Origin of the sequence: Agrobacterium sp. RC10-4-1, from assembly GCF_014138475.1 — a bacterium.
Taxonomy (GTDB): domain Bacteria; phylum Pseudomonadota; class Alphaproteobacteria; order Rhizobiales; family Rhizobiaceae; genus Agrobacterium; species Agrobacterium pusense.
In genome coordinates this window covers 1-451674 of record NZ_JACJIT010000004.1, presented here as the reverse complement: position 1 = coordinate 451674, position 451674 = coordinate 1, and the positions used below count along the sequence as shown (strand labels likewise).

The following is a 451674-nucleotide window of genomic DNA, read 5'->3' as shown; positions in this document are numbered from 1 at the left end:
AGCTTTCGTTACAGAAGCCGGCCGTACGGTGGTCACGGCAGTGGGGGTGGCGGCCGCGCGCTTGGCCATCTGCGAGCGCTTGCGGAGGCTTTCCCGGTAGAAGGTATAAAGGCCCGAACCGATGATGATCATGGCGCCGATGATGGTGTAATTGTCGATCTTCTCGTTGAAGAAGAATATGCCGATCATGAAACCCCAGAGCAGGCCGGTATAACGGAACGGCGCGACGAAGGAAATTTCACCCGATCTCATCGACAATATGATCGCCTGGTAGCCGACCAGCACCAGAATGGCCGAGGCGGCCAGATGCGAGACGATCGTGACGTTCATAGGCTGCCAGCCGCCGAAGGGCAGGATCAAGAGGCCGCCTACTGCCATGTTGACGAAGGCGGTGATGACGGTGATCGCAAGCGAAGGCACATCGGCATACATTTTCCGCGTCAGCAGATCACGCGCGGCGGTGACGGCCAGCGATGCGACAACCAGCAGCGCGCCCGGCGTAAAGCCTTCCGGGCCGGGCCGGATGATGACGAGCACGCCGATGAAACCGACGATGATCGCCACCCAGCGCCGCCAGCCCACAGGTTCGCGCAGGAACAACGCCGCACCCAGCGTCACCACCAGCGGCAGGGACTGCAATATGGCCGAGGCATTGGAAAATTCGATGAAGCCGAGCGCCGTCAGATAAAGAACGGCGGCGGTCACCTCGCAGAGACAGCGCAGGATGATGATGGGGCGCAAGAGGATTTTCAGGGGCCGGAGCGCGCCGAAATGCCGGGCCGCGATATAGATCAGCACCACGGTCATGATGCCGCGGACGAACATGATCTGACCGGTGTTGATGTAGGGGGTGACGGACTTCGTCAGCGCGTCGTTGGCCGTGAAGCTTGCCATTGCGAGCGCCATGAAAAGCGCTCCGCGCGTATTGTCCGTCAATGCCATTCCCAAATATCCCAGACCATGCGCAGTTTACTCCGTCCGCCCCTCCGGGCGATCTGGAGCCGCCGTTACGGCGCAACCACGCATTCCTCCATATAAAGAGACGTGGCACGGCAGAGCTGGCAATTCAACCGTTTATATGGGTGGGTGGATGAGAAAGACGTTCAGCCAGCCTCAGCCGCCTGTCACGCTCATATGGCGGGAGACTGCGGGTCGGTTGTGGGTGCGGTCGATGATGAAATCGTGTCCTTTCGGCTTGCGCAGAAGGGCTTCATCGATGGCGCTGGAAAGATAGGCGTCGCTGTCGGAAGCGCGCAGCGCCGTGCGCAGATCGGCAGCGTCGTCCTGGCCGAGACACATATAGAGCGTGCCGGTACAGGTGAGACGGACACGATTGCAGCTTTCGCAGAAATTATGGGTCATGGGCGTGATGAAGCCCAGCCGGCCGCCGGTTTCCTTCACCGTCACGTAACGGGCCGGGCCGCCGGTCTGGTAATCGCTGTCGATGAGCGTGAAGCTCTGCTCGAGATCGCTGCGCAATTTTGAAAGCGGCAGATAACGGTCGGTGCGGTCTTCCTCGATCTCGCCCATCGGCATGGTCTCGATGACCGTCAGGTCCATGCCGCGGCCGTGGGCGAAGCGCATCAGCTCCGGCATTTCGGCATCGTTGAAGTCCTTCAGCGCAACGGCGTTGAGTTTCACCTTGATGCCTGCCGCCTGTGCGGCATCGAGCCCCTCCATCACCCGGTCGATATCCCCCCAGCGGGTGATATGGCGGAATTTATCGCTGTCGAGCGTATCGAGGGAGACATTGATGCGGCGCACGCCGCAATCGGCGAGTTCGGCTGCGAATTTCGCCAGCTGTGAGCCGTTGGTGGTCAGCGTCAATTCCTCGAGCGCACCGCTCTCGACATGCCGCCCGAGGTTCCTCACCAGGGACATGATGTTCTTGCGCACCAGCGGCTCACCGCCGGTCAGCCTCAGCTTGCGGACGCCGCGCGTTATGAAGACGGAACAGAGCCGGTCGAGTTCTTCGAGCGTCAGAAGGTCCTTCTTCGGCAGGAAAGTCATGTGCTCGGACATGCAATAGGTACAGCGAAAATCGCAGCGGTCGGTCACGGAAACGCGCAGATAGGTGATGGCGCGGCCGAAAGGGTCCACCATCGGTGCGTTGTTTTCCGTCAGGAACTGCGCTTTTCCAAGCGATCCGGGGAAACTGTTCACGTCTCCATCCTCATTGCGCGATGCGCCCCTCAAATGATGTAGTGGCTTGCCTATCCTGAGGCAAGTCCGTAATTCTGACGCATGTGATGAGCTTGCGGAAGTGAAAAATGAGTGATGCCTGGCCGACAGAGCTGCTTGTGTCGAAAGACCGGCGCGAATTGACCGTTTCCTTCGACGATGGAAGCGTTTACCGGCTGAAGGCCGAGATGCTGCGCGTGCTTTCGCCCTCGGCCGAAGTGCAGGGCCACGGGCCGGGACAAAAGGTCACGGTGCCGGGCAAACGCGATGTCGCCATCCGCTCCATGGTCGCGACAGGCAACTATGCGGTGCGCATCGTTTTTGACGATGGCCATGACAGCGGCATCTACACCTGGAAATACCTGAAGGAACTGGGTGAGACCGGGGACAGGCTGTTTGCGGATTATGAACGGGAGCTCGCCGAAAAAGGCTTGAGCAGGGAGCCACGGTACCGGTAGAGAAAACAGCGAGGGAGACGCCCTCGTGAGAATGATGGCAAAGGGGCCGAAGAACTGCTGCGTTTGGCAACGTTGTTGCATTCGCTCTTCGTCACCCCGGACTTGATCCGGGGTCCAGCGCGATCAAGTCCTTGATCGCGGGAGAGTCCTTTCACGGCGCAGACGCGCCGTGGCTGGATGCCGGATCTAGTCCGGCATGACGGAGGAAATGTTCTCGCGCGTTGCCGATAATCGGACGAGGGCAAAGCTCTTGTCTCACTATTTAAACGGGGTGGCGTGTGGCTGTAGAAGCAAACGGAAATGATCTGGCCCAGGTGGTCGTATTGCTGGCGGCAGGCGTTGTCGCCGCGCCGATCTTCAAGCGCCTCGGCCTCGGCTCTGTGCTGGGTTATCTCGCCGCCGGCCTGGTGATCGGGCCTTACGGTCTTGGTTTCTTTTCCGATTCGCAGGCCATTCTACACATAGCGGAACTCGGCGTGGTGATGTTCCTGTTCATCATCGGCCTTGAAATGCAGCCGTCGCGGCTGTGGTCCATGCGGCAGGATATTTTCGGGCTCGGCGCATTGCAGGTGCTGGTCTGCATGGGCGGCCTGACGTTGATCGGGGTCGGCCTCGGCTTTCCTGTCATCATGTCCTTCGTCGCTGGCACGGGCTTCGTGCTGACGTCGACGGCGATCGTCATGCAGATGCTGCAGGAGCGCAACAGCATGTCCAGCCTGAAAGGGCAGCGCATCATCGCCATCCTGCTGTTCGAGGATCTGGCCATCGTTCCGCTGCTGGCGCTCGTCGCCTTCCTCGGTTCGGGCGGGGAAGATGTCACGGCGTCGGAGCGCTGGGTTTCCGTCGGCATTGCGCTTGCCGCCGTCGGTGCGCTCATCCTTGCCGGACGTTATCTGCTCAACCCGTTCTTCCGCCTGCTGGCGGCCTCCGGTGCGCGCGAGGTGATGACGGCTGCGGCGCTGCTGGTGGTGCTGGGTTCGGCGCTTCTGATGCAGGTCAGCGGCCTTTCCATGGCGATGGGCGCTTTCCTGGCCGGCGTGCTGCTGTCGGAATCCTCCTTCCGCCATCAGCTGGAGGCGGATATCGAGCCGTTTCGCGGCATTCTGCTCGGCCTGTTCTTCCTCGGCGTCGGCATGGCGATCGATCTTGCCGTCATTGCCTCCAACTGGCAATTGGTGCTGGTCAGTGTCGCCGGATACATGCTGCTCAAGGCCTTCCTCATCTATGGCGTGGCGCGGGCGCTCGGCACCACCAGGCGTGAGAGCCTGGAACGGGCGGTGCTGATGGCGCAGGGCGGCGAATTCGCCTTCGTGCTCTATTCGGCGGCTGTCAGCGCCGGCATTCTCGACCGGGAGGCCAATGCCATCCTGACGGCGACGATCATCATCTCCATGGTCCTGACGCCACTGATAGTCATCCTGCATGACCGGCTGGTGCCGGCGGCGGTTCCCAATACCGACGATCTCGACGTGCCTGAAAATGTCGAGGGCAGCATTCTCCTGATCGGTTTCGGACGTTTCGGCCAGATCGTCAGCCAGCCGCTTCTGGCGCGCGGTTACACGCTGTCTTTGATCGACAAGGATGCCGACTTCGTGCGCGATGCGGCGGAATTCGGTTTCAAGGTCTATTATGGCGATGGCTCGCGGGCGGAAATCCTCCATGCCGCCGGCGCCAGCACGGCGCGTGCTGTTCTCATCTGCGTCGACGACAAGGAAGCAGCCGTCCGGATCGCGGAGATCGTCAAGCATGAATTCCCGCTGGTTCCGGTTCTCGCTCGCGCCTATGACCGTGGCCATGCCATCGATCTGCTGAAGGCCGGCGTGGATTACCAGATTCGCGAGACGCTGGAATCGGCGCTGAATTTCAGCGAGGAGGTTCTGGGCGCCATGGGCGAGGAGCGGGAAGACGCCGCCCGTCTGGTGGAGGAATTCCGCGACCGCGACGAGGAGCGTTTCGCCATGGAGGTCGTCGGCGGCATTTATGCCGGCCGTTCGCTGATCCGCGGCAACGCCCAGCCAGCCGATCTCGTCGCCGCGCGCACGGCGCGTGAGCGGGCGGAGCGGGAAAAGGCGGAAGCGGCGGAAGATTAAGGGATTGCGCCCGGCGGTGTCGCAGGGTGATTTCGAGGGATAGGAACTGACATGACGATCATTCGCACGGTCGAGGAATTGAAGGCCATCTATGACGGCACGAGCGAGGCATCCATCGCCAAGGTGACAGCCGCGCTGACGGCTGAATACAGGCTGATGATCGAAACGTCACCGTTTCTCGCTCTGGCGACGGTGGGGCCGGAGGGCATGGACTGTTCACCGCGCGGCGACAAGGGCGGTGTGGTGCGCGTGGCCGATGACAAGACCGTGCTGCTGCCGGACTGGCGCGGCAATAACCGCGTGGATTCGCTTCTCAACATCGTGCGGGATCCGCGCGTGGCGCTGATGTTCCTGATCCCCGGCTCGAATACGACCATGCGCCTCAATGGCCGCGCCGTGGTTTCCGTTGACCCCATGTTGTTGCAGAGCTTCGAGATGGATGGCAAACATCCGCGCACCGTCATCGTGGTCACGATCGACGAAGTCTATTTCCAGTGCGCGCGGGCGCTGATGCGGTCTGAATTGTGGAATCCCGACAATTTTGTCGACCCGTCGTCGCTTCCGACGCCGGGTCTGCTGCTCAAGGCGGCCAAGGCGGAATTCGATCAGGAGACCTATGATCGCGAATGGGCGGCGCGCGCGGCGAAGACGATGTGGTGAGGCTTCCCCCTCTCGCCCTCATTCCTATGCTTGTCAGGAATGAGGGTGGGGACAGCGCTGTGTTTTTAATGCGCCCAAATCGGCGCAATTTGCCTCAAGTCCGATAAATCAGCCAGTTTTTGCCGGTATAGTTCTTTTGCATACCGTCCTCGTAGAAGACCGAGCGGTTCCGGCCGGTTTCCTTGGCGTGGTAGAGCGCCGTATCCGCATGGGCGTAAAGTTCGGTCGGATTGGTGGCCTGCGCGGCAGCGGCAAAACCGATCGAGATCGTTACCGTGCCGTAATCCGCGCCTGATCTCGAATTGCGGAAGGGTGTGCTCTCCAGCGACAGGCGGATGCGCTCGCACATCACCATGACTTCCTCCGGCGTATTGCCGTCGAGAATGATGGCGAATTCCTCGCCGCCGCTTCTGGCGACGAAGCCGTCCTTGCGGACATTGGCCCGAATGACCGAAGCGACGGTGGCCAGAATCTTGTCGCCGACCGGATGGCCGAACGTGTCGTTGATCCGCTTGAAGTGATCGATATCGAGCAGGACGAGCGACGTATATTGCAGGCCGATGGAGGTATCATAAACGGTTGCCAGCCGGTCGTCGAAAGCCCGCCGGTTGGAAAGGCGGGTCAGCGAGTCGGTATTGGCGATGCGCTTGTATTCATCCAACTCCAGGCGCACCTGGTGCATTTCCTCGGCATGGCGGTTGACGTCGTTGAACGCCTTTTCGCCGTCGATGATCTTCGAGCCGGTGGCCTCGGCCAGCAACGCAATTGCGTTTCTCAGAATATTGCTGCTGGCGGCATTCTTGTCATCGATACGCTGCCGCGTCTCGCCGAGGATCCTGTTGTAGTTCTCGATGGAGGATTGTTCCCGCCGTAAGGTCCCCAGAAGGGCTTCCAGTTCGCGTCGCAGCTTTTCATGCGCATCGTCGATGAAGCGCGCGGGACCGCCATCACCGTAACGCGCGGACAGCTCGTCCAGATCGTCCTGTGTCGCCCGGTTTCCCAGCGCCGCCAGATCCTTGGTCAGCGCAGGGTTCGAACCGATATAGGCTTCGTAGAAAAGGCTGTAGTTGCGCGGGATCGGCGAAACACCCATGCTCCGCATGGCGTGGGCAATCTGCCCGGCAATGTCGGGTCCCGTGGTCTTGGGCGTGGATGCCGTGTTCATCAAGAAACTCCAGTGAGTCTGCTTATAGACTATGATTATTATTATGGAGGCTGTTTTGGAAAGCTTAATTTATGGAGAACTAATTTTTATTGCAGGAAATTCTATTTTGTACGATTTTTATCTTATTTAATTGATAATTATAAGTAATTTTCATTTTTTGGAATTTCCGGAATTTTTGACCTCTACTATCCGCCTTGGTGACAGTTTCGCATTTATTCTGTCAATCCCGATAACGCTTTGCAGCTGATTTATTTTGGCACAGCAACGTGATTCGTGGAGAGGAAAAAAGCTCAAGGGGCGGGGAATTTCCATTCGCCAAGACATGGTTTTGGGGAAGCCGATATTTGTCGGCCGTCTCCAAAGGCGCAACGTTACAGTTTGTCTGGCGGGCCTGAGGGCATTGAACGCGGCGCCGTTCCGGGCGATGTCAGCAGGCGGGTGTACAAATGCCTCATCCGGGTGCCGTGAAAGCGTGTTGTCGTCGTTTGGCTGCGGGTTCAGGCCCTGAGTTTGATGACCGGGCATTCGGCCCCGGCGTCAGCCTGCGGCGCATGGGGAGGGCGTATGATGAGGAGGTCGGAATGGGCGAGGATGTTCATCATGGATGAATCCTGTCTGGCGTAAGGCTCCGCCACGACCACGTCGCCTTGACCGCTAACCAGGCGGGCGCGAAGATAATCCTGGCGGTGGTCGTTGGCCTTCAGCGCCGTCGCGGTTCTTGCGGTCGCGATGCGTTGCGGGGGCAGGTGCCGGCCAATCCGGCTGACCAAGGGTTCGAGGAAAAGCAGACCGCAAACGAGACTGGCCACCGGGTTTCCGGGCAGGCCGAGAACCTGCATGCTGCCGATGGAGCCCACCATCAGCGGTTTTCCCGGGCGCATGGCGATGCGCCAGAAATCGAGCTGCATGCCCTCCGCCTTCAATGCAGCCTGCACCAGATCGTGGTCTCCGACGGAGGCGCCGCCGAGTGTCACCAGCACATCAACCTTCGCTGCGACGGCCTCGCCGATGGCGGCGCGGATCAGCGCGTCATCATCGGGGATAATGCCGAGATCCAGTACCTCTGCACCGGCCTTACGAGCCAGCGCGGCGACGCCGAAGGTGTTGGACGCGATGATCTGCGCCGGCTGCGGAACGCTTCCAGGCGGCAGCAACTCGTCGCCGGTGGCAAGGATGGCGATGCGTGGCCTGCGATAGACGGTAAGCGTGGCGTGGTTCGTCGCCGCCGCCAGCGTGAGATCGGCAAAGCCGAGTTCCCTTCCAGCCTCCAGCACCGTTTCGCCTTTGGTAAAATCCTGCCCGCGCGGTCGGATATGTCGCCCGGCGGTGACATCGAAGGCTGTGCGGATCTTTCCGCCTTCCAGGACTTCGGCATCCTCCTGAATGAGGATCGTATCCGCACCCTGCGGCACGGGCGCGCCGGTGAAGATGCGCACGGCCTGTCCTTCACCCACCGTGCCGGCAAAAGCATGACCGGCGGCGGCCTGGCCGATGACGGTGAGGACCGAGCCGATGGCCGGTGCATCGGCGCTGCGCAATGCATAACCGTCCATGGCTGAGGCATCGAAGGGGGGCTGGGTGAGGCTTGCGATGAGATCGACCGAGAGAACGCGGCCGTCGCATTCGGCGAGCGGCAGAGTTTCGGTGTCGGTGACCGGAACCGCTGCGTCCAGAAGGCGCGCGATGGCCTCATCCACGGGCAGCAGCGGCTTCATTCAGTTCTCCTGTCGCCCGAAATCGCTGGCTTTGAAATCACCGGATTTGCCGCCGCTCTTTTCAAGCAGGCGGATATTGATGATCTCCATCGCCTTGTCGGCGGCCTTCGCCATGTCATAGATCGTCAGGCAGGCGATGGAGACGGCGGTCAGCGCTTCCATTTCCACGCCGGTCTTGCCTGACAGTTTCACCCTGGCCTCAACGCGGAGGCCGGGCAGGGTGGCATCTTCGGTTATGTCCACCGCCACCTTGGTCAGCATCAGCGGGTGGCAGAGCGGAATGAGATTGGCGGTCTGCTTCGCGGCCATGATGCCGGCCAGCCGTGCGGTGCCGATGACATCGCCCTTCTTGGCGTTGCCGTCGTGGATAAGCGCCAGCGTTTCCGGCTTCATTTTCACGAAGCCTTCGGCAACCGCAACACGCACGGTTTCCGCCTTGTCGCCAACATCGACCATATGCGCTTCACCGGCCGCGTCGATATGGGTGAGCTTCTGGTCGTCGCTCATCCGGGTTTATTCCGCTGCCAGAATGCCGGACTGGCCCGTCAGCAGCGCCTTGGTGGCCGCCGTCACATCGTCCTTGCGCATCAGGCTTTCACCGACGAGGAAGGTGCTGATGCCGCTTTTTTTCAGGCGCTGGCAATCCTCGAAGGTGAAGATGCCGCTTTCGCCCACCAGCAGCCTGTCGGCGGGCACCAGTCCCGCCAGCCTTTCGCTGGTTTCGAGGCCAACCTCGAAAGTGCGGAGATTACGATTGTTGATGCCGAAAAGCGGCGAGTCGAGCTTCAGCGCCCGTTCCGTTTCCTCTTCGTCGTGCACTTCGATCAGCACATCCATGCCAAGCGCGAAAGCCTCGTATTCCAGCCGTTTCGCGTCGTCATCCGACAGCGAGGCCATGATGAGGAGAATGCAGTCCGCGCCCCAGGCGCGGGCTTCGTGCACCTGATAGGTGTCGAACATGAAATCCTTGCGCAGCGCGGGCAGGGCGCAGGCATTGCGGGCGGCGGTCAGGAATTCCGGAGCGCCTTGAAAGCTCGGCCTGTCTGTCAGGACAGAAAGACATGCAGCGCCGCCAGCCTCATAGGCCGCAGCCAGCGCCGGCGGATCGAAATCGGGGCGGATGAGGCCCTTGGAGGGGCTGGCCTTCTTGATTTCGGCGATAAGGCCGAACTTGCCCTCGGCCTGCTTTGTTTTCAGCGCCCTGTAAAAACCGCGAGGCGCGCTCTGGTCGGCAGCCATGGCCTTCAGATCGGCCAGTGAAACCTTCGCCTTGGCGGCGGCGATTTCTTCGAGCTTGTAAGTCTCGATCTTCTTGAGAATGTCGCTCATGATCTCGCTCTCATTCCTCGTTTGATACGGCGACCAGACGCTCCAGCGCGGCGGCGGCCTTGCCGCCGTCGAGGGCATCGCTGGCAATCGTCATGGCCTGGCCAAGCGTTTCCGCCTTGCCGGCGATGACAAGCGCTGCGGCTGCGTTGCAAAGCGATACGTCGCGATAGGCATTGCGCTTGCCTGAAAGAACCTCGCGCAGCGCCGCCGCATTGGCAATGCCGTCGCCGCCCTTGAGGTCGTCCATCCGCGCCGGCTCAACGCCGAAATCTTTCGGGGTCAGCTCGAAGGTGCGGATATTGCCGCCTTCGAGCGCCGCCACATGGGTGACGCCCGTGGTGGTGACTTCATCCATGCCGTCGCCATGCACGACCCAGATGCTTTCCGAACCCAGATCACGCAGCACTTCGGCAAGCGGCACCAGCCAGCGTGGCGAAAACACGCCGAGCAATTGCCGTTTTGCGCCGGCCGGGTTGGAGAGGGGGCCGAGCAGGTTGAAGATCGTGCGCGTACCGAGTTCGACGCGGCTCGGGCCAACGTGGCGCATGGCGGAATGGTGCATCTGCGCGAACATGAAGCCGAGACCCGCCTCGCTGATGCAGCGGGCGATGAGATCGGGACCGATATCGAGCTTCACGCCGAGTGCGGAAAGCGCATCTGCCGTGCCGGATTTGGAACTCAATGCCCGGTTGCCGTGCTTGGCGACCGGCAGGCCCGTGCCGGCGACGATGATCGAGGCGAGTGTCGAGATGTTGTAGGTGCCGATGCCGTCACCGCCGGTGCCGACGATATCGATGGCATTGGCGGGGGCGGAAACCGGCAACATCCGGGAACGCATGGAGGAGACTGCGCCGACGATTTCGTCGACCGTTTCACCGCGCACGCGCAGCGCCATCAGGAAACCGCCGATCTGCGACGGCGTGGCTTCGCCCGACATCAGAATGTCGAAAGCCGTGCGCGCATCCTCGCGGTTCAGGCTTTCTCCATTCGCGACCCTGGCGATCAGCGGCTTCAGTTCGGCCATCTCGTCGCCTCCCGGGTTAGAAGCCGACCATCGCCTGATCGGCGAGGGCCTGGTTGATCGTCACACCATAGTCATTCTGCAGGCGGTTGACCATCTGGTCCAGCATGTCGTCGCCGGCCGCGCGGGCAATGGCGGCAAACTGCTGGTCGTCATTGGCGAGCGCGTCCGGCGTCGCGTTGGTGTCGACAGAGGTGACCTTGAAGAGGATGCGGCTGGAACCATCGGCATCGGCCGCCGTGCCGACCACGCCTTCGGCGCCCGAGAAGACGGCGGCGATGGTCTGGCGACCGAAAATCGCATCTTCGCTGGTGCGGCGCAGGCCGGATTTCTGTTCGACTGCAAGGCTCAGCTCACCCGCGACAGCCTCCAGCGTCTCGCCCTTTTCAATGCGGGCCTTCAGCTCGTCGGCCTTGGCGGCAAGTGCGGTGCGCTGCTGCTCTGCCGTCCAGTCGGCAACGACATCGTCGCGGACTTCGGCAAGCGTGCGGTCGCGGGCAGGGATGATCTGCTCGACGTCGAACCAGATGTAACCTTCGCGGCCGAGATTGATCGGCAGGGCCTCGGTTCCGGGTTCGGTCTTGAACACGTCCTGGGCGAGCTGCGGGGAGGGCAGGCCTTCGACCGCATCGCCCTTTTCGTCGAGACCGGCTGCGTCGATGGCGGCAATGGTGACCGGTTTCAGGTTCAACTGCTGTGCGGCGTCCGCAAGCGAAGAACCGCCGGCGCGCAGATCCTCGTAACGGTCGTGCACATTGGTGATTTCTTCCGCGGCGGCAGCGGTGGCGAGATCCTTGCGGATGTCTTCCTTTGCCTCTTCCAGCGTGCGGGTGGTTTCCGGCTTGATGCCCGTGACGCGCAGGAGTACCGGGCCGAACGAGCCTTCAACCACCGGCGAAACGCCCCCATCCTTCTGGATGGCAAAAGCGGCATCGGCAATCGACTGGTCGGGGATGGTATCCTTTGTGAATTCGCCAAGCGTGACGTCGGACGGCGTCTTGCCCTGATCCTTCACCACCTGGTCATAGGTGGTGTTGCCGAGCCTGATCTGCTCGGCGGCGGCGGCGGCCATTTCCTTGTCCGGGAAGGTCAGCTGCTCGACCGTGCGGCGGCCGGCGGTGCGGAAGCTGTCCTTGTGGCTGTTATAATAATCGGCGATCTGGGCGTCCGTTACCGAGGCTGGCTCCGCGATGTCGGAAGGTTCCAGCTTCACATAGGTGAATTTGCGGAATTCCGGCGCGCGATATTTCGTCTTGTTCGTCTCGAACCAGGGGGCGAGCACGTCGTCGCCGGGGGCCTTGACCGGCGGGATGACGGCGTTTGAAAGAATGACATAATCAACGGCGCGCTGCTCGTTGCGATATTGCTTCAGGGCATCCACGAGAACCTGCGGTGCGGCAAAACCGTCCGAGACGGCTTCAACGATCTGGCTGCGCACGGCGACCTTGCTGCGTTCCTTGATGTAGTCGTCCTCGCGGAAACCGGAATTGCGCAGGCGCTCCGTAAAGAGGTTGCGGTCGAACTGGCCATTGACCGATTTGAAGGCGGGGTCTTCGGCAATGAGTTTGGCAAGACGGTCTTCCGAAAGACCGAGGTTCATCTTCGAAGCGAGTTCGTCAAGCGATGCCCCGGCTGCAAGCTGGCTGAAGACCTGGCGGTCGATGCCGAAGGCCTTGGCCTGTTCGGTCGTCAGCCTTGTGCCGAACTGGCGGCTGAGATCGGAAATCTGCCGCTGATAGGCGAGGCGGAATTCCTCCGGGCTGACCGTCTGGTCACCCACCGTCATGACGGCGTGGGAATTGGCGGTGACAAGCGATGCGGAAACGCCCCAGATGCCAAAAGAAACAACAAGCAGGAGAAGCAGCAGCTTGGCTGCCATGGTTCGAGAAGCATTTCTCAGGGAATCGAGCATCGTTATGCAAACCTCACAGGAACGTCATCGCGGTCGCCGGCTGTCCGGCCCGCAACGTATCGGCGTTCCTTAAATCAATCCATTCGGAAATTGAAGGGAATTTCCCTTGGAAAAACGGGGTTTTGAAAACGGTTGTGTGATTGGAGGCGCCGAAATGGAGGCAACGGATGGATATCAGCGGCGTCCACACCGTCATTCCTGTGCTTGTGACAGGAATCGAGCCCGCCCAAGTCCTTGGGCTGAAAAGAGTCTTTCCGTCGCACAGACGTGTGTTGACTGGATTCCCGTGACTAGCACAGGAACGAAGGCGGCCATCGCAGGCCTTTCAAAACAAAACCGCCCGGAGGCTCCAGGGCGGCTGAGAACAATCATTTTTAAAGCGGATTTATGCCAGCCTGCCGCACTCAGAAAGCGCGGTCGCGCCGGATCATCGCCTTGAACTCCTCGTCCTCGCGTCGCATCTCGGCAACGACAGAGATCATTGACATCACGAACATTACGCTGATCAGGGCAAGAAGCATCGTCAGAAATGTGAACATGATGTCGTCTCCGGAGTTTCGAGAGTTTCTCCCCGTTATCAGTAATAATTCATATACTGGTAGCGGGCGGTCAGTTGCGGATAGTCAGGTCCAAGCTTTTCAGGCTTCTGTTCATAAAGGCTAAACGTCGTTGCTACCATTGCGATAACCAGAACTGTCCAGGCGGTGCTGATGACGCTGATTTTCGCCGAAGTAGACTGTTTTTCTCTTACAAACATTTGTCTGTTCCTTTGGTTTCTTGTTAACGCACCATGTCCGATCATGTTCCGCGTCAATCATAAAAATCGATTAGCATCGCCCCGGTGAAACTTCCTTGAATGGCTCGTTCATCTGGCGTTCAGGAAACTGGCTGAGGCCGTCATTCGAGGAAAAGATACTCGGCTGCGAATGACGAGATGACCGAAACGACGATCATGAAGGCCAGCATTTTCGATTCTCCGGTTGCTTAACGGGCGAAAGGCGTTTCGGTTTCCCGATGCTGTGCATTTAAACAAAATGGCTCTGAAACCGCACTGAACGGCCCGTTCATCGGGGGTTCACGGCACGGCCGCGCTTGTGAGGGGTGGTTATAAAGTCTTGCGCCGCGTGCTTCTCCATGACAAAAGGCGGCACATATGCTGAAGCGTCGAGACGCGCCCACCATCTGAGAGCGATATGACGATTGCCTTTTATCCAGGATCCTTCGATCCGATGACCAACGGACATCTGGATGTGCTTCTCCAAGCGCTGAACGTGGCGTCAAAGGTCATTGTCGCGGTTGGCATTCATCCCGGAAAAGCGCCGATGTTCAGTTTCGAGGAACGGGCAGGGCTGATAAAGCAGGCGCTTGCGGAGCAGCTGCCGGGCGAAGCGGCGCGCATGGACGTCGTTTCCTTCGATAATCTGGTTGTCGATGCGGCCCGTCAGCATGGCGCGCGACTTCTGCTGCGCGGCCTGCGTGACGGCACCGATCTCGATTATGAAATGCAGATGGCGGGCATGAACCGCCAGATGGCGCCTGATATCCAGACCGTGTTCCTGCCCGCCGGCACCTCGTCGCGACCCATTACAGCCACATTGGTTCGGCAGATCGCCGCCATGGGCGGCAATGTCGAAGCCTTCGTGCCGAAAGCCGTGCTTGAAGCCCTTAACGCCAAGCTGAAGCGCTGACTTCAGCCTTACATTTGGAGCCAATCCGATGAAACTCGTTCGATTTGCCTTTGCCGGCGCCATGTTTGCGGGCGCGCTTGCCGCCAGCACCTTTGCGTCTGCCGCCGAACTTCTCACCGTCCAGCTTAAGGACGGCCCCGTTGTCATCGAGCTTATGCCCGACGTCGCGCCGAAGCACGTGGCGCAGATCGAGGCGCTGGCCAAGAAGGGCGCTTACGACAACGTCGCCTTCCACCGCGTCATCGACGGCTTCATGGCGCAGACCGGCGACGTGCAGTATGGCAACATGGAGAAGGGCTTCAGCGCCCAGCGCGCAGGTACTGGCGGCTCCGACCTGCCGGATATTCCGGCCGAATTCTCCAAGGTTCCGTTCACGCGCGGCGTGGTCGGCATGGCCCGTTCGCAGGATCCGAATTCCGCCAATTCGCAGTTCTTCATCATGTTTGCCGACGGTCCGTTCCTGAACGGCCAGTACACCGTGGTCGGCAAGGTCGTGTCCGGCATGGAAGCCGTGGACAAGATCAAGCGCGGGCAGGGCAGCAACGGCGAAGTTTCCAACCCCGACCGGATGATCAAGGTCACTGTCGGCAAGAAGTAAGACAGGGCAATAGAGCCCGAACAGAGGAGAATAATCATGGCCGAGATCAAGGATCCGGAAAACACCATCATCATGGAAACGACGACCGGCAAGGTCGTGATCCAGCTGCTTCCGGAAGTTGCTCCGGGCCACGTTGCCCGCATCAAGGAACTGGTATCGGAAGGTGCTTATGACGGCGTCGTTTTCCACCGCGTCATCGAAGACTTCATGGCGCAGACCGGCGACGTGAAATTCGGCAAGAAGGGTTCCGAAAGCTTCAACCCGGCCCGCGCCGGCATGGGCGGCTCCGAAAAGCCGGACCTGAAGGCAGAATTCTCCGCCATCCCGCATGTGCGCGGCACCTGCTCCATGGCCCGTTCGCAGAACCCGAACTCCGCCAACTCGCAGTTCTTCATCTGCTTCACGGATTCCCCGTGGCTCAACAAGCAGTACACCGTCTGGGGCCAGGTCATCGAGGGCATGGAAGCCATCGACAAGGTCAAGCGCGGCGAGCCGGTGAAGGACCCCGATTCGATCGTTTCGATGAAGCTCGCTTCGGCGGCTTGAGAATAGCTTATAAAGTGTTTACCCGCTCCGCAGGAAACTGCGGGGCGTTTCACATTGATGACAAGGGTGCCAACCTCTCAGCCGTCATCCTCGGTCCCCGGATCAAGCCCGAGGATGTCCCGAGGATCTAACGATCCCCAACGGCAACGTGGTTAGATCCTCGGGACAAGCCCGAGGATGACGTCTCGTTAGACGAAGCCTTGTCACTACACACCGCCCGCCCCATTGAGGGCGGGTTTTGATATTTTCGAGAGCCCTTGCAATGCGTGTAGACCTGTTCGATTTCGACCTGCCCGAGGAGAATATCGCCCTTCGCCCGGCGAACCCGCGTGATAGCGCGCGCCTGCTGGTGGTCGATCCGAATGAAAATCGCATGGAAGACCATCGCGTTTTCGACCTGCCGTCCTTCCTGCGGGCCGGCGATGCGCTCGTTTTCAACGACACCCGCGTCATTCCCGCCCAGCTTGAAGGTGTCAGGCTGCGCGAAGGCGCGCCGGAGACGGCCGTTTCGGCCACGCTGCACATGCGCGCCGATCAGTCCCGCTGGAAGGCTTTCGCGCGTCCCGGCAAGCGCATCAAGCAGGGCGACCGCATCCGTTTCGGTTATGAGCGCGATAATGCCTGCGGCCTTGCCCATCTGGAGGCCACCGTCGAGCAGAAGGGCGAGGAGGGCGAGATCACGCTGCTGTTCGACGTCTCCGGTCCCGTTCTGGACGAGGCCATTGCCTCCGTCGGCCATATTCCCCTGCCGCCCTATATCGCGGCCAAACGGCCGGAAGATGCGCAGGACCAGACCGACTACCAGACCATCTACGCCCGCGAGAAGGGCGCCGTTGCCGCGCCTACCGCCGGGCTGCATTTCACGCCCGACCTGTTTGCCGCGCTCGACAAGGCCGGTATCGAGCGGCATTTCGTGACGCTTCACGTTGGGGCGGGCACCTTCCTGCCGGTCAAGGCCGATGATACCGACGATCACAAGATGCATTTCGAAATCGGCCACGTCTCGCAGGAAACAGCCGACAGGCTGAATGCGGTCAAGGCGCGGGGCGGGCGCATTGTCTGCGTGGGCACGACGTCGCTGCGTCTGATCGAAAGCGCGGCTGCGGAGGATGGCACCATTCACCCGTGGTCCGATGCGACCGGCATCTTCATCACGCCCGGTTATCGTTTCCGGGCTGTCGACATACTGATGACCAATTTCCACCTGCCGAAATCGACGCTGTTCATGCTGGTTTCGGCTTTCTGCGGTCTCGAAACGATGCGTGACGCATATAAGCACGCCATCGAAACCGGATACCGTTTCTATTCCTATGGCGATTCCAGCCTGTTGTTCCGGAAAAACTGATGCACGACAAATTCACCTTCACCCTGAAAGCCACGAGCGGCGGCGCGCGCCTCGGCGAAGTCGCCATGCCGCGTGGCGTCATCCGCACGCCCGCCTTCATGCCCGTCGGCACTGTCGGCACCGTCAAGGCCATGTATCTTGATCAGGTGCGCGAGCTGGGGGCGGACATCATTCTCGGCAATACCTATCACCTGATGCTCCGGCCCGGCCCCGAGCGTGTCGCCCGCCTTGGCGGCCTGCATGAGCTGATCCGCTGGCCACACCCGATCCTCACCGACAGCGGCGGTTTTCAGGTCATGTCGCTGTCCGGTCTGCGCAAGCTGGATGAGAAGGGCGTGACTTTCAAGAGCCATGTGGACGGTTCGCTGCATCACATGTCACCCGAACGCTCGATCGAAATTCAGGGACTGCTCGATTCGGACATCCAGATGCAGCTCGATGAGTGCATCGCGCTGCCGGCCGAGCGCAAGGAAATCGAGCGCGCCATGGAAATGTCGCTGCGCTGGGCCGAGCGCTGCCGCGTCGCCTTTGGCGACCAGCCCGGCAAGGCCATGTTCGGCATCGTGCAGGGCGGCGACCAGCCGGACCTGCGCATTCGCTCCGCCGAAGGGCTGAAGCAGCTCGATCTCAAGGGTTATGCGGTCGGCGGCCTTGCCGTCGGTGAGCCGCAGGATGTGATGCTGGGCATGCTCGATATTACCCTGCCGGTGCTGCCCACTGAAAAGCCGCGTTACCTGATGGGCGTCGGCACGCCTGACGATATCCTGAAATCGGTGGCGCGCGGCATCGACATGTTCGACTGCGTGATGCCGACGCGTTCCGGCCGTCATGGTCTGGCCTTTACGCGCCGCGGCAAGGTCAATATCCGCAATGCCCGCCATGCCGAGGATATGCGCCCGCTCGACGAACAATCCAACTGCCCGGCCTCGCGCGATTACTCCCGCGCCTATCTGCATCACCTCGTACGCGCCAACGAGGCGCTGGGCGGCATGCTCCTTTCCTGGCACAATCTTGCCTATTATCAGGAGCTGATGCAGGGTATCCGCAAGTCGATCGAGGAAGGCCGTTTCGCCGATTTTTATGCGGAAACCATCGAAATGTGGGCGCGGGGCGATATAGACCCGGTTTAATGCCTCGTGACCTGTCTCCACACTCGACGTCATCCTCGGTCTCGTGCCGAGGATCTGCCGAGGTCGCTAAAGTCAACGGGTGGTAGATCCTCGGGACATCCTCGGACTTGATCCGGGAACCGGGGATGACGATGGAGAGGTTTCTTTCCGACGCCCTGAAGTCTCCAGATTTACCTTCTACGGATTTTACCTTGGCACATGCGCCTTACGTTCTTTTCCGGGATGACACGACCGGCACGGTGACAGCCTTCACCGAGCCGGAGGAAATCATCGTCGCGGATGAGCGAGGAGCGTTTTTTGCAGCGCTGAAGCGCATGGAAGAACTGCGACGTGTAGGAAAGTATTTAGCTGGCTATATGTCTTATGAGGCCGGTTTCCTGTTCGAGCCGAAGCTTGCGCCTTTTGCGGAAGAACCGCGCAACGTGCCGTTCCTGAATTTCGGGGTCTTTTCCGGCCCGCAGCCGGATGACGGCCGCTTTGCGCGGCCTGACGAAGTTCCGGGCGCGGATGCGTTTCTTGCCGATCCGGTTCCGGCATGGACACTTCCCGAGTATCGGCGGCGTTTCGAGCTGTTGCACGACCATATACGCCGGGGCGACTGTTATCAGGGTAATCTGACCATGCCCGTCCATGCCCGCTGGAGCGGCGATCCGCTGACGGCATTCTGGTCGTTGATCGAACGCCAGCCGGTGAAATATGGCGCGCTGGTCGATCTCGGCGGCCCGGTCATCCTGTCACGCTCGCCGGAACTGTTTTTCTCGGTTGACGGGCAGGGGTTCATCGAAACCCATCCCATGAAGGGAACGACGCCGCGCGGAGCGGATGCGGAGGAGGACAGGGCGATCATCGCGGCGATGCTTGCAGATGAAAAGACGCTCGCCGAAAACCGGATGATCGTTGATCTCTTGCGCAACGATATTTCCCGCATCACCGAGGTCGGCAGCCTCGATGTGCCACGGCTTTTCGATATCGAGACCTATCCGACCGTGCACCAGATGGTCAGCCATATCAGGGCGAAACTTTTGCCTGGCATGACGGTGGAAAACATTTTCGCCGCCTTGTTTCCCTGCGGCTCGGTTACCGGTGCGCCAAAAATGTGGGCGATGAAAATCCTGCGCGAACTGGAAGCGGCGCCCCGCGACGCCTATTGCGGCGCCATCGGCCTCATGTCTCCTGGTGGTGAAATGCGCTTTTCGGTGGCGATCCGTACCATGACACTGTTCGATGACGGTTACGCCGTCTTTAATGTCGGCGGCGGCATCGTCTTCGATTCCGTGGCTGAGGCGGAATATGACGAGTGCCTGCTGAAATCGAAATTCGCTGTGGGGGACAGGCTACTGCGAGGGTGATTATCGCCCGATCATCTCAAACGCCCCATTTTCCACCAGCACTTCCTTCGCCACCGCGTGGCTTAGAAAATCCCCGGGGCTGGCGCTTGCGCCATAGGCGCCTGACTGCAGGATGGCGATGAGGTCACCGGCCTGGAGCCTCGGCAATGCCGCGTTGCGAGCCAGCGTATCGAGCGGCGTGCAGAGCGGGCCGACGATGGTTGCAGTCTCCGCGTGGTCGGCCTGCATCATGGCGGGCGCAACGATGGGGTAGTTGCGCTTGACGATCTGACCGAGATTGCCCGAAGCGGCCAGGTGATGGTGCATGCCGCCATCCGTCACAACGAAGGTGGTTCCGCGCGAGGTCTTCACGGAATTGACTTCGGCCGTATAGATGCCGCCCGGACCGGCGAGGAAGCGGCCGGGCTCGACGATGACATGGGCGTCGGCGATCAGCGGATGCGCTTTCAGCAGTGCCTTCAGATCGGGCACGGCGGCTTTTACCTTCGCGAGATCGAGCGGTGCTTCGCCGGCGAAGTAGGGGATGCCGAGGCCGCCGCCGAGATCGATGGTTTCAAGCGGCTTGCCGAGCATTTCCGCCATGCGGGCGGCAATTGAGATGGCATGTCGCCATTGCGAGACAAGCATGTCCGCATCGAGGATCTGAGTGCCGCCATAGATATGGATGCCGACGAGCTCGATAACGCCCGCATGCCGGAAAAGCGCCAGGATATTTTCCAGTTCTTCCTCATCGAAACCAAAAGCGGTGGCCTTGCCGCCCATGCGCATGGCGCCGGCTTGCGCATCCGGCACCGGATTGATGCGGACAGAGGCCTTGACGGGTTTGCCGATTGCCTCGATGCGGGCAATTTCCTCGGCGCTTTCCACGTGGATTTCGCCGATTCCGCCCGCGATCACTTCGTGCAATTCGGCTCTGCTTTTGCCGGGCCCGGCAAAGATGATGTTTTCCGGCGCGACACCAGCCTTTATAGCGGCGCGATATTCGCCGGCGGAAGCGATTTCCGCGCCAGCGCCTTCCTGCCGGAAGAGCGCGATGATGGCGGGCAGGGGATTGGCCTTCACCGAATAATAGATATCGGCAAAACCGGAGAGCGTCGCCTGGAGATCGCGGTAGGCGCGGCGCATCGCGCCAGCATCATAGAGAAAGCATGGGGTTCCGGCTTTGGCGACGATATCGCGCACGGCAAGCCCGCCGATCACAAGATCGTTTTCGCTGATATCGAATGACGCGGCCGCAAGGGCGGGACCGTGGCTCTGGGGTTTATCCGTGGGCGCCATTGTCCGTCCGTTCGCGCACAAGCGCGCGGTAGTCCACCTTGCCATTGGCGGTGACCGGCAACCGGTCGACCAGCTCGATGGCGCGCGGGATCATGAAGGGGGCGAGCATTTCAGCGGCCTTCTTCAGTGCCGCGGAAACATCGATATTTTCATTGGCGGCAGTCGCCACGGCATGCACCTTTTCCCCCGCAAAGGGGTCCGGAAGGCCGATGACGGCGACCTGCTGGAACAAGCCTGTCGACATCAGGCTTTCTTCGACTTCGGTGGGGCTTATGCGATAACCCGAAGACTTGATCATCGCATCGTTACGGGCAACGAAGCTGAAGAACCCGTCTTCGTCTTCCACCGCCAGGTCGCCGGAGTAACATACGGTTTCTCCGCCCAGCGCCGCCGGAATGAAGGGATGCGGGCGCAGGACTTTCGCCGTGTCTTCCGGCCGGTTCCAGTAGCCCAGCGAAACGGTCGGGCCTCGATGCACGAGAATGCCGGGTTCGCCGGGCTTTGCCCGCTGTCCCTCGGCGGTGACGATGAATATCTCACATTCGGGAATGGCCTTGCCGATGGAGGTCGGGCGGCGATCGATTTCATCCGGCGGCAGGAAGGTGGAGCGGAAGGCTTCGGTCAGGCCGTACATCAGGTAGATTTTCGTGTCCGGCAGCTTTTCGCGCAGCGCCTTCACAGTTTCCTGCGGCACGCGCCCGCCAGAATTGGTGATGTAACGCAGATGCGGAAGCGGCGTCCTGGCAAGCGACGGCGCCGCCCTCGTCAGGATCGCCCAGACTGTCGGCACCCCGGCAAGCCCGGTCACGGCGTGGTCGCGCAGGTCGCGGACGATATCGTCACCGAGCCTAAAGGTGGAGATGATTGTTGTCGCGCCCTGTTCCACTGCCGTCAGCAGCTGGTTGAGGCCATAGTCAAAGCTGAAGGGCAGAAGGGAAAGAATGCGATCCTTGCCGGTAATCTCCAGATAGGTGCGCACGATGCGCGCGCCGGCCAGGAGATTGCGATGCGACAGCATCACGCCCTTGGGTGAGCCGGTAGAACCGGATGTATAGAGGATCGCCGCGAGGTCTTCGCCGATTGCCGCCGGGCTTTTGACCGACGTCTTGCCGCCTTCGGCGATATCGTTCGCCAGAAGCACGCGGACACCGGCCAGACCTTCCAGCGCCGCGCTCAGCTCGTCGCGCATGGTCGCATTGCTGATGACAAGTTCTGCGCCGCAATCCACGATGATATGGCGTATCTGCTGCGCCTTCAGCAGCGCATTGACCGGCACGAAGACGCATCCGGCCATGCTGACGCCGAAGATCGCCCAGCATTCTTCCGTGCCTCGCGGCAGAAAAATGACGACCCGGTCGCCGCGTTGCGCCCCAGCCTGCTGCAAGGCAGCCGCGCATCGTTCCGCCGCTTCGGCAAATTGCCGGTAGCTTAGGGATGTGTCTTTATAAACGATCGCCTGCCCGTCGCTTGCCGCGCGCGCGCCCAGCAGGTGGTGCAGCAGGAAAGGAGGTGTCATCTCCTTCGTTCCCTGAGGACGAAGGCGACGAGATCGGCGGGCGTGCCAAGGTTGTCGGGGGTGAAATGTTCGTCGTCGAGAATGATGCCGAAGCCTTCACCAAGAAAGATCATCAGCTCCAGAAAGCCGAGCGAATCGATGACGCCTCCCTCGAGAAGCGGCGTGTCGGCCGAAAAAGGTGCATAGGCAGGGAAACGGTCCGAAAGATAGGAGTGAATGGTATCAGCAATCTCTATTTCGCTCGTTTTTGCTGCAAGCATGTTCATTCCCCGATCTCCCCGTATATTTTCCATGGCTCCCGCCCCGGAACCCCGTTTATCTGTAAAGGCCAGGTTTCGGTCAGGACAACCCTAGCACCACTAAAATACCTAGGGTGGCAATAACACCAACTCTGAGTATGTTTCGTTAATAAATTGTGGGTTCCATGCGCCTTTTACTTGTATCGGCGCAGATTTATGTGCAGCGAAGCCGCCCGCGTTTCGTTCACCGTCGAGTGCAGCCATCGTCATGGCAAATCTGCCGTGGCGAAGGAGATGGCGGGCGATCGCGGAAATGTGTCTTTGTACGACTGCGCGGTCCTCGCAATAGATGAGGCGCGCGGAGGGCGCCCTTTTGGTCGCCGTTTTCAGAAAGACCAGCGGGTAATGACGGCCATCCGCCTGCATGATGGCGACGATGCAGCCGAGGCGCGCGTGATCTTCAAGCATCTCACGCGTCTCGCTGGTCAGCGTACCGGGTTGAGCGGAGGCAAGCGTTATGAGGCGGGCGCTCGAGGGGCGCAACGCCTTCAACGGCAGGGGATAAAAAAGCGTGCAATCCGTCTCCGTGTGAAAGCCCAGCCTCTCATTCAGCCTGCAGGCTTCGGCCGAGGGGGTGAGGTCGGTGAAGACCTCATCCTCTGAAGACGACGCCATTTGCAGCATGCGCGGCGCGAACCATCTGCAAGCCGGCTCGACATACCAGCTGGACAGATTGACGACGACAGTGCCGGTATCCGGCAGGCGGCTTTTGATTGTCAGCAATACACCGGCGGCGTCGTCACCTTTCATCAGCAATTGCCCGACCGGACCGAGTTGCCGGCGTTCGTGATGTTCGGCGATCAGCGCAAGCCCGCGGGACCAGAAGGCCTCGCTCTTTTCAGGGAAACCTTTCGTCAGAAGACTGATGGCGGCGGCGCGGTTTCCGTTATCGATCGATACGATTTTCAGGGGCGCTCTCCGCTGTCTGGCGTCACTCGGCCTGAGGAAGAGATTTTTCAACCCCACCGCGCGTTATGGGATTACAACGATAGATTTACCGTCCCGTTAATCGCGCTGGCTGTAAGGCCGAAGGAGCGATCACATTTGCATGAATGGGCAGGCGCGCGTGCTGCGCGCCTGCTGATGTTGCCGGCCGATCAGTACACGACGACGCCGCGGATGCTTTCGCCCCTGTGCATCAGGTCGAAGCCCTTGTTGATGTCTTCGAGCGGCATGGTGTGGGTGATCATCGGGTCGATCTGGATCTTGCCTTCCATGTACCAGTCGACGATCTTCGGCACATCCGTGCGGCCGCGCGCGCCGCCGAATGCGGTGCCCATCCAGTTGCGGCCGGTGACGAGCTGGAACGGACGGGTGGAGATTTCCTGGCCAGCACCCGCAACGCCGATGATGACCGACTTGCCCCAGCCGCGATGGGAGGCTTCCAGCGCCTGGCGCATGACCCTGGTATTGCCGGTGCAGTCGAAGGTGTAATCCGCGCCGCCGATCAGGTCGCCGTTGCGCTTCGTCATGTTGACGAGATAGGGCACGATATCGTCGCCGACTTCCTTCGGGTTGACGAAGTGGGTCATGCCGAATTTTTCGCCCCAGGCCTTGCGGTCCGGGTTGATGTCGACACCGATGATCATGTCTGCGCCGGCAAGACGCAGGCCCTGCAGCACGTTGAGGCCGATGCCGCCGAGACCGAAGACGATGGCCGTGGAGCCGATTTCGACCTTGGCGGTGTTGATGACCGCACCGATGCCCGTGGTGACGCCGCAGCCGATGTAGCAGACCTTGTCGAAGGGCGCGTCGGGATTGATCTTGGCGAGCGCGATTTCCGGCAGAACCGTGTAGTTCGAGAAGGTCGAGCAGCCCATGTAGTGATGGATCTTGTCCTTGCCGATCGAGAATCGCGAGGTGCCGTCCGGCATCACGCCCTGGCCCTGCGTGGCGCGGATGGAGGTGCAGAGATTGGTCTTGCGCGAGGTGCACGAATAGCACTCGCGGCATTCCGGCGTGTAGAGCGGAATCACATGATCGCCCTTCTTGACGGAGGTAACGCCCGGTCCGACATCCACGACGATGCCGGCGCCTTCATGGCCGAGAATGGCCGGAAACAGGCCTTCCGGATCGGCGCCGGAAAGGGTGAAGTCATCGGTGTGGCAGATGCCGGTCGCCTTGACCTCGATCAGCACTTCGCCGGCCCGGGGACCTTCGAGCTGAACGGTCATGACCTCGAGCGGTTTTCCTGCCTGAATGGCAACGGCGGCGCGGACGTCCATATCTTATCTCCTGGCATTGTCTCGTGATTGGATGGGGCTGTTTTGCCCGAGCTTGGCTGGAGGGACAAGGGGCAAGCCCAAGTTTGTGTTTACGCACGTGGCGGTGAATGCACCCCATTCACTACCGCGACGCGGTCATACGCTTCTATCGAAGATAGCTAATTTATTAATAAATAAACTAAGCATATGAATTTGCGTCATATTTTTCAGTTCCGATTGAGCTTTGATTTACGGTTTGCGTGTTAATTGACCCCTGTATTTTCAGTGGTCAGGCGACGTTGCCCGAAAAGCAGCGCCGCAGGCGGCCAAAGAGCAATTTTCAATCGACCGGCGTTAGCCGGACATATTTAGCGTCGCAGAAAGCCAGGCCAGTCGCTTTTCACAGCGCGCCTTTCCCATGGTGATGAGCGACATGAGACGGTGTTTTGATGACGAGCAGGCCGATAAAAAAAGCAGCACGGGAAAGGGGAGCGTTTTTCTCGCTGCTCAAGGACCGCAAAGGCGCTTTCGCCATTATGACCGCACTGTTGCTGCCCCTCTTCGTCCTTCTGTTAGGGGTGCTTTTCGAAGGCGGCCGGGCGCTGGTCTATTACAACCAGTCAAAGCGCGTCATGGCGCTGGCCTGCGAACGATCGACCAAGCCCACGCGGACCGATACGCCTGAAGATGAGGACCGCCGGGAAGCCGTGCTTACAACCTTCGATTCGATGATCCAGTCTACAAAACAAAAGGTGATCACCCGCGATGTTGTCATTGACTGGCTGCGCACGGATATGAAGGCGGAGTTCGGCTATAATCTGCTGTTTGCCAAGATGTTCAGCCTCGACGAATTCAAGTACCGTTTGAACTACACTTGCCAGGGCATCCCGCCTTATCCCTATGATGGTGAAGTGCTGGTCAATAATGATTTTGAGAAAACCTCACTCGATAAGGAGCGCGTTCTAAAAAACGGGGTCACCGCAAGGACCCCCGGCGGTTGCTGGGGGGTCTATCGCTATACCGAGATCCGCTGGGACGGCGGGACAGACCCCGGTATCGAATTGCAGGACTGGAGCAGCCCCTGCTGCCGCAAGAATCACGACTGGGATGGCTATCCGGACGGGTTTGCGCAGAAAGTTGAGAAAGACAAGGAAACCCTCAACGACAAGGCCTGCGATATCAAAGACACAGACAAGGCGGCCAACACGCGCAGAGATATGGTCGACGACTCCATGGGCAATAATGCGTCCTTGCCGACGCGCTACGTGATCGAGCTGGACAGCGACTGGGGCGCGGTGAGGCAGGGAGGTAAAAAGCCCATGAACGCCAACAGCTCCATCTTCAAAAAAGTGGAGCTTCATCCCGGCTACTATGAGATATCCGTGTGGTACAACGGCCGTAAGAGTCATTTCAAGGACCCTTCCAATCCCGGCAGGCTGATTACCGCTGAGCAGACGAATGGCATCGATGTCACCCTGCAGCAGCTTCTGCCACAATTGGGCACTGTAAAACCGGTCTTTAACATGCGGCAGGGACCGGGCATGGAAAATCCCGTCGATCAGGCCATCAAGTGGCGCTATTACCAGAAGAAATTCACGGTCGACACCTACTCCGTATACAAGCTCACCATCGCCGCATCGGGTTTCAGTGACAGCGTCGGCGGCATCATCACCGGGTTCGAACTGAGATATATCGGAAGGTACGGCGATGAGCGCCGGTAACCGCGTCGAAGCTCGACGGCCAAAAAAACGTCCAACGTCCTCTCGTTTCAATAACCGGTGGCTCGGGCATTATCGGCGTTTTGCCGATGACAGGCAGGCGGCAGCAGCGATTGAGGTCGCGATATTGATGCCGTTCTTCCTCATTCTGATCTTCGGGATATTGGAAATCGGTCTGTTGTTCCTTTATCATCTCAACCTGTCGACGGCCACGACTGCAGGCATAGAATATCTTCGTAAAGCGGCGATGCAGCGGGAGCAGGTGACTGCGGACGCGCTTCGGCGTGCGATCGCGGCCAAGTTTATCGGGGCTACGGACACGGAAACCCTGAAGATAACGCTTGTTCCTATAGCCGATGACGACATCGTCGCGACGCCGATCTCCTTCCCCATCGTCAACCGCTTTCAGGCGCCGAACAGTTCTGCCGGCCAATATATACTTGCGATCGGCTACAACTGGAATTTCGTCATGCCGACGACACATCTGCTTGTGCCCAAGTTCGGAGGCGTTCGTCAGCTGCAGAATGTGTCGCTGGCGGTCACGGCCGTACGGGTGACGGAATGATCGGCATGGGTTCACACCGCATCTTCCGGCTCTTCTCCTGCCGATCCGGCGCCGCTGCCGTCGAGATGGGACTTCTGGCGCCGGTCCTCATTCTTTTTCTGGCAGTCATTGTCGAAGTCGGGCGAGGCTGGATCAGTTATGATCGTTTTGTCACCGTGATCGATAATGCGGCCAGATGGTCGGCACGATTTCCGGAGTTCGAGACACGGGTCAGAACCGGTGTGTCCCAATTCGCGATCATCGCGGGCAACGGCATCCTCGCAACGGATAAGCTCAATCTGACTTTGCGAAGCGTTGAGCTGACCGGCGGCACGCCTAAAGAACAATTCAGGCCGTATAATTTCTTTGGATCGGCCGAGGACGTGCGATGGCAAAAGGCAGTGACTGACGGTGGATTTGGCCCCAAGGAAGCGATCATCGTTGTCTCCGGCCGCTACAGCTACCAGCCGCTGTTCTCAATCCTCTTTGGAACGACGATCACCTTCGAGCACGTTGCCGCAGTCAATCCCTTCTTCTCAAGGCATTATCCCTATCAGACCGGCAAATCCGATTTTGGCAAATGGAACGTGATGTAACGACGGCGGTCATGCCAGGTTGCCATGTCTCGGCGTCAGTCAGGTCGCCGCGCCGCCTTTGGGCGTCGCGAGCCACGCTGCACAATCCTTCAACGCCCGCGCCGCGATCAGCTGACGTTTCATGATCGTCTTGTCCTTGCCGCGAAAACGCTTGACGCCTTCTGGCTTGACGATCGAGCCCGGCTCCAGTTCGGGGAAGAGGCCGAAATTGATGTTCATCGGCTGGAAGGAGCGTTTGCCCGGTTCATCATCGGAAGACAGGTGGCCGCCGGTGATGTGGTTGAGCAGCGAACCTAGCGCGGTGGTAGCCGGCGGCAGGCTCGGGGTTTCGCCCTTTTGCTCGGCGGCGGCGAAGCGGCCGGCGAGGAGGCCGACGGAGGCGCTTTCCACATAACCCTCACAACCGGTGATCTGGCCGGCGAAACGCAGGTCCGGCCGGGATTTCAGCTTCAGCGAGGGGTCAAGCAGGGTGGGGGAATCGATATAGGTGTTGCGGTGCAGGCCGCCGAGGCGCGCGAATTCCGCTTTTTCGAGGCCGGGTATCATGCGGAACACATCCGCCTGAACGCCGTATTTCAGCTTCGTCTGGAAACCGACCATGTTGTAGAGCGTGCCGAGCGCATTGTCCTGGCGCAGCTGGACGACGGCATAGGCCTTGACGGTGGGGTTGTGGGCATTGGTGAGGCCCATCGGCTTCATGGGGCCATGTCGCAGCGTTTCGCGTCCGCGCTCGGCCATGATTTCGATCGGCAGGCAGCCGTCGAAATAGGGCGTGCCTTCCCATTCCTTGAAACCGACCGTGTCTCCCGCGATCAGCGCGTCGATGAAGGCGTTATATTGCTGCTCATCCAGGGGGCAGTTGATGTAGTCCTTACCCGTGCCGCCGGGGCCGACCTTGTCGTAACGCGACTGGTACCAGCAGATATCCATGTTGATGCTGTCGCGGTGGACGATCGGGGCGATGGCGTCGAAAAAGGCGAGCGCATCCTCACCCGTCTCGGCCTGGATGGCGGCGGCGAGATCCGGCGAGGTGAGAGGCCCGGTCGCGATGATCGTGTTGCCCCATTCCTTCGGCGGCAGGCCGTTCACCTCTTCGCGGACGATCGTCACCAGTGGGTGACCCTCCAGCGTTTTCGTCACGGCCTCGGAAAATCCGTCGCGGTCAACGGCAAGCGCGCCGCCGGCCGGCACCTGGTGTTTATCGGCGCAGGCCATGATCAGCGAGCCGGCAAGCCGCATTTCCGCATGGATGACACCAACCGCATTGGCCGTCGCATCGTCGGAGCGGAAGGAGTTGGAACAGACCAGTTCCGCCAGCGTATCGCCCTTATGCGCATCCGTGCCACGCACGCCGCGCATTTCGTGCAGGATGACGGGAACGCCGCTCTCCGCAATCTGCCATGCGGCTTCCGAGCCGGCCAGCCCGCCGCCGACGACGTGAATGGGAGAAATGGTCTTGTCTTGCATTTCGGTGTCCATGGGCGGCCGCGGGGCCAAGGCTCCCGTCCGGCGGCCGTCATTCGAGTGAGTGTTCCGCGCGGGTCCTAAAAGGACGCGGCATTGTTTGCCGATGCACTAGCATGCATGGCGGGGGCAGCCAAATGGTTTTGGCGGATGGAGGCTAGTGGACTACGAAGCTCCCGCCGGGATCGAGGAGCAGGCGCGCATTTGAAGCAGGCAGCGGGATGAGGGGGCGAGGTTGGAGATATCAGGGGAGCTAGCCCCCTCATCCCACCCTTCGGGCCACCTTCTCCCCGGCGGGGAGAAGAAACAAGCGGCGATCTCGAACCCGATGTATTTGGCGTAGCGCCCGTATCCGAAATGCCGGCCGGCCCTGTAAAACCGAATGGTGGCTGAAGCCAGGAGTGCATCTTCGAAAAATAGCTGCTTGCAGCGGAAACTCCAGAATCAAAAACGGCGCCAGAGGCGCCGCTTTCTTAACCTGTCGCTCAATCGTCGCGCCCTGGAGGTCGGGCAGCGGGACGATCGTTTACGCCTTAGCGGAACGAACGGGCTGCTACGTTACGGATGTCGTAACGGGTCAGGCCGATGTCGCTCAGAGCCTGGTTGGAGAGGCTGCCGAGTTCGTTGATCGTGCGGCGGTAGGAGATCCAGTTCTTTGCGATGCGGATAGGGTTCATGGTCGTTTCCTCAATCTATCTCTGTTGATTTCGTCTGCCGGCTCAGCGGTTTCTCTGTGCTCTCGGCTGTTGAGGTTTATATATAGACATGAAGCCATGTTGTGCAGTGCAGAATTTAGGCTACTGCCATGCATTTGTGCAGTATGTCGTCTAAATTTGCGGCTTTGGGTATCATATGGGCAAAATATGAGCGGAAATGCCTGCCTTTGAGGCGGCTTTGAGGATATGGCGGCCTTAGATGGCTTTCGAAAGGGCTCTGCGGCGTGAGAGGGCAATCGGAGCAGGCCCGGACATCATCCTGCCGTACGCCAACACTCGGCATCAATGCATTTATCCGTCGGCCCAGCAGGCGGTACAGACGAATTGCTTGGAGTTGGGGCGCCACCCAAAACGAAAAAAGGCCAGAGGCGGAAGCCTCAGGCCTTTTTGGGTAGGTCGTCTCGCATCCGCCGCAGAGCGGCGGGGCGTCCAATTAGAAGCCGACGGCGGTCTTGGCGACGCGGCGGATGTCCTGACGGCCAATGCCGAGGTCATTCAGTTCGCGGTCGGTCATGCGGCCGAGTTCGGTTACGGTCTGACGATACTTGCGCCAGTTGGTGAGCGAGCGTGCAATGTTCATTTTCATCTTCCTCTTCGTGCTGTTCAGTCGCCGCGGCCAGTCTTGGGAGGCTTTGGTCCGGGGCTGAACTCGATGTCTGTATGACCACGAATATAATCGGTTTAATCAAAACAAAAACAGACAAAGCAAGATGCCACCTATGCATTAAACGCAATGCAATCCGGTAAAATGCCCCGATTGCGGCGATTCATGCATAATTTGTGACCAATTTGTGTGCTTTTGATGGAGACATCCGCCTGCAGCCTTGCGGCGGTGCGTGATGCGGCGGCTGCGTGCGGCGGTACCGGCGCCATCATGTGCCCGCCATGCCGTATTATATATAATGTCAATGCAGCCGCGTGTTAGCGTGAAGCGGCCATATGATAGGGGGTCGGTAATCAGGGAGGACGATGGCGCGCTACGCCGCTGTCGTCCCTGTATCCTGGAGGCTTTCGTGTTCCGAAAATCCGTTGGCCGGTCGCGAAAGCGGGCCGGGCCTCCTTCTGCCCAGCCCGGCTGGCAAGAAAAGTCCGGGCGAAACGAAAGGCAGGGGAACGGCGTGCTTGACCCTTTCTGAACATTGTGACATACCGCCGCCCAACGTGCGGGTATGGCGGAATTGGTAGACGCATTGGTTTTAGGTACCAACGCTTCGGCGTGGGAGTTCGAGTCTCTCTACCCGCACCACAAGCAAGGCATGGCTGTGCCACGCTTGCGCCAGAGTGCATCCTTACAGGATGCGGGGAGCTTCGGGGTTCATTTCTCCCCTTTGGTCTTTATTCTCCGGTGCAGGCGTAACGGTGTCCGGCAGGCGCTTGTGTAAGAAATAACGGAAGCCACGGCCGGGGAACGATGTTTCCGGCGCAGTGCTCGAAAGTAAACCAACGGCTGTCTGAGCACCGCCGCCATGATGTGAAGGTTAGGAAAATGCAGGTTATCGAAACGCTCGCTGAAGGGCTGAAGCGCGAACTCAAGGTCGTTATTCCGGCTGCCGACATGAAGGCCCGTCTGGACGAGCGCCTGGTCGACGCCAAGGACAAGGTTCGCATCAACGGTTTCCGTCCCGGCAAGGTGCCGGTTGGCCACCTGAAGAAGATGTACGGCAAGTCCATCATGGCCGACCTCGTCAACGAGCTGGTTCGTGAAAAGCCGTCCGAAATCCTCTCCAGCCGCGGCGAGAAGTCTGCAACGCAGCCTGCGATCTCCATGACCGAAGACGAGCAGGAAGCTGAAAAGATCCTGTCGGCCGAATCCGACTTCGAATTCACCGTTGCCTACGAAATCATTCCGGCCATCGAACTGAAGGCCAATGACGGCATCAAGGTTACCCGCGAAGTTGTGGAAGTGACCGAAGACGAAATCAACGAGCAGATCCTCAAGATCGCCGAAAGCGCCCGCACCTACGAGACCAAGAAGGGCAAGGCCGCTGAAGGCGACCGCGTCACCATGAACTACCTCGGCAAGGTTGACGGCGTTGCCTTCGACGGCGGCGCTGCTGAAGACGCTGAACTGGTTCTCGGTTCGGGCCGCTTCATCCCCGGCTTCGAAGACCAGCTGGTTGGCGTCAAGGCCGGCGACGAAAAGACCATCACCGTGACGTTCCCGGCCGATTACCCGGCGGCGAACCTTGCCGGCAAGGAAGCCAACTTCGACATCACCGTCAAGGAAGTTGCTGCCGCCGCTCCGGTTGAAATCAACGACGAACTGGCCGAAAAGCTTGGCTTGGAATCGGCTGAAAAGCTGAAGGAAATCGTCAAGGGTCAGATCGAAAGCCAGTACGGCAACGTCACCCGTCAGAAGGTCAAGCGCCAGATCCTCGACCAGCTGGACGAGATGTACAAGTTCGACACGCCGGCTGGCCTGGTTGACGCCGAGTTCGACAACATCTGGCGCCAGATCAACACCGATCTCGCTCAGTCCGGCAAGACCTTCGCTGACGAAGACACGACCGAAGAAGAAGCCCGCGAAGAATATCGCAAGCTGGCTGAACGCCGCGTCCGTCTTGGCCTCGTTCTCTCCGAAATCGGCGAAAAGGCCGGCGTCGAAGTGACCGAAGAGGAAATGCAGCGCGCGCTGTTCCAGCAGCTGCAGCAGTTCCCGGGCCAGCAGAAGGAAATCCTCGATTTCTTCCGCAACACCCCCGGCGCTTCCGCTTCGCTGCGCGCTCCGATCTTCGAAGAAAAGGTCATCGATAAGCTGCTCACCGAAATCTCGGTAACGGACAAGACCGTTTCCAAGGAAGAACTGCTGGCTGACGACGGCGAAGAAGCCACGGAAACCAAGAAGAAGGCGCCTGCCAAGAAAAAGGCTGCTGCCAAGGCTGATGACGCCGCTGAAGGCGAAGAAGCCGCTCCGAAGAAGAAGGCTCCGGCCAAGAAGAAGGCCGCTGAAGGCGACGCCGAATAATCTTCTTCAGTGCAAGCTGATTTGAATGGAAGGGCCGTGGCGAAAGCTGCGGCCTTTTTGTTTGGCCGTCTTTTTTGGTGGGGTGCGACAGTCACCCGATCCACAGTCTTCCGACATGGTTATGTCATCCCTGGTTATTATGTTTCCAATCCATGGCCGCCAGTTCATGCGTCACCGGCCAAAGCGGGGGAGTCAATGGAAGCGCCATGGGTGTCAGAAACTACCTGATCGAGGGTGTCTCCGGTGTCGGCAAGACATCGGTTGCAACAGAACTTCAGCGACGCGGCCATCATGTGATCCATGGCGACCGCGAACTTGCATATAAGGGCGACCCTGAAACGGGCGCGGCCCTTGATCCAGCTCTGGAGGGCGATGCGGCGGATATGCGTTTCCGTCACCGGCATCATATATGGGATGTCGAAAAGGTTCGGCGGATTGCCGCCGATCACAGCCAGACGCTCACATTCTTCTGCGGTGGCTCAAGGAATTTTCAGCGTTTTATCGATGTGTTCGCTGAGGTCTTCGTTCTCGATCTCGATAGCGAGACCCTGCGAAGACGATTGATCGAAAGACCCCGGGACGAGTTTGGCGGAGAGCCGGAGGAGCGGGAACTTGTTCTGCAGCTCCATGCGACGAAAGAAGACATTCCCGTTTACGCCACGGTCATCGATTCATCCCGATCTCTAAATGCTGTCGTGGATGATATTCTCGCGCGTTGCGCGTCACCGATTGAAAAAGAGTAGCGACCGGGCGTCCCGCATCCTTGTTCCGATCACAATGCAGTGCAGCATGATTTTTTGCTGCATATGCTCTTGTTCATCTCCCGTTCATCTGGCACCCTGCGCAGCATGATTTGCCTGGTCGTATCAAGCGGCCGTTCGGGCATTGCGCCGCTTGAATGTGGCTTCATCGCAGCCAAACCATTGGCCTTAGCTTTTACCGTGCTTGCCGGTTTCTCCCGGTGCGCCCTTAATTTGCCAGGGGACAAGTATGTCGCTCCGAACGGGTTCTGCCCTTGTATTATTGTTCTTCACCGCAGCCGCGGCCGCCCATGCCGATGAGGCGGGGCTGATCTGGAAGCCGGTCAAGAATTCCGATCGGTCCTATACGGCGCGCATCGGCGCGAAACTGCCGGTCGATACCCCGATCCGGGCCGGGCTGGAAATGGGCATGAACGCCTCAAAGACGGGGCAGGTGGTGGATACGCCGGTGCGGCTGTGGGGTAATGTTACGTTGCTGGCCGAACAGCTGCCGGGCGTCTCGCTTGCGCGGGATGTCGGCGTCATGTTCAACGCCCTGACAGGGTCGAGCAGCGTTTCCATGACCTCGCAGCAGAAGCGTATCGTTACGCCGGAGCTGGATATCGAGGCGAACCGCAATTTCACCGTGCGGTATGACGGCACGGCGCAGCAATGGAACGGGCTCGATGTGTCGCAGTCGCTGCGCCTGTCCCGCTCGGAAACCGGCACGGCCTTCGTGCTGACGGGGGCGAGCCGCAACAGTTTCAACGAGTTCAGCAGCGGTGTCGCGGTGGAACAGAAGCTGGGCGATCACCTGACGGTGCGCGGGACGCTGGATCAGGGTTATGCGGATCATTTCCGGCCGGGGGTAAGTGCGCGGTACAGTATTCGGTGGTGAGGGGGCGGGCTGGCTGTATACTGTTAGTTCGCAGGTGAGAAAGTCTCTTTAGGGGCGAAAACCTTTCCTCCGTCATGCCGGGCTTGACCCGGCATCCAGTGACGGCGAGTCGGCGCTGTGAAAGAGTATTTCGCTATCAAAGACTTGATCGCGCTGGATCCCGGCTCAAGGCCGGGATGGGGATGCTGTGCTTTCTCAGAAGGCCGATTACGGCAACTCCGCCGTCTCAAAAGCCGCCCCCGTGCAACCTCAATCCTTCTTGATCTCACCCATGCGGTTCCACGCATCAAGCCCGGCAATCTTGTAGGCTTCCGCCAGCGTCGGGTAGTTGAACGTATTCTCGACGAAATATTCCACCGTGCCTTTGAGGTTCAGCACCGCCTGGCCGATATGCACCAGTTCGGTGGCACCTTCTCCGACGATGTGGACGCCGAGCAGGCGGCGGGTTTTCAGCGAGAAGATCATCTTCAGGAGGCCGCTGTCGAGACCCATGATGTGGCCGCGGGAGGTCTCGCGAAAATGGGCGATACCGCATTCATAGGGAATGTTGCGTTCGATGACTTCCTCTTCCGTCAGGCCGCAGGTGGAGATCTCCGGCACGGCATAGATGCCATAAGGGAAGAACTGCGGCGGTTCGCCGGCCGGTGCGCCAACGGCATGGCGGGCGGCGATGCGGCCCTGTTCCATGGACGTGGAGGCAAGGCTCGGGAAACCGATGATATCGCCGGCGGCATAGATGTTCGGCACGGACGTCTGGAAGGTTTCAGGATCGACTTTCAGGCGACCCCGGCTGTCGGCTTCCAGCCCGCAGGCCGAAAGGTTGAGCGTGTCGGTGGCGCCGACACGGCCGGCGGCGAAGAGGACGGTCTCGGCCTTCAGAACGCGGCCATTGCCGAGCGAGACGAGGCACTTGCCGCTCTCGTCGCGCTCCACCTTTTCCGCCTTCTGCCCGAAGATCAGCTTCATGTTGCGGTCGCGCAGCTGATAGGCGAAATCCTCGACGATTTCCTTGTCGATGAATTCGAGCATGGTTTCGCGCGGTTCCACCACCGTCACCTGCGTATCGAGCGCGCTGAAGATGGTGGCATATTCGATGCCGATGACGCCCGCGCCAACCACGATCATGGAGCGCGGCAGTTCCTTGATTTCGAGAATCTCGTCCGAATCGAGCACCGCTTCGCCATCGAAGGGAATATGCGGCGGCCGGTAGGGGCGGGTGCCGATGGTCAACAGAATGGAAGTGCCGGTGACATTCATGATCTCACCGTCGTTCTTCACCACCTTCATGGTGTTGGCGTCAACGAAGCTTGCCGTGCCGCGAATGTGCTGCACGCGGTTGCGGGCGAACTGGTGTTCCAGCACTTCCACTTCGTGATCCAGGGTGATGAGCAGGCGGCGGCGAAGGTCCTCGGCGTCGATCTCCTGCTTGACGCGATAGGAGCGACCGTAAAAACCGCGCTCGCGCCAGCCGGTGAGATTGAGCGCCGTTTCGCGCAGGGTCTTGGAAGGGATGGTGCCGGTATGCACCGAAACGCCGCCGACGCGGCTGCCTTTCTCGATGACCAGAACCTTCTTTTCGAGCTTGGCGGCCTGAATGGCGGCCCGTCTTCCCGCCGGACCGCTGCCGACAACAATCAGATCGAACTGGTGCATGAAAAACCCCGGAATAGAATGCATTTCGATACCGGATGTCGCATCCGGCATGGCGTCGCCGCGAAATGGTCGTGATGCCATTTTGACGATGGGGAGTGATTCCCCCCGTTTGCCTTGCCCGCTAGAGTGCAATGCAACAAACGCCTGCGTCAATCTGTAGCGCAAGAATCTGACGGATTCGTAACTGGGTGGGGATTTTCGGCGCGGGGGTCCGTTTGCATCTGTCGTAGGGTGCGTATGGCTTTACCCCCCTCTGCCCTGCCGGGCATCTCCCCCTCAAGGGGGGAGATCGACATGCGGCTAGGTTTCGGCCATCTCAATGTCGAGGGTAAAGTGGCGAAAGGGCCTCTGGCCGATCTCCCCCCTTGAGGGGGAGATGCCCGGCAGGGCAGAGGGGGGTAAAACCTCACGCACCCCCGCTCCGCTGTACTCCAAAACCCCAACAGCTTCATCCCGCACGGCACTGCCGAACGGGTGATCGCTAGAGAGGTCGGGCGATTGCCCGGCTGCGCCTCGGATGGGTTTGGTGTGGGTCGGATGCGTTGCGCAGCCGGGTCTTTCACCATGCCGTATCTCGCAAGGGCCGTGCACGGCGCGTTGCGAAATGGTCCTTTCCACGAACGTTGCCAGCGTTCCACCACCAGGACCGTCCTTTGGTTTCCGCCACGTCTGGCGTCCACCCGGCAGGACTGCGACCAATATAACAGCCTGTCGCGGAGCGGGGAAAAGCGGGGGTGAATTTTTCCGGTGTCAGTCTTCCCTGCGGGTGACGTGGCGGTGAAGTGCTGCAAGGTCCTGCCGCAGCGCAGCCAGTTCGGCCAGCACTTTCACATCGATCTTTTCATGCAGTGAAAGCACTTCCAGTTCTGCCTTCAGATTCACCTCATAATCCTTGGCGGCCTCGAAGCGGTCGCGGGCGGCCTGACGATTCTGCGACATCATGATGATCGGCGCCTGAATGGCCGCCAGCATGGAAAGAAGCAGATTGAGGAAGATGAAGGGGTAGGGATCGAAAGCGCGGGTGGTCAGTACGATGGTGTTGATGATAGCCCAGAAAATCAGGAAAAAGCAGAAGCCGAGGATGAAACTCCAGGAACCGCCGACCCTGGCGATCTTGTCTGCCAGCCTGTCGCCGAAACTGGCGCCGGCGGAAAATTCCGCATTAATATCGCTCGAAACCAGCTTTTTCTGGTGCGCCAGCTCGAGAATGCGCCGTTCCACCTCGCCGATTTCACGAGAGGAGCGCTTGAAATGAGAGACGATATAGTCGGAGATATCTGACACGGGCGTGTCTCCGGTTCTGATTGGCGGTGCGGAGCTTTCCCGAGATAAACCCGCATGATGGCGGAATTCAAACGTTTTCCGCCACCATGCGTTCAGGCGTCCCTCGCCGAAATTCATTACACCGACGGCGCGTCCTCATGCAGCCAATTGAAGCCGGGGAAAAAGCGCTCTTTTCCATATTGCTTGCCGAACATCATGTCGAATTGCAGCAGGCGATAATTGCGCACCACGTCAGGGACCGCGTTCGGCGCGATCGACCAGTCGGGCAGGGCATCGCCACCGGCCGTCACCAGCATGTGCCGGTCGATCACGGAAAAGGCCTGCTGAACTTCACCCAGCGTGCCGGTATAGAAAGGATCGGAAAAGCCTGCGGTCTTCAGCACGTGATAGGGCAAAAGCGCCGGGCTGATGGTGCCGATATTCTTACGCACGCCCTTCTTCGAAGACCACACGACGAGCGGCGTCTCGTGCTCCTTCTTCATCACCTCAAGCGGTGCGCGGCGGCTTGCCACCATGCCCGGCATATAGCCGCTTTCCACGAAGGTCTGGCCGAGCGGCGGCAGATGATCGCCGAAGAGGACGATGATGGTCTCACGATCGCGCTTCTTTGCCCAGCGCATCAGCTTCAGCAGCGCTTCGTCCGCTTCCACCACCCCTTGAGAATAGGTGGCGAGCGCCTGCGAGGCCGAAGCCGAGAGTTCGCCCTCAATGCCGATGGTGTTTTCGGCGTAACGGTTTGTCTCATAGGGGCCATGTCCCTGCAGGGTGACGGCAAAGAGGAAAAGCGGGTTCTGCGTCCGGTCCGCCGTCTCCATGATCTCTTCCATCAGCGCGTCGTCGGAGGCAAAATTGCCGCGTTTTTCCATGGCCGGCAGCGTCTCTTCGGAGCGGAATTCCTCGAAGCCGAAATTTTTATAGACCTGCTTGCGGTTCCAGAACCATTCCTGGAACGGATGAACTGCGATGGCGGAATAACCTTCGCCGCGGAAGAAGCTGGCGAGCGAGGGCACCGGGCGGCGGATATATTGCTGGTAGGGAATGCTGCCATAGGGCAGGAAGGCGTTCGAAAAGCCGGTCAAGGCCTCGAATTCCACATTTGCCGTCATGCCGCCGAACTCGGGCGAAAACACGTTGCCGGACTGTTTGGCGCGGATGGTCGGCATGGGATCGGCCGAGAGATTCACGTTTTCAAGCCGGGTCGGATCCCACAGGGATTCACTCATCAGCATGATGACGTCAGGGTAATCACCCTTGTTGGCGGCGAAAGATGCCGGTTCCGAGGTGAGATCGGCGATGCTGTTTTCGCCGTAACCCTCCGGCGCCGAGACATTGGCCATGGGAATATTGAAGGCGAAGGCCATCAGGAAGCCGTTGTGGCGGTAGTTTTCCTGCTGATCCCACATCATGGGGATGATGTTGAGGCGATCGCGCACCCAGGAATAATGCGAATAGTCCATCAGCGAGGCGAGGCTGGCGAGAAGCGGCAGCGCCAGCGCAAGGCCGGCGGCGCGCTCACGCCAGCGCAACACCGGCGAATGACGGTGCGCCAGCAGCCAGAGAGCCGTGAGAGAGGCAATTGCGGCGCTGAGGCCGAGACCCACCAGCATCGCCGTAAACGGCTGCGCCTTCAGCATGGTTGGCAAAAGTTCGAGAATCTGCCGCCCGAACAACAGGTCTGAGGGATAAAGCGGATCGGAAAGATAGGTCTGTTTCTGCGCTGAGATCAGCCCCACCAGTGCGCAGAGCGGCGCGACCGCTATCAGCGAAAGATAACGCCGGCCGAGGATCGAATCCAGCGCGACGAGAAGGGCGAACACGGCGGCAATGGTTGTCATGCCCGGACGCGCGGAGGAGGTGATGAAAGTGCCGACATCCTGAAGCGAGCCGCGGACGACCCATTCCAACGCCACGACCAGCACGACGGACGCGACCGTCAGGTTGGCAAGCGTGTAGGCCGTGCCCGAAAGCTTCGAAAGGCTCCTTGTCCATGCAGGCGAAAAGACAAAACCAGCCTTTTCGGAAGCCGTTGTTTTTGGCGCCGAATCTCTCAAACCCATACTCCGGTATTTCAGGCGCCAGCGCCGATCCGGGGAGGTGAATCGGGTGTCGCAAAAGTGTCATGTAACTGTCACATAAGCGCGATGAACGCGACATGAACTTTATGGGATGTGCATATAAGCGCGATAACCTTCGCGTGAGGGCGGCTGTGTCGAGAAGCGCACGAATGAATGCAAGTGGGAATTGCTGCGTTGCGGAGCGATCACGGGCGCGGTATTGAAGGGTTATGAGCGACAGACACGATATAGAGAACCATCTCCGGATTGCCGTCGGGCAGTTCAATCCCACCGTTGGCGACGTGGCGGGCAATCTCGCCAAGGCGCGTGAGGCAAGGGCCGATGCGGCAACGCAGGGCGCCGATCTTCTGCTTCTCACCGAACTCTTCATTTCAGGCTATCCGCCAGAGGATCTGGTACTGAAACCTGCTTTTTTGAAAGCATGTCTGAAAGCGGTGGAAGAACTGGCGGCGGAAACCGCCGATGGCGGGCCGGGTATCGTTATCGGTTTTCCGCGACAGGGCGAGACGGGTCGGCACAATTCCGTGGCGCTTCTCGATGGCGGCAAGATCATTGCGCTGCGCGACAAGATCGACCTGCCGAATTACGGCGAGTTTGACGAAAAGCGTGTTTTCTCCGAAGGGTCGATTTCCGGGCCCTATAATTTCCGCGGCGTGAGGATCGGCATTCCGATCTGCGAGGAAATCTGGAACGACATGGGCGTCTGCGAGACGCTTGCCGAAAGCGGCGCGGAAATCCTGCTGGTGCCGAACGGCTCGCCCTATTACCGCGGCAAGCTGGACGTGCGCCATCAGGTGGCACTCCGGCAGGTGATCGAAAGCGGCCTACCGCTGGTTTTCGCCAACCAGCTGGGCGGGCAGGACGAGCTGGTGTTCGACGGTGCGAGCTTTGGCTTCAATGCCGACAAGACGCTCGCCTTCCAGATGAGCCAGTTCGAAGCCACGCTTGCCGTCACCGACTGGAAACGCACAGCGGATGGCTGGCGCTGCGAAAGCGGGCCATTTTCCAAGATTCCCGAGGGTGAGGAGGCGGATTACCGCGCCTGCATGCTGGGCTTTCGCGATTACGTCAACAAGAACGGTTTCAAGAGCGTGGTTCTCGGCCTTTCCGGCGGCATCGATTCGGCGATCTGCGCCGCCCTTGCCGTCGATGCGCTGGGCGAGGAGCGGGTACGCTGCATCATGCTGCCTTACCGCTATACTTCGGAAGAATCGCTGAAGGACGCCGCCGATTGTGCGAAAGCGCTCGGCTGCCGTTACGATATCGTGCCGATCGTGGAGCCGGTGGAAGGTTTCCTGTCTGCGCTGTCAGAACTTTTCGAGGGCACGGAAGAGGGCATTACCGAAGAAAACCTGCAGAGCCGCACGCGCGGCACCATCCTGATGGCCGTTTCCAACAAGTTCGGATCCATGGTGGTGACGACGGGCAACAAGTCGGAGATGTCGGTGGGTTACGCGACGCTTTATGGCGACATGAATGGTGGTTTCAACCCCATCAAGGACCTCTACAAGATGCAGGTCTATGCCATTTCCGCCTGGCGCAACGCCCATGTGCCGCCGGGCGCGCTTGGCCCTTCCGGCGAAGTGATCCCCGCCAACATTATCGCCAAGGCTCCATCGGCCGAATTGCGCCCCAACCAGACCGACCAGGATTCGCTGCCGCCTTATCCCGTGCTGGACGATATTCTTGAGTGCCTTGTCGAGAAGGAAATGTCGGTCGAGGAAATTCTGGCGCGCGGCCATGATGTGGCGACCGTGCACCGGGTGGAGCATCTGCTTTACCTCGCCGAATATAAACGCCGGCAATCGGCGCCGGGTGTGAAGATCACCAAGAAGAACTTTGGGCGGGACCGGCGTTATCCGATCACCAACCGGTTCCGTGATCGGTAGGGCGTTTTGGGAAGGCGCGTTTAACGCCGTCCCTGCTTAATGAATTGGGCAAGCGCATTGTGAGGCGGTGCGGCATATTTCTTCTCCCCGCCGGGGAGAAGGTGGCCCAAAGGGTCGGATGAGGGGGCAACCCCTCCGTATATCACGAAGCTTGCTTGCCCCCTCATCCCGCTGCCGCGGACTTCTCCCCCTCGGGGAGAAGAAACAAGTGTCATGGGCTCGATCCACAGCGGAGCGTCTTGATTGGCGCGGAAAACTCCGCGCCGCTCACCTCAAATAACCTGCCCCACATCGATACGATTGCCGTCAGGGTCTTCAAACACAAAGGCCCTCAGACCATAATCCTTGTCCTGCAGCCCTTTGATGATGCGCAGCCCATGGCTTTTGCAAACCGCATGCAGCGCATCGACATCGCTCACCATCATATGCGCCACGTTGAAAGGAGCTGCCCTATGGGCCGGCTGCAATGTCAGGTGCAGCTCGGCATTGCCCTGTTTCAGGATCATGAAGCCGACAGGGTTGCCGTTTTCGAAGGTCTTTTCGAAACCGAGCACGCCGACGTAAAAATCACGGGCCTTTTCGATATTTCTGACAGGAAGCATTGCGGCGATCCGCCCGAAGCGGATGCCGTGATCGGCGATGGTATTCATCGCGGAACCTCTGATCTGGGAGAAACGGGGCGGGCCGCGGACGGTGCCGGGGCGCTGGCGTTTTTTCCGGTTTGAATTTGCAGGACGGTGCCTGCCGCCCTAGGATCATAATCAAGGCGATGGTGGATGCAAACGGAATGTCTGCGTCACCAAGCGCTATGAATGAGACCACGGACCCGCCCGGGAGGCAGAATGCGCAGCTCCATCGAAATCTTCAACATCCGTACCCGGCAGATGCGGGTGGTGTGGCAGACGCCCGATCTTTTCGAAGCGCCGAACTGGTCGCCGGATGGACAATATCTGCTGTTGAACAGCGATGGGCTGCTTTATCGCCTGTCCCTTTCCGGTGACGCGTCGCCACAAAAGGTCGATACGGGTTTCGCAATCCAGTGCAACAATGACCACGGCATTTCGCCCGACGGTTCGCTTTACGCCATTTCAGACAAGGTGGAATTCGGCAAGAGCGCCATCTATCTCCTGTCCGCGGCGGGCGGCACGCCGCGGCTGATGACGGAGAACCTTCCTTCCTACTGGCACGGCTGGTCACCGGATGGGAAAAGCTTCGCCTATTGCGGCATTCGCGATCAGATTTTCGATATCTATTCCATGGACATAGACAGCGGCGTTGAAACACGCCTTACCCATGGTGAGGGCCGCAATGACGGGCCGGATTATTCGCCTGACGGCGCCTGGATCTATTTCAATTCCAGCCGCACCGGACGGATGCAAATCTGGCGGGTGCGGGTGGATGGCTCAGCGGTGGAGCGCATCACCGACAGCTCCTATGGCGATTGGTTTCCGCACCCGTCACCAAGGGGGGACAAGGTTGTCTTCATTTCCTATGACGGCGACGTGTTCGATCATCCCCGCGATCTCGACGTGCGGGTGCGGCTGATGGATATGGATGGCGGCAATGTCGAAACGCTTTTCGAGCTGTTTGGCGGGCAGGGCACGATGAACTCTCCCAACTGGTCACCTGATGGCGACGAGTTCGCTTATGTCAGATATTTCCCGGTGGAGTGATGAAGGTAAGGTGCGGCAGGCCACATTGCCGCACCACCTGCACCGCACTTGTGTTCGCAAGCTTTTTTGCCCATAGCTTCACCCGTCAGGTGCCCGCCCTTCGGCGGGAGAATCGGGAATCCGGTGAAAAACCGGAACGTGCCCAACGCTGTGAGGCGGATGCTCTGTTTCTCATGCCACTGGAGCAATTCGGGAAGGCGAAACGGGGCGGATGAAGCTTAGTCAGAAGACCGGCCTGGCAGGATGGACCGAACCGCGCGGACGGCGGCAGGTCGCTGGAAAAGCGCGTCGTCGCTGCAAACCTCCCATGGTTTCGGCACCGGCCCGCCCCGCATTGTTAGGGATAAACGATGCCGACCGAACCGCCCGTCACCATGTCGCCCGTCACCATGCCGCCCGACTCCAACCCGTTCGATCACGCGCTTTCGCCCGCCCGCCCGTTTTCCGGCGAGGAGCGTGAGGCCGTCTATCGTGCCATCGAAACCCGCCGCGATGTGCGCGACCAGTTCCTGCCGGACCCGCTGCCGGATGATCTCATCGAGCGCCTTTTGAGGGCGGCGCATTCGGCGCCATCGGTCGGTTTCATGCAGCCGTGGAACTTCACCCTCGTCACCGATGGCGCCGTGCGCCAGGCGGCATGGGTGGCCTTCAGCCGCGCCAATGAAGAGGCGGCGGCGATGTTTACGGGTGAAAAGCAGGCGCTTTATCGCAGCCTGAAGCTCGAAGGCATCCGCAAGGCGCCGCTCAGCATCTGCGTGACCTGCGATCCGACACGGGGTGGCAAGGTGGTGCTGGGTCGCACCCATAATGCACGCACGGATGTCTATTCCACCGTCTGCGCCATCCAGAACCTCTGGCTCGCGGCCCGCGCCGAAGGCGTCGGCGTCGGCTGGGTCAGCATTTTCCACGACAGCGATATCAGGGCCATTCTGGATATCCCCGATCATATCGAGATTGTCGCCTGGCTGTGCCTCGGTCGTGTCGATACGCTTTATACCGAACCGGAACTGGCGGTGAAGGGCTGGCGGCAGCGCGTGCCGCTGGAAGAGCTTGTGTTTCGTAACCGCTGGGGTGGGGTGTAGACCCGGAGGCCTGCGAACAGGGCGGGACGTTGCCGCGCATTTCTTCTCCTCGCCGGGGAGAAAGTGGCCCGAAGGGTCGGATAAGGGGGTAACGGCGGAGATTTTCGGAGAGCTTGCCCCCTCATCCTGCTGCCGCGGACTTCTCCCCGCCGGGGAGAAGAAACAAGGGGCACGCGCTCGCACCATTCCGCGTGCAGAAGAGATTTCACTGCTGTGGCTGGATACCCTTCAGCGCCGGGTTCTTCAGGTCGATCTTGCCGGTCTGGTCCGGCAGGAATTTGGGGCCGATGACGCGCACCTTGGTGTCGTTCGGGTCATAGTCGCGCTCGGGAACGGGTTGCTCCGGCGGCTTTGCGGCCTGCTGCTCGGCGGGCTTCGGGGCCTTGTCACCTTGCGGCGATGGAATGGTGGTGATGCTGGAATAGGGCTTTTCGGCTTCCGGCCGGGACGCCTCTTCCTGCTTTTGCATCTCCTCGTGATAGGCGGCCATGTTGCAGGCGCAGCCGGGCGCTTTCCTTGAGGCATTGCGATAGGCGAAGGCGGTCGGCAGGTCCTTGTAGGGTTTGCCGGTTTCAGCGGACACCATATCTGCTGTTTCCTGATCCGTCATGGAGTGGAAATAGAGCTCCGTCTCGGTTCCCGGGCACATTTTCTGGCACTGCTCGGCCTGGGCGCGGAAATCGAGTGGCGAGGCGTTGGAGGCGATTGGGAAGAATGAGCCGTCGCAGGTGCGCACGCAGAGTGTGCGAAGCCCGCCCTCCGCGGCGGCGTTGGGGTAAGGGGAAAGGCCCGCCTGTCCCGGCTCACCGCCATTCTGCCTGAAGGCATCGGGATAACGCGTCACATCGGGTGCAGGCGATGCTTGACGGTTCATCTCCTCAGCGGGGGTGCAGCCATTGGCATCGAGGGCGGCAAGAATGCGCTCGCGCCTGGTATCGCCGTCGTCGCTCCTCGCCGCCGCCATGGCGTCGTCGCGATCGCGGATGATCGCGTCGCGTTCGGCCTCGGCATCCACAAGCGCATCGCCGATCTCGGCGCAGAGCCCGGCATTGGGATTGCCATAAACGATGACGCTGCCGGACGAGCAGCCATAGCTGCGCATGTCGTTCCTGATCTTGCGGATGACGATGTTCTGGTGGGCAAGCGCATTGGCATAGCGCCGCACCTCGGCCGTGTTGCCGATGACACGGGGTGGTTCTCGCAACTGTTGATAAAGCGTATCGCACACCTGATCCGCAAGAGCGGCGGCAGGAGCAATGAAAACAAGGGGAAGCAGAAGGCCGATGATGCGGCTGCGCCGGGTCAATTGTGCGATCCGTTTGATGTCCCCGGCCGGTGGCAGGGGTGTTATGCTTCAGGAAATCCGTGTTTCAGGAAGATAACATAAGCTGTTGCCGCAATGCGGCAACAGCATGTTCAAAACTGCGTTAACGCCGACCGCGTGTCGCTTTTCCACCTATTCGGCGGACACGAATTCGACCTTGATCCTGTCAGGGTCTTCAACGAACAGCGCGTAATAATTTTTATCGCCGTTCGCATAGGGGTATCGGTCGTCATAGAGAACCGAAACATGGTTTTGGGCGCAATGCATCTTGAGTTCGTCCACCACGCCGCGAGACGCGACCTGAAACGCGAGATGATTGAGCCCAACGCCGCAACGATGATAATCGCGTTCACGATGCTTTTTCTCCACCTGTACGAAGGTCAGGTAGGCATCCTTGTCATTTGCGATAGTAAAGCCGCTTTCCCAACGGGAGGCTACATCGTAGCCAATCTTTTGCAGAATGCTTGACCAGAACTGAAACGATTTTTCGATATCTGAAACATATATCTCAACGTGATCAAGCATATCTTTCGCTCATAAATAATAAAATAAAATATTAAATCTAAAAATCTGTATTATTTTCTATACTCGCAAATAAAAAGCCGCACGTCAATGCGCGCGGCTTTCTGGATCAATTTAGCGGGGTGTTAGACCGAAGGGTGCGAGGCCTGCACCACGGCAAAGGCCGCCATGTTGACGACGCCGCGCGAGGTGACGCTGGGCGACAGGATATGGGCGGGCAGGGCCGTGCCGAGCAGGATCGGGCCGACATGCAGGCCTTCCGTCAAGGTGCGGGTGACGCCCAGCGTGATGTTGGCCGCATCGAGGTTCGGGAAGACCAGCAGGTTTGCTTCGCCGGTCAGCACGCTGTTGGGCATGGCGCGTTTGCGCAGCGCTTCTGACAGGGCCGAGCCGCCCTGCATTTCGCCGTCCACTTCCAGTTCGGGTGCAGCCTCCTGCACGATCTTCAGCGCGCGGCGCATCTTGCGGGCGCTTTCGGAATCGCGCGAGCCGAAATTGGAATGGCTGGCGAGCGCGATTTTCGGCGTGATGCCGAAGCGGCGGATTTCCTTCGCGGCGAGAATGGCCATTTCGGCCACTTCTTCCGATGTCGGGTCGTTGTTGACGAAGGTATCGGTGAGGAACAGCGCACCCTGCTGGGTGATGAGCAGGCTGAGGCCGGCGAAGGAGCGCACGCCGTCCTGCTTGCCGATGATCTGGTTCACGTCGCGCAGATGGCGGTCGTAACGGCCTTCGAGGCCGCAGATCAGCGCATCGGCTTCGCCACGCTTGACCGACAGCGCACCGATGACAGTGGTGTTGGTGCGCACGATGGTACGTGCCGCTTCCGGGTTGATGCCGGCGCGGCCGACCAGGGCGAAATAATCATCCACATAGTCGCGGTAACGCGGATCGTCTTCCGGGTTCACCACGGCGAAATCCGTATGCGGGCGGATGCGCAGACCGAAACGCTTGAGGCGCGTTTCGATGATCTGCGGACGGCCGATGAGGATCGGGATGCCGGTGCCTTCTTCCAAGAGCACCTGGGCGGCGCGCAGCACGCGCTCGTCTTCGCCTTCGGCAAAGATGATGCGCTTCTTTTCGGCGGCCTTTGCGGCGTTGAACACAGGCTTCATGATGAAACCCGAGCGCCAGACGAAGCGGTTCAGCTGGTCGAGATAGGCTTCGAAATCGGTGATCGGCCGGGCGGCAACGCCGCTTGCGGCGGCAGCACGGGCAACGGCCGGGGCAATGCGCAGGATAAGGCGCGGATCGAAGGGCGAGGGGATGAGGTAGGTCGGGCCGAAGATCGGCGTTTCGCCGCTGTAAGCCTTGGCGGCCACTTCGGAAACTTCCTCACGCGCGAGTTCCGCGATGGCCTGCACGGCGGCCATCTTCATTTCCTCGTTGATCGTCGTCGCGCCGCAATCGAGCGCGCCGCGGAAGATATAGGGGAAGCAGAGCACGTTGTTGACCTGGTTCGGGAAATCCGAACGGCCGGTGCAGATCATCGCGTCCGGGCGGGCGGCACGCGCCTCTTCCGGCATGATTTCTGGCTTGGGGTTGGCAAGCGCGAGGATCAGCGGGTTCTCCGCCATGCGCTCCAGCAGTTCCGGCTTCAGAACGCCTGCCGCCGACAGGCCGAGGAAGACATCGGCGCCGTCGATCGTTTCGGCCAGCACGCGCTTGTCGGTCTTCTGGGCGTAAACTTCCTTCCACTCGTCCATCAGCGTATTGCGGCCGTCATAAACGAGGCCCTCGATGTCGTGGACCCAGATGTTTTCTTTCTTCGCGCCCATCGCAACGAGGAGGTTGAGGCAGGCAAGGGCTGCCGCACCGGCGCCCGAGGCAACGATCTTGACGCTGGACAGGGACTTTCCGGCCAGTTCCAGAGCGTTGGTGACAGCGGCGGCGACGATGATCGCGGTGCCGTGCTGGTCGTCGTGGAAGACGGGAATGTTCATCTTCTCGCGCAGCTGGCGCTCCACCTCGAAACACTCCGGCGCCTTGATGTCTTCAAGGTTGATGCCGCCGAAGGTGGGTTCCAGCGCCGCGATGGTGGAAACCATGTCGTTAATGCCGGGCGCGTCGATCTCGATATCGAACACGTCGATACCGGCGAATTTCTTGAAAAGGACGGCCTTGCCTTCCATCACAGGCTTGGAGGCGAGCGGGCCGATATTGCCGAGGCCAAGCACGGCCGTGCCGTTGGAGATGACGGCGACGAGATTGGCGCGGGCGGTGTAATCCGCCGCCATTTCCGGATTTTCATGGATGGCGAGGCAGGGTGCGGCGACACCCGGCGAATAGGCGAGCGCCAGATCGCGCTGGTTGCCGAGCGGCTTGGTGGCCTGGATCTCCAGCTTGCCGGGGCGCGGATAGCGGTGGAAAAAGAGCGCCTGTTCTTCGATGTCGGCCTTTGCCGTGTTGGCGGGCGTGTTGTTCTTATCGTGAGAGGTCATGTCTTCCACCGTCGTATCTGGTTTTATTTCGGACCCCTGAATACAACAAACTTCCCCGTGGTACAGCCGTTATTTACGGGCGTCTCATGCAAATGCGGCCACGGCTTATTCGCGTTTTCGTGAAGCGTTTCGTCATATTCCCTGCAAAAAACGGCCGCTGTCATGTTGCTGAAACACGAGTCTGGTTCAGAGAGGGAAGAAAGCCGCAGGGACGCAACCGAACAGGGGGATGAAATCCGTGGCCGGTCAAATCGAAACCAGACAGTTCAGAACGCTTTTCATTTCGGATGTTCATCTTGGTTCCAAGGCGGCCAAGACTGACTATCTGCTGGACTTCCTCAGACATCACGAGGCCGAAACGATCATTCTCGTCGGTGACATCGTCGACGGCTGGCGCCTGCGCCGCAGCTGGTACTGGCCGCAGGGTTGCAACGACGTGGTGCAAAAGCTGCTGCGCAAGGCCCGCAAGGGAACCCGCATCGTGTATATTCCCGGCAATCACGATGAATTCCTGCGGGAGTTCCCCGGCATGCATTTCGGCGGCATCGAAGTGGCCGAACGCATGATCCATGAGGCGGCCGACGGCAGGAAATATCTCATCATCCATGGCGACGAGTTCGACGTGGTGGTGCGCAACGCCCGCCTGCTCGCCTATCTCGGCGACTGGGCCTATGACGCAGCAATCGCCATCAATATCGCCATCGCCGCCGTACGCCGCCGCATCGGCCTGCCTTACTGGTCGTTTTCGGCCTGGGCCAAGCTGCAGGTGAAACACGCCGTCAACTTCATCGGTGAATTCCAGCGTGTGGTGGCGGATGAAGCCCGGCGCAACAATGTCGACGGCGTGATCTGTGGCCATATTCACCACGCCGTCATGGAAGACATGGACGGCATACGTTACATCAACACCGGCGACTGGGTGGAAAGCTGCACGGCGATTGCCGAGAACGCCGATGGCAGCTTCGAGCTGATCACCTGGATGCAGACGAGCGAAGTGGTCGCCGAGCAGACATCGGACGAAATGGAGCCGGTGAATATTCCGGGGCTGATTGGCAAGCACGCGGCGTGATTGGAGCGTTTGACGGGCGCTGATGGTAGGCTCACCTGTAAACGAGTGTTGGTTGAAATTGTAGCATCCGCATACCGTCATCCCGGCCCTGAGCCGGGATCCAGTGCGATCAAGTCTTTGATCGCGTAAGACTTATTTCTCACGGCGCAGACGCGCCGTGGCTGGATGCCGGATCAGGTCCGGCATGACGGAGGTGAGGCTTTAGAGGCTTCTCAGTAACCTTCCGGTGACGCACCGGAGAGAGGGTGCGAATGCAGCCTCTAGGCACCAACCCAGTCCGGACCCTTGGCGAGAGCTCTACCCCCACAATTCCGGCCGCCCCGGATAAACAAGCGAGCCTTCATAAACCAGCCCAGGCTCCCGATCCTCGGCCAAAAGCAGCGGGCCGTCGAGATCGGCAAAGGCCGTGCCCTGCGCGGCAAGCACGGCAGGTGCCATGCCCAACGAGGTGCCGAGCATGCAGCCGACCATGATGGTGAAACCGAGCCTTTCGGCCTCCGCCTTCATGACAAGCGCCTCTGTCAGGCCGCCGGTCTTGTCGAGCTTGATGTTGATCGCGTCGTAGCGGTCGCGCAGGCCGGTGAGGTCCTTGGTGGAATGCACGCTTTCATCGGCGCAGATCAGCACCGGATGGTCGATACGGGAGAGAATGGCGTCCTTGCCAGCGGGCAGGGGCTGTTCGATCAGCGATATCTTCAGCTCTGCCGCAAGCCTCAGATAATATTCGATATTGTCGTCGTTCCAGCCTTCGTTGGCATCGATGATGATGCGCGCCTCGGGTGCGGCTGCGCGGACGGCCCGCAGGCGGGCTTCATCGTCGGCTGTGCCGGTCTTGATCTTCAGAAGCGGACGTCCGGCGTTCTCTGCGGTCTTTGCGGCCATGGTCTCCGGGTCTGCAAGCGAAATCGTATAGGCTGTGACGAGCGGCTCTGCCTCCTGTCCGAGGACCTGCTCGGCGACGCTCTGGCCGCTCATCTTCGCCTCGAGATCCCAAAGCGCGCAATCCACCGCATTACGGGCCGCACCCGGTTCCATCGCCTGCTGCAACTCCTGCCGCGTCAGGCCTGCGGCGATCCGCTCCGCCATCGCCTCGATATCGGCAATGACGCCTTCGATGCTTTCGCCATATCGCGGATAGGGCACACATTCACCTCTGCCGGTGAAGGAACCATCGCGGATGGTGCACGTTACGACATCCGCATGCGTCCGGGTGCCGCGTGAAATGGTGAAGCTGCCAGCAACGGCGAAACGTTCTGTTGTGGCTTGAAGGTAACGGGGCATGTTTTTTCACTTCCGATTGGGCGTCAAATGACACATGACGCCAAATTTATCACGAATTGTCGGCTGCCACTGTGGCTTGCCGGAGGCCGAAACGTTATGAAACCTTTAAGAATCTCGTGACGGCTGCATTCGCTCGGAGCATTATGCAAGAACAGGACACACGGCAACAGGCGACCCCGGCCGCAATCACCGAAGACGGCACCGTCTCCGGCGGCGGCCTGCGCTATGTCATGAGCGGCTCCTGGCGCAACAGTAATCTCTCCGCCGTTTTACCTGATCTCGATAAGATCGAAAAAAGCAGACCCGCCGGCCCGGTGGAGATCGAGCTTTCCTCCGTCGAGTCCATCGATACGACCGGCGCCTGGATCATCCAGCGCCTGCGCAAGGACCTCGAGGCGAATGGTGCGACCGTCACGCTCAGCGGCAACGACCGTATCGAGCAGGTGATCGGGCAGCTGCCCGACAAGGCGGAGATGGAGGCGGAGCCGGTCGCGCGCGAGGGACTGGTGGAGCGCATCTTTTCTCCGATCGGCAAGGCCGTGGTCCAGAACGGCGCGGATTTCCTGGCGGGCATGTATATTCTGGGTTCGGCAGTGCGCGGTGCGCAGATGAAGCTCGGGCGCGGGCGCGGCGTCTCGCCGGCGGCAATCGTCAACCAGATCGACCATATGGGCGTGCGCGCCGTGCCGATCATCATGCTGATGTCGTTCCTGATCGGTGCCATCATCGCCCAGCAGGGCGCGTTCCAGCTCAGATATTTCGGGGCTGAGGTCTTCGTCGTCGATCTCGTCGGCATTCTCCAGCTGCGTGAAATCGGTGTGCTGCTGACTGCGATCATGATCGCCGGCCGCTCCGGCAGCGCCATCACCGCCGAAATTGGCTCCATGAAGATGCGCGAGGAAATCGACGCGCTGAAGGTGATTGGCCTCAATCCCGTGGGCGTGCTGGTGTTTCCGCGGCTGGTGGCGCTCACCATTGCGCTGCCGCTTCTGACCATTCTCGCCAATTTTGCCGCGCTTTTTGGTGCTGCCATCGTGGCGCTGCTTTATTCCGGCATCACTTTTGAGGTGTTCCTCTCGCGTCTGCATGGCGCGGTGGAGGAATCGACCATCGCAGCGGGTATGATCAAGGCGCCGTTCATGGCGCTCATCATCGGCATCGTCGCAGCGGTGGAGGGCATGAAAGTAGGCGGCTCGGCGGAATCGCTCGGCCAGCACGTCACCTCCTCGGTGGTGAAGTCGATCTTCGTCGTCATTCTGGTGGATGGTCTTTTTGCCATCTTCTACGCAGCCATCGATTTCTAGGGAGGGCGCGTTGGAAACACTGGACCAGAAACCGCAGCAGCAGACAAAGACCGGAAAAGACGGCCGCGAGGTGGTGCTTTCCGTCGAGGGCGTGACAGTCGGCTTTAACGGCCGGAACGTGCTGGAAGATCTCAATCTCGATGTCTATCGCGGCGAAATCCTGGGTTTCATCGGTCCCTCCGGGGCCGGAAAATCCGTGTTGATGCGCACGGTCCTGCGGCTTTTGCCACGGCAGGCGGGCACGATCAGCATTCTCGGCTCTGATTATGACAAGGCGGGCGAGGACGAGCGCATGAGGCTCGACCAGCGGCTTGGGGTGCTGTTCCAGCAGGGCGCGCTGTTTTCCGGCCTGACGGTGAAGGAAAACATCCAGCTGCCGATGCGCGAATATCTCGATCTGCCGAAGAAACTGATGGACGAGCTTGCCTATCTCAAGATCGAGATGGTGGGGCTGAAGCCCGATGCGGGCGACAAATACCCGTCGGAACTGTCAGGCGGCATGATCAAGCGCGCAGCGCTTGCCCGGGCGCTGTCGCTCGATCCCGACCTCGTCTTCCTTGATGAGCCGACATCCGGCCTCGATCCCATCGGGGCGGCGGAATTTGATATGCTGATCGCGCGGCTGCGCGATTCGCTCGGCCTGACCGTTTATATGGTGACGCACGATCTCGACAGCCTGTTCTCCGTCTGTGACCGCATTGCGGTTCTCGGCCAGAAGAAGGTGCTGGTGGAAGGGACGCTGCAGGACATGTTTGCCTGCGACGACCCGTGGGTGCAGTCCTATTTCCGCGGTAAACGGGCGCGCTCTGTCGTTCTTCCGGACGACAGGCAGGAACATCCGGTGGAGTAACGAGAAGCATGGAAACCAAGGCGAACTACACCATAGTCGGAATTTTCACGCTGATCGTGATCGCCGCTGCATTTGGCTTCGTTTACTGGATGGCGGAATTCGGCCGCGGTGGCCCGACAGCACAGCTTGTGGTGCGTATTCCGGGCTCCGCCAATGGCCTTTCGGTCGGCTCTCCGGTGCGTTTCAACGGTATTCCCGTCGGCACGGTGCGCGGGCTTGCAATCGACCGCGACGACCCGGCCTATTCCATCGCCTTTACAGAGGTACAGGCGGATGCGCCGGTTTTCCCTTCCACACGCGCCGTGCTTGAAATTCAGGGCCTGACCGGAGCGGCGTATATCGAGCTTTCCGGCGGCAACAAGGATGGCGAGCGCATTCTGCAGAAAGCCGTCGAAAGCGGTGTTCCGGCCGAGCTGACGGCCGATCTTTCCAGCGTCACCAACCTGCTTGCCACCGCCGACAAGATACTGAAGCGCGCCGATGGCGCCATCGGCGAATTGCAGGGCTTCGTGCAGGATGCGCGCGGCCCGCTGACGCAGACGGTTCGCAATGCCGAAAAATTCTCCGATGCGCTGGCGGCAAACTCCGATGGCATCAAGAATTTCATTGCCAGCCTCAGCTCGCTTTCCACCACCGTACAGTCGGTCTCGGTGCGCCTCGACGGCACGCTGAGCGCCATCGAAGATCTGGTGAAGGCAGTGGATGCTGGCAAGATCGATTCCATCCTGTCCAATGTCGACAAGGTGACGAAGGATGTCGCGTCGGCTTCGAGCGATATTCAGGGCATCATGGAAACGGTGCAGAGCACGGCGCGCAATTTCGAGGCGGCAAGCACGGAAGTGCAGACGGTCGTCAAGCGCGCGGATGAGCTTCTCGCCTCCGTCGATCCCGCCAAGGTGGGCACCGTGGTTGACGACGTTTCCTCTGCGACCGCCGATGCGCGCGATGCTGTCGCGAACTTCAAGCGGATCGCCGATGATGTGGGCGCACGGCGCGCCGATATCGATCAGGCGGTTTCCGATTTCACCGAGATGGGCCGCAAGCTGAACCTGGCCTCCAGCCGCGTTGATGGGATTCTCGCCAAGGTGGACGGCATGCTCGGCACTGACGACGCCAATTCGCTGTTTGCCAAGGCGCGTGAGACGCTCACCTCCTTCAAGGCGGTGGCCGACAATCTCAATGCCCGCATCGGGCCGATCGCCGACAATCTGACCCGCTTCTCAAGCTCGGGCCTGAAAGATTTCCAGGCATTGATCGGCAGCACGCGACAGACGGTGGACAATCTCAACAATGCCATCACCAATATCGACCGCGATCCGCAACGGTTGATTTTCGGCGGCGAAACCGTGAAACAATATGACGGCAGAACAAGGCGCTAAGAGGGGTATGGGCCAATGAGACTATCGATGAACGGCCAACGCCGCGCCCTCGTTCTGGCTCCGCTGCTTGCTGCAATGATGGCGGGCTGCGCGGGCGCGCCGAAGAACGATACGTTCGATCTCTCCGTCTCGCCGGCGGCGGTGACGCAGGGGCCGTCGCTGAAAAGCCGTCAGCTGCTGATTGCCGATCCGACCGCCCTGAAGGCGCTGGACAGCGAAAACATCGTGGTGCGGCTTTCGGGCTCGGAAGTGCAATATCTCGGCAATTCGCAGTGGAGCGACCGCCTGCCGCGTATGGTGCAATCCAAGCTCGTGGAAGCGTTCGAGGATACCGGCAAACTCGGCGGCGTCGGCCGGCCGGGGCAGGGGCTGGCGATCGATTATCAGGTCGTGAGCGATATCCGTGCCTTCGAGATCGATACGGCGAAGAACCTCGCCAATATCGAAATCTCGGTGAAGCTCCTCAACGACCGCAACGGCACGGTGAAGGCGCAGGAGGTGTTCCGTTCCAGCGCCCGCGTCAGCGGCTCAGGCAACGCCAATTTCGTGAAAGCACTCGACCAGGCCTTTGCCGCCGCGACGCGCGAGATTGTGGCCTGGACGCTGAAGTCTCTCTGACGGTTGGTCCGTGCAGGCGCGGTGCCGGCACGGACGCTATCGGTATTTTCCGATCGTTTCAGGCGGCGTCCTGCTGCGACTTCCATTCCGGCAGGGGGAAGACGCGGTCGTAGCTCCAGTTGAAGACAAAAGCATAGACCACGTAAAAAAGCGCGAAGGAGATATCCATCACCAGCGCGTGGGCAAGGCTGATATTCAGATACCAGGCGATGAAGGGCATCAGGACGATAAGCAGGCCGAGTTCGAACAGCACCGCGTGCCCGACCCGAATGGCGGGTGTCTTGAGCGTCGTGCCCTTCAGGCGCTGCATGGCGTGGTCGAAGCCGAGATTATAGACGTAATTCCAGATGGTCGCGAGCGTGGCGCTGACGAGGCCCACGACGCCGATATCCTCCATGGGCATGCCAAACAGCAATGCGCCGAGTGGAATGACCAGCAGAAGCCCGATGATCTCGAAACTGAGGGCGTGGCGGATACGATCTTGCAGGGAGCGCATTCTATTCTCCGGTTTGTGACCGGGCCGTCCCGCATGCTGTCGCCGATGTGGCCGAGGTCGTCCTCGCGCCTGGTCATATATAGCTTTCGGGCGGATTTTTCAAGCATGGGGGACTTGGGGAGTGTTCCGCCTGCTTCGTCTCGCCGCCGCGGAAGAAAAAACAGGCGGCGACGCGTTCATTCTTTCGACTGCAACAACGAAACCGTGATCGGAACAAGAACAGTGCATTTTCGTTATCGCTTACGGAAGGAGTCGTGCAATGCAGCAGAATTCCCTCGAAGGAAGAACGATCAAGGCCGCCAACCAGGCTAAGGTTTCGACTTACACGCCAAGCCTGATTTCCCTCAAGGGAAGTTACGTGGCGATGATATTTCGCAGACCGCTTTGCGGAAATCCGCTGGATCTGCGGAAGAAATAACAAAGCATGACCAGTTCTGGCGCGCCATTCGCATATCGAAACGACGACTACCGACGTTAAGTTTATAAGGTGTCTCTAAAGTGTGATTTTCAATCCGGTTCGTCTCCACCTAGACTGGAGATTGCCATAAAAGCGAAGGGAGAATGACATGAAATCAGTTCTCATTATCGCCGCTGTCTTTGGTTTTTCCGCCAGTGCAGCGCTTGCGGAATGCGCGGGTCATGAAAAGATCAACGCTTCCGTCCCTGCCGTCGACCGCGAATTCAAAACCGCAAGCATCGTTCCGCCGACGGAACCGGCTGACAAGCCCGTCGTCATCCTGAAAAAGACCGATCGCCTTCCCGCCGCGGCGGTTGCCACCACCGGCGAGCCCGAAGCCGCAATGCAACGCATGCAATAAGACAGAACCATGATCTCTTCATTCTGAAAATCCCGTGCTCGATGTGATCCGCACGGGATTTTTCATTGTCTGCTGCGTCGCGCCGCCGCCGTTTTGCAGCGTTTGAACGGCACCAGAAAGGCAGACAGCCTCAGCTGTCGAGCTTCAGCGACAATTGCCGCGGTCCTTCGCTCTTCTTGAGCACGTAAAGCGGCCGGGTGATGATGACCTCGGTGCGCCGCTGCAATTCGCGCCGGCGTTCCAGCGCGCGCTCGCGCATGTCACGGGAACGGGCCACGACGGTGAGGGCATTTTCTATGGTTGCGTCTGCTGTGTTCATCGCTGACCTCCATAATGTTCACTATATGTTCTCATTATTGGCCGCTTGTGTCAACACTAAGGCAGGCTGTCAGCGCCATTCCGACATTGCTGGGTAAACAGGGGCGTATCACGTGGCAGCGGGCGTGGGGCCCGGCACGGCTCCGCAAGGCGCATCATGCGCCTGCGGTGGAGGCGTTTAGCCTACGCCAGCCTGGGATCGGTGTGTGGGGATGGATATCAAGATTGCCCGGGCGCTGATCCGCCCCGGCGGCAGGGTGCATTCAGGAGTGGGGGCGTTGATCCGGCGCTGCGAGCGTCGATAACATATCGGTGAGATGTTCGCTGGCGAGCGCCACGATGGCGAGTGCGGCCTGCTGGCGGTTCCAGCCGGCATGTTCGGCTTTTTCAATGAGCCCCTGAATGGAGGGTTCCAGTGCGAACTGGCACTCGGCCTGATAGTCCATGGTGTCGATCGAAAGCGACGGGGAATTGATTGCGGCCCGCATCGTTTGGTCTCCCTGTTTTCCGTCATGTCCTTCAAACGCGAAACGCAAATTGGAACATGCACATTCAGAGGCCGGTGATACCGCATATGCCCCGCAGGGCCCGATATCACTGGCAGCGAATCCCCCAGCAGGCGGGAGTTAACGGCAAGTGCCCGTCGCTGTCAACGAATGCCCGGTAGCGATGAGGCGGGGATGCGCTTTTTCAGAGGCTTCGGTTGCGGAAGGGTTTTCGTCTCCAGATCAGCAGAGCCATGACATAAAGCGCGAAAAGGACGAACCATGTGACCGGAAGCACCATGAAAAGCGCCGCGAAAGCACAGCTTCCCTCGAAACAGGAGCCGAGGAGCCCGGAATCGGCAAGGGCTGCCGATAATAAAAACGCACATACCCCGCTCCCGACCGCGCCGAGGACGAACAGCAATATGGTGATGAGTAATCTCATAATCTCGATCATAGGGATGATTGAGACAGCTTTGCGGAAGTAACGTCACCGCAACGCCGAGAATCGCGCTTTCGTCCGCTTCATCGCAAGAATTTGAAGAGGCATCCCGGGATCGTTGGGTGCCTCGACGCAGTATGACTGAAAAACCGCCCGGGGGTTATGTCAATTTCCTTTCTGGGGCGCTGTTTTAATGTATATCTTGATTAAGAGCGGTATATTGTGTAATATATTGTGCAATATAAATATTATTTTGATAGATTTTAGAAAGTTAATGAGTATTTTTGATTCATAATTTTGTATCTAGGTTAGGCGATATATCCGATTTTTATTTCATTGATATTTTAGACATCACTTACTGGCAAGCGGCACGGGCTCACCATCCTGCGGCTGTGTCGCGAGGAAAGGATAGCAAATTTGTTCATTCTTTCATTCCCGGCTTGCCCGACCGGCAAGCTCTCGGGCCTTGTGGCCTGCGCCATCGTGCTGACAGGTTTCCTGACGCAGGCTTCCGCTCAGTCGCGCGCCTGCAACGACCCTACACCTGTCGGCAATCTCAACGAAATGTTCGATGCCATCTTCGCCTGCTGGGTGCCGCCGGAGGACACGGAGGGACTGGTGGTGACGCTGCAGTTCATTTTGCACAAGGACGGAAGGATAAGGGACAAGGTGGTGGTGATTGCCGCGCGCCCGCAGGAGGAAAGTCCAAGACGCAGGGCCTTCATCGAATCCGCCATCGAGGCGGTAAGGCGGGCGGCACCTGTTCCCTTTACCGGGCAGTTTGGAAGCCGTATCGCCGGCCGGCCGCTGGCGCCGCGTTTTGTCGGTGTAAAAGAGCCTGTGCCAACGCTGGAACTTTAGAGGAGGCCAGGCGAAAACACGCGACGCTTCGAGCGCTGGCGTCGTGACTGCCGCAGCAATTTTACTGCTATCGCGCGGAATGCCCGACCTAAGACGAGGCTTCCGAAGCTCACGCGATGCTTCAATCCGGCATCACAACGTCTTGTCACTATGGAGAAATTTGGTGGGTGATGTAGGGCTCGAACCTACGACCCGCTGATTAAGAGTCAGCTGCTCTACCAACTGAGCTAATCACCCGACCGGCACCGTGTGGCGGTGTGAGGGGGCGTATAAAGGGGAAGTTTGGGCTTGTCCAGCGCGTAAATGAAATTTCTTCGATTTTTGTGACGAAAAAATTTCGGCCGCGCTGGAAAAGCCTGGAAATCCGGTGTTTTACGGATTTTTTCTTTTCGTCATCCGCGCCTGAACGCCCGCCCGATAAAGATGAGGATGCAAGCGCCGATGAAGCCGGCGATCAAATATCCCAGCCAGCCGGTCAAAACGATTCCGAAGACCGAAAGGATGGCGTTGGCGATGATGGCGCCGACGATTCCGAGAAGGATGTTCATGAAAACACCCATATTGCTTTTCATGAATTGTTCGGCGAGCCACCCCGCGACGCCACCGATGATGATGGCTGCAATCCAGCCAATGCCAGCAGATTCCATGATTTCCTCCCATGTTTGCTGCACGATCAAAGGTGATGATTCGCGCGGGGAAAAGCAAGGTAAACTCCTGAAAACCTCGCTTCATGCGGGTGGTTTTCCGCGCTGCAGGCGCTAAATAGCCTGATGCGGTGCAAGAGATGAAAGGCGTGGATGTGCGGTTGATGTTTGGCGGATGGATGAGCGGCAGGCGGGTGCTTCACAAGCGGGCGGGCCGTGGCCGGCGGAGCGGCGGACTTGCCGCCTTTCTGGTCGCGATTTTTGCGCTTTTCAGCGTCTTGAGCGTTGCGCCTGTCTCGGCGCAGGAGGCGACGACGCCCACGGCGCCGGGCGCCATCCAGCCCTCGACCATCGAGCAGGCAAAAGCCGATCTGGAAAAATGGAAATCGGATCTGGCGTTTATTTCGGGACAGGTGGAGGCAGGCGGACGCGATGACGCCCAGCTTGTCGATCTCAAGGGGCGGGCGGACGGTATCGCCGCCGATGCTGCCGCAACCAACACCAAGCTTCGAGCGCGGCTGGACCAGATCAAAACCCGGCTGGATGCACTGGGTGCCGCGCCCGGCGAAGGGCAGCCTCCGGAAGCCGACATGGTGACGGACGAGCGTAACCGGCTGACGGCGGAACGCGGCGAAGTGAATGCCATGGCCGGCGAGGTGGAGGCCACGGCCAATAATGCCGCACAAATTTCCAACAATATAACAGCCGTCCGCCGGGCGCTGTTTGCCGCAACGCTGTTCAAGCGAACGGAAGTCTCCGCCGAGACGCTCGGTGATGCCTCGTCCGCCTTCCTGACGGAACTCACCAACCTCAACAATGCGTTCAGCAGCTGGGCAGCCTATGTATGGAATTACAAGCGGCTGCCGATGTTCGGGGCGGTGACGCTGTCGATCATGGCCGCATTGCTGTTTCTGGTTGGCGGCTACCGTCTTTTCGGCAGTCGTATGGAGCGGCGCGCCTTTACGGGGGCACCATCCTATTTGAGACGGCTATCGGTGGCCTTCTGGTCCACCATGGTGCAGTCGCTGTCGCTGTTCCTGTTTCTGCTCACGTCGGCGTTTTTCCTTGATAATTTCAACGTGTTGCGGTCCGACATCGCGCCGATCCTGTTCGGCGCCATGGCGGTCACGGGCTTCGTTTATTTCGTGTCGCGGCTGAGCTATGCGATCTTTGCGCCGACGCAGCCGGAATGGCGCCTGCTGAAGGTTTCCAATCGCGGCGCACATCAGCTGTCCTCGGCCGTGCTTTTGATGGCGCTGGTGAATGGTCTCGATTATCTGTTCGGCACCATCAGCGAGACGCTTTATTCGCCGCTTATCGTCACCGTTGCCAAGAGTTTCGTCGCCTCGATCATCATCGGTCTCATTCTGCTCGCCGTATCGTTCCTGAGGCCGGTGATCGGCGAGGGGCAGGATTATGAGACCGGCAACCAGCGCCTGCCGCGCTGGCTCGTCATTCTGCTGCGCATCGGCGGCCTCGTTCTCATCGGCGCGTGCCTGACGGGTTATGTCGGTCTTGCGCGCTTCCTCGCCACGCAGATCGTTGCGACAGGCGCGGTGCTGGCCACCATGTATATCGGCATTCTCTCAGGCAAGGCCATTTCCCGGCAGGGCGCCTTCGCCGAATCGCTCGTCGGCCGTTACCTTGCCCGCCGTTATGGCCTTGGACCCGTGCCGCTTGATCAGGCCGGGCTTGTGGCGGGGCTTGGCATCTATGCCGTGGCCTTGACCTTCGGTGTGCCGCTCATCCTGTTTTCCTGGGGCTTCCAGCCCGGCGATATAGAAAGCTGGGCTTATCGCCTGCTGACGGGCATCACCGTCGGCAATGCCTCGATCTCGCTGATCGGCATTTTCGGCGGCATTCTCGTCTTCGCCATCGGTTACATCATCACGCGCTGGTTCCAGAAGTGGCTGGACAGCAACGTCATGGCGCGCGGCCAGGTGGATGCCGGCGTGCGTAACTCCGTCAAAACAGGCATCGGATATCTCGGCATTGCGGTTGCGGCCATTTTCGGCGTGTCTTCCGCCGGCCTCAACCTCTCCAGCCTGGCGCTGGTCGCTTCCGCCCTTTCGGTCGGTATCGGTTTCGGCTTGCAGAATATCGTATCGAACTTCGTCTCCGGCCTCATCCTGCTGGTGGAGCGCCCCTTCAAGGTGGGCGACTGGGTGGTGACGGGAACGACCGAAGGCACGGTCAAGCGGCTTTCGGTGCGCGCAACGGAAATCGAGACCTTCCGCGGCCAATCGATCATCGTGCCGAATTCCGAATTCATCAATTCCTCCGTCGGTAACTGGACGCACCGCAACCGCATCATGCGCGCTGAAATCCCGGTCTCTGTTGCCTATGATTCCGATCCGCAGAGGGTCATGGACATTCTGCTTGAGCTGGTGCGCGCCCAGCCGCCGGTATTGCGCAATCCCGAGCCGCATGTGGAATTCCTCCGTTTCGGCGACTTTTCGCTGGATTTCGAACTGCGCTTCCATCTCGCAGACCTCTCGAATGGGCTTGCCGTGAAGAACTCCCTGAGGATCGCCATTCTCCAGCGCTTCCGCGAGGAGGGCATCGCCATCCCGTTCCCGCAGCGCAACCTCAACATCCACGTGGAAGGCGACGCCAATCCGCAGATGCTGGCAGCCCTGCTTTCGGAGGAGGGCGACAAGGCGGTGGTGGCCCATACGGGGGCAGCTGCGCCGGAGAAAGAGGCACCGAAAAACGACAAGGCGACAGAGCCGAAGGAGAAACCCGGCGCGAAAGCGTAGATCGCTGTTGATCGCGGACATTGAGTTCCGGCCAAGGGTGCTCGCCGCTTTTCCACTTCTCCTCGCCAGCGAGAAAGGTCGCGGCAGCGGGTTGAGGGGGCGCGCTCTGCGGAGTCCGGCAACGTTGCCCCTCATCCGATCCTTCGCGCCAGCTTCTCTCCGGCGGGAGAAGAAAAGAGCGGCAAAGCTGTGCAACGTTCGTCCGGCACGCTCCGCAATTTCTTCCCTGTCGCAGCACCCTATGGCCATGTCGCAATCAGGCGGCTGAACGACCCGCAAGCGCTTCATATTCCTCCCATCCAAAGCTGGCGGAATAAGGCAAGGCCGGCGCTTTTCAGGGGTTCTGTAAATGAAGACACATGCACGGGCGGTGGTGATCGGTGGCGGCGTCGTCGGCGTCTCGACGCTTTATCATCTGGCCAAGAAGGGCTGGAGCGACAGCGTGCTCATCGAGCGCAAGGAGCTGACCTCCGGTTCCACCTGGCACGCGGCCGGGCTTCTGCCGCTGTTCAACATGAGCTACTCGGTTGGCCAGATCCACAAATATTCCGTGAAGTTCTACGAGGAACTGCAGGAAGAGACCGGCATGAATGTCGGTTTCTCCAAGGTCTCCAACATCCGTCTCGCCCGCACCAAGGATCGCTGGGACGAATATATGTATTATGCCGGCATTGCCGAGACCATCGGCGTGCGCGTCAATATGCTGACGCCGGAGCAGGTGAAGGAGATCTGGCCGCTCTGCGAGACGGACGGCCTGCTCGGCGCCATCCAGCATCCTGATGACGGTTATATTCAGCCCGCCGATCTGACGCAGGCGCTGGCCAAGGGCGCGCGTGACCGCGGGGCGACCATCTATCGCAACACGACAGTCACCGCCATCGAGCAGCTTGAAGACGGTCACTGGAAGGTGACGACAGACAAGGGCGAGATCATCGCCGAGCACATCATCTCCTGCACGGGCTCCTTTGCCCGCAAGACCGGCGAGATGGTCGGCATCAACATTCCGGTCATTCCGGTCGAGCATCAATATATCGTCACCGAGCCGCATCCGGCCATTCAGGAACGCCGCCGCCAGGGCTTGCCGGAAATGGGCGTGCTGCGCGAATCCGACTCGGCCTGGTACATGCGTGAAGAGGCGGGCGGGCTGATCCTCGGTCCTTATGAAGTTGGCGCGCCGGTCTGTTATGTCGACGGTCCATCCGATGACAGCGAATATGAGCTGTTCCAGGAAGAACTCGATCGACTGATGCCGCATATCGAAACAGCCATGGTGCGCGTTCCGGCCTTCGGCGAAGTGGGCATCAAGAAGGTCTATAACGGCGCGATCGCCTATACGCCTGATGGCAATCCGATTGTCGGTCCTGCGCCGGGCCTGAAGAATTTCTGGCTGAACGAAGGCCATTCCTTCGGCATCACCGCCGCTGGTGGTGCTGGCTGGCAGCTGGCCGAATGGATCGTCGATGGCGAGCCGACGCTCGACCTGATGGGTGTCGATCCGCGCCGCTTCGGCCCTTACGCAACGGAAGGTTACCTCATCGCCAAGAACGAGGAAGCCTATGCCAACGTCTTCACCATGCATTACCCGGATGAAGAGCGCTCTGCCGCCCGTCCGCTGAAGACGACGCCGGTTTATGACCGTCTGAAGAAGCTCGGCGGCGTGTTCGGCTCCGTCTATGGCTGGGAGCGCGCCAACTGGTATGCGCCCGAAGGTTACGCGCTGCGTGAGGAAGACCTCGGCGTTGGCGCCGACGTCATCACCAGTCATAACCATGCACCGGCTCTGGATGACGGCCGTATCGTTGAGAAGTGGTCGTTCCGCCGCTCGAACTACTTCGAGCATGTCGGCAACGAAGTGAAGAACGTCCATCAGAATGTCGGCGTGCTCGATATGTCTGCCTTCGCGAAGATGGAGGTTTCCGGCCCCGGCGCGCGTGCCTGGCTCGACAGCATTCTCGCCAACGCGGTGCCGAAGAAGCGAGGCCGCATCGCGCTCACCCATCTTCTGACGCCGAATGGCGGCGTGAAGGCGGAGTTCACGGTCTATGAATGGGCGCCGGGCCGCTTCTACATGGTTTCGGCCGGTGGTCTCGAAGCGCATGACCATGACGTGCTACTCCGCCTGGCGCCGACCGATGGCTCGGTCGTGCTGCAGCCGATCACCCAGAAATACGGCGTGCTGGTTCTAGCCGGTCCGAAATCGCGTGATCTCCTGAAGAAGCTGACCCGCACCAGCCTTGAGAACAAGGACTTCCCCTGGCTCACCGGCAAGCAGATTTCCGTCGGCGTTGCGACGGCGCATGCGCTGCGCGTCAACTTCGTGGGTGAACTTGGCTGGGAGTTGCATCACCCGATCGAGATGCAGAACTACATCTTCGACCGGCTGATGGAAGCCGGTGCCGAATTCGGCATCAAGCCTTTCGGTATCCGCGCCATGGTTTCCATGTCGCTCGAAAAGTCCTATCGCAATATGGGCCGCGAGCTTTCGGTGGAATACAATGCCTATGAATCGGGTCTCGACCGTTTCCTGCGCCCGGAGAAGAGCTTCATCGGCCGCGACGCACTGGTGGCCTACAAGGAGGCGGGCCTGAAGTCGGTCTTCTCGACGCTCACCGTGTCGGGCAATACGGATGTCGATGCGCGCGGTTCGGAAGCGATCTTCGATGAAAACGGCGCACTTGCAGGGCGCGCGACGAGCGGCGGTTTCGGCTGGCGTCTTGGCAAGTCGATCGCGCTCGCCATGCTCAAGCCGGAATATGCCGCAGTCGGCACCAAGCTGAAGATCCGTATTCTCGGCACCTCCTATGACGCCGAAGTGGTGGAAGAAAGCCCCTTCGACACCGACAACGCGCTTCTGCGCGCATAAGACCAAAATCCCCTCCCAAAGTCGGAATACGGCCCCTCGCGGGCCGTATTTCCGTTTAAGTAAGCATGTGCTCAACTGATGCGTCAGGAAAAGTGCTATTAATCATTCTGAAAAATGAGCCTGCTATCTTCCGCTGACATACGATGGGGGATCGGGGCAGAATGAATTTCCTGGGCATCACGGGCATGCAATATTCGGGCGTGCCTTTTACCAATAACCGCATTTTACTGGCGGAAGACAGCAACGTGTTTACCCAGATGGTGAGCAGGCGGCTCAACGAGATGCTGGGCGTTACCGTGGAAGTATGCCGCTCCTTCGAGGAATTGCAGGCCTGCTACGAACATTCTTCCGAGCCGGTGACGCTCGCCATTTCCAACATCAACCTGCCGGGCGCGGAAAAGGGCGAAGCGCTGGAATATCTGATCGATCTATCGATCCCGACCATCGTTTTCACCAGCACCTTTCACGAGGCGACGCGTGAAACGCTGATCGCCAAGGACGTGGTGGATTATATTCTGAAAGACAATATCTTCGCCGTGGATATGCTGACGGAATCCGTCTGTCGCTTCCTCACCAACCACCGCCATCATGTGCTGATCGTTGACGACAGCCCGACGGCGCGGGCGCTGCTTTCGAGCCGTCTCAAGCGTTATAATTTCCGCGTCAGCCTGGCAGACAGCGGTGCGAAGGCGCTCGATATTCTAAGGGCCAATCCCGATATCGGCCTCGTCGTCACCGACTATAACATGCCCGACATTGACGGTTTCGAGCTGACGCGGCGCATCCGCACCGTGCGCGGCTCCCATGAACTGCGCATCATCGGTGTTTCCTCCTCCACCAACCGTCTGCTGTCGGCGCGTTTCCTGAAGGCTGGCGGCAATGATTTCATGCTGCGGCCCTTCATTGATGAAGAGTTCTATTGCCGCGTCAACCAGAACCTCGATACGCTGGTGCAGATACAGCTGGCGAAGTCCGGGGTGCGGCCGGCTGCGTAAGCCGGACGCTCGTCTTCAAAGCTGAGATTCAAGCGGCAGGAAACGCATGATGCCGGCGATGAGGCGGCGGCCGATAGCGGCGTCTGGCTCGCGCCGGTAGGTCTTGGTACGGCCCTGTTCCTCCGTCGTCCAGACGATGCGGTTGCTGCTGTCGATCTCCAGTTCAAAGCTCATCGTGCGGCGGATTTCCTCGGCGAATATTTCGTCCATGCAAGCGACCAGCGGCGGCGATGTGAAGACCACGCCCATCTCCGTATTGAGAGAGGCCGAGCGCGGATCGAAATTCAGCGAGCCGATATAACCTGTCATGCCGTCACGCGTGAATGCCTTGGTGTGCAGGCTCGCCTGTCCGGAACCGCGCAGGGTGAAGTTCGGCTGGTCCACCTGCGAACGCAGCTCGTGCAGGCGTACGCCGCCCGAGAGAAGCGGCTTGCGATAGCGGGCATATCCGGCGTGAACGGCGGCCACATCCGTTGCCGCCAGCGAATTGGTGAGGATGGCCAGCGATACGCCCCGTTCGGCAATATCAAGGAAAATCTCAACGCCCTGTTTGCCGGGAATGAAGTAAGGGGATGTGACGTGCAGGCTGTCGCTTGCCGCCTGCAGCAGGGGCAGCAGGCTTTCCATCAGGAAGTTGTGGCCCTTCCGCCGCTTGCCTGCCGCTTTTTCCGGAGGATCGGCAAGCACATCCACGGAATCCACCCAGTGCATGCGGTCCGACATCAGGAAATGATCTCGGTCATACTGGCTTTCAACGCGCTCCAGATAAGGTTTTGCGGCTTCGCTTTTTGGCAGGGCGTCCAGCTCGCGCCGTAATCTTGCGAGTTTGCTCGGCCTGCGCGCCAGAAGCGAGCGAACGGGGACGGAAACGGCGCTGTTCCAGTAATCATCGAAGATTTCCGTTGCGTCGGCCACGACGTCACCGAAGCCGAGAATATCGAAATCGTGGAAATTCGCCCGTTCGGCCGCATCGAAATAGGCGTCGCCGATATTTCGACCGCCAACGATCACCGCGCGGCCATCGGCAATCCAGGCCTTGTTATGCATGCGGCGATTGACACTGCGAAAGCGCAGCAAAAGTTCCATGCCGCGATGGAGCATGTTCTCCCGCGCCCGGGTGGGGTTGAACAGGCGAAGTTCGATGTTGGGATGGCTGTCGATGGCGTGGAAAATTCGGTCTGACATGGAGACGCCGAGATCATCGAGCAGCAGCCGTACCCGCACGCCGCGATCGGCCGCCGTGATGACCTCGCGCATCATCAGCCGTCCCGTCAGGTCCGCATTCCACATGTAATACATGAGATCGAGGCTACGCCCGGCCGCGCGCGCCGCCGCGACGCGCACCGCAAATGCATCGAGATTGGAATGTAGCAGGCACAGCGCATTCTTTTCGCTCCAGCCGTTCTTTATGGTCTGCCAGTGCCGATCAAGCACGGTTTCGTCCTCAGTGACGGGCAGGGCGGCGGAGGGGCGTTTGGGAATGGATTTTTCCCGCTGTTTACCGATGACGACAAACAGGCTCGGCCCGACGAGCAGCAGAAGAATGATGATGAAGACCGTAAATGCAGTCACTTTTTTTGATCGCTCCCGGCCTGGAGAGTATCAGGCGGGATGGAAACGCGCGAGGGAATAAAGCGTTCATTTCGGTTCGGCGGCAGTACGAAAAACCGGTACAGGCGCGACAACGGGCTTGCGAAACACATAAGTGCGTGCTTATGTGTGTTTATGACAGAGAACGATATATTCCGGGCACTGGCCGATCCCACGCGCCGTGCCATTTTCGAAAAGCTGGCGGATGGTGCCATGAATGCCTCTGCCCTGCGCGAAGGGATCGAGATCAGTCAGCCGGCCATGTCGCAGCATCTTTCGGTTCTTCGCGGCGCCGGGCTAGTGGTTGAAAGACGGCAGGGCCGTTTCGTCAATTACGAGGTCGATCCGGAGGGGCTGACACGCATTGCTGCGTGGCTCGGCAAATATCGCGCCTACTGGCCACAGCGCATTGAGGCTCTCAAACTCCTGCTGAAGGATATGGACCAATGAACAGGGATGCAGCGGAAGCGACGAAAAACGGCATTGAACTTGAATATGATCTGGACGAGCCGCCGCAAAAGGTCTGGCGCGCCATCAGCATTGCAGCGTTCCGTGAAAACTGGCTGCCGAACGAGGCTCTGGCGGAACCTGACGCGATCGACATCAAACCCGGCGAGGAAGTGCGCTACCGGCTGCGCGAAGACATTCCACCATTTCTGGAAAGCACCGTAACCTTCAGGATCGCGGCCAATGCCGAGGGCGGCACCAGCCTTCGCATCATTCATGAACTGCCCACAAATACCGGCCGGACGATGAAGGCCGCTGTAAACCACAACGGCCCGCCGATCAAGCTCGCCGCCTGATCCCACTCGTTTCCCGACATTTCCAAACACAGGAGTTCGCCGATGCGCGAAGTGATGCAACTCGTCCCTATGGTCGTCGAACAATCATCAAGGGGAGAAAGATCTTTCGACATTTATTCGCGCCTGCTGCGGGAAAGGATCATCTTTCTCAATGGCGAGGTCAACGATGCAGTTTCAGCGCTCGTCTGCGCGCAATTACTGTTTCTCGAAGCGGAAAACCCGAAGAAGCCGATCCATCTTTATATCAATTCTCCGGGTGGCGTCGTGACGAGCGGTCTGGCGATGTATGATACGATGCATTACATCCGCGCCCCGGTTCACACACTCTGTATGGGCACGGCCCGTTCCATGGGATCGTTCCTGCTAATGGCAGGCGAACCGGGCGAGCGCACAGCACTTCCCAATGCCAGCATCCACATTCATCAACCGCTGGGCGGTTTCCAGGGACAGGCATCGGACATGCTGATCCACGCCGAGGAGATGCAGCAGACCAAGCACCGCATGACGCGGCTTTACGCCGAACATTGCAAACAGAGTTATGAGAAATTCGAAGCGGCCATGGATAGGGATTTTTTCATGACGGCGGAGCAAGCGTTGGAATGGGGTCTGATCGACCGCGTTCTGGGCGTTCGTGAGGATATCGCGGCGTAGTGCCGGGTACTATCCGCAAGATGTTGTTTCCATATCAACACAAAAGGCAGCGCCAATGCGCTGCCTTTCAAAGGTCTATCCGGATGATCAAATATCCAGATTATCTGCAAAAGCCGCCCGCTCCTGAATGAAGCGGAAACGGGCATCGGCCTTGGTGCCCATCAGATTGTCGACAGCCTCGCGCGTGCCCTCGAAGTCCACGTCATCGATCTCGACGCGCAGCAGGGTGCGCTTTTCGGGGTCCATGGTGGTTTCCTTGAGCTGGGCCGCCATCATTTCACCGAGGCCTTTAAAGCGGCCCACTTCGACCTTTTTGCCCTTGAAGACGGTTTCCATCAGCTCGGCGCGGTGGGCGTCGTCGCGGGCATAGGCGGATTTCGCGCCCTGACGGATGACGTAGAGCGGCGGCACTGCCAGATAGAGGTGGTTGCCGCGAATGAGTTCCGGCATTTCCTGATAGAAGAAGGTGATGAGCAACGAGGCGATATGGGCGCCGTCGACGTCGGCATCGGTCATGATGATGATGCGCTCATAACGCAAATCTTCTTCGCGGTACTTGGTGCGGGTGCCGCAGCCGAGCGCCTGGATGAGATCGGCGATCTGCTGGTTGGCGGAAAGCTTTTCGCGGCTGGCACTGCCGACGTTGAGGATTTTACCACGCAGCGGCAGAATGGCCTGATTGGCGCGGTTGCGCGCCTGTTTGGCCGAGCCGCCAGCCGAGTCACCCTCGACAATGAAAAGTTCGGCGCCTTCGGCCGTGTTCTGGGAGCAATCCGCCAGTTTGCCGGGCAGACGCAGCTTGCGCACGGCGGTCTTGCGGTTGACTTCCTTTTCCTTGCGGCGGCGCATACGCTCTTCCGAGCGCTCGATGACCCAGTCGAGCAGCTTTGCCGCCTCGGCCGGGTTGCCGGTCAGATAGTGGTCAAATGGGTCGCGCAGCGCGTTTTCGACGATGCGCTGGGCTTCGACGGTGGCGAGCTTGTCCTTTGTCTGGCCGACGAATTCCGGCTCGCGGATGAAGACGGAGAGCATGCCGGCAGCCGAAATCATCACGTCATCGGTGGTGATGTCCTTGGCGCGCTTGTTCTGCGTCAGGTCGGCATAGTTCTTCAGACCCTTGGTGAGCGCGATGCGCAGGCCGGCCTCATGCGTGCCGCCTTCGGGTGTGGGAATGGTGTTGCAATAGGAATGGATCTGCGTGTCGCCGCCATACCAGGTGACGGCCCATTCCAGCGCGCCGTGGCCGCCGGTCTTTTCGGTGCGGCCAGAAAAAATCTCGCGCGTGACGGTGAATTCCTTGCCGAGCGTGGCGGCCAGATAATCCTTCAGGCCGCCCGGGAAATGGAACACCGCCTTTTCGGGGATTTCTCCATCGGCCGGCACCATGCCGGGATCGCAGCTCCAGCGGATTTCGACGCCGCCGAAGAGATAGGCTTTGGAGCGGGCCATGCGGAAGATGCGGGCCGGTTCGAATTTCGCGTGATCGCCGAAGATTTGCGGATCGGGATGGAAACGCACGCGGGTGCCGCGGCGATTATGCACGTCGCCAAGCTCTTCCAGCGGACCGATCGGCAGGCCACGCGAAAAACGCTGGCGGTAAAGCTTGCGGTTTCGCGCCACTTCCACTTCGAGAAGATCGGAGAGCGCATTCACCACGGAGACGCCGACGCCGTGCAGGCCGCCAGAGGTCTCGTAGGCCTTACCGTCGAACTTGCCGCCGGCATGCAGCTTGGTCATGATGACTTCGAGCGTCGATTTGCCCGGAACCTGCGGGTGGTTCTCCACGGGAATGCCGCGGCCGTTATCGGTGACCGTCAGGAAGCCTTCGGCATCGAGATGAACCTCGATGAAATTGGCGTGACCGGCGACGGCCTCGTCCATGGAGTTGTCGATGACTTCGGCGAAGAGGTGGTGCAGCGCCTTCTCGTCCGTGCCGCCGATATACATTCCGGGACGCATGCGCACCGGCTCGAGGCCCTCAAGCACGCGGATCGATGATGCGCCGTAGTCGTCACCGGCTGGAGACGCGGGCGGCGGAGGGGCAGACGACGCGACGGGGGCCGCGGCTGCAACGGCTGCGGGTTTCTGCTGCACGTTCACATTGGCAGCAGAGGTCGCCGGGGCCTTCGCGGGCTTCGCCGCGTCCTCGTTCGTGTCCGTGTCGCTGTTTCGTGCCGCCGGAAGACCGGAGAAGAGATCGTTGCTGTCGTCCATCATGTCCAAAGTTCAAAAGCGTGTGTCAGAATTTCGCCATGCGAATCATTTTGCCATCAGCGTCAATATACCGCCAAATGTGGTTCCCGTCCGATTGAACCGGGTCCGCCTGGGCGAGAGCGGCGCATCCTATGCCACGATTGTGTCAGGGTTTCGCAACAGGAGGATTGCGCTGCCGGCCTTGCGGTGGCAAGTCTCGCAGCCACGAATGAACGGTTAGCCAAGGCATGTCCACAGCTCATTTCACGTTTTGTACTCTTTTCAGCCTGACTGTGGCGGCCATGCCCGTCGCAGCCTCCGCCGCCGACGGGCCGCTGCGGCCTTTCAAGGACGAGTTGTTTTACGCGCAGACGGTGCTTTCCACTGGCGATGGCGGCGCATCCGAAGTCATCGACTACAAGGAGATGCGCGACATCAACGGCCGCGACGAGGTGCCGGAGCGGCGGGTGAAGCGGCAATATGTGGATATGGCGCCGAAGAAGGTGCAGGCACTGGAAACCGTGACGTTCGCGGGCAGGGCGCTTGAGGTCGGCCGCGTCGGCCCGGCCAGCGGGCAGGCGTTCACCGTCATCTTCATCCACGGGCGCGGCGGTGACCGGCGGCTTGGCATGAACGACTATACGTTCGGCGGAAATCTCAACCGGCTGAAGAATCTGGCCGTCGCCAATGGCGGCACCTATTACGTGCCGAGTGTTCGTTCCTTCGATGAGAACGGCGTTGCCGACATTGCGGCGCTGATTGCCGACGCGGCCAGAAAATCCGGCGGCAAGCCTGTCATATTGACCTGCGCCTCAATGGGCAGTTTCATCTGCTATGGCATTAGCCGCGACAAGGCAGCCGTTGCCAATCTCAAGGGAATGGCGATCCTGGGTGGCGCGGTCGATCCCGATTTTCCGAAAAGCGCTTTCGCGAAGGCGAAGAAGCCGGTCTGGTTTACCCATGGCAGCGCCGACAAGGTTTATTCGGCCGATCAGCAGGCGACGATCTTCCGCACGTTGTTGAAGGCTGGGGAGCCCGCGCGGTTCACGCGTTACGAGACCGGAAGCCACGGCACGCCGGTGCGAATGACCGACTGGCGGGCGGTTCTGAACTGGATTTTGAGCCGATAAGGGATCGCGGCGGGCTCGGTCACGACAAATTTTGCCAGATTTGCCGCTGGTTTTAACCCTTGGGCCGCTTTTTTGTACCAATTGCTGCCCGCTGCGGTTAAAGGAATATCCGGGAAATTGCGGCAGAGCTTCTGTCGTGATCAAGGGCCGTCAGCGGCTGAGGGATAGGGCGCCGCCAGGGCTGCGCCCCGAGACAAAGGGAATGGGATACGCATGACGCCGAATGTTCGACCGCTTGTTGCCGGAAACTGGAAGATGAACGGCACGCGTGCCTCGCTCGACCAGATCAAGGCCATGGCAGAGGGTGTCAAGGGCGCGCTGTCCGGGAAGGTGGATGCGCTGATCTGCCCGCCTTCAACGCTGCTTTATGTCGCGACCGCGCTCTGTGACGACAGCCCGCTGATGATCGGCGCGCAGGATTGCCACCAGAACGCCTCCGGTGCCCATACTGGCGATATTTCCGCCGAGATGATTGCCGACTGCTTCGGCACCCACGTCATCGTTGGTCACTCCGAGCGCCGCACCGACCATGCCGAGACCGACCATCTGGTTCGCGCCAAGGCATCTGCCGCCCATGCGGCCGATCTCATCGCCATTGTCTGCATTGGCGAAACGGCCGATGAGCGCAAGGCGGGCCAGACGCTCGATATTTTGAAGCGCCAGCTTGCCGGCTCGCTGCCGGATGAGGCAACGGCGGAAAATACCGTTATCGCTTATGAACCCGTCTGGGCGATTGGCACCGGCCTTACGCCGACGGTGGACGATGTGCGCGAGGCTCATGCCTTCATGCGCGACGAGCTCGTCAAGCGCTTCGGCGATGCCGGAAAGACCATACGCATCCTTTATGGTGGATCGGTAAAGCCGGCCAATGCGCTGGAGTTGATGGGCGTTGAAAACGTCGATGGCGCGCTGATTGGTGGCGCGAGCTTGAAAGCGTCGGACTTCCTGTCCATCTATGCGGCATATGAGCGACTGACGGCCTGAATGAGGCTTTCCTGAAAGAGTATCGGGAAAGGGGCTTGGAATAAGCCTTCGCCTCATGTAAAGAGCCGCAAAACCTTCTTTATGGTGCTCCGCGCGGGGCATGGAATGGATTGTCATGCAGACCGTTTTGATTGTTATTCACCTCATGATCGTGCTGGCGCTTGTCGGCGTGGTCCTGATCCAGCGTTCCGAAGGCGGCGGCCTCGGTATCGGCGGCGGTTCGGGCTTCATGTCCGCGCGCGGAACGGCCAATGCCCTGACGCGCACCACCGCGATCCTTGCGGCGCTGTTCTTTGCAACGTCGCTCGGCCTTGGTCTTCTGACCCGTTACGAATCGCGTCCGACCGATATCCTGAACCGTATTCCGGCCACGCAGGGCCAAGGCAACGGCATTCTCGACACGCTCGGCCCGTCGACGACGCCTTCGACGCCGGCTCCGGCTGAAAATGGTGTTCCGACCAATAACGGTGCTGCTGCTCCCGCACAGACCACACCGGCTCCGGCCGCTTCCGGCACGGCCGCTCCGGCCCCGGCGCAGCCCGCCGATCCGAACGCAGTTCCGACCGGTCAATAAGCCCGGTTCTGACTTAACGCTCCGGCAGGCCAAAAGCCTGCCGGTTTTCTTTTGTTCGCATTCCGGCCAGTTGAATTGTGAATTCGTCAACAGCGAATTTGCAACAGCATGAAATTTGGGCTGGCGGAATCAGAGGTAAAAAGGTATCCGGTGAATCCCATGGCGCGATATGTATTCATCACAGGCGGCGTGGTCTCCTCTCTCGGTAAGGGCATCGCAGCTGCTGCACTCGGAGCTTTGCTGCAATCCCGTGGTTATCGGGTGCGGCTTCGCAAACTCGACCCCTATCTGAACGTCGATCCCGGCACCATGAGCCCGACACAGCACGGCGAAGTGTTCGTGACTGACGACGGTGCCGAGACGGACCTCGACCTTGGCCACTATGAGCGCTTTACCGGGCGTTCGGCCACCAAGACCGACAACATCACCACCGGTCGCATTTACAAGAACATCATCGACAAGGAACGGCGCGGCGATTATCTCGGCGCAACGGTTCAGGTCATTCCGCATGTCACCAACGAGATCAAAGATTTCGTGATCGAAGGCAATGACGATTACGACTTCGTCATCTGCGAGATTGGCGGCACGGTGGGTGACATCGAGGCGATGCCGTTCATGGAAGCGATCCGTCAGCTCGGCAACGACCTGCCGCGCGGCACGGCGATCTATCTTCACCTGACGCTGATGCCCTATATTCCGGCGGCAGGCGAATTGAAGACCAAGCCGACCCAGCACTCCGTCAAGGAACTGCAGGCACTCGGCATTCACCCCGACATCCTTTTGGTGCGCGCCGACCGGGAAATCCCGGAAGCGGAACGACGCAAGCTTTCGCTGTTCTGCAACGTGCGTCCCTCCGCCGTCATCCAGGCGCTGGATGTGGCGAATATCTATGACGTTCCGATTGCCTACCACAAGGAAGGCCTCGATTCGGAAGTGCTGGCCGCTTTCGGCATCGAGCCGGCGCCTAAGCCGCGTCTGGAGCAGTGGGAAGAGGTCTGCAACCGTATCCGCACGCCGGAAGGCGAAGTGACGATTGCGATCGTCGGCAAATATACCGGCCTCAAGGACGCGTATAAGTCGCTGATCGAGGCGCTGCATCACGGCGGCTTCGCCAACCGCGTCAAGGTCAAGCTCGAGTGGATCGAGTCGGAAGTCTTCGAAAAGGAAGATCCGACGCCATATCTTGAAAAGGTCAACGGCATTCTGGTGCCGGGCGGCTTTGGCGAGCGCGGTTCGGAAGGCAAGATCATGGCGGCGCAGTTTGCGCGTGAGCGCAACGTGCCCTATTTCGGCATCTGCTTTGGCATGCAGATGGCGGTCGTGGAAGCGGCGCGTCATCTGGCCGGCATCGAAAATGCCTCTTCGACCGAATTCGGTCCGACGTCCGAGCCGGTTGTCGGCCTCATGACCGAATGGGTGAAGGGCAATGAGCTCGAAAAGCGCTCCTCCAAGGGTGATCTCGGCGGCACGATGCGCCTCGGCGCCTATAAGGCGGCGCTGAAGAAGGATACCAAGATCGCCGAGATTTATGGCTCCACGGATATTTCCGAGCGCCACCGTCACCGCTACGAGGTGAACGTGGACTACAAGGACCGGCTGGAAGAATGCGGCCTCGTCTTCTCCGGCATGTCTCCGGATGGTGTGCTGCCGGAAACGGTGGAATATCCTGATCATCCGTGGTTCATCGGCGTTCAGTACCATCCGGAATTGAAGAGCCGCCCGCTCGACCCGCATCCGCTTTTCGCCAGCTTCATCGAAGCGGCGGTGGAACAGAGCCGGCTGGTTTGACGGTTTGAAAGATTGTGAAGAGGGCCGCGAAAGCGGCCCTTTTTTATTGTGGGAAGTCTGGACATCTCCTCCGTCACCCGGACTTGATCCGGGGTCCAGTGCGATCAAGTCTTTGATCGCAAAAGACTCTTTTCACGGCGCAGACGCGCCGTGGCTGGATGCCGGATCTAGTCCGGCATGACGGAGAACTCTTCCCCGACTGACCATCCTGAGATTCGTTCGGAATGGGCTTGTCTTTAGTTGAGCAAACAAAAAAAACGGGCCCGAAGGCCCGTTTTGCATTCCACCAAAATTCAAACAGGCTTACTTCGGCCCGATCATGTTCTCCGGGCGCACATACTGGTCGAATTCCTCGTTGGTGAGGTATCCGCCACCAACGGCTTCCTCGCGCAGGGTCGTGCCGTTCTTGTGGGCGGTCTTGGCGATCTTGGCGCAGATGTCGTAGCCGAGCTTACCGTTCAGTGCCGTCACCAGCATGAGCGAGTTTTCGACGCCCTTCTTGATGTTGTCTTCGCGGGCCTCGATGCCGACGACGCAATTGTCGGTGAAGGAGACGGCCGCGTCGCCCAGAAGCTGGACGGACTGCAGGAAGTTATAGGCCATCATCGGGTTATAGACGTTGAGCTCGAAGTGGCCCTGCGAACCGGCGAAGGAGAGCGCTGCATTGTTGCCGAAGATGTGGGCGCAAACCTGCGTCAGTGCTTCCGACTGGGTAGGGTTGACCTTGCCCGGCATGATGGACGAGCCGGGCTCGTTTTCCGGCAGCGAGAGTTCGCCGAGACCGGCGCGGGGGCCGGAGCCGAGGAAGCGGATGTCGTTGGCGATCTTGAAGAGTGCCGCTGCTGCCGCGTTGATCGCGCCATGCGAGAAGACCATGGAATCATGCGAGGCGAGCGCTTCGAACTTGTTAGGCGCGGTGACGAAGGAAAGGCCGGTAATCTTCGAAATTTCCTCGGCTACCTTTTCGGCAAAACCAACAGGGGCATTGAGGCCCGTGCCGACGGCCGTGCCGCCCTGGGCGAGCTTGGAAAGCGCGGGCAGGGTGGTTTCGATGTTGGCGATGGCGGAGGCGACCTGCGCGGCGTAACCGGAGAATTCCTGGCCGAGCGTCAGCGGCGTTGCATCCTGCGTGTGGGTGCGGCCGATCTTGATGATCTTTTCGAACTGCTTGACCTTGGCTTCCAGCGCCTTGTGCAGGTGCTTCAGGCTCGGCAGCAGGTGGTGAACGATCTGCTCGACGCAGGCGATGTGCATCGCCGTCGGATAGGTGTCGTTCGAAGACTGGCTCATGTTGACGTGGTCGTTGGGATGAACCGGCTTCTTGCTGCCCATTTCGCCGCCGAGCATCTCGATTGCGCGGTTGGAAATCACCTCATTGGCGTTCATGTTGGATTGGGTGCCGGAGCCGGTCTGCCAGACGACGAGCGGGAAATGCTCAGTCAGCTTGCCGTCGATGACTTCCTGTGCGGCGGCGATGATGGCTTCACCGATCTTCGGGTCGAGGCCGGCAAGCGCCATGTTGGCACGGGCGGCGGCCTGCTTGACGATGCCGAGCGCGCGAACGACAGAGGCGGGCTGCTTTTCCCAGCCGATCTTGAAGTTGCCGAGCGAGCGCTGCGCCTGCGCGCCCCAGTAGCGATCGGCCTGAACTTCAATAGGGCCAAATGTATCGGTTTCCGTCCGTGTGGCTGTCATCAATCTTGCCTTTTTACTCGTGTTCCTCCGCCAAAACGGCGCCTTCGCCCGCCTTGCGCGGCCGATATATAGAATCATCGCGGCGGCAAAGAAAGCCGCTGCAATGCGGCGCGGGAAGATATTTCCCGTCGTTCCGCGGCGATTTGCCTGCAGCGAATGCAGCAAGGCGAAAAACCCGGCCGCGTGGCATTTTTACTACGTCATGAAAAGGCAGGGAAACCGGGCTTGTACCGGGGCGGGCGCTCAAAGCAAAGTAAATGAAATAAATAGAAATTTAACCATTCTCACCAATTCTGGAAATTACGTTTTTATGGCTTTGGCTGTATTATGAGGTTCATTTCGGCACGATTTTGGGCTTTGGGCGTTTTCTTTTCAACAGGCCGTTGATCGGCTAGACAGGCATGAAACTAATGCCCGCCGTTTTCCCGGTGGTGCTGGGTGCTACGAGGATCAAATTGCAAGTCACATCTGGAAAATCATCGGCAGCACTGGTGCTGGCTCTCGGTCTTTCCGTTTCCACCGCTCTTCCCGGCACCGCCGGTGCGGTGACTCTGATGGACCTCCTGCGCGGCGGGCCCGGCAAGATCGCGCGGGATCGCGGCGAGTTGCCGCCGGCCGGCATCGTCACCTCGCCATCCGGCTCCGGATCGGGCGCCGGTCAGAGTGCTGATGCTTCCGATCCCGAGCCTTTGCCCCGCGTTTCCGGCCCACGCTATTATGATTACAAGGCGGATACAGCCCGGGCGGTGAACACCGCGAATTTCGGCGAAGGCCTTGCCAATCTCAAGTTCAGCGCCACGCCCGAGATCGCCAAGGCGCTTGAGGCTTATTACGGCGCTGGCGGAAAGACGTTGTGGGTATCCGGTGGCGAACTGACCGAGCGCGCCAACGCCGCCATCGCTTTCCTGGAGACGGTTGGCGAAAGCGGTCTCGATCCCGCCGATTACAGCATTTCCGCACCGGCCAAGGATGTGACCGCGAGTATCAGCAGCAATGTTGCCGGCACCACATCGAACGGCACACCGGTCGAGACAGCTTCGGCGCCTGTTTCCGATGCCTATCAGCGGGCGCAGATGCAGTTCGAGCTGGCGCTGTCTGCCAAGGTTCTCGCCTATGTGCAGGATACGACCCGTGGCCGCGTCGATCCGAACCGGCTGTCCGGTTACCATGATTTCAAGCGCAAGACGGTGAACCTCGCTCCCGTGCTGAAGCTTGCTGGCCTTAGCCCAGATGTGGCCGCTTATCTGCGCAGCCGCGAGCCCTCCAGCGCCGAGTATCAGGCGCTGAAGGCAGAGCTTGCCCGCCTGCGTGGCGAGGGCGATGCCGCCCATGTCGTTCGTGTTCCCGCCGATCTGGTGCTGAAGCCCGGCAACAGCAGCGCTGACATGGCGAGTGTCGTCAAGGCTATCGAACATCGGGCTTCTCCCGCCTTCAAGGCGGAACATGCCGCAACGATCTCCGCTTACCAGCAGACGCCGGATTACACGCCCGATCTCGTCGATCTGGTGAAGGCGTTCCAGAGCGAAAATGGCCTGAAGGCGGATGGCGTCATCGGTCGTGCGACCGTGCGCGCCATGGTCGGCGAAAGCAACGACGCGAAGATCGCCAAGGTGCAGGTGGCCATGGAGCAGATCCGCTGGCTGCCGGCCGATCTCGGCCAGCGTTATGTCTTCATCAACCAGCCCGCCTTCATGGCCTATTACCACAATGATGGCGTCGAACAGTTCGGCATGAAGGTCGTGGTCGGCTCCAAGGCCAACCAGACCTATTTCTTCCAGGACGAGATTCAGACCGTCGAGTTCAACCCCTATTGGGGCGTACCGCAGTCGATCATCATCAACGAAATGCTGCCGAAGCTGCGCCGTGACCCATCATACCTCGATCGCCTGGGTTACGAAGTGCAGGTGAACGGGCGCGCCGTGTCGTCCTCCAGCGTCAACTGGTATGGCTCGACCAACGCCGTTTCCGTGCGCCAGCCGCCGAGCAGCGACAATGCGCTGGGCGACCTGAAAATCCTCTTCCCCAACGCACATGCCATCTACATGCATGACACGCCGGCCAAAAGCTTCTTCAACCGCGACATGCGGGCGCTGAGCCACGGCTGTATCCGCCTGGTCGACCCGCGCCGCATGGCGGCTGCCGTTCTCGGCACCAGCGTTGACAAGGTTGGCGAGCAGATTGCGTCAGGCAAGAACCGCGCCGTGCAGGTGCCGGAAAAGATTCCGGTTTATGTGGCCTATTTCACCGCCTGGCCGGATAAGGACGGCAAGGTCCAGTTCTTCGATGATGTCTATGATCGCGACAGCTACGTGCAGAAGGCCTTTGCGGTGACGACGAAGGCAAGGGCCAGCTCGATCTGATGGGTCGCACCTAGAAAAAGCGCCGGAAACGGCGCTTTTTTGTTCCGGCGATTGCGGTTCTGGCTACTGCTTGAAAAGTGCGAATGCGAGGTCGCCATCGTCATCGATCGTTGCAGCGCGGCTAAGCGCGTCTTCAAGCGATGATTTGCCGACTAGCAGTTCGTAAAACAACATATGGACGAAAAGTGGCGTCGCCGCACCGTCCGGGTAACCCGCCGAAGCAATGTAGGCTTTCGCGCCGCCTTCAATAAAGGCCTTCCCGAAAGCATCGTAGCCCGTGCAGCACGCCGTGCTGAAAATTACAGTGCCCGACAGGTGGACTTTTCCCAGAATTGCTTCAACAGGCAGGCTGCCCTCGCGCAATTTCAATTGGGTCACGTCGGGATTGATGTCTCCGATCACGAGGCCATTTTGATCGCCATGGCCGCTGATGATGAGATAGGGCGGCGGGTTATCAGGTTGATTCAGGCACGCCAGAATATCTTCCGGCGTTCCCGGGAGGTGCAGGCGAACCGCGGCTCCCAGGCTCTCCAATATAGCGCGCAAAAGTAGAGCTTCGCCTGTGTCGCCCACCGCGATGATGCTTACAGCCTTGCGCGGGAAAAAGAACTTTTCGTCGACCATCCCGATTTCGTCAGCACGCAGCACTCAAGCCGCAGCAGCGCCTCTTTCAATCAGCTTCGCGAACAAATCAGGTGTCAGGGCTTCGAAATCATCGATGACGACATCTGGCTCGAGCTCGGCCATCGGTATATCCGTGTAACCGAAGGTGACGCCGATGGAGGGCACGTTGGCGTTTTTCGCGGCGAGGATATCGTTGATGCTGTCGCCGACCATGATCGTGCGCGCCGGGTCACCATCGGCCTTTTCGATGGTCCCCAAGATATGGCGGGCGTCAGGCTTGCGGAATTCGAACGTGTCGCCACAGGTTATGGCCGCGAAATACGGCGTAAGGCCGAGTTTTTCGAGCAGCGGTACAGCGAGGACTGCGGTCTTGTTGGTGCAGACGGCAAGCGTGATGCCGGATTGCGAAAGCGCATCCAGGGTGTTGACGATGCCGGGGTAAGGGCGGCTTTCGCCGGGCATTTCAGCGCGGTAATGGGTGATGAAGCGTTCGTAGAGCGGATCGATTTCGGCTTCCGGCAGTTCCGTTTCGCGCAGTGCAAAGGCGCGCTTGATCATGACCCGTGCGCCCTGGCCGACGAGATGCGTCAGGTCGTCATAGGTGACGGGCGCAAGCCCGGCGGCGGCAATGGTATGGTTGAGGCTCGAGACGAGATCAGCGGCGGTATCGACCAGCGTACCGTCGAGATCGAAAATGGCGAGCGGGGAGAGCGGGCGGGATGTCACGGAAACGGCCTCTTGGAGAATGCGGGCTGAGCTATTCATGCTTTCATTCGCGCCAAGCCTAGGCAAAGCCTCCTGTCTTTGCAACCGCATCACAACGTTCTGTTCGTTGCCTTGAAAAAGGCTTTCGTTTGGCTTTCGACCCGTGTAAACAGCACGGCGACGACAAAGCTACCGGAGTTTCAGGCACATGGATGCCCGCCAGATGAAGATCAAGGCCGCCGAGGCCGCATTGTCCCATGTACAGGATGGGATGCGGCTCGGTATCGGCACGGGTTCGACGGCCGAGGAATTCGTCCGGCTTCTGGCCGAGAAGGTCGCCGCCGGCCTCAAGGTCGAGGGCGTGCCGACATCCGAGCGCACCGCGCGTCTGTGCGTCGAGCTTGGCGTTCCGCTGAAATCTCTCGATGAATTGCCGGAACTGGATCTGACCATTGACGGTGCGGATGAGGTTGACCACGCGTTGCGGCTCGTCAAGGGCGGCGGCGGTGCACTGCTGCGCGAGAAGATCGTCGCGGCGGCATCCGCACGCGTGATCGTCATCGCCGACCAGAGCAAGGTTGTGGAGACGCTGGGCGCCTTTCCTCTGCCCATCGAGATCAATCCGTTTGGCCAGGTTGCGAGCCGCATCGCCATCGAAAAGCTGGCATCGCGGTCCGGCCTGTCGGGTGACTTAAAGCTTCGCTCTTCCGGTGACGGCGTCTTCATGACGGATGGCGGACACCTTATTCTCGACGCATCTTTTGGCCGTATTCCTGATGCAGAAGCGCTAGCACGCGAGCTGAACACGATTCCCGGTGTCGTCGAGCACGGACTTTTCATAAATTTGGCATCGCTTGCCATTATCGCTGGCCCTGAAGGCGCCCGCGTGATGCAGGCAGTATAACAGGAGCGAGATTTTCATGATCAAACTAGCGGGACTGGGCAAAGCTGCCGCTGCTTCGATCCTCATTTCCGGCATCGTGTTCGGTACTGCCGCACGCGCCCAGGAAATTTCCGAAGCGCATGTTGCTGCCGCGCGGCAGGCGATCGCCTCTCTTGGCGTTACCGACCGTTTCGACGACATTCTGCCGGGACTGGCCGAACGTCTGAAGGCTGAACTTATTCAGGCTTCGCCGAATGTTCAGGATGCGATTACCGCGACGGTTGACGCCAAGGCGCTTGAGCTTGCACCGCGCCGCGCCGATCTCGAGCGTGAGGCCGCGCTGACCTATGCACGTGCTTTTTCGGTCGAGGAACTGAACGCCATCTCCACCTTCTACAGCAGCGAAGCTGGCAAGAAGCTGTTGAAGGACGGCCCGATTGCGACCCGCGAACTGATGAAGGCTGCCGATATCTGGGCCGCCGGTATCAACCGCGATCTCAACGCTGCCAGCATGACCGAACTGCAGAAGGTCGCCGGCGCTGATCTGAAGCCGCTTCCGGCGGATCACAATGCCACGGGTGGCGCTCCGGCTGCCAAGCCATAAGGCGCTTTTCCAGGTTCAGAAATATTCAAAGCCCGGCCGCAAGACCGGGCTTTTCATTTGTGCGCCGCAGCACCTATATGTGGCGTGAATGCACCGCTGCCCGTTTGCGGCTGATGGCGGTTTTGATCAGGGGTTTTGACTATGACAGCTTATGACTACGATCTCTTCGTCATCGGTGGCGGTTCCGGCGGCGTGCGCAGCGGCCGTGTGGCTGCCTCGCTCGGCAAGCGCGTGGCGATCGCCGAGGAATACCGCTATGGCGGCACCTGCGTCATCCGCGGCTGCGTGCCGAAGAAGCTGTTCGTCTACGCCTCGCAGTTCCCCGAGCATTTCGGGGATTCCGAAGGTTTCGGCTGGAGCGTCGGCGAGCGCAGCTTCGACTGGAAAAAGCTGATCGCGGCGAAGGACAAGGAAATCACCCGTCTCGAAGGGCTCTACCGTAAGGGTCTGGAAAACGCCAAGGCCGATATTTTCGACAGCCGGGCGGAACTCGTGGATGCCCATACCGTCAAGCTGACGAAAACCGGAGAAACCTTCACCGCCGAGCGCATCGTCATCGCTGTCGGCGGCACGCCGAACGAACACAAGGCGCTGCCCGGCCATGAGTTGACGATTTCGTCCAACGAGGCTTTCGATCTCGTGGAGCTGCCGAAATCGATCCTGATTGCCGGCGGCGGTTACATCGCGGTCGAATTTGCCAATATCTTCCACGGGCTCGGCGTTGAAACGACATTGATCTATCGCGGCAAGGAAATCCTGTCGCGCTTCGATCAGGATATGCGCAAGGGCCTGCATGAGGCGATGGAGGCCAAGGGCATCCGCATCATTCTGGAAGACATCATCGAGGAAGTCAGCAAGGATGGCGCCGGCGGTTTCGTGGCCCGCACCAAGCAGGGCGCTTCGCTGCATGTGGGCCTGGTGATGCTGGCGCTTGGCCGCGATCCGAATACCAAGGGGCTCGGTCTCGAGAATGCCGGTGTGGAGGTGGACGCCCGCGGCGCGATCGTCGTTGACGATTATTCGCGCACGAACGTGCCCAGCATCTTCGCACTTGGCGACGTCACCGACCGGGTACAACTGACGCCGGTGGCGATCCACGAGGCGATGTGCTTCATCGAGACGGAATACAAGAACAACCCGACCAAGCCGGATCACGAGCTGATTGCGACGGCGGTATTCTCGCAGCCGGAAATCGGCACTGTCGGCCTTTCGGAAGAGGAAGCCGGCAAGAAATATCCGGAACTGGAAGTCTATCGCGCCCAGTTCCGTCCGATGAAGGCGACGCTATCTGGTCGTCAGGAGAAAACGATCATGAAGCTGATCGTCAATGCCGCTGACCGCAAGGTCGTCGGCGTGCATATCCTCGGCCATGAGGCCGGCGAGATGGCGCAGCTTCTCGGCATCACGCTGAAAGCCGGCTGCACGAAGGATGACTTCGACCGCACCATGGCCGTTCACCCAACGGCGGCAGAGGAACTGGTGACGATGTATTCGCCGAGCTATCGCGTCGTAAACGGCGAGCGGGTCTAGCTCATCTTCCGCTCCGGCTTCCAGCTCGTCTCTGCCTGATAATGGCGGCTGCCATCGAATAACACCTCGTTGCCCTTCAGGAGAGCGACGAGGCGATCTATGGCGAGCCGCATTTCCGGGGCGTGCCGGTCGTCGTCGTTGACGATGATCCAGAGCGGATGGGACAGTTCCTCGATGATCTCGCCGTCGCGGACGAGGCCGGGGACGTTGTCACCAATAAAGCAGGGCAGGACGCCTTTTCCGGCCCCGCTCTGGATCAGGCTCGGCAAAAGGGCAGGGGCATTCGTCCAGGTGTGGATCAGCGGTTCCCGATGCCGGAACACCCATTTTTCGGCGTCGGATTTCGCGACCTCGGTGCCGATCGAAATCCATTGCTCAACATTCTTGCCTGAGCTGTCGCGCGCGCGATAGGCGCAATAGGCAACGTCGACCGATTTCCGGACGGCGAAATTCCCGGCGGCTGGCCTGACGTGCCTGATCGCGATCATGCCGCGCTTGTAGGTCAACTCGTCGTCATTCTCACATTGCTTGCAGCACAGGCGGAAAGCGTCCGACGGGCCGCGAATGGCCGCCGCATTGGTGGCTATGAATCCGGCAATCCAGATGTCACTCGACAGAGAAACGATCGGTAGCGAAAAAGCGTCGCTGTGCCATTGAGTGATTTCCGCCGCGCTGTTGCGCATGGACCTTACCTTCTCGAACAGGACCTGGCCGTCCGGTGCGAGCCGGTATCCGTTCTGACTCCGAATAAAGAGCGTTCGCCCCATTTTGCGTTCAAGAAGCATCATCTTTCGGCCAATCGTCGGCGCACTGAGCCCGGCTTTACCCGCCGCGCCGGCGAGGCCGCCCTCTGTGGCGACAATGTCGAAAAGCCTCAACTCGTCCCAGTCCACTTCTGTCACGGCATCCTCTCCACATCATGGCAGCATCTTAGCCGCATCAGGGCCTGTCTTCTCCGTTCAGATATGAAACGGGTCTTTCAGTCCTGCCTCTATGCTTGCTGCAGGGCGCAACCTAACTCGTCTCCAACAAAGGAGACAGACATGTTACCCGAAACCATGTTCCTTATGGAGAAGATTAGACACATGGAAATCCGCCACGGAAGAGGCGGGTGTGTTTCCGAATGGGAGAACTGGCCTTGCTCGCCACTGGACCGGCTTGTGGTGTTTCTCTTGCATCTGCCCCATTCCCTGCGCCGATATCTCTGCATCAAGCCCGGAAGTCGGTGACTTCGGAGGGATGGGCAACCATCCACGGAAACTATTTAAATCGTTTGAAATCATTTTTCTCCTTCATGGCGGATCAAAACAGTCCGAAAGAGGGCGGGCGGCGCGCGGATGTCTATGCAAAGCCTGTGCTTGGAGCTATAAGCCGCTCAAATTTCCGAGGCGGTCGCGCGGCGCTTGCGCGGTCGAAAGAAGGGTAAGAACATGGCACAGAATTGGACCCCCGGCAGCTGGCGGCAGAAACCGATCCAGCAGGTTCCCGAATATCCTGATGCGGCAGCGCTTGCGGCAACGGAAGCCACGCTTGCAACCTATCCGCCGCTGGTATTTGCCGGTGAGGCCCGCCGCCTCAAGAAGCAGCTTGCCAATGTGGCGGAAGGCAACGCCTTCCTGCTGCAGGGCGGCGATTGCGCCGAGAGCTTCCTCGAGCACGGCGCGGACAATATCCGTGACTTCTTCCGTGCCTTCCTGCAGATGGCCGTGGTGCTGACCTATGGCGCACAGCTGCCAGTCGTAAAGGTGGGACGCATTGCCGGCCAGTTCGCCAAGCCGCGCTCTTCCAACGTGGAAGTGCAGGATGGCGTGACGCTGCCGTCCTACCGCGGTGACATCATCAACGGCATCGAATTCAACGAAGCCTCGCGCATTCCGAGCCCGGAGCGCCAGCTCGACGCCTATCGCCAGTCGGCGGCGACGCTGAACCTGCTGCGCGCTTTCGCAATGGGCGGTTATGCCAACCTCGAAAACGTTCACCAGTGGATGCTCGGCTTCATCAAGGACAGCCCGCAGGCCGACCGTTACCGCAAGCTGGCCGACCGAATCTCCGAAACCATGGACTTCATGAAGGCCATCGGCATCAGCGCGGACAGCAATCCGAGCCTGCGCGAGACCGACTTCTTCACCAGCCATGAGGCGTTGCTGCTTGGTTACGAAGAAGCCTTGACCCGTATCGATTCCACCTCTGGTGACTGGTACGCCACGTCGGGCCACATGATCTGGATCGGTGACCGCACACGTCAGCTCGACCATGCGCATGTGGAATATTTCCGCGGCATCAAGAACCCGATCGGCCTGAAATGTGGTCCGTCGCTGACGCCCGACAATCTGATCGAGCTGATCGACGCGCTGAACCCGGCAAACGAGGCCGGCCGTCTGACGCTGATTTGCCGTTTCGGCCATGACAAGGTGGCGGACAGCCTGCCGAAGCTCATCCGTGCTGTCGAGAAGGAAGGCCGCAAGGTCGTCTGGTCCTGCGATCCGATGCATGGCAACACGATCACGCTCAACCACTACAAGACGCGCCCGTTCGAGCGTATCCTGTCGGAGGTCGAAAGCTTCTTCCAGATCCACCGCGCCGAAGGCACGCATCCGGGCGGCATCCATATCGAGATGACCGGCAAGGACGTGACGGAGTGCACGGGTGGCGCGCGCGCCGTGACGGCGGATTCGTTGTCCGACCGTTACCACACCCATTGCGACCCGCGCCTCAATGCCGATCAGGCGCTGGAACTGGCGTTCCTGCTGTCAGAGCGCATGAAGAGCGGGCGCGACGAGAAGCGCCTGGCAATCGCCAGCGCTTGATGGAAGAGCTGAAAGTCTCTCTGCGCTTGCGCGAGGTCTGATCGTGCCGGACTGAAGATCTGGTCCGGCTTCGGGAGTGTGAGGCTCCCGCTCGCGGACGCTTCAGCCTCTGGTAATGATAAAGCCGCCGGATTTTCGGCGGCTATTTTTATCTGTGGCTATAGGCTTACTGTACCAGAGCCGGCTGCTGGCAGCGGACATCGGTAACACGAACATCGGCTTCGCCGATCTTGACGCCGAGAACCAGAAGCGTGTTGTAAAGCAGCGTATCAACCGGTGCGGTGACGAGGGACAGCGTGTTGGCGAGCGCCGTCTGGATGACGCCGAGGCCGCCAAGGTTGAGGAAGAGAATCCTGATGTCGAGATCAAGGTTCTTCAGCAGCGAGCTGACGAGCGTCGTGACGGTATCCTTCGTGGAGACGCTCTTGATCTTGCCCTGGGCAATATCCAGCTGCGTGAAGGTCAGCTTGGTCTTCGTCATGTTGGTGGCGTTGATGAGGGCGCTGCCGTTGACGGCAAGCAGGGCAGAATCCACGATTGCCGCCTTTGTCACGCGCGGGTCCCGTCCGAAATTGGCGAAGGCCGTGGTATCGACATTGCCAAGTGCGATTTCTGCAACGCCGGGAACAACTTCGACATCCACGGTTCCCTGTCCGCCGCCCGTGCAGCGAATGTCCGCAAGCCGGGCTTCCGCGTGGGCGACTTCCACATAAAGCGGGACATTGACCTTGAGGCCGGCGATTGCCTGGAGCCCATCCACCACGACATTGACCGCAAGGCGGGTCTGGGCGGTACGGACCACGGTGCCCTGGCCGCCAACGGCAAGCGAAGGCGTTTCGACCGGCGGCTGGCCGATGGCGAGTGTCACCTTGGCCGAGGCGAGGCCGAGAACATTAGCGCCGAGATCAAGCGCCAGCTGGTTGCCGCCATTACCGGCAACGGCTGCGGCATTGAGAAGGTCGAAGACGCTGGCATTGACCTTGAGATTTTCCCCGCTGCCAATGAGCTTTTCGGTGAAGGGGCCGAGATTGACGATTTCTTCTAGCTTGAGCTTGATGTTGCTCTTGCCGGCGGTTTTTTCCAATGTCTTCAAAACGGTGACGACGGCTGGCTGCAGGCCCGTCGTTTTCGTCAGCGCGTTCAGGAACTTGCCGTAGGTAATCTCCGTCTGCAGCACGTCCTTGTAGGTGCCGGCGGTGAGGCCAAGATCGATCGCTAGAGCTTCGACGACATGCAGCGCGTTGACATCGGCATCGACGAGGGCCTGATAGTCCATGAGCTTGAGCGAGACCGTGGTGCCGAGCAGACCGCCGAGCAGGCTGTTCAGGAGGCCGTCATTGAGGCTGGCAAGCCGCGATCCCACCGAAAACGCGGCGACTTTCTGAGATGAGGCGGTTCCGGCGGCCGAAATCCTTGGCGGCGTTGTAAAGGCCGAAGCGAAGAAGATCTGGCCCTTTTCGAAGATGTTTACTTTCACCGCATTGGTCGGCTGGGCGTTTTCGACGAACCGCTGTCCGACCGGGAGGCTGGCATCCGGTTCGTAATGGCCTTTGACAACCTCGGCGTAGCCGTGGGTTTTGGCAAACTCATTCCGGGGATCGAAAGGCTGCAGCCCGGTTGGCGTTAGCAGCCCCTGCGCCGTCCTGACGCCGAGGTCCAGGCCGTTGAGTGCAAAATATTGCTGCACCGTCTTTTCGGCGTCGGTGACGTTGGCTGCTGCCGAAATGGCCGCGAGATCGGCGGTCTGCTGCAATTGCCGCTTCTGCAGGGTCAGATAACCGTAATCGACGCCAATCGCCAGGATGCCGATAAAAAGCGGCGCCGTCAGGCCGGCGGAGATGGCGATGTTGCCGGCGCGATCCCTCAGGAAACCGGAGAGCAGGGAATGGATGGTCCTCATGTCATGCTCCTCCGATCCGGATGGTGGAAAAACGCCGGATGACCGGCTCGGGCAGGGTGTAGCTGTAGAGGCTCCAGATCGGCAGATCACGGGCGTCATATTCGACTTTCACCGTGAACTGGTTGGCATTGGCGGGATCAGTGGCGACGTCGACCGTGAAGTGTCTTTTATCCAGGAAGGCGTAGCCGAGATCGCTCTTGGCGACGAAATCCCGGGCGAGCTGCTGGCGCTCGGTTGTGTTAAGGCCGGCGACCGCCGTTCTTGCCGCGTCGGCGGCGATCTGCTGCACCGAATAGGCCGCCATCAGATAAATGCCGTAGGCAATCATGGTCAGGAGGACGAGAAAGAAGATTGGCGCGACAATGGCGAACTCGACAGCGTTCGAGCCGGACCGATCGCGAAGGAAACGCACTGCATTACGCATAAAGCACCCCCGTTCCTTAAGGCACCAAGGTTCGATGCCTTGATTTATTATTTTCGGAAATGCTAATTTATAGGTGTTAATTTTGTGTTGACGTGCGCTTATGGGTTGCAGGCCTGTGTAAACCTTCGCGTCTGCTTCAGATCAGGCGCAGGCCCTTGAAGCTGGCGTGGCCATCCTTGCCGATGATGATATGGTCGTGGACGGCGATACCGAGCGGCTTTGCCGTATCGATGATGGTCTTGGTCATCTCGATATCAGCACGCGACGGTGTCGGGTCGCCGCTCGGGTGATTATGTATTAAAATCAAGGCAGTAGCGGATAGTTCGAGAGCGCGGCGCACCACTTCGCGGGGATAGACCGGCGTGTGGTCCACGGTCCCGTGCCCCTGCACTTCGTCGGCGATGAGGACATTGCGCTTATCGAGGAACAGGATGCGGAACTGTTCGCGCGTTTCATGGGCCATGGCGGCGTGGCAATAATCGATGACCGAGGACCAGGAACTCAGAACCTGCTTGTTGCGGATTTCGCTTTTCAGCATGCGCTGGGAAACGGAGGCGACGAGTTTCAGGTCGAACGCCACGGCTTCGCCCACGCCCTTCACCTCCTGCAACAGCGGCAGAGGTGCGCCGAGTACACCGCCCAGCGTGCCGAAACGGGCAAGGAGCGCCTTGGCGATGGGCTTTGTGTCGCGCCGCGGTATCAGCCGGAACAGTAAAAGCTCCAGCAACTCATAATCGGCAAGCGCCGCGTCGCCGCCATCGCGATACCGCGCCCGCAGCCGGTCCCGGTGACCATGATAATGGGCGGCATCCGCCGGCGGCTCGATGACAGGCACCGGCTTCTTCACCGCATTTCGCGGCTCGGCGAAAAAACCGCGCTCGTCCGCCCCTTCGAAGAGATCGCCTTCGCCCGCCTGAAAGCCTGACGTCGTGGAAAGCTCGGCGGGAGGCGGGGCGGGGCGTCTTGCCATGGGCGGTCTGGCCTTATGAAGGGGTAAGCGGCGGCAGGCCCGGACGGTCGAAGCCGCCGGGCGACAGCGTGAAGATTTCGCAGCCGGTGGCCGTGACGCCAACGGCGTGTTCATATTGGGCGGACAGCGAACGGTCGCGCGTCACCGCCGTCCAGCCGTCGGAAAGCACTTTCACATGCGGTTTGCCAAGATTGATCATGGGCTCGATGGTGAAGATCATGCCTTCCCGGATTTCCGGACCTTCGTCCGGACGGCCGTAATGCAGGATGTTTGGCGTATCGTGGAACAGCCGCCCAACGCCGTGCCCGCAGAAATCGCGCACCACCGAGCAACGTTCGGCTTCCGCATAGGTCTGGATCGCCGCGCCGATCGCGCCGGTGCGCACACCGGGCTTTACAGCCGCGATACCACGCAGCAGGCACTCATAGGTCACTTCCATCAGCCGCTCGGCAGCGCGCTTGATCTGGCCGACCGGATACATGCGGCTTGAATCGCCGTGCCAGCCATCGAGCACATAGGTAACATCGATGTTGACGATATCGCCTTCCCGCAGCGGCTTTTCATCGGGAATGCCGTGGCAGACCACATGGTTGATCGAAGTGCAGACGGATTTGGTATAACCACGATAATTGAGCGTTGCCGGCAGCGCGCCGTGATCGGCGCCGAATTCGAAGACGAAACGGTCAATGGCGTCCGTTGTCACACCCGGCTTGACGATTGCGGCGAGTTCATCGAGACAACGCGCCGTCAGCTGGCACGCCTTGCGCATGCCGTCGAAATCCTCAGGGGTGTAGAGGCGGATGACGCCTGTATTCTTGAGGGGGGCGGAGGCGGCGTCGATATAGGTGACCATCATAGTGCTTTCTGTCTCTTTACGTCCCTGTTCATAAAACAGCCGGACGCCACTCGTCCATCTTAACCGTTCCGTTGACTGAAATTTGTGCCGGGGTGACCGCGCATTTCACGGCATAAGCCTCCACGCCCCGCGCCATTGCCCGTTGGAAAGCCAGCGCATAGACCGGATCGAGATCGTCGCAGATGCGCATCCGGTCGCAATCGCCGCGCTGGATGAGATAAAGCATCACCGCCCGGTGACCGGCTTCCGCTGCATCGCCCAGTTCCTCGAGATGCTTTGCGCCGCGTTTGGTGGCGGTATCGGGGAATTCTGCAAGGCCCTTCTCGCGCATGAAATGCACGTTCTTGACTTCCACATAGGCGTCCGGCCGACCGGGTTCGGATAGCAGGAAATCAATGCGGGAATTGCGCCCGTATTTCTGTTCTCGGCGGATTATCGAATAGCCGGCGAGTTCCGGGATACGGCCGTTCAGGATCGCCTCTTCCGCCAGCCGGTTCGGCATGCCGGTATTGATGCCGACGACGGTGCCGTCGGCCTCGACCATTTCCAGCATATGACGGTATTTGCGGGTGGGGCTGTCATGCTGCGACAGCCAGATGCGGGAACCCGGCGTCGTCAGCCCACGCATGGAGCCGGTGTTGGGGCAGGACCCGGTTATCGCCGTGCCGTCTTCCAGAACTGCGTCAAAGAGGAAACGTTTGTAGCGGGAGATCAGCGTTGCGGGAACGAGCGGGGGCGTGAAGAACATGATGCCTTGAGGTAAGCTTGCGTGTTTGCAGGGTCTTTTTATCCCTCATCCCTGTGCTTGTCACAGAGAACCAGCCAGCCCAAGTCCTTGGGCTGAAGCAAGTCTTTCGCCGCGTAGACCGGCGCCTACTGGATTCCTGTGACAAGCACAGGGATGAGGGTGACGGGGAACGCCTGTGGAAGAGGCCTTTCTGCCGTGTACTGGTCATCTTTTTCACAAATATTCTACAAAAGAACATAGGTTCCCGGCGCATCGCCGAGCACCGGGCGCTTGCCGTCCTCCGGTTTCCGCGCCTTTACCTTCTCGGCGTTCTGGCTTTCGATCCAGTTCTGCCAGTGCACCCACCACGAACCCTTATGAGGTGTGGCGGCGGCCTGCCAGGCGTCGAAGTCTCCGGCTGGTGATGGCCCCGTCCAATACTGATACTTCTCGAGCTGCGGCGGGTTCACGACGCCGGCAATGTGGCCGGAAGCGCCGAGCACGAATTCCACCGGCCCGCCAAACAGGGCAGCACCCGTGAACACCGATTTCGCGGGCGCGATATGGTCATCGCGGGTGGCGAGATCGTAGACGGGTATGTTGATGTCGCCGAGATTGATGCGCTTGCCGGCAACGCGCATCAGACCGCGGGCGAGATTGTTCTCGAGGTAACAGTTGCGCAGATAGTACGAGTGGCTGGCAGCCGTCACCCGGGTGGAATCGGAGTTCCAGTAGAGCAGGTCGAATGGCAGGGGTTCGGTGCCGCGCAGGTAATTATCGACCACATAGGGCCAGATAAGATCGGAGGCGCGCAGCATGTTGAAGACGGTGGCCATGATCGAACCGTCAAGATAACCGACGGCCTGCATGTGTCTGTCGAGCGCGGCCAGCTGACCTTCGTCCACGAAGACCTTGAGGTCTCCGGCATGGATGAAATCGGTCTGGGCGGCGAGCAGCGTGGCGCTGCGGATGCGCTCATTGTCCTGCTGTGCATGCAGCGCCAGCGCCGAGGCCAAAAGCGTGCCGCCGACACAATAACCGACGGCGTTGATCTCCTTTTCGCCAGTCCGTTCCTCGATGGTATCAAGCGCAAAGTCGATGCCTTCGCTGATATAATCGTCCCAGCCTTTTTCGGCCAGACCGGCATCCGGGTTGATCCAGGATACCATGAAGACGCTGTGGCCCTGTTCGAGGCACCAGCCGACGAAGGATTTCTGCGGGTTGAGATCGAGAATGTAGAACTTGTTGATCCAGGGCGGCACGATCAGCAGCGGCCGTTTGAAGACCTTTTCCGTCGTCGGCTCGTAATGGATGATTTCGCAAAGCGCGCTTTTCGCAACGACCTTGCCTGGCGTGACGGCAATGTTCTGGCCAATGACGAATTTGCTGTAATCGGTCTGGCGAAGCTTCAGATGGCCGTTTCCGGCCGCGACATCCTCCGCCAGCTGCGCCATGCCCTTGACGAGATTGGCGCCGCTGGAGGCTACCGTCTCGCGGAAGACCTGCGGATTGGTGAAGACGAAATTGGCCGGAGAAAGCGCCTCTGTCACCTGCCGCATGTAAAACAGCGCCTTGGTGCGGGTGTGCTCATCCAGCCCCTCCGCCTCCGTCACCATCCGGTCTGCAAAACCGACGGTCGTCTGATAGGCCTTGAGAAGAAAATCGAAGAACGGGTTGGCCTGCCAGTCGGCATCGGCAAAACGTTTGCTTCTGCGCTGTGCAGGGCCGCTTTCGGCCGTTTTCTCCGAGGTCGAATCGGAGGCTCCGGAAAATTGCGCCACCGATTTCGACCACAGATCGTAATAGCTCGACAGCAGATGGGTCTGCGCTTCCAGTGACCGCTTCGGCTCGGCCATCCAATATTCGGCGACATCGGAGAGCGTCTTGACCAGATCGGTCACGGGATCGGCGCTCGTCTGCGGAATTTCGCCGCGTTCGCGTGGCGCCAGCCATTCACCGGCAGCCTTGCCGAGATTTTCGAGCGCGCGTGCGATGTTGATCGCGAAGGTTTCGGGGTCGCGGATCAGGTAGGCCTCGGCGGTACTGGCGTCGAAGCCGGGCGTTTTGTCACCCTTTTTCGTGCCCCCGCCGTCAACACCTGCCATGCACCATCCTCCACCAAATTTGTGTTTGCACATTCTGCATGAAAACGAATACAAGTTCCACCAGCAAGGGGAGGCCGCAAAGGGCCGAACCGCGGTCGAATTCGATATCGGCAGATATCCTTACAGGCGGAACATGACGATGGGCAAGCACATGGGCAAATGCGGCACATGGGGAACATATGCGGAAAGCGCCGCAAGAATCGCGTTCCTCTCGCTCTCCGGCGCCATGCTCGTCACCACGCTTGCCGCCTGCAAGGCGCCCGAGCCGATTGTCGCGCCCGCCCATATGCGCCGTCCGACGGCTGAAATCGTCGGACCTCGTCCGGTCAGCGACACCGCGGTAAGCCAGAAGCGCGACACCGGGACCTATCCGACGTTCTCGCAGCCGCTGACGGCCGCTGGCACGCAGATGGGCGACGACGAAGCCTCAACCATGGAATCGAGCCTGTCTCGCCTCGGCGCGGCACGGCGCAACGGCCAGATATCGGAAGCCGAATATAAGCGCCGGGTGGCCGAGCTGCGGGCGCTGGCAGAAAATCAGAAGCCGGTTGCAACGCCTGCATCGCAGTGACGAGCTGGGCGAGTGCATGTCACTTGTTTCTTCTCCCATAGGGGAGAAGTCCGCGGCAGCGGGATGAGGGGCAAGCTCTCCGCATATCTCCGCGTTTGCCCCTTCATCCGGCCCGTCGGGCCACCTTCTCCCCGCCGGGGAGAAGAAACAAGCGGGGATGCCGAACGTCCTACAGCGACAATCACGGCTGAAGGTCCTGTCGGCCCGGCAATCATAACTCCTTCTTTACCCTGCCTTTGAACCTTCCGCTTACCGAAGATGTTAAGCGGATGGATGCGGTTTGCAGCTTATGGTGCAGCCATAACAAACAGGCCGCTGAAAAAGCGGCGCACAGGGTGAAATATCATGAAATGCATCGCCGCTTTGCTGGTCCTTGCCGGTTTTGCGCTCGCACCAGCTCAGGCGCGGGCGCCGCACATCAATTTCGGAACGTCCGCACTTCAGGGGCGATGATCGAGGGGGCGGCTGTCAGTCGTTGCCCGCCGCTTCACTCAGCGCATCGAGATCGGGCACGGTGATGTGACGGTTGTTCTCGATGCGGATAATGCCTTCCTTTCGCAGCTTTGTCATTTGCCGGCTAACGGTCTCGATGGTGAGACCGAGGAAATCGGCAATGTCGGCACGCGAGAGCGGCAGGTCGAAGCATGACTTGTCGTCGTTTTCCGGATCGATATGGGTGGCGATCATATAAAGGAAGCTGGCAACCTTTTCCTGCGCCGATTTGCGCCCCAGTGTCAGCATCCAGTCACGTGCCTCGTCCAGTTCCTTGAGTGACTGGCTGTGCAGCTTGCGTTCCATATCAGGCACTTCGGAGACCATGCGGTCGACGACGCGGCGCGGAAAGAGGCATATTTCCACATCGGTTGCGGCTTCCGCCGTCATCTTGCTTTCCGCCATGAACGGACGGCCGAGAAAATCCGGTGCGAATTGCAGGCCGACGATCTGCTGGCGGCCATCCGACATCATTTTCGATAACTTTACCACGCCATTCAGGATATTGCCGTAGGAGGTGACGAGCTCGCCCTGGCCGAGAAGCTCATTGCCGGCCTCCAGCTTTTTGCGGCTGGAATGGCGGTTCAGATCGCAAAGCTGCTGCGGTGTCAGCGTGCTGCAAAGACCGCCGTGACGCGCCTCGCAGGAGCGGCAAACAACCGGCTCTTCCGAATTGTGGATGGTCTTCTGCAGCGTGTCCATAAGCCTTTTCCAATGCTGGCTTTGCGGGACGATTGCGACCCTGGATATCAAATCCGGTCTCTTTAAAGGCGTGTGCGCTGTAGCCGTCGTCCCCGCGTCTACTTTAGCAAGAACTTATGGCTCAATTTGATTGAAGTCAAAGTTGCAAACTGTCGCAGCCGCTACTGAAAGAGGGGAAATCGACATTTTCTTGATAAAAGGCAAATCGGGTGATGAATATCGACCTTCTTCACAAATATTCCGGGGCAGTGCCGCGTTACACGAGCTATCCGACCGCGCCGCATTTCCACGAGGGAATCGATAATACGACCTATCGCGGCTGGCTCGGCGCACTCGGTCACAGGAATCGCCTGTCGCTTTACGTGCATATTCCCTATTGCGACCGGCTTTGCTGGTTCTGTGCCTGCCATACCAAGCATACGCTGAAATACGAGCCGATTGCTATTTATCTTGAAGCACTTAAGCAGGAAATTGCTGCGGTCGGCGCACTTGTTTCGCCTGACGCCGTGGTGAGTGCCGTGCATTTCGGCGGCGGCTCGCCGACCATGCTTGACCCGCAGGACATGCAGGACCTGATGGACTGTCTGCGGCGTCACTTCACTTTCGGGCTGGCACCAGAAATCAGCGTTGAGATGGATCCCAACGATCTGGACGACAGCCGCTATGACGCGCTTGCCGCCATCGGCATGTCGCGGGCTAGCCTCGGGGTGCAGGATTTTGATGACAAAGTGCAAAAAACCATCAACCGCATCCAGTCTTTCGAGCAGACGAGATCCGTGGTGGATGCGGTGCGGGCGAGGGGCGTTCACTCAGTCAATTGCGACATTCTTTACGGGTTGCCGTTCCAGACATGCGAGACACTGAAAAGAACCGTCGATCAGATCGTATCGCTTGCCCCTGATCGCATCGCGCTTTTTGGCTATGCCCATGTTCCCTGGATGAAGAAACACCAGTCGCTGATCCCCGAACATGCGCTGCCCGATGTTGCCGAACGCTACCGCCAGATGACGATGGCGGGGGAGATGCTGAGGCAGGCCGGATACAGCCAGATCGGCATCGATCATTTTGCCCGGCCGACCGATACATTATCCCAGGCCGCCGAAGCCGGCGCCCTGCGGCGGAATTTTCAGGGCTATACGACCGATACTGCCGATGCGCTGATCGGGCTTGGCGCATCATCCATCGGCCGGCTGCCGCAGGGTTATGTGCAGAACATGGTGGCAACCGGTGAATATCAGCGCATGGTGGGTGAGGGCGGTCTTGCCGCCGTGAAAGGCATTGAGTTGTCGCAGGACGATCATCTGCGCTCGCATGTGATCGAAAGGTTGATGTGCGATTTCTCTATCGATCTTTCGGACTTGCAGCACCGTTTCGGCAAGGTGAGCCATTCCGTGAGGGATCAGGCGCAGCAGTTTGCCGCAGGCGACAGGGACGGTCTGGTGCGGCTGGATGCCGATATTTTTGCCGTGACGGAGGTGGGAAGGCCGTTTGTACGTAATATCGCGGCAATCTTCGATACCTATCTCGGCAATGGGCGCGGCCGTCATTCGGTTGCTGTTTAGGCAACAGTTTTGGGGCAAATTTCAAAGTTACGTCACGAAACCATTGGCTTTTTTGTGCGACTTGCCTATGTGGTGCGTCAGAAAGAATAATTCATACGAACGACAATAAGGATTATGGGCGTGACAGCTACATTCGACAAGGTTGCCGACATTATCGCCGAAACCAGCGAAATCGACCGCGAAACCATTACGCCGGAGAGCCACACGATCGACGATCTGGGCATCGACAGCCTCGACTTTCTTGATATCGTTTTCGCGATCGACAAGGAATTCGGCATCAAGATTCCGCTCGAGCAGTGGACGCAGGAAGTCAATGAAGGCAAGGTTTCCACGGAAGAATACTTCGTGCTGAAGAACCTTTGCGCCAAGATTGACGAATTGCGCGCGGCCAAGGGCTGACGTGACGGTGCCCGCTTCCGGCGGGCATTTTCTTTTGATGCCGCCTGCGGGCAAACCATGACTAACCGACCAGAGACGGGCCGGACGGATGCTGCTTGAATATTTCCAGATGATCGACAAGGTCGAGGCCGTGGACATGACGGCGCGCACGTTGAAGGCGCGGTCCGTTGTTCCCGATAAAAGCCCGGTTTTCGAAGGCCATTTCCCCGGCATGCCGCTGGTTCCGGGTGTGCTTCTGATCGAGACAATGGCGCAGGCCTCCGGCATGCTGGTTCTGGCATTTTCCGATTTCGCGTCCATGCCGTTCCTGATGTCGGTCGATGGCGCCAAGATGCGGACTTTCGTGGAGCCGGGTGCTGTTCTCGACATCGAGGCAGTGCTTGAGCATGACGGTTCGGGCTTTGCGGTTACCAAGGCAAAGATCACCTCCGATGGCAAAAAGGTCTGCGACGCGCAGCTGAAACTGCGCACCATGCCCTTCAGCGAGATCCCGCTTGGGCCTATCGTCAAGAAGCGGGCGGAAGAAGTTGGCCTGATGGCGGCGATTGCCGCCGATGCACGGAAATAAGCTTTTTCATTCGTTTCGGAGAAGACAGTTTTTCCTGTCGGCCCGGTTTTGATGCACGAAAATCGTGGGCTCGCGACGGTGGATCGGGTCTTCGCCATTGCCAATCCGCACCGCGCGCTTTATTCCGCAACGCATGAAGTGGTTGTTCGCAACCGCTGTTGGATAGCCGTGACCGTTTCGGCGGGGCCGGCTGCAAAGGATGACAGACGATGAAATCTGACAATGATGTGGTGATAACAGGGGTCGGCATCGTGACCTGTCACGGCGTTGGCAGCCAGGCGCATGTGGCGCTTCTTTCGGGAACCGCCGCGCCGGCGACGATTGTCGAGACGGAAAAATTCAAGCCATATCCGGTTCATCCCATGCCCGAGATCGACTGGTCGGCACAGATCGCCAAGCGCGGCGACCAGCGCCAGATGGAAAACTGGCAGCGTCTCGGCGTTTTTGCCGCCGGTCTTGCACTTGATGATGCCGGCTTGAAGGAAAATGTCGAAGCCTGCGCCACCATGGATATGATCGTTGCTGCCGGCGGCGGCGAGCGCGACATCAATGTCGATACGCTGATCGTTGACGAGGCTTTGAAGCGCAACGACCGCGAAAAGCTGCTGAACGAAAAGCTGACGACGGAACTGCGCCCGACGCTGTTTCTCGCCCAGCTTTCCAACCTGATGGCCGGCAATATCTCCATCGTGCACAAGGTCACCGGCTCTTCCCGGACCTTCATGGGCGAAGAAGCGGCCGGCATTTCCGCCGTCGAAACCGCGTTCCATCGCATTCGTTCGGGCGAATCGAGCCACGCTCTCGTGGGCGGCGCCTTCTCTGCCGAACGTCCAGACATGATCCTGCTGTTCGAAGCCATCGGGGCGCATGCGCAGGGCGAATGGCAGCCCCTGTGGTCGCGCGAAGGCCAGGAAGGCGGCGGCATGGTTTCCGGCTCGCTCGGAGCCTTCCTCGTGCTGGAATCACGCAAGCATGCCAGCGAGCGCGGTGCGCGCATCTATGCCCGCATCGACGCCATCGAAGGTGATCGCGGCAGCCGCGACGACGGCAAAATGGAAAAGCGCATGGAGCGTCTGCTGGCCCCGGCAACGGACAGCGCCGCGACCGTCGTCTTCTCCGGCGCCAGCGGTTATGACGGCGTTACGGCCCGTGAGAAGCACATTCTCGAAAAGACCTTGCCGAAGGCTGCCATCCGCGGTTTCGGCGGTGTCACGGGCCATGGACTTGAGGCGCAGTTTCCGCTCGGCCTCGCTCTGGCGGCGCTGACGCTTGAAAGCGGTGCCAAGGTTCCTACCTTCGACGCGAATGCGGAAAAGCCAATGGGCGAGGCGGCGACCGAGGCTGTCGTCACCACTGTTGGCCATGTCCGCGGCGAAGGTGTCGCCGTTCTGTCCCGTGACGTGTGAGGAGAAAGACCATGACCAATTTTAAGGATCATCTCGGTCGCCCGATCGTCGCCGTCACCGGCATGGGCATCATTACCTCGCTCGGTCAGGGGCTTGCCGATAACTGGGCGGCGCTGACCTCGGGTAAGTCAGGCATTCACAAAATCACCCGTTTCCCGACTGAAGGGCTTTCGACCCGGATCAGCGGCACGGTGGATTTCATCGATATTCCGGTTCCGAATTCCGTCGAACGTTCCTATGCCTTCGCGCGCGAAACCACCATCGAGGCGCTGGCGCAGGCCGGCATTTCCGGTGACTTTGACGGCCCGCTGTTTCTCGCAGCGCCGCCGATCGAGCCGGAATGGAGTGCCCGTTTCGAGCTTGCCGACCGCTCTCCGCCAGCCGCCCAGCCGGGTGATGCCTATGAGCGGTTCCTGACGGCCTTCCGTCAGCGTCCCGATCCGGCATTCCAGGAAGCAGCGCTGTTTGGTGCCATCTCCGAGCGTCTGTCTGACCGTTTCGGTACGCGCGGTCTGCCGGTTACCCTGTCGACCGCCTGTGCATCCGGCGCGACCGCGATCCAGCTTGGCGTCGAGGCCATCCGACAGGGCCGCGCCGAACGGGCTTTGACGGTCGCGACCGATGGTTCTGTCAGTGCCGAGGCGTTGATCCGCTTTTCGCTGCTGTCTGCCCTTTCGACCCAGAACGATCCGCCGGAAAAGGCTTCCAAGCCGTTCAGCAAGGACCGCGATGGTTTCGTGATCGCCGAAGGTGCCGCAACGCTGGTGCTGGAATCGCTCGAAGCCGCCGTCGCTCGCGGCGCCAAGGTGCTGGGCATCATCAAGGGTGCAGGGGAAAAGGCTGACAGCTTCCACCGTACACGCTCTTCGCCCGATGGCGGCCCGGCGATTGCGACGATCCGTGCGGCACTGGCCGATGCGGGCGTGGCCGAAAGCGATATCGGTTATATCAACGCCCACGGCACCTCGACGCCTGAGAACGACAAGATGGAATATGGCTCGATGCTTGCGGTCTTCGGTGAAGGCCTGAAGAACATTCCGCTGTCGTCCAACAAGTCGATGATCGGCCATACGCTGACCGCCGCAGGTGCTGTGGAAGCGGTGTTCTCGCTGCAGACCATGCTGACTGGCACGCTGCCACCAACAATCAACTATAACAATCCCGATCCGACCATCACGCTCGACGTGGTGCCGAATGTGAAGCGGGATGCCGAGGTGGGTGCGGTTCTGTCGAATTCCTTCGGGTTCGGCGGGCAGAATGCAAGCCTTGTCATGACGCGGGAACCGGCTTAACCGGTTCGTTACAACAGGGGCGTTTCCGAATGACTTGCGGAAACGCGCCCGTTTCTTTGATTTCGCATTCCAGCCGCAAAACCGTTACAGAGTTTTGCTGGAATGATTTTAGATAACGCCTTCGGGCGAAGGACTTATATATGCGCGCTCTTCAACTCGTCGACGACCGGAAGCTCGAAAAAGTGGATCTGCCCGAACCGGATGCGCCGGCGCCGGGCGAGGTAACGCTGCGCGTCAAGGCCGTGGCGCTCAACCACATCGATGTTTGGGGCTGGCGCGGCATGGCTTTCGCCAAGCGCAAGATGCCGCTCACAATCGGTGCGGAAGCCTCGGGTGTGGTGGAAGCCATCGGTCCGGGCGTATCCAACGTGCTGCCCGGCCAGCTGGTCGCGATCTATGGCGCGCGCACCTGCGGGCTGTGCAAACCCTGCCGCGAAGGCCGTGACAATCTGTGCGAACATGTCCAGGGCGTGCACGGTTTCCATCTCGACGGTTTCGCGCAGGAAAAGATCAATATTCCTGCCCGCCAGCTCGTGCCGGCGCCGCATGGCGTCGACGCCGTCGGTGCCGCTCTCGCGCCGGTGACGTTCGGCACGGTCGAGCACATGCTGTTCGACAATGCCAAGCTGGAGTCCGGCGAAACCATCCTCATTCACGCCGGCGGTTCGGGCATCGGCACGGCGGCGATCCAGCTTGCCAAGAAGATGGGTTGCACCGTCATCACGACAGTCGGTTCCGACGACAAGATCGAACGGGCGAAGGCGCTCGGGGCCGATCATGTGATCAACTATCGCACCGACCGTTTCGAAGGCGTCGTGCGCAAGCTGACGAAAAAGAAGGGCGTCGACGTCGTGTTCGAGCATGTCGGCAAGGATACCTGGGCGGGTTCGATGTTCTCGCTGAAGCGCGGCGGTCGTCTCGTCACCTGCGGTTCCACATCCGGTGTTTCCACCGACATCAACCTGATGATGCTGTTCCAGCAGCAGCTGAAACTGCTCGGCTCCTTCGGCTGCCGTATGGAGAACATGGCCAACGCCATGCAGAAGATGGCACGTGGCATCGTGCATCCGGTTATCGACACCGAAGTGACCTTTGACGATATTGACCGGGCGCTGGAGCGCATGGAGACGCGTCAGGTGTTCGGCAAGATCGTGCTGCGGATGGACTGAGCATCTTGAAGCTGTTCCTGACACGGATCGTCCTGAAACTGGACCACTTCCGGCAGTGGCTGATTGCGACATTCGCCTTCGGCCTTCTCAACCTGCTGAAGCTCTTTCCCGCCGATGCGGGCATTCGCGCCGCTGACAGGCTGGCACGTTTCGTGGGGCCGAAAACCGGCCGCCACAAGCTGATGCTCCATAATCTGGCGCGCGCCTTTCCGGAGAAGTCCGAACAAGAGCGGCTCGAGATCGCCATGGACAGCTGGGCCAATATGGGTCGGCTGGCGGCGGAATATGTCTTTCTCGACCGGCTGTTCGATTTCGATCCGGAAAAGAACGAGCCGGGACGCATCGAGGTCCAGGGCATCCCGACCTTCCTCGAGCTGCGCGACAATCCGCGGCCTTTCATCGTCTTTACCGCCCATAGCGGCAATTTCGAACTGCTGCCGGTTGCCGGCTCGGCTTTCGGTCTCGATGTGACGGTGCTGTTCCGGCCACCGAACAATCCCTTTGTGGCCGAGAAAGTGTTCAGTTTCCGCAAGGAGCGCATGGGCAATCTCGTGCCCTCGCATGCCGGCTCCTCCTTCGCGCTGGCGCGGCAGCTGGAAAAGGGCGGTGGTGTGGGTGTGCTCGTCGACCAGAAATTCGGCAAGGGACTGACGACGAAGTTCTTCGGACTTGAGGTTCGCACCAATCCGCTTCTCGCCAAGCTGGTGCGGCAGTTCAATTGCGATGTCTATCCTGCCCGTTGCGTGCGCCTGCCCGATAATCGCTACCGGCTGGAAATCGAACCGAAGGTTGAGATTCCGCGCGATGACAAGGGCAATGTCGACATTCAGGCGACGGCGCAGCTTCTGAACGACAAGGTGGAGAGCTGGGTGCGCGAATATCCCGGCCAATGGCTGTGGTATCACGACCGGTGGGACGTTAAGCACCAGATTTGAGGATGCCGGCTGGCTCGTGCTCTCAGAGCAATTTTCACAAAATCAGGCGCAGGAACTGTGCTTTTCGAAATTTTTCCATAGTAGTGGAACCTCATTTTTCGTTCATGGATTATCGAAATTGAAAAAATAGCAGCGGCTGTGATATTTTGAACAACAATCCCCGCCGTGTTTTCGTGCTTCGTTACGTCATTTTTAAGCGCGGAGACGCTATTATCAGGGATAATTGGTCTATCCTTTCGGATTAGGATCGGGATGTTTGCCCGTTCAGGGAGAGTTGGGTTGAAAGATTTGATTGAGCTGTTCTGGCTGCGTTATACGGAACTGCAATCTGCCGTTGGTAAAAACGAGGCCGACAAGATCGCAGTGCTGGAGCGTGAACTGGAGCAGCTTCTCGAGCGCGTCGTCGGACGCAAGACCGAAAGCTCCGAAGACATTCGCGAGCAGTTCCGTTTTGCTATCGATCTCCTCAACCACGAGGCGGAAGACCTTGGCTGCGTGCAGCGCAATTCCGAACTTCTGCGAACGCTCGTCGACCGTTACGTCGGCATGCCGCTCAAGGCAAAAGTGATCGGTGACGAAGATGCGGACAGCCTCGAATGGCACCACCGCCATCTGATCCTCGATGAAGATATGCTCAACGATCTCGATGAGCCTGTCGTCATCGTGTCCCCCGGTTACCGCGTGTCCTTTGCCAATGCGCTCGACGCCTTCCAGCGTAATGCGCCGGAAGGGCTCGTCGGCTGCCACATCGCCGAACTCGTCGGTGTCCACCGTTTCCAGAACGCACTCAGGGAAAAGCTCGATAATTGCTTCAAGGGCGATACGTCGAAATATACCTATGCGGAAGACCAGAACGGTCGCACAATCGTCAAGTCGCTCGAAATGTCGCCTTGTTACTCTTCCGCCTACAAGCTCGTGGGTGCCATGGTGGTCATCCGCGAAATTGCCGATCGCAGGCGCCGCGCTGCGGGTTGACCCCAAGCTCCCCTGATATCCGAAGGACGGGCTGAACGCGCCCTATCAGTCCCTTATTTCGGGAAGACGGTTTCCCAGATCGTGGCGATGGACCAGGCGGACGAGGCGTCAATCAGAAGCTTCGTCGCCATGGCCAGACACGACAGAACCAGAAGCGGGCGGATGATTTTCGCGCCGTTTTTCATGGCGAAACGCGACCCGATCTGCGCCCCGATGAATTGGCCGAACCCCATTGCCAGTCCAAGCTTCCACAAAACCGCGCCGCCCATCGCGAAGACGACGAACCCGCCGAAATTGGAGCCCAGATTGAGAAGCTTGGTATGGGCTGTCGCCTTCAGCATGCCAAAACCGGCAAGTGCCACGAAGGCGAGCATGTAAAAGGAACCGGCGCCCGGACCGAAGACGCCGTCATAAAAGCCGATCAGCGGCGCGGCGGTAAATCCGAACACCAGCGGTGTGATGCGGCGATGGCTGTCTACATCGCTGAGCTGTGGCTTGAAGGCGAAATAGATCGCTATGGCGATCAGCAGGAAGGGCATGATGGTGCGCAGAAGATCGGCAGGCACGAAGGCGGCCGTCAGCGCCCCCAGCATTCCGCCGGCCATCGCCATCAACCCCATCGGCAATTGCTCTTTCAGATTGACATGGCCACGTCTTGCGTAAGCGAGAGTGGCGGAGGCCGAACCGAACTGTGCCTGCAGCTTGTTCGTGCCAAGCGTATCGAGTGGCGGTATTCCCATGATCATCATTGCCGGAATGGTGATGAGACCACCGCCGCCGGCAATGGAATCGATAAAGCCGGCGAAAATGGCGACGCAGAAGAGGACGAGGAAAACGTTGAGGGCGATGTCTTGCACTTGGCATGTCCGGGCAGGCGGAAGGAGAGGCCCCTTCTTTCACCGAAAACGCGGTCGCGCAATATTTTTCTGTATGGTCTGAGGGGCGCCGGGGGATTGCGGTGCTGCCGCTTATCGTTATGTTTCCGTGGCGCGTCGCCGGAACGACGGATGGCGCCTGACACATGTGGATGAGGGCATTATGCATAAAGTGATATTCGATACGGACCCCGGTGTGGATGATGCCATGGCGCTTCTGTTCCTGCACCGCCACCCCGATATCGATCTGATCGGCGTCACCACCGTTTTCGGCAATGCGCCCATCGACATCACCACCCGCAATGCGCTTTTCCTCAAGCGGGAATGGCAGATGACCGCGCCGGTCGCGAAAGGGGCGGGCGTGACCTTCGATCCGGCCCGCAAGGAAGGCCACTGGCCGACCTTTATCCATGGTGAAAACGGCCTTGGCGATATCGACATTCCAGCGACCATCGACCTGCCGCTCGACCCGCGGCCTGCGCATCGCTTCATCATCGAGACGGTTAAGGCCAATCCCGGTGAAGTGACGCTTATTGCCGTTGGCCGCATGACCAATCTGGCGCTGGCTTTGCGAGAAGAACCTGATTTCGCGGCGCTGGTGAAGGAAGTCATCGTCATGGGCGGCGCCTTCGACATCAACGGCAATGTCTCGCCGGCAGCCGAGGCCAATATTCATGGCGATCCGGAAGCGGCCGATCTTGTCTTCACCGCGCCGTGGCGCGTGGTTGTCGTCGGTCTCGATGTCACGACAAAAACCGTGATGACCAGCGCCTTCATGGCTGAGATGGCAGAGGCGGGCGGCAAGCCGGTGCAGCTGCTTTCGGACCTGTCGCAATTCTACATCGATTTCTACAAGACCCGTACCGGTGACGGCATGGTGGTGCACGACAGCTGCGCCTGTGTTTATCTCGTCGCGCCGGAACTGTTTACCACCCGCAGCGGCCCGGTGCGCGTCGTCTGCGGCGGTCTTGCCGACGGCCAGACCATCCAGAAGCCGGACGGACGCGCCTTTCCGCCGGGCGACTGGGACGGGCATCCGAGCCAGCTGGTCTGCACGGATATCAAGCCGGAGCGCGTGCTTTCGGTCATCCGCGCGGCAATTGTGAAGGGCGAGCGCGGCTGAACGACAGGAATGGCCGTTCTTGAGCATGGCTTGCCTTGCATTTTCCCAGAATCTGGCGTTATGCAAGTTCCCTGATCATAGTGCGCGATCCGCCTTGCCGGAGGGCTTGAAAAGGCGGTGCCGGTAGGACGGGCGGATCACCGCTAGGCGTCGTTGGCGCGAGAAAACCCTTGTGGGTTTTCCCGTGCTTTGCGCTACAATGAATAACGCCTGCCGGGTCGGTTCGTGTCGGCGGCGTTTAACAACAAAAACGAACCTTCGTTATGGACCGGAAGAACCGGTCCATTCCCATGAGGAAAGAGATGGAAGAGTTTCACAAGGTCCGGCGTCTGCCGCAATACGTCTTCGAACAGGTCAACCGTTTGAAAGCGAGCGCGCGAGCGGCCGGGGCCGATATCATCGATCTCGGCATGGGCAATCCCGACCTTCCGACCCCGAAGGCCATCGTCGACAAACTTTGCGAGGTCGTTCAGGACCCTCGTACCCATCGTTATTCCTCGTCCAAGGGCATTCCCGGTCTTCGCCGCGCGCAGGCGGCCTATTATGCACGCCGCTTCGGCGTTAAGCTGAACCCCGACACGCAGGTCGTCGCCACGCTCGGCTCCAAGGAAGGTTTCGCCAACATGGCGCAGGCCATCACCGCGCCGGGTGACGTGATCCTGTGTCCGAACCCCACCTATCCGATCCATGCCTTCGGCTTCCTGATGGCGGGCGGCGTTATCCGCTCGATGAATGTCGAGCCTGACGACAGCTTCTTCGGGCCGCTGGAGCGCGCCGTGCGCCACTCCATTCCGAAGCCGCTGGCGCTGATCGTCAATTATCCTTCGAACCCGACGGCGCATGTCGCGTCGCTCGATTTCTACAAGGACGTCATCGCCTTTGCGAAGAAGCACGAGATCATCGTGCTTTCCGACCTTGCCTATTCGGAAATCTATTTCGACGAAAGCAATCCGCCGCCCTCCGTTCTCGAGGTTCCCGGTGCGATCGACGTTGCGGTGGAATTCACTTCCATGTCGAAGACGTTTTCCATGCCCGGCTGGCGCATGGGCTTTGCCGTTGGCAACGAGCGGCTGATCGCGGCGCTGACCCGCGTGAAGTCTTATCTCGATTACGGCGCCTTCACACCGATCCAGGTTGCTGCGACCCATGCACTGAACGGTGACGGCTCGGACATTGCCGAAGTGCGCAATGTTTATCGCCGCCGTCGCGATGTCATGGTCGACACCTTCGGCAAGGCGGGCTTCGAAGTACCGCCGCCGGCGGCCACCATGTTCGCCTGGGCGAAGATCCCGGAAAAATTCCGCCATCTCGGCAGCCTGGAATTCTCCAAGCTTCTGGTCGAGAAGGCCGATATTGCCGTTGCTCCCGGCATCGGCTTCGGCGAGATGGGCGATGATTACGTCCGTCTCGCGCTCGTGGAAAACGAGCATCGAATTCGTCAGGCAGCGCGCAATCTGAAGCGTTTCCTGTCGACCGCAGACGAAACGATGCACAACGTCGTTTCGCTCAACGCCCACAGATAAGGGCAAACCCAGGGCGGCCGGGTCTCGGCCGCCACCATCACCAGCAATCAGGAACATACCCATGGCAGATTCATTGAGAATCGGCATAGCGGGGCTCGGCACTGTCGGCGCTTCGCTCGTGCGCATCCTCCAGCAGAGAAGCAACGAACTTGCGATTACCTGCGGACGCGCAATTGAGATTATTGCGGTAAGCGCGCGTGATCGTTCGCGTGACCGCGGCATTGATCTCACGGGTATTACCTGGTTCGACACGCCGGAACAGATGGCGAGCGAAGCCGACATCGATGTGTTTGTCGAACTGGTCGGCGGTGCTTCCGGACAGGCCGAAAATGCGGTGCGGGCAGCGCTGTCGCGCGGTCTCCATGTGGTGACAGCCAACAAGGCGCTGCTGGCCAAGCATGGTGTCGAACTGGCGACCATTGCCGAAGACAAGGGCGCGCTTCTGAACTTCGAGGCGGCGGTCGCTGGCGGCATTCCCGTCATCAAGGCCCTGCGTGAATCGCTGACCGGCAATCACGTGACGCGCATCTACGGCATCATGAACGGCACCTGCAACTACATCCTCACAAAGATGGAGAAAGAAGGCCTGTCCTTCGAGGCCTGTCTGAAGGAAGCGCAGCGGCTGGGATATGCAGAGGCTGATCCCGCCTTCGATATCGAAGGTAACGACACCGCGCACAAGCTTTCCATTCTGACCACGCTTGCCTTCGGCAACAAGATCGCTGCCGACGACATTTATCTCGAAGGCATCACCAATATTTCGATCGAGGACATCCAGGCGGCTGCCGATCTAGGCTATCGCATCAAGCTTCTCGGCGTGGCGCAGGTCACCGAATCCGGTATCGAGCAGCGCGTCCATCCGACCATGGTGCCGCTTGATTCCGTCATCGCGCAGGTCGATGGCGTCACCAACGCCGTGGCGATCGAATCCGATATTCTCGGTGAATTGCTGATGGTCGGACCCGGCGCCGGCGGCAACGCCACGGCATCCGCCGTGCTCGGCGATATCGCCGATATCGCCAAGAGCCGTCCCGGTGCACAGCGTGTGCCGGTACTCGGCCGTCCGGCGAAATCGCTGACGGACTATCGCCGCGCCAAGATGAAGAGCCACGAGGGCGGTTACTTCATCCGCCTCACGGTGAAGGATCAGGCCGGTGTGTTCGCCTCCATCGCCAGCCGCATGGCTGACAATAACATTTCGCTGGAATCCATCGTGCAGCGCCAGCGCGTGCACGTGGAAGGCGCGCCGCAGACAATCATCCTTGTTACGCACGCGACAATGGAAGATGCGATCCGCAAGGCGGTAAAAGCGATCAAGAACGAGAAATATCTCGTCAGCGAGCCCCAGGTCATCCGCATCGAGCGGACCTGAAGCGCGACGCTACTGTCGTGAGATCAAAAACCGCGTTTCCATCCGGAAACGCGGTTTTTTGTTGCTTGGGGGACCGGCGCCTTCCTGCGGTCTGGTGGCCGCAAAATTTGAGGGGACGGTGCGTGAAGCGCTGGAAAGCAGGGCGATTCGGCCTTATGGTTAATCGTGTTCACCAAGCGAGGGAGGCGTGGCCGTGACATCGATCATCCTGTTCAAGGACAACAAGCGCCAGGGCGCTCCGGCGAGCCATCACCGGGCGCGGCCGCACAATGCCAATGACAATATTCGCAGCATGGAATTCGATATGGCCGAATATGAGCGTAACTGGTGTTCGCTCGCGGTATTTTCGCTGCTGCTGCTTGTCGCGGCCGTCTCGATTGTCAGCCCTTTTTTCTCGATTTTCTCGACGTGATTTCGTCAAGGCGCGTTTTTGCTTGAAAAACGCAGCATCGCCATTTAGCCCGTTCTAACCATTAGAGCGCCTGTTGGCGCGAATGACAGGACGAATGGACAGGATGGTAATGATGGAGCCGGCCGATACCGTGGCCCGCGCATTTTTAAGCGTGGAGCGGTCGGCAACAGAACAGCGGTGGGTGTCTCGGCTGGATCAGGCCGGGCAGAACCGTGCGCTGGCGATGTCACAGGTCCACGGTATTCCGGAACTGATCGCCCGGGTGCTCGCCGGGCGCGGTGTGGGGGTGGATGATGCCCTGGCGTTCCTTGATCCCACCGTTCGCTCCCTGATGCCCGACCCGCATGTGCTGACCGATTGCGAGAAGGCCGCCGAGCGGCTTGTGCGCGCCATTGAAGCGGGTGAGAAGGTGGCGATCTTCGGTGATTACGATGTCGATGGCGCTGCTTCCTCCGCGTTGATGTACCGGTTTCTTGCACATTTCGGGCTGACGCCCGAGATCTACATTCCCGACAGAATTTTCGAGGGTTACGGGCCTAACCCGGCGGCGATGCAGCAGCTGGCCGCCAATGGCGCGACGCTGATCGTGACGGTGGACTGCGGATCCACCAGCCATGAATCGCTCAAGGCGGCAAAAGAGGCACGAACGGACGTTGTGGTCATAGACCACCATCAGGTGGGTACGGAACTGCCGCCGGCGGTGGCGCTGGTCAATCCCAACCGGGAGGACGATCTGTCGGGGCAGGGGCATCTCTGTGCCGCCGGCGTGGTGTTCCTCGTGCTCGTCGCCACGCTTCGCGTTCTCAAGGACAGGCGGCACCGCCAGGCCTTCACGCTCGATCTGCTGTCATTGCTCGACATCGTTGCGCTTGCGACGGTCTGCGATGTGGTTCCCCTGAAAGGGCTGAACCGCGCCTATGTGGTGAAGGGCCTGATTGCCGCACGCCACATGAAAAATGCCGGCCTTGCCGCGCTGTTCAAGAAGGCGGGGCTGGGCGGGCCTGTGACACCCTATCATTTCGGTTTCCTGATCGGACCCCGCATCAACGCCGGGGGGCGTATTGGCGACGCTGCGCTTGGCAGCCGATTGTTGACGATCGATGATTCCTCGCAGGCCGAGGTGATTGCCGAGCGGCTGGACGAGCTGAACCGCGAGCGACAGGCGATGGAAGCGGCGATGCTGGCGGAGGCCGAAGCGGAGGCCCTGTTCGAATATGGCGACGGCTCGGGTGCCGGTGTTATCGTCACCGCGCGTGAAAACTGGCATCCCGGCATTGTCGGCTTGTTGGCCTCGCGCCTGAAGGATCGCTTCCGCCGCCCGGCTTTTGCCATTGCCTTCGATCCCTCCGGCAAGGGCACCGGCTCCGGCCGTTCGATCGCCGGCTTCGACATGGGGCGGATGGTGCGCGCTGCCGTGGAGGCCGGCCTGCTGGTCAAGGGCGGCGGTCACGCCATGGCGGCAGGCCTCACGGTTGAGCGCGCCAATCTCGGCAAGCTCAGGACCTTTTTCGAAGAAGCCGCGGCAAAGACCGTAAACGAGCTGGTAGAGAGCAGCGTATTGAAGATTGATGGCGCCATCGGCGCTTCGGGGGCTACGTTGCAGCTTGTCGACCAGCTAGAACAGGCCGGTCCCTATGGTTCCGGTCATTCTCAGCCGATCTTTGCTGTTCCGGCGCATCGCCTGCGTGATGTGCGGCTGGTGGGCGCATCCCACGTCAAGATCACGCTGGAGGCCATGGATGGCTCACGGCTGGACGGAATCGCGTTCCGCGCCGCCGAGGCGCCCCTGGGACAGATGCTCATGAATGCCCGCGGACGGAATATTCACGTCGCGGGTACTGTGGGCGCCGATCTCTGGCAGGGGCAAAGGCGGGTTCAACTGCGTGTTCTGGACGCCGCTTTCGCGCCCTGAGAGGGGCCACCAATCTATCTCGGCTGTCACCGGCCAACGGTTGTCGCTGACCTATGCACTACAACGGGATATCTTTACGCGATGCGTGAAGATATACGTTTATGCTGCTGATTTTAAGGGAGAAGCAAGTGGCACGCCCTAGGGGAGTCGAACCCCTCTTTTCAGAATGAAAATCTGACGTCCTAACCGATAGACGAAGGGCGCGTGCGCTTGTGGTGTGGCGCCCTTATAGTCAGGCTCCCGTTGCTCCGCAAGCGGAAAAACTGATTTTTTTCGCTTTGCGGCGAGTTTTTTTGGCAGGGCGGAACGGGCTGTGGAAAACCCGGTCGGACCGGCCCAAATCCTTGAATTATCGCTCCAATCTCGCGCGGCACGGGACGCGACGAAGCGGTGCAAGTGGGCAAAGCCCAGCATCGTGGCCGTTGAGCTGGCAACGCTCTGCCGAAGCCCGGGACTTCCTGATGATCTGGGAGAGGGGAAAGGCAAGCCGGGTGAATTGCGCGGCGGCATTTCGTCCGGCTTGCCTTCCATCGGGGGGACAGGCATCTAACGTGCCGACGGCAAATCGGTTCCGCAGCAATGATGAGATGCTGGAATTATTGCGATTTTATCGAATGATTTCGTCGTGTCGGAGGTAACCAGCAAAGGAAGTGGCACGCCCTAGGGGAGTCGAACCCCTCTTTTCAGAATGAAAATCTGACGTCCTAACCGATAGACGAAGGGCGCGTGCGCTTGTGGTGTGGCGCCCTTATAGTCAGGCTCCGGTTGCTCCGCAAGCGGAAAAACGCATGATTTGACAAAAAAATGACACGGGTGGCCAGAAGCCCTGAAAAACAAGGATTCTTGTTTCGTAACAAAAGGTTAAAGCGTGCTTGGTCCCGCGGTTTTGCGCTTCTAACGGAAGAGAATGATGTGTGGGAACGCGTGGATGGGCAGTGATTCACTCAAGTGGCTCCGGGACGGGAGAAGCGCGGCGTCATGAGGAGCCAAAGATCACGCCAGATCTGGAGCTGGGTTGTCGTCATAAAAAAACGGGGCCCAAAGGCCCCGTCCGATGATGCTTGTTCTCAATGCAGTATCTGGCTGAGGAACAGGCGGGTACGCTCGTGCTGCGGATTGTCGAAGAATTCGGCGGGCGAGTTCTGTTCGACGATCTGGCCCTGGTCCATGAAGATAACGCGGTTTGCGACCTGACGCGCAAAGCCCATTTCGTGGGTCACGCACAGCATGGTCATGCCGTCTTCTGCGAGGCTGACCATGGTATCAAGCACTTCCTTGACCATTTCCGGGTCGAGCGCCGAGGTCGGCTCATCGAAGAGCATGATCTTCGGCTTCATGCAGAGCGAGCGGGCAATCGCCACACGCTGCTGCTGACCGCCGGAGAGTTGGCCCGGATATTTATGCGCCTGCTCGGGAATCTTCACGCGCTTCAGATAGTGCATCGCCACTTCTTCGGCTTCCTTCTTGGGCATCTTGCGAACCCAGATCGGCGCCAGCGTGCAGTTTTCGAGGATCGTCAGATGCGGGAAGAGGTTGAAGTGCTGGAACACCATGCCAACTTCGCGGCGCACCTCGTCGATCTTCTTGAGGTCGTTGGTAAGCTCGATGCCATCAACGACGATGCTGCCCGACTGGTGCTCTTCCAGACGGTTGATGCAGCGGATCATGGTCGATTTGCCCGACCCGGAAGGACCGGCGATGACAATGCGCTCGCCCTTCATGACCTTCAGGTTGATATCACGCAGCACATGGAAATCGCCGTACCATTTGTTCATGCCGGTGATTTCGATTGCGACGTCCGTCGCCGAGACGGTCAGTTTTTTTGCCTGGGTTTCTGCCATTTTGAGCGTCCCTTATCGTTTATGCCCGGTGTCGAGGTGCCGTTCCATGAACAGCGAATATCGCGACATGCCGAAGCAGAATATCCAGAATACGAAGCCTGCGAAAATATAGCCAGTCATGGCGGTGACGGGCGTGGCCCAGTTCGCATCCGATTGGTTGAGTGTGACAATACCGAGCAGGTCGAACATGCCGATGATCGAGACCAGCGACGTGTCCTTGAAAAGCCCGATGAAGGTGTTGACGATGCCCGGAATGACGAGCTTCAGCGCCTGCGGCAGCACGATCAGCCTCGTCTTCTGCCAGTAATTCAGGCCGAGCGAGTCCGCACCTTCATATTGTCCCTTCGGAATGGCCTGCAGGCCGCCGCGGATCACTTCCGCCATATAGGCGGAGGAGAACAGCGACACGCCGACCAGCGCACGCAGGAACTTGTCGAAAGTCCAGCCGTCGGGCAGGAACAGCGGCAGCATGATGCTGGCGAAGAACAGGACGGTGATCAGCGGGATGCCCCTGATGACCTCGATGAAGAGGACGCAGAGCATCTTGATGACCGGCAGGTTCGAGCGTCTGCCGAGAGCCAGAAGAATGCCGAAGGGCAGCGACACCGTTATCCCGAAGAAGGACAGGATGAGCGTGACCATCAGGCCGCCCCAGAGCTGCGTTTCCACCTTCGGCAGGCCGAAGACGCCGCCGATGAGCAGGAAGAACGCAATGAAGGGCAGGATGATGAAGAGCGCCAGCGCATTGAGACGCTTGAACGGCGCCTTCGGTATGAGCATCGGGACCAGCAGGATCGCGAACGTCACCATCACGAGGATGGGACGCCAGCGCTCGTCAATGGGGTAACGGCCGAAGACGAATTGTCCGAGCTTGGCCGAGACAAAGGCCCAGCAGGCGCCGGACTGTCCGTCCGGAAGCGCGCCGCCCTGTGAAGCGGTGAGACACGCAATACGGTCGCTGCCGGTCCAAACCGCGTCGATAAACAGCCACTCGATGATCGGCGGCACGATATAGACGAGGAGGGCAATAGCAAGGACGGTGAGCACCGTATCCTTGGGCGTGGCGAAGAGCTTGGTACGCAGCCAGTGGGTTACGCCCACCGCGCTCGATGGCGCGGGGCGGGCTTCCTCAATGGTCTGGCGCACGAAGGCGTGGTTGCTGATCGTCATCGTCATCTCTCCACCAGAGCCATTTTCGCGTTGAACCAGTTCATGACCACGGCCGTGAGCAGGGACAGCGAGAGATATATGACCAGCCAGATGGCAACGACTTCAACCGCCTGACCCGTCTGGTTCAGGATCGTACCGCCAACGGAGACGATATCGGCAAAGCCGACGGCGACCGCAAGCGACGAGTTCTTGGTGAGGTTGAGGAACTGACTTGTCAGCGGCGGAATGATGATGCGCATGGCCTGCGGCACGACGATGAGACGTGTCGTGGTGCTGGAGCGAAGCCCAAGCGCGTCGGCAGCTTCCGTCTGCCCCTTCGCCACGGCCTTGATGCCGCCGCGAACGATCTCGGCGATGAAGGAGGCAGTGTAGAAGGACAGCGCCAGGAACAGCGACATGAATTCAGGCGCGACGACGGCGCCGCCCGAAAGGTTGAAGCGTCCGGCGATGGGGTAATCGAATGTCAGCGGCGCGCCGATTGCGAGGAACGTGGCGAGCGGCAATCCGATGACGAGCAGCGTTATCGTTATTCCGGTGCGGAATTGCTGTCCGGTTTTTTCCTGTCTGGCTTTCGCCCAGCGGTAAACAAGCACGCTGACGACGACGGCGACAAGGAAGGCCAGCGGCACGAGCCAGATTCCGTCCCCCCAGAGCGGTTTCGGAAAGAAGAAGCCACGATTGTTAAGGTAGGTGCCGAGCGGCAGCTCGAGCGATTCGCGTGCCTGCGGCAGGACCGAGATGACGCCCTTGTACCAGAAGAAGATCACGAGCAGCGGCGGGATGTTGCGGAAGATTTCCACATAGGCCTGCGCGAGCTTCGAGATCAGCCAGTTGTTGGACAACCGGGCGATACCGACGATGAAGCCGATGATCGAGGCGGCGATGATGCCAAAAAACGCAACCTGGATCGTGTTGAGAATGCCGACGAGCAGCGCCCGGCCATAGGTCGCATCGCTGGTATAAGCGATCAGCGACTGGCCGATGTCGAAGCCGGCGCGTCCGTTGAGGAACCCGAAGCCGGATGAAATGTTTGAACGTTGAAGATTGGTGATCGTATTCGTCACGATGACCCAGACGAAGGCGGCCAGGATGACGACCGTCAGGACCTGGTAAAAAATGCCGCGTATGCGTGGATCGTAGATAAGTGACGACGCGCTTTGCGCGCGCGATCGTTGCGAACTGACCGCGTTGCCTGCCATAGGCACCTTTCCCTTTTATATGCTCTTTGCGAGCTTATTTATATAATTTGAAGCGGAGGCCGGGTGTTGCCCAGCCTCCTTATGATCTAGCCGATGATGGGGCCGATCAACGGACCGGCGGTGCGTATTGCAGGCCGCCCTTGGTCCAGAGCGCGTTCTGGCCGCGCTCGATCTTCAGAGGCGAGCCGGCGCCGACGTTGCGGTCGAAGACTTCGCCGTAGTTGCCCACCAGCTTGATGATGTTGTAGGCCCAGTCATTGGTCACGCCGAGATCGGTACCGATCTTGGTGCCTTCTTCCGTGCCGAGCAGGCGCTTCACGTCCGGATTTGCGCTGTTCTTCTGCTCGTCGACGTTCTTGGAGGTGATGCCAAGTTCTTCGGCATTGACCATGGCGTAGTGAACCCAGCTGACGATGTCGAACCACTGGTCGTCACCCTGGCGAACGGCCGGACCAAGCGGCTCCTTGGAGATGACTTCAGGCAGAACGATGTTTTCTTCCGGGTTCTTCAGCTTCAGGCGGATCGCGTAAAGGCCCGACTGGTCAGTGGTGTAGACGTCGCAACGGCCGGCATCATAAGCAGAGGTCGCGTCGGCTTCCTTTTCGAAAACCACCGGGTTGTACTGCAGATTGTTGGTCTTGAAGTAGTCGGCGAGGTTGAGCTCCGTGGTCGTGCCGGTCTGTACGCAGACGGCGGCGCCGGAAAGCTCGAGAGCGGACTTCACGTTGAGGCTCTTCTTGGCGATGAAGCCCTGGCCGTCGTAGTAGTTGACGGTACGGAAGTTGAAGCCCAGCGACGTGTCGCGGCTGATCGTCCAGGTGGTGTTACGGGTCAGAACGTCGACTTCACCGGACTGGAGAGCCGGGAATCGGTCCTTGCTCGAAAGTGCGACGAACTTGGCCTTCGAAGGATCGCCGAAAACCGCTGTGGCAATACCACGGCAATAGTCCACGTCGATACCGGACCACTCGCCCTTGTCATCGGGATTGGAGAATCCCGGAATGCCGGCGCTGACGCCGCAGGTGACGAAACCCTTGCCCTTCACATCCTGAAGCGTCGCAGCCGAAGCGACCGAGGCTCCTCCCAAAACTGCTGCGCCGATGGCGGCCGACAGAATTGCCTTTTTCATTTTTCCCAACCTTTGTTTGTTATCGTCACTTGGAAGAGGACCGGCATGTTTGTTCTGCCCCAGCTCCCCCTTCAGCGAGATCTTTTCGATCCGCTTTTTCTATCACAATCGCAATTGGCAGCGGGGTCAAGACGTGCGGGCAATAATTGTGCCTATAAAACGGAATTTTCCAAAATTTGGTCGTGAAGTGTGCAAAGGGTGAAAATATAAGCATATTTTTGCGGAAATTTGCACTTGCACAGTATTTGTATACTTGTTGTATTCTGGCTGGCGATGGATCAATCCCGGCGGTTGTTGCGTCCCGGCGGGACTTGACCTTGCGGTTCGCTCTCAGCATTGTCGCACGCGTCAATGTTCCTTCGAAAGCTGATCTGAAATGACCAAGACAAATGACCTGCTTTCCGCCGCAGGTGTGAATACGCGCCTCACCCATGGCGGCAATGATCCCGCGGACTGTTTCGGTTTCGTCAATCCGCCAATCGTGCGCGGCTCGACGGTGCTTTTTCCCGACGCGGAGACGCTTTCGACCGAAAACCAGAGATATACCTATGGCACCCACGGCACGCCGACGACCGATGCGCTCTGCAATCTCGTCAATGAGCTGGAAGGGTCTGCCGGAACCATTCTCGTGCCTTCGGGCCTTGCGGCCATCACGGTCCCGTTCCTTGCCTATCTCGGCGCTGGCGACCACGCGCTGATCGTCGATTCCGTTTATTTTCCGACACGTCGCTTCTGCAATATGATGCTGAAGAAGCTGGGTGTCGAAGTGGAATATTACGATCCGGCCATAGGGGAGGGCATAGAGGCTCTCATCCGGCCGAACACGAAGCTGGTGCATCTGGAAGCGCCGGGTTCCAACACCTTCGAAATTCAGGATGTCAGGCTGATCACCGATATCGCTCATCGGCATGATTGTGTTGTGACGATGGACAATACCTGGGCGACGCCGCTTTATTTCAAACCTTTGGATTTTGGCGTCGATGTTTCCATCCACGCTGCCACCAAATATCCCTCGGGCCATTCGGATGTGCTGATGGGCTTCGTCTCGGCCAATGAAAAGCACTGGAAGGCGCTTTATCAGGCCAATACCAATCTCGGAATCTGCGTCACTTCGGACGATGCCTATCAGATCCTGCGCGGCATGCGCACGATGGGAATCAGGCTGGCGCACCATCAGAAAAGCGCGCTCGACATCGCCACATGGCTGGAGAGCCGGGACGACGTCGTGCGCGTGCTGCATCCGGCGCTGCCGAGCTTTGCAGGGCACGATCTCTGGAAGCGCGATTTCAAGGGTGCAAGCGGCGTCTTCTCCTTCGTGCTGAAGGCGGAAGAAGGCAGATACAAGCAGACGGCGGCCGCGTTCCTGAATGCGCTGACCTTTTTCGGGCTCGGTTACTCCTGGGGCGGCTACGAATCGCTTGCCGTTTCGGTCTCGCTTGTCGACAGGACCATCGCCAAGGGTCCCTCGGAGGGACCGGTCATCCGCCTGCAGATCGGGCTTGAGGATGTCGCCGATCTCAAGAAGGACCTCGAGGCCGGCTTTGCAGCCGCGGCCGCGGTTTGACCTCAGCCCGTGGCGCGATAGCCGTAGAGCCAGTCGAAGTCCTTCAGGAAGGCGTCGGTGGGACGCGTGGAAAACACGAAGTCCCGCGCGATACGCACCGGGCCTGTGGCGTGATAGGCAAAACGATTGAGAGAGGCCCGCTTGCGGGCCTTTTCTATGCGCGGCAGGCGCAGGGCCTCGAAGGCGGCAAGAGCCTGCGGCGCGGGCAGGGTGGCTGAAGCATCGCTGCCCACCATGGTTCCCGCGAGTTCAAACGCATCCTCGATCGCCATGGCTGCCCCCTGGGCGGCGAACGGCATCATGGCATGCGCTGCGTCGCCGATCAGCACCGTGTCCCGGCCATTGTGCCAGCGGCCGGGGCCGGCCTGATAGAGCGGCCAGAAGGTCGGGTTTTCGGACGAATCGAGCAACCGGACGATGTCAGGGCTGAAGCCGCGAAACTGTTCAAGAAGCAGGGCTTTCTGCCGACCGCTCGATTCCGCCCGCCATGTTGCACCGGGATCGGCGCCAAGCGCGATGGCGACGATGTTGAAACCGCCGACTTCTTTCAGCGGATAGGCGACGATATGGCCACCCGAGCCGAGATAGGCCGTGACGGCGCTTTTGTTGATGGCCGACGGCACGGCATTGGCGGCAACGGTGAAGCGCCAGGCGACATTGCCGGAGAAGGTAGCGGTGGGAGCGGCAGGAACGGCAAAGCGGGCCGCCGACCAGACACCGTCCGCGCCGACAATCAGATCATGGTCGCGGAATGTGGTTGCGGCAATCACATCGGCCGTCGCGTTTTCGATGCGTTTGCCGAGATGCAACCGGCATAGGGGATTATCTGTCACCGCGTGGAGAAGTGCGCTTTGCAGGGTGGAGCGGTGCAGCACGCCATAGGGTGCGCCCCAGCGTGTACGCGCCACCGCGCCCACAGGCAGGGAGAGCAGCGTTGCGAGCGATTTTCCGGAGGCGAGTTCGACACTGACGGGCTCGGTCCAGCGCGCCTCGATGGCAGGCAGCACGCCAAGCGTGGCGAGAATGCGGGCGGCATTGGGCGAAATCTGCAGGCCGGCGCCAACTTCCGTTAGTTCGCCGGCCTGTTCGATGATGTCGCAGTCTATACCGTGCCGGGCAAAAGAAAGGGCAGCGGTGAGACCGGCAATGCCGGCACCGATAATGGCTACGGATTTCATGGGCATGATGCGCCCCGATCAGGAAAAGTGGAGGTCAGGCAGCCTTCACGTGGAAAACGCAGCCCGGAGGATTGGTCTGCTCGGCCTTCAGCGACGGATTGTAGCGATAAAGGGTGGAGCAGTAGGAACAGACCTTCTCATTGTCGTCGCCCATATCGATGAAGATATGCGGATGATCGTAAGGAACGGAAGCGCCGGTGCACATGAATTCCTTGACGCCGATCTCGATCATGCGGTGTCCGCCATCGTTCTGGAAGTGGGGAATGGTATGCCCGGCCATGTTCGTCTCCAAATGCAATATCGTTGTAGAGCCGCAATCCGGCTTCGCATGCCGGCTCGTCGTTGCGGATATGTAGCCTCAAACGCATTGCATCTCCATAAAAATCGTCAGCAAAACATGTTCAACATTGCTAATTCCTGCCATATGGTCCGGCAAAAAGGATGTCCTTGATGAATCTCAACACGCCGCAGTTTTCCGATTTTTTCCATGACGGCCTTCGCCTCGCTTATTTTGACGAAGGCGATCCGGCGGGAGACCCGGTTTTGCTCATCCATGGCTTTGCATCCAGCGCCAACGTCAACTGGGTCCATCCTGGCTGGCTGAAGACGCTGGGAGATGCCGGCTACCGGGTGATCGCCATCGATAATCGCGGCCATGGCGCAAGCGACAAGCCGCATGATACGGAGGCCTATTATCCGTCCGTCATGGCCGAAGATGCGGTGGCGCTGCTCAACCATCTCGGCATCGCAGAGACGCATGTGATGGGTTACTCCATGGGTGCGCGCATTTCCGCCTTCTTGGCCATGGCGCATCCCGAGCGCGTGCGTTCTCTGGTCTTCGGCGGGCTCGGTATCGGCATGGTCGAAGGTGTGGGCGACTGGGACCCGATCGCAGAGGCGCTTCTCGCGCCTTCGCTCGATGTCGTGACCCATGAGCGCGGCCGCATGTTCCGAGCCTTTGCCGATCAGACGAAAAGCGACCGCTTGGCGCTTGCCGCCTGCATCGAGACATCGCGGGTTCTCGTCACGCGCGACCAGGCGGCAAAGATAGATGCGCCGACGCTGATCGCGGTCGGAACGAAGGACGATATTGCTGGCTCCGGTGAAGAGCTCGCTGCCATCATGCCGCACGCGCGGGCGATCGACATTCCCGGCCGCGACCACATGCTGGCCGTCGGCGACCGCGTGTTCAAGGCGGCGGTGCTGGATTTCTACCGTTCGTTCTGAGTTGACGCATTTTCGAGGAAAAACGGGGCAGGCTTTCCGCGCAGAAGCGCGGCAAAGCGCAGTTCGGCAAGAAACGGTTTTTCAAGCTGCATGAAGAAAAACTGAAGCCGTGCCGCCTTTAAAGTCGTCATTCGAATCCCATTTCTAATGCACGTCTTTTTCTGTATAAAGAACGACCACTGCAAACGAGGAGACCGTTCATGGTCGCACGTACCGAGGCCCGTCAGCCTGAACAGCTGGCGATCGTCGACCCGATCTGGGGCAGCCTGCTGCATGAAGCGCGCAGCGCCGCCGCACAGGATCCGCTGCTTTCAGCCTTTCTTTATTCGACGATCCTCAACCACCGGTCTCTCGAAGAATGTGTGATCTACCGTATCTGCGAACTTCTCGACCATCCGGACATACAGGCCGTGCTGTTGCGTCAGACCTTCCAGGACATGCTGGATGACTGGCCGGAATGGGGAAGCGTTCTCCGCGTCGACATCCAGGCCGTTTACGATCGCGATCCGGCCTGCACGCGCTTCATGGAACCGCTGCTTTATTTCAAGGGTTTCCAGGCCATCCAGACCCATCGGCTTGCCCACTGGCTGCTGCAGAAAGGCCGCAAGGATTTCGCGCTTTATCTGCAGAGCCGGTCTTCGAGCATTTTCCAGACCGATATCAACCCCGCAGCACGCATCGGCAAGGGCATCTTCCTGGACCACGCCACCGGGCTGGTGGTCGGCGAGACGGCAGTCATCGGCGATAACGTCTCCATCCTGCATGGCGTCACCCTCGGCGGTACCGGCAAGGAAGGGGCGGACCGCCACCCGAAGATCGCCAACGGTGTGATGATCGGCGCGGGGGCGAAAATCCTCGGCAATATCGAAATCGGCAGCTGCTCGCGCATCGCCGCAGGATCTGTGGTGCTGAAGCCGGTTCCGCCGAAGACCACGGTTGCCGGAGTGCCGGCGCGGGTGGTGGGAGAAGCAGGGTGTTCTGAACCCTCGCGCCTGATGGACCAGCTCATCGGAGCCGATATCTGAGCGGCACTGTCGCGTTGACAGGTGGCCGGGTTTTTTGCCGTCGTCCGTGTGGAAGACACGGATGACCTGCCGCTTTCACTTTACTTTGGCCTTTGTCCCATGCCAAAAGCGGGCCAACGCGAACCGCACAGGAGAATAGTGGTGAAAGCCGACGAAATCAAAAAACTCGACGCCTACTTCAAGCGTACCTTCAACCCGACGATGGTGGTCAAGGCGCGTCCGCGCAAGGACGATTCCGCCGAAGTGTATCTTGGCGAAGAGTTTCTCGGCGTCGTTTACATCGATGACGAAGACGGCGACCGTTCCTACAATTTCTCGATGGCGATCCTCGACGTCGACCTGTGATCGTCACCGTTCGGTGACCCAGGGGGCCTCCATTCATCGCCCGCGGTGGTTCACGCCGCGGGCGATTTGTTTTTCCGTTGCACGATCCGCATCGTCAGGCGACTTTCCGGCCGCAATGTTACCCGCATCAGCGGTGCCGCAGTTGCCGTTGACCTGTTTTCCAGGTGAAGGCCTTGCAGAAGAACGGCCAGGATCGTCACGGCTTCCATCATCGCAAAAGCATTGCCGATGCAGATGCGGGGTCCCGCCCCGAATGGCATATAGGCATAGCGGTGGCGCGCCTTCGTCTTTTCCGGTCCGAAGCGCGACGGATCGAAGCGCTCGGGCTCGTCCCACAAGGCGGCGTGGCGGTGCACGGCATAGATGGGCACGTAAAGAACGGTGCCCGCCGGAATATCATGCCCGCCGAGCCTGAAGTCTTCAAGCGCCGTGCGTGTAATGACCGGAGCTGGCGGGTAAAGCCGCATAGCTTCCGAGAACACCTGTCGGGTATAGGTCAGGCCGGCGATATGTTCCGCCGCGACCGGTTCACCGGCGGTGACGGTGTCGATTTCCTCGAGAATTTTTCTCTCCGTTTCACGGTTCTTCGACAGAAGGTGAAACGTCCATGCGAGACCGAGCGCCGTCGTTTCGTGGCCGGCGGTGATGAATGTCAGGAGATTGTCGACGATTTCCGTGTCGGTCATCATGCGTCCGGTTTCAGGATCCCTGGCCTCCAGCAGCATCGAGACGAGGTCGTTCCTTTCGGATGGATTTTTCCGCCGTCCGGCAATCACCTTCGCAAGGCTTTCGCGCAGATAACCGACGGCGATCCGGGCCTTGCGCCGGCCAGGATGAGGTAGCCATTCCGGCGCCCCCAGCATGGTGAGCGCGAAGGTCCAGCCTGTCGGTTTCAGATAATCGGTAATACTCTGTTCGACCCGCGCAACATCAATTCCGTATCCACCGGACATCATCGTTTCGACGATGATGTCGAACGTGGTTCGCATCATTTCGTGGCCCACGTCGATGTCACCAATGGAAGGAGAGCGCCAGCGCGCTTCCGTGCGTCGTGCCGTCTCGATCATGACCGGAAGCAGATCCAACAGCTTTTCGTGGCGGAAAGCGCCTGCGACGGATTGCCGTTGCCATTTCCAATGGTCCCCGTCGGCGGTCAGAAGTCCCTGACCGAGGGCCGGGCCGAGGACGCGCCGCACATCTTCACCCTTGCCAAGCAGATGGGCGTTCTTGACCAGAGCCTCGTGGATCAAAACGGGATCGGCGAGATGCACGCGCATCGTATCGCCAAGGCGAGTGAAAACCGCCGGTTCATGAAAGATTTCCGGCGGCAACGCCTTCAACGGATTGCGGATAATGGAGAGAGCGAGACGCGCGGTGGCGAGCTTCGATACGGTTTGTGTCCCGATCGCCTCGGGCGAGGGGTTGCGAAGGCCGGTGTCGGTCATCTGCGGGTCCTTTATGCGCGTTGAACAATGGCAACATGCTGTTAAGGTGTTTACCTTATACCGGTAATTTAAGGTGTACGCCTTAATTTTCAATGGTGGGGTGAAATTTCTATGATAAACGGCGCGAAACGGCCGGGGCGATCCCTGACACGTGAAAAAATTCTAGATGTTACACTCGGTCTCTTCAACGAACGTGGCCCGGACCGTGTGACAACGGCCGAAATCGCCGGCGATGTGAAAATCAACGAGGGCAATCTCTATTATCATTTCCGCACCAAGGAATCGCTGGTCCTTGCCCTGTTCGCCCGCTTCGAAAACGATGCGCTGGCGCTCGTCGCGACTGTTGACGGAGCGGACGAGGCGGCTGCGGCGACTTATGCCGGCTTTTTGTGGCAGTGGTTCTCTCTCGTCTGGAACTACCGCTTCCTTTTTCGCGATCTTGTCGGTCTGGTGGCGTTGGCACCGGGGCTGGTGGAGCCCGTCCGAACCATAAGCGCCGCCATGCGTCTGGCGGTCGGCCACATCGTCACGCGGATGCAGAATGCGGAGCTGGTGGACATTCCCGAAGCGGAGCGCGAGGCGGTTTTGACGAATTTGTGGATCGTCTCGACCTATTGGGCGTCCTATCTTAATCTGCAGGAAGGTGTCAGCGAATTCGGGTCGCAGCAACTGGAGTGGGGGCTGCGGCAGGTATCCAGTCTGTTCAGGCCTTATCTTTCTTCCGAGGCAATGGCCGAGCTGGAGTCACTGGGAGAAGGCGAGAAATAGTGTCTCCGACAGGGGACATTTGCGCCAATGGAAAACCGCCCGTTTATAGCGGGCGGTTTCATTACACCGGTTTTCCGGTGCAGGCGTCAGGCCGCCTTGAGCAGGTCGCCATGCGGATCGAGCACGAACTTGGTGGCTGCGCCCTGATCGAAGCTCTCATAGCCCTGTACGGCATCGTCGAGCGCAATGATCCTGGCGTTGACGATGTCGGCAATCGGCAGGCGGTCGTGCAGGATCGCCTGCATGAGCTGGCGGTTATATTTCAGCACCGGTGTCTGGCCGGTGTGGAAGGATTGCGCCTTCGCCCAACCGAGGCCGAAACGCAGTGACAGGCTGCCCTGTTTGGCAGCATCATCCACCGCGCCCGGATCTTCGGTGACATAAAGGCCTGGAATGCCGATCGAGCCGGCGGCGCGGGTGATTTCCATCATCTGGTTGAGAACGATCGCCGGCTGTTCGCCGCCTGCGTGGCCGCGCGCTTCAAAGCCGACCGCGTCGATCGCGCTGTCCACCTCGTTGGTGCCGACAATCTCGGCGATCATGTCGCCCAGCCGGTCGCCCTTCGAGAGATCGACGGGTTCGAAGCCGACTTTCGCAGCGTGGGCAAGACGATCCTTGTTGAAATCGCCGATCATGACGACCGCAGCACCCAGAATGCGGGCGGAGGCGGCAGCCGCGAGGCCTACCGGGCCGGCACCGGCGACATAAACAGTGGAGCCGACGCCGACACCGGCCTTCACTGCGCCGTGGAAGCCGGTTGGCAGAATGTCGGAGAGCATGGTGAGGTCGCGGATCTTCGACATCGCCTTGTCACGATCCGGGAATTTCAGCAGGTTGAAATCGGCATAGGGGATGGTGACATATTTCGCCTGACCACCGATCCAGCCGCCCATGTCGACGTAGCCATAAGCGCCGCCGGCGCGGGACGGGTTCACCGTGAGGCACACGCCGGTATCCTGCGACTTGCAGCAGCGGCAGCGGCCGCAGGCGACGTTGAACGGCACGGAAACGATGTCGCCAACCTGCAGCATCTCAACGTCGATGCCCTTCTCGATGACTTCGCCGGTGATTTCATGACCGAGAACGAGGCCCGGCATCGCCGTGGTGCGGCCGCGCACCATGTGCTGGTCGGAGCCGCAGATATTGGTGGAAATCACCTTGAGAATGACACCGTGCTCGATGCGCCGGCCATCCGGCGCCTCAAGCTTCGGGTCGTCGATGTCGCGGACTTCGACCTGACCCGGCCGCATGTAGACGACGCCTCTGTTCCTGCTCATATCCATCTCCTCCATGGTTGAACACCGTACCTGTCCGCTCCTCCGCGGGCAGATGACTTCATGGGTGCAGCAAACCATGAGAGGGGAGATGTGGCGTTCGGGAATACGACACGCGGTGTGGTCGTAACGACACCGCGTTTCGCCCGATGTCACCGTGGTGTTATCTGTCGAGCGGTTTCCTGAGGCGGCCGGCGGCGTCCTGAATATATTGCCAGGCGACACGGCCTGAGCGGCCGCCGCGGGTGGTTGCCCATTCCAACGCCTCGTGATGCAGTGTCTCGCGGTCGAGACCCAGATCGAAATGCGTGGCATAGCTGTCGATCATCGTCAGATAATCTTCCTGACCGCATTTGTGGAAACCGAGCCAGAGGCCGAAGCGATCGGAGAGCGACACCTTTTCCTCAACCGCTTCGGATGGGTTGATGGCAGTGGACTGCTCGTTTTCCATCATGTGACGCGGCAGAAGATGGCGACGATTGGAGGTCGCATAAAACAGCACATTGTCAGGACGTCCCTCGATGCCGCCGTCGAGCGCGGCCTTCAGCGATTTATAGGCGGTGTCGTCATGGTCGAAGGAGAGGTCGTCGCAGAAAACGATGACGCGCTGGCCCGAGGCCTTGAGGATGTCGAGCAGGGCGGGCAGGGTGTGGATGTCCTCGCGGTGCACTTCCACCAGCTTGAGCGAAACACCGCTTGCCGCACGCACATCTTCGTGAACGGCCTTCACCAGCGAAGACTTGCCCATGCCGCGCGCACCCCACAGCAGCACGTTGTTGGCGGCGAAACCTTCCGCGAAACGCAGCGTGTTTTCGTGGAGAATGTCGCGGACATGATCGACGCCGCGGATGAGTTTCAACGCGATGCGGTTGGGGCGGGCAACAGGCTGCAGGAAAGAGTTCAGCGGCGCCCAGACAAAACAATCCGCCGCATTCCAGTCGTTTGCGGCGGGCGCCGGTCCCGCCAGCCGTTCGACGGCATCGGTGAGCCGGCGCAGTTCTGAAAGAAGCAGGGAGGCCGTTTCTTCTCGAATCATGGTGTTTCTTCCGCTTGTCTGATGTTCAAAACTCTGTTTTGCGCCCGGCCTAGCATGGTGTTTGGCGCCCATAAAGGTTAAGAGGTCCGGAATCGGTACGGCGAGGGCCCTGCATCTGTTGCAATCCCGGCGTTCCCCACTATATTCCGGCGGCTTGAAAGCTGGGGCGGCATACGAGGTCGTGCCGTAATCGTTGAGGAGTTTTATATGTTCATTAGTCAAGCTTTTGCCCAGGATGCAGCGGGCGGCACGTCGGCGCTGGGTTCCGGCCTTGAAATGCTTTTCCTGTTTGCGCCGCTCATGGTGGTCTGGTATTTTTTCCTTATCCGTCCGCAGCGCGCACAGATGAAGAAGCGCCAGGAAACGCTGACCAATATTCGCCGCGGTGATCAGGTCGTTCTCGGCGGCGGCATCGTCGGCAAGGTGACCAAGGTCATCGATGACAGTGAACTCGAAGTCGAAATCGCCGAAGGCGTGAAAATCCGCGCTGCCCGTGCTTACATTGCCGAAGTGCGCGTGAAGGGCGAAGTGGTCAAGACGGAAGCAGCTTCCTGATCCTGCCGGACAACCGAATGCCCGATTGCGAATTTTGACGGGTTGCGCAGAGCGCGACCCCAACCCTGACCGAGATCGAAATGCTTCATTTTTCCCGTTGGAAAACAGTCTTCATCTGGCTGCTTGTGCTGGCAAGCGTCGTCATCGCCTCTCCCAATCTGTTTACGGACAAACAGCTGGAGGGCATGCCTGCCTGGTACAAGGACAACAAGGTAACGCTCGGTCTCGACCTTCAGGGCGGTTCCCACATCATGCTCAAGATCGAGCGTTCCGACATCGTCAAGGAACGGCTCGAAACCATCGTGGGCGATGTGCGAACGCAGCTTCGCGATGCCAACATCCGTTATTCGGGCTTGACCGGCAACGGCCAGCAGATTCAGGTCCGCATCAGCGATCCGGCGCAGCTGGAAGCCGCCAAGAACGCACTTCGCGACCTGACGCAGCCGGTATCCGCCGGTACGCTGGTCGGCGGCTCCATTACCGAAGTGACGATGAATGATGGTGGCGACAATCTGCTGCGTCTCAATCTCACGGATGAGGGCATCGATTACCGCCTGTCATCAGCGGTTTCGCAGTCCATCGAAGTCGTGCGCCGCCGCGTTGACGAAGTCGGCACGACCGAGCCGCTCATCCAGCGTCAGGGTTCCGATCGCATCATCGTGCAGGTGCCTGGTCTTCAGGATCCGCAGCGCCTGAAGTCACTTCTCAACCAGACGGCAAAGCTCTCCTTCCGCATGGTTGACACCACCATGCCGGTGCAGGAAGCCATGAACGGCCGTCCGCCAGCGACGTCCGAGGTTCTCTATTCGCAGGACGATCCGCCGGTTCCCTATCTCGTGGAGCGCCGTGCGCTCGTTTCCGGCGACAATCTCGTCGACGCGCAGGCAAGCTTCAACCAGCAGACCAATGAACCCGTCGTCACCTTCCGCTTCGACAGCCGCGGCGCGCAGCGGTTTGCGCAGGCGACGCAGCAGAATGTCGGCAAGCCTTTCGCCATCGTGCTCGATAACCAGGTCATTTCCGCGCCTGTCATCCGTGAGCCGATCATTGGCGGTTCGGGCCAGATTTCAGGTAATTTCTCGGTGCAGGGCGCGAACGACCTTGCTGTGCTGCTGCGCGCCGGTGCGCTGCCGGCGACGCTGACGGTGGTTGAAGAGCGTACCGTCGGTCCGAGCCTCGGTAACGACTCCATTACCGCGGGTCTGACGGCAAGCGCCATTGGCGCCGTGGGCGTCCTCATCTTCATGTTCGTGTTCTATGGCTTCTTCGGCCTGCTGGCGAATATCGCTCTTGTGGTCAACGTCATCATGCTGCTGGCCGTCCTCAGCGTGATCGGATCGACACTGACACTACCGGGTATCGCCGGTATCGTCCTGACCATCGGCATGGCTGTCGATTCCAACGTTCTGATCTACGAGCGAATACGCGAAGAGGTGAAAAGCGGCAAACCACTGATCCAGTCACTGGATAATGGCTTTACCCGCGCCTTTGCGACCATCATTGACGCCAACCTGACGACGCTGATCGTGGCGAGCGTGCTGTTCTACATGGGCACGGGCCCGGTCAAGGGCTTTGCGGTTACGCTGGCCGTCGGTATCATCACGACCGTCTTCACGGCCTATACACTGACAGCGTGGATGTTCGGTTACTGGGTCCGCCGCAGCCGTCCGAAGCATCTGCCGAAGGGCGTTCGTACCGCCATGTTCGATGGTCGCGACATCCCGTTCATGCGCTACCGTCGCGTGGTGTTCATGATCACCGGCGTCATCATGCTTGCCTGTGTTGGCGGTTTCATCGCCAAGGGCCTGAACCTCGGTATCGACTTCCAGGGCGGCTCCGTCATCGAAGTCCGTGCCAAGCAGGGTGAGGCCGATCTGGCCGATATCCGCGATCGTCTGAACCAGCTCAACCTGGGTGAAATCCAGGCTCAGAATTTCGGTACGCCGCAGGATGTTCTCATCCGCATTCAGGCGCAGGAAGGCGGCGAAAATGCCGAGCAATCCGCCATCACCATGGTGCGCGGCGAGCTTGAGGACAAATACGACTTCCGCCGCGTTGAAGTTGTCGGCCCCGCCGTTTCCGGTGACCTCACCTTCACCTCCACGATCGGCATCCTGCTCGCCATGACGGCGATCATGATTTACATCTGGGTTCGCTTCGAATGGCAGTTTGCGCTCGGCGCCGTCATTTCGATGGTGCACGACGTGGTCTTCACAATCGGCCTCTTCGTGTTCCTGGGGATAGAGTTCAACCTTACCAGTATCGCGGCGATCCTGACGATTATCGGTTATTCGCTGAATGACACCGTCGTCATCTATGACCGTATCCGCGAAAACCTGAGGCGCTATAAGAAGATGCCGCTGTCGATGATTATCGACGTGTCGCTGAACCAGACGCTGTCGCGCACCATCCTCACCGGCTTGACCGTGCTTCTGGCGCTGCTCGCGCTCTACCTCTTCGGTGGCGAGGTCATCCGCTCCTTCACCTTCGCCATGCTCTTCGGTGTCGGTATCGGCGTGTTCTCGTCGCTCTACATTGCCGCTCCGGTGCTGATCGCCTTCAAGCTTCGTCCTGATAGCAAGGACGCGGAAGACGAGAAGGATGAAAAGTCCGGCAACGCCATCGGCGGCAAGCCTGCCGTCTGATGGCCGGCGGGATCGAAATACGCCCGGCCCATTTTCCCGGCCGGGCGCCCATAGATGCTTATGGCAATGGCGGCTTCCGCTTTGCCGACATGTCGCATCGAGGCTCGCTTCTGCTCCTGCCTTCGGGCATTTACGGGTGGGAGCCCGTTGACGCCAAACAACTGAGCGTCGGGCATTTCGAAAAGGTTCTGGCGGAAGCGCAGGATATCGAAGTGCTGCTGATCGGCACGGGAGATGGTATGCGGGTTCTGCCGAAGGAGCTGCGCGCGGCTTTCAAGGAAGCGGGCATTTCCATTGATCCGATGAGCACGGGTGCCGCCGTACGCACCTACAATATCATGCTTTCGGAATCGCGCGCCGTGGCTGCGGCGTTGATTGCCGTCGAAGGCTGACGTAACGCTCCGCGCGGGGAACCATGGCACCCACAGAAAATCTCGACGTCTGCCTTGCGACGCTGCGCGATACGGATCGTGACCGCTATCTCGCCTGTCTTCTGTCTCCCGCGGACAGGCGCAACGCTCTTGCAGCGCTTTATGCCTTTAACGCCGAGATTGCGCGTATTCGCGATTCCGTGCGTGAAGCGCTGCCAGGTGAGGTGCGCATGCAATGGTGGCGCGATCTGCTCGAGGGAAGTCCCCATGGGGACAGCCAGTCGCACCCCGTCGCGTCGGCGCTTCTGGAAACGATCGAGCGTTACAGGCTGCCACGATCGGTGCTTTCCAACATGATCGAGGCGCGCATCTTCGATCTCTATGACGATCCTTTCGAGGATCGCAACGCGCTTGAAGGCTATGCAGGGGAAACGGCTTCGGCGCTGATCCAGCTTGCCAGCCTCGTTCTGTCTCCGGAAGAGGCCGCGGCAAGCGCGGAAGCGGCCGGACATGCGGGTGTGGCGCAGGCCATGGCCGGCATGATGCTGCTCATGCCACTGCACCGTCGCCGTGGTCAGGTGTATATTCCAGCCGACATGCTCTCGGCCGCCGGGCTTGACCGGGAGACGTTCCTGGAAGGCACGGACCGACAGCGGATCGGCATTGCCATCGAACTGTTCGCGGCCCATGCGCTGGATCATATCGAGAAGGCAAGACGCGCTCGCATTTCGGGCAACGTCTTTGCGGCCTATTTGCCCGTCGCCATTTCCGGACCGGTCATAACGGCCGCGAGAAAGGCTGGCGCGGGCGTGTTTGAAGGCGAAGTGCAATTATCGCAGCTTCGTCGGCAATGGCTGTTGGCAAAAGCCTCTTTCCTCAAGCGCTTCTGATCGTCACTCCTGGCGCCGATGCGGGAGCCATACTTCGCGCAAGCCTCGTTTCCTATCAAAGCGAACCGGGTTCGCTTCGTTTCGATTCGCGACCCATGATGTTTGGTTGCTGAGGGAGCGTTCCGGATGAATATGGCGATCTGGATTATCGTTTTCGTGCTGCTTTTGGTCTTTGCCGTTTATGCCTGGCGCATGTCGCGGGCGACGGATGAGGACAACAGCCATGATGTCGGGCAGGCGATCATGGATTTCGCCCGCGCCTTTCCCAATGAGGCGATCAGAAGCCTGCACATGACGGCAGATGGAGGCGCTGCCTTCGTGCGGCTGCACGACAACAAGGCCGGTTTCATGCGCAACATGGGTTCTCATTACGTTTGCGTGATGATCGATCCCGAGCGGATCCGGGTGGAGAGCCTGGAAAGCGGAGACGGTTTCGTCGTTACCTTCTTCGACATGCCGAAATATAGCGGTTCATACCGCTTCAAATCGGCAGGAGAGGCGGCCGAAGTCTCTCTCTGGCTGCTCGGCAGTCTCGTCGAGGCGCAGGATCATCACGATGAAGGGCCGCTGCCTTCCGGCACCTGATGGCTATCGCATGGCCCGTCACTGCCCGTCGAGCGGCGGCCGATTGGCCCCCGCCTGCTGGCGTTCGCGCCAGATGATGAACAGGCCGGATGCGACGATGATGAAAATACCGAGCCATTTCGACGGCGTCGGAAAATCCGAGAACAGCGCATAACCGAGGATCGTCGCGGAGATGATCTCGAAATACTGGAACGGCGCCAGCAGCGAGAGCGGGGCCAGCCTGAAAGCCCTGACGATCAGCAGATGCATGTAGCCGGATATCGATCCTAGCAGCACGAGCAGAGCCAGGGCCAATCCCGATTGCGGCAGCGAGACGGCGAAATCCTTGTCGCCGAGCGCATCGCCGGCAAGAAGGGCCGCTCCCATGAATACCGTGCCGGCAATGCCCGACATGGTCTGCATCACAAGCGGGCTGTCGGCGTCGCCGATGGCTCGGTTCAGGAAGAGATAGAGCGTGTAGAGGAATGCGCAGGCCACCGGCAGCAGCGAGGTCCAGCCGAAGATTTCGAAGCTCGGCTGAATGACAATCATCGCGCCGCCGAAGCCGACCACGATCGCCGTCCACCGCTTCCAGCCGACCCTGTCGCCGAGAAACAGAGCCGACATCATCGTCAGCATGAACGGTTCTACGAAATAGATCGCGAACACATCGGCAAGCGGCATGTATTTGACTGCGGCGAAGAACATCAGGCTGGCCGAAGCGTGCAATACGCCGCGCAGGCAGTTCATCCAGGGACGCTTCGCGCTGAAAAGCGCGCTCGGTGAGACCATGAGCAGCAGCGGCAGGGTGCAGACCACCTGGAAGAAGAAGCGATAGAAGGTTACCTGCGCCGGTGACATGCCGCCAACCACGGCCATGTATTTGGCTATTGCGTCCATGACGGGCAGCACGAACATGCAGGTCGCCATGATCGTCATGCCCTTGGCGACATCGCTGAAACCGGTCTGGCTGGTCATGGTTCGAATAGCGCTTTCGACCGGAAGGTCCATTGAGAGAAGGGGGCGCTAAAGGCAGCCCCCTTCGCAGGTCAGGCGGCCTTCTGGCGCGGCAGGCTCTTCATATCAATGACGAAACGATAACGCACATCGCTTTTTATCATGCGTTCATAAGCATCGTTGATCTGATCGATATCGATCATCTCGATTTCGGCGGCGATGCCTTTTTCGGCGCAGAAATCCAGCATTTCCTGGGTCTCGGGAATGCCGCCGATCATCGAGCCGGCAAAGGTCTTGCGGCCCGGAATGAGACTGAACGCCATTACCGACAGCGGCTTTTCCGGCGCACCCACCTGCACCAGCGCGCCGTCTCGCTTCAGCAGGGCAAGATAAGCGTTGATGTCATGGTCGGCGGCGACGGCATCGATGATGAGGTCGAGGCTCGAAGCGGCCTTTTTCATCTGATCCGCATCGCGGGAGACGATCACCTCATGGGCGCCGAGTTTTTTTGCGTCTTCAGCCTTGCCGCGCGACGTCGTGATCATCACCACCGTCGCGCCCATGGCATTGGCGAGCTTCACCGCCATATGACCAAGGCCACCGAGACCGACAACGCCGACCCGCTTGCCGGGGCCTGCATTCCAGTGGCGCAGCGGGGAGTAGGTTGTAATGCCCGCGCAGAGCAGGGGTGCGGCAGCGGCTGGATCGAGACCTTCGGGTATGCTGAGAACGTAACGGTCATCGACCACCACATGAGCGGAGTAACCGCCAAGCGTATGGGCGCCGCCGCCCATCGCCTTGTCAGGCGAATTATAGGTGCCCGTCATGCCGTTTTCACAATATTGCTCCAGCCCCTCGGCGCAGCTTGCGCATTGCCGGCAGCTATCCACGATGCAGCCGACGCCGACGCGGTCACCCGTCTTGAACCTGGTGACATCCGAACCCACGCGGCCGACACGGCCGATGATTTCGTGGCCGGGAACGCAGGGGTAAAGAGAGCCCGGCCATTCGCTGCGGGCCGTGTGGATATCGGAGTGGCAGACGCCGCAGAATTCGATTTCGATTTCGACATCGCGCGGGCCGGGATCGCGACGCTTGATGGTCGCAAGCTTCATCGGTGAAGAACCGTCGTCGCAGGCGTAAGCGGATGTTGTGAACATGGTCGTTCCTCCTCTTGTGTTGATCGATGCATCAAACACCGGCCTGCGGCAAGGGTTGCGGCGGTCAGCCGCCAGCGCCGGTTTCGGGGACTGCCGGGCCAAAAACCTCCTCGAAGGCCTCGCGCAGCAGGACGTCGACATCACCGATCATAACCGGCAATCCAAGATCGACAAGGCTGGTAACGCCATAGGCGCTGATGCCGCATGGAATGATGCCGGTGAAGTGCGAGAGATCGGGATCGACATTGATCGCGAGCCCGTGAAAACTCACCCATTTGCGCAGACGGATACCCAGTGCGGCAATCTTGTCTTCTGCCAGGCCGCCATCCGGCAGGAGAGGTTTCTCGGGGCGCCTGACCCAGACGCCGACGCGATCCTCCCGCCGCTCGCCACGCACATTCATCTTATCAAGCGTGCGGATGATGACATCCTCGAGTGCCGCCACATAGGCGCGGACATCCTGGCGGCGGCGTTTGAGATCAAGCATGACGTAAGCGACCCGCTGGCCAGGGCCGTGATAGGTATATTCGCCGCCGCGCCCCGTGGCGAAGACCGGGAAACGATCCGGTTCGATCAGATCGGCCACATCGGCGCTGGTGCCGGCCGTATAAAGCGGCGGATGCTCCAGAAGCCAGACGAGTTCGTCCGCCTCGCCAGCTGCGATGGCGCTAACCTCGCGCTCCATTTCCTCTACCGCCTGCTCGTAAGGCACGAGGCCATCGGAGATTCGCCAGCGAACGGGCGGCGAACCGGCGGCGGGGAGCATTTTTGTCTCGATATCCGTGCGTGTAAGCATGAAAAAGTCCTTTCCACAGCCTTCTCGCAAAATGGCGTCACGGCCGCAACCCCAGCATTTCCGGGCTTCCTGCATATAGGATGGTGCAGTGCGATTTTTAATTTCAAAAAACTGTCACGACGCTCTTGTGCACCCAAAATCCTTTTGCTACATGCACCCCCGTCGGCGCAAGTCGACGCCTACCACGATGCGGTCGTGGCGGAATTGGTAGACGCGCAGCGTTGAGGTCGCTGTGGGGCAACCCGTGGAAGTTCGAGTCTTCTCGACCGCACCAAAGAAACCCGCTTCGGCGGGTTTTTTCTTTTTTAGCCAATCGGTTAGCCCTGACCCCACAAGACGCCGGGCTGCCTCTGAGCCAATTCGGCTACTGTGTTTTATCTTGCCGTCGGCATTATAAAAATTACGGGCGGCAAATCATTGACCCAACGCCGCCCGAATTGAATGGCCGGACTGAACTAGCGTCGGTAACGCTGTCCGTCACCGACACGGTAGGGGTCCCCATCCATTACCTGATCCATTCGCCACTCGTTTCCACGATATGGGCTATGCCACGTCTGGCATCCGGCCAGAAAGACGGTTGCGGTCAGCAATCCGAAAGTGAGGGCGGCTCGCATCATCTTGAACTCCTCGAAATGTCATCCCAGCCATGTAGGCGCCCGCCCGCATGTTTGCGATACCTCGTCGGAATTTGTCGTCCGTTTTAGAACGGCGCAACAATTTGGATTGCCGGAAAATTCCGGTGGATATTGATGCACGCTTTGGTAGCTCGTCTGCTCCCCCCACAAAACGAGGGGTGGAATATGAGAGGTCTGATGTTAGCTTTTGTCAGGAAATAATATCCGGGGGTTTTCGTGCAGGGGGACAAGACGGATTCAGACAATGCGCTCGGTTATTACATGTGGAGCATTTCCGACAACAGGCTGATCATGGATGCGATTACCGCGGAATGCCATGGATTTTCCGAACCGGTTGCATCACGCGGGGTAACGATCGAGGAGATTCTGGAAAGGATCGATATTGAGATGCGCGATCGGGTGGCACAGGCCATTTTCGACAGCATCACCACGGGCGTCTTTTTCGATCAGCGTTACAAGGTCAACCTGCCTGACGGCTCTAGCCGATGGATCGCGGCAAAGGGCAGGGCGATCTTCGATCCGGAGGGCACGCCTTTTCTCGGTATAGGCAGCGTCCGGGATATCACGCTGAAAAAACCTTACCAGTTTGAACCACGCCAGTAACGACAACAAAAAAGAGGCGGCTTTCGCCGCCTTTTTTCGTCTGCGCCTTGCCGGGACATCAGAACACGGCGAGATATTTCAACAGCGAAATAATGCCGATAATAATGACGATAACCTGTGCGATCTGTTTGGCGCCGCCGCCAACGGGCAGTCGCGCGATGAGCCACAAGACAAGCACAATCACCAGGAAGGTGATCAGAATGCTGACGAGCGTAGATGTAACCATATGTCCCAGCTCCCTATTGAAATTCGATATTCAACGATGGTTCACCGTTGCGTGAGTAAAAAGGCGCCAGCCGGTATTTTGTTCCATGTGGTCGATTGCGCGCGATTAAATTAGGATTTTCTGAATGACCGAGAGCGTGAGGATGAAATCGAGGCCGGTCGGCGCTTCCGTCAGCGTGGGGCGGCTTGGCCGTCCTCATGTGTCGTCGGTCACCGGTGGCGCTCTGGACATCGTCACGGGGATTTCGGAGCCAGGGTTTAACCCAATCGATCTCTTATACTCCTCGCTGGCCGCCTGCCTGGCGCTCAGCGTCCGCATCGCAGCCAGCAGCTTGGGACTGCTCGATCTGTTCGAGGGTGTTCGTGTTGATGTCTCCGGCGAGAAATCGGCCGATGAGCCCTATCGCATCATCCGCTTCGACATTCGGATGGAGATCGCCGGAAACTTCAACGCTGCGGAGCGACTGGCGCTTGCACACAGGGCGGAGGATATCTGCACCGTCAGCAACACGCTGAAGGGCGATGCGGAATTTGTGCTGTCGATTACCAGCTGACGGTTACGGCTTTCTCGACTTTTCCCATTTCTTCACCAGCCGGTCGCGTTTCAGCTTCGAAAGCCGCTTCACCCAGAAAATGCCGTCAAGCTGGTCAATCTCGTGCTGGATGCAAATGGCGTGAAATCCCTCGACGGCCTGACGGTGCTCCGCGCCGTCGATGTCCTGAAACCTCACTTCGATCTTGGATGGCCGCTCCACTTCGTCCGTGAAGCCCGGCATCGAGACGCTGCCCTCCACATGTCGCATGGTCTGCGTGGCGCGGCCGATGATTTCGGGATTGACGTAGGTGAGAACGGTTCCCGGCGTCAGTTCCAGCACAAAAACACGCTGCTTCACGCCGATATGGGCGGCGGTGATGCCGACACCCGGGGCGGCGCGCATCGTGTCGATCAGGTCGCTGACAAGATCCTGCAATTGCCCGTCAAACACCGTGACCGGCTCGCAGATTTCCGATAAGCCGGGATGCGGATAGGGCAGGATAGGCCTGATTGCCAAGGAAATGCTCCGTTCGTTTCAAATCCGGGCGGCGGCAGCGAGCGACTTTCCCTCCGCTGTCGCTTCCAGGAAGCTGCGCTGGGTGCGGGCATCGCGTCTCGTTACCTGCACGAAGCGCGGTGACAGACCGGCGATTTCGCGCAGAACGAGGGCATGTGCAAGACCCAGCCTGTTGGCAATGCCGCGGCTGTCTGTGGCTATATTGAAGTCGACCGCAATCAGTATCGCCGCGCCGGTGGATGTCAGCAAGGGCTGCGATCGCTCTTGAACCCGTGCCACCGCAGCCATGAAGGCATCAGCGGACTGTTCCTCATTCATCAGGAGGCATCCGGGCGCAGGCGGACGGACACGAGCACGGATTTAGACGTCGGTGTAAAACTGTCTTTGCCATAGCTCGACAGCGGCACCAGCACATTCAGTTCCGGATAATAACCGCCGATGCTGCCCCGCGGAATATTGTAGGGCACCAGCCGGAAATTCTGTGCGATGCGTTCGACCCCATCGCCATATTCGCCAACGACATCGACACGCTGGCGGGAATGGGCGCCGAGCGCTTGCATATCCACCGGGTTCATGAAGATGACGTGGCGCTCGCCATAAACGCCACGATAGCGGTCGTCCATGCCGTAGATCGTGGTGTTGTACTGATCGTGGCTGCGGAAGGTCTGCAGGACGAAAAGGTTCTCGCGCGTGAGCGCCTGCTGGTGTTCGGTCTGTTCCGGCAGGGGGCCGCTGAAAAAGATCGCTTTTTTCGCCGGTGTGTTCCATTGCCGTTCCGCAGCCCTATTGGGCAGACGGAAGCCGCGCGGCACGCGAACGCGTTCGTTGAAATTCTCGAAGCCGGGTATGACCCGCTCGATCATGTCGCGGATAAGATCGTAATCATCAGCGAGCGCTTTCCAGTTCACAGGCCCGCTGCCCAGCGTCGCTTCTGCGATGCCGGCGATGATGGCGACTTCCGAGCGCAATTCGTCCGACGCCGGTGGATTGATGCCGCCGGAGCCGTGCACCATGCTCATGGAATCCTCGACCGTGACGATCTGCGCCCGGCCTGCCGAATTGCGGTCGATCTCGGTTCGCCCCAGGCAAGGCAGCACGAACGAGGTTTCGCCAGGCACGAGATGCGAATGATTGAGCTTGGTGGCGATGTTGACGGTGAGCTTCTGATTTTCGAATGCCTTGATAATAAGCGGGCTATCGGGCGTGGCGCGCAGGAAATTACCCCCGAGCGCAATGAAGGCTTGCGCCTTGCCCTCAAGCATGGCCGCCACAGCCTCCACCGTGTTGTGGCCGGGCTTGCGCGGCATGGTAACGCCGAGTTCCTTTTCCAGCGCATCGAGAAGTGCGGGCGGTGCTTTTTCATCGATGCCGACGGTGCGGTCGCCCTGAACGTTGGAATGACCGCGCACGGGGCAAAGGCCCGCACCGGGACGACCGACATTGCCGCGCAGCAACATGAAATTGGTGATCTCGCGCACGATGACGACCGAGTGACGATGCTGAGTGACGCCCATGGCCCATGTCGCGATGACGGAGCCGGCCTTCATGTAGATGTGGGCGGCTTCTTCGATCTCCTCGCGGGTGAGGCCGGACTGGTCGAGAATGGTCTCCCAGCTCGTCGCTTCGACGGCGGCACGGTAGGCCTCGAACTCCGCTGCATGTTCGGCGATGAAGTCGTAGTCGATGATGGCGGGTTCGCCCGCCGCCCTTGCGGCGTCGTCAGCGGCGAAGACCGCCTTGCTCATGCCGCGCACCGCCGCCATGTCGCCGCCCTGGCGCGGCTGGTAATAATTGGTGGCAATCTTCGTGCTGCCGCCACTGATCATCTCGATCTTGTCCTGCGGGTCTGCAAAGCGCTCCAGCCCCTTTTCGCGAATGGGATTGAAGACGGCGATCCGGGCGCCGCGCAGGGCGGCGCGGCGCAGGTCGCCCAGCATGCGCGGATGATTGGTGCCAGGGTTTTGCCCGATCACGAAAATCGCGTCGGCCTTTTCAAAGTCCTCGAGCAGCACCGTTCCTTTGCCGACACCGATCGATGCGTTCAATCCGACACCGCTTGCCTCGTGGCACATATTGGAGCAGTCGGGGAAATTATTGGTGCCGTAAAGCCGCACCATCAGCTGATAAAGGAAAGCCGCCTCGTTGGAAGCGCGGCCGGACGTATAGAATTCAGCCCGGTTCGGGTTGTCGAGACCGTTGAGGATGCTGCCGATTTCGGTAAAGGCCTCGTCCCACGATACGGGCAGGTATTTGTCGCTCATCCGGTCATAGCGCATGGGATGGGTGAGACGCCCCTGTTTTTCCAACTCGTAATCGGACCAGCCGCGCAGTTCGGAGACGGTGTGGCTGGCGAAGAACGCCGGCGGCACGCGGGCTTCGGTCGCTTCCCAGGATACCGCCTTGACGCCGTTTTCACAGAACTCGAAAGAGGAGCCGTGTTCCGGATCGCCCCAGGCGCAACCGGGACAGTCAAAACCATCCGGCTGATTGGTCTTCAACAGGGTGCGGACGCCCGAGATCGGTGCCCCGGATTCCAGAAGGCGCTTGCCGACGCTTTTAAGTGCGCCCCAACCGCCTGCGGCGGACGATGCCTTGCCGATGAAACCCGTCTTGCTCATGGTTTGCCACCCCGAAACTGACTTTCCGCGTCCGGTCGGCGCGGTTTGTCCTTTGTCAAAAATATCTTCAGAAGCGCCCATCCGCATCGGCTGTCAACGCCTTTGTTGTGCGTTGCGGTAAAACCAGCGTCATGGCTATCAACCTTGGCTGCGGAACGGCGTAAAGGGTGCGGGCGTTGTCGTAAAACAAGCGGCACGGATCGGCTATTCATGCTTATAAGCCGCACTCCGCCCGGTCCTGCCGGAGAGGCGAAGAGGAATGACGAATGGAATTTTCGCGACACGCGCGAAGCTTAGGTATTTGCAGCTATCCGGTTGTTGACAATATGCTTTTTAACGCCATTCTGCCTTCGAATCCGAGCATTGCGGCATTTGAATACAAGGGGACGCCAGATGACAGACCGTGACGACGACGCTGTCGCGCCCGATGAATTGAAGCCGTTGGATGCCCCGTCGGATATTTATGCCGAAGATGGCTCGGTGCGTTCCGATTTTCTGACGATGGTGGGTGCGGCAATCGCCGATCGCGACCTCTTGTTCCTGCGCAAGAATGTGGCGCGACTGCATGAATCCGAACTCGGAGACCTGCTTGAATCAATTCTCCCGGAACAGCGCCACGCGCTTGTGCGGCTGCTCGGTTCCGATTTTGATATGACGGCGCTGACCGAGGTGGATGAAGGTATCCGCCTCGATATCGTCGATCAGATGTCGAACGAGCAGATCGCTGCCGGTATCGGCGAACTCGATTCGGACGACGCCGTCTACATTCTTGAAGACCTCGACGACGAGGATCGTAAGGACATTCTCTCGCAGCTGCCCTTCACCGAACGCGTGCGGTTGATGCGGGCGCTGGACTATCCTGAGAGCTCGGCCGGTCGGCGCATGCAGACGGAATTCGTCGCCGTGCCGCCATTCTGGACTGTCGGGCAGACTATTGATTATCTGCGAGAGGAGGAGGAACTCCCGGACTCCTTCACCCAGATTTTTGTCATCGATCCCACTTTCAAGCTGGTCGGCGCGCTCGATCTCGACAAGGTGCTGCGGGCCAAGCGCCAGGTGAAGATCGAAACGATCATGCACGAGACAAACCATTCCATTCCAGCCGAAATGGACCAGGAAGAAGCAGCGCAGCTCTTCGAGCAATACGACCTTCTGTCCGCCGCCGTGGTGGACAATAACGGCCGGCTGGTCGGCGTGCTGACCATCGATGACGTGGTCGACGTCATCCAGGAAGAGGCCGAGGAAGACCTTCTGCGTCTCGGCGGTGTGGGTGACGAAGAGCTGTCGGACTCCATCGCCAGCACGTCCCGTTCCCGCGTTCCGTGGCTCGCCGTCAATCTCATCACTGCCTTTCTGTCCGCTTCCGTCATCAGCCTGTTCGATGCGACGATCCAGCAGATCGTCGCGCTGGCGATCCTGATGCCTGCGGTTGCCGGCATGGGCGGCAACGCCGGATCGCAGACCATGACGGTATCGGTGCGCGCGCTCGCCACCAAAAGCCTCGATATTAACAATGCCGCCCGCATTATTCGGCGCGAGGCGGGGGTGGGCATTCTGAACGGCATGCTGTTCGGCTGCGCCATCGGTGTTGTCGCGGCGCTATGGTTTCAGGACATCCATATTGGCGGCATCATCGCCACGGCCATGTGTCTCAACATGCTCGCGGCGGCCCTGGCGGGAATTCTTATTCCGCTCGTCCTCGACAAGTTCGGAGCTGACCCTGCCGTCTCATCCGCCGTCTTCGTAACGGCGGTAACGGACATTGTCGGGTTTTTTGCCTTCCTGGGAATAGCGACCTGGTGGTACGGAATTTCGGGATAGGCGAGGGCGGCCATAAAATTGACTTTTACGTGAAGGTCAAATAATAATGATCCGGTTAGGAATCGGATAGGCCCGTGAACAAATATTATAGCATAACCGAACTGACCCGAGAATTCGGTGTTTCCACCCGCACACTCAGATTCTATGAGGATGAAGGGTTGATCCATCCTGAGCGGCGCGGGCGCACCAGGCTTTTCCGTGCAGCGGACCGCCGTCTCATTCAGGAAATCCTGCGCGGTCGCCGTATTGGTTTCACGATAGCCGAAATCCGCGAGATCATTCAGGTCTACAAGGAGCCGCCGGGGGAATCGGGCCAGCTTGTGCTCCTGATGAAGAAGGTCGATGAAAAGCGCGCTGATCTTCGGCAGAAGCGCAAGGATATCGAGGAGACGCTGGCGGAGCTCGACAATGTCGAAGAGGCCTGTCTGACGCGTCTTGCCGAAATCGGCGTCGGGACCTGAGCACTGCTTTTTAGCGGTATCGCATATTCCGTTGACGCAACTGTCGGGAACGGCTCCAAGACTCTCCGCTTTACTTCATATGAAACGAGCGGGTTCGGCTTGCCCCGCCGACGAGAATGTCGCGGCAGCGGGATGTGGGACATGATCTCGATTTATCACCGACGTTCGCCCCCTGATCCGACCCTTCGGGCCACCTTCTCCCCGGAAAGGGGGAGAAAAGACGGCGACCGCTGACGCTCTGGCTGCCTGCGCTACTGCGCCTCAACAGTGCACTGCTGTGCCACTTCGCTGACCTTCGTCTGCTGATCCGCGGTCAGCTTGCCTTCCATCATGATGTCGAAAAGGCTTTCCGCCTGGAGCTTCTCCAGCGTGCAGCCGCAGAAGCGCTGGCACAGCTCCAGCCCGTTCGCCTGTTCGACGCAGCTTTTTTCGCAGCTTGATTTGTATAGTTCGACCTGATCGACAGGCGGGGGTGGGGCGACGAGCGAGAGGGTGTAAACAAGCCCGATTAATACTGGCTGGTGGATGAGATAGAAGGCAAGGCTGTGACGGCCGGCGCTTGCAAGAAGGTTGCGAGGTGAACTCGGGCTTCGAAAGCGGTCGAGCCAGCCGCGCGGCGTGACGAATTGCGAGACCGCAAGCCCGGCGAGGAACGGCGCAAGCCATGGCAGCAGCGGGACATAATCATTCGAACGGGGTGGCTGGGTGGAAAAGCCGATCCAGGCCAGCCATTTTGCATCGAACAGTTCGGATTGCAGATATTGCGGCAGTATAAAAGCAATCACAGCGAAAAGCAGTGTCACGGCTGCGGGTGCCCTGAGGAACAACAGTCCCACGAGGCTTGCGGCGGCAATATTATGCAGTATGCCGAAGAAGATGAAGCTGTCCGGAAAGGCAAAATAGGTGGCGATGGTGATGAGCAGCGCCGAACCGGCCACCATGGCGAAACGCTTGCCGAAGGATGGCCAGTTCACGCCCTTGCCGTGGGCGAGAAACAGGCTGAAACCCGCAAGGAACAGAAATGACGTGGCGATGCCGCGTGCGTACAGCTTCCAGAGGCCCGTGGTTGCCGTGCCTGGTTCGAGATAACCGAAATATTCCAGATTCCACGTGAAGTGGTAGGACGCCATGGCGATGAGGGCCAGCCCGCGGAGCGTGTCGAGGCCGCCTATGCGGCCTTTACGGCGGTTTTCGTCGGAGACTGTGTTTGTGTCCATGGTTTCCGTGTTTCAGCTTTCGGTAAGGCCGGTGTCTTGCTCGGCTTGGCCCTTGAAGTGCGGCTATTTCAAGGCCTGTTTTCTTCCATGATGGCGAGTCGCGCCTCGGAAAAGAACTGGCGGCGCAAGAGCGCGACAATGATGATGACCGTGCTGGCGATGAAGACATAGGGGCTGATGAACCAGCCGAGATAACCGATGGACAGAAAGATGGTCCGCAGGCCGTCATTGAAGTTCTTGGCGGCGATGATGTTCATCTTGATGACGTTCTCGGCCGCGCGTTCCGCCGCCTCGCGGTCGGCGCCGACGTCGTGCACCATGGGAATGGCGCCGAAGAGGATGGTGCAATAGTTGAACAGCCGGTAGGACCAGCCGAATTTGAAGAAGGAGTAACCGAAGAGACAGGTGAGCCCGATGACCTTCAGTTCAAAAGCCGTGCGACCGGCATAATGCACGAAAGGCATGTCGCGAAACACCGACTCGACCTGCTCGGTCGCCCCCAGAAGGGCAAAACATCCGCCGATGGCGAAGATGGAGGTGGAAGCGAAAAAGGCGGTTCCGTTCTGCAGGCCGGCCATGATCTGTGTGTCGATCATCTTCAGGTCGCGCTTCAGCGAATTCATGATCCAGTCGCGACGGCGCTCGGCCATGGCCTGGTTGAGGCTGGCGCGCGAAAACAGCCTCGTTCCCGTCGTCACATGGGTGTAGGCGGCCCATAGAAGGATGAAAACGACAATCGCGATATAGTCGATGACGGTCATTACGGGCAGGCCACCTTGCTGTTTGCGAATCTTCGAAACCATATTGATTTGAAGGCCATGGCAAGGCAATGGCGGCGGCTGACGTCACTCCCATATTCTCTTTTGGCGTTGCGGTTTCATCATTCGGTTTAACGCTAACTTTCCGGTAACCAAGTCGCTTTATCAGTCCTGTCGCGGACGACAGGTCTGCCGGTTCCGGGTTAAGGTTTTGCGTACCGGTTCCGCCTGGTTTTTCACCAACGGCAGGGACGGATTGACAGGATGGACGTTCGCACCTAGCTTTTCTTCCGGACCGGTGTTTCCGGTATCCGGAGCATCAAGACTGATATGCCCCGCATCCTGCAGGCAGGTCTTGTTTTTCCGGCCCGGTATCAGCGGCAGTCCGGCGTGAGCAACCGGGGGACGCCTTTTCTACGAATCGTTCCCTTCATGTCCGCCTGTCACTGGCTCGCGACCCGGCGAAGATGCCGGTCCGTTTATTTTCTTCCTTCAGGTTTCCCATGACAGATAATAACCGCTCCGTTTTCATTCTTGGCGGCGCGCGCTCCGGCAAATCGCGTTTTGCGGAAGAGCTTGCCATAAAGGCGGGCGGAAACCTGCATTATCTGGCCACCGGCCGGGCTTGGGATGACGAGATGCGTGACCGGATCGCCCATCATCAGGCGCGGCGTGGCGGCGAATGGACCACCCATGAAGCGCCCGTCGATATCGCCGCCATGCTGGAGCGGCTGGACCGGCCGGACAATGTCGTTCTCGTCGATTGCCTCACTTTGTGGCTTACCAATCTGATGATGGAAAATGCGGATTTCGATGCTGCCTTCGCGGCACTTGAGGCGGCGATCCTGTCGGCTCGGGCGAAGCTGATTTTCGTCTCCAATGAAGTCGGTCTCGGCATCGTGCCGGAAAATCGGATGGCGCGGGAATTCCGGGATCATGCGGGGCGGCTGCATCAGCGAATCGCCGCCATTGCCGGTGAGGTCTTTTTCGTCGCCGCCGGGTTGCCCCTGAAAATGAAGGGCTGAAGCGGCACCCGCGAAAGCGCGGTCGACAGCGCCGCACTCCAGCTTAGAGGCAAATTTCCCTTGTAAATGCGAGCCGCATTTTGGCGAGGCTGCGGCAGCTTTGCTTTCTTGATCTGGATCAAGGTCGCTTCCCATTCCCGGTGGCAATGCTCCAACCGACGCAAAGGCGCACGTCCGCTCTCCCAGGCGCATGCAGTGCCTTTCGTCGGTCGGCTTGCACGTTGGGGGAAACCAACAATGAACTACACACTGGAAACCGCGATCGTGGCCCTTGGGGCCTTTCTCGCGTTGCTCGGGGCGGCATTCGCCCATGACAATCTTTTCGCCGCCCATATGTGGGTGCTGTTCTTTACGCTGCTGGTCAGCACGGTGCTTCTGTTGCGCCGTGTCTCCTTTGCGCCCGTCGATCCGGCCGCGCGGGCCCGGCGCAAGTCGGAATATTTCGACGGAGTCGTACGATACGGTGTCATCGCCACCGTCTTCTGGGGCGTCGTCGGCTTCCTGGTCGGCGTCGTGGTGGCGCTGCAGCTTGCTTTTCCGGATCTCAACATCGCACCCTATTTCAATTTCGGCCGTGTAAGGCCGCTGCACACGTCGGCGGTGATCTTCGCTTTCGGGGGAAATGCGCTGATCGCCACCTCGTTCTACGTGGTGCAGAGAACCTGTCGGGCACGCCTGTTCGGCGGCGATCTCGGCTGGTTCGTGTTCTGGGGCTACAACCTCTTCATCGTCATGGCCGCCACCGGCTATCTGCTCGGCATAACGCAGGGACGCGAATATGCGGAGCCGGAATGGTATGTCGATATCTGGCTGACGATCGTCTGGGTTGCCTATCTCATCACGTTCCTCGGCACGATCCTGACGCGCAAGGAGCCGCATATCTATGTGGCGAACTGGTTCTACCTGAGCTTCATCGTGACTATTGCCATGCTGCACATCGTCAACAACCTCGCCATTCCAGTCTCTTTTCTCGGCGTCAAGAGCTACTCCGCCTTTTCGGGCGTGCAGGACGCGCTGACGCAATGGTGGTATGGCCATAACGCCGTCGGCTTCTTCCTGACGGCCGGCTTCCTCGGCATGATGTATTACTTCATTCCGAAGCAGGTGAACCGCCCGGTTTATTCCTACCGCCTGTCGATCATCCACTTCTGGGCGCTGATCTTCATGTATATCTGGGCAGGCCCGCACCACCTGCATTACACGGCACTTCCGGACTGGGCGCAGACGCTTGGCATGGTGTTCTCGATCATGCTGTGGATGCCATCTTGGGGCGGCATGATCAACGGCCTGATGACGCTTTCGGGCGCCTGGGACAAGATCCGTACCGATCCCATCGTGCGCATGATGGTGATGGCGGTTGCCTTCTATGGCATGGCCACCTTCGAAGGCCCGATGATGTCGATCAAGGCCGTCAACTCGCTCAGCCACTATACCGACTGGACCATCGGCCATGTGCATTCGGGCGCGCTCGGCTGGAACGGCATGATCACCTTCGGCGCGATCTATTATCTGACGCCCAAGCTGTGGGGCAGGGACCGTCTATACAGCCTGCAACTCGTGAACTGGCACTTCTGGCTCGCCACGCTCGGCATCGTCATCTACGCCGCCGTCATGTGGGTGGCCGGCATCCAGCAGGCGCTGATGTGGCGCGAATATGATAGCCAGGGCTTCCTTGTCTATTCCTTCGCGGAATCGGTGGCAGCGCTGTTCCCCTATTATGTGATGCGTGCACTGGGCGGCCTGATGTTCCTCAGCGGCGCGCTGATCATGGCCTACAACGTCACCATGACCATCCTCGGTCATCAACGCGAGGAGGGCGCCAGCAAAGGCGCGGCTCCTTCGCTGCAGCCCGCTGAATAGGAGGGGCCGATGTCCATACTCGACAAACACGGCGTCATCGAACGTAACGCCACCCTGCTTCTGGTCGGCTCGCTGCTGGTGGTCTCGATCGGCGGTATCGTTGAAATCGCACCGCTCTTCTACCTCGAAAACACCATCGAGAAGGTGGAAGGCATGCGGCCCTACACGCCGCTGGAACTGGCCGGGCGCAACATCTACATTCGCGAGGGATGTTATGTCTGCCACAGCCAGATGATCCGTCCGTTCCGCGACGAGGTGGAACGTTACGGGCATTACAGCCTGGCGGCGGAATCCATGTACGACCATCCGTTCCAGTGGGGTTCGAAGCGCACCGGGCCTGACCTGGCGCGCGTGGGTGACCGTTATTCGAACGAGTGGCACGTGCAGCATCTGGCTGATCCACGCTCGGTGGTGCCGGAATCGATCATGCCGTCCTATGCCTTCCTCAAGACAACGCCGCTCAAGATCACTGACATCTCCATGGAGCTGAAGGCCAACCGTGCTGTCGGTGTGCCCTATAGCGACGAGATGATCGAGAAATCCGCGGCCGATCTCGCCGCCCAGGCGGACCCGAATGCGGATTCGTCGGAACTGCTGGCGCGCTATCCCAAGGCCAAGGTCGGCGATTTCGACGGCGATCCGGCAAAGCTCACGGAAATGGATGCGCTGGTCGCTTATCTCCAGATGCTCGGCACGCTGGTCGATTTCTCGACCTATGACGATGCCGCCGGTTACCGGTGAGGAGGCGGAACGATGGAAACCTACACGGCCATGCGCCACTTCGCCGATAGCTGGGGCCTGCTTGCCATGACCCTGTTCTTCGCCGGCGTCGTCATCTTCACGCTTCGCCCAGGCTCGAAAAGGGCCGCGGACGATGCGGCCAGCATTCCGCTCAGGGAGGACTGAACATGTCCGAAAAACACATCGATAAAATCAGTGGCGTCGAAACCACCGGCCACGAGTGGGACGGTATTCGCGAATTGAACAACCCCATGCCTCGCTGGTGGGTGTGGACATTCTACGCCACGATTGTCTGGGCCATCGGCTACACCATCGCTTTTCCGGCATGGCCGCTGATTTCAGGTGCAACCCAGGGCGTCCTCGGCTGGAACAGCCGTGCCGAAATCGCCGCGGATCTGGCCGATGCCAGACAGTCTCAGAGCATCTATGTCGACAAGATCGGCAACTCGTCGCTTGCCGACATCCAGGCGGACCCGACGCTGATGCAATTTGCCCTTTCGGGCGGTGCTGCCGCTTTCAAGGTCAATTGCATTCAGTGTCACGGTTCTGGCGCGGCGGGCGGGCAGGGTTATCCCAACCTCAATGACGACGACTGGATGTGGGGCGGCAGCGTCGATGATATCTATACGACGGTGAAGCACGGCATCCGCTTTCAGGATGATCCAGACACACGTGCTTCGGAAATGCCGGCCTTTGGCGATATACTACAGCCGGATGAAATTCGTCAGGTTGCCGCTTATGTGTTCAGCCTGACGGGAACGCCTTCCAACCCGGTGCTGGTGGAACCCGGAAGGCAGCTGTTTGCCGACAATTGTGCCTCTTGCCATGGGGAAGATGCCAAGGGCAACCGCGAATTCGGTGCACCCAATCTTGCCGACGCCATCTGGCTGAAATCTCATGGCGAAGAGGGGATCGTTTCGCAGATACGCTCTCCCAAGCATGGCGTCATGCCCGCCTGGGGTGAGCGCCTCGGTGACACGACGGTCAAGCAGCTTGCGATCTTCGTGCACTCGCTGGGCGGCGGCGAATAAGAGCGTCTGAGCAAAAGCAGGGGCCGCATCATGCGGCCCTCGACTGTTTCCATTCTTCTTCGATGATGCAGCTCGGCTGCGGGCGGAGAAAACCGGCGCTCGAGCCGCGAGGCGTCCCGCCGCTCAGGACGTGACCTTATCGAGCGAGCGTTCGATGCGCTTTGCCGCTTGCCAGAGGTCTTCCATCCTCTCGAGGCTTGCTTCCTCCAGCGTCTCGCCATTTTCGCCGAGCGACTTTTCGATGTGGTTGAAGCGCCTGCGAAATTTCGTGTTGGTGCCGCGCAGCGCGTTTTCCGGATCGGCCTTGACGTGACGGCCGATATTGACCAGGGCGAAGATCAGGTCGCCCAGTTCGTCTGAGACCTTTTCAGGCCTTCCTTCCTCCAGCGCTTCGCGCAGTTCGGCGATTTCTTCTTCGATCTTGTCGAGAATGGGGGCGGGGTCCGACCAGTCGAAACCGACGCGCGCCGCCTGCTCCTGCAGTTTGAGCGCTTCGGTCAGCGCCGGCTGGCTGCGTTGCACGCCGCCGAGGAAGCCGGCCTTGAAATCCTCCGTCATGCCCCGGCGCGCACGGCGCGCTGCGCGCTCGCGTTTTTCCTCGGCCTTGATCCGGTCCCACTGCAGCTTGACGCTGTCGGGCGTATCGGCCTCGGAGGCGGCAAAGACATGCGGGTGTCGGCGGATCATTTTCGAGGTGACGGCATGCACCACATCGCCGAAGGCAAACTCACCGCGCTCTTCTGCGATACGTGCATGAAAGACGACCTGCAACAGAAGATCGCCCAGTTCGTCGCAAAGATCGTCCATGTCCCTGCGCTCGATGGCGTCGGCGACTTCATAAGCCTCTTCAATCGTATAGGGCTTGATCGTCTCGAAGGTCTGGACGACATCCCACGGGCAACCGGTTTCCGGCTGGCGCAGGGCTTCCATGATCTCGATCAGGCGGGAAATGTCCTTCGAGGCTTCCATATGCTCAAACCTTCGCTTGTGTTTATGCCGGTCCGGCCGTCCAGTTCCGCGCTTAATTCAGAGGAATATCGTTGCCGCCCTTCGACGACTGATAGCTGGTGGACAGATCGTCATAGGCCGCCTTGATGCGGGCGGTCTGCGCCTTCAACGTGCTCTTCAGCGGATCCTCCTCGGCTTCCACCAGATCGGTGATGAAATACGAGTTCCAGAAAGCGTTGTTGCGGCGATAGCCGCCCGGCTCCAACCCGAAGACTTCCTTCAGAATTTTTAGATCATGCGGGATCGCGAAAGCGTCGCGCGAATCCTCGTGGCTGAAGAAGGAGTAGAAATTGTCGAAACCGGCCCAGGTGATGGCGGACATGCACATGGTGCAGGGTTCGTGGGTGGAGAGGAAAATCAGGTCCTTCGTATTCTGTTTTTCGCCCAGTTCGTAAAACCGCTTCAGCGTATGCACCTCGCCGTGCCAGAGCGGATTTTCCAGCTCGTTGTTGGTTTCCGCAACCACCAGCGACAGGTCGGACTTACGCAGGATTGCCGCGCCGAAAACCTTGTTGCCAAGGCTGACACCACGCGCCGTCAATGGCAGAATATCGTGTTCGATGACATCAAGAAGGCGGGCGGAAAGTGGCTGGCTGGTCAAGGGGGCGGTCCTTCTTGCCGCTTGTATAAAGCGGTCTTCGCATGGAAAACAGATGGCAAATTGTCTTCCCTTGTTCGGCGCGGGGGCCGGGTTTGTCAAGGGATTCGCGCTGCGCTTGGAAGCCTCCAGGCGTGCGGGAAACAGAGGCCGGTTTGTTTTCCTCCAAAACCGGGGTGTTCGAGAAATAAAAATCCAGGTGCCGGAAAGGCTTGAATTTCTGTTTCTTCAATCTTGCGCCGCGATGCGGGATATATGTCCAATGCACAACGAACATGATTTTTCCGCTGTCGGCGATCGCCTTTCAACCTTCCCCGCATTCTTCCGGGTTGAGGGCAGGCAGGTTGCGGTCTTCGGAAATGGCGATGAGGCCTTCGCAAAGGTCAGGCTTCTTGCCAATACCAATGCGCATATCATTGCCTATGCCGACGAGCCGGAGGCTGACTACGCAACTTATCTCCGCGAACACGGCATCGATCATCGGCCTCATGCTTTTGCCAGCCATCTGATCGACGGTGCGACCCTGGTTTTTGCTGCAACTGGCGAGGCTGTTCTGGACAGGGACATCGTTGCTGCCGCGCGTTCCCGGAAAATCCCCGCCAATGCGGTGGACCAGCCGGAATTCTGCGATTTCTTCACGCCGGCGCTTGTGTCCCGGGCACCCGTCGCGGTGGCTATCGGGACCGAAGGGGCAGGGCCGGTGCTCGCGCAGATGATCCGCGCGCGCATAGACCAGATGCTGCCGCCTTCACTTGGCAAGCTCGCACATCTTGCCGTGCAGTATCGCGGTGCAGCGGAACAAACCGTACCGAAGGGCGCGTTGCGGCGCAATTTCTGGCGGCGATTTTTCTCCGGTGCGGTTGCGGATGCCGTCGCCGTCGGCGACGCTCCGGCCGCCCATGAGGCTGTCGACCGTCTTCTGCGGTCGCCCGAACGCAGCGAAGGCCGCGTATGGCTTGTCGGCGCCGGGCCCGGTGCGGAAGATCTTCTGACGCTGCGCGCGCAGCGCGTGCTGATGGAAGCCGACGTCATCGTTTACGATGCGCTGGTGCCGCAGGCGATCATCGATATGGGCCGTCGCGACGCCGAGAGGCTATCGGTCGGCAAGCGCAAGGGCTGCCATAGCAAGTCGCAGGACGAGATCAACCGCCTGCTGGTGCGTCTCGGCAAGGACGGCAAGCGCGTCGTACGCCTCAAATCCGGCGATCCCCTGGTTTATGGCCGTGCGGGCGAGGAGATGGCAGCGCTGCGCGATGCCGGCATCGCTTACGAAATCGTGCCTGGCATCACGTCGGCCTTCGCCGCCGCTGCGGATTTCGAACTGCCGCTGACGCTGCGTGGTGTCGCCTCGTCGCTGATTTTCACCACCGGTCACGATCTGACAGGCGATGTTCTGCCCGACTGGGCCCGGCTTGCCGTTTCCGGTGCGACCATTGCCGTCTATATGGGCCGCAGCGTCGCTGCCTCGGTGGCCACAAGGCTTATCGAAGCGGGGCTCGGTGTGGAAACCACCGTCGCCGTTATCGAAAACGCCAGCCGCGCGGATCGCCGCCTGCTGCACGGAACATTAAACGATCTGCCCGACCTTGAACATCGCGATGAACTGACCGGTCCTGTCATGGTCATCATCGGCGATGCGGTGGCGGGCGCCAATTTCGACAGGTCCGAGGCGCTTGCGCTTGCCGGAAGGCCGGCGGACCTCAAACGGGAGTATGTAAATGGCTGACAAGGTTTTGACCGCCAACCGCCTGAGCGATGGCATTGCCGTCTGGCTCGACGCCAACGGCGAATGGACGGAAAACCTGCAGGGCGCAATCGTCGCCCGCCATGCGGAAGCGGTCGCCTCGTTCGAGGAGATCGGCAAACGGGATTTTTCCGCCAACAAGGTCGTTGACGTGAATATCGTTGACGTTGTGGAAGAGAACGGCAAGCTCTGGCCGACGCGCCTGCGCGAGCGCATTCGCGCCGCCGGCCCGACCGTGCACTATGCGACCGGCTACAAGCCGGCCGATGCAGCATTTATCGCAGTCTGAGGAAGAATATGTACCGTTACGACGAGTTCGATCACGCATTTGTTGAAGGCCGCGTGGCGCAGTTTCGCGATCAGGTGGAGCGCCGGCTATCCGGTGAGCTGGCCGAGGACGCATTCAAGCCATTGCGCCTGATGAATGGTGTCTATCTTCAGCTGCACGCCTATATGCTGCGCGTCGCCATCCCCTACGGTACGCTGAATTCCAAGCAGATGCGAATGCTGGCGCATATTGCCCGTAAATACGACCGGGGTTACGGCCATTTCACCACCCGTCAGAACATCCAGTATAACTGGCCGCGCCTCTCTGATACCCCGGATATCCTCTCCGAACTGGCAAGCGTGGAAATGCACGCGCTGCAGACCTCTGGCAACTGCATTCGCAACGTCACTGCGGATCATTTCGCTGGCGCTGCGGCCGACGAGGTTGCTGATCCGCGTCCTTATGCCGAGATCCTGCGTCAATGGTCTTCCGTGCATCCGGAATTTTCGTTCCTGCCGCGCAAGTTCAAGATTGCAGTGACGGGTGCCGAACGCGATCGTGCGGCCATTCAGGTTCACGATATCGGCCTGCATCTGAAAAAGAACGACAAGGGCGAGATCGGCTTTGCCGTTTATGTCGGTGGTGGACAGGGGCGCACGCCGATGATCGCCAAGAAGATCCGCGACTTCCTGCCGGAAGAAGATCTCCTGTCCTATACCACGGCCGTGATGCGGGTTTATAACCTGCATGGCCGTCGTGACAACAAATACAAGGCGCGCATCAAGATCCTCGTGCATGAGACGGGTGCGGAAGAACTGGCCCGTCAGGTCGAGGTCGAATTTGCGGAACTCAAGAACTCCGAATTGAAGCTGCCGGATGCCGATATCGCCGCCATCACCGCCTATTTCGCGCCGCCGGCGCTGAAGGACCGGCCGGAAGGCTGGGAAAGCCTGGCGCGCTGGAAGCGGGCCGACGAGGGTTTTGCCCGTTTTGTGGAGCAGAACGTCGCCCCGCACAAGCATCCGGACTACGGCATGGTAACGATCTCGCTGAAGCCGATCGGTGGCATTCCGGGCGACGCGACGGATGAGCAGATGGAGCTGGTCGCCGATATTGCTGCGGAATATGCCTTCGACGAAATCCGCATCAGCCACGAGCAGAACATCATCCTGCCGCATGTGGCGCTGGCTGACCTCGAGCCGGTCTATCGTGCACTTGTAGGCGCGGGTCTTGCGACCGCCAATGCCGGGCTCATCACCGATATCATTGCCTGTCCCGGGCTGGATTATTGCGCGCTTGCCAATGCACGCTCCATTCCGGTGGCGCAGGAAATTTCCACCCGCTTCGGTTCGGCGGAGCGTCAGGCGGAAATTGGTGAGCTGAAGATCAAGATTTCCGGCTGTATCAATGCCTGCGGCCACCACCATGTCGGTCATATCGGGCTGCTGGGCGTGGAAAAGAAGGGTGCGGAACTCTACCAGATCACGCTTGGCGGATCGGGTGACGAAAACACCTCGATCGGTGAGATCATCGGTCGCGGCTTCGAACCGGAAAAGGTGACCGACGCGGTTGAGACCATCGTCGACACCTATCTCGGGCTTCGCCTTTCAAAGGAAGAGAATTTCCTTGAAGCCTATCGCCGCGTCGGGCCGCAACCGTTCAAGGATGCGCTCTACGGTTCCGCCGCCGAAGCCGCCTGAGGAGAATGTCATGACGAAAATCTGGACCCGCGACGGCTTCGTGGAGAACGATCCCTGGGTGATCGAAACGGAAGAATTAAAAGCGGTGGCTGAGCAGAAGTCCGTGCTGCCGCTTGCCGATTTTCTGGTTCGTGCGGCCGAAAGCAACGATATCGGTCTCGGGGTGCTGATTGCGCCGGCCGATGATGTGACCCGGCTGGAACCTTATCTTGACCGTATCGAGCTTGTCGCGGTGAGTTTCCCGGCTTTCAACGACGGCCGTGGTTTTAGCCACGCGTCGCTGCTGCGCAGCCGCCTCGGTTTCACAGGCGAGGTGAGGGCGATTGGCGACGTGCTGATCGATCAGGTGCCGCTCATGCTGCGTACCGGCTTCACAAGCTTTGCGGTGACGAATGGTACGGCGATCCGCCGCCTGTCCGAAAATCGCCTGCCGGAAATTCCGGTCTATTACCAGCCGACGGCCAGGCCTGCGAGCGACGGCGAGGCCTATAGCTGGCGTCGGCGTGCGTCTCTGTGACACGTTGCACGGAAATATGAGTTTCTGATACATATTTCCTACGCACATGGCAGTATTGACATTCTCATGCCTTCAAACCGGAGCAGAAATGGTATAATTGCCCGGTCGGAGAATGTCGCTCATCGAATAGAATGGACGGAACCTAAATGAACGCGCCAGCCAAGACGGAAGATTTCGCGATCAAGATACCCGATGGTGTTTATGCCGAGACGGTTTTGTCGGTGGAACATTATACGGATCATCTGTTCCGTTTCCGCATGACGCGTCCGGCCGGCTTCCGTTTTCGTTCCGGCGAATTCGCCATGATCGGCCTGATGGTCGGCGACAAGCCGATCTATCGCGCCTATTCCATCGCCAGCCCCGCCTGGGACGAGGAGTTGGAATTTTTCTCGATCAAGGTCCCGGATGGCCCGCTGACCTCCCATCTTCAGGCGATAAAGCCTGGCGATACCGTTTTGATGCGCAAGAAGCCGACAGGCACGCTGGTTCTCGATGCGCTAACGCCCGGCCGACGGCTTTACATGTTCTCCACCGGCACCGGCATTGCGCCTTTCGCGAGCCTGATCCGCGATCCCGAGACCTATGAGAAGTTCGAAGAGGTCATCCTCACCCATACCTGCCGCGATGTGGCCGAACTGAAATACGGTTTCGATCTGGTCGAGGAAATCAAGAACCACGAGTTCCTCAGCGAGATTGTCGGCGACAAGCTCAAGCATTATGCCACGGTGACCCGCGAAGATTATCCTTTCCAGGGCCGCATCACCACGCTGATCGAAAACGGCAAGCTGTTTTCCGATCTCGGCGTACCAGCGCTCGATCCGGCCATTGACCGCGGCATGATCTGCGGTTCCTCGGCGATGCTCAAGGATACCAAGGAACTGCTTGAGAATGCCGGTCTTACCGAAGGCGCCAACAACAAGCCTGCCGAATTCGTGATCGAACGCGCTTTCGTCGGCTGACGGAACACGGTCTACGACATAAAAGGAGGCCAGATGGCCTCCTTTTATGTTTGCGCCGTTACTGCCTTCCTTGAGACAGGCCATCATTATTCTGTTTAGGCGCTATCTCGTTGCGATAGAGCAGGAAAAGCCCGATGGCGATTGCCGCAATGCCGCCGCCGACAAGGTGCGACAGTGAATAACCGCCCTTCGTCACCAGCCAACCTGCGACGACATTGCTGAATGACGCGCCGATGCCTTGAACCATCATGACGCTGGCAAGACCGACATTAAAGCGGCCCGTGCCCTTCAAAATTCTCTCCACCGCAACCGGCGTGACTATACCGAGCAGCCCCGCTCCGACACCGTCCAGAAACTGGACGGGGAAAATGACCCAGAAGTCCGTAAAGGCGGAAGCGAGAACGCCGCGGATCGGCAGTGCGACGAGCGCGATGATAAAGACGGTTGAGAGACCGAAACGTCGTATCAGCCAAGGGGCCATGGCGGCGACGAAAATCATTGCAAATTGCGCGACGCCGGTAATGATCGCAGTGGTGCGGAAGGGTGTCTGAAGTTCGATGGCGAAATCCTGCGCGATCAACCGGCCCATCGGCGCGTTGCCGAAGTGGAAGACGAGCAGGATGATGGCCAGAAAGATAAGTCCGCGTTCCTGCAGCAAGACCGCGATGCCGGATGGACCGGGTTCGCCCCTGTCTTCGCCAAGGCCGCGCGCCACCTTGTGGTCGATGCGTTCGGGGTCGATGGCCGCCGTCGCGACCAGAGCACCCGCAGCGGTCAGCAGCATCAGGCCGATGATGCCGTCCATGCCGAAGAAAGTGACGACGACATAAGTCGCGAAGAGCGATGCGAAATTGCCGCCGTGGTTCCAGAACTCGTTGCGCGAAATCTGATGGGAAAACAGGCGCTCGCCGACAAGGCCGAGCGTGAGGCCGGCAAGCGCCGGGCCGACCACGGCGCCGACGACGGCCGTCATGATCTGGCCGGTCCAGACGATCCAAACATCGGGAAAGATCAAGGTGATCAGCGCGCCGATGGTCACGAGGACGACGGGTATGGCAATCAGCGTCCTTTTCCACGTCGTTCCATCTACCAGGGCGCCACAAAGCGGCGTGGCGAGCAGACCCACAAGGCCGCCGACCGTGGCGATCATGCCCAGCGAGATCGAAGACCAGCCCCGTGTCGCCAGAAATGCATCCAGAAACGGCCCGAGACCGTCGCGGGCGTCGGCGAGAAAGAAATTCAGTGCAGCGAGGGCAAAAAGCGTGCGATCCGAGATGCCACCGCTATGCGGCAGGCCGCCGGAAGGAAGGCGGCCGTGTGGTGCCGCAACGCCTACAGTCGTCATGAAAATACTCCGAGAAATATGCAGGGAATCGAAAAATTGATCGAGGTTGGCGGAAACATCTGTGCCCGCATTTGGTTGCATTGGCACGACATCAGCAGGGATGTTCCGATATTTTTGCCCGTTGCGGGATTAGCTGGAGGAACGTTTAACGGCATTTGTGAGTTAGGCTTCGTGGAAAAACGGATAATCGCGATGAAGATCAAGGCTCTTGCAGTTTTATTTTCGGTCGGATTGCTCGCAACCCAGCCTGCTTACGCGGACGAGGGCGCATTTCTCTCCTCGCTGAAGGGCACGTGGGCGGGAAAGGGAACCGTAATTACCCGGATCGGCACACCGCCCATTAACGTCAGCTGCACGCTGAATTCCAACGCGGGATCATCGTCACTCAACATGTCCGGCACTTGCCGCGGTCTTCTGGTGGTAAGGCGCGCGATCGCAGCCGATCTCTCGGAGAAGGGCGGGCGCTATAGCGGCGCCTATACGGGCCCTTCTGGTCGGCCGTCCGCACTATCGGGCACAAGAAAAGGAAACGCCATCAATCTGACGGTGCGATGGAACCGCGATATCAACGGCGACCGCGTTGCCGCCATGACCATCGAAAAGGTCGGTGCCAACGGCTTGCGGCTGCGCACGACCGATAAGGACGGCAGGACCGGCAAGACGGTGGTGACGAGCGACATCCAGCTGGTGCGTTGAAGAGCTTACGGATAGCATCTCCAGTTCTTCAGCTGAATTCAAGCAGCAACGGGCAATGATCCGAGACTTCGGGCTGCCTAACGACGTCGAAATGATCAACTTTCACAGCCGGATTGACAAGCAGGTAGTCGGCATATCTGTTCTGCTTGGCGTAATGTGAGGTTCTGGTATCTGTGAAACCGCGGGTCGTGACGAGCTCGACAAGATTGAGTTCATTCAACACGGTAAAGGTTTCGCTGTCGGGCAGGACATTAAAATCACCGCAAACGATCACCCGGTCGCCATTCTCGGCAATGTTCTTGACGAGGTTCACAAGTCGTTTTGCCTGCGCCAAGCGGGCGGCGGTATCGTGTTTGCCGTCGAGGTCGCGTAGCCCATGCATATGGGCAATGACAGCCGGCTGTCCGGTGGCAAAGTCGAAAACCCTGATGGCATGGCCGGTGCGTGACCGTGGATGATCGCCATATCCGTCCGCAGAAAAGGTCCCATGGACGAAGCCCTGTGCCTGGGCAACGATGGTGATGGACTTGCGAACGAATGTGGCCAGTCCCCATTGGGAAAAGTATCTAGTCGTACCGTGCCAGAGATCACCCTGTGCCGCGGGGCAGAATATCGCTACATGATCCGGCAGGGCATCGGCGACATCGCGGAGGAAATTCGCTCTCTGCGGAAGCTCGATGCCGTGATCACGATAGGTCAACCAATCCTCTTGGGCAGCGGGCGTATGCACCACTTCCTGCAGGCACAAGATATCCGGGTCGGACAGGGAGATATAAGGTACGAGTTCGTCGTGGAGCTTTCCGCCCCAACCGTTCAGGCAGATAAGGCGCATGCACACTCCATCGCTTGATTGTGTGATCCGATTTAGCATGGAAGCGATGAAGATCAATCACACCCCGTTCCTTTTCACGGCCGGGATTACGCCCACCTGAATGAGGAAGGCCCGAATTGCTTCGGGCCTTAGTCGTTCGAGCCCAGATTGGCGCTGCGGCGCTGCCTTACATTTTCGGCAGCAGCACCTTGTCTATGACATGTATGACGCCGTTGGATTGTTTAACATCAGCGATGGTGACATGGGCGACCGTGCCATTCTCATCGGTAAGTGTGATTTTTCCCATGCTTTCTTTTGCCTTGAGTACGCAGCCGCCGACCGTCTTCACGTCGTGCTCGCCCTTGTCATCCTTGATCATTTTTTCGATGGCGGATGACAGTGCATTGGCTGCAACGACGTGGCAGGTGAGAACCTTGACCAGCTTCTGCTTGTTCTCTGGCTTCAGAAGATCGTCGACCGCGCCTTTCGGAAGGGCCGCGAAAGCCTCGTCGGTGGGTGCAAAAACCGTAAACGGTCCTTTGCCCTGAAGTGTTTCCACAAGTCCGGCGGCCTTTACCGCGGCGACGAGGGTCGTGTGGTCTTTCGAGTTCACCGCATTTTCAACGATGTTCTTGTCCTCGAACATCGCCGCGCCGCCCACCTTGGGGTTTGCGGCATAGGCCGAAACCGTGCCGATGGAAAGAGCTGCAGCCAACGTCAGGGCGCGAACGGAAAGCTTGTACATCATTATTCCTCCTTGTGACATCCAAGGCCCCGAAAGGTGGCTCTTCCAGCGGCCGCTATCGGTTATCCGTAGCGACACAAGAGACGGAAGCCGGTCTCGCAAAGTTTCAGGCGAGCCGGAAAAAAGGATAAATGGCTGATTTAAAACATGGTCCCAGCGCGCGGAAGCCGGGGGTTCGTCCTGCGACGGGACGGAAAACGAAAAAGCCCGGATCGCTCCGGGCTTTCTGGCTCGAACGAAGGACAGCTTATTCGGCCGCCTCGGCATAGGCCTCCATCGGCGGGCAGGTGCAGATGAGGTTGCGGTCGCCATAGACATTGTCGATGCGGTTGACCGGCGACCAGTATTTGTCGATGCGGAATGCGCCGGGCGGGAAGCATCCCTTTTCGCGGCTATAAGGACGGTCCCATTCGCCGACGAGGTCCTCGACCGTATGGGGCGCGTTCTTGAGCGGATTGTTCGTCTTGTCCGCGCGGCCTTCCTCAATGTCGCGGGCTTCCTCGCGGATGGCCAGCATGGCATCACAGAACCGGTCGAGTTCCGCCTTGGTCTCGGATTCCGTCGGCTCGATCATCAGCGTGCCGGCAACCGGCCAGCTCATGGTCGGCGCGTGGAAACCGCAGTCGATCAGGCGCTTGGCCACGTCATCGACAGTCACGCCACAGCTGTCTGCCAGCGGGCGGGTGTCGATAATGCATTCATGTGCCACGCGTCCCGTTTCGGATTTGTAGAGCACGTCATAAGCACCCTTCAGCCGCTCGGCGATGTAGTTGGCGTTGAGGATCGCAACCTTGGTTGCCTGCGTCAGCCCTTCGCCGCCCATCATCAGGCAGTAGCTCCAGGAAATGGGCAGGATGGACGGCGAACCGAACGGGGCGGCAGACACCGCACCCTCGCGGCCATCGGTCGCCGGATGGCCGGGCAGGTAAGGGGCAAGATGCGCCTTGACGCCGATCGGCCCCATGCCCGGACCACCGCCACCGTGCGGAATGCAGAAGGTCTTGTGCAGGTTAAGGTGCGAAACGTCGGAGCCGATATCGCCGGGACGGGCAAGGCCCACCATGGCGTTCATGTTCGCGCCATCAAGATACACCTGACCGCCATGCTTATGGGTGATCTCGCAAATTTCGCGAACCGTCTCCTCGAACACGCCGTGAGTGGACGGATAGGTGATCATGCAGCATGAGAGGTTTTCGGCGTACTGCTCTGCTTTTGCACGGAAATCATCAATATCGATATCACCGTTATCACGCACTTTCACCGGCACCACCTTCATGCCCACCATCTGCGCCGAGGCAGGATTGGTGCCATGCGCCGAGGTCGGAATGAGGCAGACATCACGGTGTGTCCCGCCATTGGCGAGGTGATAATTGCGGATGGTCAAAAGCCCGGCATACTCGCCTTGCGCACCGGAATTCGGCTGCATGGAGAAGGCGTCGTAACCTGTGACCGAGCACAGCTTTTCGGAGAGATCGTCGATCATCTCCTTGTAACCGAGTGCCTGATTGGCCGGTACGAAGGGATGGATGTCGGAAAATTCCGGCCAGGTGATCGGCAGCATCTCTGCCGTCGCATTGAGTTTCATGGTGCAGGAACCGAGCGGGATCATCGAGCGGTCGAGCGCCAGATCGCGGTCCGAAAGACGGCGGATGTAGCGCGTCATCTCGCTTTCGGCACGGTTCATGTGGAAGATCGGATGCGTCATGTACTGGCTGGTACGCAGCAGCTCCTTCGGCAGGCGATAGTCCGGCGTGAAATCCGAGACCGAGAAATTGCCGCCGAAAGCGCGCCAGACGGCTTCCAGCGTTGCCGGGCGCGTACGCTCGTCAAGGCTCATGCCGATCTTGGTGGCGCCGACCTTGCGCAGATTCACCCCTTCCGCGACGGCCGAACGCAGGATAACGCCCTGCATATGGCCGACTTCGACGGTGATCGTGTCGAAGAAGGTCTCCGGCTCGATGGTGTAACCGAGCTTTTCCAGTCCCTTGGCCATCAGCACGGCCTTCTGGTGGGTCTGCTGGGCAATCGCCTTGATGCCCTGCGGGCCATGGAAGACGCCGTACATCGAAGCCATGACTGCCAGCAGCACCTGCGCCGTGCAGATGTTGGAGGTGGCCTTCTCACGGCGAATATGCTGCTCGCGGGTCTGCAGCGACAGGCGATAGGCGCGGTTGCCGCGCGCATCGACCGAGACGCCGACGAGACGGCCCGGCATGGAGCGCTTATGCGCATCCTTGACGGCCATGTAAGCGGCATGCGGACCGCCGTAGCCGACCGGAACGCCAAAGCGCTGCGAGGTGCCGATGGCGATGTCAGCGCCCATTTCGCCGGGAGATTTCAGCAGCGTCAGGGCCAGAAGATCGGCGGCGACGGCGGCAATCGCGCCCGTCTGATGCAAGCGGGAAATCAGGCCGGAGAAATCGCTGAGATGTCCGTGCGTGCCGGGATACTGGAAGATCGCGCCAAACACGTCGACCGGATCGAGATCGGTGAAGGGGTTGCCGACAATCACCTTCCAGCCGAGCGGGGCCGCACGGGTCTCGATCAGCGCGATGGTCTGCGGATGGCAATTGGCATCCACGAAGAAGGCGGTCGCCTTGGATTTCGCGACGCGCTGGCACATGGCCATGGCTTCGGCGGCCGCAGTCGCTTCATCGAGCAGCGAGGCGTTGGCGACGTCAAGGCCGGTCAGATCGCAGACCATGGTCTGGTAGTTCAGCAGCGCCTCAAGACGGCCCTGGCTGATTTCCGGCTGGTATGGCGTATAGGCCGTGTACCAGGCCGGGTTTTCCAGAATGTTGCGCTGGATGACCGGCGGCGTGATGGTGCCGTAATAGCCCTGACCTATCAGCGAGGTCAGGACCTGGTTCTTGTTTGCCGTCTCGCGAAGACGATCCAGCGCCTCACGTTCGGTCAAGGCCGCACCCCAGGTGAGAGGCACTTTTTGACGGATGGAGGAGGGAACGGTGGCGTCGATGAGCGCGTCGAGGCTCTTATAGCCGACGACCTTCAGCATCTCGGCCATTTCCGACGGCGACGGCCCGATGTGACGCCGGTTGGCGAAATCATAGGGCTGATAGTCGGTGAAATGGAATTCGGTGGGCGTCGTCATTACGCGATCAGCTCCTTGTAGGCTGCCTCGTCGAGCAGCGTATCGGCATCAGCAACGTTGGAAAGCTTGAGCTTGAAGAACCAGCCGGCGCCTTGAGGATCGGAATTGACCAGCGAGGGGTCGTCGACGATGGCCTGGTTGATCTCGACCACTTCGCCATCCAGCGGACAATAGACATCGGAAGCCGCCTTGACGGATTCAACGGTTGCGGCTTCTCCATCCTTGGAGAAGGTGGCACCCACTTCCGGCAATTCGACGAAAACGAGATCGCCGAGCTGTTCAGCGGCGTGGCTGGTAATGCCAACGGTGGCGACATCGCCTTCGAACTTCAGCCATTCGTGTTCTGCAGTAAATTTCAGCATCGTGTTCTCTCCGGAGATGGGATGAAATTATCGTTTGTAGGTGGGCTTTATGAAGGGCAGGGCGGCGACGGTGACGGGCAGATATTTGCCGCGCACTTCCGCGAAGATCGCCGTGCCGGGAGCGGCGTAAGAAACAGGCACGTAACCCATGGCGACGGGGCCTTCGACCGAAGGACCGAAACCGCCCGAGGTCACTTCGCCGATTTCCGTCTTGCCTTCAGCATCCGCGAAAAGCTTCGAGTGGCCACGCACCGGTGCCTTGCCCTCGGGCTTCAGGCCGACGCGGCGGCGCGATGTGCCGTCCTTCAGTTCACCAAGAATGCGTTCCGCGCCCGGGAAACCGCCTTCGCGATCACCGCCGGCGCGGCGCGCCTTCTGGATCGCCCATTCCAGCGATGCTTCGATGGGGGAGGTCGTGGTGTCGATGTCATTACCGTAAAGGCAAAGGCCTGCTTCCAGCCGCAGACTGTCACGCGCGCCAAGTCCGATGGCTTCGCAATCGGGATGTTCGAGCAAGGCCCTGGCGATCTCTTCTGCCTTGTCTGCCGGCACGGAAATTTCAAAGCCGTCTTCACCGGAGTAACCGGAGCGGGAGACGATGCAGGCAACATCGTGCAGCGGCACCTCCTGCACGTCCATGAATTTCATCTCGGAAACGCCCGTCCAGAGTTCGGCCAGTACCTCCTCGGCGCGGGGGCCCTGCAGCGCGATCAAGGCGCGGTCCTCGAGAAGGGTGATTTCGCAGCTGTCTGAAAGATGCGCCTTCATATGGGCGACGTCGGCATCCTTGCAGGCCGCGTTGACGACGACAAAAAGGTGATCGCCGCGATTGGTGATCATCAGATCATCAAGAATGCAGCCCTTTTCGTCGGTGAAGAAACCGTAGCGCTGGCGGCCTTCCTTGAGGCCGAGAATATCCACCGGCACCAGCTTTTCCAGTGCCTGTGCGGCATCGGCGTTGTTGCCGGACTTTGCCTTCACAATCACCTGACCCATATGGGAGACGTCAAAGAGACCGGCTGAGGTGCGGGTTTGAAGATGCTCCTTCAAAACGCCGGCCGGATATTGCACGGGCATGTCGTAACCGGCGAATGGCACCATGCGGGCGCCAAGCGATAGGTGCAGGGAATGAAGCGGCGTGGTTTTCAGCGCGGCGGTATCGTCCAAGGACGCCTCCAGGGTTGCGCGAGCAATCGCGCGGGCTCAGGTCGTGGCGCAGATGCGCCGGTTCAAGAGCCCCCTCTGTCCTTGTCGCCTGAGATTGTTATCCCTTCGGCGAGCCGTCCTTATGAAAGGTGGCTTCTCTCCAGAGTTCCGTCGTCATCGCTGGTCCTTTTGCCTGAGAGTTTCCGGGGCGGTTGCTCCTTCGGCACCGCATTGAAGCGGTTTCTCCCAACGATGATGCGACGCTCATTATCTTCGAAGACCCGCTATTGGCAAGGACCAAATGACGCATCTGAACAGATTCTTGCTCCATCTGCGCCATCATCCCTCATCTCTTTCGCAACGACGTTTTGATATTGTCGTTCCGTCATCATTCCAACGAATGGAATGGCGGTGGAAAGACGCCGTCATTCCGATTTTTTTGCCGGCAGACCCTTGCGTTTCGTTGAGGCAAAATCCTCAAGTTCCTTTTCTGTCATGGACTTCTCCATGCTTTTTGAAGCACCTTTTAAACTGGATCTCTTCGTTTCGCCCCTTTTGGCGGCGAGTGCTGCACCCGCGGCTTTCTGCTGGGCTTTCGATTTGGCAGGCATGTCATGTCTCCCTTGAACGATCCGTGTTGCAGGAAAATGCCGCCTTGCGGCGATTGTTCCTCATACACGTCAAGCCTGCGGCAAAATTCCCCTTTGAAATCGAAGGGAAGCGCGATATCGCATGAGATCATGGGCGCACATCGAAAAAGACGGCTGACAGGGATCGAGAAAATGCTTCGCATTTTCTGTGCAACCCTGATGCTGTCGCTCGGTTTTGCCCACAGGCCGGCGCTTGCCGCAGCCCCCGCAGTCGCGCTCGATGAGAGCTACCGGCTGCCTGATGGCACCTTTGCGGAGATCTGCCTCGGCCATGGCAGCGGGGTGAATGCCTCGCATGCCAAGGAGGGGCCCGCCCATTCGGGCGACGCGATCCTGTTTTGCGAGGCCTGCCTGCTGGCCTCGTCCATTCTTCTGCCGGTCCCCGACAAGGAAAGCTGGCTGAAGACCGAATTTGCCTGGCTTGAGAACCGCCCGTCCACCGATTGGCGTTTCCATCCCGTCCCGACGATCCGCAAACCGGTCGCACGCGGCCCGCCAGCCTTGTCCGCCTGATTTTTCATCTTACAGGATCATCGCCGCCGAACCGGTGGCAAGAAACGGCTGCTTGAACCCGAAGGGCTGGCAGTCGCAGGGACAGACAAATGAAAACCACCAAGATCATCACATCGACCCTTTTTATCGCCGCGGTTTCCACCGCGCAGGCTTTTGCCCACGCCACCTTCGTTGACGGCTCGGCCGAACAGGAAAGCACTGTCGTCGCCGCGCTTCAGGTGCCGCATGGCTGCGAAGGCGGGCTTGCCACGACGGAAGTGCAGATCAAGCTGCCGGAGGGCTTCATTTCCGCCAAGCCGCAGCCGAAGGCCGGCTGGGAGCTGGAGGTCATCAAAGGCGATTACCAGAAGGCCTATAAAAATCACGGCAAGGAGATCAAAAGTGGGCCCGTCGAAATTCGCTGGAAGGGCGGCAATCTGCCGGACGAATTCTACGATACCTTTGCCGTGCAGGGGAAGGTTTCCGGCGTCGAGGTGGGGCAGGAACTACCCTTCAAGGTGACACAGCTTTGCGGCGACAAGGGCAAGGTTTCCTGGGATGAAGTGGCTGCAGCTGGTGTCGATCCCCACTCGCTGAAAAATCCCGCGCCGACCATCAAGGTCACCGCCAAAGCCCATGCGGGCGGCCACGATCACGCGGGTATGAGCATGGATATGGATATCGTGAAGGCTGGCAATCTCGAAGTGTCTGGCGGCGCGACGAAGGCCATGTTGCCGGGCCAGCCCGTCGGTGGCGGTTATGTGACGATCAAGAATGGCGGCGATAGCGACGACAAGCTGATCGGTGTCGAATCGTCTGCCGCCGGACGCGCTGAAATCCATGAAATGGCCATGGTCAATGACGTGATGAAGATGCGCAAGCTGGACGAGGGCATCGTCATCCCCGCCGGTCAGACCGTGGAATTGAAACCCGGCGGCCTGCACATGATGTTCTTCGACGTGAAGAAGCCCTTTGCCGAAGGAGACAAAGTGCCGGTAACGCTGATCTTCGAAAAAGCCGGGAAGGTCGACGTCATACTGTCTGCGGGAGCTGCCAAGGGCGGCGGCGACCATCAACATAATTGACCAATAGAAAAGCGGCTACCGGAACGCGTGACAGGTCCGGTAGCCGCAAGATTTCTCATTTGTCCGGTCTATTGTTTCGGCGCCGCGGCGGAAAAGGGATGACGCTCGCTTTTGGTGATTTCCGGAAGCCGGGTGTAGATATCTAGAAACTCAACCTGACACCAAGCTGAATGCCACTCCCGCAACGACAGGATTGACCTCTAACAAGCGACATCAGGATGTCTGTCTATCATCCTGATTCAAAAGAATATCATCTGCTTTTTTGGGGAGGTTGTTTTCCTCGTATGCCTCCACGGCCTGCTCAAGCGTCGCCTGCGGTTCCTGATGCTGGCTGGCGACGGTCAGGAAATAGAGGGTGAGGGCTGGTGGCTTGATGACAGTCATCATGCCGCGAAGCTGGAAGTCGTCGCTGTTCTCGGCCTTGCGCGCGAGTTCGTGAATGGCCTCTTCGACCTCGCTCCGGCGCGGCACGCGCTGTGACGGTTTTACAGCCTCCAGCGCATAGGCTGCCGTGTTCGCAGAAACGGAAAGAACCTGTGTCATCCAACCTCCGGCCATCGTTGCCGACCTTCAAAAACCGCAGGTTAGCATCTGCGTGTTGTTGGAAGGCTAAATCGCGGAGGCGCAATTTAATCGTATTTTAACAGCTGGCAGTGCCCGGCCAAGGGTTTCGCAGGCGGTTTACGTGGTCTAGAAATCTAAGCGGACCGTGAGGTCCGGCCGTTCCCTCCGGAGATAAATGCATGATCAATATAGTCCTCGTCGCAGCGGGCGGCGCCATCGGTTCCGTCTTCCGTTATCTGGTCGGCGTCTGGAGCGTCCGGCTGGCGGGGGTGAATTTCCCCTGGGGAACGCTTACGGTCAACGTGGTGGGTTCTTTCCTGATCGGTCTCCTGGTGGAGCTCGTGGCGCGACGTCTGAATGCCTCGATGGAAATGCGTCTTTTTCTCGTGACCGGCGTGCTCGGCGGTTTCACGACGTTTTCATCTTTTTCGCTCGATGCTGTCTCGCTTTATGAACGCGCGCTCGGCCTTTCTGCCGTTTACGTTCTTGCGAGCCTTTCGGTTTCCATCGCTGCGGTTTTCGCCGGGCTGGCCTTGGGCCGCAACTTGTTCTAAAGGCTTGATCCAAACGGCGCGCCGAAGAAACGGCTGCGCGATTAGGACAGAGAGACTGGAAAATTTATGGCAGGTATCGAGCATATCAAGGTCGAGGCCGACGAGGCCGGTATGCGCCTCGATCGCTGGTTCAAGATTCACTATCCGGGGCTTGGGTTCGGGCAGTTGCAGAAGCTGCTGCGATCCGGCCAGGTGCGTGTGGATGGCGGCCGGGTGAAGACGGACGCGCGGTTGCAGCCGGGACAGATGGTGCGCGTGCCGCCGGTCGATTCCGATATGAAGACCAAGAGCGGTCCGATCGGCTCGAAGGACCTCAAACATTCCGCCGATGGCGAGCTGTTGGCACGAATGCTGCTGCATGAAGACGACAAGGTGTTCGTTTTCAATAAGCCTGCTGGCATCGCCGTTCAGGGCGGCTCGGGGGTTACCCGGCATATTGACGGCTTGCTGGAAGCCTGGACCAACCAGAAGGGCGAAAAGCCGCGTCTCGTGCACCGGCTGGATCGTGATACGTCGGGTGTGCTGGTGGTTGCCCGTACCAGAGGTGCCGCGCAAAAACTGACCGCCGCCTTCCGCGAACGCGACACCAAGAAAACCTATTGGGCGCTCGTCAAAGGCGTGCCGCGCAAGCACCAGGACAAGATTTCCACCTGGCTGGTCAAGGAACAGACGATCGACGGAGACCGCATGCGCATCGCCAAGCATGGCGAGGAGGGCGCCGATCACGCCGTGTCCTATTACCGCGTCATCGATACCGCCGCGCAGAACCTCGCCTGGCTGGAAATGGAGCCCTATACCGGCCGCACCCATCAGCTTCGCGTGCACGCGCTGCATATGGGGCACCCGATCATCGGCGATCCCAAATATTACATCGACGATCCAAACTGGGATTTTCCCGGCGGCATCCAGAAGCGCCTGCATCTGCATGCGCGCCATATCGACATTCCGCATCCGAATGGCGGCCGGCTTCGGGTCAGCGCACCCCTGCCGCCGCATATGGTACAGACCTGGAACCTGCTCGGTCTCGACGTGGCCGATGGCGATAGGGAAGACTGACGGCAGATGAAACTGGTTCTTTTCGATTGCGACGGAACGCTGGTGGACAGCGCGGGCCTGATCCATGCGGTCATGGCCGATACGTTCGCCGATTTCGGCAAGCCGCGCCCCGATATCTCCGAAACCAAGGCGATCATCGGTCTGACGCTGGATATCGCCATCGCCCGCATGCTCGGCAAGGCGCATGTTGATGACGAGGTTCAGGCGATGACCCAGCGTTATAAGGAAATCTACCATCCGATCCGTGCACGTCCGGGCATGATCGAGCCGCTTTTCGAGGGCATTGCCCCTCTGATCGACACCCTTTCAAGGCGGGATGACGTGCTGATCGGTGCGGTGACGGGCAAGGGGAGGCGCGGGCTGACCCACATTCTCGAAACCCATGGATTTGCCAGGCACTTCATTGTCTCGCGCACGGCGGATGATTGCCCTTCCAAGCCGCATCCGGCCATGGTGATGGAATGCTGCCATGAAACCGGCATGGTTCCGGCCGATACTGTCGTTATCGGCGACGCGGTCTATGATATGCAGATGGCAAAAGCTGCGGGCGCAAAAGCGATCGGCGTCGCCTGGGGTTATGCGTCCGTCGACGAACTCTGGACGGCGGGTGCCGATGCGGTCGTCAGCCACCCGCGTGAAATCCCGGTCTATGTTCCGACCGATAATCCCTAATTATCCTTTCTACCGACCGATGAGGATGTGCCATGCGTGATCTCCTGAACGACCTTTCGGAAGGCCTGAGCCACCCCGATCCGATCTTGCGCGCGCAGATCCAGATGCAGAAACCGCTGCCCAAGCGGTTCTACAAGGATGTGACGGTCGGCGAGGCGGCGGAGGAAGGCTTCACCATCCTTCTCGACGGTAAGCCGTTGCGCACCCCCGCCAAGAAGCCTTTGGTCGTGCCGTCGAGGTCGCTCGCGGAATTGCTTCGCGATGAATGGGACGCCCAGACCGAGGTCGTCAATCCGGTTGTCATGCCGGTGTCGCGCCACGTGAACACGGCCATCGACGGCGTCGCCAATGATACGCAGGCGGTTTTCGAAGATATATTGCGGTTTTCCTCCTCCGATCTCCTCTGCTACCGCGCTGGTGAACCGGAAGCGTTGGTCGCGCGCCAGACGGACCATTGGGATCCCGTGCTCGACTGGGCGGCCAATGTACTTGGCGCGCGCTTCATTCTGGTGGAGGGAGTCATGCATCGCGACCAGCCGCGGGAGGCCATCGCCGCCTTTGCAGTGACGCTGAAAAAATACGATACACCGATCGCGCTCGCGGCACTCCACACCATGACGTCGCTGACAGGGTCTGCCATTCTGGCGCTGGCGCTGGCGGAAGGAGAGCTGACGCTTGAGGAAGCCTGGGCGCTTGCCCATCTGGATGAAGACTGGACTGCGGAACAATGGGGTGAGGATGAGGAGGCGCTGGATCGCCGGGCCGTCCGTCTCATCGACATGCGTGCCGCGGTCAATGTTCTGGAGTCTCTGACGAGCGCATCTTAACGCTTTTCTAACCCTGATCGACGATCATCAGGCTACCTCACGTAAGGGGAGCCACAGATCATGACAACCACGCTGAAACGCCTTGGCATCATTGTGCTGGCGTGTTTCATGCTCATGTCTTTCAGGCTTGAACCGGAAGCGACCAATGCCGATCGGCTGCTTTACGACGTGCGCGGCGCGTTTGTTGCAGCACGACCGGATGTGGCGCCGGCGCTGATGCAGTCCATTCATGCGCAGGTTCAGAATGCGATCAAGACCACAGCACGGGGAGAGACCCGACCGCGCGTGGTGCTGACCATCCGCCTTGCATCCGTCACACGCGGTCCCTTCCTTTTCGGTGAAAAGGCCTCCGCCAAGGTCATCGTGCGGGCCGCCGCCGTGGCCACGGGCGAGGTGATCGCCGAAGCCAAATTCACCGCCACCGTCGTAAGCTTCGATGACGAGGCTTTAGAGCAGGAGCTTGCTTATGGCGTTGCCGAGCGGGTGATCCGCGAATTCAGATTGAACCGGCCGGGTCCGACCACGCTGGCGACGGCGCTGTTTCCATAGATTGGACCAAAGGCGTGAGCGGGACTGCGGCAGTCATCCGCGCGCCATCGCCGGAAACCATCTTCTGCTTTGACAAAGTGCGTCTCGATATTCACATACGTCACGTATCTCAATTGACATGCGTCGTGTAGGTTACTATCTCACATACGCAACGTATGTGAATTGGGCGTCCGGAGTTTTTCTTCCGACGCCACTCAGCCAAAAAGAGAGATGCAAGATGAGCAAACGCGAGGCAATTTTTCCCGCAGACCGGCACGCGCTTTACGAACAGCACGGTTACTCCGCGGCAATTCGGTCGGGTGACCTTCTTTTCGTTTCCGGCCAGGTCGGCAGCCGTGCCGACGGAACGCCCGAACCCGACTTTGAGCGTCAGGTTCGGCTTGCTTTCGAAAATCTCGCGGCCACGCTCAAGGCCGCGGGATGCACGTTCGACGATATTGTCGACGTGACGACGTTCCATACCGACCCGCAGAACCAGTTCGGGACGATCATGGCCGTTAAGCAGGAGATTTTCAGCAAACAGCCTTATCCGAACTGGACCGCCGTCGGCGTCAACTGGCTTGCGGGCTTCGATTTCGAGATCAAGGTGATCGCCCGCATCCCGTAAGGTGCGGTCGGCCTAAAGGGGCGGCGTTCGCAGGCGCCGCCCGCTTTGTGTTTGCGGCTTATCCGAGCCGTTCGGCATGCCATTTCAGATGATCGTCCATGAAGGTGGAGATGAAATAATAGGAGTGATCGTAGCGGTCGTGCAGGCGCAGCGTCAGGCCGATATCCGTGCCTTTGACCGCCTCTTCGAACAGCCATGGCCGCAGGCCCTTTTCCAGGAAACTATCGGCCTTGCCCTGATCGATCAGGAATTCGGGAAAGCGCGCACCGTCCTCCACCAGTGAGCAGGCGTCGTATTGACGCCATGCTGCCCGGTCCGGTCCCAGATATTTTTCCAGCGCCGGTTCCGACCAGTCAGCGGAGGAGGGAGCCACGATCGGCGCGAAAGCGGAGCAGCTTTTGAACCGTTCGGGGTTTTTCAGGGCGATGGTCATCGCGCCGTGGCCGCCCATGGAGTGGCCGAAAATGCCCTGACGGCTCATATCGGCGCGGAAATGCTGGCCGACCAGTGCAGGCAACTCCTCCGTCACGTAGCTGTACATCCGGTAGTGCTCCGACCAGGGTTCCTCGGTCGCGTCGAGATAAAATCCCGCGCCTTTGCCCATCTGCCAGTTGGTCAGTTCATCCGGTACGTCATTGCCGCGCGGACTGGTGTCGGGGCACACGACGATAAGACCAAGTTCGGAAGCCATGCGGCGATATTCGCCCTTCTCCATGACATTGGCGTGGGTGCAGGTGAGGCCGGAGAGATACCACAGTACGGGGCATGGCTCGTGGATTGCCTTCGGCGGTACGTAAACCGCAAAGGTCATCTCGCATTTCAGGGTCTCGGATACATGGGAAAATACGCCCTGCATGCCACCAAAGGCCGTATTTTGCGAAATAATGTTCATGAAGCCATTCCTTTGAAAAAATCCCGGTTCAACCGGCAAGCGAGACTGCGGCATTGACGGCTGCCGCTACCAGAACCGTGTTGAAGAAGAAAGAGACGATGGAGTGCAGCAACGTGACCTTGCGCATGGCGGTCGTGGTCACACCCACGTCCGAGGTCTGCGCCGTCATGCCGATCACCACGGCGAAATAGAGAAAGTCGTAACCGCAGGGCTCTTTGGTCGCGGGGAAGTCCATGCCGCCGCGATGCTGGCGCTTGCCGTCGACCGTGTGCGGACGCCAGTAAAGATGCGCGTAGTGCAGGGCCGTCATGGTGTGGATGGTCAACCAGCCGAAAATCACCGAGGCGAAAGCGATGACCAGCGTCCAGACGGTTTCACCAGTATGGTTTAGCGCCTGAAAAAGGGACACCACGGCGACGGTCACTGCCAGCAGCGTCACGGCGATGATGGCAATTGCGGGGAGATCGTCGCTGTCGGCATGGGCTTTCAGATGCTGCGCCGTCAATTTGGAAAGACGAAAGGCAACCAGCGTCAGATAGGTCAGGAAGAAAGAAACTGCCGCGATTTCTATTGCCACGGAAGGCGCGAGAGCCAATGCAATACCGAGGCCGGAAGCCCCGACAAGAACGGCGATGAAAAAAGGTTGATGGCGGCGATAGGTATTGCTGTTGGAACTGGCCGGGGTCATGGGCTGGGCCTTTCTGCTTGCGGCATCACTTTTTGACACGGCGGCAAAAACGGTCAAGCGTCTCCAGAAAAGCGGATCGATCGCGTGGCGAAAAAGCGGCATTATAGCCCTTGCTTTCACCGGTTTCGCGCAGATGTGCACCAAGGTCTCGCATCGCCGTTGCCATGCCGATATTCGACTGGTCGAAAACGCGGCCCGTCGGACCCGTCACCAGTGCGCCTTTGGCAACACAGCGCCCGGCCAGCGGCACATCGGCGGTAACGACGATATCGTTCTCGCCGGCATGATCGGCAATCCAGTCGTCCGCCGCGTCGAAACCGGCGGAAACAATGACATTTCTGACCATGGGGTCGCGGGACGGGCGCAGACCCGAATTGGCAACAAATGTTACCTCCAGCCCATGCCGCTCCGCGACCCTGAGGATTTCCGGCTTCACTGGACAGGCATCGGCATCGACGTAGATTTGCGGATTTTGCTGCATGGACACTCTTTTGGATCGTTCTGCCACGCTTCTAAGCGCAAATGCTGCGATTACCAAGCCCGCGATTGGTAAATCGCGGGCGAGGCAAGGGCAGGGCGTGGCGCTTGCGAAGGATCCGGAAATGAATTATGTTCCCCTTATGTTCTTTCCCAAGAGGGTTTCATGCTGGAAGAGTTCATAGTGAGGGCCAAGTCCGCCACATATGTTGGCGGGGGCAACAAATCCGCCACGCCCACTCGCACGGGATCGCATGATCTCGGCTATCGCGACGGGGACTGGCACTATATCGACAGCTATTTCGGCGGAACCGATTTCATCGGTCAAGAGGTCGTCTGGCACCAGGGGACAGCCATGTGGGCGATGAATTATCACGGCCGCATCCTCCGGCCCGATATGATCGACGCCACAACGGCCGGCATGGTCATTCAACGTTCGCTTTCCACGCTCTATCGGGAAGGGCGGTTTCTGGGCGGCTTCACGCACCCGGTGGAGAATTTGGTCTATGTCGACACGAATGCAGGCGAATTCCAGTCGTTCACCGGCGTCGAGCGCATTTATCTCGGACATTTCGAGGCGTACCGGCTCGACTATCATGGCGGGATCATAAAGCCATGAGAATTGCGATGATGGGGCGATGATGTTCGCCGCCCCATCAGGCTTCAAATCAGCCCGGCTGCTTCGTCTTGCGCAGATAGGGAAGAACCGTGTCATAGGAACCAAAACGCGCAATCGCATCCTCATTGGAGACGGCGGCGGTAATGATGACGTCTTCGCCTTGCTTCCAGTTGGCTGGCGTCGCCACCTGGTGTTTCGAGGTCAGCTGGATGGAATCGATGGCGCGGAGAATTTCCTCGAAGTTGCGGCCGGTGGTCATGGGGTAGGTGAGGACCAGCTTGATCTTCTTGTCAGGACCGATGACGAAGACCGAGCGTACGGTGGCGTTATCGGCCGGTGTGCGGCCTTCCGAGCTGTCGCCGGCGCCGGCCGGCAGCATGTCGTAAAGCTTCGCGACCTTCAGGTCCTTGTCGCCGATCAGTGGATAATCGACATTGAAGCCAGTGGCGGCGCGGATGTCGTTCTTCCATTTTTCATGGCTTTCGACGGGATCGACCGAGATACCGATGATCTTCACACCGCGCTTTTCGAATTCCGGCTGCAGGCCGCCCATGGCGCCGAGTTCGGTGGTGCAGACCGGCGTAAAATTCTTCGGATGCGAAAACAGGACCGCCCAGCCATCGCCAATCCAGTCGTGAAAGCTTATCGGACCATGGGTGGTCTCGGCGGTGAAGTCGGGCGCTATATCGTTGATACGCAGGCTCATCTGGTGCTTTCTCCCTAATCATTTGAACTGAAAACTGATGGTGCGGCAATCCGTCTCCAGCGCAGGAGCTTAGAGTTTTTGCGTGAAATGGCCAGCCCTTTAGCGTGTGCCGACAACACGATGCGTTGTTTTCGCTCATTCCGGCGCCTATTGTGACACAACGCCAGGTAACAGAATTGCGGGGGGCAATTTTGCATGGGGGAGTGATGGAGAACAGCAATGACAATCACCATTACCGCCTTTGAACGCTCGCCCGATGGCGGCAAGGGTCTTGCCCGCGACATGCGTGTCCGCTGGGCACTGGAGGAAGTGGGGCAACCGTACGAGGTTCGCCTTCTTTCCTTCAAGGCGATGCGGGAGCAAGGGCATCTTGCACTTCAGCCCTTCGGGCAGATCCCGACCTATGAGGAGGGCGATCTCGTCCTGTTCGAATCCGGTGCGATAATATTCCACATAGCCGAGCGCCACGCCGGCCTGTTGCCGCGGGAAGCGAACGCGCGGGCGCGCGCGATCATGTGGATGTTTGCGGCGCTCAGCACCGTGGAACCGCCGATAGTCGAGCATTTTGTCGCCGGTTTTGTCGAAAGGGACAAGAGCTGGCATCGTGAACGCCTGGAGATCGTCGATGAACGTATTCGCAAGCGACTTGGCGAACTGTCCCAGCGACTGGGTGAGGGCGAGTGGCTCGACGGCGCGTTCAGCGCCGGCGACCTGTTGATGATATCGGTGCTGCAACGGATAAAAAGCTCGGGCATTCTCGATGAATATGCGAACCTTGCAGCCTATGTGGCGAGAGGCGAGGCGCGTCCCGGCTATCGACGCGCATTTGCCGATCAGCTGGCGGTTTTCAAAGCCGCATCGAACTGATTGGTGCACATCGCGAGGGCCCGAACTTCAGGCCCTCGCTGTGCGCTAGCACTCCGCCGTGACAGATTTCCACAAACATACCGGATCGAGGCCATCGCACCGCTCGATCACGATCCGCGTGCCGTTTTTCACCTGGCGTCGCCATGGATCGGAGGCGTCGCCGTGCGTGCGAATCCGGCCGCCGCGCTGAAGCCTTTGTAGAAGCGACCGCGAGAGCCCGAGCTCAGACGCCAGCAGGCGGTCGAGGCGTATACCGGTCTGGAACGGAACGATGAGATCAATTTCCGCCACGGCCCAATCGGGAGGTTCATCCCGTATCTGTTTCACGATATCGAATTCGGGAAACTCGTCGACGCGCGGCGATCTGCGTCTCAACGCCTCGAGATTGAACGTTTCCAACCTTATCCATTGCGGGTCATTGTTCTGCAGCGCCTCGAGAACAGAAGGGCTGATGTCGCGAATAGTCCGCCGCTCAAAGATCGGCCGGTTCCAGCTCCTGTCGCATATCCGGCATCTGTATATGAGCCAGGCATCCAGCTTGCGGCCATTGGCATTGAGGCGGATCTTGCCGCTCGGCTGAAATGGCCTCGCTTCTCCGCATCCGCTGCAGGCAATCCAGGGCTGCGGCGCGGTTCTGGGTGTAACGGTCCACTGGACCCGAAATATATTGCACATAGTCGGTTGGTCTTCCATTCGGAAGTCCACCAAGATGGTGCAGGAGAAAACCCATGCGGGAACGGCGTGGCGGTGTTCTGGAGTGGTGAAGAGCTGAAACAGCAAAGCTGCGCAGGGCACATTGTAACAATGCCAGACCGGTCTCTTGCCACCACCCGATGAACATGATCATGCGGCCAATAGCCGGTGGCTATCCGCACAGGGTGAAACTGGATTGAGACCGGTATTTACTTAGGCAAAGTCTACCTCGATGCGCCAATGCTCTTCGCTACGAAGCAATAACAGATAAACGGCGGCAGATGGAGTCCCTCATAGAAAAGACGACCAAGTTTTCATCTTTGGACTATTTATAATAAATACAATGGCTTGTCGGCTAATATTAAACTCATAGCAGAAATGCATTTTACGGGGAGAGGGGAAGGTCTGGCTCAAGCCCAATCTGGACATCGACAGAGAGCTGTGCGCATCGTGGATCATGTCGCTGATGCAAGACCTCGAGAAAATTCTGGACACTGTCCTGCCAATCGATCCCAGCTTTCGGCGCATCGAACCGGCGATGATAGACCGCTGCATTTATGATACCCGACGATACGCTTTGGAGGGCTCCAAAGAGGCCTTTCTGTTTTCCGCGATGCGCCTGCTTGCGCTTCCCGACAATGGACACACACGGTTGATCCCGAACGATTCCATTTCGGTGCTCCCGCTGAGGTTTGTAAGCGTTGGAACGGGGGTGCAGTTAACTGACACGGCACTGGAAACAACTGTCCCAAGAGGGGAGCTGATAGCAGTCAACGGCATACCCCTTGGTCAGATTGAAGCCGCCGCAGGGAAATTTCTGGCGGGAACGCGCCAGCGGAAACGGGTGATCGGACCGATTCTCCTCGCATGGCCATATGCATTGGCTCATCTCGGGTTTTCTTCAAAAGAGAGTAGCACTGAATATCGCCTGAAAGGCGAGAATGCGCAGATCACCGACCTGAAAGTGGAGAACCGGCTTACCGTTCCGGCATCGATGCTCTACCCGAGAAACGAGCATGGCAAGGCTGACCCGGCCTGGAAACCTCGGGCATTTGTGGAGATTGAGGACCGGCAGGAGTTTGGGCTTTCAATATTATTGCCGAGTTTCTTCGACCCAAGCGAAAGTGCGCTGCCGAAAGCCATCGCCGCTGCAGCGGAGCGCGTGAGAACCTGCGGGAACAACAAACTCTTGATTGATGTTCGCGGAAACACCGGTGGCGATTTTCTTCAAACTATGCCCTTGATCGACGCCATCTCTGAAAACGCAGGCAGGCAGGTTGTTGTGCTTGTCGATAAGTGCACGTTTTCTGCAGCGACAGTATTTGTGGCCATTCTCAAACATCGTCTGGGACGCAGGCTCAAGCTCGTCGGGGAAGAAATGGGCGACGGCCTGACGTTTTTTGCTGAGGGAGGGTTGCTCGATTTGCCGACCAGTGGAGCGGTCGTTCGATACTCATCAGCCTTTCAGGACTGGGAGAACGGAACCAGCGACGAAACCACACCGGCTGAGATCGCACAGCAAATGGTTCCTGCAGGAAAACTGCATCTCGATTTGGAATGGATCGAAGGGCCTGCCGCTGAGGTTTCACAAGAAGCGTTCCATCAGCGAGTTTTAAAGGTTCTGTGTGATTAGACGAGGGGCCATTTATGCCAGCGAGCGATCTGGCTTCTCTCATCCATGCCGGTATTGGGACAGGCGTGTTTCACTGAATGTGCCTTGCAGGAGACAACCCATAGGAACATTTACAGGTTGACGTCATTCTCGAACCCGCCAGCGCGCATACAATAATCGCATAAGATAGATTATGGAACTTTTTGTGCTGAATTACCGGGAATGCCGTAAGCTGTCAGATCGCAGCGCCGTTGCCCTCATCATTGAAAAGCGCCGCTTGTCGCATTGAAAGATCCATATCTAGGTCGATCATAACTCTCCTGATGCCTCTCGGCGTCGCAGATCGAGCTCTTCACTGTAGCGTCTCAGCGTGTGACTTTCGGTAAGCAGGCCAACGGGACGATTTTCGATCTTGTCGTTGACGACGACGAGTGCTTCGCTTTCCGCCGCGTCAAAGGCTGCCGCCGCTTGCCGTGCATTCATGGTCGGCAGCAATACGTCGTTCTTGTAGTGCAGATAGGTCTCGAGGCTGATCTTGCTTGGGTCGCGATCCATCGGATCGGCATAGATTTCCGGCACGAGAACGATCCCGGCATAACGCCCGTCATCGTGGGTCATGATGACCCGCTGCGTTGAACCGAGCGGGAACTTCTCCTTGAAGGCCGGAAGCCCCATGCTGACATTGGCCTTGCGGATGTCAGCGCGCATCATCTTGCCCACCGTCAGGTCGCGGATCCAGCCGATGTCATGGGCGCTGCGAATGCTCTCACCGCGCAGGTGAAAACGCCAGGTGGCGAAGGAGTAGCCGAATGTGGTGCGCACCACCAGCGATGTGGTGATGACGGCGGCAAGCACCAGCGCCGTAATCTGGAAGTCGCCGGTTAGTTCCAGCGCCAGAAATGTCATTGTCAGCGGACCACCGATGATGGCGGCGGCAAAGGCGCTCATGCCGATCACGGCGTAGACGATCGGCGCTGTCGAGCCATAGCCGATATAGGGCGCGCAGAGGGCGAAAATCTTGCCGAGCAGCGATCCCATGAACAGCGAGGCGAAAAACAGGCCGCCGCGGAAATTCGAACCTATCGAGATCGCGCTGGCCGCCGCCTTCAACAGGAACAATCCTGCAAGCCCGTAGATCGTCAGGTCGGCATCGATGTTGAGATGCAAGGCTCCATGGCCGCTCGAGAGAACCTGCGGTGAAATCAACGCCAGCCCACCGACAACGATGCCGCCAAGCGTAGGACGCAGCCAGCCAGGAATAGCGCTTTTGCGCGCCGTCTCCTCAATGAAGGACACCGCCTGCATGAGCACGATACCGATTGCCGCGCACACAACCCCAAGGAAAATAGCCGGCACGTAATCGGCGGGCGTCACGCGGCTGGCATCGACGATATCGATGGAAAGGCCATGGCCGCCAATCAGGCCGATAACGGTTGTCGCCACCAGCGCCGAAACGATCAGCGGGGCGAGCGTGACGACTGTATAGGTGCCGATGATGAGTTCGATGGCGTAAAATGCGCCAGTCAGAGGCGCGTTGAAGGCGGCCGCGATGGCGCCCGCGGCGCCGCAGCCAACGAGGATGCGCATGTCCCCTCGCCTCAGTTTCAGCTTGATGCCGATCTTCGATGCGACGCCGCTGGCAATCTGCGTGTAGCCCGCCTCAAGCCCGACAGATGCGCCAAAACCGTTGGAAACGATGTTCTGCACGCAGACAATGATGCTGTCCGTGAGCGACAGGCGGCCACCATGCAGCGCATTTGCCTCGATGGGGTCGACCATCGGCTTTTTGCGGGTTTTGGAGAGGATGAAGATGATCAGCCCAAGCAGGACACCGCCCATGATCGGCCCCACCAGCACGATCTGTCCGGAAAGATCGCTGCTGCTCAGACGTTCGACGCCAAAGACGAGCACATGCAATGCCGTGCTCAAAGCGCCGATCAACGCCACCAGCAGGCCGGCTGCGATGCCGATGAGCACGGCAAGCGCGACGAGGCCGAGTTCGCCGCGTCGAAACATGGCGCGCAGGCGGCTGGCGCGCAGATTGTCGAAGAAGCTCGCCATACTCGGTGCACGGAAAGGCTTAGTCGACATGCTGTTCCTTTTCAGGCGGCGTCAGGCGGCTTCGAGATCGATCTCAATTTCGAAACGCATCTGATCATAAGCCGGTTCAACATGATCAGGCGTTTCATGCATCACCGTCTCATAATCGAGCGGAATATGCATGTGGGTCAAGATCGCCCTTTTGGGTGCCAGTGTTTCGATCCAGCCGAGCGCCTGTTCGAGTGATAGATGGCTGGGGTGGTAGCGATATTGCAGGGCGTCGATGATGAGCACCTCAAGTCCGGCGAGTTTCGGCAGGCTTTCGGCCGGAAAATCGCTGACATCGGTGCAATAGGCCACATCACCAATGCGGAAACCCAAAGAATGGACGTCCCCATGCTGTTGCATATGCACCCCAAAGGCGATTGGTCCTCCTGCTCCATCAATAACAACCGGCTCGTTGATATCGGCAATCAGATAAGGCCGGACAATCGGTGGATAATTGCTGCCCGCCGGCGTCTCGAGACAATAGGCAAAACCATCGCGGATGCGCGCCATGGTAATGGGATCGGCATAGATCGGGACGCGGCTTTTCTGGAGTGCGAAATAGATGCGCAGATCGTCAATGCCATGCAGATGGTCGGCATGAGCATGGGTGTAGAGAACGGCATCGATAGCTTCCACCTTCGCGGCGATCATCTGCTCGCGAAAATCAGGACCAGTATCGATCACAACGGTCGTTTTGCCGCCATCAGGACCGATCTGTTCCACCATGAAGGCCGCACGAGTGCGCCGGTTCTTCGGATTATCGGGGTCGCAGGCGCCCCAGTCGCCGTTAATGCGCGGCACGCCGGGTGACGAGGCGCATCCGAGAACCGTGAAGCGGCGACGGTAGATTGCCACGCCTACACCCTTGTCATCTTGGAAAAGCAGCGGAAGGCGTTTTCGGTGGTGATCTCGGCCATCCGCTCGAAGGAGATGCCACGCACCTCGGCCAGAACCTCCGCGGTATTGACGACGTAGGAAGGCTCGTTGCGTTTGCCACGCCAGCGCTTCGGCGCAAGATAGGGTGCGTCCGTTTCTACAAGCAGCCGGTCAAGAGGCACGGTTGCAGCGATATCGCGAATATCCTGCGACTTTGGGAAGGTCAGAATGCCCGAGAAAGACACATATCCGCCAAGCTCGACACCCGTTTTTGCGAGCTCGGGACCAGCGGAAAAGCAGTGCAGAATGAACGGAAATGCGCCCTTCCCGCTTTCGGAGCGCAGGATGGCGGCCATGTCATCATCGGCACTGCGGCTGTGAATGACAAGCGGCAGCTTCGTTCGTCTCGCCGCCTCGATATGGCGAAGAAGGCCGGTCTTCTGGTCTTCGGGCTTCTGCGTGTCGTAGAAGTAATCCAGACCCGCCTCTCCGATCGCTATGATCTTCTCATGACTTTCGGCAAGCTGCACCAGCTCATCGGCGGAGATATCCAGTTCCTCATCGGCATTGTTCGGATGGGTGCCGACCGAGCAAAAGACTGACGGATATTTTTCCGTGATCTTCAACAGCTCCGGCAGACGACGCACCCGGGTCGAGATCGTCACCATCTGGCTCACGCCGGAGGCATGCGCGCGAGCGATGATGTCCTCGCGCTCCGCCTCAAAATCAGGAAAATCCAGATGGCAATGGGTATCGATCAGCATCGTGGTCGCCTTCACGCTTCCGGCGCGACGTAACGCGGAAAGACTGGCTTCGGAGCTTCCAGTGGTGTCCCCGGCACCAGACGACCGGCTTCGCCCAACGCCGCGAAGTCGCGCTTGTCGGCTGGCGCCGCAACGAGATCGAGCAGCTTTTCGCAGGAACCCGGCATGATGGGCTGCAGGAGAATGCCGATCTGGCGCACAACTTCCGCCGTGACGTAAAGCACGGTGCCCATCCGCTCAGGGTCGGTCTTTTTCAGCGCCCAAGGCTCCTGAGAGGCGAAATAGCGGTCGGTCTCGGAAACGACGGCAATGATGGCGGCTACCGCGCGGTGGATGAGCTGCTTGCCCATCTCCTCCCGGCAAATGGCAAGCAGACCGTCTGCAGACGCCAGCATCGCCTTGTCTTCGTCGGTGAACGGACCGGGTGTGGGGATATTGCCGTCGCAATTCTTGACGATCATCGACAGCGAACGGCTGGCGAGATTGCCGATGCCATTGGCAAGATCGGCATTGATGCGGGTGGCAATGCCCTCTTCGCTATAGCTGCCGTCCTGGCCGAAGGAGACTTCGCGCATGAAGAAATAGCGGACCTGATCAAGGCCGAAATGGTTCACCAGATTGGCGGGATCAACGACATTGCCGAGCGACTTCGACATCTTCTCGCCCTTGTTGAGCAGGAAGCCATGTGCATAAACGCGCTTCGGCAGCGGCAGCTTCGCGCTCATCAGGAAGGCTGGCCAGTAGACGGCGTGAAAACGAATGATGTCCTTGCCGATGATATGCACGTCGGCCGGCCAATACTTCGCCCGCGGACCGTTCCTGTCTTCGAGGTAACCCGTTGCGGTGATGTAGTTGGTCAGTGCATCGACCCAGACATACATCACGTGCTTCGGATCATTGGGAACCTTGATGCCCCAGTCGAAGGTGGTGCGGGAAATCGACAGGTCCTTCAGACCGGATTTCACGAAGGAGATGATTTCGTTACGGCGTTCCGCCGGACCGATGAAGTCGGGGTTTTCCTCATAGAGCTTCAGCAGCTTGTCCTGGTACTCGGAGAGCTTGAAGAAATAGCTTTCCTCCTCCACCCATTCCACCGGCGTGCCCTGCGGGCCGTAACGGACGCCATCGGCGCGCACTTCCGTCTCGTCCTCGGCGTAATAGGCCTCGTCACGAACGGAATACCAGCCGGCATAGCTATCCTTGTAGATGTCGCCGCTCTCGGCCATCAGGTTCCAGATATTGCGCGAGGTCTCGTGATGTCGTTCTTCCGTCGTGCGGATGAAATCGTCGTTCGAGGCGTTGAGCAGCTTGCCCATCTCGAGAAACTGATTGGAATTTCGCTCCGCGAGTTCTTCCGGCGAAACGCCTTCCGCACGTGCCGTCTGCTGCATCTTTTGGCCGTGTTCGTCGGTGCCCGTCAGGAAGAACACATCCATTCCGTCCAGGCGCTGAAAGCGTGCCATGGCGTCCGTTGCGATCAGTTCATAGGCATGGCCGATATGCGGCTTGCCGTTGGGATAGGAGATCGCGGTGGTGATGTAGAATGGTGTCTTGTCTGTCATGACGGTCTATCGACTTTACGCGCTGTTTTTTGGATAGACCGCTCTTAAACCATTGTTCGCAGCAGCGAAAGAAAAAGCTACCGAATTGGTACACTGATATCAATATTGCCGACTATTCGTCATCCTCGGGCTCGAGCCGAGTATCCATTAATTTCAGCGGGTTGTGGATTCCCGTGTCAATCCCGGGGGTAATGCGGCTTAGAGTGGGCCAATCCGAAAAGGCAACTTCGGTCCTCACGATTTTCCGGCCTTAGACGCCCCGGATATCCTCAAGAATGGAAATCACCATCTGTTTCTTGTCAAGATTATAGGCCTGCGCCACGGTGATGCGTTCCGAGAGCGCCGAAGAAAGCCGTGCCAGCCTTTCCGCAGCCGTGATATCGCCCGTCATGGCCGCCTCGCGCGCGCGCGCCATCAGATCTTCCGTTACATGTTCCATGAAAAAACCGAGGACGATGTCGCCATCCTTCTGGGCCAGGATCTCGGCGAGCTTGTGCATCTGTTTGCGGGCGCCTGGCCCGTCGGCATTCATGACTGCGGCAAGGGCCTCGACAATATCGGAGCCGCCGTAGTTCATCAGCTTCAGCGCCTGCGCAACGCTACCCTTGGAGGCGGCAAGCAGGGCATCGCGCTTTTCCTCCGAGAGACTTATGCCGAGATGATCGAGCGCCTGCACCATGGCCGAATCCGAAAGCGGTAGCAGCCTGAGCGGCATGCAGCGTGACCGGATTGTCGGCAGCAATTTTCCCGGTGCGTGGGAGAGCACGAGAAACATCGCCCTTTTGGGCGGCTCTTCCAGTATTTTCAGGATCGCGTTCGCGGCATTGCGGTTGAGATCGTCGGCGGGATCGATGATGACGATGCGCCAGTTGCCGGTGCCCGAGGTCTGCGAGAAAAAATGCCCTGCCCGTCGCACCTCGTCCACCGTGATGGCGGATTTCACGCGGCCGGTCTTTTCATCCACGGGCCGGGTGAGATGCAGTAGGTTATGCGAGGCGCCGGCGGTGATCTGCCGGCTGACCAGCGACTGCGGATCGGGGTCTGGCAGAAACTCCGGCGCCGACAAAGGATCGGGATGGTTCAGCACATGATTGGCGAAACGGAAAGCGAGCGTCGCCTTGCCGATGCCCTCCGGCCCTTCGATGAGAATGGCATGATGGCCTTTGCCAGAGCGATAGGACTGCGCGAGAAACGCCTCCGCCTCCTCATGGCCAAAAAGCCTCGTGTTCTGCTGCGGCGCGATTGCACCGTCGAGAACGCCCTGGACCTCACTCATGGGCCCTGCCCGCCTCGGTCCCCAGCTGTTCGAGCAAGGGCTCGACGAAGGACATGACATCCTCCGCAACTTTTTCTTCCGGCTGATCGGCATTGACGATGCGGCAGCGACGCGGCTCGGCAAGCGCGATATCGAGATAGGCTTCCCGCCGCTTCTCGTGGGTTTCGATTTCCTCTTTCTCGAAGCGATCGGGCTTCGCGCCTTCATCCGCACGCTTTCTGGCGCGGGCAAGGCCTTTTTCGGCAGCGATATCGAAAATCAGTGTCAGCTCCGGAACGACGCCATCAATCGCGATGCGCTGCAGCGTCTCGATGAAATCCGGCTCCAGATTGCCGGTCGTGCCCTGATAGACGCGGGATGAATCGAGAAACCGGTCGCAGAGCACGATCTCGCCGCGCTCCAGCGCAGGGCGAATGACCTCTTCGACGTGATCGTTGCGCGCGGCGGCGAACAGGATGGCTTCCATCCGGACGCCAAAGGGCTCCGCCGCACCGGAAAGGAGAACATGTCTTACGGCCTCCGCACCCGGCGAACCGCCGGGCTCACGCGTTACGACCACCTTGAAGCCACGATCGCGAAGCGCCTCGGCAAGCGTGCGAATCTGCGTCGATTTGCCGGCGCCTTCGCCGCCTTCGAAGCTGATGAACAATCCGGTCTTTTCGGCCAATGTCACGTCCTGCAAGGAATTCACGTCAATGTTGAAATGCCTGTTTACAGCATCGGACCGAAATGTGTGAAGCGCTTTTCAGAAAAACCGGTGCCTGAACAAAAGCATAGGAGAAATGGCGCGTGCTGAACCGCACTTCACAGCCAGAACAGCAGAAGTTCCTTCAATGCTCCTGCGGCATTCTGGGTGAGCGACCCCTTGTTCACCCGGCTCTTCGTATAGAGCGGCACTTCGCGCAATAGACGCTCGCCCGAGAATATCTTCAGCGTTCCGGCATTCGCCCCGACATCGAGCGGCGCGTTCAGCGGCCAGCGATAGACGATACGTCCGGAGAGGCGTTCCGGATTGTTGACGGGCACCAGGACGCTGATATCGTCCTTCGGAGAAAGGTCGACATAGGAGGCATCGCCGCCATACACGCTGACGGAGCCAACCACTTCATCCTTGCTGAACAGGCGGCGTTTTTCGAAGGCGGTCAGGCCCCAGTCCACCACTCTGCGCGCTTCCTCCTGCCGCGTCTTGTCGTCTGCGATGCCGGCAAGCGCCAGATAAATGCGGCGCCCTTCCCGCTCCGCCGAAACCACGGCGGCAAAACCGCTGCCTTCTGCAAAACCGAGGCCAAGACCGTCTATACCGCTTCCCGGCATCAGCAACGTGTTCTTGTTGCGCTGGAAAATCCGGTTCCATTCGAAGTCCGGCTTCGTAAACAACGAGTAGCGGTCTGGATAGGTGTCATGCAGATGCTGGGCAAGGCGCACCATGTCCCTGGCAGTCGTCTGGTTTCCGGAATCGGGAAGTCCGGTGGAATTGGCAAACGTGCTGCGGTTCATGCCAAGTTCGCCGGCCCGTGCCGTCATGCGCTTGGCAAAGGCAGCGTCCGATCCCGCCATGCCTTCGGCGATGATGATGCAGCCGTCATTGGCGTTCTGCACGATGATTCCGGTCAAAAGGTCATTGATGCCAACGGAGGATTTCAGGGCGGCGAACATGGTTGACGTTCGCGATGGGGCCCCGCCCGTGCGCCAGGCATATTCCGAAACGGGATAGACCGTTTCCGACGCCAGCTGTCCTTTCGACAGCGCATCCAGCACCACCTCCACCGTCATCAGCTTGGCAAGTGATGCGGGCGGAAAGGACTGATCCTCATTTTGGGCAAGAAGCACCGTACCGGTTTCGGCATCGATCATATAGGCCTGCTCGGCCTTGGCGATGAAGGGCGCTGTCTGCGATTGCGCCGCGCCTGCGCTCAAAAATGCAAAAGCGGCCGCCGCGACGGCCGACAGATAGGAGCGATGAAAGGTCTTGCGCATGAAACCGCCCAGTGCTGTCTGCCACAACCGGCCGCCCGCCATGAGAACGGTGTGCCGGTGTCCTTAATCCGTCAGCGTGACTTCGCCTGCTGACGCTTCACATGGGCGAGGATCGACTCTTCGCTCAAGCCGTCACGATTGACGAGCACGGTGTCGAACACCTTTGCGGTTTTGGATACGGCGGCGGATTCTTCGGAATAGGCCGCTGCATATTTGGAAGACGGCGTGGGCACACGCAGATAATTGCCGCCTGGAGCTGCTGGTTCCCGCAGGAAGTTACCTTCGGGGCGCTCCGCCAGGATCGGGCCGATTTCCGGCAGGATCGCGAATTGTTCGAATGCGGGCTGTACACCGTTGACGAGTGGCATGGCCTGAAGCGCCGCGTTCTTCTTGGAACCGACGAGCGCGGTCTGAGCCGAGCCGGCATAATTCGGGTTCGATGTCGGCGCCGGCACGAAATTCGGCGAGGCCGAAGCAACCATCACGCCGGTTGCGATCTGCCCTTCAGGCACAACGCCCGGCGAACGCGAACCCTTCGGAATATAGGAAGCCATCAGGTAAGGCATGTCATGGCCGTCGAGCGGCGCACGGCCCGCATATTGAACCCGTACATTGGCCGTCCCCGTCGCCTTCATGTCCAGAAGATCTGCCGTCTTGCTGGAAACGTCGATCAGACGGCCCTCGTGGAACGGACCACGGTCGTTGACACGGACGAGCACCGACGCGCCATTATCCATATTGGTGATGCGCGCGTAGCTCGGCAGCGGAAATGTCGGATGTGCGGCAGAAAGATGTTCCTTGTCGTAAACCTCGCCATTGGCCGTGAGGCGTCCATGGAAGGCAGAGCCATACCAGGAAGCAAGGCCAACCTTGTTGTAGCCCGGCTCTTCTTTCGGGAAGTAACGGCGGCCCTTAACGGTATAAGCGTTACCCAGCAGCTCGCGTCCGCCACCCTTCGGGATGTTCTTTCCATCGGCAACGCGCGGGCTGGCCTTCACGCCATATTCGGATTCGGAGAAATATTCCTTGCTGCGCTTGGGCTTAGGCTTTGTCTCGGAGGTGGTGGAACACGACGCCGTTGCAGCGCAAAGCACGGAAATTGCAAGCCACTTCACGCCCGACCTGGCGCTGATGCCTGTTTTCTTGACCGTAGAATTCAAATCGTCTGCCCCACGCTGCTATTGGCTCGGAGAACCGCACCCTCACTTGCCTCGATATTGCCCCTGCCATCGAAGCACCTAACAGTCGCTTAATCTTGTGCATAACGTGGCGAAAATGCGAACGACTTTTGCAAATTCGATAAAATTGTAACGAACGTGGTTAATGATTTCTATCTTTTCAGCGCGCCCGCCACGGCGGAATCCGCCCGCCGTCAGTCCTCCTCTGGCAGCCTCGCAAGGAACAAAGCAGCGGTAACCGCGTTTTCTCCGCGCAAACAAACGAGCTTCCGCCGGTTTCGGCTGAGGGAGGAAACATGATAAATTTTATGAAAACCACAGGTCTGGCGATTGGCATCGCCCTGGTATCCTTCGCCGCACCTATGCCAGCCGGCGCTCAGGATATGGAGCTCAGAATCGGCCCGGATGGCGTCCGTCCCGTCATCCGCGACCGTGATCGGGACATGGACCGCCGGGGTCCTCCACGCATGCGTGGCTGCAGCGAACGCGAAGCCCGCGCCGCGGCCCGTGAAGCAGGCCTTCGTGATCCCGAAGTCGTGCGCGTCACGCCGGGCCGCGTTGTTGTCGAAGGCTTCACGCGCCGGGGACCCGACCGGATCACCTTCGCAAATGAACGAGGCTGTCCGGAAATCTGATCCACGACCGCTGCCTGGAACCCGCCGAAAGGCGGGTTTCTTATTCGTACGGAATTTTCGCGATGCCCAAACGCTGCGGGAACATGCCTCGTCGCGACATTATTAGGAATGATGTTGCGCTTGATGGCAGATGGGGTGGGATTCGAACCCACGGTACGCTCTCACGCACGCCGGTTTTCAAGACCGGTTCCTTAAACCACTCGGACACCCATCCATGGTGGTGAGGCTTTATAGCGGTTTGAAAAAGGGCGTCAATCCCGCTCCGACGAGCATCGTCGTCCTTCTCTCACAGTTGGCGGATCATTGCCCCGGGGTCGCTGCGGGCGGCAGCAGGGAGCCGTCACTTGAAGGTATCGAAGGGACCTGCTGCGCTGTATCGAACAGCGTGAGGCTCAAAACGATTGCAACAAGCACCAACAAAAGCGCCACAAAGAGGATTCCGGATTTATCCATGCGTCTGCTCATGTCACGTTACGTTAAAGGAGAATATGTGCAATTCGAGGCAAGCAAAGAATAAAGCGAAAGCCTGTCAAGTTGTCTTACAGATCCGTCAAATTCATCGTTCAAAAATCTGCGGATTAAGTGAAATTTGTGCATTGGCGTACTGTTTGGGACGGAAGTGGCCTATCGCGTCCGCATCATTGTCTCTTATATCCCACTCATCGCTCCCGGGCATTGCCCAACTTTCCCCGAGCGATCAACCTGCCCCGCCTCTTTGCGGGGCTTTTTTCTTTTATGGTCATGACATGATGTGCGGCCGGAGGATGGGCGACCCTTTACGGCGGGCGTCTCACTCAAACGCCGATGCTGGGCCCGCCATGGCCGTGCCGGCCTTCCCCCCGGAGAAGGTCCTCGAAGAGGTTCAGGAGCGCCGGCGGTAAGGTATCGGACAACTCGGCGATGATTTCGTTGGCGCGGTTATAAGAATAGATCGCGCAGAGCGTGAGCACCAGCAGAACGATCCAGGGCCAGATTGGTTTGCGCCTTTGCGGCGCTCCGTTGGGCTGTTGCGGTAAAGTCATGCCGGCACCTTCCGTTCAGGCCTTGACGCGCGGCTCGCCTCCCGGCGCATAGGCGGTTTTCTGCAGGAAGCGGAATATGTTGCCGCATTGGGCGCAGCGGATCATGAAGTCGGTTGGGTCGCCCGACGGGCGTTCTGCGCGAAATCCCCGAGGCATTTCGTCAATGCGGAAATCGACGTCCCGGCGGGTTTTGTCATCCGACTCGGACGCCTCGGCAAAACCCTGATGGCCACATTTGGAACATTCGAGTTTCCGGGAATATCTGTCACGCGCTGCCATATGCCGTCCTTTGCTTGCGCTTATCAGGTAGCAGCGGCAAAACATCATTTCAATGGCGATCGCCGCGGGTTAAAGCTTTGCCTGTTATTTCCGCGCCGAAACCCGGCGGACAGAACGAGTTTGAAAGCTCATGCATAGCGACACAGGCTTCCTTTCCTCTTCTCTCATAAGACGCGTCATCGTCATATGCGGAGCCCTTGCCGCCCTTCTCACTGCGCTCAATTTCGGCATGAAATGGTATGGCGACAGAATTATTCAGGCGGGACACACCACGTCGACCGACGAAGTGGAGATCACCATCGGCAACGACCGGCTGAAACTCGCAAAAAACACCCTTCGGAATCCGTCTGATCGTGACAGTGGTGCACATGAGCGCGCCGACCTCTACCTCACCTGGCCCGACCTTGCGGGGTATCGAGATTCGAATCGTGCCCTTTTCGACGATCCGAAAAATGCAGTCGGGCTGATTTTCGTTCAGCTGTCGCAAAGCACCATGTCGCAGGACATGTCAGGACGTTTCGAGCCGATTTATACCAGACTTATAGAAGGTGAGCCGACGCCCCTGAAGCACGGTCTGCTGCTCCATCGGCTGCGCGCTGATTCCGGTTATGGCAAGGAAGTCATATTGACCGGCCGACGCGACGGCGAAAGCGTCTATGTGGTGCGCTGCCTGCTGCCGCAGACGCCTCAGGAAACAACGGGTAGCGATTGTCAGAGAGATATCCACGTCGGCCAGGACCTGAGCCTGTTCTACCGATTCTCGGCCAACCTGCTGCCGCAATGGCAGGCGCTAGACGCGGCCGTGACACGCTATGTCGAGAAACGCCTCGTAAAAGACGAAAACCCGTGACACGGCACGAGACAGATCGCGTGTGAAAAGTCGCATTTTATGGAAGGCGGATACCTTTCATAAACCACTTGGTAACGCCATCCCGATAAAGTTTCCACCCGGAGCATTCGGGCGGGGCGTGTCCGAGCGGAACATAAATATGCGATTGAAGAGTTCAGCAGTGTTGAAAAGTCTATCTTGGGCACATTCGCGCAAAGCGGGTACAGGGTCTTTTGTAAGGTTTGTGGCGGTGACACTTGCGGCGGCGTTCATAACCGCAACATCCGTCCAGACCGCAAAGGCCGATCCGAAATATGCGGGCATCGTCATCGATGCGAAGACCGGCAAGGTGCTTTACGGCGAGGATCCCGACGGGCTGCGTTACCCGGCTTCGCTCACAAAGATGATGACGCTTTATCTGACGTTCGAAGCCCTCAGTGCCGGACGTATCTCTCTTGATTCCAAGGTGCCGGTTTCGGCGAATGCAGCCAAGGAGCCGCCGTCCAAACTCGGTGTGCGCGCTGGCGGCAGCATTACGGTCGAGCAGGCGATCCTTGCTCTCGTTACCCGGTCGGCCAACGACATGGCGACGGCGCTCGGTGAATATCTCGGCGGCTCAGAAGACCGTTTCGCCAGAATGATGACCGCAAAGGCCCGTGCGCTGGGCATGACGCGCACGACCTACCGCAATGCCAACGGGTTGCCCAATACAGCCCAGATGACCACGGCGCGCGACCAAGCCCGCCTCGGCATCGCGCTTCGCCAGCATTTTCCGCAATATTACGGTTACTTCTCCACCCGCACTTTTAATTTCGGCAAGCAGGTAATCGGCAATCACAATCGCCTCGTCGGAACCGTGAAGGGCGTCGACGGTATCAAGACGGGTTACACGCGTGCAGCCGGCAGCAATCTTGCCACCTCCGCGCAGCTCGACGGGCGCTCCATTGTCGCCGTCGTTCTCGGCGGTCGCTCCAGCGCCGCCCGTGACGCCACCATGCGCAAACTGGTTGCAACCTATCTGCCGCAGGCGTCGCGTGGCGGCAACAGCAACCTGATTGCACAGACGCGTTCCGCCCCGGTCGAAGAGCCGGTCGCTGTGGCCGCCGCCGTTCCCTCTGTCGCCGTCGCCGCCACGGATGCCGGCCTGCCCAATGCCGGACCCGTTCCGCAGACGCGTTACGAGGAAGCGCCGGTTACCGCCTTTGCTGGCTCCTCTTCCAATGCAGCCGTCAAGGCAATGGAAGCGGCTACCTGGCAGAAGGGTAAAGACCCCATCCGTCAAGCGCCCTCCGCGCCCGATCGCAAGCTGATAACCAATTCCACCAAGGTCGATAATATCGTCACGGCTTCCACCTCGGCTTCCGCAGCCTCCGTACCTTCCGTTGCGGCAAGGTCTGACGCGCCGCAGGGCGGCTGGGTCATCCAGATTGGCGCATCGCCGGACGAAAATTCCGCGCGCGGCCTGCTGCAGAGCGCCCAGGAAAAAGGTGGTGCGGCGCTGCGTTCAGCCAAGCCCTTCACAGTGGCCTACAGCAAGGATGGCTCCCAGATATACCGCGCCCGTTTCGGCGGCTTCGATGGCCAGAACGCCGCGGTGAATGCATGCAATGCATTGAAAAAGAAAGGCGTCAGCTGCTGGGCATCCCTTCAGTGAAGACGTTCCCGCAGGCGGTGCTCTCTGTTTCGAACATCGCCTGTCTCCTCGAATTGTGTAATGAGTAGCGAGGCTTTCCAAGATGGCAGTCAACGAGAATTATTCGGACATTGCGTCTGGCAACGGGCATGGCAGCCTGTCGGTTCTGCATCCCATTCATGAGGCGGCGATGCGTATCGCCGATCTCGGTCTCAACCGTTCCAAGGCAAAAACGCGTGATCTCGTGGCGTTGCTGCTCTCGCACGGCGCCCGTGCCTGGCGCGCCAACCAGCCGGAAGCCAGCATTCACCTGCACGTCGCCCGTCGGTCGGGGCGCTCACCGGTTCATATACGTATTCGCTAACAGACCGCACCAGACGGAAACCCAAAGAAAAACCCCGCGGCGCACAGGCACCGCGGGGTTTTTGTTGATCCTGATGTGAAAAACGAGGCGGCTTACGCCTCGCTTTCCGGTGCCTCCGGCGTGGTCGGCAGATTGTCATCCGCCTCCTCGCCATTGCCATTTTCAGCCTCGTCGTCGCCTTCAGGCTCGTTGATGCGCTCCACGGAAACCACCTTCTCATCCTTCGCGGTCGAGAAGATTGTCACACCCTTGGTCGCGCGGCTGGCGATGCGGATGCCGTTCACAGGCACACGGATGAGCTGTCCGCCATCGGAAACCAGCATGATCTGGTCGCCTTCTTCCACCGGGAAGGCCGCAACAAGTTCACCGATCTCCGACGTCTTCGCGGTATCGGTGGCGCGGATGCCCTTGCCGCCGCGGCCTGAAGTGCGGAAATCGTAAGACGATGAACGCTTGCCGAAGCCCTTCACGGAAACCGTCAGCACGAATTCTTCGCGCGCCTTCAGTTCCTGGTAGCGCTCCTCACTGAGTTCGCCCTCTTCCGTTACTTCCTCACCGACGAGCGCGATATCGTCCTCATCCACGCCTGCGGCACGCCGTTCGGCAGCCGAGCGCTTGAGGTAAGCCGCACGCTCCCACGGCTCCGCTTCCACATGGCCCACAATGGTCATGGAGATGATGCGGTCGCCTTCGGCCAGGTTGATGCCGCGCACGCCGACGGAATTGCGGCCGGCAAAGACGCGTACATCGTCCACGGGGAAGCGGATGCACTGGCCGAGCGCGGTCGTCAGCAGCACATCGTCGCGGTCCGTACAGGTTTCGACGGAGAGGATTTCATCGCCCTCCTCGTCCAGCTTCATGGCGATCTTGCCGTTGCGGTTGACCTGTACGAAATCGCCGAGCTTGTTGCGGCGAACCGTGCCGCGCGTCGTCGAGAACATCACGTCAAGCGTTTCCCAGGTCGTTTCGTCCTCGGGCAACGGCATGATGGTGGTGATGCGCTCGCCGGGTTCCAGCGGCAGCATGTTGATAAGGGCCTTGCCCTTGGACTGCGGCGTGCCGATCGGCAGACGCCAGACCTTTTCCTTGTAGACGATGCCACGCGAGGAGAAGAACAGGACCGGCGTGTGGGTGTTGGCGACGAACAGACGGTTGACGAAATCCTCATCGCGCGTTGCCATGCCGGAGCGACCCTTGCCGCCGCGACGCTGTGCACGATACGTCGTCAGCGGCACGCGCTTGATGTAACCGAGATGCGAAACGGTCACGACCATGTCTTCGCGGGCGATGAGGTCTTCATCGTCCATATCGGGACCGCCCTCGACGATCTCGGAGCGACGCGGCGTGCCGAATTCGTCGCGGACGGCGGAAAGCTCGTCCTTGACGATCTGCATGATGCGCAGGCGCGATGACAGGATTTCCAGATATTCGCTGATCTCAGCGCCGATCTTGTTCAGCTCGTCGCCAATTTCATCGCGGCCGAGCGCTGTAAGACGTGCGAGGCGCAATTCGAGAATGGCGCGCGCCTGTTCCTCGGAAAGGTTGTAAGTCCCGTCTTCGTTGATGCGGTGGCGCGGATCATCGATAAGGCGGATCAGGCTTTCCACATCCTGTGCAGGCCAGCGACGCGTCATCAGTTCTTCTCGGGCCGAAGCCGGATCGGGAGCATGCCGGATGACGCGGATGACCTCATCGATATTTGCGACGGAAATCGCCAGACCGACCAACACATGCGCCCGCTCGCGCGCCTTGCGCAGCAGATACTTCGTGCGACGGCTGACGACATCTTCGCGGAAGGACACGAATGCACGCAACATGTCGAGCAGCGTCATCTGCTCGGGCTTGCCGCCGTTCAGCGCCACCATGTTGCAGCCAAACGAGGTCTGCAGCGGTGTGTAGCGGTAAAGCTGGTTCAGGATGACGTCTGCATTGGCGTCGCGCTTCAATTCGATGACGACGCGATAACCCTGGCGGTCGGATTCGTCGCGCAGGTCGGAAATGCCCTCGATGCGCTTTTCCTTTACCAACTCAGCCATTTTTTCGATCATCGACGCCTTGTTCACCTGATAGGGAACTTCGGTGATGATGATCTGCTCGCGGTCGCCACGCATCGGCTCGATTGTCGCGCGGCCACGCATGATGACCGATCCGCGGCCCGTTTCGTAAGCCGAGCGGATGCCGGAACGGCCCATGATCAGCGCACCGGTCGGGAAATCAGGGCCCGGAATGATCTGCATCAGTTCCGGCAGCTCGATCGCCGGATTGTCGATCAGGGCGATACAGCCATCGATAACCTCTGACAGGTTATGCGGCGGGATGTTCGTGGCCATGCCGACCGCGATGCCGCCTGCCCCGTTGACCAGCAGGTTCGGGAACTTGGCCGGAATGACGACCGGCTCCTGCAAGGTGCCGTCATAGTTGTCACGGAAATCGACCGTTTCCTTGTCGAGATCGTCAAGCAGCGAATGCGCGGCCTTATCCAGACGGCATTCGGTATAACGTTCAGCGGCCGGCGGATCACCGTCGATGGAGCCGAAGTTGCCCTGGCCGTCGATCAGCGGCAGGCGGAGCGACCAGTCCTGCGCCATACGCGCCAGCGCGTCATAGATTGCCGAGTTGCCGTGCGGATGGAATTTACCCATCACGTCCCCGGTTACGCGGGCGCATTTGACGTATTTCTTGTTCCAGTCGATGCCGAGTTCGGACATGCCGTACAGAATACGGCGATGAACCGGCTTCAGGCCGTCTCGCACATCGGGAAGCGCGCGGGACACGATAACGCTCATGGCGTAATCGAGATACGACCGCTGCATTTCCTCCATGATGGAAATCGGTTCAATGCCTGGCGGAAGCTTTCCGCCGCCGGGGGGGCTCTGGTCAGTCAAAACGGATCACATTCTCTGTTAAGAATCGGATGGATTTTTATAGCGGAAACAGCCACGTTAAGCCAATTTCCCGGCGAGTTTTGAACAGGCTTTTGCGTCATTTGCAAGACGAACGCCGCTTTTCACGATTTAGCCGCCCAAATGCGTGGCGCTCTCTTTCAAAGTGCCCGCGACTTGCGTAGGCTCCGGCCTAAAAACAAAACCAACGGGGAAAGAATGGCCAGCAGCGAAACGCTCATCAATGCGCTTACCACACTTCTGGTCACACTCGATCCGCCTGGGCTTGCGCCCGTCTTTCTGGCGCTGACTGCCGGAATGACCCGTGACCAGCGCAGCCAGGTGGCGTTGCGCGGCTCCATCATCGCTTTCGGTATCCTTGCCGTCTTTGCCCTCTTCGGCCTCGCAATCCTCAGTCTGCTCGGTATTTCGCTGGGCGCCTTCCGCATCGCCGGCGGCCTTCTGCTGTTCTGGATCGCCTTTGAAATGATTTTCGAAAAGCGCCAGGAGCGCAAGGAAAAGACCTCGGAAATCGCCATTACCAAGGACCATCTCCACAATCTCGCGGTCTTCCCGCTGGCCCTGCCGTTGATTGCCGGGCCAGGTGCTATTTCCGCCACCGTTCTGCTTGCCGGCTCAATGAAGACCACGGTCGAGATGGTGGTGCTCATCCTTATCCTCGCTTTCGCGATGGCTCTCGTTTACGCGGCCTTGATCGTCTCGGAACGGATGGACCGCTTTCTCGGCAATACCGGCCGCGCCATCCTTACCCGGCTTCTCGGCGTGCTGCTGGCTGCACTGTCGGTGCAATTCGTGGTCGACGGGATCAAATCCGCATTCGCTTTCTGAGCCGTTCCTGCGCGACACCAACGCAATAAATTCCTGCCCACCGCTGAAATGCCGGAAAATCCTCCCTTAAATTCAGCTGGCGCTTCGGCTAAAAGACGCGTGTCATTTCGGATTCGAAAGTTATCTCCATGCGTTCCACGCTGCGCCGCATCATTCCCGATGCCGCACCCGTCAGCAACAGGGAAAGGCTCCGCTCCGCCACAGGCGCCTTCGTAGGCATACTGCTGACTGGCATTCTCGCCAGTTTCGCTCTTCGTTTCGATCCCACGCTGCCCGCCATGATCGCGCCGATGGGGGCTTCGGCCGTGCTGTTGTTCGCCGTACCCTCCAGCCCGCTGGCGCAGCCCTGGTCGATCCTGTGCGGGAATTTCGTCTCGGCTTTTGTCGGGGTGACGGTGGCGCTGCTGGTTGCGGATCCGTTCCTCGCAAGCGCGCTCGCCATCAGCCTGGCCATCGCCGCCATGATGGCGCTGCGCTGCCTGCATCCGCCGAGCGGTGCGGTGGCGCTGACTGCCGTTCTGGGCGGCCCTGCCATACATGGCCTCGGCTATGGTTTCCTGCTGTGGCCGGTCGCCGGAAATTCGCTGATCCTTCTTGCCCTGGCCGTCGCTTACAACAATGCCACCGGCCGCGCCTATCCACACGGTCTGAAGCTTGGCAAGGCCGCGCACGGGACAGCCGATCCGACACCCATCCAGAAAATCGGCTTTTCCTCCACCGATCTCGACGACGTGCTGAAGGAATATGACGAGTTCATCGATATCGACCGCGATGCGCTGGAAACCATCCTGCGGAAGACAGAGTTGCGCTCCTACCGGCGTCGCGCGCTGCATCTCGATTGCGAAAGTGTCATGTCCCGGGATGTGGTCGGCGTCGCCCCTGATGACAGCCTGCGCCACGCGCATGCCCTGATGCAAAGCCATCATTTCAAGGCGTTGCCTGTCACCAATGACTGCGCCGAAATCGTCGGCATCGTCACCCAGACAGACTTTCTGGAAAAGGCGAGCTGGAGAAACGGTCGTCCCTCAATCGGTTTCCTGCAGCGGCTTCGCCTCATCCTGTCAGGCGCAAGTGCCCCCAACGATACGGTGAAGGACATCATGACATCGCCCGTTAAAACCGTGCGGCCGGAAACACCGATCGAGGAAGCAATCATCCACTTTGCGGAGGAAGGATTGCATTATCTGCCTGTCATCGACGCCAAGGGTAAGATGGTCGGCATCGTGTCGCAATCCGATGTCATGGTGGCGATGCTGGCCGACAAAGTCGCGGCATAAATTGCCCCGGGCGTCGAAGTGTTCTTCTCTTAAAAAAACGGCAAGGCCCGATGTCAGCGTCTCGCCTTTAAAAGGCGCTGCCACAGTGTGCCACCGAAGAACCGCCCGAGCACCACAAAATAGGCAATGATCAGCACGAAGGCGATAAAGGCGGGCGCACCGTTGAGGGCAAAACCTTCGGGCGTTCGCCCTCCCGCTACCGTCGCGACAAGAAATCCGGCGGCGAAAAACGCCGTCCAGAAGTCGAGAAAAAAAGCGAGGATGATGCGCCAGGTGGCGGGCTGTTTTGGCTGCAGGGTTTCGTCAGTCAAGCTCACCTCCTGTCACACGTTTCTTCGTCCCCGGTCCGATCAGAACGGGATATCGTCATCCATGTCGTTGGAGAATCCGCCCGAAGGCTGGTTGCCACCACGGGAAGAACCGCCGCGCGAGGAGGACTGCTGGTCGTAACCGCCGCCATAGCTGGAGCCGCCGCCACTGCCATAATCATTACCGCCGCCGAAGTCGCCGCCGCCGCTACGGCCGCCGCCCTCACCGCGACCATCGAGCATGGTCAGCGTGGAGTTGAAGCCCTGCAGCACGATTTCGGTGGAGTAACGGTCGTTACCGGTCTGGTCCTGCCATTTGCGGGTCTGCAACTGGCCTTCGATATAGAGCTTGGCGCCCTTCTTCACATATTGCTCGACGACCTTGCACAGGCCTTCGTTAAAGACGACGACCGTGTGCCACTCGGTCTTCTCCTTGCGCTCGCCGCTGTTGCGGTCCCGCCAGGTCTCCGAGGTGGCGATGCGCAGGTTGGCGATGGGTCGGCCATCCTGCGTCCGGCGGATTTCGGGATCAGCGCCCACGTTTCCGATCAGAATTACCTTGTTTACGCTACCAGCCATCTCGTCATCCTGTCCGCCGGCCATCATGACCGGCAATTGCATTTCAAAAAATTCGGCACACAATAGCTGCCGCCGCCCGCAAAGGGCACCGCAAGCATGGAACTATCCACAAAGAATAATCTTAAGCTGTGGGGGCAGACATTCGCGCTTGCAATTCGTTCCTTTTTTGTTCTATTGAATTGCAGATTTCGAGTCAAGCATCGTGAAAAGCTGCGACCGATAGGGAATAGACCTCGACACGTCCGGCTGCGTCACTACATAAGGACGCGCCGCCATCCAGCCTGTTATTTTTGTCCGAGCCTTGTCATGAGTGAACTGAAGACGATTTCCATCCGTGGTGCCCGTGAACACAATCTCAAGGGTATCGATCTCGATCTGCCACGCAACAAGCTGATCGTCATGACCGGGCTTTCCGGCTCAGGCAAGTCGTCGCTCGCCTTCGATACGATCTACGCCGAAGGCCAGCGCCGTTATGTCGAAAGCCTCTCGGCCTATGCGCGCCAGTTCCTCGAAATGATGCAGAAGCCGGATGTCGACCAGATCGAGGGCCTGTCGCCGGCAATCTCCATCGAACAGAAGACCACCTCGCGCAACCCGCGCTCCACGGTCGGCACGGTCACCGAGATCTACGACTATATGCGCCTTCTCTTCGCGCGTGTCGGTGTCCCCTATTCGCCGGCCACGGGCCTGCCGATTGAAAGCCAGACGGTCAGCCAGATGGTCGACCGCATCCTCGCTTTCGAGGAAGGCACGCGTCTTTACATCCTCGCGCCGATCGTGCGCGGCCGCAAAGGCGAGTACAAGAAAGAACTTGCCGAGCTGATGAAGAAGGGCTTCCAGCGCGTCAAGGTGGACGGCCAGTTCTACGAGATCGCCGACGTTCCTGCTCTCGACAAGAAGTACAAACACGACATTGACGTGGTGGTTGACCGCGCCGTCGTGCGCCCGGATATGGCCGCGCGTCTTGCCGACAGTCTCGAGACCTGCCTCAAGCTTGCCGATGGTCTGGCAATTGCCGAATTTGCCGACAGGCCCCTGCCGCCCGAAGAGACAGCCGCCGGTGGTTCCGCCAACAAGTCTCTCAACGAGACCCATGAGCGGGTGCTGTTTTCGGAAAAATTCGCCTGCCCCGTTTCCGGCTTCACCATTCCGGAAATCGAACCGCGTCTCTTCTCCTTCAACAACCCCTTCGGCGCCTGCCCCAGCTGCGATGGCCTTGGCTCGCAGCAGAAGGTGGATGAGAACCTGATCGTGCCGGAGCCGGCCCGTACCCTGCGTGACGGGGCCATTGCTCCCTGGGCAAAATCATCGTCGCCCTATTACAACCAGACGCTGGAAGCGCTCGGCAAAGCCTTCGGATTCAAGCTTTCGAGCAAGTGGTCCGATCTTTCGAAGGAGGCGCAGCACGCCATTCTTCAGGGCACTGACGACAAGATCGAGTTCAATTACCAGGACGGCGCCCGCTCCTACAAGACAGTCAAGAACTTCGAAGGCATCGTGCCCAATCTGGAGCGGCGCTGGAAAGAGACAGACAGCGCCTGGGCGCGCGAGGAAATCGAGCGCTATATGTCGGCAGCCCCCTGCCCGGCCTGCGCCGGTTACCGCCTGAAGCCGGAGGCGCTGGCGGTCAAGATCAACAAGCTGCATATCGGTGAAGTCACCGAAATGTCGATCCGGACGGCGCGCGACTGGTTTGAGGTGCTGCCGGAAAGCCTGAACGCGAAGCAGAATGAAATTGCCGTCCGTATTCTCAAGGAAATCCGCGAACGCCTGCGATTCCTCAACGATGTAGGGCTGGATTATCTCAGCCTGTCGCGCAATTCGGGCACGCTGTCGGGCGGGGAGAGCCAGCGTATCCGTCTGGCCTCGCAGATCGGCTCTGGCCTCACCGGCGTTCTCTACGTTCTCGATGAGCCCTCGATCGGCCTGCACCAGCGCGACAATGCGCGCCTGCTGGATACGCTCAAACATCTGCGCGATATCGGCAACACCGTCATCGTGGTCGAACATGATGAGGACGCCATTCTGACGGCGGATTATGTGGTCGATATCGGCCCGGCGGCCGGTATTCACGGCGGCCAGGTGATTGCCGAAGGATCCCCGCAGGAAGTGATGGCCAATCCGAAATCGCTGACCGGCAAATATCTCTCCGGTGAACTCGGCGTTGCCGTGCCGGCTGAGCGCCGCAAACCCAAGAAGGGCCGCGAGATCAAGGTTTTCGGCGCACGCGGCAACAACCTGAAGAATGTCACGGCCGCTGTGCCGCTCGGTGTTTTCACGGCCGTAACCGGGGTTTCGGGTGGCGGCAAATCCACCTTCCTGATCGAGACGCTCTATAAATCGGCGGCGCGCAGGGTCATGGGCGCGCGTGAAATCCCGGCCGAACACGACCGCATCGATGGTTTCGAATTCATCGACAAGGTGATCGATATCGACCAGTCGCCGATCGGACGCACGCCGCGCTCCAACCCGGCCACCTATACCGGCGCCTTTACGCCGATCCGTGACTGGTTCGCCGGCCTGCCGGAAGCCAAGGCTCGTGGTTACGCGCCCGGCCGTTTCTCCTTCAACGTCAAGGGTGGCCGCTGCGAGGCCTGCCAGGGCGACGGGGTGATCAAGATCGAGATGCACTTCCTGCCTGACGTCTACGTCACCTGCGACGTCTGCCACGGCAAGCGTTATAACCGCGAGACGCTGGACGTCACCTTCAAGGGCAAATCCATCGCCGACGTGCTGGATATGACGGTTGAGGAGGGCGTCGAATTTTTCGCCGCCGTTCCCGCCGTGCGCGACAAGCTGCAATCGCTCTTCGATGTCGGCCTCGGTTACATCAAGGTCGGACAGCAGGCCAATACGCTTTCAGGCGGCGAGGCGCAGCGCGTCAAGCTCGCCAAGGAACTGTCGAAGCGCTCGACGGGCCGCACGCTCTATATTCTCGACGAGCCGACGACGGGCCTGCATTTCCACGACGTCAACAAGCTGCTCGAAATGCTGCATGCGCTGGTGGAACAGGGCAATTCCGTGGTGGTGATCGAGCATAATCTCGAAGTCATCAAGACGGCGGACTGGATCATCGATATCGGGCCTGAAGGCGGCACGGGCGGCGGCGAAGTGGTGGCCACGGGCACGCCGGAAGACATCGTCAAGGTGGAGCGTTCCTATACCGGCCACTTCCTGAAGGAGCTTCTGGAGCGCCGGCCGGCCGGAAAACGGGAGGCTGCGGAGTAAGCCGCAGCTTTCGTCGCAAAGGTTCGAAAGGCCGAAGGCCGGAGGAGGAACTAGATATGTCGACATCAGGCACGATCCGCACCGGTATCGGCGGCTGGACCTTCGAGCCCTGGGAAGGCACTTTTTATCCCGAAAAACTGCCGAAAAAACGCCAGCTGGAACACGCCAGCCGGCAGCTCACGGCAATCGAGGTGAACGGCACCTATTACAGCAGCCAGAAACCGGAGACCTTTGCGAAATGGGCATCCGAAGTGCCCGAGGACTTCGTGTTTTCCCTAAAGGCAAGCCGCTTTGTCACCAACCGCAGGGTTCTGGCCGAGGCAGGTGAGTCGATGACGAAGTTCCTGACGCAGGGGCTGACGGAACTCGGGTCCCATCTCGGTCCCATCCTCTGGCAGTTTGCGCCCACGAAGAAATTCGATGCGGAGGATTTCGGTGCATTTCTGGCGCTGCTGCCCGAAAAGCAGGACGGGCTCACTCTTCGCCATGTCGTGGAGGTGCGCAACCCGACATTCCAGGTTCCCGAATTCATCGAACTTCTTGCCAGGCACAAGGTCGCCGTCGTCTGCGCTGACCATCATGATTATCCGATGCTGCCTGACGTAACGGCCGATTTCGTTTATTGCCGCCTGCAGAAGGGCGAGGACGACATCGAGACCTGTTACCCGAAAAAAGAGATCGCGCACTGGGCTGAGCGGGTAAAGACCTATGCCAGTGGCGGTGTGCCGGACGATCTGCCGCTGATCGCGCCGGATCGGAAGGTTGAGAAGACCCCGCGCGATGTTTTCGCTTTCTTCATTACCGGCGGCAAGGTCAATGCGCCTAATGGTGCGCAGGAACTGCAAAAGGCGGTCTGAGCGCTTTCAGCCCGCCATGTCTTTCGTGGTGCTGACATCGATGCTGGCGAAAGCGGCCTCGATGACCTCCGGCCCTGCCCCGGGCCTCGTGGCATCGCTGGAGAGGATTTGCCGGAAACGGCGCGCGCCGGGCATGCCCTGAAACAGTCCGACCATATGGCGGGTGACGTGGTTGAGACGTCCGCCCGCGGCGATATAATCGGCGGCATAGGCCATCATCGCGTCACGCAACGCCATCCAGTCCGGGTGGCGGGCCTCCTCGCCATAGATGCGATGGTCGACGTCGGCAAGGATGGAGGTGTTGTGATAGGCAGCCCGGCCGAGCATCACGCCATCCATATGCTGGAGATGTCCGCTCGCCTGATCGAGATCGGCGATGCCGCCGTTGATGCCGATAAAGACGTCAGGATTTTCCCGCTTCATGCGATAGACGAGGTCATAATCGAGCGGCGGCACTTCGCGGTTTTCCTTCGGCGAAAGCCCTTGCAGCCAGGCTTTGCGCGCGTGAACCCAGACCGCGTCCGCACCCGCCGCAACAACCCTCTTCAGAAAATCAGGCAGAACCGCTTCCGGCTCCTGCTCATCCACCCCGATCCGGCATTTCACGGTAACCGGCCCACTGGCGGCAGCCTTCATTGCGGCCACACATTGCGCCACCACATCAGGCTCGCGCATCAGGCAAGCGCCGAAGGTGCCGGATTGCACCCGATCCGAGGGACAGCCAACATTCAGATTGATTTCATCATAACCGTAGTCCCCGGCGATCCGCACCGCTTCGGCAAGCTTGGCCGGATCAGACCCGCCGAGCTGCAACGCGACGGGGTGTTCCTGAGGGTGATAACCGAGCAGCCTGTCACGCTGGCCATGGATGATGGCGTCGGCAACGATCATTTCGGTGTAAAGCAGCGCACGCTTCGACAATTGCCGGTGCAGAAACCTGCACCTCGTATCGGTCCAGTCGATCATGGGGGCCACGGCGAAGATTTTTTCGCCGCTTGCAAGCGCTTGTCTGTACATGGATTAACCTCTTTGCGCCGGCTTCTACAGCAAAGGACCGTAAAAAGCCAGTTTTGCAGGCGAGGCAATTTTGAACTGGAAATCGCGCCGGAATCGCGGGACAAGAATTGCACCCTAAAAGACGACAGGAAATCCACATGGCCGCTACCGTCATCCCTGCCCCGAAGCCCGTTCTCCTGCCCGTCGAAGGCACGAGCGATCTGTTCCCTGTACGGCGGGTCTATTGTGTCGGCCGCAATTATGCCGATCACGCCATTGAGATGGGCCACGACCCCTCGCGCGAGCCGCCCTTCTATTTTCAGAAGAACCCGGACAACCTGCTGCCCGCAGGACAGGATTTTCCCTATCCGTCGCTCTCATCGAATGTGCATTACGAAGTTGAGTGCGTCGTGGTGCTGAAAAGCGGCCGAGCGGATATTCCGGCGTCGGAAGCGCTGAACCATGTCTGGGGTTACGCCGTCGGTATCGACATGACGCGCCGCGACCTGCAGGACGGGCTGAAGAAGATGGGACGTTCCTGGGAGGGCGCGAAGGCCTTCGAATATTCCGCGCCGGTGTCCCCCGTCGTCCCAGCGGACAGGATCGGGCATCCCGCAACCGGCGCGATCTGGCTCGACGTCAATGGCGAGCGCAAGCAGACGGGCGATCTCGCCCAGATGATCTGGAAGGTGCCGGAAGTGATTGCCGAGCTTTCCAAGCTGTTCACCCTTGCCGCTGGCGACGTCATCATGACCGGCACGCCGGCTGGCGTTGGTCCAATCGTTCGCGGTGACCGCATAGAATGCGGCGTCGAGGGTGTCGGCACACTGTCGGTGACGGTCGTCTGACGCACGAACATAAGGGAGGACATCGACATGCCGCTTTACCGCCTTGCCGACCGTGTGCCGCAAACGCCTGCAGCGGATCGCTACTGGATCGCTCCCGACGCCAATGTCATTGGCTCAGTCACGCTCGGCGAAGACGTCGGCATTTGGTTCGGTGCAACGCTGCGTGGAGACAATGAGCCGATCATCGTCGGGCGCGGCACCAATATTCAGGAAGGCGTGATGGTTCACAGCGATCCCGGCTTTGCCGCAACGATCGGCGAAATGTGCACCATTGGCCACCACGCTATCGTGCATGGCTGTACCATCGGCGATAATTCGTTGATCGGCATGGGCGCGACGATCCTGAACGGCGCAAAGATCGGCCGAAACTGCCTCGTCGGCGCCAATGCTCTGGTGACGGAGGGGAAGGAATTTCCGGATAATTCCCTGATCGTCGGCTCGCCCGCGCGCGCTATCCGCACGCTTGATGACGACGCCGTGGCGGGGATTCGCCGCTCAGCGAAAAAATACGTCGAAAACTGGAAGCGTTTCTCGCAGGATCTGGCGGTCATCGAAAGGTGATCGGGAGCGGGCAACAATACCCATTCCATCCATCGTCCGTCAGGCCGAGCAGGCGGCGCAAAGACCGCGGATTTCGATGGTGGTCTTTTCCGCTTTGAACTTGCTGTCCTTCACCCAGCGCTCCAGCCGGTGATCGATCTCGTGATCGTGGAATTCCGTGACCTGCCCGCAGGACTCGCAGATGGCGAAGGCGACGGTGCCATGGTGACTGGAGCAGCACTCCGCCTGGGTATGGGTGCAGGCGACGAAGGCGTTAAGGCTCTCCAGCCGGTGCACAAGGCCATATTCCACCAGTTTTTCCAGCGCCCGATAGACCTGCAGCGGCGCGCGGAAACCATCATCGCGCAACTTGTCGAGGATCATATAGGCGCTGAGCGGCTGATGCGCGTTTGAAAGGGCGTTCATGACCAGCGACTGGTTCTTGGTGAGGTTCTGCTGGGTCTGCGCATTCATGACTTGCCTCCTTCATCCGCGGAGCGGGACAAACCCGGCGCCGGCAACAGGCTTATAACGAAGAGGATCACCGCGGCAACCACGATGGATGGACCGGACGGTGTATCATAGGTGAGCGATCCGAAGAGGCCGCCAACAACGGCAACCGCACCGATCAGCGAAGCCACCACCGCCATTACCTCCGGTGTAGCGGAGAAACGTCTGGCGGTCGCAGCCGGTATGATGAGCAGCGATGTGATGAGCATGATACCGACCACCTTCATCGCGATGGCGATCACCAGCGCCATCAGCAACGTGAAGATCAATTTCGCCCGTTCCGGTTTCAGCCCCTCGGCTTCCGCCAGCTCCGTATTGACGGTGGAGGCAAGCAGCGATCGCCACAGGAACACCATGGAGACGATGACAACCAGTCCGCCGCCCCAGATCAGTGCAATATCGCTGCGGGTGACGGCGAGAATGTCGCCGAACAGGAACGAGACGAGATCGATGCGGACCCAGCTCATGAAGGCAACGATGACAAGGCCGATCGCCAATGCGGAGTGGGACAGGATGCCCAGCAGCGCATCGGCGGACAGCGCCTGCCGCCGTTGCAGGAAAATCAAAAGGAGCGACACGGCCGACGCGACCAGAAACACGCTGACAATGAGGTTCAGCTGCAGCAGCAGAGACAGGGCAACACCCAGAAGCGCCGAATGGGCCATGGTATCGCCAAAATAGGCCATGCGCCGCCAGACGACAAAGCAGCCAAGCGGACCGGCTGTCAATGCAACCCCAATGCCGGCGACCATGGCGCGGACGAAGAAATCGTCAAACATGGCGTTCTCCCTGCCGCTGGTTAAGGTGGGCGTCGTCGTCACGTTCATGGCCGCAGCCGCATTCTCCATGATCATCGTGGCGGTGGCCGTGGTCATGATGGTCATGCCCGTGGTCATGATGAAGATCATGCCCGTGATGGTGACCATCCTCGGGGTGGCAATGGTCCGTCACCGTGCCATCCGCATGTTGCACCCGGCCGTCCGGCAAATGGGTGTGATCATGATGGTGACTGTAGACGGCCAGCCCCTTCGCCGCCGCGCCGCCAAACAGGCGCATATATTCCGGACTCTGGCTCACCGCCTGCGGTGTGCCGCGGCAGCAGACATGGCCGTTGAGGCATATCACCGTATCGGTTTCCGCCATCACTACATGCAGATCATGCGAGATTAACAGAATTCCGCAATTATTTGAATTCCTGATATTTTTTATCAGATCATAAAGCGCGATCTCGCCGGAGAAGTCCACCCCCTGCACGGGTTCGTCAAGAACCAGAAGGTCGGGCTTGCGGGCAATGGCGCGGGCAAGAAGCGCGCGTTGGAACTCGCCACCGGACAGATGCTGCACCTCGGCATTGGCAAGATGCGCGATACCGGTCGCATTCAGAGCGGCGTCTATTTCGCGGGCAGCGAGCGGTCCTGTCAGTGTCATCAGTCGGCGCACCGAAAGCGGCATTGTCCAGTCGACCGAAAGCTTCTGCGGCACATAACCCACTTTCAGACCAGCCTTGCGGGTAACCACCCCCTCGGTTGGTTTGACGACACCAATCGCCATTTTCGCGCTCGTGGACTTGCCTGATCCGTTCGGCCCGATCAGTGTGACGATCTCGCCCTTGCTGACGGAAAACTCCACGCCGCGCACCAGCCAGCGGCCGTTGCGCTGGACGCCGGCATTGGCAAGGGAGACCAGTATCTCGTTACCCGGATGGGCGGAATGAAGCATGGGATTGTCCGTTTGGCGATGTTGCTTACCGCTATCGCATACGTTATAGAGTTACGCAATAAATGTAATAACATAACTAACGTTCTTCAAGTGGAGTGCATTTCATGAAATCGATCCTGATCCCGCTCGCGGCCTCCATGGCAATCGCGGTCGCCGCTTCGGGCGCCACCGCTGCACCCGAGGTCGTGGTGTCGATCAAGCCCGTCCACTCCCTCGTTGCGGCCATCATGCAAGGTGTCGGGGAACCACAGCTCATCGTCGATGGCGCGGCCTCGCCGCATACCTATAATCTCCGTCCGTCGAATGCACGCAAGCTCGAAACGGCGGATGTGGTTTTCTGGGTGGGTCCCGGACTGGAAGCATTTCTGGAGAAGCCGCTGGAAGCGCTGGCCGCCAAGGCGACTGTTGTGGAACTGGAAGATGCCAAGGGGCTGGAAAAGCTGCCCTTCCGTGAAGGGGGGCCCTTTGAAGCGCATGATCATGGTGAAGAAGGCCATGAGGCGAATGACGGTCATGCCGAAAAGCCGGACGCGCACGAGCATGGTCACGAGCATGACGGAGGCGGTCACGCCGGTCACGACGGTGAGAGCCACGACGACCATGAGCATGGCACCTATGACACACATCTCTGGCTTGACCCCGCCAATGCCAAGGCCATGGCCCAGGCAATCGAAACCGCGCTGATCGCGGCCGATCCCGGCAATGCCGCGATCTATCAGTCCAACACAAAGAAACTGATCGATGATCTCGATACACTTGACGCCGAACTGGCCAAAACGGTTCAGCCGGTGAAGGACAAGCCGTTCATTGTCTTCCACGACGCCTACCAATATTTCGAACATCGCTATGGCGTGAAGACGGCGGGATCGATCACCGTCAGCCCCGAAACCCTGCCGGGCGCGGATCGCGTCAAACAGATGCAAGAAAAGGTTCGCCAGCTCGGCGCGACCTGCGTTTTTGCCGAACCGCAATTCGAGCCTAAGCTGGTCTCGGTCATCACCGAAGGTACGGCAGCGAAGTCGGCTACGCTTGATCCGGAAGCGGCAACGCTGGAGCCAGGCCCGGAGCTTTACTTCAAGCTGATGCGCGGTATCGCCGGGTCGCTGAAGAATTGTTTGTCCTGATTGGCACTCATCAAGCCCGGCATGGCCAATGCGCCATGCCGGCTCGGTCTTGCGTGTGCCTTAAGGCTTCGGCGCCATGGAGGACCAGACCGGGCGGCTGATACTCTGCAGAGTTTCCGCGGGCGCGCCGTTGATGCGGGCCAAAAGGGCTTTCGCAAGCTCCCTGCCCGCCAGTTTGATATCCTCATTGACGGTATGGATCTGCGGCTTGATCCAGTTCAGGAATTCGGCGGACTGTTTCGAGACGATGTCGATGTCCTTTCCGATTTTCACGCCCGCGGCCTCGAACCCGGCCACCAGCGCTATGGTGCTGCTGCCACTGATCGAAACGATGCCATCGGGACGATCATCGGACTGCATGAGCCTCTGACCGAAATCGCGGATTTTTTCCAGCGGCGTTTCGATTGTAACGGTGTCCAACGGAAATTCGGTAAGGCCGAAATCCCTGATTGCCCGATTAAACCCCTTGCGAGCGTGGTCGTGAAACGAAAAACGTGACGGCGGCACGATGACGGCGATCTTCCTGCGTCCGCATTGAGCCAATCGCTCGACCGCTTCGTAGGCGTAGGCTTCATTGTCAAAATCATGAAAGGCATGGTCGATGCCCATGTCCGAACGTCCATGGGTGACGAAGGGCATCTTGCGCTCCGTCATGAAACGGACTCGCGGATCGTTAGGTTCGATCTTCGAAATGATGACGCCATCCGCCGATCCCGTTTCGAGAATGTAGCGGATCGGCACCATGGAATCCTTGGCGTGGATATGGGGCGTTACGACCAGATGATATTGGGTCGAGGACAGAACCTCGGTGATGCCGAACACCATCTGGCTGGTAAAACCCATCAGCTCTTCATCGACGCTGAGAACGAGGGCAATCACATTGGTCTTGCCGGTGCGAAGGCGCACGCCGGCGCGGTTTGGCTGATAGCCGATCTGGCGGGCAATCAGCCGCACGCGCTCCTTGGTCTCCGCGCCGATATCAGGCGCATCCTTGAGAGCGCGCGAAACGGTGGTGATGCCGAGGCCCGTCATGTAAGCGATGGTCTTCAGGGTCGGGCGCTCGCCCGTCGTCACGGGCGCTTCGCTCCCGCCGGATTTACCAGTATCGTTCATGTCATTTCGCCATGCTTGACCGAACGGTGATCATAGATAGCTTTTACGTCGTTGCAAAGGCAAAGGTCCTCAACCGGGATCCGCTTTCCGCGCGGGAGCCCCTGTTTGGGCTATAACGATGTAGCTCGAAAAAATGTCCGGTTCTTACTGCGCTTTTCTCTCGCCCGCCCGTGATGGCTGCGTAGCCAATATATGATTTAATCATAAACATTGAAAAATTATAATAACTTATTGATATAATATCGAAAAATAAAATAACCTTTAGACCGATCCATCCGGCCGCGATTGATGCTCCGTTCCAGAAATTTTTCCTGACATATGTTGTACCTGAAAGACATGACGGAATGGAGGTTTTACGGTAACGTTGCCGAAGGGAGGGTATCATGAGACCGAGCAAGCGGGCGGTTAGCCACTTGCGGCGTCCATCCTCCCCAGATTCTGACACAAGCCTGCATCACAATGCCGGCTTTCTTATTTGAATTCATAAATGCAGGGTTCCGTCATGATTTCTTCCTCCACGCCCGAAACCGTCATCGATCTGGCAGGGCTCTGGCGTCTGACATCAGTGGACAGAGATCATACGACCGAGCTTACCGTCCCTGGGGATATCCATACGGCACTCAAAGATGCGGGCATCATTCCAGAACCCTACCACGGAGCCAATGAAAAGGCCGTGCAATGGGTGGCCCAACAGGACTGGGTTCTTGAGCGAACGTTCATCCTCGATGAGGCGGACGCAAGCTGGTATCTCGACATCGACTATCTCGACACCGTCGCGATTGTCTTCGTGAACGACGTTCCGGTGCTCAGCGCGGACAATTGCTTCCGTCGCTACCGCCCTGACATTTCCCGTGCAGTGCGCCCCGGTGAAAACACCATTCGCATCCATTTCCACTCCAATATAACCGCCGGGGCGGAGCGGCAGGCGCGCCAGCCGTTTTATATACCCTATCACCCGGGGAATTCGCCCATCGCCAATGGCAATATGCTGCGCAAGCCGCAATGCCATTTCGGCTGGGACTGGAACATCGCGATCGCGCCACTCGGGCTTTACGGCAAAATCCTGCTGAAACGGCTCGATACGGCCCGGATCGAGCATGTCGTTACCTCACAGCGCCATATCGACGGCGGCGTCGAGCTGCATGTCGCCGTCACCCTCTTTGCCGAGGGACCGGCAAGCCTGCCGGTTTATCTGTCTCTCAACGATGAAAGGCTGAGGCTCGATTGCGGCGTCGGCGCAGGCGAAACCGTGGTGCGTCACGTCTTCTTCGTGGAAAATCCGGAGCTCTGGTGGCCGGCCGGCAGTGGCGAGCAGACGCTCTACACGCTGATGGTTGAGCTGCCCGATGAGACTGTGACCCGGCAGATCGGCTTCAGGACCATCGAGCTTCTGACCGATAAGGATGAGGCTGGCAGCCGCTTCGCGTTCCGCATCAACGGCCGGGAAATCTTCTGCCGCGGTGCCAACTGGATTCCCGCAGATGCGCTCTATTCGCTCACCAGCCGGGAAAAGACCGAAGACCTCCTCTGCTCCGCGGTCGAGGCTAACATGAACATGATCCGGGTCTGGGGCGGCGGATTTTATGAGGAAGACTGGTTCTACGATCTCTGCGACCATCTTGGCCTGCTGGTGTGGCAGGACTTCATGTTCGCCTGCAATCTTTATCCCTGCAGCGAGGACTTTCTCGATAATGTCGAACACGAGGTTGATTATCAGGTGAAACGCCTCTCCTCGCATCCTTCCATCGCGCTCTGGTGCGGCGATAACGAGCTGGTGGGTGCACTGACCTGGTTCGATGAGTCCCGCAACAATCGCGACCGATACCTTGTGGCTTATGACCGACTGAACCGCACCATTGAAAAGGCCCTGAAAAAGGCCGCTCCCGAAGCCCTGTGGTGGCCATCAAGCCCCGCCTCCGGTTATCTCGATTATGGCGATGCCTGGCACGCGGATGGTTCCGGCGACATGCATTACTGGTCCGTGTGGCACGAGAACAAGTCATTCGACAATTACCGTTCGGTGAAGCCGCGTTTCTGCTCGGAATTCGGTTTCCAGTCCTACACCTCCATGCCGGTCATCCGCACCTATGCGGAAGACAAGGACATGAACATCGCCTCCCCCGTCATCGAACTGCACCAGAAAAATGCCGGCGGCAACGAGCGGATCGCCGGTACGATGTTCCGCTACTTCCGCTTCCCAAAGGACTTCGAGAATTTCGTTTATCTGAGCCAGGTCCAGCAGGCATTGGCTATCCGCACGGCCGTCGATTACTGGCGCTCGCTGAAGCCGCATTGCATGGGAACGCTATACTGGCAGCTGAACGACACCTGGCCGGTCGCCTCGTGGTCAAGCCTCGATTATGGCGGCGGCTGGAAGGCGCTGCATTATGCCGCCCGCCGCTTCTTCCAGCCAGTAACGGTTTCGGCTATCCCTGCGGAGGATGGACGCCGAATAAACTTCTCCATGGTGAACGACACGGCGGAAGACGTCGAGATCGACATGAATATCGTTGCCCTGACTATGGACGGCAACCGAGTGCCGTTGAAATCCGCCAACGGCACCTGCACGACCGACAAGGCCGCTACGCTGACCGACATCGACATGAGCAGCCTGCCTGACGGCACCATCCTTGCCTGGAGCTTCATCGCCTCCAACGGCATGACCGGGGAAGGCCACCATGTGCGCGACACCTATAAAGCGCTGGAACTTCTGCCCGCCGGTCTGACATTCACCACCAGCTCACTGAAAAACGGGCAGTTCGAAATAGATGTCACCGCAAGCGGGCTTGCGCTCTTCGTCATGCTGGAGGCAGATCAGCCCGGGCGTTATTCCGACAACCTTTTCGATCTCGCCGCCGGCGAAACGCGGCGTATCATCTTCACCCCGAAAGCGGGCGGCGGACAGCCGCACTTCCGTGTCTTCGATCTTCATGGCTGCCAGTCCCCGCATTGAAACGACGCGGAGAAAGGCATAACCATCCTGTTCGGGAAGACAGGCGTCGCGGCCTGCCCTCATCAGTTCAAATGGTTGCCGGGTTCTTCGGCAGCCGATCATCAGCAAGTGGAGGAAGACCCATGGTTTGGCAACCGGCCGAAAACCGTTACACGTCCATGAAATACAATTATTGCGGAAAGACCGGACTGAAACTGCCGGCGATCTCGCTGGGACTCTGGCATAATTTCGGCAACGATACGCCGCATCAGACGAAACAGGCCATCTGCCGCCGTGCCTTCGATCTCGGCATTACCCATTTCGACCTCGCCAACAATTATGGCCCGCCGCCCGGCAGCGCCGAGACCGCCTTCGGCGAAATCCTGAGGACGGATTTCCGGGGTTATCGTGACGAGATGATCATCTCCTCCAAGGCGGGTTACAACATGTGGCCAGGCCCTTACGGCGAATGGGGCAGCCGCAAATATCTTATCGCCTCCTGCGACCAGAGCCTGAAACGCATGGGGCTGGATTACGTCGATATCTTCTATTCTCACCGTTTCGATCCCAACACGCCGCTTGAGGAAACCTGTGGTGCGCTCGATCAGATCGTGCGTTCGGGCAAGGCGCTTTATGTCGGCATCTCTTCCTACAATTCGAAGCGCACCCGCGAGGCAGCTGCCATCCTGAAGGACCTCGGCACGCCCTGCATCATCCACCAGCCGAGCTATTCGATGATCAACCGCTGGATTGAAGAAGATGGTCTCGTTGATACGCTGGAGGAACTAGGCATTGGCTCCATCGTCTTCTCGCCGCTGGCGCAGGGCATGCTGACGACGAAATATCTCGGCGGCGTGCCCGATGGCAGCCGCGCATCGCAGAGCAAGTCGCTGAACCCGGCTTTCCTCAACGAACGTAATGTCGAGAATATCCGTGCGCTGAACGGCATCGCCGAACGCCGCGGCCAGACACTGGCGCAGATGGCCATCGCCTGGGTGCTGCGTGGCGGTCGCATCACCTCGGCGCTGATCGGCGCCAGCCGCGTCGAGCAGGTTGAAGACTGTGTGAAAGCGCTGGACAAACCGGATTTCACGACCGAAGAACTCGCTGAAATCGACCGCTATGCCAAGGACGCGGATATCAACCTCTGGGCAAAATCTGCCGAACGCGTCTGACCGAGGAGAGACCGCCCGGTTATTCCGGGCGGTCCGACCGCGTCAAGAAACTTCAAAACAAAAGATTAACTTCCGCCTCTAAGCCTTAACAACCATTACATAATTGTAATTTTAAATTCAGTTTCCGTTCATTCGTTTATTCGTAAGTTCTTCTCATTGAAACACGAGAGGAAACTTCCATGAAAAAGTTCGTCACCATTCTTCTGGCTGCAACCGTTCTCGCGGCCCCGATGGCTCAGGCGCAGGGCCGTCACGATGATCGCCACCGCGGCGTCACCGTCGAGCGTCATGTCACGAAAAAGGTCATCGTCAAGAAGCACCGCTGGGATCGTGGTCAGCGCCTCTCGCCAGCAGAGCGTCGTCATTTCGTCGATCGTCGCGATTATCGCCGTTACCGCCTGGCCGAACCGCGCCGCGACCAGCGCTGGGTGCGCGTTGACAACCAGTTCCTGCTCATCAATGCCGTCAGCGGCCTGATCGTCGGCCTTGCCGCCGCTCGCTAATTCCAAGCACCGGTGAAATGAAAAAGGCCCGCTTGCGCGGGCCTTTATCTTTATCCAATGGCCGATCAGAAAATATCGGCGCCGCTGCCCCACGGGCCATGCGGCTTGTCCACGCCGTCGGTGCGTTCGAAACCATGCGCGCCGAAGAAGTCGCGCTGCGCCTGGATGAGATTGGCGCTGCCGCGGCCGCGACGATAGGCGTCGAAATAGCCAAGGGCGGAAGCCAGCGCCGAAACCGGCAGGCCCGACAGGGCAGCGTAAGAAACGACGCGGCGCAGCGGCGCATCGGTTTCCTTGACGACGGCGGAGAAAGCCGGCGTCACGATGAGGTTGGCCACATGCGGATCCTTGGTAAAGGCCGAGGTGATCTCATCGAGGAACTCCGAGCGGATGATGCAGCCGGCGCGCCAGATGCGGGCAATCGTCGGCATCGGCAGGTTCCAGTTGAACTCCTTCGAAGCGGCCGACATGATGGCGAAGCCCTGCGCATAGGCACCGACCTTGGCGGCCAGAAGCGCGCTTTCCAGATCGGCGATGAAGGCCTTCCTGTCGGCCGGTGCGGCTGCAAGGGCCGGAAGGCCGAAGATCTTCTCGGCAGCTTCGCGCTCATCCTTCTGCGAGGAGAGAATACGGGCAGCCACGGCCGCTTCGATGGCGGTTGCGGCGACGCCCATGTTCTGCGCCTCGATGACGGACCATTTGCCGGTGCCCTTCTGGCCGGCCTTGTCGAGGATCAGATCGACCATCGGTTTGCCGGTGATCGGATCGGCGGCGCGCAGAACCTTTTCGGTGATTTCGATCAGGTAGGAATTAAGACGGCCCTTGTTCCATTCACCGAACACATCGGCGATTTCGGCAGCGCTCATCTTCAGACCGTCACGCAGGATGCCGTAGATTTCCGCGATCATCTGCATGTCGGCATATTCGATACCGTTATGGATGGTCTTGACGAAGTGGCCAGCACCATCATTGCCGAGCCATGCCACGCACGGATCGTCATTATATTTGGCCGAGATGGAGGTGAGCACTTTCTCGACGCGCTTCCAGCTGTCCTCGGTGCCGCCAACCATGATGGACGGTCCATGACGCGCGCCCTCTTCGCCACCCGAAACGCCCATGCCGATAAAGGTGAGGCCGCTGTCCTTCAGATTGTCGAAACGGCGGATCGTGTCGCGGAAATTCGCATTGCCCGCGTCGATCATGATGTCGCCGTTCGAAAGATGCGGCTTCAGGATTTCCATCTGCTGGTCGACCGGATCGCCAGCCTTGATCATGATGATGATCGGGCGCGGAGGACGAATGGCGGCAACGAATTCCTCGATGGTTTCGCAAGGGATCAATTGTCCCTGCAACTCGCCGGCTTCAGCGTAGAATTTTCTCGTCGCTTCAGGGGTTCGGTTGAATACGGCGATCTTGTTGCCCTTTTCGGCGATGTTGAGCGCCAGGTTAGAGCCCATGACGCCGAGACCGATCAAACCGATTTCTGCCTGTTCCACGGATGTGCCTCCATCTTGCTTTTTGGTGGTCGTGTTGTGGCACTGTAATCACCAAACGGCAAGGCTGGGCGTGACTGAAACGATTAAATTTTGATGACGCAAATCAGCTTTGCATATTTGCGGCAGGTCATGGCCCATTCGAAATCGAGGATCGCGGCCGGTTATCACCATCGTCCAGCGCCCGCCAGGCGGCCCCATCCATGTCCTCATACTGGCCCGAACGCACCGACCAGAGGAAGGCAAAAAGTCCGAGTGCGCCTAATAGCAGCGCAACGGGAATGAGATAGATCAGCATGTTCATGCCAGTTGCGCCCCCTCGCCCGCAAACCCGGTCTCTGGTTCATTCCGACGACCGGCGGATCCGGCGAGGCGCAATGCGTTGGCGACGACGATCAGCGACGATGTCGACATGGCGATGGCCGCGATCATCGGCGTCGCATAACCAGCAATCGCGATCGGCACAGCAATGATATTATAGCCGATGGCAAGCGCGAAGTTCTGCCGGATGAGCTTTCCGGCCTGCTGCGATGTCTCGATCGCGAAAGGCACGGCATCGAGGTCCTCCTGCATGAAAACAAAATCGGCGGCCTGCCGGCCGATATCGGCCGCGGTGGCGGGCGCCACAGAAACATGTGCGGCGGCGAGCGCCGGCGCATCGTTGATACCGTCTCCCACCATCAGGACTTTGTGCCCTTCCCCGGCAAGCGAGGCGCAACGCGCCGCCTTGTCCTTCGGCGACAGGTCCGCGCTCCAGTTGGCGATCCCCAGCCGGTCGGCCATGGCGCTGACAGCTGCTGCCCGGTCACCCGAAACGATTTCCTGAGCCAAACCCCGCACCGACAGGCTGCGCAATGCCGCAGCCGCACCTGCGCGCGGATTGTCATCGAAACCGAAGCTCACCAGAAGGCGGCCATCGAGTGACAACACCACCTCCGACCGCGCATTGCCGTTGTCGGCACCCTCATCATCCGGGCACGCGAAACGGCGGTTGCCGAGCCGATAGGTTCCCACATCAGTCTTCGCCTCGACGCCCGAACCCGGGATTTCATGCACCGTCTCATACGCCGGCAAAGGGCCGCTGTAGGCGGCATGCAGAGCTTTTGAGAGGGGATGGCGGGAATGGGCAGCAAGTCCTGCCGCAATTGCCATGGTGGCGGGCTTCACCTCGCCCGTCTCGACCAGTCGCGGCCTGCCGATGGTCAATGTGCCGGTCTTGTCGAACAGTACGGTATCGATCTCCGCCAGTCGCTCCATGGCCGACCCTTCCTTGACCATGATCCCGTGCCGGAAAAGCCTTCCCGCGGCCACCACCTGCACGACGGGAACGGCAAGGCCGAGCGCGCAGGGGCAGGTGATGATGAGAACCGCGATGGCGATCAGCATCGCCTGTTTCCAGTCGCCACCGAAGAAGCCCCATCCGAGAAACGACACAAGCGCCAGAAGATGGACGACGGGCGAATAATAGCTTGCGGCCCGGTCGGCAATACGGCGGTAACGCGCTCGCCCACCTTCGGCCGCCTCCATCAGACTGATGACCTCCGACAGGAATGAATCCCTGGCCGAGGCGGTCACCCGGGCCACCAGCGAACCGGTAAGGTTCAGCGTACCCGCCTGCAGGCTGTCACCCGCCGCAACCCGCCGTGGCGCGCTTTCACCATTGACGATCGACATGTCGAGATCGCTGCTGCCACTCTCGACCACCGCGTCCACCGCCACACGGTCTCCTGCCGCTATCGCAATCGACATTCCCGGCTCGATATCAGCAAGCGGGCGGTATTCGCGTGTTCCGTTCTCACCGAGGACGGTCGCGCCCCGTGGCGAGAGCCGGGCGAGCCCGGCAATCGCCGAACGAGCCTTGTCGCGCATGATGTGATCGAGCGTGCGGCCGATCAGCAGGAAGAACAGCAGCGACACCGTCGCATCGAACCAGGCATGTTCACCGTGGTGGATCGTCTCCCACAGCGAAACGGCATAGGACAGCGTGATGGCCAGTGCGATCGGCACGTCCATGTTGGTGCGGCCGTGTTTCAGCGCGCTCCAGGCCGACTGATAAAAGAAACGCCCACCGTAGATCAGCGCCGGGGCGGCGATCATCGCCGAAATCCAGTGAAACATGTCGCGCGTCGCCGCATCCGCCCCGGACCAGACGGAAACGGACAAAAGCATGATATTGGCCGAGGCAAAGCCGCATAGCGCAACCGCCCTGATCAGCTGCGAACGCAACGCGTCGGAAGCGTCCTGACCACTGGCGAAAAGATGCGTGCGGTATCCCGTCGCCAGAATGGCGCGGGCAAGGTCGGCGGGATCAGTCCTGACACCCTCGACCTCTTGTCTCCAGACAATCGCAACACGCTTGGACGAAAGGTTCAACCGCGCCCGCTCCACCTGCGGCAAGCGGCCGAGCGCGCTCTCCACGGTGGTAATGCAGGCGCCGCAATAAACATCCGGCACGCTGAGATCGGTCTGGCGGAGACCCTGCCCGAGATCACGGCTTGCCAGCATCAGCTCCTCTGACGACGGTGGATTGACCGGATCGGCAAGCTGCAGCGATCCTTCCGTCCCCGGTGCACAACAGCTCATTGGCGCCCCCTGACAACGGCGATCCGCGTACCCTCGTGCACGATGATCCGGCCGTTCTTGACGGCTGTAATTTCTACGATCCACTGACCCGGCAGCATGTCATGCGGGCCGGTAAAGACCCCTTTGGCAACCGGGGTCAGCTCCATGTCGAAATTCTGGCGCTCCCCGACGGGCCGGCGAAAATGCGCGATCACCTGATCGGTATCGACCGGGCCGGTATCGGGATGAAAGACCTCGTAGCGGACCGTCCTTTCGTCCACCGCAAGTTTACCCTTGATGCCGGTCGCCGCCCTCGCCTTGGCTGCTTCCGCCTTCGCGTTGAACTGCTGGCTGGCCACATAGGTATTCGGCACGACAAGCCCGCTCCAGCTGTTGACCGCGTTCCAGGCCATCACCATGTTGACGGTGATGACGGTGCCGAAAAACAGCAGCATGACGCCCAGCATATGCCAGCCGGTAAAAGTGAAACCGGACGTGTGACGATTGTTCACGGTCATTTTGTCGCTCCCGGAGCGTTGAAAACAGCGTCATAGCGGGCCGTCTCATGGCCGCCCGTATCGCTGACGATAAACTCGAAATTTTCCGCGGCCCGAGCGACGCGCCCGCCCGGCCGGGTGACGAAGACCTTCAGCGTCGTCGCTTCATCCGGCTCCACCGTCACCTCAAAGGCACGCGCGGCCGCATCGGGCATACCGTTTATCTTCATCACGGCATCAGGAAGGCCATTGATGGTCAGGCTCATTGTGCGCGGCTGCGGCACCATGTTGAGGATGCGCACGGTGTAGCCGTTACGGATGGATCCGTTCGATTCCAGCACATATTGCGGATTGCGGTCGTGCAGAACATTGAGCGCCAGCCGCTCGCGCGTCACCAGCGCAGACAGCATGCCGATGCCGACAGCCGCCCAGATGGCAGTATAAAGCAGCGTGCGCGGACGGAAGATGATGCGCCAGTTGAAGTGGCGCACGCGCTTGCTGAACTTGCCGTCTTCCTCACGCACGTTGGCTGGGCGGATTGCGTGCTGACCGTTGCCGGTCGCGAGCGCCATGTTGGATTGATACTCGGCAAGCGTGGCATAGGCGATCAGGCCACGCGGCTTGCCGATCTTGTCCATCACCCCGTCGCAGGCATCGATGCAGAGCGCACAGGTGATGCATTCCAGCTGCTGCCCGTCCCTGATGTCGATGCCCATGGGACAGACCGCGACGCAAGCGTTGCAATCGACGCAATCGCCGACGCTCTCCCCCGCTGCGGCGGCCTTTTTGGCGTGCCGTGAGCGTGGCTCGCCGCGCCAGTCGTTATAGGTGACGACAAGCGAATTCTCATCCAGCATCGCCGCCTGAATGCGTGGCCAAGGGCACATGTAGGTGCAGACCTGTTCCCGCATCAACCCGCCAAAGACATAGGTCGTGGCGGTGAGGATGGCGACGGTCGAATAGGCAATCATGGGCGCCTGGCCGGTGACGAATTCCCGCGCCAGCGTCGGCGCATCGGCGAAGTAGAAAATCCAGGCGCCGCCGGTCAGGGCGCCAATCACCAGCCAGATCGCGTGCTTCAACACTCGCTTGCGGAATTTGCCGACTGTAAGGGGCGCGGCGTCCAGCTTCATGCGTGCATTTCGGTCACCCTCGATCGCCCGTTCGACGACGAGAAACAGGTCCACCCACACTGTCTGGGGACAGGTGTAACCGCACCATGCACGTCCCACGGCGGAGGTAACGAGAAACAGCCCCAACCCCGCCATGACCAGCAATCCCGCGACGAAGAAAAATTCCTGCGGCCAGATTTCGATGAAAAAGAAATAAAAGCGTCGATTGGCGATATCGATCAATACTGCCTGATCGGGCGCATAGGGGCCACGGTCCCAACGCAGGAACGGCGTGAGATAATAAATGCCGAGCGTGACGAGCATGACAAGCCATTTGAACCGCCGGAACCGACCTTCCGCGCGCTTGGGAAAAATTTTCCTGCGTGCTTCGTAAAGCGGTTTGCGCGTTTTTGCGGAATTGACGGCCTCCGCGTCCAGCCTTTCAACGGGCTGCTGCGGGCGTTCCTGTCCGGCGCGATAGATGTTCATGATAGGAGTCCGGTTTTTATCTCCTTGCTTTCTCCCATCTCTGCGGTGAAACATCCTTGACTTGCATCAAGTGACGACAAAGTGGCGCAGCAAGAGGAGCGTGCCGCACGAGGAGGATGAAATGTCTGTCATGCAGTCGAGAATCATTCATCTGTCTATCGAGAAGCCGTGGAGTCACGTCTATGACTTCGTTTCCGATCCGAACAACATGGCTCGCTGGGCTGCCGGACTGGCAGGTGGCCTCAGGCCGGATGGCCAAGACTGGATCGCCGAAGGCGGACCACTCGGCGAGGTCAGGGTGAATTTTGCGCCAGCAAACGAATTCGGGGTCGTGGATCACGTCGTCACCTTGCCCGATGGCCTCAAGGTCTATAACGCGCTCAGGGTGACCCCGAACGGCGGTGGCGCCGAGGTCAGTTTCACGCTGCTTCGTCTTGAGGGGATGACGGACGAGGATTTCAACGGGGATGCGAGGGCTGTCACAGCCGATCTCGAAGCCTTGAAGGCGCTGCTCGAAGAGACGTGATGGAGTAAATGATGACGGAAAATGGCAACGACCGGCGAATCGACTATGTCGAATTCAACGTGAGCGATATTGAGCGCAGCAAAGCCTTTTACGGCGGCGCTTTCGGCTGGTCTTTCAAGGATTACGGTCCGCAATATTGCGAATTTTCCGACGGCCGCCTGACCGGCGGTTTTACCACCACGGCGCCGGTTTCCGCGAAGGGTGGACCGCTGGTTATTCTCTATGCGGCTGATATCGACGATGCCCAGCGGCAGGTGGCGGCGGCGGGTGGCGAGATAACCGTCGCAATCTTCGCCTTTCCCGGCGGACGCCGGTTCCATTTTACCGATCCCGATGGATATGAACTGGCGGTCTGGTCTGCGGCGTAAGACGTTTCAGCAAACGTCAACTCTCGGCTTTGCGCGGAATAATGACTTGGAATAAGGGGCGGCCGGGAGCGCTCAGCGTTCCCAGTCCTCCCGCTCGCGTGTGGTCGTCTTCCCGAGCTTGCGTTCCAGCTCTGCGGCCTGCGCTTCGGACAGGCGAACATCGAGGGCAACCGAACCATCCTCGTGATCTTCCCGCCCGTCGACGATGGAATTGCTGTAGACCCAGGAAATCAGCGGCAATTGTTCAACGGACAGGACCACGGTCGTCTCCGTCAGGACACCGGAGAGGCGTTTCGAAATCTCGTCCATCAGGGCATCGACGCCCTCGCCGGTGATCGCAGAGACAGCACGAATATTGGCGCTGCCTTCGGCTCTTTGCATGATGGCGTCGTGGGCTTCCGGATCGAGGCGGTCAACCTTGTTCCAGACCTCGATGATACGGTGCTCGGCTTCCTTTTCGTCAATGCCGAGATCGCCGAGAATACGCAGCACATCCGCCGACTGCGCGGCATTGTCCGGATCGGACATATCGCGGACATGCAGGATGAGATCGGCTTCCAGCACTTCTTCCAGCGTCGCACGGAAAGCCGCGACCAGATGTGTCGGCAGATCCGAAATGAAGCCGACCGTATCAGACAGGATCACCGTGCGGCCGTGCGGCAGTTTCATGCGCCGCAATGTCGGATCGAGTGTGGCGAACAGCATGTCCTCGGCCAGAACGCCCGCACCGGTAATGCGGTTGAACAGCGTCGACTTGCCGGCATTGGTATACCCGACCAGCGCCACGATCGGATGCGGCACCTTGCGGCGCTTGGCGCGATGAAGCTGGCGGGTTCGCACCACCTGCTCCAGTTCCCGCTCAAGCTTGACGATGCGTTCCTGAAGCAGGCGCCGGTCAGCCTCGATCTGCGTTTCACCAGGGCCGCCCATGAAGCCCGCGCCACCGCGCTGGCGTTCAAGGTGTGTCCAGCTTCGAACGAGGCGACCCTTCTGATAGTTCAGATGCGCAAGATCGACCTGCAGCGTACCCTCCTTGGTGGAGGCTCGGCGCCCGAAGATTTCCAGGATCAGGCCCGTTCGGTCGATGACCTTGGCATTCCAATGCTTTTCGAGATTGCGCTGCTGCACCGGCGTCAGCGGATGGTCGACAATGACCAGGCCGGAATTGGTTTCATCCAGAAGATGACCGATTTCCTCGATCTTGCCGGTGCCGAACAATGTCGCCGGGCGTGGCTGGTTGACCGCGACGATGAGCCCCTGGGTCACCTCGAGATCGATGGCGAGCGCTAGCCCCTTCGCTTCCTCAAGCTTCGCCTCGACCGAGCGGCCAGCCGCGGCAGGTAATGCAGCCGCGTCGCGGGTGTCGCGCTGCTTCAGGACCGGCACAAGAACCACGGCGCGCATGTCGTCGCGGTGTTTTTCCTGCTCGGGAATGATCGATTCGTTCGAGGTGTCGCGGGTCGAAATGGCAGTCCTCATCGGGAAAGACGGTTGGAATTCGTCCGCGCCGGCGCGGACGTCAATAGGAAGCAACCGCCCAGCGGCAAATAAGTTCCCGGCGCGGCTGGTTCCATTAAGACGAGAAGGTCAGGACGCCTCGCGTGCAGCGCCTTCTTCGTTTTCGAACATCTGCATCGGCTGACCCGGCATGATGGTCGAAATAGCGTGCTTGTAGACAAGCTGTGCGTGATCGTCGCGACGCAGAAGCTCGCAGAAATTGTCGAAAGCCGTGACCACGCCCGTGAGCTTGACACCGTTGATCAGGAAGATCGTCAGCGCAATGTTCTTCTTGCGAACCGTGCTGAGGAACAGATCCTGAAGATTCTGCGAGCGGTCCGGACCTTCTTCGATTTCGAGTTCCAGCGGCTGTCCGGGCATGATGGTCGAGATCGCATGCTTGTAAACCAGCTGCGAATGACCGTCCCGGCGCAGCAGAACGCAGAAATTATCGAAGGACGTTATCACGCCCGTGAGCTTCACACCGTTGATCAGGAAGATCGTCAGTGAAATCTTTTTCTTGCGTACGGTGTTGAGGAAAAGATCTTGAAGGTTTTGAGAACGTTCCGCCATGGCGCCGCTTCTTTCTTTTTTGCCGGCAGGGATACCGGAAAATAATCAATCAATAATAAGCCGGCCAAATCTCGTCCCCCGTTTGGCCGACCTCAAACTCTGGTATCAAATCGTGTCTTGTTCGGCAACGGCGAAAACAGCCGAATGGGTACGAGTATTGACCCGTTTTCTGCCGTCGAAACAGTCAGAAATATTGTATCGAAACGCGGAAAAGCTGTTCCACGTCCCGCACCGCGTCGGCGGAGGCGAACAGTACGACACGGTCTTTCGCCTTGATCTTGGTGCTCCCGTCCGGCCGGATGACCACGCCATCGCGATATATCGCGCCGATACGGACGCCTTCGGGCATTTCAACGTCACGAAAGGACTGACCGACGAGCGGTGACGTTTCCAGCGCCTCCGCCTCGATCACCTCTGCCGAACCGCGCTGCACGGCATAGACGGAACGAATACGACCCTTGCGCACATGCTGGAGAACGCGGGAAATGGTGACCGCCCTCGGATTGATATAGGCGTCAAGTCCGAGCGAGTCGGCAACCTCGTGAAAGGAGGAACTGTTCAAAAGCGCGAGGTTCGACTTGCAGCCGAGTTGCTTGGCCATGACCGCAGCCAGGATATTGGTCTGGTCGTTATTGGTCAGGGTGACGATCAGGTCCGCGTCCTGAATGTCGGCCTGCATGAGAATTTTCTGGTCCAGCGCTGAACCATGCATGACGATGGTGTGGCTGAGCTGTTCCGATGCGGCAACTGCCCTGTCGCGATCCGCTTCGATTATCTTCACCCGCGTCTTTGGCTGCAACTCCTCGATCTTGCTTGCAACGAAGTGGCCGATATTGCCCGCGCCCGCAATAACGATGCGCTGCGCCTCCTGCTCTTCGTGACCGAACAGGCTGAGCGTGCGGCGGGCGTGTTGCCGCTGGCAGATGACGTAGGCAAGGTCGCCGACCCGCAATTGTTCGGAAGAATGCGCCACCTTGAGGAAACCATCCCGGTAGACACCCACAACCGTCGCGATGAGGTCTGGAAAGAGGCTGGAGAGTTGCTGCAACGGCGTATTGATGACCGGGCAATCCTCCATACATTCGATGGCCAGCATGTAGACCGTGTCGTCCGCGAAACGCACCACGTCGGTCGCGCCCGGAAAGGCGATGCGCCGCAGCACCATCTTGCCGACTTCAACTTCCGGCGAGATCGTCACGTCGATGGACATGTTTTCCCGGCTGAAGAGATCGGCATATTCAGGCTTAAGATAGCTCTGGTCGCGGATGCGGGCAATCTTGGTCGGCACGCTGAACAAGGCATGCGCAACCTCGCAGGCGACGATGTTGATTTCGTCATGCAGCGTCACGGCGATGATCATGTCCGCCTGGTCCGCTCCGGCCTTGGCCAGCATGTCTGGGTGCGCGCCATGGCCGACGTAACCGCGGACATCAAGCGTCTCTGTGATGGCGGTTATCAAGGACGCGGCGGTATCGATGACGGATACTTCGTTGTCCTCGCGCGACAATTGTTCGGCGATGCCGTAACCCACCTGCCCTGCGCCGCAAATGATGACTCTCATGCTGTCTCTCTGACGGATAATCGGTTACGGCGACCTAGCCCTGGCCCCTTATACGCCGAGAGATTTCAGTTTGCGATGCAGTGCAGAGCGTTCCATGCCGACAAATTCCGCCGTTCGCGAAATATTGCCCCCGAATCGGTTGATCTGCGCCACCAGATAGTCTCGCTCGAACATTTCGCGAGCTTCGCGCAACGGCAGCGTCATGATGTGCTGATCGCCCTGAGCCGATATCTTCGGCAGCATGTCGCCGATATCGGACGGCAGCATGTCAGCAGAGATCGGGGCTTCACCGCCTTCGGGACGCGCCAGTATCATCAACCGCTCGATATTGTTGCGAAGCTGTCGAATGTTGCCCGGCCAGTCATGGGTCTGAAGAACGGCCATTGCGTCGTCGCCGATCTTGCGCGGACGGATGCCAGCCTGTTCGGAAATCTGCCGCATGAACATGTCGACGAGGAAGGGAATATCCTCACGTCGCTCGGACAGCGCCGGTACCTTCACCGGCACGACGGCGAGACGGTGGTAGAGGTCCTCACGGAACTGGCCCTCGGCGATCAGGCTTTCGAGGTGATGGGCCGTCGACGAAATGATGCGCACATCCACCTTCACGCGCTTGCCGCCGCCCACACGCTCGAATTGCTGGTCGACAAGCACGCGGAGGATCTTGTTCTGGGTCTCGCGGGGCATCTCGCCCACTTCGTCGAGATAAAGAACGCCACGATGGGCTTCTTCCAGTGCGCCCACCTTCCGGGGTTGTCCAGGCAGGCCTTCGGTGCCGAAGAGTGCAATCTCCATGCGATCCGGCGTGATCGTCGCGGCGTTAAGGGCAACAAAGGGACCTGTCGCCCGAGACGACTTTTTGTGGATCATCCGCGCCACCAGTTCCTTGCCGGAACCTGACGGGCCGAGAATCATGATTCGGCTGTTGGTGGGCGCGACCCGGTCGATGGTCTGGCGCAGCTGCGATACCGCAAGTGACGCACCGACAAGTTCAACCGCATCCCCCGTGCGCTTCTTGAGCTCCTGAACCTCGCGCTTCAGCTTGGAGTTTTCCAGCGCGCGTTCGGCAATGAGAATCAGACGGTCCGCCTTGAACGGCTTTTCGATGAAGTCGAAGGCGCCGCGCTTGATGGCGTTGACGGCGGTTTCGATATTGCCGTGACCCGAGATCATCACGACCGGAATTTCGGGATGGCGGCTCTTGATCTCGTCGAGCAGCGCCAGACCGTCGAGCTTCGAACCCTGCATCCAGATGTCGAGAAAGATCAGGCGCGGCACGCGTTCCGAAATGGCAGCCAGCGCGCTGTCGCTGTCGAACGCCATACGCGTTTCATGCCCCTCATCGGAGAGAATGCCCGCCACGATTTCGCGAATGTCCGCCTCGTCATCCACGACCAGAATATCAGACGCCATATGCTGCTTCCTTGTTATTTTCGCCGCCGACCGCCTCGATATAGGGCAGCAGCACTCTGATCATGGCGCCGTGGCCATGATCGAACTCCGGCGGGGCATCATGGAGTTCCAGATACCCGCCATGCTCTTCGATGATCTTCTTGACGATGGCGAGGCCAAGGCCCGTGCCCTTATCCCGCATCGTCATATAGGGTTCGAGAATGCGGTGGCGATTTTCCACCGGCAGACCGCGGCCATTGTCGATGATGTCGGCCACAAAACGCGAGTTGGCCTCGTCGAAGGACGCGCGAACGAGGATCTTGCCCGGCCGCTTTTCGCCTTCCACCGCTTCGATGGCTTCCGTCGCGTTCTTGATGAGGTTGCCAAAGGCCTGCCCCAGCATGCGGGCATCGAACATGCCCTCCAGCGGGGTGTCACCCAGCTCCGTCGTGAACTTGGTGTCAGCGGCGCTGATTTCCCGGAGAAACGCTGCGTCCTTCAGGATCGCCCTCAGGTCCGACTTTTCCTTCGTTGGCTTCGGCATACGCGCAAAAGCGGAGAATTCATCCACCATGCGGCCGATATCGCCGACCTGCCGGACGATGGTGTCCGTACACTGGTCGAAGACGGCGCGGTCGCTTTCGTCGATCTGCTTGCCGAAACGGCGCTTGATGCGCTCGGCGGAAAGCTGGATCGGCGTCAGCGGGTTCTTGATTTCGTGCGCGATACGCCGCGCGACATCCGACCACGCCGTCGAGCGTTGCGCGATGACGAGATCGGTGATGTCGTCGAGCGTGATGACGTAGCTGTCACGGCTGTCGCGGGCGTCTTCGCGCGTTACCTGTACATTCAGCGTTCGTTCCTTGCCACGCCGCATAATGTTGATCTGCTTGCGGAAGTTGCCGCGCGACCAGCTGTTGGCCTCGTTGACGACCTGTTCGATCTCAGGCGCGATCTCGGAGAGTTGTGCGCCAATGAGCTGTTCCGACGTTTGTGCGAGGAACTCTTCGCCCGACGGATTGACGATGGTTATCCTGCGGTTTTCGTCAACGCCGATAACCGCGGCGGTCACGCCTGACAGCACGGCCTCGATGAAACGGCGGCGATCATCGATGTCGTCCTTGGCCTCGATGATCTGCTCCTGCTGGCTGCGCAGTTCCGACACCATCTTGTTGAAGGTGCGGGACAGGCGTCCGACGTCGCCATCGACGGCGCGAACGGGAACGAGAACATGCATGTTGCCGGTGGCGACACTGTCTGCGGCGCTGATGAGAAGGCGGATCGGCCGCACGATACGGTCGGCCACCGCAATGGCCGTCCAGATTGCCGCGAGCAGCACGATCAACGCAAAACCGAGATAGAGAATTGCGAAAGCGATCTGCAGCGGGGCGCGGCCTGCCTCCATGGCCTTGTATTCGGCGCGGTTCTCTTCCATCAGCCGCATCGCGCCCATCACCTTGGGATCGACCGCACGCACCGTATAAAGGAATGTGCCGCTGATGCCTTCGAGCTTGATGATGGCGCCTACGAGGTTGGTAATACCGGGCGGGATCAGCGTCGGCTGGCCGGCGGCCGCCTTTTCGAGCGCGTCATGCGGTATCGCAGGAAGCGGCTTTTCCGTCTTGATGTCGGCCTGGGCGACGGCGTCGCCATCCTCCTGCACGAGAAACGCACCAAGAAGGCCGCGCCCCTTCGCCTGGCGGGTCATAAGATCAACGAATCCGGTGCGGTCGAGATAAAAGAGAGCGCGGTTGCGGTCGAGGTCGGTCGCCATCGACAGGGTCTGCCCCTGGAGGTAACCGGCATTCTCCATCATGTATGCCTGGGCGATATTACTTGATGAATCGACGATCGACTGGGTGCGCAGCGAAAACCAGCGATCGAGACCGACATTCAGCGTCAGGCTGGCGAAGATGGCGACGAGCACTGCGGGCGTGATCGCCACGATGGAGAAAAGGACGACAATGCGCACGTGCAGACGCGCCGCCGCCCTGCCCTTTTTGCGCGCTTTCAGCAGCCGGTTGATTTCGCGGCCGATCAGGAAGATCAGGCCGATCACGAAAATCGAGTTGATGACGACGGAAGCGATGACCACATTCGATGTCGGCGCGATTGGCGTGACGCCCAGCAGCACGAAAAGCGTGATGATGGCGCACACGAGGGCCACGCCGGCGAGCACCAGCCCCGGCAGAGCGAAAGACATCCTGCGATCGGCGACCACCATTCCCGCTGCTTCGTCGGCAACGGCGTTTTCGGCGGCAGGTTTCCGCATGCACTACTCCCAATCGCTGGCCAGCCAGCGCCACAGTCATGAAGTCAGGCGAGGTTCGCGCGTGTCCCGCGAATCTCTGTCCTTCCTAGTGTTTTCCAAGCAACACAATGTGGCGAAAATGCAACGACAAATGCGGCCTTGTCAACATTCTCAGCTGGGGCGGGAGCTGCGATAGACGGAAACACCCAGCTCGCGGATTTTCTTGCGCAGGGTATTTCGGTTCAGACCGAGAAGATCGGCAGCCTTGATCTGGTTGCCGCGCGTGGCAGTCAACGCAGCCAGAATCAGCGGATACTCCAGTTCGCGCAGCACGCGGTCATAAAGGCCGGGCGGCGGAAGGCCATCGCCGAAGCTGGCGAAATAGTCCCGCATGTTTTCCTCGACAGCCTGCGAGATGGTGAGTGAACCGGTGCGGACCGCCATCTTGTCGAGCGGGCTGTCGGGAACATCCGATTGCAGTTCCTGCTCGATGATCTCGCGGGTGATGACTTCCTGCGGATAAAGCGCCATCAGTCGGCGGATCAGGTTTTCCAGCTCGCGCACGTTGCCCGGCCAGGCATAGGCCTTCATGACTTCAAGAGCTTCGGTCTCGAAACGCTTGCCTTCCAGGCCTTCCTTCTCGCCCGTCTGGATGAAATGGCGCACCAGATCGGGAATATCCTCGGCGCGGTCACGCAGGGGTGGCAGGCGCAACGGCACCACGTTCAGGCGGTAATAGAGGTCCTCGCGGAACAGGCCCTGATTGATCGACTGCTTCAGATCCTTGTTGGTTGCCGCGACGATACGGACATCTGTACGGATCGGCGTGCGTCCGCCGACCGTCGTATATTCACCCTGCTGCAATACGCGCAGCAGGCGCGTCTGGGCGTCCATCGGCATGTCACCGATTTCATCGAGGAAGAGCGTGCCGCCCTCAGCTTGTTCGAAACGGCCGGTCGAGCGGTTCTGAGCGCCGGTAAAGGCACCCTTTTCATGGCCGAAGAGTTCGGATTCGATGAGATCGCGCGGGATGGCCGCCATGTTGATGGCAACGAAGGGACCGTTGCGGCGCTTGCCATAATCATGCAGCGCGCGCGCCACCAGTTCCTTACCCGTACCGGATTCACCCGTGATCATCAGCGTCAGGTCGGTCTGCATCAGGCGGGCAAGAACACGGTAGATTTCCTGCATCGCCGCCGAACGACCCACAAGCGGCATACCGTCCTGCATGTCGTCATCGAGCTTGGCCGGCTTGCGCTTCGGCTCGGAGAGTGCGCGGCCGATGATGGCGATCAGTTCTGTCAGATCGAAGGGCTTGGGCAGGTAATCGTAGGCGCCCTTTTCCGAGGCCTTGATGGCGGTCATGAAGGTGTTCTGAGCGCTCATGACGAGAACGGGAAGGTCCGGACGGGCTTTCTTGATGCGCGGCAGAAGGTCGAAGGCGTTCTCATCGGGCATGACGACGTCCGTGACGACAAGATCGCCCTCACCTGCCGAAACCCAGCGCCAGAGCGTTGCAGCATTGGAGGTGATGCGCACGTCATAACCGGCGCGGCTCAGCGCCTGGTTGAGCACCGTGCGGATTGCGGCATCATCATCGGCGACGAGGATCGTAGCTGTCATTGGTCATTCCCTGTCGTGTTCGGCAAAGTGCTGTCGTCGAGCGCCACTTCCGGCGAGACGGGCATCAATACGCGGAAAGTCGTGCGGTGGTTCTGGCTGTCGCATTCGACAATGCCGCCATGGGCGCCGATCAGCTTGGCGACAAGCGCTAGACCGAGGCCCGAACCATTCGTCTTGGTGGTGATGAACGGATCGAAAAGATGCGGCAAGAGATCGGCGGGTACGCCCGGGCCATTGTCATGCACGCAGAATTCCAGCGGAAGCGAGATGCGCTCCCGGCTGCCGGCAACCGATAGTCGGATCCCGGGACGATAGGCGGTCGTCAGCACGATCTCGCCATCCGACTGATTGGCCACCGCTTCGGCCGCATTCTTCACCAGGTTGAGGAAGACCTGCACCAGCTGGTCGCGGTTTGCGTAGACCGGCGGCAGCGACGGGTCGTAATTTTCCGATATCTTGATGTTACGGGCGAAACCGGCCTTGGCGATCGCCTTTACATGATCGAGAACCGAATGGATGTTGACCGGCACGCGATCCACCGGCCGCTCGTCGGAAAACACCTCCATGCGGTCGACCAGCGAAACGATGCGATCCGTCTCGTCGCAGATCAGCCGGGTCAGCGCCCGGTCCTCATCCGCAACCGAGGTCTCCAGAAGCTGGGCCGCGCCGCGAATGCCCGACAGAGGGTTCTTGATCTCATGCGCGAGCATGGACGCAAGACCGGTGACTGAACGGGCAGCAGCGCGATGGGTCAGCTGCCGGTCGATCTTGTCGGCCATAGACCGTTCCTGAAAGACGACGACGACCGATCCAGGCTCGCTGACGACGGGCGCGACATAAAGATCGACCAGCTTGTCCTGGCCGAGACGCGGCGAGCTCAGATCAACGCGATATTCATTGACCGGCGCGCGGCGCTCCCGCACCTGATCGATCAGGGCAAGCAGCGGGCTGCCGAAGGGGATGAAAGTGGAAACCCTATAGCGCGCGAGGTGGGAGGCGCTGGCGCCGAAAAAGGCTTCGGCTTCCCAGTTGGCGAAGGCGATAAAACCTTCGGCATCCACCAGAATGACGGGATTCTGCACCGCGTTCAGAACCGCCATGGCGAGCGGGTTCGCATCTGCAGGGCTGTGTTTATCAGCGCTCATGCGGCCTTCCTTGCGGCATCTTCGCCCGCATTTTCGCAAAGGGCGGAACGCAGCAGGTCTGCCACCTCCCCCGTCTCGCGCGATGTCATGATTTTTGCCTTGTCGGTCGTGGCGATACCTGGCGCGAAACGGTCGAGATACCAGCCGAGATGTTTGCGGGCATGCCGGAGGCCGGCTTCCCTTCCGTAAAATTCCAGCATCATCTCATAATGTTCGACGGCGATGGCGGGGATATCCTCTCGATGCGGCGCTGCATGCCCCGCGAGCACCGCCGGCAACCACGGCTGCCCCTGCGCGCCGCGACCGACCATGACGGCGTCCGCACCCGACCGCCGCAGGATTTCGCGAGCATCTTCCGCCGTCTCGATGTCACCATTGGCGATCAGCGGCACGGAAATCACCTCACGCACGGCGCGGATGGCATCCCAATCCGCCCGCCCCTCGTAAAACTGCATGCGGGTGCGACCGTGAATGGTAATAAGGCGAACGCCTGCTGCTTCGGCGCGCCGAGCTATATCAGGTGCGTTAATGCTGTTTTCATCCCAGCCGAGCCGCATCTTCAAGGTCACCGGCACATCGACCGCATTGACAGTCGCCTCGATCAGCGAAAGCGCGTGATCGGGATCGCGCATCAGCGCCGAGCCGGAATAACCGCCCGTCACCTTCTTGGCAGGACAGCCCATATTGATATCGATGATACCGGCGCCATTGCCAGCAGCGATCTTCGCCGCCTCGGCCATGAAATGCGCCTCGCGCCCCGCAAGCTGCACCATGTGCGGAACCATGCCTACATTTTTCAGCCGCGCCCAGGATTCCCCGCGATTGGCAACAAGCTCCCGGCTTGCCACCATTTCCGTCACCACGAGGCCTGCTCCATAACGCCAGGCGAGCTGTCGGAAAGGCAGATCCGTCACGCCCGACATGGGCGCCAGCACAGCCCGATTACGGATCGTAACTGAGCCGATGCTGAACGGTTCTGACAACTCCGGAAGGGCCAAATGATGATCTTTCATGCAGAAGGGTTATTTGCATTATTTTTAGACAGTGTTTGCGCAGTTGCCAAGCACTTTTAGAAGGTTGCACCTTTTATTTGCTGAGCGGCTGCCTGCCTGTTTTGCTGTCGGCGGCAAATTGTGCAGCTTCGAAAGCGCAGCAACGTCATGTCCTGCGCTTTGCGGGGCTGATGCCCGCCTTATCGGGCTGGCCATCCGGGTTTTGAAACGCTAGAGCATGACTGTCAACCACGAAGGGTTGCACGCAAAGCATACGACCAATGCAGGAACGTACTATGAAACTCGGCATCGTCATCGTGGCCGCGGGACGCGGGGAAAGAGCCGGCTCTCCCGAGGAGGGTCCGAAACAATATCGTCCGATCGGCGGCAAGGCTGTGATCGAGCACACTCTGTCGACGTTCCTCCAGTGGAAGAACGCTTCCCATATCGTCGTCGTGCGCCATGCGGACGATACGGCGCTGCTCACTCCGGTTCTCCAGCGACTTGATGCCGGGGAGCGCGTCACCACGGTTATTGGCGGCGTGACACGGCAGCAGTCTGTTCTTGCCGGGCTGGAGGCGCTTTCCCGCCATGGCCTGAGCCACGTAATGATCCACGACGCGGTGCGGCCTTTCGTTTCCGTCGATATGCTTGAACGTATTGTCGCCCTGCACCGGGAGGGAGCGGGCGGTGTTCTACCCGCCCTGCCCGTCACTGACACGCTGAAACGCGGCGCGGGCAATCGTGTCACCGACACGGTTTCGAGACAGGGCCTTTATGCCGCACAGACCCCACAGAGTTTCGACTATGACGACATCCTCGCCGCGCATCGCGCTGCTGCCGCCTCGGGAAAATCGGATTTTACCGATGACGCGTCGATTGCCGAATGGGCGGGTCTGGCAGTAACATTGACCGAAGGTTCGGTCGATAATGTGAAACTCACTCTCAAGCGGGATATCGCCATGGCCGATGAAAAGCTCTCTCATGCAATGCCGGACGTGCGCACCGGGAACGGCTACGACGTACACCAGCTGGAGCCCGGCGAAGGCGTGACGCTGTGCGGCATATTCATCGAGCATGATCAGAAGCTCAAAGGTCATTCGGATGCGGACGTTGCGCTGCATGCGCTGACGGATGCCTTGCTGGCGACCTGCGGCGCCGGCGACATCGGTGACCATTTCCCTCCTTCCGATCCGCAATGGAAAGGAGCTCCTTCCCGCATATTTCTGGAGCACGCGGCGAAAGTGGTGCGCGACAATGGCGGCACGATCATGAATGCCGATGTCTCGCTGATCGCCGAAGCGCCGCGCATCGGGCCGCATCGGCAGGCCATGCGGGAAGCGCTCTCCGACATGCTCGGCATCTCGCTGGAGCGTTGCTCGGTGAAGGCGACGACCAATGAAACCATCGGCTTCGTTGGTCGCAGGGAGGGGATTGCAGCAATCGCCACCGCCACGGTCGTTTACAGGGGCAGACCGCCATGAGCCTGTTTCCAGCGGATATTGAAGGGCTCGCACGGCAGATCATTGCTGATTTTGCAGCAGACGGTCTCATGGTCTCGACCGCGGAAAGCTGCACGGGCGGCCTGATCGCGGGTGCGTTGACGGAGATTTCGGGCTCCTCGGCGGTGGTCGACCGCGGTTTTGTCACCTATACGAACGAGGCCAAGATGGACATGCTTGGCGTTGGCGCTGAAACGCTGACGGGCTTTGGCGCGGTCTCGCGGCAAACCGCACTGCAGATGGCGCACGGCGCCCTGTTCCGGTCACGCGCCGATTTCGCGGTTGCCGTTACCGGCATTGCCGGTCCGGGGGGTGGATCCGCTGAAAAGCCGGTGGGTCTCGTTCATCTGGCCGCCAAGGCCCGTCACGGCCGGAGCCTGCATCAGGAAATGCATTATGGCGAGATCGGCCGCACGGACATCCGTCTTGCAACGGTCAGGACGGCGCTCGAGATGCTGATCGCCCTCCGTCAGGCGGGATTGGTGTAGATCTTGTCGGCGCGGGTCTCGAAAGCTTCTGCGAACATGCGGAAGGCACGGTCGAACATGGACCCCATGACTGCGCCCAAGAGGCGGTTCTTGAACTCGTATTCGATGAAGAAATGCACGTTGGAGCCGCCCTCGGCGGCGTCGAAACGCCAGCGATTGTCGAGATATTTGAACGGCCCGTCGATATATTTGACGTCGATGGCCCGTTCCGCGGGATTGAGCAGAACCTGCGTGGTGAAGGTCTCGCGAATGGCCTTGTAACCCACGGTCATATCCGCCACCAGCAGCGTCTTGCCATCGCGCTCCTTGCGGGAGCGTACGGTGAGTGCTTCGCATAAGGGCAGGAACTGCGGATACTTCTCCACATCGGCGACGAGGTCGTACATGCGGTCCGGCGAGTGTTTTACAAAACGATGCGTTTCGAACTTGGGCATGAGCGGCAGTTAATCCTCGATGTGCAGAAGATCAAGAAGGCGGCGGAGTTGTTTTCGGCTTTTCAGCTGCCATACCGGCACATCCGGCCCATAGAGGTCGAAATTCTGCTCGAAAAGTGGTGCGTGTCGCCGCTCGAAATTCCAGATATAGCGCAGGAATTCGCGGTCCAGTCGCTCAGGGCAGCCCTGCGCCATTTCCGGTCGCGCCTTGCCGTAGCCTTTCACGATTCGGCTGGTGGCACCCCAGAGACAGAGCCAGCGCGGCATGCGAACCCAGATCACGATATCGGTTCTCGGCAGACGCAGATCAAACGACGAGGGATTGCTGCCATCCATCAACCACCGCTCGCCCGCAACGAAGTCCGCGATCCTTTCACGCTGTTCCGCACGCGGGCGCAGTTGCCAGCCCGGAAGCCAGAAAATCTCCCGGTCCATCGAGATATATTCCAGTCCAAAGCGCCGCACGAGCTTGCGCGAGAGCGTGGACTTGCCACCGCCGGAACAGCCGACGATCATGATGCGTTGCGCGCCAGCGATGATGGCGGCCGCATCATCCGCCTTTTCGAGGTAGTTTGGCATATTCTGAGCCCCATTCGAGCGCTGCGCGCCCCTCTCCCATCTGGCGATTGCTTTCAATCGATATCCGGGTGGCGCATGGCAGTTACGGAAAATTGACTATTGCAACCCCTTGCGGGGGATTGCTATTTATTTGCGACTAATATTACACCCATTGGATGCAACGGCGCTGGAAGCTCCCTATTTCGCCCAGCCTATTCATCCTTGGGTTCAGACCCGACACATAACCGCTTTGAGCCACTGAGTGAGCCGATGGACGATTTTTCCAACATCATCAACCTTCTCGAATCCGCCAAACAGCTTGCATCGATGAACGGCATGCCTGTGCTCGCCTATCTGATCGACGTCGCCAAATGCGAGGCGAGAGAAAACAAGCCGGTTCTGCGCAAGCGCAAGCGCGGCGAATCGACCGCCAAGGAAGACTGTTAATTGCCGGCGCCTGGCCGACCGATAAAGCCGGCTGGCCCAATCTTCGAGACAATGTCATAATCACCCAATGAAACCGGCCGCTTTTCCAGGCGGCCGTTTCTTTGCCCAATGGAAACGACAGCGTCATGACAGCCGCATCAGCCGACATCAGAACCTACAGACAGGAAAGACCGAAGGAGCGACACGCATTCGTTCAGATCGTTCTGCCGGTCTCGGGTTGCCTGCGTATCGATGTGGCAGGACGGCAAGATGAGTTGTCCATCGGGCGCGGCGTCTTTATCCACCGCGATCTTCCGCATACCCAGGAAGCCACGGCCATCAATCATTCGCTGGTGGTGGATATCGATGAATGCGTGATTCCCGAACAGACGCTTGAAAAATTCGCTCACGCGCCCTTTCTCGATATTGCGCCTGAGACACGTCAATTGATCGCCTATATGCACAGCGTGGTTGGAACGGATGGACGCCGCGACGATATTGCCGCCATTTGGGCGCCGCTGCTGGTTGACAGTCTTGCCAACAACAAGAGCGATGTGCGCCGGCGCCTGCGAAAGCTGAGCGAAGTCGTGAGGGCCGAGCCCTTCTTTCCGTGGACGATCGAGATGCTGACCTCTTGCATGACGCTCAGCGACAGCCGCCTGCATACGCTGTTTCTCGAAGAATTCGGTGTTCCGCCGCATCGGTGGCTTTCCGGGTTGCGCATGGAGAAGGTGTGCGCCCTGCTCAGCAACTCCGTCGTGCCGATTTCCGAAATCGCGCTTAGGTCCGGTTTTTCCGACCAGACGGCGCTGACACGAGCCATGCGCCTTGCGGTGGGAGAGACCCCCGCCGCGTATCGCCGCCGCCACGGCATTCATTAGAACGCTCACATTCGTCAGGAGTTTTTGTCAAGACAGCCGCAACCGCCTGTGGCACATCGCTGACAAATGTGAATGCGGATGTGATGGACATGAACAGGACTGGTCTCGGTGTTTTTTACGGCATAATGGCGGGTGCGCTCTGGGGCGGGATATTTCTCGCTCCGAAACTCGTGCCGGATTTTTCCGCCCTGCAGCTTTCCACGGCGCGCTACCTGACCTATGGGCTGATTTCGCTGGTCATTATCGGGCCACGCCTCAAACAAGTGTCGGCGCGGTTTGGCGCGCGCGAATGGTTAGCGCTTGGCTGGCTGAGCATGATCGGCAACATCGCCTACTATGTTTTCATCTCGACCGCGGTGAAATTGAGCGGCGTCGCCTTCACCTCAATCATCATCGGCTTCCTGCCTGTTGCCGTTACCATCATCGGCAGCCGCGACCACGGCGCCGTATCGCTGAAGCGGCTATGGCCATCGCTTGCCTTCGGCGCGATAGGCATTCTCGGCATCTCATGGCAGTCGCTGACGGAAAACGATGCGGGTCTGGATATTTCTCGTGTCATCGGCCTTGCCTGCGCGCTCGGGGCGCTGGCTTCATGGACGGCTTTCGCCGTAGGCAATGCCCGCTGGCTGTCGCGCCTTCACGATGTGAGCGCCGATGACTGGAACATGATGACGGGTGTAGTGACCGGCGGGCTTGCGCTGGCGCTCGCCATCCCCGCCTTCGCACTGGGTGGAGAAAGCCACAGCACGGGCGACTGGCTGTATTTCGTCGCCATCGCCGCCGGGCTCGGCTTCACCGCGTCCATCCTCGGCAATGCCTTCTGGAACCGTATGAGCCGCATGCTGCCGCTTACCATGGTTGGGCAGATGATCCTGTTTGAAACGCTGTTTGCGCTGCTTTACGGTTTTCTCTGGGAAGGGCGTGGCCCGACGCTGGTCGAGGTCCTGGCGATCTGCTCGGTCGTGCTGAGCGTCGTGCTCTGCATGCGGGCGCACAGGCCTGAAAAGGTTGCGGCGTGATCGGCCTGAGGGTCAAGACTATTGTATTGATCCACAGGCGCCGCGTCTCACGCACCGTCATCCTCGGGAATATCCCAAGGATCTAATCACCCATTGTCATTTCCATAGGTTGCAGATGCTCGGGGCAGGCCCGAGCATGACGATGGTGAGAACATGAAGACTTCAAATCTCAATGCCGTATTGGCGAACCTTTGCGTCGCTTACTCCGCAGCCGCCAGCAACTTCTTTTCGCGTGCCGCACGCAGGCGTTCGAAATCGTCACCGGCATGGTGGGAAGAACGGGTCAGCGGGCTCGACGAAACCATCAGGAAGCCCTTGGTGTAAGCCACCGTCTCGTAGGACTTGAATTCCTCCGGCGTCACGAAAGCCTCGACCTTGTGGTGCTTGCGGGTGGGCTGCAGGTACTGGCCGATGGTCAGGAAGTCGACGTCAGCGCTGCGCAGATCGTCCATCAGCTGCAGCACTTCATTGCGCTCTTCACCGAGGCCAACCATGATGCCCGACTTGGTGAACATGGTGGGATCGAGTTCCTTCACCCGTTGCAGAAGGCGCACCGAGTGGAAATAGCGCGCACCCGGGCGGACCGTGAGGTAGTTGCCCGGAACCGTTTCCAGATTATGGTTGAAGACGTCGGGCTTTGCGGCAACGACACGTTCCAGCGCGCCGGGCTTCTTCAGGAAGTCGGGCGTGAGGATTTCGATTGTGGTCGTGGGAGAGGCTGCGCGGATTGCCCAGATCACCTTTTCGAAATGTTCAGCACCGCCATCGGCGAGATCGTCACGGTCGACGGAGGTGATGACGACGTGGGAAAGTCCCATCTGCTTGACGGCCTTGGCGACATTTTCCGGCTCATTCATGTCGAGCGGATTGGGCTTGCCGGTCGCGACGTTGCAGAAGGCGCAGGCACGGGTGCATATTTCACCCATGATCATGAAGGTCGCGTGCTTCTTGTCCCAGCACTCGCCGATATTTGGACAGCCGGCTTCCTCGCACACGGTCACCAGCTTGTGGCTGCGCACCAGTTCGCGCGTCTCGTGGTAACCCTTGGAGGTCGGCGCCTTGACGCGGATCCATTCGGGCTTGCGCATCACCTCGGTATCAGGCTTGTGCGCCTTTTCCGGGTGGCGGATACGCTTTTCGTCAGACGACGTCCTGTCGAGAATAGTGACCATAAAAACCTGCTTCCATCGCCCTTGGCGATCCAGACATCTTTGGTGCGATGCTTTAGAACAATTCCAGAAAAAGCGTAAGCCCCTTCCGGTCACGACGCCTTGTCAGCGCCGCACGAGCTTAGCCACGAACAGCAACAGGCTTGCGCCGATGAAGGCGGTAACGAAATAACCGAGCCTGCTATCCTGCACGAAAACATCGAAGGTTCGCAGTACCGCAACAGCGACCACCGAACCGACAATGCCAAGGACAATGTTCATGAAAATGCCGAAACGCATGTCCATGAGCTTGCCGGCGAGCCAGCCGGCGAGACCGCCGATGATGATTGCTGCAATCCAGCCTACACTTTCCATTCCCACGCTCCCTGAAATAACAGCCCGCCTTAAGGCTGTATCGAGACATATGGGACACCCGGCATGGTTAGACAATGCCGGGCATCACGCGGCACTTATGCGTTAAGCACACGTCCATAGGCATCGAGCACGCTTTCCTTCATCGATTCCGAAATGGTCGGATGCGGGAAGATCGTGTGCATCAAATCTTCTTCTGTCGTCTCCAGATTCATAGCGACGACGAAGCCCTGGATGAGTTCGGTCACTTCCGCCCCGACCATATGCGCGCCGAGCAGCTCGCCGGTCTTCTTGTCGAAGATGGTCTTGACCATGCCCTGATCTTCACCCAGCGCGACAGCCTTGCCGTTCGCCGCAAAGGAGAAGCGGCCGACGCGGATATCGCGGCCCTGTTCCTTGGCCTTGGCTTCGGTGAGACCGACAGAAGCGACCTGCGGGTTGCAATAGGTGCAGCCGGGAATCTTCAGTTTGTCCATCGGGTGAACATTCGGCAGACCGGCGATCTTTTCGACGCAGATGACAGCCTCGTGCTCAGCCTTGTGGGCAAGCAGCGGCGGACCTGCGACATCGCCGATGGCGTAGATGCCGGGAACGTTGGTCTTGCCGTAGCCGTCGATGACGATAAAGCCGCGATCGGTCTTCACGCCGGCAGCTTCGAGGCCGATGCCTTCGATATTGGCAACGACCCCAACGGCAGAGATCATGCGATCAGCCGTGATCTTTTCGGAAGAACCGTCCTTCTTCTCCAGCGTCGCGGTGATGGAGTTTGCGCCCTTTTCCACCTTGGAAACCTTGGTTTCCAGATGGATCTTCATGCCCTGCTTTTCGAGTTGCTTCTTGGCGAAGGTGGAGATTTCCGCATCTTCGACAGGCATAACCTGGCTCATGATTTCGACAACGGTCACGTCCACGCCCATGGTGCGGTAGAAGCTGGCGAATTCGATGCCAATCGCGCCGGAGCCCATGACGAGCAGCGACTTCGGCATTTCTTCCGGCTTCATTGCCTCGAAATAGGTCCAGATCAGCTTGCCATCGGGCTCAATGCCGGGCAGCGCGCGCGGGCGGGCGCCCGTGGCGACGATGATGTGCTTGGCTGTATAAGTACCCTCGCCCAGCGTGTTCTTCGGAACCGGACCCTGCGGCTGCACCACCGGCTTGGTGGACTTGCCGACCACGATTTCGCCCGGCTTGGTGATCTTGGCTTCACCCCAGATGATATCGACCTTGTTCTTCTTGAACAGGAAACCGACGCCATTGTTCATGCGGGCTGCAATGCCGCGCGAGCGCGCCACGATTGCCTTGACGTCAGGCTTGATCGAGCCTTCCAGCGTCAGGCCGTAATCCTTGGCGTGGGTGGCGGTGTGCATGACATCGGCGGTGCGCAGCAGCGCCTTGGTGGGAATGCAGCCCCAGTTGGAGCAGATGCCGGCCAGATGCTCACGCTCCACGACGGCAACCTTCATGCCGAGCTGGGCTGCGCGGATCGCGGCAATGTAACCGCCCGGTCCCGAACCGATGATGATGACGTCATATGATTGAGCCATTGGAAATCCTGCCTTGTCCTATCGGGTCGCGAGCAGCGCCACGACCGGGAATTGTTCTTAAAGTCCGAGCATCATGCGGACGACGGGCTCCAGCCCCCGCCCGATGGCCCGCGTATTTTCAGCATCGAGATGAACGCCATCCACCGGCGTCGTTCGGGCGACGGAACCCGCATCGAAAAAGCCGCAATCAAGCTCGTCGGCAAGGTCCCGGTAAACGGACGCCAGCATCGCCGATTCATCGATCGCATCACGAAAGATCGCGCCCATGAACGGATTGGCCGTTTCACACAGCTGCGGCGGTGCGACGATCAGCACGTCAGGCGCTTCCCAGTCCGGCACCTGCCAGATGTGGTTGCGCGTGAGCTTCACCAGCCGTTCGACACCCTTCATGGCAACGATCGCCGATCCGTGGATTGACGGCTTCAGGTCGTTGGTGCCGAGCATGACAATCACCAGATCCAGCGGCGCATGGCTGTGCAACAACGTCGGAAGAACCCGCGCGCCGTTGCGGTCGCAATCGGCGGTGTTGTCGTCATAGGCGGTGGTGCGACCACCCAGACCTTCGTGAATCACATGCACGTCAGGACCGAGCGCCTTCTGCAAGACGCTCGGCCAAAGATCGTCATGGCTATGCCGGCCACCCGTTTCCGCATTTGATCCCCAGGTGAGGGAATCGCCAAAGCAGAGGACCGACTTCACCATCTTACTCTCCGATCAAACCAGCATGCCCATCGGGTTTTCGATGTAGCGCTTGAAGGCGCCGATCAGTTCGGCTCCGAGCGCGCCATCGACGCAACGGTGGTCGGTGGAGAGCGTAACCGTCATGACGTTGGCGATCTTGATCTCGCCATTCTTGACGACAGCGCGTTCTTCACCCGCGCCGACCGCAAGGATGGTGGCATGCGGCGGGTTGATGACGGCGGAGAAGCTCTTGACGCCCATCATGCCCATGTTGGACACGGCGGTCGTGCCGCCCTGATACTCCTCAGGCTTCAGCTTGCGCTCTTTTGCGCGCTTGCCGTAGTCCTTCATCTCGTTGGAGATGGTGGAGAGCGACTTCTGCTCGGCCTTGCGGATGATCGGCGTTATCAGGCCACCCGGAATGGAAACGGCAACGCCGACATCCGAATGCTTGTGCTTGACCATGGCGCTTTCCGTCCAGGAGACGTTGGCGTCAGGCACGTCACGAAGCGCCAGCGCCAGCGCCTTGATGACCATGTCGTTGACCGACAGCTTGTAGGCCGGCTTGCCGTCCTTTTCAGGGGCAGCGGCGTTGAGCTGGGCGCGTAGCGCCAGAAGCGTATCCAGTTCGCAATCGACCGAAACGTAGAAATGCGGAACGGTCTGCTTGGATTCGACCAGACGCTTGGCAATGACCTTGCGCATGCCGTCATGCGGCACGAGCTCATAGGAGCCTTCTTCGAACAGCTTGAGAACGGCTTCGTCCGACTGGCCCTTGGCAAGCGCCGGAGCTGGTGTGCCTGCGGATGCAGCAGCGGCGGGAGCAGCCTTTGCACCGCCGGAAGCAGCAGCTTTTTCGACGTCGGTCTTGACGATACGGCCATGCGGGCCGGAACCGGAAAGGGCCGAAAGGTCGAGACCGGCTTCCTTGGCGAGACGACGTGCCAACGGCGAAGCGAAGATGCGCTCGCCGGACTTTGCAACCGGCGCTGGCGTGGACGAGGCGGCGGGCTGGTCGGCAACCGGCTTTTCAGCCTTCGCCGGGGCAGCCTCTTCCTTCGGCGCTTCCGCCTTGACGGCGTCCTGCTTGGGGGCCTCCGTCTTTGCCTCAGCCTTGGCAGGAGCGGCATCGCCGCCCTTTGCCGCCTCGGCCACATCTTCGCCATCGGCGGCGAGGATTGCGATGAGGGCATTGACCTTGACGGCTTCCGTGCCGGCCGGAACGACCAGCTTGGCAACGGTGCCTTCGTCGACGGCTTCCACTTCCATGGTCGCCTTATCGGTCTCGATCTCGGCGATCACGTCACCGGGTGCGACCTTGTCGCCTTCCTTGACCAGCCACTTGGCCAGATTGCCCTCTTCCATCGTCGGAGAAAGGGCAGGCATGGTGATGTTGATAGGCATCGAAACGCCTCCCCTTACTTGTAGCAGACGGTTTTGACGGCCTGGACGACTTCATCGACATTCGGAAGCGCCAGCTTCTCCAGATTGGCCGCGTAAGGCATCGGAACGTCCTTGCCGGCAATCGTCAGGATCGGCGCGTCGAGATAATCGAAAGCAGCGCGCTGGACCTGGTTGGAGATGAAGTCACCGACCGATGACTGCGGGAAGCCTTCTTCGACAGTGACGAGACGGCCTGTCTTTTTCACCGATTCGATAACGGTCGGCAGGTCCATCGGGCGGATGGTGCGCAGGTCGATCAGTTCGACGTCGATGCCGAGCTTTTCGAGTTCCGCAACAGCCTTCACCGCATACGTCATGCCGATGCCGAAGGAAACGATGGTTGCGTCCTTGCCCTTGCGATGAATGCGCGCCTTGCCGATCGGCAGCACGAAATCATCGAGCTTCGGCACTTCGAAGCTCTGGCCGTAGAGAATTTCGTTCTCGAGAAAGATGACGGGGTTCGGATCACGGATGGCGGCCTTCAAAAGACCCTTCGCATCGGCAGCCGTATAGGGCATGACAACCTTGAGGCCCGGAATATGGCTGTACCATGCGGCGTAACATTGCGAGTGCTGGGCCGCAACGCGGGCAGCAGCACCCGAAGGACCACGGAACACCATCGGCGCGCCCATCTGGCCGCCCGACATGTACAGGGTCTTCGCTGCCGAGTTGACGATCTGGTCGATCGCCTGCATGGCGAAGTTGAAGGTCATGAATTCGACGATCGGCTTCAGGCCGGTCATGGCTGCGCCGACGCCGATGCCGGCAAAGCCGTGTTCGGTGATCGGGGTGTCGATGACGCGGCGCTCGCCGAATTCCTGCAGCAGGCCCTGGGTAATCTTGTAGGCGCCCTGATATTCGGCGACTTCTTCACCCATGATGAAGACTTTTTCATCGGCGCGCATTTCTTCGGCCATGGCGTCACGCAGCGCTTCACGCACCGTCGTCATCACCATTTCGGTGCCTTCCGGAATGTCCGGGTCAGCGGCAACCTCGATCTTGGGCGCTGCCGGAACCTTCGCGGCTTCCTTGGAAGCGCTCGGCTCTTCGGTCGCTTCGCGGGTCTTGCCGCCAGCGGCATCAGAACCGGAATTGGCAGCTTCGGCCTTCGGCTCTTCCTTCTTGGCAGAGGAAGAGATGTCGTCGGCGCTTTCGCCTTCCTGGATGAGCACGGCGATCGGGGTGTTGACCTTGACGCCTTCGGTGCCTGCATCGATCAGCAGCTTGCCGATGACGCCTTCATCCACGGCTTCCACTTCCATGGTCGCCTTGTCGGTTTCGATTTCCGCGATCACGTCGCCGGAGGTGACCTTGTCGCCTTCCTTTTTAAGCCATTTGGAAAGCGTGCCTTCCTCCATGGTCGGGGAAAGGGCGGGCATAAGAATTTCTACAGGCATGGGTTTCCCTTTCCCGATCAGAGCAGAATGTCGGTGTAGAGCTCGGACGCATCCGGCTCGGGGTCGTTCTGGGCGAAGTCGGCGCTGTCGGCAACGATATCACGGACATCCTTGTCGATGGCCTTGAGTTCGTCTTCGCTGGCCCAGCCCTGCTCCAGAAGGCGTGCTTTCACCTGCTCGATCGGATCGTGTTCCGAACGCATCTTCTGCACTTCGTCCTTGGAACGGTATTTCGCCGGGTCGGACATGGAGTGACCGCGGTAACGGTAGGTCAGCATTTCCAGAATGATCGGACCCTTGCCGGAACGGCAATGTTCCAGCGCCTGATCGGCTGCTGCCTTGACGGCGCGCACATCCATGCCATCCACCTGAATGCCTGGAATGCCGAAGGACTGGCCACGCAGCGAATAGTTCGACTGGGCGGTGGCGCGGGCGGTCGAGGTGCCCATGGCATAACGGTTGTTTTCGACGATATAGATGATCGGCAACTTCCAGAGAGCGGCCATGTTGAAGCTCTCATAGACCTGGCCCTGGTTCGCCGCACCGTCACCGAAGTAGGTCACGGAGACGTTGTCGTTACCGCGATAGCGGTTGGCGAATGCGAGGCCGGTGCCGAGCGACACCTGGGCACCGACGATGCCGTGACCGCCATAAAAATGCTTCTCTTTCGAGAACATGTGCATGGAGCCGCCCTTGCCTTTAGACAGACCGCCCTTGCGGCCGGTCAGTTCGGCCATGACGCCACGGGCGCTCATGCCGCAGGCGAGCATGTGACCATGGTCGCGATAGGCGGTGATGACCTGGTCGCCCTCTTTCTGAGCCATCTGCATGCCAACGACGACAGCTTCCTGGCCGATGTAGAGGTGACAGAAACCACCGATGAAGCCCATGCCATAGAGCTGGCCGGCCTTTTCTTCAAAACGGCGGATCAGAAGCATCTCGCGATAGGCGTGAAGCTCTTCTTCCTTTGAGAAGTCGGGGCTGTTCTTGCCGGTGAATTCGGTTGCGGACTTTGCCGTTGTCTTGCGGCCGGATACGGTCGCTGATTTTCGCGGCGCCATTCATCCCTCCCTGAGTTGCCGTTTGAATGGATAGAGTGGCGCGTACCATATGCAAGAAAGCGCCATGCAGCAATGCTTTAAACGCATGGCACATATTCACGCTAAGATGCTGTGAATAAATCAAAAATGTTGAATTAACCTAATCTCGGTTAATCAGAAATATGTGTTCATGATGACGATTTCGTCCGTTCGGGACATATTCAGCTGGTACCGGGAAATCTCGTCGATCATGTCCCGTTCAAGCGAACCGTCACTCAACAGTTCCACCTGACGCTCCAGCGCCACGCGCGCCTGTGTCAGCTTTGCAAGCTCCGCCGTCCGGGTAATACGCTGCCGTTCCAGCCGCTCCGTTGCCTGAAGGCCGAAATCGCCATGGATCGAATGATAACCGAAGTAGGAAAGAAAAGCGATGGTAATGGCTGGAACGATCAGCCGACCGAATCGTCTCTTTTTATGATGCCTGGTCCACATGCCGGAGAGATGCCTCAAAACGCGTAACGTGAGTCTGAGACTAGAGCGGATTGTTTAACTATCCGTTGACCTTAAATTCCAATCGGCAATTGGGCATGAAAAAGCCCGCCGGAGGGCGGGCTGGATTGGCGGGGACGCTAAAAGAACGCTCGTCATGCCGGACTTGATCCGGCATCCAGCCACAGCGCGTCTGCGCTGTGAGAAGACTCTTTCGCGATCAAGGACTTGATCGCACTGGACCCCGGATCAAGTCCGGGGTGACGGAGTGCGGACCATACCGCTCGCCGCTTAAACGAGCCCGCCAGGCAGCGGGCCACATCATGAAACCCGAACGCAAACTAACCGCGCAGGATTGAACGGCCGGCGTAAGCAGCCTGAGGGCCGAGCATTTCCTCGATACGGATCAGCTGGTTATACTTTGCGAGCCGGTCGGAACGGGCAAGCGAGCCGGTCTTGATCTGACCGCAGTTCGTGGCAACTGCGAGATCGGCGATGGTCGAATCTTCGGTCTCGCCCGAACGGTGCGACATGACGGCGGTGTAGCCGGCCTTGTGGGCGGTTTCGACCGCGTCCAGCGTCTCGGAAAGCGAACCGATCTGGTTGACCTTGACGAGGATGGAGTTGGCGACGCCCATCTTGATGCCGTCGCGAAGACGCGCGGAGTTGGTGACGAAGAGATCGTCGCCGACCAGCTGGCACTTATTGCCGATGAGATCGGTCAGCGCCTTCCAGCCGTCCCAGTCGTCTTCAGCCATGCCGTCTTCGATGGAAATGATCGGGTACTTGGCAACGAGGTCAGCAAGGTATTCAGCCATGGCGCCCGATTCCAGCGTGCGGCCTTCGCCCTCGAGAACGTATTTGCCGTTTTTGAAGAATTCGGTCGATGCACAGTCGAGGCCGACATACATGTCTTCGCCCGGACGGTAACCGGCCTTTTCGATCGACTTCATGATGAAATCGAGCGCGGCAGGCGCGCTTTCAAGACCGGGAGCGAAACCGCCTTCATCGCCGACATTGGTGTTGTGGCCCTGCGCGGAGAGCTCTTTCTTCAGCGTATGGAACACTTCCGAACCCATGCGCACGGCTTCGCGGATGTTTTCTGCGCCAACCGGCAGGATCATGAATTCCTGGAAGTCGATCGGGTTGTCGGCGTGGGCGCCGCCGTTGATGATGTTCATCATCGGAACCGGCAGCAGATGCGCGTTCGGGCCGCCGACATAACGGTAGAGCGGCAGGCCGGAGGCTTCGGCAGCAGCCTTGGCGATGGCGAGCGACACGCCGAGAATGGCGTTGGCGCCGATGCGCGACTTGTTCGGCGTGCCGTCCAGCGCGATCATCATCTGGTCGATCTGGATCTGGTTTTCAGCATCGAAACCGCCGATGGCGTCGAAGATTTCCGTGTTGACGGCTTCAACGGCCTTTTCCACGCCCTTGCCGAGATAACGCTTGCCGCCATCACGCAGCTCAACCGCTTCATGCGCGCCGGTGGAGGCGCCCGAAGGAACGGCGGCACGGCCCATGGAGCCGTCTTCGAGGTACACATCGACTTCAACGGTCGGGTTGCCGCGGCTGTCGAGGATTTCGCGCGCGATGATATCGGTAATGGCAGTCATGGTCTCTCCCTTGGGAATGGAACAGATATTTTCCGTCGCCTGTCTTAGACGATGGCGAAGAAATTACAATGACGGCAGGCCGTAGAAAGGGAACCACCGCCATTTAAAATCGATTGGCACGGCACCGCGCCCGCCGCTCAGGCTTTCGCGATGGCGTCGAAGGCCAGCAGCTTTTCGAGCAGTTTCGGCATATCCTTCAGGTGAACCATGTTCGGGCCGTCAGAAGGCGCGTTGTCCGGGTCCTCATGGGTCTCGATGAAGAGGCCTGCGACACCAACGGCGACAGCTGCGCGAGACAGCGTTTCGACAAATTCCCGCTGACCGCCGGTGGAACCGCCCTGCCCGCCCGGCTGCTGCACCGAGTGGGTGGCGTCGAAGACAACAGGTGCGCCGAGGGATGCCATGATCGGCAGAGAACGCATGTCGGAGACCAGCGTATTGTAGCCGAAGGACGCGCCGCGTTCGCACAGCAGCACATTGGGGTTGCCGCTTTCATTCAGTTTGGCGAGCACGTTCTTCATGTCCCATGGCGCCAGGAACTGGCCTTTCTTGACATTGATGACACGGCCGGTTTTTGCGGCGGCAACGAGAAGATCGGTCTGACGGCTGAGGAAGGCCGGGATCTGCAGCACATCCACCACTTCGGAAACGATGGCGCACTGTTCTTCGGTGTGAATGTCGGTCAGGACCGGAAAGCCGAATTCCTTCTTGAGATCGGCAAATATCTGCATGGCACTGTCCAGGCCGATGCCACGCTTGCCGGAAAGCGAGGTGCGGTTCGCCTTGTCGAAAGATGACTTGTAAACGAGGCCGATTCCGAGCCCGTCACAAAGCTCCTTCAAGACACCCGCAACCATGAAGGCGTGCTCCCGGCTTTCCATCTGGCAGGGGCCGGCGATCAGTGAAAAACGCTCGCTATTGCAAAAGGAAACCTTGCTGGCGCCCTGGCCGGCGGTGACTTTGAGATTGTTCGTGACGCTCATCTTTTTTCCTCGAAGGCGAAATCGACGCCCTGTCCGGGTGCTGCGGGCACCACCAGACGGCCGCCCGCTTCTGCGCTGGACACGCCATTAGCAGCAAGTGCCGTCGCTGTCACGGCAAGATCGTCAACGGAAAAGACGACGCCCATGCCGCGCAGGCCCTCACCGCTTTTTCCCGTAGCCTTCGGGTCGACGCCAGAAAGGGCGGGTCTTTCACTCAGCCTCACCCTTGCATTGCCGGTTTCGAAAACGACATCACCATCCGGAGACACGACGCCGTTGCAGCCGAAAACCGCTTCTATCAAGTGGGTGTCACTCCGCGTACCGGAACACAGCACGATCTCGCGAAGGCCCAGAACTCCGTTCTGGTGACGTTCCAGTGCAGCACGGTCCCCCGGCAGTGCCTGCAGGCGTTGACAACTGAAGAGGAAGAAATCCGCAGCCGATCCGCTTGCCGCGAAAGCAAGCCGGAACGCCGCCTCGCCTGACGATCCGTCCGGCATTTGCATGGGCCGCGAAAATTCGAAGACCTCGCCGGCCGATACGCCAGACGCCACGAATCTCCGGTGATCGGCACGAGCGTCAGCGGTGGAGGCCACAAGGGCAGAAAAACCTTCCTGTCCGTACGATCGCCGGAATGCCTGGTCCCTGCCGGTAAAAACATCGCCTCTCTCGACCGACGCGATATAGCTAACCCGGTCAGCAATTGTCAGAGGCTCAAGATAGGTGCCATCCCTGAAGAACACACAGGCATTCTCCGTGCCGAAAGGATGGAGAGCCTGTGGCGCGACCGTAAAGCCAAGGACCTTGAGCCGCGCGGCCGCTACCGCAAGGTCCCGAACGGGCAGAACGAGATGATCGACGCGATGCCTGTCAGCCATAAATCTTGCCTTTTTGACGCGCCCGGCGCAGGTGCCGGGTATTGAAGCTGACAAAAGCACGAAGAGCGCCGGGAATGCAAATGACCGGCCTGCGCGTCGATGCCGGTATCGGCAGTGGGCTGAGGTTACCGGGTTTCACCAGTCCTCCGGCTTCACCTGAATGCGGACGGTTTACCAGTTTTCATCCGCCTGCGGATTGTTGGCGAGATCGGTCGCGACCGTTTTTGGATGGCCAGTGACTTCAGGTGTGTAGCGCCGGTTAAAGGCGGAAAACGCAAGGTCGGCTGTTGGCCACTGTGCATCTGACCGATATCAGGCGTTTGTATTTTCTCGCGCCACAACACTTCCCTATATTTACGACTTCAGCGGCAACATCATCGCGGAATATGACGGCAACGGCGCGCTGGGACGGGAGTATATCTGGCTTGACGAGAGCCTTTGGCAGTGGTTGCAGATGCCGGTACGGAAGTAGCTATGATCTACCAGGTTCATACCGATCATCTCGAACGTCCCATCATGATGACCGACAGCGCAAGAAATGTGGTCTGGAGCGCAACCTACCTGCCTTATGGGGAGGCATATACGATCCTCGGATCCGCCACGCTCGACCAACGCTTTCCGGGGCAATGGTTTCAACTGGAATCCGGTTTGGACTACAATTGGCATCGCCACTACGATCCGACGACAGGCCGCTATCTCCAGGCCGATCCTCTTGGGATGCCCGATGGACCAAATATGTGGACCTATGTAACTAATTCACCTTAGATGGGCGTAGATCCGGACGGGCGCTAAAAAAATCGAAACGGGGGACCGATCCTATATTGCCCCGGTGTCTATGGCTATGAATGTGGAGCACGAGATCGTCCTCCGGATATAAATCCAGAATATCCGAATGCCTGCTATCAATGCCTCTGCCGAATCGTAGAATGGCCACCTTCCAGATTAGCACCAACAATTCCTAATTGATTGAAATTAAAATGAAAGAGATCATTGGTCATGAATTGAGACTAATGCGAGAGGGAAAAAAACCCCTCTCAATGTTCTACTATATTGAGTCGGTAGGCGATAAGGACCTAATCCCCGTCGATAACTTCCAGCCATATGTTGATGAGGGATCGATCCTAATGGAAGAATTTACACTTCTAAATCCCGAGCACCCTCGCTTTAGCGTGACTTACATTTTCTACAGTCTTCCCGAGGAAGCTTGGCGCATTCCTGCTTTAAAGACAGCCTTGGTTGCCCAACAGGACAATATTCAACGCCCTGATGAGGGTATTGATCGAATTATAGGATTACTACTTGGCTACTCTAAAGAAGAAATTGATCAATGGGTAAGAAAAGGACTGAATTCCGCGACGTCACCAAACCATAGTCGTTGAACATAATTCGCTCAACCAGCTATTTCCGGTTAATATATCCAGCTAGAACCCGATTTGCACTACAATTGATATCACCATTACGACCCGAAGGCGGGCCGCTATCTTCAGGTCGACTCTTTTAAAATGCGCGGGCAGGTATCCCCCGAGCACATCATATTCGTAGGTCCAAACATTGCCTGCGGCCTCCGTTCGGGAGACAAGCCTATCCAAGGCGTCGTAAGTAAGGGCGGTAAATGAGTCCTGATCTTGGGAACAGGTCGACCTTCGGTCAGGGTTGCTTATGTAAGATCATTAAATTGCTTATAATCCTAGCAGGAACCGGCAAAATATCATCCACTTTCAATACGCCAATGTCATAATCGATTCCATATTCTTCACTTATTTTCATTACATTTAGATAAGAATATATAATCGCGTTAACAATTGAACTGATGCCATCAAGGCCTTCGATACTGCGCTCTTTGGTAATACCTCTGAACCTCACGCGCGCACGACAAACGTATAAATCGCCATTGTTCATTGGCCAACTAATTTCAACCTCAATCCTATCAGTTGACCCTATAACATCAAGAAATTTCGTGAAATGTCTTTCCTGTTTCATTTAATTTCCCATGCTTCATGGCTGCGATTGTCTTACACATCATTAAATTGGAATCTAACTGGACATCACACGGTTCGGCCGGATCATCTGCAGGTCCGCCTTTTAGGAGGTTCGTTTGGCGGAGTCGATCGCGCCAAAACACCACAACCACTTACGCCGACAATCTGCATTTTCGGTTGCATCGCTGTATTCAGCGCATCGGCAAGGGTGTAGAAGGTGCATGCTATAGCTGCACCAATCGTACTCAATGCATTCTTGTCGGCGGATGCCAGATATCGCGCGGTGCCACTGGCTGTGGATAGCATGCGTTGTGTAGCAATCGTACCACCCATCAGTGCAACTGGCACAGCGAGTGTACTCGCATATTGTCCTGCTGCCGCCATTCCACTCGGATCGGTCCAATTGGCGGGCGAGTTCCAGACATAGCGGTAGACGTTAAAGTCACCGGCTTTGAACCAGATCGGATCTTCCTGAAGGAAGCGGCTGGTCGAGGGATCGTAGGCGCGTGAACGATAGTGGGATAGGCCCGTCTCAGGCTCGCACTCCCGCCCGGCGAGACCGACAAGAAAAGCTTGGGTTGCTATAGGGGTTCCAATAAGGTTCCTAATCACGACATCGCAGAGCATTCAATCGTAAGACGGGGCTCAATATATTCTGAGTAATCGGCTACTTAGCTGCTGCGCGAGAACGACGCATTATCGAGGTTTGCCAATACAGCGACTGGCGACGCCTAATTTTCGGAAAAAAGCTAATAAAAACAATGAAATCTTATGATTTTCATTCCAGCTTACCTACCGGGGTTCTTAGCGTGCCATTCCCGTTTTGTTTTCTCGCCCCAAGTTCACGAAATTTTAGGGGATTGCGGAACACATATGGAACATATAGTGTTCGTTCTGTATTTGTTTCGCGACTTCAACGACGATTCTCAAGGGTGTTTTCCTCATGCTCACGCGCAAACAGCAGGAATTGCTTCTCTTCATTCATGAAAGAATGAAAGAGTCCGGCGTGCCGCCCTCCTTCGATGAAATGAAGGACGCACTCGATCTTGCCTCCAAATCCGGCATCCACCGGCTGATCACCGCTCTGGAAGAGCGAGGGTTCATTCGCCGGCTACCTAATAGGGCGCGAGCGCTTGAAGTGATCAAGCTGCCGGAGGCCTATGTGCCGGGTGCGAGGCCGCAACGGGGCTTCTCGCCGAGCGTTATTGAAGGCAGTCTCGGCAAGCCCAAGATGCCCGAGCCCGCCCCTGCTCCCAAGGCGCCCGCGAACGATATAGCAGGCGCGGCAACCGTGCCCGTCATGGGCCGGATCGCTGCCGGTGTGCCGATCTCAGCCATTCAGAACAATACGCATGACGTGGCGGTTCCGGTGGACATGCTTGGCTCGGGTGAACATTACGCGCTCGAGGTCAAGGGCGATTCGATGATCGAGGCCGGCATCTTCGATGGCGATACCGTCATCATTCGCAACGGCAACACCGCCAATCCCGGCGATATCATCGTGGCGCTGGTGGATGACGAGGAAGCGACGCTGAAGCGCTTCCGTCGCAAAGGCGCCTCGATCGCACTTGAAGCCGCAAACCCTGCCTATGAGACCCGCATTTTCGGACCTGATCGGGTTAAAATCCAGGGCAAGCTGGTAGGGCTGATCCGCCGGTATCATTGATGCTGCTGCCGGTCCGGATAAGGCCGGAGCGGTCGATGAGCGATAAACCAGGCCTTCAAGATGAACGGCGCGTCATTCCACTCGAGTGATGCGCCTTTTCTTTTTAATGGCGGCGAAGGCGGCTTTGCCAGAGGACGTCGGCAGGGATGGCGCCCCACCCATCAATTGGCGTTATGGGAGCGATGGATTCTTTGCGATATTCCGGGCCGGGCCGCTGGTATAAAAACCCGCTTCACAGTCAGGAGACCCGCAATGTACGATCTTTATATCGCCAACAAGAATTACTCCTCCTGGTCGCTGAGGCCATGGGTCCTGATGCGCACGCTCGGTATCGCCTTCGAGGAGAAACTCGTCCCGTTTGGTGAAGGCGTGTCATTCTCCACCTTTTCCCCAACTGGCAAGGTGCCTTGCCTCGTCGATGATGGCGTGACGATTTGGGAGTCACTCTCGATTGCCGAATATCTTGCCGAACGTCATCAAGGGGTATGGGCAAGCGACAAGCATGCGAGAGCCTGGTCGCGGTCGGCAGCAAGCGAAATGCATGCGGGATTTTCGTCCCTTCGCAATCTCTACCCCATGTCCGTTGGCGTTCGTGTCAGACCGAACGTCAGCGATGCCGGGCTTGCGGCGGATATAAAGCGTGTCGATGCGTTGTGGAGCGAGGGCCTGTCGAATTTCGGCGGTCCCTATCTCGCCGGTCAGAAGTTCACGGCGGTGGATGCCTTCTACTGCCCTGTGGCATTCCGTTTCCAGACGTATGGCGCAGACCTTTCTCCTGCGGCAAAAGCCTATTGTGAGCGACTGCTCGCTCTGCCGTCCATGCGCGAATGGTATGAGGCGGGACTGAAGGAGACCTGGCGTGACGCGGCACATGAAGAGGAGATCGCCGGAATCGGCGAATTGACGACGGATCTACGCGCAAAGGCCTGACGATCCGTGCTGGCGGCGATCATTGCGACGCCGCCAGCAGACGGGTGATCGTTTCAGGCAATTCCCGGTCGAAACGTCCGGTTTTCCAGTCATAATATCGATGTTCACTCCACGGGCGGTTTGCGCCCGCGGTCGACGCCCGTAGCCGACCGACAACGCCGGGCTGATCGCTCCTCGCGAAGTCTATCTCCACGGAACCGATGCGCCGCAATATGTCGCGGTTGAGGAGTAACGCGCCCGAGCGACACTGTGCAAACGACGTTCTGCGGGAAACAATGACGATGTCGGCAATGTCACATGCCTTTCCGGCGAGGCGGCCGTCTTCCAGTACGATGATCCATTCGCCGCTTTCCGCACGCGCCACGCACCAGCGACCTGACTTGCATGTAAAAATTCCAGGCGCTGCATCCTTCAACGCAGCCACCATGTCTCGTCCCACAGCCTTTATTTCGTCCCGCGTGAGCTTTGATTTCCTGGTGAGTGCGATGCCGGACGCGGTTGGAACGTCTTGTCTGAGGATAACGGGCGCGAGCGGTTTCTCCGGAAGCAGCAGCGCCCTTTGCCACTGGTCATAGATGAAGCCATGCGGCCGGGTTTTTGTGGCGTAAACCTTGTTCTCGTCCAGAAGCGCGACCAGAGAACCGTCTTCATGAACGAGGAGATCGGGCAGATCGCGCTGAGATGTCGCTGCCGAGAGGCCGAAGGCAAGCAGCAAAGGCGGAATGCCCAAAAGCGCAAGGCGGCTGCGCAGCAGGGTCAGCAGCAGGAAGCCAGCCGAGGCGATGCCGATGAACCAGCCATGCGGACGTCCGGTCGCGGCGCTGCCACCCCAGGAGGCGACTTCGTCCGCGACCTCTATGACCAGCGCCATGCCATGGCCCATGACCTTCAGGAATGGCGCGTCGAGCCCGAACGGCATCAGCAGCATGGCAATCAGACCGAAGGGCATGACGATCAGCGACATGAGCGGCGTGGCGGCGAGATTGGCAAAAAGTCCATAGGTGGTGACACGCTGGAAATGTTCGGCAGAATAGATTGCTGTCGAAAGCCCACCGATCAGCGACGTTGTGATAACGCCGCCGATCACGGCACCTGCCGTTTGCGCTACCGTCACCCAAGCCGGTTTTCGCCCTCTAAAAAGACGCTCGCGGTCAATGCGCCAGCGGCTCCAGGCCGCATAGGCAGAAACAAGCGCGATCGTTGCGGCAAAAGACATCTGAAAGCTTGGACCCATCACTTCCGACGGGGACAGCGCCAGTATCACGAGGGCGGAGAGCGCAACATTTCTCAGGCTGAGCGAGGGCTGATCGAAGAGCACCGCAATCAGCATCACGGACATCATCAGCCAGGCCCGCTCGGCGGAAACTGCGAAACCGGAAATCAGATAGTAGCAAAGTGTCATCAGGAGCGCTGCGAAGGCGGATATCTTCTTGACCGGCCATCGCTGGGCAAAGGCTGGGAACAGGCTGAATGCGAGCCTCATGCCGACAAAGAAGATGCCTGATGCCAAGGCCATGTTGAGCCCGGATATGGCAACGATATGAGCCAGCCCCGAGACCCGCAGTGCCTCCATGGTTTTCGGCGATATGGCTTGTCTCTCATCGGTGACGATGGATGCAGCAAAGGCACCCGCATCGCCGCCGATCGTCGTGCGAATGCGCTCGGCGATGGCGGCACGCAGGCGATAAAGCCACATGTCGGCCATCTCCAGCCAACCCTCGGCCCCAAGGTCCGCCGTCGCCACCGCCTGGGGCGGCTGGTAAAAAAAGCCTGTCGCACCGATGCCCCGGAAATAAGATGAAAAGGCAAAGTCGTTCAATCCCGGCAAAGCCGGTCCGGACGGTGGAGAGAGCCGTGCCTTGCCGCGTATGGTCGCGCCGATCGGCATGGCGTCGCCGCCACCGCGCGCAAGGAGCGACACCCTCCCCGGCAGACGCGTTAGTGACGGTGCTTCAGTGGAGTGGAGCTGCACCAGATACCGCCAGTCGCCCCGCGCATCCACCTCCCGGCGCACCACCTTGCCGGTGAGCGTGGTGGTGACCGGCGTGTCCAGAAGGATGGTCGCCGCACGGCGGGTTTCCAGTTCCGCAAAAAGCATGCCGAGCAACAAGAGGGCGACAAGGCTGCACGCCCTTCCCACCGTATCAAGGCGGTATCGGTTGAGAAGCGCCAGTGGGGCCGCGACTAAAAATGCGACGATCAGAAGGGGCAAGGAAGGCGCGGTGTCGAGAGAAAACCAGAGGATCGCTCCGCAACCGATGACAACGGGTACGAAAAGAAAATCGTGCCCGAATGCGCGTTCTTCCGTCAGCCAGACGGCAACTTTTCGAGAAACGGAAACGCCGGGTTCGGGCCTGTCGACCAGAGGCGGCAGAACAGGGATCGCGACGGCGACGGTCCGCTGCAGCGGAAACAGGATATCCACCGTGCCGGGGGCGTTTCCCTGCATCGTTTCGGCATATCCGAAATGCTGTTTTTCCCCTTGACCAAGCATTCTGCGCCGCGCCCCTGCCGCACTGTAAACAGGTTTGCAGAGGGACGCCCGAGATTGCAATGCTTTCCTTTAACCGCGCGTTGACCGAGATTGAATTGCTTCGATCGACGAGGCCAAAAGCAACGCATTTGCGTTTGCCGCAATGCACAATTTGACCTTTGGATAGCTTGGCATCTGCGACAGGATCATATAGCTAATCGGTAGACGCTTAACCGCGGGGCGTGTCTCAACGCCCCCACCCGCATGTTTTCGGAGGATCAGTATGACGGAAAAAAGCGCTACAGTGACACTTGGCGACAAACAGGTCGAACTCCCAGTCAGGGAAGGCACGATCGGGCCGAGCGTCGTCGATATCGGCACGCTGTACAAACACACGGGCTCCTTCACTTACGACCCGGGTTTCACGTCGACGGCCTCCTGCGAATCCAAGATCACCTATATCGACGGTGACGAAGGTGTTCTCCTGCACCGTGGCTTCCCCATCGAACAGCTCGCCGAACAGGGCGACTTCCTGGAAACCTGCTATCTGCTGCTTTACGGCGAACTGCCGACGGCGGCACAGAAGAAAGATTTCGATACCCGCGTCACGCGCCACACCATGGTGCACGAGCAGATGAGCCGCTTCTTTACCGGCTACCGCCGCGACGCGCATCCGATGGCCGTCATGTGCGGCACGGTCGGCGCTCTCTCGGCCTTTTACCACGACTCGACCGACATCACCGATCCGCATCAGCGCATGGTCGCATCGCTTCGCATGATCGCCAAGATGCCGACGATCGCCGCGATGGCCTACAAGTACCATATCGGCCAGCCCTTCGTTTACCCGAAGAACGATCTGGATTACGCCTCCAACTTCCTGCACATGTGCTTTGCCGTGCCGTGCGAGGAATACAAGGTCGATCCGGTTCTGGCCCGCGCCATGGACCGCATCTTCATTCTGCATGCCGATCACGAACAGAATGCCTCCACCTCCACGGTGCGTCTTGCCGGTTCGTCGGGCGCCAACCCGTTCGCCTGTATTGCGGCCGGCATTGCCTGCCTCTGGGGTCCGGCACACGGCGGCGCCAACGAAGCGGCGCTCAACATGCTCAATGAAATCGGCTCGGTTGATCGCATTCCGGAATACATCGCCCGCGCCAAGGACAAGAACGACCCGTTCCGCCTGATGGGCTTTGGTCACCGCGTCTACAAGAACTACGACCCGCGCGCCAAGATCATGCAGAAGACGATGTATGAAGTGCTGGAAGCCACTGGCAATTCCGACGATCCGATCATGCAGGTCGCGCTGGAACTGGAAAAGATCGCCCTTTCCGACCCGTATTTCGTCGAAAAGAAGCTTTACCCGAATGTCGACTTCTATTCGGGCATCACGCTGAAGGCGCTCGGCTTCCCCACGACCATGTTTACCGTCCTCTTCGCTCTCGCCCGCACCGTCGGCTGGATCGCACAGTGGAACGAAATGATCGAAGATCCGCAGCAGCGCATCGGCCGTCCGCGCCAGCTTTACACGGGTGCCGGCAAACGCGACTACATTCCGGTTTCCAAGCGTTAATCGGCAAACCACGTCACATCAAAGGCCGGCGAGTTTTACTCGCCGGCCTTTTTGCTTGCCATTGTGGATTGGGATACACGCGGTGGGACCGGCGGCAACACAGGCCCTGACACAGATGGGGCTTCAACCTCGCTGTCTGCGGGCGTTCACGACCTCGAGGAGAATAGCCGCGCCGGTTTCGCCGGGCGGGACATCCGTGCGCAGACGTTGCTGCACCAGAGCATAACCTTCGAGCATGGCCTTCCGCTCAATTGTATCGGATGACAGGCGTTCCGCCCAACGCAGCATCGATCCGGCCCTGACCACCTCGTTGAAATACTCCGGGACGACAGCATAATCGGCAATGAGATTGGGTAGCGCACCCGTCCAGGTCTTCACCCGCTTGCTCAGCATGGTGAAAATCCAGTCGGTCTTGTAGACAGATATGGTCGGCACGCCGGCAAGAGCCAACTCAAGAATGACCGTGCCTGACGCTGCGATAGCCGCATCGGCTTCCGCAAAGGAGTTCCACTTGAAAGCAGGATCGATGCCGATTTCGGGTCTGATTTCCTGCGGCCAAGACGCCGCCAGTTCGCGGATGCGATGTTCCTGACGTGGAACGGTGGGCAGCAGAAACCGCGTCGGACCATTCCGTTCCACAAAAGCCTTCGCCGCGTGCTGGAACGGCTCCATCAGCCTGGTGGTCTCGGTGGAACGCGACCCGGGCAGAAGAAGAATCGTCTTCAGCCGCCCCTCCGCTGGAAGTGGCCGTTCTGCCCGCTTCCGACGCACCGCGAGGACGTCCGGATCGACGCTGAGGCGATGGCCGACGAATGTGGTCGGCGGGCCTCCGAGACGGCGCATCGCCTCCGGCTCAAATGGCAGGAGAGCCAGGACATGGTCCACATAGGATAACATCGCCGTTGCGCGATGTTCTTTCCAGGCCCAGACGCTCGGGCACACATAATTGACGACCGGGAGATGCGGCAGTTCCTTGCGGACTTTTTTCGCCACTCGATGGGTGAAATCCGGGCTGTCGATGATCAAAAGGACATCCGGTTTTTCCCGTATCACCGCCTCAGCCGCCCGGTTGATCAGGCCGATCAGTTTGGGCAGTTTCTTGAGGACCTGCGTGAACCCCATGATCGAGAGTTCGGAATAATCGAAAAGAGAAGTGAGCCCCTGCCCCTCGAGCGCCTCGCCGCCGACGCCGACAAGTTCGATCGAACCGGGATATCGGGCCTTGAGGGCCCGGATCAGATCCGCGCCGAGAAGATCGCCCGACACTTCGCCGGCGATGACCGCCACCTTCAATCTCTCCGTCATTCCATCATGTCTCCGCGAAGTGACGTATCGATGCCACAGACGAATATGCCCGCCTGATCGGCAGCTTTCAACATCGCGTCACGATCAAGCACCAGTGCGCGTCCGGCTTCGACGGCAATGCCCGCAAGCCCGGCCTTTTGGGCATTTTCGACAGTTTCGATCCCGATTGTCGGCAGATCGGCGCGTACATCCTGCTGCGGTTTGCAGAGCTTGACCAGCACGCCCCGGCGGCGGGGCGAGATGCGTCCCTCCGCGCGCAATGCCGCGACGCGCAGTAACATTGCGTCCGTGCCTTCAACGCCCTCGAGCGCCACGATGCGGCCGCCGACGGAGACCGCACCCTGCCCGACATCAAGTTTGCCGAGCGCAAGCGCCGCCTCAGCTGCCCTGCTTATGTCCTTCAAGTCGTCTTCGGCCGGTTTTTGCGTGCCGAAAGCGCCTGTCGTGGCCAAGAGGCCTGGAGCGATCTCATGCGCGCCGATGACTTTCGCACCGAGCGTGCCGATGATCTTTATGACCATCTGCAGAACGGCGTCATCGCCGCCCGACAATAGCGTTTTGACGATGGATGGAAGTTTTAGCAGGATAGCGACGGTGGGGCGGATTTCACGCCATTCCGGCCGCCGCGCCACGGCCCCGGAAAGCACGACACGATCCACCCGGTTGTCACGCAGCAGCCGGCCAAGCCCGGCGACGTCACCAACCGAGATGACGGCGTTGTCGAAACCGCTCCAGTCGAAGCGGGAATCATCGCGCAGCCGCACGATGAAAGGATCTTCTCCCATCTCACGGGCGGCGTTCGCCACGTAAAGTGGCAACTGGCCGCTGCCGGCCACAATGGCGAGACGCCCGCCGCCTGTCACGGCTCACTTGCCCCGGTTGGGCGAAGAGATCGCGCGGTCGCTGTCCACTCCAATGAAATCGATGATTTCTAGCGCCTGCGGGCAATCCAGATATTCGCTGCGGTCGATCGCTGCCGCATTGCCGCGGATAGTGCCTTCCGCCTCGAAGATCTGCTTGAAGACGCGCCGGACCTTGTGGATATCTGCGCGCTCAATGCCGGCACGCGTCATGCCAACGACATTAAGGCCGCCGAGAATGCCGGGATTGCCATTCAGCATTCCATAGGGAATGACATCGTAATTGACCGCGGACAGTCCGCCGATGAAGGCCTGACGGCCAATGCGGGTGAACTGGTGAACAGCACAGCCGCCGCCGAGAATGGCGCGGTCCTCGATCGTCACATGGCCGGCCAGCATCACATTGTTGGACAGGATGATGTGGTCACCAAGGCGGCAATCATGCGCCACATGTGAGTTGGCAAGGAACAGATTGTCGTTACCGACGATCGTCTTGCCGCTGCCATCAGAGCTGCCGGCGTTCATGGTGACGCCTTCGCGCATGGTGCAGCGCTCGCCAATTTCAAGCGTGGTTTCAGAACCGTCGTGGCGAACCGCCTGCGGTGTGCCGCCGATGACCGCCATGGGGTGGACGACCGATCCACGGCCGATGACCGTCAGGCCGGATACAACGGCATGATTGTGCAGCCGGACATCATCATGCAGCGTGACTTTCCCGCCGACGTAGCTCAGCGCACCGATGACGACGTTTTCACCGATCACCGCACCGTCTTCGATCACGGCGGTGGGGTGAATTCTGGCCGAGGCGGCAATCGTGCTCATTGCTGGTCCTCGGGGATCATCATGGCGCCGACATCAGCCTCCGCCACCAGCGCACCATCCACCTTCGCCTCGCAATGGAATTTGAAGACATTACCGCGCTGGCGCTGCTTGACGACGTGAATTTCCAAACGATCGCCGGGGATCACGGGTTTGCGGAAACGGGCGTTGTCGATTGTCATGAAGTAGACCAGATGGCCGCCCTCACCTTGACTGCGGGCGCATATTGCACCTGCCGTCTGGGCCATGGCTTCGACGATCAGAACACCCGGCATGATCGGCCGGTCCGGGAAGTGGCCGGTGAAATGCGGTTCGTTGACCGTCACGTTCTTGATGCCGGTCGCCGAATTGTTACCGTCAATATCGATGATCTTGTCGATCAGCAAGAATGGGTAACGATGCGGCAGAAGCTTCATGACTTCCAGAATGTCAGCCGCGCCGAGCGTCGTCTTCGTTTCTTCAGTCATTGTTTTTCTCTCCTGTTTTTTTATCACGCCCTTCAGCGCGTGCCAGAATTTCGGCCATGTCGCGCAGGAAATATTTCATCGGTCGCGCAGGCGTTCCGCCATAACGGGCGCCTGCCGGCACGTCCGCCACAACACCGCTCATGGCAGCGATCTGCACGCCGTCGCCAATGTTGATATGGCCATTGATGCCTGCCGCACCACCAATCATCACACCGTCGCCGATACGGGTGCTGCCCGCAATGCCGACCTTGCTGACGATGCCGCAATGGCGGCCGATGCGAACGTTGTGGCCAATCTGGACCTGATTGTCGATCTTGGTGCCTTCGCCGATCACCGTGTCATCCATGGTGCCGCGATCGATCGTGGTGTTCGCGCCGATCTCGACATTGTCCTGGATGATGACACGGCCAATCTGGACGATCTTCAGCATGCCGCGTGGACCGGGGGCATAACCGAAACCGTCTTGCCCGATGCGCGCACCATTGTGGATAATCACATTATTACCGATGAGCGCGGCAAGAACGCTTGCGCCGCCTGCAATGGTGCAATCGCGTCCGATCTGTACATCCTGCCCGATGATGACACCCGGCCCGATCCGCGTACCAGCACCGATGTGGGCGCCGGCGCCGATCACTGCGAGCGCCTCGACAATGACGCCCGCTTCCAGCTTCGCGGAAGGATCGACATGCGCAGCATGAGAAATTTCGCTTTCCATCCGCGCGATCGGACCGGGACGCATCGCCGAGGGGTGCAGCAAGGCACCAACCTGGGCAAACAGCGTGTGTGGATTTTTCGATATCAGCGCGGGGATGTCGGACGGAAGCATGTCCACAAGGGCAGCGTCACAAATGACGGCGGCGGCTTCGCAGGTCTGCAGCTCATCGCGGTTCTTGCGCGAAAGGATATAGCAGAGCTGATCGGGTTTTGCCCGATAGACCGGAGAAACGGACCTGACAATCCGCTCTCCCGCCGCCCCATCAGACAGTTCCGCCCCAAAGCGGTCTGCGATGTCTTTCAATCGCAGTCCCTCGTGGGGCGGAAAAAACGCGTTGTATTCCATTAGCCGGAAACTCCAGAACGTTCAAAGTTGCAGTTCTGGACTGCCGATATCAGAAAGTGTTGGACATGCCAAACCGGAAACGCTGTTCCTCGTCGTAGTCTTCCTTGGCGATCGGAACCGCGTAGTCTACACGGATCGGACCGAAGGGCGACGCCCACATCACGCCAATACCGGCGGATGCGCGGATGGAATTGTCATCCTTTACACCGGCGCTGTTGGCCACCTTATTGCCGTAAAGCGTACCGGCATCGACGAAACCAGCAAGACGCAGACCGAAATCCTCGGGAACGCCAGGCATCGGAGCCGTGACTTCAGCAGAGGCGGCGAAATAGGTCGTGCCGCCGATGGAGTCGGAACCGATGCGCGGACCGATACCATCGTTCTTGAAGCCGCGCACCTGACGTCCGCCGAACTTGAACTGATCGAATACCAGCAGATTGTCGCCCGTCGGCATCACGTGACCGGCCTGACCGGTGAGCGAGCCGATGACGTCGTACTCATCCGACAGGGTATAGAAGAAGCGCGCCTTGGCGTAGATCTTGTAATATTCGGAATCGCCACCCAGACCGGCAAATTCGTTCGTCAAAGCAGCCTGCCAGCCTTCACGCGGCATGTTGCGGTCGTCGAGCGTATTGTAGTTCAGCGTGTTGGAGATGATGGACTGCGTCCAATCGCCACCGCGGATCAGGTCCTTATAAGGCGCCGCAAGGTTGCTACCGGTCTCCCAGTCACCCTCACCATCATAGTTGAGCTGCTTGTAGGTATACTTGAACGTCGTCGAGAGATCCTCGGTGATAGGCGCGGTCACGCGCAGCGAGAAGCCCTGCTCGTCGTAGTCGTAATAATCTTCGCTGCGGCTCTGGCTCTTGAACAGGTCGAAACCCGCAGCAAGGCGGTAGCCGAGGAAATAAGGCTCGGTAAAGGACAGCGTGTAGCTACGCGCATCGTCTTCACCCGCACCGGCAGCGAGACGGATATACTGACCGCGGCCGAGGAAGTTCTTTTCTTCGATGGAGGCTTCGAGCAGAACACCGTCGTTCTGCGAATAACCGGCGCCGATACCGAACGAACCGGTCGACTGATCTTCAACGTCAACCACGATCACGACGCGGTCAGGCGCGCTGCCGCCGGCGGTCGAGATATTGACCTTCGAGAAGTAACCCAGCGCTTCCAGACGACGCTTGGCAGCGGTGATAACCGTCTGGTTGAACGCATCGCCTTCAGAAATATCGAATTCGCGACGAATGACATAGTCACGCGTGCGGGTGTTGCCACGGATTTCGATACGCTCGACGTAAGCGCGCTCGCCCTGATCAACGATGTAGGTCACGCCAATGGTGTTGCCGGACATGTCGCGGTCGCCGCGCGGCGTTACACGGGCGAAAGGATAACCTTCACCGGCGACGCGCTTGGAAATCGCCTCCATGCTCTGCTGAACTTCCTTGGCGCTGTAGCTTGCGCCCTGGCGGGTCTCAACGAGGCCCTGAAGCTCCGAACCCTCAACACCCGGAACGGTCGATTCGACCGCGACGTTGCCGAAGTTGTAACGCTGACCTTCATCGACCGTGATGGTGATGTTGTATTCGTTTTTGGACTCATCAAGCACAGCCTCGGAACCAACGACCCGGAAGTCGGCGTAACCGCGGTTGTAATAGAACTGGCGCAGCGCCTCTTCGTCGGCGCGCAGCTTCTCCTCGTTGTAGACGTCCTTACGCGTCAGGAATGACAGCATGTTGGACTTCTTGGTATTGATGACAGCAGCCAGACGACCATCGCTGTAGGCATTGTTGCCCACGAAGTCGATGCGGCCGATCTTGGTACGCTCACCTTCATTGATGACGAAAGCGATGTTCACGCGACCCTGACCGACGGAAACCGTCTGGGTGGTGACTTCGACATCGCTGCGGCCGATAGCGGCATAGGCTTCCTTGATGCGGGCAATATCCGCCGTCACGATGGCCTGATTGAACGGGCCGAGCGACTGCGTCTGCACGATACCGGCGAGCTTGTCGTCCTTGATCTTGCGGTTGCCGTTGAAGACTACCTGGTTAACGAGCTGGTTCTCGTTGACGGTCACGACAAGCGTGCTGCCCGAAACGCGCATGGAAACATTCGAGAAATAACCGGTGGCGTAAAGACGCTTCACCGATTCATCGATGTCCGAATTGGAAAAGTTCTTGCCGGGCGCAATGGTGATGTTGGAACGAACCGAATCCGCACCCGATCTTTCGGCGCCGCGAACGTCGATTCTGCTGATGACGGCTGCCTGTGCAACGCCAGCAGAGGCAAGCACACCAAGGCCCGCAACCGAAGAAACACCGGCAGACAGAGCAACCGCCGACACAGCGTTCAAAAATCTTGAACCAGCCTTCATTTCAATTCTTACCTTTTTACGTTGTCCCTCAGCGGGCGGAACCCGACTCCGGCCATGTGCGTCGTTTTACCTGCTTTTCCCCTACAAGCAAGCGCGAACGTTAAATTCTGTTTACTTCGTGCTCCAGAGTGGCTCATTCGCCACTTTGGCATAAAAACAAGGTAAACAACCGACTAACAAAACCGTTAAAACACAATCCTCAGCCAATCAAGCTGCTGATATCATTCCATGTTGCAAAAACCATAAGACCCAAAATCATCGCCATGCCGATGCGGAAGGCAACCTCCTGCGCGCCCGCTTCCAGCGGCCTGCCGCGGACGGCCTCGATGGCGTAGAACACGAGATGTCCGCCGTCCAGAACCGGGACGGGCATCAGATTGAGGAGCCCGATCGATACCGACAAAACGGCTGCAAGTTGAATCACGGCGGAAATGCCAAGCGTCGCCATCTGGCCGGAAGCCTGCGCGACCCGCACCGGGCCGCCGAGCTGATCGGCATTCATGCGGCCGGTAACGAGATTGCCGATATAATTGAATGTGCCGGTGATGACGTGGCCTGTTTCGCGCACACCTTCCAGAAGCGCCTGCGACGGTGAATATTCGATGTGACGGAAATTACCGCTGGTCTGGTCGGTGACAATGCCGATAATACCCATTTCCAACTTGTTGCCGAACTGGTCGGTGGTTTCTGTCCGGGTCGGCACCATCGGCAGCTTGAGCTCCTCGCCTGCCCGCTCGACGGTGACCGTGATAGGCGTGCCGGGCCGGATGCCGACATAACGGCGGACATCTTCGAAGGTCACCACTTTTTCGCCATCAATCGCCACCAGACGGTCGCCGGGGCGCACGCCCGCAGCGGCGGCGGCACTGTTTTCACGCACCTCTGCAACGACGGGATCGGCGATCATCCGGCCGTAAATGCCGAAGAGTACTGCGAAGATGAGAATCGCGAGGATGAAGTTTGCGATCGGGCCCGCGGCGACGGTCGCCGCCCTTTTCCACAGTTTTGCACCGGAAAGCGTCTGCGCCCTCTCCTCCAGCGTCATATGGGACAGGCCCGAGCTGTCCGGCTTGCTCGCTGCGTCTTCATCGCCGAAGAATTTCACGTAGCCGCCCAGTGGTATGGCTGAGATCTTCCATCTCGTCCCGTGCTTGTCGGTGAAACCGAGCAGCTCGGGGCCGAAGCCGACGGAGAATGCCGTGGAACGGATGCCGCACCAGCGACCGACGAGATAATGCCCCATCTCGTGGACAAAAACGAGAAGGGAAAGCACCAGGATGAAGGGCACGATATAGCCGGTCAAAAAGCCGGTCGCCGCCATTACTGTGTTCATGACAATCTGCCCTTCATGTCGTGACCTTTCGTGCCGCTTAGAAACCCGGCAGCAGACCGCCGCCCGACCCGGGCACATCGCCGGTTGCCGCCGCGTGCACGAAAGCTATGAGGAATACCGTAAAGCAGGCGAAAACAAGACCGTCAACACGGTCCATGAAGCCACCATGGCCAGGAATGAGATGGCTTGAATCCTTGACCTGGAAACGCCGTTTCACGAAGGATTCGAAGAGATCGCCGATCTGGCTGAACACGGAAAGAAGGAGTGCAAGCCCCAGTACCAGAAAGCTGATGCGTCCGTGATAGGCCATGGAGACTGCCGCGCCGCCGATCACGGCCGCCGCCGCCCCGCCAATCGCGCCGGACCACGTCTTGCCGGGCGAAATAGAAGGCGCCAGCTTCGGCCCGCCGATGGCGCGACCGACGAAATAGGCAAGAATATCCGTTGACCAGACAACGGCGAAAATGAACAGGATGGATACAAAGCCCGTCAGTTCGTCACCGCGGATGGCCGCCAGTGATATACCGCTCAGACCCGCATAAAAAATGCCCCCCACCAGCCACCAGTTTTTGCCGCGCAATACCGGAAACAGCGCCGCTGTCAGCGTGAAGCCTGACAAAAGCGGCAGGTCGAGCGAGGATTCGCCGAAAATCGTGTTGCCGGCAATGACGGCGACGGAAAACCAGCCCCAGGCGTTCCCGGTCGGATTGCTCTCCGACATCCGGGTAATCGTCGACCACTCATAATAGATGAGAATCGCCAGAAGGCCTGCAACGATGCGGAACAGAATGCCGCCATACCAGGTTGCGGCCAGAATGACCGCGGCCATGACGATCGCGGAAACAATCCGCAGTCTGAGTTCTCGGCTCATCAGGCGCCTGCCACGGCAACCTGCTCGGTGAGTGCACCGAAGCGGCGGTCACGCGTTGCATATTGCTCGATTGCGGAGAAGAAGAGCTGCCGGTCGAAGTCCGGCCAATATTCCGGAATGAACAGGAACTCGGAATAGGCCGCCTGCCAGAGCAGGAAGTTCGACAGGCGTTCCTCGCCGCTGGTGCGGATGATCAGGTCAGGATCAGGAATCCCCGAGGTGTCGAGCCGGGCCGAAATCATCTCGGGGGTGATGGAAGCGGCGTCTAGCCTGCCTGCGGCAACATCAAGGGCGATTGACGCCGTCGCGCGAGCGATCTCGTCACGGCTGCCGTAGTTGAAGGCGATCACCAGCGTCAGCTTGGTGTTGTCGGCCGTCATCTGCTCAGCCTCTTCCAGAAGCGAGCGAATATCGTTCTTCAGCCCCTGCCGGTCACCGATGATCCGCACGCGGACGTTCTCGCGGTGCAGTTCGGCAAGGTCGCGGCGGATGAAAGCCTTCAAAAGCCCCATCAGGTCGCTTACCTCGGATTCGGGCCTGCGCCAGTTTTCCGACGAGAAGGCGAAGAGGGTGAGATAGCGTATGCCGCAGTCACCGGCCGCGCGCACGGTCTCGCGCACGGCCTCCACACCGCGGCGATGCCCCATCACGCGCGGGAGGCCGCGCTGCTTTGCCCAGCGGCCGTTGCCATCCATGATGATGGCGACGTGCTCGGGTATGGAGGAACGTGTCGTCGTCGGCATATCGATCCAGTAACAGGGCAGCGCGGAATTAAACGGAAAAGACAGGTCTATCGCAGGCGATATCAGACCTGCATGATTTCCTTTTCCTTCTCGGCAAGCAAGCGGTCAATTTCCGAAATCGTGTCGTCGGTCATTTTCTGCACCTTTTCCGACTGGCCACGGCTTTCGTCCTGACCGATGTCGCCATCCTTTTCGGCTTTTTTCAGACCGTCCATGCCATCACGACGGACATGGCGAATCGCCACCTTGGATTTTTCGGCATAGTCATGGGCGACCTTGACGAGCGACTTGCGGCGCTCTTCATTGAGTTCAGGCAACGGAATTCTGAGGTTCTGGCCGTCAACTATCGGGTTGAGGCCAAGGTTGGATTCGCGGATGGCACGGTCGACAGCGTTGACCATCGACTTGTCCCAGATGTTGACGCCGAGCATGCGCGGCTCGGGAACGGTGATGTTGGCCACCTGGTTGAGCGGCACACGCGAACCGTAGGCGTCGACGGTCACTGGGTCCAGAATGTTGGCCGACGCGCGGCCGGTGCGCAGCGACGCGATATCGCTCTTGAACGCATTGATGGCGCCATCCATACGGCGCTTGATATCGTTGAGGTCAACACCACTCATCTTGATACTCCATCTTGTCGGCCAGCGGCCGTATTCGCCCCAGGGGCGGCATCGTTTTGGATTATTTGTCGTGCACGATGGTCTTGCGGCCGCCGCCGGTCAATATCTGTGCAAAACCGCCCTTCTCATGGATCGAGAAAACAATGATCGGGATGTGGTTTTCGCGGGCAAGGGCGACAGCGGCGATATCCATGACCGCGAGCCCCTTGCCGAGCACTTCGCTATGGGTCAGCTCATCAAAGCGGGTTGCCGTCGGGTCCTTCTTTGGGTCAGCGGAATAGATGCCGTCCACCTGGGTTCCCTTGAAGATCGCCTCTGCGCCCATTTCGGCGGCGCGCAGTGCAGCAGCGGAATCGGTGGTGAAGAACGGGTTGCCCGTACCGCCGGCGAAAATCACCACGCGGCCCTGGGCCAGATGATGAAGGGCGGCACGCTGGGAGAAGCTCTCACAGATCTCGGGCATGGCGATTGCCGAAAGAACGACAGTGTCGATGCTGAGCTTGCGGAGCGAGGTGGCAAGGGCCAGCGCGTTGATGACGGTTGCCAGCATGCCCATATGGTCGCCGGTGACGCGGTCGCCGCCCTTGGATGCCACGGCCACGCCGCGAAAGATATTGCCGCCGCCGACGACAACGCCGACTTCAACGCCCATCGCCCTTGCCTCGGCGATATCGGAGGCAATGCGGTCGGCCACCGCCACATCGATACCGAAACCCTGATCACCCATGAGGGCTTCGCCGGAAGCCTTGAGAAGAACGCGTTTGTAGATCGGCTTGGAAGACATCATGACTCCTCGGAAATGTAACCGAAACGCGGATACACGAAGGGCACCGCGTTGTCACGCGATGCCCTCCCGTTTTCCCAAGATTGGGTAAATATAATCAGCCCTTGGCGACGGCTGCGACTTCAGCTGCGAAATCGCTTTCTTCCTTTTCGACGCCTTCGCCGAGCAGCAGGCGAACCATGCCGGTAACTTCGATGGAAGCGCCAGCTTCCTTCTCGGCTTCCTTGACGGCAGCGCCGACGGTCAGGTCGGGGTTGATGACGAAAGCCTGCGACAGAAGGGCGACTTCTTCGAAGAACTTGCGCATGCGGCCATCGACCATCTTTTCGATGATGGCTTCGGGCTTGCCGGATTCGCGGGCCTGTTCGATGAAGACGTTGCGCTCGCGCTCAGCAACGGCAGCGTCGACTTCTTCAGCACGGATGGCGAGCGGGTTGGTTGCAGCGATGTGCATGGCAACCTGGCGGCCGATGGAGTTGAGAACTGCCTTGTCGCCTTCCGACTTCAGCGCAACGAGAACGCCGAGCTTGCCGATGCCGTCGCCGGCAGCGTTGTGGATGTAGGTCGCGACAACGCCGTGCGGCACTTCCAGCGCAGCGGAACGACGCAGCGTCATGTTCTCGCCGATCGTTGCGATCGCGTCCTTGATGCTGTCGGAAACGGACTTGCCGGTTGCCGGATAGGTGGCAGCGGAAACAGCGTCAACGGTGCCATCGGTGGAGAGAGCAACCTGGGCGATGCCGCGGATGAGGTCCTGGAAAGCGTCGTTACGGGCAACGAAGTCGGTTTCCGAGTTCAGCTCGACAACGACAGCCTTGTGACCCATGGTGGCAACGCCGACCAGACCTTCGGCAGCCGTGCGGCCGGACTTCTTGTCGGCCTTCGCGATGCCCTTGGCGCGCAGCCAGTCGATCGCCGCTTCCATGTCGCCATTGGTTTCAGCAAGAGCCTTCTTGCAGTCCATCATGCCTGCGCCAGACTTTTCGCGCAGTTCCTTCACCATTGCGGCTGTGATTTCGGTCATTGTGTGCCTCTTATCGGTTCGATCGGTCAGCCGGCGGAATTTGCCGTGCCGAAGTTCTGGGTGATGACTGTACCCGGCCGCACACCCTTTGAAACCCTGAGGTTCCGACAAGGGGCATGCGCATTCCCAAGTGCTGCGGCGTCGCCAAACATCGAAATGATGGGTGCCGCTCTAGTGTGACAGCGTTATGAAGACTGCCTGCCGTTCCAACCACCTCGGACGCCTGTGGTTTCCAGAAACCGTGGCGGAGCGGTTAGAAACGAACAAGGCCGTCAACCCATTGAAGGTCTTTGACGGCCTTGTCATATCCTGGTCGAGGAGACGGCGATACGGGATCGCCGCCAGACAGGGCCTATATCAGGCGCCAGCCTCGTCTTCGAGAGCGGGCTCGATCGGAGCTTCTTCAGAAGCGCCGATGTCGCGGCCGGAAGCGCCCTGCTGACGGGCAATACCGTCGATGGCAGCGCGGGCGATCAGGTCGCAATAAAGCGAGATGGCGCGCGAAGCATCGTCGTTACCCGGGATCGGGTAGTCGATGTGATCCGGATCGCAGTTGCTGTCGATGATCGCAACGACCGGAATGCCAAGACGCTTGGCTTCTTCGATCGCGATCTTTTCCTTGTTGGTGTCGATGATGAACATCAGGTCCGGAACGCCGCCCATATCGCGGATACCGCCGAGAGCCTTTTCAAGCTTTTCGCGTTCGCGCTCAAGGTTCAGGCGTTCCTTCTTGGAGTAGCCAGAGCCTTCCGAGTTCAGGATCTCGTCAACCTTGCGCAGGCGCTGGATCGAGTTCGAGATGGTCTTCCAGTTGGTCATCATGCCGCCGAGCCAGCGGGAGTTGACGTAGTACTGGGCCGAACGCTTTGCGCTGTCGGCGATGATTTCGGACGCCTGGCGCTTGGTGCCAACGAACAGAACGCGGCCGCCACGGGCAACGGTGTCGGACACGACCTGAAGGGCGCGCGACAGCATCGGAACGGTCTGAGCCAGGTCGATGATGTGGATGTTGTTACGGTCGCCGAAGATGTACGGCTTCATCTTCGGGTTCCAGCGGTGCGTCTGGTGGCCGAAGTGAACACCAGCTTCCAGAAGCTGGCGCATAGAAAAATCGGGCAATGCCATGCCTTGTTACTCCTTTTCCGGTTTAACCCCCGCGAAGCGAACAGCGCCGATTTTCATCGACACCACCGGGCGGAACGGACCGGATTTCTCCCGGAACATCCCAAGCTTCGCGTGTGGAATGGTGAGCCGCATACAGTCGCCTGCTTAAAAATGCAAGCGATTATGCGAAAAAACCGCGCAAATGGCCCCGTTTCAGCGCACGGGCTTGTTTTCGCAGGTTTCGGGCTTGAGAATATCAAGCTTCGCAAGCTTTCCCGTCAGAACGAAATCACCGTAATCCATGGTGAGATCGCGGGTGATTCCGTTTTCATAAAGCTTGAACGACATGCGGTAGATCGGCAAAGCGTCGGTGCCGGTCTTGTCGTTGTAATAGGCGATGGTCACCGGCCAGAAGGCGGCCTTGGCGAAATCGCCCGCCTTGCCGGCATCCGCGTCCCCGTCCTTCGGTGTCTGCGCCTTGCCGACCAGCGTCGAGGTGATCAGGCTTTCATCACCATCATCCGACCCGTCGAAAATACGGGATTCGAAAATGCGCTTTCCCTGCTTCGCGTGCTCGATGACCTGAAACATGTGTTGTGTCGGGAATTCACTTGCGACCAGACTGACCTGGCGGGCATCCGGACGGGTCAGGTCGACCTTCACGCCATCGCTGCTGTCGGTTGCCGCCCCCTGCACTTCCTTGTCCAGCTTGTCATCGGTGTAGGACTTGGTCTCGAAGGTGAATTTTTTGGCGGCAATGTCTTCGAACGTCGTCGTCTGCTGATCCGTCATCCGCACGGCATCGCCCGTGTTGATCTGCGTTACGAAACGGAAATCCGTCTTGTAACCCTGGCAGGCGGAGCCGGTGAACTCATAGACCATGCGACCAGTCATGCCTTCGATGCCGGAGCGATCGGACGCATCCTTGAGTTCGAGGTCGTAGACGGCGCGATGTGCAATGAGATCGGGAACCGCGACGGGCAAGGCGCTGGCGGCGTTCGACAGGCCGGTCATAAGCCCTGTTGCGGCAACGAAACCAAGCGTCCTGACAAACATGCAATATCTCCTGTTGGACTCGCCGCTCATATTGTACAAGCAACCGCCCGGCTTTTGGATCAACATCTTCTGAATGCCGGATTCTTGAAGGATTTACAACAAAACCGGAGACGAAAATGTCGGACGTCATCGAAGGCCGCCTCAAGGAACTAGGCTTTACGCTTCCTGTTGCGGCAGCACCAGCCGCAAACTACGTTCCGTTCACCATCAGCGGCAATCTGCTTTATGTATCGGGTCAACTGCCGATGGAATCGGGCAAGATTGCGGTGACGGGCCTCGTTGGCCGCGATGTCGACGTGGCAGGCGCCCAGCGCGCAGCCGAACTTTGCGCCGTGAACATTCTCGCACAGGTCAAGGCCGCCTTGAATGGCGATCTGTCGAAAGTCCGCCGCGTCATCAAGCTGAACGGCTTTGTGGCTTCCGTTCCCGAGTTCGTTGAGCAACATCTCGTCATCAACGGTGCATCGAACCTCATCGCCAATGTTCTGGGCGAAGCCGGCAAACATGCCCGCGCCGCCGTCGGCATGGCCGCCCTGCCCTTCAATGCATCGGTCGAAATCGACGCCATCGTGGAAATCGACGTATGACACTGAAACTTTCCTGGCTGACGGCCCAGCCCGTCGCCCATCGCGGTTATCATGATCTCAACAAGGCGGTCTGGGAAAACACGCTCTCCGCCTTTTCCCGCGCCGTCGAGGCCGGTTTTGCGATCGAATGCGACGTTCAGCTAGCGGCAGACAGTGTGCCGGTGGTTTTCCATGATCACGACCTGGAAAGGCTGACCGGCATCAAGGGCGATGTGCGTGAACGCACCTCGGCGGAGCTGGCAATGCTTTCCGTCGGCCAAACCAAGGATCGCGTTCCGAGCCTCAAGCAGCTGCTGGCTCTCGTGGCCGGCAGGGTGCCGCTGGTTATTGAGCTGAAGGGCCGCGAGGGCGAAGGCGTCGATGACGGCTTTGCCGAAGCGGTGCTGGAAGACCTCGAGGGCTATAACGGCCACGTGGCGCTGATGAGCTTCGACCACCATCTGCTGAAGGACCTGAAGGCTGCGGGCTCGCCCTGGCCGCTCGGGCTGACGGCCGAAGGCGATAGGCCGGAGGACTTCTTCAGACATGACGACGCCATGCAGCTGGGGCTCGATTTCATCTCCTATCATTGGGGTCACCTGCCCAACAGCTTCATTGAAGCGCAAAGAAAACTCGGGCTTCCGGTGATTACCTGGACGGTCAGGGATGAAAATGCGCGCGAGACGACCTATAAATATGCGGACCAGATGACATTCGAAGGTTTCGACCCGAGAGAGAACCCGTCCACCACGGCATGACAGAAGATTATTCCATCAGCATTGCGCAGTCCTTCGCGGACATCGATCCGGAAAGCTGGAAACGGCTTTCCGGAACATCGCGCGATGCATCAGGAAAATCTTACAACCCGTTCATATCGCATGAATTCCTGTCTTCCATGGAAGACTCCGGCTCGGCCACCGCCAAGACTGGCTGGCTGGGGCACCACCTGCTGCTGGAAAACGCTGCAGGCACCCTTATTGGCGCCGTTCCTGCCTACCTGAAAAACCACAGCAAGGGCGAATACGTCTTCGATCACGGCTGGGCAGATGCCTTCGAGCGGGCTGGCGGGCATTATTATCCGAAATTGCAATGCTCAGTGCCCTTTACCCCGGCGACGGGCCCGCGGCTGCTGGTTGCCAACGGCGAAGATGTCGGACGATTCAAGCCGCTCCTTGCCTCCGGTCTTGCACAAGTGACCGAGAAGATCGGCGTTTCCTCGGCTCACGTCACGTTTCTGGAAGAGGATGACCTATCCGCTCTTCTGCCATGCGATTTCCTGCATCGTACGGACCAGCAATTCCATTTCATCAATGACGGTTATCGCGATCACAACGATTTCCTCGATGCGCTGTCATCACGCAAGCGCAAGGGGCTCAAGAAGGAACGCCGATCAGCGCTGGAACACGGCATCGAGATCGACTGGCTGACGGGGTCCGACCTGACGGAGGACATCTGGGACCAGTTTTTCGCCTTCTACATGGATACCGGCAGCCGTAAATGGGGCCGGCCCTATCTGACCCGGGAATTTTATTCGCTGATCGGCGAGCGAATGGCCGATGACGTGCTGCTGGTCATGGCGAAACGCGAGGGGCGCTATATTGCCGGTGCGATCAACTTTATCGGCTCGGACGCGCTTTACGGCCGGCACTGGGGCTGCATCGAGGATCATCCTTTTCTGCATTTCGAGGTCTGCTACCATCAGGCGATCGATTTCGCGCTGTCCAAGGGTTTGAAACGAGTGGAAGCCGGTGCGCAGGGCGAACACAAGCTGGCGCGCGGTTACGTGCCGGTCACCACCCATTCGGCGCATTTCATCGTCCACCCGGGCCTGCGCCGCGCCATTGCCGATTATCTTCAGCGGGAGCGCGAAGAGGTCGAGCATATCGGCGATTACCTTGATGAACACACGCCTTTCCGCAAGGGCGAAAGACAGGAACCGGACGCATAGTCCGACATACGGAGAGAGCAGAATGACGGCCAGCGCCTATGACGACAACAATATCTTCGCAAAAATCCTGCGCGGCGAAATTCCGAGCCATAAGCTTTACGAGGACGAGCATACTCTGGCCTTCATGGATGTGATGCCGCAGGCCCCGGGCCATCTGCTCGTCGTTCCCAAAACCGGCTCCCGCAACCTGCTCGACGCCGATCCCGAAGTGCTGGCGAAAACCATTCCGGTGGTGCAAAAACTCGCAGTCGCGGCAAAGGAAGCCTTCGATGCGGACGGCGTTTTCATCGCCCAGTTCAACGAACCGGCCGCTGGCCAGACCGTTTTCCACCTGCACTTCCACGTCATTCCACGCAAGGAAGGCGAGCCGCTGAAGCCGCACTCGGGCGTGATGGCCGATGGTGACGTGCTGAAGGCTCACGCAGAGAAGATAAAGGCGGCGCTCGCCTCGTGACGGGCGCCAAGACACCCGCGCGTTTGTCGCGGCCTCCGCACGCCGTTGTCACAGACCCGATCCCTCGGCTGGCGCGATCAAGTTCTCGATCGCGCTAGCTTTAAGGCGCAGAAGCGCCCTGGCTGCACGCGGCATCATTCTCTGGCCTGTTCGGGAACGCACACGGCGGCAATATTGTTTGCAGTCACGCCGGAGGGCGATAGGCATTCCTCTCCGGCCATGGCCAGCCTTCAAGCATCGTCGGATCCGGCCGGTAGATCTCTACCTGCAGCGGATAACAGGCCGCCGTATCGCTGGAATGCGTGGCGCTGCAATCCCCTCCCGGGCAGGCGGACAGCGCGCCGATGAGATCGATTTCCGCAAAGAACTCGAGATAATCGCCCGGACGCACCGGACTTGCCTTCATGAAATACTGGTGGGTGTCGCGGGTGAACCCCGTGCACATGAAGACGTTCAACACATCATGAACATGCGGCTCCGCCTGCCGGAACGAAAGGCCCTTGGCGGAAGCAAGCGCGTTCGTGAGGTTGGAGTGGCAACAATGATGATAATCGCCGCCGCTGAGCAGCTTGTTCGTGTAGGGATCGCAGCGCGTGCCGATCACGTCATGCACACCGCCGCCGTCCTCGTCCCAGCCATACCATGACAGCGTGTCATGGGTGATGGTCGCCATCGGCCGAAGGGATGGCAGGTTGCTCCACAACCGGTTGCCGACAGAAACATGGGTGGCATGCAGCGCGCGGGTCTTGCCGCTGAAAAACCGTTCATTCAGATCATGCGCATTCCAGAGGTTCAAATCCCCCACCTGCGGGCCTTCGATACTGACGATGCGGAAAAAATGGCCCTTCGGAACATTGAAGGTTCGGCCGTCACGCGGCGGCACGATAACCTCATCGATCTTTTCCATGCTCCCGCGTGCTTTTTCCAAAAGCGCAAGGTCGGGAGTCTCAAGTGTGCCGTTCGGGTAAACGACGACAGGCGAAATGGCGCGGCGCGCGGCGGCGTCTTCGGGTTCGGCAACAGGCATTCGGGGCATGAAATCCTCTGAGCAATGTAATGTCGGAGGGAAATTGCGGTACGAATGACCGGGTGACAAGATGGGTTCTTCTTGCGCTCAGACCAAGTTTTACTTACCCTTTTTTCTCATGATGTTGCCTCCGCTCGCCACTCTCCGCGCCTTCGAGGCGGCCGCCAGGAAAGGCAGTTTTGCCTTGGCCGCTCTTGAACTCGGCATGACGGCGACCGCCGTCAGCCAGCATATACGCAATCTCGAGGCATGGCTTGGTGTTGCACTCTTCGAACGGCATGCCAGGGGCGTAACACTGACGCCGGCCGGGAAGGATTTCGGGGGCACGGTTTCCTCAAGCCTCAGGCAGATCGCTTCCGGCGCAGAACGCATACGCGGCCGTCGCGATCGCATCACGGTCCGCCTCGCCAGCCTGCCTTCAGTCATTGCGCATTTTCTGACGCCGCGGCTTCCGCGTTTCCGGGCGATGCATCCCGATATTCAAGTGTCCATCAGCTATCTCGGCGCCAGGCAGGCCGTGCCGGCCGATCTCGCCATAGAGCACGGCGTGTCTGCCGGGCCAAATGCCGTGGCGCTTTTCAGCGCCGAGACGCGCCCCACCTGCGCTCCCGGTTACGCTGCCCAATTCGGTCCGTTCAGCGCGGTTGCCAGCCTGTTGCAGGCGGAATTGCTGCATGACGATAGCGAAATGGCCTGGCGGGCCTGGTTCGCCGCCGCCGGCACGGTCCCGCCGAATAGCACCGGCCCGATTTTCGCGGATTTCAATCTTCTCGTAACAGCGCTGAAGGCCGGCCAGGGCGTCGGTCTCTGTCCGACAGAACTTCTGCGCGACGAGATTGCGAAAGGCGAACTGACCGTTCTCTTCGAGCGCGCCGCCGACAAGGACAAATATTACTGGCTGGTGGAAACGGCGGAAATGAGTACATCGGCGAGGCTTCTGGCGAACTGGCTGTTGGCAGAAGCACGCGAAGCCGGGGCGACTATTCCGCCACCATGACCTGCCCGGCCGCCTCGGCCGTCCTTTCCATGCGCTCTTTTGCCGACAACCATTGGAGCAACCGGCCCGAGACAGCGCAGATGATGGCAAAAGCGACGAGACCGCCAAAAACATCCGAGAGGTGATGCCCGCCCTGCACGAGGACGGCCGGCAGCATCAACAGGTTAAGCGGCAGTATGACGAGCATCGCCCACCAGTGCCTTGGTGCGAACCAGACAGACATTGCCGCCATGAAGATGTGGAACGATGGAAAACCGATAAGTCCCAGGACGCTTTTAGGGGAAAGGTAGTCAACGCCCTGCGTCGAAAGACGGTTCAGTTCCTGCCCATACTCATTGCCCACCGCCAGAGGAATTGCCTGGGAGACCCATTGGGGCAGCGCCATATAGGCAGATGGTCCGAATGTCGGGAAAAATATCCAGAAAACAATGCTCGCAAAAGCGCCCAGCACCCCGGTGACGAGGAAATGATGCAGCAGCCGGTTCTTGCCCGTAAAGCCCAGAGTGAGGACAATCAATAGAAGCTGGGGAAGTGATGTCGCATAAACGAAGAACAGGATTGTCCCGATCCACGAATGCGTTGCCGCCCAGATGACAATGTCCTTCCAACTATAGCCAAATGCCGCGTCCACAGCGAAGAGCACATTATCGATCGTCGGGAACGCAATTGGCAGGAACATATAGTTGAAGATGGAGGCCGCGAGCGTGAAGAGGATAAAAAGCCCTCCCGACATGAGGGCGGCAGCTATACGGTAATCGCGCCCGCTTCTGCGATAGAATTGACCAAGAAGAAAGACGCCGGCACCCGCGAATACACACAGGAAGTACCCGGCATAATCCACGCTGATGCCCCTTGCTGCAATCAAGGCTGCATCAACGACAAATAATAAAGCGATAAAGCCAACGACGAAACGTTCCGCTGCAAATAATCGCATGGCGCTGGATCCCTGTTTTGATCGCGCAGTCTAAACAGGGAGTTTTAATACCAGGTTAGAAACCCAGCGCGAAAAGTCCGCCTGCCAGGAGCACGATCGGCACCGCGACGCCGACGATGACGCGTTGGCCGGCGGCCAGAAAGGCAATAAAGCCGAGTACTGCCGCACCGATACGCAGCCACATCGGCGAGGACTCAAGCGTTCCGGTCGGAAACACGATCAGCTTGGCGGTGACCGCCATGACGAGTGACGTGGCAACCGCCCTCACCCAATAAAGCGCCTCGGAATCCTCTTTCAACCGGTTACCGGCGAGAACACCGAGCCAGCGCCAGAGATCGGTCGCCAGCCAGCCTGCGATTGCGATGAAGAGATAGGGTGCCCACCAATGGTCGCTCATCATGGTTCACTCTCCGGTGAGGCCGGTTTCATCCTGCGGCGGAATATGAGGCGATCGATTGCATAAGCCACCGTGCCTCCACCGATACCGGCATAAAGGATGTCGAATTCGGGCGCGAGGACCGCAAAGGCCGGACCGGCGATGACGCCGATGACAAAGGCGACCTTGACGACGGAGTGGCGCGCGGAAGCCCAGATGGACGCGATGAAATAAACCGGCGTCAGGAAGAACAGGACACCAGCAACCAGCGGCGGAAACGCGGCGACGACACCGTAACACAGGCCAACGATGATGGCATTGACGACGGTGAGCGTGATGCCAAACCCGGCAAACCAGGCGGCGCGGGCCTCCCGCGGCACCTTTGAAAGGTTCTGTGTTGCAAAGACCCACGCCGTAATCGCAACGAAATGCGAAAGGAACAGCAAAATCCAGGTCGGCGTCTTCGCGCCGCGCATTTCGGGAACGATGGAGGCCACCATCGGCATCATACGTACCGATGACAATGTCACCGCCAGAAAACAGGCGGCAAGATTGGCGCCGCCGACCATGGAGCCGATCAGGATCATCTTGGCGGGCAATGCCCAGATGAACAGCGTCATGAACACGGCTTCACCGCGGGCTACGCCCGATTCCAGTGCAAAAGCGCTGAAACCGACGAAGGATGTCATGAGAATAAGGGACGGCAGCGAGAATATGCCCCGCATTCCCCTGAAAAACCAGCCGCGCAATGGGATGGTGTCGCTATCGGCATTTTGCATTGCGAACCCACTCGTGCATGTCGTCTGAAATGCCGTGGCATCGCGGCAACGTCATACAGACGGAGAAATGAAGACTTGCCGCCGATTCCATTAAAGAGCGGCACGCTTCATGCATAAAAATGCCGGGCTTTCGCCCGGCATCTGTTTATCGATCAAAGACCGCGGTCACTTCTTCTTCGGTACCTTCGGTACGGCGTTGGCCTTGCGCCGCGGCTTTTCGGCATCGTCGGACTTGTCAGCTTCGGCGACGAGGACATCCGCCTCTTCCTTCGCTTTAGCAGCCTTGGAAGATGTTTTCGCCTTTGCCTTGCCGGGGGACTTCGCCGCCTTGAGTTCGGCTTCCGGCTGCGGCTTGACGGGTGCGGTCTCCGGCAGAACCTCGAGTATGAGGCCATCGGCACCGTCATCCTTCTTGCCGACGGTGACACTGACGACGCCGCCCTTTTTCAGCTTGCCAAAGAGAATTTCATTGGCGAGCGGCTTCTTGATGTTCTCCTGGATCACACGAGACAGAGGACGGGCGCCCATCTTCTCGTCGTAACCCTTCTCCGCCAGCCAGGAGATCGCATCTTCATGCAGATCGAAGGTGACGTTGCGCTCGGAGAGCTGGGTTTCCAACTGCATGACGAACTTCTGCACGACCTTGTGGATAACGGCGGTCGGGAGCGGCGAGAACGGAATGATCGCGTCCAGACGGTTGCGGAACTCCGGCGTGAACAGGCGGTTGATCGCCTCTTCATCTTCACCAGTGCGGCGCGAAGAACCGAAACCGATGGCGGATTTCGCCATTTCGGAAGCGCCCGCATTGGTCGTCATGATGAGGATGACGTTGCGGAAGTCGATTTTCTTGCCGTTGTGGTCGGTCAGCGAGCCGTGGTCCATCACCTGCAACAGGATGTTGTAGATGTCAGGATGCGCCTTTTCGATTTCGTCCAGCAGCACCACGGAATGCGGATGCTGATCGACGCCATCGGTCAGAAGACCGCCCTGGTCGAAGCCGACATAGCCGGGAGGCGCACCAAGCAGGCGCGACACGGTATGACGTTCCATGTACTCCGACATATCGAAGCGCAGCATCTCGACGCCGAGCGAGGCGGCGAGCTGCTTGGCCACTTCCGTCTTGCCCACCCCTGTCGGGCCGGAGAAGACATAGGAGCCGATCGGCTTGTTCGGTTCGCGCAGACCGGCACGGGCCAACTTGATGGCCGTGGCAAGCGCCTCGATGGCGATGTCCTGCCCATAAACGACGGAGCGCAGTTCCTTCTCGAGGTTGGCGAGAACCATCTCGTCATCCTTGGACACCGTCTTCGCGGGAATACGGGCCATCGTCGCGATGGTCGCCTCGATTTCCCGTTCCGTGATCAGCTTCCGGCGCTTGGAAACAGGCAGCAGCATCTGCGCTGCACCGGTCTCGTCGATCACGTCGATCGCCTTGTCCGGCAGCTTGCGGTCCGAGATATAGCGGGCCGACAGCTCGACAGCAGCCTTGATCGCCTCATTGGAATATCTGAGGTGATGGTAATCCTCGAAATAGGGCTTCAGGCCCTTCATGATCGCAATCGCATCATCGATCGACGGCTCGTTGACATCGATTTTCTGGAAACGACGCACGAGCGCACGATCTTTCTCGAAGAACTGGCGATATTCCTTGTAGGTGGTCGAACCGATGCAGCGGATTGCACCCGACGAAAGCGCAGGCTTCAGCAGGTTAGACGCATCCATCGCGCCGCCGGAGGTCGCGCCCGCACCGATGACGGTGTGGATTTCATCGATGAACAGGACCGCGCCCGGGTACTCTTCGAGTTCCTTGACGACCTGCTTCAGACGCTCTTCGAAATCACCGCGATAACGGGTGCCCGCCAGCAGCGTGCCCATGTCGAGCGAAAAGATCGTGTCATTGGCGAGCGCCTCCGGCACCTTGCCTTCGACGATACGCTTGGCAAGCCCTTCAGCGATCGCCGTCTTGCCGACGCCCGGATCCCCCACATAAAGCGGGTTGTTCTTGGAGCGGCGGCAGAGGATCTGGATGGTGCGGTTTACCTCGTCGTGACGGCCGATCAACGGGTCGATCTTACCGTTTTTCGCCTTTTCATTGAGGTTGACGCAGTAGGCCTTCAAAGCATCCTGCTGCTTCTTGGCGGACGATCCGTCCTCCTCGGGATTGCTGCGGTTCGGCTTGTTTTCGCTTTCCGGTTCGTCAGCGCCACGCGGCGTGCGCGTCTGGGACGTGCCGGGGCGCTTGCCGATACCGTGAGAGATGTAGTTGACCGCATCGTAACGGGTCATTTCCTGTTCCTGCAGGAAATAGGCAGCATGGCTCTCGCGCTCGGCGAAAATCGCCACAAGCACGTTTGCGCCGGTCACTTCCTCGCGGCCGGATGACTGAACATGGATCACGGCGCGCTGGATGACGCGCTGGAAGCCGGATGTGGGTTTGGAATCCTCGTCGTAACCGGTGACGAGGTTGGTCAGTTCATTGTCGACGTAATCGCTGACAGTCTTGCGAAGGGCATCGAGATCGACGTTGCAGGCGCCCATGACGGCTGCGGCATCCGCGTCGTCGATCAGCGCCAGAAGTAGATGTTCGAGCGTCGCATATTCGTGGTGACGCTCATTTGCAAAGGTCAGTGCCTGGTGCAGCGCCTTCTCGAGACTCGGGGAAAAAGTTGGCACGTTGCGATCCTCATTTCTTTTCCATGACGCACTGCAGCGGATGCTGGTGCTGTCGGGCGAAATCCATGACCTGGCTTACTTTCGTCTCTGCGACCTCATATGTAAACACCCCGCATTCGCCTACGCCGTGCTGGTGCACGTGCAGCATGATGCGGGTTGCCGCTTCACGATCTTTCTGGAAAAACCGTTCCAGAATGTGAATGACGAATTCCATGGGAGTGTAGTCGTCATTCAGTAAAAGAACACGGTACAAATTCGGTCTTTTCGTCTTCGGCTTAACGCGGGTGATAACAGACGTTCCACGGTTGGTACCGCCCCCGTCTTCCCCTTCGCCCTCGCCCTGCATGTAGATCGGCTTAGCGATCATCTTTCATCATTCTCCAAACTGTTCTCAAACCGACAGCTGATTGCCAGGAGGGAGAACTTCGCCTCTCCATATTTAGGTCGTTAAGAAGCGATTTTAAGCCCCTTGCGCGACGGTGCAATCACTATTGCGTTTGCGAAGAGGCAAACCTCGCGAAAAGTGCGGGATATGAGAGGTAACCGAAGTCCGAGAAGACATACCCCGTCCGCATGGGCGCGCCTTCGCGCCAAATGCGGACGGCTGCGACAGGCGGCCGCTCTGCCGAATTCGGTTCGACGGCGCCGGTCTCACTCCTTGTCGTCGAGCATTTCGCGCACGGCGATGGCAAGCTGCTTCAATGAGAAGGGTTTGGGCAGGAAACCGAACTTGGCATCAGCCGGCAGGTTTTTCGCGAAGGCGTCCTCGGCATAACCTGAAACGAAGATGAATTTCAGGTCTGGATAGGATTTGCGCAGCTCTCTCAGCAGCGACGGGCCGTCCATCTCAGGCATCACGACGTCGGAAACGACGATATCCACCTTGCCTTCCAGTTCCTCCATCACCTCCAGCGCCTCTGTGCCTGAGCCTGCCTCGTGCACGGTGTAGCCGCGCGTTTCCAGCATGCGTTTGCCGCCACGCCGCACCGCCTCTTCGTCTTCCACCAGCAGCACGACGGCGGATTTGCCTGTGAGGTCCAGCGGCTCTTCCTTCACCGGCTCGGCCGCGGCGACCGGAGCAAGCGCCGCCTCGCCTGGCTGCTGTCCAGTGCCGGGAACCGCCTCCACCACGTGGCGCGGAAGGTAGATGCGGAAGGCCGTTCCCCTGCCCACTTCCGATTCGGGATAAATATAGCCGCCGGACTGTTTGACGATGCCGTAGACCATCGACAGCCCGAGGCCCGTGCCCTTGCCCACTTCCTTGGTGGTGAAGAACGGTTCGAAAATCTTGTCCATGATCTCCGGCGGGATGCCCGTGCCGTTATCGGCAACTTCCACCATCACCATGTCTTCGGCCGGGAATTCGGGACGGCCGAGCGCGGCGATCTCTTCTGCGTCGACGTTGCGTGTCCTGATGGTGATCTTGCCGCCATCGGGCATGGCGTCGCGTGCATTGACGCAGAGATTGATGAGCACCTGCTCGAACTGCGACAGGTCTGTTTTCACCGGCCACAGATCCCGGCCGTAATCGACCTCCAGCTTGACATTGGTGCCGGAAATCAGCCTGTCCACCAGCATGCGCAGGTCGCCGATCACATCCGTCAGGTTGAGGATTGCCGGGCGCATCGTCTGCTTGCGCGAGAATGCCAGAAGCTGGCGCACCAGTACGGCGGCGCGGTTGGCGTTTCGCTTGATCTCCATCAGATCGGCGAAGCTCGGATCGGCCGGACGCGCCTGCAAGAGCAGATGGTCGGACGACAGCAGGATGGCGGTCAACACGTTGTTGAAATCGTGGGCAATGCCGCCTGCGAGCGTGCCCACCGCGTTCATCTTCTGCGTCTGCGCCATCTGGGTTTCGAGCGCCTTCTGCTCGGTCACCTCTATCGCATAGACGATTGCCACCTCTTCCGGCGCCTCGTCGTCCTGGTCGATGACGGCATTGACGTAGAAACGGAAATGCCTGGTCTCGTCGCTCGGATGGCGGGAATCGAAGGGCGCGATATCGCCCTGACGGTCCTTGGCCTCGGCGAGCGCCTGTTCAAGGCGCGGCTTTTCATTGTCGTGAAGGACTGTCTCGAGTGCCACGCCGCGATCAATATCGTCGCGCCCGACAACGCCAGAGAACAGCTTGAGGAAAGGCGCATTGATGCGCAGGATGCGTCCATCGCCGTCAAGCGAGGCAATCGCCATCGGTGTATTGTTGAAAAAGCGCGTGAAGCGCATGGCGGAGGAAGATTCGGTATCCTCCTGCCCCTTGGGCCGCATCAGGACGATGGTACGGCTCTCACCCGGCGCGCCGTCCTTTGCGGTGACCTGGTGGACGAGGCGGGCCGGCATGCTCTGGCCGTTCACCCGGCGCATGTCGAGATCGAGGATTTCGGTGCGCTTTGCTGAACCCTGGGGCTGGACGGATTCGATCAGCGCCATGCCCTCGCCGGCGACGATGTCCGAGACCGTCATCGAGCCTGGCGAAAACTGTGCGAGATCGATGCCGAGCCATTCCGACAGAGTGGCGTTCAGATAAACGATCTCACCCTTGCGACCGGCGGAAAAGAAACCGGCCGGCGCGTGGTCGAGGTAATCGATGGCATTCTGCAATTCGCGGAAAAAGCGCTCCTGATCTTCGCGCTCTGGCGTGATATCGGCAATCTGGAAGACATGCAGCCCCTCGCCGCCCGAATCCTTCAGCACCCTGCCCTTCAGCCTGTACCAGTGTGGCCCCGCATTGGAATCCTCGCCCAGCGGTTTCAGCAGGCGAAATTCTTCGTAGCCGTCGCGGCCTTCGCGCAGCATGTTGATGAGACGGTAAAGAGCCTCCGTCGCTTCCCGGCTGCGCGACAGCAATGTTTCAAGACTCTGGATATCGCTCGCCTTGGTGGTGCCGCTCATCCTGCAATAGGTGGCGTTGGCATAAACCATATGCCCCTTGGCATCTGTTATCAGCGTACCATCGGGGTGGGCAGAGAGAAACCGGCGTGCAAGCCCATCCGATTGCGATTGCGGCATCACCTCAATGAAACCGATGATCGACGAAACCAGAAAGAAAATGCCCATCATGGCCAGCACACCAAGAATGCCGAGCACGATTTCGTTTTCGAGAGAATCTTTGAAATAGACAAAGGCGGCGGCAGCGGCGATCAGCACCAGCGCCAGCAGCAGAATGCGCAACACCGTGCCGGAACGGGCACGCCTGTCCACCAGCGGAAGGTCGTTGTCGCTTGTCTCGCGCACCCGTGTCATCTTGGCCTCGCAGTCGTGCAGGTCGTCATTCGAACAGTCCCGCACTCCGGACGGAATCGGGCAGCAGAATTTCTTGTAGCAACTCGCTCGACCCTCAAAAAGCTCCGCAGCGACACAAAGGCTTAAAACGCACAGCGAAAACGGCTTCAAAGCCGCATATCAGCCTCAAAAGACTAATGGCGCGTGCAGGTGAGTTCCCTCACCTGGCATTGGATCCGCGGCGCGGAGCACTCAATCCTGCCGTCACTGACGGTGCAGACCGAACATCCATCGGTAAAGTCCACACACGATGGGTTGTCCCGAACGAACTCATCCATCGTGAAAACCTTGTCTGGCGCCTTATCATCCGCCGCTGCCGAACAGGAAATCAACAGGGCGGCACTGCAGCGCCTCAGTACGGGTCCGACGAGACGGGATCGGAACATGGCAAGCGCTCCCTTCTATTGGAAGAATTGCAACTTTCGCTCTCGCCCAGCATTGAAGGACGAGATGTGGCGCTTTGGTGGCGCCGTTGCCATCGATAGGGCGATGCCCGTGCTGAAATGAATAAACCTTGTGTTGCGCCTAAAAAAATCGTCTTTTCGTGCTTGATGTTCACATTATAAGAACCACGGCAATATTAATTGCCCAAGAAATTAAAAAGCCAAAAATCTGAAGGGATGATCTCCATGATGGAAGATTTTATCGGCACCTATGGAAACCGTCTCATCGTCGCCGTCGTCGGTGTGGGTGTGGCCCTCCTCGTTCTGGCGATTGCTCTGTGGATCCTGCGCAGACGAAGCGGTTCGGCGCCCTTTATCCGCGGCGGCCGCAACCGGCAGCCACGTTTGCAGGTGCTTGACGCCACAGCCGTCGATGCGCGGCGTCGCCTCGTGCTGGTGCGACGCGACAATGTCGAGCATCTGGTCATGATCGGCGGTCCAACCGATATCGTCATCGAGAGCGGCATAGGCGCGATCCCGATCGTCAGGGATGTGCAGGAGCCGGAACTCAAGGCGCTCCCGCGTCAGGAAAGCGAGCCGAAAAGGACCGAGCCTTCCATCTCACCGGAACGCCGCGCCGTGCTGCCGCAGCAGCAACCGTCTCAGGCCCCTGCGCCCGCTTCGATAGCGGAGGAGCTGGTGAAGCAGCCGCAACGGCCGGAACCGCCCGCTCAAGCCCAACGTCCCGCGCCGACAGCAGCGGCAGCACCACCGTCGCCGCGCCCGGCAACGCCACCGCCGCCTGCGTCCCCGCCTCCGACGGCGCGTGAATCCGCCGCGCCGGCAAGACCTGCACCTTCCGAGCGGGAGGCGGCCCGTCCTGCCCCGCCGCCAATACCGGTGACCGTAGCCCCGACGGGCGCGACCGTTCTGCCCGTCGCCGCCGCGTCACTCCCCATCACCCCGGAGCGGCCGGAGTTTAAGCGGGCCGAACCCTCGGCACCCGCCCCCGCACCGGTTGCGCCGCCGATCCCGGCCCAGGGACCTATAGAAGCAAAGACGGCAGAGGACGGGCCTGCGGACGTTGCGCCGCCCGTTTTCGCTGCGCGCGAGCCGGTGATCAATCAATCCATCGCAGCCGATTTTCTCGACGCTGCGCGGGAGCGGGTTCTTCCCGGTATGAACCCGGCGGCGAGCGCACCGTCTGTTCCGTTCCCACCCAAGCCTGAGAATCCGGCTGTCGCCGCCAATGACACCGAGCCGAAATTTTCAGACGAGCTGGCCAGCGATTTCGAGAGCTTCCTCGAAGCTGAGATCGCCAAAAGCAAGGGAGCCGATAGTGACCCGGCCACTTTCCCCGTAGCGGAAAAGCAGGCAAAACCGCAGCCGGCCACGCCACCAGTCACCGGCGCATCGCCGGATGGTGACGTCCAGAAGGAGATGGCACGCATCTTCGGTGAGCTTTCGGTGACCCGCGACCGCTGAAGGGACGAATTTACCCGGCCGAGGCTATTGCATAAAAAAGGGCACGGAAGCGTTTCCGTGCCCTTGTTCTTTTATAGTGTCACCGGTCTGACGCGGCTTAGCCTTATTCGTCGCGGTAGACTTTTTCGCGACGCTCGTGGCGCTCCTGCGCTTCGATGGAGAGGGTCGCAATCGGGCGCGCGTCCAGACGCTTGAGGCCGATGGGCTCGCCTGTTTCCTCGCAATAACCGTAAGTGCCGTCTTCGATCCGCTGAAGGGCTGCATCGATCTTCGATATCAGCTTGCGCTGACGGTCGCGGGCGCGAAGCTCGATCGCCCGGTCTGTTTCGGAAGAGGCCCGATCCGCAAGATCGGGATGGTTGGCGCTTTCTTCGGCGAGATGTCCGAGCGTCTCGCGCGCTTCTCTCAGGATATCGTTTTTCCAGGCTATGAGCTTCGCGCGAAAGTAGGCGCGCTGGCTGGCATTCATGAACTCATCGTCTTCCGAGAGCACATATTTGCTAAGATCGATCTTCTCACTCAACGCGATTCTCCTCGAAGAACATCTCAATGCGGCGGTGTATACTCCAATGATAGTGGCCGGTTCAAGTCTACAGATCAGTTTTCGGGCATTTTTAAAACTGACACAAAAATCATCTAAATGACTAATTTTTATTCTTTATTCGTATTGAAGCGATCTCTTCTTCAATCACTTCAACGCGACTTACCAACAGGAAAGAGGACTTGCGGTCCTGCAACCCAATCCTGTAGCATTCCGCCCGTGCCCTGACATTCGAACGCCGGTCCCCGCCCTTGACAGCATCTTCCCCGAGCCGAGTTTATCTTCTGCGCCACGCCAAAGCCGCCTGGGCGGCGCCGGGAGAACGGGATTTCGACCGGGGATTGAACGAGGCCGGCTTTGCCGAGGCGGAGGTCATTGCCGACCTCGCCGCCGACCGCCGCTACCGGCCCGAAGTCCTCCTGTCTTCCACGGCCGTTCGCTGCCGGCAGACAACGGAGGCCTGGCAAAGGGCCTTCAATGAAGGCATAGACATCTTCTATGTCGATGAGATGTATAATGCGCGCAGCGAAACCTATCTCTCCCTTGTCGCCGCTCAGACGGAGGCGCAGTCAGTGATGCTGGTGGGCCATAACCCCACCATGGAGGCAACGCTGGAAGCGATGATAGGCGAGGACCTGCTGCATGCAGCCCTGCCCTCGGGTTTTCCGACATCGGGCCTCGCGGTTCTGGATCACGACGGCGGTGCCAGCAACGGCAGAGACCGCTGGCGGCTGATCGATTTCCTCGCACCGGGCAAATAATCGCTTCGGCGCGCGATGAATTGCGGAAAGAAGGCGCGCTGAAAATCCGCTGGCGCGCTTCTTTTTTGGGCAACCGTATCTTCCTATATTGCAGCCGTGACCGTTTAACGCAGCCGGGAAATTGCCATTGCCGCCTTCTCTTACGTCCCTGACAGACAGTGCGCTCATTGCGTTCGATAATCTGGCCGACCGCGCGAGTAACCTCACTCACCCCACATTGCGGCTTGGTGTCACCGGCCTTTCGCGGGCGGGCAAGACGGTTTTCATCTCTTCGCTGGTCCATAATCTTCTCAACGGCGGGCGGCTGCCGCTGTTTGAGGCCATGCGCTCCGGACGCGTTTCTAACGTGCGGCTGGAGCCGCAGCCGGACGACGCCATTCCCCGTTTCCAATATGAAGATCACATCCAGGCACTGGTGCGCGACCGGCTTTGGCCGGATTCGACGCGGGCGATCTCAGAACTCAGGATCACGCTGGATTACCAGAGCGCCAGCGGCTGGGGCCGCTGGTTCTCGGCCGGCAAGCTCTCTATCGATATCGTCGATTACCCCGGCGAATGGCTGCTCGACCTGCCGCTTCTGTCGCAGGATTACAGGCAATTCAGCGATACCACAGTCTCGCTGGCCGGAAGCGGGGTCCGCGCCGAGCTGGCACAGGAATGGCTGGCCATCGCCTCTTCGCTCGATATCAACGCGCCCGCCGACGAAATGACGGCCCGACGCTTGGCTGAAAGCTTCGCGGCCTATCTCAAGGCCTGCAAGTCCGACGAGAGATCGCTGTCCACCCTGCCGCCCGGCCGCTTCCTGATGCCCGGCGATCTGGAAGGGTCGCCCGCGCTGACCTTTGCGCCGCTTCCCGGCCTGACGGACGAAAAAGCGCCGAAAGGCTCCCTGCGCGCCATGATGGAGCGGCGCTACGACGCCTACAAGTCGATCGTCGTCAAACCTTTCTTCCGCGAGCATTTCGCCCGCCTCGACCGGCAGATCGTCCTGATCGACACGCTGCAGGCCGTCAATCGCGGTCCGGAAGCCGTTCAGGATCTGGAGCGGGCGCTGGGCGATGTTCTCGCCTGTTTCCGCCCCGGCACCAACAGCCTGCTGTCGTCGCTGATCGGCCGTCGCATCGACAAGGTGCTGATTGCGGCTACGAAGGCCGATCATCTGCATCACGAAAGCCATGACCGGCTGGAGCGCCTGACCCGGCGTCTGGTCGACCGCGCCATCACCACCATCGGAATGAATGGCGCCGGTATCGAAGTCATGGCGCTGGCTTCGGTTCGCGCCACGAGAGAGGCAAGCGTTCGACAGGATGGCCACGAACTGCCCGTCATCGTGGGCACGCCGATGACCGGCGAAACCATCAATGGCGAGACATTTGACGGCAATCGCAAGACAGCGATCTTTCCGGGCGACCTGCCTGACGATCCGGAGCCATTGTTCCGCAGCATAGACCGGGATGGCGACAAGGCGACACTACCTGATGTCAATGTCGTGCGTTTTCGACCGCCCAACATTGACGAGCCGGGCAGCGGCGGCATTCGGCTTTCCGTTCCACATATCAGGCTCGACCGCGCCATGCAGTTCCTGTTCGGAGACAAGCTCGCATGAAAGCTCCCACACAAAACGATCCGCAGACGCGCCGCCCCGCCGCTTTCACGCTCGAGACGGAAGAGACGGCACGACCGTCCGCCACGCAGAAGCGAGCGCCGCGCAGTTTCGATGCGGAGATATCTTTGACGCCAGATGAAGACGATCCGTTTCTGGCACCTGAGGACATAGACGCTGCCGCTCTGCCCGTGGCGATACCGAAGAAAAGCCGCTTCTCCTTCGGCAAGCTGGCGCTGGGTGCTTTGGGTGTCCTGTTCTCGCTTGCCTTCGGGCTCTGGGCGGATCAGCTCATCCGCAATCTGTTTTCCCGCTCCGACTGGCTGGGCTACACGGCAACGATCGCCCTCATCGTGGCGCTTTTTGCGGTTCTCGCCCTCGTCGGCCGCGAAGTCTTCGGCATCATGCGGCTCAATGCCGTACAATCTCTCAAGGCGGATGCCGAGACGGCAAGCCTTGACAAGAGCCCGAAACCCGCCCGCGCCATCGTCACCCGCCTGAATGCCGTCCTTTCCCATCGGGCGGAAACGGCCAAGGGGCGCGCGGCGCTGAAGGAAACGGAAAGCGATGTCATCGACGGCCCGCATCTGATCGAGCTTGCCGAACGTGAACTGCTGGTGCCGCTCGACCGACAGGCGCGGGCGCTGATTCTCAATTCCTCGAAACGAGTCTCGGTTGTCACTGCCGTCAGTCCACGCGCCGTCGTCGATCTCGCTTATGTGCTGTTCGAAGTGACGCGGCTGGTGCGCGCCATGGCAGAGCTTTACGGCGGCCGTCCCGGCACGCTCGGCATGCTGAAACTCCTGCGCGATGTTGTCGCCCATCTCGCCGTCACGGGCTCGATCGCCGTCGGTGACGGGCTCGCTCAACAGGTTCTCGGACACGGCCTTGCTTCGAAACTCTCCGCACGTCTCGGCGAAGGCGTCATCAACGGCCTGATGACGGCGCGAATCGGCATTGCCGCAATGGATCTTTGCCGCCCGCTGCCGTTCAGGGCTGTGAAACGGCCGGGAATCGGCGATTTCATGTCCGACCTCACGCCCGATTTAAGCAGTGGAAAAAGCGGCGAGAAAGCCTGATTGCTCGACTTTGAGCGGTTCAAAAGGTTACGGATGACGCCGCAAATGAGAGTGAAATAAACCAAGCATTAACCATTCCGCCGGTAGATTGCAGCCTATCGAACAGGCTTCTTCGCCGGGGAAAGTATCATGTATTCGCGCTTCTTTTCGCTTGTGGGCGGACTTGCCGCCATATTGTCCGTCAGCGGCGGTTTCGGCATGTCTGACGTGCATGCCGCATCACGCGATCGCGACGACGTGTTTTTCCGCTCCGTTGCCGGCGTCTGGAAGGGTCCGGGCGAAATCGTCGCCGGCAAATACAAGGGCACGAAATTCACCTGCGACCTGACGGGCGAACCGCTTGACGACAAGCAGACCGGCATAAAGCTCGGCGGCACCTGCCGCGTCGGCGTCTTCAGCCAGCCCATGTCCGCCGTCATCAGCCAGAAGGGCAACAGCTACGAAGGCAGGTTCCTTGATGGCGCGGCCGGCAAGGGTCTGGACATCACCTCCGGACAGGTCAGCGGCGACAAGGTCGTCGTCGGCATCAACCGCGCCAAACTCAACGGTGCAATGGTTGCCCGCGTCTCCAACGACAATTCGATGAACATCACCATCTCGGTGAAGGTCGCCGATCAGATGATACCGGTCATCGGCGTCACGCTGGCGCGCGATATCGACCAGCTGGCTGTCGGCTCGATCAAGCCGTAAAGACTACAGTTTTTCAGCCATTGCCAGGCGGGAGTGTCCACCACTCCCGCTTTTCGTTTGCGCTGACAATGCCGCTCTTGTCCGCCTGCTGAAGCCATTCCCGGACGGACTTTCCCCTGACCTGGAGATCAGGCGCTATATCAGCAAGCGGCATCAGCACGAAAGCGCGCTCCGTCATGCGTGGATGCGGCACTTCAATGCTTTCCGTAACGATAGACTGGTTCCCGAAGGTCAGCACATCGATATCGATGGTGCGCGGGCCCCAGCGTTCCGTCCGTACCCGTTTCATGCCTTTTTCGATATCGAGGCACAGTTCCAGCAGCGCGGGCGCCGGAAGCGCGGTCTCGACCAAAGCGCAGCAATTGAAAAAATCGGCCTGATCGGTCTTGCCCCATGGAGGTGTGCGGTAAAGGTTGGAGACGGCCATCAGGCGGCAATCGCCATGCGCATCGAGTTCGCGCAGTGCCCTGGCCATGGCGGCGGCCGCATCGCCGATATTGCCGCCGAGACCCAGGGCAGCGACGGTCATCGTTTCAGGCTCGGTGTTCAACGCTCACCTGTGCATAATCCAGAATACCTGGAACCGGCGCCGAGGGCTTGCGCACCGTGATGCGCAGCCAGACGATTTGCGGATAACGGGCACGCAGCGCCTTGGCGATGTCGTTCGCAAGCGCCTCTATGAGATACCGGCGCTGGCCGACGACGATCTTTTCGATGACCGCGAAAGCCACGCCATAATCGACGGTGTTCTCAATATCGTCGGTTTCCAGCGCGTCGCCCGCCTCGACCTCCATCTCGGCATCGACGAAAAAGCGCTGCCCCAACACCTCTTCCTGTTCAAGAAGACCATGACGGGCAAAGAAGGAACAGTTTTTCAGGATGATGGTATAGCGGCTCATCGCATCGCCTCCATGGCAGGACTGTTTCGCCGGAAAGCCGCACCCTCCTCGGGACATGACATTCCGGCACTCATTGATCTAGGCATCGGCCTTTGCCGACGCTTTGGCAAGAACCGCATCGGCGATTGCCAATGCATCACGCGTCGCGGCGACATTGTGCACACGAAAAATCGAAGCGCCGGCAAGCCTCAGGATCGCCGTCGTCGCAGCCGTTCCGATATCGCGTTCATCGGCCGCATCCCGGCCCGTCAGCGACCCGATAAAACGCTTGCGCGACGTGCCGGCAAGAACCGGCAGGCCAAAGGCGGCAAGCTCGCTGAAACGGGCCATCAGCTCAACATTTTCCCGCTCATCCTTGGCAAAACCAAAACCGGGATCCAGCACGACGGCATCGCGGGCAACACCCGCGTCCTCGGCGATCTCGAGCGAATGATTGAGGAATTCGAACTGGTCGGCGATGACATCGGCGAGCTTCTGCCGGTCGCGGCCGGTATGCATGATGCAGACGCCCGCGCGGGTGGCGGCGACCACGCCCGCCATTTCGGCGTCTTTCTGCAAACCGAAAACGTCATTGACGATATGCGCCCCTGCCGCGATGGCGAGCCGAGCCGTCGAAGCGCGATAGGTATCGACGGAAATCAATACATCCGTCTCGCGGCGCAATTTCTCGATGACGGGCAGCACCCTATCCTGCTCCTCGGCTTCCGTTACCGCGGCAGCCCCGGGCCTGGTGGACTCGCCGCCGATATCGATGATGTCGGCTCCTTCTTCCGCGCAGGTCAGCGCATGGGAAAAAGCCGCATCGACGGCGAGATAACGACCGCCATCCGAAAAGGAATCGGGCGTTGCGTTGACGATGGCCATAATACGGCCACGCCCATCAAGTTTCAGGGAGCGGCCATGGGCCGCTTGCCACGCGTTGCTGCCGGCTGTTATCACGTAACACGTGCCTTTCGGAATAACGGAGTGTTATGCCAATTCTTATAAGTTCCGCTCCGCCTATGCAGCAAACGTTTTTCAAGTTCAACCGGAAGGCCGGGTCATGACCAAATCATCACGTGCTCTTTGCGCCGCTTTGGCGGTCGCAGTCGCACTTTCCATCCCCGGACCGGCTTTTTCCGAAACCATCGTCCGCAAGACCTATTCCTATTTTTCGATCAGCGGCAAAACCGCCGCCGACCTCGACCAGCAGCTTTCCAGGCACGGCCCGCTGACCCGCAATACCGGCGCGCGCCATCCGGGCGCGACCGAAATCAAATTCGGTGGCGAACTCACCTATGTTGAGAAAAACGGCCTTTGCAGCGTCGGAACCGCCAAAGTGGTGCTGAATACCCGGATTCTCCTGCCGCAATGGAAAAACCGCCGCCGCACCACGGCGGAACTGGCCTTCATCTGGGATACGCTGCTTGCCGATATCAAGCGCCACGAGGAACGGCACGCCGAAATCGCCCGCACTCACGCCCGTTCGCTCGAACGGCAGTTGACCGCGCTTCGCCCCCAGAAAAACTGTGAAACGCTGCAGGAAATGGTTGGCAAGATCACCCAGACGGTGATGGACGAGCACGACAGGGACCAGATGCGGTTCGACGTGGTGGAATCGCGAAATTTCGATGCCCGCATGACACGGCTCCTGAAAAACCGGCTCGAACAGGGACAGAGCCGCCGCTGAGAGGCCTGCGCCTTTCTTCCGACAAAGCTGAATGATTGGCCGACATGACGTAACGTGATGTCCGATCTCACCCGTGACTTCTGGTGATGGTGCGTCCGGTGAGACTCATTGTACGTTCTACGTACGGTTTCGGACCATACTGTCTCAAAAGCTTTGATGGTCGCAGCCGCCTCCGGTTCTCCCGGTGCGCACTTGAGGGCTCGCAGGTGTTTCCTCCCTCGCCTGCATGCTGCGTACCCGCCTCGCCCCGCTCCCCGCTACCTTGGTGAGCGGGGCTTTTTCTGCCGCAAAGCCGTTTCGTCTCAGCCCTGGCGCTCAGGAACGTGAACGACGAGACCGTCAAGGTCGTCGCTCATCTTGATCTGACAGGAAAGACGCGAAGTCGGCCGCACGTCGAAAGCGAAATCCAGCATGTCTTCTTCCATCGGCTCCGACCCGCCAACGCGCTCCGACCAGGCGTCGTCGACATAGACATGACAGGTGGCGCAGGCGCAGGCACCGCCACATTCCGCGTCGATGCCGGGGATGGAGTTGCGCACGGCATTCTCCATCACGGTGGAACCGTTGCTCACGTCGAGTTCATGGGGCGTGCCGTCAAAGGCAACGATTGTCAGTTTTGTCATGCCGAAATCCAGAATGTGATCTAAGAACTGTTCTAAACACATAGAAAGGCCGGTTCGCCTTGGCAACCCGCTTGGAGGGCGCCCAGGGCCTCAACCGGCCTTGCGAAACCGCAATTTTGATGAATTACGCCTCAGCGGCAAAGTTTCAGGATGAAATTTTCGGCCTCGACAATGGCGGCCGCAAGCTTTGCAATCGCGGCGCTGTCATTGCCACCAGCCTCCACGGCGGCGGCAGCCACAGAAACACCAAAGGCGCCGACAGCCTGTGCTGCGCCCTTCAGACGATGCGCGGTCGCCTTCACGCCCGTGTCGCCGGCGCCCGCCATTTCGTGCAGCGCGGCGCGCGCATTGCGGCTGAACAGTTGCAGCACCTCGATCTCAAGATCCTTGTCGCCCATCGTCTGACGGGCCAGATGATCGAAATCGATAGGCTTTTTTCCAGTGACCGGCGCGCCGCCGCAATTATCGGGCGCTTCGAAAGCGATACTGACTGCTGCCATGTCTCAAATTCCTGTCTTGCCGTTTCCTGTTTCGTGTCACATCTGTGTCGTATTCAGGCATCCTAACCGGTGCTATCGGCTTAAATTACGGCGTGACGCGGCTGAAAATCTTCTGCTATGGTTAATTTATGTTAAACTTATGCGAAACAAGGCGTTCAGCGTGAAACTTAGGTTTAAAAACTGTTAAAAAGCCGACACTTCGCCACCACCGCAAATCCGCATTAATTGTTTCGAACACCTAAATGTGTCACTACGGTACTGCTGTTGCTGCGAGGCCTAAGCACAAGCTTTGTTATTGCGGCACAGTGTTGTAATTTCGCCCGAAAGCTGGATCACCAGCATTCGGGATTTGGTAAGTGGCGGGATTGTTCTCTCATGAGGGATATGTTCCGCTGGCATGATGGCGGCAGTCCGCCTGCATAGGCAGGCGGTCCAACGGCATGAAGCCGGGCGTATGTGTAACGAGGCGTAACCGCATGGCGAATAACAAGATCAGCGACTCTGTCGACGAGACTGCTTTCCAGGCATTGGAAGATGCCCTGCAGCTTGGCGCTTTCGAAGAAAAGCCGGAGACGCGGAAGACTGCAGCGCCGAAGCAGCCGGAGGCCAGAGTGAAGGAAGCCAGCAGACCGACCCCTGCTCCCGAAGTCGCGCGCACGCCTGTCGAACCGGCGCCGAAATCGCCCAATCTCGAAGCGGCCAATGACGGGTCCAAGCGCAGCCCGGCCATGATCCTCAAATCGCTGGAAGGCGGGTCCATCGGCGGCGCGCTTCGCAACGCCACGATCATGTCGGTCATATGGGCGCTCGGCGGCCTTGGCATCGCGCATCTTCTTTACGGCAATGCGCTCTGGAATATCGGTTCGCTTTCCGACCTTGCCGCGATCCCCGGCCTGATGGCGATCGTCGTCGGCATTCTGGTGCCGGTCATGTTGTTTTTCGCCTTCGCCATCATGATGGCGCGTGCCCGCGATCTGCGCAACGCCGCCCGCTCCATGGCGGAAGTCGCGCTTCGGCTTGCCGAACCCGAAACCGTTGCCTCTGACCGCATCATGTCCGTTGGCCAGGCGGTTCGCCGTGAAGTCTCGGCCATGAATGACGGTATCGAGCGCACCATTGCGCGTGCGACGGAACTCGAAACCCTCGTCCATTCCGAAGTCAATGCGCTTGAGCGCAGCTATGCGGACAATGAGCTGCGCGTGCGCAGCCTCGTGCAGGAACTGACCGCCGAACGCGACGCAATCGTCAACCATGCCGAGCGCATCCGCTCCTCCATCGTCGGCGCGCAGGAACAGATCAAGGAAGAACTCTCCATCGTCGGCGAAGAGCTTTCGATGCGGATCGCCACGACCGGCGAGGCCTTCGCGTCGATGATCGACACACGTTCGGCGGCTCTCCTGGAAAAATCGCGCGCTTCGACGGAAGCGATGGGCAGCCTGATCGCTGCCAAGACCGAGAACCTGCTTCAGGCGCTGAACTCCTCCGGCACGACGATTTCCAACGAATTCGACATGCGGCTGCATAATCTCACCTCGACGCTGGACGAACGCGGTGAAGTGCTGCTCGAACGCTTCGCGATCCATGCCTCGACGCTCGACAGCGGCGTGGAAAGCCTCAACAGCGCGCTTGAAGAACGCACCCGCCAGCTCAACGAGACGCTTTCCAGCCGCACGCTCGAGCTCAACCGCAATATCGAACGCGGCCAGCAGATCATCGGCGGTTCGCTGGATACCGTGCTCGACAAGCTCTCCACGACGCTCGAGGAAAAAGGCCTCTCCTTCCGCCAGAGCCTGCAGAGCACGGCCGACGACGCCATCATGGATCTCGATCTCCGCTCCGGCCTCTATGAGGAACGGATGCAGGCGACGGTGGGTCAGGTCAACTCGGCCTTCGATGAACACGTGGCGCAATTCGCCAGCGCCTTCGACCAGCGCGCCGGCAGCCTCGATAGCAAGCTGATGGAAAGCCTTGCCCGGATCAACGAAACCGTGGCGGGCGGTTCTGAAGCGCTAGACACCATGTTGAGCGCCGGTCTGGAACGCATCGGCACCACCATGACCGATCAGTCGCTGGCGCTCGCCACCGCGCTCGGCACGGGTCAGGAAATGCTGGAAAGCGCGCTTGAGGCCCGGACTCAGGCCTTCAGCGACGCGATCGGCCAGCGCACCGCCGAAATCACAGACGTCTTCGCCAATTCGCACGAGAAGATCGACGCCGTACTGTCGGAACGCAGCAACGCCCTGTTCGGCGCGCTTTCGGCCAGCCAGAACCGTTTCGACGAAGCGCTCGCCAGCCGTTCCATGGCTATTACCGGCTCCGTCTCCGGCACGGCAGAACGCCTCGCTGCCATGCTCGACGAACGTGCAGCTGCGATCAACAACGTCGTCGCCGACGTGGAACGTCGCCTTGCCGAAACGCTCGAAACGCGGGCCGCAGCCATTACCGGCGCAGTCTCCGGCATCGAGGACCGCATCTCCGACACGCTGGAAAGCCGCACGGCTGCCCTGCACGACGTCGTCTCCGGAGCCGAGAGCCGTATCGCCGAAACGCTTGATGGCCGCACGGCTGCGCTTTCCAGCACCATTTCCGGCGTCGAGGAACGTATCGCCGACACCATGGACAGCCGCACGCTGTCTCTCGACATGACCTTCGCTAATGTGGAGGAACGGCTTTCCGAGACGCTCGACAACCGCACCTCCGCCCTCACCGGCATCGTGGCGAGCGCCGAAGAGAAAATTGCCGGCGCGCTGGACAGCCGTACAGCCGCGCTCGGCGATGTGGTGGCGGGCGCCGAAACCCGGATTGCAGAAACGCTGGACGGCCGCACCGCAGCCCTCAACGCCGTGGTTTCGGGTGCGGAAGAACGCATCACGGATGCACTCGACAGCCGCGCGATGGCGCTGGATATGGCCTTCTCCGGAGTCGAGGAAAAAATCACCGAAACGCTCGATTCACGCACCGCAGTTCTCGGCGAGTTGGTGGCCAGCGCCGAAACCCGCATCGCCGGCGCGCTCGACAGCCGCACGGATTCGCTGAAGTCAGTCGTTTCCGGCGCGGAAGAGCGCATCACCGACGTCCTCGACAGCCGCACGATGGCGCTCGACATGAGCTTCTCGGGCGTGGAGGAAAAGATCGCGGATATTCTCGACGGCCGCACCGCCGCCCTGCACAGCGCCGTTTCCGGCGTGGAAGACCGCATTGCCAGCGCGCTGGACACCCGCACGGCGGCTCTTTCCGGTATCGTATCGGGTGCGGAAGAACGCATCGCCGATGCGCTCGACAGCCGCACCATGGCGCTCGACATGACCATTTCGGGTGTCGAAGAACGGATCGCCGAAGCCATGGACGCCAGGGCGTCATCGCTTTCGCTTGCGGCGGCCGGCGTCGGCCAACGCCTGGAAGCCACTGCTTTCACGCTTGAAAATGCGCTTGCCAGCGGCCATGAGCGGCTCGAAACCATGCTTGGCTCGCAGGCCGAGCGTATTGCCGGATCGCTGGAACGCAACAGCGGTCTGATCGAGCTAAGCGTTTCGGGCGCGGCCAACCGCATTGAAAGCGTCGTTGAGGACGGCAGCACCCGGTTTGCGCAGACCGTGGAAGAAGGCGTCTCGCGCCTCGAAAGCAATCTTTCGCAATCGCACGAGGACATCCGCAGCACGCTTGAGCAGCGTCAGGCAGAAATTGCAGCCACGCTCAGCGCCGCCACGACCCAGATGGGCGACATGCTCTCCGAGCAGGCGATGATGATCGGCACCACTGTCGCCTCCAGCGCCAGCATGCTTGAACTGTCGCTCGAAACCCAGCAGGAAACGCTGCAGAAGGCGATTGACGGTAGTGCGGCAACGCTGGAAGAGCGTCTTCGCAACAGCGCCGGCGATATCGCCGTCAAGATCGGCGAAGCCGCACGCGAAATCGGCGGCGCGACGGACGCCCTATCCTCGAAAATCGAGACCTCTATCGGCAACGTCACCACCCGTCTCGACGAAACCGGCACCCGCATCGAGACCTCTCTCGATACGCTTCAGGCACGCGTCGGCGGCGATCTCGCCAATGTGAACACGTCGATCGAGGATGCCGGCCGCCGCTTCGCCGAGGCGCTGGAAGACAAGACAGCCGTCTTTGCGCGCACCAGCGATGAGGCCGCCGAGCGGATCACCGGCATCCTGGACGAGCAGACGACCCGCGTTGCCGACACCTTCGAAAGCCGCACCAGCCGTCTGGCCGAAACCTTCGATACCGGCACGGCCCGCATCGATGAGCGCCTCGGCACGATGGACCGCGCACTGACGATCGGTCTCGAAAACGTCAATCGCACCATCGAAGGCAAGGCCACCGATCTTGCTGTCAGCCTGCGTGGGGCGGTTACCTCTGCCACGCAAAGCATCGGCGACGAAGCTGCCCGTTCCTCCGCCCTGCTGGCGAAGTCCGGCGCGGAGTTCGCCGAACAGGTGCAGGCACAGAACGAGGCCTTTACCAAGGCCATCGAGGAACGCTCGGGTGAAATCGTCAACCGTATTTCGGATGCACAGACGCGCCTCTCCGGCCAGGCTGCCGCCGTGGCGCAGACCTTCTCCGAGGCGGGCAACATCATCGTCAACAAGGTTGCCGAGGCTGAAGCCGTTGTCCGCTCACAGGTTGGTGTCATTTCCGAGACTTTGACGGGTGTTGAATCCGCCCTCGACGCGCGCGGCGAATCGATCCGTTCGGCACTGGACAACCGCACCCGCGAACTCAACTCGATGCTGGCCAGCCGCTCCGCGGAGCTGTCGCGTCTTATCGAGGAAAAGGCAAAGCCTGTCGTCGACGAATATGCCACCATCGGCCGCGAAGCCGCCGAAAAGATCGTTTCCGCCGCCCAGCAGAGCGCCGAGCTTCTGTCGCAGAGCAATAGCGGCATGGTCGGCATGGTGGAGCAGGCAATCAGCGATTATGCCGCCGCCGGAACGGATGCGGCAAGCAAGCTGGTCGCAGCCACCCGCCAGAGCACCGACATGTTGTCGGAAACCCATACTGCAATGGCGGACGCCGTCGAACAGGGTATCGACAAATATGCCCGCGCCGGAAGCGAAGCAGCCAACAAGCTGGTTGCCGCCACTCGTCAGAGCACGGATATGCTGTCGCAGACCCATAACAGCATGGCCGAAATCGTCGAACAGTCGGCAACCAACTTCAATTCGGCCGTTGAGCGCGCCGCTCAGGGCTTCGGTGCAGCGGATGAAGCGCTGAATGCGTCTGCAGCCCGTTTCTCGGAGTCCGCGTCGCAGGCCGCCGACATGGTGTCCAGTTCCAGCCGTCTGCTGGAAGGAAAGATCGACCGTCTGTCGAATATTTCCGGCCAGACGCTGGCGCAGGTCGCTGGCATCGTCAGCCGCTTCGAAGAACATTCCAAGGTGCTGAGCCAGGCATCCGAGCTGCTGAATGCCGCCCAGTCGAGCCTCGTCGGCACGCTGGAAGAACGCCAGGATGCGTTGCGCAGCCTGTCTGTCGGCCTCGTCAAGCGTTCCGAGGAAATCGAAAGCGCCATGCGCAATGTCATTGGTGTGGTAGAAACCACACTTAACGAGGCTGAAGAGCGTTCGCAAAACGTCGCCGGCAACCTGCGTGAAAATCTGCAGGCTTCCTTCTCCGATATCGGCCGCTCGCTTGATGAAACCGAACAGCGCGCCCGTTCGGCGGCACAGACCATGCGGGGCGCCCTGCTTGCCGCCGGTCAGGATGCGAGCCGCTCGATCGAGAGCACGCTTTCCGACGCGCAGAAATATTCCGACGAGCTCGTGAACCGCCTGCGCGGCGGTGTCGAATCCTCTCTTTCGGAAGTCGACAACCTTCTCGGCAGTGCTTCCGAAAAATCCAATGCTGCCGCAGCCAACCTCAAGGAAACGCTGCGCCAGGCTGTCGAGGAAGCGGTGAGCCGCTTCGCCGGCGCGACCGATGAAATCCGTCGCTCAAGCCACGATATCCGCCGCGAACTTGACGCGACCCGCGCCGAACTGAAGCGTGGTGCCTTCGACCTGCCGGAAGAAGCCAAGGAAAGTGCGGCCGCAATGCGCCGCGCCGTATCCGAGCAGATCAAGGCGCTGCAGGATATTTCCCAACTCGTCGGCCGCTCGACGCAGCAGATGGAAGTGTCCGAGCCGGTTGCCCGCGCCATCGCCGCAACCCAGCCGGCCGTCGAGCGCCGTGTAGAGCCGCGCCCGCAGCCCGCAGCCCCGGCGCCGGTTCAACAGCAGCGCCCGGCGCAGCAGCAGCCAGCACCTGCCCTGCGCGGCACGTTGCCGCTCGAAAATCGCCAGGTCGAAAACCGGCAAGTCGAGAATCGTCAGGCACCCGCTCCGGCGCAGCCGGTCGCACCAAGCCAGGCGGGACGTCGCGAAGAAGGCGGCGGCTGGATCAGCGATCTGTTGCGCGGCGCCTCCCAGGAGACGCCCGCAGCCCCCGCACCGCGCGCCAGCACCGAGCAACAGCCGACCCGTGCAGCCGACACCCGTAATCCCCGCCACATGGTGGAATCGCTGAACTCGCTCTCCGTTGACATCGCCCGCGCCATCGATCACGATGCGTCGGTGGAACTGTGGCGCCGTTACCAGCGTGGCGAACGCGACGTCTTTACCCGTCGTCTCTACACGCTGAAAGGCCAGACGACCTTCGACGAGATCAAGCGCAAATATGAGCGTGAAGCGGAGTTCCGCACCGCCGTTGACCGCTATATCAACGATTTCGAGAAGCTGCTTGCCGATGTGGCCCGGACCGACCGCGACCGGACCGTGACACAATCCTACCTCACCTCAGATACCGGCAAGGTCTATACGATGCTTGCCCATGCGGCGGGTCGGTTTAATTGATCTGAACGACACTGAAAGAAAAACCCCGGTGAAGACCGGGGTTTTTCTTTTGCGCGAGCCAGTTGCTTCGCCATCCTTTCACCTTGGGTATTTGACCAGCATGGCCCGCATCAAATTTCGAACGTGCCTGATGCAACCCGCACCGCGTGGCCGCCGATGCGGGCGCGGCCGATTTCGCCGTCCTTGATGTCCATGCGCAGGTGGATGTGAGACGGTCTTTCCATCTCCACCCCCTGCTCGATCAGAAGCGGATAATGTCCGTCAGTCAGCCCGTCGAAATGGTGGATGGCGCCGGAAAGCGCGGCGGCGGCCGAGCCGGTTGCGGGGTCTTCGGCAATGCCCATATCCGGGGAGAACATACGGGCATGGAACTTTGCGGCGTGATTGACACCGCCGCGACAGTAAATATAGGCCGCCGTCAGCAGCCCCTCAACCAGCGGTGCGGTGCGCAGCCACAGACCGGCGTCGAAATCCATATCACGCACTGCGGCGATATTATGCATCGGCACCAGCAGGAAAGGCACGCCGGCCGTCCAGATCGATGGCACATGATTTTCAAAACCGAGATGGCCTTCGCTGACACCCAGCGCATCCGCCAGGGCGGCATGATCGAGGGGCAGGTCCACCCTTGAAGATCTGCGCGGCAGATCGAATTCCGCAAAGCTGACGGCGCCGGCGCGCATTTTCACCGCGCAGCGCACGGGCCCCACCTTCTCCTCGAGTACGCAGACCATATCGATGTCGTCATCGCCATCCCCTCGATTGCGCTCGGCAATCGCTACTGCGGCGCCGACGGTCGGGTGTCCGGCGAAAGGCAATTCACCCGAGGGTGTGAATATGCGCAGGGAAGCCGCGTGCGCAGGGTTGCTGGAGCGATTGATGAAAACGGTCTCGGAGAGATTCATCTCCCGGGCGATGGCCTGCATCGTCCCCTGATCGAGGTCATCGGCATCATACATCACCGCCAGCGGGTTTCCCGCCATTTTCGTCTCGGTAAACACATCATAGATATTGTAGTGCAGCGCCACACCCGTCTCCTGCCATTCGACACCTCGTCTGCCTTGCGCAAACTGCATCAGGCCGCCTTACACCGCAACCCTTGTTGCGACAGGAAATCAAGAAGCTGTGGAACGGCGCGATTCAATGGCATGGCCGGGAGAACGTCTCCCTGCCCGAAAGGCCTTGTCGCCGGCGGCCGTCTTCATGTACCAAGGATGCGTCTTGCGGCTTGCGACCGGAGGTCTTGAACGACTTTCGAAGATTGCGAACCGCTTCAACAGGTTACATTGCAGTCGCAGGCCGGGTCCCGGTCTTCGCCGTTGTCGAGGGAAGCGGATGTCGCATTCTACCTATTCACTATCCTTCGTAGCCTCCGCGACTGCGGAGGCGCAGGCGGCGCTGGAAGAGCTGAAAAGCGCTTATGGCAATACTCCGTTTGACGAAGCGGACGTCATCGTGGCTCTCGGCGGTGACGGATTCATGCTGCAGATTCTCAACGAGACGATGAATTCCGGCAAGCGTGTCTACGGCATGAACCGGGGCTCGGTCGGCTTCCTGATGAACGACTACCGGGTGGAAGGCCTCATCGAACGCATTGCGGTGGCAAGCGGCAACGATTTCCACCCCCTGCGGATGACGACGACGGATTCCGACGGCGACGAGTTTACGGCGCTCGCCATGAACGAAGTCAGCCTGTTCCGCCAGTCGCATCAGGCTGCCAAGCTTCGGGTCGAGGTGGACGGCAAGGTGCGACTGGAAGAGCTGATCTGCGACGGCATGATGGTGGCGACGCCAGCAGGGTCTACGGCGTATAATTTTTCCGCTCATGGACCGATTCTGCCGTTGGAATCGCCGCTGCTTGCGCTGACGCCGGTCAGCGCATTCCGTCCGCGGCGCTGGCGCGGCGCGCTTTTGCCGAATAAGGTCACGGTCGACATTCATGTTCTCGAACGCGACAAGCGCCCGGTGAACGCGGTGGCCGACCACACCGAGGTGAAATCCGTTCGTCATGTACGGATCGCACAATCGCAGGACAGGACGGCCAGAATTCTCTCGGATCCGGACCGTTCGTGGTCGGACCGGGTCCTCGCCGAACAGTTCAACAACTGAAGCCAACGATCGACAATGCCATGCAACTGACAAGAACCATCATCGCAGCCTGCCTTTTCGCCGCCGCCGCGCTTCCGGCGCGGGCGCAGACGGAAGCGATTGACGCGCTGCCGGTCTCGGCGATCTTTGTCACCAGCAGCGGCATGTGGGAAGATCGCAATCTTGAGCCGGTGAAGGGGCCTGACGGGCAGCTGCGGCCCCCACCTGCCTCACCAACGCGCGGCTATTACAAGGTCATCGCCATACGCCAGGGCGATGGTACGGCGAAAATTTATCTGCAGCGCATCGCCTTTACCGCCGAGGGGCCGAATCTTCTCGAAAATATCGAGCTTGAGGAATTCAGTCAGATGAAGTCCTATGTCACGGATATTCGTCCCGAAAGCTCGAATGGAGCGCCCGCCTCGCCCGGCCTTTTCGTGACGGTTTATCTCAAGACCGATCCGATGAGCAAGGAAGCGGAAAGCTGGACGATCCTGATCGACGAGCTGGGTGAGATGAAGGTTGAGAAGGCTTCGAACTAGCCCGTGATTGGCCGGTGGGCAGTCGTCATGCAATAGTCTGGGTGTTCAACTCATGAGGGCCATCCAGAACTGCACCGAAATGATGCTTCCACAAGCGCGCGCCCAGTTCGCCGCTGCGGTCGAGACTCGAGCCGACCGTCAGCCACGGCAGAAGCGTGGGATGAAGTCCCGCATCGAAGAGCGCAAAACCGGCAGCCAGAACGCAGGTATCTGCCTGTATGCCGCAGACCAGCACGCGGTCGAGCTTCAGCGACAGAAGATAGTCGATGGCCTCCCGTGGCGGCGCATAGCCATGTTTAATGAAGATGCGATCGGCAACCACCAGCGACTCATCGTCCCTGCCCGGCTTCCAGCCAAGTTGCCGTTCAAATGGCGTCACGCTTTCGTCATGGCGTTCGACAGTCGCGAGGCTGGGCATGGTCTGCGCGAGACTGGATATCTCGGCAACCAGCGTTGCCGGAGGATTGAAGCTCGGCTGGATGTCGACGATATAGAGCGCCTGTTTCATGCATCTCCTCCAATGAAAAACCCCTCGCAATGGGTTCGCGAGGGGTGATCTTTTTCGATCGACGCGCCTAGGGCCTCAGTCGATATCCGCCACGTCCACATCCGCACCGCCGCTGATGCGGTGGGCAAGAGCGGCTTCCATGAATTCGTTCAGGTCGCCATCCAGCACGTTGCCGGGCGCCGTGCTTTCCACGCCGGTACGCAGATCCTTCACCAGCTGGTAAGGCTGCAGGACGTAGGAGCGAATCTGGTGGCCCCAACCGATATCGGTCTTGGATGCCGCCTGCGCATTGGCCGCTTCTTCCCGCTTCTGCAGCTCCACCTCATAAAGGCGGGCACGCAGCATGTCCCACGCCTTGGCGCGGTTCTTGTGCTGGGAGCGTTCCTGCTGGCAGGCGACGGCAATACCGGTCGGAATGTGCGTGATGCGCACGGCCGAGTCCGTGGTGTTGACGTGCTGACCGCCCGCACCGGACGAACGATAGGTATCGATGCGGCAATCGCTTTCATTGATATCGATCTGGATCGAATCGTCGACGACGGGGTAAACCCAGACGGAAGAGAACGACGTGTGGCGACGCGCGTTGCTGTCATACGGCGAAATGCGGACGAGGCGATGCACGCCCGATTCCGTCTTCAGCCAGCCAAAGGCATTATGTCCCTTGACGAGGATCGTCGCGGACTTGATGCCAGCTTCTTCGCCATCGTGGACTTCCAGAACCTCGACCTTGAAACCTTCACGGTCGGCCCAGCGGGTATACATGCGCAGCAGCATGTTCGCCCAGTCCTGGCTTTCGGTGCCGCCAGCGCCGGAGTGCACTTCGAGATAGGTATCATTGCCGTCGGCCTCGCCTGAGAGCATGGCTTCCACCTGACGGCGGTTTGCCTCGCTCTTCAACGCCTTCAGCGCGTCTTCGGCGTCCTTGACGATTTCATCATCGCCCTCCATCTCGCCGAGTTCGATCAGCTCGATATTGTCACGGAGCTGCTGCTCCAGCGCCTTGACGCCATTGATGCTGTCATCGAGCTGCTGGCGCTCGCGCATCAACTTCTGCGCCTCTGCGGCATCGTTCCAGAGGGTCGGATCCTCTGCCTTGTTGTTCAACCAGTCCAGTCGTCTTATCGCCTGGTCCCAGTCAAAGATGCCTCCTCAGCAGGCTTATGGCCTGCTTGATTTCGTCGACTACGTTCACGATTTCATTGCGCATTTCGCTGGTTCTTCACCTTCATTGAAACTCGTTGCTCAAATAAATGCGGGGGGCGCGGATGTAAAGACCCGCGCCCCCGCCAAACGTCATGGCTGATGTCAATAAAGGCCGCCGCCACCGCCGGTGATGGCCTGCTGCGCCTGTGGCGAGGTCTTCAGAATATCTTCCTGCGACATGTAGCCTTCAGCACCGATGACCGAGAAGCTATCGGCCGGGCCTGTGCCGGGCTTAAAGGCTTCCATGATCGTGTCCGGTTCGCCTTCCGCTGCCGCCATGCCGGTCTTGCGGTTGACGGCGACGAAGTTCATGCCTGCAGGCACGATGAACTTGCTCGGCTGGAGATGCTTGGCCGCATCGGCGATGAATTCACCGAAAATCGGCGCAGACAGCGAGCCGCCGGTACCACCGCGACCGAGCGGTGCGGGCGAGTCGAAACCAATGTACAGGCCGGCAACCATGTCCGGCGTGTAACCGACGAACCAGGCATCCTTTTCATCATTGGTGGTACCCGTCTTGCCGGCAACCGGCAGATCGACCTTGATCTTGCCTGCGGCCGTACCGCGCTGCACGACACCTTCCAGCATGGAGGTGGTCTGATAAGCGGTCATCGGGTCCAGAACCTGTTCGCGGTTGTCGACGATCACAGGCTCATCCTGGTTCTGCCAGCTGGTAGCGTTGCAACCTTCGCAGGCGCGCTCCTCATGGCGGAATATCGTCTTGCCATAACGGTCCTGAATGCGGTCAATCAGCGTCGGCTTGATCTGCTTGCCACCATTGGCGATGACCGAATAGGCCGAAACCATACGCATCACGGTGGTTTCACCAGAACCGAGCGACATGGAGAGAAGCGGCGGCATCTTGTCGTAGATGCCGAAGCGTTCGGCATATTCCGCCACCAGATTCATGCCCATGTCCTGCGCCAGACGCACGGTCATGAGGTTACGGGACTTTTCGATGCCGAGGCGCAGGGTCGAGGGACCTGCAGAACCGCCGCCGTAATTCTGCGGTTTCCAGACCTGGCCGCCCGACACCACCTCAATGGGCGCATCAAGAATAACCGATGCGGGCGTATAGCCATTGTCGAGCGCCGCTGCATAGATGAACGGCTTGAACGAGGAACCGGGCTGACGCATTGCCTGCGTCGAGCGGTTGAACTCCGATTGCGCATAGGAGAAACCGCCGACCATGGCCAGAACGCGGCCGGTATGCGGGTCCATCACCACCATACCACCCTGGACCTTGGGCGGCTGCCGCAGGCGATATTCATTTCCGGAGCTGGAAAGCGGTTGTGCATAGATGACGTCACCGACTGTCAGGACGCCAACCGGAGACTTGGCGGTGGCTTTCTTGCCTGCCGCGTCACGATAGGCCCAGCGCATGTTCTCCGCAGAGATGTGACCGCGCGTGCGCTTGTCGCCATCTTCCGCATCGGGGTCGGCCTGGATGCCGATATCGACACCATCTGCGGCAACCGCAAGCACGACCGCGACCTTCCATTCCGGAACGTCTCTCAAGCCCTTGACCTTGGCAAGCGCAGCCGTCCAGTCGCCGGCCGTCTCGATCTTTTCGATGGGTCCACGGAAACCGCGACGCTCATCATACTGCACCAGACCATCCTGAAGCGCCTTGCGGGCCTCCATCTGAATCTGGGGATCGAAGGAAGTGCGAACGGAAAGGCCGCCTTCGAGAAGTGCTTCCTCGCCGTATTTCTCGACGATCTGGCGGCGGACTTCTTCGGCAAAGTAGTCGGACGCGAAGATATGCGCGCCACCGCGGCGCAGGTTCACTCCAAGCGGCTGTTTCTTGGCGTCTGCAGCATCGGAGGCCGTGATATAGCCGTTTTCGGCCATGCGGTCGATCACCCAGTCGCGACGCTCGAGAGCCGCCTTTTCGCGGCGGATCGGGTGGTAATTGGCCGGACCTTTCGGCAGCGATGCCAGATAGGCGGTTTCCGCAATGGTCAGTTCCGTCACCGACTTGTTGAAATAGGTGAGCGCCGCGCCGGCGATGCCGTAGGAATTCAGGCCGAAGAAGATCTCATTGAGATAAAGCTCAAGAATCTTGTCCTTGGAATAGGTCTGCTCTATGCGGAAGGAAAGAATGGCTTCCTTGAGCTTGCGGTCGATGGTCTGGTCGTTTGTCAGCAGGAAGTTCTTCGCGACCTGCTGGGTGATGGTGGATGCGCCCACCGGACGGCGGCCGGAGCCGAAATTCTGGATATTGACGAGAATGGCACGGCCGAGGCCCCACACATCGACGCCGGGGTGATTGTAAAAATTCTTGTCTTCCGCGGACAGGAAGGCGGCCTTCACCCGGTCGGGAATGGCCTGGATCGGCAGGAACAGGCGCTTCTCATGGGCATATTCCGCCATAAGCGCACCATTGCCCGCATGCACGCGGGTCGTGACCGGCGGTTCATAGGTGCTCAGAACTGCGTAATCCGGCAGGTCCTTCGTCACGCCGTGCAAATAAATCGCACCGGCGGCGGCGGCGCACAGGAAGAGCACGCTGGCCAAGCCGAAAAAATATCCAATCAGTCTGATCATACCAAGCTACCGATAATTCGAATCGTAACCATCCACGCCCGAGGAAACGGGCGCATCTTTGCATATCGCGTGCCGTTTTGCACACCATACCTTCGATGACAAGCCGGATACGGCAGCATTCGCTGATATGTTACCGGGCCACCAGCCCGCAACTCCGCGCCAACGCTTTGCGGACCGCCACCGAATCCGAGTTCCGAGTAACGCGGCGAATGTGAGTAAAATAGGGCTCGGCCCCGTTATTCATCCGCAAGGTCCCGAATTGAACAGCATTTTTAGCGATCAATGGCAACGCGGCAACAGCTCTGCCGACGCGGCGCATTTCCCTTCAACCACCGTTCGCCAGAGCCTTCGAACGGTACCGCCCGACGGCTGTTGCCAGCGTATCGGCCACCTTCTTGCGCCATTCCGCATCGAGAAGCAGCTTCTCGTCGTCAGGATTGGAAAGGAAACCAAGCTCGAGAAGCACCGATGGCACGTCATGGGCGCGCAACACCATGAAACCGGCGTAACGATGTGGATTGTTGATGAGGCCAACCTGCCCCTCGAAGGAAGAAACGATGTTTTCGGCGAGTGTCACCGAGAACGCCTGGGTTTCCCGGCGCGTGAAATCGAGGAGAATATCGGCGACTTCCGGCGGCTCGCTGGAAACGGCGACACCGGCGATCTGGTCGGACTTGTTTTCACGCTCCGCCAATTCCTGCGCCATACGGTCCGACGCGCGATCGGACAAAGTATAGACGGTCGCGCCGCGTATGCCCTTCTGTTTCAGTGTATCGGCATGCAGGGAGATGAAAAGACTGGCGTTGTTCTGCCGCGCGATCGTCACGCGTTCGGACAAGGCAAGAAATGTATCGGAATCACGCGTCAGGAAGGCCTTTATGCCGGGCTCGCGGTTCAGGCGCTCCGCGAGCTCCTTCGCGAACATCAAGGTGATGACCTTTTCCTCGGTGCCTGTCGTGCCACCTGAGGCGCCGGCATCGATGCCTCCATGACCGGCGTCGACCGCGATGACGAATTCCGCCGGGCGGGAAGTCTTGTCCGCGGGAGAAATCGCGGCGGTGGTAACGGGCGCAGGCGCCTGCCACTGCTGCTCCTTCACAAGTTCGGCGAACTTGCCCTTGGTGGTGATTTCCGTATCGAGGACGAAACGGAAGGACTGCCCGTCATCGGCCTTTTTCGTTTCAGCGACCGCCACCCGCACCGGCTTCTTCGCCGTCAGCACGATACGGGCGCTGTTTTCCCCCATTCCGCCGAAGCGAATATCGGAAAAAAGGCCGGTCGGCCTGAGATCGGATGCGGGAAAGCTGAAATTCACCGCCGGGAAGTCCACCACGATGCGGGCGGGCGAATCGAGATAGTGAACGTCGAACTCCGGCTCCTCGGCAAAATCGAGAACGATGCGCGTGCGCGCCTCATCGCCGATGATGCGGGCCTGATGCGCGACGAGCGGCTCCGTGGCCTGGACGGCCGGAACGACGGAAACCGAGGCGACGGCAGACAATGTCACGACAGCCGCAAGCCGCGCGATTCGCGCGCCAATCCACCCTGCCCCACCTGATTTCGTTGCGCTGCGCGTGAAATTCATGGTCTTCAAGAAATTCCGTATTTCAGTCATTTTCGATAACCGGCGCGGTAAAACACCCGGAACGGTGCCGTTTCAACCACGCCGGACGACAATTTGCGCGTTTGCGCCTCACCATCGCAGGCCTTGGTGAACCAATTGTTAACCCGGAAATTCCACCAACAATATGGCATATTTAGCCAGCCTATTGCTATTATGACAGAGAAAACATACAACATGGATGAGGGTTAAAAGTGTTGACGGGATAGATGCCCGCCGGCTGCCAATCGAAAAAGACGCTGGCGCTGCAAATCGGGCAATCATCTGCCGTCGTTACATTTATCCTGAAACTCGATCAATTCCGGCCGTGGCCGGAGACCTACCCGGTGGCGCTGCCACCGCCGCTCTGAGGAGAGCAAATTCATCGGACCCCAAGGGGTCTATATATTATTGTCGTTCCGCCTGGCCAATGATGTCGCAGCAGTTTTCACATGAACCGGATACCAGGAGCAGGCCAAGCGCCTCGCCGTCGGTCCGGATGCTGCCAGTTTACAGACGCCCGGCAGGAGACTTCATTTCCGGCACATCCTTGCACTCATATGAAAGGCTCGTCCGTGTGGCGGGCCTGTTCTCGTATAAAACAAGGCTGCGCCGAGGAGCACAGCTTACATGGCAGACAAAATGCTTATCGACGCCTCCCACGAAGAGGAGACACGCGTAGTCGTTGTCCGTGGGAACCGGATCGAAGAATTCGATTTTGAATCGGAACACAAAAAACAGATCCGCGGCAATATCTACCTTGCCAAGGTCACCCGCGTTGAGCCCTCCCTCCAGGCGGCCTTCGTGGATTACGGTGGAAACCGTCACGGCTTTCTCGCTTTCGCGGAAATCCATCCGGATTATTACCAGATCCCGCTCGCTGATCGTCAGGCCCTGCTGAAAGCGGAAGCCGAGGATCATCGCCGCAGCGACGATTTCGAATCGGCCGATGCGCCTGAGCCCGCCGCCCCGATGATCGACCTTTCGCAGGTGGATCAGCCGGATGTCGGCATTGTTTCCGCAAGCGAAACCACTGAGACCGTTGTGACGGAAGAAGCTGCACCCGTCGTGGAAGCGGTTTCCGAAGAAGCGGCCGTCGAAGTCGTCGCGGAAGAAGCGCCGGCTGAGGAAGAAAAGCCGAAGAAGCGCGTTCGCCGCCCCCGCGCCAAGAAGAAGACAGCCGAAGAAATCGCAGCCGAGGCGGCAGACGCGTCTTCCGAAGACGATGGCAGCACCGGCGGTGAAATGGCCGCGATGGTCGATACCGACACGATTTCCGAGGAAGTCGAAGGTCTTCGCCGCGGCAATGACGATGATGACGACGACGATGACGATCACCACGAAAAGGAAGTGATCGAATCCGTCGGCGCCGAAGACGCCATGGAAGAAGTTCCGGATCGCGTTGCCCGCAAGCCGCGCAAACAATACCGCATCCAGGAAGTCATCAAGCGCCGCCAGATCCTTCTCGTGCAGGTGGCCAAGGAAGAGCGCGGCAACAAGGGTGCTGCACTCACCACCTATCTGTCGCTGGCCGGCCGTTACTCCGTGCTGATGCCGAATACGGCGCGTGGCGGCGGTATTTCCCGCAAGATCACCCAGCCGACCGACCGCAAGCGTCTGAAAGAAATCGCGCGCGATCTGGAAGTGCCGCAGGGTATGGGCGTCATTCTGCGCACCGCAGGCGCCAACCGCACCCGCGTCGAAATCAAGCGCGACTTCGAATATCTGATGCGCCTGTGGGAAAACGTCCGCACGCTGACGCTGAATTCCACGGCTCCCTGCCTCGTTTACGAGGAAGGCTCGCTGATCAAGCGTTCGATCCGCGATCTCTATAACAAGGATATCAGCGAGATCATCGTTTCCGGCGAAGAAGGCTATCGTGAAGCGAAAGACTTCATGAAGATGCTGATGCCGAGCCACGCCAAGGTTGTTCAGCCTTACCGTGACATTCACCCGATCTTCTCGCGCTCCGGCATCGAAGCGCAGCTCGACCGCATGCTGCAGCCGCAGGTGACGCTGAAGTCGGGCGGCTACCTCATCATCAACCAGACCGAAGCTCTGGTTTCGATCGACGTCAACTCGGGCCGTTCGACACGCGAGCATTCCATCGAGGAAACCGCGCTGACGACCAACCTGGAAGCTGCGGAAGAAGTGGCACGCCAGCTGCGTCTGCGCGACCTTGCCGGTCTTGTCGTCATCGACTTCATCGACATGGAAGAAAAGCGCAACAACCGCGCCGTCGAGAAGAAGCTCAAGGACTGCCTTAAGAACGACCGCGCCCGCATCCAGGTCGGCCGCATCTCGCATTTCGGTCTTCTGGAAATGTCGCGCCAGCGCATTCGGGCTTCGGTGCTGGAATCGACCACGCAGGTCTGCCAGCATTGTGGCGGCACGGGTCATGTGCGTTCGGAATCCTCCATCGCGCTGCATGTGCTGCGTGGCGTCGAGGAATATCTGCTGCGCAACACCACCCACAACATCACCGTGCGTTGCACGCCGGAAACGGCGCTCTATCTGCTCAACCACAAGCGCGGCACGATTGTCGATTATGAAGGCCGCTTCGGCGTGTCGATCATCATTGCCGCCGACTCCGGCGTCGGCGCCCAGCATTTCGCCATCGATCGCGGTGAAGCCGTCGAAAATCCCGTGAAGATCGAAAGCCTCATCCAGATGCTGCCGAACTTCGTGGAAGAAGAAGACGATTTTGTCGCCGAGGTGGAAGAGGACGAAGACGAGGAAGAAATCGTCAAGACCGAAAGCGCCCAGCCCCGCCAGCAGCAGCAGGGCGACAATGGCGAAGAAGGCAAGCGCAAGCGCAAGCGCCGTCGCCGCCGTCGTGGCAAGGGCGGTCAGAACGACCAGAACGGCTCGCTTGAGGCCGGTTCCGGCAACGACGCTGACGGCGACGATGCCGAGGGTGATGACGACGGGATCGACACCGATGACAATGGCGTTGAGACCGAAAACGGCACTGCGGAAGCTGTAACCTCCGAAGAGGAAAGCAAGCGCAAGCGCCGTCGCCGCGGGAAGCGTGGCGGTCGCCGCAATCGTGCAGAGGACGAAGCTCTCGACGCTTCCGGCGCTGAGGACGAAGGCGAAAGCGAAAGCGACGAAGCGCCTGTAACTGAGGCACCGGTAACCGAAGAGGCGACCGCAGCCGAAGTGGTGGAAGGTGTCGTTGCCGACGTCGTGGAAGAGGAAGCACCGAAGAAGCCACGCCGTACCCGCAAGGCGAAGGCCAAGACGGAAACCGAAGAAGCGCCGAAGGCCGAAGCGGTTGAAACGGTGGAGCCGGTGATAGTTGAGGAAACCGTCGTGGATGTCGCTGTTGAAGAAGCAGGCGAAGCGTCGGCCGATGTCGCTCCGCAGGCGGATGCACCGGCGAGCGAAGAAAAGGTCCGCGCGAACCGGGGCAGCAATGTTTCGACTTCGGAGCCGGTGGTTACGTCGTCGTCTCCCAATCCCGATGGCGATGAGCCGAAGCCGCGCAAGGGCGGCTGGTGGCAGCGCCGCGGCTTCTTCTGAGAGAAGCTACGTTCTGGATAAAAGACGCCCGCAACGATGTTGCGGGCGTTTTCTTTTATCGGTGCAAAGAACGGGCCCTTTTAGGGCCACTGACATTTCCTCATTCCATGCTTGTCACAGGAACGCAGTCAACGCATGCCCGCGGCGGGAGCGTCCTTTCAGCCCAAAGACCTGGGCTGGATCCCTTTAACAGGCACGGGATGAGGAGTGGGAGAGGCCAACCGTCAGACAGACCTCGTGAGACCACCATCCACGCGGATATTCTGGCCGGTAATATACCCTGCCCCCTCAGATGCGAGAAATGCCACTGTGGCGGCGATCTCTTCGCTCTTGCCGTAACGTTGCATCGGAACGCTTTCGCGGCGTTCTTCCGTCGCCGGCAGGCTGTCGATCCAGCCGGGAAGGACATTGTTCATGCGGACATTATCGGCTGCGTAGGTATCGGCAAAAATCTTGGTGTAGGAGGCAAGGCCGGCGCGGAACACGGCGGATGTGGGGAACATGCTGCTCGGTTCGAAAGCCCAGGCAGTCGAGATGTTGACGATCGCGCCCGCCCTCTGCCTTACCATGACCGGGGCGATGATGCGCGTCGGGCGAATGACGTTCATGAGGTAGACATCGAGCCCGGTATGCCATTGTTCGTCGGTAATATCGAGGATGGCGGCGCGCGGGCCATGGCCGGCGCTGTTCACCAGCACGTCGATACGGCCGAATCTCTCAAGCGCCAGATCCGTCAGCCGTTGCAGGTCTTCATTGGACTGGTTGGAACCGGTAACGCCGATGCCGCCCAACTCTTTCGCCAGCGCCTCTCCCTTGCCAGAAGACGACAGGATAGCGAGCTTGTAACCATCCGCGGCCAGGCGTTTCGCAACGGCAGCTCCCATGCCGCTGCCGCCTGCCGTCACCACCGCCACTTTTTCTGCCGACATCGCTTTTCTCCCATTCCAGGTCTGACGGACAGCCCGTATGGCGGTCCTTCTTCAGCTTAAACTGTCTCATCTTTAACGGGTTTCCAAGACGAGTTCGAACCAGAAAGGCTTGTCGAGGCATGCAGAAAAATTGATGCTGATGCGTCAGCCCGGGCCGACACCCGTTGGGTGAGCAGACCGGCTATCCGCCGGTGCTTCCTCCCTCTCCTGCAAACCATAGTCACGCATCACATGCGCGATACGCAACCTGTAATCGGAGAAGACGCCAGTCCGGCCGAGCGACTGGGCGGCGCGATGAGGCAGGGTGTTGCGCCACGCCTTCACCGCCTCCTCATCACGGAAGAACGACAAGGAGAGCATCTTGTCCGGATTGCCGATGCTCTGAAACCGCTCGACGGAGAGGAAACCGTCGATGGTTTCAAGTTCTGCCCGCAGGCCGGCGGCCATATCCAGATAATGTTGCTTCTCGCCTGCGGCTGGCCAGACCTCAAAAATAACGGCAATCATCGTCCGGCTCCCGCGTGGGGGGCGGACGCGAGGCGCAGAAACAGCCGGTCCTCGCGACGGATGAATTGTTCGCGGCGCGCGAATTCATAATTTTCCTGCCCGGCCGGATCGGCGGCGAGCCGCGCCCTATAGGCTTCGTAAGCGGCGAGGTTTTCGATGTTGTAGACACCGTAGGCAATGGTGCTCGATCCCTCTTTCGGCGCGTAATAACCGATCAGATCAGCCCCGCAACGCGGGATCGCCTCTCCCCAGTTGCGGGCATAGCGTTCGAAGGCATCGACCTTGAACGGATCGATCTCGTAGCGGATGAAACAGGTCAGCATCGTTTGTCTCCTCATGTTCTGCCTCTCCCTTCTACGCCATTGCCATGCCTCGATGCTTCGGTTACCATCGAAGCATGAAAGACGGACCCGTGATTGCCAATGTTGCCGCCCTTATCGGCGATCCTGCCCGCGCCAACATCTTGACGGCGCTGATGGACGGGCGCGCGCTGACCGCGAGCGAGCTCGCGGAGGCCGCGGGTGTGACCCTGCAAACTGCGAGCGGGCACCTGTCAAAGCTCTCGGACGCACAATTGCTGAAAGCGGAAAAACAGGGGCGGCATCGATATTTCCGCCTCTCCGATGAGGATGTGGCGCAGGTTCTGGAAGCGTTGATGGGGCTTGCCCAACGCACTGGCGCGGTACGTGTGCGCACCGGGCCGAAGGACAAGGCGCTGCGTGAGGCGCGCATCTGCTACGATCATCTGGCCGGGGAAAGCGGCGTGGCACTGCTTGCCGCCATTACGGCAAAGGGGCTCGTGACGTTAGGTGATGATCCTGCCTTAACGGAGAGCGGACGCGAATTCTTCTCGAACTTCGGCATAGACCTTTCGCCGCTCGAAAAGGCCCGCCGCCCGGTCTGCCTGCATTGCCTGGACTGGAGCGAACGCCGGCATCACCTCGGCGGCGGGCTTGGCGCATCGCTTCTTGAAGCGATGCAGCAGCGCGACTGGTTGCGGCGCGGAAACGGCCGTGTGCTGACATTTACTGCCAAGGGTGAAAAGGCGTTCAACAGCACCTTTGGCTGCACGCCCGCCTGATCTCTCCACCGTATGATACCCGATTATTTCAGCCAGCCGGCTATACGCCCAACGGCCTCGGCAATGTCAGACACGGAACCCGCATAAGAAATGCGCAGCGCCCTATGGCCTTCCTCCGGGTCGAAATCCATGCCGGGTGTCGCTGCCACGTCGATTTCTGCCAGCATACGCTTTGCGAAATCCATGCTGTCATTGGAAAAACGGCTGGTATCGACATAGGCATAAAACGCGCCGTCCATGGGGGATGCCAGCGGCAGGCCTATTTCCGGCAGTCGCGCCATCAGGAAATCGCGATTGGTGCGATAGCTCTCCCGATAGACATCCAGTTCCTCCGCCGCCGAAAAGGCTGCGGTCGCCGCAAGCTGCGACAGTTCAGGCGGGGAAATATAAAGGCTCTGGGCCAGACACTCGACCGGCCGGACGAGGTTTTCCGGCAAGACCATCCAACCGATGCGCCAGCCCGTCATGCAATAATATTTGGAGAAGGAATTGATGACCACCGCATTGTCGGTGATTTCGAGTGCGCTCGTCTCTTCGCCGACGAAGGTAAGGCCGTGGTAAATCTCATCGGAAATGAAGGCCATGTCGCGGCTTTCGCAATAGGTCGCAAGCCGCTTCAGTGCCTCGCGGCCTGTGACGGTGCCGGTCGGATTGGCCGGGCTTGCCAGCAGAACGCCCTTCAGCTTGCAGCCCGCTTTCGTTTCCGCACGCTCCAGACTTGCCGGCGTCAGCGTGTAGCCGGTTTCAGCCGTGACCGGCACTTCCACGACGTTAAGGCCGAGAGCCTTCAGGATATTGCGATAGGCCGGATAACCGGGCCTCGCGATCGCGACATGATCGCCTGCGTCGAAAAGGCTGAGAAAGGCAAGATTGAAGGCCGCTGACGAGCCCGTTGTCACGGCGATGCGAGCCGGATCAATCGCGACCTGGTGACGCAACCGGTAATGGCCGGCAATCGCCTCCCGCAGTTCGCGCAGGCCGAGCGCATCGGTATAACCGATCCGCCCATGTTTCAGCGCCTCTTGAGCCGCTGCCAGCGACGCCTTCGGTGCGGGATGGGAGGGCTGGCCGACCGCCATGGAAATGACGGGGCGGCCCGCCTGCCTGCGCCTGTTCGCCTCCGCCAGAATATCCATGGCGTGAAAGGGTTCGACTGCGCTCCGCTTCGACATCGTAATCAAGGGCATGCTCTTTCCTGAACCGTATTTCAGAGACTTGCCGCAGAATCACAATCTTCACAATCATGCGACCATAATGCGGACAAGTATTTTTGCCGTATGGCATTTGGCTTAAAGTAAGGTAATTGCCTTCATAAGATTTCAAGAGGCTCCGGCCGCACAGAATGAGGACCGATATGGCGCATTTTCTCCGTTCCACCCTTCTTGCCAGCGTGACGGCCCTTTCAGCGGTATTCGCCTCCCTGCCCGCGCATGCGCTCGATGAGCAGCAGAAGAAGGAAATGGGCGAGTTCATCAAGCAGTATCTGATCGAGAACCCGGAGATCATGCTTGAGGTTCAGGATGCGCTTGAGCGCAAGCAATATGCGGCGCGCAACGCCAAGGCGGCAGAGGCGGTCGCCGACAACAAAAAGGCGATCTTCGAATCGAAATTCGATCTGGCACTCGGCAATCCCGATGGCGACGTCACACTCGTTGAGTTCTTCGATTACAACTGCGGTTATTGCAAACGCGCCATGGGAGACATGGACAACATCCTGAAGAGCGACAAGAAAATACGCGTCGTGCTCAAGGAATTCCCGATCCTCGGACCGGAATCGGTCGCCGCACATCGGGTCTCCAATGCCGTGAAGCTGCTGGCGCCGGCCAAATATCCGGAGTTCCAGCGCACGCTCCTCGGCGGCCGCGGACGGGCGAATGAGGACAGCGCCATGGAAGTCGCGACCTCGCTCGGCCTCAAGGAAGCCGATATCCGCAAGTCGATGGCGGAAAACCCCAATGATGCGCAGGTGCAGGAAACCTACAAGCTGGCAAACAGCCTCGGCATCACCGGAACGCCGTCTTATATCGTCGGCGACGAGGCGGTTTTCGGCGCCGTCGGTGCCGACCCGCTGAAGGAGAAAATCGCCAATATGCGCAGCTGCGGTAAAGCCACCTGCTCCTGATTGCTAAAAAAGCAAGTGCATTCCCTGTGAGATGCCGGCCTGGCGGCCGGTTTACGGCTTGCAGGGGCTTTTCCTTGGCGGCTGCGCAGTCTATAGGTGTCGCTGATTTTCGTATGGAAACGTGAATGAGCAACATCATCATCGTCATCAACGGCCCCAATCTCAACATGCTGGGAAAAAGGGAACCGGGTATCTATGGTGGCAAGACGCTGAAGGACATCGAGAATGATTGTCTTCAAGCTGGTGCCGATCTCGGTTTCGCAGTGGAATTCCGCCAGTCCAACCACGAAGGCGTGCTCGTGGACTGGTTGCATGAGGCGGGAGAAAGGGCGGCGGGTGTCGTCATCAATCCCGGCGCTTACAGCCACACCTCTATCGCGTTGCACGACGCCATTCGCGCGATTTCCACGCCCGTCGTGGAAGTGCACATTTCCAACATCCACGCCCGGGAAGAGTTCCGCCACAAATCGATGGTCTCACCGGCAGCGAAGGGCATGGTCTGTGGTTTCGGACCATATGGATACGTCATGGCGCTTCACGCGCTGAAAAACATCACGGCATAAAAAGAAACAAAGAATAGGGTTTGTCATGTCTGAAAAGAAACAGGGTATCGACAAGGAACTGATCCGCGAACTCGCGAATATCCTCAACGATACCGACCTTTCGGAAATCGAAGTGGAGCAGGATGACCTGCGCATCCGCGTTTCGCGCGCCGCTCCCGCAGCCACGGTTTATGCCGCAGCACCGCCCGCTTACGCACCGGCTCCCGCAGCAGCGCCCGCCGCGCCGGCAATCGCGGCCCCTGCTGCACCGGCAGCAGCCGCTGCACCGGCACGCAACCCGGCAAACACCGTGTCTTCGCCCATGGTTGGCACAGTCTATCTCTCGCCAGCCCCTGGCGCCCGCCCCTTCATCGAAGTCGGCGCAACCGTCAAGGAAGGCCAGACACTTCTCATCGTCGAGGCCATGAAGACCATGAACCAGATCCCGGCTCCGAAGTCCGGCAAGGTCGTGGAAATCATCGTCAACGACGCACAGCCCGTGGAGTATGGCGAAGCCCTCGTGGTCATCGAATAAAGGCGGTTCAGCATGGTTTCGAAGATCCTCATAGCCAACCGCGGCGAAATTGCGCTGCGCGTACTGCGCGCCGCCAAGGAGCTTGGCATTCCCACCGTCGCCGTGCATTCCACGGCGGACGCGGACGCCATGCATGTGCGCCTCGCCGACGAAAGCGTATGCATCGGCCCGCCGCCTTCGCGTGACAGCTACCTCAACATCCACCAGATCGTTGCGGCCTGCGAAATCACAGGTGCGGACGCCGTTCACCCCGGCTACGGCTTCCTGTCGGAAAACGCCAAGTTTGCCGATATCCTTGACGCGCACGGTATCACCTTCATCGGGCCGACCGCCGAGCATATCCGCATCATGGGCGACAAGATCACCGCCAAGCAGACGGCGCAGGAACTTGGCATTCCCGTGGTTCCCGGCTCCGATGGCGAAGTGAAGCCTGAGAACGCGCTGGAAATCGCACGCACGATCGGCTTTCCGGTCCTCATCAAGGCAACCGCCGGCGGCGGTGGTCGCGGCATGAAGGTGGCGAAGACCGAGGCCGATCTGGAAGAGGCGGTTGCGACTGCCCGCTCCGAAGCGGCAGCAGCATTCGGCAACGACGCCGTCTACATGGAAAAGTACCTCGGCAAGCCACGCCATATCGAAGTGCAGGTGTTCGGCGACGGTGAAGGCAACGCCATTCATCTCGGAGAGCGCGATTGCTCGTTGCAGCGTCGCCACCAGAAGGTGCTGGAAGAAGCCAACTCTCCGGCTCTGACGGTTGAACAGCGCATGAAGATCGGCGAGATTTGCGCGAGCGCCATGCGCAAGCTGAAATATCGCGGTGCCGGCACCATCGAGTTCCTTTATGAAAACGGCGAGTTCTATTTCATCGAAATGAACACGCGTCTGCAGGTGGAGCATCCGGTCACGGAAGCGATTACCGGCATGGATCTCGTGCAGGAACAGATCCGCGTCGCATCGGGTCAGGGCCTCTCGGTCACGCAGGCCGATATCGAATTCCATGGCCACGCCATCGAATGCCGTATCAATGCCGAAGACCCGCGCACCTTCGTTCCCTCGCCTGGCACGCTGACCTATTTCCACACGCCGGGCGGCCTTGGTGTGCGCGTCGATTCGGGCGCCTATCAGGGCTACAAGATCCCGCCCTATTACGACAGCATGATCGGCAAGCTCATAGTTCACGGCCGCGACCGTGACGAATGCATTCGCCGCCTGCGTCGGGCGCTCGACGAATTCGTCGTCGACGGCATCAAGACCACGCTGCCGCTTTTCCAGGATCTTCTTCAGAACGAGGATATCCTGAAGGGCGATTATGATATTCACTGGCTGGAAAAATATCTGGCCGGTGACGCGTCTCACTAAGACGATATGGCTGGGCGGCGCAGCAGAAATAACGACATAACGGTCGATATCCTGCTGCGCGCCTATTCCGCCGGCCTGTTTCCGATGGCCGATTCGGCTGACGATCCCGAGCTTTTCTGGGTCGAGCCGGAGGTGCGCGGTATCATCCCGCTCAATTCCTTCCACATTTCCAAAAGCCTCGCCAAAGCGATGCGCAAGAAGCCATTCGACATACGCTTCAACACCGCTTTCGAGGCTGTCATGGCGGGCTGCGCCGCAGAGGCGCCGGACAGGCCAAGTACCTGGATCAACGCCACCATTCGCAGGCTTTATAGCGAACTGCATCAGATCGGTCATGCCCATAGCGTCGAGGCCTGGGAAGGCAAGGAGCTTGTCGGCGGCCTCTACGGCGTTTCGCTGGGAGCGGCGTTCTTCGGCGAAAGCATGTTCTCCCGTCGCACCAATGCATCGAAGATTTGCCTCGTGCATCTGGTGGAGAGATTAAAAGCAAGCGGCTTCGTGCTGCTCGACACTCAATTCACGACCGAGCATTTGAAAACGTTCGGCGCCATCGATGTGCCGAAGCTTGAATATGCGAAAATGCTCGACGTCGCCGTCAATCGGCCGAGTCTGCAATTCTAGACGTTACCTTGGGTTATTTGCTTGCCGTAGAGGGAGCAGGCACTTCCGAGTCCTGTTTGCAACCCGTCAGCCATACGTCATAGATCGGGTGTTCCACGGCGTTGAGGCCGGGGCTGTCGGCGAACATCCAGCCGGTGAAGATGCGACGGATTTTACGGTCGAGGGTGATTTCATCCACTTCGACAAATGCGTCGATCTTCTGCGCTTCCGTCTGGTCGCGCGAATAACAGACCTTCGGCGTGACCTGAAGCGCGCCGAACTGCACCGTCTCATCGATATAGACATCGAAGGACGTGATGCGGCCCGTGATCTTGTCGATGCCGGAAAAGACCGCTACGCGGTTTTCAAGCCGGGCGGCGGAGACGGGCGAGATGAGGAAGGCAGCAGAAACCGCCGCGAACAGCGTCACCGTCAGCGCACGCAAAGAACGGTCCCGCGTGATTTTCCTCATACGATGTGTCTCCAAAATTTGCCTGTGTCGGGACGCCGACCGGATCAACGCCTAAGGGCGGAATGTGGCAAAAACCGGTGAGGCCGGATGCATGCGCGGCGTTTTGCACAACACCGCGCATCGCGATAGCTCAGTTGCCGGGTGTCCAGGCGTCGTAGTCGCCGGTCACACGCGGGCGCTCCCCGGCCACAGCCAGCGAGCCCTGAGGGCGATAGGCCTTGGACGAGCCTGTAAGGTTTGGCTGATGCGGCTTCTGCCACTCGCGCGCAACGTAGCTTTCCTGGCTCGGCGGAACGTCGGTGCGGTAATGCATCCAGCCATGCCAGCCGGGCGGAATGGCAGAGGCCTCAGCATAGCCGTTATAGATCACCCAGCGGCGCGGCATGCCCCAGGAGGTGGTGCCGCCTTCGTAATAGGTGTTACCCAACTCGTCCTGCCCCACCTTCTTGCCGAAACGCCAGGTGTGAAACCGCGTTCCGATCGTCTGGCCGTTCCACCAGGTGAAGATTTGCGTCAGGAGAGTCTTCATTCTACGTTCCTCAGGCTTGAATGCGCCGCAGCGATTTTCCGTGCACGGCACAAGACATGCTTATGCCGCCCCTCACGCCAATTGTCCAGCATTTCAAGATATATCCGTGCTATTTCAGCTTCATCCTGAAGCCTAGATGCCGCTTCTCGAAACCCAGCCGCTCGTAGAAGCGGTGCGCGTCCAGCCGGGCCATGTTGGAGGTGAGCTGCGCGGCTTTCAGGCCCTGACGGCGGGCTTCATCAAGACAATAGTTGATCATCACCGCGCCGATGCCGCGACCGCGCATGTCGGCCCGTGTCTGCACCGCTTCGATGACCATAGACTTGGCCCCTCGCCCGACGAGCTTGGTGAGGATCGCCGTCTGAAAGGTGCCGACCACCTCGCCATCCAGTTCGGCGACGTAAAGCGTTTCGCTCGGCGACGCCTCGATCGCCCGGAAGGCGGCAAGATAATCGGGCTGTGCCGATTCGTCCGCCGTATCGCCGTGGCCGCCGATCTCGTCAGCGGCAAAAATGGCGGCGAGCGCCGGCAGATCGTCTTCACGGGCCGTTCGAATTATCAGATTTTCCAGGGTCGCGTTCATCGGGTCAGGCTCTTTTCCATCACGATGCCGGGCAGCCCCTCGATACCCGCCATGCGCTCGATTCGATCCACCTCGACAAATCCGACGCCTTCATAGAAGTTGATTGCGACAGTATTTTTGGGCTCAACCTCAAGCCGCATGATTTCCGCGTCGGGAAAGCAGGTTTCTAGCTCTGCGAAGAGATCGCGGCCGACACCCTGCCGCTGTAAATCGGGCGCCACGTAAAGCTGGTGCAACAGCGCCGTCTTCGCCATCTTGGTCGACATGGAGCCGTAAGCCATGCCGCCGATCCGCTTGCCGTCATCGGCGACAAGGAACTCGCCCCCCTTCTTTTCGACGCGGTCTTTCATGGCCTGCGGCGAATGCCAGGCTGCGATCAGCTGGTTGACCTTATCCGCGCCGTAGATAGCGTCATAGGTCGCGTGCCATGTCGTCGCGAGCAGCGCCCGGACTGGCTCGATGTCACGCAGGCTGGCTGTGCGGATGAAAAACATGATCTGGCTCCGTCTTGAAACAGAAATGCCGGGCGTTGATCCCGGCAGAAGTGATGTCAGTCGCCCTTGCTGGACGTCATCCTCTGGTTTGCCCCACCGTGTGGCTTAATCGGAATAATCCGGACTAAAACCATTACTTCCGTCATGCCGGTCCCTGGAACAAGCCCGAGGATGATCTGGCATCCAGCCGACGCGCGTCTGCGCGGTGAAAAGACCCTTCACCCAAGGCCTTGGGCTAGCTGGATCCCGGCTCAAGGCCGGGATAACGGAGACCCTCTGCCGTTACTCGGGCGGGAGGCAGCCGTCGCTTACTCTTCCTCGATTCCGAGCTTCGCTTTCACCAGCGCCTGCACCGCCTGCGGGTTGGCCTTGCCGCCCGTCGCCTTCATCACCTGGCCGACGAACCAGCCGGCGAGCGTTGGCTTCGCCTTGACCTTCTCGACCTGATCCGGGTTGGCGGCGATGATCTCGTCAACGGCCTTTTCGATGGCGCCGGTGTCGGTCACCTGCTTCATGCCGCGGGCTTCAACGATCTCGGCCGGATTACCGCCCTCGTTCCAGACGATTTCAAACAGATCTTTGGCGATCTTGCCAGAGATGGTCTCGGCCTTGATCAGATCGATGATGCCGCCGAGCTGTTCGGGCGACACCGGCGTCGTCTCGATGTCCTTGCCGGACTTGTTCAGCGCGCCGAGCAGGTCGTTGATGACCCAGTTGGCGGCAGCCTTTGGATCGCGTCCGGCGGCGACGGCTTCGTAATAATCGGCAATCGCCTTTTCTGAGACCAGAATCGAGGCGTCATAAACCGACAGGCCGAGATCAGCCACGAAACGGGCCTTTTTGTCATCAGGCAGTTCCGGCAGATCGACCTTCAGTGCCTCGACGAAGGCATCATCAAATTCGAGCGGCAGCAGGTCCGGATCGGGGAAATAGCGATAATCATGCGCATCTTCCTTGGAGCGCATGGAGCGCGTCTCGCCCTTGCCGGGATCGAACAGGCGGGTTTCCTGATCGATGACGCCGCCATCTTCCAGAATGGCGATCTGGCGACGCGCCTCATATTCAATCGCCTGACCGACGAAGCGGATGGAGTTGACGTTCTTGATCTCGCAGCGCGTGCCGAAGCCTTCGCCCGGACGGCGCACGGAGACGTTGACGTCGGCGCGCATGGAGCCTTCGTCCATGTTGCCGTCGCAGGTGCCAAGGTAACGCACGATGGAGCGCAGTTTGGTGAGATAGGCCTTCGCCTCATCCGACGAGCGCATGTCCGGCTTGGAAACGATTTCCATCAGCGCCACGCCGGAACGGTTGAGGTCCACGAAGGACATGGTCGGGTGCTGGTCATGCATCGACTTGCCGGCGTCCTGCTCCAGATGCAGGCGCTCGATGCCGATTTCGATATCCTCGAAATTGCCCTGACGGTCGGGACCAAGCGAAATGGTGATGGTGCCCTCGCCGACGATCGGATCCTTGAACTGCGAAATCTGATAGCCCTGCGGCAAATCCGGATAGAAGTAGTTCTTGCGGTCGAAGATCGAGCGATTGTTGATCTTGGCCTTGAGGCCGAGACCGGTGCGCACCGCCTGCTTCACGCATTCCTCGTTGATAACAGGCAGCATGCCGGGCATGGCCGCATCCACCAGCGACACGTTAGAATTCGGCGCATTGCCGAAGGTGGTGGAGGCGCCGGAGAACAGCTTGGAATTGGAGAGAACCTGCGCATGCACCTCCATGCCGATCACGATTTCCCAATCGCCGGTGGCGCCGGGAATGAAGCGTTTCGGGTCGGGGGTGCGCACGTCTACAAGGGTCATCTGAAGCTCACGATATACGGGTTCTTTGGCCTTGGTGGGTAGAACAAATGAAGCGCTGGCGCAAGACATCTTGCACCCCGTCGCGCGACGGCCGGAATTTTCGAAGACATCGGATACGCGTTTTTTACCCTTACAGGTTTCAATTCACGCCATGCAAACGATCGCTCTCTGCTTCCTGGCCTATATCGCCTTCAATCTCTTCGTCTTTCTTGTCTATTGGTGGGACAAGGAAGCGGCGAGGAATGGCGGATGGCGTATCCGGGAAAGCACGCTGCTTTTGCTCGCGCTCGTGGGTGGGAGTGCGGGCGCTATCTCGGCGCAAAGGTTGCTGCGGCACAAAACCCGCAAGGAACCGTTTCGCAGCAAGCTGATATCGATCGTCATCTTGCAGGCGGGCCTCGTCGCATCGCTCCTCATCACGCCGGACTGGCCGATGCGGCTGATGGCCACTCTACAAACCCTGTTTCAGAACGCCGGCCCGTAAAGACCACTCTCGACCTCAGCCAGTTGCTTCTGCAGGCCCACCGATTGCACCTCGCGGTCCAGCTTCGGCGCATAGGAAACCGAGAGCCAGCGAATGCTATAGCCATGGTAGCGGAAAAAGGCGACGGCCGGTTCATTCTGGGCATGGGTTTCAAGCCGTATGGTCTCGAAGCCCTTTTCCTCTATCAGTCGTTCGATGTCGCCCAGCAGGCGGCTGCCGACGCCCCTCCGCTGAAACTCCGGATCGATCCAGAAGTCGGAAATCGCCTCGTTAAAATGCTCCCGCGCGGCCCAACCCGCAACCGAGCCGCCCAGTTCCGCGACGCGGATGGCAAGCCACGATGAGCGGGTGAAATTGGAAAAGGCGCTCGCCGCATTGTCGTAGAGCGTCGGTGTGATGCCGAGAGCCGCGGTTGCCTGCCGCCACGCCCTGAGGCCGATGGCCGCCAGAACCTCCGCTTCCTGCTCATACGCGTTGCGAATGACGATCAAGCCGCGCCCTCCTTGGCCGTTTGAAGTAAACCATTGCGGGTGCGATTCGACTAGCGTGGTTTTCCCGCTCCCTGCGGGACTTGACCGCGCCGGTTTGGCCCATTACCCAAAAGGAGCAAGAACGGAGTTTTTATGTTCGCTCAATCGGAGTCCCGGTAAAGGCCCTGCCCGCAAGTTTCTTGCGCGCCGGGCCAAATGAAACCGAGCCGGATGCCCTAACGGCACCCGGGTTTGCTTTCACGCGTCTAGAAGACGCCGACCGGACTTCCAACAATGGACATTTCCCGCGCCGAACAGCGCATTCTTCACCTGCTCGCCCAGGGCGGCAGAATTGAACTCGTTCGAGACGACGCCCGCAAAATTGAAAAACTTTCGCTCTTCACGCGCGAAGGATGGATTTTCAGCGGCCTCGATCTCCTCACCTTCCGCAAGCTGAAACGGAAGCGAGCCATAGCCTCCTCCGGTGGCAAGCCCTACCGCATTACCACGCGCGGGCTGGAACTTGTGAGGGGTGAGCTGGACAACCGATAAACTGACCGGGCGGCGGCAATGCCGTCGCCCGGCATTTCGCGACGCGGCATCGACGGTGTCACAAGTTAAGAGAGCTTTTGCTCCAGCTTCACCTTCTCAAGTTCGACTTTCATGATGTCGGACCATTCCATGCCGCGCCAGACGATCTGAAAGCCGCAACGCTGGTAAAGACCTATGGCGGCGCGATTTCTCGCATGGGTGTCGATGGTGGCAAGCGGCAGGCCCGCAGCCCGCATCCTGTCGAGAAAGTGGAGGATCAGCGCTTTGCCAATCCCCTTGCCCTGCCAGTTCGGGTCCACCCACAGATCGGAAATATGATGAGGCTTGGCATCACAAGCGCCCCAACCGACGACAACACCGTCGATTTCGGCCACGACGACATCACCGGTCGGAGACTTGGCGAAGCTTTCGAATTCGCCCCTCACCCACTCGATGACATGGGAATCGAGATAGGCGGCGTCGAAGGCTTCACCGGCACGCCATGCGGCAAAACCGACAAAGCCGACCGCATCGCGATCGGCTTCGTTCATCTGTCTGAGCTTGAGACTGCTTACCACCACTTGGCAGGCGTGAACTTGCCCGCTGCCTGCTCGATGGCGTGGGCCGTCTTGAACAGCGTTTCTTCTTCGAACGGCTTGCCGATGAGCTGCAGGCCAAGCGGCAGGCCCTTGCCATCAAGACCAGCAGGCACCGAGAGGCCGGGAAGACCGGCCATGTTGACGGTGATGGTGAAGACGTCCTGCAGGTACATCTTGACGGGATCGGAGGCGAGCTCCTCATCACCGACCGCGAAGGCGGAAGACGGCGTGATCGGCGCCAGAATGGCGTCCACACCCTCGTGGAAGACGTTTTCGAAGTCGCGCTTGATGAGCGTGCGGACCTTCTGCGCCTTGAGATAATAGGCGTCGTAATAACCGGCCGAAAGTACATAGGTGCCGACCATGATGCGACGCTGCACTTCCTTGCCGAAACCGGCGGCGCGGCTCTTTTCGTACATGTCGGCAATGTCCTTGCCGTCGACGCGCAGGCCGTAGCGGACGCCGTCATAACGGGCAAGGTTGGACGAGGCCTCTGCCGGTGCGACGATGTAATAGGCGGGAAGCGCATATTTGGTGTGCGGCAGCGAGATGTCGACCACCTCTGCACCGGCGTCGCGCAGCCATTCGACGCCCTTGGCCCAGAGCTTTTCGATTTCGTCAGGCATGCCGTCAACGCGGTATTCCCGGGGGATACCGATCTTCAGCCCCTTCAGCGATTGACCGATGGCCTTTTCGTAATCCGGCACAGGAAGGTCAACCGAGGTCGTGTCCTTGGCGTCGACGCTAGCCATGGTCTTCAGCAGGATGGCCGCGTCGCGCACGTCTCGGGCAATCGGGCCAGCCTGATCGAGCGACGAGGCGTAAGCGACAATGCCGAAGCGCGAGCAGCGGCCGTAAGTGGGCTTGATGCCGACGGTGCCGGTGAAAGCCGCCGGCTGGCGGATGGAACCGCCGGTATCGGTTGCGGTGGCGCCGGCGCAAAGATGCGCGGCAACGGCTGCGGCCGAACCGCCCGAGGAGCCGCCAGGCACCAGCTTCTGCTCGGAACCATTGGCGCGCCACGGGTTGATGGCCGGGCCGTACCAGGAGCTTTCATTGGACGAGCCCATGGCGAATTCGTCCATGTTGAGCTTGCCGAGCATGACGGCGCCCTGATCCCAGAGGTTCTGGGTGACGGTGGATTCGTATTTCGGCTTGAAGCCATCGAGGATGTGCGAGCAGGCCTGGGTGTGAATGTCACGCGTTGCGAAAAGGTCTTTAACGCCGAGCGGAATGCCTTCCAGCTCACCCGCGGAACCGGCAGCAATACGGCCGTCGGAGGCTTTCGCCATCTCGCGCGCCTTTTCGGGCGTCGTCGCCACATAGGCGTTCAGCGCACCGTTGGCGGTGTCGATGGCGGAGAGATAGGCGTCGGTGAGCTCAAGGGCGGAAAATTCTTTCGCCTTCAGCTTCTCGCGGGCTTCGGCAATGGTCAGGCTCGTCAGGTCGGTCATGGTCGGCAACGGCTTTCGAAAATCTCGGAAAAATCGGGCGGCAAGATGGATCGATTACTCGACCACTTTCGGCACCATGAAGAAATTGCGATCGGTCGCGGGCGCGTTGGCGACGATGTCGTCCGCCTTGTCGCCATCGGTCACCTCGTCGGCGCGCTTCTTCATCGCCACCGGCGTCACCGACGTCATCGGCTCGACGCCATCCACATTCACTTCCGAAAGCTGCTCCACGAAACCGAGTATGCCATTCAGCTGGCCGAGCATGTTCTGTGCTTCGTCTTCAGTGACAGCGATACGGGCAAGGCGCGCAACACGCTTTACGGTGGCGAGATCGACGGACATGGTTTTACTCCGATGGGATATTTCCCATTCGCTATAATGACCATGTCCGTCCTTCGCAACGGTAGAAAGCATGTCGCGGCTAACTCGGCGGCGGTTTTGCGCTCACGACATGCGGCGTTGACGCTTAGAAGGACAGGACGTCGCCCGCCCTGGGTGTATGGACGCGCGCTTCGGCGCCTTCCATGCCGGCCACGAATTTCTCCGGCGTCTGGTCGATTATCGGGAAGGAGCCGTAATGGCAGGGAAGCACGTGCTGGAACTTGAAGAAGCGCTGGCAGGCAAGCGCCGCCACAGCTCCGCCCATGGTAAAGCGGTCACCGATCGGCACGAGACCGATATCAGGCTGATGCAGTTCATTGATGAGCTTCATGTCGGAGAAGATATCCGTATCGCCCATATGGTAGACGGCCGGACCGTCCTCGAAATGCAGCATCAGGCCGTTGGCATTGCCGAGCGAATGGGAAACGCCGTCCTCGGTGATCTGGGCGGAGGAATGCAGCGCATTGGTGAAGGTAACCGAGAAACCGTCAAAATGAACGGTGCCGCCGGTATTGCCCATATCGACCTTCGCAACACCCTTGGCGGAAAGCCACGCGGCTAGATCGGCATTCGCCAGCACGGTCGCACCCGTCTCGCGGGCAAGCTGCACGGTATCTCCGACATGGTCGCCATGGCCGTGGGTCAGCAGAATATGGGTGACGCCTTCGGCTGCAGACTTGCCATCCTGCCCTGCAAAACCGGGGTTGCCGGTGAAAAACGGATCGATGAGAATCTTCGCGCTGCCGTTTTCCAGACGGAAGGCGGAATGGCCGAGCCAGGTGATTTTCATGGGAAGTTCTCCTTTGTATTGCCGGTATAATATGACATAGGACGGCCTGAACAACCGCACTACCTGTATTTAAGAGGGGCGACAATGGCCGCTGACAATGACGATTATGTGTACGACGAAGCGACCGGCGAATGGCGCCCTGCTTCCGAACTGGCCGCAGAAGCGGCAAGCGCGAAGGAAGTGCGCGATGCAGCAGGCAATGTGCTCGCGGATGGCGATTCCGTGACCTTGATCAAGGATCTGAAGGTCAAGGGCACCAGCACCGTCATCAAGCAGGGCACGGTCATCAAATCGATCCGGCTGACCGATAATCCGGAAGAAATCGATTGCAGGCATGATGCGGTGAAGGGTCTGGTGCTGCGCACCGAATTCGTCCGCAAGCGATAAGGACAGCACGCGACATGGCAACACTCACCATCGAGGAACTGGCGGCAACGCTTCAGCCCGCGCAGGCAATTGCCGGCCTCGACCTTGGTACGAAAACCATCGGGCTCGCCATGTCGGATCTGTCGCGGCGTTTTGCGACACCGCGCCCCGTCATCAAGCGCGTGAAATTCACGCTGGATGCGGAAGTGCTGATGGCCTTCGCTGAAAAGGAAAAGGTCGCCGCCTTCATTATCGGCCTGCCGATGAACATGGACGGCTCCGCCGGGCCCCGCGTGCAGGCAACCCGCGCTTTCGTGCGCACCATGGGCGAAAAAACCGCACTGCCCTTCGTTTACTGGGATGAGCGGCTTTCGACCGTTGCGGCAGAGCGCGCGCTTCTCGAAATGGATGTGTCTCGCGCCAAGCGGGCCGAACGCATCGATTCGGCAGCGGCTAGCTTCATTCTTCAGGGTGCGCTGGACAGGCTTTCTGCACTGACCCGCGCGGCCGACTGACGGCCCTGCCACCAGGCGTAAATCTGCCTGCGCTTGCGGAAACCGAGAATCGCAAAAACGATCAGGCTGTCGACCGCAATGGCACGCGCCACCAGCGGCGGCAGGCTTTCCGGTGGAAGTCCGAGAATATTCCCGTATATCTCGAAGACGAGATCGTGGGTCTGACGTGTGAGCATGTAGAAGCCGAAGCTCATGTCGTAATAGGAAAGCCAGTACCAGCTGCCCAGCAGCGCGACAGGACCGGCCCAGAGGATCAGAAACCACTTCATGCCGCCTGCCCCCGCACAAACAGTGTATCGGGGATGCCAGCAAGCACCGCCCAGCGCGCCACGGCCATCAGGCAGAGGTTCAGCGCCGGCACGTCGATATCCAACGGCAGCATAGCAAAAAACGTCATCATGACGCCCAAAGCTGTCCAGCGGCTCACTTGCGGCTCCCTTATGCGCAGTCATTGCGCATGGTTAACATTTCGTTAATCCACACTGGACCGGCCGGGATGGAGAGGCAAATGAAAGCTGTGATTATGGTTAACGACGGGCGGCCGGCATGTGGAAAACAACGTGACCGGCTGAACGGACGGACGCGCCGAGCGGTTGCCGGCCCGGTAAGAACATGGCTGATTTTTCTTTAATGCCCAGCGTCCAGCGCGGCTGCCTGGGCCCGTGTCTGAAACCGGTTCAGCCGTAAACGCCCCGCACCAGCCTTTTTACGGCAGTGGCGATCTTGTCCCAGTCCCGATCCGATTTGAGCGCAACACCGGCAAACTGGCCGCTGGTGGCGGCGGAAATCACGAGGTGCTGGATGGCGGCGAACAGCACGGCATTGACGGCGGCGGTATCAACACCCTTCGGCGCCGCCAGCGAACCGCGCATGCGCTCCAGCCATTTGCCAAGCGACTTGGCACGGGCTTCCGCCAGCTGGCGCACCTGCGGCGAGCCGTCGGAAACTTCCCAGGCGATGATCTTGCAGACAAGAGGGTCGCTGCGCAGCGCATCCATGAAGTAGAGCGCCAGCTTTTCCATCAGATCACCATAGGTCAAAAGGAACATGCCGCCGGTATCTTCCGGAATGCGATCCTTCACCCAAGACCCGAGATCCTCACCGATCGCCTCAATCAGACCATCGAGGCCGCCGAAATAACGGTAGATCAGCTGCTTGTCGCAGCCGGCACGGCGAGCAACGGCATTGATCCCGAAGCCCTGAAATCCCTCTTCGGCAAGCAGCGACCGCGCCGCATTAAAAATCGCCTTCTCGGTCTGAGCGCGATCCTTGATGCGCTTTTCCGGTCTGTCGGCTGAAATCGCCTCTGCGGTCGCCAGCATGATTCCCTACCCGTTTTCTGAAAGCCTGACTACACGGGTTAACAAAGCATGAAGGCAAGGACAATGTGATGGGAAGATTGGACGGAAGGTTCCTGTGGATGACGTGGCGGGGCCAACAATATCGCCCTGCATTCTCAGCGTGAGCCGCTCACTCCAACCCCATGCCAAACCACACGCTGCCGGGGGTTTCGTGGCTGTCCAGACGCTTGAAACCTCGGGTTTCCCAGAAACGCATTCCAGCCAGGTTGCGTTCGCTGGCGCCGAGGTGGATGCCGTAGACGTTGTTCTGTCGGGCCATATCCAGCCAGCGCGACAGGAGCCGGGTGCCGCCGCCCTTACCCTGCGTGCGTGGCAAAAGGTTCATGTGTATGTGGGCGGGGAACGGGTCGGTGAGCCAGGCCGGGGTGCGGCGTGGGTGGTGAATGAAATGGGCGCGGCGCTGGTCGGCGTCCCATGTCTGCTGGTCGCCCCCAGGATCGGCATAGATGGCGCGCAGATGCGGCCACCATTCCCGCTCCAGTCGCTCTTCATGCAGGGCCGTATCGAGCGCGCCGACGATGTAACCGCAGACGCCTTCCTCATCCTCGGCAACGAATACAGCATCCGGCCACAGATGCAGATAGGGCACGGAATAGATATGCCCCACCATGCGGCCATCGTTGTAAAGTGGCGTGGCATCCTGGCCGGCATCGCCGGTGGCGAGGCTTATGGCATAGAGCGCGTCTTCATCCTCGGAACGAGCGGAGCGAAAAGTCAGCATCGGCCGCCATCCTCCATTGCCGCGCCTCGATGTGCGAAGCTATCGTGACAGACAAGAATACGTCCTAGGCCATTGCTGTTTTTCAAATCCGAGACCCCTCCCGCCGGAACTGTAAAAACTTCATCCGCATCCATCGCTCAAGCTGCAGGCGGATAAAGAAGATCGATTATATAAGTCGGATCGAAGCGGGAATCGAGCATGCCGTAAGTGTGCCGCCAGCCACCGGCAAGCCGGGTTTCGAGGAAGGCATCGGCAATCTTGCCGGCGCCGAGGCGGCAAAGCTCGGCGGCAGCGGCCGCAAGCGCGAACTGCTCCACCAAAAGGCGAGCTGCCCCCTCATCACGTTCGGCAAGTGCGATTGCGGCGCGCAGCACGTCCGTTGTCTTCTTCCCGGCAGGTCCGAGGTCACGCTCCAGCGTCTGGAAGACGAGATCGAACAGGTCCTTGCCACGCTGAAGAACCCGCAGGACATCCAGCGCCATGACGTTGCCGGAGCCTTCCCAGATGGCATTGACGGGCGCTTCGCGATAGTGGCGGGCAATCGGCCTCTCTTCCACGTAACCATTGCCGCCAAGGCATTCCATGGCTTCGTAGATAAGCGCCGGCGCAATCTTGCAGCACCAGTATTTCACGATCGGCGTCATCACCCGCGCATAGGCGGCCTCGGCCGGATTGTTGCGGGCGGCATCAAAAGCACTCGCCAACCTAAAGGACAAGGCGGTCGCCGCAGCGACGTCCAGCGCCATGTCGGCAAGCACGCGCGTCATGATCGGCTGGGTGACCAGCATCTTGCCGAAAACGGAGCGACCGCGGGCGTAGTGCACGGCTTCGGCAAGCGAGGCGCGCATCATGCCGGCCGACGCCAGCGCGCAATCGAGCCGCGTCAGCGTCACCATGTCGAGGATGGTGCGGATGCCGCTGCCGGGATCGCCGAGCAGATAACCGAAGGCATCGGTGAATTCGACTTCGGCGGATGCATTGGATCGATTGCCCAGCTTGTCCTTCAAACGCTGGAAGTGCAGGCCATTTTTCGAACCGTCCTCGAGGTAACGCGGCACAAGGAAACAGCCCATGCCGTCGCCCATCTGGGCCAGCATGACAAAACCGTCGCTCATCGGCGCAGACAGGAACCATTTGTGGCCTGAGAGACGGTAGATGCCCTCCCCCACCCGCTCTGCTGTGGTGCGGTTGGCGCGCACATCAGTGCCGCCCTGCTTTTCCGTCATGCCCATGCCGATGGTGACGGCAGTTTTCTGCAAGGCCGGCTTCTGTGCGGAATCATATTTGCGCGAGAGGATCTTCGGCGCCCACTCCTTCTGCACACGCGGAGACGCCATGATGGCGGCAACGGAGGCGCTGGTCATGGTCAGCGGGCAGAGATGACCGGCTTCCAGCTGCGAGGTCAGGTAGAACTTCGTGGCGCGGGCCTTGTGCTCGTTACCGCGCGTGTCGGGCGAGTTTTCCCACACGCTGGAATGCAGGCCCGAGGACATGGAACGGCGCATCAGCGCGTGCCATGCCGGGTGGAATTCCACCTGGTCCAGACGCTCGCCCCGCGGGCCGTGTGTGTGCAGCTGCGGCACGCCCTGGTTCGCCATACGCGCCAGTTCCTGCGCCTCATGCGAGGTGACATAGCGGCCGATCTGATCGAACTCGTCCCTCAGATTGCGTGACAGGCCGGAAGTCAGATCGACGATCAGCGGATCGGAACGATAGGCGTTGATACCGGACCAGAGGCTGGGCTGGTTCAGTTCGGCGAGCTGTTCTTCTGTCCGGTTCATGCCTGTCATTCGCATCCTTCTATCGGGATTCGTGCTTTATTGCGTGTATATGCCAAAACCCGGCTTATCGCATGCTTGCCCGCAACGCCACCTGTCTTTATAGACCCGTTGACTATTGCGACCCGGAGGACAATTTCCATGGTCTTTTTTCCCCATCGCCATCTCCTCGGCATCAAGGGGCTTTCCCATCAGGATATTACCCTGCTTCTCGACAAGGCTGATGAGGCGGTGAAAATCAGCCGCCAGCGCGAGAAAAAGACCTCGACGCTCCGGGGCCTGACACAGATCAATCTCTTCTTCGAAGCTTCGACGCGGACGCAATCCTCCTTCGAACTTGCCGGAAAGAGGCTTGGTGCAGATGTGATGAACATGTCGGTCGGCAACTCCTCGGTGAAGAAGGGCGAAACGCTGATTGACACGGCGATGACGCTGAATGCCATGCGCCCGGATGTGCTTGTCGTGCGCCACTCCTCGGCCGGTGCCGCAGCGCTTCTCGCCCAAAAGGTCGCCTGCTCCGTGGTCAATGCCGGCGACGGCCAGCACGAGCACCCGACGCAGGCGCTGCTCGACGCGCTGACCATCCGCCGCGCCAAGGGCGAGCTTTCAGGTATCACCGTAGCGATCTGCGGCGACGTACTGCACTCGCGCGTTGCCCGCTCCAATATCATCCTTCTCAACCAGATGGGCGCGCGGGTTCGTGTCGTCGCCCCGGCCACGCTTCTTCCTTCGGGCATTCGCGACATGAGCGTGGAAGTCTTTCACGATATGAAGGAAGGGTTGAAGAATGCCGATGTGGTGATGATGCTGCGCCTCCAGCGTGAGCGCATGTCCGGCTCCTTCGTTCCTTCAGTGCGCGAATATTTCCATTATTACGGTCTGGATGCCGAAAAGCTGAAGGCGGCCAAGGAAGATGCGCTTGTCATGCATCCCGGCCCGATGAACCGCGGCGTGGAAATCGCCTCCGAAGTGGCCGATGGCCCGCAGAGCGTCATCGAAAGCCAGGTTGAAATGGGGGTCGCCGTGCGCATGGCCGTCATGGAAACCCTGCTTGTCTCGCAAAATCAGGGTGAGCGCGTATGAGTGCCGTTACCGTTCTCAAGAACCTCCGCATCGTCGATCCCTCCCGTAATCTCGACGAGAACGGCAGCATCGTCATCGGCGCCGATGGTACCATTCTTGCTTCAGGAAAAGACGCTCACAATCAGGGTGCGCCCGACGGTGCGACGGTGCGCGACTGCAAGGGTGTCGTGGCCGTTCCGGGTCTGGTGGATGCCCGCGTCTTCGTGGGTGAACCCGGTGCCGAACACCGCGAAACCATCGAATCCGCATCGCGTGCGGCAGCGGCCGGCGGCGTCACCAGCATCATCATGATGCCTGATACGGATCCCGTGATCGATGACATCGCCCTTGTCGAATATGTGAAAAAGACGGCGCGTGACAAGGCAATCGTCAATGTGCATCCGGCAGCCGCCCTGACCAAGGGTCTGCGGGGCGAGGAAATGACCGAATTCGGCATGCTGAAGGAAGCCGGTGCGGTGGCCTTCACCAACGGCCGCAAGGCGCTGTCCGATACGCTGGTGCTGCGCCGCGCCATGACCTATGCCCGTGAACTCGGCGCTGTCATCGCGCTCGAAACCCGCGACAAATATATCGGCGGCGGCGACATGAACGAGGGGCTTTTCGCGAGCTGGCTCGGCCTGTCAGGCGTTCCCAAGGAAGCCGAGATCATTCCGCTGGAGCGTGACCTGCGCATTGCCGGCCTGACGCAGGCGATCTACCACGCCGCCAAGATTTCCGTGCCGGAATCGGCAGAGGCGATCCGGGTTGCGCGGCAGCGGGGCGTGAAGGCCACCTGCGGCATCTCGATCAACCACCTGACGCTCAATGAAAACGATATCGGCGAATATCGCACTTTCTTCAAGCTCTCCCCGCCGCTGCGCGCCGAAGACGACCGCAAGGCAATGGTGGAAGCGCTGAAGGACGGCACGATCGATATCATCGTCTCTTCGCACGACCCGCAGGATGTCGATACCAAGCGCCTGCCGTTTTCGGATGCTGCGAGCGGCGCTGTCGGGCTCGAAACCATGCTGGCGGCGGCGCTGCGCCTCCACCACAGTGGTGAAGTTCCGCTGATGCGGCTTATCGATGCGCTCTCCACTCGCCCGGCCAAGATTTTCGGTCTCGATGCAGGAACGCTGAAAGCGGGTGCCCAGGCCGATATCACCCTGATCGACCTCGACGAACCGTGGCTCGTGGCCAAGGAACAGCTGGTCTCGAAATCCAAGAACACGCCGTTTGAGGATGCCCGGTTCAGCGGTCGCGCCATCGCCACTTATGTGGCTGGCAAAGCCGTTCATTCCTTGGCATAAGATCATCAACAGATCACGCGGCAGGCGGGACAGAGGGGATATTGAATGAGTGCTTTGACTGACTGGCAGACCGCGCCTGCCCTTCTCGCGCTTTCGGCGCTGATCGGCTATCTGTTGGGCTCCATTCCCTTCGGCCTCCTCCTGACCCGCATGGCCGGGCTGGGCGACGTGCGCAAGATCGGTTCCGGCAATATCGGCGCGACCAACGTGCTGCGCACCGGCAACAAGAAGCTCGCCGCCGCGACCCTGTTGCTGGACGCACTCAAGGGCACGGCGGCAGTTCTGGTCGCCAATGCGCTCTGGGGTTATGAGGCCTCCCTCGTAGCCGGTTTCTTCGCCTTTCTCGGCCATCTCTTTCCAGTCTGGCTGGGCTTCAAGGGCGGCAAGGGCGTGGCGACTTATATCGGGGTGCTGCTGGGCGCCGCTCCGCTAATGATGCTGGCCTTCGCGCTGATCTGGCTCGCGACCGCCTTCATCACCCGCTATTCGTCGCTCTCTGCGCTCGTGGCAATGCTGGTCATCCCCGTTGCCCTCTGGGTCCTCGGACCAGAAAAAACAGCGCTGCTCGTGACGCTGCTCAGCGTGATTTCCTGGTGGAAACATCGCGAGAACATTGCCCGGCTGCTGGCGGGCACCGAAAGCAGGATCGGTCAAAAGGGCTGAGGCCGTCTCGGGGATATGCCATGCCGCATGAGGAAACGACACGGCAGGGCATAGAACTTTCCGCGCGGCAGCGGGTGGCGTGGCTACGGTTGATCCGCAGCGATAATATCGGTCCCGTCACCTTTCGCGAACTTATCAATCATTTCGGCAGCGCTGAAAAAGCGCTGGATGCGCTGCCCGAACTGTCGCGCCGTGGCGGTTCGTCGCGCAGTCCGCGCATCGCAACACAGGCAGAGGCGGAACGGGAGCTTGAGGCGGCCGAGAATTTCGGCGCGCGTTTCGTCGGCATCGGCGAACCGGATTATCCGCCGGCCCTGCGGCATGTGGACGGCGCGCCGCCGTTGATCGCCATGAAAGGATCGGCGGATACGGCGACGAGAGCCTGCGTCGGCATCGTCGGTTCGCGCAACGCTTCGATCAACGGCGCAAAATTCGCCGCCATGCTTGCGCGCGACTGTGGCCGCGCCGGTTATACGATCGCCTCGGGGCTGGCGCGCGGCATCGATGCGGCGGCCCACAGAGCGAGCCTTTCAACGGGCACTGTAGCAATGCTGGCAGGCGGTCTCGACCGCCCCTACCCGCAGGAAAATTTCGGACTTTTGCAGGAGATATACGGTCAGGGCGGCGCGACGATCAGCGAAATGCCTTTCGGCTGGGAGCCGCGCGCCCGGGATTTCCCGCGGCGCAACCGGTTGATCGCGGGCGTGTCACTCGGCGTCGTCATCGTCGAGGCGGCGGAGCGTTCGGGCTCGCTGATCACGGCGCGGCTTGCCGGTGAAGCGGGACGACTGGTGTTCGCCGTGCCCGGCTCGCCGCTCGACTTGCGCTGCGAAGGCACGAACCGGCTGATCAAGGAAGGTGCCATGCTGACTACGGGAGCGGCCGATATTCTTGATGCACTGCGACCATTGATGGAGCCGCAATTGCCCAATGACCGGAAGATCGAGGAACCGCAGCAGGACGCTGAAATGTCACCACCGGGAGACGACGAGCGCAGCATCATCGCCGCTGCTCTCGGTCCCTCGCCTGTGGAGATCGACGACATCATCAGACACACGGGTTTCTCCGCCGCCACCGTTCATCTGGTGCTGCTGGAGCTCGATATTGCCGGGCGTCTAAACCGGCATGCCGGGGGGCGCGTGTCGCTCTTCATCGCGGATTGAGAGTTTGCGCCTTCCGCTCTGGATATCACCGACTTCGACATAGGCCATCTCGATGAGATAGCACAGCATATCGGCACCTTCCCGGTGGGCCACCTGCCGCAGCTCCGCCAGCATCTGGCGGATGTAAGCCAAGTTCTCCCGGGTCCCCTCATTATCGGCATTATTGTTTGTTGCGTTCGGGACCATATATTTATCCTGAGAATGCCGGACTGAAACGAAGAGCGTCAAGTAGATTCAAATGATGTTGCCCATCATAACCAATTTACCAAAGATTGCAATACAACGATAGATTATCCATAGGTTGCAGTCGTCTCAAAGCGAGAAAATCGGGCTTGCCTCTTGACCAGCGGGCATTACCTGTCCATGTCGAATTATAAAGAAGGCCAATTGCGGCACCACGCTGCAACCGGGGCCACGTTAACGGACCAGTTCCAGAGAAGAACAATATGAATGTCGTCGTCGTAGAATCTCCTGCCAAAGCCAAGACGATCAACAAGTATCTTGGCTCGGGCTATAAGGTTCTTGCATCCTTTGGCCACGTCAGGGACCTTCCTGCCAAGGACGGATCGGTGTTGCCTGACCAGGATTTCGAAATGTCCTGGGAAGTTGACAGCGCCTCCGCCAAGCGCATGAAGGATATTGCCGATGCGGTAAAATCCTCCGACGGCCTCTTTCTGGCAACCGACCCGGATCGCGAAGGGGAAGCCATTTCCTGGCACGTTCTCGATCTTTTGAAGAAGAAGCGGGTTCTCGGCGACAAGCCGGTGAAGCGCGTCGTCTTCAACGCCATCACCAAGAAAGCGGTGCTGGACGCGATGGCGAACCCGCGCGACATCGATGTGCCGCTGGTGGACGCCTATCTCGCCCGCCGAGCGCTCGACTATCTCGTCGGCTTCAACCTCTCTCCGGTTCTGTGGCGCAAGCTGCCGGGTGCGCGTTCGGCCGGCCGGGTGCAGTCCGTGGCGCTGCGTCTCGTCTGCGATCGCGAATCCGAAATCGAGCGTTTCGTTTCCGAAGAATACTGGAACATCAGCGCACTTTTGAAGACACCGCGCGGTGACGAGTTCGAGGCTAGGCTGGTTTCGGCCGATGGCAAGCGATTGCAGAACCGCGCCATCAAGACCGGCGACGATGCGAACCGGCTGAAAGCGCTGCTCGAAGGCGCGACCTACGTGGTGGATAGCGTCGAGGCGAAACCCGTCAAACGCAATCCCAGCCCTCCCTTTACGACCTCGACGCTGCAGCAGGCGGCTTCTTCGCGGATGGGCTTCGGCGCCTCGCGCACCATGCAGGTGGCGCAGAAGCTTTATGAAGGCATCGATATCGGCGGCGAGACCGTCGGTCTGATCACCTATATGCGTACCGACGGCGTGCAGATGGCCCCGGAAGCGATCGATGCTGCGCGTAAGGCTATTGGCGAGCAGTTCGGTGGCCGTTACGTGCCGGAAAAAGCGCGTTTCTACTCTACCAAGGCCAAAAATGCGCAGGAAGCGCACGAGGCGATCCGCCCGACCGATTTCAACCGCACACCGGATCAGGTGAAGCGTTACCTCGATGCCGACCAGCTGCGCCTTTACGAGCTGATCTGGAAACGCGGTATTGCGAGCCAGATGGCGTCAGCCGAAATCGAGCGCACAACGGTTGAAATTCTCGCCAGCAACGGCGGCGAGAAGGCTGGCCTGCGCGCCGTTGGCTCCGTCATCCGCTTCGACGGCTTTATCGCCGCTTATACCGACCAGAAGGAAGATGGCGAGCAGAGCGACGATGGTGACGACGAAGGCCGTCTGCCGCCGATCAATGAGCGCGAGAACCTCGCCAAGCAGAAGATCAATGCCAGCCAGCACTTCACCGAGCCGCCGCCGCGTTATTCGGAAGCGTCGCTGATCAAGAAGATGGAAGAACTCGGCATCGGCCGTCCTTCCACCTATGCGGCAACGCTGAAGACGCTGAGCGACCGCGAATATATCGTCATCGACAAGCGCAAGCTGGTACCGCATTCGCGTGGCCGGCTGGTGACGGCTTTCCTCGAAAGCTTCTTCACCAAATACGTCGAGTATGATTTCACCGCCGCCCTTGAAGAAAAGCTCGACCGCATTTCCGCCGGCGAACTGGACTGGAAGCAGGTTCTTCGCGATTTCTGGAAGGATTTCTTCGCGCAGATCGAAGATACCAAGGAACTGCGCGTCACCAACGTGCTGGATGCGCTGAACGAGGTTCTGGCGCCGCTGGTGTTCCCGAAGCGCGAGGATGGTTCCGATCCGCGCATCTGTCAGGTTTGCGGCACCGGCAATCTGTCGCTGAAGCTCGGCAAATACGGTGCCTTTGTGGGTTGCTCGAACTACCCTGAGTGCAACTATACCCGCCAGCTGACCTCCGATGGCGCGGAAGCCGAAGCCGCTGCTCTCAACGAGCCGAAGGCGCTGGGCGCTGATCCCATGACCGGCGAGGAGCTGACGCTTCGCTCCGGCCGTTTCGGGCCCTATATCCAGCGCGGTGACGGCAAGGAAGCCAAGCGCTCCTCGCTGCCGAAGGGCTGGAAGCCTGAGGATATCGATCACGAAAAGGCGTTGGCGCTCATCAACCTGCCGCGCGATATAGGCAAGCATCCGGAAACCGGCAAGATGATCTCGGCTGGTCTAGGCCGTTACGGACCTTTCCTGCTGCATGATGGTTCCTATGCGAACTTGGAGAGTATCGAGGACGTGTTCTCGATCGGCCTCAACCGCGCCGTGACCGTGATCGCTGAAAAGCAGAGCAAGGGTCCGGGACGCGGCCGTAGCGGCACGCCAGCTGCTCTCAAGGAGTTGGGCGACCACCCTGATGGCGGCCCGATCACCGTTCGTGACGGGCGCTACGGCGCCTATGTGAACTGGGGCAAGGTCAACGCCACCATTCCAAAGGGGCAGGATCCGGCATCCGTGACGCTGGACGAGGCGCTCGTGTTGATCGCCGAGCGCATTGCCAAGACCGGCACCGGCGGCAAGCCCGCCAAGGCCAAGAAAACGACCGCCAAGAAGGCCGATGGTGACGCCGCTGCAAAGCCGAAGGCGACCAAGGCCAAGGCGGCGACAAAGAGCAAGACGGCCGCCAAGCCGAAGGCAGCGGCCAAACCCAAGAAGGCAGCAGAGTGAGCAAAGCGCCGCGTCAGAGACAGGGTTCCGCCAGCGACGGTTTCGGACGCACCGGGCGCGGCAAGCGGGTGAGCGAAGGTGAAGGCATCATCCACGGCGAGGTGCCTTCGCGTGAAGTGCTGCTGAAATTCATCGCAGACCATCCGCAACAGGCCTCCAAACGCGAAATTGCCAAGGCTTTCGGGCTGAAGGGTGAAAACCGCGTTGTCCTCAAGGCGCTGCTGAAGGAACTTGAAGTCGACGGCATGGTGCACAAGAGCCGCAAGTCGCTGACGCGACCGGGCGGCCTGCCGCCTGTGACGGTTCTCGACATCACGACCCGCGACAAGGACGGCGAGCTGATCGGCCGCCCGGCGGAATGGCCTGAGGATTTGGGCGCAGCGCCGGCCGTGCTGATCCGCCAGTCCTCGCAGGACCGTGGCAAGAAGGCCCCGGCCGCCGGTCTCGGCGACCGTATTCTCGCGAAAATCTTCCCCTCGAAGGAAAGCACCGGTCCCGCCTACACCGCCCGCGTCGTCAAGCTGATCGACCGCCGCCAGAATGCACTGCTCGGCGTGTTCAAGGAGACGCCCGGCGGCGGCGGACGGCTGATGCCAATCGATCGCCGCGGCGAGGAAATGGTCATCGATCCCGATGGCGTCGGCGATGCCAAGGATGGCGATCTGATCGAGGTTGAAACCTCGCGCAACAGCGGTCGTTACGGCCTGACGCGTGCCAAGGTTCTCTCGGTCATCGGCTCCGTCGCCTCGGAAAAGGCGATCTCCATGATCGCAATCCACGCCCACGGCATCCCGCATATATTCCCGCAGAATGTTCTTGCCGAAGCGGATGCGGCCAAGGCAGCGACGATGTCCCACCGCGAGGACTGGCGCGACCTGCCGCTCATCACGATCGATCCGGCCGACGCCAAGGATCACGACGATGCGGTCTATGCCGAACCGGACACATCGCCCGACAATCCCGATGGTGTCATCGTCACCGTCGCCATTGCAGATGTCTCCTGGTATGTTCGGTCGGGTTCGCCACTGGACCGCGAGGCGCTGAAACGCGGCAACTCCGTTTATTTCCCGGATCGCGTCGTACCGATGCTGCCGGAGCGTATTTCCAACGATCTCTGCTCGCTGAAGGAAGGGGTCGACCGCCCTGCCCTTGCGGTGCGGATGACTTTCTCGAAGGAAGGCCGCAAGGCCGGCCATACCTTCCATCGGATCATGATGAAGAGCGCCGCCAAGCTCTCCTACCAGCAGGCACAGGCAGCGATCGACGGCAAGCCCGACGACAAGACCGGACCGCTGCTGGAGCCGATCCTGAAGCCCCTGTGGCACGCTTATGAGGTGATGAAGCGAGGCCGTGACCGGCGCCAGCCGCTGGAACTCGACATGCCCGAGCGGAAGATCAAGCTGCGCCCTGACGGCACCGTCGACTCCGTGGTCATTCCCGAACGTCTCGATGCGCACAAGCTGATCGAAGAAATGATGATCCAGGCAAATGTCGCCGCCGCCGAGACGCTGGAAAAAAAGAAGCAGCCGCTGGTTTACCGTGTCCACGATGCGCCCACGCTTTCCAAGCAGGAGGTGCTGCGCGAATTTCTCGGCACGATCGGCATTACCATGGCCAAGGGTGCGGCCATGCGCGCCAATTCCTTCAACGGCATTCTGGCACGCGCTCTCGACACGCCGCACCAGATCATGGTCAACGAGATGGTGCTGCGCAGCCAGAGCCAGGCTATTTACAGCCCCGAAAATATCGGCCATTTCGGCCTGAACCTCATGAAATATGCCCATTTCACCTCGCCGATCCGCCGGTATGCCGACCTCATCGTGCATCGCGCGCTGGTGGGTTCTCTGGGGCTAGGCGAAGGCGGCATCACGCCACAGGAAGAAGCGACACTCGACGATATCGCCGCTGAAATCTCGACCTTCGAGCGCCGCGCCATGGCGGCCGAGCGCGACACCGTCAACCGCCTGATCGCCCATCATCTTTCCGAGCGGGTCGGCGAGGAATTCGAGGGCCGGGTCGGCGGTGTCACCAAGGCGGGACTATTTGTCGCGCTTCCGCAGTTTGGCGCTGATGGTTTCGTTCCTATATCTACACTCGGAACGGATTATTTCCTGTATGACGAAGCCCATCAGGCTCTCACGGGGGAAAAGACCGGTCTTGGTTATCAGCTTGGCGACACGGTGCAGGTAAGGCTCGCGGAAGCGGTGCCGCTGGCGGGTGCGCTCAGATTCGATATGCTGAGTCCCGGGCGGAAGATGCCGGTGGGCGTGCGCTCGTTCCACAAGGCCGGACGGCGGACAGTACGGGCTGCCGCCAAGCCCGGAACACGGCCGCCGAGAAGGCGACGATAACAAAGCCGCCTCAGCGGTTGAACGGACGGGAAGGACTTAAGGATGAGTGCACATCAGGGCTCGGAGACAGTTACCTTCGGAGACGATAGCGCCGAGCGGCCGCTTGGCCGGTCCATCATGCGCGGCATGGCCAATCGCTGCCCGGCCTGTGGCAGCGGCCGCCTCTTCCGCGCCTGGCTGAAGCCGGTGGACGCCTGCGCGGCCTGCGGCGAGGAAATGCACCATCATCGGTCGGACGACCTGCCACCCTATATCTCCATCGTCATCATCGGCCACATCGCGGTCGGCGGCTTCATGATGACGGACATGGTTCTAAACATTCCCATGTGGGCTCATTTCGCCATCTGGGTACCGATCACAATTCTGGCCGCGCTTCTGACGCTGCAGCCCATCAAGGGCGGCGTCATCGGTCTGCAATGGGCGCTGCGCATGCATGGCTTCGACGGGAAAAAACCGCAGATACAGATAGACGGCTCCTCGCACTGACGCGCGCGGGTCTTGTACATGCCCCGGCATTCCACCAAGGCGGAAGCGGCAAGCGCGCCATTGCGGCCGCGAGATGCCGCCTCCCTCATTCTGTTCGACCGATCCGGCCCGACGACACGGGTGCTGATGGGTCAGCGCAGCAGCGCCCACGTCTTCATGCCCGGCACTTATGTCTTTCCAGGCGGCAAACGCGACCCGCGCGACCATGCGCTGCCCTTTTCCGGCGATCTGCATCCCGCTGTCCTTGACAGCCTGACGGCGTCGGCTTCGCGGCGCCTGAGCGCCGCCGGGGCAAGGGCGCTGGCGCTTGCCGCCGCGCGCGAACTTGTGGAGGAAACCGGGGTCGAGCTTGGGCCGGCCACTGAAGGTCCGGACCTCTCCTGTTTTCGCTATGTGGCGCGCGCCATCACACCGCCCGGCAATGTCAGGCGTTACGACACGCGATTCTTTTGCTGTTACGCCGACGAATTGCGGCTGGATATCCGGCTAACCCGGGATTCCGAAGAGCTTCACAACGTGCAATGGCTTGACATGACAGACCTTTCCGGTCTGAACATGCCGAAAATCACGCGTACGGTTCTCGAAGATGTCACAAATTTCATGATAGGTGATCCCTCACTGCCCTATGAAAGCCCCGCGCGGCTTTATGTCACGCGCCACGGCCGGTTCATTCGAGACTTTGTATAAAGGCCGTCATGTCACAAATGAAATGCGAAGAAGCGGATGCCATTCACTGGCCCTCACTGATCGCCGCCATTTCCGCCATCAGTGCGGTCGGCGTCGCCATCGGCCTTGGCCTGCCGCTCCTGTCGATCATCCTTGAGAAACGCGGCATCTCCTCCACCATGATCGGGGTGAACTCGGCCATGGCCGGCGTCGCGGCCATGATGGCGGCCCCGGTGACCACCAAGATCGCCCATGATTTTGGCGTGGCCCGCACCATGTTGTTTGCGGTTTTCATCTCCGCGCTGAGCGCGCTCGGCTTTTATTTCGCCGATGCTTTCTGGATGTGGTTTCCGCTGCGAATCGTCTTCCACGGCGCAACCACCACGCTCTTCATCCTCTCCGAATACTGGATCAACATGACGGCGCCGCCGAAGAAGCGCGGTATGGTTCTCGGCATCTACGCCACCGGCCTTGCGGTCGGTTTTGCCGTTGGTCCGCTTCTGTTTTCGGCGGTTGGCAGCGAAGGCATCCTGCCTTTCCTCGTCGGGGCGGCAATCATATTGCTTGCGGCAATTCCCATCTTCATGGCGCGTGGTGAGAGCCCGGAACTGGACGAGCGGCCCAACCACCATTTCGTCCGTTATGTCTGGCTGGTGCCGATGGCATCAGCCGCCGCTTTCGTCTTCGGCTCGGTACAGGCAGGCGGCCTTTCGCTGTTTCCGATCTATGCCACCAGAGAAGGCTTCAACGAATCGCAGGCGGCCCTTCTCCTTACCGTGATGGGCATTGGCAACATGGTCTTCCAGATACCGATCGGCCTGCTTTCTGACAGGATGAAAGACCGGCGGACGATGCTGGGCCTGATGGCCCTTGCCGGCGTCTGCGGCACGCTGGCCCTGCCGTTCCTGGTGGAAAGCTGGATCCTGGTGGCGGCACTGCTGCTGTTCTGGGGCGGCCTCGTTTCCGGCATGTATACGGTCGGCCTCACCCATCTCGGGTCGCGTCTGAAGGGTGCCGACCTGGTGGCCGCAAATGCCGCCTTCATCTTCTGTTACGCCATTGGTACGATCGCGGGGCCGCAGGCTGTGGGCATTTCCATGGATGTCGCCGGAACCGACGGCTTCGCTTGGTCGCTGGCGGTATTTTTCGGGCTCTACGTGGTCCTTTATGCCGTCCGTTTTGTTTTCCGGGCAAAACAGGCTTGACTTTTCAGGCGCGATACGTAGTTTCGCGCCAGATTTAGCCGAGGTGAGAAGCGCCTGCGGCTTCTCTTTTGTTTAAAGGCAGGACGACCATGGCGAAAGCTACAACAATCAAGATCAAGCTGCTGTCGACAGCCGACACCGGTACCTTCTACGTCACCACCAAGAACAGCCGTACGTTCACGGACAAGATGACGAAGACGAAGTACGACCCGGTTGTACGCAAGCACGTCGAATTCAAGGAAACCAAGATCAAGTAATTTCTTGATCGGTGTTCCGGCAAAAGCGCGCCCCCACGGGCGCGTTTTTTGTTTATGCGGATACAGGCCATTCGCTCAGCAGAACGCCCTGTCGACACGGCTTCACGCCTGGCCGGCTGCCCCACCTGATTTTCTCCGCCGCGCCGGCGACAACATATGTTGCAGGTTTGATACCACTGCCCCCCGTCAGCGGCCACAGGCCGTCCGATTGCCCGGCGGGGCAACGGAAAACGCCGACGGCTACCCCTACGATGTGGACCGTGATTGTAAGAGAAAGCGACGGCGTGTCGACTTCACGGCGTTGGGAATCCCGCCGATCTTTTCAAAGCGAGCGATGCTCCAACGCATCAAGCAGGGAATAAGGCGGCCGGCCAACGATGCGTTACGGCACGAGGAACCGAATCGAACATCGTCAGCCGACCGACCCCACGATTCAGGAGATGCGGCGGACCTGAGCATCATGGGGCATTCAAACTACGCAATACCAGCCCCTGACAAGCGAAACCGCAGCGGCACACGCCGCTCTCATTCCATCATCAAAAGACGGAAGAACCGCCGGAAGAACTGTTACTCTCAACAAGGAGTGTGCGCAGAAGTAAAATAAAAATCAACAAATTCTTAAGCCAGCGACAAGTCACCTGAAAAACATGGTTAAATATACAACGCTGGCACACTATAGTTTTTCACGAGATTGAATTCAATATATTTTTCAACTTGAAATCTAGTTGCCTCGCGCGATTTCGCCTTTTCATTGCATGAAGTTAAAATACAGGCGAAGTCAGGGACTTGGCTCCTAAAGGCCGGGCTTTCCTTTACCGTTTTCTTGAGACGTCCGAAATTATTTTGGACGGCGGTGCAATTCTCCCGCACCGCTACTTCGCAAAGCCGTTCAGGCGGCCGCCGATACGACGCGGTTTCGGCCGGCGTGTTTAGCCTCGTAAAGCGCCCTGTCAGCCTGCCTCAGCAGTTCGTCCGGCGTTCCAAAGGCGCCGCTGCCGGATGCTATGCCGAGCGATGCCGTGATGCTCAGTTCACGATCGATGGAACGGACGTAGAAAGGCTTGTCTTCCACGATCGTCCGCAGGCGTTCGGCAACGCTCGCAGCAAGCTCTATCGGCGTGTCCGGCATGACGACGACAAATTCCTCGCCGCCGTAGCGGCAGGCGAGATCGGCGCCGCGGACCGTGCTGCGGATGCGTGCCGCAAATTCCCGCAGGACTTCGTCACCCACATCATGACCATAGGTATCATTGACCAGCTTGAAGCGATCTATATCGGTCATGCAGATGGAGATCGGGCGGCCGCGGACAGCGGCGCGGTCGAAGAGTATCTTGAGATGATTGTCGAGATAACGACGATTGTTGAGGCCGGTCAGGCCGTCAACGATGGCGAGCTCCATGGTGTGCTGGAGATTGAGCCGCAGATGTTCATTGTAGCGTTTGCGCCTGATCTGCGTCAGCGATCGGGCAACGAGTTCGTTGGGATCGATCGGACGAAGGATGTAATCGTTGACGCCGAGATCCAGCGCGCGCGCCACCATGTCGTCGGCCCCCTGCTCCGCCACGAGGAGCAACGGAAGGAAACGGGTCCGCTCCAGCGAGCGAAGCTGCGAGCACAGTCTCAGCGGATCGTAATCTTCGAAATTCGAATTGACGATGACAAGCTCGAAGGGATTGCCTGTTGCCTTGAGCAGGGCCGCCTGCGGCTCCGTGACGGCATCCACCTCTGCGACCGGCTTCAGCGCCCGAACGATGCGCTCCTGCGAGCTGGCGCGGCCATCCGCAACCAGAATCCGGCCCGGCGTCTGCATCAGCCCATCGCTGCGCAGCATCTCTTCGATGCCAATCTGACGGGCCGCTTCGGCGCGCACGCGCAATTCGTCGCTAACGGCCTTCAGGCGCACCAGGCTTTTGACGCGGGCGATCAACTGCAGGTCATTGACCGGCTTGGTCAGGAAATCATCGGCTCCAGCCTTCAGACCCCGCACGCGGTCCGAGGGCTGATCCAGCGCCGTGACCATCACAACGGGGATATGCGCCGTATCCGGATTGGCTTTCAGCCTTTCGCAGACTTCGAAACCATCCATCCCCGGCATCATGATATCGAGGAGGATGATATCGACCTGCTCTTTATCGCAGATGGCAAGCGCCTTGAAGCCATCCTCGGCGGTAACGACATCGAAATACTCCGCCACCAGCCGGGCTTCGAGAAGCTTCACATTGGCCGGAATATCGTCAACAACCAGAACTCTCGCCGTCATAACCGTTCCCCAGTCGCCTCACGCATCGCCCAGATAAGTCTTGATGACTTCAATGAACTTCGGGACGGAAATCGGCTTCGACACATAGGCCTCGCATCCACCCTGGCGAATGCGCTCCTCGTCTCCCTTCATGGCGAAAGCGGTGACCGCGATGACCGGAATGACATGCAGCTCGTCATCTTCCTTCAGCCACTTCGTCACCTCCAGCCCCGAAACCTCCGGCAGCTGGATATCCATGAGGATCAGATCCGGCCGGTGCTTGCGGGCGAGATCGAGCGCTTCCATGCCGTTGCGTGTCTGGATCGTCGTATAGCCAGACGCCTCGATCAGGTCGCGAAAGAGCTTCATGTTCAGCTCGTTGTCTTCGACTATCATGACCTGCTTGGGCATGGTGAGCAGTCCCCGTTTCGCTTTGAAACCTTCACCCAGACATATAAGTTGGCTGAGAACCGATTCCATCGTCCATTTGTTGCGCAAGGCTAGAGGGATTTGGTTTCAAAATAGGTAACTTCAGGTGAGAAATGCTGCGCGATACAAAAAACAAAGGCAATGCCAGCCAGGATCCGCAAGAAACGGCGGCCGCCATACTTGGCTGGCTGGCAAACGAGCCGGAAATGCTGGGACGCTTTCTGGCGTTGAGCGGATTACAGGCCAATATGCTGCGCCAGGCCGTCAGCGATCCAGGTTTTCTGGCGGGACTCACCGATTTCCTGATGAGCCACGAACCCGATCTCATGGCGTTCTGCGCCGCAACTGACACGTCGCCCGAAACGGTGGCTGCGGCCTGGCACCACTTTTCCGGACCCGGGCTGGATTCGGGTGTGTATTAAGGGAAGAGCCCTTGAGCCCTTGTTACAACCGGAGTATGGTCGGCGACATTCTGGTTTTGTTTTCGGCCCATGTCCACGTCGCATCCTTATGATCCCGGTTTTTGCCGCGACTGTCTGGTCGGCCAGCCAGAGGGGCTTAGACGTTGCCGTGCCTGCGGAAGCCCGCGGCTTGTCTATCACGCCGAACTCTACGGTCTGAGCATCGCCCATATCGATTGCGATGCCTTTTATGCCTCCGTTGAAAAGCGGGATAATTCGGAACTGGCCGATAAACCTGTCATCATTGGCGGCGGCAAGCGCGGGGTGGTTTCCACTGCCTGTTATATTGCCCGTATTCAGGGCGTGCGCTCCGCCATGCCCATGTTCAAGGCGCTGGAAGCCTGTCCCGACGCCGTGGTCATCAAACCTGACATGGAGAAATACAGTCGTGTCGGGCGCGAAATCAGGGCGATGATGCAGGAGTTGACGCCGCTGGTGCAGCCGCTTTCCATAGACGAGGCGTTTCTCGATCTTTCAGGCACCGAGAAGCTGCATCACGATCCACCGGCGCGCGTGCTGGCGAAATTTGTCCGGCGCGTGGAAAAGGAAGTGGGGGTGACGGTTTCAGCCGGGCTTTCCTACTGTAAATTTCTCGCCAAGGTCGCGTCCGACCTGCAAAAGCCCCGCGGCTTTTCCGTGATTGGCGAAGCGGAAGCGCTGTCGTTTCTCGCGGCGCGGCCGGTCACGACCATCTGGGGCGTGGGCAAGGCCTTCGCGGCGACGCTGGAGGCCGACGGCATCCGCATGATCGCACAGCTGCAGGAGATGCAGGAAAGCGAGCTGATGCGCCGTTATGGCGTGATGGGCCAGCGGCTCTTCCGGCTGTCGCGCGGCATTGACGAGCGGCATGTGCACAATAACGACCCTGCCAAAAGCGTCTCCTCCGAAACCACCTTCTTCAACGATATTTCCCGCCATGAGGACCTTGTGCCGATCCTGCGGTCGCTCTCGGAAAAAGTCGCCTGGAGGCTCAAGAAAAATGGCATTGCCGGCCATACGGTTGTCTTGAAAATGAAGACGGCCGACTTCAGGATTCGCACCCGTAATCGCAAGCTGGACGACCCCACGCAGCTAGCCGACCGAATTTTCCGTACCGGCCTCTCATTGCTCGAAAAGGAAACCGACGGCACGAGATTTCGCCTCCTCGGCATCGGCGTCAGCGATCTGCGCGATGCCGGCCTTGCCGATCCTCCCGATCTCGTCGACAGACAGGCGGGGCGCCGGGCCGCGGCGGAAGCGGCAATGGACAAGCTGCGCGACAAGTTCGGCAAGGGCAGCGTCGAGACCGGCTATACGTTTGGCTCGCGGAAATAACCGAACCCGTTAAGCCCTTCGGCCGACATATCGGCGCATCGATCTCCCGAACTATTTATTTTAGATTTTACACAAATTAGTGATAGCGCGGCAGCGCCGCCCTTAAACTTCATTAAACTTAGCGTGGTTGAGTGAGGGAAGTTTTGTGCATGTGGTGTATTGCGTCATGTCCCTTCGCCTCCGTCTTATGGCCGGCATGCTGTCGGCCAGCATTCTTGCCTTTCCGGCGCTCGCCGCTGACAGCAGGTCCCTGCAGATACTTGTATCGAAAAGTGACCAGTCGCTCGCGCTTTATGAAAATGGTGAAATCATCGCCACCTCCAAAGTCTCGACCGGCAAGGCCGGGCATGAGACACCGAGCGGCATATTCTCCATTCTAGAGAAGCGGAAATACCACGAGTCGAATATCTATTCGGCCGCCCCCATGCCGTTCATGCAGCGACTGACCTGGTCCGGCATCGCGCTGCACGAGGGTAAGGTGCCGAACTATCCGGCTTCCCACGGCTGTGTGCGTCTGCCTTCCAAATTCGCGAAGTCACTCTTCGGTGATACGCGTACCGGGGTGCATGTCATCATCACCGACCGCCCGGTCTCGCTGCGCTTTGTGCAACATCCGGCGCTGTTTTCGCCGCGTGACGACGCAGATGACGGCAAGCTGCTTCTGTCGGATGTAGAGTTGCGGCCCGCGAGCTTCGATGCGGCTCTGGGCGCGGTCGAAGTCGCCGTCAATGAAAAAACCCAGGCCATCAAATCGACGGCGAAGGCGAGAGAGCCTTCACCGCTGCGCATTCTCATCACAAGGCGTGGCGAGCGGGAAAGGGTAATGGATATTCAGACCGTGCTGACCCGTCTCGGCTTCGATGCCGGTTCGGCCGACGGTTATGCCGGGGAGATGACGATCAGCGCTATCAACGGTTTCAAGCGGTGGAAGGGGCTGAAAACGTCAGGGCCCCTTCTGACCGACGCTTTCGTGGCGGCGCTTTATGCCTCCGCCGGTGAAGACCACCCGCCAACCGGGCAGATCATGGTGCGGCAGGACTTCAAGCCGCTTTTTGAGGCCGCCATCGACATCAAGGACCCGGAAGTCGCGCTCGGAACCCATTTTTTCGAGGCGGTGTCCGTGGATCGCGCTGCCGGAACCGCCGAATGGAACGGCGTAACGCTCGACAATCATCTGCCAGCCGCTGCCCGCAAGCGGCTCGGCATCACCGTTACCGAAGCGCCCGGCGGTTTCGACCAGTTAAGTGCCGTGCTCAGCCGTCTCGACATTCCGCAGGACATACGCGCCCGGATTGAGCAGGAACTCTCAAGCGGAAGCTCCATCACCGTTTCCGACCTCAGTCACCAGATGGAGACAGGATCGGGAACGGACTTCATCACCGTGACGAAGGAAGGGCCGGTCTGAGCGAGGCGCGAAGGCGCTGCGCCTCACACCAGTTCCACATCAACGACACCGGGGGCTGACCGAAGAGCAGCGGCTATTTCAGGCGAGATACGGTATTTCTCCGTCAGTTCCACCTCGATCTCGCGGCTACCCTCATCCTTGATAACGATGAAATAGACCGAGCCGTCACCCCTGGTGTTGAGGTGGCGGGCAACCGTTTTCAGCGGGCCGGAATCACGCACATAAACACGCAGTGCCTTCTGCATCTGCACGGATTTTTCTTCCAGCGACTGCGCCGTCTGGATGCGCAGACCGATACCTTCAGGGCGCTCTTCCGCCTGCACCGTGATCACCAACGACTTGCCGACCTCAAGCAGGTCGCGGTACTGGCCGAGACCTTCGGAAAACAACACCGCCTCATATTGCCCTGAAGCATCCGAGAAGGTGACGATACCCATCTTGTTGCCGGTGCGCGTCTTTCGCTCCTGTTTGCCGGTAACGGTGCCGGCAAGACGCCCGGCAGTCGCTCCCTGTTTCACAGCAGCGGAAAAATCGGCGAAATTCTGCACGCGCAATTTTTCCAGTACGGGGCGATAGGTATCCAGCGGGTGGGCCGTGAGGTAGAAACCGAGAACCTGATATTCGCGCAGCAGCTTTTCCGAGGCAAGCCAGGGCTGGAAGGCAGGAAGCACCAGCTTTTCCGGGCCATTGCCGCCGCCCGAGCCGAACATGTCCGACTGGCCGATGGTGCGGTTGTTCTGCGCCATCTGGGCATAACCGATGATACGGTCCAGCCCGCCGATCAACTCTGCGCGGTCGCGGCCGAAACAATCGAAAGCACCGGCATTGATGAGACTCTCGAGCACACGACGGTTGATCTGCTTGGGGTCGATGCGCAGGCAGAAATCCTCGAGGCTCGTGAACGGCTTGTCGCCGCGGATCGCGACGATATGTTCGACCGCTCCTTCGCCAACCCCCTTGATGGCAGCCAACGAATAATAAATGCGGTTCTCGCCCGTTTCGAACTGGCGGAACGAGGTCTGGACGGACGGCGCGACGATTTCAATGCCGAGACGACCGGCGTCCTGACGGAAATCGTTGAGCTTTTCCGTATTGGCCATATCGAGCGTCATGGAGGCCGCCAGGAACTCCACCGGATAATGCGCCTTCATATAGGCCGTCTGGTAGGAGACGATGGCATAGGCCGCGGCATGGCTCTTGTTGAAGCCGTAATTGGCAAATTTTGCGAGGAGATCGAAGATGGTGTCGGCCTGCGGTTTCGAGACACCGTTCTTGATGGCGCCATCAACGAAGCGCTCGCGCTGCTTGTCCATTTCCTCCTTGATCTTCTTACCCATGGCGCGGCGCAGAAGATCGGCTTCGCCAAGCGAATAACCCGACAGAACCTGGGCGATCTGCATCACCTGTTCCTGATAAACGATAACGCCCTGTGTTTCCTTCAGCAGATGGTCGATGGTCGGGTGGATCGATTCCAGCTCTTCTTCGCCATGTTTGCGGGCGTTATAAACGGGGATGTTCTCCATCGGGCCGGGACGATATAGCGCCACCAGAGCGATAATGTCCTCAATGCAGTCCGGCCGCATGCCGATCAGCGCCTTGCGCATGCCGGCACTTTCCACCTGGAACACGCCGATGGTCTCACCGCGCGACAGCATTTCATACGTCTTGGCGTCATCGAGCGGGATGGCGGCGAGATCCACCTTGATGCCGCGCTTGGCGACAAAATCGACGGCCACCTTCAGCACCGTCAGCGTTTTCAGGCCAAGAAAGTCGAATTTGACAAGGCCGGCGCTTTCAACCCACTTCATGTTGAACTGGGTGACCGGCATATCGGACCGCGGATCGCGATACATCGGCACCAGCTTCGACAGCGGGCGGTCGCCGATGACGATACCGGCAGCATGGGTTGAGGCGTGGCGATAAAGCCCCTCGATCTTCTGGGCGATATCCAGCAGGCGGGCGACAACAGGCTCCCTGTCCGCTTCTTCCTGCAGGCGCGGCTCCTCCTCGATCGCCTTCGAAAGCGGCGTCGGGTTGGCCGGGTTGTTGGGCACCAGCTTGCAGATCTTGTCCACCTGCCCGTAGGGCATTTCCAGCACGCGGCCGACGTCGCGCAGGGCCGCGCGCGCCTGGAGCGAACCGAAGGTGATGATCTGCGCCACCTGCTCGCGGCCGTATTTGGCCTGAACGTAGCGGATCACTTCTTCGCGACGATCCTGGCAGAAATCGATGTCGAAGTCGGGCATCGACACGCGTTCAGGATTAAGGAAGCGTTCGAACAGCAGTGAGAAACGCAGCGGATCGACATCGGTAATCGTCAGCGCGTAAGCTACGAGCGAACCCGCGCCCGAACCACGGCCCGGTCCGACCGGGATATCGTGCTGCTTGGCCCATTTGATGAAGTCGGCAACGATCAGGAAATAACCGGGGAACTTCATGCGCGAGATGACGCCGAGTTCGAAATCGAGCCGCTCGCGATAATCCTGTTCCGTATAACCGGGCGCCATACCGAGCGCGGCAAGGCGCTGATCCAGCCCCTCCACCGCCTGACGTCGAAGCTCTTCCGCTTCGGCGCGTTCCGCTGCCTCAGGATCGTCGCTGGCGCCGGTGAAACGTGGCAGGATCGGCCCGCGCTTCTTCAGCACATAAGAGCAGCGCAACGCAATCTCGACGGTATTGTCCAGCGCCTCCGGCAGGTCTGCAAACAACGCCGTCATTTCTTCTCGACTTTTAAGGTAATGGTCGGGCGTCAGGCGAAAGCGGCTGTCGTCCGAAACAATGGCATTATGCGCCACCGCCATCAGCGCGTCATGCGCTTCGTAGTCGGCCTTCGACGGGAAGAACGCCTCGTTTGTGGCAACCAGCGGAATATCATGGTCATAAGCGAGGCCGATCATACGCCGCTCATGCGAACGGTCATACCCGGACTGGCGCTGCAATTCGATATAAAGCCGGTCACCGAAGAGTGACTTCAGTGTCAGCAGCCGTTCCTTCGCCTGGGCGGCATGACCTTCCCTCAAGGCCATATCCACCGGGCCGCCGGAAGCGCCGGTCAGCGCGATCAGGCCCGCATTTGAGTCCTCTTCCAGCCATGCGCGGGTAATGTGCACGGAATGGCCACTGCCCTCGCCCTCAAGATAGGCACGGCTCACAAGATCCACCAGCCGCTCATACCCTTCGGCATCGGCGGCGAGAAGAACGATAGCGGGAAGTTTCTGAAGGTGGCTGTTGTGGTTGCGGCGATCCTCCGCCGCATCCTGCATGTCGATCGACAGCTGGCAGCCGATGATGGGCTGCAAACCCTCATCCCGCGCCTTTTCGGAAAACTCCAGCGCAACGAAGAGGTTGTTGGTATCTGTAATGGCAATGGCCGGCTGGCCGTCTGAAACCGCCTTGGACATGATTTTCTTGAGGGGCAGAGCCCCTTCAAGCAGGGAGTAAGCGGAATGAACCCGAAGATGAACGAAACCCGGGGTGTTCAGGTTTTCGTCAGAGGTTTCTGCCCGCACAACCGTATCGCCCATATCATCATCCTGTCATTCTGAATCACGGGGGCGATTTTCCGATTTCCGGCGCTTGATGTCCACCGCTTTGCGATGTCCATACAGGCTTCTGCGCCGGTATCTTCTTCACAGCGCGGTGAGGATTACCGAAAAGCTGGCAACGAAGACAGCAATGGAGGTGAAAGCGGCAACGTCACGGATGAAATCAGTCATTGGTCTCTCCTTACTCGTTATGTTCCAACTTTGTTCTTATTTCGTTCGATTGTCAACAGGGTTCTGCTGATGTTCTCCTTGCCAACGTGGCAGAATCGCTTTCGGTTCCCGCTTCCAAAACCGCAAGCCGCTGACTCCAAAGCGAAAAACCCGGAAGAAAAATCCTCCGGGTTCAAAAAATGAAACTTGGAAAAATCCTTGCTCGCGGCAGCCAAGCGGCTAGCCTCCGTCAAGGGCGCATCCGATCCCTCGCCTTGCTCGCCGTTCGGGGTCGGTGGATGGCGGGACAGGCTCGGTCAGGTCAAAAATCGACGATCTTGCCCTCGGCGAGCGTTACGCGGCGATCCATCCGGCCGGCGAGCTCGTGGTTATGCGTCGCGATCAGCGCTGCGAGGCCGGACTGGCGAACCAGCGCCTCCAGTGCGTCGAAGACATAAGAGGCGGTCTCCGGATCGAGATTGCCAGTCGGCTCGTCCGCCAGCAGCAGGAGCGGTGCATTGGCGACGGCGCGGGCAATGGCGACGCGCTGCTGTTCACCCCCGGAGAGCTCGGCCGGACGGTGTTCGCCACGATGCCCCACCCGCATGTAATCCAGAAGCGCGCTCGCGCGTTTACGCGCCTCCGCCTGTGACAGGCCGGCGATGAGCTGCGGCATCATCACGTTCTCAACTGCCGAAAACTCGGGTAGCAGATGGTGGAACTGATAAACGAAGCCTATGTCGCTGCGGCGGATCGCCGTGCGCGTCTCATCCGGCAGGCCGTTGCAGGGCGCGTCGTTGATATAGACTTCGCCGGCGTCTGGATGTTCGAGAAGCCCGGCGAGATGCAACAGGGTGGATTTGCCGGTACCGGAGGGGGCGACCAGCGCCACCATCTCACCGCTCTTCAACTGGAAATCCGCCTTGCGCAGAATAGAAAGCGACGTCTCGCCCTGACCATAGGTTCTCTCGACGCCGGTAAGCCGCAGCACTGTTTTTTTTGCCATATTGCGAAGCGGTCCTTATTCGTAACGCAGGGCCTGCACCGGATCGAGCTTGGAAGCACGCCAGGCCGGGAAGATCGTTGCCAGGAAAGAGAGCGTCAGGGCCATGATGACGACGGTGATGGTTTCACCAACATCCATTTCGGCCGGAAGCTGGCTGAGGAAATAGAGCTGCGGATCAAACAGCACCGTTCCTGATATCCAGGAGAAGAACTGGCGGATGGATTCGACATTGAGGCAGACGATGACGCCAAGCGCCACGCCAGCGAAGGTGCCGACCGTGCCGATCGCCGCGCCGGTCATGAAAAAGATGCGCATGACGGCACCTGAGCTTGCGCCCATGGTGCGCAGAATGGCGATATCGCTGCCCTTGTCCTTTACCAGCATGATCAGGCCGGAAATGATGTTGAGCGCCGCCACAAGAACGATGAGGGTCAGGATCATGAACATCACGTTCCGCTCCACCTGCAGGGCGGAAAAGAAGGTCTGGTTCCGCTGCCGCCAGTCGACGATGTAGATCTGCCGTTCCGCCGCCTGCTCCACCAGCGGGCGGATGCCATCGACGTCGTCCGGGCGGTTGACATAAAGCTCAATGGACCCGACACGCCCTTCCGTATTGAAATAGAGCTGCGCCTCGGAGAGCGGCATGTAGATCATAGAGGCGTCATATTCGGACATGCCGATCTCAAAGACACCGGAAATCTTGTAGGATTTCACGCGGGGATTGACACCCATCGGCGTCACATCACCTTCCGGTGATATGAGAGTGATATCGTCACCAGCCGTTACACCCAGTTGCGATGCGAGCCTGGAACCGACGAGGACGCCGTCTCCGGCCATAAAGCCAACGAGATCGCCGGTCTTGATGTTGGTCGCTACTTCCTTGACCTTGTCGATGTCTTCCTGGCGCACGCCGCGCACCAGCGCGCCGGACCCCGCGCCACCGCGGCCGGAGGCAAGCGTCTGGCCTTCCACCAGCGGCAAGGCCATGGTAACGCCGGGGACGGCGGCGAACTTCTTCGCCAGTTCATCGTAATTATTCAAGGGCTGGTCGATCGCATTAACGATCATGTGGCCGTTGATGCCAAGAATGCGGGAGATCAGTTCCGTGCGGAAACCGTTCATGACGGCCATGACGATGATGAGCGTCGCTACGCCCAGCATGATTCCGACAAAGGAAAAACCGGCAATGACGGAAATGAAGGCTTCCTTGCGCCGTGAGCGCAGGTAACGCCAGGCCACCATACGTTCAAAAGCGGAAAACGGCCGGGCGGTCTTTGCCCCGGCGGAAACAGCCGCACCCTTTTCAGCTTCGGCTTGTGCCATGTCGTCTCCCTGATCTCAAACTGCAAGGCCGGTCTTTTCCGAAAACCGGCCCAAATTTCTGCGGCATCCACGCCACGAAACGAGAGTGGACTTCGGGTGAAGCCGCCCCAATTCCGCTCGCGCTTAACCGAGCACCCTGTTCATCGCCGCCTCGATCGTCACGGTTTCCCGTTCGCCGGTCTTGCGATCCTTGACTTCGACTTCGCCATTCGCGACCGAACGTGGGCCGACGATGATCTGCAGCGGCACGCCAATTAGATCGGCAGTGGCGAATTTCTGGCCTGCACGGTCGTCCGTATCGTCGTAGAGAACATCCTTGCCGGCGTTGGAGAGCGAATAATACAGCTTTTCGCAAGCAGCATCGCAGGCCGCGTCTCCAGCCTTCATGTTGATGATCACGACGTCGAAAGGAGCGACCGAAGCCGGCCAGATGATTCCGTTCTCGTCATGCGATGCTTCAATGATGGCGGGAACAAGGCGTGTCGGGCCGATGCCATAGGAACCCATGTGGACAGGATGTTCCTTGCCATCCTTGCCCTGCACTTTCGCGCCCATCGGTTCGGAATATTTGGTGCCGAAATAGAAGATGTGGCCGACTTCGATGCCGCGTGCCGAAAGGCGCTCGCCCTCGGGAATGGCGTCATAGGCGGCTTCGTCGTGCATTTCAGAGGTGGCGGCGTAATCAGCCGTCCATTCGTCGAACACGCCCTGCAACGCTGCAACATCGTCGAAATCGGTGCTTTCAGCGGGAATGGCGCGATCCAGGAAGCTCTTGTGGCAGAAGACTTCGGATTCACCGGTGTCGGCCAGAATGATGAATTCATGGCTGTGATTGCCGCCGATCGGGCCGGTATCGGCGCGCATGGGAATGGCGCGCAGACCAAGCCGTTCGAATGTGCGCAGGTACGCCACGAACATCTTGTTGTAGGAATGAATCGCGTCTTCCTTCGTAAGGTCAAAGGAATAAGCGTCCTTCATCAAGAATTCGCGCGAGCGCATGGTGCCGAAGCGCGGACGCACCTCGTCGCGGAACTTCAGCTGGATATGATAGAGGTTCAGCGGCAGGTTCTTGTAGGACTTCACATAGGAACGGAAGATGTCGGTGATCATCTCCTCATTGGTGGGGCCGTAGAGCATCTGACGATCCTGGCGGTCCTTGATGCGCAGCATCTCCTTGCCGTAGTCGTCGTAACGGCCGCTTTCCTGCCAGAGTTCCGCGGACTGCAGGGTCGGCATCAGAAGCTCGATGGCGCCGGAGCGGTTCTGCTCCTCGCGGATAATCTTGTTGACCTTGTCCAGCACACGCTTGCCCAGCGGCAGCCAGGAATAAATGCCAGCCGACTGCTGCCGGATCATGCCGGCGCGCAGCATGAGACGGTGAGAAACGATTTCCGCTTCCTTGGGGTTTTCCTTCAGGATGGGCATGAAATAACGGCTGAGACGCATGACGGCTTCCATTGATGCGGACGATAGCGCGCGAAGCTGCGGGAATCGCCCCGAATAGAGGGATATTGGCGCCGGATATAGCCGTTTCCGGGGCGGATGAAAACCCGCCATGAAAAGAGCGTTTAATGGGCATTTCGTTGTATTTTCGCGATAGCTAATTCGCGCCAAAACGCTTTGGCCGAAATATTATTCTTGATCGGGTGCGACAAAATGCACCACAGGGAATTTTTTGCCGACTGTAACAAATATGCAAAAAATGAGATGACAAGGCTGGGGGTTTGAGCTAGCTTTAGCTTACAAAAGAGGCAGGAAGTTTAAATTCTTGTCATTTTCGCGGTCAGTCTTGGGAGGATCAGATCTTAGGCGCGCTCGTTCGCAGCCCCGGTAACGGTTACAGATCACGCGAAAACTGGAAAACAAGGCTGAAAGGCCTTGTTTTTTTTTGCCCTGGCAAATTGCCCCGCTCGCTTCGTCATTCCGCAGAGCTCCGCGATGAATCGAGATCAGCAAGCTCCTGCTGTTTGCACGATAGATATGACATCCATATGACAGTGTTTGGCCGGATTGATGGCAGACTGCCCGATGCTTAGGCAGTTCCGGGGTTCGTTCTCGGGCCGACCCGTCAAGACGCGACTGGGGCGGATACCGCCCCGCTGTCTTTAGTCGAAAACGGGAATAATTCTCGGCAGATCATCAAGGCTGACACCGAACCACCAGGTTCCGCCATACCATAGGCCACAGATCAAAGCCGAGATCAGGGTCGTCCACAAAACGATCCGCCCGCCCTTGAAGCGGGAGGGTGCGCTGGCGACCGTGCCCAGTGCCACATCTCCGTCTTCATCCTGGGTGCGCAGGCCAATCGGCAACACGATGAAAAGCACCGTCCACCAGACGATGAAATAAACGGCGAAGGCCGAAAGAAGCGGCATGTGATCCTCCTGCGCAATGGGCTTCTTGTAACGCATTCATCCGCAGATCGGAATCACTTCTCCGCAAGAAATACTAAAAGAAAAAGAGAAGAGCCGCGCTTTGGGGCGCGGCTCAGAAATCAGCGAGGAAGAGACAGGGAGGCCGGCCAATCGGCCGGACGGCCGGCTCAGACCTTGGTTACAAAAACCGTCACGATCGGCTTCTTGCCCCAACTCTGGTTGGCGGCGGCGCGTACGGCGCGGCGCACGGCTTCACGCAGCAGTTCCAGATCCTTGCGGCGGGCGCGCGGAATGCTCTCGACGGCGCCGAGCACGGCGTCATAAAGCGTGTCCTCCATCGCCTCATCCTCATCATCGAATTCCGGCAGGCCGAAAGGCACGACATCGGGATCGCCGAGGAAGTCGTAACGGCTGTCCAGCACGACATTGACGGCGACGTGGCCGGCGAAGGAGAGCTTGCGGCGATTGCTGATGCCCATCTCGTCCATGTCACCGACGAGATTGCCGTCCTTGAAGACGCGGCCATGCGGCACGTCATCGATCACTTCCGCCGGGCCGGGTGCGAGGCGCAGAACGTTGCCGTTGCGCACCTTCGGCACCTGCGAAATGCCGGCCTGTTCGGCCAGTTCCTTCTGCGCCACCAGATGCGCCGCTTCGCCGTGCACGGGCACGACGATCTGCGGCTTCGTCCATTCATACATCTTCAGAAGCTCGTTACGGCGCGGATGGCCGGAGACGTGAACGAGCGCCTCATTGTCGGTGACGATGTGGACGCCCTGTTCGATCAGGCCGTTCTTGATATCGATGATCGCCTTTTCGTTGCCGGGGATGGCGCGTGACGAAAAGACGACCGTATCGCCGGAGGCGAGCGCCACATTACGCATCTCATCACGGGAAAGCTTGGCGAGTGCTGCGCGCGGTTCCCCCTGCGAACCCGTCAGGATCAGCACCACACGATCACGCGGAATATAACCGAATTCATCTTCAGCGAGGAACGGCTTGATGCCTTCCATAATGCCGAGGTCCTGCGACACGTTGACGACACGCTTCAGCGACGAGCCGAGCAGCAGCACTTCACGACCGGCAGCCTCAGCCGCCTGCGCGATCGAGCGGATACGCCCGACATTGGAGGAGAAGGTGGTAACGGCCACGCGGCCTTCGGCATTTTCGATGATCTGGCGCAGACCTTCTGAAACCTCATGCTCGGAAGGCGATACACCATCACGCACGGAGTTCGTGCTGTCGCACATCAGCGCCAGCACGCCCTCTTCACCGATGGCGCGGAAGCGGGCCTCATCCGTCAACGGCCCAAGTGAAGGCGCCTCATCGATCTTCCAGTCACCGGTATGGATGACATTACCGAGCGGTGTGCGGATGACCAGCGACATCGGCTCGGGAATGGAGTGATTGACGCCAACCGCTTCGATTTCGAAGGGGCCAACATTGATGCGGTCACCCGCCTTGAACGGCGTGATCGGAATTTCCGCGCGGCTACCCTCATAAGCGCGCTTTGCCTCCAGCATGCCAGCGGTGAACGCCGAGGCGTAGACCGGCACGTTGAGGCCGGGCCAGAGATCGTTCAGCGCACCATAGTGGTCCTCATGCGCGTGGGTGATGATGATGCCCTTGAGGTTCTTTTTCTGCGCCTCGATATAGCTGATATCGGGCAGCACGAGATCGACACCAGGCAGATCGAGACCGGCAAAGGTCACGCCGCAATCCACCATGATCCATTCGCGCTTGCTCGCCGGCCCGTAGCCGTAAAGCGCCAGATTCATGCCAATTTCACCCACGCCGCCAAGCGGCACAAAAACCAGTTCGTCCTGTTGAGCCATTGTTTTTCTTATCCATTCAAAAAAGCGCGCAGGACGGCATCACGCCGCGCCATGCCGCTGCTATCAGCATCGGACCTGTTGAACCATCTGATCGACCGGGCCGATGCGGAGCCGGTTTGTCACCCTGCATTTCATGAGCTGCAGGAAAGCTCCAACCTATGGGATCCGGTTCGGCGCGGGTTTTTTACCCGCACCGTGCACCTCATCCGAAAAACACATCGCCAGCGGCAATGGAGCGTCTTGCGCCCTCGTCCTCATCCAGCAGCAGATAACCATTATCATCAATTCCGACAAAACGCCCGCCGATCGAACGATCCGGGAAATTGACGGTGATATGTTCGCCAATGCCGCAGGCCGCTGCCCGCCAGCTGGCGATGATGGCGGATACGCCCCTGCCCTCATCCCATTCGCGCAGAACCTCGGCCGTTTCACGGAAGAGATGGGCAAACAGTTCCTCGGGCGAGCAAGACGCACCATGTTCCGACAGCATCGTAACGGGATAAAGCGGATTATCAGGTTTATGGGCGATATTGATACCAATGCCGATGACGATGGCGCGCCGGCCGTCAGGCAAAAGCTCGGCTTCCATCAGAATGCCGCAGGTCTTGCGGCGGCCGATCAGCACGTCATTTGGCCATTTGATTTCAAGCGCCTCACCGCCCGGCGGCAAAACCGCGCGAATGGCGCGATAGACCGCGAGCGCAAAAGCGAGCGGCAGCGAGCCGATGCGCTCCATCGGCGCAGGATCGATCAGAAGAAGGGAAGCGTAGAGATTGCCGGGCTCCGACACCCAGGGCCGCCCACGGCGGCCCCGGCCGCCGGTCTGGCGGATGGCGGTAACCCACAGGTTGCCGCCATCACCCGCCCGTGCCCGGGCGAAACATTCCAGATTGGTCGATGGCGTTTCCGCCATCGCCTCGTGCCTGATATCGTCGATGGACATCCGGCCCGTATTCCTTCGTGTACTGCTCAAAAGAAGGTCTTCGCCGCAGCAGTGACCGCGTTGCCAAGTGCACCGCCGAAGACAATGAAGGCGACGGTGAAGAAGGCCGACAGCGCATAAACCACTTTGAGTTCACCCGACGGACGCTCGAACTTGTCCTTGGCTTCATCAAACCACATGACCTTGACGACGCGAATGTAATAATAGGCGCCGACAACCGAGCCGATCACACCGATAATGGCGAGCGGATAAAGCTTCGCTTCGATGGCGGCCAGGAACACGTAGTACTTGCCGAAGAAGCCGGCGAGCGGCGGAATGCCGGCAAGCGAGAACATCAGGATCGTCAGCACAACCGCCATGAAGGGATTGGAAGACGAAAGACCGGCGAGATCTTCGACATTCTCGACATTGCCGATTTCCTTGCGGCGCATGGCGAGGATGCAGGCGAAGGTGCCAAGCGTCATGACCATGTAGACGGCCATATAAAGGATAACGCCAGCAACACCAGCCTGCGTGCCAGCAGCAAGGCCGACCAGCGCATAACCCATGTGACCGATGGAGGAATAGGCCATCAGGCGCTTGATGTTCTTCTGGCCGATTGCGGCGAAGGAACCGAGCAGCATGGACGCGATGGAGATGAAGACGACGATCTGCTGCCAGTCGGCAAAGACCGGCTGGAAGGCCTCGATGACGATGCGGACGAGGATCGCCATGGCGCCGATCTTCGGTGCGGCCGAGAGGAAGGCCGTAACCGGGGTCGGCGCGCCTTCATAAACGTCCGGCGTCCACATGTGGAACGGAACGGCGGAAATCTTGAATGCCAGACCGGCCAGCACGAAGACCAGACCGAAAACGAGACCGAGCGAACGGGTTTCCGAGGCCAGAACCTGGGCGATTTCGGTAAAGCCGGTATTGCCGGTGAAGCCGTAGACCAGCGACATGCCGTAAAGCAGCATGCCGGAAGAGAGCGCACCGAGAACGAAGTATTTCAGGCCCGCTTCCGTGGAACGCAGGCTCTCGCGGTTGATGGCGCAGACGACATAAAGCGCCAGCGACTGCAGTTCCAGCGCCATGTAGAGCGAGATCAGGTTATTGGCCGAGATCATCAGCAGGATGCCGAGCGTCGCGAGAACCAGCAGCACCGGATATTCGAAACGGCCGATCGGTTCGAAGCGGCCCTGGCCAACGGCCAGGATCATGGCGGTGATGGAGCCGACCAGCGCCAGCACCTTCATGAAATTACCGAAGGCATCGGCGATGTAGACACCGCCGAAAGCCACACCCGATGCGGGGGCAAAGATGATCCAGAGACCGACGACGAGCAGGAGGGCAACGGCAAGGCCGGTGACCGTCGTTGTCGACTTGTCGCCCGAGAAGACGCCAATCATGAGCAGCGCCAGCGCGCCGATCGCGAGGATCAGCTCGGGCGTCGCAATGTGCAGACTGGCAAAAAGGATTTCAGCGGTCATGTCCAACGGGTCCTGTCGTCAATTCATAGTGAGCGCAACATTTTGCGCCGCCTGCAATGCAGCCGTATAGTTGTTTACCAGAAGATCGACCGATGCGGCTGTCGCATCGAACACCGGAGCCGGATAGACGCCGAAGAAGATGGTCAGCACAACCAGCGGATAAAGGATGACCTTTTCGCGGGTCGAGAGATCGAGCAGGCTCTTCAGGCTTTCCTTCTCCAGCGCACCGAAGATCACGCGGCGATAAAGCCATAGCGCATAAGCGGCCGAGAGAATGACACCGGTGGCGGCAAACAGCGCAACCAGCGTGTTGGCGCGGAAGACACCAACCAGCGTCAGGAATTCACCGATGAAGCCTGATGTGCCGGGCAGACCGACATTGGCCATGGTGAAGATCATGAAGGCGACCGCATATTTCGGCATGTTGTTGACGAGACCGCCATACGCCGCGATTTCGCGGGTATGCAGACGGTCGTAAACAACGCCGACGCAGAGGAAGAGCGCGCCCGAGACGATACCGTGCGACAGCATCTGGAAGATAGCGCCCTGCACGCCCTGAACGTTGGCGGCGAAGATACCCATCGTGACGTAACCCATGTGGGCAACAGACGAGTAGGCAATCAGCTTCTTGATGTCGTCCTGCATCATCGCCACCAGCGAGGTGTAGATGATGGCGAGAACCGACAGCGTAAAGACGAAAGGTGCGAAATAGTCCGACGCCAGCGGGAACATCGACAGCGAGAAGCGGATGAAACCGTAACCGCCGAGCTTCAGCATGACGCCAGCCAGAATGACCGAACCTGCGGTCGGGGCCTGAACGTGGGCATCCGGCAGCCAGGTGTGCACCGGCCACATCGGCATCTTGACCGAGAAGGCGGCAAAACAGGCGAGCCACAGCCAGGTCTGCATGCCGGCCGGGAAGCCGTATTTCAGCAATTCCGTCATATCGGTCGTGCCGGCCTGCCAGTACATGGCCATGATCGCGAGCATGGTCAGAACCGAGCCAAGCAGCGTGTAGAGGAAGAACTTGTAGGAGGCGTAAACGCGATCCTTGCCGCCCCACACGCCGATGATGATGAACATCGGGATCAGCGTCGCTTCGAAGAAGACGTAGAAGAGAACGGTATCCAGCGCCACGAAGACGCCGATCATGACAACTTCCAGCAGCAGGAAGGCGATCATGTATTCCTTGATGCGCTTCTCGACCGAATCCCAGCTTGCCAGCACGCAGAAAGGCATGAGGAAAGTGGTGAGGATAACGAAGAGCATGGAGATGCCATCGACGCCGAGATGATAGGCGGCGATGTTGCCGAACCATTCATGCTTCTCGACCATCTGGAAGCCGGGGTTCGAATTGTCGAAACCGATCCAGATGAACAGCGACACGATAAAAGTGAAAACGGTCGTCAGCAGCGAGACATTGAGAATGTTGCGGCGACCATAGGGGCCGTTCTCATTCGTCAGAAGCAGGAGCACCACGCCGACGAGCGGCAGAAAGGTGACCGTTGAAAGAATGGGCCAATCGGTCATCAGAGGGCACTCCCGAGCATCATCCAGGTGACAAGCGCCGCGATGCCGATCAGCATCGCAAAGGCATAATGATAGAGGTAACCGGATTGCAGGCGGACCATGCGGTTGGTCACGTCAACCACACGCGCTGCAATGCCGTTGGGTCCATAGTGGTCGATGACGGCGACGTCGCCCTTCTTCCACAGGAAGCGGCCGAGCGCCTTCGCGGAACGAACGAAGAGGAAGTCATAGAGTTCGTCGAAATACCACTTGTTGAGAAGGAACTGGTAGAGGCCACGATGGGTCTCGGCCAGACGCTTCGGCGTCTCAGGCGACTTGATGTACATGTACCAGGCGGTCACGAAACCAAGGGCCATGGCGAAGAACGGGCTCCATTTCACCCACAGCGGAACGTGGTGGAACTCTTCAAGGATTTCGTTTTCCGGGAGCGTAAAGAGAGCGCCCTTCCAGAATTCGGCATATTCGTGGCCGAAGAAGTAACCTTCGAAGGCAACACCGGCGAAGATCGCGCCAACGGTGAGGATGAAGAGCGGGATCAGCATGACCATCGGCGATTCATGCACATGGTGCATGACGTCGGCAGACGCACGCGGCTTGCCGAAGAAGGTCATGAAGGCCAGACGCCAGGAATAGAAGCTGGTGAACAGCGCGGCGATGACCAGCAGCGTGAAGGCGAAACCAGACAGAACCGAATGCGAGGCATAAGCGGATTCGATGATGACGTCCTTCGAGAAGAAGCCGGCAAAACCGATCATCGTTCCCGGGATACCAACGCCGGTCAGCGCCAGCGTGCCCACGGTCATGGTCCAGAAGGTGATGGGAATATGCTTGCGCAGACCGCCCATGTAACGCATGTCCTGCTCGCCATCGACGGCATGGATAACAGAGCCGGCGCACAAGAACAGCAGGGCCTTGAAGAAGGCGTGCGTGAAGAGGTGGAACACGGCAGCGCCGTAAGCGCCGACGCCGAGCGCCACGAACATGTAACCGAGCTGCGAGCAGGTCGAATAGGCGATAACGCGCTTGATGTCGTTCTGCACCAGACCGACGGTCGCCGCGAAGAAGGCGGTGATCGCGCCGATCAGCGTCACGACGGTCAAGGCATCATGCGAGAGTTCAAACAGCGGCGACATGCGGGCGACGAGGAACACGCCGGCGGTGACCATGGTTGCGGCGTGAATAAGGGCCGAAACCGGGGTCGGGCCTTCCATCGCGTCAGGCAGCCAGGTGTGCAGCAGGAACTGCGCCGATTTACCCATGGCGCCCATGAAGAGCAGCAGGCAGACGCCCGTCATCGCATTGGCCTTGTCCAGCTGCATGCCGAACAGGTTGATGACGGTTTCGGTCGAGGCAGCGCCCTCAGCCGGCAGATAAGTGCCGGCGGCAGCAAAGATGGTTTCGAAGTTGATCGAGCCGAACAGCACGAAGACGCCGGAGATGCCGAGGATGAAGCCGAAGTCACCGACGCGGTTGACGATGAAGGCCTTCATCGCGGCAGCCGATGCGGACGGCTTCTTGAACCAGAAGCCGATCAGCAGATAGGACGCCAGACCCACGCCTTCCCAGCCGAAGAACATCTGCAGCAGGTTGTCGGAAGTCACCAGCATCAGCATTGCGAAGGTGAAAAGCGAGAGATAGGCGAAGAAGCGAGGACGATGCGGATCGTGGTGCATGTATCCGATCGAATAGAGGTGCACCAGCGTCGAGACGGTGTTGACCACGACGAACATGACGGCCGTCAGCGTGTCGATGCGGAACGCCCATTCGACGTCGATACCGCCCGACTGGATCCAGCGCAGCACAGTGACCTTGATCACCTCGCCCGGCTCGCCATGGGCGAGTGCGACGTTGAAGAACACGATCCAGGACAGGATGGCAACCACGATCATCAGACCGGTGGTGACATATTCCGATGCCTTGGCGCCGATGGAGCGGCCAAAGAGGCCCGCAATCAGGAAGCCGATCAGTGGAAGAAAGACGATAGCCTTGTAGATCATAGCCTTATCAGCCCTTCATCATATTGACGTCTTCCACGGCGATCGATCCGCGGTTGCGGTAGAAGACAACGAGTATTGCAAGACCGATCGCCGCTTCAGCGGCTGCAACGGTCAGAATGAACAGGGCGAAGACCTGGCCGACGATATCGTTCAGGAATGCCGAGAAGGCCACCATGTTGATGTTGACCGCGAGCAAAATGAGTTCGATCGACATCAGGATGACGATGACGTTCTTCCGGTTGAGGAAGATGCCGAAGACGCCGATCGTGAAGAGGATCGCGCTGACCGTCAGGTAGTGGGAAAGACCGATTTCCATATTCTGTTTCCTTGGATCCGTTCGCGCCTCAGATGCCCTGGCCCGGCTTGACCTTGACCGTGGTAACCGCGGTCTTGGGGTCACGGCCGACCTGCGTGGCAATGTCCTGCCGCTTGATGTCGGTGCGATGACGCAGCGTCAGCACGATGGCGCCGATCATGGCCACCAGCAGCACGAGGCCGGCGAGCTGGAAGAAGTAGACGTAATTGGTATAGAGCACGTCACCGAGCGCGGCCGTATTGGTGCGTTCGGCAACCGGCGGGATCGGCATGGTGATGGACTTGGCCGCCTGCGGGTTGAGCACGCTGCCGCCCACGACGACGATCAGTTCAGCTGCAAGAATGACGCCGATCAGTGCGCCGACAGGCGCATATTGCAGCACGCCGGAGCGAAGCTCGGCGAAATCCACATCCAGCATCATGACGACGAACAGGAAGAGCACCGCCACGGCGCCGACATAAACCACCAGCAGGATCATGCCGAGGAATTCGGCTCCCGTCAGCAGGAACAGCGCAGCTGCGTTGAAGAAGGTCAGGATCAGAAACAGCACCGAATGAACAGGGTTCTTCGATGCGATGACCATGAACGCAGACGCCACGGCGACGAAAGCGAATATATAAAAGAATACAGCGTGCAGACCCATTTTGGTGCCTTCTTGTCCTCATCGGGAGAAATGGCCGGAAGCCCCCTCGCCCGTTTCGTCCCCGCCGGCGAAAACCGCGCAGGCATTTTACTTTTCATCGCTCTCCGGGGTTGCTCCCCGGAAAGACGGTTGCACCTCAACGGTAAGGTGCATCCAGTGCGAGGTTGCGCGCGATTTCACGCTCCCAGCGGTCGCCATTGTCGAGAAGCTTCTGCTTGTCGAAATAAAGCTCTTCGCGGGTTTCCGTCGCGAATTCGAAGTTCGGGCCCTCGACGATGGCGTCCACCGGGCAGGCTTCCTGGCAGAAGCCGCAATAGATGCACTTCACCATGTCGATATCGTAACGCACCGTGCGGCGGGTGCCGTCGTTGCGACGCGGGCCGGCTTCGATGGTGATCGCCTGAGCAGGACAGATCGCTTCACATAGCTTGCAGGCGATGCAGCGTTCTTCACCGTTCGGATAACGGCGCAGCGCGTGTTCACCACGGAAGCGGGGCGAGACCGGACCCTTCTCGAAAGGATAGTTGATCGTCGCCTTCTGCTTGAAGAAGTGACGCATGGTCAGGAAGATCGCGCCGACGAATTCCTTGAGGAACAGCGAGTTGACGGCTTGGGAGAGGCTTGCCATCTCAGTCTCCAGATCTTTGAGCGAGGAGTTCAGACATCAACCGGCCCACCCCGTCAGCTTCAATACGAATGCAACAATAACGACCATGGCGAGCGACAGCGGCAGGAACACCTTCCAGCCAAGGCGCATGAGCTGGTCATAGCGGTAACGCGGAACGAAGGCCTTCACCAGAGCGAACATGAAGAAGACCATGCAGCCCTTGATGGCGAACCAGACGATGCCCGGCACCCAGTTCAGGAACCATACATCGACGATCGGCAGCCAGCCGCCAAGGAACAGGATGGTCGTCAGGCAGCAGATCAGAACGATCGCAGCATATTCACCGAGCATGAACATCATGTACGGCGTGGAGCCATATTCCACCATGTGACCGGCAACCAGTTCCGATTCCGCTTCCGGAAGGTCGAAGGGCGGACGGTTGGTTTCGGCGAGACCCGAAATGAAGAACACGATGAACATCGGGAACAGCGACAGCCAGTGCCAGTCAAGGAACGATGCCGGCAGGCCGAGCATGGTGCCGAGGCCGGTACGCTGCGCCAGAACGATATCAGTGAGGTTCAGCGAACCAACGCAAAGCAGAACGGTGACGATGACGAGACCGATCGAGACTTCGTAGGACACCATCTGTGCCGCCGAACGCAGCGCGCCGAGGAACGGATATTTCGAGTTCGAAGCCCAGCCGCCCATGATGATGCCGTACACTTCAAGCGACGAGATCGCGAAGATGTAGAGAATGCCGACATTGATATTGGCGACGACCCAGCCTTCATTGAAGGGAATGACGGCATAGGTGGCGAGCGCCAGCGTCACGGCAACCAGCGGCGCCAGCAGGAAGACCGCCTTGTTGGCGCCGGCCGGAATGACGGGCTCCTTCAGGATGAACTTCAAGAGGTCAGCGAAGGACTGGAAAAGACCGAAGGGACCAACGACGTTCGGACCACGGCGCAGCTGTACGGCCGCCCAGACCTTGCGGTCAGCAAGCAGCAGGAAGGCGATGGCCACCAGAAGGCAAACGAGAAGCAGCAGGGACTGGCCGACCATGATCAGCGCGGGCCAGACGTAGCTCCAGAAAAACGATTCCATAATCCCCTACCCTTACTCTGCCGCAGCCTGGAAATTGTTGCGGGCCAATGCGGAGCACTCGGCCATGACGGCAGAGGCGCGCGCAATCGGGTTCGTCAAATAAAAGTCTTTTACCGGCGAAGCAAACGCCGACTTCACGAGAGAGCCGGTTTTAGCAGCCAGAGCCTCGATATCCGAAGCCTTGCCGGCAACGATCTCGTCGGTTTCCGCCAGATGCGGATGCGCGACGTAGAGCTGGCCGCGCAGGGCGGACAGCGAATCGAACGGCAGCTTCTTGCCGAGGACGTCGGACAGCGCACGCAGGATCGCCCAGTCTTCGCGGGCCTCGCCCGGTGCGAAACCGGCACGGTTGCCAAGCTGGACGCGGCCTTCGGTGTTGACCCAGATACCGGACTTCTCGGTATAGGCCGCACCCGGAAGGATGACGTCGGCGTTCATTGCACCCTGATCGCCATGGCTGCCAATATAGACGGTGAACTTCGCACCCTTGTTCGACAGGTCGAGTTCATCGGCGCCGAGCAGGAAGAGAACATCCATCGAGGCGACCATGTCGGCTGCAGCAACACCGCCCTCACCCGGCACGAAGCCGATATCGAGACCACCCACGCGGGCAGCGGCAGTGTGCAGGACCGAGAAGCCATTCCACTCTTCGGTGACAGCGCCGACGGAGGTGGCGAGCTTGGCAGCGGCGGCAAGAACGGCAGCGCCATCAGCACGGGACAATGCGCCCTGACCAATGATGATCAGCGGATTCTTGGCGGACTTCAGCTTGTCAACGAAGCTGTGCGAACCATTGGCGAGATCGGACAGTGTTTCAGCGCCCGAGCCGAGATATTCGTAATTGTAACGCAGCTCACCGGCTTCACCGATCACACCGATCGGGAAACCGCCGCGACGCCAGCGCTTGCGGATGCGGGCGTTGAGGACAGCTGCTTCGTAACGCGGGTTGGAGCCAACGATCAGCAGGGCGTCCGCCTGTTCGATACCTTCGATGGTGGAATTGAACAGGTAGCTGGCGCGGCCGAGCGACGGGTCAAGCGCTGCGCCATCCTGGCGGCAATCAACATTGGCCGAGCCGAGCGAAGCGAGAAGCGACTTCAGCGCGAACATTTCTTCGACGGACGACAGATCGCCGGCAATCGCGCCGATCTTGTTGCCTGAGGTCGCAGCCACAGCCTGCTTGATCGCACCGAAGGCTTCGCCCCAGGTTGCGGGCTGCAGGCGGCCATCCTTGCGGACGTAAGGCCGGTCGAGGCGCTGAGTCTTCAGGCCATCCCAGATGAAGCGGCTCTTGTCGGAAATCCACTCTTCGTTGATGGCCTCGTTGACACGCGGCATGACACGCATGACTTCGCGGCCGCGGGTATCGACGCGGATGGCCGAACCGAGCGCATCCATCACGTCGATGGTTTCGGTCTTGTTCAGTTCCCACGGACGGGCCGTGAAGGCGAAAGGCTTGGAGGTGAGCGCGCCGACGGGGCAAAGGTCAACGACGTTGCCCTGCAGCTCCGAGGTCATCGCCTGCTCGAGATAGGTGGTGATTTCGGCATCTTCGCCACGGCCGATGAGGCCGAGTTCGGCAATGCCAGCCACTTCCGTGGTGAAACGGACGCAACGCGTGCAGTGGATGCAGCGGTTCATGACCGTCTTGACGAGCGGTCCGATATATTTGTCTTCAACCGCACGCTTGTTTTCCGCGTAACGCGAACCGGCGATACCGAAGGCCATGGCCTGGTCCTGCAGGTCGCATTCGCCGCCCTGGTCGCAGATCGGGCAATCCAGCGGATGGTTGATGAGCAGGAACTCCATCACGCCTTCGCGGGCCTTCTTGACCATCGGCGTGTTGGTGAAAACCTCAGGCAATTCGCCGTTCGGGCCGCCGCGAACGTCGCGCACGCCCATGGCGCAGGAAGCGGCCGGCTTCGGCGGTCCGCCCTTTACCTCGATGAGACACATGCGGCAGTTACCCGCGACCGACAAGCGCTCATGAAAACAAAAGCGCGGAACTTCGGCGCCAGCCTCCTCGCACGCCTGCAACAGCGTGAAATGATCCGGAACCTCGATCTCTTTACCGTCAACCTTGAGCTTTGCCATGGTTCTACTTACGTCCTGTTGCCTGTTCGTCCCATGTCTCACACGGTCCGCAACAAATCCTTAATCACGCCCGGCACTCTTAATCATCTGCCAGGCGCTTCATGGTGTCGCGAGGCCGGAAATTCCGGCTCCGCTCGAAGCCTCAACGCTTATTCAGCGGCTTCCAGAACAGCGCCATCATCCATGGCCCTGTAGGTATATTGGTCGATGCGCTTTTCGATTTCCGGACGGAAATTGCGGATCAGCGCCTGTACCGGCCATGCTGCGGCGTCGCCGAGCGCACAGATGGTGTGGCCTTCGATCTGCTTCGTCACTTCGAACAGCATGTCGATTTCGCGCTTCTGCGCATTGCCCTTGACCATGCGCTCCAGCACGCGCCACATCCAGCCCGTGCCTTCACGGCACGGCGTGCACTGGCCGCAGCTTTCGTGCTTGAAGAAGGCCGCGATGCGAGCGATCGCCTTTATGACGTCGGTGGACTTGTCCATGACGATCATGCCTCCGGTGCCGAAGGAGGATTTCACTTCGCGCATGCCGTCGAAATCCATGATGGCGTCCTTCATGTCCTCACCGCGAACGATGGGGCAGGAAGCGCCGCCGGGGATGACGCCGAGCAGATTGTCCCAGCCGCCACGAATGCCACCGCAATGGTGTTCGATCAGTTCGCGGAAGGACAGGCCGAGCGCGTCTTCGAAGGTGCAGGGACGCTCAACATGGCCGGAGACCATGAACAGCTTGGTGCCGACGTTGTTGGGACGGCCGATGGACGAGAACCAGGCAGCGCCGCGGCGCAGAATGGTCGGGGCAACCGCGATCGATTCAACGTTGTTGACGGTCGTCGGGCAGCCGTAAAGACCCATATTGGCCGGGAACGGCGGCTTCAGACGCGGCTGGCCCTTTTTGCCTTCAAGGCTTTCGAGCAGTGCCGTCTCTTCGCCGCAGATATAGGCGCCCGCGCCGTGATGCACGTAGATGTCGAAATCCCAGCCATTCTTGTTGTTACCGCCGAGCAGACCGGCATCGTAACATTCGTCGATGGCCGCCTGAAGAGCCTCACGTTCGCGCATATATTCGCCGCGAACATAGATGTAAGCGGTGTGCGCGCCCATGGCGAAACCGGCGATCACGCAGCCTTCGATCAGCGTGTGCGGATCGTTGCGCAGGATTTCGCGGTCCTTGCAGGTGCCGGGCTCGGATTCATCGGCGTTAACGACGAGATAATGCGGACGGCCGTCATTTTCCTTCGGCATGAAGGACCACTTGAGACCCGTCGGGAAGCCAGCGCCGCCGCGACCGCGAAGGCCCGAAGCCTTCATCTCGTTGATGATCCAGTCACGGCCCTTTTCGATGATCTGCTTGGTGCCGTCCCAGTGGCCGCGCGCCAGCACGCCTTTCAGAGACTTGTCCTTGAGGCCGTAGAGATTGGTAAAGATGCGATCCTGATCTTTTAACATGCTTCACCTCTTACCGCGGCTTCTTGCCGAAGACCCTGATATACTCGGCTTCGCCACCCTTGGCGAGCGCCTCGGCCTGCTTGACCCAGTCATCACGGCCGATACGGCCCTTGAAATTCAGATATCCATCGACCCAGTCGCATTCGGCCTGCTTCCAGCCGGCGATCTGCGCATAGGTGAAGATGCCGAGCTCGTTCAGCGTACCCTCAATCTTGGGGCCGACGCCGGAAATGAGCTTCAGGTCATCAGGGGCAGCTGGCTTTTCGATGCCTGCCGGACGATCCGCGGAATCCAGCGACGGCTTTGATGCTGCCGCTTCCTTGCCGACCGATTCCTTTTCGCCAGCCTTTGCGTTTTCAGCAGCAGCCTTGGGCTCATTGGCCGGCGTCTTCAGCTTCGGATCGGTTTCCGGCGCATCCGTCTTCGGCTTGGCGGCGTTGGACGGCGGAACCTGTGCGGCATCCGCTGGCACTTCAGCCGGCTTGTCGAGATTGGAACGGTCAGGCTTGATCTCTTCCGTCAGGGTCGTGAGGCCGCCAACGGGGACTGACTGGTGACGGTCGATCTGGGGGCCGGTCTTGACGGTGTCGCCCTTGCCTGCCTCGAAAGCATCGATGATCTCTTCCAGACGCTCGGGCGTCAGGTCTTCATAGGCATCCTTGAAGATGATGACCATCGGCGCGTTGACGCAGGCGCCCTGACATTCCACCTCTTCCCAGGAAAGCGTGCCGCTCTCATTGGTGTGCAGCGGATCGTGATGGATCTTCTTGCGGCAGACATCCATCAGCGCTTCGGAGCCGCGCAGCATGCAGGGCGTGGTGCCGCAGACCTGAACGTGGGCACGCGTGCCGACCGGCTTCAGCTGGAACTGCGTATAGAAGGTCGCAACTTCAAGAACACGGATATAGGCCATGTCCAGCATGTCTGCGACTTTTTCGATGGCGGCGCGGGTAACCCAGCCATCCTGCTCCTGGGCACGCATGAGCAGCGGGATGACCGCTGATTGCTGGCGTCCCTCGGGATATTTCTTGATCGTCTTTTCAGCCCATGCGGTGTTTTCCGCGTTGAAGGCAAATGCCACGGGCTGGAACTGATCTTCGGCTAGTCGACGAACGGACATACTTCCTCACGCCTTTTCAGTTTAACGTCTCACACCGCGATCTCGCCACCGTGACGAATTCGCAGGCATAAGCCGCCTTGTCTTTTTGCATGAACACGATGAACTTGCTGCCATTGGGAACCGAGGCCTTTATCTCGTATCCCGACGACAGAAGCTGCTTGATGGTCGAGGAGCCGCCGCTCGCCAACGATACACCGCCCTCGTCCGTCGCCGTCTGGGCGAAAACGGGGGTGGACATCGCTGCGAGAAAAGCCGGAATGGCCAGCGGCAGACGCATCAGCGGTCGACCTCCCCGAACACGATGTCGAGAGAGCCGAGCACGGCTGTAACGTCGGCAAGCTGATGGCCCTTGCACAGGAAATCCATCGCCTGCAGATGGGCATAGCCCGGAGCGCGGATCTTGCAGCGGTAAGGCTTGTTGGAACCATCGGCAACCACATAGACGCCAAACTCGCCCTTTGGCGCTTCGACGGCGGCGTAAACTTCGCCAGCGGGAACGTGGTAACCTTCGGTGTAGAGCTTGAAGTGGTGGATCAGCGCTTCCATCGAACGCTTCATCTCACCGCGCTTGGGCGGAACCACCTTGCCATCCAGCGAGGAGACCGGGCCGATGCGGTGCTTGCCGGACAAAAGCTCGACGCACTGCTTCATGATCTTCACGGATTCGCGCATTTCCTGCATGCGGATCAGGTAACGATCATAGCAGTCGCCGTTCTTGCCAACAGGGATGTCGAATTCCAGATCGGAATAGCACTCATAAGGCTGCGAACGACGCAAATCCCAGGCAGCGCCGGAACCACGCACCATCACGCCCGTAAAGCCCCAGGCAAAGGCATCTTCCAGCGAGACGACGCCGATATCGACGTTACGCTGCTTATAGATGCGGTTATCCGTCAGGAGGCCCTCGATATTGTCGAGGACGGTGATGAAGGGATCGCACCACTTGCCGATATCGTCAACCAGTTCCGGCGGCAGGTCCTGGTGAACGCCGCCCGGACGGAAATAGGCCGAGTGCATGCGCGCGCCACAGGCGCGCTCATAAAACACCATCAGCTTTTCGCGCTCTTCGAAGCCCCAGACCGGCGGCGTCATCGCGCCCACGTCCATGGCCTGCGTGGTCACGTTCATGATGTGCGAGAGGATGCGGCCGATTTCCGAATAGAGAACGCGGATCAGCTGGCCGCGCATCGGGATTTCGAGGCCGAGCAGCTTTTCGACGGCGAGCGCGAAAGCGTGCTCCTGGTTCATCGGCGCGACGTAGTCGAGACGATCGAAGTAAGGAACGGCCTGCAGATAGGTCTTCGTCTCGATCAGCTTTTCGGTTCCGCGATGCAGAAGACCGATATGCGGATCAACGCGCTCGACGATTTCGCCGTCCAGTTCCAGAACCAGACGCAGCACGCCGTGCGCGGAGGGATGTTCCGGACCGAAGTTGATCGTGAAGTTGCGGACGTTATGCTCAGTCATTCTAGTGCTCCGCCGAGGTGATCATGGCGATGAATTCGGGGCCGGTCATGTTCTGCGTGATCTCAGCGAAGGAATAGCTCGAAGGCTTTTCATCCGTGAAAATCTGCGACGCGAACCTGAAACTGGAAGGGTTGTCAAAAGCCTGCAGCGACACGGCAAAATGCTTGCCATCCTTGGAACGCCACATCAGCGTGCTGCCGCAATTCTTGCAGAAGCAGCGCTCGCCCCACTCCGACGAGGAATAGACGCCGAGGCTCTCTTCGTTTTCGACGGAGATATCAGCGCATTCGACAGCCAGAAACGCGCCGCCGGACCAGCGGCGGCACATGGAGCAATGGCAAACGCCGAATTCGCGGGCGCCGATGACGGCCTCAAGGCCGACGGCGCCGCAAAGACATTGCCCATGTTCTGTCGCGGAGACCTGGCTCATTGCTTGGCCTTTTCGTCGCCAGGAAGAACGTAATCGGTCCCTTCCCAAGGGGAAAGGAAGTCGAAGTTACGGAATTCCTGCTTCAGCTCGACCGGCTCATAAAGCACGCGCTTCAGAACGTCATCGTAACGCACTTCAACAAACCCGGTAACCGGGAAATCCTTGCGCAGCGGGTGGCCTTCGAAACCGTAATCGGTGAGAATGCGGCGAAGGTCCGCATGGCCCTCAAACGGAATGCCATACATGTCCCAGGCTTCACGCTCGAACCATTCCGCACCCATGTAGACGGAGGTCGCAGAAGGAACGCCCTCGTCCTCCTCCACCTGCAGCTTGACGCGGACGCGCAGATTCTGGCGCGGCGACAGCAGGTGATAAACGACATCGAAACGCTTTTCGCGCTGCGGCCAGTCAACGCCGCAGATATCGATGATATTGACGAATCCGCACTGCACATCGTCGCGCAGGAAGGTCAGAAGCGCGATTACGCTTTCAGGCGTCGTGTTCAGCGTCAGCTCGCCATAGGCGATATCGGCCGACACCACGAGTGAACCGCGCGCTTCCTTAACGTAAGCAGCAAGATCGTTGAGAGCTTCGCTCATTCTAAATCCGTCCTTTGCCCTTAGCGCTCGATCGTACCGGTACGCCGGATCTTTTTCTGCAGCAGAAGCACGCCGTAAAGCAGCGCTTCAGCCGTGGGGGGACAGCCCGGAACGTAGATATCCACCGGCACGACGCGATCGCAGCCGCGCACGACGGCGTAGGAATAATGGTAATAACCGCCGCCATTGGCGCAGGAACCCATGGAGATGACGTAACGCGGCTCAGGCATCTGGTCATAGACCTTACGCAGAGCCGGAGCCATCTTGTTGGTCAGCGTGCCGGCGACGATCATCACGTCCGACTGGCGCGGCGAGGCGCGCGGGGCGACACCGAAGCGCTCCATGTCGTAACGCGGACCGGAAGCCTGCATCAGTCCTTCGACGGCGCAGCAGGCGAGACCGAACTGCATCCACATCAGCGAGCCGGTACGGGCCCAGGTGATCAGTTCGTCAGTCGAGGTGACGAGGAAGCCCTTGTCGGCCAGCTCGTCGTTGATTTCCGTGAAGTAGGCATCGTTGCTGCCAACCGGCTTGCCGGTGGAGGGGTCGATGATCCCCTTCGGCTGCGGCGCGACGAGCGTGCTGTTGTTCTGGCTCATGCCCATTCCAGCGCTCCCTTCTTCCACTCATAGATAAAGCCGATGGTGAGAACGAGGAGGAACACCATCATCGACCAGAAACCGAACCAGCCCATCTCACCGAAAGACACCGCCCATGGGAACAGGAACGCGACTTCGAGGTCAAAGATGATGAACAGAATCGACACCAGATAAAAGCGGATATCGAACTTCATGCGGGCATCGTCGAAGGCGTTGAAACCGCACTCGAAAGCAGAGAGCTTTTCCGGGTCCGGCGCCTTGTAAGCGACAGCGAAAGGCGCGATCAGAAGCGCCAGGCCGATGACAAGAGCGATACCGATGAATATTGCGATCGGAATGTAGGAACTGAGGAGTTCAGTCATGGTCTCTTCCCTGCCCGGCCGGGTGCCGGGCCTGCCTTTGTGACCTTAGTCTCAAAGAGCGGACAAATATGTTGCAACGCCAAAGTGGTTAGCGCAGCCGCGCCCTCTCTGCAAGAGTTTAGGCACCATTTCAAGACACCTGCCGCATTGATTGGCAACAATATTGCCGGAATTGACGCAAATTTGGGCCACATTTCCGACCTAAGCCCCTCAAATACAATAATAATCGATTGAAGGACGCAACCGCAAAAAAGTCACACGATTTTTACGCCCAAACGTTGGCGAAGTGACGATATCGGGAAATCGAAACTTGACTAATAAAAGCAGGAAAAATCCCGCGGGAAACGGCCGGAATCAGAGACCGGAATCGCCGAAGACAAAGCCGCGCAGACCGCGCATCGATTGTTCAGATGGAGACATTTCAAGAAGGAGAAATGGCGCGAGTGACGGGGCTCGAACCCGCGACCTCCGGCGTGACAGGCCGGCACTCTAACCGACTGAGCTACACCCGCGCTCCACAGACATTCATCTGCGTTTTTTCCGAGGAACAGGATGGCGCGAGTGACGGGGCTCGAACCCGCGACCTCCGGCGTGACAGGCCGGCACTCTAACCAACTGAGCTACACCCGCTTATCCTGACGGACAGAACCTTGGTTCCGCCGTACGAACCAGCCTCGGCTGTTCGTTGAGCGGCTAACTACGGCGTTCGTGCGGGGGTGTCAAGCAGGTTTCACGACAAAAGAATAAGCTTTTTCATTTTGATCAGGAAAAACCCTGGGGCCTTTTATCGACGCTCCGGCAAATGCCCTGTTTTGCGGGCTTTTCCCAACGAAAACAAAAAACTTGTCCACAGCCAGCCGCTTTATCAACGTCATTTCTACGGGGCCGTCATGACGTCATTGGTTTCTGAATTTACCAAAAAGCCCGCAGTTCCCGGCTTTTTACCCCTCCCCTTCGGTGGAGGGAAAAACCTCCCCGAAAAAAAACAAAAAAACTTCACAAAAGCCCTTGCGGTTTTTTTCCGATCCGAATACATCACGGCCACCGACGCGGCGGACATGATCCGCAAGACGCGAAGGGCGATTAGCTCAGTTGGTAGAGCGCCTCGTTTACACCGAGGATGTCGGGAGTTCGAGTCTCTCATCGCCCACCATTCCTTCTCACAGTGATTTAAAGCAGCCGCGCCGATCGCGGTTTGAACCGTACGCGGTTGCGCTTCACCATGTATGCTTGGCTTCGATGCGCAGCCCCTGCCCTCGGTGGCATGGAAGGGGCCATGGTCGCGCGTTACTGCGGTGTAGAATCACATTTCCCAGTTGCCGCGCCGTGCCAAACCGGGACTTTCGTTTCAGATTCGCACAGCCGCAGCCATCCCTGTTTCACCCCGCAACATACCGAAAAATAAGCAGATTTAGAATTTTTAAAGAGATTTGGGGCATTGTTTTCAGGCCGTTTCATGATGAGCGGTGGAACTGATGGATGAAACCATGTCACTCGACGCGTTTGTTACACTCGCGCTTATTGCGCTGCCTGTTTACATTTTTTTCCGCTGGGTCCAGCAGGATTCGGAGAAACCAGATATTTCCAAAAACAAGAATTCCATGGGGCGGTGATCCGGGCGCTGGGATCGCACCATTATCCCGGACGACCTCCGGAGAGAACTTTCGATCACCGATGCGAAGCGGCAATACCTTTTGAGGGCTTGCATATGACGTATCGTATAAACGCCCGGCATTCAGACCCATACCGCATTAAAAAAGCCGGGCTATGCCCGGCTTTTTCCGTTGCGGCGCTGTCGTGTGCAATCAGTTGATCGCCTTCATCTCGACCTTGAAGAACAGCGTCTCGCCGGAAGAATCATCGACGCCGTCATTATCTGTCACGGCATAGGCCGTTCCCGCCTTGTCGAAGGTGAAGCCTTCCAGCTTGTCGACGACATAGCCGTTGGTCTGGGCCTTGAGGTCCGGCAGGAAGTCATGGGCTTCCTGCTTGGTGACCAGCGGCAATTCGCCACCGATCTCGCCCGGCTTCAGGTCAGCAATCGCCACGCGGTAGAGCTTCTTGATCTTGGCCTTGTCACCGATCTGGTTGTCGCGCTCGACGATATAGACATTGTCGCCCTGTGCGGTGATTTCGGACAGGCCGACCCAACCGGCTTCGGTCTTATCGAGCGGGTAGCGCACGGCGCCCCATTCCTTGGATTTCGGATTATAGGAGACGAGCTTGACGAAGCCCTTCTCGTCGGTGCCCCATTCGCGCTGCACGGCCATCCACAGCGTCGCGTCATCGCCCTTGCCGATCATGGTAACGCCTTCGAAACCGAAGCGGGTATCGCCGGCGAGCAGTTCCTTTGGCAAGGCGATTTCGGCCTTGATTTCGCCCTTGGCATTGACGTTGTAGAGCGCATGCGGAACAAGCTTGGCGCTGTCGCCTTCGGAGGCCAGCCAGAACCCGCCCTTGCCATCCAGCGTGATGCCTTCGATGTCAAGCTTCTGCGCCGCAATGCCGTCGCGCTTGACACGCAGCACGTTGGTGATGGTGGCGGGCTTCTTGGTCGCGTCGATGGTGTAGATCGACGGCTGGTTACCATAGACCGAGTCGGACACGGCATAGAGGATGCCAGGCTTCTCGGCATCGCCTACCAGACCCGAAAGAGCGCCCCAGCCGATAGGCGCACCATCGACAGTGGCGGATACCAGCTGCGGATAGGCCAGCTCGCCCTCGGCGCGTTCATAGATCATGACATGCGAGCGGGCGCCGCCGTCTTCCACCAGATCGGCCTCATTGGCCGTGACGAGGAGGTTGCGCGCGGGGATGGCGACAGCGCCTTCCGGCGAAATGCCTGAAGGCAGGAGCTGCGTTAGCTGCGGCTCTGCGCCGGTATCCTTATAAACAGCGGCAATGGAAGCGCGCTCGGCAAGCACGAAGAAGTACTTTTGACCATCAAAGGTCGCCGTTTCCAGACCCTCCGGCTCGATGCCCTTGGCCTTAGAGCGTTTTTCCGGATAGTGGCCAATGGCCGCTACCGCGTGCTCGAGCAAAGCGCCGGCTTCATAAAGGAGCTTGCCGGTCTTGTCGAAAATGGTGAAGCCGCGTGCACCGCCCTGCCAGTCGCCCTCGTTGGCGATGACGATACGGTCATTGTCCAGCCACTTGACGGCGTCAGGTTCGCGCTTGCGGCCTTCCTGCTTGTCGGTGAATTTCAGCTGGCCATCGGTCTTGGTGTCGATGCCTTCCAGATTGACGGTGCCGGCAGAGAAATGCGTCTTCACCGTGCCGGTCTTGCCGTCGATGATGATGATATGGTTGTTTTCCTGCAGCGTCAGAGCGATCTCGCCATTGGCATTGATCGAGACGAATTCCGGCTCCGGATCCTCAGGGGAAATCTCGGCGAGACCGGTAACGTCGATCTTCTTCAGCGTCGCGCAGTCGGCAACGCCGTCCTTCAGGCCGACGGTGACGAGATAACCGGCTGGCATCTGCGGCAGAGCGCCTTCGTTCACCTCTTCATCACGTTCGTTTTCGATAGCGATGGCGGCAAAGGTTTTATCCGGAGACACCGCGACCGAATCCGGTTGACCGCCGAGATCACAGCTCGCCTCGATCTTCTTGGCAGCGATATCGACAGTCACGAGCTTGCCGGAGGGCTTGGCGCGGTTTTCCGAGGTATTGACGCCGGCGAGAACCTTGAGACCGGCCACGGCAACGGAGGTCGGCTCACCTTCCAGCAGCAATGCGCCGCCGGCCTTGGGAGCCTTGGCATCGGTGATGTCGATGAAGCCAATGCCCCCGAGCGGGCTGTCCGAATAGATCAGCGTCTTACCGTCTTCGCTGGCGGTGATGATTTCAGCCGAGGTCAGGGACTTGGCGTCCTTGTCCGCGGGCAGGTTCTTCGCTACCGGGAAAGAAGCAATGCGGTTAAAAACCGGCTCTGCGGCCGCCGGAAAGGCTGCAGATGTAAGTAGAGCCGCGGTCAAGGCCATCTGAGAAAATCGGAACGCCATTTTATCCCCCTTGGGTCCAGAAATATCCCAAGGCTTCTGCGTCACGGACATGACAGTGGCATGACACTTCATGGCCCGGAATCAAAAAGCCCGGCCGCAAAGGCCGGGCTTTCGTGTTTATGCGCATATTCCGTATATCGAAACGCCGTGTGTCCGGATGGAGGCTACACAGGCACGCCCGACTTTCATTCCATACCATTCGGCATAAACGGCGCCGCTCGAAAGAACTTTCGAAAGGCACGCTCCTTAGACCGGTTGATGGCGTGAGCGCGTCAAAACATGCTTCCTCGTGAACCTGAAAAGCCGCCGCCCGCCGCGGGCGTTACGGCTTTCCGGAAACCTTACGAGTTGACGGCGTCCTTCAGGCCCTTGCCTGCGGAGAACTTCGGAACGTTGCGAGCCGGGATATCGACTTCAGCACCCGTGGAAGGGTTACGGCCCTTGGAGGCTTCACGACGGCTGACGGAGAAGCTGCCAAAGCCGGCGAGGCGGATATCGCCACCGTTCTTCAGTTCGCTCTGTACGGTTTCGAATACGGCATCAACAGCGGAAGCAGCATCTGCCTTCGTGAGACCAGCCTTTTCGGCAACAGCAGAGACGAGCTCGTTCTTGTTCATGTTTCCACCCCTTTCAATGGTTTGAAACGACTCAAATTAAGCCGGCGCAGAATACGTTCGTATCCGCGCGCAGCAACTCAAAAGCGCTGGAATCGCCTGAAAAACAAGGGGTCTGCGGTTTTTTTCACAAAAAAGGCCGACATTTCTGCCGGCCTTCCCCATAATCGTGCCAATTTCGCATCACTTGCGCCGACCTGAAGCCGTATCTTCGTCGTGAAGCCTAACGCATTGAATCTACGCAGGACCTGTCGCGAGCACCGATTCCGGCCCTCGCGACGACGCGTCTCAATGCGCGATGGTCTGGCTGCCGTCATCAACGCCTTCGACCGTTGCGATCACCGGCGTCTCGATGCTGCCATCCCACTCGATGGGCTCCGGCTGGCGGATGAGGGCGTGCTTGATAACCTCGCCCATGCGCGACACCGGAATGATTTCCATCTCGTTCTTCACATTGTCCGGAATCTCCGCCAGATCCTTGGCGTTTTCTTCCGGGATCAGCACCTTCTTGATGCCGCCGCGAAGCGCTGCAAGCAGCTTTTCCTTCAGGCCACCGATCGGCAGAACGCGACCACGAAGCGTGATCTCGCCTGTCATCGCCACGTCCTTCGAGACCGGAATACCGGTCATGATGGAGACGATCGCGGTTGCCATGGCAACACCGGCGGACGGACCGTCCTTCGGGGTTGCCCCTTCCGGAACGTGCACGTGGATGTCGCTCTTGTCGAAGCGCGGCGGCTCGATGCCGAAGTCCACTGCGCGCGAACGGACATAGGATGCCGCCGCCGAAATGGATTCCTTCATCACTTCCTTGAGGTTGCCGGTAACCGTCATGCGGCCCTTGCCCGGCATCATCACCCCTTCGATGGTGAGCAGCTCACCGCCGACTTCCGTCCAGGCAAGACCCGTTACGACACCGACCTGATCCTCGCGCTCGGCCTCGCCGTGGCGGAACCGCGGAACGCCCAGATAATCCGGAACGTTTGCTGCGGTAACCTCAACAGACTTGACCTTGCCCTTGATGATCTCGGTGACAGCCTTGCGCGCCAGCTTCATCAGCTCGCGTTCGAAGCTGCGCACGCCCGCCTCGCGGGTGTACTGCTGGATGACAACCATCAGGGCATCATCGGTGACCGAGAATTCTTCCGGACGCAGGGCATGTTCCTTGATCGCCTTGGGCAGCAGGTGACGCTTTGCGATTTCGCGCTTTTCGTCTTCCGTGTAACCGGCGATGCGGATCACTTCCATACGGTCCATCAGCGGGCCGGGAATGTTCAGCGTGTTGGCCGTGGTCACGAACATCACGTCGGACAGGTCGTATTCCACTTCCAGGTAGTGATCCATGAAGGTGGAGTTCTGTTCCGGATCGAGAACCTCGAGCAGTGCCGACGACGGATCGCCACGGAAATCCATGCCCATCTTGTCGATTTCGTCGAGCAGGAAGAGCGGGTTTGCCTTCTTGGCCTTCTTCATCGACTGAACGATCTTGCCCGGCATGGAGCCGATATAGGTGCGGCGGTGACCGCGGATTTCCGCTTCGTCACGAACGCCACCCAGCGCCATGCGCACATATTCGCGGCCGGTCGCCTTGGCGATCGACTTGGCGAGCGAGGTCTTGCCGACGCCGGGCGGGCCGACGAGGCACAGGATCGGGCCACGGATCTTCGTCGCACGGGCCTGCACGGCCAGATACTCGACGATACGCTCCTTGACCTTGTCCAGACCGAAATGGTCCTGATCCAGGATCTTCTCGGCATTGTTGAGGTCCGCCTTGATCTTGGACTTCTTGCCCCAGGGCAGACCAAGCAGCCAGTCCAGATAGTTGCGCACGACAGTCGCTTCCGCGGACATCGGGCTCATCTGGCGCAGCTTCTTCATTTCCGCTTCGGCCTTTTCCTTGGCCTCCTTGGAAAGCTTTGTCTTGGCGATGCGCTCTTCCAGCTCGGCCATCTCGTCACGGCCGTCCTCGCCGTCGCCGAGCTCCTTCTGGATCGCCTTCATCTGCTCGTTCAGGTAATATTCGCGCTGGGTCTTCTCCATCTGGCGCTTGACGCGCGAGCGGATGCGCTTTTCGACCTGAAGAACGGAAATCTCGCCTTCCATGAAGCCAAGCGCCTTTTCAAGCCGCTGCTTCACGCTGACGGTTTCCAGCATTTCCTGCTTTTCGGTGATCTTGATCGACAGGTGCGAAGCGACCGTGTCGGCGAGCTTCGAGTAATCATCGATCTGACCGGCAGCGCCGACAACCTCGGGCGAAATCTTCTTGTTGAGCTTCACATAGCTCTCGAATTCCGAAACGACCGAACGCGAGAGCGCCTCGATCTCGACCGGATCTTCGGCAGGCTCCTGCAAAGGCGTCGCAGACGCTTCGTAGAAATCCTCGCGACCGGTATAGCTGTCGATCTGGGCGCGGCCCTTGCCTTCCACCAGCACCTTCACGGTGCCATCGGGAAGTTTCAGAAGCTGCAGGACATTGGCGACCGTGCCGACCTTGTGGATGGCTTCAGGCGCCGGATCGTCGTCGCTGGCGTTGATCTGGGTAACAAGCATGATCTGCTTGTCGGAGCCCATGACTTCCTCGAGCGCACGGATGGATTTTTCCCGCCCGACGAACAGGGGAACGATCATATGCGGGAAAACGACAATGTCGCGCAGGGGAAGTACCGGATAGGTACCGCCAGATGCCGCAGACGTGATGTTCGTCATATCATTTCCTTTCCATGGTCCCTTTCGGGACACTTTGCCGAACGTCTTGGGGGCGTCCGGCATATTCATTTCTCGAGACTGAAAGTGGAGTTTCGAAACACCGATTTCAAGTCGTCGGAGCAGACGGCCTTACGCGACGGCAGGACCGTGAAATTCAACAAAACTCAGCGCTGGCTAATACTACCGACATTTCCGGTTATCCTCGAGGGCTCAGGAACCGGGTCGCCGACGAAATTCACATTTCCGTCATATCGCGCTGCAAATCAGTTGTAAGACTTTATCAGCAAAGCGCAATCCGCTCCAAACGCAAAATCGGGCTTCGTCAAGTTAGCCGCAAGTTTCGTAAGACCCATCTAATAGAAAAGGCCCGCACGGATGCGGGCCTCTGATTTCATCAAACATCACAGCAGCCGATTACGCCGAGACGTTGGTCTTTTCTTCCTGACGGTCCGCATAGATGTAGAGTGGACGCGCAACGCCGCTGACGACGTCATTGGAAATGACCACTTCGCGCACGCCCTCCAGCGTCGGCAGTTCGAACATGGTGTCCAGCAGGATCTTTTCCATGATCGAGCGCAGGCCACGGGCACCGGTCTTGCGGGTGATCGCCTTGCGGGCGATTTCGCGCAGCGCGTCCTCGTGGAAGGTCAGCTCGACGTCTTCCATCTCGAACAGGCGCTGGTACTGCTTGACCAGAGCGTTCTTCGGCTCGGACAGGATCTGGATCAGCGCATCTTCATCCAGGTCTTCCAGCGTCGCCAGGACGGGCAGACGGCCGATGAATTCCGGAATGAGGCCGAACTTCACCAGATCTTCCGGCTCCAGCTCGCGCAGCACTTCGCCCACACGACGGTCGTCTTCCGCCTTGACGGTCGCACCGAAGCCGATCGAGGTTTTTTCGCCCCGGGCCGAGATGATCTTGTCGAGGCCGGCAAAAGCGCCGCCGCAGATGAACAGGATGTTGGTCGTGTCCACCTGCAGGAACTCCTGCTGCGGATGCTTGCGGCCGCCCTGCGGCGGAACGGAAGCGACCGTGCCTTCCATGATCTTCAGAAGCGCCTGCTGAACGCCCTCGCCCGATACGTCGCGCGTGATGGACGGGTTGTCCGACTTGCGGGAAATCTTGTCGACTTCGTCGATATAGACGATGCCGCGCTGGGCGCGCTCGACATTGTAATCCGCCGCCTGCAACAGCTTCAGGATGATGTTTTCCACGTCCTCGCCGACATAACCGGCTTCGGTCAGCGTCGTTGCGTCCGCCATGGTGAAGGGAACGTCGATGATGCGGGCGAGCGTCTGGGCAAGATAGGTCTTGCCGCAGCCCGTCGGGCCGACGAGCATGATGTTCGACTTCGCCAGCTCGACATCGCCATTCTTGGAGGCGTGCGCGAGGCGCTTGTAGTGGTTATGAACGGCCACGGACAGGATTTTCTTCGCCTGCTTCTGGCCGATGACGTATTCGTCGAGGATCTTGATGATGTCCTGCGGGGTGGGCACACCCTCGCGCGACTTCACCATAGACGTCTTGTTCTCCTCGCGGATGATGTCCATGCACAATTCGACGCATTCATCGCAGATGAATACCGTCGGTCCGGCAATGAGTTTCCGGACTTCGTGCTGGCTCTTGCCGCAGAATGAACAATAGAGTGTATTCTTAGAGTCGCCGCCGTTGCTGCCGCTGACTTTGCTCATATCTCTTTCCTTCCAGCACGCCGCAGGTCCGTCAAACGGATCGCGGTCAACTTACCGCCCGCAGATACGGCCGCCCTTGGGGTGCATCGCCGTATCCGCCTCGTTTCCCGGGGTACTAACCGTATCAGATACAGGAGCTGATAACCGGCGGCAACGAATTCCCCATTAAACCAAAGGCCGCGTCATAAAAAATCAACATAGCCTTTATATATACTAATATCGCTTTCTGTTCCGGTTGAAAGCCCCGAAATTACTTTTGCGGGGTCAAACAAACGTCAAAAAGCGTCGCGCCTCAATTCGCGACGGCGCCTTCGATTTCCTGGCGCGAGGTCAGGATCTTGTCGATCACGCCCCAGTCCTTCGCCTCGTCTGCATCCATGAAATGGTCGCGATCAAGGGTTTTTTCAACCTCTTCGAGCGTGCGGCCGGTATGCTTCACGTAGACTTCATTGAGGCGGCGCTTCATCTTGATGATGTCGCGGGCGTGGCGTTCGATATCCGAAGCCTGACCCTGGAAGCCGCCCGATGGCTGGTGCACCATGATGCGTGCGTTGGGGGTGGCGAAACGCATTCCCTTTTCACCGGCAGCAAGAAGCAGCGAACCCATGGAGGCAGCCTGGCCGACGCAGAGCGTGGAGACCGCAGGGCGGATAAACTGCATCGTATCGTAGATCGCCATGCCGGCGGTCACGACGCCACCTGGCGAATTGATGTAGAGCGCAATTTCCTTCTTCGGGTTCTCGGCCTCGAGGAACAGCAGCTGCGCGCAGACGAGCGACGCCATCTGGTCTTCCACCGGGCCGGTGAGGAAAATGATGCGTTCCTTGAGAAGACGGGAAAATATGTCGTAGGAGCGTTCGCCGCGATTGGTCTGCTCAACGACCATCGGCACCAGAGCCATGGCGGTATCAACTGGATTTTTCATGTCCGTCCTTTGTCAACTCTGCCCGTTGCGGAAACCGCCCCGGAATCACTTCTAACCTTCATACTCCCTACATAGAGTGTCCCTGCCCCGTACTTCAAGACACGAAGCCGCATATCCTTAACGGCTCAACAGCGTTTGCAGGGCTTCGGAGGCCGGCCGCGGCGGGCTTTTGCACCCGTTCGTCCCGGCCGCAGCCATTTGTCTCCCCGCCATCAATTTTTTACCAAGACTGGCGAGGACCAAAAAAATGTACTTCATGCACAGATATAACTTCTAACCGGCAAGAACTCGTTAGTATTTGCTGCTGATACTGAAAAACGAATTTCGGTTCCCATCGGCGAACAGCCCTATCCGGGCGAAATGGCAGCTCAACAATTCAGCGGGAATAACGCACGTCGTGCGAGCTTCTCCGCTTTTGCCGCATGATGGCGCAGATAGGATTTTGCAATGCTGGATGCAAAGACGAGCACGCTACTATGGGCGGCGGAGACGTTCACCCTTGCCGTGCTTTTGGGAACGCTGTGGCTGCACCGCCCTTCCCGCCGGCACAATCTCTATTTCGCCGCCGGCTTTCTCGCCACCGGCTTCGGCACCGTCATGGTGGCGTTTCGCGGAGATATTTCCAGTTTCCTGTCCATTCAGGTCGGCAACGCGCTGGCGCTTTCCGCCTTCGGCTTCTGGCTCGCGGGCCTCTTGTCCCTGGAGAAGCGCAAGCTCGCTGGCTGGATTGCCATTCCGGCCCTCCTGTGGATCGCCGGAATGTTCGTCCCACCCGTGCGAGAAAACATGGTGGCCCGGATCCTGCTTTATCACGCCAGTGCGGCCACGGGCTATTTCATGCTCGCCGGTGTGCTTCTGGCAAATGGCGAGCGCAGGTCGCGCAGCAGAAAAGTTCTGGCGACGATTCTGATCCTGCAGGCTTTTGCCGGCGCCGTCGTCGCCTCCATTGTCATCCCGGCCAATGCGGCCGCGCCCAACGCCATTCCGCTGACATCGGCGCTCGCTTTTTCCGGCATGCTCGGCTTCACGGCCATCATCATGATCAGCGCCAAGATCATCATGGAGGATACGGAGCTTCGTCTCCACCGGCTCGCCATGACCGATCACCTGACCGGTGTCCTTAACCGGCGTGGTCTGCTGGAGGAGTTCGACCGCATCAAGAAGCGCTCACACGGCTCCAGCCGATATGTCGCGCTTGTTCTCTTCGACATCGACCATTTCAAGAAGATCAATGACAGATACGGCCACCAGTCCGGCGACGCCGTCCTCGTGCATTTCTGTCAAATCGCGCAACGCGCGATCGGCGACCGCGGCCTTTTCGTGAGGATGGGCGGCGAAGAGTTCGCGCTGGTGGCGGAGGTCGAAAGCCCCTCCAGCACCGTCACGCTTGCCGAATCCATCCGTAACAATCTGCTTCTTTCGAAAATCACCTCACGCGGCGAACCCATCAAGGTGACGACCAGCGTCGGCATATCCGAAGCGATGATCAAGGACGCCGAGCTGAATGTGATGATGACCGAGGCCGACCGAGCGCTTTATGCCGCAAAGAAAGCCGGGCGCAATCGGACCGTAATCCACGTAAATTCGGCCAATGTCGTCGTGCCCGCCTCGGACCGTGACGAAAACCCTATGGATAACAATGCCGACCGGCAGGTCGCGGCGCTGAACCGGATATCCGCAATTGCCAGCCGGTGAAGGTGTAACCATTTGGTGACATATGAAGGAACGCCTGCCGCCCTTCCCAAAGCGCCAAGCGCGGAATAAACCATCAGCATGACAGCGACGTTTCCCTTTCTCAAAATCGATTCCGCCACCCGCCACGTTTCACTCGATGCGCGCGACCCAGCTTTTTACAACGATCCGAACCCCGTCTACGCCGCCCTGCACGCGCAATGTCCCACTTTCTACTGGGAAGAGCAGCGGCAATGGTTTTTCACCTCTTATGACCATGTCAGCTCGCTACTGCGCGACCGCCGGTTTGGACGACAGATCCTGCATGTGGCAAGTCGTGAAGAGATCGGCCTGCCAGAGCCGCTTGAGCATGTGAAGCATTTCGACCTGGCCGAGCAGCATTCGCTTCTGGAACTGGAGCCGCCGGAGCATACGCGGCTGCGCACGCTGATCAACCGCGCCTTCGTGTCACGGCATGTCGACAAGATGAAGCCGGAGATCGAGGAACTCGCCAACCGGCTGATTGACGCTTTCGAAGAGAAGGGCGAGACGGAACTGCTTTCCTCCTACGCCGATATCATCCCGGTAACGATGATCGCCCGGATGATCGGCATTCCCGAGGAAATGGGGCCGCAGCTGCTGAAGTGGTCGCATGCCTATGTCGGCATGTACATGTTCAAGCGCACACCGGAAGACGAGCTTCTGGCCGACAGGGCTGCGAAGGAATTTTCGGATTATGTGCGCAGCGTGATCGCCGAGCGGCGGGCCAAGCCTGAGGACGACCTGCTGAGCCACATGATCCATACCGAGCACAAGGGTCAATATCTGACCGACGACGAGCTGGTGTCCACCACCATCGTCCTGCTCAACGCGGGCCATGAAGCGACCGTTCATCAGATCGGCAATTCCGTGCGTATCATTCTGGAGAGCGGGATATCGCCGCAGACCTTGTTCAGCGACGAGGCCGCCACGGAACGCACGGTGGAGGAAACCCTGCGGATCTGCGCGCCGGTGCACATCTTCCAGCGATGGGTTCTGGAGCCGGTCGAGATTGACGGCGTGCAGTTCAAGCGCGGCGACAAGGTGAGCCTGATCCTGGCTGCGGCCAACCTCGATCCGTCAAAATTCCCTGATCCACTGACCTTCCGGCCGGAGCGCAACGAAGGCGCCAATGTCTCCTTCGGCGCCGGCATTCATTTCTGTATCGGCGCGCCATTGGCAAGACTGGAACTGAACCTTGCCCTGCCACTGCTTTTCAAGCGCCTGCCGCGCCTGAAAATTGCCGAGCCGCCCAAGGTCAAGGATGTCTATCATTTCCATGGGCTGGAGCGGCTCGATCTCAGCTGGTAGCGTGTGCAGGCCTTAAATCTGGGCCAGACCGCCATCGACCGAAAGCTCGACGCCGGTGATGTAACTGGCCTTTGAAGAGGCCAGAAACAGAACGGCCTCAGCGATCTCGTCGGGGTCGGCCATCCGGCCGATCGGCGCGGCATCCTTCAGATAAGCCTCGAAACCGGCGATCTTTTCTTCATCAAGCTTCAGGCCGTTTTCCATGATCGGCGTGCGGGTCACGCCCGGGCTAACCGTATTGACGCGGATGCCCCGCGCCTTGAGGTCGTTGGCAAAACTGCGGGCGAATGAGCGAACGGCCGCCTTGGAAGCATTATAGGCGCTCAACCTCTCCAGGCCCTTGTTGCCGACGATCGACCCGGTGAGCACGATCGAGCCGCCATCGCGCAGGACCGGCAGCAATGTCTGCACGGTGTAGAAAACGCCCTTGACGTTGATGTCGAAAATCCGGTCGTACAGCGCCTCGTGGGTATCACCGAGGTCATTGTTCTCGGCGATGCCGGCATTGGCGACGAGCACGTCCACCTTCCGGCCATCGGCTTCAATGCGCGCCTTGAGCCGCTCCAGATCGGAGAGCTTGGCAACATCGGACGCGAAGCCGATCGCCCCCTGCCCGAGCCTGGCGACCGCTGCCTCGAGATTGGCGGTATTGCGGCCTGTCACGTAAACGGCGGAGGCTCCGCCTTCCAGAGCCAATCTCGCGACGGAAAAGCCGATTCCAGTCGACCCACCGGTGACGACCACGACCTGCCCACTGAATAATCCAGACATTGCAAACTCCATGAATGTCGTAATTTCCGAATAACCATAATTCGGTATTTCGGTTTTATTGAAATATTGAAGCTTGTCAATCCATGTGCTAGAGGCGGTCCATGGCTCAGTTTTTTCATCCCGCACGCGAAGACATTTCGCTCACGGCCGTGCTCGCCGCTCTTGGCGAACCGGCACGCATGGGCATCATCCGAAAATTATGGGGCTCCGAGACCGGACAGAATTGTGGAGCCGCAGCACCCTGCCAGGACATGCCGCGTTCAACCCTTTCCAGCCATATGCGGATCCTGCGGGAGGCAGGCTTGATTCGAACCCACAAACAGGGTGTCGAGAATATCAGCGTCGTCCGTGTCGACGATTTGGAAGCCCGCTTTCCCGGGCTCCTTCAATCCATCATCTCGTTCGACCAGCTATAGCGTGACCGAGCGGATTTCCGCCGTCACAGCCTGATGACATAGTCTTTTCGTGTTGTCTCCACGACTTCCCAGGTGCCGGTAAAGCCGGGCCGCAGCACAAGCCTGTCGCCCGGTCTGAGGTCACGCGGGGGCCCGCCATCCTCGGTCAGGATGGAATGGCCCTCGAGGATGCTGAAATATTCCCATTCGTCATAGACGACACGCCATTTTCCGGGTGTGGATTGCCAGATGCCGGCATAAATTCCGCCCTGCGCTTCCTCCAGATTCCATGTGGTGAATTTGGGGTCGCCGGAGATCAATCGCTCCGGCGCTGGCGCACCATGCTCTGCTTCGAGGGGAGCATCTTCGAATGTCAGTAGGTTGCTCATCGCGACGCCGACCTCTCAGACTTTTGCAAGCGATTGTTCAAGATCGGCAATGATGTCGTTGACATCCTCGATTCCGACGGACAGACGCACCACATCCGGACCGGCGCCGGCCGCCGTCTGCTGCTCCGGCGTCAGCTGGGCATGGGTGGTGGAAGCCGGGTGGATGACAAGCGAGCGCGTGTCACCGATATTGGCGAGATGGGAGAATAGCTGCAGCCCTTCGACCAGTGCCTTGCCGGCCGCATAACCGCCCTTGACGCCAAATGTAAAGACCGAACCCGCGCCCTTCGGCGAGTAACGCTGCTGGAGGGCGTGATTGTCGCTTTCCTCCAGGCCGGCATAATTCACCCAGCCGACCTTGGGATGTGCCTTAAGCCATTTGGCGACGGCAAGCGCATTGTCTGAATGGCGTTGAACGCGCAGCGGCAGGGTCTCAATTCCCGTGAGAATGAGGAAGGCGTTGAAGGGCGAAATCGCCGGGCCGAGATCGCGCAGGCCAAGCACGCGGCAGGCGATGGCAAAGGCGAAATTACCGAAAGTCTGGTGGAGCACGACGCCGGAATATTCGGGCCGGGGCTGTGACAGGGCCGGAAACCGGTCAGTTGCCGACCAGTCGAAGGTTCCGCCGTCAACGATGATGCCGCCCATGGAATTACCGTGGCCTCCGAGGAATTTCGTCAGCGAGTGCAGTACGATGTCTGCACCGTGTTCCAGCGGTCGCAGCAGATATGGGCTTGCCATCGTGTTGTCGACGATCAGCGGCAGGCCGTGCCGATGGGCAACTTCGGCAATTGCGGCGATATCCACAAAGGTGCCGCCTGGATTTGCAAGGCTTTCTATGAAGACGGCGCGCGTGCGCTCATCGATCTGCTGTTCGAAACTGGCGGGATCGGTGGCGTCGGCCCAGCGAACCTGCCAGTCGAAACCTTTGAAGGCGTGGCCGAACTGGTTGATCGATCCGCCGTAAAGCTGACGGGCGGCGATGAAATTGTCGCCGGACTGCAGCAGCGTATGAAAAACCAGCAATTGTGCGGCGTGGCCGGAGGCGACGGCAAGCGCTGCGGTACCACCCTCAAGCGCGGCCACACGCTCTTCCAGAACCGCCTGAGTGGGGTTCATGATGCGGGTGTAGATATTGCCGAACTCTTTCAGCCCAAACAGGGCGGCGGCATGATCCGCATCACGGAAAGCGTAGGCCGTCGTCTGATAGATGGGTGTCGCCCGTGCGCCGGTCGTAGGATCAGGCTGTGCGCCCGCATGGATGGCCAGCGTTGAAAAACCGGGATTGCTGCTCGGCATGATGTTTCCTCCAATGGAATTCTGGAGGGATCATAATGCCTTGACGCCAAATGATAAGCCCAATCCGTACCAACTATCGTGCGATATTGAGACGCGGATACTCAATTGCCGGGCAACGGTTCATCACCACGTCAATGCCATAAGCCTCGGCCTTGGCGGCGGCATTATCGTCCCGCACGGATAGCTGACCCCAGATCACCTTTGGGCGTTGCGGCAGCAAGATCGCCTCGTCGACAATCGCGGAAAGATATTCCGGCGCACGAAACACATCGATCATATCAACAGCCTCGGGAATATCGGCCAGCCGGGCATAGACCGCCTGTCCCAGTATCTCCTTGCCCGCCTGACCCGGATTGACCGGAAACACGCGATAGCCCTTGGACAGCAGGAAGCGCATGACGCCATGGCTCGGCCGATCCGGATTGGGCGAAGCTCCCAGCAGGGCGATGGTTTCGACATTCGCCAGGATTTTCCTGAGGTAATCCGCTTCGTAAGTATCATGCTGCATGTCAACTTATTCCTTTGGCATACCACCTGATCCAGAGAGGCGCAGGCGTCTGGAGCGTTGCTTCAATGCCCACCAGCCTCTCCTCTCCCGCATGGTTCCAGCGCCGGCAACCTTCACGCCGTTTCATGCGATGCCATTCTCATCTGGGACGCTCCGGTCTTCTCCGGAACCCCGAAAGCGCAACAAACAATATCTCCGCCGGATCGGCACTCTGCAACCCCGTTTTCATCCACGCAAAATGATTTCACAAAATCGCGCACACACCGGATGTATTGAGTATTTTCATCCACTTTTCAAAAATTGCGCCGAACGGCCATCGAAACAGGGGAAAACAACATTAGCGTGCATTCCATGCGCTCTTCGTCTCCTGTTTGTTTTCATTCCGTTCACCGGTTATTTAGCCGCGACTAATTTTCAAAAAGTTATTTCGTAAACCAACCATTCTATAAGTCTGCAACGTTATAGTGGAGTTTCGATGGGGATTCTGAAATTTATTTTCATTGATGATCATACGATTTTAGTCGCCCGCACGCTCATTTGAAACGCCAGGCGCAATACCGACAACTGGGATAAATGGTGTGCTCTGTCATTTTTCAAGGAAATCCGCAGCGCGAGGCAGAGCCGCAAGCCGTGCATCAGACGTTATTTTCCGGATTAAATCAGAAGCAGGAAAGCGTGTCTCATGCGCGATATTGGATCTCGTTTTTTCATGACGCATAGAAATCAAAAATTTGACGCGTGTCATAATCCATAAAAACAAGCCCGTAGGCACGGGATTGGGGACGACCTCGGCGAGGCAATTGAAAGCGTACACCTACCCGTCCGGAAAATGACTTCCAGTTTCTGAGGCCAATGCTGTAGATTGCCCGAAAAGCCCGCGAGCGAGTCTCTGACTGTGACATTCGACATTCTTATTCTGGTGCTTCTGGGCGCAATGCTGCATGCCGGATGGAATGCGCTGGTCAAATCCGGTTCCGATAAATCGCTGGACGCCTCGTTGATTGCGGCGGGGGCTGCAGCCTGTTCGCTGCCGTTTCTGCCTTTCCTGCCGTTTCCCTCGCCAGTCGCCATTCCCTTCCTGATCGCCTCAGCCGTCCTGCAATTCGCTTATTTCCGCCTTGTCGCCGCCGCCTATACGATCGGCGACATCGGCCTTGTCTATCCCGTCATGCGCGGCGTGGCACCCTTGATCGTGGCGGCGACGAGCAGCCTGTTCCTGAGCGAGATTTTGAGCCCGCTGGCGATTGCGGGCATCGGCGTCATCTCCGCGGGGATCCTGACGCTTGCTTTCGAGGCAAGGCGCGGGGGCGGAAAGGCGATCATGGTCGCCCTGCTCAACGCTTTCGTGATTGCATCCTACACCTTCGTCGACGGTGTCGGCGCAAGGCTTTCCGGCAACGCCATCTCATACACGCTCTGGATGTCTCTGCTGCCACCCGTGCTGCTGTTCGGTTTCGCGTTTTACCAGCGGGGCGCTGGCCCCGTCGTCCAGCATGTCCGGCGCAACTGGTGGCGTGGCCTTATCGGTGGCGGCGGCTCCATACTCTCCTATGGGCTGGCGCTCTACGCCATGACCAAAGCGCCTGTTGCCGTCGTCGCAGCACTCCGGGAAACCTCCATTCTTTTCGCGCTGGTGATATCAGTGGTGATCCTGAAAGAACGCGCCAGCATCTGGCGCTACCTTGCCGGAGGCATCATTGCAGCGGGCGTTCTGGTGATGCGGCTGGGGTAAAACGAGGTCAGATGATGGGGTAAAATAATACCCCATCACCAACCGTTTGTTTTTACTTGGTTATTTTTGCGACCTCCAAAATCGATCATATTGACGCTTTCGTTCGCGCACCGTATAAGCGCGCCAGATCGGATTCCAGCCGGAATAGGGTCATTTGCGGTAGCCCTTATCGGCAACCAAACCAAGCAACAAGAAACGCCCGTATGCTCTTCATGAAGAGGATGACGGGTCCACGTTAGAAAGTGAAATTCATGTCTACTTTCGTTCAGAAGCCCGCTGAGGTGGAGAAGAAGTGGGTCATCATCGACGCCGAAGGCCTCGTTGTTGGTCGCCTCGCCACCATCGTTGCAACCCGCCTGCGCGGCAAGCACAAGGCTACCTACACCCCCCACGTTGATGATGGCGACAACGTCATCGTCATCAATGCGGAAAAGGTTGCCCTCACCGGCAAGAAGTATTCCGACAAGAAGTACTACTGGCACACCGGTCACCCGGGTGGCATCAAGGAGCGTACGGCTCGCCAGATCATCGAAGGCCGCTTCCCGGAGCGCGTCGTTGAAAAGGCCGTCGAGCGCATGATCCCGCGCGGTCCGCTCGGCCGTCGTCAGATGAAGAACCTGCGCGTTTACGCCGGTTCCAACCACCCGCACGAAGCACAGCAGCCGGTCGTTCTCGACGTTGCCGCGCTCAACAAGAAGAACGTAAGGAGCGCCTGATAATGGCCGATCTTTCCTCTCTGAAAGACCTCGCCCCGGCTTCGGAAGCTTCGGCTCCCGTGCATGTCCGCAAGGTTGATACCCTCGGCCGCTCCTACGCGACCGGCAAGCGCAAGAACGCCGTAGCCCGCGTATGGGTCAAGGCGGGTTCTGGCAAGATCATCATCAACGGCCGCGATTTCACCACGTATTTCGCACGTCCGGTTCTGCAGATGATCCTCCAGCAGCCGATCGTTGCCGCTGCCCGCACGGGTCAGTTCGACATCATCGCCACCGTTGCCGGTGGTGGTCTGTCCGGTCAGGCCGGCGCCGTTCGTCACGGTCTGTCCAAGGCCCTCACCTACTTCGAACCGGGCCTGCGCTCCGTTCTGAAGAAGGGTGGCTTCCTGACCCGCGACAGCCGCGTTGTCGAGCGTAAGAAGTACGGTAAGGCCAAGGCCCGCCGTTCGTTCCAGTTCTCGAAGCGCTAATCGCTTCCAGGAACGGTTCGTTCAGAACTTCGAAAGGCGGGGCTTCGGCTTCGCCTTTTTTCATGGCCTCCTCCCTTGTTTTTTCATCGGGAAGACAGCAACCTCGGCGCAAATCGCAATGGGGTGATCAATGCCGGCCAAAACCATCGACCATGCCTTCACCGCAATGTCCCTGACATCGGCCGCCACGGACCCGACCCATGCCGGTGTCCTCTCCTTCATGCGGCGCAAATATACCAAGAACCTCAAAGGCGTTTCGACTGCCGTGTGGGGTATTCCCTTCGACGCGGCGACCTCCAACCGTCCCGGCGCACGTTTCGGGCCCCAGGCGATCCGCCGCGCCTCGGCGATTTTCGATAATGATCCGCAATATCCTTTCGCGCGCGATCTCTTCGTCCATATGCCGACCATTGATTATGGCGACTGCCTGCTTGACTACGGCAACCACTGGAAAACGCCTGACACGATCGAAAAGGAAGCGCGCAGGATCATCTCCAAGACGGATTACCTGCTGACGCTCGGCGGCGATCATTTCATCACCTGGCCAGTGCTGAAAGCGCATGTGGCCAAGCACGGCCCACTCGCGCTGGTGCAGTTCGACGCGCATCAGGATACATGGTTCGACGATGGCAAGCGCATCGACCACGGCTCCTTCGTGGCCCGCGCCGTGCGCGACGGGCTGATCGATGCCGACCGCTCGATCCAGATCGGCATCCGCACCCACGCGCCTGACGATTTCGGCATCCGCATTCTTCACGGTTACGAGGTGGAGGACATGCGGGCCAGCGATATCGCGTCGCTGATCGTCAAGCACACGGGCGGTATGCCCACCTATCTCACCTTCGATATCGATTGCCTCGATCCCGCCTTCGCGCCGGGAACCGGCACACCCGTCGCCGGCGGGCCGACCAGCGCTAAAATTCTCTCCGTTTTGCGTGGGCTTGGCCAGCTCGATATTCGCGGCTCCGACGTTGTGGAGGTGGCACCCGCCTACGACCATGCGGATATTACCGCCATTGCCGGAGCGACCGTTGCGATGTATATGCTTGGCCTGCGTGCCGAACGGCTGGCCAAGGCTGGCTGACAAAGACGACGGCACTTGCCAAACTGATTCCGACTACCCTCGCAACCCTCTGAAAAGTCAGGACAAGGACATGACAGCGAAGATCTTCATCGATGGCGAACACGGCACCACGGGTCTGCAGATCCGCACGCGCCTTGCCGGTCGCCGCGATATCGAGCTGCTGTCCATTCCGGAAGCCGAGCGCCGCAATGCGGCGATGCGCGAGGATATGCTCAATAGCGCCGACATTTCGATCCTCTGCCTGCCGGACGACGCGTCCCGGGAAGCGGTTTCCATGGTGGCTGGCAACAATAATGTCCGCATCATAGATACCTCCACCGCTTATCGCGTTCATCAGGACTGGGCTTACGGTTTTGCCGAAATGGATAAGGACCAGGGCGAGAAGGTTCGCTCTGCCCGTCTCGTCGCCAATCCCGGCTGCTATCCGACTGGTGCGATCGCCCTTATTCGCCCGCTGCGGGCCGCTGGCCTCCTGCCCGACGGTTATCCTGTCAGCGTCAATGCGGTCTCCGGCTATACTGGCGGCGGCAAGCAGATGATTGCGCAAATGGAAGACCAGAGCCGCGACGACGCCATCAGTGCCAATAATTTCCTTTATGGCCTGACGCTCAAGCACAAGCATGTGCCTGAAATGACCATTCACGGCCAGCTTGACCGCGCGCCGCTGTTTTCGCCCTCCGTAGGTCGCTTCCCGCAGGGCATGATCGTCCAGGTGCCGCTGTTCGCCGCCGACCTTAAGGAAGGCACTGATATCGAAACGATCCATGCGGCACTCACCGCCCATTACGCCGGGCAGGATATCGTCAGCGTCGTGCCTCTGGCCGAGAGCAAGGGGTTGGCGCGTATCGATGCCGAGGAATTGGCTGGCAAGGATACGATGAAGCTCTTCGTCTTCGGCACCGAGGGCGGCGAGCATATCAACCTCGTCGCGTTGCTCGACAATCTCGGCAAGGGTGCCTCCGGTGCTGCCGTGCAGAACATGGAACTGATGCTTTCCGCATGAGACGTTGCTCGTGACCATGACCACGCCCTCTTTTCCGGCCTCGTGGAATATCGAGGCCGTAAAGCAGATTGCGGATACGCCTGCCGGGGTGGTCTACGAGCTTGTGCGCGATGACGGTTCCCTTGCGGTCGCCAAGGTTCTGAAGAAGAAAGTATTGACGGACAGCCTTCGCGGCGCGGATTTCATCGAATGGCGCGCCGGGATCGGCTGCGTGGAGTTGCTTGACCGCTCCGATGATATTCTTCTGATGGAACATGCTGGCACGGAGACCCTGCGCGACGTGCTGTTCCGCGACGGTGACGACGATTCCACCACGGAAATCGCAGCGGAAGTCCTGCTTCGATATCACCAGCCGTCCGAGCAGCCGCCGCCCTCAAGTCTGCTGACGCTGCCTCTCTATTTCGAAAGTCTGTTCCGCAAGGCCGAACAGGATCGTTCCGACGGCATCGACAGCGCCTATATCGAGGCCGCCACGCTTGCGCAGGAACTGATCGGCCAGCAGCGGGATATCAAGCCGCTGCATGGCGATCTGCACCATGAGAATATCATGCGCAGCGATCGCGGCTGGATCATCATCGATCCCGCTGGCCTGATCGGCGATGCGGCGCTCGATGTCGCCAACATGTTCTCCAATCCGCTCGACCGTTTTGACCTCACCCGCAGCGAAGCGCGCATCGCCTCCATGGCGGCGATTTTTGCGAAGGCTCTCCAACGGGACGAACGGCTATTGCTGCAATATGCCTTTGCCTATGGCTGCCTTTCTGCCGCGTGGCATGAAGAGGACGAAAATGCGGAAGAACGCGACAACGAACTCGCTGTCGCGGCAACCATTAAGGCCGTCCTGAAACAGTTCTGAGCGAGTTCAGTCCCTGACTTCAACCGCAACTGGCGGCGGATATTCTCCAATGAATCCGCGCCAGTGGGCAACCGCAAAACCGAGCACGACCAGCGCCATGCCCTGATGGGCGAGCGCGACATGAATATCCACATGCATGAGCAGCGTGGTTACTCCCAGCGCCGCCTGAATGCAGACGAGCACGAAGAACAGCACCGAGCGGCGGGCGTGCGGCGTACCGGGCAAGGCGCGCGCCATCGATGCCATATGCCACAGCGTGGCGGCAAACAGCGTATAGGCGCCCAGGCGGTGAATGAACTGCACCGTCTTGGGGTTTTCGAAGAGGTTGATCCACCAGGGCTGCTGCAGGAAGAGATCGCCCGGCACCAGCGAACCATCCATCAGCGGCCACGTATTATAGGACAGGCCGGCATTCAACCCCGCCACCAACGCGCCGAGATAGATCTGGAAGAGACAGAGCACCGTCAACAGCGCGGCAAAGCCCCTGCCCGTCTTTTCGTCGGTGGCCTCGGGGGAATGATGGGACAGGCCGCGCAAAATCCACATGCAGCCCGCAAAGATGAGGCAGGCGATGGTCAGATGTGTGGCAAGACGATATTGCGAGACATCCGTGCGGTTGACGAGGCCGGAAGAGACCATCCACCAGCCGATGAAGCCCTGGAAGCCGCCAAGCGCCAGTAGACCGACCAGTGGTAGCCGGAGGCGCTTTTCGACGCGGCCTGTCAGCCAGAAGAAGGCGAGCGGCAAAGCGAAGATGAGGCCGATGGCGCGGGCAAGCAGGCGATGCGCCCATTCCCACCAGAAGATCGTCTTGAACTCGTCGAGCGACATGCCCTTGTTGATTTCCTGATATTGCGGAATGCGCTTGTAGAGCTGGAACTCCTCTTCCCACTCCGCAACGGAGAGCGGCGGTATCGCGCCATGGATCGGTTTCCATTCGGTAATCGACAGGCCGGATTCGGTCAGGCGGGTTGCGCCACCAACGAGCACCAGACAGAAGAGTGTGAAAAGCACGAGGCGCAGCCAGACGCGCAGCAGGCGGCGGTCCTTTTCCTGCTTCTGCAGGGCAGCCTGCACCACCATTTCCGCGGAACCATTGGCCATCGTCATGCCGCTCGAACTCATCTTTCAGTCTCCTTCATACAGCCATGTTGATTAGCCCCAACCGGCACCACAAAACAAGGCCTCAGGGTTTGCGGCATCCGGTCGCGGCGCTATAGTCATGCACCTGTTCAATCACGGAAGATTTCATGCACCCTCGCCTCAGATCGCTTATCGGCACCATCGTCATCATCTGCCTCGTCGTCGTTTACGCCGTGGTGGCGACGGCCATTGCATCGGCGGCGCTGGCGCAATCGCCCTGGTGGGTGCATCTCGCTTATTTCGTGCTGACAGGAATTTTGTGGATTTTGCCGGCGATGCTGATCATCAAATGGATGGCCGGGCCAAAAAGACAGGGCTAATGCGGGACCACCGCGTGACACCTTAAGGTCGCAATTTTATAAACCGATTGTTTGCCGCTCAAAGATATAGTCCGACCGAAACAACCGGAGAGAGTGGATGGCGGCTGAGGGGCCGGTCTTTACCAGCGACGAGCAAGCGCCGACCGCCGTGCAAAACGAGCGGCGGGGCGCTGACCGTCTGTCGGTCGATCTCGTCGATGACGCTTCCACCATCCATGTCGATTGGAAGCGGCTGGAAAACGATCCGCTCAACTCCCTGCATCAGGGTTTTGGGTGGTGCTCCATCTGGGCACAAACGCAGGACAGCGCGCTCCTGACGCTTCGCGGCCGGCAGGGCGGCAAGACGATCTTCCTGCTTCCGCTTGAAATCGTGTTGGAGGGTGGCATTCGCAAGGCGCGTTTCCCCGGCGGCCGTTTCAACAATATCAATACCGGGCTTTTCGACCCCTCCTTTGCCGAACAGGCCGGAGAGGAAATCGCGGCGGCGATTGCCCGCGAGGCGCGGAAGCTGCTGCATGGCCGGGCCGACATTCTGGCTTTGCAGAACATACCGCTGACGTGGCGCGGCAGGACCAACCCCCTGTCGCATCTAGCTTCGGTCGAAAACCAGAATCCGGCCTTCCAGCTTCCGTTGCTCGAAAGTTTCGAGGCCACGCTCCGGCAGGTCAATGCCAAGAGACGGCGGAAGAAATTCCGGATCCAGAGCCGGAGAACCGAGGAAATGGGCGGTTACAGCCATGTGATCGCGCATTCTCCACAGGAAAGATGTGAATTATTGCAGGCCTTCTTTCGGCAGAAAGCCGCCCGTTTTGCATCGCAGGGCATTCCGGATGTCTTTCGCGACCAATCGGTAAAGGATTTTTTTTACGACCTGGCCAATGTTCCCGAGACGGGCACAGACAGTCTGCTGGAGCTGCATGCCATTCGCCTGCACGGCGAGAACGAGGGCGTCATCGCCGCAATAGCCGGTCTTTCGCGCAAGCAGGACCACATCATCTGCCAGTTCGGTTCGATCGATGAATCCGTTTCGGAACTCAGCCCCGGAGAATTGCTGTTCTGGCTTATGATTGAAAGGGCGTGCCACCAAAGGGCTGCGATCTTCGATTTCGGGGTCGGCGACCAGCTCTACAAGCGCAGCTGGTGCCCGCTTTTCACCGTGCAGCACGATATATTCCTGCCGATAACGGTGAAAGGTCGCGTCGCCGCAGCAGCCTATGTCGCGATCGCCCGAACGAAAAGCCTGATCAAATCCAATCCGGCTCTCTATGCGCTCATTCAGCGTTTCCGCGCCGGCCGGCCGACAGCAGCTTCGACAAGGGGTCTCGACTGAACAGCCGGTCAGGCCGCGCTCAGGTGGTCCGGCTTTCGCATGCCGGTCATCGGCAGAGCCTGCTCGTAGCCATGAGCAACCAGTTCTTCGAGCGTTTTCTCCAGCATCTCCCCGTCCTTGTCTGGAACCGAGACAATGATTTCTGCCGGCAGATTGCGCAGCATTTTTTCGAGGCTCGAAATCTGCACCGCTCCACACTCCACAAGCACCGTGTCGTAAGCGTCGGAAAGCGCACCGAGGATCATCGTCAGGCGGTCCAGAGCACGCATCGCCTCGCGGGGCTGCGCATTGCCGCGTGGAACGATATGCGCATCTGACAGACGGTCGCCGTGAATGGTTTCACCGAAGGCGGCCGCTCCTGCCAGAAGGTCCATGACACCGGGAAGTCCGGCCTCGGGCGACATCAGCCGTGTCGGGCAGGCGGATGCCGTCATGTCGACGAGAACGACCGAACGCCCCATTTCAGACAATGCGCGCGCCAGCATGACGCTCGTGGTCGAACCGCTGTCACCGGCCGGAGATACAATGGCGGCGACGGGTTTGGCGAGCCGTGTGGACAGAAAGCCCGCCACGGCGTCGATCGAAAAGTCACTGGCGGCATCGGCATCCTCATCCACCACCGCCTCTTTCGCAGCCGCGACATCTTCTGCCGCCAATACCGGCGGCATGGCAGTGGCTGCGGGCGGGTCACGCCGTTTCTCTTCTACGGCGACGGGCTGTTGTGCCGCAACCGGCATGGCGCGGACGCCCGGCGCCACATTTTCAGCAGGTGCCGGCGCCGGCTGCTCAGGCGCATCCGTCGTCTCATCCGCTTCAACCGGCCCGCGTGCAGGTGGTGGCGGATCGGAAAGTGGTGGAACCTGACTTCTTCCGACCGGTTTCAGCGCCCTACCCGTAAAGAGTTCCACCAGCATGACGACAATGCAGGACAGCAGAAATGCTGCGAGCGTGACAACGATGGTGATGGCACCGGTTTTCGGGAAATAGGGTTCGCGTGGCTCAACTGCCGTCGAAATCACACGCGCATCGGCCGGCGTGGAATCCGCAGAGCCAGCCCTCGACGTCGCCTCGCGATAGCGGGCGAGATAGGTTTCCAGAAGCTGCCTCTGCGCGGATGCTTCCCGCTCCAGGTCGTTAAGGCCCACCTGCTGCTCACCGGCACGCACGCTTTCCGATTTCAGCACGTTCAGTTGCTGCACCAGTTGCCGCTCCCGAAGGCGTGAGACATTGGCCTCATTTTCGAGACTTGCCAGCACCTTGCGGGTTTCCTCCTGAATTTGCCTTTCGATGCCATCGAGCTGGTTGCGCAGCGCCCTTATGCGGGGGTGGCCTTCCAGCAGCGAAGACGAAAGATCGGAAATCTGGCTGCGGATGTTGGTTTCGTTTTCCTTCAGCCTCTGGATGGTGGGAGAAGCGACGACATCGGGAAAGGTATCGAGAGGACGACCGCTGGCAAGCGCGTTGCGCACGCCTTCTGCGCGCGCCTCCGCATTGGCGCGCTCGCCGCGGATACGGCCGAGTTCCGTGGAGATGTCGCTCAGCTGACGTGTGGCGAGCGTTTCGCCCTGCCCGGCCGACAAAAGATCGGAGGAGGCACGATAATCCGCGACCTTCTTGTCCGCCTCCCGCACCTTTTCGCGCAGCGTGGCTATTTCCGGCTCAAGCCAGCGCGCTGCTTCCGTGCTGGTATCGAGCTTCGCGCCGCTTTGCAGCGCGAGATAGGCCTTCATCATCTCGTTCGGGATGGCCGCAGCGAGCTTCGGGTCCTCTGAAGAAAACTCGACCGTGATGACACGAGAACTCTCGACCTGATAGACCTGCAATTTCTCGCGGAACGCCTTCAGCACCCGCTCTTCAGGCAGAACCTGAAGTGGATCCTTCTTGACGCCGACGGCAACCAGCAGGCTCGAAACCAGCGAAGGATGCGCCTCCGGATCGAATTCCTCGAGTTCATAGAGCTTCATGTCCCTGGCGACCTGCTTGATGAGGTCGACGGACTGCAGGATCTGCACCTGGCTGGATACTGTCAGTTCGTCCAGCACTGGCTCGGCCGGCGCGTTGGACTGCTGGGAAGCGCCAAAGGAAGCAGCACGGGATTCAATGAGCACGCGCGCCTCGCCCTTATAGGCGGGCGACATCATGCTGGAAACGACAAAGGCGGCGCCGCCGGCCAGCAGCGTTATGGCCGCGATTCTTCCCCGACGCCGCCATATGGCCGCGACGAGTTGCGCAAGATCAATATCCACATCCCTGTCGTCAATGCGATCGCCGTTCATACGGGCTCCGTAACCGAGATAAACCTCGGGCGCTCAAATAAAGATGGTCAATTTTCGCGAAGTTTAAGTCTTGCGGGTAACACAACCGTTAATCACCGAGACTCCGACGAAATAAAGCCGATATTACCGGGCCTGACGCTGCGCGTTTACCGTGCATTAACCCTAACAGAACGATAAGAATGATCAAAGTTCGACTCGGAGCCAGATGAGATGCCGCTCGCCGGATCACGACATGTCACCGCACTGACGTTTGCCGTTCTGACGGCCCTTTCCGGCTGTTCGGCCTATCAGCCTGCGCCGCGGTCATTCAATGAGGCCGCACTGCAACCCTATCACGTCGACAGCGGCGACAGACTGCGTATCAACGTGTTCGAACAGGCCGGGCTGACAAATACCTATACGGTCGATCAGGCGGGCTATGTCGCCTTCCCTCTCGTCGGCCAGGTGCCCGCGCGGGGCAAGACGCTGCCACAGCTGGAAGCCGCGATCGCGGCCAAGCTTCGGCAGGGATATCTGCGCGATCCCGATGTCACGATCGAGATAGATCGTTATCGCCCCGTCTTCATCATGGGCGAAGTGGGCCGTCCTGGCCAATATTCCTATGTGCCGGGCATGACGGTGCAGAACGCCATCGCCATTGCCGGCGGCTTCAGCCCGCGCGCCAATCAGGCAGATGTCGACGTCACCCGCAAGATAAACGCGGAAGTGATGACGGGCCGGATCGGTATCACCGCACCCATTCTTGCGGGTGATACCGTCTATGTACGTGAACGCTTCTTCTGAAAGGGGCGCGGCGAACGTGTCGGACGACGGCCCTCCCCTGCGCATCATTCACTGTTTTCGTTCGCCGGTGGGCGGCGTTTTCCGCCATGTGCGTGATCTTATCGAGGAACATGTCAGGCAGGGCCACAAGGTTGGCATCGTCTGCGACAGTTCCACCGGCGGCGCGCATGAGGAGAGGCTTTTCGCGCAGATTGCGCCGATGCTGGAGCTCGGCCTGACGCGCCTGCCCATCCGGCGCTCCATTACCCCGGGCGATCTGCTGGCGCTTTGGAAAGCCTACAAACACATCAAAAGTTTGCGGCCGGACATTCTGCACGGGCACAGCGCCAAGGGTGGCGCTTTGGCCCGGCTGATCGGCTCATTGCTGCGGGCGAACAGGTATCGCGTAGCCCGCCTCTATTCACCGCACGGCGGAAGCCTGCATTATGCCCGCAACACCCTGAAAGGACAGCTCTTCCTGCGGCTGGAGCGGTTTCAGGAACGGTTCACCGATGCGCTCTGTTTCGTCTGCAAGTTCGAGCAGGCGGCCTATGAAGCCAAGGTTGGCAAACCGCGCACCCGTACCGCGATGATCTATAACGGCGTACAGGAAAACGAGTTCGAACCCGTCCCCGCGCAAGAGGGCGCGGCGCATTTCCTCTATATCGGCATGCTCCGTGACCTTAAGGGGCCTGACCTCTTCATCAAGGCCTTCGCGGAAATGGAGCGCGGCATCGGCCGGCCGATGTCCGGTGTCATCGTCGGCGATGGGCCGGACAGGGACAAATACGCGGCGATGATCGACAAGGCCGGTCTTTCCCGGCGCATTTCCATGCATGCCGCCATGCCCGCCAGACAGGCCTTCGCCCTGGCCACGACGGTGGTAGTCCCCTCTCGCGCGGAGGCCATGCCCTATATCGTGCTGGAGGCACTTGCAGCGGGAAAAACGGTCATCGCCTCCGATGTCGGCGGGATTCCCGAAGTCTTGGGAGAAGAAAGCGACGCGCTCGTCCCGGCCGGCGACGTCGAGGCGCTGGCGAGGGTCATGGCCAGGGATGCCGAAGATGCCGGTTGGGCGAAACGGATCATGCCCCACCCCGACAGCTTCAGGGCGAAGTTTTCGACGCCGGTCATGGCGGATGACATGATGAAGCTCTATCGCGACCTGCTGTTGCTCTAAAATCATTTCAAAGACACGATTTTTGATTGTATATTCCGTCATCCTCAAGAAACCCATCATAAACGTTTCTTAGCATGTTTCGGCTAGTTTCCAGATCGTGGAGCGCCGTGCGTCCGTCCGGATGCATCAGGCCCGCTCCACCACTTTGAAGTTGCGTATCGTCCGGTCGGAAATCGATGCCGATTTTCGCGCCGATGCGCTGGAGGGTGCGGACCAAGCAATGACCAAGGCTGACAAGGATAGACTGCAATTCGATCTGGCGTCGTTGCGCAAACAGATTTCCGAGCAAGAGGCCAACGGGCCTTCGACATCGGAAGCCGTCGTTCTCAACCCTCTCGCACGGCAGATTGCCAACCAGCTTCGCGGCGGCAATCACTCCCCGAACATGGTGATAGGCCAGTTGCGGCTTCTGGAATTCACCATGCTCGTGGTGATCGCCGCCATCATCAACGGCGTCGCCGCCGATCGGGGTATTGAGACCTTCTTGGCGGTTTTTGGCGGCGGCGTACTGGGGGCCGCGCTCTGCGTCTTTCTTCTTCAGGCCGGCGACTGTTATCAGTTGCCGACGCTACGCACGCCACTGTCGATGTTCGCTCGCATTCAGGGCGCGGTCTGCCTGTCCTTCGTTGGCACAGCCTGTTTCCTTCTGCTCTTTTTTCCCGATGCGCTGCATTCCTGGCAAGCCTTCGGCATCTGGTATGCAATTGCCGCGATCGCCATTTTCACCGGAAGACTGATCCTTGGCTTCGCCATCCGCCACTGGGGCCGCAATGGCGTCATGGAACGCCGGGCGGTCATCGTCGGCGGTGGTGATGCTGCCAAGGATCTCATTCGCTCGCTCGAGCAGCAATCCGACAACGACATCCGCATCTGCGGCATTTTCGATGACCGGCAAAGCGCGCGCTCTCCCGACGTCGTCGCGGGTTATCCCAAGCTCGGCACTTTCGCCGAACTGGTGGAATTCGCCCGCCTGACCAAACTGGATATGCTGATCATTGCCCTGCCGTTAAGCGCCGAGGCACGCATTCTCCAGCTTTTGCGCAAGCTTTGGGTGCTCCCGGTCGATATCCGCATTGCGGCGCATGCCAACAAGCTGCGCTTTCGCCCGCGTGCCTATTCCCACGTCGGCAAGGTGCCGATGCTTGACGTTTTCGACAAACCGATCCGGGACTGGGATTCCGTCGCGAAGCGGCTGTTCGACATCACCTTCAGCCTCATCGGTATCGCCCTTCTGTGGCCGGTCATGGTGGGCGCGGCAATCGCCGTCAAAACGACGTCCAAGGGGCCTATCCTCTTCAAGCAGAAGCGCCATGGCTTCAACAATGAAACCATCAACGTCTGGAAGTTCCGGTCCATGTATACGGAACTCAGCGATCCGACCGCAAAAAAGGCCGTCACCAAGAACGATCCGCGCGTAACGCCCGTTGGCCGCTTTCTGCGCAAGTCCTCGATGGACGAGCTGCCGCAGCTTTTCAACGTTCTTCATGGCGACCTGTCGCTGGTCGGGCCCCGCCCGCACGCGGTTCATGCCCAGACCGGCGACCTGAAATATACCGAAGTGGTGGAGCATTATTTCGCAAGACACAAGGTCAAGCCCGGCGTAACCGGTTGGGCCCAGATCAATGGCTGGCGCGGAGAAATCGACCATGGCGACAAGATCAAGTTCCGCACCGAATATGATCTCTATTACATCGAGAACTGGTCGCTGTTTCTCGATCTCAAGATTCTGTTCCTGACGCCGATCCGGCTGCTCAAATCGGAAAACGCCTATTGACCCACACCGGTTATCAGCACGCCCCGGATTTCGATGCGCCTTTGGCTGCCATGCGGCTCATCGGTTCGTTCTTCATTGCCTTCGGCGTGTTTCTTTCCGGCTTCGTTATCTCCGAGCCAGCGCCCTATGAGCTGATGATGGTCGGGCAAGTGGCCCTGTGGTTTCTGCTTGGCCTGCGACTTTCACGCACCGTCGTCCTGCTGCTGTGCCTGTTGCTCGCCTTCAATATCGGCGGATATCTCTCGCTCACCACCATGGCCGACCTGGATGAGGGGCCGCTTTATCTCGCCGTTTCGACTTTTCTGGCGCTGACTTCGGTGTTTTACGCGGCAATCATCGAGGACCGATACCAGCGGCTGCTTTTGATTTTCCGGGCGTGGCTGGCGGCGGCGGTGATCACCTCCCTGCTCGGCATCATCGGCTATTTTCACGCCATTCCGGGCTTCGAAGTCTTCACCCTTTACGATCGCGCCAAAGGCGCCTTTCAGGATCCGAACGTCTTCGGTCCCTTTCTGGTGACACCATCGCTTTATCTCATCTACGGCCTGCTGACCGGCAAGACGATGCACGCACCCTGGCGAATCCTCGGCCTGCTGATCCTGTCGCTTGGCGTGTTCCTGTCGTTTTCGCGTGCGGCCTGGGGGCTGTTTCTGTTTGCCACCGTACTGCTCGTCTTCGTCATGATGCTGAAGGAACGTACGGCGGCGTTTCGCCTGAAAATCCTCGTGCTGTTTCTCATCGCCGCCGGACTGATGGTAGCGGCTGTCCTCATCGCGCTGCAGTTCAAACAGGTGGCCGATTTGTTCTCCAGCCGCGCCTCGGCCGTGCAATCTTATGATGGCGGCCATCTGGGACGGTTCGCCCGCCATTATCTCGGTTTCCTGCTGGCGATGGAACATCCGCTCGGTATCGGCCCGATGGTGTTCGACAATATCTTTCCAGCAGCCGAGCACAATATCTGGCTGAAAAGCCTGACGACACATGGCTGGTTCGGCTTCGTCATCTATCTCGTCCTGATCTGCTGGACCATCGCCGCCGGTTTCAGACATCTCTTGCGCCCGCGCCCGTGGCAGGCCTTCCTGATCATTTCGTGGGTGGCTTTCGTCGGGCATGTGATGATCGGTGCTGTCATCGATACCGACCACTGGCGACACTTCTTCCTGCTGCTCGGCATATTGTGGGGTTGCATGGCACTGGAAAAACGCGAAGGCCTGCGCCGGCGCGCGGTTGGCGCATAAACAGCTAACCTAACGGAACCTTCCACGATTTCATGCGTTTAGCCCCCGATTCTGATTGTCAAACGGGGAGACATCTTATGACGCAGACCAATAATCTCTATCTCATCATCGGCGCGCTGATTGTCGTCATCGCAGGCCTTGGCATTTACGTCTGGCATGAAGAAAGCAAGCCCAAGGGGATCGAGATGAATATCGGCCCGAATGGTGTTTCCGTTCAGGAAAACTGAGCCGCAAGCGTCGCGCAAAGTCCGACGATTAAACCGGGTGCGTTCCAGCCCAAAAACGGCCGGAACGCACCCGGTCTTCTTATGAAAGAGGACAAATGGCAGGAATCGCAGATTCACGCCGCGCCGGCCCGGTACGGATGATGCGTATCTGGTCCGATCATGGACATCCCGCGCAATGGTCTCCTCCATCGACCTTTCCACACGTCTCACCGCCACCAAACTGGCCCTCAAGGCCATCAGGGAACAGGAAGACAACTCCGCTGCGACTTCCACATCATCACGGACGACGCTGCTCAATTCCTATGGCATCGACACCACCACCTCCACCTCTTCCAGCAATACGCGGCTGACGCAGCTTCTGGCGCAATATGCACGAACCTCGGACAATGAGGCGGAGAGCGGTGATACGGACAAGACGGCCGCTTCCGGGGACATCACCCGGGCGGACTTCATGAAGGATCTGAAAGCGACGCTCGAAGAACTTTCCGGGGATCCCGCCAAGGCGGCGCAGGCCAAGTCGATGCTGGAAGCATTGGCTGCCGGCACGCTGACGGTGTCCAACCCGGCGGACGGCGTAAAGATCAAAGCGTGGGATGTGACAGACGACCCCAAGACCGCCTCGAAACCCGCCACAGCGATCGCAACGGCGGGCTGGAGCGACTTCCTGAAGGATCATCTGAAACGCGATGGAGCGGCCTATGCAAAGGGCGCTAACGGGGCTTATATCGATGGCATTTCCGGCGACAACGCGTTTTTTGGCAGTGTCGGCAGCCGTTATTATTATCTCACCTGGCCGCAGGCTAAGGACGGCACACTCACCGTTTGACAGCAACGGCTGACGCAGAAGCGCTGCGACATCGATGATGCCGCAGCGTTGCTTTTATCCGTTTCAGGCAACCGGTGTAGCAGGCTGATGGCTCCCGCCCGAAAGTGCTTTCTGTAGTTCGGCTTCCTGCTCCGGCGAGAGCGATGTTTTGATAACCCTGCCGCGCAGCCCTTCCAGTTCCGCCAGAACCTTTTCCGGCTGCACCTTTCGGATCAATACGAAAAGAGCCGACGACCCGTTTGGAATGGTCTCGCTCAGGGATTTGATGAAATCGTCATCGATGCCGTAATCCGTCAGCGAGCCCGCAAGCGCGCCCGTTCCCGCGCCAATGGCACCGCCGATCGCAAATCCCGCCAGCGGGTTGAGGAACAGCAGGCCGACGAGGCCGCCCCACAGGCCACCGGACAGAAATCCGGAACTTGCACCGATCGCTGTCAGGTTGACGCTCTGCTTCAGATGAACCTTGCCATTTTCATCGCGAACCACGACAACGGCATCTTCCAGATCGACCAGATACTCCTTCTTCAGGCTCGCAAGCTTCAGAAGGACCCGGTCGGCCTCTTCCGTTCCGTCAAAACCGACAACGACAAGTTCGGACATTGTTTGTCTCCCTGAGTTTCAATTCCGCTGCGAATGAACGTTAAAGATCGCGGCAGGTTCCGGCCATGATGAAAAGATGATGTGTCAGGTGTTTGACAGCCACGCAGCCGGCAAAACGCGGTGCTCCATTGATCCCATTCCCGCAGTCCACATCCTTTGTTCGTTTTTTTTAGAAAAGGCCATTTTCCGCTTGCGCCCTAACAGGCTTCTATATAAACGGCTTTCAGGTTCGGAGCGTAGCGCAGCCCGGTAGCGCACTTGACTGGGGGTCAAGGGGTCGTGGGTTCGAATCCCGCCGCTCCGACCATTAAATCAGATAGATAGCCAGTTCCCCCAGAGCTGGCTATATTTGTTTTAGCGCTCCAGTAACGAGCGTTATGCGCAGGTTTCAAATATCCCGTTCGGGTGTGCATTTATTCAAGCCTTGAGAACGAAGTGTGCTGAGATGGCAAAAAAACCGAAAATAGAACACTCGGAATTTTCAGGCGAGTTTGAAGACGAGGGTATCACTGTCCTTGTTGACATCTACCGGCCCGCGGGCACCCAGCAAGACTGGACCCTGGAAGTTATCAGCGAGCACGACGATGTCACCACCTGGGACGAACCTTTCGCAACCGACAAAGACGCATGGGAAGAATTCCTTGCTACCTGCGAAAAAGACGGGATTCGCAGCTTTCTGGATAGCGAGGATCCTTCGGTCCACTAACCCATCGCGCGACGCCGCGCTTGGGTTGGGTTAAAGCTCTGTAGGGCGACCCCAGGCTCACAGGCCCATTTTGCTTAGGTGCTCACCGGCAAATTCTACAAAAAAAGCGGGCGCGATATGCCGTCGCCCTCCGTCAAATGACGATGTGCATTGCCGTGTTGACTCTCTGCTAAAATTAGAACATTTAGTGAACAAAAGAGAGGTCACCTACCATGTCCGACGCTAAAAAGATCACCCCCATACGGCCTGACGACATAGCGGGATACGTCATCCAGTGTCATGACGGTGATGCAAGGGCGGCCGTCGAGGCGCTACTCGGCGAAATCGAGCATTTGCAGGAGCAGCTGTCCCTTGCTGTCGCCATCATGGGAAAAGGATATACGCGCGGGTGGACGCCGGACATGGATCGCGATTAGAAATCGCCTTATCCACAGTTGGTCTCCGATACCCATGACGCGGTCAAGTCGCACAGATTCCACGCTCCGATAAAAGCTTCCCCTGCCGACAGAGAGCCGAAGCGCGGGTGGACAATTCACAGAAGCATTACAGCCAATGGCGCTTCAGAAACGGGGCGTTATCAGTTGCTTCCCGTCCGGTCGAAGCCTTGCTCAATATTCATTGGAAGCGATGGCAAAGTCGTCAGTGATCGGCATATCCTCCACATTTTCCCAGGTCCGGTCCATGGCATAGGTTTGCGAGAGATAGGGAATGCCGATGTGGCCATAGCGAACCGAGAGCTGACTTTCTGCTTCCTTTTCTCCAAGACGCGCGACGCGACTGAGATAAAGCGCGGTCGCGAGGCCCGTCCTGTCCGCACCCGCCTTGCAATGAATGAGAATCGGTTTCGGCGCGTCGCGCATGATCGCGACCAGTTCGTTTACCTGGCTCATGTTGAGCTCCTGGCTCGCGGACATGCCAAAATCAATATGATTCAATCCGAGTTTGCGCGAGGTCTCGACCTCATCCCGGTACCACGCCTGGGATTCATTTGACCCGCGCAGATTGATCACAGTCCTTATTCCGTGATCCTTGGTGTAGCGAACAAGTTGCTCGCTGCTCGGCTGGTTGGAGCGATAAAGCTGCCCGGCCATCACCTCGTGGAAGTTGCCGAGGAGTTGAATGGCATAGAGATATCCGCCTGCCGCAAGCACGACGAGGCCCATGCCCCCAAAGGAGCACTTCCAGAATCTTCGCATAATAAAACGGTTCCCTGATTGGACAGGGGAACCGATACAGGTGGATTCTGACAGTAGGCTGAAAGTTATGCGACAGTATTGTAAGAGTAGAAAAATTGCTTTCGATCAACGCACGAAAACGTAAACCGCGTAGATGGCGATAAGTGCCGCCGCCGCCGCGGCCGTGATGGCGCCGAGGCGTTTTTCGGTGAAATGGCGGACCGATTCACCGTATCTTTGCAGCAAACCGGCAAGGATGAAAAAGCGCGCGCCGCGCGTGACGACCGCCGACAGAATGAACAGGCCAAGGCTGATATTGGCCGCGCCCGACAGAATGGTAACCACCTTGATTGGCGGCAGGTGCGCAAGGCCCGATGTCACCAGCAGAAGAACGATGGTTTCATAATCCACCGAGTTCTTCAGATGCTCGAAGCTGTCGAGCTTGCCGTAAAATTCAAGAATCGGCCGGGCAATGCTCTCAAATGCATAATGACCGAGGAACCAGCCCGCTATGCCGCCCAGAACCGAGGCGACCGTGGCCACGAGCGCGTAAAACATCGCTTTTTTCGGCTTCGCCAATACCATGGGCAAAAAAAGCACGTCGGCAGGAACAACGAAAACGGAGCTTTCCACGAAAGCCACGATTGCCAGCCACCACACGGCGGTTTTGCGCGCGGCGAGCGCCATCGTCCAGGCATAGATGTTTTTCAGCATTTTCATGTCCCCGGGGAAGAATGGTCAGGAGGCAGACGGAGGCAAGACACAGGCGGAATTTCACCCGGTCAATCAACGGCAGGCGGCGGGTCCGGAAACCCGTCACGAAGCAGGATTAGAGACAACTCAAGAGAATGGCAAATGTTGGAAGATTTATTTTTGCATCGCGGAAAATGAAAAAGTCCCACGATTCCAATCCATACCGGAGATTGGTTGCTGCGATGCGAAATTTCATCTCTAGGTAGATGAACTCGCCTTTTTGCTGTAGAATAAGAGGTGGCGGGAAGAGGAGGAAGTTATCATGGACTATGTCAACTTCGTTACATCAATAAATCCGGTCATACTTGTCATTCTGCTCGTGGTTCTTCTTGCAGGGGCCTATAGCAACTGGGTTTCGCATTAAATCTTTCGGACGGCATGACCAAATGTGAAGAGGCGCGTTTCCATCTGTGATAGGCATCGGGCCAGAGGAATGGTATCAATCCTGGAGTTGAACAACTTCCGGGAAGCGGCATGTCGAACGAATTCGCATTCACTGATACGTCTGAAAAGCTCAGCACCACGCTTGAAAAGCTGATAGGAAAACTACAGGGCCAGACGATCACATTGCGCGAATTGATGGAAGCGATCGGTGAACAGGGCCTGCTGCTCATCTGTGCCATAGCCTCCCTGCCATTTCTGATCCCGGTTTCCATTCCCGGAGTCAGCACCGTTTTCGGCGCCGCAATCATTCTCGTCAGTCTCGCGATCACGCTGAACCGCCTGCCATGGCTGCCGGCGAAAATTCTTGACCGGCAGATGGAAACGGCAAAGCTGGTCCCGGCGCTGCAGAAGGGTGTGGCGATCGTATCGAGACTGGACCGCTTTATCCGTCCACGCATTCCGGCGCTGACGACGGGCGTCATCGCCAACAGGATAAATGGCCTCGCCCTGATGACGGCGGGCGTGCTTCTGATGATGCCGCTCGGCTTCATTCCCTTTTCCAACACCCTGCCGGGCATTGCGATCCTGCTTTTCTCAGCGGGCATGATCCAGCGGGACGGCGTCACGGTGCTGGGCGGTTACCTCTTTCTGGGGCTGACGACGATTTATTTCGCTGCACTCGCCTATGCCGCCTTCTGGGCAGGCCAGGGTATCAGCAGCTCCATCGGGGCGTAGCAGGATTACTGTCGGTCCGGGTCGCGGGGCTCCCGCCGGTTCCGTCGCGATGCCCACCAGATCACCAGCCTTCGCCGCTGGCGACGAACAGCCGGCAGGTCGTGGGAAAGCACGACAAGGCCGACGGGAACCATCCAGAAACCCAGAATGGGCAAAAAGCCCAGCGTACCGCCCACGACCAGCGCCGAACCTGTTGCGATCCTGCCGACGCGCGAACGCGGCATGGCAAGGCTCCATTTTCCGAGATTGAGACGACCCGTTCTGTGGTCGATTCCGAATTTCATTCCAATCCGCCCTTCAGCATCTGGCCTGTGGATAATTTTTTCAGCGTCGATAAGCCCGGAAAATCGGGACTCCGGAGGGATAAAACAAGAGGAATGCGTTTTTTTTGAAAAAAGCGCTTGGCAAATCGGAAAAGCATTTGTATTACCCCGCTCACACCGCGCCAAGCAGCGCACGTTCCCTGGTAGCTCAGCGGTAGAGCATTCGACTGTTAATCGACAGGTCGCCGGTTCGAATCCGGCCCGGGGAGCCATTTTTCTCAAAAGCGTGTCAGCCGAGCGAAGTGCAGCTGCAATTCGCCCGACGTGACCTAGAAGTTTTCGTGACTTCCTTCTCTGCGGCCGTCAGGCCATCAGCTTTTCTTGACCGCCCGTTTTGTTGCCTTCGTGGCGTTGGTCAATGCCGGTGGATCGCTGGCCGGAAAACTCTCCTCAAGGCTTTCGGTCAAATCGTCTTCCTTGTTCTTGTCCGTGGATTTCTGCTCTTTCTCCAGCGATTTTACCGCAGGAGATTTCACCTTTGTCGAATTGGCTTTTTTCGTGGGCGACTTTTTTGCAGGTCCCTTCTCCCCTGACGCGGTGGCGGAAGCGGACTTCTTCACGCCATTTCCGCTTTTGGGTTTTGCCGGTTCCGCCTCCGCGGAGATTTCCCGTTCCGCCTCGATCCAGTGTCTTTCATGATGCCCGTCGGGTCTTCCTTCCCTCTCCCATATTGCGCGCGCTTTTTCACGGATTGCGGCTTCGCGGTCGTGGCTCATAACGGACCTCCCTCTTTGCGTTGCACCAGCTTCAATTGTGCCATTGAAAAAACAAAAAAAGCCAGAGTTAGTTCCGCATCGACCTGCGACGAATGAGCATTTTGGCGAGAAAGGGAACCGGCATCGGCTGCCGAGCGTTTGGCCTGCAGAAACCAGCAGGAGATCGCTTCATGAACACCCCGCAGAAGCCGAAAACCGAACCGCTTGATATTGAAGACGACGACGTTGCGCGTTTCGAGACAGACAGCGAGTTGAAAGACAAGGAAGGCGAGATTTATCCGGACGAGAGCATGAACCTGCGTGCACGCCGGCAGGCTGCAAGGCAGCACGAGGATGCTTTCATTGTCGCCACCGATCTGGAGGACGACGACCAGCGCGAGGCGGCGCCAGGCACGAGAGAACAGCCTTAAAAGGAAAAGGCGGGTCGAGGCCCGCCTTTATCAAGGAAATGCAGGGAATTTATCGCCGAACCGAAACGATGGCCTTGCGGTTAAAATTCGAGACCTGCACCCTGCCCGATTGGTTGCCGCCCAGGATTTGTGCGGTCTTGCCGCTCATGCTCTTTAGAATACCAGCATGATATCCCCGGCCGTTGCGGATGACGACGACATCACCGGGCTTTGCCTGGCCAACCGGGACGGCATAACCGAAGGAACTCCAGGATTTCGCAAATCCGTAGGATTTGGGTGATTGCCGGCCGGCCTTGCTGGCTACGGCATGCAGGAAAAGGCCGCACCACGGCGTACTTCTCGGATTTGCCCCAAGAATGTTCTTGAGGCTCTTGTTGTTCTTGGACTCATGCAGCCCGGTGTATTTCTCAGCCTGGTTCAGCATGCCAGCCGAGGCCGGTGCCACGACTGTAAAAGACAAGGCAACGGATAGAATTAACGCGGATACTCTCAAACGTCTCGCCCTTATGTTAGCGGGCGTTCGTGTATTGTGACAATTTAGCGACAATTTGACGAGAAATGGGCAGAAATCAGACGCCTATTCATGCGGGCTGATCTGTCATTGCTTCAGAACAGGCTGCCCTGCGCATCATCCGCACGGCTACGGCCGGCATTTTCAAGGTCCAGCATCCGCAATTTGGTAGTGGTTCCGCCCGGTGCGGAGAAGCCGCCAAGCCTGCCACCTGCGGCAAGGACCCGGTGACACGGAATGATCAGCGGCACCGGATTTTTCGCCATTGCCTGGCCGACGTCGCGTGCTCTCTCCATGCCAAGACCGAGTGTCTTCACGATGCCGCCATACGTCGTCGTGTTGCCCCAGCCGACCTGTCGCGCGACGGCATAGACGTCGAGAAAAAATCGTTCCTGCCCGGCGAGATCAAGGTCCACGGCCTTAAAATCGATTGCCTCACCGCCGAAATAACGGGTGATCATCGCAATCACCTCACGTGTCCGCGTCTCGGGAACGGCGATGGAGGCGGACGGCAGGCGCTTCTGAAGGAGCTTTTCCGTTTCGCCGGCGTCCGCTCCCGGCAATTGCAGACGCACGATACCTCGCCCCGCCCATGCGAGGCCGCAATGGCCAAGCGCCGTTGGAAAAACAATATAGCCGTAGTGGCTGCCCATCACCGTCACTCATTCGCCTTTACGCCTGCACGATGCCATATCCCGCATTCGAAACAACCCGTTTCCTGCCACACAACAAAAAAGGCCACCCGTTTTGGGCGGGTGGCCTTTCACACGTCAGTTCCAAAATCGGCTCAGGATGCGATTTTTTCCGGCTCCTCAACGAGGCAACGCGCCTGCCGGCTGGCGGCGACGAAGGCCGTGCGGGCTATCTCTCCCCCCACATCGCCCATGAGCGAGGCGCGGCACAGGCGAAGCGCCTGTTCGTGCGCCTTGTCTCCCCGCTCGGGCCACTCATGTTGGAGAAAATCGAAGGCTTCGTAAACGCCTGTGAAAATTCGAGGGGCACCGTTTTCAAGGGAGATGGTAACGGGCTTTTCCCACTTAACGTCATTCAGCAACATTGATTGCACTTCCATGCTCTATTAACCCGCGACAAACGCCGGCTCCTCCAGTTGGTTCCCTCACCTGCGGTTTCAAGAGCGAAAAAATAACCCTCGAGAAACCATGTGCCCCATCTTTCCATTCTAGCCGATTTGCGGAACAAAGCGTTTCAACACTCGTTCAAACGGAAGTGAACCGGGCCCTCCCATGCAGACAAAAGCCTCTCCCGTCATCGTGTGGTTCCGCAAGGATCTGCGCCTTTCGGACAACCTCGCTTTGCTTGCGGCGGCCGACCATAAAGGTCCCGTCATCCCCGTCTATATCAGGGAAAAATGTTGCGGCGCGCTGGGGCGTGCGCAGAAATGGTGGCTTCACCACTCGCTCACTGCGCTTCATGCCGCGCTCAAGAAAACAGGCAGCCGCCTCGTGCTTGCCAGCGGCGACGCCGAGGAGGTTTTGCGCAGGCTGATCGCGGAAACCGGCGCAGACACCGTATTCTGGAACCGCCGCTATGATCCTGAAGGTATTTCGACCGACAAGACCCTAAAACGCGCGCTCCGGGATAAAGGCCTGACGGTACGAAGCTTTTCCGGGCATCTGCTGCATGAGCCATCGAAGCTGCAGACCAAATCCGGTGGTCCCTACCGGGTCTATACACCGTTCTGGCGCGCTCTGGAGGGCGGCGAAGAGCCCCACGCGCCTGCGGATGCGCCAGACAGACTCAACGCGCCCAGGAACTGGCCAAGATCGGAAACGCTCGACGAATGGCAGCTGCTGCCCAAAAGGCCTGACTGGGCAAGGGAGTTTAGCGATATCTGGACGCCTGGCGAAGACGGGGCCCGGGAGAAGCTCTCCGATTTCATTGACGGCGCACTGAAAGGTTATGAAGAGGGCCGTGACCTGCCGGCGAAGGACGCGACTTCCCGGCTTTCACCGCACCTCGCATTAGGAGAAATCTCACCCGCCACCGTCTGGCATGCGACGAAGGGACTTTCCCGCCACATCGCCTCAAACGATATCAGCCGTTTTCGCAAGGAAATCGTCTGGCGGGAATTCTGCTATCACCTCCTGTTTCATTTTCCCGAGCTGGACGAAAAGAACTGGAACGACAGTTTCGACGCCTTCAACTGGCGGGACGATGACAAATCCTTCACGGCCTGGACGCGCGGCATGACCGGCTATCCGATCGTGGATGCCGGGATGCGGCAACTATGGCGCCACGGCACGATGCATAACCGCGTCCGCATGATCGTGGCGTCCTTCCTCATCAAGCATCTGCTGATCGATTGGCGCAAGGGTGAGAAATGGTTCCGCGATACGCTCGTGGACGCCGATCCGGCCTCCAATGCCGCCAACTGGCAGTGGGTGGCGGGTTCGGGAGCGGATGCCTCGCCATTTTTCCGCATCTTCAACCCTATCCTGCAAGGCGAAAAATTCGATGGGGACGGCGATTATGTCCGCCGTTTCGTACCGGAGCTCGCAAGGCTAGAACGCAAATATATTCATAAACCATTCGAGGCCCCGAAAGAGGTGCTGACCAAAGCGGGCATCACGCTCGGGGAAACCTACCCGAACCCCATTGTCGACCATGGCAGGGCGCGGGAGAGAGCACTTGCTGCCTATGCCAGAGTGAAGAAGAAGACATAAAACTGGGTATCGGCAAAATTTTGCGTGGCGAAGCCGAAGCCGGGAAGATAATTTCTTGCCTTGAAGCGGTTGTAACGGGACATAACGGCACCTAATTTCCGCTCAGACAAGAAGGCTCAATCATGACCATTCACCCCTCTGCGCTCAGTGCCATCGGCAATACGCCGCTCATCCGTCTGAAAGCTGCTTCTGAAGCGACGGGGTGCGAAATCCTCGGCAAGGCGGAATTCCTCAATCCTGGCCAGTCCGTAAAGGATCGCGCCGCGCTCTACATCATCCGCGACGCCGAAAGGCGCGGACAATTGCGCCGGGGCGGCACCATCGTGGAAGGCACGGCGGGCAATACCGGCATCGGCCTTTCGCTGGTCGCCAATGCGCTCGGTTACAGGACGGTCATCGTCATTCCCGAAACGCAGAGCCAGGAAAAGAAGGACGCGCTGAAGCTTCTCGGCGCAAAGCTGGTCGAAGTCCCGGCAGCTCCCTACTCCAACCCGAACAATTACGTGAAAGTCTCCGGCCGGCTAGCGAGACAGCTTGCGGCGACGGATGAGAACGGCGCGATCTGGGCTAACCAGTTCGACAATATCGCCAACAGACAGGCTCATATCGAGACCACTGCTCCCGAAATATGGGACCAGACGGATGGCAAGGTCGACGGTTTCATCTGCGCGGTCGGCTCCGGCGGAACGCTGGCGGGTGTGGCGGACGGCCTTCGCGATTTCAATCCCGACATCAAAATCGGCCTTGCCGATCCCGAGGGAGCGGCCCTCTACGAATTCTATAAGAATGGCGTCCTGAAATCGGAAGGCACCTCCATCACGGAAGGCATCGGGCAAGGGCGCATCACCGCCAATCTCGAGGGTTTCACACCGGATTTCTCCTATCGCATTCCGGATGCGGAAGCGTTGCCCATCCTTTTCGATCTGGTAACGAAGGAAGGCCTGTGCCTCGGCGGCTCCACCGGCATCAATATCGCCGGCGCAATCCGGCTTGCCCGTGAGCTTGGTCCGGGGCATACAATCGTGACGATACTTTGCGACTACGGCAATCGTTATCAGTCGAAGCTCTTCAATCCAGAGTTCCTGCGGTCCAAGGGCCTTCCTGTTCCGCTGTGGCTGGCGACGAAAACCGATATTTCGGTTCCGTACGAAACCGTTTGAGGACATGCCGAAATGCCTGTGAATGCCCTGTTCCGTGACGATTTTTATCTTTCCACCGCAGAAGCGATCGTCACGGCGGTGCATGAGGACGGCGGCATCGAGTTCGACCAGACCTGTTTTTATGCCACCTCGGGCGGCCAGCCTGGCGATACCGGCTTTCTCGAGCGCGCTGATGGTTCGCGCATCGCGCTCGGCATTACAAAGCATGGCACCGACAAGAGCGTCATCATCCATGTCCCGCTTGAGGATCAGCCGTCTCCTGAAGTCGGGGAAAAGCTGACGCTGCATGTGGACTGGCCGCGTCGTTACAAGTTGATGCGCATGCACACGGCCTGCCATCTGCTCTCCGTCGTCTGCCAATGGCCGATCACGGGAGCAGCCGTTGGTGAGGACGAGTCGCGTGTCGATTTCGACATGTCGGAGACCATTGACAAAGACGACGTAACCGCCAGGCTGATGGAACTGGTGAGAGCCAATCATCCCGTTTTCCTGCAATGGATCACGGACGAGGAGCTTCAGGCCAATCCCGGCATCGTCAAATCCAAGAACGTGCGCCCGCCAATGGGGCTCGGTCGGGTCAGCCTCGTCTGCATCGGCGAAAATTCCAGCATAGACAGCCAGCCCTGCGGCGGCACCCATGTATCCGAAACGCAGGAAGTAGGCGATATTCACATTGCCAAGATAGAAAAGAAGGGCAAGGAGAACAGGCGGTTCCGCATTCGTTTCGGCGCGCCTGAAGCTGTTGCCTGAGATCGGGAGAGACATCGTGAGCACGGATAAGAGCCGTTTCGTCGTTTCGGCGGACTGGGTTGAGAAACAGCTCGGCACGCCCGGGTTTCGCATCGTCGATGCCTCCTGGTATCTGCCGGCGCATAAGCGCAACGGCGCAGAAGAATATGCGGCAGGTCACCTTCCTGGCGCCGTGTTCTTCGATCAGGATAAAATCGCCGATCACACGACCGGCCTGCCGCACTCCCTGCCCTCGCCTGAATTTTTCGCGGAACAGGCCGGCGCGCTCGGCCTCAGCGAGACCGATACGATCGTGGTCTATGATGGTCCGGGCTTCTTTTCCGCACCCCGCGTCTGGTGGATGCTGCGGGTAATGGGCGTGCGCAAGGCCTATGTGCTGGATGGCGGACTGGACGGCTGGAAGCGCGAAGGCCGGCCGCTGGAAACCGGCGCGCCGGAAATTGAGCCCACAATCTTCACACCCGATTTCAACGAAAAACGTGTGACCTCGCTTGGCACCATGCGCGGTATTGTCGACAGCGGCGAAAAGCAGATTGCAGATGCCCGCGGTGCCGGCCGCTTTACCGGCGAGGAGGCCGAGCCGCGTGCGGGCATGCGTTCGGGCCATATGCCCGGTGCACGCAGCCTGCCGGCGACAGCCTTTTCCGAAAACGGCCACTTCAAGGACCTTACGGCAATCCGCAAAATGGTGACCGATGCCGGCATCGATCTTACGAAGCCCGTCGTGACGAGCTGCGGTTCGGGTGTGACGGCGGCCGTCATTACCCTGGCGCTGGAATCGCTCGGTCATCAGGACAATTCTCTCTATGACGGCTCATGGTCGGAATGGGGCGGATTACAGGACACGCCGGTGGTTACCGGTCCGGCGGATGCGATCCCCACGCTGTCGCACGGCCCATTGAAGGCGCACGTGACGCAGCTCGAAATGACGGCACCGCCGAAGGTCAGCCTGCCGATCCCCGTCAACATCCAGACGGCGCTGATGCGGGTCAACAATATTCCCCTGCATTTTTACCGCTATCTGTACTGGCGGGTTGGAAAGCGATGGCATTGGCAAAAGCGCATGCGCATGAGCGATGCTGAACTTTCAGCCATCCTACGCGATCCGAAAAACAGCGTTACGGTTCTTTATATGAACGGTGCGCCCGCCGGTTTCTTCGAGCTGAACAAGACAAGCGACGAGGTGACAGAGCTTTCCTATTTCGGGCTGCTCGAAGAAGCGATCGGCGCTGGTGTCGGCAAGTGGTTCCTGTTGCAGGCGCTTTACGCCGCCTGGCAGGACAATCCGCAGCGGGTGACGGTGACGACCAACACGCTCGACCATCCGCGCGCCTTGCAGCTCTACCAGATGATGGGCTTTTCGCCCGTGGGCACCTATGAGGCCTGGGTGGAGCCGTTGGCCGATACGGAGCTCTTGGAGATATCGCTACGCAATTGAGGGGTAGCGGTTTACGCGCCTTATCATCCCGTGTCGTTCACGGGAGGGATGGTAAAATGGGACGCGGCGCTCACGCTTTGTCGATAATCAGATGTGTCGCGCCCTCGCCCGCCACCGCTCCCGTGCAGCGGTAACCGAGGGCGGGCCAATCCATGCCTTCGAATAATGGCTCGCCGCGCCCGAGAAAAACCGGCGCCAGCGCCAGATGCAGCTCATCTATCAGGCGCGCCGTCATATATTGCCGGATAGTGGAAACCCCGCCGCCGATGCGGACATCCCTGCCATTTGCCGCCGCCAGCGCCATGTCGAGCGCCGCCTCGATGCCGTCGGTCACGAAATGGAAGACAGTACCGCCCTGCATCGTGAAGGACGGTCGCGCGTGATGCGTCAGGACGAAGACTGGAACATGATAAGGCGGCTCGTCGCCCCACCAGCCTTTCCAGTTTTCATCCGGCCACGCGCCGCGCACCGGCCCGAACATGTTGCGGCCTAAAATCCATGCTCCGATATTTTCAAAGCTCTTTTCGGAAAATTCCTCGTCGGTGCCGGTCGAGCCGCCGTCTTTACCGAACATGCGGTGAAAGGTGCGGGTCTTGAAGGCCCATTGGTGCAACTCTTCACCCTTCACACCCAGCGGGTTCTGCAGACTTTGATCTGGTCCTGCCCCATATCCGTCAAGCGAGATGGCGAAATTGCGAACGACAACCTTCGGCACGGCACTCTCCTCCATCATGAGGAGGCCAGGCTATCCGCGACTGCAACCCTGGCCTCAGATTTCCCGTTCCAGATTAACCGCGGCAGTTGGGATCTGCCCGCCGGCTGCGCCCTTGTCTTCGGTGACCGTGTTCAATAGATGATCGGCAATGAGTTCCGCCTGGAACTTGCCGAGTTCATAACAATAGGTGATCTCGCGCTTTTCCGCCGACCAGTAGACATCGGGGCGACCGCAGGACTTGGCCGTCAGCTTCACGTCCCCTTTCAGGCCATAACCGCCAAAGCTGCGGCTGATGAGATCGAGGACCTTCGATTCCTTGATCATGATGGCATAGGGTTCAAGTTCCGGATCGCGCGGCGGCACGTAGCTGACGGAGAACCTGGAAGGCGTCTGACTACGGTGGGGCGCGAGAAAATTCTCCCAGGCCGAAGCGACCGCCGGATAGGCCGCGGCGCATTTGTCAAATTCGGCATTGGGAAGCCCCATCATGGCGGCGAGGTCGCCATAACCGTCCTTGTCGCGGCCCACCATCAGGCAGGCCATGTTGCGGTCGCGGCTCCTGTCGGGCACCAGCGCGGAGAAGACAGGGGCTTCGTGCTCAGGAAGCGTCTCCGCCTCACGTGCGAGATACCAGCTGTCGGTGGCGTTCACGAGCGCGGTGTCAAGCCATTCTTCATTGGCCTGCAGGATCAGCGTTCCTGCCAGTTGGTCGGCCGGGGCCTGCACACTTGCCGTGTCCGCCGTGCCGAAATCCGAGATCAGCATGCGCGCGCCCTCGTGATAGAGCGAAAAAATCGCGTTGCCGATGACGAAATTGACCGCCTGCTGGAGCTGATCGTCGGACAGGCCGTCGAGACCGGAGGCGACCTGCGCCTCGGCATCAATCGGAGCCGTCAACGATACGAAAGCCAGCGGAACGGCGGCCAGAAAACGACGGAACATAAAATCAGACCTTCCGGGAACGAGGAGCGTCACTGATTCCCGAACCTAACGAGTCACGCAATGGGCTGGTTGCATCAGCTGTCAAGAATCGGGTGGATAGCAGCGCGTTTCGGGACCATAGCTGCAAAGAAGCAACGCCGATCCCAGCCAGAAGAGGCCGCCATGACCAATATCGTTTTCACCGCAATGCCGGCTAAGGACGCCGAGGATTTCCGCGCGGGCGCCGCCGATGCCTATGGCAATCGACCGGAAACAGCCGTTTCTCCCGGCGGCATGCCGTGTCGCCACTGCCTCGACCAGATCGGCGCGGGTGAAGCCATGCTCGTACTCGCCTACCGGCCGTTTCCCTCGCTGCAGCCCTACGCCGAGACTGGGCCGGTCTTCCTGCATGCCGAAGCCTGCGATCGTTATCCACTGACAGATATCCTTCCGCCGATGCTGGACAGCCCCGATTATATCGTGCGCGGATATGGCGACGATGACCGTATTGTCTATGGCACGGGTGCGGTAACGGCCACCGGCGAGATCGCCTCGCGGGCGCGGGCACTTCTGGGGCGCGAAGACGTCGCCTATGTCCACGTCCGTTCCGCACGAAACAACTGTTACCAATGCCGTATCGCCAAAGCATAATCACAGCATTGTCTAGAATTTTAACCGAACGGCTAAACGGGTTTCAAACTTTTACAGGTTAATCTGCATGCATCGGAAACAATTGATTTGAGTAGCAAAATGACAAACAACCTCAATATGGCGACCCGGACCGCGCCTCGCAGCAAGACAAGGATCTTTGCGACTGTGCATTATTTCAGCCAGTCGACCAGAGGACGTGTCGTCGATCTGTCGGCAACCGGAATGGCGCTCGAGCTGGACGGGCCTTTCGCTGCCGCCAAGGGTAGCCGGGTCAAGGTGCAGAGTGAGGATCTGGGCTTCATCGAGGGCGTCGTGCAGTGGCAACACATGAACCGTCTTGGTCTGCAGCTCAAGCTTTCCACCAACACGCTGGCGCAGCTCTCTTCCTATTTCCGTTTCTTCCACGAAGACGTGAAACCGACACTGGCCCGCTGATCCGGAGCATTACAATGCGCGGAACAAATGACGCGCATTTTCCAGTGCGGCGGAACCTGCGCCGCACGTCACTGACAAAAAATTTATCAAACGGTTGAAAACCGGCCCATCTGTCATGGGCCTGTCATTTTGGTGATGGACTCCTCTGCGATTGCTTCTACCCTGTCGTCTTTAAAGACAGAGCAAGCTTCATCCGAAGGAGTTCCCATGTCGTCGCTTCTCGCCCTCCAGCCCATTACCCGGCGCTCGCTTCTGGGTGGCATTGCAGCCACTTCGGCGCTGGTGATGTTGCACCCTTTTGCTGCGCGTGCGGCGGCCAACCAGGCGCATCTGCGCATCATGGAAACGACCGATATCCATGTTCACGTCTTTCCCTATGATTATTACGCCGACAAGCCGAACGACACGATGGGTCTGGCGCGCACTGCCTCGATCATAGACACCATCCGCGCCGAAGCCGGGAACTCGATGCTGGTGGATAACGGCGACTTCCTGCAGGGCAACCCGCTCGGCGACTACATCGCCTATGAGCGCGGCATGAAGGCCGGCGACAAGCACCCTGTCATCAACGCCATGAACGTGTTGGGCTACGATTGCGGCACGCTCGGCAACCACGAATTCAATTACGGTCTCGACTATATGTCGAACACGCTGGCGGGCGCCGGTTTCCCCTATGTCTGCGCCAACCTCACCAAGGGGCAGCTGGCTTCCGATCCGAAGAACGACGAGCTGTTCTTCAAGCCCTATGTCATTCTGGAAAAACAGATCCGCGATGGCGGCGGCGTCACCAGCCCGGTCAAGGTCGGCATCATTGGTTTCGTGCCGCCTCAGATCATGATGTGGGATTCCAAGAATCTCGAGGGCAAGGCGCAGACGCGTGACATCGTCGAGGCGGCGAAAGCCTGGGTGCCTGTCATGAAGGAGGAAGGCGCGGATATCATCATCGCCCTTTCCCATTCCGGCATCGACGGCAAGGGCCAGACCGAGCGCATGGAAAACGCATCGCTGTATCTCGCAGCCGTTGAAGGCATTGATGCGATCTTCACCGGCCACCAGCACCTTGTCTTCCCCGGCCCGAAGACCTGGGACGGCATCGAGGGTGCTGATGCGGTCAAGGGTACGCTGATGGGCAAGCCGGCGGTCATGGCCGGCTTCTGGGGCTCCCATATGGGCCTTATCGACCTGCTGCTTGAAAAGGATGGCAAGAGCTGGAAGATCGTCGACTTCACCTCAGAAGCCCGCCCGATCTACCATCGCGATGAAAATCGCAAGGTCGTTGCTGACTATACCGAAAAGCCGGAGGTTCTCGCCGCAGCCAAGGTGGATCACGAAGCGGCCCTTGCCTATGTGCGCCGCCCGGTCGGCAAGACATCCGCGCCGCTCTATTCCTATTTCGCGCTGGTGGCAGACGATCCGTCCGTGCAGATCGTCTCCAACGCCCAGACCTGGTACATCAAGGACATGCTGAAGGAAGGGCAGTATAAGGATCTGCCCGTGCTTTCGGCAGCGGCCCCCTTCAAATCGGGCGGTCGTGGCGGCGCGGATTATTACACCGATGTCCCCGCCGGTGACATCGCCATCAAGAACGTCGCCGATCTCTATCTTTATCCCAACACGGTGCAGGCAGTGCTGATCAACGGGGCGCAGGTGAAGAACTGGCTGGAAATGTCCGCCGGCATGTTCAATACGGTTGAGGCCGGTGCCAAGGATGCGCCACTGCTCAACCCAGACTTCCCGTCCTATAATTTCGACGTGATCGATGGCGTGACTTATCAGATCGACATTTCCAAACCGGCGAAATTTGACAAGGACGGCAAGGCGGTCAACCCGGACAGCAACCGCATCGTCAATCTGCAGTTCAATGGCAAGCCGATCGATCCCGAACAGAAATTCGTGGTTGCCACCAATAATTACCGTGCAAGCGGCGGCGGCAAATTCCCCGATATCGCCGGCGACAAGGTGATCTTCGTCGCGCCCGATACAAACCGCGACGTGATCGTGCGCTATATCATCGATCAGGGCACCATCAACCCGTCCGCGGATGCCAACTGGTCCTTTGCACCGGTGGAAAACACCACCGCCGTCTTCGAGACCGGGCCCAAGGGACGCCATTACGCAGCCGACATCAAGGGCGCCAGGATCGAGGATGCCGGCGACGGCGCGGAAGGTTTCGCGAAGTTCCGCCTGATTCTTTAACGACCGTGCCCTCCCGGCGACCTGTCGCCGGGAGGTATTTTCCTAGTCGCGCCCAGCCAACGTGCGTAACAGCATCGGCAGTTCCTGCGGCGGCTTCTGTTCGACACGCCGATAGTCGCTGCCGTCACGGTTACGGCGGATGAGTCTCAGGCCAACCATGTCGCGCCTCAGCATTGCCGCATCCCCGAACAGGTGCAGGCTATCCAGAAAGCTGCTGAATTCTCGCTCGGAAAAACTCTGCCCGGCGGGAATTTTTGCCCAGAGATACCAGAGGCACAGTTCCTGATGCGACCGGCGGGCCGGCCATTGCATCAGCCGGCCGGCGGCATCAAAGACACGAACGGTCTTCAGCACCCTGCCCTCATTGACGGCTGGCAGCAGCTCAGGCTGAGCGGTTGTGCTTTCGGCGGAAGAGATGCGGTCAGCGCGCAGATGCTGGAAATTTCGAAAACCGGCAGCCCGGCTCAGAAGATTGAGCATCTCCACATGGCTCGGCTGGCGGTCCAGCCTGCCGATCTGCGCGCGCACGGATTTGGCAAAGGTCGAGAGATCGGCGATATCAATGGAAAGGATCGAACGTGGCATGACTTACCCTCAAGTGCCATTCCGAAAAGGTGTCGCTGATCGCCGGCTTCCGACAAGGCACGGGATAAGTGCTGTCAAACCATAAATATGCAGGTTTAGCTTCCCATGCGGGACGGCGATGCCTCGGTGAACTGCAGACCGTGATTAGGTATAGGCAGGCGATCCGCCCACGTCAATTGGTCTCTGCTGGCATAGCGCCGAGGTTGCCGCGCGTTTCCTCTCCCAGCCGGGGCAAGAAGCAGGCCCGGCCGGTCCACATATAATTAGCCAATATCACTCAGCGGCGACAGCAATGGTCCTCTGTTTGCTGGCAGCAAGCATACCGTTGAAATCCTTATGATTCGGGCAGGCGGACAGGCGCTGCTGAAAAGCCTCGGCGAGCCATTGCCCCGCCGGACCCGCAGGCGAATCCACCCGTCGCAGTGCAAACAGCGGATATTCCCCCTGCTCATAGGCCTCGAGTTCGAGCACCTTGAGGCTGCCATTGGTAAGATCGTTGCGGACGATCGATGCGGGCAGACCGCCCCAGCCGAGACCGCCCTTGATAAGCTGGTATTTGGTGGCGATGTCGCTGACCCGCCATGTCTTGTAGGAGAGAACATTGAAATCGCGGCCCTTGGTCAGGCCGGAGGCATCGGTGACGACAAGCTGAACCTCCTCGCGCACGTCGGCGAGAACCAGCGGGCGTTCGATCTGCGCCAGCGGGTGATCCGACGCGACGACCGGCAGCATGAAGGAATGGCCCACCTTTTCGACGACGAGCTCATCATCCTGACGCAGCATCGCCCCACCAATGCCGATGCCTGCCTTGCGGGAGAGCACCATGTCCATGACCATGCCCAGCTCGCCAACATTGAGGCTGAGGGCTACGGTTGGGAATTGCCTGCGAAAATCCCGCAGCACAGCCACCACGGCCTCCGCCGGCACCATGGTGCTGATAGCTACGGAAAGTTCCGCTTCCAGCCCCTGTTTCAGCCCCTTGGCACGGGCACGCATTTCCTGCAGGCCAGCGACGATGCGCCTTGCATCCTCCAGCATGGCGCGCCCTTCGTCCGTCAGCTTCGGCTGGCGCACACCGTTGCGCTCAAAAAGCGTAACCTCAAGCTGCGCTTCGAGATTGGCGATGGTGTAACTGACCACCGACTGGGCACGATTGAGCGCCCGCGATGCGGCGGAAAAACTGCCGGTCTCGGCAACCGTCAAGAATACCTGCAATTGATCGAGCGTTGGGTTCGCGTCCATGTCCCATCCATTTCATCGATAGATTGCTTCCACATTATCACAGTTTTCTTGATGGCAGTAATTTTTCATATAGAGCGCAAAGGCAGGGCATCGTGCTCTCCCGCCCTCCCAAGGCGCCCGTCAATTCATCGCATATGCAAGGAAAAGACCATGTCCAACATTCTTCTCATCACCTCCAGCCCGCGCGGCGAGGAATCGGTTTCGAACAAGTTCGCCGGTGAGCTCGCCAGCAAGCTGAAGGCCAAGTCGGCTTCCAACACCCTTGTCCACCGCGATCTCGCAGCTGACCCGATCCCACATCTCGACACCGTCAAGACAGCCGCAATCCGCAAGGCACCCGATCAGCGCACGGCTGAAGAAGCGGTTGCAGCCGATTATTCCGACAAGCTCGTTGCAGAGCTTCTGGCCGCCGACACCGTCGTCATCGGCACCGGCCTCATCAACTTCAACATCTATTCCGGCCTGAAGTCGTGGATCGACAACGTCGCCCGCGCTGGCCAGACCTTCAAATACACCGAAACCGGCCCGGTCGGTCTCGCCACTGGCAAGAAGGTGTACATCGTCCTGGCGGCTGCCGGCGTTTACTCCGAAGGCCCGGCCGTTTCGATGAACCATGCCGTTCCCTATCTGAAGACCGTTCTCGGCTTCATGGGCATGACCGATGTGGAAGTGATCTACGTCGAGGGTCTGGCTTTCGGCCCCGAAGCCGTCGAGAAGGCTGTAGCGGCTGCCGAAGCCAAGGTGGAAGAACTGGCACAGGCCGCCTGAGGCATTCATTCAAAGGCAATCCCGGCATGACCGCCGGGTATTGACCGAGCTCCGTTCCGTAACGGCCGTGGACCCTGTCCCGGCCGTTATTCTTTGCCACGTAGGCCACGCACCTGATTCAGATAACAAAGCACAGAAATACTGCCCGTCCCTGAAGGCCGTAGCGTTCAGGCACTCAATGCAGCCGTCATCATTTTCCTGGGAAGAGAGATGAGCCGTTCTGATCGATAATCAGCTTCGCCTTGCGGATGGTGAACTCCACCGCATCATCGAGGCTGGTGAAGACGTCGGCCCGCACGAATTCATGCACCAGCACCTCGTCACCGGCCTTTTTTTCAATACGGCCAGCCAGGCGGAACTGGCCACCTTCCTTTATCGGGGTCGCATAGATCAGATAGTCGCCATGCGCATGCGGTTCTGCCTGCGCCGTCTTCTGCGGGGCGTCGGAAGACGGCTGGCCGGAGCCGAAGGCCGAGAGGATTTTGGAAAAAAACGATGCCATGGCTTGCACTCCCTCAATTCGTGTCACGTTTGAAGGGCGGATGACACCCGCCCTTCCCTGCCTCTTCCGATCAGATGATCAGGTTTGACAGGATGTCATTTTCGGTGATGTCCTCATAACCGAGACCGGCCGCTTCGAAGCGCTCCAGCAGGCCGGCGAAGTTCTCCTTCGCGCTGGTTTCGATGCCGATAAGGATCGAGCCGAAGTTGCGGGCCGATTTCTTCAGATATTCGAAACGGGCGATATCATCATCGGGCCCGAGCAGGTTGAGGAAATCGCGAAGCGCACCGGGACGCTGCGGCAGGCGCAGGATGAAGTATTTCTTCACGCCCGTGTAACGCATGGCGCGCTCCTTCACATCCGGCAGGCGCTCGAAATCGAAATTGCCGCCGGAAACCACGGCGACGACCGTTTTGCCTTCCAGCTTTTCACGGCCGAGCTTTTCCAGCGCGGCGATCGAGAGCGCGCCTGCGGGCTCCAGCACCACGCCTTCGAGATTCAGCATCTCGATGATCGTCACGCAGATGGCATTTTCCGGGATGAGCTGGACCTGATCGGCCGGGAAATCCTTCAGCGCCTTGAAGTTGAGGTCGCCGATGCGGGCGACGGCGGCGCCATCGACAAAATTATCGATCTTGTTCAGCGTCACCGGTTCGCCACGTTCGAGGCTTTTCTTCAGGCTCGGTGCGCCTTCCGGCTCGCAGAACACGAAGTTTTCCTTGCGGACCGTCCCGGCCAAAAATCCGGACAGGCCAGCCGAAAGACCGCCACCGCCGACAGGCATCACGACGATGTCAGGCTTAGTGCCATCCGGGAGCTGGTCCATGATCTCGGCGGCAACCGTCGCCTGGCCCTCGATGATATCCTCATGGTCGAACGGCGGCACCATGTAGCCGTCATTGTCCTGCACGTGCTGGCGGGCAGCAGCGTAACACTGGTCGAATATATCGCCCACCAGACGGATGGAGATGAACTCGCCGCCGAAGATGCGGGTCTTTTCGATCTTCTGCTGCGGTGTGGTCACCGGCATGAAAACAACGCCATGAACGCCGAAATGGCGGCAGGCGAAAGCAAAACCCTGGGCGTGGTTTCCAGCCGAAGCACAGACGAAAATCTTGCCCTTGCCGGCCTTGGCCACCGCCTTGCGAAGAAAATTGAATGCGCCTCTAATCTTGTAGGAACGAACCGGGGACAGATCCTCACGCTTCAGCCAAATCGACGCGCCATACCGACGGCTGAGATGTTCATTCAACTGCAGCGGCGTTTCCGGGAATATTTCCCGCACTTCCCGCCGCGCTGCTTCCACAAGCTGCTTGTCCACGATAGTCAATCCATTGAAATTCATAATGGCACCCGCTATGCCATAGGAAGGCGTCCGAGACAAAGACTCATTTCAGCGCGGCCACGAACTCCGGGTTTCATTTCTTGAACAGTAACCTTCTGCGCTCGGTCATATATGTAGCGTCCATCTTCGGGCTCTATCTCGCCACGGCCATGTTCCTGCCCGCACTGACGGATCTTTATTACGGCAATGACGACTGGATGGTGTTCGCGCTTTCCGGCTTCATGTGTGGCGGGTTCGCGCTTGCCTGCGCGCTCGCCACGCGCGGGCCGATCGCTTCGTTCAACAAGCGTTTCGGCTTTTTGCTCGTCAACCTGCTCTGGCTGGTGTTTTCCATCGTCGGTGCAGTGCCGCTTTATCTGTCCGAACTCGGCCTGACGCCCGGCCAGGCGCTTTTCGAGTCCGTCTCCGCCATCACGACGACCGGATCCACAGCCATTTCGGGTCTCGACAATGCGCCGCAGGGTATTCTCCTGTGGCGGTCGCTGCTGTGCTGGCTCGGCGGCATCGGTATTGTCGCACTCGGCCTCTTCATCCTGCCGCTGCTGCGCGTCGGCGGCATGACCTTCTTCCGCATGGAATCCTCCGACACCGGCAACGACCGCCCCTTCGCCCGGCTGGCAAGCTTCACCCGGGCTTTCGTGGCGATCTACATCGTCATGACGCTCGCCTGTACCATCGCTTATGATTTTGCCGGCATGTCGCATTTCGATGCGCTGAACCATGCCATGTCGACGGTTGCGACGGGCGGCTTCTCCACCCATGACGCGTCCTTCGCCTATTTCAACAATACGGCCCTGCTGTGGATCGCCACCATCTTCCTCATCTTCGGCAGCCTGCCGTTCTCGGTCATGATCCTGCTCGCCGTGCGGCGCCGGCTGGAGACGTTGCGCGACCCGCAGATCGCGGTCTTCCTCGGCTACCTCTGCGCGATCTCGGTTGCCGTTGGTGTCTACCACCATTTCAGGAACGGCGTGCCGCTGGATGATGCGCTCAGCCATTCCTTCTTCAATATGACATCCATTCTGTCGACCGGCGGCTTTGCCAGCGATGACTACACGCTGTGGGGGCCCTTCGTCGTCGTCGTCGCCTTTTTCGCCACTTTCATGGGCGGCTGCTCGGGCTCGACGGCCGGCGGCATCAAGGCCTATCGTTTTCTGATCATCTTCAACGTGGCGCGGGCCGGGCTCAAGAAGCTGATCTATCCGAACGCCGTCTATTCCGTGCGCTACGGCCAGCAGGTGGTCGATCCGGAAACCATCCGCACCATCTTTCTCTTCATCAGCTGTTTCATCGCACTTTGGATTGCCGGCAGTCTGGCCATGAGCCTGATGGGCTATGATTTCCTCACCGCCACCTCGGCTGTGGCGACCTCGCTTGCCAATGTCGGCCCCGGCATCGGCCCGATCATCGGCCCGGCAGGCAATTTCTCCACGATAAGCGAACCGGCGCTCTATCTCCTGTCGATCCTTATGCTGCTGGGGCGTCTGGAAATCCTGACGGTTCTGGTGCTGCTGATGCCGATTTTCTGGAAGAGCTGAAATCACGGGCTTCGGGCGAATAAAGCGCTTGACCTTCCCACGTTGGAATAGTCCACGCTCTCCCTGTTACGAATTCCCAATCACGGAGAACCGCCTATGTGCACCGCTCACCAGCATCACCCGGAAACCACTGCCGCACCTGTCAATGCCGACCTTTCTTTCCACGTTGAAGACATGACCTGCGGGCACTGCGCCGGTGTGATCAAGGGTGCGATCGAGAAGACCGTTCCCGGCGCTGCCGTACATGCCGATCCGGCAAGCCGCACAGTCGTGGTTGGCGGCATCTCCGATGCGGCACGTATCGCAGAAATCATCACCGCGGCTGGGTACACGCCGGAAGCACGCGCCTGATCAGACGAGATACCGGCGGCGCTTTCATACAGCCGCCGCCGGATCGCACTGCCTGCCCCGCTTCGCGCTGAATTGTGTGACGGGTTTGGACGGCATCCATCCCTCTCTCCTTCTGGACGGCAAACGCCCTCTCCCTTTCAATCAAGGGTGACGGAGGAGGTTTCCCCAGCTTAATGAATCGAATCCGCCCTCCTCCGTCGTTCCGGCCCTGAACCGGAATCCAGCTGACGCGCGTCTGCACGGCGGGAAGACTCCTTTCAGTCCAAGGACCTGGACTGGCTGGATTCCGGCACAGGGCCGCAATGACGGCGAAGAGGTTCAGGGGCCTTCTTATAAAAGAGACCCGGCTCTTGCGAACCGGGCCACACCTCGTCAGCAATGTCACGTCGGCTTATTTCACCGCCAGATCCTTGGTCATGATGAAATAGTTGATCGGATGCGGCTTGAAGTTCTCGACCTTGTCCGAATAGGCGTCGAAAGCCGTCTCGTGGATGAGGTAGACGGTGACCGCTTCATCGTAAACCCTCTTCGCCGCCTCGGCATAGATGGCGTAACGCTTGGCCGGCTCGGCCACCGCATAGGCCGATTTGATCAGCTTGTCCGTCTCTTCGCTGCAATAATGCGAGATGTTGTAACCGCCTGTGCAGGTGTAGTCGGCGTTCAGGAAACCGATCGGCTCTGCAACGTCAGTGGCGTAACCGCGCGACAGAAGAACCATGTCGAAGTTGCCGGAAAGGAGATCGGGCTCGATCGCTGTGTAATCGGCAACGCGAACATCGACCTTGATGCCGATTTCCTGCAATTGGGCCTGGATAACGGCGGCAACATCCTTGAGTTCGGTTCTTTCCGTGTAGGCGAGAAGCGTCAACTTCAGGCTGCCGGGAGCAACTCCGGCCTCTTTCAGCAGAGCCTTTGCCTTCTCCAGGTCATAAGCGGGTGTGACGTCTTGCGGCGCCCACGGCTCACCCGGTGCGAAGGGCATCGTTGCGGGCTTTACCACGCCTTCATAGATGCTGTCCGCAATACCGGCGGTATCGATGGCAGCCCGGATCGCCTGCCGAACCTTGATATCCTTGAAAGGCGCCTTTGAATTATTGAGCAGCATTTCGGTGATCCGCGGCACGGTGATCGGCGCAACCTTGACGCCCTTGGCCGCTTCAACGGTCTTCACCGTCCAGGGCGGGATCATGCGCGAAATCTGCACTTCACCGCTTCTTATCTGGGTGGCGCGCGTATCGGCGTCCGGAATAAAGTTCACGCGGCCGCCCGAAAGCTTCGGCATACCGGCCCAATAGTCATGGTTTGCGGTCAGCTCCATATACTGGTTGGCATCGACCTTGGTAATCTTGAAGGGTCCGGTGCAGGTTCCGATCGGATCGACCTTGCCATCCTTATAGGCTGAAGGCGCGAGGATCGACGTTGCCGGACTTCCCATTTGCGCCGGCAGCAGCACCGATGGCTCGATGGTCGTGATCTTCACGATATCGTCACCATCGGCATCAACAGCGGCGATCAGCTTGGGCGAGAAGGCGCGCGCCGGAACAGGCGCTTTCAGAAGATTGGTGAGTGCATTGACCGCGGCTGCGGCATTGAGCGGCTCACCATTCTGGAATTTCACACCCTTGCGCAGCTTGAATTCCCAGACCTTCGGCGCGGTCTGCGTCCAGGATTCGGCAAGGCCAGGCTCCAGTGTCGCGTCATACCCGACACGAACCAGACTTTCGAAACATCCCGCCCGCGAGCCGAGATAGGCATCGTCGGAAGCCATCTGCCAGCCGGTCTTGACGCCGGTATAATCGTCATAGGTGATCGTTCCGGCTGTCGCCGCATGTGCCCCGAATGAGACAACAACGGCGCACGTCGCCAAAAGTGCGTGCTTCATCATAGAAAATTCCCCTTTTATTTTTGATGACAACGCTCACATCTCTTACATTTTCTCGAAAATTCGCTTATTCCATAAAATTACAACAATAATACCCTATGGATATCTTTCGATTATCCATTCGAATATCATCTATTTTACGTTTTATACTCGGAATTTTATTCCGATATTAAGCTTCAAACACACAATTCATCTGTTTTTACAGCACCAGAGAACTGTAGCTGCGTCGTCCTTCAACCCAGTTCCTGCCAGCGGTGGCAACGCGCGAAATGCTCGCCGGAAACGCCTTCCAGAACGGGTTCTACCTCTCCGCATATTGCGGTCGCGTATTTGCAGCGCGTGTGGAATTTGCATCCGTCGGGAGGATTGAGAGGGCTCGGCAGATCACCGTCCAGGAGCATTTCCGGTGCATACAACCCCGTCTCGTCCAGCATCGACGATGCAATGAGGGCCTTGGTGTAGGGATGCTTCGGCGTCCGGAAAAGCTCTTCACGGTCGGCGATTTCAACGACGCGCCCGAGATACATTACCGCGATGCGATCGCACAGATAACGCACCACACGCAGGTCATGGGAAATCATCAGAACCGTCAGACCGTGGCGACGCTTCATGTCCATCAGGAGGTTCAGTATCTGCGTGCGCATGGAGGCGTCGAGTGCCGATGTCGGCTCATCGCAAACGAGGAAACTCGGATTGAGAAGAAGTGCGCGCCCTATGACGACGCGCTGCAATTGCCCGCCGGAACACTGGCTGGGATAACGATCGTAAAATGAGGCATCAAGACCGACCTCCTCCAGCATCCAGAAAACCCGCGTCGCGCGTTCCTCGCGAGAGCCGATGCCGTGCTGGGCAAGCGGTGCTTCCATGCTTTGCCCGATGCGCATACGGGGATCGAGTGCCGAATAGGGATCCTGAAACACCAGTTGCACGACCCGACGCATCCGCCGAAGCTCTTCGCCCTGGATTTGCAGTATATTATGATTACCGATGCTGACCTCGCCTTTCGTCGCGTTCGTCAGCCGCGTTATCAATCCGGCGACGGTGCTTTTGCCGCAGCCGGATTCGCCGACGAGGCCCAGAACCTCGCCTTCGCCGATCGTCAGCGACACGTCGTCAACGGATTTCACCACCCGGTGACCAAGGCCCGATATGGGGTAATATTTGCAAAGATTTTTGGCAATCACATAGGGTCGGCTGTCGCTGCCGGCCGATGGCGTGGCCTGTTTCATCGTTGGCGATAACATCGTCACCTCCTTCAGCACATTGCGTGGCCAGCATGATCATGATTGACCTGCTCGTCACCCACTGCCCAGCACCGGGCCTTGCGTCCTTCCGGCAGGGCATTCAGATTCGGTTCGGCTGCCATGCAGCGGCTGCCCATGCCGGGGGATTTGGCGAGCGCGCAGCGCGGGTGAAACCGGCAGCCGCAGGACATGTCGTGGGCCTGCGAACTGGAGCCGGGGATTGTCAGCAACTGCCCCTCGCCGTCAGTGGTCAGAAGCGAGCAGCTGATGAGCGCCTTGGTATAGGGGTGCTGCGGCGCCTTGAGGATCGCCTGGGTGGGCCCTTCCTCCACGATGCGGCCGGCATACATGACCGCGATCCGGTCCGCGAATGCGGCGACAACCGAAAGATCATGGGTGATGAGCAGCGTGGCCAGCCGGCGCTTGCGGCGCTCGTCATCGAGCAGGCGCAATATCTGTGCCTGAACGGTGACATCGAGCGCTGTCGTCGGCTCGTCGGCGATCAGCAGTTGCGGATTGCCCGAGAGTGCCGCGGCGATCATGACACGTTGCGCCATGCCGCCGGAAAGTTCGTGCGCGAAGCATTGCGCCCGTGCAGACGGATCGGGAATACCGACATCGGACAGAAGGCCGACGACCCGATTGAGAGCGGCGTGCCGGCTCATCTTGCGATGGACCCATAGCGGTTCGGCAACCTGCGTCCTCACCCGGCTGGTGGGATCCAGCATGGCCTGTGGCTGCTGAAACAGCATACCGATATCTGCGCCGCGCAACGCGTCGAGTTCGGCGGATGACAGGGCGAGAATATCACGCCCGGCAAAGGAAATTCGGCCGGAGTCGATTTCCGCACCCTGTGGCAGGAGCCGCATCAGCGATAGCGCCGTCATGCTCTTGCCGGATCCGGACTCGCCGACGAGAGCGACAACTTCCCCGGCATTGACGGAAAGCGTCAGCCCGGAGATGACGAATTTCCGGCCATGTTGCGCCGGCACCGAAACGTGCAGGTCCTCAATTTCCAGAAGCGGTGCGCATTCGGAAGACATGGCCGTGCTGGCATGCGTGTGTCCTTCGATATTCATAAGAGTTCCCCTTATTTTTATTGAATCGGAGGCATTTACGGATTTTCATGCGGCTTCAGACGATATTACTCTCCTTCATTGTTCGTGGCGTCATCTATGTTTGACGGCAGTCAAATCGACCATTGCCCCTTCGCGGGCGTCAATGACCGCTCGTTTTCTTGGTTTCAAGGTTGAGGCCATGGCCGATCCAGGTCACGCTGAGCGCCGCCAGGAAAATCGCCAGACCCGGTGCGATAACCAGAACGGGGATGCGTTCGGCGTAGGCCTGCGCATCGGACAACATCAGCGCCCAGTCGGCGGCCGGCGGTTGTACGCCGAGCCCCAGAAATGACAGTCCGCCCACCGTGATCAGCTTGTGGCCGAACCGCAGGAACGCGACAGCGGCAATGGGCCAGATCGTGTTGGGAATAATATGCCGGAAGATGATGAAGCTCCGCGTACATCCAAGCACCTCTGCCGCGCGGATATATTCACGGGAATTGATCGAAAGCGTCAGTCCCCGTGCCAGCCGTGCGAAAGGCGTCCAGCCAACGATGGTCAGCGAGGCGATCAGCGTGCCGTATCCGGGCCCGAAGATGGCGACGAGGAAAATCGCGATCACGACATCTGGTATGGCTATGAGCAGGTCCACGATGCGCATCAAAATCTGATCGACTATGCCGCGGCTGCGGCCACTGACGATGCCGATCAAGGCTCCTATCACGACCGAGAGAATGACGGTGATCGCGGCGATGGTGACCGTGAAACGGCCGCCTATGAGCAGACGGCTGAGCACATCACGCCCCAGATGGTCCGTTCCGAGCCAATGGGCGGCGCTCGGCGCGTTCAGCCGCAGCCGAAGGTTCTGCTGCGCCGGATTATAAGGCGAAATCCACGGCGCAATGATGAGCAGCAGGATGATGGCGAGAAAGATCGCCGATCCCGCATAGAAGGTCCAGTGCCGCCGGCGAATGAAATCCATGAACCGGTTGAGTGTGGAGGGACGTCTGGGCGCGGTCATCGTCATGGCGGCAGCCTGTGGAAAGTGACTAATGGTCATGGCGACCTCGCATTGCTGGATTGATCAGGACATAGAAGCTGTCGGCCAGGGTATTGATCAGGATGGAAAGCGCGACGATGCAGATGAAGCCGCCCTGCAGCATCGGGATGTCGCGGTTGACCACCGCATCGTAGAGAAGCCGACCCATGCCGGGGATGGCGAAGATCACCTCCACCACCACCGATCCGCCCAGCAGGCCCGCAAGCCACAGGGCAAAAAACGTGACTACCGGAAGCGAGCCGTTGCGGATGCCGTGCCGCATGACCGTGCCATGCATGCCCAGCCCGCGGCTGCGCGCCGCCGTGATATAAGGGGCGCGTAAAACTTCGGCCATCGCCGCGCGCGTCACCTGCGTGAAATAGGCGAGCGGTCGCAGGGTCAGCGTCAGCGCAGGAAGGACCAGCGAACGCCAGCTGTCCCATCCCGCGGAGGGCAGCCAGCCAAGATAGAGGGCAAAGACGAGCGCAGACATGGGCGCGAACCAGTATTCGGGCGTGGCGACGAAGGTCTGGATCATCAGCGTCGCGAAATTGTCCAGCCTTCCGCCGGGACGCATTGCGGCAAGCGTGCCGAGCGGCAGGGCAACGGCCACCGCTATTGCCAGCGCCGTCAGCGCCAGTGTCACCGACACGCCGAGGGAACGTAAAAGCTCACCGGCGACGGGTTGGCTGCTGGTGAAGGAGAAGCCAAGGTCACCGCGTAACGCGTTCGACAGCCAGGCGAAATATTGCACATAGAGCGGACGGTCGAGCCCGAGGCTGGTTCTCAGCGCTTCAACGGCGTGTGGATCAAGCGCCGTATCGCGCATGCGCGAAAACAGGATGGTACGGGCCGGATCGCCACCGGCCATATAGGGCAAAAGAAACGCGATGACGGAAACGATCGCCAACATCAGGCAAAGGATAAGGAAGCGCTGTAATATCTGTATCCACATGGCTGGTCTCCTTCACCGCATTGGCATTTTTACCGCAATCGACGACGTCCACGATTGGAACGGCCGCTCATTTCGCAAGGCGCTGTAGTTCCGCTACCGGGCCGGACGTGCCCTTCAACATGCCCGAACGTTTCGGCACCACCGCCGCCGGGACGAAATCGGGATCTTCCGATTGCGCCAGATCCTGAATGATCGGACACTCCGGCTCGCCATTATCCGGGCAATAGGTCGCCAGATGGCGGAGCGTATCGGCCATGTCGCGAAGCGTTTGCATCTTGGCTTCGAGATCGACGACGTGTTCCATGACGATGCGTTTGACGTCGCAGGAGGCGCCGCCGGGATCACGCCACAAGGTCATGAGCTGCCTTATCTTTTCGATTGAAAAACCGAGGTCGCGGCCGCGCCTTATAAAGCGCAGTGTTTCCAGATCATTGGCCGTATAGACCCGGTAGCCGGAATCGGTGCGGCTCGCCGATTTGATCAGGCCGATCGTCTCGTAATGTCTGATCATCTTTGCAGAAACGCCGGATGCGGTGGCGGCTGTGCCGATGTTCATGGATCCTGCTCCTATCTTTCCGGGGTGGACAACAGATCTGCATCACTGTCGGAGAGCGCGTCAGCGCCATTCAGCCAGCCGATCACCACGTCGCTTAATGGTATGGCTCGGCATGCAAGCGTCAGGCCATCTGCTTTCTCTTCCTCAGTCAGCGAAAAAGGCGTGTGCTTGAGAAGGTGGACCTCACCGGAGATCAGCCTCGATTTGCAGGCCCCACAGCGGCCCATGCGACAGCCGTGCGGGTAAGCGATGCCCGATGCCAGGGCGGCCTGAAGGACAGTCTCGCCCTCCGCCACCGCGATGCTGCGATCAATCTGCGGCAAGTGGATGGACCGGGGGAGCGCCATTGTGTCCCCTCCTATTCCGCTGCTGCGAGCTGCAAGCCCGCGGGTCTGTCCGTGAGCGGCGCACGGAAGCTTTTCAGGCGCAGCGCGTTCGTCAGGACGAAGACGCTGGAAAGTGCCATTGCGCCGGCAGCAAGGACGGGTGACAGCAACACGCCGTTGACAGGATACAATATTCCGGCCGCCACGGGAACGAGCGCGGCATTGTAAGCGAAGGCCCAGAACAGGTTCTGGCCGATATTGCGGATCGTGGCCTTGGACAGGGCGATGGCATTGGCCACACCGCGCAGATCGCCCGACATCAGCACCACATCGGCGCTCTCAATCGCGACATCCGTGCCCGTTCCGATGGCGAGGCCGACATCGGCTGCCGCAAGCGCCGGTGCATCGTTGATGCCATCGCCTACGAAGGCGACCCGGCGCCCACCGGCGGCAAGCCTTTTGACGGCTTCGACCTTGCCGTCCGGCAGCACTTCCGCCACCACCTCGTCAATGCCGAGGCGATGGGCGATGGCCTCTGCGGTGCGGCGATTGTCACCCGTGATCATCGTGACCTTGAGGCCGAGCGCATGCAGCGCCGCGATCGCCTCCGGGGTCGTCTGCTTCACCGGATCGGCCACTGCGATAATCGCGGCCAGCCTGCCGTCGACTGCAGCATAAAGCGGCGACTGCCCTTCCCTGCCCAGCCGGTCTGCTTCATGCGCAAACATCGCGGTATCGTAACCGAGCTTCGCCATGAACCGGTCCGCGCCCGCTTCAACCCTGCGCCCTTCAACCACCGCCGCCACGCCAAAACCCGGCGTTGCCTCGAAACCTTCCGCATCGGCAATCGCCAGGCCGCCATGTTTCGCGGCTTCGACGATCGCCTCCGCAATCGGGTGTTCGGATCGGCTTTCGAGGGATGCCACAAGGCGCAGCACCTCATCGGCACCGAAGCCCTCGGTCGTTGTAAAATGCACCAGTTTCGGCCTGCCGAGCGTCAACGTGCCGGTCTTGTCGACGGCGATCACCTCGGCATCGCGGAGCGTCTGCAACGCATCACCGCGCCGGAACAGCACGCCCATCTCGGCGGCGCGGCCAGTGCCGACCATGATCGAGGTAGGCGTGGCAAGGCCCATAGCGCAGGGACAGGCGATGATGAGAACCGCAACCGCATTGACGAGAGCGAAGGTCAGAGCCGGATCCGGCCCGAAGACGAACCACACGAGGAAGGTGACGGCTGCGGCCAGCATCACCGCCGGCACGAACCAGTTGGTGACCTTGTCGACCAGCGCCTGAATGGGCAGCTTGTCGGCCTGTGCTTCCTCGACCATGCGGATGATCTGGGCGATCAGCGTATCGGCACCCACCTTGGTGGCGCGGAAGGTGAAAGAGCCGTTGCGGTTCACCGTACCGCCCACGACCTCGGAACCCGCCGTTTTCGTAACCGGCACTGGTTCGCCGGTTATCATCGATTCGTCGACATAGGACGAGCCACTGAGGATCACGCCATCGACTGGCACTTTCTCGCCAGGACGGACAATGATCACATCACCGGCGCGCACATCCTGCAACGGCACGTCCATGGTTTCGCCGTCGCGTAACACCCGCGCCGACTTGGCCTGCAACCCGAGCAATCGTTTTATCGCCTCGCTGGTGCGGCCTTTGGCGCGCGCTTCAAGGAACCGGCCAAGGAGGATGAGCGTGACGATGACAGCAGCGGCCTCGTAATAGACATTCGCCGTGCCGCGCGGCAATATTTCGGGCAGGAACGTTGCGACAACCGAAAATCCCCAGGCGGCGGCGGTGCCCAACACGACAAGCGAATTCATATCCGGCGCGAGCCGCAGAAGTGCGGGTATGCCTTTTTTGAAGAAACGCAGACCCGGTCCAAAGAGTACCAGCGTCGTCAGAACGGATTGCAGATACCAGCTTTCCCGCATGCCGACCGTTTCCATCACGATGTCGTGGATCGCGGGGACAAGATGCGAGCCCATTTCCAGAACGAAGACTGGCAGGGTCAAAGCAGCGGCCACGGCCAGGTTGATTTTCAGGCTGCGCAACTCCACGGCGCGTCGGTCCTGTTCCACTTCGCCGGCCCTGTCGGCGACGATTTCCTTCGCCGTGTAACCCGCCCGTCTGATCGCCTCCCCCAAGGTGGCGGTAGAAGCGGCATTGCCGGCGACGCGGATGGTGGCGCGCTCGGTCGCCAGGTTGACGCTCGCTTCCGAAACACCGGAAACAGCCTTCAGGGCCTTTTCAACACGCCCGACACAGGAGGCGCATGTCATGCCCTCAATATCAAGCTCTATCGTTCTTTCTTCGACCCCATAGCCGGCATTCCGCACCGCCGCGATCACGGCCGGCACGTCAGGTGATCCGGAAAAAGAGATGTCAGCGCGTTCCGTCGCAAGATTGACCGAAGCCTTGAAAACCCCGGGCACCCTGGCGATCGCCTTTTCAACGCGGCCGACGCAGGAGGCGCATGTCATGCCATCGATCGCAATCTGATGGCTCGCCCGGATCTCCATTTGTGACATGCGTATGACCCCTCTTTTCTCATTTAAAAAAAAGATAGGGCTTCCCATCGTGGCAAGGTCAATAGGTTCTTTCGGGTGATTTCAACGGAAAAATGCCGCCTGCGTGATCAAGCACACTTTTAAGGCAATCCTGCGGATCTCAGCGCCAACCATGCCGAAAACCTGGAAAATTCGGCATAAAATCCTCCAGACGCCGGGAAACCGCAGGGAAGCAAAAAAGAAAATTTAATCGGGGGTATGGTGCGGACGGCGGGACTTGAACCCGCAAGACCAATGGTCGGCAGATTTTAAGTCCCCTTGGGTGCCAATACTGTCTGGTCAAGCCGTTGATAACGCTTCGGTTTCCGATATGGCCGAAGTCTATACTTGTCGTGATATGGAGGGTGTGGCCACGACATAAGCCACAAGACGCACACGAAGATTATTTCAGGTGTGCGGCCTAAGATGCTGAAATCACAGTCTTAAAGATCGCCTTGAGTTGATCTTGTGGCAACTGCGAGAGTAGCTTAGCGAGCGCCTGGGTGTCCGTCTCGATCTCGTCTACGATGACCGTTGTGGCACGGCTCCCGGCGACGGTTTCCTTCTTTTCCATGCGGCCAATGACATCATCCAACTCATCACCAAAGAGGTGCACATATCGCTGGGTGACGAGCAGTGTTGCATGGCCTGCGAGCTTCTGGATGGCCGCAGCGTTCTCACCATTGGAAGCAAGGCGCGAGCAGAACTCATGACGAAGGATATGCGGCACGAATTGCTTGTCGCTCTCCAGATTGAGCGCTTCCGACAGACGACCCCAGTAGTGGGCCACCGAGTTCTTCGAAAGGCTCGGGAACACCGCCTTGCCTGCTGTGTACTCCCGGCGACGATCAAAGACCGCCTGGGCACGAGCTGTCAAAGGCACGGTGCGGCTCTTGCCGGACTTGGTACGCTGCCCGCTTGCCCCGACACCCCAAACGGTCACACGGCCATTCTGGACATCCTCGAAATGGAGCGACAAGACTTCGCTTTGGCGCATGCCGGTGTCCAGAGAGAGGACGGTGTAATCCGCCATGTCTTGGTGCCCGATGCGATCAAAGAACGCGAGCGTCTTCTTCTCCTCGTCCGGTGTGAAGCGACGGACCCGGTGTTCACTCTCCTTGTACTTGTTGCACTTCGGCTTTCGCTCGATGATGCCCAAGTCCTCGGCTTCTGAGAGGCATTTGGAAAGCGCCGCGACCTTACGGTTCACTGTCCCCGGAGCGTTGCCAGCCGCCAGCAGCTTCGAGCGCGCGCGGTCAACGTCAGCTTTCCCCAGCTTTGCGACCGGAAGACTTGCGCCGATCTCGGCAACGATGAGGTTCGCGTTGATGAGCTGCTTTGCACCCGATGGCATAGGTGCCCAATGGGTTTCATAGACGTGCTGGACCAGCTCCCCGAGCGTGTACGGGAGGTCGCCTCTACGCTTTGCGGCCTTCTCACCCATGTCGATGGGTTCGCCCCTGATGAGCTTCGCCTTACTGTCGAGTTCCCAAAGTTCTGCCTCGCTTTCTGTTGCGAAGCTGCGGCGATGCCGAGCGCCTTTATGAGTTACGGTCCCTTCCCAAGAGGAACCACGTTTCTTCGCCATTTAGCTCTCCTTCAAGTTGACATGGGAATGCATCCGGCATACCGAGAAGCAGCCGCCCGCATGGTGAAATTGGTAAACACATCGCACTTAAAATGCGCCGCCTCTGGCTTGCCGGTTCAAGTCCGGCTGCGGGCACCAGCTACTTACTGAGGCCGCTTAGCGCGTCCACGGGTCGAGCTGGTTTCTTCCTTGGCCATTGCCTCTTCGTGCATGCGCTCGATCTCAAGGCGCGCATCCGTTTCCTTATCGACCGAATATTCTGCATCGACGTTGCGGAGCAATTTCGTGATGAATGCCTTGCCATGAGTTGTGAGGAATATCAGACGACGCCGGGGTTCCCGAGGGTCGATGACGGCTTCCACAAGGTCCAGCCCCGGTTTCCCGAGGCGATGGAATTTCGACATGGCAGAGACGTTGCGCGAGACCGATGATTGAGACAATCCGGTTCTCTTGCAGATATCGGCCATGGTGAGGCCCGGATAAAGAACGACCTGAAACAGAACGTCCGCTTGCTGCATTGGCATATCAGGGCTTAGGGTTCGGAGCATATTGATGACGCGAGACACTGTGAAAGCTGCATCGCGCTTGGTCGTTTCAGTAGTGGTCGTCATGGGCCTCTCCTGTCATATCGCCGGTGAAAATCTACCCGTTCATGGATAGACCGCCGAGGGGCTATGTTGTCCAGCCCTTTTTCTCGAACTACCGGCTTTTTTCTAAAACCAACTCCTGATTGGGCCTCAAGATGACAGCCCAATCGCTTATCAACTCGACCGCCTTCCCGTAGTTCATGGGAACAGCGAGGCCGACTAAGAACGCCAAGGTCAACGCCTTGCGCGGTCCCCAGTGGCCCGTAGTTCGGCCCCGCGTCCGCGAAACCGTGATTTGAAGGTAACCGAGAAACACCTCCCGGTCGTCCGCATCTCCAATCCATCCGAAGCCCAGCCATTCATTGCGGACTTCGATAAAACTCTCTCTGCCCCCCGGCAGTTTCACTTCCAAGCCAATCATTGCCTTGTAACGCACCTTTTCGAGATCGGGAACATTCCCGGACGTGGATATAAAGGCCGCGTATTATGTTAGCAAGAGCTTTCGTTAACCATTCACCGGAGCGTGAAAGCCGACCAGTTGGCCGGTCATGCAGTCGATGAAATAGACCAGCGTGAACCTCTTGCGGCGACGAACGCGCCACTTGCGGAAACGCCCTGATGTCGTGATGTCGTTCATGCGTCACCTCGGGCCAGCCGGTAGGCTGCATATGCGTCACCAAGGGGCGACATAGGGCACGTTGAGCGCCACCAAGCGAGAAATGGTGTTTGGGTCAATGTTGATCTCCGGGAATGGCAACCATCATCAGGCGGGGCATGCCAAGCCCCACGACCGACCCTAGGGAGCCGGTTTCGGTATCAGTTGGGTTGTCTGGAGAACCAGATGGCCGAGACGATGCAGACCACCGGCCAGATACAGGTGAGGATGAGGAGGAAGGTCTCAGCGGTCATGGACACGCTTTCCTGTGAGAACCCATCTCAAGCTTGCTCCGTAGCAAAGCATGTATGCCCTGTGCTTCCACAATGGCTCACCCCTGCACTCAACAGCTTTTCTCATGACCCTGTCGCACAGCTTACGTTGCATGGCACTGGCTAGGTTCCGCTGATGCTGGGCTTGATAGGTGTCGAACAAACCGTTCATTGCACCAGCCCCCGCGCATAATTCCGAAGCGTGGCCATGTAGCCCCGGTAGTCCCCGGAGCCGCGAGCATTGGGAAGCCACGCGACAACCTGAGTTGAGCGCCCAGCGCCGAGGAAACGACCTCGGGCACTATCGGGGCCAGCGGTGACCCATTGGCCGACCGGCAGCTTTGCCCGCTGTTCGTCCGTGAGGGTCCATATGTCGATTGTTGAGGAGTATCGGGCCATGTCAGCACATGACCGTCAGTTGCAGACCGGAGCGGCCTCGGAGGTGCTGGGCGATCTCCATAGCCGTCTCAAAGTCACATGCGTCCGTGATCGCCTCGACACCGCCGACCGGGTAGTGCCCGTATACAGTGAAGAGTTCGGCCTCGGTGCGATCATAGCCGCCCTCAAACCACGTCTCATCCTCACTCTCGGAAACATTGACGCAGCCACCGAGTTCCAGCCCATCAAACTGGGACCAGTCCGGTTCTTCCGATTTGGAACAACAATTGAAGAGTTCCGACGCGGTGAAGGTCCGGCCCTCAACCGCATGCATTGCCAGAATGTTGGCGTTCATGTCTGCTCCTTGTCGCTGCTCATCAGGCCCTAGGCGCGACCCTAGGACGACCGGAGGCCAGCCGAAGCGACACCCGGTTTCGCATATGTTTGCATTGGTGGATTATTCTTCGCGCAAAGAAGCGCCGATTTCGGTCCAGTTGACCCGCGCCATGGCGGCATTCAGGAGGTCACCGATCATTCCCGGTCGGGTGTCACCGAACCAGTTTGCGGCGATCTCCTCTACCAGCGCCTTGACGTTCTCCCCCGCGACCAGCGCATTAGGAGCGCCTACGGCAAGTGAGGTGGCCAAGTGGTAGATTTGCTCCTCGTTGGTGAGCCAAGCGTTGACGACCCATGTTTCTTGGTTCGTCCAGCCGTTGCAGCCTTCGTCCTGCATATCTCAGCCCTCCGCAACAAAGACGTAAACGGGACCGCCATTCGCCACGCCCATAAGGCCGGTGCGGTTCCACTTGTTGACTAGGGAGAGAAAGGCAAGCTGGTTGTTCTGCCCCATGGTGCAAATCAGGTCATCGCCCGTGATCGAGCAAGCCTCTTCGTGCCGCTGCCCATCCTTGAAGGCACAGCGGGTGTATTTGTAGACATCCATGATAGTTCCTCTTGTCGCTATAGGCTGAGTTGACTATCTTGTGGGAACCGAGGAGCCGCTAAGGCCCCCCGGCCCCCTTACGCTATAGGGTTATGAATAGGGCCAAGGTGATCGAGACCTTGGCCTTTTTCGTTCTCCAGCGAAGGGTGAAGGTCCATGTTGTCATGGCTCTTTCTCCCACAAGTTGGCCCTGTATCGTCGGGTCGTTCCGGCTAGATCAGCGGGGCCACCCGCCTTACCTGTTCCGCTAGCTCATCAGGCCCTAGGCGCGACCCTAGGACGACCAGAGGAAATCCTCCGGTTTCGCTTAGTTATGCGATAGTGGTTAGATCAGGCCATGATTGCGCGTTGGTCCCTGTTCATGTGAAAGGGTTCTTTCAACCAGCCGTGACCAAGCGGCCATGATGGTGTCGAGAAGCAATGGTTCCTATCTGCCTCTGGACCTTCACCGGGAAACACCGTGTTCTCGTACCATTCCCTATCGCTGCCATGCTGCGGGGCATAGTGTAGGTACTCTTTACGGGCCGTATGATAGTGAGAGGCCTTAGCCCACTGCGGGACATGCTCCATTGTGAAGCGATTAGGATATTGACGCTTTGCTTCTGCGAATGTGATTTTGCGCATGCCCTGCTCCTATGTGATTGTTTCGGCCTGCTTCGGCCTCATCAGCGGGACAGCATCAGCCCCGTACAATGTCCCCGTTATTCCGTGCGCACGGTGGACTAGCGCTATTCAGTTTTCCAGAGAACCCGGAGGGATAACCCGCCGCCCCGAACCGCTGTTCGTTGCCAAAACATATATCCACTACTGCATAGTTGATCAACATCGAAAATGAAAAAAACAGACAGTCTCCCGCGTAATATAGACTATCTATCTGAAATTAAATGATAATAATTTATGCGAATGCAGCATGTGGCGTGTGCATTGGTGGATATGTGGCAGCATGAGGAGTGCATGAGGTGGCGCTATGGCAGCGTTAGGATGGCATGAGGAGAGCATGAGGACGCGCCAAGGGTGGCATGAGGTGGCGTTAGGTGGACTGATGAGGAAAACAGGTAGACGCCCCGACAAAGGGAGACACACAGAAAGAAAGCGGTGGACGGCCTAAGCCCTGCCCTTTGCACCCCATGTGCACCCATCAGGACACCTCATGCGATGCTTAGTCTCCTTGGAGTGCCACAAATGCAGGGCTTCCGCGTGTCATGTGGCGATATCCGTGGCAATGCAGGGGTCACCATGCGCCGCCCGAGGTAGAATGAGGGGGCCGAGGGGGGACCACGCGCAAGCATTTCTATCGATTGCCGCCTCGGATTTTTTCGGTAAAAGAGCCGGGAACCCTAGGAGAACCCAATGCGCCTCAAGCTTTCCCTGATGCTCACCCTTGCCGCCCTGGCTGGTTGCCAGAGTTCCACCGAGCCGTCCAAGGCGAACGTCTATGGCTCCCCAGTTGGTCAACGGGTGGTCGGTAACAAGGAGAGCGTGATGGTCTCCAATGTCTGGAATGAGTTGGATGCATTCCCAATCGCGGAGAAGCACTGCAAGCAGTATGGGAAGTCTGCCAAGTTCAGGAGCAGCCAGGGTTACCGAGCTGCCTTTGACTGTATCTGATGGTCACCCTTGACTTCTCTTGCGAGGGCGTCAGCCCGAGAAAGAGAAGGGCCGGAAAACTGCGCGATCACATGAGGACGCTGCGGACGATACCGGCGACCATGGACACCACCATAAGCGGGACAATCCAGAACCAGAGGTTTCCAGGACCAAGGCTCTTCCATCCTTTGAAGAGCATCTTAACAAACGAGATTGGATCATTATCGTAAGGGGGATGATCGGAAGAACGATGATCAGGGGATACCATGGGTTAGTCTCTACCGTGGATGATGGAAACCATCCCTACGATCTCATCTGACGAGATACAAGCATGAGCCTGATCATGGTCTACCTATATATGAACCGGAGGGGATAGGTTTCCTCCTCCTATGGTGAGGGGTAATCAAATCTCGTCCAGTAGCCGCAGTGGTCGCCAAGTTATCGCCTTGGTTATCACCGTTGCAGTGTCTTCCCCATCAGTGCGTACCCACACCGTACAGCTCGCATCAAAGGGTTCTGATGGGGTTTGAGAGTTAGAGGTAGCGACTTTAAACGTGTCACTCAGGACGTTTGGCGGCGCGCTAGGATGGCTACCAGGAATCCTCCGTGGAAGGTCGAAAACGAACGCTCGGTTTCCGTGGACGATTGCATCCATGTGTAGTGGCCCCATAAATATCTGGACGCGATCTCCCACTTGTTAAGTGTGAGGAGTAATGTGCCCATTATGACTAGTCACATCCCTAAGATAGAA

433 protein-coding genes, 12 tRNA genes, 2 other RNA genes, 2 pseudogenes and 2 riboswitches (1 of these 451 only partly in view) are annotated in these 451674 nt (G+C 59.3%); of the genes and pseudogenes, 196 read left to right on the top strand and 253 right to left on the bottom strand.

The annotated features are described in order from the left end of the window. Positions 1–942 carry the 5' portion of a DMT family transporter gene (locus FHW77_RS13835; protein ID WP_182590502.1) on the bottom strand. The gene continues 27 nt to the left of window position 1, outside the view, so 942 of the gene's 969 nt are visible here — the first part of the coding sequence; it begins with the start codon at positions 940–942; its stop codon lies beyond the left edge, outside the window. Between the two features lie 171 nt (positions 943–1113). Next, positions 1114–2163 carry a GTP 3',8-cyclase MoaA gene (moaA, locus tag FHW77_RS13830; protein ID WP_044460021.1) on the bottom strand — a complete coding sequence of 350 codons (1050 nt, stop codon included), beginning with the start codon at positions 2161–2163 and terminating at the stop codon, positions 1114–1116. A 107-nt stretch (positions 2164–2270) separates the two neighbouring features. Here moaA and FHW77_RS13825 point away from each other — a divergent pair, with 107 nt between their 5' ends. The 3 genes from FHW77_RS13825 to FHW77_RS13815 all read left to right on the top strand — a co-directional run bounded on the left by FHW77_RS13825 (position 2271) and on the right by FHW77_RS13815 (position 5389). Further along, on the top strand, positions 2271–2639 hold the full coding sequence (locus FHW77_RS13825; RefSeq protein WP_004442123.1) for a gamma-butyrobetaine hydroxylase family protein: 369 nt from the start codon (positions 2271–2273) through the stop codon (positions 2637–2639). Positions 2640–2917: 278 nt separating this feature from the next. Then, positions 2918–4729: a monovalent cation:proton antiporter-2 (CPA2) family protein gene (locus FHW77_RS13820; RefSeq protein ID WP_044460020.1), complete on the top strand. Its 1812-nt coding sequence runs from the start codon at positions 2918–2920 to the stop codon at positions 4727–4729. A 51-nt stretch (positions 4730–4780) separates the two neighbouring features. Further along, positions 4781–5389, top strand: a complete 609-nt coding sequence (locus FHW77_RS13815) for a pyridoxamine 5'-phosphate oxidase family protein (RefSeq protein ID WP_044460019.1) — start codon at positions 4781–4783, stop codon at positions 5387–5389. Positions 5390–5483: 94 nt separating this feature from the next. Here the strand turns inward: FHW77_RS13815 and FHW77_RS13810 are convergent, their stop codons facing one another. The 8 genes from FHW77_RS13810 to FHW77_RS13780 form a co-directional block, all read right to left on the bottom strand. Continuing rightward, on the bottom strand, positions 5484–6554 hold the full coding sequence (locus FHW77_RS13810) for a GGDEF domain-containing protein (RefSeq protein WP_022556260.1): 1071 nt from the start codon (positions 6552–6554) through the stop codon (positions 5484–5486). 497 nt (positions 6555–7051) lie between these two features. Further along, positions 7052–8269 carry a molybdopterin molybdotransferase MoeA gene (locus tag FHW77_RS13805; RefSeq protein WP_044460018.1) on the bottom strand — a complete coding sequence of 406 codons (1218 nt, stop codon included), beginning with the start codon at positions 8267–8269 and terminating at the stop codon, positions 7052–7054. Further along, positions 8270–8776 carry a cyclic pyranopterin monophosphate synthase MoaC gene (moaC, locus tag FHW77_RS13800; protein ID WP_004442115.1) on the bottom strand — a complete coding sequence of 169 codons (507 nt, stop codon included), beginning with the start codon at positions 8774–8776 and terminating at the stop codon, positions 8270–8272. A 6-nt stretch (positions 8777–8782) separates the two neighbouring features. Continuing rightward, positions 8783–9598, bottom strand: coding sequence for an indole-3-glycerol phosphate synthase TrpC (gene trpC, locus FHW77_RS13795; protein WP_004442113.1), 816 nt, complete (start codon positions 9596–9598; stop codon positions 8783–8785). Positions 9599–9608: 10 nt separating this feature from the next. Beyond that, positions 9609–10622 (bottom strand): anthranilate phosphoribosyltransferase, encoded by a 1014-nt coding sequence (gene trpD, locus FHW77_RS13790; protein ID WP_004442111.1) that lies wholly within the window; start codon positions 10620–10622, stop codon positions 9609–9611. Between the two features lie 16 nt (positions 10623–10638). Continuing rightward, positions 10639–12531 (bottom strand): peptidyl-prolyl cis-trans isomerase, encoded by a 1893-nt coding sequence (locus tag FHW77_RS13785; RefSeq protein ID WP_004442108.1) that lies wholly within the window; start codon positions 12529–12531, stop codon positions 10639–10641. 404 nt (positions 12532–12935) lie between these two features. Next, positions 12936–13070, bottom strand: a complete 135-nt coding sequence (locus FHW77_RS26725; protein ID WP_004442104.1) for a hypothetical protein — start codon at positions 13068–13070, stop codon at positions 12936–12938. A gap of 38 nt (positions 13071–13108) precedes the next feature. Further along, complete coding sequence (locus tag FHW77_RS13780) at positions 13109–13288, bottom strand: hypothetical protein (protein WP_004442101.1); 180 nt, start codon at positions 13286–13288, stop codon at positions 13109–13111. Positions 13289–13724: 436 nt separating this feature from the next. Between FHW77_RS13780 and coaD the strand changes: the two genes are divergently transcribed. From coaD to FHW77_RS13750, 6 genes are all read left to right on the top strand, one after another. Beyond that, on the top strand, positions 13725–14219 hold the full coding sequence (gene coaD, locus FHW77_RS13775; protein WP_004442098.1) for a pantetheine-phosphate adenylyltransferase: 495 nt from the start codon (positions 13725–13727) through the stop codon (positions 14217–14219). Between the two features lie 28 nt (positions 14220–14247). Then, positions 14248–14817, top strand: a complete 570-nt coding sequence (locus tag FHW77_RS13770) for a peptidylprolyl isomerase (protein WP_004442095.1) — start codon at positions 14248–14250, stop codon at positions 14815–14817. A gap of 36 nt (positions 14818–14853) precedes the next feature. Next, positions 14854–15363: a peptidylprolyl isomerase gene (locus FHW77_RS13765; protein WP_004442093.1), complete on the top strand. Its 510-nt coding sequence runs from the start codon at positions 14854–14856 to the stop codon at positions 15361–15363. A gap of 262 nt (positions 15364–15625) precedes the next feature. Further along, positions 15626–16708, top strand: coding sequence for a tRNA preQ1(34) S-adenosylmethionine ribosyltransferase-isomerase QueA (gene queA, locus FHW77_RS13760; RefSeq protein ID WP_004442091.1), 1083 nt, complete (start codon positions 15626–15628; stop codon positions 16706–16708). Next, the gene (gene tgt, locus FHW77_RS13755; protein ID WP_004442089.1) at positions 16708–17838 is read left to right on the top strand and encodes a tRNA guanosine(34) transglycosylase Tgt; all 1131 of its coding nucleotides are present in this window, start codon (positions 16708–16710) and stop codon (positions 17836–17838) included. The genes queA and tgt overlap by 1 nt, the downstream gene beginning before the upstream one ends. Before the next feature lie 191 nt (positions 17839–18029). Further along, positions 18030–19187: an aminodeoxychorismate synthase component I gene (locus FHW77_RS13750; RefSeq protein ID WP_034498956.1), complete on the top strand. Its 1158-nt coding sequence runs from the start codon at positions 18030–18032 to the stop codon at positions 19185–19187. On the opposite strand, the gene FHW77_RS13745 is transcribed toward FHW77_RS13750, so the two are convergent. The 5 genes from FHW77_RS13745 to FHW77_RS13725 all read right to left on the bottom strand — a co-directional run bounded on the left by FHW77_RS13745 (position 19188) and on the right by FHW77_RS13725 (position 24505). Then, the gene (locus tag FHW77_RS13745; RefSeq protein WP_004442083.1) at positions 19188–20465 is read right to left on the bottom strand and encodes a type III PLP-dependent enzyme; all 1278 of its coding nucleotides are present in this window, start codon (positions 20463–20465) and stop codon (positions 19188–19190) included. After that, the gene (locus FHW77_RS13740; RefSeq protein ID WP_004442081.1) at positions 20449–21981 is read right to left on the bottom strand and encodes an AMP-binding protein; all 1533 of its coding nucleotides are present in this window, start codon (positions 21979–21981) and stop codon (positions 20449–20451) included. Before FHW77_RS13740 ends, FHW77_RS13745 begins: the two co-directional genes overlap by 17 nt. Next, positions 21978–22241, bottom strand: a complete 264-nt coding sequence (locus FHW77_RS13735) for an acyl carrier protein (protein WP_034499138.1) — start codon at positions 22239–22241, stop codon at positions 21978–21980. Before FHW77_RS13735 ends, FHW77_RS13740 begins: the two co-directional genes overlap by 4 nt. A gap of 108 nt (positions 22242–22349) precedes the next feature. Further along, complete coding sequence (locus FHW77_RS13730; protein ID WP_081859529.1) at positions 22350–23240, bottom strand: hypothetical protein; 891 nt, start codon at positions 23238–23240, stop codon at positions 22350–22352. Between the two features lie 137 nt (positions 23241–23377). Continuing rightward, positions 23378–24505, bottom strand: coding sequence for an S-(hydroxymethyl)glutathione dehydrogenase/class III alcohol dehydrogenase (locus FHW77_RS13725; RefSeq protein WP_004442072.1), 1128 nt, complete (start codon positions 24503–24505; stop codon positions 23378–23380). 428 nt (positions 24506–24933) lie between these two features. Here FHW77_RS13725 and FHW77_RS13720 point away from each other — a divergent pair, with 428 nt between their 5' ends. From FHW77_RS13720 to FHW77_RS13710, 3 genes are read left to right on the top strand one after another with little or no spacing between them, the layout of a single operon-like run. Next, positions 24934–26205, top strand: a complete 1272-nt coding sequence (locus FHW77_RS13720; RefSeq protein WP_004442069.1) for a pilus assembly protein — start codon at positions 24934–24936, stop codon at positions 26203–26205. Beyond that, complete coding sequence (locus FHW77_RS13715; protein ID WP_004442067.1) at positions 26192–26767, top strand: TadE/TadG family type IV pilus assembly protein; 576 nt, start codon at positions 26192–26194, stop codon at positions 26765–26767. Before FHW77_RS13720 ends, FHW77_RS13715 begins: the two co-directional genes overlap by 14 nt. 5 nt (positions 26768–26772) lie before the next feature. After that, positions 26773–27342, top strand: a complete 570-nt coding sequence (locus FHW77_RS13710; protein WP_004442066.1) for a TadE family protein — start codon at positions 26773–26775, stop codon at positions 27340–27342. Between the two features lie 39 nt (positions 27343–27381). Here the strand turns inward: FHW77_RS13710 and trmFO are convergent, their stop codons facing one another. The 3 genes from trmFO to FHW77_RS13695 all read right to left on the bottom strand — a co-directional run bounded on the left by trmFO (position 27382) and on the right by FHW77_RS13695 (position 30102). Further along, the gene (trmFO, locus tag FHW77_RS13705) at positions 27382–28821 is read right to left on the bottom strand and encodes a methylenetetrahydrofolate--tRNA-(uracil(54)-C(5))-methyltransferase (FADH(2)-oxidizing) TrmFO (protein WP_034498950.1); all 1440 of its coding nucleotides are present in this window, start codon (positions 28819–28821) and stop codon (positions 27382–27384) included. A 518-nt stretch (positions 28822–29339) separates the two neighbouring features. Continuing rightward, a complete protein-coding gene (locus FHW77_RS13700; protein ID WP_003495735.1) occupies positions 29340–29483 on the bottom strand; it encodes a DUF1127 domain-containing protein in 144 nt (47 codons plus the stop codon). A gap of 472 nt (positions 29484–29955) precedes the next feature. After that, the gene (locus FHW77_RS13695) at positions 29956–30102 is read right to left on the bottom strand and encodes a DUF1127 domain-containing protein (RefSeq protein ID WP_004442060.1); all 147 of its coding nucleotides are present in this window, start codon (positions 30100–30102) and stop codon (positions 29956–29958) included. A 583-nt stretch (positions 30103–30685) separates the two neighbouring features. Here FHW77_RS13695 and FHW77_RS13690 point away from each other — a divergent pair. The 4 genes from FHW77_RS13690 (at position 30686) to FHW77_RS13675 (ending at position 34125) form a co-directional block, all read left to right on the top strand. Continuing rightward, positions 30686–30768 (top strand) — tRNA-Leu (locus FHW77_RS13690). Positions 30769–31008: 240 nt separating this feature from the next. Beyond that, positions 31009–32487, top strand: a complete 1479-nt coding sequence (gene tig / locus FHW77_RS13685) for a trigger factor (protein ID WP_004442056.1) — start codon at positions 31009–31011, stop codon at positions 32485–32487. Positions 32488–32693: 206 nt separating this feature from the next. Further along, positions 32694–33230, top strand: a complete 537-nt coding sequence (locus tag FHW77_RS13680) for an ATP-binding protein (protein ID WP_004442054.1) — start codon at positions 32694–32696, stop codon at positions 33228–33230. A 247-nt stretch (positions 33231–33477) separates the two neighbouring features. Then, complete coding sequence (locus FHW77_RS13675; RefSeq protein WP_004442052.1) at positions 33478–34125, top strand: hypothetical protein; 648 nt, start codon at positions 33478–33480, stop codon at positions 34123–34125. Positions 34126–34374: 249 nt separating this feature from the next. Here FHW77_RS13675 and sthA read toward each other — a convergent pair whose 3' ends face one another. From sthA to FHW77_RS13660, 3 genes are all read right to left on the bottom strand, one after another. After that, positions 34375–35778: a Si-specific NAD(P)(+) transhydrogenase gene (gene sthA / locus FHW77_RS13670; RefSeq protein ID WP_004442050.1), complete on the bottom strand. Its 1404-nt coding sequence runs from the start codon at positions 35776–35778 to the stop codon at positions 34375–34377. Positions 35779–36528: 750 nt separating this feature from the next. Then, positions 36529–37062 (bottom strand): DUF1003 domain-containing protein, encoded by a 534-nt coding sequence (locus FHW77_RS13665; protein WP_004442049.1) that lies wholly within the window; start codon positions 37060–37062, stop codon positions 36529–36531. A 116-nt stretch (positions 37063–37178) separates the two neighbouring features. Beyond that, positions 37179–39119 carry an LTA synthase family protein gene (locus FHW77_RS13660; RefSeq protein ID WP_034498947.1) on the bottom strand — a complete coding sequence of 647 codons (1941 nt, stop codon included), beginning with the start codon at positions 39117–39119 and terminating at the stop codon, positions 37179–37181. Between the two features lie 227 nt (positions 39120–39346). On the opposite strand from FHW77_RS13660, the gene FHW77_RS13655 reads away from it, so the two are divergent. Continuing rightward, complete coding sequence (locus tag FHW77_RS13655; protein WP_004442045.1) at positions 39347–41026, top strand: NAD+ synthase; 1680 nt, start codon at positions 39347–39349, stop codon at positions 41024–41026. A 272-nt stretch (positions 41027–41298) separates the two neighbouring features. Here FHW77_RS13655 and FHW77_RS13650 read toward each other — a convergent pair whose 3' ends face one another. Further along, complete coding sequence (locus FHW77_RS13650) at positions 41299–41676, bottom strand: bleomycin resistance protein (protein ID WP_004442044.1); 378 nt, start codon at positions 41674–41676, stop codon at positions 41299–41301. A gap of 192 nt (positions 41677–41868) precedes the next feature. On the opposite strand from FHW77_RS13650, the gene FHW77_RS13645 reads away from it, so the two are divergent. Both FHW77_RS13645 and bluB read left to right on the top strand, forming a co-directional pair. Beyond that, positions 41869–42699: a TolB family protein gene (locus FHW77_RS13645; RefSeq protein ID WP_004442042.1), complete on the top strand. Its 831-nt coding sequence runs from the start codon at positions 41869–41871 to the stop codon at positions 42697–42699. A gap of 70 nt (positions 42700–42769) precedes the next feature. After that, a riboswitch (cobalamin riboswitch) is annotated at positions 42770–42952 on the top strand. 136 nt (positions 42953–43088) lie between these two features. Then, positions 43089–43781 (top strand): 5,6-dimethylbenzimidazole synthase, encoded by a 693-nt coding sequence (gene bluB, locus FHW77_RS13640; RefSeq protein ID WP_092651278.1) that lies wholly within the window; start codon positions 43089–43091, stop codon positions 43779–43781. A gap of 205 nt (positions 43782–43986) precedes the next feature. Here bluB and FHW77_RS13635 read toward each other — a convergent pair whose 3' ends face one another. The 3 genes from FHW77_RS13635 to FHW77_RS13625 form a co-directional block, all read right to left on the bottom strand. Then, a complete protein-coding gene (locus FHW77_RS13635; RefSeq protein WP_034498943.1) occupies positions 43987–45087 on the bottom strand; it encodes a DUF2865 domain-containing protein in 1101 nt (366 codons plus the stop codon). 150 nt (positions 45088–45237) lie between these two features. Further along, complete coding sequence (locus FHW77_RS13630) at positions 45238–45630, bottom strand: VOC family protein (protein ID WP_004442037.1); 393 nt, start codon at positions 45628–45630, stop codon at positions 45238–45240. Positions 45631–45752: 122 nt separating this feature from the next. Further along, positions 45753–48068, bottom strand: a complete 2316-nt coding sequence (locus FHW77_RS13625) for an NADP-dependent malic enzyme (protein WP_004442036.1) — start codon at positions 48066–48068, stop codon at positions 45753–45755. 229 nt (positions 48069–48297) lie between these two features. Between FHW77_RS13625 and FHW77_RS13620 the strand changes: the two genes are divergently transcribed. Beyond that, positions 48298–49137: a UDP-2,3-diacylglucosamine diphosphatase gene (locus FHW77_RS13620; protein WP_006697377.1), complete on the top strand. Its 840-nt coding sequence runs from the start codon at positions 48298–48300 to the stop codon at positions 49135–49137. Positions 49138–49434: 297 nt separating this feature from the next. Here the strand turns inward: FHW77_RS13620 and dgcA are convergent, their stop codons facing one another. Further along, a complete protein-coding gene (gene dgcA / locus FHW77_RS13615; protein ID WP_004442032.1) occupies positions 49435–50418 on the bottom strand; it encodes an N-acetyl-D-Glu racemase DgcA in 984 nt (327 codons plus the stop codon). A 143-nt stretch (positions 50419–50561) separates the two neighbouring features. Here dgcA and FHW77_RS13610 point away from each other — a divergent pair, with 143 nt between their 5' ends. Genes FHW77_RS13610 through FHW77_RS13595 form a run of 4 tightly spaced genes read left to right on the top strand, consistent with a single transcriptional unit; the run spans position 50562 to position 54569 of the window. Beyond that, positions 50562–51722 carry an ABC transporter permease gene (locus FHW77_RS13610; RefSeq protein ID WP_004442030.1) on the top strand — a complete coding sequence of 387 codons (1161 nt, stop codon included), beginning with the start codon at positions 50562–50564 and terminating at the stop codon, positions 51720–51722. A 10-nt stretch (positions 51723–51732) separates the two neighbouring features. After that, positions 51733–52572: an ABC transporter ATP-binding protein gene (locus FHW77_RS13605; protein WP_004442028.1), complete on the top strand. Its 840-nt coding sequence runs from the start codon at positions 51733–51735 to the stop codon at positions 52570–52572. Between the two features lie 8 nt (positions 52573–52580). Next, complete coding sequence (locus tag FHW77_RS13600; protein ID WP_004442026.1) at positions 52581–53951, top strand: MlaD family protein; 1371 nt, start codon at positions 52581–52583, stop codon at positions 53949–53951. A 15-nt stretch (positions 53952–53966) separates the two neighbouring features. Beyond that, positions 53967–54569, top strand: coding sequence for an ABC-type transport auxiliary lipoprotein family protein (locus tag FHW77_RS13595; protein ID WP_034498940.1), 603 nt, complete (start codon positions 53967–53969; stop codon positions 54567–54569). Between the two features lie 58 nt (positions 54570–54627). Here the strand turns inward: FHW77_RS13595 and FHW77_RS13590 are convergent, their stop codons facing one another. Then, positions 54628–55065: a PACE efflux transporter gene (locus tag FHW77_RS13590; RefSeq protein WP_004442023.1), complete on the bottom strand. Its 438-nt coding sequence runs from the start codon at positions 55063–55065 to the stop codon at positions 54628–54630. A gap of 259 nt (positions 55066–55324) precedes the next feature. On the opposite strand from FHW77_RS13590, the gene FHW77_RS13585 reads away from it, so the two are divergent. Together FHW77_RS13585 and FHW77_RS13580 are read left to right on the top strand one after the other, a co-directional pair. Continuing rightward, positions 55325–55483 (top strand): hypothetical protein, encoded by a 159-nt coding sequence (locus FHW77_RS13585; RefSeq protein WP_004442022.1) that lies wholly within the window; start codon positions 55325–55327, stop codon positions 55481–55483. A 148-nt stretch (positions 55484–55631) separates the two neighbouring features. After that, positions 55632–55883: a hypothetical protein gene (locus FHW77_RS13580; RefSeq protein ID WP_004442021.1), complete on the top strand. Its 252-nt coding sequence runs from the start codon at positions 55632–55634 to the stop codon at positions 55881–55883. 130 nt (positions 55884–56013) lie between these two features. Here the strand turns inward: FHW77_RS13580 and FHW77_RS13575 are convergent, their stop codons facing one another. The 3 genes from FHW77_RS13575 to FHW77_RS13565 form a co-directional block, all read right to left on the bottom strand. Further along, positions 56014–56202 carry a hypothetical protein gene (locus FHW77_RS13575; protein WP_004442020.1) on the bottom strand — a complete coding sequence of 63 codons (189 nt, stop codon included), beginning with the start codon at positions 56200–56202 and terminating at the stop codon, positions 56014–56016. A 262-nt stretch (positions 56203–56464) separates the two neighbouring features. Further along, positions 56465–56689, bottom strand: coding sequence for a hypothetical protein (locus tag FHW77_RS13570; RefSeq protein ID WP_004442019.1), 225 nt, complete (start codon positions 56687–56689; stop codon positions 56465–56467). 202 nt (positions 56690–56891) lie between these two features. Next, positions 56892–57143: a hypothetical protein gene (locus FHW77_RS13565; protein WP_004442017.1), complete on the bottom strand. Its 252-nt coding sequence runs from the start codon at positions 57141–57143 to the stop codon at positions 56892–56894. Positions 57144–57545: 402 nt separating this feature from the next. On the opposite strand from FHW77_RS13565, the gene tolA reads away from it, so the two are divergent. Continuing rightward, entirely contained in the window at positions 57546–57989 is a 444-nt protein-coding gene (gene tolA, locus FHW77_RS13560) for a cell envelope integrity protein TolA (protein ID WP_210277007.1), read from the top strand. A gap of 161 nt (positions 57990–58150) precedes the next feature. On the opposite strand, the gene FHW77_RS13555 is transcribed toward tolA, so the two are convergent. Continuing rightward, positions 58151–58226, bottom strand: a tRNA-Lys gene (locus FHW77_RS13555). Between the two features lie 155 nt (positions 58227–58381). After that, positions 58382–58636 carry a GlsB/YeaQ/YmgE family stress response membrane protein gene (locus FHW77_RS13550; protein WP_004442014.1) on the bottom strand — a complete coding sequence of 85 codons (255 nt, stop codon included), beginning with the start codon at positions 58634–58636 and terminating at the stop codon, positions 58382–58384. A 137-nt stretch (positions 58637–58773) separates the two neighbouring features. Between FHW77_RS13550 and FHW77_RS13545 the strand changes: the two genes are divergently transcribed. The 3 genes from FHW77_RS13545 (at position 58774) to FHW77_RS13535 (ending at position 65250) form a co-directional block, all read left to right on the top strand. After that, complete coding sequence (locus FHW77_RS13545; protein ID WP_034498936.1) at positions 58774–61392, top strand: mechanosensitive ion channel family protein; 2619 nt, start codon at positions 58774–58776, stop codon at positions 61390–61392. 349 nt (positions 61393–61741) lie between these two features. Then, positions 61742–64255 (top strand): GcvT family protein, encoded by a 2514-nt coding sequence (locus FHW77_RS13540; RefSeq protein WP_004442011.1) that lies wholly within the window; start codon positions 61742–61744, stop codon positions 64253–64255. Positions 64256–64416: 161 nt separating this feature from the next. Beyond that, entirely contained in the window at positions 64417–65250 is an 834-nt protein-coding gene (locus tag FHW77_RS13535; protein WP_004442009.1) for a response regulator, read from the top strand. A gap of 15 nt (positions 65251–65265) precedes the next feature. Here FHW77_RS13535 and FHW77_RS13530 read toward each other — a convergent pair whose 3' ends face one another. Next, a complete protein-coding gene (locus FHW77_RS13530) occupies positions 65266–66822 on the bottom strand; it encodes a phospholipase D family protein (protein ID WP_004442008.1) in 1557 nt (518 codons plus the stop codon). Between the two features lie 153 nt (positions 66823–66975). Between FHW77_RS13530 and FHW77_RS13525 the strand changes: the two genes are divergently transcribed. Genes FHW77_RS13525 through FHW77_RS13515 form a run of 3 tightly spaced genes read left to right on the top strand, consistent with a single transcriptional unit; the run spans position 66976 to position 68294 of the window. Then, the gene (locus FHW77_RS13525; RefSeq protein ID WP_006697387.1) at positions 66976–67290 is read left to right on the top strand and encodes an ArsR/SmtB family transcription factor; all 315 of its coding nucleotides are present in this window, start codon (positions 66976–66978) and stop codon (positions 67288–67290) included. Next, positions 67287–67643 (top strand): SRPBCC family protein, encoded by a 357-nt coding sequence (locus FHW77_RS13520; RefSeq protein ID WP_004442005.1) that lies wholly within the window; start codon positions 67287–67289, stop codon positions 67641–67643. The genes FHW77_RS13525 and FHW77_RS13520 overlap by 4 nt, the downstream gene beginning before the upstream one ends. Positions 67644–67685: 42 nt before the next feature. Continuing rightward, a complete protein-coding gene (locus tag FHW77_RS13515) occupies positions 67686–68294 on the top strand; it encodes an ATP-dependent Clp protease proteolytic subunit (protein ID WP_004442004.1) in 609 nt (202 codons plus the stop codon). Between the two features lie 87 nt (positions 68295–68381). Here FHW77_RS13515 and parE read toward each other — a convergent pair whose 3' ends face one another. Next, entirely contained in the window at positions 68382–70511 is a 2130-nt protein-coding gene (parE, locus tag FHW77_RS13510; RefSeq protein ID WP_034498930.1) for a DNA topoisomerase IV subunit B, read from the bottom strand. Positions 70512–70735: 224 nt separating this feature from the next. On the opposite strand from parE, the gene FHW77_RS13505 reads away from it, so the two are divergent. From FHW77_RS13505 to pyrG, 4 genes are all read left to right on the top strand, one after another. Beyond that, positions 70736–71617 (top strand): dienelactone hydrolase family protein, encoded by an 882-nt coding sequence (locus FHW77_RS13505; RefSeq protein ID WP_182590501.1) that lies wholly within the window; start codon positions 70736–70738, stop codon positions 71615–71617. Between the two features lie 213 nt (positions 71618–71830). Continuing rightward, complete coding sequence (gene tpiA, locus FHW77_RS13500; protein WP_004442001.1) at positions 71831–72601, top strand: triose-phosphate isomerase; 771 nt, start codon at positions 71831–71833, stop codon at positions 72599–72601. 115 nt (positions 72602–72716) lie between these two features. Beyond that, positions 72717–73175, top strand: coding sequence for a preprotein translocase subunit SecG (gene secG, locus FHW77_RS13495; protein ID WP_004442000.1), 459 nt, complete (start codon positions 72717–72719; stop codon positions 73173–73175). A 159-nt stretch (positions 73176–73334) separates the two neighbouring features. Further along, the gene (pyrG, locus tag FHW77_RS13490; RefSeq protein ID WP_006697393.1) at positions 73335–74963 is read left to right on the top strand and encodes a CTP synthase; all 1629 of its coding nucleotides are present in this window, start codon (positions 73335–73337) and stop codon (positions 74961–74963) included. Between the two features lie 303 nt (positions 74964–75266). Here pyrG and fumC read toward each other — a convergent pair whose 3' ends face one another. Further along, complete coding sequence (gene fumC / locus FHW77_RS13485) at positions 75267–76658, bottom strand: class II fumarate hydratase (protein ID WP_004441998.1); 1392 nt, start codon at positions 76656–76658, stop codon at positions 75267–75269. Between fumC and FHW77_RS13480 the strand changes: the two genes are divergently transcribed. Next, positions 76648–76989 carry a hypothetical protein gene (locus FHW77_RS13480; RefSeq protein ID WP_125270496.1) on the top strand — a complete coding sequence of 114 codons (342 nt, stop codon included), beginning with the start codon at positions 76648–76650 and terminating at the stop codon, positions 76987–76989. The two genes, fumC and FHW77_RS13480, sit on opposite strands and share 11 nt — an antisense overlap. A gap of 70 nt (positions 76990–77059) precedes the next feature. Further along, positions 77060–79018, top strand: coding sequence for a L,D-transpeptidase family protein (locus tag FHW77_RS13475; protein WP_286086108.1), 1959 nt, complete (start codon positions 77060–77062; stop codon positions 79016–79018). A gap of 63 nt (positions 79019–79081) precedes the next feature. On the opposite strand, the gene FHW77_RS13470 is transcribed toward FHW77_RS13475, so the two are convergent. Together FHW77_RS13470 and FHW77_RS13465 are read right to left on the bottom strand one after the other, a co-directional pair. Further along, entirely contained in the window at positions 79082–79642 is a 561-nt protein-coding gene (locus FHW77_RS13470) for a CHAT domain-containing protein (RefSeq protein ID WP_004441995.1), read from the bottom strand. A gap of 24 nt (positions 79643–79666) precedes the next feature. Beyond that, a complete protein-coding gene (locus FHW77_RS13465) occupies positions 79667–80368 on the bottom strand; it encodes an HAD family hydrolase (protein WP_004441993.1) in 702 nt (233 codons plus the stop codon). 187 nt (positions 80369–80555) lie between these two features. On the opposite strand from FHW77_RS13465, the gene rpiA reads away from it, so the two are divergent. The 3 genes from rpiA to gor all read left to right on the top strand — a co-directional run bounded on the left by rpiA (position 80556) and on the right by gor (position 83364). Further along, positions 80556–81251 (top strand): ribose-5-phosphate isomerase RpiA, encoded by a 696-nt coding sequence (rpiA, locus tag FHW77_RS13460; protein ID WP_004441991.1) that lies wholly within the window; start codon positions 80556–80558, stop codon positions 81249–81251. Between the two features lie 16 nt (positions 81252–81267). After that, complete coding sequence (locus FHW77_RS13455; protein ID WP_004441989.1) at positions 81268–81834, top strand: DUF2059 domain-containing protein; 567 nt, start codon at positions 81268–81270, stop codon at positions 81832–81834. 141 nt (positions 81835–81975) lie between these two features. Then, positions 81976–83364, top strand: coding sequence for a glutathione-disulfide reductase (gor, locus tag FHW77_RS13450; RefSeq protein WP_004441987.1), 1389 nt, complete (start codon positions 81976–81978; stop codon positions 83362–83364). On the opposite strand, the gene FHW77_RS13445 is transcribed toward gor, so the two are convergent. Further along, positions 83361–84266, bottom strand: a complete 906-nt coding sequence (locus tag FHW77_RS13445) for a LysR family transcriptional regulator (protein WP_004441984.1) — start codon at positions 84264–84266, stop codon at positions 83361–83363. The two genes, gor and FHW77_RS13445, sit on opposite strands and share 4 nt — an antisense overlap. A 528-nt stretch (positions 84267–84794) precedes the next feature. Here FHW77_RS13445 and FHW77_RS13440 point away from each other — a divergent pair. Further along, positions 84795–86171 carry a class II 3-deoxy-7-phosphoheptulonate synthase gene (locus tag FHW77_RS13440; RefSeq protein WP_004441981.1) on the top strand — a complete coding sequence of 459 codons (1377 nt, stop codon included), beginning with the start codon at positions 84795–84797 and terminating at the stop codon, positions 86169–86171. Positions 86172–86337: 166 nt separating this feature from the next. Here FHW77_RS13440 and FHW77_RS13435 read toward each other — a convergent pair whose 3' ends face one another. The 6 genes from FHW77_RS13435 to FHW77_RS13410 form a co-directional block, all read right to left on the bottom strand. After that, on the bottom strand, positions 86338–88071 hold the full coding sequence (locus FHW77_RS13435; RefSeq protein ID WP_034498925.1) for a TadG family pilus assembly protein: 1734 nt from the start codon (positions 88069–88071) through the stop codon (positions 86338–86340). 1 nt (position 88072) lies between these two features. Beyond that, positions 88073–88495, bottom strand: coding sequence for a TadE/TadG family type IV pilus assembly protein (locus FHW77_RS13430; protein WP_004441978.1), 423 nt, complete (start codon positions 88493–88495; stop codon positions 88073–88075). 136 nt (positions 88496–88631) lie between these two features. Beyond that, entirely contained in the window at positions 88632–89465 is an 834-nt protein-coding gene (gene radC, locus FHW77_RS13425; RefSeq protein WP_004441977.1) for a RadC family protein, read from the bottom strand. Between the two features lie 13 nt (positions 89466–89478). Next, a complete protein-coding gene (gene map, locus FHW77_RS13420; RefSeq protein ID WP_006697403.1) occupies positions 89479–90318 on the bottom strand; it encodes a type I methionyl aminopeptidase in 840 nt (279 codons plus the stop codon). 31 nt (positions 90319–90349) lie between these two features. Beyond that, positions 90350–91069 (bottom strand): DNA/RNA nuclease SfsA, encoded by a 720-nt coding sequence (sfsA, locus tag FHW77_RS13415; RefSeq protein WP_004441973.1) that lies wholly within the window; start codon positions 91067–91069, stop codon positions 90350–90352. 224 nt (positions 91070–91293) lie between these two features. Beyond that, the gene (locus FHW77_RS13410; RefSeq protein ID WP_004441971.1) at positions 91294–93153 is read right to left on the bottom strand and encodes a PHA/PHB synthase family protein; all 1860 of its coding nucleotides are present in this window, start codon (positions 93151–93153) and stop codon (positions 91294–91296) included. A 139-nt stretch (positions 93154–93292) separates the two neighbouring features. On the opposite strand from FHW77_RS13410, the gene FHW77_RS13405 reads away from it, so the two are divergent. Continuing rightward, positions 93293–93724 (top strand): hypothetical protein, encoded by a 432-nt coding sequence (locus tag FHW77_RS13405; protein ID WP_004441969.1) that lies wholly within the window; start codon positions 93293–93295, stop codon positions 93722–93724. Positions 93725–94192: 468 nt separating this feature from the next. On the opposite strand, the gene fnrN is transcribed toward FHW77_RS13405, so the two are convergent. Beyond that, positions 94193–94918 (bottom strand): transcriptional regulator FnrN, encoded by a 726-nt coding sequence (gene fnrN, locus FHW77_RS13400; RefSeq protein WP_004441967.1) that lies wholly within the window; start codon positions 94916–94918, stop codon positions 94193–94195. Positions 94919–95130: 212 nt separating this feature from the next. Here fnrN and hemN point away from each other — a divergent pair, with 212 nt between their 5' ends. The 8 genes from hemN (at position 95131) to FHW77_RS13360 (ending at position 103224) form a co-directional block, all read left to right on the top strand. Then, positions 95131–96480 carry an oxygen-independent coproporphyrinogen III oxidase gene (gene hemN / locus FHW77_RS13395; RefSeq protein ID WP_004441965.1) on the top strand — a complete coding sequence of 450 codons (1350 nt, stop codon included), beginning with the start codon at positions 95131–95133 and terminating at the stop codon, positions 96478–96480. A 114-nt stretch (positions 96481–96594) separates the two neighbouring features. Further along, a complete protein-coding gene (locus FHW77_RS13390; RefSeq protein WP_003495848.1) occupies positions 96595–96879 on the top strand; it encodes an acyl carrier protein in 285 nt (94 codons plus the stop codon). An 88-nt stretch (positions 96880–96967) separates the two neighbouring features. After that, a complete protein-coding gene (locus FHW77_RS13385) occupies positions 96968–97447 on the top strand; it encodes a 3-hydroxyacyl-ACP dehydratase FabZ family protein (protein ID WP_004441960.1) in 480 nt (159 codons plus the stop codon). A 209-nt stretch (positions 97448–97656) separates the two neighbouring features. Then, positions 97657–98853 (top strand): beta-ketoacyl-ACP synthase, encoded by a 1197-nt coding sequence (locus tag FHW77_RS13380; protein ID WP_004441958.1) that lies wholly within the window; start codon positions 97657–97659, stop codon positions 98851–98853. Between the two features lie 11 nt (positions 98854–98864). Continuing rightward, entirely contained in the window at positions 98865–100145 is a 1281-nt protein-coding gene (locus tag FHW77_RS13375; protein WP_022556203.1) for a beta-ketoacyl-ACP synthase, read from the top strand. 140 nt (positions 100146–100285) lie between these two features. Then, a complete protein-coding gene (locus FHW77_RS13370; RefSeq protein WP_004441953.1) occupies positions 100286–101314 on the top strand; it encodes a zinc-binding dehydrogenase in 1029 nt (342 codons plus the stop codon). A 5-nt stretch (positions 101315–101319) separates the two neighbouring features. Further along, positions 101320–102249 (top strand): lipid A biosynthesis lauroyl acyltransferase, encoded by a 930-nt coding sequence (locus FHW77_RS13365; RefSeq protein WP_004441952.1) that lies wholly within the window; start codon positions 101320–101322, stop codon positions 102247–102249. 279 nt (positions 102250–102528) lie between these two features. Beyond that, positions 102529–103224 (top strand): nitrogen regulation protein NR(II), encoded by a 696-nt coding sequence (locus FHW77_RS13360; RefSeq protein WP_006697409.1) that lies wholly within the window; start codon positions 102529–102531, stop codon positions 103222–103224. Between the two features lie 53 nt (positions 103225–103277). Here FHW77_RS13360 and FHW77_RS13355 read toward each other — a convergent pair whose 3' ends face one another. After that, positions 103278–104081, bottom strand: a complete 804-nt coding sequence (locus FHW77_RS13355; RefSeq protein WP_004441947.1) for a TSUP family transporter — start codon at positions 104079–104081, stop codon at positions 103278–103280. A 181-nt stretch (positions 104082–104262) separates the two neighbouring features. Between FHW77_RS13355 and FHW77_RS13350 the strand changes: the two genes are divergently transcribed. The 5 genes from FHW77_RS13350 (at position 104263) to recJ (ending at position 110441) form a co-directional block, all read left to right on the top strand. Beyond that, positions 104263–105222: a nucleoside hydrolase gene (locus FHW77_RS13350; RefSeq protein WP_004441945.1), complete on the top strand. Its 960-nt coding sequence runs from the start codon at positions 104263–104265 to the stop codon at positions 105220–105222. A gap of 302 nt (positions 105223–105524) precedes the next feature. Then, positions 105525–106745: an LL-diaminopimelate aminotransferase gene (locus tag FHW77_RS13345; protein ID WP_004441943.1), complete on the top strand. Its 1221-nt coding sequence runs from the start codon at positions 105525–105527 to the stop codon at positions 106743–106745. Between the two features lie 61 nt (positions 106746–106806). After that, positions 106807–108117, top strand: coding sequence for a homoserine dehydrogenase (locus FHW77_RS13340; RefSeq protein WP_004441941.1), 1311 nt, complete (start codon positions 106807–106809; stop codon positions 108115–108117). 187 nt (positions 108118–108304) lie between these two features. Beyond that, entirely contained in the window at positions 108305–108529 is a 225-nt protein-coding gene (locus tag FHW77_RS13335) for a hypothetical protein (RefSeq protein WP_022556200.1), read from the top strand. Positions 108530–108632: 103 nt separating this feature from the next. Then, positions 108633–110441, top strand: coding sequence for a single-stranded-DNA-specific exonuclease RecJ (recJ, locus tag FHW77_RS13330; RefSeq protein WP_081859527.1), 1809 nt, complete (start codon positions 108633–108635; stop codon positions 110439–110441). A 129-nt stretch (positions 110442–110570) separates the two neighbouring features. On the opposite strand, the gene FHW77_RS13325 is transcribed toward recJ, so the two are convergent. From FHW77_RS13325 to FHW77_RS13300, 6 genes are all read right to left on the bottom strand, one after another. Then, positions 110571–110645: transfer RNA gene (locus FHW77_RS13325), tRNA-Glu, on the bottom strand. Between the two features lie 447 nt (positions 110646–111092). Beyond that, positions 111093–111167: transfer RNA gene (locus tag FHW77_RS13320), tRNA-Glu, on the bottom strand. A 341-nt stretch (positions 111168–111508) separates the two neighbouring features. Continuing rightward, positions 111509–112282 (bottom strand): amino acid ABC transporter ATP-binding protein, encoded by a 774-nt coding sequence (locus tag FHW77_RS13315; RefSeq protein ID WP_004441935.1) that lies wholly within the window; start codon positions 112280–112282, stop codon positions 111509–111511. Positions 112283–112294: 12 nt separating this feature from the next. Continuing rightward, positions 112295–113452 (bottom strand): amino acid ABC transporter permease, encoded by a 1158-nt coding sequence (locus FHW77_RS13310; RefSeq protein WP_004441933.1) that lies wholly within the window; start codon positions 113450–113452, stop codon positions 112295–112297. 2 nt (positions 113453–113454) lie between these two features. Beyond that, positions 113455–114651: an amino acid ABC transporter permease gene (locus FHW77_RS13305; protein ID WP_004441931.1), complete on the bottom strand. Its 1197-nt coding sequence runs from the start codon at positions 114649–114651 to the stop codon at positions 113455–113457. Between the two features lie 106 nt (positions 114652–114757). Beyond that, positions 114758–115780, bottom strand: coding sequence for an amino acid ABC transporter substrate-binding protein (locus tag FHW77_RS13300; protein ID WP_004441929.1), 1023 nt, complete (start codon positions 115778–115780; stop codon positions 114758–114760). A 376-nt stretch (positions 115781–116156) separates the two neighbouring features. Between FHW77_RS13300 and FHW77_RS13295 the strand changes: the two genes are divergently transcribed. Further along, positions 116157–117344 (top strand): cystathionine beta-lyase, encoded by a 1188-nt coding sequence (locus FHW77_RS13295; RefSeq protein ID WP_004441928.1) that lies wholly within the window; start codon positions 116157–116159, stop codon positions 117342–117344. A 2-nt stretch (positions 117345–117346) separates the two neighbouring features. On the opposite strand, the gene FHW77_RS13290 is transcribed toward FHW77_RS13295, so the two are convergent. Beyond that, positions 117347–118528 carry an FAD-dependent monooxygenase gene (locus tag FHW77_RS13290; protein ID WP_004441926.1) on the bottom strand — a complete coding sequence of 394 codons (1182 nt, stop codon included), beginning with the start codon at positions 118526–118528 and terminating at the stop codon, positions 117347–117349. 28 nt (positions 118529–118556) lie between these two features. Next, positions 118557–118802, bottom strand: a complete 246-nt coding sequence (locus FHW77_RS13285) for a zinc-finger domain-containing protein (RefSeq protein WP_004441925.1) — start codon at positions 118800–118802, stop codon at positions 118557–118559. A gap of 170 nt (positions 118803–118972) precedes the next feature. On the opposite strand from FHW77_RS13285, the gene FHW77_RS13280 reads away from it, so the two are divergent. Beyond that, positions 118973–119749, top strand: a complete 777-nt coding sequence (locus FHW77_RS13280) for an alpha/beta fold hydrolase (protein ID WP_004441923.1) — start codon at positions 118973–118975, stop codon at positions 119747–119749. Here FHW77_RS13280 and FHW77_RS13275 read toward each other — a convergent pair. After that, positions 119734–119880, bottom strand: a complete 147-nt coding sequence (locus FHW77_RS13275; protein WP_004441921.1) for a hypothetical protein — start codon at positions 119878–119880, stop codon at positions 119734–119736. The two genes, FHW77_RS13280 and FHW77_RS13275, sit on opposite strands and share 16 nt — an antisense overlap. Positions 119881–119949: 69 nt before the next feature. On the opposite strand from FHW77_RS13275, the gene cysE reads away from it, so the two are divergent. Then, the gene (gene cysE, locus FHW77_RS13270) at positions 119950–120774 is read left to right on the top strand and encodes a serine O-acetyltransferase (RefSeq protein WP_004441918.1); all 825 of its coding nucleotides are present in this window, start codon (positions 119950–119952) and stop codon (positions 120772–120774) included. 141 nt (positions 120775–120915) lie between these two features. After that, entirely contained in the window at positions 120916–121119 is a 204-nt protein-coding gene (locus FHW77_RS13265) for a DUF3126 family protein (protein ID WP_003524869.1), read from the top strand. Between the two features lie 50 nt (positions 121120–121169). Here FHW77_RS13265 and FHW77_RS13260 read toward each other — a convergent pair whose 3' ends face one another. Continuing rightward, entirely contained in the window at positions 121170–122564 is a 1395-nt protein-coding gene (locus tag FHW77_RS13260; RefSeq protein ID WP_004441917.1) for a cytochrome P450, read from the bottom strand. Positions 122565–122675: 111 nt separating this feature from the next. Here FHW77_RS13260 and FHW77_RS13255 point away from each other — a divergent pair, with 111 nt between their 5' ends. Continuing rightward, positions 122676–123332, top strand: a complete 657-nt coding sequence (locus FHW77_RS13255) for a TetR/AcrR family transcriptional regulator (protein WP_004441916.1) — start codon at positions 122676–122678, stop codon at positions 123330–123332. A gap of 86 nt (positions 123333–123418) precedes the next feature. Here FHW77_RS13255 and fdhA read toward each other — a convergent pair whose 3' ends face one another. Together fdhA and FHW77_RS13245 are read right to left on the bottom strand one after the other, a co-directional pair. Further along, complete coding sequence (gene fdhA, locus FHW77_RS13250; protein WP_004441915.1) at positions 123419–124609, bottom strand: formaldehyde dehydrogenase, glutathione-independent; 1191 nt, start codon at positions 124607–124609, stop codon at positions 123419–123421. A 160-nt stretch (positions 124610–124769) separates the two neighbouring features. Continuing rightward, positions 124770–125642 (bottom strand): ATP-binding protein, encoded by an 873-nt coding sequence (locus FHW77_RS13245; RefSeq protein WP_004441913.1) that lies wholly within the window; start codon positions 125640–125642, stop codon positions 124770–124772. A gap of 207 nt (positions 125643–125849) precedes the next feature. Between FHW77_RS13245 and yajC the strand changes: the two genes are divergently transcribed. The 5 genes from yajC (at position 125850) to FHW77_RS13220 (ending at position 130688) form a co-directional block, all read left to right on the top strand. Continuing rightward, positions 125850–126197 (top strand): preprotein translocase subunit YajC, encoded by a 348-nt coding sequence (gene yajC, locus FHW77_RS13240; RefSeq protein WP_004441911.1) that lies wholly within the window; start codon positions 125850–125852, stop codon positions 126195–126197. A gap of 80 nt (positions 126198–126277) precedes the next feature. Then, positions 126278–128842 carry a protein translocase subunit SecDF gene (gene secDF / locus FHW77_RS13235; RefSeq protein ID WP_004441909.1) on the top strand — a complete coding sequence of 855 codons (2565 nt, stop codon included), beginning with the start codon at positions 126278–126280 and terminating at the stop codon, positions 128840–128842. Next, entirely contained in the window at positions 128842–129234 is a 393-nt protein-coding gene (locus FHW77_RS13230; protein ID WP_004441908.1) for an Mth938-like domain-containing protein, read from the top strand. The genes secDF and FHW77_RS13230 overlap by 1 nt, the downstream gene beginning before the upstream one ends. Before the next feature lie 23 nt (positions 129235–129257). Next, positions 129258–130103 (top strand): phytoene/squalene synthase family protein, encoded by an 846-nt coding sequence (locus FHW77_RS13225; RefSeq protein WP_004441906.1) that lies wholly within the window; start codon positions 129258–129260, stop codon positions 130101–130103. A 126-nt stretch (positions 130104–130229) separates the two neighbouring features. Further along, the gene (locus FHW77_RS13220) at positions 130230–130688 is read left to right on the top strand and encodes a hypothetical protein (RefSeq protein WP_004441904.1); all 459 of its coding nucleotides are present in this window, start codon (positions 130230–130232) and stop codon (positions 130686–130688) included. Between the two features lie 18 nt (positions 130689–130706). Here the strand turns inward: FHW77_RS13220 and FHW77_RS13215 are convergent, their stop codons facing one another. The 3 genes from FHW77_RS13215 to lipB form a co-directional block, all read right to left on the bottom strand. After that, the gene (locus FHW77_RS13215; protein WP_004441900.1) at positions 130707–131645 is read right to left on the bottom strand and encodes a DMT family transporter; all 939 of its coding nucleotides are present in this window, start codon (positions 131643–131645) and stop codon (positions 130707–130709) included. 71 nt (positions 131646–131716) lie between these two features. Beyond that, the gene (locus tag FHW77_RS13210) at positions 131717–132784 is read right to left on the bottom strand and encodes an NAD(P)-dependent alcohol dehydrogenase (protein ID WP_044460039.1); all 1068 of its coding nucleotides are present in this window, start codon (positions 132782–132784) and stop codon (positions 131717–131719) included. Between the two features lie 64 nt (positions 132785–132848). Beyond that, on the bottom strand, positions 132849–133580 hold the full coding sequence (gene lipB / locus FHW77_RS13205; RefSeq protein WP_044460040.1) for a lipoyl(octanoyl) transferase LipB: 732 nt from the start codon (positions 133578–133580) through the stop codon (positions 132849–132851). 189 nt (positions 133581–133769) lie between these two features. Here lipB and FHW77_RS13200 point away from each other — a divergent pair. Together FHW77_RS13200 and FHW77_RS13195 are read left to right on the top strand one after the other, a co-directional pair. Next, positions 133770–133854: transfer RNA gene (locus FHW77_RS13200), tRNA-Leu, on the top strand. Between the two features lie 577 nt (positions 133855–134431). Beyond that, on the top strand, positions 134432–134818 hold the full coding sequence (locus FHW77_RS13195) for a PAS domain-containing protein (RefSeq protein WP_022556187.1): 387 nt from the start codon (positions 134432–134434) through the stop codon (positions 134816–134818). A gap of 58 nt (positions 134819–134876) precedes the next feature. Here FHW77_RS13195 and FHW77_RS13190 read toward each other — a convergent pair whose 3' ends face one another. Beyond that, positions 134877–135044 carry a Thivi_2564 family membrane protein gene (locus FHW77_RS13190; RefSeq protein ID WP_003502827.1) on the bottom strand — a complete coding sequence of 56 codons (168 nt, stop codon included), beginning with the start codon at positions 135042–135044 and terminating at the stop codon, positions 134877–134879. Between the two features lie 124 nt (positions 135045–135168). On the opposite strand from FHW77_RS13190, the gene FHW77_RS13185 reads away from it, so the two are divergent. Next, entirely contained in the window at positions 135169–135597 is a 429-nt protein-coding gene (locus tag FHW77_RS13185; RefSeq protein ID WP_004441881.1) for an OsmC family protein, read from the top strand. A gap of 3 nt (positions 135598–135600) precedes the next feature. Here the strand turns inward: FHW77_RS13185 and FHW77_RS13180 are convergent, their stop codons facing one another. From FHW77_RS13180 to FHW77_RS13170, 3 genes are read right to left on the bottom strand one after another with little or no spacing between them, the layout of a single operon-like run. Continuing rightward, positions 135601–136095, bottom strand: coding sequence for a peptide deformylase (locus FHW77_RS13180; RefSeq protein ID WP_004441879.1), 495 nt, complete (start codon positions 136093–136095; stop codon positions 135601–135603). Positions 136096–136113: 18 nt separating this feature from the next. Next, the gene (locus FHW77_RS13175) at positions 136114–136413 is read right to left on the bottom strand and encodes a hypothetical protein (protein WP_004441875.1); all 300 of its coding nucleotides are present in this window, start codon (positions 136411–136413) and stop codon (positions 136114–136116) included. Next, positions 136413–138713, bottom strand: coding sequence for an FdhF/YdeP family oxidoreductase (locus FHW77_RS13170; RefSeq protein ID WP_004441873.1), 2301 nt, complete (start codon positions 138711–138713; stop codon positions 136413–136415). Before FHW77_RS13170 ends, FHW77_RS13175 begins: the two co-directional genes overlap by 1 nt. Before the next feature lie 393 nt (positions 138714–139106). Between FHW77_RS13170 and mgtE the strand changes: the two genes are divergently transcribed. Continuing rightward, complete coding sequence (mgtE, locus tag FHW77_RS13165; protein WP_004441871.1) at positions 139107–140534, top strand: magnesium transporter; 1428 nt, start codon at positions 139107–139109, stop codon at positions 140532–140534. 74 nt (positions 140535–140608) lie between these two features. Next, on the top strand, positions 140609–140995 hold the full coding sequence (locus tag FHW77_RS13160; RefSeq protein WP_004441868.1) for a MerR family transcriptional regulator: 387 nt from the start codon (positions 140609–140611) through the stop codon (positions 140993–140995). A 251-nt stretch (positions 140996–141246) separates the two neighbouring features. Here the strand turns inward: FHW77_RS13160 and FHW77_RS13155 are convergent, their stop codons facing one another. Together FHW77_RS13155 and FHW77_RS13150 are read right to left on the bottom strand one after the other, a co-directional pair. Further along, positions 141247–142212, bottom strand: coding sequence for an acetyltransferase domain-containing protein (locus FHW77_RS13155; protein WP_064264369.1), 966 nt, complete (start codon positions 142210–142212; stop codon positions 141247–141249). A 68-nt stretch (positions 142213–142280) separates the two neighbouring features. Then, positions 142281–142973: a DUF599 domain-containing protein gene (locus tag FHW77_RS13150; protein ID WP_004441862.1), complete on the bottom strand. Its 693-nt coding sequence runs from the start codon at positions 142971–142973 to the stop codon at positions 142281–142283. Between the two features lie 500 nt (positions 142974–143473). Here FHW77_RS13150 and cobU point away from each other — a divergent pair, with 500 nt between their 5' ends. The 5 genes from cobU to ccoP all read left to right on the top strand — a co-directional run bounded on the left by cobU (position 143474) and on the right by ccoP (position 147627). Further along, a complete protein-coding gene (cobU, locus tag FHW77_RS13145; RefSeq protein ID WP_004441859.1) occupies positions 143474–143995 on the top strand; it encodes a bifunctional adenosylcobinamide kinase/adenosylcobinamide-phosphate guanylyltransferase in 522 nt (173 codons plus the stop codon). A gap of 237 nt (positions 143996–144232) precedes the next feature. Further along, complete coding sequence (gene ccoN / locus FHW77_RS13140) at positions 144233–145855, top strand: cytochrome-c oxidase, cbb3-type subunit I (protein WP_004441856.1); 1623 nt, start codon at positions 144233–144235, stop codon at positions 145853–145855. 9 nt (positions 145856–145864) lie between these two features. Next, entirely contained in the window at positions 145865–146596 is a 732-nt protein-coding gene (gene ccoO / locus FHW77_RS13135) for a cytochrome-c oxidase, cbb3-type subunit II (RefSeq protein WP_003495954.1), read from the top strand. A gap of 12 nt (positions 146597–146608) precedes the next feature. Next, entirely contained in the window at positions 146609–146761 is a 153-nt protein-coding gene (locus FHW77_RS13130) for a CcoQ/FixQ family Cbb3-type cytochrome c oxidase assembly chaperone (RefSeq protein WP_004441852.1), read from the top strand. A gap of 2 nt (positions 146762–146763) precedes the next feature. After that, on the top strand, positions 146764–147627 hold the full coding sequence (gene ccoP, locus FHW77_RS13125; RefSeq protein ID WP_004441850.1) for a cytochrome-c oxidase, cbb3-type subunit III: 864 nt from the start codon (positions 146764–146766) through the stop codon (positions 147625–147627). Between the two features lie 123 nt (positions 147628–147750). Here ccoP and mazG read toward each other — a convergent pair whose 3' ends face one another. From mazG to FHW77_RS13110, 3 genes are read right to left on the bottom strand one after another with little or no spacing between them, the layout of a single operon-like run. Then, positions 147751–148596, bottom strand: a complete 846-nt coding sequence (mazG, locus tag FHW77_RS13120) for a nucleoside triphosphate pyrophosphohydrolase (protein WP_004441847.1) — start codon at positions 148594–148596, stop codon at positions 147751–147753. A 52-nt stretch (positions 148597–148648) separates the two neighbouring features. Next, positions 148649–149236: a deaminase gene (locus FHW77_RS13115; RefSeq protein WP_004441844.1), complete on the bottom strand. Its 588-nt coding sequence runs from the start codon at positions 149234–149236 to the stop codon at positions 148649–148651. Further along, the gene (locus FHW77_RS13110) at positions 149202–149510 is read right to left on the bottom strand and encodes a hypothetical protein (protein WP_022556178.1); all 309 of its coding nucleotides are present in this window, start codon (positions 149508–149510) and stop codon (positions 149202–149204) included. The genes FHW77_RS13115 and FHW77_RS13110 overlap by 35 nt, the downstream gene beginning before the upstream one ends. On the opposite strand from FHW77_RS13110, the gene cysG reads away from it, so the two are divergent. The 5 genes from cysG (at position 149496) to FHW77_RS13085 (ending at position 154421) form a co-directional block, all read left to right on the top strand. After that, positions 149496–150959 (top strand): siroheme synthase CysG, encoded by a 1464-nt coding sequence (cysG, locus tag FHW77_RS13105; RefSeq protein WP_004441841.1) that lies wholly within the window; start codon positions 149496–149498, stop codon positions 150957–150959. The two genes, FHW77_RS13110 and cysG, sit on opposite strands and share 15 nt — an antisense overlap. After that, positions 150952–151266: a DUF2849 domain-containing protein gene (locus tag FHW77_RS13100; RefSeq protein WP_004441838.1), complete on the top strand. Its 315-nt coding sequence runs from the start codon at positions 150952–150954 to the stop codon at positions 151264–151266. The genes cysG and FHW77_RS13100 overlap by 8 nt, the downstream gene beginning before the upstream one ends. 8 nt (positions 151267–151274) lie before the next feature. Continuing rightward, entirely contained in the window at positions 151275–152945 is a 1671-nt protein-coding gene (locus FHW77_RS13095; RefSeq protein WP_004441837.1) for a nitrite/sulfite reductase, read from the top strand. 10 nt (positions 152946–152955) lie between these two features. After that, positions 152956–153462: a DUF934 domain-containing protein gene (locus FHW77_RS13090; RefSeq protein WP_004441835.1), complete on the top strand. Its 507-nt coding sequence runs from the start codon at positions 152956–152958 to the stop codon at positions 153460–153462. Between the two features lie 146 nt (positions 153463–153608). After that, entirely contained in the window at positions 153609–154421 is an 813-nt protein-coding gene (locus FHW77_RS13085; protein ID WP_004441832.1) for a ferredoxin--NADP reductase, read from the top strand. A gap of 58 nt (positions 154422–154479) precedes the next feature. On the opposite strand, the gene FHW77_RS13080 is transcribed toward FHW77_RS13085, so the two are convergent. Further along, entirely contained in the window at positions 154480–155766 is a 1287-nt protein-coding gene (locus tag FHW77_RS13080; protein WP_004441829.1) for an MFS transporter, read from the bottom strand. A gap of 192 nt (positions 155767–155958) precedes the next feature. Between FHW77_RS13080 and FHW77_RS13075 the strand changes: the two genes are divergently transcribed. After that, entirely contained in the window at positions 155959–156462 is a 504-nt protein-coding gene (locus FHW77_RS13075; protein ID WP_004441826.1) for a hypothetical protein, read from the top strand. Between the two features lie 28 nt (positions 156463–156490). On the opposite strand, the gene FHW77_RS13070 is transcribed toward FHW77_RS13075, so the two are convergent. The 6 genes from FHW77_RS13070 to FHW77_RS13045 all read right to left on the bottom strand — a co-directional run bounded on the left by FHW77_RS13070 (position 156491) and on the right by FHW77_RS13045 (position 163249). Beyond that, positions 156491–157294 carry an endonuclease/exonuclease/phosphatase family protein gene (locus tag FHW77_RS13070; RefSeq protein WP_004441824.1) on the bottom strand — a complete coding sequence of 268 codons (804 nt, stop codon included), beginning with the start codon at positions 157292–157294 and terminating at the stop codon, positions 156491–156493. A 166-nt stretch (positions 157295–157460) separates the two neighbouring features. Further along, complete coding sequence (locus tag FHW77_RS13065) at positions 157461–158018, bottom strand: fasciclin domain-containing protein (RefSeq protein ID WP_034498907.1); 558 nt, start codon at positions 158016–158018, stop codon at positions 157461–157463. Positions 158019–158265: 247 nt separating this feature from the next. After that, positions 158266–161130, bottom strand: a complete 2865-nt coding sequence (gene gcvP, locus FHW77_RS13060; RefSeq protein ID WP_004441820.1) for an aminomethyl-transferring glycine dehydrogenase — start codon at positions 161128–161130, stop codon at positions 158266–158268. Further along, on the bottom strand, positions 161130–161492 hold the full coding sequence (gene gcvH / locus FHW77_RS13055; RefSeq protein ID WP_004441817.1) for a glycine cleavage system protein GcvH: 363 nt from the start codon (positions 161490–161492) through the stop codon (positions 161130–161132). Before gcvH ends, gcvP begins: the two co-directional genes overlap by 1 nt. A gap of 27 nt (positions 161493–161519) precedes the next feature. Further along, the gene (gene gcvT, locus FHW77_RS13050; protein ID WP_004441816.1) at positions 161520–162659 is read right to left on the bottom strand and encodes a glycine cleavage system aminomethyltransferase GcvT; all 1140 of its coding nucleotides are present in this window, start codon (positions 162657–162659) and stop codon (positions 161520–161522) included. Positions 162660–162809: 150 nt separating this feature from the next. Further along, positions 162810–162897, bottom strand: a riboswitch (glycine riboswitch). Positions 162898–163063: 166 nt separating this feature from the next. After that, positions 163064–163249, bottom strand: coding sequence for a DUF3008 family protein (locus FHW77_RS13045; RefSeq protein ID WP_004441815.1), 186 nt, complete (start codon positions 163247–163249; stop codon positions 163064–163066). A 171-nt stretch (positions 163250–163420) separates the two neighbouring features. Here FHW77_RS13045 and FHW77_RS13040 point away from each other — a divergent pair, with 171 nt between their 5' ends. Both FHW77_RS13040 and FHW77_RS13035 read left to right on the top strand, forming a co-directional pair. Beyond that, positions 163421–163801, top strand: a complete 381-nt coding sequence (locus FHW77_RS13040; protein ID WP_004441813.1) for a hypothetical protein — start codon at positions 163421–163423, stop codon at positions 163799–163801. An 89-nt stretch (positions 163802–163890) separates the two neighbouring features. Continuing rightward, on the top strand, positions 163891–164865 hold the full coding sequence (locus FHW77_RS13035; protein ID WP_004441811.1) for a copper chaperone PCu(A)C domain-containing protein: 975 nt from the start codon (positions 163891–163893) through the stop codon (positions 164863–164865). Positions 164866–165078: 213 nt separating this feature from the next. Here the strand turns inward: FHW77_RS13035 and FHW77_RS13030 are convergent, their stop codons facing one another. Beyond that, on the bottom strand, positions 165079–165408 hold the full coding sequence (locus FHW77_RS13030; protein WP_004441809.1) for a hypothetical protein: 330 nt from the start codon (positions 165406–165408) through the stop codon (positions 165079–165081). A 200-nt stretch (positions 165409–165608) separates the two neighbouring features. Here FHW77_RS13030 and crcB point away from each other — a divergent pair, with 200 nt between their 5' ends. The 6 genes from crcB to FHW77_RS13000 all read left to right on the top strand — a co-directional run bounded on the left by crcB (position 165609) and on the right by FHW77_RS13000 (position 169694). Beyond that, complete coding sequence (gene crcB / locus FHW77_RS13025; RefSeq protein ID WP_111813899.1) at positions 165609–165983, top strand: fluoride efflux transporter CrcB; 375 nt, start codon at positions 165609–165611, stop codon at positions 165981–165983. A 66-nt stretch (positions 165984–166049) separates the two neighbouring features. Beyond that, on the top strand, positions 166050–167039 hold the full coding sequence (locus FHW77_RS13020; protein ID WP_004441802.1) for an RluA family pseudouridine synthase: 990 nt from the start codon (positions 166050–166052) through the stop codon (positions 167037–167039). A gap of 6 nt (positions 167040–167045) precedes the next feature. Beyond that, positions 167046–167711: an HAD family hydrolase gene (locus tag FHW77_RS13015; RefSeq protein WP_004441798.1), complete on the top strand. Its 666-nt coding sequence runs from the start codon at positions 167046–167048 to the stop codon at positions 167709–167711. Positions 167712–167743: 32 nt separating this feature from the next. Further along, positions 167744–168538, top strand: coding sequence for an ATP12 family chaperone protein (locus FHW77_RS13010; RefSeq protein WP_004441795.1), 795 nt, complete (start codon positions 167744–167746; stop codon positions 168536–168538). Between the two features lie 60 nt (positions 168539–168598). Then, complete coding sequence (locus FHW77_RS13005; RefSeq protein WP_004441793.1) at positions 168599–169087, top strand: hypothetical protein; 489 nt, start codon at positions 168599–168601, stop codon at positions 169085–169087. A 217-nt stretch (positions 169088–169304) separates the two neighbouring features. Next, a complete protein-coding gene (locus FHW77_RS13000; protein ID WP_004441786.1) occupies positions 169305–169694 on the top strand; it encodes a RidA family protein in 390 nt (129 codons plus the stop codon). Between the two features lie 58 nt (positions 169695–169752). Here FHW77_RS13000 and fghA read toward each other — a convergent pair whose 3' ends face one another. From fghA to FHW77_RS12985, 3 genes are read right to left on the bottom strand one after another with little or no spacing between them, the layout of a single operon-like run. Further along, positions 169753–170586, bottom strand: a complete 834-nt coding sequence (fghA, locus tag FHW77_RS12995) for an S-formylglutathione hydrolase (RefSeq protein ID WP_004441784.1) — start codon at positions 170584–170586, stop codon at positions 169753–169755. A gap of 28 nt (positions 170587–170614) precedes the next feature. Beyond that, on the bottom strand, positions 170615–171274 hold the full coding sequence (locus FHW77_RS12990) for a DUF1345 domain-containing protein (RefSeq protein WP_004441782.1): 660 nt from the start codon (positions 171272–171274) through the stop codon (positions 170615–170617). Positions 171275–171299: 25 nt separating this feature from the next. After that, on the bottom strand, positions 171300–171755 hold the full coding sequence (locus FHW77_RS12985; RefSeq protein ID WP_004441780.1) for a YaiI/YqxD family protein: 456 nt from the start codon (positions 171753–171755) through the stop codon (positions 171300–171302). Positions 171756–171917: 162 nt separating this feature from the next. Here FHW77_RS12985 and FHW77_RS12980 point away from each other — a divergent pair, with 162 nt between their 5' ends. Then, positions 171918–172370, top strand: a complete 453-nt coding sequence (locus FHW77_RS12980; RefSeq protein ID WP_004441778.1) for a DUF5680 domain-containing protein — start codon at positions 171918–171920, stop codon at positions 172368–172370. Positions 172371–172419: 49 nt separating this feature from the next. Here FHW77_RS12980 and FHW77_RS12975 read toward each other — a convergent pair whose 3' ends face one another. After that, a complete protein-coding gene (locus FHW77_RS12975; protein WP_004441776.1) occupies positions 172420–173076 on the bottom strand; it encodes a peroxiredoxin in 657 nt (218 codons plus the stop codon). A 219-nt stretch (positions 173077–173295) separates the two neighbouring features. Here FHW77_RS12975 and FHW77_RS12970 point away from each other — a divergent pair, with 219 nt between their 5' ends. After that, positions 173296–173943: a glutathione S-transferase family protein gene (locus tag FHW77_RS12970; RefSeq protein ID WP_004441774.1), complete on the top strand. Its 648-nt coding sequence runs from the start codon at positions 173296–173298 to the stop codon at positions 173941–173943. Positions 173944–173988: 45 nt separating this feature from the next. Here FHW77_RS12970 and FHW77_RS12965 read toward each other — a convergent pair whose 3' ends face one another. After that, on the bottom strand, positions 173989–174618 hold the full coding sequence (locus FHW77_RS12965; protein ID WP_034498902.1) for a DUF1062 domain-containing protein: 630 nt from the start codon (positions 174616–174618) through the stop codon (positions 173989–173991). Between the two features lie 484 nt (positions 174619–175102). Here FHW77_RS12965 and FHW77_RS12960 point away from each other — a divergent pair, with 484 nt between their 5' ends. Then, positions 175103–176269 (top strand): S41 family peptidase, encoded by a 1167-nt coding sequence (locus FHW77_RS12960; RefSeq protein WP_004441770.1) that lies wholly within the window; start codon positions 175103–175105, stop codon positions 176267–176269. A gap of 288 nt (positions 176270–176557) precedes the next feature. On the opposite strand, the gene FHW77_RS12955 is transcribed toward FHW77_RS12960, so the two are convergent. The 8 genes from FHW77_RS12955 to FHW77_RS12920 all read right to left on the bottom strand — a co-directional run bounded on the left by FHW77_RS12955 (position 176558) and on the right by FHW77_RS12920 (position 185951). Further along, positions 176558–178339, bottom strand: coding sequence for a chloride channel protein (locus FHW77_RS12955; RefSeq protein WP_004441767.1), 1782 nt, complete (start codon positions 178337–178339; stop codon positions 176558–176560). Between the two features lie 21 nt (positions 178340–178360). Beyond that, positions 178361–179191 (bottom strand): MBL fold metallo-hydrolase, encoded by an 831-nt coding sequence (locus FHW77_RS12950; protein WP_004441765.1) that lies wholly within the window; start codon positions 179189–179191, stop codon positions 178361–178363. Positions 179192–179193: 2 nt separating this feature from the next. Continuing rightward, positions 179194–179976 carry a TatD family hydrolase gene (locus FHW77_RS12945; protein ID WP_004441764.1) on the bottom strand — a complete coding sequence of 261 codons (783 nt, stop codon included), beginning with the start codon at positions 179974–179976 and terminating at the stop codon, positions 179194–179196. Between the two features lie 11 nt (positions 179977–179987). Further along, a complete protein-coding gene (gene metG / locus FHW77_RS12940; RefSeq protein ID WP_004441762.1) occupies positions 179988–181538 on the bottom strand; it encodes a methionine--tRNA ligase in 1551 nt (516 codons plus the stop codon). Between the two features lie 250 nt (positions 181539–181788). Continuing rightward, a complete protein-coding gene (locus FHW77_RS12935; protein ID WP_004441761.1) occupies positions 181789–182814 on the bottom strand; it encodes a DNA polymerase III subunit delta' in 1026 nt (341 codons plus the stop codon). Next, positions 182807–183481, bottom strand: a complete 675-nt coding sequence (gene tmk, locus FHW77_RS12930; protein ID WP_004441759.1) for a dTMP kinase — start codon at positions 183479–183481, stop codon at positions 182807–182809. Before tmk ends, FHW77_RS12935 begins: the two co-directional genes overlap by 8 nt. 137 nt (positions 183482–183618) lie before the next feature. Beyond that, positions 183619–184791: a D-alanyl-D-alanine carboxypeptidase family protein gene (locus FHW77_RS12925; protein ID WP_034496194.1), complete on the bottom strand. Its 1173-nt coding sequence runs from the start codon at positions 184789–184791 to the stop codon at positions 183619–183621. A 71-nt stretch (positions 184792–184862) separates the two neighbouring features. Further along, entirely contained in the window at positions 184863–185951 is a 1089-nt protein-coding gene (locus FHW77_RS12920) for a septal ring lytic transglycosylase RlpA family protein (RefSeq protein ID WP_034495691.1), read from the bottom strand. A gap of 314 nt (positions 185952–186265) precedes the next feature. On the opposite strand from FHW77_RS12920, the gene FHW77_RS12915 reads away from it, so the two are divergent. Continuing rightward, complete coding sequence (locus tag FHW77_RS12915; RefSeq protein WP_004441749.1) at positions 186266–186604, top strand: hypothetical protein; 339 nt, start codon at positions 186266–186268, stop codon at positions 186602–186604. Between the two features lie 124 nt (positions 186605–186728). Here the strand turns inward: FHW77_RS12915 and FHW77_RS12910 are convergent. Continuing rightward, positions 186729–186818, bottom strand: a tRNA-Ser gene (locus FHW77_RS12910). On the opposite strand from FHW77_RS12910, the gene FHW77_RS12905 reads away from it, so the two are divergent. After that, positions 186819–187121, top strand: coding sequence for a hypothetical protein (locus FHW77_RS12905; protein WP_004441748.1), 303 nt, complete (start codon positions 186819–186821; stop codon positions 187119–187121). A 277-nt stretch (positions 187122–187398) separates the two neighbouring features. On the opposite strand, the gene FHW77_RS12900 is transcribed toward FHW77_RS12905, so the two are convergent. Both FHW77_RS12900 and FHW77_RS26720 read right to left on the bottom strand, forming a co-directional pair. Then, positions 187399–187626: a hypothetical protein gene (locus FHW77_RS12900; RefSeq protein ID WP_004441747.1), complete on the bottom strand. Its 228-nt coding sequence runs from the start codon at positions 187624–187626 to the stop codon at positions 187399–187401. A gap of 15 nt (positions 187627–187641) precedes the next feature. Beyond that, the gene (locus tag FHW77_RS26720; RefSeq protein WP_004441746.1) at positions 187642–187905 is read right to left on the bottom strand and encodes a hypothetical protein; all 264 of its coding nucleotides are present in this window, start codon (positions 187903–187905) and stop codon (positions 187642–187644) included. Between the two features lie 130 nt (positions 187906–188035). Between FHW77_RS26720 and FHW77_RS12895 the strand changes: the two genes are divergently transcribed. The 3 genes from FHW77_RS12895 to FHW77_RS12885 all read left to right on the top strand — a co-directional run bounded on the left by FHW77_RS12895 (position 188036) and on the right by FHW77_RS12885 (position 190731). After that, a complete protein-coding gene (locus tag FHW77_RS12895; RefSeq protein ID WP_004441745.1) occupies positions 188036–188755 on the top strand; it encodes a hypothetical protein in 720 nt (239 codons plus the stop codon). A 139-nt stretch (positions 188756–188894) separates the two neighbouring features. Further along, complete coding sequence (locus tag FHW77_RS12890) at positions 188895–190388, top strand: D-alanyl-D-alanine carboxypeptidase (RefSeq protein WP_004441744.1); 1494 nt, start codon at positions 188895–188897, stop codon at positions 190386–190388. Between the two features lie 82 nt (positions 190389–190470). Then, positions 190471–190731: a hypothetical protein gene (locus FHW77_RS12885; protein ID WP_004441743.1), complete on the top strand. Its 261-nt coding sequence runs from the start codon at positions 190471–190473 to the stop codon at positions 190729–190731. A gap of 92 nt (positions 190732–190823) precedes the next feature. Here the strand turns inward: FHW77_RS12885 and gyrA are convergent, their stop codons facing one another. Continuing rightward, positions 190824–193616 carry a DNA gyrase subunit A gene (gene gyrA / locus FHW77_RS12880; RefSeq protein WP_004441736.1) on the bottom strand — a complete coding sequence of 931 codons (2793 nt, stop codon included), beginning with the start codon at positions 193614–193616 and terminating at the stop codon, positions 190824–190826. 216 nt (positions 193617–193832) lie between these two features. On the opposite strand from gyrA, the gene FHW77_RS12875 reads away from it, so the two are divergent. Continuing rightward, positions 193833–194462 carry a MarC family protein gene (locus FHW77_RS12875; RefSeq protein WP_004441730.1) on the top strand — a complete coding sequence of 210 codons (630 nt, stop codon included), beginning with the start codon at positions 193833–193835 and terminating at the stop codon, positions 194460–194462. Between the two features lie 128 nt (positions 194463–194590). Beyond that, entirely contained in the window at positions 194591–195739 is a 1149-nt protein-coding gene (locus FHW77_RS12870; protein WP_004441729.1) for a CBS domain-containing protein, read from the top strand. Between the two features lie 53 nt (positions 195740–195792). Here FHW77_RS12870 and FHW77_RS12865 read toward each other — a convergent pair whose 3' ends face one another. Continuing rightward, complete coding sequence (locus FHW77_RS12865) at positions 195793–196056, bottom strand: hypothetical protein (RefSeq protein ID WP_234882499.1); 264 nt, start codon at positions 196054–196056, stop codon at positions 195793–195795. A 33-nt stretch (positions 196057–196089) separates the two neighbouring features. After that, positions 196090–196668, bottom strand: a complete 579-nt coding sequence (locus tag FHW77_RS12860; protein WP_048902810.1) for a single-stranded DNA-binding protein — start codon at positions 196666–196668, stop codon at positions 196090–196092. Between the two features lie 264 nt (positions 196669–196932). Here FHW77_RS12860 and uvrA point away from each other — a divergent pair, with 264 nt between their 5' ends. Together uvrA and FHW77_RS12850 are read left to right on the top strand one after the other, a co-directional pair. Next, positions 196933–199854: an excinuclease ABC subunit UvrA gene (uvrA, locus tag FHW77_RS12855; RefSeq protein WP_004441722.1), complete on the top strand. Its 2922-nt coding sequence runs from the start codon at positions 196933–196935 to the stop codon at positions 199852–199854. A 56-nt stretch (positions 199855–199910) separates the two neighbouring features. Further along, positions 199911–200711, top strand: coding sequence for a DUF72 domain-containing protein (locus tag FHW77_RS12850; RefSeq protein ID WP_004441715.1), 801 nt, complete (start codon positions 199911–199913; stop codon positions 200709–200711). A 6-nt stretch (positions 200712–200717) separates the two neighbouring features. Here the strand turns inward: FHW77_RS12850 and dusA are convergent, their stop codons facing one another. After that, positions 200718–201728, bottom strand: a complete 1011-nt coding sequence (gene dusA / locus FHW77_RS12845) for a tRNA dihydrouridine(20/20a) synthase DusA (protein ID WP_004441712.1) — start codon at positions 201726–201728, stop codon at positions 200718–200720. A 137-nt stretch (positions 201729–201865) separates the two neighbouring features. Between dusA and FHW77_RS12840 the strand changes: the two genes are divergently transcribed. Together FHW77_RS12840 and FHW77_RS12835 are read left to right on the top strand one after the other, a co-directional pair. Beyond that, positions 201866–202555 carry a fumarylacetoacetate hydrolase family protein gene (locus FHW77_RS12840; RefSeq protein WP_004441710.1) on the top strand — a complete coding sequence of 230 codons (690 nt, stop codon included), beginning with the start codon at positions 201866–201868 and terminating at the stop codon, positions 202553–202555. A gap of 27 nt (positions 202556–202582) precedes the next feature. After that, on the top strand, positions 202583–203116 hold the full coding sequence (locus tag FHW77_RS12835) for a gamma carbonic anhydrase family protein (RefSeq protein ID WP_004441707.1): 534 nt from the start codon (positions 202583–202585) through the stop codon (positions 203114–203116). Between the two features lie 39 nt (positions 203117–203155). On the opposite strand, the gene zur is transcribed toward FHW77_RS12835, so the two are convergent. From zur to znuC, 3 genes are read right to left on the bottom strand one after another with little or no spacing between them, the layout of a single operon-like run. After that, entirely contained in the window at positions 203156–203569 is a 414-nt protein-coding gene (zur, locus tag FHW77_RS12830; protein ID WP_004441705.1) for a zinc uptake transcriptional repressor Zur, read from the bottom strand. After that, positions 203566–204384 (bottom strand): zinc ABC transporter permease subunit ZnuB, encoded by an 819-nt coding sequence (gene znuB / locus FHW77_RS12825; RefSeq protein WP_004441703.1) that lies wholly within the window; start codon positions 204382–204384, stop codon positions 203566–203568. The genes zur and znuB overlap by 4 nt, the downstream gene beginning before the upstream one ends. Continuing rightward, positions 204377–205324, bottom strand: a complete 948-nt coding sequence (gene znuC / locus FHW77_RS12820) for a zinc ABC transporter ATP-binding protein ZnuC (protein ID WP_004441701.1) — start codon at positions 205322–205324, stop codon at positions 204377–204379. Before znuC ends, znuB begins: the two co-directional genes overlap by 8 nt. Before the next feature lie 104 nt (positions 205325–205428). Here znuC and znuA point away from each other — a divergent pair, with 104 nt between their 5' ends. Further along, positions 205429–206448 (top strand): zinc ABC transporter substrate-binding protein ZnuA, encoded by a 1020-nt coding sequence (gene znuA / locus FHW77_RS12815; protein ID WP_004441699.1) that lies wholly within the window; start codon positions 205429–205431, stop codon positions 206446–206448. Positions 206449–206508: 60 nt separating this feature from the next. On the opposite strand, the gene FHW77_RS12810 is transcribed toward znuA, so the two are convergent. Further along, on the bottom strand, positions 206509–207561 hold the full coding sequence (locus FHW77_RS12810; protein WP_034495714.1) for a LacI family transcriptional regulator: 1053 nt from the start codon (positions 207559–207561) through the stop codon (positions 206509–206511). 487 nt (positions 207562–208048) lie between these two features. Here FHW77_RS12810 and FHW77_RS12805 point away from each other — a divergent pair, with 487 nt between their 5' ends. The 3 genes from FHW77_RS12805 to FHW77_RS12795 all read left to right on the top strand — a co-directional run bounded on the left by FHW77_RS12805 (position 208049) and on the right by FHW77_RS12795 (position 212171). Continuing rightward, positions 208049–210514: a beta-mannosidase gene (locus FHW77_RS12805; RefSeq protein ID WP_044460050.1), complete on the top strand. Its 2466-nt coding sequence runs from the start codon at positions 208049–208051 to the stop codon at positions 210512–210514. 122 nt (positions 210515–210636) lie between these two features. Continuing rightward, complete coding sequence (mgrA, locus tag FHW77_RS12800; RefSeq protein WP_004441690.1) at positions 210637–211668, top strand: L-glyceraldehyde 3-phosphate reductase; 1032 nt, start codon at positions 210637–210639, stop codon at positions 211666–211668. 179 nt (positions 211669–211847) lie between these two features. Next, complete coding sequence (locus FHW77_RS12795; RefSeq protein ID WP_004441687.1) at positions 211848–212171, top strand: RcnB family protein; 324 nt, start codon at positions 211848–211850, stop codon at positions 212169–212171. A 65-nt stretch (positions 212172–212236) separates the two neighbouring features. Here the strand turns inward: FHW77_RS12795 and gnd are convergent, their stop codons facing one another. The 5 genes from gnd to ccoG form a co-directional block, all read right to left on the bottom strand. Beyond that, positions 212237–213667: an NADP-dependent phosphogluconate dehydrogenase gene (gene gnd, locus FHW77_RS12790; RefSeq protein WP_004441685.1), complete on the bottom strand. Its 1431-nt coding sequence runs from the start codon at positions 213665–213667 to the stop codon at positions 212237–212239. 127 nt (positions 213668–213794) lie between these two features. Beyond that, positions 213795–213968, bottom strand: a complete 174-nt coding sequence (gene ccoS, locus FHW77_RS12785) for a cbb3-type cytochrome oxidase assembly protein CcoS (protein WP_004441684.1) — start codon at positions 213966–213968, stop codon at positions 213795–213797. Then, positions 213965–216247: a cation-translocating P-type ATPase gene (locus FHW77_RS12780; RefSeq protein WP_004441681.1), complete on the bottom strand. Its 2283-nt coding sequence runs from the start codon at positions 216245–216247 to the stop codon at positions 213965–213967. Before FHW77_RS12780 ends, ccoS begins: the two co-directional genes overlap by 4 nt. Continuing rightward, positions 216244–216744 carry a FixH family protein gene (locus FHW77_RS12775; RefSeq protein WP_004441680.1) on the bottom strand — a complete coding sequence of 167 codons (501 nt, stop codon included), beginning with the start codon at positions 216742–216744 and terminating at the stop codon, positions 216244–216246. Before FHW77_RS12775 ends, FHW77_RS12780 begins: the two co-directional genes overlap by 4 nt. Beyond that, on the bottom strand, positions 216741–218324 hold the full coding sequence (gene ccoG / locus FHW77_RS12770) for a cytochrome c oxidase accessory protein CcoG (RefSeq protein ID WP_004441679.1): 1584 nt from the start codon (positions 218322–218324) through the stop codon (positions 216741–216743). Before ccoG ends, FHW77_RS12775 begins: the two co-directional genes overlap by 4 nt. Positions 218325–218445: 121 nt before the next feature. Here ccoG and FHW77_RS12765 point away from each other — a divergent pair, with 121 nt between their 5' ends. Together FHW77_RS12765 and FHW77_RS12760 are read left to right on the top strand one after the other, a co-directional pair. Further along, the gene (locus FHW77_RS12765) at positions 218446–218850 is read left to right on the top strand and encodes an SRPBCC family protein (RefSeq protein WP_004441675.1); all 405 of its coding nucleotides are present in this window, start codon (positions 218446–218448) and stop codon (positions 218848–218850) included. 11 nt (positions 218851–218861) lie between these two features. After that, the gene (locus tag FHW77_RS12760; protein WP_004441672.1) at positions 218862–219218 is read left to right on the top strand and encodes a VOC family protein; all 357 of its coding nucleotides are present in this window, start codon (positions 218862–218864) and stop codon (positions 219216–219218) included. 72 nt (positions 219219–219290) lie between these two features. Here the strand turns inward: FHW77_RS12760 and hflX are convergent, their stop codons facing one another. From hflX to dusB, 9 genes and pseudogenes are all read right to left on the bottom strand, one after another. After that, positions 219291–220697: a GTPase HflX gene (gene hflX / locus FHW77_RS12755; RefSeq protein WP_004441669.1), complete on the bottom strand. Its 1407-nt coding sequence runs from the start codon at positions 220695–220697 to the stop codon at positions 219291–219293. A gap of 108 nt (positions 220698–220805) precedes the next feature. Next, positions 220806–221096 carry an RNA chaperone Hfq gene (hfq, locus tag FHW77_RS26580; RefSeq protein WP_197483846.1) on the bottom strand — a complete coding sequence of 97 codons (291 nt, stop codon included), beginning with the start codon at positions 221094–221096 and terminating at the stop codon, positions 220806–220808. Then, positions 221073–221288 (bottom strand): annotated as a pseudogene (gene hfq, locus FHW77_RS26715) (RNA chaperone Hfq); the annotation flags it as partial. The gene hfq (FHW77_RS26580) and the pseudogene hfq (FHW77_RS26715), both read right to left, overlap by 24 nt. 184 nt (positions 221289–221472) lie before the next feature. Beyond that, positions 221473–222849: a Trk system potassium transporter TrkA gene (gene trkA / locus FHW77_RS12745; protein ID WP_004441664.1), complete on the bottom strand. Its 1377-nt coding sequence runs from the start codon at positions 222847–222849 to the stop codon at positions 221473–221475. A gap of 48 nt (positions 222850–222897) precedes the next feature. After that, positions 222898–224262, bottom strand: coding sequence for a nitrogen assimilation response regulator NtrX (gene ntrX / locus FHW77_RS12740; protein ID WP_004441661.1), 1365 nt, complete (start codon positions 224260–224262; stop codon positions 222898–222900). Beyond that, positions 224252–226513 (bottom strand): sensor histidine kinase NtrY-like, encoded by a 2262-nt coding sequence (locus FHW77_RS12735; protein ID WP_004441659.1) that lies wholly within the window; start codon positions 226511–226513, stop codon positions 224252–224254. Before FHW77_RS12735 ends, ntrX begins: the two co-directional genes overlap by 11 nt. A gap of 150 nt (positions 226514–226663) precedes the next feature. Beyond that, complete coding sequence (gene ntrC, locus FHW77_RS12730; protein ID WP_004441656.1) at positions 226664–228115, bottom strand: nitrogen regulation protein NR(I); 1452 nt, start codon at positions 228113–228115, stop codon at positions 226664–226666. Beyond that, positions 228112–229260, bottom strand: coding sequence for a two-component system sensor histidine kinase NtrB (locus tag FHW77_RS12725; RefSeq protein WP_004441645.1), 1149 nt, complete (start codon positions 229258–229260; stop codon positions 228112–228114). The genes ntrC and FHW77_RS12725 overlap by 4 nt, the downstream gene beginning before the upstream one ends. Next, entirely contained in the window at positions 229257–230273 is a 1017-nt protein-coding gene (dusB, locus tag FHW77_RS12720) for a tRNA dihydrouridine synthase DusB (protein ID WP_004441643.1), read from the bottom strand. Before dusB ends, FHW77_RS12725 begins: the two co-directional genes overlap by 4 nt. A 275-nt stretch (positions 230274–230548) precedes the next feature. On the opposite strand from dusB, the gene FHW77_RS12715 reads away from it, so the two are divergent. Next, complete coding sequence (locus tag FHW77_RS12715) at positions 230549–231736, top strand: bifunctional 2-C-methyl-D-erythritol 4-phosphate cytidylyltransferase/2-C-methyl-D-erythritol 2,4-cyclodiphosphate synthase (RefSeq protein WP_004441640.1); 1188 nt, start codon at positions 230549–230551, stop codon at positions 231734–231736. After that, on the top strand, positions 231733–232242 hold the full coding sequence (locus tag FHW77_RS12710; RefSeq protein WP_004441636.1) for a CinA family protein: 510 nt from the start codon (positions 231733–231735) through the stop codon (positions 232240–232242). Before FHW77_RS12715 ends, FHW77_RS12710 begins: the two co-directional genes overlap by 4 nt. Here FHW77_RS12710 and FHW77_RS12705 read toward each other — a convergent pair. Then, on the bottom strand, positions 232224–232676 hold the full coding sequence (locus FHW77_RS12705) for a type II toxin-antitoxin system RatA family toxin (RefSeq protein ID WP_004441633.1): 453 nt from the start codon (positions 232674–232676) through the stop codon (positions 232224–232226). The two genes, FHW77_RS12710 and FHW77_RS12705, sit on opposite strands and share 19 nt — an antisense overlap. 9 nt (positions 232677–232685) lie before the next feature. Further along, positions 232686–233255, bottom strand: a complete 570-nt coding sequence (locus FHW77_RS12700; protein WP_004441631.1) for a P-loop NTPase family protein — start codon at positions 233253–233255, stop codon at positions 232686–232688. Positions 233256–233504: 249 nt separating this feature from the next. Between FHW77_RS12700 and FHW77_RS12695 the strand changes: the two genes are divergently transcribed. From FHW77_RS12695 to FHW77_RS12685, 3 genes are all read left to right on the top strand, one after another. After that, the gene (locus FHW77_RS12695) at positions 233505–233681 is read left to right on the top strand and encodes a hypothetical protein (RefSeq protein ID WP_003496171.1); all 177 of its coding nucleotides are present in this window, start codon (positions 233505–233507) and stop codon (positions 233679–233681) included. A gap of 125 nt (positions 233682–233806) precedes the next feature. Continuing rightward, positions 233807–234541: a helix-turn-helix transcriptional regulator gene (locus tag FHW77_RS12690; RefSeq protein ID WP_004441626.1), complete on the top strand. Its 735-nt coding sequence runs from the start codon at positions 233807–233809 to the stop codon at positions 234539–234541. A gap of 89 nt (positions 234542–234630) precedes the next feature. Beyond that, entirely contained in the window at positions 234631–235560 is a 930-nt protein-coding gene (locus FHW77_RS12685) for a DMT family transporter (protein ID WP_004441623.1), read from the top strand. Between the two features lie 200 nt (positions 235561–235760). Here the strand turns inward: FHW77_RS12685 and lipA are convergent, their stop codons facing one another. From lipA to FHW77_RS12630, 11 genes are all read right to left on the bottom strand, one after another. Then, positions 235761–236732 (bottom strand): lipoyl synthase, encoded by a 972-nt coding sequence (lipA, locus tag FHW77_RS12680; RefSeq protein ID WP_004441621.1) that lies wholly within the window; start codon positions 236730–236732, stop codon positions 235761–235763. A gap of 102 nt (positions 236733–236834) precedes the next feature. Beyond that, a complete protein-coding gene (locus FHW77_RS12675) occupies positions 236835–237083 on the bottom strand; it encodes a GlsB/YeaQ/YmgE family stress response membrane protein (RefSeq protein ID WP_004441618.1) in 249 nt (82 codons plus the stop codon). Positions 237084–237178: 95 nt separating this feature from the next. Beyond that, complete coding sequence (lpdA, locus tag FHW77_RS12670) at positions 237179–238624, bottom strand: dihydrolipoyl dehydrogenase (RefSeq protein ID WP_004441615.1); 1446 nt, start codon at positions 238622–238624, stop codon at positions 237179–237181. 57 nt (positions 238625–238681) lie between these two features. Then, a complete protein-coding gene (locus tag FHW77_RS12665) occupies positions 238682–239326 on the bottom strand; it encodes an SGNH/GDSL hydrolase family protein (RefSeq protein WP_004441612.1) in 645 nt (214 codons plus the stop codon). A gap of 12 nt (positions 239327–239338) precedes the next feature. Further along, positions 239339–240709, bottom strand: coding sequence for a pyruvate dehydrogenase complex dihydrolipoamide acetyltransferase (locus tag FHW77_RS12660; protein ID WP_004441609.1), 1371 nt, complete (start codon positions 240707–240709; stop codon positions 239339–239341). A gap of 14 nt (positions 240710–240723) precedes the next feature. After that, complete coding sequence (locus FHW77_RS12655) at positions 240724–242145, bottom strand: pyruvate dehydrogenase complex E1 component subunit beta (protein WP_004441606.1); 1422 nt, start codon at positions 242143–242145, stop codon at positions 240724–240726. Positions 242146–242162: 17 nt separating this feature from the next. Continuing rightward, entirely contained in the window at positions 242163–243206 is a 1044-nt protein-coding gene (gene pdhA, locus FHW77_RS12650; RefSeq protein WP_004441604.1) for a pyruvate dehydrogenase (acetyl-transferring) E1 component subunit alpha, read from the bottom strand. A 153-nt stretch (positions 243207–243359) separates the two neighbouring features. Then, positions 243360–243677, bottom strand: coding sequence for an FtsB family cell division protein (locus tag FHW77_RS12645; protein ID WP_004441601.1), 318 nt, complete (start codon positions 243675–243677; stop codon positions 243360–243362). A gap of 338 nt (positions 243678–244015) precedes the next feature. Next, positions 244016–245290, bottom strand: a complete 1275-nt coding sequence (gene eno, locus FHW77_RS12640; protein ID WP_004441599.1) for a phosphopyruvate hydratase — start codon at positions 245288–245290, stop codon at positions 244016–244018. A gap of 137 nt (positions 245291–245427) precedes the next feature. Further along, positions 245428–246273, bottom strand: a complete 846-nt coding sequence (gene kdsA, locus FHW77_RS12635; RefSeq protein ID WP_004441596.1) for a 3-deoxy-8-phosphooctulonate synthase — start codon at positions 246271–246273, stop codon at positions 245428–245430. Beyond that, entirely contained in the window at positions 246270–247151 is an 882-nt protein-coding gene (locus FHW77_RS12630) for a VOC family protein (protein WP_004441594.1), read from the bottom strand. The genes kdsA and FHW77_RS12630 overlap by 4 nt, the downstream gene beginning before the upstream one ends. A 474-nt stretch (positions 247152–247625) precedes the next feature. On the opposite strand from FHW77_RS12630, the gene FHW77_RS12625 reads away from it, so the two are divergent. Together FHW77_RS12625 and FHW77_RS12620 are read left to right on the top strand one after the other, a co-directional pair. Continuing rightward, entirely contained in the window at positions 247626–247916 is a 291-nt protein-coding gene (locus tag FHW77_RS12625) for an RHS repeat-associated core domain-containing protein (RefSeq protein ID WP_034495721.1), read from the top strand. 212 nt (positions 247917–248128) lie between these two features. Then, positions 248129–248530: a hypothetical protein gene (locus FHW77_RS12620; protein WP_044458780.1), complete on the top strand. Its 402-nt coding sequence runs from the start codon at positions 248129–248131 to the stop codon at positions 248528–248530. Positions 248531–248798: 268 nt separating this feature from the next. On the opposite strand, the gene FHW77_RS12610 is transcribed toward FHW77_RS12620, so the two are convergent. Both FHW77_RS12610 and FHW77_RS26965 read right to left on the bottom strand, forming a co-directional pair. Then, positions 248799–249131, bottom strand: a complete 333-nt coding sequence (locus FHW77_RS12610; protein WP_034495722.1) for a hypothetical protein — start codon at positions 249129–249131, stop codon at positions 248799–248801. An 83-nt stretch (positions 249132–249214) separates the two neighbouring features. Further along, entirely contained in the window at positions 249215–249757 is a 543-nt protein-coding gene (locus tag FHW77_RS26965; protein WP_081859337.1) for an RHS repeat-associated core domain-containing protein, read from the bottom strand. Positions 249758–250073: 316 nt separating this feature from the next. Between FHW77_RS26965 and lexA the strand changes: the two genes are divergently transcribed. Both lexA and FHW77_RS12595 read left to right on the top strand, forming a co-directional pair. Then, the gene (lexA, locus tag FHW77_RS12600) at positions 250074–250796 is read left to right on the top strand and encodes a transcriptional repressor LexA (RefSeq protein WP_004441588.1); all 723 of its coding nucleotides are present in this window, start codon (positions 250074–250076) and stop codon (positions 250794–250796) included. Positions 250797–251048: 252 nt separating this feature from the next. Further along, positions 251049–251726, top strand: coding sequence for a glutathione S-transferase family protein (locus tag FHW77_RS12595; RefSeq protein WP_004441586.1), 678 nt, complete (start codon positions 251049–251051; stop codon positions 251724–251726). A 19-nt stretch (positions 251727–251745) separates the two neighbouring features. Here the strand turns inward: FHW77_RS12595 and FHW77_RS12590 are convergent, their stop codons facing one another. Continuing rightward, the gene (locus FHW77_RS12590) at positions 251746–254220 is read right to left on the bottom strand and encodes a ComEC/Rec2 family competence protein (protein WP_234942494.1); all 2475 of its coding nucleotides are present in this window, start codon (positions 254218–254220) and stop codon (positions 251746–251748) included. Between the two features lie 262 nt (positions 254221–254482). Between FHW77_RS12590 and gltA the strand changes: the two genes are divergently transcribed. Then, a complete protein-coding gene (gltA, locus tag FHW77_RS12585; protein ID WP_004441580.1) occupies positions 254483–255772 on the top strand; it encodes a citrate synthase in 1290 nt (429 codons plus the stop codon). A gap of 123 nt (positions 255773–255895) precedes the next feature. On the opposite strand, the gene lpxB is transcribed toward gltA, so the two are convergent. The 15 genes from lpxB to FHW77_RS12515 form a co-directional block, all read right to left on the bottom strand. After that, positions 255896–257077 carry a lipid-A-disaccharide synthase gene (lpxB, locus tag FHW77_RS12580; RefSeq protein ID WP_004441577.1) on the bottom strand — a complete coding sequence of 394 codons (1182 nt, stop codon included), beginning with the start codon at positions 257075–257077 and terminating at the stop codon, positions 255896–255898. Continuing rightward, a complete protein-coding gene (locus tag FHW77_RS12575; RefSeq protein ID WP_004441575.1) occupies positions 257074–257940 on the bottom strand; it encodes an LpxI family protein in 867 nt (288 codons plus the stop codon). Before FHW77_RS12575 ends, lpxB begins: the two co-directional genes overlap by 4 nt. Before the next feature lie 3 nt (positions 257941–257943). Next, a complete protein-coding gene (gene lpxA / locus FHW77_RS12570; protein ID WP_004441573.1) occupies positions 257944–258759 on the bottom strand; it encodes an acyl-ACP--UDP-N-acetylglucosamine O-acyltransferase in 816 nt (271 codons plus the stop codon). Then, complete coding sequence (gene fabZ / locus FHW77_RS12565; RefSeq protein ID WP_004441570.1) at positions 258756–259223, bottom strand: 3-hydroxyacyl-ACP dehydratase FabZ; 468 nt, start codon at positions 259221–259223, stop codon at positions 258756–258758. Before fabZ ends, lpxA begins: the two co-directional genes overlap by 4 nt. After that, positions 259216–260283, bottom strand: coding sequence for a UDP-3-O-(3-hydroxymyristoyl)glucosamine N-acyltransferase (gene lpxD / locus FHW77_RS12560; protein ID WP_004441568.1), 1068 nt, complete (start codon positions 260281–260283; stop codon positions 259216–259218). Before lpxD ends, fabZ begins: the two co-directional genes overlap by 8 nt. 49 nt (positions 260284–260332) lie before the next feature. Continuing rightward, positions 260333–262657 carry an outer membrane protein assembly factor BamA gene (bamA, locus tag FHW77_RS12555; protein WP_182590500.1) on the bottom strand — a complete coding sequence of 775 codons (2325 nt, stop codon included), beginning with the start codon at positions 262655–262657 and terminating at the stop codon, positions 260333–260335. A gap of 199 nt (positions 262658–262856) precedes the next feature. Next, the gene (gene rseP / locus FHW77_RS12550; protein ID WP_161794434.1) at positions 262857–263978 is read right to left on the bottom strand and encodes an RIP metalloprotease RseP; all 1122 of its coding nucleotides are present in this window, start codon (positions 263976–263978) and stop codon (positions 262857–262859) included. A 49-nt stretch (positions 263979–264027) separates the two neighbouring features. Further along, positions 264028–264861, bottom strand: a complete 834-nt coding sequence (locus FHW77_RS12545) for a phosphatidate cytidylyltransferase (RefSeq protein WP_004441563.1) — start codon at positions 264859–264861, stop codon at positions 264028–264030. After that, the gene (locus FHW77_RS12540) at positions 264861–265604 is read right to left on the bottom strand and encodes an isoprenyl transferase (protein WP_004441561.1); all 744 of its coding nucleotides are present in this window, start codon (positions 265602–265604) and stop codon (positions 264861–264863) included. Before FHW77_RS12540 ends, FHW77_RS12545 begins: the two co-directional genes overlap by 1 nt. A gap of 62 nt (positions 265605–265666) precedes the next feature. After that, positions 265667–266224, bottom strand: a complete 558-nt coding sequence (gene frr, locus FHW77_RS12535; RefSeq protein WP_004441558.1) for a ribosome recycling factor — start codon at positions 266222–266224, stop codon at positions 265667–265669. Positions 266225–266285: 61 nt separating this feature from the next. After that, positions 266286–267008, bottom strand: a complete 723-nt coding sequence (gene pyrH, locus FHW77_RS12530) for a UMP kinase (protein WP_003502561.1) — start codon at positions 267006–267008, stop codon at positions 266286–266288. Positions 267009–267105: 97 nt separating this feature from the next. Next, positions 267106–268032 carry a translation elongation factor Ts gene (gene tsf, locus FHW77_RS12525; RefSeq protein WP_004441554.1) on the bottom strand — a complete coding sequence of 309 codons (927 nt, stop codon included), beginning with the start codon at positions 268030–268032 and terminating at the stop codon, positions 267106–267108. A gap of 357 nt (positions 268033–268389) precedes the next feature. Further along, positions 268390–269157: a 30S ribosomal protein S2 gene (gene rpsB / locus FHW77_RS12520; RefSeq protein WP_003502558.1), complete on the bottom strand. Its 768-nt coding sequence runs from the start codon at positions 269155–269157 to the stop codon at positions 268390–268392. 6 nt (positions 269158–269163) lie between these two features. Next, positions 269164–269289: a hypothetical protein gene (locus FHW77_RS26710; RefSeq protein ID WP_003512833.1), complete on the bottom strand. Its 126-nt coding sequence runs from the start codon at positions 269287–269289 to the stop codon at positions 269164–269166. A 60-nt stretch (positions 269290–269349) separates the two neighbouring features. Beyond that, positions 269350–270192 (bottom strand): cell envelope integrity EipB family protein, encoded by an 843-nt coding sequence (locus FHW77_RS12515; protein ID WP_004441545.1) that lies wholly within the window; start codon positions 270190–270192, stop codon positions 269350–269352. Between the two features lie 116 nt (positions 270193–270308). Between FHW77_RS12515 and FHW77_RS12510 the strand changes: the two genes are divergently transcribed. From FHW77_RS12510 to FHW77_RS12495, 4 genes are read left to right on the top strand one after another with little or no spacing between them, the layout of a single operon-like run. Beyond that, positions 270309–270779, top strand: a complete 471-nt coding sequence (locus FHW77_RS12510; protein ID WP_004441543.1) for a RidA family protein — start codon at positions 270309–270311, stop codon at positions 270777–270779. After that, entirely contained in the window at positions 270776–271516 is a 741-nt protein-coding gene (locus FHW77_RS12505; RefSeq protein ID WP_004441541.1) for a glycerophosphodiester phosphodiesterase, read from the top strand. The genes FHW77_RS12510 and FHW77_RS12505 overlap by 4 nt, the downstream gene beginning before the upstream one ends. Beyond that, positions 271513–272706 (top strand): GNAT family N-acetyltransferase, encoded by a 1194-nt coding sequence (locus FHW77_RS12500; RefSeq protein ID WP_004441539.1) that lies wholly within the window; start codon positions 271513–271515, stop codon positions 272704–272706. Before FHW77_RS12505 ends, FHW77_RS12500 begins: the two co-directional genes overlap by 4 nt. A gap of 22 nt (positions 272707–272728) precedes the next feature. Continuing rightward, positions 272729–273160 carry an HIT family protein gene (locus FHW77_RS12495; protein ID WP_004441536.1) on the top strand — a complete coding sequence of 144 codons (432 nt, stop codon included), beginning with the start codon at positions 272729–272731 and terminating at the stop codon, positions 273158–273160. Between the two features lie 184 nt (positions 273161–273344). Here FHW77_RS12495 and FHW77_RS12490 read toward each other — a convergent pair whose 3' ends face one another. Then, the gene (locus tag FHW77_RS12490) at positions 273345–274187 is read right to left on the bottom strand and encodes an urea carboxylase-associated family protein (RefSeq protein ID WP_161794433.1); all 843 of its coding nucleotides are present in this window, start codon (positions 274185–274187) and stop codon (positions 273345–273347) included. 118 nt (positions 274188–274305) lie between these two features. On the opposite strand from FHW77_RS12490, the gene FHW77_RS12485 reads away from it, so the two are divergent. Beyond that, positions 274306–275184, top strand: coding sequence for a LysR family transcriptional regulator (locus FHW77_RS12485; protein ID WP_004441528.1), 879 nt, complete (start codon positions 274306–274308; stop codon positions 275182–275184). Here FHW77_RS12485 and FHW77_RS12480 read toward each other — a convergent pair. The 6 genes from FHW77_RS12480 to cckA all read right to left on the bottom strand — a co-directional run bounded on the left by FHW77_RS12480 (position 275168) and on the right by cckA (position 283186). After that, a complete protein-coding gene (locus tag FHW77_RS12480) occupies positions 275168–276118 on the bottom strand; it encodes a phosphatase PAP2 family protein (RefSeq protein WP_004441524.1) in 951 nt (316 codons plus the stop codon). The genes FHW77_RS12485 and FHW77_RS12480 overlap by 17 nt on opposite strands. A 55-nt stretch (positions 276119–276173) precedes the next feature. After that, positions 276174–276518 (bottom strand): AzlD domain-containing protein, encoded by a 345-nt coding sequence (locus tag FHW77_RS12475; RefSeq protein WP_004441522.1) that lies wholly within the window; start codon positions 276516–276518, stop codon positions 276174–276176. Continuing rightward, complete coding sequence (locus tag FHW77_RS12470; RefSeq protein ID WP_004441519.1) at positions 276515–277273, bottom strand: AzlC family ABC transporter permease; 759 nt, start codon at positions 277271–277273, stop codon at positions 276515–276517. The genes FHW77_RS12475 and FHW77_RS12470 overlap by 4 nt, the downstream gene beginning before the upstream one ends. Positions 277274–277438: 165 nt before the next feature. Next, complete coding sequence (gene clpA / locus FHW77_RS12465) at positions 277439–279946, bottom strand: ATP-dependent Clp protease ATP-binding subunit ClpA (RefSeq protein WP_004441518.1); 2508 nt, start codon at positions 279944–279946, stop codon at positions 277439–277441. A 10-nt stretch (positions 279947–279956) separates the two neighbouring features. Continuing rightward, entirely contained in the window at positions 279957–280313 is a 357-nt protein-coding gene (gene clpS, locus FHW77_RS12460; RefSeq protein ID WP_003502541.1) for an ATP-dependent Clp protease adapter ClpS, read from the bottom strand. 284 nt (positions 280314–280597) lie between these two features. Continuing rightward, on the bottom strand, positions 280598–283186 hold the full coding sequence (cckA, locus tag FHW77_RS12455) for a cell cycle histidine kinase CckA (RefSeq protein ID WP_004441511.1): 2589 nt from the start codon (positions 283184–283186) through the stop codon (positions 280598–280600). A gap of 659 nt (positions 283187–283845) precedes the next feature. Between cckA and FHW77_RS12450 the strand changes: the two genes are divergently transcribed. Continuing rightward, a complete protein-coding gene (locus FHW77_RS12450; protein WP_182590499.1) occupies positions 283846–285093 on the top strand; it encodes a flagellar biosynthetic protein FliO in 1248 nt (415 codons plus the stop codon). Positions 285094–285196: 103 nt separating this feature from the next. On the opposite strand, the gene dksA is transcribed toward FHW77_RS12450, so the two are convergent. Further along, a complete protein-coding gene (gene dksA, locus FHW77_RS12445) occupies positions 285197–285616 on the bottom strand; it encodes an RNA polymerase-binding protein DksA (protein ID WP_004441503.1) in 420 nt (139 codons plus the stop codon). 302 nt (positions 285617–285918) lie between these two features. On the opposite strand from dksA, the gene FHW77_RS12440 reads away from it, so the two are divergent. The 4 genes from FHW77_RS12440 to FHW77_RS12425 all read left to right on the top strand — a co-directional run bounded on the left by FHW77_RS12440 (position 285919) and on the right by FHW77_RS12425 (position 289767). Further along, on the top strand, positions 285919–286395 hold the full coding sequence (locus tag FHW77_RS12440; RefSeq protein ID WP_044458792.1) for a SixA phosphatase family protein: 477 nt from the start codon (positions 285919–285921) through the stop codon (positions 286393–286395). A gap of 127 nt (positions 286396–286522) precedes the next feature. Then, positions 286523–288001 carry a YcjX family GTP-binding protein gene (locus FHW77_RS12435; RefSeq protein ID WP_004441498.1) on the top strand — a complete coding sequence of 493 codons (1479 nt, stop codon included), beginning with the start codon at positions 286523–286525 and terminating at the stop codon, positions 287999–288001. Then, positions 287998–289077 (top strand): YcjF family protein, encoded by a 1080-nt coding sequence (locus FHW77_RS12430; RefSeq protein ID WP_004441496.1) that lies wholly within the window; start codon positions 287998–288000, stop codon positions 289075–289077. The genes FHW77_RS12435 and FHW77_RS12430 overlap by 4 nt, the downstream gene beginning before the upstream one ends. A gap of 129 nt (positions 289078–289206) precedes the next feature. Continuing rightward, positions 289207–289767: a hypothetical protein gene (locus FHW77_RS12425; protein WP_004441493.1), complete on the top strand. Its 561-nt coding sequence runs from the start codon at positions 289207–289209 to the stop codon at positions 289765–289767. A gap of 13 nt (positions 289768–289780) precedes the next feature. Here the strand turns inward: FHW77_RS12425 and folK are convergent, their stop codons facing one another. The 3 genes from folK to folP form a co-directional block, all read right to left on the bottom strand. After that, on the bottom strand, positions 289781–290296 hold the full coding sequence (gene folK / locus FHW77_RS12420) for a 2-amino-4-hydroxy-6-hydroxymethyldihydropteridine diphosphokinase (protein ID WP_004441490.1): 516 nt from the start codon (positions 290294–290296) through the stop codon (positions 289781–289783). A 4-nt stretch (positions 290297–290300) separates the two neighbouring features. Next, positions 290301–290666: a dihydroneopterin aldolase gene (gene folB, locus FHW77_RS12415; protein WP_003502532.1), complete on the bottom strand. Its 366-nt coding sequence runs from the start codon at positions 290664–290666 to the stop codon at positions 290301–290303. 78 nt (positions 290667–290744) lie between these two features. Beyond that, positions 290745–291605 carry a dihydropteroate synthase gene (folP, locus tag FHW77_RS12410; RefSeq protein WP_004441485.1) on the bottom strand — a complete coding sequence of 287 codons (861 nt, stop codon included), beginning with the start codon at positions 291603–291605 and terminating at the stop codon, positions 290745–290747. A gap of 103 nt (positions 291606–291708) precedes the next feature. On the opposite strand from folP, the gene FHW77_RS12405 reads away from it, so the two are divergent. Further along, entirely contained in the window at positions 291709–292335 is a 627-nt protein-coding gene (locus tag FHW77_RS12405) for a DUF922 domain-containing Zn-dependent protease (protein ID WP_004441483.1), read from the top strand. A 302-nt stretch (positions 292336–292637) separates the two neighbouring features. On the opposite strand, the gene FHW77_RS12400 is transcribed toward FHW77_RS12405, so the two are convergent. Then, positions 292638–292958 carry a 2Fe-2S iron-sulfur cluster-binding protein gene (locus FHW77_RS12400; protein ID WP_004441480.1) on the bottom strand — a complete coding sequence of 107 codons (321 nt, stop codon included), beginning with the start codon at positions 292956–292958 and terminating at the stop codon, positions 292638–292640. 131 nt (positions 292959–293089) lie between these two features. Continuing rightward, positions 293090–293458, bottom strand: a complete 369-nt coding sequence (locus FHW77_RS12395) for an Hpt domain-containing protein (protein ID WP_004441477.1) — start codon at positions 293456–293458, stop codon at positions 293090–293092. A gap of 476 nt (positions 293459–293934) precedes the next feature. On the opposite strand from FHW77_RS12395, the gene FHW77_RS12390 reads away from it, so the two are divergent. Continuing rightward, positions 293935–300300 carry an apolipoprotein A-IV repeat region-like domain-containing protein gene (locus FHW77_RS12390; protein WP_034495736.1) on the top strand — a complete coding sequence of 2122 codons (6366 nt, stop codon included), beginning with the start codon at positions 293935–293937 and terminating at the stop codon, positions 300298–300300. Between the two features lie 110 nt (positions 300301–300410). Here FHW77_RS12390 and FHW77_RS12385 read toward each other — a convergent pair whose 3' ends face one another. Further along, positions 300411–301328, bottom strand: a complete 918-nt coding sequence (locus tag FHW77_RS12385) for a PhzF family phenazine biosynthesis protein (RefSeq protein ID WP_006698029.1) — start codon at positions 301326–301328, stop codon at positions 300411–300413. Positions 301329–301635: 307 nt separating this feature from the next. Between FHW77_RS12385 and FHW77_RS12380 the strand changes: the two genes are divergently transcribed. Beyond that, positions 301636–302409: an NAD kinase gene (locus tag FHW77_RS12380; RefSeq protein WP_004441471.1), complete on the top strand. Its 774-nt coding sequence runs from the start codon at positions 301636–301638 to the stop codon at positions 302407–302409. Between the two features lie 20 nt (positions 302410–302429). After that, positions 302430–302930: a hypothetical protein gene (locus FHW77_RS12375; protein WP_004441468.1), complete on the top strand. Its 501-nt coding sequence runs from the start codon at positions 302430–302432 to the stop codon at positions 302928–302930. A gap of 25 nt (positions 302931–302955) precedes the next feature. On the opposite strand, the gene FHW77_RS12370 is transcribed toward FHW77_RS12375, so the two are convergent. From FHW77_RS12370 to FHW77_RS12355, 4 genes are all read right to left on the bottom strand, one after another. Beyond that, on the bottom strand, positions 302956–303438 hold the full coding sequence (locus tag FHW77_RS12370; protein ID WP_004441466.1) for a cysteine hydrolase family protein: 483 nt from the start codon (positions 303436–303438) through the stop codon (positions 302956–302958). Positions 303439–303513: 75 nt separating this feature from the next. Further along, a protein-coding gene (gene prfB / locus FHW77_RS12365) for a peptide chain release factor 2 (protein ID WP_004441463.1) occupies positions 303514–304645 on the bottom strand; the annotation gives its coding sequence in 2 pieces (ribosomal slippage) (positions 303514–304575 and positions 304577–304645; 1131 coding nt in all). A 98-nt stretch (positions 304646–304743) separates the two neighbouring features. After that, on the bottom strand, positions 304744–307191 hold the full coding sequence (locus FHW77_RS12360; protein ID WP_004441461.1) for a penicillin-binding protein 1A: 2448 nt from the start codon (positions 307189–307191) through the stop codon (positions 304744–304746). 325 nt (positions 307192–307516) lie between these two features. Next, positions 307517–308776, bottom strand: coding sequence for an N-acetylmuramoyl-L-alanine amidase (locus FHW77_RS12355; protein ID WP_034495741.1), 1260 nt, complete (start codon positions 308774–308776; stop codon positions 307517–307519). A gap of 645 nt (positions 308777–309421) precedes the next feature. On the opposite strand from FHW77_RS12355, the gene FHW77_RS12350 reads away from it, so the two are divergent. Next, entirely contained in the window at positions 309422–312316 is a 2895-nt protein-coding gene (locus FHW77_RS12350; RefSeq protein WP_004441454.1) for an Rne/Rng family ribonuclease, read from the top strand. Positions 312317–312540: 224 nt separating this feature from the next. Here FHW77_RS12350 and FHW77_RS12345 read toward each other — a convergent pair whose 3' ends face one another. From FHW77_RS12345 to FHW77_RS12335, 3 genes are all read right to left on the bottom strand, one after another. Continuing rightward, positions 312541–313245 (bottom strand): SDR family oxidoreductase, encoded by a 705-nt coding sequence (locus FHW77_RS12345; protein WP_004441449.1) that lies wholly within the window; start codon positions 313243–313245, stop codon positions 312541–312543. A gap of 144 nt (positions 313246–313389) precedes the next feature. Continuing rightward, the gene (locus FHW77_RS12340; protein WP_004441445.1) at positions 313390–313752 is read right to left on the bottom strand and encodes an antibiotic biosynthesis monooxygenase family protein; all 363 of its coding nucleotides are present in this window, start codon (positions 313750–313752) and stop codon (positions 313390–313392) included. Further along, a complete protein-coding gene (locus FHW77_RS12335; RefSeq protein ID WP_004441442.1) occupies positions 313749–314075 on the bottom strand; it encodes an NIPSNAP family protein in 327 nt (108 codons plus the stop codon). The genes FHW77_RS12340 and FHW77_RS12335 overlap by 4 nt, the downstream gene beginning before the upstream one ends. Positions 314076–314149: 74 nt before the next feature. Here FHW77_RS12335 and FHW77_RS12330 point away from each other — a divergent pair, with 74 nt between their 5' ends. Further along, positions 314150–314833 (top strand): ArsR/SmtB family transcription factor, encoded by a 684-nt coding sequence (locus FHW77_RS12330; protein WP_004441439.1) that lies wholly within the window; start codon positions 314150–314152, stop codon positions 314831–314833. 23 nt (positions 314834–314856) lie between these two features. On the opposite strand, the gene FHW77_RS12325 is transcribed toward FHW77_RS12330, so the two are convergent. Further along, positions 314857–316014 (bottom strand): pyridoxal phosphate-dependent aminotransferase, encoded by a 1158-nt coding sequence (locus tag FHW77_RS12325; protein ID WP_006698022.1) that lies wholly within the window; start codon positions 316012–316014, stop codon positions 314857–314859. 173 nt (positions 316015–316187) lie between these two features. On the opposite strand from FHW77_RS12325, the gene FHW77_RS12320 reads away from it, so the two are divergent. The 5 genes from FHW77_RS12320 to aat all read left to right on the top strand — a co-directional run bounded on the left by FHW77_RS12320 (position 316188) and on the right by aat (position 320012). Further along, the gene (locus tag FHW77_RS12320; RefSeq protein ID WP_004441433.1) at positions 316188–316955 is read left to right on the top strand and encodes a DsbA family protein; all 768 of its coding nucleotides are present in this window, start codon (positions 316188–316190) and stop codon (positions 316953–316955) included. A gap of 125 nt (positions 316956–317080) precedes the next feature. Further along, positions 317081–317518: a type II 3-dehydroquinate dehydratase gene (gene aroQ / locus FHW77_RS12315; protein WP_004441429.1), complete on the top strand. Its 438-nt coding sequence runs from the start codon at positions 317081–317083 to the stop codon at positions 317516–317518. Positions 317519–317543: 25 nt separating this feature from the next. After that, a complete protein-coding gene (accB, locus tag FHW77_RS12310; protein ID WP_004441427.1) occupies positions 317544–318032 on the top strand; it encodes an acetyl-CoA carboxylase biotin carboxyl carrier protein in 489 nt (162 codons plus the stop codon). A gap of 12 nt (positions 318033–318044) precedes the next feature. Beyond that, positions 318045–319391: an acetyl-CoA carboxylase biotin carboxylase subunit gene (accC, locus tag FHW77_RS12305; protein ID WP_004441425.1), complete on the top strand. Its 1347-nt coding sequence runs from the start codon at positions 318045–318047 to the stop codon at positions 319389–319391. A gap of 6 nt (positions 319392–319397) precedes the next feature. Further along, complete coding sequence (gene aat / locus FHW77_RS12300) at positions 319398–320012, top strand: leucyl/phenylalanyl-tRNA--protein transferase (protein ID WP_022556056.1); 615 nt, start codon at positions 319398–319400, stop codon at positions 320010–320012. Positions 320013–320025: 13 nt separating this feature from the next. On the opposite strand, the gene FHW77_RS12295 is transcribed toward aat, so the two are convergent. The 5 genes from FHW77_RS12295 to gatB all read right to left on the bottom strand — a co-directional run bounded on the left by FHW77_RS12295 (position 320026) and on the right by gatB (position 323883). Continuing rightward, on the bottom strand, positions 320026–320463 hold the full coding sequence (locus FHW77_RS12295; protein WP_004441417.1) for a DUF2155 domain-containing protein: 438 nt from the start codon (positions 320461–320463) through the stop codon (positions 320026–320028). Between the two features lie 130 nt (positions 320464–320593). Next, entirely contained in the window at positions 320594–320992 is a 399-nt protein-coding gene (locus tag FHW77_RS12290) for an NADH:ubiquinone oxidoreductase subunit NDUFA12 (RefSeq protein WP_004441414.1), read from the bottom strand. Positions 320993–321101: 109 nt separating this feature from the next. After that, the gene (locus tag FHW77_RS12285) at positions 321102–321575 is read right to left on the bottom strand and encodes a GNAT family N-acetyltransferase (protein WP_044458778.1); all 474 of its coding nucleotides are present in this window, start codon (positions 321573–321575) and stop codon (positions 321102–321104) included. Further along, positions 321572–322069 carry a GNAT family N-acetyltransferase gene (locus FHW77_RS12280; RefSeq protein ID WP_022556054.1) on the bottom strand — a complete coding sequence of 166 codons (498 nt, stop codon included), beginning with the start codon at positions 322067–322069 and terminating at the stop codon, positions 321572–321574. Before FHW77_RS12280 ends, FHW77_RS12285 begins: the two co-directional genes overlap by 4 nt. A 308-nt stretch (positions 322070–322377) precedes the next feature. Next, positions 322378–323883 carry an Asp-tRNA(Asn)/Glu-tRNA(Gln) amidotransferase subunit GatB gene (gene gatB, locus FHW77_RS12275; RefSeq protein WP_006698017.1) on the bottom strand — a complete coding sequence of 502 codons (1506 nt, stop codon included), beginning with the start codon at positions 323881–323883 and terminating at the stop codon, positions 322378–322380. Positions 323884–324034: 151 nt separating this feature from the next. Between gatB and FHW77_RS12270 the strand changes: the two genes are divergently transcribed. After that, a complete protein-coding gene (locus FHW77_RS12270; protein ID WP_034496217.1) occupies positions 324035–324367 on the top strand; it encodes a DUF1294 domain-containing protein in 333 nt (110 codons plus the stop codon). Here the strand turns inward: FHW77_RS12270 and FHW77_RS12265 are convergent. Beyond that, positions 324349–324858: a GNAT family N-acetyltransferase gene (locus FHW77_RS12265; RefSeq protein WP_044458777.1), complete on the bottom strand. Its 510-nt coding sequence runs from the start codon at positions 324856–324858 to the stop codon at positions 324349–324351. The two genes, FHW77_RS12270 and FHW77_RS12265, sit on opposite strands and share 19 nt — an antisense overlap. 273 nt (positions 324859–325131) lie before the next feature. Here FHW77_RS12265 and FHW77_RS12260 point away from each other — a divergent pair, with 273 nt between their 5' ends. Beyond that, positions 325132–325389 carry a YjhX family toxin gene (locus FHW77_RS12260; RefSeq protein WP_006698014.1) on the top strand — a complete coding sequence of 86 codons (258 nt, stop codon included), beginning with the start codon at positions 325132–325134 and terminating at the stop codon, positions 325387–325389. Between the two features lie 65 nt (positions 325390–325454). Here the strand turns inward: FHW77_RS12260 and FHW77_RS12255 are convergent, their stop codons facing one another. From FHW77_RS12255 to FHW77_RS12240, 4 genes are all read right to left on the bottom strand, one after another. Next, positions 325455–325949, bottom strand: coding sequence for a GNAT family N-acetyltransferase (locus FHW77_RS12255; protein ID WP_269842101.1), 495 nt, complete (start codon positions 325947–325949; stop codon positions 325455–325457). Beyond that, positions 325940–327421 carry an Asp-tRNA(Asn)/Glu-tRNA(Gln) amidotransferase subunit GatA gene (gatA, locus tag FHW77_RS12250; RefSeq protein ID WP_004441402.1) on the bottom strand — a complete coding sequence of 494 codons (1482 nt, stop codon included), beginning with the start codon at positions 327419–327421 and terminating at the stop codon, positions 325940–325942. Before gatA ends, FHW77_RS12255 begins: the two co-directional genes overlap by 10 nt. A 54-nt stretch (positions 327422–327475) precedes the next feature. Beyond that, entirely contained in the window at positions 327476–327763 is a 288-nt protein-coding gene (gene gatC / locus FHW77_RS12245) for an Asp-tRNA(Asn)/Glu-tRNA(Gln) amidotransferase subunit GatC (RefSeq protein ID WP_004441400.1), read from the bottom strand. Between the two features lie 124 nt (positions 327764–327887). Then, positions 327888–328592, bottom strand: a complete 705-nt coding sequence (locus tag FHW77_RS12240) for a metal-dependent hydrolase (protein WP_004441396.1) — start codon at positions 328590–328592, stop codon at positions 327888–327890. Between the two features lie 84 nt (positions 328593–328676). On the opposite strand from FHW77_RS12240, the gene FHW77_RS12235 reads away from it, so the two are divergent. Beyond that, on the top strand, positions 328677–328979 hold the full coding sequence (locus FHW77_RS12235; RefSeq protein ID WP_004441395.1) for a zinc ribbon domain-containing protein YjdM: 303 nt from the start codon (positions 328677–328679) through the stop codon (positions 328977–328979). 14 nt (positions 328980–328993) lie between these two features. Continuing rightward, entirely contained in the window at positions 328994–329473 is a 480-nt protein-coding gene (gene ruvX / locus FHW77_RS12230; protein WP_004441393.1) for a Holliday junction resolvase RuvX, read from the top strand. On the opposite strand, the gene FHW77_RS12225 is transcribed toward ruvX, so the two are convergent. The 5 genes from FHW77_RS12225 to FHW77_RS12205 all read right to left on the bottom strand — a co-directional run bounded on the left by FHW77_RS12225 (position 329425) and on the right by FHW77_RS12205 (position 333345). Then, positions 329425–329742: a DUF6105 family protein gene (locus FHW77_RS12225; RefSeq protein WP_004441389.1), complete on the bottom strand. Its 318-nt coding sequence runs from the start codon at positions 329740–329742 to the stop codon at positions 329425–329427. The two genes, ruvX and FHW77_RS12225, sit on opposite strands and share 49 nt — an antisense overlap. Further along, entirely contained in the window at positions 329739–329900 is a 162-nt protein-coding gene (locus FHW77_RS12220; RefSeq protein WP_004441388.1) for a hypothetical protein, read from the bottom strand. Before FHW77_RS12220 ends, FHW77_RS12225 begins: the two co-directional genes overlap by 4 nt. 250 nt (positions 329901–330150) lie before the next feature. Next, complete coding sequence (locus tag FHW77_RS12215) at positions 330151–330795, bottom strand: TetR/AcrR family transcriptional regulator (RefSeq protein ID WP_004441386.1); 645 nt, start codon at positions 330793–330795, stop codon at positions 330151–330153. Between the two features lie 148 nt (positions 330796–330943). Continuing rightward, on the bottom strand, positions 330944–331555 hold the full coding sequence (locus tag FHW77_RS12210; protein WP_004441384.1) for a GNAT family N-acetyltransferase: 612 nt from the start codon (positions 331553–331555) through the stop codon (positions 330944–330946). A gap of 137 nt (positions 331556–331692) precedes the next feature. Beyond that, on the bottom strand, positions 331693–333345 hold the full coding sequence (locus FHW77_RS12205; protein ID WP_004441382.1) for an acyl-CoA dehydrogenase family protein: 1653 nt from the start codon (positions 333343–333345) through the stop codon (positions 331693–331695). A gap of 129 nt (positions 333346–333474) precedes the next feature. On the opposite strand from FHW77_RS12205, the gene FHW77_RS12200 reads away from it, so the two are divergent. Genes FHW77_RS12200 through dprA form a run of 4 tightly spaced genes read left to right on the top strand, consistent with a single transcriptional unit; the run spans position 333475 to position 337531 of the window. Continuing rightward, positions 333475–334416 (top strand): aspartate carbamoyltransferase catalytic subunit, encoded by a 942-nt coding sequence (locus FHW77_RS12200; protein ID WP_003502441.1) that lies wholly within the window; start codon positions 333475–333477, stop codon positions 334414–334416. Beyond that, positions 334413–335705, top strand: a complete 1293-nt coding sequence (locus FHW77_RS12195) for a dihydroorotase (RefSeq protein WP_004441379.1) — start codon at positions 334413–334415, stop codon at positions 335703–335705. The genes FHW77_RS12200 and FHW77_RS12195 overlap by 4 nt, the downstream gene beginning before the upstream one ends. A 45-nt stretch (positions 335706–335750) precedes the next feature. Continuing rightward, positions 335751–336368: a glycerol-3-phosphate 1-O-acyltransferase PlsY gene (gene plsY, locus FHW77_RS12190; protein ID WP_004441376.1), complete on the top strand. Its 618-nt coding sequence runs from the start codon at positions 335751–335753 to the stop codon at positions 336366–336368. A 20-nt stretch (positions 336369–336388) separates the two neighbouring features. Next, on the top strand, positions 336389–337531 hold the full coding sequence (gene dprA / locus FHW77_RS12185) for a DNA-processing protein DprA (protein WP_004441374.1): 1143 nt from the start codon (positions 336389–336391) through the stop codon (positions 337529–337531). On the opposite strand, the gene FHW77_RS12180 is transcribed toward dprA, so the two are convergent. Continuing rightward, positions 337484–337717 carry a hypothetical protein gene (locus FHW77_RS12180; RefSeq protein WP_004441372.1) on the bottom strand — a complete coding sequence of 78 codons (234 nt, stop codon included), beginning with the start codon at positions 337715–337717 and terminating at the stop codon, positions 337484–337486. The genes dprA and FHW77_RS12180 overlap by 48 nt on opposite strands. A gap of 260 nt (positions 337718–337977) precedes the next feature. Between FHW77_RS12180 and topA the strand changes: the two genes are divergently transcribed. The 6 genes from topA (at position 337978) to rpmG (ending at position 345627) form a co-directional block, all read left to right on the top strand. Further along, on the top strand, positions 337978–340662 hold the full coding sequence (topA, locus tag FHW77_RS12175; protein ID WP_034495748.1) for a type I DNA topoisomerase: 2685 nt from the start codon (positions 337978–337980) through the stop codon (positions 340660–340662). Continuing rightward, positions 340659–343013, top strand: a complete 2355-nt coding sequence (gene rnr, locus FHW77_RS12170) for a ribonuclease R (RefSeq protein WP_034495749.1) — start codon at positions 340659–340661, stop codon at positions 343011–343013. Before topA ends, rnr begins: the two co-directional genes overlap by 4 nt. Positions 343014–343055: 42 nt before the next feature. Further along, the gene (locus FHW77_RS12165) at positions 343056–343499 is read left to right on the top strand and encodes a DUF983 domain-containing protein (protein WP_004441365.1); all 444 of its coding nucleotides are present in this window, start codon (positions 343056–343058) and stop codon (positions 343497–343499) included. 18 nt (positions 343500–343517) lie between these two features. Further along, positions 343518–344186: an NUDIX hydrolase gene (locus FHW77_RS12160; RefSeq protein ID WP_004441364.1), complete on the top strand. Its 669-nt coding sequence runs from the start codon at positions 343518–343520 to the stop codon at positions 344184–344186. Positions 344187–344203: 17 nt separating this feature from the next. Continuing rightward, on the top strand, positions 344204–345370 hold the full coding sequence (locus tag FHW77_RS12155; protein WP_006698003.1) for an MFS transporter: 1167 nt from the start codon (positions 344204–344206) through the stop codon (positions 345368–345370). Positions 345371–345459: 89 nt separating this feature from the next. Continuing rightward, positions 345460–345627, top strand: a complete 168-nt coding sequence (gene rpmG, locus FHW77_RS12150; protein ID WP_003496403.1) for a 50S ribosomal protein L33 — start codon at positions 345460–345462, stop codon at positions 345625–345627. A gap of 889 nt (positions 345628–346516) precedes the next feature. Here the strand turns inward: rpmG and FHW77_RS12145 are convergent. Further along, a complete protein-coding gene (locus FHW77_RS12145) occupies positions 346517–347887 on the bottom strand; it encodes a PleD family two-component system response regulator (RefSeq protein ID WP_004441356.1) in 1371 nt (456 codons plus the stop codon). Positions 347888–347905: 18 nt separating this feature from the next. Then, positions 347906–348277, bottom strand: a complete 372-nt coding sequence (locus FHW77_RS12140; RefSeq protein WP_003521498.1) for a response regulator — start codon at positions 348275–348277, stop codon at positions 347906–347908. 131 nt (positions 348278–348408) lie between these two features. Here FHW77_RS12140 and FHW77_RS12135 point away from each other — a divergent pair, with 131 nt between their 5' ends. The 3 genes from FHW77_RS12135 to FHW77_RS12125 all read left to right on the top strand — a co-directional run bounded on the left by FHW77_RS12135 (position 348409) and on the right by FHW77_RS12125 (position 351475). Continuing rightward, entirely contained in the window at positions 348409–348717 is a 309-nt protein-coding gene (locus tag FHW77_RS12135; RefSeq protein ID WP_004441355.1) for a DUF3572 domain-containing protein, read from the top strand. A 69-nt stretch (positions 348718–348786) separates the two neighbouring features. Continuing rightward, a complete protein-coding gene (locus FHW77_RS12130) occupies positions 348787–350070 on the top strand; it encodes a DNA polymerase IV (protein WP_044458775.1) in 1284 nt (427 codons plus the stop codon). Positions 350071–350236: 166 nt separating this feature from the next. Next, positions 350237–351475, top strand: a complete 1239-nt coding sequence (locus tag FHW77_RS12125) for a L,D-transpeptidase family protein (protein WP_034495754.1) — start codon at positions 350237–350239, stop codon at positions 351473–351475. Between the two features lie 23 nt (positions 351476–351498). On the opposite strand, the gene dnaE is transcribed toward FHW77_RS12125, so the two are convergent. After that, positions 351499–354999, bottom strand: a complete 3501-nt coding sequence (gene dnaE, locus FHW77_RS12120; protein ID WP_004441347.1) for a DNA polymerase III subunit alpha — start codon at positions 354997–354999, stop codon at positions 351499–351501. Positions 355000–355071: 72 nt separating this feature from the next. Between dnaE and FHW77_RS12115 the strand changes: the two genes are divergently transcribed. Next, a complete protein-coding gene (locus FHW77_RS12115; RefSeq protein ID WP_131258784.1) occupies positions 355072–355374 on the top strand; it encodes a hypothetical protein in 303 nt (100 codons plus the stop codon). A 118-nt stretch (positions 355375–355492) separates the two neighbouring features. On the opposite strand, the gene FHW77_RS12110 is transcribed toward FHW77_RS12115, so the two are convergent. The 24 genes from FHW77_RS12110 to FHW77_RS11995 form a co-directional block, all read right to left on the bottom strand. After that, complete coding sequence (locus FHW77_RS12110; RefSeq protein ID WP_004441345.1) at positions 355493–356176, bottom strand: ABC transporter ATP-binding protein; 684 nt, start codon at positions 356174–356176, stop codon at positions 355493–355495. 15 nt (positions 356177–356191) lie between these two features. Continuing rightward, on the bottom strand, positions 356192–357499 hold the full coding sequence (locus FHW77_RS12105) for a lipoprotein-releasing ABC transporter permease subunit (protein ID WP_004441343.1): 1308 nt from the start codon (positions 357497–357499) through the stop codon (positions 356192–356194). Positions 357500–357622: 123 nt separating this feature from the next. Continuing rightward, positions 357623–358945 carry a proline--tRNA ligase gene (gene proS / locus FHW77_RS12100; RefSeq protein WP_004441342.1) on the bottom strand — a complete coding sequence of 441 codons (1323 nt, stop codon included), beginning with the start codon at positions 358943–358945 and terminating at the stop codon, positions 357623–357625. 659 nt (positions 358946–359604) lie between these two features. Then, positions 359605–359910, bottom strand: coding sequence for a DUF1467 family protein (locus tag FHW77_RS12095; protein WP_006697998.1), 306 nt, complete (start codon positions 359908–359910; stop codon positions 359605–359607). Between the two features lie 131 nt (positions 359911–360041). Next, positions 360042–361709 carry a ribonuclease J gene (locus FHW77_RS12090; RefSeq protein ID WP_004441339.1) on the bottom strand — a complete coding sequence of 556 codons (1668 nt, stop codon included), beginning with the start codon at positions 361707–361709 and terminating at the stop codon, positions 360042–360044. Between the two features lie 202 nt (positions 361710–361911). Beyond that, entirely contained in the window at positions 361912–362652 is a 741-nt protein-coding gene (locus tag FHW77_RS12085) for a biotin--[acetyl-CoA-carboxylase] ligase (protein WP_004441337.1), read from the bottom strand. Positions 362653–362678: 26 nt separating this feature from the next. Continuing rightward, positions 362679–364121: an NADH-quinone oxidoreductase subunit NuoN gene (gene nuoN, locus FHW77_RS12080; protein ID WP_004441335.1), complete on the bottom strand. Its 1443-nt coding sequence runs from the start codon at positions 364119–364121 to the stop codon at positions 362679–362681. A gap of 18 nt (positions 364122–364139) precedes the next feature. Then, positions 364140–365651, bottom strand: a complete 1512-nt coding sequence (locus tag FHW77_RS12075; protein ID WP_004441333.1) for an NADH-quinone oxidoreductase subunit M — start codon at positions 365649–365651, stop codon at positions 364140–364142. Next, positions 365651–367648 carry an NADH-quinone oxidoreductase subunit L gene (gene nuoL, locus FHW77_RS12070; RefSeq protein ID WP_004441331.1) on the bottom strand — a complete coding sequence of 666 codons (1998 nt, stop codon included), beginning with the start codon at positions 367646–367648 and terminating at the stop codon, positions 365651–365653. The genes FHW77_RS12075 and nuoL overlap by 1 nt, the downstream gene beginning before the upstream one ends. 7 nt (positions 367649–367655) lie before the next feature. Then, a complete protein-coding gene (gene nuoK, locus FHW77_RS12065; protein WP_003521516.1) occupies positions 367656–367964 on the bottom strand; it encodes an NADH-quinone oxidoreductase subunit NuoK in 309 nt (102 codons plus the stop codon). Positions 367965–367992: 28 nt separating this feature from the next. Beyond that, positions 367993–368607, bottom strand: coding sequence for an NADH-quinone oxidoreductase subunit J (locus tag FHW77_RS12060; RefSeq protein ID WP_004441329.1), 615 nt, complete (start codon positions 368605–368607; stop codon positions 367993–367995). Between the two features lie 136 nt (positions 368608–368743). After that, positions 368744–369235: an NADH-quinone oxidoreductase subunit NuoI gene (gene nuoI, locus FHW77_RS12055; RefSeq protein ID WP_004441327.1), complete on the bottom strand. Its 492-nt coding sequence runs from the start codon at positions 369233–369235 to the stop codon at positions 368744–368746. A gap of 36 nt (positions 369236–369271) precedes the next feature. Further along, positions 369272–370318, bottom strand: a complete 1047-nt coding sequence (gene nuoH, locus FHW77_RS12050; RefSeq protein ID WP_004441324.1) for an NADH-quinone oxidoreductase subunit NuoH — start codon at positions 370316–370318, stop codon at positions 369272–369274. A 12-nt stretch (positions 370319–370330) separates the two neighbouring features. Continuing rightward, positions 370331–372412, bottom strand: a complete 2082-nt coding sequence (nuoG, locus tag FHW77_RS12045) for an NADH-quinone oxidoreductase subunit NuoG (RefSeq protein ID WP_004441323.1) — start codon at positions 372410–372412, stop codon at positions 370331–370333. A gap of 149 nt (positions 372413–372561) precedes the next feature. After that, positions 372562–373866: an NADH-quinone oxidoreductase subunit NuoF gene (nuoF, locus tag FHW77_RS12040; protein ID WP_004441321.1), complete on the bottom strand. Its 1305-nt coding sequence runs from the start codon at positions 373864–373866 to the stop codon at positions 372562–372564. 10 nt (positions 373867–373876) lie between these two features. Then, a complete protein-coding gene (locus FHW77_RS12035; RefSeq protein WP_004441319.1) occupies positions 373877–374986 on the bottom strand; it encodes an NADH-quinone oxidoreductase subunit E in 1110 nt (369 codons plus the stop codon). Positions 374987–375002: 16 nt separating this feature from the next. Further along, the gene (locus FHW77_RS12030) at positions 375003–375263 is read right to left on the bottom strand and encodes a hypothetical protein (RefSeq protein WP_004441318.1); all 261 of its coding nucleotides are present in this window, start codon (positions 375261–375263) and stop codon (positions 375003–375005) included. After that, the gene (locus FHW77_RS12025; RefSeq protein WP_004441317.1) at positions 375263–376453 is read right to left on the bottom strand and encodes an NADH-quinone oxidoreductase subunit D; all 1191 of its coding nucleotides are present in this window, start codon (positions 376451–376453) and stop codon (positions 375263–375265) included. The genes FHW77_RS12030 and FHW77_RS12025 overlap by 1 nt, the downstream gene beginning before the upstream one ends. 1 nt (position 376454) lies before the next feature. Beyond that, positions 376455–376883 (bottom strand): GFA family protein, encoded by a 429-nt coding sequence (locus tag FHW77_RS12020; RefSeq protein WP_004441314.1) that lies wholly within the window; start codon positions 376881–376883, stop codon positions 376455–376457. Further along, complete coding sequence (locus FHW77_RS12015; protein WP_004441311.1) at positions 376880–377482, bottom strand: NADH-quinone oxidoreductase subunit C; 603 nt, start codon at positions 377480–377482, stop codon at positions 376880–376882. The genes FHW77_RS12020 and FHW77_RS12015 overlap by 4 nt, the downstream gene beginning before the upstream one ends. Positions 377483–377502: 20 nt before the next feature. After that, entirely contained in the window at positions 377503–378087 is a 585-nt protein-coding gene (locus FHW77_RS12010; protein ID WP_003496467.1) for a NuoB/complex I 20 kDa subunit family protein, read from the bottom strand. Beyond that, positions 378078–378443, bottom strand: coding sequence for an NADH-quinone oxidoreductase subunit A (locus FHW77_RS12005; RefSeq protein WP_003496469.1), 366 nt, complete (start codon positions 378441–378443; stop codon positions 378078–378080). The genes FHW77_RS12010 and FHW77_RS12005 overlap by 10 nt, the downstream gene beginning before the upstream one ends. A 435-nt stretch (positions 378444–378878) precedes the next feature. Then, positions 378879–378955 (bottom strand) — tRNA-Asp (locus tag FHW77_RS12000). Between the two features lie 41 nt (positions 378956–378996). Then, positions 378997–379073 (bottom strand) — tRNA-Asp (locus FHW77_RS11995). Between the two features lie 447 nt (positions 379074–379520). On the opposite strand from FHW77_RS11995, the gene FHW77_RS11990 reads away from it, so the two are divergent. Further along, positions 379521–379596, top strand: a tRNA-Val gene (locus FHW77_RS11990). Between the two features lie 652 nt (positions 379597–380248). Here FHW77_RS11990 and FHW77_RS11985 read toward each other — a convergent pair. From FHW77_RS11985 to clpP, 5 genes are all read right to left on the bottom strand, one after another. Further along, the gene (locus FHW77_RS11985) at positions 380249–382447 is read right to left on the bottom strand and encodes an esterase-like activity of phytase family protein (protein ID WP_004441305.1); all 2199 of its coding nucleotides are present in this window, start codon (positions 382445–382447) and stop codon (positions 380249–380251) included. A gap of 341 nt (positions 382448–382788) precedes the next feature. Next, entirely contained in the window at positions 382789–383064 is a 276-nt protein-coding gene (gene hupB, locus FHW77_RS11980; protein ID WP_003502360.1) for a DNA-binding protein HupB, read from the bottom strand. Positions 383065–383349: 285 nt separating this feature from the next. Beyond that, positions 383350–385767, bottom strand: coding sequence for an endopeptidase La (gene lon / locus FHW77_RS11975; RefSeq protein WP_004441301.1), 2418 nt, complete (start codon positions 385765–385767; stop codon positions 383350–383352). 414 nt (positions 385768–386181) lie between these two features. Next, positions 386182–387459 carry an ATP-dependent Clp protease ATP-binding subunit ClpX gene (gene clpX / locus FHW77_RS11970; protein WP_003521528.1) on the bottom strand — a complete coding sequence of 426 codons (1278 nt, stop codon included), beginning with the start codon at positions 387457–387459 and terminating at the stop codon, positions 386182–386184. A 292-nt stretch (positions 387460–387751) separates the two neighbouring features. Further along, on the bottom strand, positions 387752–388384 hold the full coding sequence (gene clpP / locus FHW77_RS11965; RefSeq protein WP_004441299.1) for an ATP-dependent Clp endopeptidase proteolytic subunit ClpP: 633 nt from the start codon (positions 388382–388384) through the stop codon (positions 387752–387754). 447 nt (positions 388385–388831) lie between these two features. Here clpP and FHW77_RS11960 point away from each other — a divergent pair, with 447 nt between their 5' ends. Next, the gene (locus FHW77_RS11960) at positions 388832–390079 is read left to right on the top strand and encodes a GGDEF domain-containing protein (protein ID WP_004441298.1); all 1248 of its coding nucleotides are present in this window, start codon (positions 388832–388834) and stop codon (positions 390077–390079) included. A 78-nt stretch (positions 390080–390157) separates the two neighbouring features. Next, entirely contained in the window at positions 390158–391405 is a 1248-nt protein-coding gene (locus FHW77_RS11955; protein ID WP_004441295.1) for a cytochrome P450, read from the top strand. Positions 391406–391417: 12 nt separating this feature from the next. Here the strand turns inward: FHW77_RS11955 and FHW77_RS11950 are convergent, their stop codons facing one another. Next, complete coding sequence (locus tag FHW77_RS11950; protein WP_162471989.1) at positions 391418–392188, bottom strand: SDR family NAD(P)-dependent oxidoreductase; 771 nt, start codon at positions 392186–392188, stop codon at positions 391418–391420. 89 nt (positions 392189–392277) lie between these two features. On the opposite strand from FHW77_RS11950, the gene FHW77_RS11945 reads away from it, so the two are divergent. Beyond that, positions 392278–392592 (top strand): ArsR/SmtB family transcription factor, encoded by a 315-nt coding sequence (locus FHW77_RS11945; protein WP_004441293.1) that lies wholly within the window; start codon positions 392278–392280, stop codon positions 392590–392592. A gap of 23 nt (positions 392593–392615) precedes the next feature. Here FHW77_RS11945 and FHW77_RS11940 read toward each other — a convergent pair whose 3' ends face one another. The 3 genes from FHW77_RS11940 to FHW77_RS11930 form a co-directional block, all read right to left on the bottom strand. Continuing rightward, positions 392616–392960 (bottom strand): cupin domain-containing protein, encoded by a 345-nt coding sequence (locus FHW77_RS11940; protein ID WP_004441292.1) that lies wholly within the window; start codon positions 392958–392960, stop codon positions 392616–392618. A 15-nt stretch (positions 392961–392975) separates the two neighbouring features. Then, positions 392976–394259: an O-acetylhomoserine aminocarboxypropyltransferase gene (locus FHW77_RS11935; protein WP_004441291.1), complete on the bottom strand. Its 1284-nt coding sequence runs from the start codon at positions 394257–394259 to the stop codon at positions 392976–392978. A gap of 73 nt (positions 394260–394332) precedes the next feature. Then, entirely contained in the window at positions 394333–394767 is a 435-nt protein-coding gene (locus tag FHW77_RS11930) for a CoA-binding protein (protein ID WP_004441290.1), read from the bottom strand. An 895-nt stretch (positions 394768–395662) separates the two neighbouring features. Here FHW77_RS11930 and FHW77_RS11925 point away from each other — a divergent pair. The 6 genes from FHW77_RS11925 to FHW77_RS11900 all read left to right on the top strand — a co-directional run bounded on the left by FHW77_RS11925 (position 395663) and on the right by FHW77_RS11900 (position 400628). Beyond that, on the top strand, positions 395663–396499 hold the full coding sequence (locus FHW77_RS11925; RefSeq protein WP_004441289.1) for an EamA family transporter: 837 nt from the start codon (positions 395663–395665) through the stop codon (positions 396497–396499). A 251-nt stretch (positions 396500–396750) separates the two neighbouring features. Next, positions 396751–397215 carry a 50S ribosomal protein L13 gene (gene rplM / locus FHW77_RS11920; protein WP_004441288.1) on the top strand — a complete coding sequence of 155 codons (465 nt, stop codon included), beginning with the start codon at positions 396751–396753 and terminating at the stop codon, positions 397213–397215. A 2-nt stretch (positions 397216–397217) separates the two neighbouring features. Then, positions 397218–397685: a 30S ribosomal protein S9 gene (rpsI, locus tag FHW77_RS11915; protein ID WP_003521540.1), complete on the top strand. Its 468-nt coding sequence runs from the start codon at positions 397218–397220 to the stop codon at positions 397683–397685. A gap of 130 nt (positions 397686–397815) precedes the next feature. Further along, positions 397816–398769 (top strand): agmatinase, encoded by a 954-nt coding sequence (gene speB / locus FHW77_RS11910; protein WP_034495766.1) that lies wholly within the window; start codon positions 397816–397818, stop codon positions 398767–398769. 70 nt (positions 398770–398839) lie between these two features. Further along, positions 398840–399772: an N-acetyl-gamma-glutamyl-phosphate reductase gene (gene argC / locus FHW77_RS11905; RefSeq protein WP_004441284.1), complete on the top strand. Its 933-nt coding sequence runs from the start codon at positions 398840–398842 to the stop codon at positions 399770–399772. A gap of 10 nt (positions 399773–399782) precedes the next feature. Beyond that, complete coding sequence (locus FHW77_RS11900) at positions 399783–400628, top strand: aminoglycoside phosphotransferase family protein (protein ID WP_086133883.1); 846 nt, start codon at positions 399783–399785, stop codon at positions 400626–400628. Between the two features lie 6 nt (positions 400629–400634). Here the strand turns inward: FHW77_RS11900 and FHW77_RS11895 are convergent, their stop codons facing one another. Then, entirely contained in the window at positions 400635–401738 is a 1104-nt protein-coding gene (locus FHW77_RS11895; protein ID WP_168183784.1) for a COX15/CtaA family protein, read from the bottom strand. A gap of 140 nt (positions 401739–401878) precedes the next feature. On the opposite strand from FHW77_RS11895, the gene FHW77_RS11890 reads away from it, so the two are divergent. Together FHW77_RS11890 and uppA are read left to right on the top strand one after the other, a co-directional pair. Continuing rightward, on the top strand, positions 401879–402091 hold the full coding sequence (locus FHW77_RS11890; RefSeq protein WP_004441278.1) for a DUF2842 domain-containing protein: 213 nt from the start codon (positions 401879–401881) through the stop codon (positions 402089–402091). A gap of 97 nt (positions 402092–402188) precedes the next feature. Continuing rightward, entirely contained in the window at positions 402189–403421 is a 1233-nt protein-coding gene (gene uppA, locus FHW77_RS11885; RefSeq protein WP_004441276.1) for a polysaccharide biosynthesis GNAT family N-acetyltransferase UppA, read from the top strand. A gap of 8 nt (positions 403422–403429) precedes the next feature. Here uppA and uppB read toward each other — a convergent pair whose 3' ends face one another. Further along, a complete protein-coding gene (gene uppB / locus FHW77_RS11880) occupies positions 403430–405697 on the bottom strand; it encodes a polysaccharide biosynthesis protein UppB (protein WP_004441272.1) in 2268 nt (755 codons plus the stop codon). Between the two features lie 210 nt (positions 405698–405907). Here uppB and uppC point away from each other — a divergent pair, with 210 nt between their 5' ends. The 6 genes from uppC to FHW77_RS11850 all read left to right on the top strand — a co-directional run bounded on the left by uppC (position 405908) and on the right by FHW77_RS11850 (position 411704). Then, positions 405908–406480 (top strand): polysaccharide export protein UppC, encoded by a 573-nt coding sequence (gene uppC, locus FHW77_RS11875; RefSeq protein WP_004441270.1) that lies wholly within the window; start codon positions 405908–405910, stop codon positions 406478–406480. Between the two features lie 16 nt (positions 406481–406496). Further along, positions 406497–407639 (top strand): polysaccharide biosynthesis type 4 glycosyltransferase UppD, encoded by a 1143-nt coding sequence (gene uppD, locus FHW77_RS11870; protein ID WP_034496223.1) that lies wholly within the window; start codon positions 406497–406499, stop codon positions 407637–407639. A 220-nt stretch (positions 407640–407859) separates the two neighbouring features. Continuing rightward, positions 407860–409413, top strand: coding sequence for a polysaccharide biosynthesis glycosyltransferase UppE (gene uppE, locus FHW77_RS11865; protein WP_004441267.1), 1554 nt, complete (start codon positions 407860–407862; stop codon positions 409411–409413). Beyond that, complete coding sequence (uppF, locus tag FHW77_RS11860) at positions 409410–410651, top strand: polysaccharide biosynthesis O-antigen ligase family protein UppF (RefSeq protein ID WP_004441266.1); 1242 nt, start codon at positions 409410–409412, stop codon at positions 410649–410651. The genes uppE and uppF overlap by 4 nt, the downstream gene beginning before the upstream one ends. A 77-nt stretch (positions 410652–410728) precedes the next feature. Then, the gene (locus tag FHW77_RS11855) at positions 410729–410878 is read left to right on the top strand and encodes a hypothetical protein (RefSeq protein WP_003521552.1); all 150 of its coding nucleotides are present in this window, start codon (positions 410729–410731) and stop codon (positions 410876–410878) included. A 175-nt stretch (positions 410879–411053) separates the two neighbouring features. Next, positions 411054–411704, top strand: coding sequence for a hypothetical protein (locus FHW77_RS11850; RefSeq protein ID WP_044458774.1), 651 nt, complete (start codon positions 411054–411056; stop codon positions 411702–411704). A 63-nt stretch (positions 411705–411767) separates the two neighbouring features. Here FHW77_RS11850 and FHW77_RS11845 read toward each other — a convergent pair whose 3' ends face one another. Next, positions 411768–412304 carry a DUF1269 domain-containing protein gene (locus FHW77_RS11845; RefSeq protein ID WP_044458773.1) on the bottom strand — a complete coding sequence of 179 codons (537 nt, stop codon included), beginning with the start codon at positions 412302–412304 and terminating at the stop codon, positions 411768–411770. Between the two features lie 230 nt (positions 412305–412534). Here FHW77_RS11845 and FHW77_RS11840 point away from each other — a divergent pair. From FHW77_RS11840 to FHW77_RS11830, 3 genes are all read left to right on the top strand, one after another. Next, positions 412535–412611 (top strand) — tRNA-Pro (locus tag FHW77_RS11840). A gap of 138 nt (positions 412612–412749) precedes the next feature. After that, positions 412750–413010, top strand: coding sequence for a hypothetical protein (locus tag FHW77_RS11835; protein ID WP_004441257.1), 261 nt, complete (start codon positions 412750–412752; stop codon positions 413008–413010). 212 nt (positions 413011–413222) lie between these two features. Further along, entirely contained in the window at positions 413223–413426 is a 204-nt protein-coding gene (locus FHW77_RS11830; protein ID WP_044458772.1) for a hypothetical protein, read from the top strand. A 192-nt stretch (positions 413427–413618) separates the two neighbouring features. Here FHW77_RS11830 and FHW77_RS11825 read toward each other — a convergent pair whose 3' ends face one another. Together FHW77_RS11825 and FHW77_RS11820 are read right to left on the bottom strand one after the other, a co-directional pair. Beyond that, on the bottom strand, positions 413619–414173 hold the full coding sequence (locus FHW77_RS11825) for a dual specificity protein phosphatase family protein (protein WP_006697968.1): 555 nt from the start codon (positions 414171–414173) through the stop codon (positions 413619–413621). A gap of 138 nt (positions 414174–414311) precedes the next feature. Further along, positions 414312–414899 carry a YqaA family protein gene (locus tag FHW77_RS11820; protein ID WP_044458771.1) on the bottom strand — a complete coding sequence of 196 codons (588 nt, stop codon included), beginning with the start codon at positions 414897–414899 and terminating at the stop codon, positions 414312–414314. 513 nt (positions 414900–415412) lie between these two features. On the opposite strand from FHW77_RS11820, the gene FHW77_RS11815 reads away from it, so the two are divergent. Beyond that, a complete protein-coding gene (locus tag FHW77_RS11815; RefSeq protein ID WP_004441247.1) occupies positions 415413–416057 on the top strand; it encodes an exopolysaccharide biosynthesis protein in 645 nt (214 codons plus the stop codon). Positions 416058–416062: 5 nt separating this feature from the next. On the opposite strand, the gene FHW77_RS11810 is transcribed toward FHW77_RS11815, so the two are convergent. Next, a complete protein-coding gene (locus FHW77_RS11810) occupies positions 416063–416341 on the bottom strand; it encodes a hypothetical protein (protein WP_044458770.1) in 279 nt (92 codons plus the stop codon). Positions 416342–416517: 176 nt separating this feature from the next. On the opposite strand from FHW77_RS11810, the gene FHW77_RS11805 reads away from it, so the two are divergent. Further along, a tRNA-Asn gene (locus tag FHW77_RS11805) sits at positions 416518–416592 on the top strand. A gap of 99 nt (positions 416593–416691) precedes the next feature. On the opposite strand, the gene FHW77_RS11800 is transcribed toward FHW77_RS11805, so the two are convergent. Beyond that, positions 416692–417096, bottom strand: a complete 405-nt coding sequence (locus tag FHW77_RS11800; RefSeq protein ID WP_035207819.1) for a DUF2934 domain-containing protein — start codon at positions 417094–417096, stop codon at positions 416692–416694. A gap of 170 nt (positions 417097–417266) precedes the next feature. On the opposite strand from FHW77_RS11800, the gene FHW77_RS11795 reads away from it, so the two are divergent. Continuing rightward, positions 417267–417506, top strand: a complete 240-nt coding sequence (locus tag FHW77_RS11795) for a hypothetical protein (RefSeq protein WP_004441242.1) — start codon at positions 417267–417269, stop codon at positions 417504–417506. A 49-nt stretch (positions 417507–417555) separates the two neighbouring features. Here the strand turns inward: FHW77_RS11795 and FHW77_RS11790 are convergent, their stop codons facing one another. From FHW77_RS11790 to FHW77_RS11780, 3 genes are all read right to left on the bottom strand, one after another. Beyond that, entirely contained in the window at positions 417556–417999 is a 444-nt protein-coding gene (locus FHW77_RS11790; protein ID WP_004441240.1) for a TIGR02594 family protein, read from the bottom strand. A 113-nt stretch (positions 418000–418112) separates the two neighbouring features. Next, on the bottom strand, positions 418113–418670 hold the full coding sequence (locus FHW77_RS11785; protein WP_004441238.1) for a methylated-DNA--[protein]-cysteine S-methyltransferase: 558 nt from the start codon (positions 418668–418670) through the stop codon (positions 418113–418115). 134 nt (positions 418671–418804) lie between these two features. Continuing rightward, positions 418805–419074 carry a DUF982 domain-containing protein gene (locus tag FHW77_RS11780; protein WP_004441235.1) on the bottom strand — a complete coding sequence of 90 codons (270 nt, stop codon included), beginning with the start codon at positions 419072–419074 and terminating at the stop codon, positions 418805–418807. A 187-nt stretch (positions 419075–419261) separates the two neighbouring features. Between FHW77_RS11780 and FHW77_RS11775 the strand changes: the two genes are divergently transcribed. From FHW77_RS11775 to sseA, 4 genes are all read left to right on the top strand, one after another. Next, a complete protein-coding gene (locus tag FHW77_RS11775; RefSeq protein WP_034495773.1) occupies positions 419262–420701 on the top strand; it encodes a cryptochrome/photolyase family protein in 1440 nt (479 codons plus the stop codon). Between the two features lie 122 nt (positions 420702–420823). Next, positions 420824–421861: a cysteine synthase A gene (locus FHW77_RS11770; RefSeq protein WP_004441231.1), complete on the top strand. Its 1038-nt coding sequence runs from the start codon at positions 420824–420826 to the stop codon at positions 421859–421861. A 12-nt stretch (positions 421862–421873) separates the two neighbouring features. Further along, positions 421874–422611, top strand: coding sequence for an alanyl-tRNA editing protein (locus FHW77_RS11765; RefSeq protein ID WP_004441230.1), 738 nt, complete (start codon positions 421874–421876; stop codon positions 422609–422611). Positions 422612–422627: 16 nt separating this feature from the next. Further along, positions 422628–424049, top strand: a complete 1422-nt coding sequence (gene sseA, locus FHW77_RS11760; protein WP_004441229.1) for a 3-mercaptopyruvate sulfurtransferase — start codon at positions 422628–422630, stop codon at positions 424047–424049. A 70-nt stretch (positions 424050–424119) separates the two neighbouring features. Here the strand turns inward: sseA and FHW77_RS11755 are convergent, their stop codons facing one another. Then, positions 424120–424764 (bottom strand): dihydrofolate reductase family protein, encoded by a 645-nt coding sequence (locus FHW77_RS11755; protein ID WP_044458789.1) that lies wholly within the window; start codon positions 424762–424764, stop codon positions 424120–424122. Positions 424765–424818: 54 nt separating this feature from the next. Further along, positions 424819–425706: a DUF4344 domain-containing metallopeptidase gene (locus FHW77_RS11750; RefSeq protein ID WP_004441227.1), complete on the bottom strand. Its 888-nt coding sequence runs from the start codon at positions 425704–425706 to the stop codon at positions 424819–424821. A gap of 162 nt (positions 425707–425868) precedes the next feature. On the opposite strand from FHW77_RS11750, the gene FHW77_RS11745 reads away from it, so the two are divergent. From FHW77_RS11745 to FHW77_RS11735, 3 genes are all read left to right on the top strand, one after another. Then, positions 425869–426336: a DUF1203 domain-containing protein gene (locus tag FHW77_RS11745; RefSeq protein ID WP_004441226.1), complete on the top strand. Its 468-nt coding sequence runs from the start codon at positions 425869–425871 to the stop codon at positions 426334–426336. Positions 426337–426435: 99 nt separating this feature from the next. Next, positions 426436–426771, top strand: coding sequence for a PilZ domain-containing protein (locus FHW77_RS11740; protein ID WP_004441225.1), 336 nt, complete (start codon positions 426436–426438; stop codon positions 426769–426771). Between the two features lie 207 nt (positions 426772–426978). Beyond that, on the top strand, positions 426979–428967 hold the full coding sequence (locus tag FHW77_RS11735; protein ID WP_004441224.1) for a bifunctional 2',3'-cyclic-nucleotide 2'-phosphodiesterase/3'-nucleotidase: 1989 nt from the start codon (positions 426979–426981) through the stop codon (positions 428965–428967). Positions 428968–429009: 42 nt separating this feature from the next. Here the strand turns inward: FHW77_RS11735 and FHW77_RS11730 are convergent, their stop codons facing one another. Beyond that, positions 429010–429552 carry a DUF2087 domain-containing protein gene (locus FHW77_RS11730; protein ID WP_034495776.1) on the bottom strand — a complete coding sequence of 181 codons (543 nt, stop codon included), beginning with the start codon at positions 429550–429552 and terminating at the stop codon, positions 429010–429012. Between the two features lie 273 nt (positions 429553–429825). Beyond that, a complete protein-coding gene (locus FHW77_RS11725) occupies positions 429826–430794 on the bottom strand; it encodes a LysR family transcriptional regulator (RefSeq protein ID WP_004441221.1) in 969 nt (322 codons plus the stop codon). 150 nt (positions 430795–430944) lie between these two features. On the opposite strand from FHW77_RS11725, the gene FHW77_RS11720 reads away from it, so the two are divergent. After that, on the top strand, positions 430945–431562 hold the full coding sequence (locus FHW77_RS11720) for an FMN-dependent NADH-azoreductase (RefSeq protein WP_004441220.1): 618 nt from the start codon (positions 430945–430947) through the stop codon (positions 431560–431562). A gap of 190 nt (positions 431563–431752) precedes the next feature. On the opposite strand, the gene FHW77_RS11715 is transcribed toward FHW77_RS11720, so the two are convergent. Beyond that, complete coding sequence (locus FHW77_RS11715; RefSeq protein ID WP_004441218.1) at positions 431753–432064, bottom strand: HlyU family transcriptional regulator; 312 nt, start codon at positions 432062–432064, stop codon at positions 431753–431755. 70 nt (positions 432065–432134) lie between these two features. Then, positions 432135–433409 (bottom strand): threonine ammonia-lyase, encoded by a 1275-nt coding sequence (ilvA, locus tag FHW77_RS11710; protein ID WP_004441216.1) that lies wholly within the window; start codon positions 433407–433409, stop codon positions 432135–432137. A gap of 80 nt (positions 433410–433489) precedes the next feature. On the opposite strand from ilvA, the gene FHW77_RS11705 reads away from it, so the two are divergent. Continuing rightward, entirely contained in the window at positions 433490–434947 is a 1458-nt protein-coding gene (locus FHW77_RS11705) for a TrkH family potassium uptake protein (protein WP_004441214.1), read from the top strand. A gap of 96 nt (positions 434948–435043) precedes the next feature. Next, positions 435044–435298 (top strand): heavy-metal-associated domain-containing protein, encoded by a 255-nt coding sequence (locus FHW77_RS11700; RefSeq protein WP_004441212.1) that lies wholly within the window; start codon positions 435044–435046, stop codon positions 435296–435298. 391 nt (positions 435299–435689) lie between these two features. On the opposite strand, the gene FHW77_RS11695 is transcribed toward FHW77_RS11700, so the two are convergent. The 9 genes and pseudogenes from FHW77_RS11695 to FHW77_RS11655 all read right to left on the bottom strand — a co-directional run bounded on the left by FHW77_RS11695 (position 435690) and on the right by FHW77_RS11655 (position 446501). Then, complete coding sequence (locus tag FHW77_RS11695; protein ID WP_004441211.1) at positions 435690–437183, bottom strand: ABC transporter substrate-binding protein; 1494 nt, start codon at positions 437181–437183, stop codon at positions 435690–435692. Positions 437184–437413: 230 nt separating this feature from the next. Further along, on the bottom strand, positions 437414–438424 hold the full coding sequence (locus FHW77_RS11690; protein ID WP_182590498.1) for an ABC transporter ATP-binding protein: 1011 nt from the start codon (positions 438422–438424) through the stop codon (positions 437414–437416). Positions 438425–438435: 11 nt separating this feature from the next. Further along, a complete protein-coding gene (locus FHW77_RS11685) occupies positions 438436–439503 on the bottom strand; it encodes an ABC transporter ATP-binding protein (RefSeq protein WP_044458768.1) in 1068 nt (355 codons plus the stop codon). Positions 439504–439642: 139 nt separating this feature from the next. Beyond that, positions 439643–440542: an ABC transporter permease gene (locus FHW77_RS11680; RefSeq protein ID WP_004441206.1), complete on the bottom strand. Its 900-nt coding sequence runs from the start codon at positions 440540–440542 to the stop codon at positions 439643–439645. Beyond that, a complete protein-coding gene (locus FHW77_RS11675) occupies positions 440532–441476 on the bottom strand; it encodes an ABC transporter permease (protein WP_004441204.1) in 945 nt (314 codons plus the stop codon). The genes FHW77_RS11680 and FHW77_RS11675 overlap by 11 nt, the downstream gene beginning before the upstream one ends. Positions 441477–441543: 67 nt before the next feature. Beyond that, entirely contained in the window at positions 441544–442032 is a 489-nt protein-coding gene (cueR, locus tag FHW77_RS11670; RefSeq protein WP_006697945.1) for a Cu(I)-responsive transcriptional regulator, read from the bottom strand. 47 nt (positions 442033–442079) lie between these two features. Beyond that, positions 442080–442379, bottom strand: a pseudogene (locus FHW77_RS11665) (2Fe-2S iron-sulfur cluster-binding protein); the annotation flags it as partial. Between the two features lie 11 nt (positions 442380–442390). After that, positions 442391–444895 carry a heavy metal translocating P-type ATPase gene (locus FHW77_RS11660; RefSeq protein WP_004441199.1) on the bottom strand — a complete coding sequence of 835 codons (2505 nt, stop codon included), beginning with the start codon at positions 444893–444895 and terminating at the stop codon, positions 442391–442393. A gap of 439 nt (positions 444896–445334) precedes the next feature. After that, positions 445335–446501 (bottom strand): tyrosine-type recombinase/integrase, encoded by a 1167-nt coding sequence (locus tag FHW77_RS11655; protein WP_182590497.1) that lies wholly within the window; start codon positions 446499–446501, stop codon positions 445335–445337. 54 nt (positions 446502–446555) lie between these two features. Here FHW77_RS11655 and FHW77_RS11650 point away from each other — a divergent pair. Next, positions 446556–446639, top strand: a tRNA-Leu gene (locus FHW77_RS11650). A 5-nt stretch (positions 446640–446644) separates the two neighbouring features. Here FHW77_RS11650 and FHW77_RS11645 read toward each other — a convergent pair. The 7 genes from FHW77_RS11645 to FHW77_RS11620 all read right to left on the bottom strand — a co-directional run bounded on the left by FHW77_RS11645 (position 446645) and on the right by FHW77_RS11620 (position 449645). Next, positions 446645–447112 carry a MarR family winged helix-turn-helix transcriptional regulator gene (locus FHW77_RS11645; RefSeq protein WP_010971460.1) on the bottom strand — a complete coding sequence of 156 codons (468 nt, stop codon included), beginning with the start codon at positions 447110–447112 and terminating at the stop codon, positions 446645–446647. A 481-nt stretch (positions 447113–447593) separates the two neighbouring features. After that, on the bottom strand, positions 447594–447725 hold the full coding sequence (locus tag FHW77_RS26705; protein WP_286086107.1) for a hypothetical protein: 132 nt from the start codon (positions 447723–447725) through the stop codon (positions 447594–447596). 690 nt (positions 447726–448415) lie between these two features. Further along, positions 448416–448748, bottom strand: coding sequence for a hypothetical protein (locus FHW77_RS11640; RefSeq protein WP_149741516.1), 333 nt, complete (start codon positions 448746–448748; stop codon positions 448416–448418). Between the two features lie 9 nt (positions 448749–448757). Further along, an RNA gene (locus FHW77_RS11635) (hammerhead ribozyme type II) lies at positions 448758–448833 on the bottom strand. Between the two features lie 17 nt (positions 448834–448850). Continuing rightward, positions 448851–449126, bottom strand: a complete 276-nt coding sequence (locus FHW77_RS11630) for a DUF7249 family protein (protein WP_182590496.1) — start codon at positions 449124–449126, stop codon at positions 448851–448853. A 3-nt stretch (positions 449127–449129) separates the two neighbouring features. After that, positions 449130–449336 carry a hypothetical protein gene (locus tag FHW77_RS11625; protein ID WP_182590495.1) on the bottom strand — a complete coding sequence of 69 codons (207 nt, stop codon included), beginning with the start codon at positions 449334–449336 and terminating at the stop codon, positions 449130–449132. A 241-nt stretch (positions 449337–449577) separates the two neighbouring features. After that, positions 449578–449645: hammerhead ribozyme type II (locus FHW77_RS11620), an RNA gene on the bottom strand. A 1041-nt stretch (positions 449646–450686) separates the two neighbouring features. Here FHW77_RS11620 and FHW77_RS11615 point away from each other — a divergent pair. Then, on the top strand, positions 450687–450944 hold the full coding sequence (locus FHW77_RS11615) for a hypothetical protein (protein ID WP_182590494.1): 258 nt from the start codon (positions 450687–450689) through the stop codon (positions 450942–450944). Positions 450945–451674: the final 730 nt, after the last annotated feature.

Excerpts from the sequence above, each read along its gene's own strand:
- lipA (WP_004441621.1), bottom strand. The coding sequence starts at position 236,732 with ATGGTCACTATTCTCGACAGGACGTCGTCTGACGAAAAGCGTATCCGC.
- clpX (WP_003521528.1), bottom strand. The coding sequence starts at position 387,459 with ATGAGCAAAGTCAGCGGCAGCAACGGCGGCGACTCTAAGAATACACTC.
- FHW77_RS12280 (WP_022556054.1), bottom strand. The coding sequence starts at position 322,069 with ATGTTTTTCATCCGCACAGCCAGCCTGCGTGACATCGAGCCAGTCCGG.
- FHW77_RS13020 (WP_004441802.1), top strand. The coding sequence starts at position 166,050 with ATGGCAGGTATCGAGCATATCAAGGTCGAGGCCGACGAGGCCGGTATG.
- fdhA (WP_004441915.1), bottom strand. The coding sequence starts at position 124,609 with ATGAGCAGGAACAGAGGCGTCGTCTACATGCGGCCGGGTCAGGTCGAA.
- FHW77_RS12225 (WP_004441389.1), bottom strand. The coding sequence starts at position 329,742 with ATGAAGTGGTTTCTGATCCTCTGGGCCGGTCCTGTCGCGCTGCTGGGC.
- FHW77_RS12715 (WP_004441640.1), top strand. The coding sequence starts at position 230,549 with ATGAAACTCGGCATCGTCATCGTGGCCGCGGGACGCGGGGAAAGAGCC.
- aroQ (WP_004441429.1), top strand. The coding sequence starts at position 317,081 with ATGAGCAACATCATCATCGTCATCAACGGCCCCAATCTCAACATGCTG.
- lpxA (WP_004441573.1), bottom strand. The coding sequence starts at position 258,759 with ATGAGCACGATTGCCGCCTCGGCCAGAATTCACCCCACCGCCGTGATC.
- FHW77_RS13295 (WP_004441928.1), top strand. The coding sequence starts at position 116,157 with ATGACCAAGACAAATGACCTGCTTTCCGCCGCAGGTGTGAATACGCGC.
- FHW77_RS11775 (WP_034495773.1), top strand. The coding sequence starts at position 419,262 with ATGCAGACAAAAGCCTCTCCCGTCATCGTGTGGTTCCGCAAGGATCTG.
- FHW77_RS12370 (WP_004441466.1), bottom strand. The coding sequence starts at position 303,438 with ATGAAACAGGCGCTCTATATCGTCGACATCCAGCCGAGCTTCAATCCT.
- FHW77_RS13825 (WP_004442123.1), top strand. The coding sequence starts at position 2,271 with ATGAGTGATGCCTGGCCGACAGAGCTGCTTGTGTCGAAAGACCGGCGC.
- hupB (WP_003502360.1), bottom strand. The coding sequence starts at position 383,064 with ATGAACAAGAACGAGCTCGTCTCTGCTGTTGCCGAAAAGGCTGGTCTC.
- hemN (WP_004441965.1), top strand. The coding sequence starts at position 95,131 with ATGAATATCGACCTTCTTCACAAATATTCCGGGGCAGTGCCGCGTTAC.
- FHW77_RS13210 (WP_044460039.1), bottom strand. The coding sequence starts at position 132,784 with ATGTTCACAACATCCGCTTACGCCTGCGACGACGGTTCTTCACCGATG.
- mgtE (WP_004441871.1), top strand. The coding sequence starts at position 139,107 with ATGACAGACCGTGACGACGACGCTGTCGCGCCCGATGAATTGAAGCCG.
- FHW77_RS13470 (WP_004441995.1), bottom strand. The coding sequence starts at position 79,642 with ATGGTCGACGAAAAGTTCTTTTTCCCGCGCAAGGCTGTAAGCATCATC.
- FHW77_RS13430 (WP_004441978.1), bottom strand. The coding sequence starts at position 88,495 with ATGCGTAATGCAGTGCGTTTCCTTCGCGATCGGTCCGGCTCGAACGCT.
- FHW77_RS12400 (WP_004441480.1), bottom strand. The coding sequence starts at position 292,958 with ATGACAAAACTGACAATCGTTGCCTTTGACGGCACGCCCCATGAACTC.
- FHW77_RS11955 (WP_004441295.1), top strand. The coding sequence starts at position 390,158 with ATGACAGCGACGTTTCCCTTTCTCAAAATCGATTCCGCCACCCGCCAC.
- FHW77_RS13610 (WP_004442030.1), top strand. The coding sequence starts at position 50,562 with ATGCAAGAACAGGACACACGGCAACAGGCGACCCCGGCCGCAATCACC.
- FHW77_RS12760 (WP_004441672.1), top strand. The coding sequence starts at position 218,862 with ATGACGGAAAATGGCAACGACCGGCGAATCGACTATGTCGAATTCAAC.
- crcB (WP_111813899.1), top strand. The coding sequence starts at position 165,609 with ATGATCAATATAGTCCTCGTCGCAGCGGGCGGCGCCATCGGTTCCGTC.
- FHW77_RS13260 (WP_004441917.1), bottom strand. The coding sequence starts at position 122,564 with ATGACCGACACCGGCCTTCGCAACCCCTCGCCCGAGGCGATCGGGACA.
- FHW77_RS12340 (WP_004441445.1), bottom strand. The coding sequence starts at position 313,752 with ATGATTGCCGTTATTTTTGAGGTCTGGCCAGCCGCAGGCGAGAAGCAA.
- gcvP (WP_004441820.1), bottom strand. The coding sequence starts at position 161,130 with ATGACGACGCCCACCGAATTCCATTTCACCGACTATCAGCCCTATGAT.
- lpxB (WP_004441577.1), bottom strand. The coding sequence starts at position 257,077 with ATGACGGAGAGATTGAAGGTGGCGGTCATCGCCGGCGAAGTGTCGGGC.
- FHW77_RS13350 (WP_004441945.1), top strand. The coding sequence starts at position 104,263 with ATGCATAAAGTGATATTCGATACGGACCCCGGTGTGGATGATGCCATG.
- frr (WP_004441558.1), bottom strand. The coding sequence starts at position 266,224 with ATGAGTGGTGTTGACCTCAACGATATCAAGCGCCGTATGGATGGCGCC.
- FHW77_RS13015 (WP_004441798.1), top strand. The coding sequence starts at position 167,046 with ATGAAACTGGTTCTTTTCGATTGCGACGGAACGCTGGTGGACAGCGCG.
- FHW77_RS13175 (WP_004441875.1), bottom strand. The coding sequence starts at position 136,413 with ATGAATGAGGAACAGTCCGCTGATGCCTTCATGGCTGCGGTGGCACGG.
- FHW77_RS13655 (WP_004442045.1), top strand. The coding sequence starts at position 39,347 with ATGAGCGACAGACACGATATAGAGAACCATCTCCGGATTGCCGTCGGG.
- nuoN (WP_004441335.1), bottom strand. The coding sequence starts at position 364,121 with ATGACCGCTGAAATCCTTTTTGCCAGTCTGCACATTGCGACGCCCGAG.
- FHW77_RS13275 (WP_004441921.1), bottom strand. The coding sequence starts at position 119,880 with ATGACGACTTTAAAGGCGGCACGGCTTCAGTTTTTCTTCATGCAGCTT.
- FHW77_RS13700 (WP_003495735.1), bottom strand. The coding sequence starts at position 29,483 with ATGAACCCTATCCGCATCGCAAAGAACTGGATCTCCTACCGCCGCACG.
- FHW77_RS13310 (WP_004441933.1), bottom strand. The coding sequence starts at position 113,452 with ATGACGATCAGCAACCACGCCTTCGTGCGCCAGACCATTGAGGAAGCC.
- FHW77_RS13340 (WP_004441941.1), top strand. The coding sequence starts at position 106,807 with ATGGCAGATTCATTGAGAATCGGCATAGCGGGGCTCGGCACTGTCGGC.
- sthA (WP_004442050.1), bottom strand. The coding sequence starts at position 35,778 with ATGCACCAGTTCGATCTGATTGTTGTCGGCAGCGGTCCGGCGGGAAGA.
- FHW77_RS12935 (WP_004441761.1), bottom strand. The coding sequence starts at position 182,814 with ATGAGTGAGGTCCAGGGCGTTCTCGACGGTGCAATCGCGCCGCAGCAG.
- FHW77_RS12980 (WP_004441778.1), top strand. The coding sequence starts at position 171,918 with ATGCTGGAAGAGTTCATAGTGAGGGCCAAGTCCGCCACATATGTTGGC.
- uvrA (WP_004441722.1), top strand. The coding sequence starts at position 196,933 with ATGAGTGAACTGAAGACGATTTCCATCCGTGGTGCCCGTGAACACAAT.
- FHW77_RS12355 (WP_034495741.1), bottom strand. The coding sequence starts at position 308,776 with ATGAATTTCACGCGCAGCGCAACGAAATCAGGTGGGGCAGGGTGGATT.
- FHW77_RS13010 (WP_004441795.1), top strand. The coding sequence starts at position 167,744 with ATGCGTGATCTCCTGAACGACCTTTCGGAAGGCCTGAGCCACCCCGAT.
- dusB (WP_004441643.1), bottom strand. The coding sequence starts at position 230,273 with ATGAAAGATCATCATTTGGCCCTTCCGGAGTTGTCAGAACCGTTCAGC.
- FHW77_RS12160 (WP_004441364.1), top strand. The coding sequence starts at position 343,518 with ATGCCCCGGCATTCCACCAAGGCGGAAGCGGCAAGCGCGCCATTGCGG.
- FHW77_RS12430 (WP_004441496.1), top strand. The coding sequence starts at position 287,998 with ATGAAAGCTCCCACACAAAACGATCCGCAGACGCGCCGCCCCGCCGCT.
- FHW77_RS13440 (WP_004441981.1), top strand. The coding sequence starts at position 84,795 with ATGGCACAGAATTGGACCCCCGGCAGCTGGCGGCAGAAACCGATCCAG.
- secG (WP_004442000.1), top strand. The coding sequence starts at position 72,717 with ATGCAGACCGTTTTGATTGTTATTCACCTCATGATCGTGCTGGCGCTT.
- FHW77_RS11725 (WP_004441221.1), bottom strand. The coding sequence starts at position 430,794 with ATGGACGCGAACCCAACGCTCGATCAATTGCAGGTATTCTTGACGGTT.
- FHW77_RS26725 (WP_004442104.1), bottom strand. The coding sequence starts at position 13,070 with ATGTTCACATTTCTGACGATGCTTCTTGCCCTGATCAGCGTAATGTTC.
- rpmG (WP_003496403.1), top strand. The coding sequence starts at position 345,460 with ATGGCGAAAGCTACAACAATCAAGATCAAGCTGCTGTCGACAGCCGAC.
- dusA (WP_004441712.1), bottom strand. The coding sequence starts at position 201,728 with ATGTACAGACAAGCGCTTGCAAGCGGCGAAAAAATCTTCGCCGTGGCC.
- FHW77_RS13315 (WP_004441935.1), bottom strand. The coding sequence starts at position 112,282 with ATGGCAGAAACCCAGGCAAAAAAACTGACCGTCTCGGCGACGGACGTC.
- rseP (WP_161794434.1), bottom strand. The coding sequence starts at position 263,978 with ATGGCGGCGACCGGCTTTTTGACCGGCTATATCGTGCCCTTCATCCTG.
- FHW77_RS12210 (WP_004441384.1), bottom strand. The coding sequence starts at position 331,555 with ATGCTGACTTTTCGCTCCGCTCGTTCCGAGGATGAAGACGCGCTCTAT.
- FHW77_RS13595 (WP_034498940.1), top strand. The coding sequence starts at position 53,967 with ATGAGACTATCGATGAACGGCCAACGCCGCGCCCTCGTTCTGGCTCCG.
- parE (WP_034498930.1), bottom strand. The coding sequence starts at position 70,511 with ATGATGGACGACAGCAACGATCTCTTCTCCGGTCTTCCGGCGGCACGA.
- nuoK (WP_003521516.1), bottom strand. The coding sequence starts at position 367,964 with ATGGAAATCGGTCTTTCCCACTACCTGACGGTCAGCGCGATCCTCTTC.
- FHW77_RS12870 (WP_004441729.1), top strand. The coding sequence starts at position 194,591 with ATGCGTTCCACGCTGCGCCGCATCATTCCCGATGCCGCACCCGTCAGC.
- rpsB (WP_003502558.1), bottom strand. The coding sequence starts at position 269,157 with ATGGCATTGCCCGATTTTTCTATGCGCCAGCTTCTGGAAGCTGGTGTT.
- FHW77_RS12215 (WP_004441386.1), bottom strand. The coding sequence starts at position 330,795 with ATGCTGGCGACCGCAGAGGCGATTTCAGCCGACAGACCGGAAAAGCGC.
- FHW77_RS12450 (WP_182590499.1), top strand. The coding sequence starts at position 283,846 with ATGATCTCCATGATGGAAGATTTTATCGGCACCTATGGAAACCGTCTC.
- FHW77_RS13580 (WP_004442021.1), top strand. The coding sequence starts at position 55,632 with ATGAAATCAGTTCTCATTATCGCCGCTGTCTTTGGTTTTTCCGCCAGT.
- FHW77_RS13525 (WP_006697387.1), top strand. The coding sequence starts at position 66,976 with ATGACAGAGAACGATATATTCCGGGCACTGGCCGATCCCACGCGCCGT.
- FHW77_RS13280 (WP_004441923.1), top strand. The coding sequence starts at position 118,973 with ATGAATCTCAACACGCCGCAGTTTTCCGATTTTTTCCATGACGGCCTT.
- dnaE (WP_004441347.1), bottom strand. The coding sequence starts at position 354,999 with ATGGGCGATACGGTTGTGCGGGCAGAAACCTCTGACGAAAACCTGAAC.
- FHW77_RS11895 (WP_168183784.1), bottom strand. The coding sequence starts at position 401,738 with ATGACGATGGCCAATGGTTCCGCGGAAATGGTGGTGCAGGCTGCCCTG.
- lpdA (WP_004441615.1), bottom strand. The coding sequence starts at position 238,624 with ATGGCTCAATCATATGACGTCATCATCATCGGTTCGGGACCGGGCGGT.
- hflX (WP_004441669.1), bottom strand. The coding sequence starts at position 220,697 with ATGAGGACTGCCATTTCGACCCGCGACACCTCGAACGAATCGATCATT.
- FHW77_RS13515 (WP_004442004.1), top strand. The coding sequence starts at position 67,686 with ATGCGCGAAGTGATGCAACTCGTCCCTATGGTCGTCGAACAATCATCA.
- bluB (WP_092651278.1), top strand. The coding sequence starts at position 43,089 with ATGCCGCCCGACTCCAACCCGTTCGATCACGCGCTTTCGCCCGCCCGC.
- FHW77_RS12145 (WP_004441356.1), bottom strand. The coding sequence starts at position 347,887 with ATGACGGCGAGAGTTCTGGTTGTTGACGATATTCCGGCCAATGTGAAG.
- FHW77_RS13675 (WP_004442052.1), top strand. The coding sequence starts at position 33,478 with ATGTCGCTCCGAACGGGTTCTGCCCTTGTATTATTGTTCTTCACCGCA.
- FHW77_RS13300 (WP_004441929.1), bottom strand. The coding sequence starts at position 115,780 with ATGAAAAAGGCAATTCTGTCGGCCGCCATCGGCGCAGCAGTTTTGGGA.
- FHW77_RS13290 (WP_004441926.1), bottom strand. The coding sequence starts at position 118,528 with ATGCCCATGAAATCCGTAGCCATTATCGGTGCCGGCATTGCCGGTCTC.
- FHW77_RS11645 (WP_010971460.1), bottom strand. The coding sequence starts at position 447,112 with ATGACGACCACTACTGAAACGACCAAGCGCGATGCAGCTTTCACAGTG.
- FHW77_RS13710 (WP_004442066.1), top strand. The coding sequence starts at position 26,773 with ATGGGTTCACACCGCATCTTCCGGCTCTTCTCCTGCCGATCCGGCGCC.
- FHW77_RS12490 (WP_161794433.1), bottom strand. The coding sequence starts at position 274,187 with ATGCCTGTTGCCGAACCCGAAGACGCCGCCGCGCGCCGCGCCATTTCG.
- FHW77_RS11930 (WP_004441290.1), bottom strand. The coding sequence starts at position 394,767 with ATGCAGCATGATACTTACGAAGCGGATTACCTCAGGAAAATCCTGGCG.
- FHW77_RS11795 (WP_004441242.1), top strand. The coding sequence starts at position 417,267 with ATGAACACCCCGCAGAAGCCGAAAACCGAACCGCTTGATATTGAAGAC.
- FHW77_RS11630 (WP_182590496.1), bottom strand. The coding sequence starts at position 449,126 with ATGCAGGACGAAGGCTGCAACGGCTGGACGAACCAAGAAACATGGGTC.
- tpiA (WP_004442001.1), top strand. The coding sequence starts at position 71,831 with ATGACGCCGAATGTTCGACCGCTTGTTGCCGGAAACTGGAAGATGAAC.
- FHW77_RS12035 (WP_004441319.1), bottom strand. The coding sequence starts at position 374,986 with ATGTCCGTTCGTCGACTAGCCGAAGATCAGTTCCAGCCCGTGGCATTT.
- accC (WP_004441425.1), top strand. The coding sequence starts at position 318,045 with ATGGTTTCGAAGATCCTCATAGCCAACCGCGGCGAAATTGCGCTGCGC.
- FHW77_RS13570 (WP_004442019.1), bottom strand. The coding sequence starts at position 56,689 with ATGCGGGCCGCAATCAATTCCCCGTCGCTTTCGATCGACACCATGGAC.
- FHW77_RS11985 (WP_004441305.1), bottom strand. The coding sequence starts at position 382,447 with ATGGCGTTCCGATTTTCTCAGATGGCCTTGACCGCGGCTCTACTTACA.
- FHW77_RS12780 (WP_004441681.1), bottom strand. The coding sequence starts at position 216,247 with ATGAGCTGTTGTGCACCGGGGACGGAAGGATCGCTGCAGCTTGCCGAT.
- FHW77_RS11800 (WP_035207819.1), bottom strand. The coding sequence starts at position 417,096 with ATGAGCCACGACCGCGAAGCCGCAATCCGTGAAAAAGCGCGCGCAATA.
- FHW77_RS13740 (WP_004442081.1), bottom strand. The coding sequence starts at position 21,981 with ATGACACCTCCTTTCCTGCTGCACCACCTGCTGGGCGCGCGCGCGGCA.
- FHW77_RS13255 (WP_004441916.1), top strand. The coding sequence starts at position 122,676 with ATGATAAACGGCGCGAAACGGCCGGGGCGATCCCTGACACGTGAAAAA.
- FHW77_RS12195 (WP_004441379.1), top strand. The coding sequence starts at position 334,413 with ATGAGTGCCGTTACCGTTCTCAAGAACCTCCGCATCGTCGATCCCTCC.
- aat (WP_022556056.1), top strand. The coding sequence starts at position 319,398 with ATGGCTGGGCGGCGCAGCAGAAATAACGACATAACGGTCGATATCCTG.
- FHW77_RS26705 (WP_286086107.1), bottom strand. The coding sequence starts at position 447,725 with ATGAACGACATCACGACATCAGGGCGTTTCCGCAAGTGGCGCGTTCGT.
- FHW77_RS12025 (WP_004441317.1), bottom strand. The coding sequence starts at position 376,453 with ATGACTGAGCATAACGTCCGCAACTTCACGATCAACTTCGGTCCGGAA.
- FHW77_RS13190 (WP_003502827.1), bottom strand. The coding sequence starts at position 135,044 with ATGGTTACATCTACGCTCGTCAGCATTCTGATCACCTTCCTGGTGATT.
- FHW77_RS12885 (WP_004441743.1), top strand. The coding sequence starts at position 190,471 with ATGGCAGTCAACGAGAATTATTCGGACATTGCGTCTGGCAACGGGCAT.
- trmFO (WP_034498950.1), bottom strand. The coding sequence starts at position 28,821 with ATGGACACCGAAATGCAAGACAAGACCATTTCTCCCATTCACGTCGTC.
- znuC (WP_004441701.1), bottom strand. The coding sequence starts at position 205,324 with ATGCTTCATTCCGCCCATCCGGGTAACGAGATACTGGTCTCCCTTGCC.
- FHW77_RS11850 (WP_044458774.1), top strand. The coding sequence starts at position 411,054 with ATGGTCTCCTCCATCGACCTTTCCACACGTCTCACCGCCACCAAACTG.
- FHW77_RS13095 (WP_004441837.1), top strand. The coding sequence starts at position 151,275 with ATGTACCGTTACGACGAGTTCGATCACGCATTTGTTGAAGGCCGCGTG.
- FHW77_RS12350 (WP_004441454.1), top strand. The coding sequence starts at position 309,422 with ATGGCAGACAAAATGCTTATCGACGCCTCCCACGAAGAGGAGACACGC.
- ntrX (WP_004441661.1), bottom strand. The coding sequence starts at position 224,262 with ATGGCGTCTGATATTCTGGTCGTGGATGACGAGGCGGACATTCGCGAA.
- trpD (WP_004442111.1), bottom strand. The coding sequence starts at position 10,622 with ATGGCCGAACTGAAGCCGCTGATCGCCAGGGTCGCGAATGGAGAAAGC.
- nuoH (WP_004441324.1), bottom strand. The coding sequence starts at position 370,318 with ATGGAATCGTTTTTCTGGAGCTACGTCTGGCCCGCGCTGATCATGGTC.
- FHW77_RS13540 (WP_004442011.1), top strand. The coding sequence starts at position 61,742 with ATGAAGACACATGCACGGGCGGTGGTGATCGGTGGCGGCGTCGTCGGC.
- tsf (WP_004441554.1), bottom strand. The coding sequence starts at position 268,032 with ATGACCGAAATCACAGCCGCAATGGTGAAGGAACTGCGCGAAAAGTCT.
- nuoI (WP_004441327.1), bottom strand. The coding sequence starts at position 369,235 with ATGGCAAGCCTCTCCCAAGCCGTCAACTCGCTGTTCCTCAAGGAATTC.
- FHW77_RS13590 (WP_004442023.1), bottom strand. The coding sequence starts at position 55,065 with ATGCGCTCCCTGCAAGATCGTATCCGCCACGCCCTCAGTTTCGAGATC.
- FHW77_RS13625 (WP_004442036.1), bottom strand. The coding sequence starts at position 48,068 with ATGACCTCTCACGATAAGAACAACACGCCCGCCAACACGGCAAAGGCC.
- FHW77_RS11765 (WP_004441230.1), top strand. The coding sequence starts at position 421,874 with ATGCCTGTGAATGCCCTGTTCCGTGACGATTTTTATCTTTCCACCGCA.
- FHW77_RS12850 (WP_004441715.1), top strand. The coding sequence starts at position 199,911 with ATGTCGACATCAGGCACGATCCGCACCGGTATCGGCGGCTGGACCTTC.
- FHW77_RS11940 (WP_004441292.1), bottom strand. The coding sequence starts at position 392,960 with ATGAGCAACCTACTGACATTCGAAGATGCTCCCCTCGAAGCAGAGCAT.
- rpiA (WP_004441991.1), top strand. The coding sequence starts at position 80,556 with ATGGATGCCCGCCAGATGAAGATCAAGGCCGCCGAGGCCGCATTGTCC.
- FHW77_RS12345 (WP_004441449.1), bottom strand. The coding sequence starts at position 313,245 with ATGTCGGCAGAAAAAGTGGCGGTGGTGACGGCAGGCGGCAGCGGCATG.
- FHW77_RS12515 (WP_004441545.1), bottom strand. The coding sequence starts at position 270,192 with ATGTTTGTCAGGACGCTTGGTTTCGTTGCCGCAACAGGGCTTATGACC.
- FHW77_RS12480 (WP_004441524.1), bottom strand. The coding sequence starts at position 276,118 with ATGCGATTATTTGCAGCGGAACGTTTCGTCGTTGGCTTTATCGCTTTA.
- FHW77_RS11745 (WP_004441226.1), top strand. The coding sequence starts at position 425,869 with ATGACCAATATCGTTTTCACCGCAATGCCGGCTAAGGACGCCGAGGAT.
- FHW77_RS13080 (WP_004441829.1), bottom strand. The coding sequence starts at position 155,766 with ATGACGACTGTAGGCGTTGCGGCACCACACGGCCGCCTTCCTTCCGGC.
- lexA (WP_004441588.1), top strand. The coding sequence starts at position 250,074 with ATGCTCACGCGCAAACAGCAGGAATTGCTTCTCTTCATTCATGAAAGA.
- FHW77_RS12710 (WP_004441636.1), top strand. The coding sequence starts at position 231,733 with ATGAGCCTGTTTCCAGCGGATATTGAAGGGCTCGCACGGCAGATCATT.
- FHW77_RS12840 (WP_004441710.1), top strand. The coding sequence starts at position 201,866 with ATGGCCGCTACCGTCATCCCTGCCCCGAAGCCCGTTCTCCTGCCCGTC.
- FHW77_RS12655 (WP_004441606.1), bottom strand. The coding sequence starts at position 242,145 with ATGCCTGTAGAAATTCTTATGCCCGCCCTTTCCCCGACCATGGAGGAA.
- FHW77_RS13550 (WP_004442014.1), bottom strand. The coding sequence starts at position 58,636 with ATGGAATCTGCTGGCATTGGCTGGATTGCAGCCATCATCATCGGTGGC.
- uppC (WP_004441270.1), top strand. The coding sequence starts at position 405,908 with ATGCCGCTCGCCGGATCACGACATGTCACCGCACTGACGTTTGCCGTT.
- FHW77_RS12700 (WP_004441631.1), bottom strand. The coding sequence starts at position 233,255 with ATGCCAAACTACCTCGAAAAGGCGGATGATGCGGCCGCCATCATCGCT.
- yajC (WP_004441911.1), top strand. The coding sequence starts at position 125,850 with ATGTTCATTAGTCAAGCTTTTGCCCAGGATGCAGCGGGCGGCACGTCG.
- FHW77_RS12795 (WP_004441687.1), top strand. The coding sequence starts at position 211,848 with ATGAAAAAGTTCGTCACCATTCTTCTGGCTGCAACCGTTCTCGCGGCC.
- FHW77_RS13650 (WP_004442044.1), bottom strand. The coding sequence starts at position 41,676 with ATGAATACCATCGCCGATCACGGCATCCGCTTCGGGCGGATCGCCGCA.
- fumC (WP_004441998.1), bottom strand. The coding sequence starts at position 76,658 with ATGACAGCCACACGGACGGAAACCGATACATTTGGCCCTATTGAAGTT.
- folB (WP_003502532.1), bottom strand. The coding sequence starts at position 290,666 with ATGAGCCGCTATACCATCATCCTGAAAAACTGTTCCTTCTTTGCCCGT.
- FHW77_RS12675 (WP_004441618.1), bottom strand. The coding sequence starts at position 237,083 with ATGGAAAGTGTAGGCTGGATTGCAGCAATCATCATCGGCGGTCTCGCC.
- radC (WP_004441977.1), bottom strand. The coding sequence starts at position 89,465 with ATGGCAAGACGCCCCGCCCCGCCTCCCGCCGAGCTTTCCACGACGTCA.
- FHW77_RS12765 (WP_004441675.1), top strand. The coding sequence starts at position 218,446 with ATGTCTGTCATGCAGTCGAGAATCATTCATCTGTCTATCGAGAAGCCG.
- FHW77_RS13780 (WP_004442101.1), bottom strand. The coding sequence starts at position 13,288 with ATGTTTGTAAGAGAAAAACAGTCTACTTCGGCGAAAATCAGCGTCATC.
- FHW77_RS13735 (WP_034499138.1), bottom strand. The coding sequence starts at position 22,241 with ATGCTTGCAGCAAAAACGAGCGAAATAGAGATTGCTGATACCATTCAC.
- secDF (WP_004441909.1), top strand. The coding sequence starts at position 126,278 with ATGCTTCATTTTTCCCGTTGGAAAACAGTCTTCATCTGGCTGCTTGTG.
- FHW77_RS12900 (WP_004441747.1), bottom strand. The coding sequence starts at position 187,626 with ATGACTTTACCGCAACAGCCCAACGGAGCGCCGCAAAGGCGCAAACCA.
- uppA (WP_004441276.1), top strand. The coding sequence starts at position 402,189 with ATGGCGGCTGAGGGGCCGGTCTTTACCAGCGACGAGCAAGCGCCGACC.
- pyrH (WP_003502561.1), bottom strand. The coding sequence starts at position 267,008 with ATGTCTTCCAAGCCGATCTACAAACGCGTTCTTCTCAAGGCTTCCGGC.
- gatA (WP_004441402.1), bottom strand. The coding sequence starts at position 327,421 with ATGACCGACCTGACGAGCCTGACCATTGCCGAAGCCCGCGAGAAGCTG.
- FHW77_RS12890 (WP_004441744.1), top strand. The coding sequence starts at position 188,895 with ATGCGATTGAAGAGTTCAGCAGTGTTGAAAAGTCTATCTTGGGCACAT.
- FHW77_RS12425 (WP_004441493.1), top strand. The coding sequence starts at position 289,207 with ATGTATTCGCGCTTCTTTTCGCTTGTGGGCGGACTTGCCGCCATATTG.
- lipB (WP_044460040.1), bottom strand. The coding sequence starts at position 133,580 with ATGCTTACACGCACGGATATCGAGACAAAAATGCTCCCCGCCGCCGGT.
- FHW77_RS12500 (WP_004441539.1), top strand. The coding sequence starts at position 271,513 with ATGACAGAAGATTATTCCATCAGCATTGCGCAGTCCTTCGCGGACATC.
- FHW77_RS13695 (WP_004442060.1), bottom strand. The coding sequence starts at position 30,102 with ATGAACATTGCACGCTCGCTCACCAACTGGCGCAAGTATCGTCAGACC.
- FHW77_RS11690 (WP_182590498.1), bottom strand. The coding sequence starts at position 438,424 with ATGTTATCGCCAACGATGAAACAGGCCACGCCATCGGCCGGCAGCGAC.
- FHW77_RS13680 (WP_004442054.1), top strand. The coding sequence starts at position 32,694 with ATGGGTGTCAGAAACTACCTGATCGAGGGTGTCTCCGGTGTCGGCAAG.
- fghA (WP_004441784.1), bottom strand. The coding sequence starts at position 170,586 with ATGAACATTATTTCGCAAAATACGGCCTTTGGTGGCATGCAGGGCGTA.
- FHW77_RS13065 (WP_034498907.1), bottom strand. The coding sequence starts at position 158,018 with ATGTACAAGCTTTCCGTTCGCGCCCTGACGTTGGCTGCAGCTCTTTCC.
- FHW77_RS12240 (WP_004441396.1), bottom strand. The coding sequence starts at position 328,592 with ATGAAAATCACCTGGCTCGGCCATTCCGCCTTCCGTCTGGAAAACGGC.
- FHW77_RS12545 (WP_004441563.1), bottom strand. The coding sequence starts at position 264,861 with ATGAGCCGAGAACTCAGACTGCGGATTGTTTCCGCGATCGTCATGGCC.
- FHW77_RS12540 (WP_004441561.1), bottom strand. The coding sequence starts at position 265,604 with ATGCCGACGACGACACGTTCCTCCATACCCGAGCACGTCGCCATCATC.
- FHW77_RS11660 (WP_004441199.1), bottom strand. The coding sequence starts at position 444,895 with ATGTCACAAATGGAGATCCGGGCGAGCCATCAGATTGCGATCGATGGC.
- FHW77_RS12985 (WP_004441780.1), bottom strand. The coding sequence starts at position 171,755 with ATGCAGCAAAATCCGCAAATCTACGTCGATGCCGATGCCTGTCCAGTG.
- gor (WP_004441987.1), top strand. The coding sequence starts at position 81,976 with ATGACAGCTTATGACTACGATCTCTTCGTCATCGGTGGCGGTTCCGGC.
- FHW77_RS12735 (WP_004441659.1), bottom strand. The coding sequence starts at position 226,513 with ATGCGGAAACCTGCCGCCGAAAACGCCGTTGCCGACGAAGCAGCGGGA.
- pdhA (WP_004441604.1), bottom strand. The coding sequence starts at position 243,206 with ATGGCGCCGCGAAAATCAGCGACCGTATCCGGCCGCAAGACAACGGCA.
- FHW77_RS12620 (WP_044458780.1), top strand. The coding sequence starts at position 248,129 with ATGAAAGAGATCATTGGTCATGAATTGAGACTAATGCGAGAGGGAAAA.
- FHW77_RS12475 (WP_004441522.1), bottom strand. The coding sequence starts at position 276,518 with ATGATGAGCGACCATTGGTGGGCACCCTATCTCTTCATCGCAATCGCA.
- FHW77_RS13410 (WP_004441971.1), bottom strand. The coding sequence starts at position 93,153 with ATGGCAGGTGTTGACGGCGGGGGCACGAAAAAGGGTGACAAAACGCCC.
- FHW77_RS12125 (WP_034495754.1), top strand. The coding sequence starts at position 350,237 with ATGTCCCTTCGCCTCCGTCTTATGGCCGGCATGCTGTCGGCCAGCATT.
- FHW77_RS13600 (WP_004442026.1), top strand. The coding sequence starts at position 52,581 with ATGGAAACCAAGGCGAACTACACCATAGTCGGAATTTTCACGCTGATC.
- FHW77_RS12965 (WP_034498902.1), bottom strand. The coding sequence starts at position 174,618 with ATGTGCAATATATTTCGGGTCCAGTGGACCGTTACACCCAGAACCGCG.
- FHW77_RS11655 (WP_182590497.1), bottom strand. The coding sequence starts at position 446,501 with ATGGCGAAGAAACGTGGTTCCTCTTGGGAAGGGACCGTAACTCATAAA.
- FHW77_RS26720 (WP_004441746.1), bottom strand. The coding sequence starts at position 187,905 with ATGGCAGCGCGTGACAGATATTCCCGGAAACTCGAATGTTCCAAATGT.
- FHW77_RS11845 (WP_044458773.1), bottom strand. The coding sequence starts at position 412,304 with ATGTCCGAACTTGTCGTTGTCGGTTTTGACGGAACGGAAGAGGCCGAC.
- FHW77_RS13170 (WP_004441873.1), bottom strand. The coding sequence starts at position 138,713 with ATGAGCAAGACGGGTTTCATCGGCAAGGCATCGTCCGCCGCAGGCGGT.
- FHW77_RS13085 (WP_004441832.1), top strand. The coding sequence starts at position 153,609 with ATGAACGCGCCAGCCAAGACGGAAGATTTCGCGATCAAGATACCCGAT.
- FHW77_RS11935 (WP_004441291.1), bottom strand. The coding sequence starts at position 394,259 with ATGCCGAGCAGCAATCCCGGTTTTTCAACGCTGGCCATCCATGCGGGC.
- mazG (WP_004441847.1), bottom strand. The coding sequence starts at position 148,596 with ATGGAAGCCTCGAAGGACATTTCCCGCCTGATCGAGATCATGGAAGCC.
- zur (WP_004441705.1), bottom strand. The coding sequence starts at position 203,569 with ATGAATGCGCAGACCCAGCAGAACCTCACCAAGAACCAGTCGCTGGTC.
- lon (WP_004441301.1), bottom strand. The coding sequence starts at position 385,767 with ATGACGAACATCACGTCTGCGGCATCTGGCGGTACCTATCCGGTACTT.
- FHW77_RS13005 (WP_004441793.1), top strand. The coding sequence starts at position 168,599 with ATGACAACCACGCTGAAACGCCTTGGCATCATTGTGCTGGCGTGTTTC.
- FHW77_RS11770 (WP_004441231.1), top strand. The coding sequence starts at position 420,824 with ATGACCATTCACCCCTCTGCGCTCAGTGCCATCGGCAATACGCCGCTC.
- FHW77_RS11720 (WP_004441220.1), top strand. The coding sequence starts at position 430,945 with ATGTCCAACATTCTTCTCATCACCTCCAGCCCGCGCGGCGAGGAATCG.
- FHW77_RS12860 (WP_048902810.1), bottom strand. The coding sequence starts at position 196,668 with ATGCAATTGCCGGTCATGATGGCCGGCGGACAGGATGACGAGATGGCT.
- FHW77_RS12270 (WP_034496217.1), top strand. The coding sequence starts at position 324,035 with ATGCAAACGATCGCTCTCTGCTTCCTGGCCTATATCGCCTTCAATCTC.
- FHW77_RS13385 (WP_004441960.1), top strand. The coding sequence starts at position 96,968 with ATGCTGCTTGAATATTTCCAGATGATCGACAAGGTCGAGGCCGTGGAC.
- FHW77_RS11735 (WP_004441224.1), top strand. The coding sequence starts at position 426,979 with ATGTCGTCGCTTCTCGCCCTCCAGCCCATTACCCGGCGCTCGCTTCTG.
- FHW77_RS12610 (WP_034495722.1), bottom strand. The coding sequence starts at position 249,131 with ATGAAACAGGAAAGACATTTCACGAAATTTCTTGATGTTATAGGGTCA.
- FHW77_RS11695 (WP_004441211.1), bottom strand. The coding sequence starts at position 437,183 with ATGATGAAGCACGCACTTTTGGCGACGTGCGCCGTTGTTGTCTCATTC.
- FHW77_RS12775 (WP_004441680.1), bottom strand. The coding sequence starts at position 216,744 with ATGACCGTGAACAATCGTCACACGTCCGGTTTCACTTTTACCGGCTGG.
- FHW77_RS11675 (WP_004441204.1), bottom strand. The coding sequence starts at position 441,476 with ATGTGGATACAGATATTACAGCGCTTCCTTATCCTTTGCCTGATGTTG.
- FHW77_RS13075 (WP_004441826.1), top strand. The coding sequence starts at position 155,959 with ATGAAGATCAAGGCTCTTGCAGTTTTATTTTCGGTCGGATTGCTCGCA.
- FHW77_RS12660 (WP_004441609.1), bottom strand. The coding sequence starts at position 240,709 with ATGCCTATCAACATCACCATGCCTGCCCTTTCTCCGACGATGGAAGAG.
- gatC (WP_004441400.1), bottom strand. The coding sequence starts at position 327,763 with ATGTCCGTCGATCTCGCCACCGTAAAGCGTGTTGCGCGCCTTGCCCGT.
- FHW77_RS11820 (WP_044458771.1), bottom strand. The coding sequence starts at position 414,899 with ATGCTGAAAAACATCTATGCCTGGACGATGGCGCTCGCCGCGCGCAAA.
- FHW77_RS13390 (WP_003495848.1), top strand. The coding sequence starts at position 96,595 with ATGGGCGTGACAGCTACATTCGACAAGGTTGCCGACATTATCGCCGAA.
- FHW77_RS12945 (WP_004441764.1), bottom strand. The coding sequence starts at position 179,976 with ATGCTGATCGATACCCATTGCCATCTGGATTTTCCTGATTTTGAGGCG.
- FHW77_RS11945 (WP_004441293.1), top strand. The coding sequence starts at position 392,278 with ATGGCTCAGTTTTTTCATCCCGCACGCGAAGACATTTCGCTCACGGCC.
- recJ (WP_081859527.1), top strand. The coding sequence starts at position 108,633 with ATGGTAATGATGGAGCCGGCCGATACCGTGGCCCGCGCATTTTTAAGC.
- FHW77_RS11950 (WP_162471989.1), bottom strand. The coding sequence starts at position 392,188 with ATGGAGTTTGCAATGTCTGGATTATTCAGTGGGCAGGTCGTGGTCGTC.
- FHW77_RS11785 (WP_004441238.1), bottom strand. The coding sequence starts at position 418,670 with ATGGGCAGCCACTACGGCTATATTGTTTTTCCAACGGCGCTTGGCCAT.
- FHW77_RS13745 (WP_004442083.1), bottom strand. The coding sequence starts at position 20,465 with ATGGCGCCCACGGATAAACCCCAGAGCCACGGTCCCGCCCTTGCGGCC.
- proS (WP_004441342.1), bottom strand. The coding sequence starts at position 358,945 with ATGCGTCTCAGCCGTTATTTCATGCCCATCCTGAAGGAAAACCCCAAG.
- dgcA (WP_004442032.1), bottom strand. The coding sequence starts at position 50,418 with ATGCCCCGTTACCTTCAAGCCACAACAGAACGTTTCGCCGTTGCTGGC.
- ntrC (WP_004441656.1), bottom strand. The coding sequence starts at position 228,115 with ATGACAGCTACGATCCTCGTCGCCGATGATGATGCCGCAATCCGCACG.
- plsY (WP_004441376.1), top strand. The coding sequence starts at position 335,751 with ATGAGTGCTTTGACTGACTGGCAGACCGCGCCTGCCCTTCTCGCGCTT.
- FHW77_RS13575 (WP_004442020.1), bottom strand. The coding sequence starts at position 56,202 with ATGAACACAGCAGACGCAACCATAGAAAATGCCCTCACCGTCGTGGCC.
- znuB (WP_004441703.1), bottom strand. The coding sequence starts at position 204,384 with ATGTTTGACGATTTCTTCGTCCGCGCCATGGTCGCCGGCATTGGGGTT.
- FHW77_RS11680 (WP_004441206.1), bottom strand. The coding sequence starts at position 440,542 with ATGACCATTAGTCACTTTCCACAGGCTGCCGCCATGACGATGACCGCG.
- FHW77_RS13040 (WP_004441813.1), top strand. The coding sequence starts at position 163,421 with ATGCTTCGCATTTTCTGTGCAACCCTGATGCTGTCGCTCGGTTTTGCC.
- FHW77_RS12485 (WP_004441528.1), top strand. The coding sequence starts at position 274,306 with ATGATGTTGCCTCCGCTCGCCACTCTCCGCGCCTTCGAGGCGGCCGCC.
- FHW77_RS12595 (WP_004441586.1), top strand. The coding sequence starts at position 251,049 with ATGTACGATCTTTATATCGCCAACAAGAATTACTCCTCCTGGTCGCTG.
- FHW77_RS13720 (WP_004442069.1), top strand. The coding sequence starts at position 24,934 with ATGACGAGCAGGCCGATAAAAAAAGCAGCACGGGAAAGGGGAGCGTTT.
- FHW77_RS12155 (WP_006698003.1), top strand. The coding sequence starts at position 344,204 with ATGAAATGCGAAGAAGCGGATGCCATTCACTGGCCCTCACTGATCGCC.
- nuoF (WP_004441321.1), bottom strand. The coding sequence starts at position 373,866 with ATGTTAAAAGATCAGGATCGCATCTTTACCAATCTCTACGGCCTCAAG.
- FHW77_RS26965 (WP_081859337.1), bottom strand. The coding sequence starts at position 249,757 with ATGCTCTGCGATGTCGTGATTAGGAACCTTATTGGAACCCCTATAGCA.
- FHW77_RS13585 (WP_004442022.1), top strand. The coding sequence starts at position 55,325 with ATGCAGCAGAATTCCCTCGAAGGAAGAACGATCAAGGCCGCCAACCAG.
- folK (WP_004441490.1), bottom strand. The coding sequence starts at position 290,296 with ATGACCGTCGCTGCCCTGGGTCTCGGCGGCAATATCGGCGATGCGGCC.
- fabZ (WP_004441570.1), bottom strand. The coding sequence starts at position 259,223 with ATGACTGAAGAAACGAAGACGACGCTCGGCGCGGCTGACATTCTGGAA.
- cysG (WP_004441841.1), top strand. The coding sequence starts at position 149,496 with ATGCACAACGAACATGATTTTTCCGCTGTCGGCGATCGCCTTTCAACC.
- FHW77_RS13505 (WP_182590501.1), top strand. The coding sequence starts at position 70,736 with ATGTCCACAGCTCATTTCACGTTTTGTACTCTTTTCAGCCTGACTGTG.
- clpP (WP_004441299.1), bottom strand. The coding sequence starts at position 388,384 with ATGAAAAATCCAGTTGATACCGCCATGGCTCTGGTGCCGATGGTCGTT.
- uppB (WP_004441272.1), bottom strand. The coding sequence starts at position 405,697 with ATGAACGGCGATCGCATTGACGACAGGGATGTGGATATTGATCTTGCG.
- gcvH (WP_004441817.1), bottom strand. The coding sequence starts at position 161,492 with ATGCTGAAATTTACTGCAGAACACGAATGGCTGAAGTTCGAAGGCGAT.
- FHW77_RS13770 (WP_004442095.1), top strand. The coding sequence starts at position 14,248 with ATGAAACTCGTTCGATTTGCCTTTGCCGGCGCCATGTTTGCGGGCGCG.
- FHW77_RS13805 (WP_044460018.1), bottom strand. The coding sequence starts at position 8,269 with ATGAAGCCGCTGCTGCCCGTGGATGAGGCCATCGCGCGCCTTCTGGAC.
- FHW77_RS12955 (WP_004441767.1), bottom strand. The coding sequence starts at position 178,339 with ATGTCGACTAAGCCTTTCCGTGCACCGAGTATGGCGAGCTTCTTCGAC.
- FHW77_RS13370 (WP_004441953.1), top strand. The coding sequence starts at position 100,286 with ATGCGCGCTCTTCAACTCGTCGACGACCGGAAGCTCGAAAAAGTGGAT.
- FHW77_RS13035 (WP_004441811.1), top strand. The coding sequence starts at position 163,891 with ATGAAAACCACCAAGATCATCACATCGACCCTTTTTATCGCCGCGGTT.
- FHW77_RS13000 (WP_004441786.1), top strand. The coding sequence starts at position 169,305 with ATGAGCAAACGCGAGGCAATTTTTCCCGCAGACCGGCACGCGCTTTAC.
- FHW77_RS13620 (WP_006697377.1), top strand. The coding sequence starts at position 48,298 with ATGAAATCCGTGGCCGGTCAAATCGAAACCAGACAGTTCAGAACGCTT.
- ruvX (WP_004441393.1), top strand. The coding sequence starts at position 328,994 with ATGGCAACACTCACCATCGAGGAACTGGCGGCAACGCTTCAGCCCGCG.
- FHW77_RS13405 (WP_004441969.1), top strand. The coding sequence starts at position 93,293 with ATGGGCAAGCACATGGGCAAATGCGGCACATGGGGAACATATGCGGAA.
- FHW77_RS12205 (WP_004441382.1), bottom strand. The coding sequence starts at position 333,345 with ATGACAGGCATGAACCGGACAGAAGAACAGCTCGCCGAACTGAACCAG.
- cckA (WP_004441511.1), bottom strand. The coding sequence starts at position 283,186 with ATGACACGGGTGCGCGAGACAAGCGACAACGACCTTCCGCTGGTGGAC.
- FHW77_RS12470 (WP_004441519.1), bottom strand. The coding sequence starts at position 277,273 with ATGCAAAATGCCGATAGCGACACCATCCCATTGCGCGGCTGGTTTTTC.
- FHW77_RS12320 (WP_004441433.1), top strand. The coding sequence starts at position 316,188 with ATGGCGCATTTTCTCCGTTCCACCCTTCTTGCCAGCGTGACGGCCCTT.
- FHW77_RS12690 (WP_004441626.1), top strand. The coding sequence starts at position 233,807 with ATGACAGCCGCATCAGCCGACATCAGAACCTACAGACAGGAAAGACCG.
- FHW77_RS11890 (WP_004441278.1), top strand. The coding sequence starts at position 401,879 with ATGCACCCTCGCCTCAGATCGCTTATCGGCACCATCGTCATCATCTGC.
- dprA (WP_004441374.1), top strand. The coding sequence starts at position 336,389 with ATGCCGCATGAGGAAACGACACGGCAGGGCATAGAACTTTCCGCGCGG.
- FHW77_RS12285 (WP_044458778.1), bottom strand. The coding sequence starts at position 321,575 with ATGAACGCGACCCTGGAAAATCTGATAATTCGAACGGCCCGTGAAGAC.
- FHW77_RS12625 (WP_034495721.1), top strand. The coding sequence starts at position 247,626 with ATGATCTACCAGGTTCATACCGATCATCTCGAACGTCCCATCATGATG.
- FHW77_RS13130 (WP_004441852.1), top strand. The coding sequence starts at position 146,609 with ATGGAAACCTACACGGCCATGCGCCACTTCGCCGATAGCTGGGGCCTG.
- moaC (WP_004442115.1), bottom strand. The coding sequence starts at position 8,776 with ATGAGCGACGACCAGAAGCTCACCCATATCGACGCGGCCGGTGAAGCG.
- FHW77_RS13645 (WP_004442042.1), top strand. The coding sequence starts at position 41,869 with ATGCGCAGCTCCATCGAAATCTTCAACATCCGTACCCGGCAGATGCGG.
- trpC (WP_004442113.1), bottom strand. The coding sequence starts at position 9,598 with ATGAGCGACATTCTCAAGAAGATCGAGACTTACAAGCTCGAAGAAATC.
- ilvA (WP_004441216.1), bottom strand. The coding sequence starts at position 433,409 with ATGAATTTCAATGGATTGACTATCGTGGACAAGCAGCTTGTGGAAGCA.
- gltA (WP_004441580.1), top strand. The coding sequence starts at position 254,483 with ATGACGGAAAAAAGCGCTACAGTGACACTTGGCGACAAACAGGTCGAA.
- FHW77_RS26710 (WP_003512833.1), bottom strand. The coding sequence starts at position 269,289 with ATGCGGCTCACCATTCCACACGCGAAGCTTGGGATGTTCCGGGAGAAA.
- FHW77_RS12260 (WP_006698014.1), top strand. The coding sequence starts at position 325,132 with ATGGACATTTCCCGCGCCGAACAGCGCATTCTTCACCTGCTCGCCCAG.
- FHW77_RS11740 (WP_004441225.1), top strand. The coding sequence starts at position 426,436 with ATGACAAACAACCTCAATATGGCGACCCGGACCGCGCCTCGCAGCAAG.
- bamA (WP_182590500.1), bottom strand. The coding sequence starts at position 262,657 with ATGAAGGCTGGTTCAAGATTTTTGAACGCTGTGTCGGCGGTTGCTCTG.
- FHW77_RS13110 (WP_022556178.1), bottom strand. The coding sequence starts at position 149,510 with ATGTTCGTTGTGCATTGGACATATATCCCGCATCGCGGCGCAAGATTG.
- FHW77_RS12835 (WP_004441707.1), top strand. The coding sequence starts at position 202,583 with ATGCCGCTTTACCGCCTTGCCGACCGTGTGCCGCAAACGCCTGCAGCG.
- lpxD (WP_004441568.1), bottom strand. The coding sequence starts at position 260,283 with ATGGAATACAACGCGTTTTTTCCGCCCCACGAGGGACTGCGATTGAAA.
- FHW77_RS12360 (WP_004441461.1), bottom strand. The coding sequence starts at position 307,191 with ATGATCAGACTGATTGGATATTTTTTCGGCTTGGCCAGCGTGCTCTTC.
- FHW77_RS12200 (WP_003502441.1), top strand. The coding sequence starts at position 333,475 with ATGGTCTTTTTTCCCCATCGCCATCTCCTCGGCATCAAGGGGCTTTCC.
- cueR (WP_006697945.1), bottom strand. The coding sequence starts at position 442,032 with ATGAACATCGGCACAGCCGCCACCGCATCCGGCGTTTCTGCAAAGATG.
- trkA (WP_004441664.1), bottom strand. The coding sequence starts at position 222,849 with ATGAGAGTCATCATTTGCGGCGCAGGGCAGGTGGGTTACGGCATCGCC.
- FHW77_RS12075 (WP_004441333.1), bottom strand. The coding sequence starts at position 365,651 with ATGACCGATTGGCCCATTCTTTCAACGGTCACCTTTCTGCCGCTCGTC.
- FHW77_RS11750 (WP_004441227.1), bottom strand. The coding sequence starts at position 425,706 with ATGTTCCGTCGTTTTCTGGCCGCCGTTCCGCTGGCTTTCGTATCGTTG.
- FHW77_RS13220 (WP_004441904.1), top strand. The coding sequence starts at position 130,230 with ATGAATATGGCGATCTGGATTATCGTTTTCGTGCTGCTTTTGGTCTTT.
- map (WP_006697403.1), bottom strand. The coding sequence starts at position 90,318 with ATGGTCACCTATATCGACGCCGCCTCCGCCCCCCTCAAGAATACAGGC.
- uppE (WP_004441267.1), top strand. The coding sequence starts at position 407,860 with ATGACCAAGGCTGACAAGGATAGACTGCAATTCGATCTGGCGTCGTTG.
- FHW77_RS11625 (WP_182590495.1), bottom strand. The coding sequence starts at position 449,336 with ATGGATGTCTACAAATACACCCGCTGTGCCTTCAAGGATGGGCAGCGG.
- FHW77_RS13345 (WP_004441943.1), top strand. The coding sequence starts at position 105,525 with ATGGAAGAGTTTCACAAGGTCCGGCGTCTGCCGCAATACGTCTTCGAA.
- tgt (WP_004442089.1), top strand. The coding sequence starts at position 16,708 with ATGCACGACAAATTCACCTTCACCCTGAAAGCCACGAGCGGCGGCGCG.
- FHW77_RS12725 (WP_004441645.1), bottom strand. The coding sequence starts at position 229,260 with ATGAGCGCTGATAAACACAGCCCTGCAGATGCGAACCCGCTCGCCATG.
- pyrG (WP_006697393.1), top strand. The coding sequence starts at position 73,335 with ATGGCGCGATATGTATTCATCACAGGCGGCGTGGTCTCCTCTCTCGGT.
- FHW77_RS11615 (WP_182590494.1), top strand. The coding sequence starts at position 450,687 with ATGCGCCTCAAGCTTTCCCTGATGCTCACCCTTGCCGCCCTGGCTGGT.
- FHW77_RS12685 (WP_004441623.1), top strand. The coding sequence starts at position 234,631 with ATGAACAGGACTGGTCTCGGTGTTTTTTACGGCATAATGGCGGGTGCG.
- rpsI (WP_003521540.1), top strand. The coding sequence starts at position 397,218 with ATGGCCGATCTTTCCTCTCTGAAAGACCTCGCCCCGGCTTCGGAAGCT.
- ccoP (WP_004441850.1), top strand. The coding sequence starts at position 146,764 with ATGTCCGAAAAACACATCGATAAAATCAGTGGCGTCGAAACCACCGGC.
- FHW77_RS12970 (WP_004441774.1), top strand. The coding sequence starts at position 173,296 with ATGACAATCACCATTACCGCCTTTGAACGCTCGCCCGATGGCGGCAAG.
- FHW77_RS11825 (WP_006697968.1), bottom strand. The coding sequence starts at position 414,173 with ATGGGCCTCGTCGTGCTTGCGGCAGGCGGATATCTCTATGCCATTCAA.
- FHW77_RS13185 (WP_004441881.1), top strand. The coding sequence starts at position 135,169 with ATGACCGAGAGCGTGAGGATGAAATCGAGGCCGGTCGGCGCTTCCGTC.
- FHW77_RS11700 (WP_004441212.1), top strand. The coding sequence starts at position 435,044 with ATGTGCACCGCTCACCAGCATCACCCGGAAACCACTGCCGCACCTGTC.
- coaD (WP_004442098.1), top strand. The coding sequence starts at position 13,725 with ATGACGATTGCCTTTTATCCAGGATCCTTCGATCCGATGACCAACGGA.
- topA (WP_034495748.1), top strand. The coding sequence starts at position 337,978 with ATGAATGTCGTCGTCGTAGAATCTCCTGCCAAAGCCAAGACGATCAAC.
- FHW77_RS13545 (WP_034498936.1), top strand. The coding sequence starts at position 58,774 with ATGAAAGGCGTGGATGTGCGGTTGATGTTTGGCGGATGGATGAGCGGC.
- FHW77_RS13155 (WP_064264369.1), bottom strand. The coding sequence starts at position 142,212 with ATGGACACAAACACAGTCTCCGACGAAAACCGCCGTAAAGGCCGCATA.
- FHW77_RS11640 (WP_149741516.1), bottom strand. The coding sequence starts at position 448,748 with ATGAACGCCAACATTCTGGCAATGCATGCGGTTGAGGGCCGGACCTTC.
- FHW77_RS12060 (WP_004441329.1), bottom strand. The coding sequence starts at position 368,607 with ATGGGTCTGCACGCTGTATTCTTTTATATATTCGCTTTCGTCGCCGTG.
- FHW77_RS12135 (WP_004441355.1), top strand. The coding sequence starts at position 348,409 with ATGCTGCGCGATACAAAAAACAAAGGCAATGCCAGCCAGGATCCGCAA.
- FHW77_RS12590 (WP_234942494.1), bottom strand. The coding sequence starts at position 254,220 with ATGCTTGGTCAAGGGGAAAAACAGCATTTCGGATATGCCGAAACGATG.
- ccoO (WP_003495954.1), top strand. The coding sequence starts at position 145,865 with ATGTCCATACTCGACAAACACGGCGTCATCGAACGTAACGCCACCCTG.
- ccoS (WP_004441684.1), bottom strand. The coding sequence starts at position 213,968 with ATGAACATGCTGATCTATCTCATTCCCGTTGCGCTGCTATTAGGCGCA.
- FHW77_RS12005 (WP_003496469.1), bottom strand. The coding sequence starts at position 378,443 with ATGACTGAACTCCTCAGTTCCTACATTCCGATCGCAATATTCATCGGT.
- FHW77_RS12510 (WP_004441543.1), top strand. The coding sequence starts at position 270,309 with ATGTCGGACGTCATCGAAGGCCGCCTCAAGGAACTAGGCTTTACGCTT.
- FHW77_RS13375 (WP_022556203.1), top strand. The coding sequence starts at position 98,865 with ATGACCAATTTTAAGGATCATCTCGGTCGCCCGATCGTCGCCGTCACC.
- FHW77_RS12290 (WP_004441414.1), bottom strand. The coding sequence starts at position 320,992 with ATGAAGACTCTCCTGACGCAAATCTTCACCTGGTGGAACGGCCAGACG.
- kdsA (WP_004441596.1), bottom strand. The coding sequence starts at position 246,273 with ATGAGCGTCACGAACAATCTCAAAGTCACCGCCGGCCAGGGCGCCAGC.
- FHW77_RS12090 (WP_004441339.1), bottom strand. The coding sequence starts at position 361,709 with ATGGCTCAACAGGACGAACTGGTTTTTGTGCCGCTTGGCGGCGTGGGT.
- FHW77_RS11780 (WP_004441235.1), bottom strand. The coding sequence starts at position 419,074 with ATGTTGCTGAATGACGTTAAGTGGGAAAAGCCCGTTACCATCTCCCTT.
- FHW77_RS13380 (WP_004441958.1), top strand. The coding sequence starts at position 97,657 with ATGAAATCTGACAATGATGTGGTGATAACAGGGGTCGGCATCGTGACC.
- FHW77_RS12705 (WP_004441633.1), bottom strand. The coding sequence starts at position 232,676 with ATGCCCAAGTTCGAAACGCATCGTTTTGTAAAACACTCGCCGGACCGC.
- FHW77_RS13435 (WP_034498925.1), bottom strand. The coding sequence starts at position 88,071 with ATGAGGACCATCCATTCCCTGCTCTCCGGTTTCCTGAGGGATCGCGCC.
- FHW77_RS13475 (WP_286086108.1), top strand. The coding sequence starts at position 77,060 with ATGAAACTAATGCCCGCCGTTTTCCCGGTGGTGCTGGGTGCTACGAGG.
- FHW77_RS12180 (WP_004441372.1), bottom strand. The coding sequence starts at position 337,717 with ATGGTCCCGAACGCAACAAACAATAATGCCGATAATGAGGGGACCCGG.
- FHW77_RS11810 (WP_044458770.1), bottom strand. The coding sequence starts at position 416,341 with ATGAAATTCGGAATCGACCACAGAACGGGTCGTCTCAATCTCGGAAAA.
- gatB (WP_006698017.1), bottom strand. The coding sequence starts at position 323,883 with ATGACCCTTGTAGACGTGCGCACCCCCGACCCGAAACGCTTCATTCCC.
- cobU (WP_004441859.1), top strand. The coding sequence starts at position 143,474 with ATGACAGATAATAACCGCTCCGTTTTCATTCTTGGCGGCGCGCGCTCC.
- FHW77_RS12335 (WP_004441442.1), bottom strand. The coding sequence starts at position 314,075 with ATGCTGACCTGTTTCATCCGCTACGAGATCGATCCGTTCAAGGTCGAT.
- znuA (WP_004441699.1), top strand. The coding sequence starts at position 205,429 with ATGAAATCGATCCTGATCCCGCTCGCGGCCTCCATGGCAATCGCGGTC.
- FHW77_RS12960 (WP_004441770.1), top strand. The coding sequence starts at position 175,103 with ATGCAAGACCTCGAGAAAATTCTGGACACTGTCCTGCCAATCGATCCC.
- FHW77_RS13230 (WP_004441908.1), top strand. The coding sequence starts at position 128,842 with ATGGCCGGCGGGATCGAAATACGCCCGGCCCATTTTCCCGGCCGGGCG.
- hfq (WP_197483846.1), bottom strand. The coding sequence starts at position 221,096 with ATGCCCGGACAGCCGCTGGAACTCGAAATCGAAGAAGGTCCGGACCGC.
- FHW77_RS12505 (WP_004441541.1), top strand. The coding sequence starts at position 270,776 with ATGACACTGAAACTTTCCTGGCTGACGGCCCAGCCCGTCGCCCATCGC.
- FHW77_RS13455 (WP_004441989.1), top strand. The coding sequence starts at position 81,268 with ATGATCAAACTAGCGGGACTGGGCAAAGCTGCCGCTGCTTCGATCCTC.
- FHW77_RS12380 (WP_004441471.1), top strand. The coding sequence starts at position 301,636 with ATGTCGCATTCTACCTATTCACTATCCTTCGTAGCCTCCGCGACTGCG.
- FHW77_RS13565 (WP_004442017.1), bottom strand. The coding sequence starts at position 57,143 with ATGATCGAGATTATGAGATTACTCATCACCATATTGCTGTTCGTCCTC.
- FHW77_RS11855 (WP_003521552.1), top strand. The coding sequence starts at position 410,729 with ATGACGCAGACCAATAATCTCTATCTCATCATCGGCGCGCTGATTGTC.
- FHW77_RS12805 (WP_044460050.1), top strand. The coding sequence starts at position 208,049 with ATGCAGGGTTCCGTCATGATTTCTTCCTCCACGCCCGAAACCGTCATC.
- FHW77_RS12130 (WP_044458775.1), top strand. The coding sequence starts at position 348,787 with ATGTCCACGTCGCATCCTTATGATCCCGGTTTTTGCCGCGACTGTCTG.
- mgrA (WP_004441690.1), top strand. The coding sequence starts at position 210,637 with ATGGTTTGGCAACCGGCCGAAAACCGTTACACGTCCATGAAATACAAT.
- nuoL (WP_004441331.1), bottom strand. The coding sequence starts at position 367,648 with ATGATCTACAAGGCTATCGTCTTTCTTCCACTGATCGGCTTCCTGATT.
- FHW77_RS12925 (WP_034496194.1), bottom strand. The coding sequence starts at position 184,791 with ATGCGCAAGACCTTTCATCGCTCCTATCTGTCGGCCGTCGCGGCGGCC.
- FHW77_RS13520 (WP_004442005.1), top strand. The coding sequence starts at position 67,287 with ATGAACAGGGATGCAGCGGAAGCGACGAAAAACGGCATTGAACTTGAA.
- FHW77_RS12645 (WP_004441601.1), bottom strand. The coding sequence starts at position 243,677 with ATGTGGACCAGGCATCATAAAAAGAGACGATTCGGTCGGCTGATCGTT.
- FHW77_RS13305 (WP_004441931.1), bottom strand. The coding sequence starts at position 114,651 with ATGGCAGGCAACGCGGTCAGTTCGCAACGATCGCGCGCGCAAAGCGCG.
- FHW77_RS12140 (WP_003521498.1), bottom strand. The coding sequence starts at position 348,277 with ATGCCCAAGCAGGTCATGATAGTCGAAGACAACGAGCTGAACATGAAG.
- rplM (WP_004441288.1), top strand. The coding sequence starts at position 396,751 with ATGTCTACTTTCGTTCAGAAGCCCGCTGAGGTGGAGAAGAAGTGGGTC.
- FHW77_RS13810 (WP_022556260.1), bottom strand. The coding sequence starts at position 6,554 with ATGAACACGGCATCCACGCCCAAGACCACGGGACCCGACATTGCCGGG.
- FHW77_RS13765 (WP_004442093.1), top strand. The coding sequence starts at position 14,854 with ATGGCCGAGATCAAGGATCCGGAAAACACCATCATCATGGAAACGACG.
- FHW77_RS11715 (WP_004441218.1), bottom strand. The coding sequence starts at position 432,064 with ATGGCATCGTTTTTTTCCAAAATCCTCTCGGCCTTCGGCTCCGGCCAG.
- FHW77_RS13535 (WP_004442009.1), top strand. The coding sequence starts at position 64,417 with ATGAATTTCCTGGGCATCACGGGCATGCAATATTCGGGCGTGCCTTTT.
- FHW77_RS12010 (WP_003496467.1), bottom strand. The coding sequence starts at position 378,087 with ATGGGCATGAGCCAGAACAACAGCACGCTCGTCGCGCCGCAGCCGAAG.
- FHW77_RS12330 (WP_004441439.1), top strand. The coding sequence starts at position 314,150 with ATGAAAGACGGACCCGTGATTGCCAATGTTGCCGCCCTTATCGGCGAT.
- FHW77_RS12405 (WP_004441483.1), top strand. The coding sequence starts at position 291,709 with ATGACCAAATCATCACGTGCTCTTTGCGCCGCTTTGGCGGTCGCAGTC.
- FHW77_RS13045 (WP_004441815.1), bottom strand. The coding sequence starts at position 163,249 with ATGCCTGCCAAATCGAAAGCCCAGCAGAAAGCCGCGGGTGCAGCACTC.
- FHW77_RS12165 (WP_004441365.1), top strand. The coding sequence starts at position 343,056 with ATGAGTGCACATCAGGGCTCGGAGACAGTTACCTTCGGAGACGATAGC.
- FHW77_RS11960 (WP_004441298.1), top strand. The coding sequence starts at position 388,832 with ATGCTGGATGCAAAGACGAGCACGCTACTATGGGCGGCGGAGACGTTC.
- eno (WP_004441599.1), bottom strand. The coding sequence starts at position 245,290 with ATGACTGCCATTACCGATATCATCGCGCGCGAAATCCTCGACAGCCGC.
- FHW77_RS13725 (WP_004442072.1), bottom strand. The coding sequence starts at position 24,505 with ATGGACGTCCGCGCCGCCGTTGCCATTCAGGCAGGAAAACCGCTCGAG.
- FHW77_RS12495 (WP_004441536.1), top strand. The coding sequence starts at position 272,729 with ATGACGGCCAGCGCCTATGACGACAACAATATCTTCGCAAAAATCCTG.
- accB (WP_004441427.1), top strand. The coding sequence starts at position 317,544 with ATGTCTGAAAAGAAACAGGGTATCGACAAGGAACTGATCCGCGAACTC.
- argC (WP_004441284.1), top strand. The coding sequence starts at position 398,840 with ATGACAGCGAAGATCTTCATCGATGGCGAACACGGCACCACGGGTCTG.
- metG (WP_004441762.1), bottom strand. The coding sequence starts at position 181,538 with ATGACAGACAAGACACCATTCTACATCACCACCGCGATCTCCTATCCC.
- FHW77_RS13225 (WP_004441906.1), top strand. The coding sequence starts at position 129,258 with ATGGCACCCACAGAAAATCTCGACGTCTGCCTTGCGACGCTGCGCGAT.
- FHW77_RS13070 (WP_004441824.1), bottom strand. The coding sequence starts at position 157,294 with ATGCGCCTTATCTGCCTGAACGGTTGGGGCGGAAAGCTCCACGACGAA.
- FHW77_RS12015 (WP_004441311.1), bottom strand. The coding sequence starts at position 377,482 with ATGAGCGAAGCTCTCAACGATCTTGCTGCTTACGTTAAGGAAGCGCGC.
- FHW77_RS12895 (WP_004441745.1), top strand. The coding sequence starts at position 188,036 with ATGCATAGCGACACAGGCTTCCTTTCCTCTTCTCTCATAAGACGCGTC.
- FHW77_RS12105 (WP_004441343.1), bottom strand. The coding sequence starts at position 357,499 with ATGGCACAAGCCGAAGCTGAAAAGGGTGCGGCTGTTTCCGCCGGGGCA.
- FHW77_RS12905 (WP_004441748.1), top strand. The coding sequence starts at position 186,819 with ATGGTGGTGAGGCTTTATAGCGGTTTGAAAAAGGGCGTCAATCCCGCT.
- FHW77_RS11730 (WP_034495776.1), bottom strand. The coding sequence starts at position 429,552 with ATGCCACGTTCGATCCTTTCCATTGATATCGCCGATCTCTCGACCTTT.
- tig (WP_004442056.1), top strand. The coding sequence starts at position 31,009 with ATGCAGGTTATCGAAACGCTCGCTGAAGGGCTGAAGCGCGAACTCAAG.
- FHW77_RS12085 (WP_004441337.1), bottom strand. The coding sequence starts at position 362,652 with ATGTCCATCGACGATATCAGGCACGAGGCGATGGCGGAAACGCCATCG.
- sfsA (WP_004441973.1), bottom strand. The coding sequence starts at position 91,069 with ATGTTCTTCACGCCCCCGCTCGTTCCCGCAACGCTGATCTCCCGCTAC.
- FHW77_RS12375 (WP_004441468.1), top strand. The coding sequence starts at position 302,430 with ATGCAACTGACAAGAACCATCATCGCAGCCTGCCTTTTCGCCGCCGCC.
- FHW77_RS12115 (WP_131258784.1), top strand. The coding sequence starts at position 355,072 with ATGTCCATACAGGCTTCTGCGCCGGTATCTTCTTCACAGCGCGGTGAG.
- speB (WP_034495766.1), top strand. The coding sequence starts at position 397,816 with ATGCCGGCCAAAACCATCGACCATGCCTTCACCGCAATGTCCCTGACA.
- FHW77_RS11835 (WP_004441257.1), top strand. The coding sequence starts at position 412,750 with ATGGCAAAAAAACCGAAAATAGAACACTCGGAATTTTCAGGCGAGTTT.
- clpS (WP_003502541.1), bottom strand. The coding sequence starts at position 280,313 with ATGATCGCTAAGCCGATCTACATGCAGGGCGAGGGCGAAGGGGAAGAC.
- FHW77_RS13660 (WP_034498947.1), bottom strand. The coding sequence starts at position 39,119 with ATGGGTTTGAGAGATTCGGCGCCAAAAACAACGGCTTCCGAAAAGGCT.
- FHW77_RS11815 (WP_004441247.1), top strand. The coding sequence starts at position 415,413 with ATGTCGAACGAATTCGCATTCACTGATACGTCTGAAAAGCTCAGCACC.
- FHW77_RS13630 (WP_004442037.1), bottom strand. The coding sequence starts at position 45,630 with ATGCTTGATCACGTTGAGATATATGTTTCAGATATCGAAAAATCGTTT.
- FHW77_RS12875 (WP_004441730.1), top strand. The coding sequence starts at position 193,833 with ATGGCCAGCAGCGAAACGCTCATCAATGCGCTTACCACACTTCTGGTC.
- FHW77_RS12695 (WP_003496171.1), top strand. The coding sequence starts at position 233,505 with ATGGACGATTTTTCCAACATCATCAACCTTCTCGAATCCGCCAAACAG.
- cysE (WP_004441918.1), top strand. The coding sequence starts at position 119,950 with ATGGTCGCACGTACCGAGGCCCGTCAGCCTGAACAGCTGGCGATCGTC.
- FHW77_RS12295 (WP_004441417.1), bottom strand. The coding sequence starts at position 320,463 with ATGAGGAAAATCACGCGGGACCGTTCTTTGCGTGCGCTGACGGTGACG.
- FHW77_RS12395 (WP_004441477.1), bottom strand. The coding sequence starts at position 293,458 with ATGGCAGCAGTCAGTATCGCTTTCGAAGCGCCCGATAATTGCGGCGGC.
- queA (WP_004442091.1), top strand. The coding sequence starts at position 15,626 with ATGCGTGTAGACCTGTTCGATTTCGACCTGCCCGAGGAGAATATCGCC.
- FHW77_RS12095 (WP_006697998.1), bottom strand. The coding sequence starts at position 359,910 with ATGCGTTACAAGAAGCCCATTGCGCAGGAGGATCACATGCCGCTTCTT.
- FHW77_RS13090 (WP_004441835.1), top strand. The coding sequence starts at position 152,956 with ATGACGAAAATCTGGACCCGCGACGGCTTCGTGGAGAACGATCCCTGG.
- ccoG (WP_004441679.1), bottom strand. The coding sequence starts at position 218,324 with ATGAACATCTATCGCGCCGGACAGGAACGCCCGCAGCAGCCCGTTGAA.
- FHW77_RS12235 (WP_004441395.1), top strand. The coding sequence starts at position 328,677 with ATGGCCGCTGACAATGACGATTATGTGTACGACGAAGCGACCGGCGAA.
- FHW77_RS12915 (WP_004441749.1), top strand. The coding sequence starts at position 186,266 with ATGATAAATTTTATGAAAACCACAGGTCTGGCGATTGGCATCGCCCTG.
- FHW77_RS13150 (WP_004441862.1), bottom strand. The coding sequence starts at position 142,973 with ATGACCGTCATCGACTATATCGCGATTGTCGTTTTCATCCTTCTATGG.
- FHW77_RS12810 (WP_034495714.1), bottom strand. The coding sequence starts at position 207,561 with ATGAACGATACTGGTAAATCCGGCGGGAGCGAAGCGCCCGTGACGACG.
- nuoG (WP_004441323.1), bottom strand. The coding sequence starts at position 372,412 with ATGGCAAAGCTCAAGGTTGACGGTAAAGAGATCGAGGTTCCGGATCAT.
- FHW77_RS12990 (WP_004441782.1), bottom strand. The coding sequence starts at position 171,274 with ATGACCCCGGCCAGTTCCAACAGCAATACCTATCGCCGCCATCAACCT.
- FHW77_RS13030 (WP_004441809.1), bottom strand. The coding sequence starts at position 165,408 with ATGACACAGGTTCTTTCCGTTTCTGCGAACACGGCAGCCTATGCGCTG.
- FHW77_RS12665 (WP_004441612.1), bottom strand. The coding sequence starts at position 239,326 with ATGGTGAAGTCGGTCCTCTGCTTTGGCGATTCCCTCACCTGGGGATCA.
- FHW77_RS13785 (WP_004442108.1), bottom strand. The coding sequence starts at position 12,531 with ATGCTCGATTCCCTGAGAAATGCTTCTCGAACCATGGCAGCCAAGCTG.
- FHW77_RS13715 (WP_004442067.1), top strand. The coding sequence starts at position 26,192 with ATGAGCGCCGGTAACCGCGTCGAAGCTCGACGGCCAAAAAAACGTCCA.
- FHW77_RS12030 (WP_004441318.1), bottom strand. The coding sequence starts at position 375,263 with ATGCGTCTGCCGCTGGCCATTCCGGCTTTTCTCGCAGCGATGTCCACC.
- FHW77_RS11830 (WP_044458772.1), top strand. The coding sequence starts at position 413,223 with ATGTCCGACGCTAAAAAGATCACCCCCATACGGCCTGACGACATAGCG.
- FHW77_RS12020 (WP_004441314.1), bottom strand. The coding sequence starts at position 376,883 with ATGAGCCAGGTCTCCGCGACAGAACATGGGCAATGTCTTTGCGGCGCC.
- FHW77_RS13815 (WP_044460019.1), top strand. The coding sequence starts at position 4,781 with ATGACGATCATTCGCACGGTCGAGGAATTGAAGGCCATCTATGACGGC.
- FHW77_RS12390 (WP_034495736.1), top strand. The coding sequence starts at position 293,935 with ATGGCGAATAACAAGATCAGCGACTCTGTCGACGAGACTGCTTTCCAG.
- fnrN (WP_004441967.1), bottom strand. The coding sequence starts at position 94,918 with ATGGACACGCTGCAGAAGACCATCCACAATTCGGAAGAGCCGGTTGTT.
- FHW77_RS13215 (WP_004441900.1), bottom strand. The coding sequence starts at position 131,645 with ATGACCAGCCAGACCGGTTTCAGCGATGTCGCCAAGGGCATGACGATC.
- FHW77_RS13100 (WP_004441838.1), top strand. The coding sequence starts at position 150,952 with ATGGCTGACAAGGTTTTGACCGCCAACCGCCTGAGCGATGGCATTGCC.
- ccoN (WP_004441856.1), top strand. The coding sequence starts at position 144,233 with ATGAACTACACACTGGAAACCGCGATCGTGGCCCTTGGGGCCTTTCTC.
- FHW77_RS12110 (WP_004441345.1), bottom strand. The coding sequence starts at position 356,176 with ATGGCAAAAAAAACAGTGCTGCGGCTTACCGGCGTCGAGAGAACCTAT.
- FHW77_RS12630 (WP_004441594.1), bottom strand. The coding sequence starts at position 247,151 with ATGGCTGACAGGCATCGCGTCGATCATCTCGTTCTGCCCGTTCGGGAC.
- FHW77_RS11685 (WP_044458768.1), bottom strand. The coding sequence starts at position 439,503 with ATGAATATCGAAGGACACACGCATGCCAGCACGGCCATGTCTTCCGAA.
- FHW77_RS12975 (WP_004441776.1), bottom strand. The coding sequence starts at position 173,076 with ATGAGCCTGCGTATCAACGATATAGCGCCCGACTTCACCGCCGAGACC.
- FHW77_RS13245 (WP_004441913.1), bottom strand. The coding sequence starts at position 125,642 with ATGATTCGAGAAGAAACGGCCTCCCTGCTTCTTTCAGAACTGCGCCGG.
- FHW77_RS13285 (WP_004441925.1), bottom strand. The coding sequence starts at position 118,802 with ATGGCCGGGCATACCATTCCCCACTTCCAGAACGATGGCGGACACCGC.